Source organism: Amycolatopsis sp. CA-128772 (assembly GCF_002904295.1).
In the GTDB taxonomy this organism is placed as follows: domain Bacteria; phylum Actinomycetota; class Actinomycetes; order Mycobacteriales; family Pseudonocardiaceae; genus Amycolatopsis.
Genome location: NZ_PPHG01000075.1, coordinates 1 through 371,657, shown reverse-complemented (window position 1 = coordinate 371,657; position 371,657 = coordinate 1). Strand labels below are relative to the sequence as shown.

The 371,657-nt window shown below is 72.8% G+C and carries 344 protein-coding genes, 4 pseudogenes and 1 riboswitch; of the genes and pseudogenes, 185 read left to right on the top strand and 163 right to left on the bottom strand.

Annotation, left to right across the window (positions count from 1 at the left end):
* Window positions 1-73: 73 nt before the first annotated feature.
* The 4 genes from C2L59_RS30445 to C2L59_RS30430 all read right to left on the bottom strand — a co-directional run bounded on the left by C2L59_RS30445 (window position 74) and on the right by C2L59_RS30430 (window position 4,276).
* Window positions 74-907: a DUF4397 domain-containing protein gene (locus C2L59_RS30445; protein WP_103352951.1), complete on the bottom strand. Its 834-nt coding sequence runs from the start codon at window positions 905-907 to the stop codon at window positions 74-76.
* 17 nt (window positions 908-924) lie between these two features.
* Entirely contained in the window at window positions 925-2,748 is a 1,824-nt protein-coding gene (locus C2L59_RS30440) for a glycosyl transferase (RefSeq protein WP_103352950.1), read from the bottom strand.
* A 95-nt stretch (window positions 2,749-2,843) separates the two neighbouring features.
* The gene (locus tag C2L59_RS30435; RefSeq protein ID WP_103352949.1) at window positions 2,844-3,629 is read right to left on the bottom strand and encodes an IclR family transcriptional regulator; all 786 of its coding nucleotides are present in this window, start codon (window positions 3,627-3,629) and stop codon (window positions 2,844-2,846) included.
* A gap of 56 nt (window positions 3,630-3,685) precedes the next feature.
* Window positions 3,686-4,276 (bottom strand): TetR/AcrR family transcriptional regulator, encoded by a 591-nt coding sequence (locus C2L59_RS30430; protein ID WP_103352948.1) that lies wholly within the window; start codon window positions 4,274-4,276, stop codon window positions 3,686-3,688.
* Window positions 4,277-4,392: 116 nt separating this feature from the next.
* On the opposite strand from C2L59_RS30430, the gene C2L59_RS30425 reads away from it, so the two are divergent.
* The gene (locus C2L59_RS30425; protein ID WP_103352981.1) at window positions 4,393-5,343 is read left to right on the top strand and encodes an oxygenase MpaB family protein; all 951 of its coding nucleotides are present in this window, start codon (window positions 4,393-4,395) and stop codon (window positions 5,341-5,343) included.
* A gap of 9 nt (window positions 5,344-5,352) precedes the next feature.
* Window positions 5,353-6,378, top strand: coding sequence for an LLM class F420-dependent oxidoreductase (locus C2L59_RS30420; RefSeq protein ID WP_103352947.1), 1,026 nt, complete (start codon window positions 5,353-5,355; stop codon window positions 6,376-6,378).
* A 382-nt stretch (window positions 6,379-6,760) separates the two neighbouring features.
* Here the strand turns inward: C2L59_RS30420 and C2L59_RS30415 are convergent, their stop codons facing one another.
* A complete protein-coding gene (locus C2L59_RS30415; protein ID WP_103352946.1) occupies window positions 6,761-7,501 on the bottom strand; it encodes an SDR family oxidoreductase in 741 nt (246 codons plus the stop codon).
* A gap of 82 nt (window positions 7,502-7,583) precedes the next feature.
* Here C2L59_RS30415 and C2L59_RS30410 point away from each other — a divergent pair, with 82 nt between their 5' ends.
* From C2L59_RS30410 to C2L59_RS30400, 3 genes are all read left to right on the top strand, one after another.
* Window positions 7,584-8,141, top strand: coding sequence for a TetR/AcrR family transcriptional regulator (locus C2L59_RS30410; RefSeq protein WP_103352945.1), 558 nt, complete (start codon window positions 7,584-7,586; stop codon window positions 8,139-8,141).
* Window positions 8,142-8,259: 118 nt separating this feature from the next.
* Window positions 8,260-9,582 (top strand): MFS transporter, encoded by a 1,323-nt coding sequence (locus tag C2L59_RS30405; RefSeq protein ID WP_103352944.1) that lies wholly within the window; start codon window positions 8,260-8,262, stop codon window positions 9,580-9,582.
* Window positions 9,569-10,984, top strand: coding sequence for an aminotransferase class V-fold PLP-dependent enzyme (locus tag C2L59_RS30400; protein ID WP_103352943.1), 1,416 nt, complete (start codon window positions 9,569-9,571; stop codon window positions 10,982-10,984). The genes C2L59_RS30405 and C2L59_RS30400 overlap by 14 nt, the downstream gene beginning before the upstream one ends.
* A gap of 1 nt (window position 10,985) precedes the next feature.
* Here C2L59_RS30400 and C2L59_RS30395 read toward each other — a convergent pair whose 3' ends face one another.
* From C2L59_RS30395 to C2L59_RS30380, 4 genes are read right to left on the bottom strand one after another with little or no spacing between them, the layout of a single operon-like run.
* Window positions 10,986-11,258 (bottom strand): DUF6295 family protein, encoded by a 273-nt coding sequence (locus C2L59_RS30395; RefSeq protein ID WP_103352942.1) that lies wholly within the window; start codon window positions 11,256-11,258, stop codon window positions 10,986-10,988.
* Window positions 11,259-11,272: 14 nt separating this feature from the next.
* Window positions 11,273-12,013, bottom strand: a complete 741-nt coding sequence (locus C2L59_RS30390) for a dienelactone hydrolase family protein (protein ID WP_103352941.1) — start codon at window positions 12,011-12,013, stop codon at window positions 11,273-11,275.
* Window positions 12,010-13,680 carry an MFS transporter gene (locus C2L59_RS30385; RefSeq protein WP_103352940.1) on the bottom strand — a complete coding sequence of 557 codons (1,671 nt, stop codon included), beginning with the start codon at window positions 13,678-13,680 and terminating at the stop codon, window positions 12,010-12,012. Before C2L59_RS30385 ends, C2L59_RS30390 begins: the two co-directional genes overlap by 4 nt.
* Entirely contained in the window at window positions 13,677-14,111 is a 435-nt protein-coding gene (locus tag C2L59_RS30380; protein ID WP_199199319.1) for a MarR family winged helix-turn-helix transcriptional regulator, read from the bottom strand. The genes C2L59_RS30385 and C2L59_RS30380 overlap by 4 nt, the downstream gene beginning before the upstream one ends.
* Before the next feature lie 141 nt (window positions 14,112-14,252).
* On the opposite strand from C2L59_RS30380, the gene C2L59_RS30375 reads away from it, so the two are divergent.
* The gene (locus tag C2L59_RS30375; protein WP_103352938.1) at window positions 14,253-14,555 is read left to right on the top strand and encodes a hypothetical protein; all 303 of its coding nucleotides are present in this window, start codon (window positions 14,253-14,255) and stop codon (window positions 14,553-14,555) included.
* Window positions 14,556-14,793: 238 nt separating this feature from the next.
* On the opposite strand, the pseudogene C2L59_RS30370 reads toward C2L59_RS30375, so the two are convergent.
* The 4 genes and pseudogenes from C2L59_RS30370 to mrf form a co-directional block, all read right to left on the bottom strand.
* Window positions 14,794-15,102 (bottom strand): annotated as a pseudogene (locus tag C2L59_RS30370) (GTP-binding protein); the annotation flags it as partial.
* Window positions 15,099-15,248 carry a 50S ribosomal protein L32 gene (gene rpmF / locus C2L59_RS30365; RefSeq protein ID WP_103352937.1) on the bottom strand — a complete coding sequence of 50 codons (150 nt, stop codon included), beginning with the start codon at window positions 15,246-15,248 and terminating at the stop codon, window positions 15,099-15,101. The gene rpmF and the pseudogene C2L59_RS30370, both read right to left, overlap by 4 nt.
* The gene (locus C2L59_RS30360; protein ID WP_103352936.1) at window positions 15,248-15,502 is read right to left on the bottom strand and encodes a type B 50S ribosomal protein L31; all 255 of its coding nucleotides are present in this window, start codon (window positions 15,500-15,502) and stop codon (window positions 15,248-15,250) included. The genes rpmF and C2L59_RS30360 overlap by 1 nt, the downstream gene beginning before the upstream one ends.
* Complete coding sequence (gene mrf / locus C2L59_RS30355) at window positions 15,499-16,749, bottom strand: ribosome hibernation factor-recruiting GTPase MRF (RefSeq protein ID WP_103352935.1); 1,251 nt, start codon at window positions 16,747-16,749, stop codon at window positions 15,499-15,501. The genes C2L59_RS30360 and mrf overlap by 4 nt, the downstream gene beginning before the upstream one ends.
* A 78-nt stretch (window positions 16,750-16,827) precedes the next feature.
* Between mrf and rpmB the strand changes: the two genes are divergently transcribed.
* The 7 genes from rpmB (at window position 16,828) to cobA (ending at window position 22,032) form a co-directional block, all read left to right on the top strand.
* On the top strand, window positions 16,828-17,064 hold the full coding sequence (rpmB, locus tag C2L59_RS30350; RefSeq protein WP_103352934.1) for a 50S ribosomal protein L28: 237 nt from the start codon (window positions 16,828-16,830) through the stop codon (window positions 17,062-17,064).
* A complete protein-coding gene (gene rpmG / locus C2L59_RS30345) occupies window positions 17,064-17,231 on the top strand; it encodes a 50S ribosomal protein L33 (protein WP_003091682.1) in 168 nt (55 codons plus the stop codon). Before rpmB ends, rpmG begins: the two co-directional genes overlap by 1 nt.
* Entirely contained in the window at window positions 17,231-17,536 is a 306-nt protein-coding gene (rpsN, locus tag C2L59_RS30340; RefSeq protein WP_103352933.1) for a 30S ribosomal protein S14, read from the top strand. The genes rpmG and rpsN overlap by 1 nt, the downstream gene beginning before the upstream one ends.
* Complete coding sequence (locus tag C2L59_RS30335; protein WP_370444795.1) at window positions 17,530-17,700, top strand: hypothetical protein; 171 nt, start codon at window positions 17,530-17,532, stop codon at window positions 17,698-17,700. Before rpsN ends, C2L59_RS30335 begins: the two co-directional genes overlap by 7 nt.
* Window positions 17,701-17,791: 91 nt before the next feature.
* A complete protein-coding gene (locus C2L59_RS30330; protein WP_103352931.1) occupies window positions 17,792-18,853 on the top strand; it encodes an ATP-binding protein in 1,062 nt (353 codons plus the stop codon).
* Window positions 18,850-20,712 (top strand): hypothetical protein, encoded by a 1,863-nt coding sequence (locus tag C2L59_RS30325; protein WP_103352930.1) that lies wholly within the window; start codon window positions 18,850-18,852, stop codon window positions 20,710-20,712. The genes C2L59_RS30330 and C2L59_RS30325 overlap by 4 nt, the downstream gene beginning before the upstream one ends.
* Before the next feature lie 99 nt (window positions 20,713-20,811).
* Window positions 20,812-22,032: a uroporphyrinogen-III C-methyltransferase gene (gene cobA, locus C2L59_RS30320; RefSeq protein WP_103352929.1), complete on the top strand. Its 1,221-nt coding sequence runs from the start codon at window positions 20,812-20,814 to the stop codon at window positions 22,030-22,032.
* Between the two features lie 305 nt (window positions 22,033-22,337).
* Here cobA and C2L59_RS30315 read toward each other — a convergent pair whose 3' ends face one another.
* The gene (locus C2L59_RS30315) at window positions 22,338-23,213 is read right to left on the bottom strand and encodes an alpha/beta fold hydrolase (protein WP_103352928.1); all 876 of its coding nucleotides are present in this window, start codon (window positions 23,211-23,213) and stop codon (window positions 22,338-22,340) included.
* A 137-nt stretch (window positions 23,214-23,350) separates the two neighbouring features.
* On the opposite strand from C2L59_RS30315, the gene C2L59_RS30310 reads away from it, so the two are divergent.
* Together C2L59_RS30310 and C2L59_RS30305 are read left to right on the top strand one after the other, a co-directional pair.
* Window positions 23,351-24,193, top strand: coding sequence for a crotonase/enoyl-CoA hydratase family protein (locus C2L59_RS30310; RefSeq protein ID WP_103352927.1), 843 nt, complete (start codon window positions 23,351-23,353; stop codon window positions 24,191-24,193).
* A gap of 8 nt (window positions 24,194-24,201) precedes the next feature.
* The gene (locus tag C2L59_RS30305) at window positions 24,202-25,896 is read left to right on the top strand and encodes an AMP-binding protein (protein ID WP_103352926.1); all 1,695 of its coding nucleotides are present in this window, start codon (window positions 24,202-24,204) and stop codon (window positions 25,894-25,896) included.
* Window positions 25,897-25,936: 40 nt separating this feature from the next.
* On the opposite strand, the gene C2L59_RS30300 is transcribed toward C2L59_RS30305, so the two are convergent.
* Together C2L59_RS30300 and C2L59_RS49370 are read right to left on the bottom strand one after the other, a co-directional pair.
* Entirely contained in the window at window positions 25,937-26,338 is a 402-nt protein-coding gene (locus C2L59_RS30300; RefSeq protein WP_103352925.1) for a hypothetical protein, read from the bottom strand.
* A gap of 30 nt (window positions 26,339-26,368) precedes the next feature.
* Window positions 26,369-26,872 (bottom strand): hypothetical protein, encoded by a 504-nt coding sequence (locus tag C2L59_RS49370; protein WP_103352924.1) that lies wholly within the window; start codon window positions 26,870-26,872, stop codon window positions 26,369-26,371.
* A gap of 316 nt (window positions 26,873-27,188) precedes the next feature.
* Here C2L59_RS49370 and C2L59_RS30290 point away from each other — a divergent pair, with 316 nt between their 5' ends.
* The 8 genes from C2L59_RS30290 to trxA all read left to right on the top strand — a co-directional run bounded on the left by C2L59_RS30290 (window position 27,189) and on the right by trxA (window position 31,789).
* The gene (locus C2L59_RS30290) at window positions 27,189-27,398 is read left to right on the top strand and encodes a hypothetical protein (protein WP_103352923.1); all 210 of its coding nucleotides are present in this window, start codon (window positions 27,189-27,191) and stop codon (window positions 27,396-27,398) included.
* A 361-nt stretch (window positions 27,399-27,759) separates the two neighbouring features.
* Complete coding sequence (locus C2L59_RS30285) at window positions 27,760-28,380, top strand: CDP-alcohol phosphatidyltransferase family protein (protein WP_103352922.1); 621 nt, start codon at window positions 27,760-27,762, stop codon at window positions 28,378-28,380.
* Window positions 28,381-28,479: 99 nt separating this feature from the next.
* Window positions 28,480-28,863: a glycine cleavage system protein GcvH gene (gcvH, locus tag C2L59_RS30280; RefSeq protein WP_103352921.1), complete on the top strand. Its 384-nt coding sequence runs from the start codon at window positions 28,480-28,482 to the stop codon at window positions 28,861-28,863.
* Window positions 28,864-28,977: 114 nt separating this feature from the next.
* Window positions 28,978-29,448 carry a glycogen accumulation regulator GarA gene (garA, locus tag C2L59_RS30275; RefSeq protein WP_103352920.1) on the top strand — a complete coding sequence of 157 codons (471 nt, stop codon included), beginning with the start codon at window positions 28,978-28,980 and terminating at the stop codon, window positions 29,446-29,448.
* The gene (locus C2L59_RS30270) at window positions 29,445-30,191 is read left to right on the top strand and encodes a MerR family transcriptional regulator (protein WP_199199318.1); all 747 of its coding nucleotides are present in this window, start codon (window positions 29,445-29,447) and stop codon (window positions 30,189-30,191) included. Before garA ends, C2L59_RS30270 begins: the two co-directional genes overlap by 4 nt.
* Window positions 30,192-30,407: 216 nt before the next feature.
* Window positions 30,408-30,881: a bifunctional nuclease family protein gene (locus C2L59_RS30265; RefSeq protein ID WP_004559569.1), complete on the top strand. Its 474-nt coding sequence runs from the start codon at window positions 30,408-30,410 to the stop codon at window positions 30,879-30,881.
* A gap of 165 nt (window positions 30,882-31,046) precedes the next feature.
* Window positions 31,047-31,442: a MerR family transcriptional regulator gene (locus C2L59_RS30260; RefSeq protein ID WP_103352918.1), complete on the top strand. Its 396-nt coding sequence runs from the start codon at window positions 31,047-31,049 to the stop codon at window positions 31,440-31,442.
* 11 nt (window positions 31,443-31,453) lie between these two features.
* The gene (gene trxA, locus C2L59_RS30255; RefSeq protein WP_103352917.1) at window positions 31,454-31,789 is read left to right on the top strand and encodes a thioredoxin; all 336 of its coding nucleotides are present in this window, start codon (window positions 31,454-31,456) and stop codon (window positions 31,787-31,789) included.
* On the opposite strand, the gene C2L59_RS30250 is transcribed toward trxA, so the two are convergent.
* Window positions 31,770-32,402 (bottom strand): TetR/AcrR family transcriptional regulator, encoded by a 633-nt coding sequence (locus C2L59_RS30250; RefSeq protein ID WP_103352916.1) that lies wholly within the window; start codon window positions 32,400-32,402, stop codon window positions 31,770-31,772. The genes trxA and C2L59_RS30250 overlap by 20 nt on opposite strands.
* Window positions 32,403-32,680: 278 nt before the next feature.
* Here C2L59_RS30250 and C2L59_RS30245 point away from each other — a divergent pair, with 278 nt between their 5' ends.
* From C2L59_RS30245 to C2L59_RS30230, 4 genes are all read left to right on the top strand, one after another.
* Entirely contained in the window at window positions 32,681-33,259 is a 579-nt protein-coding gene (locus C2L59_RS30245) for a MerR family transcriptional regulator (RefSeq protein WP_103352915.1), read from the top strand.
* Window positions 33,260-33,301: 42 nt separating this feature from the next.
* A riboswitch (glycine riboswitch) is annotated at window positions 33,302-33,400 on the top strand.
* Window positions 33,401-33,704: 304 nt separating this feature from the next.
* Window positions 33,705-36,581, top strand: coding sequence for an aminomethyl-transferring glycine dehydrogenase (gene gcvP / locus C2L59_RS30240; RefSeq protein ID WP_103352914.1), 2,877 nt, complete (start codon window positions 33,705-33,707; stop codon window positions 36,579-36,581).
* 36 nt (window positions 36,582-36,617) lie between these two features.
* Window positions 36,618-37,550 (top strand): NAD(P)-dependent oxidoreductase, encoded by a 933-nt coding sequence (locus C2L59_RS30235; RefSeq protein WP_199199317.1) that lies wholly within the window; start codon window positions 36,618-36,620, stop codon window positions 37,548-37,550.
* The gene (locus C2L59_RS30230; RefSeq protein WP_103352913.1) at window positions 37,547-39,721 is read left to right on the top strand and encodes a glycosyltransferase family 2 protein; all 2,175 of its coding nucleotides are present in this window, start codon (window positions 37,547-37,549) and stop codon (window positions 39,719-39,721) included. The genes C2L59_RS30235 and C2L59_RS30230 overlap by 4 nt, the downstream gene beginning before the upstream one ends.
* On the opposite strand, the gene C2L59_RS30225 is transcribed toward C2L59_RS30230, so the two are convergent.
* Window positions 39,651-40,148 carry a GtrA family protein gene (locus C2L59_RS30225; RefSeq protein ID WP_103352912.1) on the bottom strand — a complete coding sequence of 166 codons (498 nt, stop codon included), beginning with the start codon at window positions 40,146-40,148 and terminating at the stop codon, window positions 39,651-39,653. The genes C2L59_RS30230 and C2L59_RS30225 overlap by 71 nt on opposite strands.
* A 140-nt stretch (window positions 40,149-40,288) precedes the next feature.
* Between C2L59_RS30225 and C2L59_RS30220 the strand changes: the two genes are divergently transcribed.
* Window positions 40,289-41,443, top strand: a complete 1,155-nt coding sequence (locus C2L59_RS30220; RefSeq protein WP_103352911.1) for an NAD-dependent epimerase/dehydratase family protein — start codon at window positions 40,289-40,291, stop codon at window positions 41,441-41,443.
* A gap of 37 nt (window positions 41,444-41,480) precedes the next feature.
* On the opposite strand, the gene C2L59_RS30215 is transcribed toward C2L59_RS30220, so the two are convergent.
* Window positions 41,481-41,840, bottom strand: coding sequence for a nuclear transport factor 2 family protein (locus C2L59_RS30215; protein WP_103352910.1), 360 nt, complete (start codon window positions 41,838-41,840; stop codon window positions 41,481-41,483).
* A gap of 143 nt (window positions 41,841-41,983) precedes the next feature.
* Between C2L59_RS30215 and C2L59_RS30210 the strand changes: the two genes are divergently transcribed.
* The 3 genes from C2L59_RS30210 to C2L59_RS30200 are packed head-to-tail and all read left to right on the top strand — an operon-like array spanning window position 41,984 to window position 43,961.
* Window positions 41,984-42,301: a hypothetical protein gene (locus C2L59_RS30210; protein WP_103352909.1), complete on the top strand. Its 318-nt coding sequence runs from the start codon at window positions 41,984-41,986 to the stop codon at window positions 42,299-42,301.
* A gap of 45 nt (window positions 42,302-42,346) precedes the next feature.
* Complete coding sequence (locus tag C2L59_RS30205; protein WP_103352979.1) at window positions 42,347-43,141, top strand: helix-turn-helix domain-containing protein; 795 nt, start codon at window positions 42,347-42,349, stop codon at window positions 43,139-43,141.
* A 40-nt stretch (window positions 43,142-43,181) separates the two neighbouring features.
* The gene (locus C2L59_RS30200; RefSeq protein ID WP_103352908.1) at window positions 43,182-43,961 is read left to right on the top strand and encodes an aldo/keto reductase; all 780 of its coding nucleotides are present in this window, start codon (window positions 43,182-43,184) and stop codon (window positions 43,959-43,961) included.
* Between the two features lie 282 nt (window positions 43,962-44,243).
* Here C2L59_RS30200 and C2L59_RS30195 read toward each other — a convergent pair whose 3' ends face one another.
* The 5 genes from C2L59_RS30195 to C2L59_RS30175 form a co-directional block, all read right to left on the bottom strand.
* On the bottom strand, window positions 44,244-45,857 hold the full coding sequence (locus C2L59_RS30195; RefSeq protein ID WP_103352907.1) for a hypothetical protein: 1,614 nt from the start codon (window positions 45,855-45,857) through the stop codon (window positions 44,244-44,246).
* 100 nt (window positions 45,858-45,957) lie between these two features.
* Entirely contained in the window at window positions 45,958-46,857 is a 900-nt protein-coding gene (locus C2L59_RS30190) for a 3-methyladenine DNA glycosylase (protein ID WP_103352906.1), read from the bottom strand.
* Window positions 46,854-47,897 (bottom strand): hemolysin family protein, encoded by a 1,044-nt coding sequence (locus C2L59_RS30185; protein ID WP_103352905.1) that lies wholly within the window; start codon window positions 47,895-47,897, stop codon window positions 46,854-46,856. Before C2L59_RS30185 ends, C2L59_RS30190 begins: the two co-directional genes overlap by 4 nt.
* Complete coding sequence (locus C2L59_RS30180; protein ID WP_103352904.1) at window positions 47,894-49,231, bottom strand: hemolysin family protein; 1,338 nt, start codon at window positions 49,229-49,231, stop codon at window positions 47,894-47,896. Before C2L59_RS30180 ends, C2L59_RS30185 begins: the two co-directional genes overlap by 4 nt.
* A 210-nt stretch (window positions 49,232-49,441) precedes the next feature.
* Window positions 49,442-50,023: a TetR/AcrR family transcriptional regulator gene (locus C2L59_RS30175; protein ID WP_103352903.1), complete on the bottom strand. Its 582-nt coding sequence runs from the start codon at window positions 50,021-50,023 to the stop codon at window positions 49,442-49,444.
* A 186-nt stretch (window positions 50,024-50,209) separates the two neighbouring features.
* On the opposite strand from C2L59_RS30175, the gene C2L59_RS30170 reads away from it, so the two are divergent.
* From C2L59_RS30170 to pip, 5 genes are all read left to right on the top strand, one after another.
* Window positions 50,210-50,602: a hypothetical protein gene (locus tag C2L59_RS30170; RefSeq protein WP_103352902.1), complete on the top strand. Its 393-nt coding sequence runs from the start codon at window positions 50,210-50,212 to the stop codon at window positions 50,600-50,602.
* Between the two features lie 11 nt (window positions 50,603-50,613).
* On the top strand, window positions 50,614-51,255 hold the full coding sequence (locus C2L59_RS30165; RefSeq protein ID WP_103352901.1) for a DUF3558 domain-containing protein: 642 nt from the start codon (window positions 50,614-50,616) through the stop codon (window positions 51,253-51,255).
* Between the two features lie 3 nt (window positions 51,256-51,258).
* Window positions 51,259-52,614 (top strand): hypothetical protein, encoded by a 1,356-nt coding sequence (locus C2L59_RS30160; protein ID WP_103352900.1) that lies wholly within the window; start codon window positions 51,259-51,261, stop codon window positions 52,612-52,614.
* Window positions 52,615-52,639: 25 nt separating this feature from the next.
* Window positions 52,640-53,368: an ESX secretion-associated protein EspG gene (locus C2L59_RS30155; RefSeq protein ID WP_103352899.1), complete on the top strand. Its 729-nt coding sequence runs from the start codon at window positions 52,640-52,642 to the stop codon at window positions 53,366-53,368.
* 77 nt (window positions 53,369-53,445) lie between these two features.
* Window positions 53,446-54,399 (top strand): prolyl aminopeptidase, encoded by a 954-nt coding sequence (pip, locus tag C2L59_RS30150; RefSeq protein WP_103352898.1) that lies wholly within the window; start codon window positions 53,446-53,448, stop codon window positions 54,397-54,399.
* On the opposite strand, the gene C2L59_RS30145 is transcribed toward pip, so the two are convergent.
* A complete protein-coding gene (locus C2L59_RS30145) occupies window positions 54,389-55,582 on the bottom strand; it encodes a Glu/Leu/Phe/Val dehydrogenase dimerization domain-containing protein (protein WP_103352897.1) in 1,194 nt (397 codons plus the stop codon). The two genes, pip and C2L59_RS30145, sit on opposite strands and share 11 nt — an antisense overlap.
* 119 nt (window positions 55,583-55,701) lie before the next feature.
* Here C2L59_RS30145 and C2L59_RS30140 point away from each other — a divergent pair, with 119 nt between their 5' ends.
* From C2L59_RS30140 to C2L59_RS30105, 8 genes are all read left to right on the top strand, one after another.
* Window positions 55,702-56,628, top strand: a complete 927-nt coding sequence (locus C2L59_RS30140; RefSeq protein WP_103352896.1) for a LysR family transcriptional regulator — start codon at window positions 55,702-55,704, stop codon at window positions 56,626-56,628.
* A gap of 131 nt (window positions 56,629-56,759) precedes the next feature.
* Complete coding sequence (locus C2L59_RS30135) at window positions 56,760-58,019, top strand: glutamate-cysteine ligase family protein (protein WP_103352895.1); 1,260 nt, start codon at window positions 56,760-56,762, stop codon at window positions 58,017-58,019.
* The gene (gene egtB, locus C2L59_RS30130; RefSeq protein WP_103352894.1) at window positions 58,016-59,353 is read left to right on the top strand and encodes an ergothioneine biosynthesis protein EgtB; all 1,338 of its coding nucleotides are present in this window, start codon (window positions 58,016-58,018) and stop codon (window positions 59,351-59,353) included. The genes C2L59_RS30135 and egtB overlap by 4 nt, the downstream gene beginning before the upstream one ends.
* Before the next feature lie 4 nt (window positions 59,354-59,357).
* Window positions 59,358-60,176: an ergothioneine biosynthesis protein EgtC gene (egtC, locus tag C2L59_RS30125; protein WP_103352893.1), complete on the top strand. Its 819-nt coding sequence runs from the start codon at window positions 59,358-59,360 to the stop codon at window positions 60,174-60,176.
* On the top strand, window positions 60,173-61,150 hold the full coding sequence (egtD, locus tag C2L59_RS30120) for an L-histidine N(alpha)-methyltransferase (protein ID WP_103352892.1): 978 nt from the start codon (window positions 60,173-60,175) through the stop codon (window positions 61,148-61,150). Before egtC ends, egtD begins: the two co-directional genes overlap by 4 nt.
* 46 nt (window positions 61,151-61,196) lie before the next feature.
* On the top strand, window positions 61,197-61,619 hold the full coding sequence (locus C2L59_RS30115) for a nitroreductase family deazaflavin-dependent oxidoreductase (protein ID WP_103352891.1): 423 nt from the start codon (window positions 61,197-61,199) through the stop codon (window positions 61,617-61,619).
* Window positions 61,620-61,760: 141 nt separating this feature from the next.
* Window positions 61,761-63,356 carry an alpha/beta hydrolase gene (locus C2L59_RS30110; protein WP_103352890.1) on the top strand — a complete coding sequence of 532 codons (1,596 nt, stop codon included), beginning with the start codon at window positions 61,761-61,763 and terminating at the stop codon, window positions 63,354-63,356.
* Between the two features lie 212 nt (window positions 63,357-63,568).
* Window positions 63,569-64,273 carry an MgtC/SapB family protein gene (locus tag C2L59_RS30105; RefSeq protein WP_103352889.1) on the top strand — a complete coding sequence of 235 codons (705 nt, stop codon included), beginning with the start codon at window positions 63,569-63,571 and terminating at the stop codon, window positions 64,271-64,273.
* On the opposite strand, the gene C2L59_RS30100 is transcribed toward C2L59_RS30105, so the two are convergent.
* A complete protein-coding gene (locus C2L59_RS30100; RefSeq protein ID WP_103352888.1) occupies window positions 64,270-65,040 on the bottom strand; it encodes an alpha/beta fold hydrolase in 771 nt (256 codons plus the stop codon). The genes C2L59_RS30105 and C2L59_RS30100 overlap by 4 nt on opposite strands.
* Window positions 65,041-65,106: 66 nt before the next feature.
* Window positions 65,107-67,920 (bottom strand): aconitate hydratase, encoded by a 2,814-nt coding sequence (locus C2L59_RS30095; protein ID WP_103352887.1) that lies wholly within the window; start codon window positions 67,918-67,920, stop codon window positions 65,107-65,109.
* A gap of 347 nt (window positions 67,921-68,267) precedes the next feature.
* Between C2L59_RS30095 and C2L59_RS30090 the strand changes: the two genes are divergently transcribed.
* From C2L59_RS30090 to C2L59_RS30065, 6 genes are all read left to right on the top strand, one after another.
* Window positions 68,268-69,578, top strand: coding sequence for a C40 family peptidase (locus C2L59_RS30090; RefSeq protein WP_103352886.1), 1,311 nt, complete (start codon window positions 68,268-68,270; stop codon window positions 69,576-69,578).
* A 45-nt stretch (window positions 69,579-69,623) separates the two neighbouring features.
* Complete coding sequence (locus tag C2L59_RS30085; protein WP_103352885.1) at window positions 69,624-70,337, top strand: class I SAM-dependent methyltransferase; 714 nt, start codon at window positions 69,624-69,626, stop codon at window positions 70,335-70,337.
* Between the two features lie 69 nt (window positions 70,338-70,406).
* Window positions 70,407-70,952: a molybdenum cofactor guanylyltransferase gene (locus C2L59_RS30080; RefSeq protein ID WP_103352884.1), complete on the top strand. Its 546-nt coding sequence runs from the start codon at window positions 70,407-70,409 to the stop codon at window positions 70,950-70,952.
* A gap of 380 nt (window positions 70,953-71,332) precedes the next feature.
* On the top strand, window positions 71,333-72,406 hold the full coding sequence (locus C2L59_RS30075) for a MoxR family ATPase (RefSeq protein WP_103352883.1): 1,074 nt from the start codon (window positions 71,333-71,335) through the stop codon (window positions 72,404-72,406).
* Window positions 72,407-72,413: 7 nt separating this feature from the next.
* The gene (locus tag C2L59_RS30070) at window positions 72,414-73,358 is read left to right on the top strand and encodes a DUF58 domain-containing protein (protein WP_103352882.1); all 945 of its coding nucleotides are present in this window, start codon (window positions 72,414-72,416) and stop codon (window positions 73,356-73,358) included.
* A 73-nt stretch (window positions 73,359-73,431) separates the two neighbouring features.
* Window positions 73,432-74,412 carry a VWA domain-containing protein gene (locus C2L59_RS30065; protein ID WP_103352881.1) on the top strand — a complete coding sequence of 327 codons (981 nt, stop codon included), beginning with the start codon at window positions 73,432-73,434 and terminating at the stop codon, window positions 74,410-74,412.
* 1 nt (window position 74,413) lies between these two features.
* On the opposite strand, the gene C2L59_RS30060 is transcribed toward C2L59_RS30065, so the two are convergent.
* The 7 genes from C2L59_RS30060 to C2L59_RS30030 all read right to left on the bottom strand — a co-directional run bounded on the left by C2L59_RS30060 (window position 74,414) and on the right by C2L59_RS30030 (window position 80,317).
* Complete coding sequence (locus tag C2L59_RS30060; protein ID WP_103352880.1) at window positions 74,414-74,923, bottom strand: hypothetical protein; 510 nt, start codon at window positions 74,921-74,923, stop codon at window positions 74,414-74,416.
* Between the two features lie 9 nt (window positions 74,924-74,932).
* Complete coding sequence (locus C2L59_RS30055; RefSeq protein ID WP_103352879.1) at window positions 74,933-75,388, bottom strand: tRNA (cytidine(34)-2'-O)-methyltransferase; 456 nt, start codon at window positions 75,386-75,388, stop codon at window positions 74,933-74,935.
* 3 nt (window positions 75,389-75,391) lie between these two features.
* Complete coding sequence (locus tag C2L59_RS30050; protein WP_103352878.1) at window positions 75,392-75,814, bottom strand: thioesterase family protein; 423 nt, start codon at window positions 75,812-75,814, stop codon at window positions 75,392-75,394.
* A gap of 162 nt (window positions 75,815-75,976) precedes the next feature.
* Complete coding sequence (locus C2L59_RS30045) at window positions 75,977-76,921, bottom strand: TAXI family TRAP transporter solute-binding subunit (protein WP_103352877.1); 945 nt, start codon at window positions 76,919-76,921, stop codon at window positions 75,977-75,979.
* Window positions 76,918-78,312, bottom strand: a complete 1,395-nt coding sequence (locus C2L59_RS30040) for a HAMP domain-containing sensor histidine kinase (protein ID WP_103352876.1) — start codon at window positions 78,310-78,312, stop codon at window positions 76,918-76,920. Before C2L59_RS30040 ends, C2L59_RS30045 begins: the two co-directional genes overlap by 4 nt.
* Before the next feature lie 3 nt (window positions 78,313-78,315).
* Window positions 78,316-78,984: a response regulator transcription factor gene (locus C2L59_RS30035; RefSeq protein WP_103352875.1), complete on the bottom strand. Its 669-nt coding sequence runs from the start codon at window positions 78,982-78,984 to the stop codon at window positions 78,316-78,318.
* Window positions 78,985-78,991: 7 nt separating this feature from the next.
* Entirely contained in the window at window positions 78,992-80,317 is a 1,326-nt protein-coding gene (locus C2L59_RS30030) for an MFS transporter (protein ID WP_103352874.1), read from the bottom strand.
* Window positions 80,318-80,496: 179 nt separating this feature from the next.
* On the opposite strand from C2L59_RS30030, the gene fabG reads away from it, so the two are divergent.
* Both fabG and fabI read left to right on the top strand, forming a co-directional pair.
* On the top strand, window positions 80,497-81,201 hold the full coding sequence (gene fabG / locus C2L59_RS30025; RefSeq protein WP_103352873.1) for a beta-ketoacyl-ACP reductase: 705 nt from the start codon (window positions 80,497-80,499) through the stop codon (window positions 81,199-81,201).
* Between the two features lie 33 nt (window positions 81,202-81,234).
* Window positions 81,235-82,002, top strand: a complete 768-nt coding sequence (gene fabI / locus C2L59_RS30020) for an enoyl-ACP reductase FabI (protein ID WP_103352872.1) — start codon at window positions 81,235-81,237, stop codon at window positions 82,000-82,002.
* A gap of 3 nt (window positions 82,003-82,005) precedes the next feature.
* Here the strand turns inward: fabI and C2L59_RS30015 are convergent, their stop codons facing one another.
* Window positions 82,006-83,166 carry a Cmx/CmrA family chloramphenicol efflux MFS transporter gene (locus C2L59_RS30015; RefSeq protein ID WP_103352871.1) on the bottom strand — a complete coding sequence of 387 codons (1,161 nt, stop codon included), beginning with the start codon at window positions 83,164-83,166 and terminating at the stop codon, window positions 82,006-82,008.
* Window positions 83,167-83,238: 72 nt separating this feature from the next.
* Window positions 83,239-83,820 carry a TetR/AcrR family transcriptional regulator gene (locus C2L59_RS30010; RefSeq protein WP_103352870.1) on the bottom strand — a complete coding sequence of 194 codons (582 nt, stop codon included), beginning with the start codon at window positions 83,818-83,820 and terminating at the stop codon, window positions 83,239-83,241.
* An 87-nt stretch (window positions 83,821-83,907) separates the two neighbouring features.
* Between C2L59_RS30010 and C2L59_RS30005 the strand changes: the two genes are divergently transcribed.
* A complete protein-coding gene (locus tag C2L59_RS30005; RefSeq protein WP_103352978.1) occupies window positions 83,908-84,951 on the top strand; it encodes a ferrochelatase in 1,044 nt (347 codons plus the stop codon).
* On the opposite strand, the gene C2L59_RS30000 is transcribed toward C2L59_RS30005, so the two are convergent.
* Entirely contained in the window at window positions 84,948-85,706 is a 759-nt protein-coding gene (locus C2L59_RS30000) for a bifunctional 2-polyprenyl-6-hydroxyphenol methylase/3-demethylubiquinol 3-O-methyltransferase UbiG (protein WP_103352869.1), read from the bottom strand. The genes C2L59_RS30005 and C2L59_RS30000 overlap by 4 nt on opposite strands.
* A gap of 10 nt (window positions 85,707-85,716) precedes the next feature.
* Complete coding sequence (locus C2L59_RS29995; protein ID WP_103352868.1) at window positions 85,717-86,514, bottom strand: hypothetical protein; 798 nt, start codon at window positions 86,512-86,514, stop codon at window positions 85,717-85,719.
* A 101-nt stretch (window positions 86,515-86,615) separates the two neighbouring features.
* On the opposite strand from C2L59_RS29995, the gene C2L59_RS29990 reads away from it, so the two are divergent.
* Window positions 86,616-88,013 (top strand): ATP-binding protein, encoded by a 1,398-nt coding sequence (locus tag C2L59_RS29990; RefSeq protein ID WP_103352867.1) that lies wholly within the window; start codon window positions 86,616-86,618, stop codon window positions 88,011-88,013.
* The gene (locus tag C2L59_RS29985) at window positions 88,010-89,971 is read left to right on the top strand and encodes a VWA domain-containing protein (RefSeq protein ID WP_103352866.1); all 1,962 of its coding nucleotides are present in this window, start codon (window positions 88,010-88,012) and stop codon (window positions 89,969-89,971) included. Before C2L59_RS29990 ends, C2L59_RS29985 begins: the two co-directional genes overlap by 4 nt.
* A gap of 34 nt (window positions 89,972-90,005) precedes the next feature.
* Here C2L59_RS29985 and C2L59_RS29980 read toward each other — a convergent pair whose 3' ends face one another.
* Window positions 90,006-91,265, bottom strand: a complete 1,260-nt coding sequence (locus tag C2L59_RS29980; RefSeq protein WP_233223773.1) for an amidohydrolase family protein — start codon at window positions 91,263-91,265, stop codon at window positions 90,006-90,008.
* Between the two features lie 53 nt (window positions 91,266-91,318).
* On the opposite strand from C2L59_RS29980, the gene C2L59_RS29975 reads away from it, so the two are divergent.
* A complete protein-coding gene (locus C2L59_RS29975) occupies window positions 91,319-92,095 on the top strand; it encodes a TipAS antibiotic-recognition domain-containing protein (RefSeq protein WP_103352864.1) in 777 nt (258 codons plus the stop codon).
* A 25-nt stretch (window positions 92,096-92,120) separates the two neighbouring features.
* A complete protein-coding gene (mshC, locus tag C2L59_RS29970; RefSeq protein ID WP_103352863.1) occupies window positions 92,121-93,359 on the top strand; it encodes a cysteine--1-D-myo-inosityl 2-amino-2-deoxy-alpha-D-glucopyranoside ligase in 1,239 nt (412 codons plus the stop codon).
* A 53-nt stretch (window positions 93,360-93,412) separates the two neighbouring features.
* Here the strand turns inward: mshC and C2L59_RS29965 are convergent, their stop codons facing one another.
* Entirely contained in the window at window positions 93,413-95,044 is a 1,632-nt protein-coding gene (locus tag C2L59_RS29965) for an ABC-F family ATP-binding cassette domain-containing protein (RefSeq protein WP_103352862.1), read from the bottom strand.
* 155 nt (window positions 95,045-95,199) lie between these two features.
* Complete coding sequence (locus C2L59_RS29960; RefSeq protein WP_103352861.1) at window positions 95,200-95,676, bottom strand: MarR family winged helix-turn-helix transcriptional regulator; 477 nt, start codon at window positions 95,674-95,676, stop codon at window positions 95,200-95,202.
* Window positions 95,677-95,821: 145 nt separating this feature from the next.
* Here C2L59_RS29960 and C2L59_RS29955 point away from each other — a divergent pair, with 145 nt between their 5' ends.
* The 3 genes from C2L59_RS29955 to C2L59_RS29945 are packed head-to-tail and all read left to right on the top strand — an operon-like array spanning window position 95,822 to window position 98,459.
* Window positions 95,822-96,409, top strand: coding sequence for a helix-turn-helix transcriptional regulator (locus C2L59_RS29955; RefSeq protein ID WP_103352860.1), 588 nt, complete (start codon window positions 95,822-95,824; stop codon window positions 96,407-96,409).
* Complete coding sequence (locus tag C2L59_RS29950) at window positions 96,406-97,662, top strand: MFS transporter (RefSeq protein ID WP_103352859.1); 1,257 nt, start codon at window positions 96,406-96,408, stop codon at window positions 97,660-97,662. Before C2L59_RS29955 ends, C2L59_RS29950 begins: the two co-directional genes overlap by 4 nt.
* Window positions 97,626-98,459 (top strand): metallophosphoesterase, encoded by an 834-nt coding sequence (locus tag C2L59_RS29945; protein WP_103352858.1) that lies wholly within the window; start codon window positions 97,626-97,628, stop codon window positions 98,457-98,459. The genes C2L59_RS29950 and C2L59_RS29945 overlap by 37 nt, the downstream gene beginning before the upstream one ends.
* 85 nt (window positions 98,460-98,544) lie before the next feature.
* Here the strand turns inward: C2L59_RS29945 and C2L59_RS29940 are convergent, their stop codons facing one another.
* Window positions 98,545-99,090: an ABATE domain-containing protein gene (locus tag C2L59_RS29940; protein WP_103352857.1), complete on the bottom strand. Its 546-nt coding sequence runs from the start codon at window positions 99,088-99,090 to the stop codon at window positions 98,545-98,547.
* A gap of 38 nt (window positions 99,091-99,128) precedes the next feature.
* On the opposite strand from C2L59_RS29940, the gene C2L59_RS29935 reads away from it, so the two are divergent.
* On the top strand, window positions 99,129-100,064 hold the full coding sequence (locus tag C2L59_RS29935; protein WP_233223771.1) for a phosphotriesterase: 936 nt from the start codon (window positions 99,129-99,131) through the stop codon (window positions 100,062-100,064).
* 1 nt (window position 100,065) lies between these two features.
* Here C2L59_RS29935 and C2L59_RS29930 read toward each other — a convergent pair whose 3' ends face one another.
* Window positions 100,066-100,971 (bottom strand): PAC2 family protein, encoded by a 906-nt coding sequence (locus C2L59_RS29930; RefSeq protein ID WP_103352855.1) that lies wholly within the window; start codon window positions 100,969-100,971, stop codon window positions 100,066-100,068.
* A gap of 38 nt (window positions 100,972-101,009) precedes the next feature.
* Between C2L59_RS29930 and metH the strand changes: the two genes are divergently transcribed.
* From metH to hisG, 6 genes are all read left to right on the top strand, one after another.
* Entirely contained in the window at window positions 101,010-104,561 is a 3,552-nt protein-coding gene (gene metH, locus C2L59_RS29925) for a methionine synthase (protein WP_103352854.1), read from the top strand.
* A gap of 17 nt (window positions 104,562-104,578) precedes the next feature.
* Window positions 104,579-105,241: an HAD family phosphatase gene (locus C2L59_RS29920; protein WP_103352853.1), complete on the top strand. Its 663-nt coding sequence runs from the start codon at window positions 104,579-104,581 to the stop codon at window positions 105,239-105,241.
* Between the two features lie 59 nt (window positions 105,242-105,300).
* Window positions 105,301-106,764 carry an AlkA N-terminal domain-containing protein gene (locus C2L59_RS29915; protein ID WP_103352977.1) on the top strand — a complete coding sequence of 488 codons (1,464 nt, stop codon included), beginning with the start codon at window positions 105,301-105,303 and terminating at the stop codon, window positions 106,762-106,764.
* A gap of 13 nt (window positions 106,765-106,777) precedes the next feature.
* Window positions 106,778-107,263, top strand: coding sequence for a methylated-DNA--[protein]-cysteine S-methyltransferase (locus C2L59_RS29910; protein ID WP_103352852.1), 486 nt, complete (start codon window positions 106,778-106,780; stop codon window positions 107,261-107,263).
* Between the two features lie 394 nt (window positions 107,264-107,657).
* Window positions 107,658-107,921 carry a phosphoribosyl-ATP diphosphatase gene (locus C2L59_RS29905; protein WP_103352976.1) on the top strand — a complete coding sequence of 88 codons (264 nt, stop codon included), beginning with the start codon at window positions 107,658-107,660 and terminating at the stop codon, window positions 107,919-107,921.
* Window positions 107,922-107,967: 46 nt separating this feature from the next.
* Complete coding sequence (gene hisG / locus C2L59_RS29900) at window positions 107,968-108,813, top strand: ATP phosphoribosyltransferase (protein WP_103352851.1); 846 nt, start codon at window positions 107,968-107,970, stop codon at window positions 108,811-108,813.
* 49 nt (window positions 108,814-108,862) lie between these two features.
* Here the strand turns inward: hisG and C2L59_RS29895 are convergent, their stop codons facing one another.
* The 3 genes from C2L59_RS29895 to C2L59_RS29885 all read right to left on the bottom strand — a co-directional run bounded on the left by C2L59_RS29895 (window position 108,863) and on the right by C2L59_RS29885 (window position 111,556).
* A complete protein-coding gene (locus C2L59_RS29895) occupies window positions 108,863-109,801 on the bottom strand; it encodes a ParA family protein (RefSeq protein ID WP_103352850.1) in 939 nt (312 codons plus the stop codon).
* Between the two features lie 64 nt (window positions 109,802-109,865).
* Complete coding sequence (locus tag C2L59_RS29890) at window positions 109,866-110,657, bottom strand: thioesterase family protein (protein ID WP_103352849.1); 792 nt, start codon at window positions 110,655-110,657, stop codon at window positions 109,866-109,868.
* Complete coding sequence (locus C2L59_RS29885) at window positions 110,657-111,556, bottom strand: RecB family exonuclease (protein WP_103352848.1); 900 nt, start codon at window positions 111,554-111,556, stop codon at window positions 110,657-110,659. Before C2L59_RS29885 ends, C2L59_RS29890 begins: the two co-directional genes overlap by 1 nt.
* Window positions 111,557-111,809: 253 nt before the next feature.
* Here C2L59_RS29885 and C2L59_RS29880 point away from each other — a divergent pair, with 253 nt between their 5' ends.
* On the top strand, window positions 111,810-112,961 hold the full coding sequence (locus C2L59_RS29880; protein WP_103352847.1) for a site-2 protease family protein: 1,152 nt from the start codon (window positions 111,810-111,812) through the stop codon (window positions 112,959-112,961).
* Window positions 112,962-113,023: 62 nt separating this feature from the next.
* Complete coding sequence (locus tag C2L59_RS29875) at window positions 113,024-113,854, top strand: tRNA (adenine-N1)-methyltransferase (RefSeq protein WP_103352846.1); 831 nt, start codon at window positions 113,024-113,026, stop codon at window positions 113,852-113,854.
* A gap of 21 nt (window positions 113,855-113,875) precedes the next feature.
* Here C2L59_RS29875 and C2L59_RS29870 read toward each other — a convergent pair whose 3' ends face one another.
* Window positions 113,876-114,325: a hypothetical protein gene (locus tag C2L59_RS29870; RefSeq protein ID WP_103352845.1), complete on the bottom strand. Its 450-nt coding sequence runs from the start codon at window positions 114,323-114,325 to the stop codon at window positions 113,876-113,878.
* Window positions 114,326-114,338: 13 nt separating this feature from the next.
* Window positions 114,339-115,229, bottom strand: a complete 891-nt coding sequence (locus tag C2L59_RS29865) for a hypothetical protein (protein WP_103352844.1) — start codon at window positions 115,227-115,229, stop codon at window positions 114,339-114,341.
* A 366-nt stretch (window positions 115,230-115,595) separates the two neighbouring features.
* Here C2L59_RS29865 and arc point away from each other — a divergent pair, with 366 nt between their 5' ends.
* Window positions 115,596-117,398 (top strand): proteasome ATPase, encoded by a 1,803-nt coding sequence (gene arc, locus C2L59_RS29860; RefSeq protein WP_103352843.1) that lies wholly within the window; start codon window positions 115,596-115,598, stop codon window positions 117,396-117,398.
* A gap of 50 nt (window positions 117,399-117,448) precedes the next feature.
* Here the strand turns inward: arc and C2L59_RS29855 are convergent, their stop codons facing one another.
* Window positions 117,449-118,360, bottom strand: coding sequence for a DMT family transporter (locus C2L59_RS29855; protein WP_103352842.1), 912 nt, complete (start codon window positions 118,358-118,360; stop codon window positions 117,449-117,451).
* A gap of 76 nt (window positions 118,361-118,436) precedes the next feature.
* Here C2L59_RS29855 and C2L59_RS29850 point away from each other — a divergent pair, with 76 nt between their 5' ends.
* Entirely contained in the window at window positions 118,437-119,261 is an 825-nt protein-coding gene (locus C2L59_RS29850; protein WP_103352841.1) for a DUF3626 domain-containing protein, read from the top strand.
* On the opposite strand, the gene C2L59_RS29845 is transcribed toward C2L59_RS29850, so the two are convergent.
* Window positions 119,250-120,125, bottom strand: a complete 876-nt coding sequence (locus C2L59_RS29845; protein ID WP_370444791.1) for a TIGR03620 family F420-dependent LLM class oxidoreductase — start codon at window positions 120,123-120,125, stop codon at window positions 119,250-119,252. The genes C2L59_RS29850 and C2L59_RS29845 overlap by 12 nt on opposite strands.
* A gap of 69 nt (window positions 120,126-120,194) precedes the next feature.
* Window positions 120,195-120,533 carry a helix-turn-helix transcriptional regulator gene (locus C2L59_RS29840; protein WP_103352840.1) on the bottom strand — a complete coding sequence of 113 codons (339 nt, stop codon included), beginning with the start codon at window positions 120,531-120,533 and terminating at the stop codon, window positions 120,195-120,197.
* Window positions 120,534-120,580: 47 nt separating this feature from the next.
* On the opposite strand from C2L59_RS29840, the gene C2L59_RS29835 reads away from it, so the two are divergent.
* The 3 genes from C2L59_RS29835 to C2L59_RS29825 are packed head-to-tail and all read left to right on the top strand — an operon-like array spanning window position 120,581 to window position 122,525.
* Window positions 120,581-120,919 (top strand): hypothetical protein, encoded by a 339-nt coding sequence (locus C2L59_RS29835; protein WP_103352839.1) that lies wholly within the window; start codon window positions 120,581-120,583, stop codon window positions 120,917-120,919.
* Window positions 120,916-121,851, top strand: a complete 936-nt coding sequence (locus tag C2L59_RS29830) for an aldo/keto reductase (RefSeq protein ID WP_103352838.1) — start codon at window positions 120,916-120,918, stop codon at window positions 121,849-121,851. The genes C2L59_RS29835 and C2L59_RS29830 overlap by 4 nt, the downstream gene beginning before the upstream one ends.
* 53 nt (window positions 121,852-121,904) lie before the next feature.
* Window positions 121,905-122,525: a hypothetical protein gene (locus C2L59_RS29825; protein ID WP_199199316.1), complete on the top strand. Its 621-nt coding sequence runs from the start codon at window positions 121,905-121,907 to the stop codon at window positions 122,523-122,525.
* On the opposite strand, the gene C2L59_RS29820 is transcribed toward C2L59_RS29825, so the two are convergent.
* Complete coding sequence (locus tag C2L59_RS29820) at window positions 122,516-123,034, bottom strand: NUDIX domain-containing protein (protein ID WP_103352837.1); 519 nt, start codon at window positions 123,032-123,034, stop codon at window positions 122,516-122,518. The two genes, C2L59_RS29825 and C2L59_RS29820, sit on opposite strands and share 10 nt — an antisense overlap.
* 41 nt (window positions 123,035-123,075) lie before the next feature.
* Here C2L59_RS29820 and dop point away from each other — a divergent pair, with 41 nt between their 5' ends.
* From dop to prcA, 4 genes are all read left to right on the top strand, one after another.
* Window positions 123,076-124,578: a depupylase/deamidase Dop gene (gene dop, locus C2L59_RS29815; RefSeq protein ID WP_103352836.1), complete on the top strand. Its 1,503-nt coding sequence runs from the start codon at window positions 123,076-123,078 to the stop codon at window positions 124,576-124,578.
* Window positions 124,579-124,664: 86 nt separating this feature from the next.
* Complete coding sequence (locus C2L59_RS29810) at window positions 124,665-124,859, top strand: ubiquitin-like protein Pup (protein WP_003075646.1); 195 nt, start codon at window positions 124,665-124,667, stop codon at window positions 124,857-124,859.
* A gap of 114 nt (window positions 124,860-124,973) precedes the next feature.
* A complete protein-coding gene (gene prcB, locus C2L59_RS29805) occupies window positions 124,974-125,828 on the top strand; it encodes a proteasome subunit beta (RefSeq protein WP_103352835.1) in 855 nt (284 codons plus the stop codon).
* A gap of 55 nt (window positions 125,829-125,883) precedes the next feature.
* A complete protein-coding gene (gene prcA, locus C2L59_RS29800; protein WP_103352834.1) occupies window positions 125,884-126,675 on the top strand; it encodes a proteasome subunit alpha in 792 nt (263 codons plus the stop codon).
* A gap of 225 nt (window positions 126,676-126,900) precedes the next feature.
* Here the strand turns inward: prcA and C2L59_RS29795 are convergent, their stop codons facing one another.
* The 3 genes from C2L59_RS29795 to C2L59_RS29785 all read right to left on the bottom strand — a co-directional run bounded on the left by C2L59_RS29795 (window position 126,901) and on the right by C2L59_RS29785 (window position 130,454).
* On the bottom strand, window positions 126,901-127,677 hold the full coding sequence (locus C2L59_RS29795) for a class I SAM-dependent methyltransferase (protein WP_103352833.1): 777 nt from the start codon (window positions 127,675-127,677) through the stop codon (window positions 126,901-126,903).
* 31 nt (window positions 127,678-127,708) lie between these two features.
* Entirely contained in the window at window positions 127,709-128,929 is a 1,221-nt protein-coding gene (locus C2L59_RS29790) for an esterase family protein (RefSeq protein WP_103352832.1), read from the bottom strand.
* Between the two features lie 100 nt (window positions 128,930-129,029).
* Window positions 129,030-130,454 (bottom strand): bifunctional phosphatase PAP2/diacylglycerol kinase family protein, encoded by a 1,425-nt coding sequence (locus C2L59_RS29785; protein WP_370444794.1) that lies wholly within the window; start codon window positions 130,452-130,454, stop codon window positions 129,030-129,032.
* 200 nt (window positions 130,455-130,654) lie between these two features.
* Here C2L59_RS29785 and pafA point away from each other — a divergent pair, with 200 nt between their 5' ends.
* Both pafA and C2L59_RS29775 read left to right on the top strand, forming a co-directional pair.
* A complete protein-coding gene (gene pafA, locus C2L59_RS29780; RefSeq protein ID WP_072478837.1) occupies window positions 130,655-132,013 on the top strand; it encodes a Pup--protein ligase in 1,359 nt (452 codons plus the stop codon).
* A gap of 88 nt (window positions 132,014-132,101) precedes the next feature.
* Complete coding sequence (locus C2L59_RS29775; RefSeq protein ID WP_103352831.1) at window positions 132,102-133,124, top strand: oxidoreductase; 1,023 nt, start codon at window positions 132,102-132,104, stop codon at window positions 133,122-133,124.
* On the opposite strand, the gene C2L59_RS29770 is transcribed toward C2L59_RS29775, so the two are convergent.
* Together C2L59_RS29770 and C2L59_RS29765 are read right to left on the bottom strand one after the other, a co-directional pair.
* Window positions 133,121-133,819: an SDR family oxidoreductase gene (locus C2L59_RS29770; protein ID WP_103352830.1), complete on the bottom strand. Its 699-nt coding sequence runs from the start codon at window positions 133,817-133,819 to the stop codon at window positions 133,121-133,123. The genes C2L59_RS29775 and C2L59_RS29770 overlap by 4 nt on opposite strands.
* A gap of 114 nt (window positions 133,820-133,933) precedes the next feature.
* The gene (locus C2L59_RS29765) at window positions 133,934-134,857 is read right to left on the bottom strand and encodes an NADP-dependent oxidoreductase (RefSeq protein WP_103352829.1); all 924 of its coding nucleotides are present in this window, start codon (window positions 134,855-134,857) and stop codon (window positions 133,934-133,936) included.
* A 106-nt stretch (window positions 134,858-134,963) separates the two neighbouring features.
* Here C2L59_RS29765 and C2L59_RS29760 point away from each other — a divergent pair, with 106 nt between their 5' ends.
* The 7 genes from C2L59_RS29760 to C2L59_RS29730 all read left to right on the top strand — a co-directional run bounded on the left by C2L59_RS29760 (window position 134,964) and on the right by C2L59_RS29730 (window position 139,893).
* Window positions 134,964-135,395 carry a helix-turn-helix domain-containing protein gene (locus C2L59_RS29760; RefSeq protein WP_103352828.1) on the top strand — a complete coding sequence of 144 codons (432 nt, stop codon included), beginning with the start codon at window positions 134,964-134,966 and terminating at the stop codon, window positions 135,393-135,395.
* Window positions 135,396-135,405: 10 nt separating this feature from the next.
* The gene (locus tag C2L59_RS29755; protein WP_103352827.1) at window positions 135,406-136,389 is read left to right on the top strand and encodes a YafY family protein; all 984 of its coding nucleotides are present in this window, start codon (window positions 135,406-135,408) and stop codon (window positions 136,387-136,389) included.
* Entirely contained in the window at window positions 136,386-137,366 is a 981-nt protein-coding gene (locus C2L59_RS29750) for a YafY family protein (protein ID WP_103352826.1), read from the top strand. The genes C2L59_RS29755 and C2L59_RS29750 overlap by 4 nt, the downstream gene beginning before the upstream one ends.
* 10 nt (window positions 137,367-137,376) lie before the next feature.
* Entirely contained in the window at window positions 137,377-137,589 is a 213-nt protein-coding gene (locus C2L59_RS29745) for a bacteriophage holin (RefSeq protein WP_103352825.1), read from the top strand.
* A 61-nt stretch (window positions 137,590-137,650) separates the two neighbouring features.
* Complete coding sequence (gene tatA, locus C2L59_RS29740) at window positions 137,651-137,950, top strand: Sec-independent protein translocase subunit TatA (protein WP_233223769.1); 300 nt, start codon at window positions 137,651-137,653, stop codon at window positions 137,948-137,950.
* Window positions 137,951-138,040: 90 nt separating this feature from the next.
* Entirely contained in the window at window positions 138,041-139,012 is a 972-nt protein-coding gene (gene tatC, locus C2L59_RS29735) for a twin-arginine translocase subunit TatC (protein WP_103352823.1), read from the top strand.
* A complete protein-coding gene (locus C2L59_RS29730; protein ID WP_103352822.1) occupies window positions 139,012-139,893 on the top strand; it encodes a diacylglycerol kinase family protein in 882 nt (293 codons plus the stop codon). Before tatC ends, C2L59_RS29730 begins: the two co-directional genes overlap by 1 nt.
* On the opposite strand, the gene C2L59_RS29725 is transcribed toward C2L59_RS29730, so the two are convergent.
* The gene (locus C2L59_RS29725) at window positions 139,890-140,453 is read right to left on the bottom strand and encodes a hypothetical protein (RefSeq protein ID WP_103352821.1); all 564 of its coding nucleotides are present in this window, start codon (window positions 140,451-140,453) and stop codon (window positions 139,890-139,892) included. The two genes, C2L59_RS29730 and C2L59_RS29725, sit on opposite strands and share 4 nt — an antisense overlap.
* Before the next feature lie 185 nt (window positions 140,454-140,638).
* Here C2L59_RS29725 and C2L59_RS29720 point away from each other — a divergent pair, with 185 nt between their 5' ends.
* The 4 genes and pseudogenes from C2L59_RS29720 to C2L59_RS29705 all read left to right on the top strand — a co-directional run bounded on the left by C2L59_RS29720 (window position 140,639) and on the right by C2L59_RS29705 (window position 146,860).
* The gene (locus tag C2L59_RS29720) at window positions 140,639-143,416 is read left to right on the top strand and encodes an RNA helicase (protein ID WP_103352820.1); all 2,778 of its coding nucleotides are present in this window, start codon (window positions 140,639-140,641) and stop codon (window positions 143,414-143,416) included.
* 146 nt (window positions 143,417-143,562) lie between these two features.
* Window positions 143,563-144,318 carry a DUF4333 domain-containing protein gene (locus tag C2L59_RS29715; protein ID WP_103352819.1) on the top strand — a complete coding sequence of 252 codons (756 nt, stop codon included), beginning with the start codon at window positions 143,563-143,565 and terminating at the stop codon, window positions 144,316-144,318.
* A gap of 71 nt (window positions 144,319-144,389) precedes the next feature.
* Window positions 144,390-145,591, top strand: a pseudogene (locus tag C2L59_RS29710) (GNAT family N-acetyltransferase).
* Window positions 145,592-145,643: 52 nt separating this feature from the next.
* A pseudogene (locus C2L59_RS29705) lies at window positions 145,644-146,860 on the top strand (GNAT family N-acetyltransferase).
* On the opposite strand, the gene C2L59_RS29700 reads toward C2L59_RS29705, so the two are convergent.
* Window positions 146,857-147,801, bottom strand: coding sequence for a 5'-3' exonuclease (locus C2L59_RS29700; RefSeq protein ID WP_103352972.1), 945 nt, complete (start codon window positions 147,799-147,801; stop codon window positions 146,857-146,859). The pseudogene C2L59_RS29705 and the gene C2L59_RS29700 sit on opposite strands and share 4 nt — an antisense overlap.
* A gap of 349 nt (window positions 147,802-148,150) precedes the next feature.
* Here C2L59_RS29700 and C2L59_RS29695 point away from each other — a divergent pair, with 349 nt between their 5' ends.
* The 4 genes from C2L59_RS29695 to C2L59_RS29680 are packed head-to-tail and all read left to right on the top strand — an operon-like array spanning window position 148,151 to window position 150,301.
* On the top strand, window positions 148,151-149,293 hold the full coding sequence (locus C2L59_RS29695; RefSeq protein ID WP_103352818.1) for a Xaa-Pro peptidase family protein: 1,143 nt from the start codon (window positions 148,151-148,153) through the stop codon (window positions 149,291-149,293).
* The gene (locus C2L59_RS29690; protein WP_103342705.1) at window positions 149,290-149,745 is read left to right on the top strand and encodes an Lrp/AsnC family transcriptional regulator; all 456 of its coding nucleotides are present in this window, start codon (window positions 149,290-149,292) and stop codon (window positions 149,743-149,745) included. Before C2L59_RS29695 ends, C2L59_RS29690 begins: the two co-directional genes overlap by 4 nt.
* A gap of 45 nt (window positions 149,746-149,790) precedes the next feature.
* Window positions 149,791-150,015: a hypothetical protein gene (locus C2L59_RS29685; RefSeq protein WP_103352817.1), complete on the top strand. Its 225-nt coding sequence runs from the start codon at window positions 149,791-149,793 to the stop codon at window positions 150,013-150,015.
* Window positions 150,002-150,301: a hypothetical protein gene (locus C2L59_RS29680; RefSeq protein WP_003092405.1), complete on the top strand. Its 300-nt coding sequence runs from the start codon at window positions 150,002-150,004 to the stop codon at window positions 150,299-150,301. Before C2L59_RS29685 ends, C2L59_RS29680 begins: the two co-directional genes overlap by 14 nt.
* On the opposite strand, the gene C2L59_RS29675 is transcribed toward C2L59_RS29680, so the two are convergent.
* A complete protein-coding gene (locus C2L59_RS29675; RefSeq protein WP_199199315.1) occupies window positions 150,192-151,421 on the bottom strand; it encodes an MFS transporter in 1,230 nt (409 codons plus the stop codon). The two genes, C2L59_RS29680 and C2L59_RS29675, sit on opposite strands and share 110 nt — an antisense overlap.
* A 48-nt stretch (window positions 151,422-151,469) precedes the next feature.
* On the opposite strand from C2L59_RS29675, the gene C2L59_RS29670 reads away from it, so the two are divergent.
* On the top strand, window positions 151,470-151,937 hold the full coding sequence (locus tag C2L59_RS29670; RefSeq protein ID WP_103352816.1) for a helix-turn-helix domain-containing protein: 468 nt from the start codon (window positions 151,470-151,472) through the stop codon (window positions 151,935-151,937).
* Between the two features lie 143 nt (window positions 151,938-152,080).
* On the opposite strand, the gene C2L59_RS29665 is transcribed toward C2L59_RS29670, so the two are convergent.
* Together C2L59_RS29665 and C2L59_RS29660 are read right to left on the bottom strand one after the other, a co-directional pair.
* Complete coding sequence (locus C2L59_RS29665; RefSeq protein WP_199199314.1) at window positions 152,081-153,160, bottom strand: GDSL-type esterase/lipase family protein; 1,080 nt, start codon at window positions 153,158-153,160, stop codon at window positions 152,081-152,083.
* Between the two features lie 52 nt (window positions 153,161-153,212).
* On the bottom strand, window positions 153,213-153,734 hold the full coding sequence (locus tag C2L59_RS29660; protein ID WP_233223774.1) for a TetR/AcrR family transcriptional regulator: 522 nt from the start codon (window positions 153,732-153,734) through the stop codon (window positions 153,213-153,215).
* Between the two features lie 69 nt (window positions 153,735-153,803).
* Between C2L59_RS29660 and C2L59_RS29655 the strand changes: the two genes are divergently transcribed.
* A complete protein-coding gene (locus C2L59_RS29655) occupies window positions 153,804-154,379 on the top strand; it encodes an NAD(P)H-dependent oxidoreductase (protein WP_103352970.1) in 576 nt (191 codons plus the stop codon).
* A gap of 10 nt (window positions 154,380-154,389) precedes the next feature.
* Window positions 154,390-154,725 (top strand): rhodanese-like domain-containing protein, encoded by a 336-nt coding sequence (locus C2L59_RS29650; RefSeq protein WP_103352814.1) that lies wholly within the window; start codon window positions 154,390-154,392, stop codon window positions 154,723-154,725.
* On the opposite strand, the gene C2L59_RS29645 is transcribed toward C2L59_RS29650, so the two are convergent.
* On the bottom strand, window positions 154,713-155,615 hold the full coding sequence (locus C2L59_RS29645) for a LysR family transcriptional regulator (protein WP_103352813.1): 903 nt from the start codon (window positions 155,613-155,615) through the stop codon (window positions 154,713-154,715). The two genes, C2L59_RS29650 and C2L59_RS29645, sit on opposite strands and share 13 nt — an antisense overlap.
* A 97-nt stretch (window positions 155,616-155,712) precedes the next feature.
* Between C2L59_RS29645 and C2L59_RS29640 the strand changes: the two genes are divergently transcribed.
* Window positions 155,713-156,552: an oxidoreductase gene (locus tag C2L59_RS29640; protein WP_103352812.1), complete on the top strand. Its 840-nt coding sequence runs from the start codon at window positions 155,713-155,715 to the stop codon at window positions 156,550-156,552.
* On the opposite strand, the gene C2L59_RS29635 is transcribed toward C2L59_RS29640, so the two are convergent.
* The 4 genes from C2L59_RS29635 to C2L59_RS29620 form a co-directional block, all read right to left on the bottom strand.
* Window positions 156,549-156,902 carry a VOC family protein gene (locus tag C2L59_RS29635; RefSeq protein ID WP_103352811.1) on the bottom strand — a complete coding sequence of 118 codons (354 nt, stop codon included), beginning with the start codon at window positions 156,900-156,902 and terminating at the stop codon, window positions 156,549-156,551. The genes C2L59_RS29640 and C2L59_RS29635 overlap by 4 nt on opposite strands.
* 96 nt (window positions 156,903-156,998) lie before the next feature.
* Window positions 156,999-157,667 carry an ABC transporter ATP-binding protein gene (locus C2L59_RS29630; protein ID WP_103352810.1) on the bottom strand — a complete coding sequence of 223 codons (669 nt, stop codon included), beginning with the start codon at window positions 157,665-157,667 and terminating at the stop codon, window positions 156,999-157,001.
* Window positions 157,664-158,356 carry an ABC transporter ATP-binding protein gene (locus C2L59_RS29625; protein ID WP_103352809.1) on the bottom strand — a complete coding sequence of 231 codons (693 nt, stop codon included), beginning with the start codon at window positions 158,354-158,356 and terminating at the stop codon, window positions 157,664-157,666. The genes C2L59_RS29630 and C2L59_RS29625 overlap by 4 nt, the downstream gene beginning before the upstream one ends.
* Window positions 158,349-160,931 carry an FtsX-like permease family protein gene (locus tag C2L59_RS29620; protein WP_103352808.1) on the bottom strand — a complete coding sequence of 861 codons (2,583 nt, stop codon included), beginning with the start codon at window positions 160,929-160,931 and terminating at the stop codon, window positions 158,349-158,351. Before C2L59_RS29620 ends, C2L59_RS29625 begins: the two co-directional genes overlap by 8 nt.
* A 284-nt stretch (window positions 160,932-161,215) precedes the next feature.
* Here C2L59_RS29620 and C2L59_RS29615 point away from each other — a divergent pair, with 284 nt between their 5' ends.
* Window positions 161,216-162,931 (top strand): glycosyl hydrolase family 18 protein, encoded by a 1,716-nt coding sequence (locus tag C2L59_RS29615; protein WP_103352807.1) that lies wholly within the window; start codon window positions 161,216-161,218, stop codon window positions 162,929-162,931.
* Between the two features lie 165 nt (window positions 162,932-163,096).
* Window positions 163,097-163,630: a carboxymuconolactone decarboxylase family protein gene (locus C2L59_RS29610; RefSeq protein WP_103352806.1), complete on the top strand. Its 534-nt coding sequence runs from the start codon at window positions 163,097-163,099 to the stop codon at window positions 163,628-163,630.
* A 36-nt stretch (window positions 163,631-163,666) separates the two neighbouring features.
* Here the strand turns inward: C2L59_RS29610 and C2L59_RS29605 are convergent, their stop codons facing one another.
* The 3 genes from C2L59_RS29605 to C2L59_RS49355 are packed head-to-tail and all read right to left on the bottom strand — an operon-like array spanning window position 163,667 to window position 166,948.
* A complete protein-coding gene (locus C2L59_RS29605; RefSeq protein ID WP_146060456.1) occupies window positions 163,667-164,389 on the bottom strand; it encodes a hypothetical protein in 723 nt (240 codons plus the stop codon).
* The gene (locus C2L59_RS49360; protein WP_233223766.1) at window positions 164,376-165,806 is read right to left on the bottom strand and encodes a substrate-binding domain-containing protein; all 1,431 of its coding nucleotides are present in this window, start codon (window positions 165,804-165,806) and stop codon (window positions 164,376-164,378) included. Before C2L59_RS49360 ends, C2L59_RS29605 begins: the two co-directional genes overlap by 14 nt.
* The gene (locus C2L59_RS49355) at window positions 165,803-166,948 is read right to left on the bottom strand and encodes a hypothetical protein (RefSeq protein ID WP_233223764.1); all 1,146 of its coding nucleotides are present in this window, start codon (window positions 166,946-166,948) and stop codon (window positions 165,803-165,805) included. The genes C2L59_RS49360 and C2L59_RS49355 overlap by 4 nt, the downstream gene beginning before the upstream one ends.
* A gap of 173 nt (window positions 166,949-167,121) precedes the next feature.
* On the opposite strand from C2L59_RS49355, the gene C2L59_RS48260 reads away from it, so the two are divergent.
* Window positions 167,122-167,289 (top strand): hypothetical protein, encoded by a 168-nt coding sequence (locus tag C2L59_RS48260; protein WP_199199324.1) that lies wholly within the window; start codon window positions 167,122-167,124, stop codon window positions 167,287-167,289.
* Between the two features lie 81 nt (window positions 167,290-167,370).
* Here C2L59_RS48260 and C2L59_RS29595 read toward each other — a convergent pair whose 3' ends face one another.
* The 5 genes from C2L59_RS29595 to C2L59_RS29575 all read right to left on the bottom strand — a co-directional run bounded on the left by C2L59_RS29595 (window position 167,371) and on the right by C2L59_RS29575 (window position 171,921).
* Complete coding sequence (locus C2L59_RS29595) at window positions 167,371-168,030, bottom strand: zinc-binding dehydrogenase (protein WP_233223763.1); 660 nt, start codon at window positions 168,028-168,030, stop codon at window positions 167,371-167,373.
* A 197-nt stretch (window positions 168,031-168,227) separates the two neighbouring features.
* Window positions 168,228-169,088: a dioxygenase gene (locus C2L59_RS29590; RefSeq protein WP_103352804.1), complete on the bottom strand. Its 861-nt coding sequence runs from the start codon at window positions 169,086-169,088 to the stop codon at window positions 168,228-168,230.
* A gap of 11 nt (window positions 169,089-169,099) precedes the next feature.
* Window positions 169,100-169,894 (bottom strand): citryl-CoA lyase, encoded by a 795-nt coding sequence (locus tag C2L59_RS29585; RefSeq protein WP_103352803.1) that lies wholly within the window; start codon window positions 169,892-169,894, stop codon window positions 169,100-169,102.
* Complete coding sequence (locus C2L59_RS29580; protein ID WP_103352802.1) at window positions 169,887-171,044, bottom strand: CaiB/BaiF CoA-transferase family protein; 1,158 nt, start codon at window positions 171,042-171,044, stop codon at window positions 169,887-169,889. Before C2L59_RS29580 ends, C2L59_RS29585 begins: the two co-directional genes overlap by 8 nt.
* A 67-nt stretch (window positions 171,045-171,111) precedes the next feature.
* Window positions 171,112-171,921, bottom strand: a complete 810-nt coding sequence (locus C2L59_RS29575; RefSeq protein WP_103352801.1) for an IclR family transcriptional regulator C-terminal domain-containing protein — start codon at window positions 171,919-171,921, stop codon at window positions 171,112-171,114.
* Window positions 171,922-172,048: 127 nt separating this feature from the next.
* Between C2L59_RS29575 and C2L59_RS29570 the strand changes: the two genes are divergently transcribed.
* Entirely contained in the window at window positions 172,049-173,482 is a 1,434-nt protein-coding gene (locus tag C2L59_RS29570; RefSeq protein ID WP_103352800.1) for an amidohydrolase family protein, read from the top strand.
* Window positions 173,483-173,497: 15 nt separating this feature from the next.
* Window positions 173,498-173,992, top strand: a complete 495-nt coding sequence (locus tag C2L59_RS29565) for a hypothetical protein (RefSeq protein WP_103352799.1) — start codon at window positions 173,498-173,500, stop codon at window positions 173,990-173,992.
* Between the two features lie 61 nt (window positions 173,993-174,053).
* Here C2L59_RS29565 and C2L59_RS47590 read toward each other — a convergent pair whose 3' ends face one another.
* The gene (locus C2L59_RS47590) at window positions 174,054-174,866 is read right to left on the bottom strand and encodes a hypothetical protein (protein WP_199199313.1); all 813 of its coding nucleotides are present in this window, start codon (window positions 174,864-174,866) and stop codon (window positions 174,054-174,056) included.
* 672 nt (window positions 174,867-175,538) lie between these two features.
* On the opposite strand from C2L59_RS47590, the gene C2L59_RS29555 reads away from it, so the two are divergent.
* From C2L59_RS29555 to C2L59_RS29520, 8 genes are all read left to right on the top strand, one after another.
* Window positions 175,539-177,026, top strand: a complete 1,488-nt coding sequence (locus C2L59_RS29555) for a right-handed parallel beta-helix repeat-containing protein (protein WP_103352798.1) — start codon at window positions 175,539-175,541, stop codon at window positions 177,024-177,026.
* A 94-nt stretch (window positions 177,027-177,120) separates the two neighbouring features.
* On the top strand, window positions 177,121-178,473 hold the full coding sequence (locus tag C2L59_RS29550; RefSeq protein WP_146060454.1) for a hypothetical protein: 1,353 nt from the start codon (window positions 177,121-177,123) through the stop codon (window positions 178,471-178,473).
* Window positions 178,460-180,547 carry a CHAT domain-containing protein gene (locus tag C2L59_RS29545; protein WP_103352796.1) on the top strand — a complete coding sequence of 696 codons (2,088 nt, stop codon included), beginning with the start codon at window positions 178,460-178,462 and terminating at the stop codon, window positions 180,545-180,547. Before C2L59_RS29550 ends, C2L59_RS29545 begins: the two co-directional genes overlap by 14 nt.
* A complete protein-coding gene (locus C2L59_RS29540) occupies window positions 180,544-185,103 on the top strand; it encodes an ATP-binding protein (protein ID WP_103352795.1) in 4,560 nt (1,519 codons plus the stop codon). The genes C2L59_RS29545 and C2L59_RS29540 overlap by 4 nt, the downstream gene beginning before the upstream one ends.
* On the top strand, window positions 185,100-186,119 hold the full coding sequence (locus C2L59_RS29535) for a hypothetical protein (protein ID WP_103352794.1): 1,020 nt from the start codon (window positions 185,100-185,102) through the stop codon (window positions 186,117-186,119). The genes C2L59_RS29540 and C2L59_RS29535 overlap by 4 nt, the downstream gene beginning before the upstream one ends.
* Window positions 186,120-186,233: 114 nt before the next feature.
* Window positions 186,234-186,893, top strand: a complete 660-nt coding sequence (locus C2L59_RS29530) for a DUF4255 domain-containing protein (RefSeq protein WP_103352793.1) — start codon at window positions 186,234-186,236, stop codon at window positions 186,891-186,893.
* Window positions 186,890-188,875 carry an ATP-binding protein gene (locus tag C2L59_RS29525; protein ID WP_103352792.1) on the top strand — a complete coding sequence of 662 codons (1,986 nt, stop codon included), beginning with the start codon at window positions 186,890-186,892 and terminating at the stop codon, window positions 188,873-188,875. The genes C2L59_RS29530 and C2L59_RS29525 overlap by 4 nt, the downstream gene beginning before the upstream one ends.
* A 103-nt stretch (window positions 188,876-188,978) precedes the next feature.
* On the top strand, window positions 188,979-189,719 hold the full coding sequence (locus C2L59_RS29520) for a DUF4157 domain-containing protein (RefSeq protein ID WP_103352791.1): 741 nt from the start codon (window positions 188,979-188,981) through the stop codon (window positions 189,717-189,719).
* 52 nt (window positions 189,720-189,771) lie between these two features.
* Here C2L59_RS29520 and C2L59_RS29515 read toward each other — a convergent pair whose 3' ends face one another.
* Window positions 189,772-193,086, bottom strand: coding sequence for a hypothetical protein (locus C2L59_RS29515; protein WP_233223762.1), 3,315 nt, complete (start codon window positions 193,084-193,086; stop codon window positions 189,772-189,774).
* Between the two features lie 190 nt (window positions 193,087-193,276).
* Here C2L59_RS29515 and C2L59_RS29510 point away from each other — a divergent pair, with 190 nt between their 5' ends.
* From C2L59_RS29510 to C2L59_RS29440, 15 genes are all read left to right on the top strand, one after another.
* Window positions 193,277-194,821, top strand: a complete 1,545-nt coding sequence (locus tag C2L59_RS29510; RefSeq protein ID WP_103352790.1) for a phage tail sheath family protein — start codon at window positions 193,277-193,279, stop codon at window positions 194,819-194,821.
* Between the two features lie 18 nt (window positions 194,822-194,839).
* Window positions 194,840-195,283 carry a phage tail protein gene (locus C2L59_RS29505; protein ID WP_103352789.1) on the top strand — a complete coding sequence of 148 codons (444 nt, stop codon included), beginning with the start codon at window positions 194,840-194,842 and terminating at the stop codon, window positions 195,281-195,283.
* Between the two features lie 4 nt (window positions 195,284-195,287).
* Window positions 195,288-195,728, top strand: a complete 441-nt coding sequence (locus tag C2L59_RS29500) for a hypothetical protein (RefSeq protein WP_103352788.1) — start codon at window positions 195,288-195,290, stop codon at window positions 195,726-195,728.
* Window positions 195,725-195,883, top strand: a complete 159-nt coding sequence (locus C2L59_RS29495; protein ID WP_003098516.1) for a DUF6760 family protein — start codon at window positions 195,725-195,727, stop codon at window positions 195,881-195,883. The genes C2L59_RS29500 and C2L59_RS29495 overlap by 4 nt, the downstream gene beginning before the upstream one ends.
* A 7-nt stretch (window positions 195,884-195,890) precedes the next feature.
* Window positions 195,891-198,389, top strand: a complete 2,499-nt coding sequence (locus tag C2L59_RS29490; protein WP_103352787.1) for a hypothetical protein — start codon at window positions 195,891-195,893, stop codon at window positions 198,387-198,389.
* 11 nt (window positions 198,390-198,400) lie between these two features.
* The gene (locus C2L59_RS29485; protein WP_103352967.1) at window positions 198,401-198,847 is read left to right on the top strand and encodes a phage tail protein; all 447 of its coding nucleotides are present in this window, start codon (window positions 198,401-198,403) and stop codon (window positions 198,845-198,847) included.
* 2 nt (window positions 198,848-198,849) lie between these two features.
* A complete protein-coding gene (locus C2L59_RS29480) occupies window positions 198,850-199,620 on the top strand; it encodes a LysM peptidoglycan-binding domain-containing protein (RefSeq protein WP_103352786.1) in 771 nt (256 codons plus the stop codon).
* Entirely contained in the window at window positions 199,613-201,433 is a 1,821-nt protein-coding gene (locus tag C2L59_RS29475) for a VgrG-related protein (protein WP_103352785.1), read from the top strand. The genes C2L59_RS29480 and C2L59_RS29475 overlap by 8 nt, the downstream gene beginning before the upstream one ends.
* Window positions 201,434-201,446: 13 nt before the next feature.
* Window positions 201,447-201,728, top strand: a complete 282-nt coding sequence (locus tag C2L59_RS29470) for a PAAR domain-containing protein (RefSeq protein WP_103352784.1) — start codon at window positions 201,447-201,449, stop codon at window positions 201,726-201,728.
* Window positions 201,729-201,735: 7 nt separating this feature from the next.
* Window positions 201,736-202,155, top strand: coding sequence for a GPW/gp25 family protein (locus C2L59_RS29465; RefSeq protein ID WP_103352966.1), 420 nt, complete (start codon window positions 201,736-201,738; stop codon window positions 202,153-202,155).
* Window positions 202,155-204,116 carry a putative baseplate assembly protein gene (locus tag C2L59_RS29460; protein ID WP_103352783.1) on the top strand — a complete coding sequence of 654 codons (1,962 nt, stop codon included), beginning with the start codon at window positions 202,155-202,157 and terminating at the stop codon, window positions 204,114-204,116. The genes C2L59_RS29465 and C2L59_RS29460 overlap by 1 nt, the downstream gene beginning before the upstream one ends.
* A 97-nt stretch (window positions 204,117-204,213) precedes the next feature.
* The gene (locus C2L59_RS29455) at window positions 204,214-204,753 is read left to right on the top strand and encodes a phage tail protein (RefSeq protein WP_103352782.1); all 540 of its coding nucleotides are present in this window, start codon (window positions 204,214-204,216) and stop codon (window positions 204,751-204,753) included.
* A 3-nt stretch (window positions 204,754-204,756) separates the two neighbouring features.
* Window positions 204,757-205,734: a zinc ribbon domain-containing protein gene (locus tag C2L59_RS29450; RefSeq protein ID WP_103352781.1), complete on the top strand. Its 978-nt coding sequence runs from the start codon at window positions 204,757-204,759 to the stop codon at window positions 205,732-205,734.
* Window positions 205,735-205,764: 30 nt separating this feature from the next.
* A complete protein-coding gene (locus tag C2L59_RS29445; RefSeq protein ID WP_103352780.1) occupies window positions 205,765-209,862 on the top strand; it encodes a DUF11 domain-containing protein in 4,098 nt (1,365 codons plus the stop codon).
* 261 nt (window positions 209,863-210,123) lie between these two features.
* Window positions 210,124-211,443 carry a hypothetical protein gene (locus tag C2L59_RS29440; protein ID WP_103352779.1) on the top strand — a complete coding sequence of 440 codons (1,320 nt, stop codon included), beginning with the start codon at window positions 210,124-210,126 and terminating at the stop codon, window positions 211,441-211,443.
* 6 nt (window positions 211,444-211,449) lie between these two features.
* On the opposite strand, the gene C2L59_RS29435 is transcribed toward C2L59_RS29440, so the two are convergent.
* The 3 genes from C2L59_RS29435 to C2L59_RS29425 form a co-directional block, all read right to left on the bottom strand.
* The gene (locus tag C2L59_RS29435; RefSeq protein ID WP_103352778.1) at window positions 211,450-212,076 is read right to left on the bottom strand and encodes a response regulator transcription factor; all 627 of its coding nucleotides are present in this window, start codon (window positions 212,074-212,076) and stop codon (window positions 211,450-211,452) included.
* 101 nt (window positions 212,077-212,177) lie between these two features.
* A complete protein-coding gene (locus C2L59_RS29430; protein WP_103352777.1) occupies window positions 212,178-212,828 on the bottom strand; it encodes a response regulator transcription factor in 651 nt (216 codons plus the stop codon).
* Between the two features lie 3 nt (window positions 212,829-212,831).
* Window positions 212,832-213,509 carry a sensor histidine kinase gene (locus C2L59_RS29425; RefSeq protein ID WP_103352776.1) on the bottom strand — a complete coding sequence of 226 codons (678 nt, stop codon included), beginning with the start codon at window positions 213,507-213,509 and terminating at the stop codon, window positions 212,832-212,834.
* A gap of 834 nt (window positions 213,510-214,343) precedes the next feature.
* Between C2L59_RS29425 and C2L59_RS29420 the strand changes: the two genes are divergently transcribed.
* A complete protein-coding gene (locus C2L59_RS29420) occupies window positions 214,344-215,321 on the top strand; it encodes a serine protease (protein ID WP_103352775.1) in 978 nt (325 codons plus the stop codon).
* A gap of 231 nt (window positions 215,322-215,552) precedes the next feature.
* Window positions 215,553-218,876, top strand: a complete 3,324-nt coding sequence (locus C2L59_RS29415; RefSeq protein ID WP_103352774.1) for a S8 family serine peptidase — start codon at window positions 215,553-215,555, stop codon at window positions 218,874-218,876.
* On the opposite strand, the gene C2L59_RS29410 is transcribed toward C2L59_RS29415, so the two are convergent.
* From C2L59_RS29410 to C2L59_RS29395, 5 genes are read right to left on the bottom strand one after another with little or no spacing between them, the layout of a single operon-like run.
* The gene (locus C2L59_RS29410) at window positions 218,851-219,414 is read right to left on the bottom strand and encodes a hypothetical protein (protein ID WP_103352773.1); all 564 of its coding nucleotides are present in this window, start codon (window positions 219,412-219,414) and stop codon (window positions 218,851-218,853) included. The genes C2L59_RS29415 and C2L59_RS29410 overlap by 26 nt on opposite strands.
* Before the next feature lie 18 nt (window positions 219,415-219,432).
* On the bottom strand, window positions 219,433-219,594 hold the full coding sequence (locus C2L59_RS48255) for a hypothetical protein (protein ID WP_199199312.1): 162 nt from the start codon (window positions 219,592-219,594) through the stop codon (window positions 219,433-219,435).
* Window positions 219,591-220,157, bottom strand: a complete 567-nt coding sequence (locus tag C2L59_RS29405) for a hypothetical protein (RefSeq protein WP_103352772.1) — start codon at window positions 220,155-220,157, stop codon at window positions 219,591-219,593. The genes C2L59_RS48255 and C2L59_RS29405 overlap by 4 nt, the downstream gene beginning before the upstream one ends.
* Entirely contained in the window at window positions 220,123-220,641 is a 519-nt protein-coding gene (locus C2L59_RS29400; RefSeq protein WP_103352771.1) for a hypothetical protein, read from the bottom strand. The genes C2L59_RS29405 and C2L59_RS29400 overlap by 35 nt, the downstream gene beginning before the upstream one ends.
* The gene (locus C2L59_RS29395; RefSeq protein WP_103352770.1) at window positions 220,638-221,330 is read right to left on the bottom strand and encodes a hypothetical protein; all 693 of its coding nucleotides are present in this window, start codon (window positions 221,328-221,330) and stop codon (window positions 220,638-220,640) included. The genes C2L59_RS29400 and C2L59_RS29395 overlap by 4 nt, the downstream gene beginning before the upstream one ends.
* A gap of 135 nt (window positions 221,331-221,465) precedes the next feature.
* On the opposite strand from C2L59_RS29395, the gene C2L59_RS29390 reads away from it, so the two are divergent.
* A complete protein-coding gene (locus tag C2L59_RS29390) occupies window positions 221,466-221,969 on the top strand; it encodes a MauE/DoxX family redox-associated membrane protein (RefSeq protein WP_103352769.1) in 504 nt (167 codons plus the stop codon).
* A gap of 207 nt (window positions 221,970-222,176) precedes the next feature.
* Here C2L59_RS29390 and C2L59_RS49345 read toward each other — a convergent pair.
* The 10 genes and pseudogenes from C2L59_RS49345 to C2L59_RS29335 form a co-directional block, all read right to left on the bottom strand.
* Window positions 222,177-222,610 (bottom strand): annotated as a pseudogene (locus tag C2L59_RS49345) (IS5 family transposase); the annotation flags it as partial.
* A gap of 39 nt (window positions 222,611-222,649) precedes the next feature.
* Window positions 222,650-223,885, bottom strand: coding sequence for an MFS transporter (locus C2L59_RS48250; RefSeq protein WP_103352768.1), 1,236 nt, complete (start codon window positions 223,883-223,885; stop codon window positions 222,650-222,652).
* 8 nt (window positions 223,886-223,893) lie between these two features.
* Window positions 223,894-225,105: an ATP-grasp domain-containing protein gene (locus C2L59_RS29370; RefSeq protein WP_103352767.1), complete on the bottom strand. Its 1,212-nt coding sequence runs from the start codon at window positions 225,103-225,105 to the stop codon at window positions 223,894-223,896.
* 16 nt (window positions 225,106-225,121) lie between these two features.
* Window positions 225,122-226,093: a cupin-like domain-containing protein gene (locus tag C2L59_RS29365; RefSeq protein ID WP_103352766.1), complete on the bottom strand. Its 972-nt coding sequence runs from the start codon at window positions 226,091-226,093 to the stop codon at window positions 225,122-225,124.
* Between the two features lie 21 nt (window positions 226,094-226,114).
* Window positions 226,115-226,816: an alpha/beta hydrolase gene (locus C2L59_RS29360; RefSeq protein WP_103352765.1), complete on the bottom strand. Its 702-nt coding sequence runs from the start codon at window positions 226,814-226,816 to the stop codon at window positions 226,115-226,117.
* Between the two features lie 11 nt (window positions 226,817-226,827).
* Window positions 226,828-227,418: a GNAT family N-acetyltransferase gene (locus C2L59_RS29355; protein WP_103352764.1), complete on the bottom strand. Its 591-nt coding sequence runs from the start codon at window positions 227,416-227,418 to the stop codon at window positions 226,828-226,830.
* Window positions 227,415-229,001, bottom strand: a complete 1,587-nt coding sequence (locus C2L59_RS29350) for an AMP-binding protein (RefSeq protein ID WP_103352763.1) — start codon at window positions 228,999-229,001, stop codon at window positions 227,415-227,417. The genes C2L59_RS29355 and C2L59_RS29350 overlap by 4 nt, the downstream gene beginning before the upstream one ends.
* Window positions 228,994-231,006, bottom strand: a complete 2,013-nt coding sequence (locus C2L59_RS29345; RefSeq protein WP_199199311.1) for a class I tRNA ligase family protein — start codon at window positions 231,004-231,006, stop codon at window positions 228,994-228,996. Before C2L59_RS29345 ends, C2L59_RS29350 begins: the two co-directional genes overlap by 8 nt.
* Window positions 231,003-232,058: an FAD-binding oxidoreductase gene (locus C2L59_RS29340; RefSeq protein ID WP_103352762.1), complete on the bottom strand. Its 1,056-nt coding sequence runs from the start codon at window positions 232,056-232,058 to the stop codon at window positions 231,003-231,005. Before C2L59_RS29340 ends, C2L59_RS29345 begins: the two co-directional genes overlap by 4 nt.
* On the bottom strand, window positions 232,055-233,380 hold the full coding sequence (locus tag C2L59_RS29335) for a lysine N(6)-hydroxylase/L-ornithine N(5)-oxygenase family protein (protein WP_103352761.1): 1,326 nt from the start codon (window positions 233,378-233,380) through the stop codon (window positions 232,055-232,057). Before C2L59_RS29335 ends, C2L59_RS29340 begins: the two co-directional genes overlap by 4 nt.
* Before the next feature lie 326 nt (window positions 233,381-233,706).
* Between C2L59_RS29335 and C2L59_RS29330 the strand changes: the two genes are divergently transcribed.
* Window positions 233,707-235,077 (top strand): hypothetical protein, encoded by a 1,371-nt coding sequence (locus tag C2L59_RS29330; protein WP_103352760.1) that lies wholly within the window; start codon window positions 233,707-233,709, stop codon window positions 235,075-235,077.
* A 314-nt stretch (window positions 235,078-235,391) separates the two neighbouring features.
* Here C2L59_RS29330 and C2L59_RS29325 read toward each other — a convergent pair whose 3' ends face one another.
* On the bottom strand, window positions 235,392-236,297 hold the full coding sequence (locus tag C2L59_RS29325) for a helix-turn-helix domain-containing protein (RefSeq protein ID WP_103352963.1): 906 nt from the start codon (window positions 236,295-236,297) through the stop codon (window positions 235,392-235,394).
* Window positions 236,298-236,417: 120 nt separating this feature from the next.
* Between C2L59_RS29325 and C2L59_RS29320 the strand changes: the two genes are divergently transcribed.
* Together C2L59_RS29320 and C2L59_RS29315 are read left to right on the top strand one after the other, a co-directional pair.
* Window positions 236,418-237,314: an alpha/beta hydrolase gene (locus C2L59_RS29320; RefSeq protein ID WP_199199309.1), complete on the top strand. Its 897-nt coding sequence runs from the start codon at window positions 236,418-236,420 to the stop codon at window positions 237,312-237,314.
* 279 nt (window positions 237,315-237,593) lie between these two features.
* Window positions 237,594-239,051 carry a non-reducing end alpha-L-arabinofuranosidase family hydrolase gene (locus tag C2L59_RS29315; RefSeq protein WP_103352759.1) on the top strand — a complete coding sequence of 486 codons (1,458 nt, stop codon included), beginning with the start codon at window positions 237,594-237,596 and terminating at the stop codon, window positions 239,049-239,051.
* 60 nt (window positions 239,052-239,111) lie between these two features.
* Here C2L59_RS29315 and C2L59_RS29310 read toward each other — a convergent pair whose 3' ends face one another.
* From C2L59_RS29310 to C2L59_RS29285, 6 genes are all read right to left on the bottom strand, one after another.
* The gene (locus C2L59_RS29310) at window positions 239,112-239,324 is read right to left on the bottom strand and encodes a hypothetical protein (RefSeq protein WP_103352758.1); all 213 of its coding nucleotides are present in this window, start codon (window positions 239,322-239,324) and stop codon (window positions 239,112-239,114) included.
* A 179-nt stretch (window positions 239,325-239,503) separates the two neighbouring features.
* Window positions 239,504-239,716: an MbtH family protein gene (locus C2L59_RS29305; protein ID WP_103352757.1), complete on the bottom strand. Its 213-nt coding sequence runs from the start codon at window positions 239,714-239,716 to the stop codon at window positions 239,504-239,506.
* Window positions 239,713-249,903, bottom strand: coding sequence for a hybrid non-ribosomal peptide synthetase/type I polyketide synthase (locus tag C2L59_RS29300; RefSeq protein WP_103352756.1), 10,191 nt, complete (start codon window positions 249,901-249,903; stop codon window positions 239,713-239,715). Before C2L59_RS29300 ends, C2L59_RS29305 begins: the two co-directional genes overlap by 4 nt.
* On the bottom strand, window positions 249,900-256,157 hold the full coding sequence (locus tag C2L59_RS29295) for a non-ribosomal peptide synthetase (RefSeq protein ID WP_103352755.1): 6,258 nt from the start codon (window positions 256,155-256,157) through the stop codon (window positions 249,900-249,902). The genes C2L59_RS29300 and C2L59_RS29295 overlap by 4 nt, the downstream gene beginning before the upstream one ends.
* On the bottom strand, window positions 256,154-259,285 hold the full coding sequence (locus C2L59_RS29290; RefSeq protein ID WP_103352754.1) for a non-ribosomal peptide synthetase: 3,132 nt from the start codon (window positions 259,283-259,285) through the stop codon (window positions 256,154-256,156). The genes C2L59_RS29295 and C2L59_RS29290 overlap by 4 nt, the downstream gene beginning before the upstream one ends.
* Entirely contained in the window at window positions 259,285-261,987 is a 2,703-nt protein-coding gene (locus C2L59_RS29285) for an amino acid adenylation domain-containing protein (RefSeq protein WP_103352753.1), read from the bottom strand. Before C2L59_RS29285 ends, C2L59_RS29290 begins: the two co-directional genes overlap by 1 nt.
* Before the next feature lie 191 nt (window positions 261,988-262,178).
* Here C2L59_RS29285 and C2L59_RS29280 point away from each other — a divergent pair, with 191 nt between their 5' ends.
* From C2L59_RS29280 to C2L59_RS29250, 7 genes are all read left to right on the top strand, one after another.
* Window positions 262,179-263,471 (top strand): MFS transporter, encoded by a 1,293-nt coding sequence (locus C2L59_RS29280; RefSeq protein ID WP_146060453.1) that lies wholly within the window; start codon window positions 262,179-262,181, stop codon window positions 263,469-263,471.
* Window positions 263,472-263,491: 20 nt separating this feature from the next.
* Window positions 263,492-263,959, top strand: a complete 468-nt coding sequence (locus C2L59_RS29275; protein WP_103352751.1) for a pyridoxamine 5'-phosphate oxidase family protein — start codon at window positions 263,492-263,494, stop codon at window positions 263,957-263,959.
* 40 nt (window positions 263,960-263,999) lie between these two features.
* The gene (locus C2L59_RS29270; RefSeq protein ID WP_233223760.1) at window positions 264,000-264,773 is read left to right on the top strand and encodes a dimethylarginine dimethylaminohydrolase family protein; all 774 of its coding nucleotides are present in this window, start codon (window positions 264,000-264,002) and stop codon (window positions 264,771-264,773) included.
* Window positions 264,774-264,852: 79 nt separating this feature from the next.
* Complete coding sequence (locus tag C2L59_RS29265) at window positions 264,853-265,614, top strand: BTAD domain-containing putative transcriptional regulator (RefSeq protein ID WP_233223759.1); 762 nt, start codon at window positions 264,853-264,855, stop codon at window positions 265,612-265,614.
* A gap of 106 nt (window positions 265,615-265,720) precedes the next feature.
* The gene (locus C2L59_RS29260) at window positions 265,721-266,551 is read left to right on the top strand and encodes a G1 family glutamic endopeptidase (RefSeq protein WP_103352749.1); all 831 of its coding nucleotides are present in this window, start codon (window positions 265,721-265,723) and stop codon (window positions 266,549-266,551) included.
* Window positions 266,548-267,183, top strand: a complete 636-nt coding sequence (locus tag C2L59_RS29255; protein WP_233223758.1) for a hypothetical protein — start codon at window positions 266,548-266,550, stop codon at window positions 267,181-267,183. Before C2L59_RS29260 ends, C2L59_RS29255 begins: the two co-directional genes overlap by 4 nt.
* Before the next feature lie 160 nt (window positions 267,184-267,343).
* Window positions 267,344-267,625, top strand: coding sequence for a hypothetical protein (locus C2L59_RS29250; RefSeq protein ID WP_103352747.1), 282 nt, complete (start codon window positions 267,344-267,346; stop codon window positions 267,623-267,625).
* A gap of 64 nt (window positions 267,626-267,689) precedes the next feature.
* On the opposite strand, the gene C2L59_RS29245 is transcribed toward C2L59_RS29250, so the two are convergent.
* Window positions 267,690-269,078: a KamA family radical SAM protein gene (locus C2L59_RS29245; protein WP_199199308.1), complete on the bottom strand. Its 1,389-nt coding sequence runs from the start codon at window positions 269,076-269,078 to the stop codon at window positions 267,690-267,692.
* A gap of 120 nt (window positions 269,079-269,198) precedes the next feature.
* On the opposite strand from C2L59_RS29245, the gene C2L59_RS29240 reads away from it, so the two are divergent.
* Genes C2L59_RS29240 through C2L59_RS29225 form a run of 4 tightly spaced genes read left to right on the top strand, consistent with a single transcriptional unit; the run spans window position 269,199 to window position 274,048 of the window.
* The gene (locus tag C2L59_RS29240; RefSeq protein ID WP_103352745.1) at window positions 269,199-270,794 is read left to right on the top strand and encodes an amidohydrolase; all 1,596 of its coding nucleotides are present in this window, start codon (window positions 269,199-269,201) and stop codon (window positions 270,792-270,794) included.
* An 11-nt stretch (window positions 270,795-270,805) separates the two neighbouring features.
* Entirely contained in the window at window positions 270,806-272,416 is a 1,611-nt protein-coding gene (gene lnt, locus C2L59_RS29235) for an apolipoprotein N-acyltransferase (protein ID WP_103352744.1), read from the top strand.
* A gap of 26 nt (window positions 272,417-272,442) precedes the next feature.
* Window positions 272,443-273,207 (top strand): polyprenol monophosphomannose synthase, encoded by a 765-nt coding sequence (locus C2L59_RS29230; RefSeq protein WP_103352743.1) that lies wholly within the window; start codon window positions 272,443-272,445, stop codon window positions 273,205-273,207.
* A gap of 46 nt (window positions 273,208-273,253) precedes the next feature.
* Window positions 273,254-274,048: a PIG-L deacetylase family protein gene (locus tag C2L59_RS29225; protein WP_103352742.1), complete on the top strand. Its 795-nt coding sequence runs from the start codon at window positions 273,254-273,256 to the stop codon at window positions 274,046-274,048.
* Here C2L59_RS29225 and C2L59_RS29220 read toward each other — a convergent pair.
* A complete protein-coding gene (locus C2L59_RS29220) occupies window positions 273,981-274,730 on the bottom strand; it encodes a DeoR/GlpR family DNA-binding transcription regulator (protein ID WP_103352741.1) in 750 nt (249 codons plus the stop codon). The two genes, C2L59_RS29225 and C2L59_RS29220, sit on opposite strands and share 68 nt — an antisense overlap.
* Before the next feature lie 48 nt (window positions 274,731-274,778).
* On the opposite strand from C2L59_RS29220, the gene C2L59_RS29215 reads away from it, so the two are divergent.
* A complete protein-coding gene (locus tag C2L59_RS29215; RefSeq protein ID WP_199199307.1) occupies window positions 274,779-275,393 on the top strand; it encodes an NUDIX domain-containing protein in 615 nt (204 codons plus the stop codon).
* A 229-nt stretch (window positions 275,394-275,622) separates the two neighbouring features.
* On the opposite strand, the gene C2L59_RS29205 is transcribed toward C2L59_RS29215, so the two are convergent.
* The 3 genes from C2L59_RS29205 to C2L59_RS29195 all read right to left on the bottom strand — a co-directional run bounded on the left by C2L59_RS29205 (window position 275,623) and on the right by C2L59_RS29195 (window position 278,383).
* Window positions 275,623-275,970 carry an RNA polymerase-binding protein RbpA gene (locus C2L59_RS29205; protein ID WP_003081521.1) on the bottom strand — a complete coding sequence of 116 codons (348 nt, stop codon included), beginning with the start codon at window positions 275,968-275,970 and terminating at the stop codon, window positions 275,623-275,625.
* 225 nt (window positions 275,971-276,195) lie between these two features.
* Complete coding sequence (locus C2L59_RS29200) at window positions 276,196-276,960, bottom strand: thymidine kinase (protein WP_199199306.1); 765 nt, start codon at window positions 276,958-276,960, stop codon at window positions 276,196-276,198.
* A gap of 22 nt (window positions 276,961-276,982) precedes the next feature.
* Window positions 276,983-278,383 (bottom strand): MFS transporter, encoded by a 1,401-nt coding sequence (locus tag C2L59_RS29195; RefSeq protein ID WP_103352958.1) that lies wholly within the window; start codon window positions 278,381-278,383, stop codon window positions 276,983-276,985.
* A 245-nt stretch (window positions 278,384-278,628) separates the two neighbouring features.
* Between C2L59_RS29195 and C2L59_RS29190 the strand changes: the two genes are divergently transcribed.
* Window positions 278,629-279,297: a transglycosylase family protein gene (locus C2L59_RS29190; RefSeq protein WP_103352739.1), complete on the top strand. Its 669-nt coding sequence runs from the start codon at window positions 278,629-278,631 to the stop codon at window positions 279,295-279,297.
* 6 nt (window positions 279,298-279,303) lie between these two features.
* Here C2L59_RS29190 and C2L59_RS29185 read toward each other — a convergent pair whose 3' ends face one another.
* Window positions 279,304-280,095: a glycerophosphodiester phosphodiesterase gene (locus C2L59_RS29185; protein ID WP_103352738.1), complete on the bottom strand. Its 792-nt coding sequence runs from the start codon at window positions 280,093-280,095 to the stop codon at window positions 279,304-279,306.
* A 66-nt stretch (window positions 280,096-280,161) separates the two neighbouring features.
* On the opposite strand from C2L59_RS29185, the gene C2L59_RS29180 reads away from it, so the two are divergent.
* Window positions 280,162-280,542 (top strand): hypothetical protein, encoded by a 381-nt coding sequence (locus tag C2L59_RS29180; protein ID WP_103352737.1) that lies wholly within the window; start codon window positions 280,162-280,164, stop codon window positions 280,540-280,542.
* Window positions 280,543-280,545: 3 nt separating this feature from the next.
* Here the strand turns inward: C2L59_RS29180 and C2L59_RS29175 are convergent, their stop codons facing one another.
* The 5 genes from C2L59_RS29175 to C2L59_RS29155 all read right to left on the bottom strand — a co-directional run bounded on the left by C2L59_RS29175 (window position 280,546) and on the right by C2L59_RS29155 (window position 283,833).
* Window positions 280,546-281,526 carry a tyrosine-type recombinase/integrase gene (locus C2L59_RS29175; protein WP_103352736.1) on the bottom strand — a complete coding sequence of 327 codons (981 nt, stop codon included), beginning with the start codon at window positions 281,524-281,526 and terminating at the stop codon, window positions 280,546-280,548.
* Between the two features lie 550 nt (window positions 281,527-282,076).
* Window positions 282,077-282,517: an SRPBCC domain-containing protein gene (locus C2L59_RS29170; protein WP_103352735.1), complete on the bottom strand. Its 441-nt coding sequence runs from the start codon at window positions 282,515-282,517 to the stop codon at window positions 282,077-282,079.
* Between the two features lie 2 nt (window positions 282,518-282,519).
* Window positions 282,520-282,852: a helix-turn-helix domain-containing protein gene (locus C2L59_RS29165; protein WP_103352734.1), complete on the bottom strand. Its 333-nt coding sequence runs from the start codon at window positions 282,850-282,852 to the stop codon at window positions 282,520-282,522.
* Window positions 282,849-283,286 (bottom strand): SRPBCC domain-containing protein, encoded by a 438-nt coding sequence (locus C2L59_RS29160; protein ID WP_103352733.1) that lies wholly within the window; start codon window positions 283,284-283,286, stop codon window positions 282,849-282,851. Before C2L59_RS29160 ends, C2L59_RS29165 begins: the two co-directional genes overlap by 4 nt.
* 31 nt (window positions 283,287-283,317) lie before the next feature.
* Window positions 283,318-283,833: a GNAT family N-acetyltransferase gene (locus tag C2L59_RS29155; protein ID WP_103352732.1), complete on the bottom strand. Its 516-nt coding sequence runs from the start codon at window positions 283,831-283,833 to the stop codon at window positions 283,318-283,320.
* Between the two features lie 43 nt (window positions 283,834-283,876).
* On the opposite strand from C2L59_RS29155, the gene C2L59_RS29150 reads away from it, so the two are divergent.
* Genes C2L59_RS29150 through C2L59_RS29140 form a run of 3 tightly spaced genes read left to right on the top strand, consistent with a single transcriptional unit; the run spans window position 283,877 to window position 286,694 of the window.
* Window positions 283,877-284,449 (top strand): helix-turn-helix domain-containing protein, encoded by a 573-nt coding sequence (locus C2L59_RS29150; RefSeq protein ID WP_103352731.1) that lies wholly within the window; start codon window positions 283,877-283,879, stop codon window positions 284,447-284,449.
* Between the two features lie 33 nt (window positions 284,450-284,482).
* Entirely contained in the window at window positions 284,483-285,088 is a 606-nt protein-coding gene (locus C2L59_RS29145) for a TetR/AcrR family transcriptional regulator (protein WP_103352730.1), read from the top strand.
* Window positions 285,072-286,694: an acyl-CoA dehydrogenase family protein gene (locus C2L59_RS29140; protein ID WP_103352729.1), complete on the top strand. Its 1,623-nt coding sequence runs from the start codon at window positions 285,072-285,074 to the stop codon at window positions 286,692-286,694. Before C2L59_RS29145 ends, C2L59_RS29140 begins: the two co-directional genes overlap by 17 nt.
* On the opposite strand, the gene C2L59_RS29135 is transcribed toward C2L59_RS29140, so the two are convergent.
* Together C2L59_RS29135 and C2L59_RS29130 are read right to left on the bottom strand one after the other, a co-directional pair.
* Window positions 286,691-287,185 (bottom strand): pyridoxamine 5'-phosphate oxidase family protein, encoded by a 495-nt coding sequence (locus tag C2L59_RS29135; protein WP_103352728.1) that lies wholly within the window; start codon window positions 287,183-287,185, stop codon window positions 286,691-286,693. The two genes, C2L59_RS29140 and C2L59_RS29135, sit on opposite strands and share 4 nt — an antisense overlap.
* Window positions 287,186-287,267: 82 nt before the next feature.
* Window positions 287,268-287,801 (bottom strand): TetR/AcrR family transcriptional regulator, encoded by a 534-nt coding sequence (locus C2L59_RS29130; RefSeq protein WP_103352727.1) that lies wholly within the window; start codon window positions 287,799-287,801, stop codon window positions 287,268-287,270.
* Window positions 287,802-287,878: 77 nt separating this feature from the next.
* Between C2L59_RS29130 and C2L59_RS29125 the strand changes: the two genes are divergently transcribed.
* Window positions 287,879-289,090: an FAD-dependent monooxygenase gene (locus C2L59_RS29125; protein ID WP_103352726.1), complete on the top strand. Its 1,212-nt coding sequence runs from the start codon at window positions 287,879-287,881 to the stop codon at window positions 289,088-289,090.
* A gap of 340 nt (window positions 289,091-289,430) precedes the next feature.
* Here the strand turns inward: C2L59_RS29125 and C2L59_RS29120 are convergent, their stop codons facing one another.
* The 4 genes from C2L59_RS29120 to C2L59_RS29105 are packed head-to-tail and all read right to left on the bottom strand — an operon-like array spanning window position 289,431 to window position 294,779.
* A complete protein-coding gene (locus tag C2L59_RS29120) occupies window positions 289,431-290,531 on the bottom strand; it encodes an SWIM zinc finger family protein (RefSeq protein WP_103352725.1) in 1,101 nt (366 codons plus the stop codon).
* Complete coding sequence (locus C2L59_RS29115) at window positions 290,528-293,029, bottom strand: DEAD/DEAH box helicase (RefSeq protein ID WP_103352724.1); 2,502 nt, start codon at window positions 293,027-293,029, stop codon at window positions 290,528-290,530. Before C2L59_RS29115 ends, C2L59_RS29120 begins: the two co-directional genes overlap by 4 nt.
* 44 nt (window positions 293,030-293,073) lie before the next feature.
* Complete coding sequence (locus C2L59_RS29110; protein ID WP_103352723.1) at window positions 293,074-293,856, bottom strand: ABC transporter permease; 783 nt, start codon at window positions 293,854-293,856, stop codon at window positions 293,074-293,076.
* On the bottom strand, window positions 293,853-294,779 hold the full coding sequence (locus tag C2L59_RS29105) for an ATP-binding cassette domain-containing protein (protein WP_103352722.1): 927 nt from the start codon (window positions 294,777-294,779) through the stop codon (window positions 293,853-293,855). Before C2L59_RS29105 ends, C2L59_RS29110 begins: the two co-directional genes overlap by 4 nt.
* A 78-nt stretch (window positions 294,780-294,857) precedes the next feature.
* Here C2L59_RS29105 and C2L59_RS29100 point away from each other — a divergent pair, with 78 nt between their 5' ends.
* Window positions 294,858-295,634 carry a TetR/AcrR family transcriptional regulator gene (locus C2L59_RS29100; RefSeq protein WP_103352721.1) on the top strand — a complete coding sequence of 259 codons (777 nt, stop codon included), beginning with the start codon at window positions 294,858-294,860 and terminating at the stop codon, window positions 295,632-295,634.
* Here C2L59_RS29100 and C2L59_RS29095 read toward each other — a convergent pair.
* On the bottom strand, window positions 295,617-296,789 hold the full coding sequence (locus tag C2L59_RS29095) for a cytochrome P450 (RefSeq protein ID WP_103352720.1): 1,173 nt from the start codon (window positions 296,787-296,789) through the stop codon (window positions 295,617-295,619). The two genes, C2L59_RS29100 and C2L59_RS29095, sit on opposite strands and share 18 nt — an antisense overlap.
* An 86-nt stretch (window positions 296,790-296,875) precedes the next feature.
* Between C2L59_RS29095 and C2L59_RS29090 the strand changes: the two genes are divergently transcribed.
* Genes C2L59_RS29090 through C2L59_RS29070 form a run of 5 tightly spaced genes read left to right on the top strand, consistent with a single transcriptional unit; the run spans window position 296,876 to window position 300,824 of the window.
* Entirely contained in the window at window positions 296,876-297,946 is a 1,071-nt protein-coding gene (locus tag C2L59_RS29090) for a TetR/AcrR family transcriptional regulator (RefSeq protein WP_103352719.1), read from the top strand.
* Between the two features lie 20 nt (window positions 297,947-297,966).
* Window positions 297,967-299,241, top strand: a complete 1,275-nt coding sequence (locus C2L59_RS29085; RefSeq protein ID WP_103352718.1) for an RNA polymerase sigma factor — start codon at window positions 297,967-297,969, stop codon at window positions 299,239-299,241.
* Entirely contained in the window at window positions 299,238-300,002 is a 765-nt protein-coding gene (locus C2L59_RS29080; protein ID WP_103352717.1) for an alpha/beta fold hydrolase, read from the top strand. Before C2L59_RS29085 ends, C2L59_RS29080 begins: the two co-directional genes overlap by 4 nt.
* Window position 300,003: 1 nt before the next feature.
* Window positions 300,004-300,339, top strand: coding sequence for a YciI family protein (locus C2L59_RS29075; protein WP_103352716.1), 336 nt, complete (start codon window positions 300,004-300,006; stop codon window positions 300,337-300,339).
* Window positions 300,339-300,824: a GyrI-like domain-containing protein gene (locus C2L59_RS29070; RefSeq protein ID WP_103352715.1), complete on the top strand. Its 486-nt coding sequence runs from the start codon at window positions 300,339-300,341 to the stop codon at window positions 300,822-300,824. Before C2L59_RS29075 ends, C2L59_RS29070 begins: the two co-directional genes overlap by 1 nt.
* On the opposite strand, the gene C2L59_RS29065 is transcribed toward C2L59_RS29070, so the two are convergent.
* Complete coding sequence (locus C2L59_RS29065; protein ID WP_103352714.1) at window positions 300,821-301,273, bottom strand: DUF1772 domain-containing protein; 453 nt, start codon at window positions 301,271-301,273, stop codon at window positions 300,821-300,823. The two genes, C2L59_RS29070 and C2L59_RS29065, sit on opposite strands and share 4 nt — an antisense overlap.
* Before the next feature lie 8 nt (window positions 301,274-301,281).
* Window positions 301,282-302,103, bottom strand: a complete 822-nt coding sequence (locus C2L59_RS29060) for an NmrA family NAD(P)-binding protein (RefSeq protein WP_103352713.1) — start codon at window positions 302,101-302,103, stop codon at window positions 301,282-301,284.
* Window positions 302,104-302,185: 82 nt separating this feature from the next.
* Between C2L59_RS29060 and C2L59_RS29055 the strand changes: the two genes are divergently transcribed.
* From C2L59_RS29055 to C2L59_RS29035, 4 genes are read left to right on the top strand one after another with little or no spacing between them, the layout of a single operon-like run.
* Window positions 302,186-303,121 (top strand): AraC family transcriptional regulator, encoded by a 936-nt coding sequence (locus tag C2L59_RS29055; protein WP_103352712.1) that lies wholly within the window; start codon window positions 302,186-302,188, stop codon window positions 303,119-303,121.
* A 46-nt stretch (window positions 303,122-303,167) separates the two neighbouring features.
* On the top strand, window positions 303,168-303,761 hold the full coding sequence (locus C2L59_RS29050) for a TetR/AcrR family transcriptional regulator (RefSeq protein WP_103352711.1): 594 nt from the start codon (window positions 303,168-303,170) through the stop codon (window positions 303,759-303,761).
* Window positions 303,758-304,396 (top strand): VC0807 family protein, encoded by a 639-nt coding sequence (locus C2L59_RS29040; protein WP_233223757.1) that lies wholly within the window; start codon window positions 303,758-303,760, stop codon window positions 304,394-304,396. The genes C2L59_RS29050 and C2L59_RS29040 overlap by 4 nt, the downstream gene beginning before the upstream one ends.
* Window positions 304,393-305,115: an SDR family oxidoreductase gene (locus C2L59_RS29035; RefSeq protein ID WP_103352709.1), complete on the top strand. Its 723-nt coding sequence runs from the start codon at window positions 304,393-304,395 to the stop codon at window positions 305,113-305,115. Before C2L59_RS29040 ends, C2L59_RS29035 begins: the two co-directional genes overlap by 4 nt.
* Window positions 305,116-305,119: 4 nt before the next feature.
* On the opposite strand, the gene C2L59_RS29030 is transcribed toward C2L59_RS29035, so the two are convergent.
* The 3 genes from C2L59_RS29030 to C2L59_RS29020 are packed head-to-tail and all read right to left on the bottom strand — an operon-like array spanning window position 305,120 to window position 306,972.
* Window positions 305,120-305,554, bottom strand: a complete 435-nt coding sequence (locus C2L59_RS29030; RefSeq protein ID WP_103352708.1) for an SRPBCC family protein — start codon at window positions 305,552-305,554, stop codon at window positions 305,120-305,122.
* Window positions 305,551-305,901, bottom strand: a complete 351-nt coding sequence (locus C2L59_RS29025) for a helix-turn-helix transcriptional regulator (protein WP_103352707.1) — start codon at window positions 305,899-305,901, stop codon at window positions 305,551-305,553. The genes C2L59_RS29030 and C2L59_RS29025 overlap by 4 nt, the downstream gene beginning before the upstream one ends.
* Window positions 305,902-305,910: 9 nt before the next feature.
* On the bottom strand, window positions 305,911-306,972 hold the full coding sequence (locus C2L59_RS29020; protein WP_233223756.1) for a hypothetical protein: 1,062 nt from the start codon (window positions 306,970-306,972) through the stop codon (window positions 305,911-305,913).
* A 189-nt stretch (window positions 306,973-307,161) separates the two neighbouring features.
* Between C2L59_RS29020 and C2L59_RS29015 the strand changes: the two genes are divergently transcribed.
* Window positions 307,162-309,840, top strand: coding sequence for a P-loop NTPase fold protein (locus C2L59_RS29015; protein WP_146060452.1), 2,679 nt, complete (start codon window positions 307,162-307,164; stop codon window positions 309,838-309,840).
* On the opposite strand, the gene C2L59_RS29010 is transcribed toward C2L59_RS29015, so the two are convergent.
* Together C2L59_RS29010 and C2L59_RS29005 are read right to left on the bottom strand one after the other, a co-directional pair.
* On the bottom strand, window positions 309,823-311,031 hold the full coding sequence (locus C2L59_RS29010) for an RNA polymerase sigma factor (RefSeq protein ID WP_103352705.1): 1,209 nt from the start codon (window positions 311,029-311,031) through the stop codon (window positions 309,823-309,825). The genes C2L59_RS29015 and C2L59_RS29010 overlap by 18 nt on opposite strands.
* Window positions 311,028-311,372, bottom strand: coding sequence for a YciI family protein (locus tag C2L59_RS29005; protein ID WP_103352956.1), 345 nt, complete (start codon window positions 311,370-311,372; stop codon window positions 311,028-311,030). The genes C2L59_RS29010 and C2L59_RS29005 overlap by 4 nt, the downstream gene beginning before the upstream one ends.
* A gap of 109 nt (window positions 311,373-311,481) precedes the next feature.
* Here C2L59_RS29005 and C2L59_RS47585 point away from each other — a divergent pair, with 109 nt between their 5' ends.
* Together C2L59_RS47585 and C2L59_RS29000 are read left to right on the top strand one after the other, a co-directional pair.
* Entirely contained in the window at window positions 311,482-311,631 is a 150-nt protein-coding gene (locus tag C2L59_RS47585; protein ID WP_158263119.1) for a hypothetical protein, read from the top strand.
* 9 nt (window positions 311,632-311,640) lie between these two features.
* On the top strand, window positions 311,641-312,675 hold the full coding sequence (locus tag C2L59_RS29000; protein ID WP_103352704.1) for a site-specific integrase: 1,035 nt from the start codon (window positions 311,641-311,643) through the stop codon (window positions 312,673-312,675).
* Window position 312,676: 1 nt separating this feature from the next.
* On the opposite strand, the gene C2L59_RS48245 is transcribed toward C2L59_RS29000, so the two are convergent.
* Window positions 312,677-312,841: a hypothetical protein gene (locus C2L59_RS48245; protein WP_199199305.1), complete on the bottom strand. Its 165-nt coding sequence runs from the start codon at window positions 312,839-312,841 to the stop codon at window positions 312,677-312,679.
* A gap of 25 nt (window positions 312,842-312,866) precedes the next feature.
* On the opposite strand from C2L59_RS48245, the gene C2L59_RS28995 reads away from it, so the two are divergent.
* Complete coding sequence (locus tag C2L59_RS28995; protein ID WP_103352703.1) at window positions 312,867-313,376, top strand: CGNR zinc finger domain-containing protein; 510 nt, start codon at window positions 312,867-312,869, stop codon at window positions 313,374-313,376.
* On the opposite strand, the gene C2L59_RS28990 is transcribed toward C2L59_RS28995, so the two are convergent.
* Window positions 313,366-314,025, bottom strand: coding sequence for a class I SAM-dependent methyltransferase (locus tag C2L59_RS28990; protein WP_103352702.1), 660 nt, complete (start codon window positions 314,023-314,025; stop codon window positions 313,366-313,368). The genes C2L59_RS28995 and C2L59_RS28990 overlap by 11 nt on opposite strands.
* Window positions 314,026-314,133: 108 nt before the next feature.
* Between C2L59_RS28990 and C2L59_RS28985 the strand changes: the two genes are divergently transcribed.
* The gene (locus C2L59_RS28985; RefSeq protein ID WP_199199304.1) at window positions 314,134-314,910 is read left to right on the top strand and encodes an SGNH/GDSL hydrolase family protein; all 777 of its coding nucleotides are present in this window, start codon (window positions 314,134-314,136) and stop codon (window positions 314,908-314,910) included.
* On the opposite strand, the gene C2L59_RS28980 is transcribed toward C2L59_RS28985, so the two are convergent.
* The 6 genes from C2L59_RS28980 to C2L59_RS28955 form a co-directional block, all read right to left on the bottom strand.
* Entirely contained in the window at window positions 314,890-315,501 is a 612-nt protein-coding gene (locus C2L59_RS28980; protein WP_199199320.1) for a TetR/AcrR family transcriptional regulator, read from the bottom strand. The two genes, C2L59_RS28985 and C2L59_RS28980, sit on opposite strands and share 21 nt — an antisense overlap.
* A gap of 66 nt (window positions 315,502-315,567) precedes the next feature.
* Window positions 315,568-316,020, bottom strand: a complete 453-nt coding sequence (locus C2L59_RS28975; RefSeq protein WP_103352699.1) for an SRPBCC domain-containing protein — start codon at window positions 316,018-316,020, stop codon at window positions 315,568-315,570.
* Window positions 316,017-316,337 carry a metalloregulator ArsR/SmtB family transcription factor gene (locus C2L59_RS28970; RefSeq protein ID WP_103352698.1) on the bottom strand — a complete coding sequence of 107 codons (321 nt, stop codon included), beginning with the start codon at window positions 316,335-316,337 and terminating at the stop codon, window positions 316,017-316,019. The genes C2L59_RS28975 and C2L59_RS28970 overlap by 4 nt, the downstream gene beginning before the upstream one ends.
* The gene (locus tag C2L59_RS28965) at window positions 316,337-316,723 is read right to left on the bottom strand and encodes a VOC family protein (protein ID WP_103352697.1); all 387 of its coding nucleotides are present in this window, start codon (window positions 316,721-316,723) and stop codon (window positions 316,337-316,339) included. The genes C2L59_RS28970 and C2L59_RS28965 overlap by 1 nt, the downstream gene beginning before the upstream one ends.
* Before the next feature lie 26 nt (window positions 316,724-316,749).
* Window positions 316,750-318,273, bottom strand: coding sequence for an FAD-dependent monooxygenase (locus C2L59_RS28960; RefSeq protein WP_103352696.1), 1,524 nt, complete (start codon window positions 318,271-318,273; stop codon window positions 316,750-316,752).
* Between the two features lie 77 nt (window positions 318,274-318,350).
* Window positions 318,351-318,974, bottom strand: a complete 624-nt coding sequence (locus C2L59_RS28955) for a TetR family transcriptional regulator (protein WP_103352695.1) — start codon at window positions 318,972-318,974, stop codon at window positions 318,351-318,353.
* Window positions 318,975-319,228: 254 nt separating this feature from the next.
* Here C2L59_RS28955 and C2L59_RS28950 point away from each other — a divergent pair, with 254 nt between their 5' ends.
* Entirely contained in the window at window positions 319,229-320,566 is a 1,338-nt protein-coding gene (locus C2L59_RS28950; protein WP_103352694.1) for an MFS transporter, read from the top strand.
* Window positions 320,567-320,630: 64 nt separating this feature from the next.
* Here C2L59_RS28950 and C2L59_RS28945 read toward each other — a convergent pair whose 3' ends face one another.
* The 7 genes from C2L59_RS28945 to C2L59_RS28915 all read right to left on the bottom strand — a co-directional run bounded on the left by C2L59_RS28945 (window position 320,631) and on the right by C2L59_RS28915 (window position 326,199).
* Window positions 320,631-321,983 (bottom strand): SPFH domain-containing protein, encoded by a 1,353-nt coding sequence (locus tag C2L59_RS28945; protein WP_370444793.1) that lies wholly within the window; start codon window positions 321,981-321,983, stop codon window positions 320,631-320,633.
* Window positions 321,984-322,071: 88 nt separating this feature from the next.
* Complete coding sequence (locus tag C2L59_RS28940) at window positions 322,072-322,560, bottom strand: SPFH domain-containing protein (RefSeq protein WP_103352692.1); 489 nt, start codon at window positions 322,558-322,560, stop codon at window positions 322,072-322,074.
* A complete protein-coding gene (locus C2L59_RS28935; RefSeq protein WP_103352691.1) occupies window positions 322,557-322,991 on the bottom strand; it encodes an NfeD family protein in 435 nt (144 codons plus the stop codon). Before C2L59_RS28935 ends, C2L59_RS28940 begins: the two co-directional genes overlap by 4 nt.
* An 84-nt stretch (window positions 322,992-323,075) precedes the next feature.
* Entirely contained in the window at window positions 323,076-323,885 is an 810-nt protein-coding gene (locus C2L59_RS28930; RefSeq protein WP_103352690.1) for a DUF3097 domain-containing protein, read from the bottom strand.
* Between the two features lie 51 nt (window positions 323,886-323,936).
* On the bottom strand, window positions 323,937-324,824 hold the full coding sequence (locus C2L59_RS28925) for an aminoglycoside phosphotransferase family protein (protein WP_103352689.1): 888 nt from the start codon (window positions 324,822-324,824) through the stop codon (window positions 323,937-323,939).
* Window positions 324,824-325,621 carry an SCO1664 family protein gene (locus tag C2L59_RS28920; RefSeq protein WP_103352688.1) on the bottom strand — a complete coding sequence of 266 codons (798 nt, stop codon included), beginning with the start codon at window positions 325,619-325,621 and terminating at the stop codon, window positions 324,824-324,826. The genes C2L59_RS28925 and C2L59_RS28920 overlap by 1 nt, the downstream gene beginning before the upstream one ends.
* Before the next feature lie 2 nt (window positions 325,622-325,623).
* Window positions 325,624-326,199, bottom strand: a complete 576-nt coding sequence (locus C2L59_RS28915; RefSeq protein ID WP_103352687.1) for a DUF3090 domain-containing protein — start codon at window positions 326,197-326,199, stop codon at window positions 325,624-325,626.
* Between the two features lie 77 nt (window positions 326,200-326,276).
* Here C2L59_RS28915 and C2L59_RS28910 point away from each other — a divergent pair, with 77 nt between their 5' ends.
* From C2L59_RS28910 to C2L59_RS48240, 4 genes are read left to right on the top strand one after another with little or no spacing between them, the layout of a single operon-like run.
* A complete protein-coding gene (locus tag C2L59_RS28910; RefSeq protein WP_103352686.1) occupies window positions 326,277-328,196 on the top strand; it encodes a prolyl oligopeptidase family serine peptidase in 1,920 nt (639 codons plus the stop codon).
* Window positions 328,193-329,092: an LD-carboxypeptidase gene (locus C2L59_RS28905; RefSeq protein ID WP_103352685.1), complete on the top strand. Its 900-nt coding sequence runs from the start codon at window positions 328,193-328,195 to the stop codon at window positions 329,090-329,092. Before C2L59_RS28910 ends, C2L59_RS28905 begins: the two co-directional genes overlap by 4 nt.
* Window positions 329,089-329,490: a TIGR03668 family PPOX class F420-dependent oxidoreductase gene (locus C2L59_RS28900; protein WP_103352684.1), complete on the top strand. Its 402-nt coding sequence runs from the start codon at window positions 329,089-329,091 to the stop codon at window positions 329,488-329,490. Before C2L59_RS28905 ends, C2L59_RS28900 begins: the two co-directional genes overlap by 4 nt.
* 35 nt (window positions 329,491-329,525) lie before the next feature.
* A complete protein-coding gene (locus tag C2L59_RS48240) occupies window positions 329,526-329,810 on the top strand; it encodes a transposase (protein ID WP_370444792.1) in 285 nt (94 codons plus the stop codon).
* Here C2L59_RS48240 and mptB read toward each other — a convergent pair.
* The 5 genes from mptB to C2L59_RS28870 are packed head-to-tail and all read right to left on the bottom strand — an operon-like array spanning window position 329,807 to window position 336,789.
* Window positions 329,807-331,342 (bottom strand): polyprenol phosphomannose-dependent alpha 1,6 mannosyltransferase MptB, encoded by a 1,536-nt coding sequence (gene mptB, locus C2L59_RS28890; RefSeq protein ID WP_103352683.1) that lies wholly within the window; start codon window positions 331,340-331,342, stop codon window positions 329,807-329,809. The two genes, C2L59_RS48240 and mptB, sit on opposite strands and share 4 nt — an antisense overlap.
* 47 nt (window positions 331,343-331,389) lie before the next feature.
* Window positions 331,390-333,039, bottom strand: a complete 1,650-nt coding sequence (gene nikE, locus C2L59_RS28885; RefSeq protein ID WP_103352682.1) for an ABC transporter ATP-binding protein — start codon at window positions 333,037-333,039, stop codon at window positions 331,390-331,392.
* Complete coding sequence (locus C2L59_RS28880; protein WP_103352681.1) at window positions 333,036-333,932, bottom strand: ABC transporter permease; 897 nt, start codon at window positions 333,930-333,932, stop codon at window positions 333,036-333,038. The genes nikE and C2L59_RS28880 overlap by 4 nt, the downstream gene beginning before the upstream one ends.
* Entirely contained in the window at window positions 333,929-334,954 is a 1,026-nt protein-coding gene (locus C2L59_RS28875; RefSeq protein WP_103352680.1) for an ABC transporter permease, read from the bottom strand. The genes C2L59_RS28880 and C2L59_RS28875 overlap by 4 nt, the downstream gene beginning before the upstream one ends.
* Window positions 334,955-334,956: 2 nt before the next feature.
* Window positions 334,957-336,789 (bottom strand): ABC transporter substrate-binding protein, encoded by a 1,833-nt coding sequence (locus C2L59_RS28870; protein ID WP_103352679.1) that lies wholly within the window; start codon window positions 336,787-336,789, stop codon window positions 334,957-334,959.
* 179 nt (window positions 336,790-336,968) lie between these two features.
* Here C2L59_RS28870 and C2L59_RS28865 point away from each other — a divergent pair, with 179 nt between their 5' ends.
* Both C2L59_RS28865 and C2L59_RS28860 read left to right on the top strand, forming a co-directional pair.
* A complete protein-coding gene (locus C2L59_RS28865; protein WP_103352678.1) occupies window positions 336,969-337,796 on the top strand; it encodes a M55 family metallopeptidase in 828 nt (275 codons plus the stop codon).
* Window positions 337,789-339,087, top strand: coding sequence for a M20/M25/M40 family metallo-hydrolase (locus C2L59_RS28860; RefSeq protein ID WP_103352677.1), 1,299 nt, complete (start codon window positions 337,789-337,791; stop codon window positions 339,085-339,087). Before C2L59_RS28865 ends, C2L59_RS28860 begins: the two co-directional genes overlap by 8 nt.
* Here C2L59_RS28860 and C2L59_RS28855 read toward each other — a convergent pair.
* Together C2L59_RS28855 and C2L59_RS28850 are read right to left on the bottom strand one after the other, a co-directional pair.
* Entirely contained in the window at window positions 339,084-339,809 is a 726-nt protein-coding gene (locus C2L59_RS28855; protein ID WP_103352955.1) for a dienelactone hydrolase family protein, read from the bottom strand. The two genes, C2L59_RS28860 and C2L59_RS28855, sit on opposite strands and share 4 nt — an antisense overlap.
* Before the next feature lie 24 nt (window positions 339,810-339,833).
* Window positions 339,834-340,799, bottom strand: a complete 966-nt coding sequence (locus C2L59_RS28850) for a zinc-binding dehydrogenase (RefSeq protein ID WP_103352676.1) — start codon at window positions 340,797-340,799, stop codon at window positions 339,834-339,836.
* A gap of 55 nt (window positions 340,800-340,854) precedes the next feature.
* On the opposite strand from C2L59_RS28850, the gene C2L59_RS28845 reads away from it, so the two are divergent.
* Window positions 340,855-341,610: a helix-turn-helix domain-containing protein gene (locus C2L59_RS28845; protein WP_233223755.1), complete on the top strand. Its 756-nt coding sequence runs from the start codon at window positions 340,855-340,857 to the stop codon at window positions 341,608-341,610.
* Here C2L59_RS28845 and C2L59_RS28840 read toward each other — a convergent pair.
* Together C2L59_RS28840 and C2L59_RS28835 are read right to left on the bottom strand one after the other, a co-directional pair.
* Window positions 341,600-342,244, bottom strand: a complete 645-nt coding sequence (locus C2L59_RS28840) for a bifunctional 2-polyprenyl-6-hydroxyphenol methylase/3-demethylubiquinol 3-O-methyltransferase UbiG (RefSeq protein ID WP_103352675.1) — start codon at window positions 342,242-342,244, stop codon at window positions 341,600-341,602. The two genes, C2L59_RS28845 and C2L59_RS28840, sit on opposite strands and share 11 nt — an antisense overlap.
* A gap of 41 nt (window positions 342,245-342,285) precedes the next feature.
* Window positions 342,286-343,917, bottom strand: a complete 1,632-nt coding sequence (locus C2L59_RS28835; RefSeq protein WP_103352674.1) for a tannase/feruloyl esterase family alpha/beta hydrolase — start codon at window positions 343,915-343,917, stop codon at window positions 342,286-342,288.
* Window positions 343,918-344,065: 148 nt separating this feature from the next.
* Between C2L59_RS28835 and C2L59_RS28830 the strand changes: the two genes are divergently transcribed.
* Window positions 344,066-348,391: a GH92 family glycosyl hydrolase gene (locus C2L59_RS28830; protein WP_103352673.1), complete on the top strand. Its 4,326-nt coding sequence runs from the start codon at window positions 344,066-344,068 to the stop codon at window positions 348,389-348,391.
* 52 nt (window positions 348,392-348,443) lie between these two features.
* Here the strand turns inward: C2L59_RS28830 and C2L59_RS28825 are convergent, their stop codons facing one another.
* On the bottom strand, window positions 348,444-349,397 hold the full coding sequence (locus C2L59_RS28825) for a YafY family protein (protein WP_103352672.1): 954 nt from the start codon (window positions 349,395-349,397) through the stop codon (window positions 348,444-348,446).
* 93 nt (window positions 349,398-349,490) lie between these two features.
* Here C2L59_RS28825 and C2L59_RS28820 point away from each other — a divergent pair, with 93 nt between their 5' ends.
* The 3 genes from C2L59_RS28820 (at window position 349,491) to C2L59_RS28810 (ending at window position 355,174) form a co-directional block, all read left to right on the top strand.
* Complete coding sequence (locus C2L59_RS28820; protein ID WP_103352953.1) at window positions 349,491-349,886, top strand: RidA family protein; 396 nt, start codon at window positions 349,491-349,493, stop codon at window positions 349,884-349,886.
* 78 nt (window positions 349,887-349,964) lie between these two features.
* Window positions 349,965-353,090, top strand: coding sequence for a GH92 family glycosyl hydrolase (locus C2L59_RS28815; RefSeq protein WP_103352671.1), 3,126 nt, complete (start codon window positions 349,965-349,967; stop codon window positions 353,088-353,090).
* Window positions 353,087-355,174: an FUSC family protein gene (locus C2L59_RS28810; protein ID WP_103352670.1), complete on the top strand. Its 2,088-nt coding sequence runs from the start codon at window positions 353,087-353,089 to the stop codon at window positions 355,172-355,174. The genes C2L59_RS28815 and C2L59_RS28810 overlap by 4 nt, the downstream gene beginning before the upstream one ends.
* A gap of 66 nt (window positions 355,175-355,240) precedes the next feature.
* Here the strand turns inward: C2L59_RS28810 and C2L59_RS28805 are convergent, their stop codons facing one another.
* Entirely contained in the window at window positions 355,241-355,870 is a 630-nt protein-coding gene (locus C2L59_RS28805; RefSeq protein ID WP_199199302.1) for a DUF4360 domain-containing protein, read from the bottom strand.
* A 468-nt stretch (window positions 355,871-356,338) separates the two neighbouring features.
* On the opposite strand from C2L59_RS28805, the gene C2L59_RS28800 reads away from it, so the two are divergent.
* The 3 genes from C2L59_RS28800 to C2L59_RS28790 all read left to right on the top strand — a co-directional run bounded on the left by C2L59_RS28800 (window position 356,339) and on the right by C2L59_RS28790 (window position 358,807).
* Complete coding sequence (locus C2L59_RS28800; protein ID WP_103352668.1) at window positions 356,339-357,325, top strand: malate dehydrogenase; 987 nt, start codon at window positions 356,339-356,341, stop codon at window positions 357,323-357,325.
* 123 nt (window positions 357,326-357,448) lie between these two features.
* Window positions 357,449-358,048, top strand: a complete 600-nt coding sequence (locus C2L59_RS28795) for a ClpP family protease (RefSeq protein ID WP_103352667.1) — start codon at window positions 357,449-357,451, stop codon at window positions 358,046-358,048.
* A 78-nt stretch (window positions 358,049-358,126) separates the two neighbouring features.
* Window positions 358,127-358,807 carry an SGNH/GDSL hydrolase family protein gene (locus C2L59_RS28790; protein WP_103352666.1) on the top strand — a complete coding sequence of 227 codons (681 nt, stop codon included), beginning with the start codon at window positions 358,127-358,129 and terminating at the stop codon, window positions 358,805-358,807.
* A gap of 101 nt (window positions 358,808-358,908) precedes the next feature.
* On the opposite strand, the gene C2L59_RS28785 is transcribed toward C2L59_RS28790, so the two are convergent.
* The 4 genes from C2L59_RS28785 to C2L59_RS28770 form a co-directional block, all read right to left on the bottom strand.
* Window positions 358,909-360,963, bottom strand: a complete 2,055-nt coding sequence (locus tag C2L59_RS28785) for a M3 family metallopeptidase (RefSeq protein WP_103352665.1) — start codon at window positions 360,961-360,963, stop codon at window positions 358,909-358,911.
* Between the two features lie 95 nt (window positions 360,964-361,058).
* Window positions 361,059-361,763: a histidine phosphatase family protein gene (locus C2L59_RS28780; RefSeq protein ID WP_103352664.1), complete on the bottom strand. Its 705-nt coding sequence runs from the start codon at window positions 361,761-361,763 to the stop codon at window positions 361,059-361,061.
* Window positions 361,764-361,787: 24 nt separating this feature from the next.
* Window positions 361,788-362,630, bottom strand: coding sequence for an undecaprenyl-diphosphate phosphatase (locus C2L59_RS28775; protein WP_103352663.1), 843 nt, complete (start codon window positions 362,628-362,630; stop codon window positions 361,788-361,790).
* A 1-nt stretch (window position 362,631) separates the two neighbouring features.
* Window positions 362,632-363,669, bottom strand: a complete 1,038-nt coding sequence (locus tag C2L59_RS28770; RefSeq protein WP_103352662.1) for an LLM class F420-dependent oxidoreductase — start codon at window positions 363,667-363,669, stop codon at window positions 362,632-362,634.
* Between the two features lie 86 nt (window positions 363,670-363,755).
* On the opposite strand from C2L59_RS28770, the gene C2L59_RS28765 reads away from it, so the two are divergent.
* The 3 genes from C2L59_RS28765 to C2L59_RS28755 all read left to right on the top strand — a co-directional run bounded on the left by C2L59_RS28765 (window position 363,756) and on the right by C2L59_RS28755 (window position 366,057).
* The gene (locus C2L59_RS28765) at window positions 363,756-364,724 is read left to right on the top strand and encodes an aldo/keto reductase (protein WP_199199301.1); all 969 of its coding nucleotides are present in this window, start codon (window positions 363,756-363,758) and stop codon (window positions 364,722-364,724) included.
* Window positions 364,725-364,822: 98 nt separating this feature from the next.
* Window positions 364,823-365,836, top strand: a complete 1,014-nt coding sequence (locus C2L59_RS28760) for a YncE family protein (protein WP_103352660.1) — start codon at window positions 364,823-364,825, stop codon at window positions 365,834-365,836.
* The gene (locus C2L59_RS28755) at window positions 365,833-366,057 is read left to right on the top strand and encodes a DUF5703 family protein (protein WP_103352659.1); all 225 of its coding nucleotides are present in this window, start codon (window positions 365,833-365,835) and stop codon (window positions 366,055-366,057) included. Before C2L59_RS28760 ends, C2L59_RS28755 begins: the two co-directional genes overlap by 4 nt.
* Here C2L59_RS28755 and C2L59_RS28750 read toward each other — a convergent pair.
* Genes C2L59_RS28750 through C2L59_RS28740 form a run of 3 tightly spaced genes read right to left on the bottom strand, consistent with a single transcriptional unit; the run spans window position 366,054 to window position 367,780 of the window.
* The gene (locus C2L59_RS28750) at window positions 366,054-366,782 is read right to left on the bottom strand and encodes an SRPBCC domain-containing protein (protein WP_103352658.1); all 729 of its coding nucleotides are present in this window, start codon (window positions 366,780-366,782) and stop codon (window positions 366,054-366,056) included. The genes C2L59_RS28755 and C2L59_RS28750 overlap by 4 nt on opposite strands.
* Window position 366,783: 1 nt before the next feature.
* Window positions 366,784-367,371: a helix-turn-helix domain-containing protein gene (locus tag C2L59_RS28745; RefSeq protein WP_199199300.1), complete on the bottom strand. Its 588-nt coding sequence runs from the start codon at window positions 367,369-367,371 to the stop codon at window positions 366,784-366,786.
* Window positions 367,372-367,402: 31 nt separating this feature from the next.
* A complete protein-coding gene (locus tag C2L59_RS28740) occupies window positions 367,403-367,780 on the bottom strand; it encodes a MerR family transcriptional regulator (protein WP_199199299.1) in 378 nt (125 codons plus the stop codon).
* Window positions 367,781-367,808: 28 nt separating this feature from the next.
* Here C2L59_RS28740 and C2L59_RS28735 point away from each other — a divergent pair, with 28 nt between their 5' ends.
* A complete protein-coding gene (locus tag C2L59_RS28735; RefSeq protein WP_103352656.1) occupies window positions 367,809-368,510 on the top strand; it encodes a methyltransferase domain-containing protein in 702 nt (233 codons plus the stop codon).
* On the opposite strand, the gene C2L59_RS28730 is transcribed toward C2L59_RS28735, so the two are convergent.
* The 3 genes from C2L59_RS28730 to C2L59_RS47580 form a co-directional block, all read right to left on the bottom strand.
* Entirely contained in the window at window positions 368,488-369,369 is an 882-nt protein-coding gene (locus C2L59_RS28730; protein WP_103352655.1) for an alpha/beta fold hydrolase, read from the bottom strand. The two genes, C2L59_RS28735 and C2L59_RS28730, sit on opposite strands and share 23 nt — an antisense overlap.
* Window positions 369,369-370,691 carry a M20/M25/M40 family metallo-hydrolase gene (locus C2L59_RS28725; RefSeq protein ID WP_103352654.1) on the bottom strand — a complete coding sequence of 441 codons (1,323 nt, stop codon included), beginning with the start codon at window positions 370,689-370,691 and terminating at the stop codon, window positions 369,369-369,371. Before C2L59_RS28725 ends, C2L59_RS28730 begins: the two co-directional genes overlap by 1 nt.
* A gap of 63 nt (window positions 370,692-370,754) precedes the next feature.
* On the bottom strand, window positions 370,755-371,657 hold a 903-nt coding region (locus tag C2L59_RS47580), incomplete at its 5' end, for a hypothetical protein (protein WP_103351143.1).

Below are 371,657 nucleotides of genomic sequence, written 5' to 3'. Positions count from 1 at the left end.
GACGGGTGGCGGCGCGGCCGGTGCCGCCGAGCAGCCCGCGGCCAGCACGGCGGCGACGAGCAGCGCGCCCAGGTCAGCGCGCACGAGCCGCCCGGCGTCCCAGGAGGAGCGCGGCCAGCAGCCCGGCGGCCGCCGCGAACACCGGCCACAGCGGCGGTGCGGGGGCGGTGCCGCCGCCTCCGGTTTCGACGCCGAGCTTCGGCGGCTCGGGCAGCGACGCGCCGTCGGAGAGGGGGTTCGCCTCGAGCGTCCCGGCGTTCTCGGTGACCAGCAGCGTCGTCGACGACCCGGCCTTGACGTCGACGTCGGCGGCCGACTTCACCGCGCCGCCGGCGAGCTGCAGCGGCCACCGTCCTTCCGGGACGTCCACATAGGACGACGTCTGGCCGTAGGCCGCGTCCTTCGCGAGCGTGACACCCTGCGGGCCGGCCACGGTGACCGGCGCGATCGCCGCCGAGCCCTGGACGACCCGGACGCGGCCGTGGCCCGCGGCGGGCGGGGTGAGGTCGTCGGTGACCAGGTCGCCCTTGAGCGTGTCGCCCGGGCCGTTGGCGAAGACCAGCAGCGAGTAGGCGGTGCGCCCGGCGACGTCGATGGTCGCCGACAGCGCGGGCGGGGTGGCCGGCGCGGCGTCGGCGGGCCGCATCGAGAGCGTGTACTTGCCGGGGCCCAGCGACGAGTACGGCGTCACCGCGCCGTAGCCGGCCTTGCGGATGACGACCTTTTCGGCCTGGCCGAAGGGGGCGAAGTAGATGTCCACCGGCGGCACCTTCGGCGCCAGGTGGCCGACCCGGATCCAGCCGACGTCCGGGCCGGGCGCGGTCGCCGCCGCGGCCGGCACCGGCGTCGGCGCGAGGAACAGGAGGGCGGCGGCGAGCCCGCCGGGTCTGAGGAGGAGGGAGCGCATGGGAGGGCCTTTCGCCGTCAGGGGGAGGAGAAGGGGACCAGCAGTCCCGGGGGTGCGAACAGCGGGTAGGTGACGAGCACGCCGCCGGTGGTCTCGGCGACCGAGGACGGCCGGAACAGGTCGCGCTGGCCGGCGTAGAAGGCGGCCGCCCCGCCGTCGCCGCCGGCCAGGAGCACCCGGCGGCGCGGCTGCCCGGCGGGGTCTTCGCCGGGAACGGCGGGGAACGCGGTGACGCGGACCGGTTGCAGCGCCGCGAGTGCGGCGATCGTGGCGATCAGCCGCGGGTCGACCCGGCCGGCGCGCAGCACGGCGACGGCGTCCGGGGCGCAGGTGATCCGGGCCGACGCCGCCAGGGCCGCGCCCGCGTGCGTGCGGGCGGACTCCTCCGACGGCGCGGCCGGGTCGGCGGCCGGCAGGCCCAGGCGGGAGACGGTGACCGCCTGGTCGCCGGCGCCGAACACCGCGGTCACCCCGGCGTCGGCGAGTGCGGCTTCGACGGCCGGGTACCGGCTGCGGAGGCCGGTCGCGCCGGTGGTGAACACGGCCCAGTCGGCGGGCGGGCAGGTGGCCGCGCAGGCGGCGGGCGGCACGAGCATCCCGGTCGGCCAGCCGGCCTTGGCCAGTTCGGCCCACGAGCTGTCGTCGACGAGCACCCGCGCGCCGGAAGCGTTGGTCCGCAACCAGTTCTGCGCGTCGACGAGCGGCCCGCCGCGGTCCGGCGACGGCCGCAGGGCGGGGTAGCCGTAGCTCCAGCCGGCGGCGACCACGGCGACGAGGATGCCGGTGGCGAGCACGGCCCCGGGGCCGCGGCGGGTGTCTCCCCGGTGGGCCGGGACGCGTTGCCGCGCCAGGGTCTGCACCACCGCGGCGAACACCAGGGGGGTGAGGGGCAGCAGCAGCGCCAGCACGGCGGTGTCCGGCACGCCGGGCACGAGCAGGGCCGCGACGAGGAGCAGGCCGGACACCGCGAACGGCCGCAGCGAGGTCACGGCCAGCGCGGCCACCAGGGCGACGGTCGAGAGGACCGCCCACGCCGGGTCGAGGGCGACCCAGTCCGCCACCGATGGCCGGGTCGCGGCCGCGAGGTGCGGCCGGAGGGCACCGGCCAACGGGCCGAACGCAAGACCGAGCCCGAGGTTGAGCAGCACCGCCACCAGGGCCGCGCGGGCGGGCGCGCGCCGCGCCAGCAGCCAGCCGGCGGCGGGCAGGAAGACCAGGGCCAGCGGCGAGGTGAGCACCGCTGCGAGCAGGCAGGCCGCGGCCAGGGCGTCGTGCCGGATCCGGGCGCCGGGCTTGGTGATCAGCACCAGCGCCGCGAGGACCCACACCGCCGCCAGGTGCTCGACCACGACCAGCCGCTGCAGGCCGAGCGCCAGCGGCGACGCCGCGAGCAGCAGCACCGCGGCCGCCGACGCCCATCGCGTCAGGCCCAGCCGGCGCGCCAGGAACCACAGCAGCACGACGCCGAGCACCGCGGCGACGAGCAGGGTTTCGCGGACGGCCGCGAGCGCCGTCGCCGAACGCCCGAAGGCGCCGGAGAGCATGGTGTACGCCGAGAGCTGCCACCAGCCGAACGGGCTGACGCCGGCGCCGCCGGCGTCGGTGAACGGCGTGAGGTGCCCGAGCGCGTAGGCGTGGGCGACGTTCGCGGCCTCGGCGGGCAGGGCCGGTGTGGGCGCGGCGAGGTACAGCACGCGCAGCCCGCCGGCCAGCGCCAGCAGCGCGAGCACGATGTCGAGCGACAGCAACCGGTGTGCCGCCGGGAAGCCGGTGCCCGCCGGTTCGGGAAGCGTCGCGGGGGACCGGCCCGGGTCGGTCGTCTCCCGGCTGTGCTGGGCCATTGGACGGATCGTAGCCCATCCGGATCACCCGTCCAGCCCGGGACGGCTACGTCAGCCGGACGGCCCAGCCGCGGTGAAAGCGTTGCCCGGCAAGATTATTTCCCACCGCGCGGGGTGGAGCCGGAGAGGGTGCGGGTCAGCGCGAGCGCGACCGTCCGGACGGCCGGGGCGACCCGTTCGGTCCGCATCCGGTTGGCCCAGCCGGAAATCGACACCGCGGCCACCGCGACACCGCGGGCGTCGAGCAGCGGGCTGGCCGCGCACACCACGCCGACGCCGGATTCCTCGCGCTCCAGCGCGATCCCCTCTTCGCGGACCCGGGTGAGCTGACGGCGCAGCAGGCCCGGCGCGGTGATCGTGCGCGCGCTCATCCGCGGCAGCCCGGCCTCGATCACCTGGTCCACCAAGGATTCCGGGGAGAACGCGAGGATCGCCTTGCCGACGCCGGTGGCGTGCGCGGGGAACCGGCCGCCGATGCGCGACGGCAGCGTCGGCGCGTCCGGGCCGCGCAGCACGTCGAGGTACACGACTTCGGTGCCTTCGAGGATGGCGAGGTGGACGGTGTTGCGCGTCGCCTCGCGCAGGTCGGCCAGGTACGGGCGGGCCGCTTCGACCAGGCCACGGCGGGGCGAGGCCAGTTGGCCGATTTCGAACAGCCGCAGCCCGAGCCGCACCGAGCCGGCCTCGCGCTCGAGCAGCCCGGTTCCGGTCAGGTGGCCGACGAGCCGGTGCACGGTCGTCTTCGCCAGGCCGGTCCGGCGGGCCAGCTCGGAGACGCCGAGCGTCTCGTCACCCGGGCGGAAGGCTTCGAGGAGCGCGGCGAGCCGGGCCGCGACGAGGCCGTCGCCGCTCGCGCCGTCGTTCCGCCCAGCGGTACGCATGGGTTGAGTGTGCCCGATCCGCCGCGCGACTGTCACGAGGTCGGGATGGAGGTGGGTCAGTGGCCGTCGGCACCGAGGACGAGTTTGACGCAGTGCGCGACGAGCCGTTCGCGCGAGACCTTCAGCGACCCGTCGAGGTAGGCGATGAAGACGTTGCTCAGCGCGCCGACCAGCCCGACGGCGACCATCCGGCGTTCGGTCTCGTCACCGTGGGACAGCTGTTCGCCGACGAGCGCGGCGAACACCGGCAGCAGGTGCAGGCCCCGGCGGGTGAGCGCGGGGTCGGTCAGCGGCGCGAGCAGCAGGATCCGGCCCTTGCGCGGGTCGTCGACGATCAGCTCGACGAACGCGCGCACGGCGTGCTCGGCCCGCGACACGGGGGTGGGGGCGTCCCGCACGGCGTCGACGAGCGCCTGCCGCGCCTGTTCGCCGACGTGCTCGTACACCGCCGCAACGAGCTCTTCGCGGTCGGCGAAGCTCTCGTAGAAGTACCGCTCGGTCAGCTTCGCGTGCCGGCACACCGCGCGGACGCTGGTGCCGGCCGAGCCTTCGGTGCCCAGCAGTTCCAGGCCGGCGGCCACGAGCTGCTCGCGCCGGAGCGCCCTCCGGTCGTCCAGCGTCGTGCCCGCCCAGGTCCGGCCCGGCATGGTGACTCCTCGGTTGACTACAACTGTTGTCAGATCCTAGCCTGACAACAGCCGTAGTCAGTTCGAGACGCGACGAGGAGCCGCCGATGACCCGGGACGCACCAAAGGGGGTCCCGGTGGCGAAGCCCCCGGCCCGGGGCGGCGCCCCGGATGTCACCGCACCGCTGGGTCCCGACTCGCTGACGTGGAAGTACTTCGGCGACTGGCGCGGCCTGCTGATCGGCCTGTGGGCCGGGTCGATGCAGAACATGCACCCGCGCCTCGGCGCGGGCGTCGAGCAGCATTCGCGGTTCTTCGAGGAACGCTGGCAGCGGCTGTTCCGCTCGCTCTACCCGATCGGCGGGGTGGTCTACGACGGCCCGCGCGCCCACCGGACCGCACTGGAGGTCCGCGGCTACCACGACCGGATCAAGGGCGTCGACGCGCGAGGCCGTCGCTACCACGCCCTCGACCCGGACACCTACTACTGGGCGCACGCGACCTTCTTCGTCAGCACGATCCTCATCGCCGACCACTTCGCGGGCGGCATCGGCGAGGCGGAGAAGCGGCAGCTGTTCGACGAGCACGTCCGCTGGTGGCGGATGTACGACATGACGATGCGGCCGGTGCCGGAGAGCTGGGAGGACTTCCAGCGCTACTGGAAGCACATGTGCACCGAGGTCCTCGAAGACAACAAGGCCACCCGGGACGTCCTCGACATCCGCGGGCTCGGCAAGCCGCCGTTCCTGCCCTGGCTGCCGGACGCGCTGTGGCGGCCGGTCCAGCGGGTGGTCGCGCGCAATTTCGTCTGGCTGACGGCCGGCCTGTACGACCGCGAGGTCCGCGACCTGCTCGGCTTCCGCTGGACCGAGCGCGACGCGCGCCGGCACCGGCGGTTCGGGCAGCTGGTCAACGCCGTCTTCTCGGTCGTCCCGCACGACCGCCGCTACCACCCGCGAGCGCGCGCCGGCTGGCGTCGCGCGCGGGGCGAGGTGGCTGCGGACACGCCGGTGGTCGAGACTCCACCCAGGAACCTGCCGCCGCAGTCCGAGCGGGGCAAACCCGAGCACTACGCGCCGAACGTCTAGGAGGCCTTCGTGAAGCTGGGATTCCACATCGGGTACTGGCAGAGCGGCCCGACGCCGGGTGCGCTGGACGCGGTTCTCAAGGCCGAAGAGCTCGGCTTCGACTCGGTGTGGACGGCGGAGGCGTACGGCTCGGACGCGTTCACGCCCCTGGCCTGGTACGGCGCCTCCACCACGCGCATCCGGCTGGGGACGAACATCGTCCAGATGGCCGCGCGCACGCCGACGGCGACGGCGATGAGCGCGCTGACCCTGGACCACCTTTCCGGTGGCCGGATGGTGCTCGGGCTCGGCGCGTCCGGCCCGCAGGTCGTCGAGGGCTGGTACGGCCAGCCGTACCCGAAGCCCCTGGCGAGGACCCGGGAGTACGTCGACATCGTCCGTCAGGTGATCGCCCGCGAGGCCCCGGTCACCCTGGACGGCGACCACTTCCAGCTGCCGCTCAAGGGCGGCACCGGGCTGGGCAAGGCCCTGAAGCCGACGGTGCACCCGCTGCGCAAGGAAATCCCGATCCACCTGGCGGCGGAGGGCCCGAAGAACGTGGCCCTGGCGGCGGAGATCGGCGACGGCTGGCTGCCCCTGTTCTTTTCGCCCAAGAGCAACGCCTTCTACAAGGCCGCGCTCGAAGAGGGGTTCGCCCGCCCGGGCGCCCGGCACACGCTGGAGACGTTCGAGGTCCCGTGCTCGCTGCCGGTGATCGTGCACGACGACGTCGAGGAGGCGGCGAGCTGGATCAAGCCGTCCCTGGCGTTGTACATCGGCGGAATGGGCGCGAAGTCGGTCAACTTCCACCACGACGTCTTCGCCCGGCTGGGCTACGAGGACGTCGCGGACAAGGTGCAGGAGCTGTACCTGGCCGGCCGCAAGGAGGAGGCGACGGCCGCGATCCCGACGTCCCTGGTGGAGGACACGTCGCTGATCGGGCCGCCGGCGAAGATCCGCGACGAGCTGCAGGCGTGGGAGGAGACGGTGGTGACCCAGCTGCTCCTGCGCGGCGACGCCGCGACCCTGGAGAAGATCGCCCGCGCCCTCGGCTGACACTCGCCGCTGCCCGGCGTGGCCGAGGGTGCGCCGACCTCGCCGGAATCGCCGGGCCCATCGGTTCGCGGCCGCTGCCGGTGCTGACCGGCGGCAACGTCAACGACTCCACCCCGTTCACCACGGTCATGGCCGATGTCGGAGTCCGCCGCGGTCCGGAGCGACCGGCGAGGCCGGCCGGGCCGGACCCCGGCGGACAAGGGCCACGCCGGCTGCGCCATCCGCACTTGTCTGCGTCGGCGCCACAGCCCGGCCACCACCCCGAATTGACCTGGCATCCTCGCCGCACTGGCTTCGAGGACCGGCATAGCAGGGGGCGCCTTGGCGCGGCGGGGATCGCGGCGAACGCGCTGCCGGGTGGTGAACGCCTCCGCTGCCCGGCTCAGCCCTGCCGGGTCGGGCGGATCGTGAGGTCGCCGATCTCCACATCGTCCGGCTGCTCGATGGCGAACGCGATCGCCCTTGCCACGGCCTCCGGGCTGATGCCGAGCGCCGCCATCGCCTGCTGGGCCTGCTCGCGCTGGGCCGGGTCCTCGACGTAGTCGACGAGTTCCGTGCGCACGTATCCGGGCGAGATGGACGTCGTGCGGAGGACGCCGTCGGTCGACTCCTGCCGCAGGGCCTCCAGCAGCGTGCGTACGGCGTTCTTGGTTCCCGCGTAGACCGCCTGGGCCGGGACGATCTTCAGCCCCGACGTCGAGACGGTCGTGACGAAGTGCCCGCGGCCCTGTGCGCGGAACACCGGCAGCGCGGCCGCGATCCCGTGCAGCACGCCGCGGAGGTTGACGTCGATCATCGCGTCCCAGTCGTCGACGTCGAGGGCGCTGACCGGGGCGATGCGGGCGACGCCGGCGTTGGCCACCAGGACGTCGAGGCGGCCGAAGCGGTCGACGGCGAGGGTGACGAGCCGCTCGAGGTCGGCGCGGCGGGTCACGTCGACGTCCAGCAGTTCCGCGCGGCCACCGTCGTCCCGGATCCGCCGGGCGAGGATCTCGAGCCGGCCGGTGCGCCGGGCGCCCAGTACGACGGCCGCGCCGCGGGCGGCCAGTTCCACGGCCGTCGCCTCCCCGATCCCGCTGCTCGCCCCCGTGATCGCGACGACCTTGTCCAGCCCGTTCGTCATGGCACCTCCCGCTAAACTGACAACTGTCCGGTTGGGGTCCACCGTACCGGACAGTTGTCCACTTAAGCGAGGGGAGCCTGCCGTGGCCGGTCGCGAGCGCCGTTCCGACGCCGTCGCCAACCGCGACCGGATCGTCGAGGCCGCACGCGCGGAGCTGAGCGAGTCCAACGGCGCGGCCGACGACCTGAAGCTGCACCGGGTCGCGAAGGCCGCGGGCGTCGGGCAGGGCACGCTCTACCGGCACTTCCCGACGCGCGAGCACCTGCTGGCGGAGGTGTACCGGGCCGAGCTGACCCAGCTCGTCGGCACGGTCGCGCCGCTGCTGGCGGCCCACTCCCCGCTCGACGCGCTGTCCCGCTGGCTGGACCGGCTGGTCGGGTACGCGCGCGTCAAACGCGGCGTGATGGCGGCGATCGAGGTGCCGGCGTGGCAGGACCTCTACTCCGGCCAGCACCACCGCCTCGACGAGGCGCTCGAAACGCTGCTGGACCGGGGCCAGGCCGCCGGGGAGATCCGCGCCGGCGTCGACGCCGCCGACGTCATCCTGCTCCTCGGGGCGCTGTCCCGGATCCCCGAAGCCGGCTGGGACGAGCGCGCGCCCCGGCTCGTGGCGGTGATCGTCGACGGCCTGCGCGCCTAGCGCGGGCCCCTGTCGTGGCCTTGGTCACGACGATGGCACGATTCCCCTCGACCACTACCGGGTGCCCGCCGAGATCGAATACTCATGGCCTGCACCCGGTACGCCTTCGAGGAGGACCATGGCGACGCTGTCCGGCCGGACGAGGTTCCGCTATTCGCTCGGCTCGTTCGTCACCGGGTCCTTCGGCACGGTCCCCGGGCTGGTCCTGGTCAAGTACCTGACCGACACGATGGCCGTGCCCGCGGGCTGGGCCGCGGCGATCGTGTTCGTGCCGAAGGCCTGGGACGTGCTGTTCAACCCGGTCGCCGGCCGGCTGTCCGACGCCGACCTGATCAAGACCGGCAGCCGGCGGCGGTTCCTGCTGATCGGCGGCATCGGCGTGGCGATCCTGTTCGCGGCGATGTTCGCCCATCCCGGGTTCGGCGGCCCGCTGCCGGACGCGCTGTACGTGGCGGTCATGTTCGCCGCCTGCGCCACGGCGTACGCGCTGTTCCAGGTGCCGTTCAACGCGCTGCCGGCCGAGCTGACCGAGTCGGCCACCGAGCGCACGAAGCTCACCAGCGTCCGGATCGGCGTGCTGGCCGTGACCATCCTGATCTGCGGCGGGGGCGCCCCGGCGATCACCGCCGGGATCGAGGGCGTGGCCGGCTACCGCGTGATGGCCGTCGTGATCGGGCTGATCGTGCTGGCCGCGACCCTGCTGGTGTACTTCGGGCTCAAGGACGCGCCGGTCGGCTCGCTGCGGCCGAACACCGTGAACCTCAAGGAACTCGCCGGCACGCTCGCCGGCTGGCGGCCGTTCCGCTGGCTGCTCGGCACGTACTTCATCCAGGCGCTCGGCATCGGCACGGTGCTCGCCGCCATCCCGTTCTTCGCCCAGCGCATCCTCGGCAACGACGCCTACGGCACGATCCTGTTCGTCATCTTCGTCGGCCCGGCGCTGGTCACCATGCCGCTGTGGCCGCGGCTGGGCGACCGCGTCGGCAAGCTCAACGGCTTCCGCCTGGCCACCGCGGCCTTCGCGGTCGGCCTGCTCGGGCTGGTCTTCGCCCAGTCGATCCCGCTGGTCGTCTCGTTCGTCTTCGTGGCGCTCTGCGGGGTCGGGTACGCCGGGATTTCGGTGTTCCCGCTGGCCATCCTGCCGGACCTGATCACCGCCGAAGAGGAACGCACCGGCGAGACCCGCGCCGGGATCGCCGCGGGTGTCTGGACCGCGGGGGAGACCCTCGGGCTGGCCTTCGGCGGCGGGCTGTGGGCGCTGATCCTGGCGTTCGGCGGGTACGTGTCCAGCACGGACGCCACGGCGTTCCAGCCGCACAGCGCGATCGTGGCAATCCTCGTCGGGGCGTCGATCATCCCCGGCGTGCTGATCGCGCTGGCCCTGCCGCTGCTGCGGCGCTCGGTCCTGGAACCGCGGGAGTCCCGGCATGAACCCGCCTGAGGACGTTCTCGCGCAGCTACGCGAACTGCGCGCGGGCGACCTGCCGACGCACGGCGGCCGCACCCTGGCCTACGTCTACGACAGCGGGCTGTCCGAAGTGGACGCCCTCGGTGCGGCGGCGCACGCGCTGGCGTCGTCGGCCAACGGCCTCGACCCGACAGCGTTCCCAAGCCTGCTGCGCATGGAGAACGACCTCGTCGCGGCGGCTGCTTCGTTGCTCGGCGATGTTCCCGGCGTCGTCGGCTCGGTGACCTCCGGCGGCACGGAGTCGTGCCTGCTGGCGGTGCTCGCCGCCCGGGACGCCCACCCGTCGATCGCCTCGCCGTCGATCGTGCTGCCGACGACCGCGCACGCGGCGTTCCACAAGGCCGCGCACCTGTTCGGCCTGCGGCGGATCGACGTCCCGGTCGACCCGGTGACGTTCCGCGCCGACCCGGCGGCGATGGCCGCGGCGATCGACGACTCGACGGTCCTGGTGGTGGCGAGCGCGCCGTCGTACGCCCACGGCGTGCTCGACCCGATCGCTCCGATCGCGGCGGCTGCGCTCGAACGCGGCGTCCGGATGCACGTGGACGCGTGCATCGGCGGCTGGGTGCTGCCGTACTTCGCCCGCCTCGGCGCGGACGTCCCGCCGTTCGACTTCCGCGTCCCCGGTGTCACGAGCATCTCGGTGGACCTGCACAAGTACGCCTACTGTCCCAAGGGGACGTCGGTGCTGCTGCACGCGTCGGCGGAACTGCGGCGCACGCACTACTTCGCGAGCGCGGCCTGGCCGGGTTACACGATGCTGAACACGACGATCCAGAGCACGCGTTCGGGTGGGCCCCTCGCAGCCGCCTGGGCGGTGGTGAACCACCTCGGTCCCGACGGCTACCTTTCGCTGGCGGTGTCCACGCGGGAAGCGGTCTCCCGGATCCGGTCCGGCATCGCCGAGATCCCCGGCCTGCGTGTGCTGGGCGACCCGGTGTCGACGCTGATCGCGTTCACCGGCGACGACGGTTTCGACCTGTTCACGGTGGCCGACGAGATGAAGGCCCGCGGCTGGTACGTCCAGCCGCAGTTCGCCCACCTGTCGTCCCCGGCGAACCTGCACCTGACGGTGACGGCGGCCAACCACGGCAGCGAGAAGGAGTTCCTGACCGACCTCGCGGCCTCGGTGGACGCGGCCCGCGCGGCCGGCCCGGTCGTCATCGACCCGGCCGTGGCCGGGTTCGTCGCCGCGCTGGATCCGGAAACCCTGACGCCGGAGCAGTTCGCGGGCCTGCTGGCGGCGGCGGGCCTGGGCGGCGCTTCGGGACTGCCGGACCGGATGGCGGAGATCAACGCGCTCCTCGCAACGGCACCGGCGCCGTTGCGGGAGCGGCTGTTGCTCGAGTTCCTCGGCGCCCTCTACACGCCCTGAATCACTGGTTCCGCGAAGCCAGACCGTCGGGCGCCGACTTGACCGCGGCATGGATCGCGTCCGCCAGCGCCAGCGCGTCCTCCTCGGTCAGCTCTAACGCCACCCGCGCCGACGCGCCCAGGGACGGGTTGCGGAAGTCGATGTTCACCGTGTGCGCGTACGGCGCGTGGACCGGGTGGTCGACGTACACGGTGCCCTCGTTCAGGCGGAACCAGCCGCGGGCGCCCTTGCCGCTGCCTTCGAGCGCGAACTTCTCCGTCAGGTATGTGCACATGCGCGAGTCCTCTCTCAGGCGGTGAGCGTGCGGGCGTAGAAGGCGAGAATCCGTTCCCAGCCGTCCTTCGCGGCTTCGGGGCGGTAGCTCGGGCGGTCGACGGCGAAGAACGCGTGGCCGGCGTCCGCGTACGTGTGGAACTCGTGCTCCTTGCCCAGCTTCTCGAGCTCGGCCGCCAGCACGGCCACCTCGTCCGGGCCCGGGAACTGGTCGTCCGCGCCGAAGATGCCCAGCAGCGGGCACGACAGCTGCGGCGCCAGGCGCAGCAGCGGCTTCATCTGCCTCATGGCCTCCGGCGGGTCGTTGACGACGAAGGCGCCGTAGCAGTCCACCGCCGCGTCGAGGTCCAGCGAGCACGCGGACAGGAACGCGTGCCGTCCGCCCGAGCAGTGCCCGATGACGCCGACGCGGCCGTTGGCGTTCTCCAGCGCGCGCAGGTAGTCCGCCGCGCCCGAGACGTCGCCGACCAGGCGGTCGTCGGGGACGCCGCCCGCCGCGCGGACCGTCGCGGCCGCGTCGTCCGGGTCCGCGCCCGGCGCTTCGCGTGTGTACAGGTTCGGGCAGAGTGCGTTGTAGCCCTCGACGGCGAAGCGGCGGACCATCTCCTTCGTCGGCGCGTCGTAGCCGGGGAGGTGGTGGATCACCACGACGCCGCCGCGCGGGGTGTCGTCGGTCGGTTTGGCCAGGTAGGCCTCGAGTTCGTCCCCGCCGTGGCCGGTGATGCGGACGGTCCCGGCGACGATCTCGTCGGTCATCGGTTCTCCTTCGCTCGTTCGGGGGGGTGGACGTACCGCGCGCCGCGGGAAGCGGACGCGATCGCGGCGACGACCGCCATCACGGCGGCCGCGGTGAACACGACCGCCAGGCCGTGGTGGAACGGTCCGGAGACCAGTTGCGGGAAGAACTCGCCGCCGGTGAGGGTCGCCCGGTCGGTGGGGGAGAGACCGGCCAGGACGTCCGGGCCGAGCAGGTGCCCGACCGGGTTGCTGCCGAGGAACGCGGCGAACAGCGTGCTGACCGGCGGGAGCTGCGCGACGCCGTCGGCCACCGGCGCCGGGACGCCGTGGGCCTGCAGGCCGCCGGTGAGCGTCTGCGGCAGCGACGAGGCGAGCCCGGCGATCATCAGGGAGAAGAACACGCCGATCGACAACGACGTCCCGGAGTTCTGGAACGTCGCCCGCATGCCGGAGGCGACCCCGCGCTGCTCGGTGGGGACGCTGCTCATGATCGCCGAGGTGTTCGGCGCGGCGAACATGCCCTGGCCGATCCCGCTGAGGACGAGCAGGGCCGCGAACGCCGGGTACGGGAAGTCCACCGGCAGCGCCAGCAGCCCGAAGAACGCCACCGCGACCAGCAGCAGGCCGCCGGTGGCCAGCGGCCGGGCCCCGAACCGGTCGGACAGGTACCCGGACACCGGCCCGGCGACCAGGAACCCGACGGTCAGCGGCAGCATGTGGATGCCCGCCCACAGGGGCGTCTGCTCGTAGTCGTAGCCGTGCAGGGGCAGCCAGATCCCCTGCAGCCAGATGATGAGCATGAACTGCATGCCACCACGGGCGACCGAAGTCAGCAACGCGGCGATGTTGCCGGCGGCGAACGCGCGGATCTTGAACAGCGAAAGCTGGAACATCGGCGCGGCGACGCGGGTCTCGATGACGCCGAAGGCCACGAGCAGCAGCACGCCGGCGCCGATGCCGCCGAGCACCCAGGGGTTGCCCCAGCCGGTGGCGGCGCCGCCGTAGGGCTGGATGCCGTAGGTGATCGCGGCCAGGACCAGCGCGGTTCCGGCCGCGAAGGTGACGTTGCCGCCCCAGTCGACCTTCGCGCGCTGCGGCGTCCCGACCTCGCGGAGGCTGCGGATCGACCAGATCGTGCCGAGCAGGCCGAAGGGCACGCTGACCCAGAACACCGCGCGCCAGTCGATCTCGGCCAGCAGCCCGCCGACGACCAGGCCGAGGAACTGCCCGGCCAGCGCGGTGATCTGGTTGACGCCCAGCGCCATGCCGCGCTGCTCGGCCGGGAAGGCGTCGGTGAGGATGGCCGCCGAGTTCGCCGTCAGCATCGACCCGCCGACGGCCTGCACGACCCGCCAGCCGATCAGCCAGAGCGCCCCGCTGCCGCCGTGGAACGGGTCGAACGACAGCGCCACCGACGCGGCGCTGAACACGACGAACCCGACGTTGTACATCTTGACCCGGCCGAACATGTCGCCGAGCCGCCCCAGCGTCACCACCAGCACGGCCTGCACCAGCAGGTAGCCGAGGATCATCCAGAGCAGGTAGCCGATGTTGCCCGGGGCCAGGGGGTCGAGCCCGATGCCGCGGAAGATGGCCGGCAGGGAGATGATCACGATCGAGCCGTCGAGCGCGGACATCAGCACGCCGAGCGTGGTGTTGGACAGCGCGACCCACTTGTAGCTCACAGCGCGTCCGCCAGCCGCTCGATCAGCGGGATCGCGGCGACGAGCTCGCGCTGCTCGGCGGCGGTGAACCGCTCGGCCAGCGCGCCGGCCATCCGCTGCGTCGTCCGCGACCGCCGGTCGGTGAGCAGCCGGACGCCGGCTTCGGTGACCGTCATCAGCACCTTGCGGCCGTCGGAGTCGTCCTTGCGCCGCTCGACCAGCCCGCGCCCGACCAGCCCGGCCAGGGTCACGCCCATGGCCTGCGGCTTGACGCGTTCGAGGTCGGCGAGGCAGCCCGGGGTGGCCGGGCCCTCGCGGTCGAGCCGGGACAGCACCGAGCGTTCGGGCAGGGTCAGTTCGCCGACGACGTAACCCTGCCGCAGCCGCCGGATCAGCCGGCCGAGCGCGACGCGCAGGTCGGCGCTCGCCTGGAGGAGCTCCTCGTCCGTCACGATCGTCAACCTAGACTGATAAACCTGGGTTGATCAACTCGGACCAAACGGCCGCTATCGGGTGAGCGGGGAGCTTTCGCCCGGGCCGCCGCCGCGTGCGGTGTTACCGTCCGAAGTGGACACACCTGGAAGGGACCGCCGATGACCAACCCGCACGTGCCGCACGCCGGCCACGAGCACCACACCCACGGCGAAGGCTGCGGCCACGCGGCGGTCCCGCACGGCGACCACGTGGACTACGTGCACGAAGGGCACCTGCACCGGGCCCACGACGGCCACTTCGACGAGTGCGAGATCAGCGGCCACGTGCCCCACGCAGACCACGACCACCACACCCACGGCGACGGCTGCGGCCACATCGCGGTCCCCCACGGCGACCACGTCGACTACCTGCACGACGGCCACCGCCACGCAGTCCACGAGGACCACTACGACGACCACTGACTCGGCCGAGCGGCCTCGACGGCGGCCCGGCCGCCGGCGTCAAGGAAAAGGCGACGTCACCGAGGCACTCCCGCAATGCCTGGGGCGAATTCGCGTGATCAAGCCCGTAACTCGCGTGATCAAGCCCGTAACTCGCGTGATGGGGCCCGTAACTCGCGTGATCCGAGCCGGATCCCGCGAGTTACGGCTCGAATCACGCGAGTTTCGAGTTCGATCACGCGAGATCCGGCTCGGATCACGTCGCGGCCACCGGCATCGGCTCGGAGCTGCCGCTCGACTCGATCAGGACGTGGTCGAAGCGGCCGTCCGCGCACAGTGCCGTGACCTCCTCCAGGAGGTCCTCCCGCAGGGTGCAGCAGATGCACCCGTTGGTCATTCCGACGAGGCGCTCCTGCGAGCGCACCAGCGCCGCGTCGATGTCGACCTCGCTCATGTCGTTGACGATCGACGCGACCCGCAAGCCCGCTCGGTTGGCGAGGATGTGGTTGAGCAGCGTCGTCTTGCCCGCGCCGAGGAAGCCGGACACCACCGTGACCGGGACGCTCACGAGTGGAAGTGCCTCATCAGCCGGCGCGGGACCGGCTGCACCTTCCCGTCCACCTCGATCGGCACCAGGTCCGGCACCGCGGCCTTCCACTGCGACCGCCGGGACCGCGTGTTGCTGCGGGACAGCTTGCGCTTGGGGACGGCCATCAGCGGGTGCCCCGCTTCCCGTAGCGGCGGTGGAACTTCTCGACCTGGCCGGCGCTGTCCATGATCCGCTGGGTGCCGGTCCAGAACGGGTGCGACCACGAACTGATGTCGACCATCACGAGCGGGTAGGTGTGGCCGTCGGACCACTCGATCGTCTTGTCCGAAGTGATCGTCGAACGGGTCAGGAACGCGTCGCCGGTGGACGAGTCCTTGAACACGACGGGGTGGTAGTCGGGGTGGATTCCGGTCTTCACTGGTCTTCCTTTCGGTTCGCCGCGGTCGCGTCGTGGCGCGCCGGGCCTGGTTCGGTCTCCTCGCACGGTTCTTCGTGCCAGTCGCCGAACGGATCGGGGTAGTGCGCCCACGCTCCGGGCCCGGCCGCGAGTTCCGCGTCGGTCAGTAGAGCGCCGCGCAGGGCCGCGTCGATCTCGTCGGGCGTTGTCTGGTCCGTCACCACGACGAGCTCCTGCGCCCGGTCGCCGTGCACCGGGTCCCAGCGCAGGGACGCCAGCGTCCGGCGTTCCGGGGAGACGTCCGTCCACGCCGGACCGTCCGGCGACGCCAGCCACGGACCGGCGTGGCCGAGGCCCAGGCCGCCGCCCGCCGACTCGATCCAGAACGCGACGTCCGGCCGGCTGGCCAGCCAGGCGCGCCCGCGGGTGCGGACGACCCCGTCCAGCAGGACGTCGAGCGCGGCGTGCAGCCGCCCGGGGTGGAACGGCCGCCGCGCGGTGAAGGTGAGCAGGCCGACACCGCAGTCGGTGTGCACCGGCGGTTCGCCGCGCAGCAGCGCGCCGTGCAGGTCGGTGACCTCGCCGCGGCGGGCGTCCGCCGGGACCGCGTCGAGCACGCTGCCGCCGTCGATCCGGGCCAGCTCGACCCGCGGGATCGACGGCGCCACCCGGTCGAGCACCGCGGACGCCTTGGCGGCGGTCCACGCGTCGGGGGCCGCGCCGGCCAGCACGAGGACGTCGGCGAACTCGACCTGGGACAGCGCGACCTGGGCGACCGTCCGCTCGTCCTCCGGGCTGCCCTGCAGGTTCCGGTCGGCCAGCTCGTCGTCGCCGGTCGCGTCGGCGAGGAAGGTCGCGCAGCCGACGACGGTGAGGACGGCCCGCAGGTCGACGTCCTCGCTGACCGGGGCGTCGCCGACCAGGACGTTCCGGATCGCCCAGCTCACCGGCTCCGGCTCCATGGCTTCGTCGAGCCGGACGACGATCCGGGTCACCTCCGGGCGCCGCGCCAGCCGCCGCAGCAGGGGGAGGAGGTCCTCCCGGAGGGTGCAGGACACGCAGCCGTGGGCCAGTTCGAGCACGGTCTCCTCGTCGCGCTCGCCGAGCCGCAGCCGGCGGCGGACGACGCCGGAGCGGATCTCGCGCAGGTCGTGGTGGACGACGGCGGTGCCGCGCCCGGCCACGCGCAGCAGCTCGGCGAGCGTGGCGTTCGGTCCGGCGACCAGGCCGCTCACGAGGACGAGCGGGATGCGGGGGTGGTGGGTCACAGGGGCTCCAGGAATGCGGACGGGGTGCGGTGCGCTACTGTAATGGAAATGAAAATCACTATCAACTCGGGAGGATCCTTGTCCGCCGTGTGCCAGGTCACCGGCCGCAAGCCGGGCTACGGCAAGCAGGTCTCGCACTCCCACCGCCGCACGTCCCGGCGCTGGGAGCCGAACCTGCAGAACCGCCGCTACTTCCTGCCCGGGGAGGGCCGCTGGGTGCGGCTGCGCGTCTCCGCCAAGGGCATGAAGACGATCGACAAGCGCGGCATCGAGGCCGTCGTCGCCGAGCTGAAGGCAAAAGGGGTGAAGCTGTAATGGCGAAGAGCACCGACGTCCGGCCGATCATCAAGCTGCGGTCCACCGCGGGCACCGGCTACACGTACGTCACGAAGAAGAACCGCCGCAACGACCCGGACCGGATGGTCCTGCGCAAGTACGACCCGGTGGCGCGCAAGCACGTCGAGTTCAAGGAAGAGCGCTGATGGCCAAGAAATCGAAGATCGCGAAGAACGAGCAGCGGAAGGTGGTCGCCGCGCGGTACGTCGAACGCCGCCGCGCGCTCAAGGCCGTCATCGCCGCACCCGGCTCGTCGCCGCAGGAGAAGGCCGAGGCCGTCGTCGCGCTGCAGAAGCTGCCGCGGGACGCGAGCCCGACCCGGATCCGCAACCGCGACGCCGCCGACGGCCGTCCCCGCGGCTACCTGCGGAAGTTCGGCCTGTCGCGGGTGAAGATGCGGCAGGCCGCGCACCGCGGCGAGCTGCCCGGCGTCGCGAAGTCGAGCTGGTGAGCCGGATGCCGAAACCGCACCGGCAAGCGCGAGGTGAACCTGTTGCGCGCGCCCGCCGGGTGACGGGATCGACGCCGCAGCAGCAGAACCAGGTCGCCACGGCGATCAAGAACGCGCGGGAGATGGCGTTGCTGCCGTACCCGTCCTCGGGCCGCGCCGGCTAATTCGAGTGCGCGGAAGCCGGGTGGCGCGCGATCATGGGCGCACGAAAGGGGGCGTCGCACCGGGATGTCCTGACGCACAGGAGGTCCACGCTTGCACGCCCAGCTCACGGTCACGCCCGCCCGGCTGCCCGAAGTCCTGCTCACCACCGCCGTCGTGCGGCCGGTGTTCCTCTGGGGCGCGCCCGGGATCGGGAAGTCCTCGCTCGTGCGCGACTTCGCGGCGTCGCTGGGCCTCGACTGCGTTTCCCTGCTGGGCACCCAGCTCGCGCCCGAGGACCTGATCGGCGTCCCGCAGATCGTGGACGGCCGCAGCCGGTTCTGCCCGCCGGAGCAGATCGCCCGCGACGAGCCGTACTGCCTGTTCCTCGACGAGCTGAACGCCGCCGCGCCCGACGTCCAGAAGGCGTTCTACTCGCTGATCCTCGACCGCCGCATCGGCTCCTACGAGCTGCCGGCGGGCTCGGTCGTGATCGGCGCCGGCAACCGCGCCACCGATCAGGCGCTGGCCCGGCCGATGGCCTCGGCTCTGGTCAACCGCCTGGTCCACGTCCACCTGCGCGCCGCACCGGGCGACTGGCTCGCCTGGGCCGCCGGCCACGGCATCCACCCGTGGGTGATCGAGTACCTCACCCAGCGGCCGGACCACCTGTGGAGCCCGCCGCCGAAGACCGAGGAGCCGTTCTCGACGCCGCGGTCCTGGCACATGCTCTCCGATCTGCTGCGCTCGGCCGGCGACCCGGCCGACGACGAGACGATCGCGCTGCTGGCCTACGCCACGCTGACCCCGGCGCACGCGGGCGCGTTCCGCGCGTACCTCAAGGTGGCCCGGCACGCCTTCGACCTCGAGGCGATTTTCAAGGGCGACGCGCGTTGGCCCGCCGAGCCCGCCGACCGCGACCTGCTCTACTTCCTCGCCGAAACGTTCCGCGCCCGCCTGGTCAAGGACCTGCCCGCGGACAAGCGGCACGCGTCGGCGGCCGTCCGCCAGTTCGCCTTCCGGGCGAAGAGCCTGCTCGTGGAGCTGGCGGAAATCTCCCTGGAGATGGCGCAGCTGGTCATCGCCGACGACGAAGCCGGCAACCCGCGGCTGCCGTCCTGGTTCCTCGTCGAGGCCGCCCGCGACCTGCCGCGGCTGGTCGCGGCGCGGGCATGAGCACCGCGCGCGCCGAAGCGCAGCGCCGGGACCGGCGGGCGAAGGCCATCCTCGGCGGCTGGGAGCTGGCCCGCGGGCACACCGTCCTCGACCACCTCGCCCGCGGCGCCAGCCTCAGCCCGGAGAGCCTGCCCGGCACCGGCAGCTGGGCCGTCGTCAACGGCCGCGGCCTGATCACCCCGAACCGCGCCCGCGACGGCGACCCGGGCGAATGGGCCTGGGTCTTCGCGCACCTCCTGCTGCACCTCGGTCTCGGGCACCTCGACGACGACCGGCTCGCCGACGTCGAGTTCGACGACGGCTACGGCGCCGCGTGCTGCGTGGCCGTCCACCGGTTCGCCGAGGCCGTCCACGTCGGGACGCCCGTCGTCGACGTGCCGGAGCTGCCGGGCACCGACGAGCTCGCGCTGACCCGCGCGTGGCAGGAGACCGGCGTCCCGGCGCCGTTCGCGCAGCTGGGCGTCGGCGGGCCCGGGTCGTGCCTGCGGCTGCCGCCGCCGCTTTCGCGCTGGCAGCTGCAGTACCACGGCAAGGGCGAGCCGTGGACCGAGCGGTTCGCCCGCGGGCTGATCGCCTCGGCCACCGAGGCGATGGAACGCGCCGCCGACGCGCGCGGGCAGACCCGGCGCCGGCGGGCGATGGGGGAGTGGGACCGGGCGCTGTCGTGGTTCGTTTCGTCGTTCCCGCTGCTCGGCGCGGTGGCCGCCGGGTTCACGCTGGTCGTCGACGCCGACGTCGTCCGCGCCTGGGACATCGCCGTCGCGGCCGTAGACGCCGAGCACGGCGAGATCCACGTCAACGCGGCTGCCGCGCTGACCGCCGAGGAGTGGCGGTTCGTGCTGGCCCACGAAATGCTGCACGCGGCCCTGCGGCACGACCGCCGCGCGCTGGGCCGCGACCCGTACCTGTGGAACGTCGCCTGCGACTACGTGATCAACGGCTGGCTGGTCGGCATGGGCGTCGGCGAGCTGCCCGACGGCGGCCTGCACGACCAGCAGCTGGCCGGGATGTCGGCGGAGTCGGTCTACGACACCCTGACCACCGACTTGCGCCGGGCCCGGAAGCTGCTGACGCTGGGGTCGCGCGAGGCCGGCGACGTCCTGGGCGACTGGCTGTCCGAGCCCGAGGCGGCGCAGCGCCGGTCGTCCAAGCGCACTTCGCGGCCGGTGCCGTGGGCGGACCGAGTCCAGGGCGTCGACCTCGACGAGTTCTACCGCCGGGCGCTCACCCAGGGCCTCGAGTACCACCACGCCCAGGGCCGCGGGCTGCTGCCGGCCGGCCTGGAACAGGAGATCCGCGCCCTCGACCACCCGCCGCTGCCGTGGGACGCGCAGCTGGCCCGCTGGTTCGACGAGCACGTCCGGGCCGAGCTGCCGGTGCGCAGCTACGCGCGGGCGTCGCGCCGCCAGTCGGCGTCGCCGGACATCCCGCGCCCGGGCCGGGTCCGCCCGGAACGCCTGGACAGCCGCGTCACCTTCGGCGTCGTGCTGGACACGTCGGGGTCGATGAACGCCGAGCTGCTGGGCAAGGCGCTGGGCGCGATCGCGTCGTACGCGCTGGCCCGGGACGTCCCGGCGGCGCGGGTGGTGTTCTGCGACGCCGTCGCCTACGACGCGGGGTACCTCGCGGTCGAGGACATCGCGGGCCGGGTCAAGGTGCGCGGCCGCGGCGGCACGATCCTGCAGCCCGGCGTCGACCTGCTGCAGCGCGCGCCGGACTTCCCGGCGGACGGGCCGATCCTGATCATCACCGACGCGCAGTGCGACCACGTCCGGCCGCGCCGCGAGCACGCGTACCTGGTGCCACGGGGTGTGCGGCTGCCGTTCGTGGCCCGCGGGCCGGTGTTCCGGGTGGCGTGACCCAGGCTGGGCCGGCGTGGGGCCCGGGCGCCAACTCCGCCTTCCTCCCCGCCACCGCCCTCAACAGAGGCGCTTCGCGCCGCTGTTACATTTCCCGCCATGGACGACCCGCACTACCTCTCCGGCCTCCAGCTCACCGGCCGCCGCGTCGTGATGATCGGCGGCGGTTCCGTGGCCCAGCGCCGGCTGCCCCGCCTGATCAGCGCGGGCGCCCGCGTCGAACTGGTGTCACCGCACACGACGCCGTCGGTGCAGGGGATGGTGGACGCGGGCGAGCTCGTCTGGCACGAACGCCGCTACGAGCCCGGTGACCTCCGCGCCGCCTGGTACGCGCTGGCCTGCACGAACGACCCTTCCGTGAACGCCGCCGTCTGTGCCGAAGCCGAGCGGGAGCGGGTGTTCTGCGTCCGCGCCGACGAAGGCGAGTCGGGTTCGGCGGTAACGCCGGCGTCGGGGCGGCACGGCGGCCTGCTGTTCGGCGTGCTGTCCGGCGGCGAGCCGCTGCGCTCGGCGGCGGTCCGCGACTCGATGCTCGACGGCCTGCACAACGGCACCATCGAGGACGGCCGCACCCCGCACCCCGAGGGCACCCTGCCCGGCGTGGCCCTGGTCGGCGGCGGCCCGGGCGACCCGGAGCTGATCACGGTCCGCGGCCGGCGGCTGCTGTCGCGCGCGGACGTCGTGGTGGTCGACCGGCTGGCGCCGCGCGAGCTGCTCGACGAACTCGCGCCGGAGGTCGAGATCGTCGACGCGGCGAAGATCCCGTACGGCCGCGCGGCGAGCCAGGACGTCATCAACAGCACCCTGATCGAGCGCGCCAAGGAGGGCAAGTTCGTCGTCCGCCTCAAGGGCGGCGACCCGTACCTGTTCGGCCGGGGCTTCGAGGAGGTGCTGGCCTGCGCGGAGGCGGGTGTCCCGGTGACGATGGTCCCGGGCATCACGAGCGCGTTCGCGGTGCCGGCGGCCGCCGACGTCCCGGTGACCCACCGCGGCGTGGCGCACGAGGTGGTGGTGGTCTCCGGCCACGTGGCCCCGGGGGACGACCGGTCCCTCGTGGACTGGGAGCTGCTGGCCCGGATGCGCGGCACGATCGTCCTGATGATGGGCGTCGAGCGGCTCCCGCAGTTCGCCAAGGCCCTCCTGGACGGCGGCCGCCCGGCGGACACCCCGGTGGCGATCATCGAGGACGGCACGATGCGCACCCAGCGCTCCCTCCGGTCCACATTGGACACAGTGGTCACCGACGCGGCCGCCTCCGGAGTCCGCCCGCCCGCGGTGATCGTGATCGGTCCGGTCGCCGGCCTGGCCCCACTGTCGTAACTCGGCTTTCGCGTGACTGGGGCCGGAACTCGCGTGATTGAAGCCGGAACTCGCGAGTTCCGGCTTCAATCACGCGAGTTGCGTGTTCGATCACGCGAGATCCGGCTCTGATCACGTGGGATGCGGGAAGAGGCGGCTTCGGCTGGCGGATCAGGCGCGCGAATGTCGAGGCCCTGGCGGCCCGGACGACCGGCGAGACCGCGTTCTTCTGCGGCTGCCCGGAGAACGACGAGGACGTGCGCGACCTTTTCGACCTCGTGATCTGCCTGGCCCCCGCGTTGCCGGTCACCCACACCAACGGCATGTCAGTCTTCGTAGCAGCTCGCGGCGAAATCCCGGATCGCGTCCGACAGCCGGGCCGGGTCGAGCCGCAGCTCGACCGGGCTGCGGGCCTGGACGAACTCCGCGTCCGGCAGGTCGACGGCCAGGGAGTCCGCGTCGCCGAACGGGTGGATCGGGTCGCCCTGGTGGCCGATCACCAGCGCGCGGGTCGTGATCTTGCGGCGCACCGCCTTCGGCGGCGCGATCCGGCCGAACAGCACCCCGTGCAGCAGCGCCGCCATCGGGGCCGGGCGCTGCGACAGCGTGTCCGTGACGACGTCGACCCACTGGTTGCCGTGCGGGACCACCGAGGCCGCCAGCGCCACCGCCTGCACCGTGAACGGCAGGAACCGGGCCGCCATCAGCAGTGGTGCGAAAGTGACCAGCCCGGCGACGATCGCGTTGTCCAGCACCGGCATCTCGACGATCAGGCCCCGGGCGCGCGAGGGCGCCGACACCGCGACTTCCAGGGAGACGTTCGCACCCAGGGACGTCCCGCCGATCACGGCGGACGGCACCTCGAGGTGGTCCAGCAGCGCCAGGGTCTGCTCGGCGAACGACGGCATCGAGTACAACCAGGACTCGGTCGGCCGGTCGGAGTCGCCGTGGCCGAGCAGGTCGAGGGTGATCACCCGGAAGCCGGCGCGGGCCAGCCGCCGCGCCAGCGGCGCGTGCATCCGGCGCGTCAGCATGATGCCGTGGGTGAGGACGACGACCTTGTCGCCGCTGCCGAACTCGGTGTACCAGAGGCGGTGTCCCTCGTGGTCGAACGAGCCGGTCAGCTCGATCGGGCGGGACGCCCGCCGGACCGGCGCGGGCGGCGGTCCGGCCTCGATCGCGGTCGCACTGGCCGGGCTCATGTCCCACCGTCCTCCCCGTGTCGTGGTGTGAGTCCCTTTCAGGAAAGCATCCCCCGACCACGTTGGCACAGTGACGCGCGGGTCAATTGACAAGGTGCCAATGGCGGGTCGCCGCGGGCATGGGTCAAGATGACCCCATGACCGCTACTGCTGACAGTCTGCCCGATCTCGTCTCCCTGAAGGTCGACGTCGACGGCCCTGTGGCCGAAGTGACGCTTCTCGGCCCGTCCAAGGGCAACGCGATGGGCCCGGACTTCTGGCGCGAGCTGCCCCTGGTGTTCCGCACGCTGGACGCCGACCCGCAGGTCAGGGCCGTGGTGCTGACCGGCAGTGGCGCGCACTTCTCCTACGGCCTCGACCTGCCGGCGATGATGGGCGACTGGGCGCCGATGCTGGGCGGGGACAACCTGGCCGGCCCGCGCACGGCGTTCCTCGACCAGGTCCGGTCGCTGCAGGCGGCGGTCAGCTCGATCGCGGAATGCCGCAAACCGGTCGTCGCGGCCGTGTCCGGCTGGTGCATCGGCGGCGGGGTCGACGTCGTCGCCGCCGCGGACGTCCGGCTGGCCGGCGCCGACGCCAAGTTCAGCGTCCGCGAGGTGCGCGTCGCCATCGTGGCGGACCTCGGCAGCCTGCAGCGGCTCGCCTCGATCATCGGCGAGGGGCACCTGCGGGAGCTCGCGCTCACCGGCAAGGACGTCGACGCCGCCCGCGCCGAAAAGATCGGCCTGGTGAACGACGTCTACGAGAACCAGGAAGCCCTCCTGAAGGCCGCGCGGGAACTCGCCGGGGAGATCGCTGCGAACCCGCCGCTGGTGGTGCAGGGTACGAAGCAGGTACTGGCGGCGAACACCGAGCGCCAGGTCGCCGACGGCCTCCGGTACGTCGCGGCGTGGAACTCGGCGTTCCTGCCCAGCAAGGACCTCGGCGAAGCGGTCCAGGCGTTCATGGAGCGCCGCAAGCCGGAGTTCACGGGCGAATAGGAGGCAGCGTGAGCGTTCACCATGCGTTCCGCGCGGCGCGGGACTACCTGCAGACCCACCGCGAGGACTACGACACCGCGTACCGCGGCTTCGCCTGGCCGGAGTTCGAGGAGTTCAACTGGGCGATCGACTGGTTCGACGTCGTCGCGCACGACCCGGCCAACGCCGAGCGGTACGCGCTGTGGATCGTCGAGGAGGACGGCCGCGAGAACCGCTGGACCTACCCGGAGATGTCCGGCCGGTCCAACCAGGTCGCCAACTGGCTGCGCGGCCTCGGCGTCCGCCGCGGCGACCGGCTGATCCTCATGCTGGGCAACCAGGGCGAGCTGTGGGAGACCATCCTCGCCGCGATCAAGCTCGGCGCCGTGATCATCCCGGCCTCGACACTGCTGGGCCCGGCCGACCTCACCGACCGGGTCGAGCGCGGCGCGGCCAAGCACGTCGTGGTCCGCTCGGTGGACGCGCCGAAGTTCGACGGCGTCGAGGGTGACTACACGCGGATCGCGGTGGGGGAGCCGGTCGAGGGCTGGCAGCGGTACTCGGCCGCGTTCGCCGAGTCGCCGGAGTTCACCCCGGACGCGCCGACGAAGGCCGCCGACCCGCTGCTGCTGTACTTCACCTCCGGCACGACGGCGAAGCCGAAACTGGTGCAGCACACGCACGTTTCGTACCCGGTCGGCCACCTGTCCACGATGTACTGGATCGGGCTGGAACCCGGCGACGTCCACCTGAACATCTCCTCGCCCGGCTGGGCGAAGCACGCGTGGAGCAACTTCTTCGCGCCGTGGAACGCCGAAGCGACGGTGTTCCTCTACAACTACAACCGGTTCGACGCGGGCGCGCTGATGGCGCAGATGGACCGGTGCGGCGTCACCAGCTTCTGCGCGCCGCCGACGGTGTGGCGGATGCTCATCCAGGCCGACCTCACGGCCCTGAAGACGCCGCCGCGCAAGGTCGTGGGCGCGGGGGAGCCGCTGAACCCCGAGGTGATCGACCAGGTCGAGAAGGCGTGGGGCGTCACCATCCGCGACGGCTTCGGCCAGACCGAAAGCAGCGTCCAGATCGCGAACACGCCGGGCCAGGACGTCGTGCCCGGCTCGATGGGCCGCCCGCTGCCCGGGTTCGTGGTGGCGCTGGTCGACCCGGTCAGCGGCGAGCGCGCGACGGAGGGCGAAATCTGCCTCGACCTCGCGCACCGGCCGGTGGGCCTGATGACCGGCTACACCGGCGACGACGAGCGCACGTCGGCGGCCTTCGGAGGCGGCTTCTACCACACGGGTGACGTCGGTTCGATCGACGAACGCGGCTACATCACCTACGTCGGGCGGACGGACGACGTGTTCAAGGCGTCGGACTACCGGATCTCGCCGTTCGAGCTGGAGAGCGTGCTGATCGAGCACGAAGCGGTGGCGGAGGCGGCGGTGGTCCCGGCCCCCGACCCGATCCGGCTCGCGGTGCCCAAGGCGTACGTCGTGCTGGCGGCCGGCTTCGCGCCGGACGCGTCGACCGCGCGGTCGATCCTCGCGCACTGCCGCGAGCACCTGGCGCCGTACAAGCGGATCCGGCGGCTCGAGTTCGCGGAGCTGCCGAAGACGATCTCGGGCAAGATCCGCCGCGTCGAGCTGCGCGGCCGCGAGAGCGACCCGAAGCGGGGCCAAGGCACCGAGTACCGCGAAGAGGACTTCCCGGACCTGAAGTCCTGACGCCGGTGCCCCGGGGCCGACCGCCCCGGGGTGCCCGGCGTCAGGCGCGGGTGCCCTCGACCTGGCGGCCGTCTTCCGTCGAGCACGCGGTCACCGGGTCGTTCGCCGCGCTGCCGCACGTCCACTCGCCGATCGCGACCGGGCCGGGGCCGTCGGCGGAGGCGGCCTCGGCCGGGGTCAGCTTGGCGAAATAGTCCTTCAGCAGCTGCGTCGCCGCAGTGCAGTCGACCTGCCCGTGCGCGACGACCGCCGTCTTCGCGCCACCCGCGCCGGGGACGTCGCCGCACGGCACACCGGGGGCCGTCGACGCGGCGGCCGCGGCGGCGGGCACGGGCGCCGGCCCGCTGGAGGACGGCGCGGCGGGCGCCGGGCCGCCACCGCCGCAGCCGGCGAGAGTGGCGGTCGCGGCGGCGAGCAGCAGGGGGTACGCGAGAGTCTTCATGGGCCCTTCAGGAGCGGACGGGACGGGATCTCACTCGGACGGCACGACGGCGGCGAACACCGTCTGCTCACCCTTGGTGCAGGTGGTGCCGCCCTGGGCGGCGGGCGGCCCGGAGGCGCACAGCCAGCCGTCGACGGTCTCGTTCACCGCGTCGTTCGAGCCGGCGCCCTGGCGCCCGGCGATCTTGCGGTGGAAGTCCCCGACGAGCTTCGTGGCGGCGGAGCAGCTGACGCCGGCCGAGCCGCTGTCGAACACGTAGAGTGTGAGCCCGCTGGCGGCCGTCACCGTCCCGCAGGAACCGGGCACCGACGGCGGCGGCCCGGACGGCTTCGACACCGGAGCCGGCGCGGCGGACCCCTCGGTGGCGGCCGGCGGGGGCGGCGGCGTGCCGGTCGGCGTCGTCGCGGGGGTGCCGGCGGTCGTGGCGGACGGGGCCGGCGGCGCCTGCGCGGCCGGTTCGCCGGAGCAGGCCGCGAGCACGGGCAGGGCGAGGCAGGCCACGAGCCACGTCTTCGTGGTGGTCGGGTGGGGCACCGCGATCCTTCCTCCCCGGCTGGCTGGCCCGGTCATTCTGGCCCATCCGGGCCGGGGCCCCGCGGACCGACGCGCCCACGGGTGTGCCGGAGATTACTCCAGCGGCGCGGTGCCCCGGTCCGGTGGCCGCCGCAATGGTGTCCACAATGGACAATTAACCTTCCGTTCACGCTCCGAAACCTCCCGCTGTCATCAAGAATCGATCGGTCTAATTCCGGCCGTTCCCGTTAACAATCCGGCCCGGCGAGCCGAAGATCTTGGTGGAGGCCGACGAGCTTCCCGTCCCCGAAACCCCGTCCCGAAATCCGTGAGAGCGATGAAAGCCGACGCTGTGACCAGCACCGAAGACCCGTCCAGCCCGCCGACCGTCCCGAGCACCGTGGTCTGGTGCGGCGGCCGCCCGTACGTCCTCGAGGGCCGGGCCGGCCGCGCCCGCTGGATGGGCACCGACTACCGCGGCCGCCCCGAGTCGCTGACCAGCGCGGAGCTGCAGCGCCGCGGCTGGAGCCACCGCCGAGCCAGCTGACGCGGCCGGCTCCGGTCCGGGGGTGCCGGGCGGGGGTGGTGGCTGCGGTCGCGCGGGGGAGCGCGGCCGGGCCCGGTTCACCGCGGCTCGGGCGCCGGTCGGGTTCGCCTGGCCGGGCCTGTCGGCGGCAATTCCGGTCGGCGGGATCGGGGCCGTGAGCGGCGAATAGCCCGGTCGCGGCTCCCGAACCCGGGCGCCCCGGGCTCAGCCGGAAGATCGACTGCCGGTGAGCGGCGATTCGCCAGGTCGTGGTCTTCCGAGCCTCGGCCGCGCAAGCCCGGCCACGAGCAGGTGAATCGCGAGCTCGCGCCCCCGCCGCACCACCGGGCACCCCGCACCGCCCCCGCTGTTTAATGGGCCCGTGAGCACAGCCGCCCCCGAACCCGCCGCTCAGAGCGGTGCCGCCGAGCCCTCCCTGCTTCGGCAGGCGCTCAACGTCCCCAACATCCTCTCCCTGCTGCGGCTGGCCGGCGTGCCGGTGTTCCTGTGGCTGCTGCTCGGCCCGAAGGAAGACGGCTGGGCCCTCGCGCTGCTCGTGTTCAGCGCCCTGACCGACTGGCTCGACGGCAAGCTGGCCCGCTGGCTCAACCAGATGTCGCGGCTCGGGCAGCTGCTCGACCCCGCCGCCGACCGGCTCTACATCCTCGCCACCCTCGTCGCCTTCCTCGTCCGGGACATCATCCCGTGGTGGGTCGTGGTGCCGCTGGTGCTGCGCGAGGCCGTGCTCGGCGTCTGCGTCATGACGCTGCGCCGCCGGGGGTTCGCGCCGCCCGAGGTCACCTACCTCGGCAAGGGAGCCACGTTCGTCCTGATGTACGCCTTCCCGTTGCTGCTGCTCGCGCAGGGTGGCTCGGACGTCGCCGCGGTCGCGCGGCCGATCGGGTACGCCTTCACCATCTGGGGCGCCGTCCTCTACGTCTGGTCCGGTGTCCTCTACGTCGTGCAGGCGCGCAACGCCCTCCGCGGCGCGCAGCACGGCTGAGCGCGATACTTTCGCCGGGCCGTGGCGGGCGGCTGGGCCGTGTGGGTGTAAGACTTCGCCCAGCACGTTCCGCCATGAAGGCACGAAAGGGGACCGGCGGTGTCCGCTCCTGAAGAGCTCCGCTACACCGAGGACCACGAGTGGGTCGCCACCCGCGAGGAGACGCTCGTCCGGGTCGGCATCACCGAGTACGCGCAGGACCAGCTCGGCGACGTCGTCTTCGTCGACCTGCCCGAGGTCGGCAGGCAGGTGAGCGCGGGCGACGTCTTCGGCGAGGTCGAGTCGACCAAGAGCGTCTCCGAGCTGTTCGCGCCGGTCGACGGGGAGGTCGTCGCGGTCAACGACGCGGTCGCCGACTCGCCCGAGCTGATCAACAGCGACCCCTACGGCGAGGGCTGGCTGATCGAGATCCGGCTCGACGACCCGGCCGGCCTCGAAGCCCTGCTCGAAGCCGAGGCGTACGACGCCCTGACCAAGGGCTGACGCCCGCTCCGCCGGTTCGGGGAGCCGGGGCTCGGAGAATCGATCAGGCACGGTACGTTGGCAGCTACACGTTCTTGAGTACTGGCAACACAGCATGTGTGGAGGAGAGCTCAGGTGAGCACGAACGACGGGCCCGGCGGCGTTCCCCCGGAGCAGTCTCCGGAGCGGACCTCTGTCTTCCGGGCCGACTTCCTGGCCGAAGCCGAAGGCCACGAGTCCGCCCCGGCCCCGGAGGCCCCGGTCCAGGGTGTCGACGCCCTGCCCCCGGGTTCGGCCCTGCTGGTCGTGAAGCGCGGGCCGAACGCGGGTTCGCGGTTCCTGCTCGACCGCGACACCACCAGCGCCGGGCGGCACCCGGACAGCGACATCTTCCTCGACGACGTCACGGTCTCCCGACGGCACGCCGAATTCCGGCGTGAAGGCGGCGAGTTCGTCGTCATCGACGTCGGCAGCCTCAACGGCACCTACGTCAACCGCGAGCCGGTCGACCAGGCCGTGCTCGCCGGCGGCGACGAGGTGCAGATCGGGAAGTTCCGCCTGGTCTTCCTGACCGGCCCGGGGCACGGGGGCCAGGGGGCGCAGTGACGGCGGCCGGACGGCCACAACGTGACGGGTTGAGCATCGGGGCCGTTCTCGCGCAGCTGCGCGGCGACTTCCCCGATGTCACCATCTCCAAGATCCGGTTCCTCGAAGCCGAAGGCCTGGTCACCCCGGGCCGGACAGCTTCGGGGTACCGGCAGTTCGCCGCGGCGGACGTGGAGCGTCTCAGGTTCGTCCTGGCCGCCCAGCGGGACCACTACCTCCCGTTGAAGGTCATCAAGGAACAGCTGGACGCGGCGGACTCGGGCAACGAGCCCGCCGCGGCCCTGCCCCGCCCGCCGCGCCGGCTGGTGCCCATCGACGCACCGGCGGAGAACGTCGGGTTGCCCGTGGCGGAGGACTTCGCCGTGGGCAAGGAGCTGCGCCTGACCCAGGAGGAGCTCCTGGAGCAGGCCGGCATCGACGCGGGCGCGCTGGCCGAGCTGCAGCAGTACGGCCTGGTCCGGCCCGGTCCCGCCGGGTTCTTCGACCCGGACGCGGTGCTGGTCGCGCGGACGGTGAAGGCGATGACCGAATTCGGGATCGAACCGAGACACCTGCGTGCCTTCCGCGCCGCGGCCGACCGCGAGGTAGGGCTGCTGGAGCAGATCGTGACGCCGGTGTACCGGCATCGTGACCCGGAGGCCAAATCCCGGGCCGACGAGGTGGTGCGGGAGCTCGCGGCACTGTCCGTGACCCTGCACACGCTGCTCGTCAAGGCCGGAATCCGTGGCGTCGCCGGGTGTTGATCGATAACGGGGCAGTGAGATCCTCTTTGCGGTCCCATGTCAATGACTGAATGTTCGGCACCGCATGCCGTACCGTGAAGGCACGGGTTTGCGGCAGGCGAACCGAGAGTGTCCGGACAGCGAGCACAGCGCACGGATGACGGGTAGCGTCGACAGTGGCGGCGCGGAACCGTTTCGGCGCTGCAGCCCGTGTGCACGAGAGGGAGGCGAAGCCCGATGAGCGAAATGCGCGTCGTCGGTGTGCGGGTCGAGCTGCCCGCGAATCAGCCGATCTTGTTGCTGCGGGAGACCGAGGGCGAACGGTACCTGCCGATCTGGATCGGCTCGGTCGAAGCCACCGCCATCGCCTTGGAGCAGCAGGGGGTCCGGCCGGCCCGGCCGCTCACGCATGACCTGCTGAAAGAGGTCATCGGAGCACTCGGCCGGGAGCTGGAGCAGGTCGTCATCACCGACCTAAAGGAGGGCACCTTCTTCGCGGAGCTCGTCTTCGACGGCGACATCCGGGTCTCCGCCCGGCCGAGCGACTCGGTCGCGCTGGCCCTGCGGATCGGGGTCCCCATCCACGCCGTGGATTCGGTGCTGGAGGAAGCCGGCCTGATCATCCCGGACGAGCAGGAAGACGAAGTCGAGAAGTTCCGCGAGTTCCTCGACTCGGTTTCCCCGGAAGACTTCCGCGGAGCGGATACCTGATCCGCGCAGAGGTGTGCTCGCGGAGAGCGCTCGCCTCGACGGCCAGGTATGTATCTTCCGGAGGTGCAACCCCCGCACGGGGGCCCGCCCCCGGACCCCCGAGTCCTCCCGCAGCAGGGCGTTGCACTTGCCTTGACGCGGACGTCAACGTCTAGCGTCGAGGGCATGCGGATCGGAGAACTGGCGCAACGCACGGGTGTCACCACCCGTGCGTTGCGTTTTTACGAGGACCAGGGCCTCCTGCAGGCCCGGCGCTCGGCCAACGGCTACCGGGACTACGGCGAGGACGACCTCCAGCTCGTCAAGGAGATCCAGACCCTCCAGACGGTCGGCCTCACCCTCGAGGAAACCCGCCCGTTCGTCGAGTGCCTGCGCAGCGGGCACGAGACCGGTGATGCCTGCGCGAACTCGATCGAGGTCTACCGGCGCAAGCTCGAAGAAGCCGACGCGCTGCTGGCCCGGCTCGGCGGCATCCGCGGCGAACTGGCCGCCAAGCTCGCCGGTGCCCTCGCCCGGCAGGCGCCCGATCCGTGTGTCGTGCCCGAATCCCCGCGTCCCTGAAGGAGCCCGCCATGTCCGAGGTCGAAGACGTCACCGATGCGACCTTCGCCGAGGTCCTGAGCAGCGATGTCCCCGTGCTCGTCGAGTTCTGGGCCACCTGGTGCGGCCCGTGCCGGATGGTCGGCCCGGTACTCGCGCAGCTGGCCGCCGAGCGGGACGGCGCGCTGGTCGTCCGCAAGATCAACGCCGACGAGAACTCCGAGACGACCCGCGCCTACCAGGTCATGTCCCTGCCGACGATGATCCTCTTCCGCGGGGGCGAGCCGGTCGAGACGATCGTCGGCGCGTTCCCGAAGGCCCGCATCGAAGACCGCCTCGACCGGGCGCTCACGGTGCCGTCGCTTTGACGAACGTGTCCGCCACCTCGCGCCCGTACGCTTCGAGGTCCAGCGAAGGGTCGGCCGCGTAGGCGCCGGCCACGCCGTCGATGGCCTGTGCGATCGACATCGCCATCACCTCGGGCGTGAAGGCGCCGAACACGCCCTCGGCCTGGCCCTGCTTGAGCTGGCGGGCCAGTCCGTGCACGCGCAGGTCGTCGACCAGCACTTTCGTCATCACCCAGCCGTCCGCGTCGTCGGCGTTGGCGGCCAGCTCCGAAAGGGCCCGGACGCACTCCGGGTACGTCCGCAGGAACGCGATCGCCGTCTCGATGTGCGCCCGCAGGTAGCCGCGTCGGTCGGCCGGGTCGAGGCCGCCGCCGGTGCGCTCGGTGAGGAACCGGTGCCTGGTCTCGACCACCGTGCTGAGCACGGCCTGCATCAGGCCGGCCTTGTTGGTGAAGTGGTAGGAGATGAGCCGGGTGCTGCTGAGCCCGGCGCGCTCCTTGATCTTGGCGAACGTGGTCCGGCGGTAGCCGAGGTCGGCGAGGGCGCCGATGGTCGCGCCCACGATCTGCGCCCGGCGCGCGGCCTCGGTGACGCTGAGCCCCAGTTCCGCCATGAGGTCGGTGTTTACCTGCATGAGTAATAATTTACACGGCCGAGTAAAAAAGTCCACCGCGTTTGAACCGCCCCGAACGGGGTACGGCGAACGGCTCAAAGGCTCAGTCGACCGTTGAGCCTTGCCGCGCGTCGCGTTGACCGGTGTTCTCCTGACGCTTACCGTCGAGGAGGTAAATCGTCACGGTGTGATTCACGGTCTGGGGCCGGACCGTGGCGGTTGATCTCCGGTGGGTCCCGCTCCTGGGACTCCTCCGGCTGTCATTCGCCGGCCGCCAGGTCGGGCGAGGGGAGGCTTGCGTGGTCGAGGCTGGTTCCGAGAAGCAGCCTGTCGGGGTCGCGGCTGGTGAGCAGGGTGAACTGTTCCCCGACGACTCGCTGCCCGACGAGCTGGTGGGCTACCGGGGTCCGGCGGCGTGCCAGATCGCCGGCATCACCTACCGCCAGCTCGACTACTGGGCCCGCACCAAGCTGGTCGCGCCCAGCATCCGCACCGCCCACGGGTCCGGCTCGCAGCGGCTGTACTCGTTCAAGGACATCCTGGTCCTCAAGGTCGTCAAGCGGCTCCTGGACACCGGGGTCTCGCTCCAGAACATCCGGGTCGCGGTCGACCACCTGCGCGTCCGCGGCGTCCGCGACCTGGCCCGGGTGACGCTGTTCTCCGACGGCACCACGGTCTACGAATGCACGTCGCCGGAGGAGATCGTCGATCTGCTCCAGGGCGGCCAGGGCGTCTTCGGCATCGCGGTCAGCGGCGCGATGCAGGAAATCAGCGGCACCATCCACGAGTTCCCGGCCGAACGCGCCGACGGCGGCATCGTCGAGACGCACGAACCGGACGAACTCACCCAGCGCCGCAACGCCCGCAAGACCGGTTGATCACCACCGCGGGGATGCGGGTAAGGTGCACCGTGCGGTCGACGAATCCGCGCGGGAGAGTCCGAGCCACACCTTGAGCTCGGCGCCGAAGGAGCAAGTCCTCCCCGGAACCTCTCAGGCACCCTGGACCGCGCGGACGAGACGCCTCTGGAAAGCGGGTCGTCAGGACACAGCCTGATGGCCCCGCCGACGGTGCAAGCCCGGCTCAACCTGCGGGCGAAACTCTCAGGCGCCTCCTCGGAGGTACGGACAGAGCGGGGAGGGTTCCTCCGGGTTCGGGTGAGCGGTGCTCGCGGTATGCGCTTGCCCGAACCCTCCGGAGTGCCTTGTGGGGGTGCAACCCCCACACCCCGCCCGGCGGGCTCCGCCCCGGACCCCCGTCATGGTCACCTCGCGCTCTAGAGTCGCGTTGGGCGGTGGACGCCGCCGATCGGAGGAGGCCATCGTGGATCCGTCACTCGCCTCCCTGGAAGAGGGCATCCCCTTCGCCGACCGGCACATCGGGCCCGGTCCCGAAGACCTCCGGCGCATCCTCGACGTCATCGGCGTCGCCTCCCTCGACGAACTCGCCGAGCGGGCCGTGCCCGGGTCGCTGCGGGAGTCCGCCGAGCCGCTCGACCTGCCGGCCGCCGCCACCGAAGCGCAGGCCCTGGCCGAACTGCGGGAGCTCGCCGGGCGGAACCGGCCGATGGCGCAGATGATCGGGCTCGGCTACCACGACACCGTCACCCCGCCCGTCATCCGGCGCAACGTGCTCGAGAACCCCGCCTGGTACACCGCTTACACGCCCTACCAGCCCGAAATCTCCCAAGGCCGGCTGGAAGCGCTGCTCAACTTCCAGACCATGATCGCCGACCTCACCGCGCTGCCGGTCGCCAACGCCTCCCTGCTCGACGAGGCCACCGCCGCCGCCGAAGCCATGACCCTCGTGCGCCGGGCCGGGCGGGCGGAGTCGCACCGGTTCGTCGTCGACGCCGACACCCTGCCGCAGACCATCGCCGTGCTGCGCACCCGCGCCGAACCGCTGGGGATCGAACTCGTCGTCGAGGACCTTTCCCAGGGCCTGACCGGGCTCGGGCTCGGCGGCGACTTCTTCGGCATCCTGCTGTCCTACCCCGGCGCGTCCGGTGCGGTGCACGAGCTCGACCTCACCATCGGCGAGGCGAAGAAGCACGGCGCGGCCGTGATCGTCGCCGCGGACCCCCTCGCCCTCACCCTGCTGCGGCCGCCCGGCGAGCTCGGGGCCGACGTCGCCGTCGGGTCGACGCAGCGGTTCGGCGTCCCGCTCGGCTTCGGCGGCCCGCACGCCGCCTACCTGGCGGTGCGCCAGGGCCTCGAACGGCAGCTGCCCGGCCGGCTGGTCGGCGTTTCCCGCGACGCCGACGGTCACCCGGCGTACCGGCTCGCCCTGCAGACGCGCGAGCAGCACATCCGCCGCGAGAAGGCGACCTCGAACATCTGCACCGCGCAGGTCCTCCTGGCCGTGATGGCGTCGATGTACGCGGTGTACCACGGGCCGGACGGGCTGCGCCGGATCGCGCTGCGGGCCCACCGGATGGCCACCGTGCTCGCCGCCGGCCTCGCCGAAGGCGGCGTCGACGTCGGGCACGGCGAGTTCTTCGACACCGTCACCGCGGCCGTGCCCGGCCGGGCGGCCGCCGTCGTCGCGGCGGCCCGGGACCTCGGCGTGAACCTGCGGTACATCGACGACGACCACGTCGGCGCCGCCTGCGACGAAACCACGACCCGCGAACGGCTTTCGCTGGTGTGGAAGGCGTTCGGCGTCTCGGTGTCCGATGTGGACGGCCTGGACGCGGACACCGCGGACGCGCTCCCGGGCCCGCTGCGCCGGACGAGCGGGTTCCTGGCGCACCCGGTGTTCCACGCGCACCGGTCGGAAACCGCGATGCTGCGCTACCTGCGGGAGCTCGCGGACAAGGACGTCGCCCTCGACCGCAGCATGATCCCGCTCGGCTCGTGCACCATGAAGCTCAACGCCACCGCGGAGATGGAACCGGTCACCTGGCCCGGATTCGCCGGGCTGCACCCGTTCGCACCCGCCGAAGACGCCGCCGGGCTGCTCGACGTGGTGGCCGGCCTCGGCGCCTGGCTCGCCCGCATCACCGGCTACGACACGGTTTCCCTGCAGCCCAACGCCGGCAGCCAGGGCGAGTTCGCGGGTCTGCTCGCCATCCGCGCCTACCACCGCTCCCGCGGCGAGCACGCCCGGGACGTCTGCCTCATCCCGGCCAGCGCCCACGGCACCAACGCGGCCAGCGCGGTGATGGCGGGCATGCGGGCGGTCGTGGTCCGCTGCGACGAGCGCGGCAACATCGACCTCGCGCACCTGAAGTCCACTGTGGATGAACACCGCGCCGACCTGGCCGCGATCATGCTGACCTACCCGTCGACGCACGGCGTCTACGAAGACACCGTCGGCGAAGTGTGCGCGGCGGTACACGACGCGGGCGGGCAGGTGTACGTCGACGGCGCCAACCTCAACGCGCTGATCGGTGTCGCCCAGTACGGCCGGTTCGGCGCCGACGTCTCGCACCTCAACCTGCACAAGACGTTCTGCATCCCGCACGGCGGCGGCGGACCCGGCGTCGGCCCGGTCGGCGTCCGCGCGCACCTCGCGCCGTTCCTGCCGAACCACCCCCTGCAGCCGGCGGCGGGGCCCGCCACCGGCGTCGGCCCGGTCAGCGCGGCACCGTGGGGCAGCGCGTCGATCCTGCCGATCTCGTGGGCCTACGTCCGGATGATGGGCGCCGACGGCCTTCGCCGGGCGACGCTGGTCGCGGTGGCCACCGCCAACTACGTCGCCCGCCGCCTCGCCGGGCACTACCCGGTGCTGTACGCCGGCCACGAGGGGCTCGTCGCGCACGAATGCATCCTCGACCTCCGGCCGCTGACGAAGGCCACCGGCGTCACGGTCGACGACGTCGCGAAGCGTCTGGCGGACTACGGGCTGCACGCGCCGACGATGTCGTTCCCCGTGGCGGGGACGCTGATGGTGGAGCCGACCGAGAGCGAGGACCTCGCCGAGCTCGACCGCTTCTGCGAGGCGATGATCGCGATCCGCGGCGAGATCGACCGCGTCGCTTCGGGGGAGTGGCCGCTCGAGCAGTCACCGTTGCGGCAGGCCCCGCACACCGCGCGGTGCGTCGCCGGCGAATGGGACCGGCCGTACAGCCGCGAGACGGCGGCGTTCCCCGCCGGGCAGGCCGCGGTGAAGGTCTGGCCCCCGGTCCGCCGGATCGACGGCGCGGCGGGGGACCGGAACCTGGTCTGCTCCTGCCCGCCGCCGGAGGCGTTCGCCTGATCCGCGGCGCACAGGAACGGACGGTAGGTTGACGCCATGCTGAGTGCGCACGGTCCCGATCGGACGTCCGTGGTCGTCACCGGCGGCAGCGGCTTCATCGGCCGGGCCGTCGTGCGAGCCCTGTGCGACCGGGGCGTCCCGGTCGTCGTCGTGGACCGGGTCCCGTTCCCGGAAGCGCCCGACGGCGTCCGCGTGGTGACCGGGGAACTCCGGGACGCCGCCGTGCGCGAAGAAGCCGTCACGCCGGAGACCGCGGGCATCGTGCACCTCGCCGCGCTGACGTCGGTGCTGAAGTCGGTGGAACGGCCCGAAGACACCTTCGCCGACAACGTCCTCGTCACCCAGGAACTCCTGGAACTCGCGCGCCGCCACGAGGTGCCGACGTTCCTGCTCGCTTCGACGAACGCCGTGATCGGCAACGTCGGCGGCGCGACCATCACCGCGGACCTGCCGCTGCGCCCGCTGACGCCCTACGGCGCGACCAAGGCGGCCTGCGAAATGCTGCTGTCGGGCTACGCCGGGGCGTACGGCATGACGACGTGCGCGTTGCGGTTCACCAACGTCTACGGCCCGGGAATGTCCCACAAGGACAGTTTCGTGCCGCGGATGATGCGGGCCGCGCTGACCGGCGCCGGGGTCAAGGTCTACGGCGACGGCCGCCAGCGCCGCGACCTGGTGCACGTCGACGACGTCGTCCGCGCGGTCCTGCTGGCCCTGGACAGCGGCTACTCCGGCCGCGCGATCGTCGGGGCCGGGCGCTCGGTGTCCGTGCTGGAGATGGTCGAGGCCGTGCGCGAGGTGACCGGCGCCGAACTGCCGGTCGAGCACGTCGAAGCGCCGGCGGGGGAGATGCCCGCGGTCGTCGTCGACGTGTCGGCCAGCGCGGAAACCATCGGCTACCGGCCGGAGGTGCCGCTGACCGACGGCCTCGCGACGGCGTGGAAGTACTTCTCCGGCCTGGCGAAGTGAAAGTTTTCCTCCGGCGCCACTGGCTGCTCCTGCTGCTGCTCGTCCCGGCGATCACGCTCCGGGTGCTGACCTGGCTGGCCTACCGGCCCGCGCTGCTGTACATCGATTCGTTCCGGTACATCGACAACCTGCACGCCCTGCGCGCCGACCAGCTGAACCCGATCGGCTACGACCTGGTGCTGCGGCCACTGCTCGCCGTCGGCGGCCTCGCCTGGGTCGCCGCCGTCCAGCACGCCGGCGGTGTCCTCATCGCGATCGGCGTCTACGCGCTGGTCCTGCGCCTCGGCGGCCGCCCGTGGGTCGGCGCGCTCGCCGCGGCGCCCGTGCTGCTCGACGCGTACCAGCTGCAGATCGAGCAGAACATCATGTCCGAGGTGACGTTCGAGGCGGTGCTCCTCGGGCTGCTGTGGCTGCTGCTCGGCCGGGGCACACCGGGCTGGAAGCGGGCCGGCGCCGCGGGGCTGCTGCTGGGGTTCGGCGTGCTGACCCGGCTCATCGGCATCTCGCTGGCGCTGCCCCTGCTGGTGTTCCTGGTCGTCGCCGGGGGCGCGTGGCGGCAGTGGGCGGGCTGGCGCCGGGCCGGCGCCGGTCTCCTGGGCCTGCTCGTCGTCCTGGTGCCGTACTCGGCGCGGGTGCATTCGGAGACCGGGAAGTGGGGCCTGACCGGGCCGTCCGGGAACATGCTCTACGGCCGCACCGCCGCCGTCGCCGACTGCGCGAACCTGCACCTCGCCCCGGAGGTGCAGGTGTTCTGCCCCGCCGAGCCGCGCGAGACGCGCCTGGTGGACAACTACACCCACGCCGACCTCGACCCGAACTGGCCGGGGCCGCTGCCCCCGGGCGCGGACCGGACCGCGCTGGCGCACGAGTTCGCGATCGCCGTCCTGAAGGCGCAGCCCGGTGACGTCGCCGAAGCGGTCCTGGACGACTTCGCCAAGAGCTTCGCCTGGACCCGCGAGCAGGACCCGACCGACGTCCCCCTCGACCGGTGGCAGTTCCAGCTCACCTACCCGCAGTGGGCCGACCAGTCGCTGATCGACCTGGTCACGCTGCAGAACGACGGCGTCGTCGCGCGCGTCGACCAGCCGCCGGCGAAGGTCCTCCGCGACTACCAGCTTGGCGGCGGGTACGTCTCCGGCGCGGTGCTCGGCCTCGGCGCGCTCCTCGGCCTCCTGACGGTGTTCCGGCGCAAGAAACCGCTGGACCGCGCCCAGGCGGGGGCGCTGCTGGCGGCGTCGAGCGGGCTCGTGCTGCTCTTCGCCTCGGCGGTGTTCCTGTTCTCCTGGCGCTACCAGCTCCCGGCGCTGGTGCTGCTGCCGGTGGCCGGCGCGCTCGGCTTCACCACGCTGACGTCGGCCGGGCGGAAGCGGCTCGCCGCCTTCCCCGACGACGTCGACCAGGGCGCGCTCGACGACTTCCGCGGCCGCCACCCGGGCGTCGGACTGGCGCCGGTGACCGTCGTCATCGCCGCCTACAACGAGGCCGGCGGCATCGGCGAAGTCCTCGAAAAGATGCCGGACCAGTGCCTCGGCCTGCCGGTCGACGTGCTCGTCGTCGTCGACGGCGGGACCGACGACACGGCCGCGATCGCCGAGGCGCACGGCGCGTACGTCTGCGTCGCGCCCCGCAACCGCGGCCAGGGCGCCGCGCTGCGCCTGGGCTACCACCTCGCGGCCGAGGGCGGCGCCGAGTACGTCGTGACGACCGACGCCGACGGCCAGTACGACAACAGCGAGCTCGAAGCCCTGGTGCGCCCGGTCGTCGACGGCACCGCCGACTTCGTCACCGGGTCCCGGCGGCTCGGGCACGAGGAGGCCGACAGCCGCGTCCGGTGGCTCGGCGTGCGCGTCTTCGCGGCGCTGGCGTCGGTGCTCACGGCCCGGCGGATCACCGACACGTCGTTCGGCTTCCGCGCCATGCGGGCGGACCTGGCCTGCGCGATCCCGCTGAACGAGCCGCAGTACCAGTCGTCCGAGCTGCTGCTCGGCGTCACCGCCCGCGGCGCCCGCGTCACCGAGCTGCCGATGAGCATGCGGCTGCGCAAGGCGGGCAAGAGCAAGAAGGGCGGCAGCCTCGTCTACGGCGCCAACTACGCGCGCGTCATGACCGGGACGTGGTGGCGGGGGTACGTGCTGCGCCGCGGCCGAACACGAGCCGGTCGAGCAGGGTGAACTTGACGACGAAGACGAGCGCGTAACTGGCGACGTACGCGCCGTCGACGAGCACGACCCACCAGAGGTGCGGCAGCTCCAGGGGCGCCAGCAGCGAGCCCGCGAGGGTCGTCAGGCCGATCGACGCGAGCCCGCCGAGCCCGATCACGGCCAGGTAGGGCAGCAGCTCGCGGCGGACCCGCGGCCGCCCGGTGCGGCCCCACACCCAGCGCCGCGTGACCAGGAAGTTCAGCACCGCCCCGGCCGCCCAGGCCAGCGTGCTCGCCAGGGCGGCGGCACCGCCGGTCGCGAGGACGGCGAGCAGGACGACCTGGCTGACGACGGTGGCCGCGACCGACGTCGTCGCGGCGCGGGCGAGCCTGGACCAGCCGCGGCGGCGGGTCTTCTCCGCCGTGCGGGGCCGCACGCCGTTGGTTACGGTCGTCATGCCCCCATCCTCCCCGTGGGCCGGTCGCGCCGCCGTCCGACCCCCTCATGCATAGGAGATTCACAGGTCATTGCCAGGTCTTCATCAGCACGTGATCTATAGCGTTCGTGTGGCGTAAACGAGCAGGAAAGGCGGCACCAATGCGTGTGCTGGTTCTCGGCGGTGACGGATATCTGGGCTGGCCGACCGCGCTGCACCTATCGGACAAAGGTCACGAGGTGGCCGTCCTCGACAATTTCGCCCGCCGCGGGTACGACGCCGAACTCGGCGTCGAAAGCCTCGTCCCGATCGAGTCACTGGCCGACCGCATCGCCACCTGGCGCGAGCTCTCCGGCCGGACGATCACCGGCTACGAAGGCGACCTGCTGGACGCGGAGTTCCTGTTCGGGGCGGTGCGGGAGTTCGCGCCGGACGCGATCGTCCACTACGCCGAGCAACGGTCGGCGCCCTATTCCATGATCGACCGCGAACACGCGGTGTACACGCAGCACAACAATGTGGTCGGCACGCTGAACCTGCTGTACGCGATCGCGGAGCTCGATCCGGCGATCCACCTGGTCAAACTGGGCACGATGGGCGAATACGGCACGCCGAACATCGACATCGAAGAGGGCTGGCTGGAGCTGGAGCACAACGGCCGCTCGGATCGGGTGCTGTTCCCGAAACGGCCGGGGTCCTTCTACCACCTGACCAAGGTCCACGATTCGCACAACATCGAATTCACCTGCCGCGCGTGGGGGCTGCGCGCCACGGACCTCAACCAGGGCATCGTGTACGGCCAGCAGACGCCGCAGACGGCGCTGGATCCGCGCCTGGCGACCCGGTTCGACTACGACGCGGTGTTCGGCACGGTGCTGAACCGGTTCGTCATCCAGGCGGTGCTGGGCCAGCCGCTGACGGTGTACGGCAAGGGAACGCAGACCCGCGGCCTGATCGACATCCGCGACACGGTGGAGTGCATCCGCCTGGCCGTCGAGCACCCGGCCGAGCCGGGGGAGTTCCGGGTGTTCAACCAGATGACGGAGAGCCTGTCCGTGGCGGGCATCGCCGACCTGGTGGCGGACCGGTTCCCGGGCCCGGTGCAGATCGAGCAGCTGGAGAACCCGCGCACCGAGGCGCCGGAGCACTACTACAACGTGAAGCACACCGGGCTGGTCGGGCTGGGGCTCGAGCCGCACCTGCTGTCGGACACGCTGATCGAGTCGATGTTCGACATCGTGGGGGCCAACAAGCACCGGGTGAACCCGGAGAAGCTGCGCCCGACCGTGCGCTGGCGAGGCGCGCTGAAGGCCTGACGGCCGGGGGGCTCCCGTCGCCGGGAGCCCCCGGGTTTCAGCCGGGCAGCTTGTCGAGGAAGCCGTGCACCTTGGCGATCTTGCCGCCTTCGAGCTCCACGACGTCGAACCCGATGGCGACCGGCTCGGCACCGGGCGTACCGAGGTGCCACTGGAACCGCGCGAGATCGTGGTGCGCATCGGGCTCGGCGGGCAGGCTGAAGGTGAGCCCGCCGAACTGCTGCTGCGCCCCGCCGACGAACTGGTCGATCCCCTCGTGCCCGGCAACGGCCCCGAGCGGGTCGGTGTAGCGGGCATCGGCGGTGAAGACATCGGCGACGAGGGACCGCCGCTTGTCGCGATCGGTCTCGTTCCAGACGGCGATGTACTGCTCGACGATGGCGCGGACGTCGGTCATGGCGGTTCCTTTCGTTGGGGGACAACGGGTTCGTCGCCCCTCGGCTGAGCACCACTCTGTCGCCCGGGCGGCGGCGCGTCGATTACGCGGGAGGTAATGCCGGAGCGGCGAAATTCGGTGGCCCGCCGCGGGACCCTGTTCGGGTGGAAGAGGAAGACCCGGACGACGCGTGGCACGCCAAGCCGGGGCCGGCGGATCCGCACCTGGTCCGGGAGGCGCTCGCGGCGGCCCGCGCCGCGCGGCCGGACACGGCGCTGGAGGAGGTGGCGATCGCCGCCTACGCGGCCGGCGTCACGCCGGTCGGTTTGATGCGGGCCTGCTACGTGGCCCAGGACACGGTCGTCGCCGAGTCGCCGGCGGGCGACGACGACCCGGCTTTCGATGCCCTTTCGGAGCTGATGGACCGGCTCACCGGCTTCTGCCCGCCCGGCGCGCACCTCGAGCCATTACCCCGGAAGTAATGGCAGCGCCCCCGTGATCGCCGTAGCGTCGCTCGCGTGACGACCATGGTGCAGGCGCGGCAGCGGCCCGTCGGTGAGCTGCTGCGGGAATGGCGGGACCGGCGCCGGATCAGCCAGCTCGATCTGGCGATCTCGGCGGACATTTCCACCCGCCACCTCAGTTTCGTGGAGACCGGCCGGTCCAAGCCGAGCCGGGACATGGTGCTGCGGCTCGGCGAGCACCTCGACGTGCCCCTCCGGGACCGCAACCGGCTGCTGCTCGCCGCCGGGTACGCGCCCGCGTACACCGAGAACGCGCTGGGGGATCCCGGGATGGACGCCGTCCGCCAGGCCGTCCGGCTGCTGCTCGCCGGTCACGATCCGTACCCCGCCGCCGTCGTCGACCGGAACTGGGACCTCGTCGACGCGAACGCCGCCATCGGGCTCTTCGTCGCCGGTGTCGCGCCCGAGCTGACCACCAACGTGCTGCGTGCGACGCTGCACCCCGACGGCATGGCCCCGCACATCCTCAACCTCGGGGAGTGGCGCGCCCACCTGCTCGGCCGGCTGCGGCGGCAGGTGAGCCAGACCGCGGACACCGGGCTCGCCGAGCTCCTCGACGAGCTGCGCGGCTACCCGTGCGACCAGCCGGTGCCCGAGGTCGAGGTCCCCGGGCCGGGGGACATCTTCGTGCCGCTGAAGTTCCGCCACGAAGGCACCGACCTGACGTTCTTCAGCACGGTCGCCACGTTCGGCACGCCGCTGGACGTCACCGTGGCCGAGCTGGTGATCGAGTCGTTCTTCCCGGCCGACCCGGCGACGGCGGCGTACCTGCGCGAGCGGGCCGCCGCAGTGGGATGATGGGGTTCCGCGCAGCATCCGAAGTGAGGATCACCGGTTGATGGCCGTCCCGCCTTCGCTCGCCCTGTCCGACGGAGTCCGCATCCCCCAGCTGCTGTTCGGCGTCGCGGGCCTGTCCGCGGCCGAAACGGGCCGGGCCGTCCGCATCGCCCTCGTCACCGGCTACCGCGGCATCGACGTGGTGCCCGGGACGGAGGCGGCGGTGGGCGCGGTGCTCGCCGCCGCGGACGTGCCGCGCGAGGAGCTGTTCGTCAGCGTGCACGTCCCCGCGCAGGGCTACGACACCGCCCGCCGCGCGGCCGACCAGGCGCTGGCGGCCCTGCAGCTGGAGCGCGCCGACCTGTGCCTGCTCGACGGCACCCAGGGCGCCTTCACCGACACCTGGCGAGCCCTGAGCCGGCTGCGCGCCGACGGCCACGCCCGCACGGTCGGCGTGGCGGGGTTCGGCGTCGCCGAGCTGCGCCGCCTGATCGACGCGACCGGCTCGGTGCCGCCGGTCAACCAGGTCGAGCTGCACCCGTGGCTGCAGCAGCTCCCGCTGCGCGAGTTCCACAGCGGCCACGGCATCGTGACGGTGGCCGCCAGCCCGGCGGCGAACGCGGCGCTGCTGTCGGACGAGACGGTGACGGCTCTGGCGGCGAAGTACGGCAAGACACCGGCGCAGATCGTCCTGCGCTGGCACCTGCAGAACGACACGGTCGCGGTGGCGGCCTCGGCCACGACGACCCGCATCCGCGAGAACTTCGGCGTGTTCGACTTCGAGCTGGCCGACGACGACATCGCCGTGGTGGCCGAGCTCGACAACGGGACGCGCGTCTAGGAGCTGTCTGGCAAAAGTCTCGGCTGGCAGCTGGGACACAACTGGTTGTGTTGCGGTTTCAGTTGCTCCCGGGCGTTGATCGAGGATCTGCTGCCGATCCGCACCGGTAAGCGAGGTAGGCCCTTCTCGGATGCACGCGCGATGGTCGAAGGGATCATCCACCGGTATCGGTCCGGAGCCGGCCGATCAGGCCGGGCACCGCAGCCGCCGCGGATCTCGCGGCGGCCGCCCACCTACCTTCGATGCCGTGGTCAGCCAGGTCAACCGCTTGTCAGACACTCCCTAGGCGGACTTGATCCCGGCGGCGGCGAAGTCGGCCTGCTGCGCCGGCTGCTCCAGGTACTCGCGGAACGTCTGGGCGGCGCGCAGCGCGGTGTCGTCGATGCCCGGGCCGGCCAGGCCGACGAACGGGTAGTCCGCCGAGCGCGCGTTCGCCACCGACTGCGCGGGCGAGCCGATCATCTCCGGCTTCTTGGTGGTCAGCTCGCTCACCCAGTACGACGACTCGGGCAGCCACGCGGCCGGGAGCCCGCCGATGGCGTCGATCTTGGCCCGGCCGACCAGCGCGTCGAGCACCTGCGCCGAGGGCCTGGCGTCGATCGTGACGTGGACGCACTGGCCGTGGACGACGGTGGCGGCCTGGTTCCACCGCTGGGCGGCCGCGGTGAGGGGCTTCTGCACGCTGGGGGTGACGACGATCCGCATCTGCGTGGTGCCGCCGTCGCAGCTGGCGGCCTGCGCCTCGGCGCGGCTGTTGAGCTCGTTGTCGGCCCAGTTCCAGCCGACGATGCCGAGCCCGATCAGGACCGCGAGGACCATGCAGGCGATCGGCCAGGTGGCGATCCGCCGGCGCGGGGCCTTCTTGCCGACGATGCGGTGCGAGCCGGTGGCCTCGCCCTTCCCGAGGACGCGGTGCGAACCGGTGGCCTCGCTGCGGGCGGCCCGGCTCGGCCCGGTGCTGTCGGTGCGGCCGGCGCGTTGCGGCCCGGTGGTGTCGCTGCGCTCGGCGGTCCGGAGGGAGGTCGTGGTCTCGCCGCGCCCCGCGGTGTCGTCGCCGGGGGTGGCGACGTCGGCGGGGGAGTCGTCCTGCCGGGTGATGACCTCGGTCCGCTCGGCGGCGGACTCGGGGTGCCGGGCGGCGGCGCGCTTGCCGCGGCGGGAGCGGGGGCCCGGGTCGGCGACCGCGGGGTAGGCGGTGGTGACCTCGGCACTGTTCTCGGCGGGCGCTTCCGGACGGCGGGAGCGGGTGGCGGTCCCGGCCGGTTCGCCCCGGCGGGCGGCGCGGCCGGTGGTGGGCTCCGCGGCCGGGTACGCACCGGAGCTCTCGCCCCGGCGTGCGGGGTGGGTCGTGGTGGACGCGCCGAGAGCATCGATCCGGTAGGTGCCGGAGTTCTCCCCGGGGCGCGCGGGGTGGGTCGCGGTGGGCCCGCCGGCAGCGTCGATCCGGTAGGCGCCGGAGCCCTCCCCGGAGCGGGCCGGGTGGGTCGGCGGGACGTCGACGCGGTTCGCGACCGGGTAGGAGCCGGAAGCCTCGCCGCGGCGCGGAGCACGGGTCACGGTGGATTCGCCGCCGCCCGCGGCCGGGTACGTCCCGGACGCTTCGCCGCGACGGGCCGGGTGGCCGCCGGGCGCCTCGCCGCGACGGCCCGCCGGCTGGGGACCTGCGGGTGCGGGCGGGAATCCCGGCGCCTCGGCCCCTTCCGTGAAGAAGGCCGAGCCGGCGGCCTCGCGGGCGGCGCCGGCCGCGCGGCCCGCGATCCCGAAAGCGTCGGAGATGGAGCTGCGTCCCGGGGTGCGGAAGGCGCCGGACGCCTCGCTGCGGCCCTCGGCGGGCCCGCGCGGCGTGCGGTCCTGAGGGTGCGGCACCGGCTCCTCGCCTCGGTAGTGTCGCCCCATCCGTCATCCTTTCGGGGTGAGCGCATGCCAAGCACGCGCTGCTATGCAATCAAACCGTTATCACCCTAACAGGTGAGTATCGGAGAGAGAATAATCTGACTCACAGTGCGCCGTGCTCAGGGTGCGGTGCGCTGACCAGGCGATGGCAATGCGCAATCAGGCGATGACGCAGCGGCGCCGCCCGGCGGGCGAACTCCCCTTGCGCCCGGGCGTATTCGGCCCGGCCCGCCGCCGTCTCGATCCGCACCGGCGGGTAGCCGAGCCCGGCCAGGTCGTACGGGCTCGCCCGCATGTCCAGCGTCCGGATGTCGACCGCCAGCTCGAAGCAGTCCGCCACCAGCTCGGCCGGCACGAACGGGTCGAGCTTGTACGCCCATTTGAACAGGTCCATGTTCGCGTGCAGGCACCCCGGCTGTTCGAGTGCGACCTGTGTCTCCCTCGACGGCGTCAGCCCGTTCAGCGGCCGCGCGGAGTCCGTGAAGAAGCGGAACGCATCGAAGTGCCCACACCGGATGTCGAGGGACTCCACGACCGCATCGGTGCCGGCCGAGCCGAGGCGCAGCGGCACCTGGTTGTGCCGCACCGAGTCCGCCGGCTCGCGGTAGACCATCGCCCACTCGTGCAGCCCGAAGCAGTTCAGCCGGGGCGCGCGCGACGCCGTCGCGGTCAGCAGGCCGAGGACGAACTCCGCCGTCCGCACCTTGCCCGCGCCGAACCCGGCGGGATCCAGCAGCACGCCGTCGGAGGTCTCGACGTACCCCTTGCGGTCCAGGAAGCGCCGCGCCGCGGGCCCGGCGAGGGCGACGCCGGGCCCGGGCTGCCACCGTTCGAGGTGCGACGGCCGGTACGAGTAGTACGTGAACAGGAAGTCCAGCACCGGGTGCTTCTCACCACGGGAGCGCCGCTCCTGGTGCGGGCCGGTCCAGCGCCGCATCCGGTCGGCGTGCGCCGCCTCCCGGGCCAGCCAGTCCGGCTCGGCGAGGACCTCCACGCCGCTCACGCGCCCACGTGGGTGCCGTCGCGCACCGTGCCCACGTACTCCTCCACCAGGTCCTCGAGCGCGACGACGCCGACGGCGTTCCCGCTCTCGTCGAGCGCCCGCGCGAGGTGGCTGCGTTCCTTGCGCATGGCCGAAAGCGCGACGTCGAGCCGGGCGTCGGCGCGCAGTTCGGTCAGCGCGCGCGTCTTCGAGGCGGGCACGGTCGTGCCCGGGTCCTGCCCGGCCAGGTCGAGGATGTCCTTGACGTGGATGTAGCCGGTCAGGCGCCCGTCGTCGGTGCACACCGGGAACCGCGAGAACCCGGTCGACGACACGGCCTTCTCGACCTCGCCGACGGTCGGCCCGCAGGGGAGTGTGGTCAGCTCCGCGGTGGGCACCAGCACGTCGGCGACCGTCTTCTGCACCGACGACAGCGTCTGGGCGAGCCGCTGGTGCTCGGACTGGTCGAGCAGCCCCTCACGCCGCGACTCGCTGAGCAGCTCGGCCAGCTCGTCGGAGGTGTAGGCCGTCTCCAGCTCGTCCTTCGGCTCGACGCGGAACGCGCGCAGCAGCGAGTTGGCCACGAAGTTCAGCAGCCAGATGAACGGGTTGGCCACCTTCACCCAGGCGACGTGCACCGGCACCAGCCACAGCGCGAGCCGCTCGGGCTCGGCGATGGCGAGGTTCTTCGGCACCATTTCGCCGATCAGCACGTGCGCCACGGTGATGAACGCCAGCGCAATGGCGAACGAGATCGGGTGCAGGAGGGCTTCCGGCAGGCCGAGCAGGTCGAAGGCCGCCGACAGCCGGTGCGCGATGGCGGGCTCGCCCAGGCGGCCGAGCAGCAGCGAGCAGATGGTGATGCCCAGCTGTGCACCGGCGAGCATCAGGGACACGTGCTTGCTCGCGTTGATGACGATCTGCGCGCGCGTCTTGCCCTGCTCCAGCAGCGCTTCGAGCCTGTCCCGCCGCGAGGAGATCAGGGTGAACTCCGCGCCGACGAAGAAGGCGTTGGCCAGCAGCAGGACGACGACGAGGGCGATGTTCAGCCAGTCGGTCACGAGGCCACCTCCGCTTCCGGGGCCGTGCGGACCGGGGCGACCTCGACCTCGGCGATCCGGTGCTTGTCCATCGTGGTCACGGTGAGCAGCCAGCCGTCGACCTCGGTGGCGTCGCCCTCGGCGGGGATCTTGCCCAGCCGCTCGAGGATCAGCCCGGCGATGGTTTCGTAGTCGCCGTCGGGCATCCGGAACCCGGTGACGCCGGTGACCTCGTCGGCGCGCAGCTGCCCGGACACCAGCCAGCTGTCCGCCCCGACCTGCTGGGACGCCGGTGCTTCGCGCTCGTCGTGCTCGTCGCGGACGTCGCCGATGATCTCCTCGACGACGTCCTCCAGGGTGACCAGCCCGGCCGTGCCGCCGTACTCGTCGACGACGATGGCCAGCTGGAAGCGGGAGTCGCGCAGGCGCAGCAGCAGGTCGTCGCCGGGCAGCGATTCGGGCACGGTCGGCACCGGCCGCATGACCGAGCCGATCGGCACGGCGGCCCGGTCGGCGGCGGGCACGGCGAAGGCCTGCTTCACGTGCACGGCGCCGCGGACGTCGTCGAGGTCCTCGGCGTGCACCGGGAACCGCGAAAACCCGGTGCGCAGGGAGATCGCGATGAGGTCCGCCACGGTGTCGTCGACGGCGAGGGACTCCAGCTGCACGCGCGGGGTCATCAGCTCCTCCGCGGTGCGCTCGCCGAACCGCAGCGAGCGGTCCAGCAGCTCCGCGGTCGACGTGTCGAGCGTGCCGCTTTCGGCGCTGGACCGCACGATCGAGCCCAGTTCCTGCGGCGAGCGCGCGGACCGCAGCTCTTCCTGCGGTTCGACGCCGAACTTGCGCACGAGGAAGTTCGCGCTGTTGTTCATCAGCGTGATGAGCCAGCGGAACAGCGCGGAGAACCGCGAGTGGTAGCCGGCGACCGCGCGCGCGGTCGGCAGCGGCCGGGCGATCGCGAGGTTCTTCGGCACCATCTCGCCGAGGATCATCGACAGCGAGGTGGCGATGACCAGCGCGAGCACGATCGACGCGCCCCCGGCGAACCCGGCCGGCAGCCCGACGGCGCTCAGCAGCGGCCGGACGAGCTCGCCGATCAGCGGCTCGGCCAGGTACCCGGTGATGAGCGTGGTCAGGGTGATCGCGACCTGGGCGCCGGAGAGCTGGAAGGACAGCGTCCGGTGGGCCTTCTGGACGGTCACCGCGCGGCGGTCGCCGACCTGGCGGACGTTGGCCTCGACGGTGCTGCGTTCCAGCGCGGTGAGCGAGAACTCGGCGGCGACCGCGAGGCCGGTGCCGATCGTCAGCAGCACGAAGAGGAGGACGCCCGCGACGGCGAGCAGGATCTGGATCATTCCGCACCCGCCCCGGTGGCCGGGGAAGGACCTATCGGACAGCCGGGTCGGTCACCCGGCCCGGTACTGTCACCGGGTGACTGCGCTGCGCGCACGAAACGGTCACTCCTAGCAAGAAATCGGCGTGTACTGCGGATATGCGGGCCAGTTTACCGTGTCTTTGCGGTTCCTCGCCGGCGGCCGGGGTGTGTCGGAGCGCTCATCCGCGGATCAGGCGGTTCCGGGCCGGTGCCGCCGCACGGTCTCCTCGACCAGGTCGAGGACCGGCCCCAGCCCGGCGGCGGGCAGTCCCATGGCCAGGTGCGAGACGAGTCCTTCGAGGACGAGCTCCAGGAACGCGGTGAGGACGTCGACGTCGACGTCGTCGCGCAGGTTCCCGGCTTCCCGCTGCCGCAGCAGCCGCAGCCGGGTCGCGGTGGTCAGCTGCTCGGACCGCTCGGCCCACCGGGCCCGGAACTCGGGATCGGTCCGCAGCCGCCGGCTCACCTCCAGCCGCGTCCCGAGCCAGTCGGCGGGGTGGTCACCCCCGGCGAGCAGGTCCCGCATGACCTGGACGAGACCCTGTTCGGCGACGACGTCGGCCATCCGCAGGGCATCGTCCTCGGCAAGGGCGAGGAAGAGCGACTCCTTGTCGCGGAAGTGGTGGAAGATGGCCCCCCGCGAGAGCCCGGTGGCTTCCTCCAGGCGCCGCACTGTGGCACCTTCATAGCCGTAGCGCGCGAAGCAGACGCGCGAGCCGTCGAGGATCTGGCGCCGGCGTGCGTCGAGGTGATCCTGGCTTACGCGTGGCATCCTGAAATCCTGGCACCGAGGACCGGCTTCTCGCAATCCGTACGTACGTACTGTGACCCGGAGTGCCCGGGGAACCAGCGGCGTGTCCCCACCGTCCGAACGTTGTGGCGTTTCGCTGACACGAAGTGAGACGGTTGGCTAAGGTTTGCCCCATCACGGTGGGTGAGCTGAGGGGAAGGTGCGGTCGTGATCATCGGTGAGGCCGGAGCGGCGGCGCAGGCGCTGTGGGGAGACGTCTTCGACACCCCGGGCCGCGTTTACGGCGGCGGCAAGGGTAGCCAGTTCAAGATGGACCCCGAAGAGCTGTCCTCGGTGATCGGCCAGTGGGAGGACCTGGTCGACAAGATCTTCGACGACGGGCAGAAGATCCGGCAGCTGGCCGCGTTGAGCACCGTGGCGCCCGGTAAGGACCCGGCCAGCGGGAACTTCGCCTCGACCAGCTCCGATTCGATCATCGCCCTGCTCACCCAGAACGACTCCATGCGCAAGTACGCGCAGGACTACATCAAGAAACTCAAGGAAGCGCAGTCGAAGACCAAGGTCACCGACCAGGACCTGTCCGACACCTTCAAGGCATAGGCGAGCCGAACTTGTTCCGAAGCAAACTGGGTGTCCTGGCGACCCTCGTGGCCGTGTCCGCGGCGCTCACGGCCGCGTGCACCACGACGACCGGAGGCACGGCGTCCCCGTCGACGGCGGGATCTTCGCCGGCGACCGGCTCGCCGTCGGCCGATCCGGAGGTCCCGAAGGTCTCCGCCCCGCTGGACGCGGGCAAGTACGTCGCCGACACGTGCGCGTTGGTGCCGAAGGACGTGCTGACCTCGCTGGGGATGCCCGAGACGGGTACTTTCCAGGCGAAGGGTGACACGCTGTTCACCAAGGCGGGGCCGACCTGCGCCTGGAAGATCCGCGGCCAGGGCACCGGTGTGCTGGTGTCACTGGGCACGGGAAGCCGTGACGAGGGCGCAGGTGGCCTGGCGGGGATCTACCGCGGCTACGCCAGCAAGACCTACATCCGCTTCCTCGAACACGCCCCGGACGTCGACGGCTACCCGGCCGTCTACTGGGGACCGCTGGACGAACGGCCGATGGGATCCTGCGGGATCGGGGTGGGCATCGCCGACGACCTCACCTTCGACGTGTACGCGCAGGGCTACCAGGGAGCCGACGACTCCTGCGGGGCGGCGGCCCAGGTGGCGTCGAGCGTCATCAAGACACTCAAGGGGGCATGACGAGTGGACGGCAAGCAGATCTACGACAACTTCAGGCAGGGCGACACCTCCGGGCTGCAGGAGATGGCGCGGACCGTGCAGGAGCTGTCGGACGCCTACATGGAGCGGGGCGCGAGCATCAAGGCGCTCCAGACGCGCATGGTGGAGTCGTGGAGCGGTGACGCCGCGGACGCCGCGAACGCGGGCGCGGGACCGATGGAACGGGCGTTCCACGACAGTTCGGCGCCGCTGGACGTGACCTCCGCGTCCGTCAAGACCCAGGCCGCCGTCTTCGAAAACTCCAGCAACACCGTCGTCGAGGTGCCGCCGAAGCCGGACAAGCCCAATCCGTGGACCACCGGCCTCAAGGCCGCCATCCCGATCGCCGGGCCGTTCATGGCCAAGGACGACATCGACAACTACCAAGAGGGCGTCGCCCGCTACAACGCGGCGAACGAGACCAACGTCCGGGTGATGGACCAGTACAGCAACGCCACCGACAGCACCAGGGCCGCGCTCCCGACCGACTACGGCGTCCTCGAGTCCGACGGTGCCACCATCGCCGTGAACACCCCGGACGGCCCTGGGCGGGTCGAGCCGACCGATCGGGGCAAGTGGCTGCCCGGGCACCCCGGTGGCGATTCGGGCTCTGACGACCACACCTCCATCACCGGCTTCGACCCCGGTCAGACCGGCGGCCCCGACAAGCCCGGCGGCACGGGCGGAACCGGGGGCACCGGCGGTACGGGCGGCACCGGGGGAACCGGAGGCACTGGCGGCACCGGGGGAACCGGCGGCACCGGAGGAACGGGTGGCACCGGCGGCACCGGCGACGACACCCACACCACCGGCTCCGGCCGTCCGACGGTGCTCACCGTGCCGACCCGGCCCGGCCAGACGACCGACCAGCCCGGGAAGACGCCGCCGAACACCGGGGGGATCGACTTCTATCCCACCAACACCGGCGGTGGTGGTGGCCAGAACTACGGCCAGAACCCCCTGAACCCCAACGACCCCAGCACCGGCGGCCGTGGCCCGAACAGCAACGCCGGCAGCCGGCTCCTCGACCCGACCGGCCGAGGCGGCACCGGCACAGGCACTGGCGCCGGCAGCGGAGCGAACGCGAACGAGCGCGGGCTCGGCGGCGGCCGCGGCTCCGGCATGGGCAGCCTCGGGAACGCGGCCGCCGCGGAGGCGGCCGCCGCGCGGGCTGCGGGTAACCCTCGGGGCGGGCAGATGGGGCCCATGGGACCCGGTGGCCGTCGGGGTGAAGGCGAGGAAGACGATGAGCACCAGCGGCCGGACTACCTGATCGAAGCGGATCCGGACGCGATCTTCGGCACCGACCAGCGGACCAGCCCGCCGGTCATCGGCGAGTAGGCAGGTGGACGTGGCAACAGGCCGGGTGGACGTTCCGGTCGAGGCGCTGGCCGCGCTGGCCGACCGTGAGCAGGTCGGCCAGTTGCACCCCACCCTGCGTCCCGAGCCTCGGTGGCTCTCGGACGTGGAGCGGGCGGAGGCCGACAAGCGGATCGACGCCGCGCTCGCCGAAGCCGGGCTGGTCGACGCCCGGGGGCGGGCCACCGTCGACTTCCTCGACTGGCTTCCGCTGCTGGTCAGCCCGGCGCGGGAGTACTACGGCTGGGTCGGCACCGACGGGCAGACCTACGGCGTGCTCGCCGCCGCGAAGGGCCTGCAGGCGGTTCTGGCCGTCTCGGACGGGACCCACGTCGGCGTGCAGGAAATCGACCGGAACCGGCTCGCCGAGGCGCTCGTCGAGCAGCTGCCGCCGGTCGGGCCCGGCGGGGGACACCCGCGCACCGTCCGGGTGGCGGACCTGACCGAGGCGGCCCGCCGCGGGCAGGCCGCCTACCCGCTCGACCCGGCCATCGCCGACGTCGTCAGCCTGGTGCAGCGGCCCGTCTCGGGCAGCGGGGAGCTCTACGCCGGCCGCCGCGACGACGTCGGGCGGCACACCTGCCTGCAGCAGCCGCTGCACTACGCCGACACCGACTGGGGCCGCTACCTCAGCTACACCGCCGGCTCGGGGGACGACACCGTCATCCACATCGGCCCGGCCGGCCCGCGGGAGCTGGCCGGGACGCTGGCCGAGCTGGCCGGCACGCTCGGCTGAACCGGAAAAGCCGGTGCGCGGCACACTGCGCGGGGCTAATCTGACAGCGCTGTTGTATTTCGCGGAAGGACGCGCTGATGGCCGGGCTGTACCCCGAGATCGAACCGTACGAACACGGCATGCTCGACGTCGGCGACGGGCACGAAATCTACTGGGAGACCTGCGGGAACCCGGACGGCAAGCCCGCGCTCGTCGTGCACGGCGGGCCCGGCTCCGGCTGCTCGGCGAACGTCCGCCGGTTCTTCGACCCGGCGCGCTACCGGATCGTGCTGGCCGACCAGCGCGGCTGCGGCCGCAGCACCCCACACGCCGGCGCCCCGGTCGCCGACCTCTCCGCCAACACCACCGACCACCTGGTCGCGGACTTCGAACGGCTCCGCACCCACCTCGGCATCGGGAAGTGGCTGCTGTTCGGCGGCTCCTGGGGCTCGGTCCTCAGCCTGACCTACGCGCTGCGCCACCCCGGCCGGGTCAGCGAAATCGTCCTGATGGGCCTGGCGACCGACCGGTACGTCGAGATCGAGATGCTCGTCCGCGGCCTCGGCGCCTACTTCCCCGAGGGCTTCGCGAAGTTCCGCGAAGGGGTGCCGGAAAGTGAACGCGACGGTGACCTTTCGGCGGCCTACCACCGCCTCCTGATGGACCCGGACCCCGCGGTGCACCACCGGGCCGCGAAGGGCTGGTGCGCCTGGGAAGACGCGATGCTCCCGGGCGTCCCCCCGCACGACGACTTCGAGGACCCGGCCTACCGGCTCTGCTTCGCCCGGCTCGTCTCGCACTACTTCAGCAACCGCGCGTTCCTCGAAGACGGCGAAATCCTGCGCCGGGCCGGCGAGCTCGCCGGCATCCCGGCGGTGCTCGCGCAGGGGGTGCTGGACACGAACAACCTCGTCGGCACGCCCTGGCTGCTGCACCACGCCTGGCCGGGCAGCGAACTGGTGCTGCTGGACGACGTCGGGCACACGGTGTCGGCCGCGTCGATGCAGGAGATCCTGACCGGCGCGACCGACCGGTTCGCGCTCAGGGGATGAGCAGGCCCGGCTCGCCTTCCGGGGCGAGCGCGGCTTCGGCGCGCCGGGTCCGGTTGGCCTCGGCCAGCCGCAGCCCGGTGACGCGCAGGGGGAGGCGGTCCATGTTCCACTCCGCCAGCAGCAGCGCCACCTTCGCCTGCATTTCCGTGCGCAGCCGCAGGAACGAGTCGGCCGGGTCCGCGCCGACCTCGCCCAGCAGCAGCCACCACGCCCAGGCGGCCGCGCCGGCGTTGGCGACGAAGTCGGGCACGACCGCGACCCCGCGGGCCGACAGCGCCGCCTCCGCTTCCGGTGTGGTCGCCGCGTTCGCCGCTTCGACGACCACCTTGGCCTTGACCGCGCTCTCGTTGTCCGGCCGCAGCGCGTAGGAGATCGCCGCCGGCACGAAGATGTCCGCGTCGACGCCGACGATCGTCTCGCGCGGCAGGGACCGGACGCCGCCGGGCAGCCGGGACCGGTCGACCTCGCCGAAGCGGTCACGCAGGTCCAGCAGCGCCGGGACGTCGAGGCCGGCCGGGTCGTACAGCGTGCCCGCCGCGTCGGCCGCCGCGACCACCTTCATCCCGGCCTCGTGCAGGTACCAGGCGGCGCCGCCGCCCATGGTGCCGATGCCCTGGATCGCCACCGTCGTCTCGCGCACGTCCCAGTCCCAGGCCGCCGCGACGCCCAGGCACGCCTGCGCCACGCCGTAGCCGCCGACGACGTCGCCGAGCAGCAACCCGCCCGGCACCGGCGCGTTGAGCCCGGCCTGCACGCGGCGCAGGGTGCGTGCCGGGTCGGCCGAACGGCGGATCGCCGCGTGGTACGACTGCTCCAGCCCGAGCTCGGCGAACACCGAGTCGATGAGGTGCTGCGGCACGCCGAGGTCCTCGGCGGTCACCCAGTGCGCGTCCAGCCACGGCCGCAGGAACGCGCAGAAGCGCTTCAGGACGTCGAACGCGCGCGGGTCCTTCGGGGCGAAGTCGAGGCCGCCCTTGGCCCCGCCGACCGGCAGGTTGAAGGTGGCGGTCTTGTTCGCCATGCCCCGGGCGAGGTCCTCGACCTCGGACATCGTGCAGCCCGCCCGCATCCGGGTGCCGCCGGTGGCGACGCCGGAGACCAGGCTGTGCACGACCAGGTAGCCGTTCGCGCCGGTGACGGGGTCGGTCCAGGTGAGCCGCATCAGCGGCGGGGCGGGAGTCATCGGGCCACTCACCTCCAGGAAAGTCCGGGGCGGCCTCGTGACCGCCATCACGAGCGTGCGCCCCCGCCCGGCCGCCCGTCCATTTAACGAACCTGCACGATCTCGTTTAGGTTTGGTTCATGGAGCTTTCGTTGCACCGCTTGCGGATGCTGCGCGAGCTGCACCGCCGGGGCACCGTGACGGCGGCAGCCGCGGCGCTGCACTACACCGCTTCGGCGGTGTCGCAGCAGCTGGCGCAGCTGGAACGGGACGTCGGCGCGAAGCTGTTCGAACGGCTCGGCCGGCGCGTCCAGCTGACCGAACTCGGCACCCTGCTCACCGAGCACGCCGAGGAGATCCTGGGGTCGGTCGAACGCGCGACGCTCGCCCTGGAAGAGGCCCAGGAAGCCCGGACGGTCCGGCTGACCGCGGGGGTGTGGGCATCGGTCGCCTCGGGACTGCTGCCGACGGCCCTGACCGCGCTCGCCGGCGCGCACCCCGGCATCGAGGTCCGCACCCGCGAGCTGGCGCCGGAGGACACCGCCGAGGCGGTCCGCGACGGCCGTCTCGACCTGTCGTTCGTGATCGACTACTCCGACGCGCCGACCCCGTGGGACGCCGGGCTGGAGCGGGCCGTCGTGGCCGTCGAACGGCTGCACGCGGCGGTGCCGCGGGGGGCCGTGCCGTCCGGGTCGGCGTCCCTGGACGACCTCGCCGAGCACCCGTGGATCCTGGCCGGCGCGAAGTCGCACTTCGGCCGGGCGATGCGCACGGCCTGCCTGCGCCACGGCTTCACCCCGAAGATCAACCACGAGGTCGAAGAGCAGTCGACGGCGATGGCGATGGTCGGTGCCGGCCTGGGCATCACCCTCGTCTCCGACCTGGGCCTGCGCCTGCTGCGGCCGCCCGGGATCGACGTCGTCACGCTGACCACGCCGCTGCTGCGGACGGTGTCGATCGCCTACCGGCGCACCGCCTTCCGGCGGCCCGCGCTGCACCTCGTCATCGATGCCGTGCGGGCTTCGGCGGCCCAACTCGGACTGGGCACCGAACCGGCTTTGCCCTGATCAGAGACTTCTTACGGACTGGTGAACGCCTCCCGGTGCGCAGGATCCGCCCTGATTTTGTCGGACCCCGCGTGTAGCGTCCGAAGGCGAGAAGTTCCCCCTCACAAGGAACAGGAACGGACATGACTGAGATGTCCACGGTGCACGATTTCCCCGAGAAGTCGGGTAGTGCGTCGAACCGCACCGCGCGGGTCCTGGCGGACCGCGCGGCCGGGGAGGCGTACGTCGCATCGGTGTGCTTCAAGCACGGGCCACCCCGCCTGACCGGCGTGGAGCTGGAGTTCACCGTGCACCACGCCGGCGACCCGGCCAGATCCCTCGATCCCGACGTCCTCGCCGCGGCGCTGGGTCCGCACACCCCGCGGACGCTCCGCCCCGACAGCCCCGCCACCCCGCTCCCGGCCGGCTCACCCGTGAGCCTCGAACCCGGGGGCCAGGTCGAAATTTCCGCTCTTCCCCAGGCCTCGCTGCGTGAGCTCGACGCAGCCGTCACGGCCGACCTCCACCACCTGCGCGACCGGCTCGCCGCCCACGGCCTCGTCCTCGGCGAAACAGGCATCGACGCCCACCGCGCGCCCCGCCGGCTCCTGCACACCCCGCGGTACGCGGCCATGGAGCGGCGGTTCGCGGCCATCGGTCCCGGCGGCCCCACCATGATGTGCAGCACCGCGGGCCTGCAGGTCTGCCTCGACGCGGGGGAGCCCGAGCACTACGCCGCGCGGTGGGCGGCCGCGCACGCGATGGGCCCGCCGCTGCTCGCCCTGTTCGCCAACTCCCGGGTCCACGCCGGCCGCGACACCGGCCACGCGTCGGCCCGGTGGCTGGCGGTGCACGACACGGAAGCGCCCCGCTCGCGCACCGCGCGCGTGGCGGGCGATCCGGCCGCCGAGTGGGCCGGGCGGCTGATGGACGTCCCCTTGATGGTGCTGCCCCGCGGCGACCGCCCGTGGGACGCGCCGGAGGGGCTGACGTTCGCCGACTGGATCGACGGGCGGGGCGCGGCCGCGTTGCTGCCGAAGCCGACGGAGGCGGACCTCGACTACCACCTGACCACGATGTTCACCCCGGTCCGCCCGCAGGGGTACCTGGAGATCCGGTACCTCGACGCGCAGCCGCCGGACGAGTGGCTGGCTCCGGTCGCGCTCGTGTCGGCGCTGCTGGGCCGGCCGTCCACAGTGGACAAGGTGCGCGAACTCTGCGCACCGGTCGCGGACCGGTGGACCACCGCGGCGCGCCGCGGCCTGGCCGACCCGGAGCTGGCGGCCGTGGCGGCGGCACTGGCCGAAGTCGGGTGCGCCGAGCTGGGCGTGACCGGGCTGGCGGCGGAGTCGATCACCGGGATCAGCGAGAGCGTGCTGGGGCGCGCGGACCGATCGAGGAGCGAAGCATGAGCACGGAAGCACTGGGTGACCTGAACGCGCAGGACCTGCGCGCCCGGGCGGCCGAAGCACTGACCCGGGCGCGGGCGCGCAGCGTGGCGCTGACCGACGCCGTGGACGACGAGGACCTGGTCCGCCAGCATTCGAAGCTGATGTCGCCGCTGGTCTGGGACCTCGCGCACATCGGCGTCCAGGAAGAACTGTGGCTGGTCCGCGACGTCGGCGGCCGCGAGCCGCTGCGCCCGGACATCGACGACATCTACGACGCCTTCCAGCACGCCCGCGCCGACCGGCCGGAGCTGCCGCTGCTGGGCCCGGCCGAGGCGCGCGCGTACGTCAAGCAGGTCCGCGACAAGGCGTTCGATGTGCTGGAGCACGCGCCGATGGAAGGACGGCGGCTGACCGAGCAGGCGTTCGCCTTCGGCATGATCACCCAGCACGAGCAGCAGCACGACGAGACGATGCTGGCCACCCACCAGCTGCGCAAGGGCGACCCGGTGCTGCACGCGCCCGAGCCGCCGCCGGCGCGGTCCGGGACGCTGCCGCGGGAGGTCCTGGTCCCGGGCGGTGCCTTCACCATGGGCACGTCGGCCGAGCCGTGGGCGCTGGACAACGAGCGCCCGGCGCACGAGATCGCCGTCGACGCGTTCTGGATGGACACCGTGCCGGTGACGTGCGGCGCCTACGCCGGATTCCTCGACGGCGGCGGCTACGACGACGAGCAGTGGTGGAGCCCGGCGGGCTGGGCGTACCGGCAGGACCACGGCATCACCGCGCCGCGGTTCTGGAAGCGGGAGCAGGACGGCTGGTGGCGGACGCGCTTCGGCGTCTACGAGCGGATCCCCGCGGACGAGCCGGTCGTGCACGTTTCCTACCACGAGGCCGAGGCGTTCGCGGCCTGGGCCGGGCGGCGGCTGCCGACCGAGGCGGAGTGGGAGAAGGCCGCGCGGTTCGACCCGGCGACCGGCCGGTCGCGCCGGTTCCCCTGGGGCGACGAGGAACCGGGCGCCGAGCACGCCAACCTCGGCCAGCGGCACCTGCGCCCGGCGCCGGCGGGGGCGTACCCGGCCGGGGCGTCGCCGACCGGCGTGCACCAGCTGATCGGCGACGTCTGGGAGTGGACGAGCACCGATCTGCACGGCTACCCGGGCTTCGCGCCCTTCCCGTACCGCGAGTATTCGGAGGTCTTCTTCGGGCCCGAGTACAAGGTGCTGCGCGGTGGGTCGTTCGGCACCGACTCGGCGGCCATCCGGGGCACGTTCCGCAACTGGGACTACCCGATCCGGCGGCAGATCTTCGCCGGCTTCCGCACCGCCCGCGACGCGGCCCCCGGCGAGGTGGGGTAGGCGCATGTGCCGCCACATCGGCTACCTCGGCGAGCCGGTTTCGCCCGCCGAGGCGCTCTTCCGCGCCCCGCACGCCCTGCTGGTGCAGTCGTACGCGCCGGCGGACATGCGCGGCGGCGGTTCGGTCAACGCCGACGGGTTCGGGCTGGGCTGGTACCCCGGCCCGGGCTCGCCGCCGCTGCGCCACCGCCGTTCGACTCCACTGTGGACGGACGAGACGCTGCCGCCGCTGGCCGCGGCGGTGACCACCGGCGCGTTCGTCGCCGCGGTCCGCAACGGCACCACCGGCCTGCCGGTGACCGAGGCGGCCGCGGCGCCGTTCACCGCCGGGCCGTGGCTGTTCAGCCACAACGGCGTCGTCCGCGGCTACCCGGATTCCCTGGCCGAACTGGCCAAGACCCTGCCGGTCACCGAACTGCTGACCCTGGAAGCGCCGACGGACTCGGTGGTGCTCTGGGCGTTGCTGCGGGCCCGGCTGGCGACGGGCGAGGACCCGCTGACGGCGGTGGCGGCGCTGACCGCCGCGGTCGAGGCGGCCGCGCCCGGCTCCCGGCTCAACTTCCTGCTCACCGACGGCGCCACGCTGATCGGCACGACCTGGACGCACGCGCTGTCCGTGCTGGAAACCCCGGCCGGCGGTGTTGTGCCGGGGCGTCGCCCCGGGCCGGGGGCTCCGCCACCCGGAACCCCCGGAAGCAACGTGTGGCTGGCGTCCGAACCCTTCGACGGCGACCCGCGCTGGCGGCCCGTCCCCGACCACCACGCCGTGCGCGCCACCGCGGCCGGCGTCGACCTGCTTCCCCTGACCCAGGAGCTCACATGACCGAAGTCGATCTCGACCACCACCGCTCCGGCGACGCCGTCACCGCGGAACTGCGCGCCGACGTCGCCGCCGGGCTCACCGCGGCGCAGAAGTGGCTGCCGCCCAAGTGGTTCTACGACGCCGACGGCAGCGAGCTGTTCGAGAAGATCACCCAGCTGCCGGAGTACTACCCGACCCGCAGCGAGCGCGAGGTGCTGGCCGCGCACGCCGCCGACGTCGCGAAGCTGACCGAGGCGCACACGCTCGTCGAGCTCGGCTCGGGGTCGAGCGAGAAGACCCGGCTGCTGCTCGACGCCCTCACCGGGCACGGCACGCTGGAGGCGTTCGTCCCCCTGGACGTGTCCGAATCGGCGCTGGCCGAGGCGGCCGAAGCGATTTCGCAGGACTACCCGGGCCTCGCCGTCCGCGGCGTCGTCGGCGACTTCACCCAGCACCTGGACCTGCTGCCGGACGGCCAGCCGCGGGTGGTGGCGTTCCTCGGCGGCACGATCGGCAACTTCCTGCCCGCCGAGCGCGCGACCTTCCTGCGCTCGGTCCGCGAGGTCCTGGACGAGGGGGAGTGGCTGCTCCTGGGCACCGACCTGGTCAAGGACGCCGCCATCCTCGAGCGCGCCTACGACGATGCCGCCGGCGTCACGGCCGAGTTCGACAAGAACGTGCTGCGGGTGATCAACGCCCGCCTCGGCGCGAACTTCGACCCCGACGAGTTCGACCACGTCTCGCACTGGGACGCGGAGAACGAGTGGATCGAGATGCGCCTGCGCGCCCGCCGGGACCTGACCGTCGAAATCCCCGGCGCCGACCTCACGGTGAGCTTCGCCGCGGGCGAGCACATCCGGACGGAGATCTCGGCCAAGTTCCGGCCGAGCGGCGTCGAGGCGGAGCTGGCCGCGGCCGGGTTCGCTCTCGAGCACTGGTGGACCGACTCCCAGCAGCGGTTCGGGGTGAGCCTGGCAAAATCCGTGCGTGGCTAATCCTCTCCGGGCCCTGGCCCGGGCCGCCGGCACGAAACCGTGGCTGATGCGCACGGCGCGCTTCGTCGTGTGGGCGGACCAGAAACTGCACAAGGCGTTCGGCGGCCGGGTGAGCCTCGTGGCGCTCGCCGGGCTGCCGTCGCTGCGCCTCACCACGACCGGCCGCAAGAGCGGGCTGCCGCGGAGCACCAACCTGCTCTACTACCCGCGCGGCGGCGACTTCGTGCTGACCGCGTCCAACTGGGGGCGCCCGAACGACCCGGCGTGGGCGCTGAACCTGCGCGCGCACCCGAAGTGCCAGGTCGCGCTGGCCGGCCGGCCGGTCGACGTCGTCGCGCGGGAGCTGCACGGCGAGGAGTACGACGCGATGTGGCGGGAGCTGCTCGCGTTCTGGCCGGGCTACGAGATGGAGCAGCGCGAGGCGGGCCGGCCGTTGCCGGTTTTCCTGCTCACCCGCCTGGCCGGGTAGGTTCCCACCATCCGTTCGGCCGGTGCCGGGATTCACCGCTTTGTGCCAGTCTCTCCCGGGTAACGCGCCGTGACGCCGTGACCGCGCGGCGGAGCGCGTGACCTAGGGAGGGACGTCTTGCCGAGATCCACACAGGGCCGGGTGCGGTCGTTCGCGCTGGTGGGGGCGCTCGTGGCCGGCGTCGGGCTGGCCGGGCTGGCCGGGACCGCCGCCGCGGCCGAGGACGCGGCGGTGAAGCCCGCCGTCGTCGGCGCGACCCCGGCCGTCGCCTGGGGCGCCTGCGCGAGCGAAGTCCTCGCCGGCGTACCCGCCGACCAGCTCGGGCTCTACAGCTGCGCGCGCTACCGCGTGCCGATCGACCACGACAACGCTTCGCTGGGCACCATCGACATCGCGCTGCTCAAGCGCGCGGCCCGCACGCCCGACAAGCGCGTCGGGTCGCTGTTCCTCAACCCTGGCGGCCCGGGCGGCCCCGGCCTGACGATGCCGATCGGTGGCCAGTACTACTTCCAGCCGCAGGTCCTCGACCGGTTCGACCTCATCGGCTTCGACCCGCGCGGGGTCGGCGACAGCAACCCCCTGCGCTGCTTCACCACCCAGGAGGACGCGGACGAGGTCTTCGGCGCCCAGGTCGGCGTGCCGCTGTCCCGGGCCGAAATCTCGACCACCCTGGCCGGCTACCGCGACTACGGCCGGTTCTGCAGGAACAACGCGGGTGCGCTGCTGAACCACATGTCCACCAAGGACGTCGTGCGCGACCTCGACACGCTGCGCGCGGCGGTCGGCGACCGGAAACTGACCTACGTCGGCTTCTCGTACGGGACGCTGATCGGCTCGACGTACACGTCGATGTTCCCGAAGCAGTCGCGGGCGATCGTGATCGACGGCAACGTCGACCCGGCGCTGCGCACCAGCGACGGCGTCGAGTACGACCGCGAGCGCGCGCAAGGCTTCGAAATCTCGCTGGACGGGTTCCTCAGGCGCTGCGACCAGGTGGGCGCGAAGTGCGCGTTCAGCGACGGCAACCCGCGCGCAAAGTTCGACGAACTGCGGGAGTACCTGCGCAAGCAGCCGATCACCCTGCCGGGTGCCCCTCCGCTGGACATCAGCAGGTTCACCGGCGGGGTGTCCAGCGCGCTGTATTCGCCGGCGCGGTTCGCCGCACTGGCTGCCGACCTGCAGAAGCTCTACACCGCGATCCACCCGGCGGGGGTGCAGGCCCAGGCCCTGCCGGCCGCGCAGCTGAGTGTGCTCGACTCGGGCAAGCAGGGGCTCGCCGACCAGAACCCGGACAGCCCGTACACCAGCGACGACTCGTACTTCGCCGTCAACTGCGCCGACAAGCCGTTCCGGATCCGGCAGGAGCAGGTGCCGGACATCGCCGCGCAGTGGGAGCGCGAGTCGCGCACCTTCGGCCGCTACCAGGCGTTCGCCGACACGGCGGCCTGCCCGGTGTGGCCGGCGAAGCGGCCGGACGCCTACCGCGGCCCGTGGCGGGCCAAGACGGACGTCCCGGTGGTCGTGGTGGGCAACTACTACGACCCGGCGACCCAGTACCGGTTCGCCCAGCGGATGGCGGCCGAGCTGGGCAACACCCGGCTGCTGTCGGTGGACGCGTTCGGCCACTGCATCCTCGGCGACGCGCTCGGCGTCGACCAGGCCGTGGCCGACTACCTGACCGACCTGAAGGTGCCGGCGAACGGCCAGGTGTTCCAGCCGAACGTCCAGCCCTTCTGAGTGTGAACCCGGTCCCGCGGCCCTTCCCCGGGCCGCGGGACCGGCTACCATGATCGGGTTGATCAGCCACGAGCAACGGAAGCGAGGTGAGCGGCACATGCCAGCGGACAGTCATCGGACGGCCGGGCGCGCGCTCACCGGGGGTTTCCCGCTGGGCTGAGTCCGGCCGCCCCCTGTCCGGCAGTGCGCGCACGCCGGAAAAGAGCCGGATCATGACCCTCTTCGAAATGCTGCTGCGCGTCGGCGCCGGGGTCGGCCTGGGTGCCGTCATCGGGGTCGAGCGCCAGTTCCGCGCCCGGATGGCCGGGTTGCGCACCAACGCCCTCGTCGCCGTCGGCGCGACGCTGTTCGTGCTGCTGTCCGCCCACGGCTTCGGTGGACTGGCCTCGAGCGGCGACGCCGACCCGACCCGGGTGGCCGCGCAGATCGTCTCCGGCATCGGGTTCCTCGGTGCCGGGGTCATCCTGCGCGACGGCCTCAACGTCCGCGGCCTCAACACCGCGGCGACGCTGTGGTGCTCGGCCGCGGTCGGCGCCCTCGCCGGAGCCGGCCTGTACCCGGTCGCGGCGGCCGGAACCGCCGTGGTGGTCGGGGTGAACGTGGTCCTGCGCCCGCTCGGCCGCGTCGTCGACCGCCGCCCGGACGCGGGCGACGAGACCCCGGCGCGCTACGAGTTCCAGGCGGTGACCCGCGACGAGGCCGAGGCCCACGTGCGGGCGCTGCTCGTCCAGGCGTTGACGCGCACGGACTTCCGGCTGTTGTCGGTACTGAGCACCGACCGCGAGAACCGCACGGTCGAGGTCCGCGCCGAGCTGATCGGCGACCAGCGCGACGACGCCCAGATGGAGGCGGCGGTGTCGCGGTTGTCGCTGGAGCCGTCGGTGTCGAGCGTGCGGTGGGTGGCCGTGCCGGCTTAGGCGAGGAATTCGTCGAGCAGTTCGCCGAACCGGGCGGGCTGCTCGGCGTTGACCTGGTGCCCGACGCCGTCGAGGGTGACCCGGCTCGCGTGCGGTGCTTCGCGCACGATCAGGTCCGCGATCGCGTGGATGTCGCCGGTGTCGAGCGCGCCGGTGACCACGAGGGTGCGCGCCCGCAGCTCGGCGGCGCGGGTGATCGCGGTCAGCTCCGCGCCGAGCGGGAAACTGCCGTGGCCCTTGCGCGCGTTGTCGGCCAGCAGCCGCCCGAAGCGGGCCCGGACGGCCGGGTCGACCTGATCAGGTGTCCGGTGCGGGCCGTCGACCAGCATCCGGAGGATGCACTCGAAGGCCCGCGGGTGGTCGCCCGCCGCGATGGCCTCGCCGGCCTGCCTTCGCTGCCCGAGGGTGAACGGGTCGCGCTCGACCATGCCGCTCAACCCGGGCGAGGTGAGCACCAGCCCGTCGACCCGGTCCGGGTGAACGATTGCGAAGTCGGCCGCCGTGCGGCTGCCGAGCGAGGAACCCACCAGCACCGCCGACTCGATCCGCAGCGCGTCGAGCAGCTGCCGAAGGTCGTCGTAGTGCGAAAACCCCGGCACCGGTCCCGGGGAATCACCGTGACCGCGGGCGTCGTACCGGACGACCCGGTGGCTCGCGGCGAACCGGTCCACCTGCTCGTCCCACACCTGCCGGCCGAAGCCGCCCGGGTGCAGGAACACCAGCGGCCGGCCGTGGCCGCGTTCCTCGTGGTGCAGCGGTTCCCCCATGCCACCACGGTACCGAAAGAAGAGGGCCTCCCCGAGCGGGGAGGCCCTCTTCGAACGCGGAAACCCTTACGCCTGCGTCATCTTCCGCAGCACGTACTGCAGGATGCCGCCGTTGCGGTAGTAGTCCGCTTCGCCCGGCGTGTCGATGCGGACGTCCGCGTCGAACTCCACCTTGGTTCCGTCCGCCTTGGTGGCCGTGACGTGCACCGTGCGCGGCGTCGTGCCCTCGTTCAGCGCCGTGATGCCCGCGATGTCGAACGTCTCCGTGCCGTCCAGGCCGAGCGACGAAGCCGACTCGCCCGCCGGGAACTGCAGCGGGATGACACCCATGCCGATCAGGTTCGACCGGTGGATGCGCTCGAACGACTCGGTGATCACCGCGCGGACGCCCAGCAGCGACGTGCCCTTGGCCGCCCAGTCTCGCGACGAACCCGAGCCGTACTCCTTGCCGCCCAGGACGACCAGCGGGGTGCCGGCCGCCGCGTAGTTCTGGGCCGCGTCGTAGATGAACGCCTGCGGGGCGCCCTCGACGGTGAAGTCGCGGGTGTAGCCGCCCTGCACGTCGTCGAGAAGCTGGTTGCGCAGCCGGATGTTCGCGAACGTGCCGCGGATCATCACCTCGTGGTTGCCGCGCCGGGAGCCGTAGGAGTTGAAGTCCTTCTTCTCCACGCCGTGCTCGGTCAGGTACTGCGCGGCCGGGGTGCCCGGCTTGATCGCGCCGGCGGGGGAGATGTGGTCGGTGGTGACCGAGTCGCCCAGCTTCGCCAGCACGCGCGCGCCGGTGATGTCGGTGACCGCCGCCGGCTCCGGCGTCATGCCCTCGAAGTACGGGGGCTTCCGCACGTAGGTGGACTCGAGGTCCCACTCGAAGGTCTTGCCCTCCGGGGTGGGCAGCGACTTCCAGCGCTCGCCGCCGTCGAAGACGTCGGCGTAGTCCTTGGTGAACATCTCCTGCGTGATCGCGTGGTCGATGGTCTCCTGGATCTCCTTGGCCGTCGGCCAGATGTCCTTGAGGAACACATCGTTGCCGTCGGTGTCCTGACCGAGCGGCTGGTTCGCGAAGTCGAAGTCCATCGTGCCGGCCAGCGCGTAGGCGATGACCAGCGGCGGGGACGCGAGGTAGTTCATCTTCACGTCGGGGTTGATCCGGCCTTCGAAGTTCCGGTTGCCCGAAAGCACCGAGACCGCGGTGAGGTCGTTCTCCTGGATGGCCGCGGAGATCTCGTCCGAGAGCGGGCCGGAGTTGCCGATGCAGGTGGTGCACCCGTAGCCGACCAGGTGGTAACCCAGCTTCTCCAGGTACGGCCAGAGGTTGGCCTTGGTGTAGTAGTCGGTGACGACCTGCGAGCCCGGCGCCATCGACGTCTTCACCCACGGCTTGACCGCGAGGCCCTTGTCCACGGCGTTGCGCGCGAGCAGCGCGGCGCCGAGCATGACCGACGGGTTGGACGTGTTGGTGCACGAGGTGATCGAGGCGATCACCACGGCGCCGTGGTCGAGGACGAACTCGCCGCGGTCCGGCGTCGAGACCTTGACCGGCTTGCTCGGGCGGCCCGACGCGCCGTTCGCGGCGGAGGAGGTGACCGGCGGGGCGTCGTCTTCGGCGAAGGACAGCGACGGCGCGTCACTGGCCGGGAAGGACTCCTCCGAAGCCTCGTCCATCTTGGTGTGCGGCGTGCCGTCCTCGCCCTCCACGTAGTCGTGGATCGACTTGCGGAACGACGACTTCGCGTCGGTCAGCTCGATGCGGTCCTGCGGGCGCTTCGGGCCGGCGATCGACGGGACGACCGTCGAAAGGTCCAGCTCGAGGTACTCGGAGTAGGCCGCCTCGCGCGACGGGTCGTGCCAGAGGCCCTGCTCCTTGGCGTACGCCTCGACCAGCGCGACCTGCTCGGCCGAGCGGCCGGTGAGCTTGAGGTAGCGGACGGTCTCGTCGTCGATCGGGAAGATCGCCGCGGTGGAGCCGAACTCCGGGCTCATGTTGCCGATGGTGGCGCGGTTGGCCAGCGGCACCTCGGCGACGCTCTCGCCGTAGAACTCGACGAACTTGCCGACGACGCCGTGGCGGCGCAGCATCTCGGTGATGGTCAGCACGACGTCGGTGGCGGTGACGCCGGCCGGGATCTCGCCGGTCAGCTTGAAGCCGACGACGCGCGGGATGAGCATCGACACCGGCTGGCCCAGCATGGCCGCCTCGGCCTCGATGCCGCCGACGCCCCAGCCCAGCACGCCCAGGCCGTTGACCATGGTGGTGTGCGAGTCGGTGCCGACGCAGGAGTCGGGGTAGGCCTGCCCGCCCCGGCTCATGACCGTGCGCGCGAGGTGCTCGATGTTGACCTGGTGCACGATGCCGGTGCCCGGCGGGACGACCTTGAACTCGTCGAAGGCGCCCTGGCCCCAGCGCAGGAACTGGTAGCGCTCGCGGTTGCGCTCGTACTCGATCTCGACGTTGCGCTCGAAGGCGTCCGGGCGGCCGAAGACGTCGATGATCACCGAGTGGTCGATGACCAGCTCGGCCGGGGCGAGCGGGTTCACCTTGTCCGGGTCGCCGCCCAGGTCGGTGACCGCTTCGCGCATGGTCGCGAGGTCGACGACGCACGGCACGCCGGTGAAGTCCTGCATGATCACGCGGGCGGGCGTGAACTGGATCTCGATCGACGGGTCGGCGTTCGGGTCCCACGAGCCGAGCGCGCGGATGTGGTCGGCGGTGATGTTCGCGCCGTCTTCGGTGCGCAGCAGGTTCTCGAGGAGGATCTTCAGGCTGTAGGGCAGCCGCTCGGCGCCCTCGACCTTGTTCAGGCGGAACACCTCGTACGAGGCGTCGCCGACCTTCAGCGTGTCTTTGGCGCCGAAGCTGTCCTTGCTGGCAGGTGCGGTCACGTCTAACTCCAGTGGCGTGGACTTCCGCGCCGGTGCGGCGGTCGAGTCCCGGGTCAGTTCGGTCGGGTTCGGTGGTGGCGAGTCTTGCGCACCCCCACCGTAGGACCGGATTCGGGATGGCACACCTCGCGGTGCCTCAAACAGTACGCGCGTCCTGTTTAACGGACAAGACGACACGCGGTGTGGGCTGCGCCATCTGATGCGGGGGTCCCTCAATGCGGGGAATTGGTGCCTACGTTGTGTAAGTTTCCGCTGATGCTTGTGATAGTGGTGTGACTGCAGTGACACGCGGTGTGCGCTGGTGAGCGGAGGTGGCGGTCGTGAGTGGACGGTGCGGAGGTCCGCGGGTGCCGGGCGTCCGCCGGGGACTCAGCGTGAGCACGCTCACGCTGGTGATCTTGTTCGGCGCCGGCGGCACGGGCCTCGCGGCGCCCCCGCCGCCGCCCAACCCGAGTGACTCCGAGATCCAGGCCGGCAAGGCCGACGCGAACGCGAAGGCCGGCGAGGTCGGCCGGCTGACCAACCAGCTGGCCCAGGCCGAGCAGAAGCTGTCGCAGCTGCAGGACGACGTCGAGCTCAAGCAGGAACAGGCCAACAAGGCCCTGGTGGACCTGCAGACCGCGCAGGACGCCGCGGCGCAGGCGGAGAACGACGCGAAGGCCGCGCGGACCGAGGCGGACGCCGCCGCGGCGGCCATCGAGAAGGCCCGCGGGGACCTCAAGACGTTCGCGGCGGCGAGCTTCCAGCAGGGCAGCACGGTCGGCTCCCTCTCGGCGTACCTCAGCGCGGACAGCCCGAAGGACATGCTCGCCCGCGCGCAGCTGCTCGACGCCGTCGGCGGCGACCGGCTCAACGCCCTCGACCGGCTCCAGCAGGCGCAGACCGAGAAGTCGAACAAGGACGCCGCCGCGCGCAAGGCCGCCGAAATCGCCCAGCAGAAGCAGGACGCCGCGCGCCAGGCCAAGAACAGCGCCGACGTCGCGCAGACCGCCGCCGTGCGGGCCCAGGACAGCCAGGCGGCGCAGAACACCCAGCTCGAGCAGAACAAGTCCGACGTCGAGCAGCAGCTCTACGCCGCCCAGGAGAAGGTCAGCGGCCTGCAGGGGCAGCGGCAGCGCTACCAGGACTGGCTGGCGCAGAAGCAGCGTGAGGACGAGGAACGCGCCCGGCAGGCCGCGCTGGCTTCGTCCGGCGGCGGACGTCCGTCGGGGGGAGCCGCGCCGTCGGGCCCGGCCGGCTCGTCGATCGAGGCGGTCATCGCGCGGGCGCTGTCGAAGCTCGGCATGCCGTACGCGTGGGGCGGCGGCAACGCGAGCGGCGCGACCCGCGGCATCCGCGACGGCGGCGTCGCCGACCGCTACGGCGACTACAACAAGATCGGCTTCGACTGCTCCGGCCTGATGATCTTCGCCTTCGCCGGGGTCCGCTCGCTGCCGCACTACAGCGGCTACCAGTACTCGTCGGGACGGCAGGTGCCGCTGTCCCAGATGCGCCGCGGCGACCTGCTGTTCTGGGGCGGCCCGGGCGGCATCCACCACGTGGCGCTCTACCTCGGCGGCGGGCAGATGGTCGAGGCGCCGCAGTCCGGCCTGCGGGTGCGGGTGGCCCCGGTGCGCTACGGCGGGATCATGCCGTACGCGACCCGCCTGGTCGGCTGAAAACCCGCTCGACGGCGACCCGGGGTCTTCGCCACGATCGGCCCGGTGGACGACGAACTGAACGCGCTGCGGCGCACCCGGATGCGCTGGAACACGCCGCTGTCCGAGCCGCACGCGGACCTGCTGCTCGACCGGATGGCCCTGGCCGGAGGGCGCCTCGTCGACCTGGGCTGCGGCTGGGGCGAGCTGCTGCTGCGGGCCCTCGACCGGGCCCCGGGCCTGCGCGGCACCGGCGTCGACACGGACGTGGCCGGCCTCGAACGCGGCCGGGCGGCGGCCGCGGCGCGGGGCTCGGCGGCGGAGTTCACCGAGGCGGACGCCGCGACCTGGGACGTCCCGGTCGAGCGGGCGTTCTGCATCGGCGCCGCCCACATCTTCGGCTCGGCGAAGGCCGCGCTCGAAGGGCTCGCCCGGGTGGTGCGGCCGTCCGGCCGGCTCCTGTACGGCGACGGCTTCTGGGCGGCGCCGCCCGGGGCCGCGGCGCTGGACATCTTCGGCCCGGACCTGCTGACGCTGCCGGACCTGCTCGACGCGGTGGCCGGCGCCGGCTGGCGCGTGCTGCACCTGAGCACCGCGGACCAGCTGGAGTGGGACGACTTCGAGTCGACTTCGCGGGCGGGCTGGGCGGAGTGGCTGGCGGCGCACCCGGCCGACCCGCGGGCGGAGCGGGTCGGGGAGTGGCTGGACCGGCGGCTGCGGGAGTACGTCCGGGACTACCGGGGCGTGCTGGGCTTCACGTACCTCGTGCTGGGCCGCTGAGGCCGGGCCCGGCCGGGCGCGTCGGGCGGGGACTTCACCTACGTCGTGCCGGGCCGCTAGATTCCCCGGATGCGCTACGCGGGGATCGTGGTGGCCGGAGGCTCGGCCCGCCGGCTGTCCGGTGTGGACAAACCGGCCCTGTCGGTGGGCGGCAAGCCGTTGCTCGCGCGCGCGATCCACGCCCTGGAGGGTGCGGAACGGGTGATCGCGGTCGGCCCGCGGCGGCCGGGCTTCGAGGTCGTGTGGACCCGCGAGCCGGTGCCGGGCACCGGCCCGGTGGCCGCGCTGGCCGCGGGCCTGGCGTTCGTCCCCGACGACGTCGAGGCGGTGGTGGTGCTGGCGGCGGACCTCCCGGGCGTCCGCCGCTCCACAGTGGACAGGCTGGTGACGGCGATCGCCGACGGCGACGGCGCGGTCCTGGTCGACGCGGCGGGCAAAAGGCAGTGGCTGCTGGGCGCATGGCGGCTCCCGGCCCTGCGCGCGGCGCTGCCGGACGACGTGGAAAACGCGGCGCTGCGCCGGGTGCTGGGCGGGCTGGCGGTGGCGGAGATCCCGGCGGAGCGGGGCGAAGCGGACGACATCGACACGCCGGAGGACCTCGAGCGGCACCGCTGAACGACGCCGGGTGGGTGCCGGCGGCGGCGCGAGGAGCCTGGGTGAGGTGCGCCGGTGGCCGGGCGGTCGCCGGGAGCCTGAGGGGCGCTGGGCGGGCCGGTTGCGAGCGGGCGCCGGCGGCGCGCGAGGAGCCTGGGCGGCGCTGGATGGGGTGGCGACCAGCTCGGCGAGCCTGACCCGGGTCACCGGCGCATCCGCGCTCGGCCGCGCCGCCCTGTCGGGTCGAGCTTCACAGGTGCCACACCACTGACCGTGTTGGCTGATCGTGGGCCGGGTGCGTGGTGTCCGCGTGCCGGATGCGACGGACGACCGGGGGCGCAGTACGGTCGCACCGCGTGATCACCGTCGCGGGGGCGGCGCACGACTTTGGAGGAGGCAGAGTGACCGAGCCCGGCTACGCCGAGGGCGGGAACGGGCAGCAGCCCGCGACGCCGGCGCGGGACGCCCAGTTGCTGGAGCGGACCGTGTTCGAGGTCAAGCGGATCATCGTCGGCCAGGACCGGCTGGTCGAGCGGATGCTGGTCGGCCTGCTGGCCAAGGGCCACCTGCTGCTCGAAGGCGTGCCCGGCGTGGCGAAGACCCTCGCCGTGGAGACGTTCGCCCGCGTTGTCGGCGGCTCGTTCTCGCGCGTGCAGTTCACCCCCGACCTGGTGCCCGCCGACATCCTCGGCACCCGGATCTACCGCCAGGGCGCCGAGCGCTTCGACGTCGAGCTCGGCCCGGTCGTGGCGAACTTCGTGCTCGCCGACGAGATCAACCGCGCGCCGGCCAAGGTCCAGTCGGCGATGCTCGAGGTGATGGCCGAGCGGCACGTGTCGATCGGCGGCCAGACGTTCCCGATGCCCGACCCGTTCCTCGTGCTCGCCACGCAGAACCCGATCGAGAACGAGGGCGTGTACCCGCTGCCGGAAGCCCAGCGCGACCGGTTCCTGTTCAAGATCCTCGTCGAGTACCCCTCCGCCGAGGAGGAGCGCGAGATCATCTACCGGATGGGCGTCACCCCGCCCACCCCGCACGAGGTGCTCAGCCCGGGCGAGCTGGTCCGGCTGCAGGGCGTCGCGTCGCAGGTGTTCGTGCACCACGCGCTGGTCGACTACGTCGTGCGGCTGGTGCTGACCACCCGCACGCCGAACGACCACGGCCTCGCCGACGTCGCCGGCTGGGTCTCCTACGGCGCTTCGCCGCGCGCGAGCCTTGGCATCATCGCCGCCGCGCGGGCGCTGGCCCTGGTCCGCGGCCGCGACTACGTGCTGCCGCAGGACGTCGTCGACGTCGTCCCCGACGTGCTGCGCCACCGGCTCGTGCTGTCCTACGACGCGCTGGCCGACGGCGTGCCGATCGACCACATCATCACGCGCGTGCTGCAGACCGTGCCGCTGCCGCAGGTCTCGGCCCGGCCGCAGGGCGGGGCCGGCCAGGGCGGCCCGGTCCCGGCGGGCGCGCCGGTCAGGTAACCCGGCGATGGCGAAGAACGCGAAGGGCGAGCGCCCTTCCTGGGCGCCGCCGGTCCTGCGCGGCGACCGGATGGAGGCCGGGCTCCGCACGCTGGAGCTCGACGTCCGCCGCCGGCTCGACGGGCTGCTGCAGGGCAACCACCTCGGCCTGGTGCCGGGGCCGGGGTCCGAGCCCGGGGAAGCGCGCCCGTACCAGCCCGGCGACGACGTGCGCCGGATGGACTGGGCGGTCACCGCCCGCACCACGACCCCGCACATCCGCGAGACCGTGGCCGACCGCGAGCTGGAGACGTGGGTCGTCGCCGACCTTTCGGCGAGCCTCGACTTCGGCACCGCGCTCTGCGAGAAGCGCGACCTGGTGGTCTGCGCGGTCGCGGCGGTCGCGCACCTCACCGGAGGCGGCGGCAACCGGATCGGCGCGCTGATCTCCAACGGCGCCGACACCACCCGCATCCCGGCCCGCGGCGGCCTCGCGCACGCCCGGGGGCTGGTCCGCAAGCTCGCCGAGACGCCGCGCGCGCCCGAGGGAACCCGGGGCGACTTCGCCCAGGCCCTCGAAGCGCTGCGGCGCCCGCCGCGCCGGCGTGGCCTGGCCGTGGTGATCTCCGATTTCCTGGGCGACGAGTCCTGGGAGCGGCCGCTGCGGGCGCTGGGCGGGCGCCACGAACTGATCGCGATCGAAGTCCTCGACCCGCGCGACGTCGACCTGCCCGAGGTGGGCACCGTCGTGCTGGCCGACCCGGAGACAGGGAAACAGCGCGAAGTGCACGCTTCGGCCTTGCTGCGCAAGGAGTTCGGGGCCGCGGCCCACGCCCACCGGCAGAAGGTGGCGGCCGGCCTGCGGCGCGCGGGTGCGGCCCACCTGACGCTGCGCACCGACGCCGACTGGATCGCCGACATGGTGCGGTTCGTCGTCGCCCGCAAGCGCCGCTGGTCGGGGGGTGTCGCGTGAGGGAGCCTGCGACCGGACCCTTCGACACAGCACTGCCGGCTCAGGCGGCACCGAGCGTCAGCGAGGTGCGCGCATGAGCTTGACGGGGTTCGCGTCGCCCTGGTGGTTCCTGCTGCTGATCGCGGTCGCCGCGGTCGCCATCGGGTACGTGCTCGCCCAGCGGGCGCGCCGGAAGCGGACCATGCGGTTCGCGAACCTGGAGCTCCTGGAGAAGGTCGCGCCGAAGAGCCAGGGCTGGATCCGGCACCTGCCGGCGGTGCTGATCGTGCTGTCCCTGCTGCTGCTCACGGTGGCGCTGTCCGGGCCGACCGCCGAGCAGAAGGTGCCGCGCAACCGGGCGACCGTGATGCTGGTGATCGACGTGTCGCTGTCGATGGAGGCCACCGACGTCCTCCCGACGCGGCTGCAGGCGGCCCAGGAAGCGGCGACGAGCTTCGCGCGGAACATGACACCGGGGATCAACCTGGGCCTGATCTCGTTCGCGGGCACGGCGACGGTGCTGGTCAACCCGACCACCGACCGCAACGGCGTGATCAAGGCGATCGAGAACCTGAAGCTGGCGCAGTCGACGGCGACCGGCGAGGGCATCTTCGCGGCACTGCAGTCGGTGGAGAGCTTTTCGAGCGTCGTCGGCGGGGCCGACGGGCCGCCGCCCGCGCGGATCGTGCTGATGTCCGACGGAAAGCAGACCGTGCCTGAGGACCTGTACGCGGCGCGCGGTGGGTACACCGCGGCGCAGGCGGCGAAGCAGGCCGGCGTGCCGATCTCGTCGATCTCCTTCGGCACCACCCACGGGTCGGTCGACATCGACGGCAAGCCCCAGCCGGTGAGCGTGGACGACGAGTCCCTGCGCGAAATCGCCCGGCTCTCGGGCGGCGACTTCTACAAGGCGGCGAGCGCCGAGGAGCTGAAGAAGGTCTACGCGGACCTGGGCGAGCAGATCGGCTACGAGCTGAAGGACGCCGACGCGAGCAAGCCGTGGGTCGTGGTCGGCACGCTGATCCTCATGCTGGGCGCGGCGGCCAGCCTGTTCTTCGGGCAGAGACTCCCGTGACTCAGGCTTGGCGGACGCCGTAGAGGCTTCCGCCGAGCAGGGTCACCCCGGAGAGCGCGCCGCTGACGAACGGCACCCACGCCGCGGCGCTCCCGAGCAGCGCGAGCCCGGCGACGCCGAGCACGGTGAGCACCGCCCCGACCACGAAAATCGACCGCGTCTTCCACGCGGACGCGAGCGCGACGAAGTGCAGCCCGACGACGGTGGCGATCCAGGCGACGTTGGCCTGCACGGGCGCGTCGAGCAGGCTGAGCACGAAGAACCCGGCGACGAGCAGCACGACCTCGCCGATGACGACGACCCGGTAGCCCGGCCCGAACACGGGCCGGTCGTCGAGCGTCGGCCGCCCGCCCGCGCGGAGGCCGAGGACCACGACCGCGGCGAGCACGACGACGGCGAGGGCGCGCAGCACCCAGCCGAGCGCGGCGGGGACGGGAGCACCGGAGTTGACGAGGACGAACACCGTGCCGAACGCGGCGCCGATGAGCACCCCCAGGAACTGCTGTCGCATCCGGCGAACCTACCGGAAACCGTTCTGTCGCCAGGCTTCGTAGACGGTGATCGCCGCGGTGTTGGCGAGGTTGAGCGACCGGCTGGTCGCCAGCATGGGCAGCCGCACGCGGTCGGTGACCTCCGGCGCCTCCTGCACCTCGGCGGGCAGCCCGACCGATTCCGGCCCGAACATCAGCACGTCGCCGGGGGTGTAGGCGACGTCGGTGTACAGCCGGGTCGCGGACGCGCTGAAGGCGTACACCTTGGCCGGCAGCAGCGCGTGCCACGCCGCTTCGAGGCCGGCGTGGACGTGGACGCGGGCGAGGTCGTGGTAGTCGAGCCCGGCGCGGCGCAGCTGCTTGTCTTCGAGGGTGAACCCGAGCGGCTCGACCAGGTGCAGTTCGCAGCCGGTGTTGGCGGCGAGGCGGATCGCGTTGCCGGTGTTGGGCGGGATTTCCGGGTGGTAGAAGAGAACGCGGAACACGGCTCAGTCCCCGAGCAGGGTCGCGTAGACCTTGCGCACGGCATCGGGCGGCGCTTCCGGGCGCAGCGTGGCCGGGTCGATGAACACGTACCGGACGGTCGCCACCGCGATGGTGGTCTCGCCGCGGCGGATTTCGAAGTCGAAGACCAGCGACGTGGTACCGAGGTGCGTGAGGAACTGCGAGACGACGAGCTGATCGTCATACCGCGCGGGCGCACGGAACTTGAGGTTCGCTTCGGCGACCACGACATCGGTGCGGTGCGCGAGGAACTCGTCGTGCGAGCCGAAGAGGGCCTTCTCCGCCTCGAAGGCGCACATGTCCACATAGGCCAGGTAGTGCGCGTTGAAGACGATGCCCTGCCCATCGCACTCGTGGTAGCGCACACGCAGCGGCATCTCGACGATCGGTCGGCGGGGTTCGGTCACCGGCCCAATCTAGCGCTCAGCCGTGCAGGGCCCGGTAAGCGGCCGCCGGGCCGGGTGAGGGCGGCTGGGCGAGGGGGCGGCCGGTGGGGGAGCGGGATCAGGGGTTGCGGGGCGGTAGGTGGCCGGCGCGGGCGCGGGTGAAGGCGTTCAGGGGGAGCGGGCTCACCCGTGCAGGGCCCGGTAAGCGGCCGCCGCGCCGGGTTGCAAGGGCACCGGCTCGGTGCCGATCAACGTCCGCACGTCCAGGAACTGCGTGCCCACCGCCTCCGCCGGTACCAGCGCCGTGGCGTGCGAAACCAGGAGCCGGACCACCGCCGCCGCGACGTCGTCCGGTAACGAAGGTGCGCACACCAGCAGGTTCGCCACGCCGATCGTGCTCAACGCGCCCACTCCGCGGTACGCGCCGTCCGGGACCTGGACCTGGTCGTACACCGGGCCGTACGCGCCTCGCAGGGCCGGGACCACCGCGTCCAGCGGCAGGAGGGCGATCGGTGTCGTGCGGGTGAGGTCGGCGAGCTTGGGCGTCGGGACCCCGCCCGACCACAGCATCGCGTCGATGCGGCGGCCGGCCAGTGCGCGGACCGCGTCGTCGAACAGCAGGTGGCGGGCGTCCACCGGCACGCCCGCCACGGCGAACAGGCGCTCGCCCAGCTGCGCCGCCCCCGAACCGCCCGCGCCCAGGGACACCGGGCGGCCGGCCAGGTCGGCCAGGCGGCGCACCGGACCGTCGGCCAGGACCACCAGCTGCAGGTAGTTCTCGTAGACGCGGCCGAGCGCGAGCAGCGGCACCGTCCCGGCGAACGGCGGGTCGCCGCGGACCGCCGTCTGGGCGACGTCGGCCAGCACCAGGCCGAGGTCGGCCTGGCCGCGGCGCACCAGGTCCACGTTGGCGACGCTCGCCTCGGTCGGCACCGCGGTCGCGTGCAGCCGCGGCTCCGCCCGGCTCAGCTCGGCCGCCAGCAGCTCGGCGAAGGCCAGGTAGAACCCGCCGCGCTCGCCCGCGGCGATGGTGACCTCGCGTTCCGGCCCGTCGTAGCCCGGCATCGAACAGCCGGCCAGCGCGAGCCCGAGGCCGCCGAGCAGGGCCGTGCGGCGGGTGAGGGTCATCCCGGCCCCTCCTGCAGTGGCAGCGTGACGCGGACTTCGAGCCCGCGGGGGAGCGCCTGCCGCAGCTCCAGGACACCGCCGCGGGTGCGCACCTGCTGGTGCGCGATCGCCAGGCCGAGCCCCGTCCCGCGCGGGGCGCCTTCGCCACCCGCGCGCCAGAACCGCTCGGTCGCCCGCGCGCGGTCCTCAGCAGACAGCCCGGGGCCGTCGTCGGTGACGACGAGCGTGGCCGTCGAGGGGCCGCTTTCCCAGTCCGTGGTGATCGTCGCGCCGCGGCCGGCGTAGTGGACGGCGTTGTCGAGCAGGACGTCGAGGATCTGCGCGAGCTCGCCCTCGGGGCAGCGCACGGTCACCGGCTCGGCGTGCCCCGGCGGGGGAACGAGCGCCGAACCGGCGTCCTCGGCGGCCGGGCGCCAGGCGTCGACGCGCTCGGCGAGCACGGACGCCAGGTCGCACGCCTCGTCCGCGCCCCCGGCCGCGACCCGGGTCGCCGTGCTCTCGGCCAGCGCGAGCGCCAGCAGCCCGTCGAGCAGCTTCTCCAGGCGTTCCACCTCGGCCACCGTGGCCCGGTAGGTGGTGTCGTCGCCGTCGATGCGCCCGGCGAGGGAATCCACGCGCAGGCGCAGCGCGGCCATCGGGTTGCGCAGCTGGTGCGAGGCGTCGGCGACCAGCCGGTGCTGCTGCTCGGCCGCCTCCAGCACGGCCTCCGACATCCGGTTGACCTCGGCGGCCAGCGACCGCAGCTCGCGCGGCCCGGCGCGCTCCGGGACGTGCGCGCGGTGCCCGGCGGCCACCGCCAGCACGCCGGTCTCCAGCTCGTGCAGCGGCCGCACCATCCACCGGGCCAGCACGACGGCCAGCAGCACGAACACCACCGCGACCAGCAGCGCCCCGGCGCCGACGGTGCCCCAGCGGGTGGCGACGTCCGCGGCCGCCGCCGTCACCGACGCCCGCAGCACGACCACGCCGGACACCCGGGTGCCGGTGCCGACCGGGCGGGCGAAGTAGGCCGGTTCGGCCGACCACGGGGAGAGCCCGTCGACGCGCGGCGCGGGCTCGTTGCGCATGGTCGCCTCGACGAGGGTGTGCACCGCCGGGTCGGCCGCGGTCAGCCCGCCCGCCTGCACCAGCGGGACGCGCCGGGCGTCGACGATGACGACGCCTTCGCCGTACAGCTCGGCGTAGCGCGCCGCGTCGGCCGCGAGGGCGGCCGGGTCGTGGGTGTCGACGGCCTGCTGGGCCAGCACGACGAACCGGTCGACGTCGGCGGTGCGCGCGATGACGAGCTGCTGCGTGCGCTGTTCGGCCGTGGAACCCAGCAGCGGCACGGCGAACGCGGCGACCACCGCGAGCGCGAGGGCCACCAGGACCACCAGCAGCCGGGCGCGCACGGGTCAGTCCCGGCCGAGCCGGTAGCCGAAGCCGCGGATGGTGGTCAGCAGGCCCGGCCGGTCGAGCTTGGCGCGCAACCCGGTCAGGTGGACGTCGAGCGAGCGCGACACCGCGAGGTAGGCGTCGCCCCAGACCTCGTCCATCAGCTGCTGGCGGCTGACCGCGGTGCCGGGGCGCACGGCGAGCACGGCCAGGATCTCGAACTCCTTGGTGGTCAGCCCGACGTCGTGCCCGGCGACCAGCACCCGGCGCGCACCGAGGTCGATCTCGACGTCCTCGACGCGCACGACGTCGCCCGCGGGGACGGTGCGGGCCACCGCGCGGCGCACGACGGCGTCCATCCGGGCCAGCAGCTCGGCCAGCCGCACCGGCTTGGTCAGGTAGTCGTCGGCCCCGAGCCGCAGCCCGCGCACCACGGACCGTTCGTCGCCGCGGGCGGTCAGCACGATCACCGGGACCGGCGAGACGGCCCGGATCTTGCGGAGCACGTCCAGGCCGTCCAGGTCGGGCAGGCCCAGGTCCAGCAGGACGAGGTCGGCCGCGCGGTGGTGGTGCAGCGCGTCGGCTCCGCGGGCGACGCTGATGACGGGATGACCGCGCGCGTGCAGCGACTCGGCGAGCGCGCCGGCGACACCCGCGTCGTCTTCGACGAGGAGCACGCGCACGGCCATCCCCTTGTCAGTGTCGATCTGCCTTGCGGGTTTCCAGCTCGGAGGTCTTCGAGGTTTCCCGCATTGTGCCGTAGACGATCAGGGAAACCAGGACACAGCCCGCGACGTACCAGAAGAAGACCGTCTCGCGCCCCGCGCTCTTCAGCGCCTGCGCGATGAGCTCGGCGGTGCCGCCGAAGATCGCCACGGTCAGCGCGTACGGCAGCCCGACGCCGAGCGCGCGGATCTTCGTCGGGAACAGCTCGGCCTTCACGATCGCGTTGATCGAGGTGTACCCGGCGACGATCACCAGCCCGGCCAGCACCAGGAAGAACGCGCCGACGGGGTTGCGGGTCGAGCCCATCACCGTCATCAGCGGGACGGTGAGCAGCGTGCCGCCGATGCCGAAGAACAGCAGCAGCGGGCGGCGCCCGATCCGGTCGGACAGCCGCCCGAACACCGGCTGCAGGAAGGCGGCGACCAGGATCGCGCAGAACAGCACGATGGTGACCTGCCGCCGCGGGATGTGCGCGGTGTTCTCCAGGAACTTCTGGCTGTAGGTAGCGAAGGTGTAGAAGCCGACCGTGCCGCCGAGGGTCAGGCCGACGACGAGGGCGATCTCCTTGGGGTACTTGGCGAGCGTGCGCAGCGTGCCCCGCTCGCCCTTGGTGTCGCCGGCCTCGCGCCGGAAGCTCTCGGACTCGTCCATGCCGCGCCGCAGCCACATGACGGTGAGCGCGGCCACCGTGCCGACGCCGAACGCGATCCGCCAGCCCCACGAGGTCAGCTGCTGCTCGGTGAGCAGCGCCTGCAGGATCAGCTGGAGGCCCAGGGCCAGCAGCTGGCCGCCGTAGAGCGTCACGTACTGGAAGCTCGAGTAGAAGCCGCGCTTGCCGGGTGTGGCCACTTCGGACAGGTAGGTCGCCGAGGTGGAGTACTCGCCGCCGACCGACAGGCCCTGGATCAGCCGCGCGGTGAGCAGCAGGATCGGCGCGGCGATCCCGATGGTGTGGTAGCTCGGCGTGACGGCGATGAGCAGCGAGCCGCCCGCCATGAGCGTCACCGAAAGCACGAGCGCCCGCCGGCGGCCGAACCGGTCGGCGAACCGGCCGAGCATCCACCCGCCCAGCGGCCGCATGAGGAACCCGACGGCGAACACCGCGGCGGACCCGAGGAACGCGGCGGTCGTGTCGGACGTCGGGAAGAACGACTTGGCGAAGTAGGTGGTGAACGCCGCGTAGGCGTACCAGTCGTACCACTCGACCAAGTTGCCGATCGAGCCGCGCAGCACGTTGCCGATCACGCGCTTCTCGCTGACGGTTGCCGGGGTGGCACCGCTGAGCCGGGTTGTCATCGTCGACCTCCTGTGTTGCGACTCACGGTGACCAACCGGCGGGTAACCAGCAAGGTCGGGAGGCAGTTCCTAACACCGGCTTAGGACGGTCGCGGTGAGCCGGGCGCGGGTGCGCGACCCGCGGGCACTGCCGATAACCTCGTGCGCGTCAGCCGCGCAGACGAAGAGTGGAGAACACAGTGGGACGGTCGGTTCTGGTCACCGGGGGCAACCGGGGCATCGGTCTGGCGATCGCCCGGGACCTCGCCGGGCAGGGGCACCGGGTCGCCGTCACGCACCGTGGTTCGGGGGCGCCCGAGGGGCTGTTCGGCGTGCAGGCCGACGTCACCGACACCGAGCAGGTCGACGCCGCCTTCAAGCTCGTCGAGGAGCACCAGGGCCCGGTCGAGGTGCTCGTCTCCAACGCCGGCCTGACCGACGACACGCTGCTGATGCGGATGAGCGACGAGCAGTTCGAGCGCGTCGTCGACGCCAACCTGACCGGCGCCTTCCGCGTCGCCAAGCGGGCCTCCCGCGGCATGCTGCGCGGCAAGTGGGGCCGGTTCGTCTTCATCTCCTCCGTGGTCGGCCTCTCCGGCTCGGCCGGGCAGGCGAACTACGCCGCGTCGAAGGCCGGCCTGGTCGGGTTCGCGCGGTCGCTGGCCCGTGAGCTCGGCTCGCGCAACATCACCTCGAACGTCATCGCGCCCGGGTTCGTCCACACCGACATGACCGACGAGCTGCCCGAGGCGCGCAAGAAGGAAATCCTGGCGCAGGTGCCCTCCGGCCGGTACGCCGAGCCGTCGGAGATCGCCGCCGCCGTGCGCTACCTGGCCTCCGACGAAGCCGGCTACGTCAACGGCGCGGTGCTGCCCGTCGACGGCGGCCTCGGCCTCGGCCACTGACATTCCCCACCCCGAACCAGACTTGGAGGACCCGTGCCCGGACTGCTCGAAGGCAAGCGCCTGCTGATCACCGGCATCATCACCGACGCGTCGCTCGCCTTCCACGCGGCCAAGATCGCGCAGCAGGAGGGCGCCAAGGTCGTGCTCACCGGCTTCGGCCGCATGTCGCTGGTCGAGCGCATCGCGAAGCGGCTGCCCGAAGCGGCGCCGGTGATCGAGCTGGACGTCACCAACCAAGAGCACCTCGACGGCCTCGCCGACAAGGTCCGCGAGCACGTCGACGGCCTTGACGGCGTGCTGCACTCGATCGGTTTCGCCCCGCAGACCTGCCTCGGCGCGCCGTTCCTGGACGCGCCCGCCGAAGACGTCAAGACCGCGATCGAAATCTCGACGTACTCGTACATGTCGCTGGCGAAGGCGTGCCTGCCGCTGATGGGCCGCGGTTCGTCGTACGTCGGCATGGACTTCGACGCGCGCGTCGCGTGGCCGGTCTACAACTGGATGGGCGTCGCGAAGGCCGGGCTCGAGTCGGTCAACCGGTACCTGGCCAAGGAGCTGGGGCCGCAGGGCATCCGCGTCAACCTCGTCAGCGCGGGCCCGATGAAGACGATGGCCGCGAAGTCCATCCCGGGCTTCGTCGACCTGGAGGACGGCTGGGGCGAGCGCGCGCCGCTCGGCTGGGACAGCACGGACCCGGACCCGGTGGCGAAGAGCGTCTGCGCGGTCCTGTCGGACTGGCTCCCCGCCACCACCGGCTCGATGATCATGGTCGACGGCGGCGTGCACTTCCTCGGCGTCTGAGCCTCACCCGGCCACGAGCTCGCGGTCGCCGCCGCGCTGGACGGCGGCGGCGACCGTGAGCGCGGCCAGCGTGGCAACACCGAGGGCGATGCCGGTCCAGGCGACGCCCGGGAAGCCGAACCCGGCGTCGATGGCGGCGCCACCCAGCCACGGGCCGGCGGTGTTGCCGACGTTGAACGCCGCCGTCGTGCTCGCGCCGACCAGCGTGGGCGCGTCGCCGGCGGCCTGGTAGGCGCGCAGGTTCAGCGCCGGGTTCGCGCCGAAGCTCGCCACGCCGAACGCGAGCACCGCCGCGACCGCGACGAGCGCGTCGGTGGTGAGGGCGAGCACCAGCAACGCGGCCAGCGCGAGGGCGAGACAGCCGTAGAGCGTCGCGAACGGCCGCCGGTCGGCCAGCCGGCCACCCACGCTGATCCCGATCAGCGCGCCGACGCCGAACAGCGCGAGGATACCCGGCACCCAGCCCCCGGGCAGCCCGTCGGTCTCGGTCAGCAGCGGCGCGAGGTAGCTGAACGCGGCGAAGATCATGGCCTGGCACAGGGCGATCACGCCGAGCGCGAGCCAGACCCGGCTCCGGCGGTACAGCCGCAGCTCGCCGCGGACGCTCACCGCGTCGCCGGTCGTCTCCGGCACCAGCAGCGCCACGCCGGCCACCGCGACCAGGGTCACCACCGCCACCGCCCAGAACGCCGTCCGCCAGCCGGCGTGCTGGCCGAGGAACGTGCCGGCGGGCACCCCGGCGATGTTCGCCACGGTCAGCCCGCCGACCAGCACCGCCATCGCGCGGCCACGCCGGTCGACGGGCACGAGCGCGATCGTCGTGGCCAGGGCGACGGCCCAGAACCCGGCGCAGGCGAAGGCGGCGATGACCCGCGTCGCGAAGAGGAGCGCGTAGCCTTCGGCGAGAGCGCCGACGACGTGCGCCGCGACGAACACGCCGAGCAGCACCAGCAGGGTCCGGCGGCGGGGGAGCCGCAGCGTGCCGATGGCCAGCAGCGGTGCCCCGACGACCATGCCGACGGCGAACGCCGAGATCAGCAGCCCGGCGTCGGGGATGCTCACCTGCAGGTCGGCGGCCATGCCGGGGAGCAGGCCGGTGATCATGAACTCGGACGTGCCCAGCGCGAACACGCTGAGCCCGAGGACGAAGACGGCCAACGGCATGGGTTCTCCTCCTGTTGTGTATCGATCAGTCCAAAATCAGGGTGTGCGAGAGAGCCGGATGCGCGGGTGCGTTCAGCGGGTGAGGGCGGACAGGGCGATGTCGGCGACGGCGTGCATGCCGGCCCGGCTGGTGCCGCGGCGGGCCATCACGCGCAGGCCCGAGGTGGTGCCGAGCAGGAACTCCGCCACGTCGGCGGGATCCAGGCCGTCCCGCAGGCTGCCGTCGAGCACGCCCTCGCGGACGCACCCGGCGAACATGGTCAGGTTCCGCTCGGTGTCGTGCCGCAGGGCAGCGCCCACCTCGTCGTCCGGCACGCCGAGTTCGGCGAGGGTGTTGACCACCAGGCAGCCGCGGCGGTGTTCCTCGAGGTCGTCCTCGATGGCGCTGTCCAGGACCGCGGCGAGCCGCTCGGCTGCGGTGCCCGGCCCGTCGAGGATCGCCTGCCGCTTGTCCAGCTGGGTGCTCGTGTAGTGCGCCAGCGCGCGCCGGAAGAGGGCCCGCTTGCTGGTGAAGGTGTTGTAGACGCTGCTGCGGCCGAGGCCGGTGGCGTCGCACAGGTCCTGCGTCGACGTCGCTTCGTAGCCGTGCGTCCAGAAGGCGTGCATCGCCTTCTCGACGGCAGCGGTCTCGTCGAACTCCCGTGGCCTGGCCATGCGAAGACCCTACCACGGTTTTGTACTGAACGATTCATAACCGGCCCGGATCGGCGTGCGGGCCGCCACATCGGCAAGATGTCGGAGGTGGGATACGACGCGTTGCTGTGGCTTTCGTTCGGCGGCCCGGAAGGGCCCGACGAAGTCATGCCGTTCCTCGAGAACGTCACCCGGGGCCGCGGGGTGCCGCGCGAGCGGCTCCTGGAGGTCGCCGAGCACTACCAGCACTTCGGCGGCGTCTCGCCGATCAACCGGCTGAACCGCGACGCGATGGCGGCCGTCGAGAAGCAGCTCGCGGCGGCCGGCATCGAGCTGCCGGTGCACTTCGGCAACCGCAACTGGCACCCGATGGTCGAGGACACCCTGGCGTCGCTGACGTCGGAAGGCGCGAAGCGCGTCCTGGTGTTCCCCACGAGCGCCTACGGCGGCTACTCGGCGTGCCGCCAGTACGACGAGGACATCGAGCGCGCCCGCGCGGCGGTCGGGGCCGACGCCCCCGAACTGGTGAAGATCCGCCAGTTCTTCGACCACCCGCTGTTCGTCTCGGCGGTCGCCGACGGCGTGCGCGCGGCCCACGCGTCGCTGGGCGGCCGGCCCGGCATCCGCACGGTGTTCACCGCGCACTCGGTGCCGGACAGCGCCGACCGCGCCTCCGGCCCGCCGCCGGAGGGCGGCCACCGCTACTCGCGCCAGATCGCCGAGGCGGCCCGGCTGGTCGCGGCCGAGGCCGGGATCGCGGAGTACGACGTGGTCTGGCAGTCGCGGTCCGGGCCGCCGCAGGTGCCGTGGCTGGAGCCGGACATCGTCGACCACATCGACGCGCTGCACGAGTCGGGCGTTCCGGGGGTGGTCGTGTCGCCGATCGGGTTCGTGTCCGACCACCTCGAGGTGATCTGGGACCTGGACAACGAGGCCGCGGAACGCGCGGCCGAGCACGGGATGGCGTTCGCCCGCGCGGCGACGGCGGGTTCCGACCCGCGGTTCGCCGAGCTGGTGGTGGAGCTGATCCGCGAGCACACGCACGGGGTGCAGCCGCGGAAGCTGTCGCCGTTCCCGGCGGCGGGCTGCACGGTCAACGGCGCCCCCTGCGCGATCGGCTGCTGCGAACCGGCGAAGCGCCCGGGCCGTTAGGTCCGGCGCCCCACGAGGTGGAAGACGCGGCTGAGCCGGCGGTAGGGATCCCGCCGGCCGGCCTCGAACTCGGCGGCCGCGATGCGCTCGGCGTCGGCCGGGTCCGGGGCGGCACCGCTGAGGTCGAGCCAGTCGGTGAACAGCCAGACGCCGTACCAGGCCAGGGGTTCCACGCCGCGGCTGCGGAGGGCCGCACCGAGTTCGCCCACGGTGTCGGCGCGAGTCGGCAGGCCCAGCACGCCGATTTCGGTGCGGGCGTCGAAGGCCGCCAGGGCGTCCTCCCAGCGTCCCTCCATCGCTGGACGCACGGCCGCCGCGTCGGCGTTGCCGGTCATGATCGAGACGAGCCCGCCGGGCGCGGCGCACCGGCACAGCTGGTCGAACACGGGGTCCGGGTGTTCCAGGTAGCCGAGCACGCCGTGGCACAGGACGGCGTCGAAGCGACGGCCGCCGACCGCTTCCGAGGCGTGCGCGCCGTCGGCTTCGACGAACGTCACCCCGGCCGGGAGCCGCTGCCGGGCTTTGGCCAGCATCGCCGCCGACGAGTCGAGCAGGGTGACGTCGTAGCCCGCGCGGACCAGCGGGAGTGACTGGTGGCCGGCGCCGCCGCCGACGTCGAGCACCGAGGCCGGCGGAGCGGGCAGGTGCTCCAGCAGCTGCCGGTGCATGACGTAGGTCCGCACGCGCCCCTTGACGGACGCAGAGGCGCCCTCGGCGAACTCGTCGGCCACCGCGGCCCAGGTGTCGTCCGTCATCGCGGGACGCTCAGCCTTCGCGGGCCGTCTGCTCCGCGAACACCCGCACCGCCTCGTTGACCGCCGCGCAGCGGGCCGTCCGGACCGCGTCCGACAGGGGCCGCAGCGCCTGCGCCCGCAGCGTCGACGCCGAAGCCGACAACGCGCCGCCCGGGTCGTCTGTCGTCGCAATGGTCAGGATCGCCGCGATCTCCTCGGCGCGTTGCAGCACCCGCAACGCGCGTCCCGGCGTCCCGGCCGGCCAGTCGACGTCCGGCCGCGACCGCAGGTGGGCCGACAGCTCCGCGCGCACCCCGGGCCGGTCCGAGGCGACGTCCAGGTTCTGCAACGCACCCGCGCCGGCCCGGATCGCGTCCGTCAGCCCGTGTTCGGCCTCGCCGAGCGGGACGTACTCCGGGGTCGTCGGCGCCGGCAGCGAGTAGACCGTCCAGCGCACCAGCCCTTCGGCGATCGGCTCCGGCACCAGGCCGAACCCGAGGTCGGGGAGCACCAGCGCGTCGCCCGAGCGCAACGCCGCTTCGGTGAACGGACCGCCGCCGCCGAGGCCGCGGACGTCGCCCGGGACCGGCAGCACGAGGTGCAGCGATTTCGCTCCTTGCGAACGCAGCCCCATCAGCAGCTGCACCGGGGTGGCCGCCCGGTTGAACGCCAGCGGGAGCGCGAAGGCGTCGGCCGCGGCGGCGTCGGCGGCCACGACGTCGTGCGCCTCACCCCACGCGAGCAGGGCATCGAGGACATCGTCGGACGCGGCGGCCCCGTTGAGCCACGCGCTCGACCAGACGGCGAAAGTCGCACTGGGACGGCACACGACGCCCTATTTTACCGGCTTGCCCGCGAAGGCAGGAGTGCGCCCACGCTGGAGCGCACTCCACGTCGACGCACCGCCGATCCGGCAGTAGCGTCGAACGCGTGAACGCTGTTCCAGACGCTCTTCCCCGCACCGCCGGGGCCCTGCGCGCGGCCGGGTACGAGCCGCGCCCGATCGCCCGAGAGATCCACGACAACCTGCTGACCGCCCTCAAGAACGGCGAAGACGCCTGGCCCGGCATCGTCGGGTTCTCGCGCACGGTGCTGCCGCAGCTCGAACGCGCGCTGCTGGCCGGCCACGACGTCGTCCTGCTCGGCGAACGCGGTCAGGGCAAGACCCGCCTGCTGCGCACCCTGGCCGGCCTGCTCGACGAGTGGACGCCCGTCATCGAGGGCGCCGAGCTGGGCGAACACCCGCTGCAGCCGATCACGCCCGCGTCGATCCGGCGCGCCGCCGAACTCGGCGACGACCTGCCGGTGGCCTGGCGTCACCGCTCCGAGCGCTACACCGAAAAGCTCGCCACGCCGGACACCTCGGTCGGCGACCTGATCGGCGACGTCGACCCGGTGAAGGTGGCCGAAGGCCGCAGCCTCGGCGACCCGGAGACCATCCACTTCGGGCTCGTCCCGCGCGCCCACCGCGGCATCGTCGCCATCAACGAGCTGCCCGACCTGGCCGAACGCATCCAGGTCGCGCTGCTGAACGTGATGGAGGAGCGCGACATCCAGGTCCGCGGCTACACCCTGCGGCTGCCCCTGGACGTGCTGCTCGTCGCCACCGCGAACCCCGAGGACTACACCAACCGCGGCCGGATCATCACGCCGCTGAAGGACCGCTTCGGCGCCGAAATCCGCACCCACTACCCCCTCGACGTCGAGGCGGAGGTCGCCGTCGTCCGGCAGGAGGCGAACCTCGTCGCGGAAGTCGGCGAGCCGCTGCTGGAGGTGCTCGCCCGGTTCGTCCGGAACCTCCGGGAATCCACGGTGATCGACCAGCGCTCCGGCGTCTCGGCGCGGTTCGCCGTCGCCGCGGCGGAAACCGTGGCGGCCGCGGCCCTGCGGCGCTCGGCGCTGACCGGGGAAGAGCCGGCGGTGGCCCGCCCGGTCGACCTCGACGCCGTGCCGTCGGTGCTGCGGGGCAAGATCGAGTTCGAGCCCGGCGAAGAAGGCCGCGAGATCGAGCACCTCGTGCACCTGCTGCGCCTGGCGATCGCCGAGACCGCCCGCGACCGGTTCGCCGGTCTGGACCTGCGGCCGCTGGCCGACGCGGTCGGCGACGGTCACCTGGTCGCCACCGGCGAGCGTGTGCCGGGCAAGGACGTCCTCGAAGCCCTGCCGGAGCTGCCCGTCCTGCACGAGGTCGCCCAGCGCGCCGGCGTCGCCGCCGACGAGCCCGCCGGGCGGATCGCGGCCGCCGTCGAACTGGCCCTCGAATCGCTGTTCCTCTCGCGAAGGCTCGCGAAGGACTCCGACGACGCGACGACCGTCTACGGCCGATGACCGCGGTCCCGCTCCCCGACGGCTACTCCTACGGCCCGTGGCACGACGGGCCGGATCCCCTCGCGCCGCCGGCCGACCTGCGCGACGCGCTCGACGAGATCGGCCAGGACGTGATGGCCGGCGCCTCGCCGCGGGCCGCGCTGGAGGAGATGCTGCGGCGCGGTACGAACCGCACCGCGGGCCTCGACGAGCTGACCCGGCGGCTCTGGCAGCGCCGGTCGCAGCTCCAGCGGCGCAACAACCTGGACGGCACCCTGCAGGAGGTCCAGCGCCTGCTGCAGGAGGCCCTCGACGCCGAACGCCGTGCGCTGTTCCCGGACCCGGACGACGACGCCCGGTTCCGGGAAGCGCAGCTCGACGCGCTGCCGCCGGGCACGGCGGCGGCCGTCAACGAGCTCGCGAACTACGACTGGCGCTCCGAGCAGGGCCGGGAAAACTACCAGCAGATCCGGGACCTGCTCGGCCAGGAGCTGATGGAGTCCCGGTTCCAGGGCATGAAGCAGGCGCTGCAGAACGCCGGGCCCGAGGACGTCGAGCGGATCAACGAGATGCTCGGCGACCTCAACGACCTCCTCGACGCGCACGCCCGCGGCGCCGAGGACATCCAGCAGCGCTTCGACGACTTCATGGGCAAGCACGGCGAGTTCTTCCCGGAGAACCCGCAGAACGTCGAAGAGCTGATCGACGCGCTGGCCGAGCGGTCGGCGGCCGCGCAGCGGATGCTCAACTCGATGTCGGCCGAGCAGCGCGCCGAACTGGCCGAACTGACCCAGCAGGCCTTCGGCGACCCGCGCCTGGCCCAGCAGCTGTCCCGGTTGGACGGTCAGCTGCGGGCGGCGCGGCCGGGCGAGGACTGGACCGGCTCGGCGCGCTTCCGCGGCAACAACCCGCTGGGCCTGGGCGAAGGCGCCCAGGCCATGCAGGACCTGGCGGAGCTGGATGCGCTGGCCGAGCAGCTCGGCCAGTCGTACCCGGGCGCGCGGCTGGAGGACATCGACCTGGAGGCGCTCGAACGCCAGCTCGGCAAGGACGCCGGTGTCGACGCTCGCCGGCTGGCCGAGCTGGAACGCGAGCTGCGCCGCCAAGGCCTGTTCGAACGGGCCGCCGACGGCTCGCTCCGGTTGTCGCCCAAGGCGTTGCGGCGCCTCGGCGAGACGGCGCTGTCCGACATCGTGAACGCGTTGCGCGGCAAGACCGGCGAACGCGAGACGGAGTCGGCGGGCGCGGCCGGCGAGCCCACCGGCGCGTCGCGGCCGTGGCGGTTCGGGGACATGCAGCCCTGGGACGTGCCGCGGACCATCCGCAACGCCGTGCTGCGCTCGGTGTCGGTGGGGGAGCGGCAAGTGCGCCTCGACGTCGAGGACGTCGAGGTGGTCGAGACCGAGCACCGGACGCGGGCGGCGGTGGCGCTGCTGGTGGACACGTCGTGGTCGATGGTGTCGGAGGGCCGCTGGCTGCCGATGAAGCGCACGGCCCTCGCGCTGCACCAGCTGATCAGCACCCGCTTCCGCAACGACGCCCTGCAGCTGATCACCTTCGGCCGCTACGCCCAGTCGATGGAGCTGCCGGAGCTGGTCGGCCTGGAGGGCGCCTGGGAGCAGGGCACCAACGCCCACCACGGGCTGCTGCTGGCCGGGCAGCACCTGCGGCGGCACCCGGACGCCCAGCCGGTGGTGCTGATGGTCACCGACGGCGAGCCGACGGCCCACCTGGAACCCGACGGTGAGGCGGTCTTCGACTACCCGCCCCAGCCGCGGACCCTCCACAAGACACTGTCCGAAGTGGACCGGCTGGCCAAGCTGGGCGCGTCGATCTCGGTGTTCCGCCTCGGCGACGACCCGCGGCTGACGTCCTTCGTGGACCTGATCGCCCGCCGCTCGGGCGGCCGGGTGATCGCCCCGGACCTCGACGGCCTGGGTGCGGCCGTGGTCGGCGACTACCTGCGCACGCGGCGCTGAACCCGGGCGGGCGCGCACCCGCGCCCGCCCGGAGTCACCGCCGGATCCCCAGCCGGTCGCGGACGGCGGCGATCACCTTCTCGGTTTGGGCCCGCAAGGCGGCCAGCCCGGCCTGCTCGTCGGCCGAACCGACGTAGCCGGCCAGGTCCGCGCGGACTCCCTCCGTCCAGACGGCCGCGACCTGCTGCGTCCCGGTGATGTCCTCGTCGGGACGCCCCGCGACCAGGAGGAGATCCGCCCGCAGGCCCGGCCGGATCCGGCCGCGGTCGGCCAGCCCGAACGCGTCCGCGGGCCGGGCGGTCGCCGCGGTCAGGGCCGCGGACGGCGAGAGTCCCGCGGCGGCGAGGTGCCCCAGCTCCCGGTGCAGGCTCGCGCCGTGGACGGTCCCCGGGTTGGGTGCGTCCGTCCCGGCCAGCAGCGGCACGCCGGCCTCGTGCAGCAACCGGGTGTTCTCTCGGGCCGCCGTGAAGTCCGGCAGCTGCGGCGGCAGCCAGCGCTGCTGCTGCCGTTCGAGCACCGCGCACCACGCCGGACCCAGCCGGGTCACGAGGGCGGGTTCGGCCAGGAGCGAGTTCCCGGGGAAGCCGTCGGCGATCGACAGCGTCGAGACCACCGCCACGCCCGCCGCGGCGATCGCGTCGACCTGGCGAGGAGCCAAGGCGTCGAACGGCACGTGGGCCAGCACGTCGACGCCGGTGGCGAGCAGGTCGGCGGCGCCTTGTGCGGTCGGCACGTGGGCCGCGACGACCAGGCCCGCCCGGTGCGCGGCTTCGGTCAGCGCGGCGATCGTCGGCATGTCCAGCGACGGCATCGGCATCGGGCCGCCGCCGGTGCCGTCGTCGTAAAGCACCTTCAGGTGCGTCGCCCCTTCGGCGATGCGGCCGGCGACGAACCGCTCGGCGTCCTGCGGTCCGGTCACGTACGGGAAGGGCGCGTACATCATGCTCGGGTGCCCGCCCGGCGCCGTGGCCCCGACGCTGGAGGAGCGGACGTCGGCGGCGCCCGGCCCGGCGGCGAGGGCCTCGCGCACGGTGTCCGGCTTGCTGAACATGTCGAGCACGGTCGTGACGCCGAAGGTCAGCGCCTGCCGCGGCGCGCCGGGCAGCAGGTGCACGTGGGCGTCGATCAGCCCGGGCAGCAGGGTGCCCCCGCGGGCGTCGACGTGCTCGTCGCCGGGCCGGCGCAGGGTGTCGTCGCCGACCGCGTCGATGCGGCCGCCGTCGAGCCGGACGGCGGTGTGCTCGGTGCGGCGCTCGCCGTCGAAGACGCGGGCGCCGGTGATGGTGGTGGTCACGCCGGCTACGGTAGAAGTTGACACCGTGTGAGGGTCAATTCCAAGGTGAACGGATGCAGTATTCGATCAGCCAGGTCGCCAAGGCGTCCGGTGTGTCGGCGCGGATGCTCCGCCACTACGACGCGATCGGCCTGCTCACCCCGGCGTCCGTGGCGACGAACGGCTACCGCTGGTACGGCCGGTTCGAACTGCTGCGGCTGCAGCGCATCCTGCTGCTGCGGCGGCTCGGGCTCGGCCTGGCCGAGATCGGGGCCGTGCTGGGGGAGCAGGTCGACGAGGCGGCCGCGCTGCGCGGGCACCTGGCCCAGCTCGAGGAGGAGCGGCGGCGCCTCGACCGGGTCATCGCCACCGTCGAGGAGACGGTCGCCGACCTCGGCGACGCCCGGATCGACGACCCGGAGCGGTTCTTCGCCGGGCTGCGCAAGGACGGCGCCGCCATGCGGCAGGCCTACCGCGAGCAGTTCGGCGAGGGGGCCGGCGCGGCCTTCGACGTCGCCCAGGCCGCCCAGGAGGGGCTCACCGCCGCGGACTACCGGCACGCCGCGGCGCAGAGCGCGGCCCTGTTCCGGCGGCTGGCCGCCGTCATGCGCGCCGGCGCGGCCCCGGACGATCCCGCCGCCCTCGACGCCGTCGCCGAGCACTACCGGTCGGTGAGCCACTTCTGGCAGCCGACCGCCCCGGCCTACGCCGCGATGGGCGGGCTCTACCGGACCGATCCCCGGCAGCGGGAGCTGGCCGCGCAGGCCGACGCGGAACTCCCGGGCTGGCTCGCGCGGGCCATCGAAGCCTACGCGCGGGTGAGGCTCGTCCCACCGCTCGGGAAGACCTGACCCACCAGCCTTTACAGTCGAGGGTATGCAGACTTGGTCATCGGTCGACGTGCCCCGCATCCCCGGCACCCCCCGCCCGCTGCGGCTCCACGACACGGCCACCGGGCAGATCCGCCCGACCGCGCCCGGCGCCACGGCCCGGATGTACGTCTGCGGCATCACGCCCTACGACGCGACGCATCTGGGGCACGCCGCGACGTACCTGGCCTTCGACCTGGTGAACCGCATCTGGCGGGACAACGGGCACGACGTCCACTACGTGCAGAACGTGACGGACATCGACGAGCCGCTGCTGGAGCGGGCCGCGCGGGACCAGGATGACTGGGTTGTGCTGGGCATGCGCGAGACGGCGTTGTTCCGCGAGGACATGACCGCCCTGCGCGTACTGCCGCCGAAGCAGTTCGTCGGCGCGGTGGAGAGCATCCCGGAGATCGTCGAGGTCATCGCGAAGCTGCTGGCGAACGGCGCCGCGTACCGCGCGGACGACCCGGAGTTCCCGGACGTCTACTTCGACCACACGGCGACCGGCAGGTTCGGCTACGAGTCGAACTACGACGCCGGGACCATGGCGAAGTACTTCGCCGAGCGGGGCGGCGACCCCGACCGTGCCGGCAAGCGCCACCCGCTGGACGCGCTGCTGTGGCGCGTGGCCCGCGAAGGCGAGCCGTCGTGGGAGTCCGAGCTCGGCCCCGGCCGCCCGGGCTGGCACATCGAGTGCAGCGCGATCGCGGTCAACCGGCTGGGCCTCGGGTTCGACCTCCAGGGCGGCGGCTCGGACCTGATCTTCCCGCACCACGAGTACAGCGCGGCGCACGCGGAGGCGGTCGCCAAGGACGGCCCGTTCGCCCGCCACTACGTGCACGCCGGGATGATCGGCCTCGACGGCGAGAAGATGTCGAAGTCGCGCGGGAACCTCGTGTTCGTCTCGCGGCTGCGTGCCGACCAGGTCGACCCGGGCGCGATCCGGCTCGCGCTGTTCGCCGGCCACTACCGCGAAGACCGCCCGTGGACGGCGCAGCTGCTGGCCGACGCCGAAGCCCGGCTCGCGCGCTGGCGCGAAGCCGTGTCGCCGGCCACCGGACCGGCGGCGGAGGACACCGTCACACGGCTGCGCGACCACCTGTCCGACGACCTCGACACGCCGAAGGCCCTGGCGGCGATCGACGCCTGGGCGTCCGAAGCCCTGCGCCGCGACGGCACCGACCCGGCGGCCCCGGGCCTGGTCCGCGACGCCGTCGACGCCCTCCTCGGCGTCACCCTCTGACGGCAAGGGCGTCACTTTCACGTGAAAGTGACGCCTTGCCGGTGGATAACGGCCTACCCGGCGACGGGGTGGCCGTCGGCCAGTTCCAGGTGGTCGCCGGACCAGTCGCGGCGCAGCCAGCGGTCGTGGGACGCGATGACGACGGCGCCGGGTGCGGTGCCGAGCGCGGCGAACAGTTCTTCCGCCAGGGTCAGCGAAATGTGGTTCGTCGGCTCGTCGAGCAGGAGCACGTCCGGCGGGTCGGCGAGCAGGATCGCCAGCGCCAGCCGACGCCGCTGGCCGACCGATAGCGCGCCGACCGGCTGCCGGAGATCCCGTGACGCCAGCAGGCCGAGCCCGCTCAGCGGGGGAGCGTCCGCACCGAGCGCGTCCCGGTACACCCGGGCCGCGGTCCGCTCCGGCCCGGTGAACACGACGTCCTGCTCCAGCAGCCCGGCCCGCACGCCGTGTCCGAAGTGGACCGACCCGGCCGCCGGGGCCAGCCGCCCGGCCAGTACCGACAGCAGCGTCGACTTCCCGGCGCCGTTCCCGCCGGTGACGAGCAGCCGGGCCGAGCCGCCGACGTCCAGCCGCGGCAGGTGCAGCCGTCCCGGGACGTCCAGGGCGCGCACCGAGATCGCCGGGCCGTCGCCGGCCGCCCGGCCGGTGAGTTCGGCCCGGAACCGCAGCGGCGCCGGGGGCTTGCGCACCTGGTCGCGTTCCAGCTTCTCCAGGCGCTGCTCGGCGTCGCGCACCCGCCGCGAGATCGTTTTCTGGACGCGGGCGCCCTTGAAGTTGTGGATGAACTTGTCGTTGTCACGCGGCCCGCGGCCGTAAGCGACATTCCGCGCGGTGACCGCGACGGTCTCCCGCAGCTCCTTCAGCTCCTCCTGCTCTTCGGCGAACCGCTGCTCCCACCGCGCCCGCTCGGCCTTCTTGTGCCCGAGGTAGTCGGTGTAGCTGCCGCCGTAGCGGACCGCGCCGCCGGCCTGGCGGTCGGCCGCGGCCGGGTCCAGGTCGACGATGTCGGTGCAGACGGCGTCGAGGAACACCCGGTCGTGCGAGGAGAGCACCACGATCCCGGTCAGCTCGGTGAGGTGGCGTTCCAGGAACTCCATCGCCGAGTCGTCGAGGTGGTTGGTCGGCTCGTCCAGCAGCAGCGTTTCCGGCTGCCGGATCAGGAGCGCGGCCAGGCCGAGCCGGGACCGCTGGCCGCCGGACAGGGTGCCGAGCGGCCGGTCCGGGGCGACGCCGCCGAGGCCGAGCCCGTCGCAGACGAGCTTGGCGCGGCGGTCGGCGTCCCAGAGGTCGTGGGCCTGGGCCCACTCCAGCACCCGGCCGTACTCCTCGAGGACGACACCGTCGTCGGGCCGGTCGGTCATCGCCGCGGTCAGCTCGTCGAGCCGGGCGGCGGCGGCGCGGATCTCGGCGAGCGCGTCGTCGAGCACGTCGGCGAAGGTCGCGTCCATGGGATGCGGCAGTTCCTGCAGCAGGAACCCGACGTCCGGGCCGCGCAGCACGTCGCCGGAGCGGGGTTCTTCGAGCCCGGCCAGCAGGCGCAGCAGGGTGGACTTGCCGGTGCCGTTCTCGCCGACCAGGCCGAGCCGCTGCCCGGCCGACGCGGTCAGGGAGAGGCCGTCGAGGACGACGCGGGTGCCGTAGCCGAAGACGACGTCCTTGGCCTGCAACGGAAAAACGGGAGACATGTGCGATCACCGGGCCCTGGGGGAGGAAAGCGGGTATCCCGGCCGGGCGTCGTGGCACGCGGGAGCGTCGGCTCGACCGGTGCCGCCTCAGGCGGGATGGGCGCGGTTCAGTTCCTCATAGTGGCACCAGGTTAACGCAACAGCAGTAGAGTTAGTCAACCGGTTATGGCCTGCGTCACATCCGGCAGCTCGGTCGTCGACCGTTCGGCCGCCGCCGTGCCGTCGGTGAAGAACTCCAGCAGCGCGGTGAGCTGGCGGCGGTCGAAGTGGCCGAGGCGTTCGCCGACGAACCGGGCCATCGGCGCGTACAGCTCGGCGAGCTCGGCCATCCGGTCGGGCAGCGGCCGGACGACGAGCCGGCGCCGGTCGGCGGGGTCGGGGGCGCGCTCGGCGAGCCGGTGCCGCTCCATCCGGTCGAGCAGCCGGGTGAACGCGCCCGTGCTCATCCCGAGCAGCCGGGCGAGTTCCGTCGGCGAGTCGCTGACCCCGCCGTGGAGCAGGTGCAGGCAGTGCAGCTCGGTCGGGGTGACCGCCATCCGCTCGGCGACCGCGGCGTGGAACAGCGCGGTCGAACCCACGAAACGGGGGAGGGCGAGGGCGGCGGCGGTGGCGAGTTCGCGCTGGTCGGGCAACGTCCATCCCCGGTCTGTCACAACGCAGTCACTGCCCGGTGCAGTCACTGCCCCGCGAACGATAGCGAAGCCGGTTGACAAACCCGCAAGCGGGTCCAACTATGAAAGAGAGCTTTCGAAACAACTCTTTCAGATGGGACGACCGATGGCCGGGCTGCCGCCGCGCAAGCGGATCGAAGACGTCGAGCTGCTGCGCGCGCTGGCGCACCCGCTGCGGTCGGCGCTGCTGAACCACCTGACCGCCGTCGGCCCGCGCACCGCGAGCGAGTGCGCCGAGGCGGTCGGCTCGACGGCGTCCAACTGCAGCTGGCACCTGCGGCAGCTCGCGCAGTACGGCCTGGTCGAGCGGGCCGAGGGCGAAGACGGCCGCGAACGGCCGTGGCGGGCCCGGCAGGTCGGCCTGGACATCGGGCAGTTCGCCGAGGACCCGGCCCGCCGGGCCGCCCAGCTGGGTGTCGTCGGCGCGAGCCTCGGCCACGAGCAGGAACTGACCCAGCGCTACCTGGACTCCCTCGGCGATCTCGACCCGGAGTGGGTCGCGGCGTCCGGGCTCTCGGCGTACACGCTGCGCGTCACCCCGGAGGAGCTGACGCGGCTGGGCGACGCGATCGACGCGCTGGTCCGCCCCTACGTCGGCGCGATCCGCACGGACGCGCCGGCGAACGCGCGCCCGGTGCACGTCGGCCTGCGGGCGTTCCCGCGCATCGAGCACTCGGGGAAGGCGGAGGGATGAAGCAGCTGCTGGGGGTGCCGGCGTTCGCGCGGTTGTGGGTGGCCGCGTTCTTCGGCGAGACGGCCGAGTGGATGCTGCAGGTAGCGCTGCCGATCTACGTCTTCCAGCGCACCGGCTCCGCCGCGACGACGGCGCTGAGCATCGTCCTCGGCCTGCTGCCCGCGGTGCTGCTGAGCCCGGTGGCCGGCGTCGTCGCCGACCGGTGGAACCGCCGCGCGGTGCTGTTCGGCGTCTGCTGCGGGCTCGCCGCCGTGGCGCTGCCGCTGCTGGCCGAGCCGGGCGTCACGGTGGTGTACGCGGTGATGGCGGCCCAGGCCGGGCTGGCGTCGGTGTTCGAGCCCACCCGCAACGCGCTCGTGCCGGAGCTCGTCGGCGTCGCGGAGGTGACCGCGGCGAACGGGCTGATGAGCGTGAACGGCAGCGTCGCCCGGCTGGCCGGCGGCTGGGCGGGGGGTGCCCTGCTGGGCTTCGGCGGGCTCGCCGACGTGATCACCGGCTACCTGGGTGTCCTCGTGGTGGCCGCGGCGTTGCTGGCCAAGCCGTTCCGCCGGGTCGCCGCGCCGGCGGCCGCGCGGGAACCGGTGGTGCGCGCGTGGCTGGACGGCCTGCGCGAGCTGACCCGCAACCGGCGGCTGCGGCGCACCGGTGCCGCGCTGGTGTGCACGTCGCTGGCGCAGGGCATGTTCCTGGTGCTGTTCGTCGTCTACGTCCTCGACGTGCTGGGCGGCAGCGAAGCCGACGCGGGCCTGCTGCGGGGTGTGCAGGCGCTCGGCGGGCTGGCCGCCGGGTTCGCCCTGGCGACGGTGGCGCGGCGGGTCACACCGGCCGCGTTGCTCGGCTGGGGATCCGTCGCGCTGGGCCTGCTGTCCGCGGTGATCTGGAACCTTCCCCTTGTCACGACGGCGCTGGGCGCGTACGTCGGGTTGTTCGCCGTGGCCGGGGCACCGGGCGTGGTCGTCGGGGCCGGGGTGCTGTCGGAGATCCAGAGCGCGGTCGTCCCGGAACGCGCCGGACGGGTGCTGAGCACGACGTTCGCCGTCATGGCCGGCGGCACGACGGCCGGCGCGCTGCTGGCGGGCACGCTCGTCGCGACGACCGGGCCGGCCGTGCTGCTGAACGTCCAGGCCGGCGGCTACGTCTTTGCCGGTGCTCTGATGCTGGTCCGGAAACGGGGATTCCGCGTAGCTTCCCCAGCTGCGGTGGTTACGGTGGAGGGGTGCCGCACCTCTTCGCCACCAGCGACCTCCACGTGACCCACGAGGGCAACGGCCCGATCCTCGACTCGGTCGTCCCGGAAACCCCCGAAGACTGGCTGCTCGTCGCCGGCGACGTCGCCGAGCTGGCCGAAGCCACCATCGGGACGTTGAAGATCCTGCGCAGCCGGTTCGCGAAGGTCGTCTGGGTGCCGGGCAACCACGAGCTGTGGACGACGAAGAACGACGACTGCCAGCTGCGCGGCCAGGCCCGCTACGAGTACCTGGTGGAGCAGTGCCGCGAGATCGACGTGCTGACCCCGGAGGACGAGTTCCCGGTCTGGCGGCACGGCTCGCGGCCGCTGACGATCGCGCCGCTGTTCCTGCTCTACGACTACAGCTGGCGGACCCCGGAGGCGGAGGGCAAGTCCCTGGAGGAGGCCCTGCGCCAGGCCCGCGAGGCCGGCGTGGTCTGCACGGACGAGTACTTCCTGTACCCGGACCCGTACCCGAGCCGCCAGGCGTGGTGCGAGGACCGCCTCAAGCTCAGCACCGAGCGCCTCGACGCGATCCCCGCGGACCACGGCACGATCCTGATGTCGCACTGGCCCCTGCACCGCCACCCGACGGCGCCGCTGTACTGGCCGGAGTTCGCGCTGTGGTGCGGAACGACGAAGACCGAGGACTGGCACCTCCGCTACCGCGCGGAGATCGCGGTGTACGGCCACCTGCACATCCCCCGCAGCACGGAGGCCGACGGAGTGCGGTTCGAGGAGGTCTCGCTGGGCTATCCGCGGGAGTGGCGGAAGCGGGCGCGGGGCGCGGTGCCGATGCGCCGCATCCTCTGGCCTTCGTGACCCGCCGCGGCGGCCGGCGCGGCTTCGGAGCCGGCCGCTGCTCGTGCGCCAGCGGACCGGCGTGACCTTGCCTGTCGCCCGACCTTCACACCTCCCCGCGCCGCCGTTCCCTGAGCGCGCGGACCCGCCCCCGGCTCGCACAGGCCGGCGAAGGACACCACCGCCGCCGCCCGCCGGGATCCGCGAACACACCCCGGCAGTCCTGCTCCGGACACGCCCGCAAGTCCTCCCTCAGCGGCCCGGTCAGCCAGTCCGCCGCCTGGTGCGCCAGGCGGCCCAGCGCGTCGGCGGCCGTCGCCGGGGCGCTGCGGTGGAGCCGGTCGAGGGCCGCCAGGTGGACCGGCTCGGGCCCGAGGAACGCCGTCAGCGGGCTCACCTGGTCCGCCCGCGGCGGGATTCCGTCCACCGCGCCCAAGGCGAGTTCGCGCAGGACTTCCCGAAGCCGGTGGGCCGTGCGCAGGTCGGCGTCCGTGACCGGGGTCAGCGGCATCAGTTCGGACAGCGCCAGCCACTCGCGCAGCCGCTCGGCCGTCGGCAGGCGCTCGACCGGCTGCGCGCCGAAGTGGCGGCCGCGGGTGGCCAGCAGGTTGAGCCAGGGTGCGCCCATGTCGAGGCGGAAGTCTTCGGACACCTCGCCATCGTAACGGCTGAGGCGTTACACTCGCCCTCGTGACTGGGGAAGCCAAGGTCCGCACGGTGCTGGGTGACATCGAGCCGGCCGCACTCGGCGTGACGAACTCGCACGACCACCTCTTCTTCGCCTCGAAACTGCTGCCCGGCCAAGAGCTCGACGATCCGGCCGAAGCCGCCCACGCGCTGCTCGAGTTCAAGACGCGGGGCGGCGCCGCGCTCGTCCAGTGGACGCCGTACGGCCTGACCCGGCGGACCCGCGAGCTCGCCTGGATGTCGGAGGAGGTCGGCGTGCACGTGGTCGCCGCCACCGGCCTGCACCGCGCGGAGCACTACAACCCGGCCATCCTCGGCCGGGTCGTCGACGGCCTGGTGAAGGAGTTCGTCGCCGACCTGACCGAAGGCACCCAGCCCGCCGACCTGCCCGACGAGCCGCGGACCGGCCCGCGCGCCGGGCTGGTCAAGGTAGCCGGCGCCTTCCACACGATCGACTCGCACGCCCGGCTGACGATGACCGCCGCCGCGGTCGCGCACCAGGAGACCGGGGCGCCGATCGCCGTGCACCTCGAACTGGGTACGGCGGCCCTGGAGACGGTCGACCTGCTCTGCGGCAAGCTCGATGTTTCACCCGGAAAGGTGATCCTCGGGCACCTGAACCGGAACCCCGACCCGCGACTGCAGCGAGCGGTCGCCGAGACCGGCGTGTTCCTCGGCTTCGACGGTTCGTCCCGGGCCAACCACGCCACCGACTGGCGGCTCTTCGACGGCCTGGAAGCGCTCGTCGAGGCCGGGCACGGCGGGCAGATCCTGCTCGGCGGCGACACCACGACGGCCGCGGCCCGGTGGCAGCCGGGCGCGTCCTACCTGCTCACCACGCTCGCCCCGCGGCTGACCGAGCTGCTCGGCGGCGACGTCGTCACCGCCATGCTGGTGGCGAATCCCGCGCGGGCGTTCGCCACCAGCTGGCGGAGCTGACTCAGCGCAGGCCGAAGCCTTCCTGCCCGCCACCGCGGCCGCGGCGGCGCAGGTAGCGCTCGAACTCGGCGGCGATCTTGTCGCCGCTGACGTCCTGCTCCGCGACCTCGCTCTGGGCGTCACCGCGCTCCTCGAGGCTGCGGACGTACTCGCTGATCTCCTCGTCCTCGTCGGCCATCTCGCTGACCGTGCGCTGCCACTCCTCGGACTGCTCCGGCAGCGCGCCCAGCGGGATCTCGACGTCGAGGATGTCCTCCAGCTTGTGCAGCAGCGCCAGGGTCGCCTTCGGAGACGGCGGGTGCGACACGTAGTGCGGCACCGCGGCCCAGATCGACACGGCCGGGATGCCCGCCTGCACGCAGTAGTCCTGCAGGATCCCGACGATGCCGGTCGGGCCCTGGTAGTTGTTCAGGTCGAGCCCGTAGAGCGACGCGGTGTCCTTGTCGTACGCCGTCCCGGTGACCGGGACCGGCCGGGTGTGGGCGGTGTCGGCGAGCAGCGCACCGAGCGTCACGACCGTCGCGACGTCGAGCTGCTTGATGTGCTCCAGCAGCTCCGCGCAGAACGCCCGCCAGCGCATGTTCGGCTCGGGGCCCTGCACGAGGACGACGTCGCGGTCGAACCCGGCGGGCCGGCACACCGACAGCGTCGTGGTCGGCCAGTCCACCCGGCGAGTGACGCCGTCCACCATCCGGACGGTCGGGCGGCTGACCTGGAAGTCGTAGTAGTCGTCGGGCTCCAGCTCGGCCAGCGGCGTGGCGTCCCAGTTCAGCTGCAGGTGTTCGACCGCCCGGCTGGCCGCGTCACCCGCGTCGTTCCAGCCTTCGAAGGCGACGACCATCAAGGGCCGGGTGGGTTCGGTGCGGTCGCCGGGCGGCCGCGGGGTCTCGTCGACGGGCTCACTCACCGGACCAGCCTACGACCACCGGCCTTACGCTGTTCAGCATGTCCGACCGCCTGTCGTCCCCGTTCCTCGAAGCCCTCCGCACACGCGTCCTGGTGGCCGACGGGGCGATGGGCACCGCCCTGCAGGCCCACGACCTGAGCCTGGACGACTTCGCCGGCCTCGAGGGCTGCAACGAGATCCTCAACGTCACCCGGCCCGACGTGGTCCGCTCGGTGCACCGCGGGTACCTGGAGGCGGGCGCCGACGCCGTCGAGACCAACACCTTCGGGGCCAATTTCGCCAACTTCGCCGAGTACGACATCACCGAGCGGATCTTCGAACTCGCCGAGGCCGGCGCCCGGCTGGCCCGCGAGACGGCCGACGAATTCGCCACGCCGGACCGCCCGCGGTTCGTCCTCGGCTCGGTCGGGCCGGGCACGAAGCTCCCGACCCTCGGCCACGCGCCGTTCACCACCCTGCGTGACGCCTACCGCGAGGAGGTCCGCGGCCTCCTGGCCGGCGGCGCCGACGCGGTGATCGTCGAGACCACCCAGGACATCCTGCAGACGAAGGCGTCGATCATCGGCGCCAAGCGTGCGATGGCCGCCGAAGGCCGGCACGTGCCCATCCTCGCTTCGATCACCGTCGAAACGACCGGCACCATGCTGCTCGGCACCGAGGTCGGCGCCGCGCTGGCCGCGCTCGAACCGCTCGGCATCGACGTCATCGGCCTCAACTGCGCCACCGGGCCGGCCGAGATGAGCGAGCACCTGCGCCAGCTGGCCAAGCACGCCCGGGTGCCGTTGTCGGTGCTGCCGAACGCCGGCCTCCCGGAGCTCGGCCCGGACGGCGCGGTCTACCCGCTCGGCCCGGAAGCCCTGGTCGAGGCGCTGACCGGGTTCGTCCGCGAGTTCGGCGTCGGCCTGGTCGGCGGCTGCTGCGGCACGACCGACGAGCACATCCGGCAGCTCGCCGCGGCCGTCGCGGACACCGCACCGGTCCCGCGGCGGCCGCGCCCCGAGCCCGGCGTGGCGTCGCTCTACCAGGCGGTGCCGTTCAAGCAGGACGCCAGCGTGCTGATGATCGGCGAGCGCACCAACGCCAACGGCTCGAAGGCGTTCCGCACCGCGATGCTCGAAGGCCGCTGGGACGACTGCGTCGAGATCGCCCGCGAACAGACCCGCGACGGCGCCCACCTCCTGGACCTGTGCGTCGACTACGTCGGCCGAGACGGCACCGCGGACATGGCCGAGCTGGCCGGGCGCCTGGCCACCGCGTCGACGCTGCCGATCATGCTCGACTCCACCGAGGTCGCCGTGCTGGAGGCGGGCCTGCAGCGGCTCGGCGGCCGGTGCGCGGTCAACTCCGTCAACTACGAGGACGGCGACGGCCCGGAATCCCGGTTCACCCAGGTCATGGCGCTGGTCAGCGAGTACGGCGCCGCCGTCGTCGCGCTGACCATCGACGAAGAAGGCCAGGCGCGGACCGCGGCCAAGAAGGCCGATATCGCGACCCGGCTCATCGGGGACATCACCGGGAACTGGGGCCTGCGCACCTCCGACATCATCGTCGACGCGCTGACCTTCACCATCGCCACCGGCCAGGAGGAGTCCCGCCGCGACGGCATCGAGACGATCGAGGCCATCCGCGAGATCAAACGCCGTCACCCCGAGGTCCAGACCACGCTCGGCCTGTCGAACATCTCCTTCGGGCTCAACCCGGCCGCGCGGCAGGTGCTCAACTCGGTGTTCCTGCACGAGTGCGTCCAGGCCGGGCTCGACACCGCGATCGTGCACGCGTCGAAGATCCTGCCGATGGCCCGCATCCCGGACGACCAGCGCGCGGTCGCCCTCGACCTCGTCTACGACCGCCGCCGCGAGGGCTACGACCCGCTGCAGGAGCTGATGGCCCTGTTCGAGGGCGTCAGCGCGGCCTCGTCCAAAGCTTCGCGCGCCGAAGAACTGGCCGCGTTGCCACTGTTCGAGCGGCTGGAACGCCGGATCGTCGACGGCGAGCGCACCGGTCTCACCGAAGACCTCGACGCGGCTCTCGAACAGCGGCCCGCCCTGCAGATCATCAACGACACGCTGCTGTCCGGGATGAAGACGGTCGGCGAGCTGTTCGGGTCCGGGCAGATGCAGCTGCCGTTCGTGCTGCAGTCCGCCGAAGTCATGAAGGCCGCCGTCGCCCACCTCGAACCGCACATGGAGAAGGGCGACGACGCCGGCAAGGGCCGGATCGTGCTGGCCACCGTGCGCGGCGACGTCCACGACATCGGCAAGAACCTCGTCGACATCATCCTGACCAACAACGGCTACGAGGTGGTCAACCTCGGCATCAAGCAGCCGATCACGACCATCCTGGACGCGGCCGGCGAGCACGCCGCCGACGCGATCGGGATGTCCGGGCTGCTGGTCAAGTCCACGGTGATCATGAAGGAGAACCTCCAGGAGATGAACTCCCGGGGCGTCTCCGCGCGCTGGCCGGTGCTGCTCGGCGGCGCCGCCCTCACCCGGTCCTATGTGGAGAACGACCTGACCGAGCTCTACCTCGGCGACGTCCGCTACGCGCGGGACGCCTTCGAGGGCCTGCGGCTGATGGACGCGATCATGGCCGCCAAGCGCGGCGAATCGCCGCTGGTGGACGCGGACGCGGAGAAGAAGCGCCAGGAGCGCAAGGAACGCCGCGAACGCTCGCTGCGGATCGCCGAGGCGCGCAAAGCCCGCGCCGAAGAGGAAACTTCCGAAGGACCGCCGCCCGCGCGTTCCGGCGTCGCCACCGACGTCCCGGTGCCGAGCCCGCCGTTCTGGGGCTCGCGGGTGGTCAAGGGCGTCGCGCTCGCCGACTACGCCGCGATGCTCGACGAGCGCGCGACCTTCATGGGCCAGTGGGGCCTCAAAGGCGCCCGCGGCGGCGCCGGGCCGACGTACGACGAACTCGTCGAATCCGAAGGCCGGCCGCGGCTGCGGTACTGGCTCGACCGGCTGACCGCCGACGGCGTGCTGGCCCACGCGGCCGTCGTCTACGGCTACTTCCCGTGCGTCGCCGAGGGCGACGACCTCGTCGTGCTCACCGAGCCCGCGCCCGGCGCGCCGGAGCGGCTGCGCTTCACCTTCCCGCGCCAGCGCCGCGACCGGCGGCTCTGCCTGGCCGACTTCTACCGCCCCCGCGAGTCCGGTGAGGTGGACGTCGTGCCGTTCACGGTCGTGACCATGGGGCAGCCCATCGCCGACTACGCGAACGAGCTGTTCGCCGCCGACGCTTACCGCGACTACCTCGAAGTCCACGGCCTCGGCGTCCAGCTCACCGAGGCGCTGGCCGAGTACTGGCACCGCCGCATCCGGGGAGAGCTGACCTTCCCCGGCGGTGTGGCGGTCGCCTCAGAGGACCCCGAGGACATCGAGGACTTCTTCAAGCTCGGCTACCGTGGGGCGAGGTTCTCCCTGGGCTACGGCGCCTGTCCCGACCTCGAAGACCGGGCGAAGATCGTCGCCCTCCTCGAGCCGGGCCGGATCGGCGTCAAGCTGTCCGAGGAGTACCAGCTGCACCCCGAGCAGTCGACCGACGCGATCGTCTGCCACCACTCGGAAGCCAAGTACTTCAACACCTGACCTGGAGGAGATCCACTGTGGACGGACTCGACGCCGTGTTGTGGGACATGGACGGCACGCTCGTCGATTCCGAGAAGCTGTGGGACGTCGCCCTCTACGAGACGGCGGAATTCCTCGGCGGCAAGCTTTCCGAAGAGCAGCGGATGACGCTCGTCGGGTCCAACATGGACGACACCTCGGCGTACCTGCTCGAGGTGGTCGGCCTTACGGTGACCCCCGAGGCGGTCGCGTCGACCGGCGAGGAGATCCGGCGCCGCACGGCCGGGCTGTTCGACGACGAGCTGCCGTGGCGCCCGGGCGCGCGCGAGGCGTTGACGGCGGTGCGCGAAGCCGGCCTGCGTTCGGCGCTGGTCACCTCCACCGAACGCGAGCTGACCGAGCTGGCACTGAACACGATCGGCCGGGACTTCTTCGACGTCACCGTGTGCGGCGACGAGGTCGAGGGCCTCAACAAGCCGCACCCGCGCCCGTACCTCAAGGCGGCGGAGCTGCTCGGCGTCGCGCCCGAGCGGTGCGTCGCGGTCGAGGACTCGCCGCCGGGCACGGCGTCCGCCGTCGCGGCGGGCTGCACGGTGCTGGTGATCCCGAACGACGTCCAGGTCGACGCGGGGGAGCGGCGCGTGTTCCGCGACTCCCTGGCCGGCATCGACGTGCCGGCGCTGGCGGCGCTGCTCGGCTGACCACGACCACGTCGCTTTTCCGCTAGCCCGGGGTGGCCCGGGTCCGCGATGCTGGCGTGGTGCATGAGGACTTCGAGCGGTGCGTACGGGTCGTGCAGGCGAAGGACGCCCGGTTCGACGGGTGGTTCTACTGCGCGGTCCTGACCACCCGGATCTACTGCCGGCCCAGCTGCCCGGTGGTGCCGCCCAAGCGGCAGAACATGAGCTTCCACCCGAGCGCCGCGGCCGCCCAGCAGGCCGGGTTCCGGGCCTGCAAACGCTGCCGTCCCGACGCCAGCCCGGGCTCGCCGCTGTGGAACGAGCGCGCTGACCTCGTCGCGCGGGCGATGCGGCTGATCGGCGACGGCGTCGTCGACACCGAAGGCGTCCGCGGCCTCGCCGCCCGGCTCGGCTACAGCGTCCGGCAGGTCGAACGCCAGGTGTTCGCCGAACTCGGCGCCGGCCCGCTCGCCTTGGCGCGGGCGCAGCGCGCGCAGACCGCGCGGACCCTGATCGAGACGACCACCCTGCCGATGACCGAGCTGGCCCTGGCCTCCGGGTTCGGCAGCATCCGGACGTTCAACGACACCGTCCGCGAGGTGTTCGCCCTCTCGCCGACCGAGCTGCGGCAGCGCGCCAAGGGCCGGCCCACCGGCGCCGCCGGGGCGCTCGTCCTGCGGCTGCCGTACCGGAGGCCGTTGTGCCCGGACAACCTCTTCGGGCACCTGGTGGCGACCGGCGTGCCGGGCGTGGAGGAGTGGCGGGACGGCGCCTACCGGCGGACGCTGCGGCTGCCGCACGGCCACGGTGTCGTCGCGCTGCGGCCCGAGGACGGTCACATCGCCTGCCGGCTCACCCTCGCCGATCTGCGCGACCTGCCGGCCGCCACCAGCCGGTGCCGCCGCCTGCTCGACCTCGACGCCGACCCGGTCGCCGTCGACGACCAGCTCGCCACCGATCCGCTGCTCGCTCCGCTGGTGGCGGCCGCACCCGGCCGCCGCGTCCCGCGCACGGTCGACGGCGCCGAGTTCGCCGTGCGGGCCGTGCTGGGCCAGCAGGTGTCGACGGCGGCGGCCCGCACCCACGCGGCCCGGCTCGTCGTCGCGCACGGCGAACCGGTCGACGACCCCGAAGGCGGCCTGACCCACCTGTTCCCGTCGCCCGAGGCGCTCGCTTCGCTGGACCCCGAAACCCTCGCCATGCCGCGCACCCGCCGTCGCACCCTGCTCACGCTGGTCGCGGCGTTGACGGACGGCCTGGACCTCGGCGCGGGCAGCGACTGGGAGGCGACCCGGGCGGCGCTGGCCGCGTTGCCCGGGTTCGGGCCGTGGACCGTCGAAAGCATCGCGATGCGCGCGCTCGGCGACCCGGACGCCTTCCTCCCCACCGACCTCGGCATCAAGTACGCGGCGGAGACCCTCGGCCTCGGCGGCCAGGCGGCGATCGTCGCCCGCTCCGCCGCGTGGCGCCCCTGGCGCGCCTACGCCACCCAGCACCTGTGGGCCACCGGCGACCACGCGATCAACCGGATGCCCGCGGCTTGAGACAGGAGAACCCATGCGAACCCACGTCGTCGTCGACAGCCCGTTCGGCCCGTTGACGCTGGTCGCCGAGCGCGACGCGCTCTGCGGCCTCTACATGGTCGACCAGCGTCACCGGCCGGCCGAGCCGACGTTCGGCGCTGCCGATCCGGGCGGAGACATCTTCGCCCGCGCCGAAACCGAGCTGAAGGAGTACTTCGCCGGGCAGCGCCACGAGTTCGAGGTGCCGCTGGCCTTCGCGGGCACGCCGTTCCAGCAGCTGGTCTGGGCGGAGCTGCGCAAGATCCCGTACGGCACGACGATCTCCTACGGCCAGCTGGCCGACCGGCTGGGCAAGCCGGCGGCGTCGCGCGCGGTGGGGCTGGCCAACGGCAAGAACCCGATCGGCATCATCGTCCCGTGCCACCGGGTGGTCGGCTCGAACGGCTCCCTCACCGGCTACGGCGGCGGGCTGGAACGCAAGCGGTACCTGCTGGACTTCGAGCAGGGCGCGCTGTTCTGAGGGATGCTCGCGGAGGACGGCGGCAGCCGGGTCGCGCGGCGGCCGGTGAGGTGTGCGCACGCTGGCTGGAGGCCATGCCCGCACTCCCGCGCCCGCCCCGCACCCCGCACCTCGCGGCCGGCACTCCGCACTCCCGCACCTCCGCATCCCGCACCTCGCGGCCGGCACCTCGCACCTCCGCACTCCGCATCTCGCACCTCGCGGCCGGCACGGCGTCGGGTTCCTCTTGCCCATCCCGCGCCTGCACCCCGCGCCGTGCCCGGCCCGACTGCCGTCCCTTCGCCCGGCCGGATCCCAGCCCATGGGAACCAGCGTCCACGGCAGTGTGAGATGGGCAGCACCCCCGGCGGGGCGAGGCGGCGGCGCCGGGTGCGGGATGGAAGGATTCCGCACCGTGAAGACCTTCGATGAGCTGTTCGCGGAGCTTGCCGAGCGCGCGCGTACCCGTCCGGACTCCTCCGGCACCGTCGTCGCCCTTGATGCCGGGGTGCACGCCCAGGGCAAGAAGGTGCTCGAGGAAGCCGGTGAGGTGTGGATCGCCGCCGAGCACGAGTCCGATGAGCGCCTTGCCGAGGAGATCTCCCAGCTGCTGTACCGGGTGCAGGTGCTGATGCTCGGCCGCGGCCTGTCGACCGAGGACGTCTACCGCTACCTGTGACGGGTCGCTCTGACAACAGCGCTCTGACAACGAGGAGAGAAGCGAAATGCTGCGTGTTGCCGTGCCGAACAAGGGAGCCCTCGCCGCCGCGGCGACGGAGATGCTCGGCGAGGCGGGCTACCGCAAGCGGCATGAGCAGCGCGACCTGACCGTGCTCGACCACGTCAACGAGGTCGAGTTCTTCTTCCTGCGCCCCAAGGACATCGCCATCTACGTCGGCTCCGGCGAGCTCGACCTCGGGATCACCGGCCGCGACCTCGCGCTCGACTCCGGAGCCCCGGTGGAGGAGGTCCAGGCGCTCGGCTTCGGCGGTTCGACGTTCCGCTACGCCGCCCCGGCGGGCCGGGACTGGAAGCCGGCGGACCTGCACGGCAAGCGGCTGGCGACGTCGTACCCGCGGCTGGTCCGCGACGACCTCGCCCGCCACGGCGTCGAGGCCGAGGTGATCCGCCTCGACGGCGCGGTCGAGATCTCGATCCAGCTCGGGGTCGCGGACGCGATCGCCGACGTCGTCGAGTCCGGCCGGTCGCTGCGGCAGAACAACCTGGTGGCCTTCGGCGACCCGATCTGCGTGTCGGAGGCCGTGCTGCTGCAGCGCCGCGGCACCGAGCAGAGCAAGGCGAAGTCGCAGCTGGCCGCGCGGCTGCGCGGGGTCGTGTTCGCGCAGCAGTACATGATGCTGGACTACGACTGCCCGCGCACCCTGGTGGAGCGCGCGATCGCGATCACGCCGGGCCTGGAGTCGCCGACGGTCGCCCCGCTGGCCGACGACGACTGGGTGGCCGTGCGCGCGATGGTGTCGCGCAAGAAGGTCAACCTCGTCATGGACGAGCTCGCCGAGGTCGGGGCGAAGGCGATCCTGGCGTCGGACATCCGGTCCTGCCGCCTCTGACCCGCACCCGTCGTGAGTGGTGAGGCGGGTTCCGGCCCGCCGCGACCACTCACGACCGGGGACGGTTGGGCTTCTTCGGCAGCAGGTCGTAGAGGCCCTTGCGGGCGCCGTTGTCGTTGACGTTGCGGGCCACCGCCACCTCCGAGATGAAGTCCTCGAAGACGAACTCCTCGTCGGCCGGGACCACCGCCGGGGCCGCGTTCTGCTCCAGGTGGCTGTCGAGCGTGTCCGCGATCTCGCGGAAGGACAGCGCCTGCAACGTCTCCGGCGCGTACGTCGTCACCGGGACGCCGTGCGCCGCCGCCTCGTTCATCACCACACCCAGCGGCAGGTGCGACAGCATCGGGATGCCGAAGTCGTACATCTCCTGCAGCGCCGCGGCCGCGTAGTGCGAGATCGGCCGCCGGTACAGGCTCGGCACCAGGCCGAACCACGACAGCGGCTGCCGCCCGACGGTCTGCTCGACGTACCGGACCTGGTCGGCCAGCAGCCGCAGCGCGCGGATGCTCGTCTTGTCCGGCTGGACCGGCACCAGGATGCCGTGCGACGCCGCCAGCGCGTTGTTCGTCAGCACGTCCAGCGCGGGCGGGCAGTCGATGATGCAGTGGTCGTAGTTGGCGAACTGGATGACCCGCGCCAGCTGCCAGCCGGGGACGCGGAACGAGTCGAGCCGCCGGATCAGGTCGAACATCCCCGGCGACGTCGGCACCACGTCGAGCGCGCCGCCGCGGCCGAGGTTGCTGCGCGGGTGCGGCACGACGATTTCCTCGATCGGGCCCTTCCACGTCTTGGCCAGCGCCTTCGCCAGGCTCGGCTGGTCCGCGGCGACCTCGGACAGCCCGAGCATCTCGGTCGTCGCGTGGCCCTGCGGGTCGAGGTCGACCAGCAGCACCCGCCGGCCCCGCTCGGCCAGTGCGGCCGCGGTGCCGACGCTCAGTGAGGTCTTGCCGACCCCGCCTTTCTGGTTGACCACCGAGGTGATCTGCATGCCGGAGCGCTCCTCAAGTCGGTCGTTCCGCGAAGGTTATTGGATGCGGGCCCGTTGTGGGTGGCTATCCGCCCCCGGCCTGTCGCGGCCGGACCATCAGCGCCTGCGCGCCGGTGGCCACCGGGCCGTCGCCGTCGTGCAGGATGCTCGTCGCCGTGCCGATGCCGTGCCGGCCGACCAGCGTGACCGCGTCCATGCCGATCCACTCGCCGGCCGGGAGCCGCCGCAGGTGCACGGTGAGCTCGGAGTTGATGAACCACCACTGCCGCGGGTCGAGGTAGTTGGACACGCCGCTGGCGGAGTCGGCGACGGCGAACAGCCGCTGCAGCCCGCTCGGCTCTTCGCCGTCGACCAGCGGGACGCGCTGACGGGCCCACACCGCCGCCGGGCCGGACACGTCCATGCCGCCGCGCACCGCCCGCCACTCGACCGCGTCGAGGTAGCCGCCGTGCCAGCCCTCCGGCCACTGCGACTCTTCGACGCTGCCGGGCCCGGGCAGCAGGGGACCGGCGTCGGTGCCGACCTCCGCCGTGTCGGACGTCGCGATCCGCCACGCCGACGCGCGCGCCACGACGCGCTCGGCGCTCGCCAGCTCGGCCTGCAGCAGCTCGACCGACCGGCCGGGCCGCTCGATCCGCGCCCGCACGGCGAGTTCGGCGACCGGCGCCGGGCCGAGGATCTCGACGGTCACCCGCGCCAGCTCCGCCGGGTGGCCGGATTCGACGGTTTCGAGGGCCCGCACCAGCAACGCCGCGGGCGGGCCGAAGTGCTGGGCGTCCGGGGTCCACGGGCCGGTGGTGTGCGCGGTCGCGGAGAACCGGCCGTCGCCGAGCGGGACGTAGAAGGCGTCGGCCATCAGTCGGCCCGGTCCAGCGGCGTCTCGTCGCCCGCGTCGGGCTCCGGCCACCCGGGGTACGCGGGCGGCGTGCCGCCGTACTCGGGGCAGTGCGCCTGGTGGTCGCACCAGTTGCACAGCTTGCTCTTGTTCGCCCGGAAGTCGCCGGTCTTGCCCGCCTTGAGGATCGCCTGCCAGATGGCTTCCAGCGTGCGCTCGAAGCGCAGCAGCTCGGCTTCGTCGGGGGTGTAAGCGAGCGACTGGCCGTCGGTGAGGTACATCAGCTTCAGCTGGCGGGGCACGATCCCGCGCAGCCGCCACAGCACCACGGCGTAGAACTTCATCTGGAACATCGCCTTGGCCTCGCCGATTTCGCGCGGCGCGGCGCCGGTCTTGTAGTCGACGACCCGGATCTCGCCGGTCGGGGCGACGTCGAGCCGGTCGATGTAGCCGCGCAGCAGCACGCCGGAGCCGAGCTCGATCTCGACGTGCAGCTCGCACGCCTCGGGTTCGAGCCGCCGCGGGTCCTCCAGCTCGAAGTAGGCGTCCAGGAGCTTCTCGGCCGAGCGGAGCCAGTCGGCGTGCTCTTCGGGCTTTCCGCCGTCGAACAGCTCGGTCCACTCCGGACGGTCCGTGGACAGGTCGGCCCAGGCCGGGCCGAGCAGCTCCCGCGCCTGCGCCGGAACGCGTTCGGCGGCGGGCAGCGCGAACAGCCGCTCCAGGACGGAGTGCACGAGCGTGCCGCGCAGCTGGGCCTTCGTCGGGACCTCGGGCAGCCGGTCGACCGCGCGGAACCGGTAGAGCAACGGGCACTGCTTGAAGTCGCTGGCCCGTGACGGCGACAACGCGGGCCGCCGCCGCACCCGGGTGGCGACGGCGGAGGCTGGGGAGTCCGTGGTGACAGTGTCGGCGTCGGGCATGGGCAGAGCGTAACGCCGGGGTACGACAGTTCCGGCGACCGCAACGCCCGCCGCCCGTACCCGGACGGTCGGCCGGCGTACCCGGAGGGTCGGCTCGGCCGCGTGCACCGAGCCGACCCTCTGGGTACGCGAGCCGACCGTTCAGGTACGCGAGCCGACCCTCTGGGTACGCGGGCCGGCCCGCTGGGGACGCGGGTCGTCCATCGGGGGCCGGATCACCCGGTACCCACACCCGGGGCTCTAGGCTCTCCGCATGGCCGCGACCAGTGAGCAGGGCACCGGGGGGACCCGGCAGGCCGTCCTCTCGGACGGTGGCCTCGTGCTGTTCCGGGTCGCCGGGGTGCCGGTGCTGCTCGCCCCCTCCTGGTGGGTCGGCTCGCTGATCGTCGTCGTGCTGTACGCGCCGCTGGTCGGGCGGCTGCTGCCGGACGCCTCGACCGGGACGTCGTGGCTGCTGGCCGGCGCGTTCGCGCTGCTGCTGGGGCTGTCCGTGCTCGCCCACGAGCTCGGGCACTGCCTGGTCGCGCTGCGGCTGGGGATCCCGGTGCGGCGGCTGCGCCTGTTCCTCCTCGGCGGTCTGTCCGAAGTGGCCCGCACCCCGAAGCGGCCCGGCGACGAGGGCCTGGTCGCCGCGGCCGGGCCCGCCGTGTCCCTGCTGCTCGGCGGGTTCTGCGGCCTGCTGATGTTCGCCGTGCCCGCGGACGGCGCGGTCTGGCTCCTGATCGGCGAGTGCGCGGTGGCGAACCTCGCCGTCGGCGTGTTCAACCTGCTGCCCGGCCTGCCGCTGGACGGCGGCCGGCTGGTCCGCGCCGGTGTCTGGGCGGCCACCGGCATCCGCGCGAAGGGCACGCGCGCCGCGGTCGCCGGCGGGGGCGTCGTCGCCGCGGGGCTGCTCGTCTGGGCGCTGTGGGGCCTGGCGACGGCGAGCCCGGACCGCTGGCTGCGGCTGGGCGTCTGCGTCGTGACGGCGTGGTTCGTGATCCTCGGCGCCCGCTCCGAGCTGGCCGCCGAAGCGCGCCGCACCTGGCCGGACGGCCTGGTCCTCGGCGAGCTGGTCCGGCCGGTGCTGCAGCTGCCGGCCGAAAGCCCGGTGTCGGACGCGCTGGCCGCGTCGGCCGGCCGGGGGGTGGTGCTGGTCCGCGCCGACGGCGTGGCGGCCGGGCTCCTCGACGAAGGCGCGGCGGAGCGGCTGGCGGCCTCGTCGCCGCACGCGCCGGCCGAACTCGCGGCCGAACCGATCCGGGCCGAGACCGTGCTGCTGGCCTCGGAGCCGGGCGAAGACGTCATCGAGCGGGTCCGGGAAACGGCCGCGTGGCAGTTCCTCGTCGTCGACGACGAGGGCCGTCCGGCGGGTGTGCTGCGCCGGGACGAGCTGCGGGCCGCGATGAACCGCCGCACCCGCTGAGTCCCCGCCCCGCACGGCCTGCGAAGATCTGGCGTCGGCCAACCGGGTTACAGGAGGAAGTTTTGTCGGTCAGCGGACCGTTTCGCACGGGTGATCGGGTGCAGTTGACCGACTCGAAGGGGCGGCACTACACCCTGACGCTGGCCGACGGCGGTGAGTACCACACCCATCGCGGCGCCCTCGCCCACGACGACCTGATCGGCCGGCCCGAGGGCTCGGTGGTGACGTCCGCGGGCGGCTCGACGTACCTCGCGCTGCGCCCCCTCCTGCCGGACTACGTGCTCTCCATGCCCCGCGGCGCGCAGGTGATCTACCCGAAGGACGCCGCCCAGATCGTGATGTGGGGCGACATCTTCCCGGGCGCGCGCGTCCTCGAGGCGGGCGCCGGCTCCGGCGCGCTGACCTGCTCGCTGCTGCGCGCGGTCGGCCCGGCCGGGCGCGTGCAGTCCTACGAGATCCGCGACGACCACGCCGAACACGCCGAGCGCAACGTGGTCAAGTTCTTCGGCGAGAAGCCGGCCAACTGGTCCCTCACGGTCGCCGACCTGGCGTCGCACGAGGGCGAGGTGGACCGGGTCGTGCTGGACATGCTGGCCCCGTGGGACCAGCTGCCGAACGTGGCCGCCCACCTGGTCCCGGGCGGCGTGCTGACGGTCTACGTCGCGACGGTGACGCAGCTTTCGCGGGTGACGGAGTCGCTGCGCGAGCAGCAGTGCTGGACCGAGCCCGAGTCGTGGGAGACGCTGATGCGCCCGTGGCACGTGGTGGGCCTGGCGGTGCGGCCGGACCACCGGATGGTCGCGCACACGGCGTTCCTGCTCACGGCCCGGCGGCTGGCGGACGGGACCGTGTCGCCGCGCGTGTCGCGCCGGCCGAGCAAGGGCAAGGGCTGAGGGACCCGTGCCGACGCCCGGCTAACCCGGCACGCACCACCGGCCGTTCTCCTTGTGCAGCGGGAAGGGCGTGTCCTTCGTCCCGCCCGCGGCCTCCACGTGCACCTTCGCCGTCGCCGATTCGCCGCGCAGCTCCGGCGGCCCGGTCAGCTTCGCCGTGACCGGGCCGGCCGCGTCCCACGTGCGCTGCAGGCCGGCCAGGGCCTCCGTGCTCTGCGGACGGCAGGTGAGCTTGCCGAACGCCGCCGAGTCGTGGCGGGTGATGGCGTCGACGATCGCGCGGGCCAGCACGGCCACCGCCGCCGTGTCGGCCGCGTCGGGGGCGGCCGGTGCCGAGGGGCGGGGCGGCTGCCCCGGCGGGCCCGACGCGGCGGGCGGACCGCCGGTCGGGGCGACGAGCAGCAGGCCCAGCACGACGCCCGCGGCGGCCACGCCGAGCAGCACCAGCCCGCCGAAGAGCGCCCGGTTCACCGAAGGCGGGCGCTCACTGGCCGTCCGCCTTCACGTTGGACAGGCACCAGAGCCCGGATTCCTTCTGGGCCGACATCGTGCCGACCTTCGTCTTGCTGCCGTCGGTCGCCGAGTAGCGGACGGTGGCCTTGTCGCCCGTCTCCTGCGGGTCGCCGGTCAGCTTGACCGTCACCTTCGGGATCTGGCCCGTCGAGCCCTCGTAGACGCTCCGGCAGATGACGTCGCCGAGCGCCTTCTCGTCGCCCGCGTTGTAGGCCGAGATCGTCGTGTCGAACAGCTCCTGGGAGCTGCCCTTGCCACCGGGGGCCGGGCCGCCGGCGGGCTTGCTCGCCTTCGACGTCGGGCTGGTCGGCGAGGTCGTCTTCGGCTTCGGGGTCGACGCCTTCGGGGCGGACGTCGGCGCCGCGGAACTGCTGCTCGCGGGCGGCGCGGCCGTCTGGTCGTCCTTGCCCTGGGTGAGGACGAACGCCGTCACGCCGCCGCCGACGAGGACCACCGCGGCCGCCGCGATGCCGACGATCAGGCCGGTTTTCTTCTTCTTGGGCGGGGGAGCGTCGCCGAAGCCGCCGCCGTACTGGTCGAACCCGCCGTAGCCCGGCTGCGGCTGGCCCCACTGGTCCTGCGGCCCGTACTGGGGGTGGCCCTGCGGGGGCTGAGGGCCCGGCTGCGGCGGGTAGCCGCCCTGGCCGGGCTGGTCGTACGGACCCGGCTGGCCGAACTGCTGGGCGCCGCCCTCGTACCCGCCGGGCTGGCCGAACTGCTGCGTGCCGCCGTAGCCGGGCTGCGGCTGGGGCCCGCTCTGGGGGTAACCACCGGCCTGTGACTGACCGTACGGGCCGGGCTGCTGCCCGTAGCCGCCGGGCTGCTGGCCGTAGCCGCCCGGTTGCTGCGGCGGGTAGGTCATGAGTGGTGCCCCCTAGCGTTCCCTCGATAGCGCCCGGCCGTCGGGGCCGGTTCCGCGTCGCCCGATGCTAGCCACCGGCCCGGCCTGCCGCGCGGTTAGGGCGGAACTGGCCGGAATTGCCCGGATCCCGGCCGGGGTTGGGCCACCCGTGGGCGGGGTACTCCCGTCGTGCTTGCTTCATCCCGGCCCGGCCGGACCCGCGACACACCGGCGCCACGGCACCGAAATGGCCGCTTGCGCTGCGGGAATGTCCGTGCTGGAGGGGGCTGGCAAACCGCGACGCGCCGATCTTGTGATCCGGAAAGGCCTTTTCTTGTCGGTGATCGCCGGTACCGTGGAATGAAAAGCACTCCGAGGAGGTGCCCGATGCATCATGACCTTCCCGGAGGTCGGCGCGAGGAGGCCGACCCTTCAGCAACATCCGGAGCTGGGACGACGGCGGACGAGCAGGCTCGGCAGATCCGTTTTCTCGAGGAAGAAGTGGCGCTGCTGCGCCGCAAACTGACGGACTCGCCACGGCAGAACCGGGTTCTCGAACAGCGGCTCGCCGAGGCCTCGGAAAGGGTGAGCCAGCTCACCGAACGCAACACCAAACTGGTCGAAACCCTGCGCGAAGCGCGAGGACAGCTCCTCGCCCTCCGCGAGGAGGTCGACCGGCTGGCCCAGCCACCGTCCGGGTACGGCGTCTTCGTCGAGGCGTACGAGGACAACACGGTGGACGTCTTCACGGCCGGCCGGAAGATGCGGGTGTCGGTTTCGCCCGCGGTGGAGATCTCGTCGCTGCGCCGTGGCCAGGCGCTGCGGCTCAACGAGGCGCTCACCGTGGTCGAGGGCGGCGGTTTCGAACGCACCGGTGAGGTGTGTGCGCTGCGTGAGGTGCTCGCCGCCGACGTCGAGGGCGGCAGCCCCCGCGCGCTGGTGGTCGGGCACGCGGACGAAGAGCGGGTGGTCCTGCTCTCCGACCTGCTGGCCGAGCAGCCGCTCAAGCCGGGCGACTCGCTGCTGGTCGACTCCAAGGCCGGCTACGCGTACGAGCGCGTGCCGAAGGCGGAGGTCGAGGACCTGGTGCTGGAGGAGGTGCCCGACGTCCGCTACGAGGACATCGGTGGCCTCACCCGGCAGATCGAGCAGATCAGGGACGCGGTCGAGCTGCCGTTCCTGCACGCCGACCTGTACCAGGAGTACCAGCTGCGCCCGCCCAAGGGTGTCCTGCTCTACGGCCCGCCGGGCTGCGGCAAGACGCTCATCGCCAAGGCGGTGGCGAACTCGCTGGCCAAGAAGGTGGCGGCGGCGCGGGGCGACAACGAGGACGGGAAGTCCTACTTCCTGAACATCAAGGGTCCCGAGCTGCTCAACAAGTTCGTCGGGGAGACCGAGCGGCACATCCGCCTGATCTTCCAGCGAGCGCGGGAGAAGGCCTCCGAGGGCACCCCGGTGATCGTGTTCTTCGACGAGATGGACTCGATCTTCCGGACCCGTGGGTCGGGCGTGTCGTCCGACGTGGAGACCACGATCGTGCCGCAGCTGCTGTCGGAAATCGACGGTGTCGAAGGCCTGGAGAACGTCATCGTCATCGGCGCCTCCAACCGCGAAGACATGATCGACCCGGCGATCCTGCGGCCGGGCCGGCTCGACGTCAAGATCAAGATCGAGCGTCCGGACGCCGAAGGCGCGAAGGACATCTTCTCCAAGTACCTGGCCGAAGGCCTGCCGATCCACGCCGACGACCTCGCCGAGTTCGGCGGGGACCCGAAGGCGACGTTCGACGCGATGATCCAGCACACCGTCGAGCGGATGTACGAGGAGAGCGACGAGAACCGGTTCCTCGAGGTGACCTACGCCAACGGGGACAAGGAAGTCCTGTACTTCCGCGACTTCAACTCGGGCGCGATGATCCAGAACATCGTGGACCGGGCGAAGAAGTCGGCGATCAAGTCGGTGCTGGAGACCAACCAGCCGGGTCTGCGCGTGCAGCACCTACTCGACGCGATCGTCGACGAGTTCGCGGAGAACGAGGACCTGCCCAACACGACCAACCCGGACGACTGGGCCCGGATCTCCGGCAAGAAGGGCGAGCGGATCGTCTACATCCGCACGCTCGTCACCGGCAAGAACCAGGACTCGGGGCGGGCGATCGACACCGCCACGAACACCGGTCAGTACCTGTAGGAGGAACGCGCGATGGGGCGGCCGCCGCGGCGACCGCCCCATCGGCGTGTCTACCGGCGGACGAGTTCGGGCTGGGTCCGGCGTAGCTTCCCGTGCGCGGCGAGGATCCCCAGCACCACGAGCAGCGCCCCGGCCGGCTGGTTCCAGCTCACCGGCTCACCCAGCACCAGCACGCCCAGGAGCACCCCGACCACCGGCGTCAGGTACGTCACCGCCGAGGCGTTGGCCGCGCCCCAGGCCGCGATGATGCGGACGTTCCACACGTAGGCCAGTCCGGTGCCGAAGACGCCGAGGGCGAGCATGCTCGCCACCACCGGCAGGCTCAGGTGCACCGGCGTCGCCGCGATCGCCGGGGCCAGCAAGCCCAGGATCACCGTCGCCGACGCCGTCTGCCCGAACGCCACCACCACCGGGTCCGTCCCACGGGGTGAGAGGAACCGGCGCATGTAGACGAAACACGCGCCGTAGCACGCCGTCGCGCCGAGGCAGGCGAGCTGGGCGGTCAGCTGGTGGGACACGTCGATGCCGTGCCACACCCCGACGATCGTGAGCACGCCGAGGAACCCGAGCAGCAGGCCGAGCACCCGCGGCGGCGTGAACCGCTCTTCGGGCAGCGCCACGGCCGCCAGCAGCATCGTGACCAGCGGCGTCGTCGCGTTGAAGATGCTCGCGAGGCCGGAGGAGATGTACTGCTCCGCCCACGAGAACAGCAGGAACGGCACCACGCACAACAGCACCGACACGATCGCGAGGTGCCCCCACAGCGCCGGATCCCGGGGCAGCGGCCGCCGGCGCGCCACCAGGACGACGGCCAGCGCCAGCGCCCCCAGCGCCACCCGGGCGAGCGCGACCTGGGCGGGGGAGAGCCCGCCGAGCCCCACCTTGATGAACAGGAAACTCGCACCCCACACGACGGCCAGCAGCGCGAACCGCACCGTGACCCCGAATCCGACCGAACGCATGGCCGCAGTCAAACCGGGACGCCGGTCGCGAAGCCAGTGGTTTTCCGACGTCACATTGTGTATAACGGCCTATACCATGGGGCAGGAATCGCAAGCAGCAGTCGAGTACGTCGCCGGGCGCGTGGCCGGGCCGCCGCTGCCGGTAGGCCTGGATGTCACCGTGCACTTCCACCCGGACCGGCTGGTGGGGGACGTGCCGCTGCTGCGGCACTGGCTGACCGACGGGCACTACCGCTCGCAGTTCGAGACGGGGACGGGCAACGGCGGCCTCACCGCGCACCCCGGCGGGGCCCGGTGGCACTGGGAGCACCGGATGTTCGGCGGGGTCTACGACGACCTGCCGCCCGCCGCCCGGCCGAAGTACGGCTCGCTCAACCACCGCCGGCGCGCGGCCGGCGGCTCGGTCCGGTTCGGATCGGCGCACTTCCGGCTCAAGCCCGAAGTCCTCGCGCGCACAACGTTCTGTTATCCGGACAGCTTCCACGATCCGGTGGACTTCGGCACGGCCGCGCACCTGCCGCTGCTCCCGCTCGTCGAGGCCGACGCCCCGGACGAGCTCGACGACTACGTCGAGGCCCACGTCCACGGCCCGCTCCGGCTGCCGGAGGACGTCGCGGCCCTGGTGCTGGACCCGTCGTTCCGGGGCACCGACGTCGAAGCGGCGGCCGCGGGGTTCCGGTTCCCGACGTACTGGCACCACGGGTTCCGGCTCCCGGTGTCCACCCTCGCCGAGCACGCGGACTACCGCGGCGAGGACGCCGTGCGGGCCGGCGAGGACATCGCCGAGGACGGGTGGCTGGACGCCCGCGTCATCGGGAACGCCGTCCGCGCCGGCCGGCACGACCCCCAGGTGCTCAAGCGCGTGTGGCACTGCACCGCGCGGTTCGGCCTACGCGGGTAGCAGCGCTTCGGTCAGCCGGCGCCAGTGCGGCATGGCCGAGGTGCCCGGCTCGACGCCGATGACCTGGACGCCGACGTGGTCGGCGCCCGCGTCGAGGTGCGCGCGCAGCTTGGCCGTGATCGAGTCCGGGTCGCCCCAGAACACCAGGGCGTCGACGAGCCGGTCGCTGCCGCCGTCGATGTCCGCGTCCGAGTAGCCGAGCCGGCGGAACTTGGCGATGTTGTACGGCGTGGTGAGGTACGGGTGCAGGTGCCTGCGGGCGATCTCCCGTGCCTTCGCCGCGTCCGTCTCGAACAGCACGGCGTGCTCGACGCCGAGGAACGGTTCCGCGCCGAGGATCTCGCGCGCCTGGGCCGTGTGCTCGGGGGTGACGTGGTAGGTGTGCGCACCCGCCGACCGGTCGCGGGCCAGCTCCAGCATCTTCGGGCCGTACGCGGCGAGGATCCGCCGCACCGGGGCGCGCGGCGCGGGGTTGACCTTCGTGTCGATGTCCAGCGCGTCCAGGTAGTCGTTCATCGCCCGGAGCGGCTTCGCGCCCGGTTTGCCGGCGCCGAAGCCGAGGCCCAGCAGGTGGCGGTCCGGGTAGGCGTCGGCCAGCAGCAGGGCCCCGCCGCGGGTCCACTGGGCGTCGCGGGACCAGATCCGCGCGATGCCGTTCACGACGGTGAGGCGTTCGGTGGCCGCCAGCAGGAACCCGGCGTGCGTCAGGGCTTCGCGGCCCTCGCTCTCCGGGATCCAGATCGCCGGCCAGCCGAGTTCCTCCAGCTCCTGCACCGAATCGCGGATGAGCCCGGCCGGCTGGTCCTCGAAGTCGAACGTCCAGATCCCGTAGCGGCCCAGCCGCATGTTCTCGATCATACCCATGATTCGAAGTATCGCAGATTTACGATATGACGAGCAAGCAAGGGTGGCCGGCGGGGGGAGAGGGGCAGGTCAGAGGGTGCGGCCGAGCAGGTCGACGAGCTCGGCGATCCGGGCTTCGTCACGCCTGTAGTGCGTCCACTTCCCGACGCGGGTGGCCCGGACCAGCCCGGCGCGCTGCAGTACGGCCAGGTACGCCGACACCGTCGACTGCGCCAGCCCCAGCTTCTCCTGGATGTGGCTCACGCAGACCCCGACCTCGGCCGGATCGGCGATCGCCCGCTCGACCGGGAAGTGCCGCTCCGGCTCCCGCAGCCACTGCAGCACCTGCAGCCGGACCGGGTTCGCGAGCGCCTTGAAGACGTCGAGCAGCTGCTCGACGTCGGCCTCGGATCCGGTGCGTGTCGTCATGGTGTCGCTCCCAGTATATCGGCGTATAACGACCTATACTCACTGGCGTGAGCGAAGAAACCTCGCGGCCGCGCGCGCCCATCACCGAGTCCGACGTCCTCGCCTGGCTGGAGACGACGGCCGCCGCCGTCGAAATGGGGGAGGTGGGCGCCCAGGAGCTCATCGACCTGCTCGGCGAGCTGCGCCGCGCGTCCGCGGCCTGCGCCGACGCGTCGGACTGGCTGCTGCTCGCGGCGCGGGAAGGCGGCGCCAGCCTTCGGCAGATCGCCCCCGTCTTCGGCAAGGGCTACGTCCGCGCTCCGGCCGCCCGCCTCGAGAAGCTGCACCGCCAGGCGCAGACCGCGGGCCAGTGGCTGGCCATCCTGCGGCACAAGCAGACGGCATGAGCGTGGACCGCATCGCCCTCGGCCTGGCGGCGCTGGGCCGCCCGGCGTACATCAACCTCGGCCGCGACGGGGCCTTGCCGCCCGTGCGGGACGTCGATTCGATGCGCGCGGCGACGTTCGCCGTGCTCGACGACGCTTATGCCGCGGGCGTCCGGCACGTCGACGTCGCCCGCTCGTACGGGCGCTCCGAGGAGTTCCTGGCCGGGTGGCTCGCCGAACGCGGTCACGCGGGCGTGGAGATCTCCAGCAAGTGGGGTTACGCCTACGTCGGGGAGTGGCGGCTCGACGCCGGCGTGCACGAGGTGAAGGAGCACTCGGCGATACGCTTCGCCACGCAGTGGGCGGAAACCCTGGCGCTGCTGGGGGATCGGGTGGGTCTGTACCAGGTGCATTCGCTCACTGTGGACAGTCCCTTGTTCACCGACGAGCCGCTGCTCGAAGCGCTGGCGGAGCTGGCCGCGAACGGGGTCGCGGTCGGGTTTTCGACGTCCGGGCCGGCCCAGGCGGACGCGATCGAGCGGGCGTTCGCGCTGGAAGTGGCCGGGCGCCCGGTGTTCTCCGCGGTGCAGTCGACGTGGAACGTACTGGAGCCGTCCGCGGGGCCGGCCCTGGCCGCGGCGCACGCGGCCGGGAACCGGGTGCTGGTCAAGGAAACCCTGGCCAACGGCAGGCTGGCGGTCGAGGCGCCGGCCGCGGTGCGCGAGCTCGCGGCCGCCCACGGGACCGGGCCGGACGCCGTCGCGGTGGCCGCGGTGCTGGCCAACGACTGGGTGGACCGGGCGGTGATCGGCCCGGCGAGCCCGGCGCAGCTGGCGGCGAACCTGCGGGCCGCCAGGCTGGACCTGACCGCGGAAGAACGGGAGTCACTGGCCGCGCCGGCCGAGGACCCCGGGGCGTACTGGCGACACCGGTCCTCGTTGGAGTGGGACTGAGCGGCTGCACTACCCTTCCCAGGCACGTCACGGACGACAGGAGGCCGGAGCAGGTGCGTCATCGGCAGGCGATCGCGTTGGCCGCGGTCGCGTTGGTCGGCCTCACGGCCTGCGACGGGCCCGACCCGAACAACCTCGAGACGTACTACGACGATCCGGCGCCCACGTCCTCGGCGGTCCCGCCGACCTCGGAGGCCCCGGTGAGTCCCGCGAAGGCGGCTCCGGCCGCGCCGCCCCCGGTCGTGCCCGACGCCGGCCGGCTCGCCGGGCAGGCGCTGCTGTCGGACGCCGACGTCGCCGGAGAAGGCGTGCAGCCGGGCTCGGGCGAGGCTTCGGGGTGCCTGGCGGACGGGCCGTCGGCGGGCAGCCGGACCGCGACCTGGCGCTACTCCAGCGGGTCGGTGCTGAGCCACCGCGTCGTGGTGTTCCCGGACGGATCGGCCGCCCGGGCCCTCGCGGCGAACGAGTGTGCGGGCAAGGCGGTCAGCGTTCCCGTGCAGCCCGGGGTCGAGCGGCAGCAGGCCTGGTGCGACGGCCGGACCTGCACGGTGCTGCTGGCCAAGGGCAGGCTCGTGTCCGAGCTGACGGTCTCGGCGAGCACCGGGACCCGCGCGGTGGACGCGGCGAAGCGGCTGCTGCCCGCGATGACGGCGAAGCTGACCGCTCAGCCGTAACGGCGGAACCACTCCTGGACGCCTTCGCGGCCGTCGGGGATGAAGGGCTGGGCGGGGGCCGGGTCGTCGACCCAGGCGCGGAGCTCGTCCAGCGGGATCCAGCGACCTTCGACGATCTCCTCGGCCTGGTGGCGGATCGGCCCGTCCCAGCGGACCTCGAAGGCGAAGTTGTGGCAGCGGTTGCGGCCGTCGTCGTAGACCTTGGTGAACCGGGGGAGGAGTTCCACCCCCTGGACGCCGAGTTCTTCGGCGAGTTCGCGGCGCGCGCACTCGGCCGGTGTCTCGCCGGCGGCGACCACCCCGCCGGCCCAGCAGTCCCAGGTCGAGGGGAAGACGTCCTTGCCGGGGGTGCGGAGGTGCACGTAGACCGCGGTTCCGTCACCCGAACGGACCAGGACGACGCCGGCGGCGTGCCACAGCCCCTCGGCGCGGACGCGCGCGCGGGTCGTGGTGCCGACGGCCGCGCCGGCCTGGTCATAGAGGGCAACGAGTTCGTCACTGCCTGGCATGGGTGCATCGTTCCACTAGGGCGACCCCGTAGGGTGGTGACATGCGGCGGATCATGGGAACCGAAGTCGAGTACGGCATCTCCGTGCCGGGCGACGCGACGGCGAACCCGGTACTCACCTCCACCCAGGTCGTGCTGGCCTACGCGGCGGCGGCCGACATCCCGCGCGCCCGGCGGGCGCGGTGGGACTACGAGGTGGAGTCCCCGCTGCGCGACGCGCGCGGGTTCGACCTGACCGGCCCGGGCGGGCCGGGCCACGACCCGGACGTCGAGGACCTGGGCGCGGCGAACGTCATCCTGACCAACGGGGCGCGGCTGTACGTCGACCATGCGCACCCGGAGTACTCGGCGCCCGAGGTGACGAACGCGCGCGACGCGGTCATCTGGGACAAGGCGGGCGAGCGGGTGATGGAGGAGGCGGCGATGAAGGCCGCGTCCGTCCCGGGCCAGCCGCAGCTGCAGCTGTACAAGAACAACGTCGACGGCAAGGGTGCGAGCTACGGCACGCACGAGAACTACCTGTGCGCGCGCTCGACGCCGTTCACCGCGATCATCGCCGGGCTGACGCCGTTCTTCGTGTCGCGGCAGGTGGTGACCGGGTCGGGCCGGGTCGGGATCGGCCAGCAGAGTGAAGAGGCCGGGTTCCAGCTCTCCCAGCGTGCGGACTACATCGAGGTCGAGGTCGGCCTGGAGACCACGCTCAAGCGCGGGATCATCAACACCCGCGACGAGCCGCACGCGGACGCGGACAAGTACCGCCGGCTGCACGTCATCATCGGCGACGCGAACATGTCGGAGTACTCGACGTACCTGAAGGTCGGGACGACGGCGCTGGTGCTGGACCTGATCGAGTCGGGCATCCGGTTCGACGACCTGAAGCTGGACGAGCCGGTCAAGGCGGTCCACCAGATCAGCCACGACCCGACGCTGAAGAAGCAGGTCGCGCTGGCGAACGGGAAGAAGTACACCGGCCTGGACCTGCAGTTCGCCTACCACGAGATCGCTTCGCAGAACCTGGAGCGCACGGGCGCGGACCAGGCGTCGAAGGAGGTCCTGCGGGTCTGGGGCGAGGTGCTGGACGCACTGGCGCGGGACCCGCAGGAGTGCGCGGACCGGCTGGACTGGCCGGCGAAGCTGCGGCTGCTGGAGGGCTACCGCCAGCGGGACAGCCTGGCCTGGGGCGCCCCGCGGCTGCGGCTGGTGGACCTGCAGTATTCGGACGTCCGGCTGGCGAAGGGCCTGTACAACCGGCTCGTGACGCGCGGCTCGATGAAGCGGCTAGTCACGGAGGAGGAGGTGCTGGCCGCGGTGACGACGCCGCCGTCGGACACGCGGGCCTACTTCCGGGGCCGGGCGCTGGAGAAGTACGCGACCTCGATCGCGGCGGCGTCGTGGGATTCGGTCATCTTCGACGTGGGCAAGGAGTCGCTGGTGCGGATCCCGACTTTGGAGCCGCTGCGGGGGACGAAGGCGCACGTCGGCAAGCTGCTGGACAACGCGGCGACGGCGGAGGAGCTCGTGGAGGCCCTCACCGGTTCGGACTAGGCGGGACGCACCAGCGATCGCGGCGTGACCCCGAATGTCGGGGCCGCTGGGTAGGCTAGGAAACATCAGCCACACCGGGAGGCGAGATGGCCCAGGAAAAGATCGAAAAGCACGGCGGTGGTGACTCCGACGAGGAGTTCGAGGACACCGGCGCGGCGGGTCAGGAGCGGCGCGAGAAGCTCGGCGAGGACGTGGACACGATCCTCGACGAGATCGACGACGTGCTCGAGGAGAACGCCGAGGACTTCGTCCGGGCCTACGTGCAGAAGGGCGGCGAATAGCCGCTCGGAGGGCACTGCGCCCTTGCCGACCGTTCAGCCGGCGGCCGGGGTTCCGCGTGGCGTCCTTGGCGCGCGCGGGGCTCCGGCCCGCACAGATGGGATCTTTGAGCACGTATGGACAACACCAGGGGCATCTCGGGTCCCGCGCTGCCCGGGGCCTACTTTTCGTCGGCCACGTCGTCGTTTTCGGACTTCCTGCGTGCGCAGGCGCCGGAGTTGCTCCCCCAGCGCCGGGTGGCGGCCGGTGCGGCGGAGCTGGGCGTGCCGCACGGGACGACGATCGTCGCGTGCACCTTCGCGAGCGGGGTGCTGATCGCCGGTGACCGGCGGGCGACGTCGGGGAACCTGATCGCGAGCCGCGACATGGAGAAGGTGCACGTCACCGACGAGTATTCGGCGGTGGGCATCGCGGGGACCGCGGGGCTGGCCGTGGAGATGGTGCGGCTGTACGCGGTCGAGCTGGCGCACTACGAGAAGATCGAGGGCGTTTCGCTGTCGCTGGACGGCAAGACGAACAAGCTGGCCGGGATGGTCAAGGCGAACCTCGAGATGGCGATGGCCGGGCTGGCGGCGATCCCGTTGTTCGTGGGGTACGACCTGGAGGCCGAGGACGCGAAGCACGCGGGCCGGATCGTCTCGTACGACGCCGCGGGCGGCCGCTACGAGGAGAACGGCGGGTACGCGAGCATCGGTTCGGGTTCCCTGTTCGCGAAGTCGGCGTTGAAGAAGCTGCACGACCCGGACGCCGACGCCGAGGGCGCGGTCCGCGCGGCGGTGGAGGCCCTGTACGACGCGGCGGACGACGACACCGCATCGGGCGGCCCGGACCTGGTGCGCCGGATTTTCCCGACCGTCGTGACGATCACCGCGGAGCACGGCGCCCTGCAGCTGCCGACGGCCGAGGCGGCGGCGGTCGCGGAAGCCGTGGTGGCGGGGCGGATCGAGCGCCACCAGCGCCGGCTGTCCTGACCGCGGACTTGAACCCAGTGAACGCTGAAACACCGGAAGACCTGGAGCGCACACCGTGACGATGCCGTTGTATGCCTCTCCCGAGCAGCTGATGCGGGAGCGTTCCGAGCTGGCGCGCAAGGGCATCGCGCGCGGCCGGAGCGTGGTGGTGCTGAAGTACGCGGGCGGCGTGCTGTTCGTGGCGGAGAACCCGTCGGCCACCCTGCACAAGGTGTCCGAGATCTACGACCGGATCGGCTTCGCGGCGGTCGGGCGCTACAGCGAGTTCGAGAACCTGCGGGTGGCGGGCATCCGCCACGCGGACCTGAAGGGCTACCAGTACGACCGCCGCGACGTCAGCGCCCGCGCGCTGGCGAACGCGTACGCGGCCACGCTGGGCAGCATCTTCACCGAGCAGCTGAAGCCGTTCGAGGTGGAGGTCTGCGTCGCGGAGGTGGGCAGCACGGCGGCGGAGGACCAGCTGTACCGCCTGACGTACGACGGCTCGATCTTCGACGAGCCCCAGTACACGGTGATGGGCGGCCAGACGGACAAGATCCAGTCGAAGCTGAAGGAAACCTTCGAGGACGGCCTGGACCTCCAGGCGGCCCTGGGCGTGGCGGTGGCGGCGCTGCGAGCCCCCAGCCAGCCGGCCCCGGCAACCACCTCATCGGCAGCAGCATCATCGACGAACACGACAACCAACGGAAACGGCGACGCGGACCCGATCAAGCTGGAGGTAGCGGTCCTGGACCGCGACCGCCCCCGCCGCTCATTCCGCCGCCTGACGGGAGCAGCCCTGGACACGCTCCTCCCGGTACCAGACCCCCAGGGCGAAGAGCCAGAAGGCAAACCCGAAGGCGAATAAAAAGCCCGGACGAGAGCGGGGGCGTGGCCGACAGGCCACGCCCCCGTTTTCCTACCGCAGAAGCGGAACCGCCCGGCACAACCGGCTCCGACGCAACCCCTCCGGCCAGACCCCCCTGCCAACCCGATACGCAGCCGCATCAGCGGCCGTTGAACAATCCGGCGTTCGGGTCGGCGGGCATTACCCGGCAGAGTTCAACTCCGGCAGAGTTCACCCCGCCAAACCTCACCTCGCCAACCGCGCCACAGCAAGCAGATGAGCACTGACATCAACAAGCCGCGGATCCCGTTCCCCGATCTCAGCAGCCCGCAGCGCCCCCTCGACCAACCCGTCGAACCGCTCGACCCCAGCGGCATCGAGCGCAGCCCAAGCGGGCCCTTCGACTCCGTAGACGTCCACCTCGGCGAACCCGGCAGCAGCGACCTCGTCCCGCAGCTCGGCAGCGGTGTGCCAGTGCGTCGGCACAAACCCGACATGGCCGTCATAGGCCCCGGTCTCGATGACCTGCCGGACCGGCTCGGCCCGGTCCGAGGTGAGAGTCCCCGCAGCAGCGGTCTCCAGCAGCGACAGGTACCGGCTGATCCCGGCAGCGGCGAGCACCCCACCCGGCCGCAGAACCCGCCGCGCTTCACCCAGCGCCCGGGCCCGCTCAGCGCCCTCGACGAGGTGGTACAGCGGCCCGAGAAGCAGCACCACGTCAAAGCACGAGTCCGGCGAGCCGAGCCGGCGAGCATCGCCGACCTCGGCAGTCACCCCCGGCAGCGCCGCGGCCTGCGCAACGTGGTCCGGAACCACGTCGACCAGATGAACAGCGTGGCCGTCGGCCGCAAGCCAGGCAGCGTGCACGCCGGTACCGCCCCCGGCATCCAGGACCCGGGCGCGCCCGGGCAGGAACCGCCGGAGCAACGCCCGGGTACGCAAGTACTCGAGCCGGCCGTGGGGCGTCCGCGCGAGCCGGTCGTGCTCCGGCGGCCCGGTCCCGTAGTGCGTTGCGAGGTCCATGCCTCAGCATCCCGGACCCGGCAACCGGGTTTCAGGACGCCGCAGGCGACGCCCGGAAGTTCTGATCGGCGAAAGCCAGCAAGTACGGCAGCGTCGCCCGGGCCGTGTGCCAGGTGTGGTTGAACCCGCGTTCGGCGTGGACCACCGCATCCTGCCCACGAGCGTGCAGGGCCGCCGCGATCCGGCGGGCCGTCGTCACGTCCGTCGGTGCCCCCGTGCCGACCGCGAGCAGCACCGAGATCGGCGCGGTGAACTTCATCGTCGGCAGGTACCGGCGGGGCGTGTCGGCCGCGATCGCCGCCTGGTTGCCACCGAGGACGCTGATCGAGTCGTTGAGGTCGTCGTAGGGCAGGGCGATCACCAGGGTGGCGAACTCGTCGACGTGGTGCAGCCCGATGTTGAGCGCGCCGAAGCCGCCGCCGGACATGCCGCCGAGGGCGCGGTGGGTGCGGTCGGCGAAGGTGCGGTAGCGCCGGTCGATCGCCGGCACGACGGTCCGGGCGAGGTAGGTCTCCAGCTGGGGACCGCCGGGGACGTCGAGGCACTCCCAGTCGGTGCTGGGGTTGCCCGCGGTCAGGTCGACGCTGACCACGATCATCGGCGCGATCACGTTGGCCTGCTGCAGCGCCAGGAGCGTGCCGGGGGCGTCGCCGGAGGCCAGCCAGTCGCGGGGGCCGCCGAAGGGGTAGCCGTGGATGAGGTAGACGACCGGGTAGCGGCGGGCCTGGTCGGTGTCGTACCCCGGCGGCAGGATGACGTAGTTGCTGCCCGAGGGCACGCTGTGGGCGGGGTCGGGCAGGTCGACGACGTCGATGCGCTGCCCGGCGGCGGCCGTCCCCGCGCCCTTGCCGGCGCGCGGGGCGGCCGCGGGGGAGTCCGCCGACGACGGCTCGGGGGCCTCCTTACCGTCGTCGAGCAGGCGGCCTGCGAGGTAGACGGGGCCGGGCCCCCGCTGCAGCAGCCGGGCGAGGTCGTCGGTGGTGCGGACGTACCCGACGTAGCTGTTGACCGCGGTGACGGCGGCCAGCAGCAGGAGGACGCCGAAGGCGGTGAACCCCCAGCGCCGGACCCGGCGGCGGTAGGAGAGCGCGACCACGACGGCGAGGACGGCGACGGCGGCCGAGGCGAGCCCGAGCCAGATCAGCGGCGACTCGAGCGGCCCGAGGTCGCGGGCGCGCGCGGTGATGTCCCCCGGCAGGACGGGGTCGGTCGCGGCCCGGTGGATGACGCTCGCCAGGCCGTACCCGTCCATGCCACCCCGCCCGTCCCGGCCGCGGGCAGGACGTCCCGCAACTCGGTCGCGAAGCTAGCGGGAAGTCCCTGTGGGTTCGTTGAGAGAAGGTAAAGCAACCTCAGCGGCGGTAGAGCGTCAGGGCGCTGGGGCGCGACCGGAAGCGGAACCGGTTGCCGAGCGGGCCGACCTCGCCGTCGGTGGCGACGCGGCGGTTGCCGTCGAGCAGCTCGACGTCCAGTTCGGGGAGGTCGAGCTCCTGGTAGACGTGGCTGGCGGCGAGGCTGCGGGTGATCATCGCGAGCAGGAACCGGGCGCGGGAGTAGGGCAGGTCGGCCCGCAGGTACCGGATGTCGAGCAGGCCGGTGTCGAGCGCCGGCCGCCGGCTGGGGGCGAAGCCCTTCGGCGCGTACGTGCCGTTGCCCACGAACAGCAGCCAGACCTGGGTCTTCTTGCCGTTGAGCCGGACGGTCAGCGGCCTGGCGTGCCGCAGCGTCCGGGCCAGCGCGATCGCGGCCGAGGGCCACTTCGGGTGCTTTTCCTGCAGCTTCTCGCGCAGCCGGACCATCTCCGGATAGCCGCCGAGGCTGGCGGTGTTGACGAACCAGCGGTGGTCCGCCTCGCCGGCCCCGTCGATCTCGACCTCGCCCAGGTCGACGCGGACGGCGTTGCCGACCTCGGTCGCCGCGTCGGCGTCGGGCATGGAGCTGACGCCGACGTCGCGGGCGAAGTGGTTGAGCGTCCCGGCCGGGACCAGGGCGAGCGGGAGATCGCGTTCGGCGGCGACCGAGGCCACCGCCGCGACGGTCCCGTCGCCGCCCGCGACGGCCAGGGCGCGGATCGAGCCGCGGGCGTCGATCTCCGCCTCGAGCTGGGCACGCAGGCCCCGGTCGGGGTCCGGGTAAAGCACCGTGGCCTTGGGCCAGGCGAACTTGACGTCCTCGGTCGGGTCCTCGCCCGCCACCCCGGAGTTCGGGTTGACGACGGCGAGCATGTCGTCGCCGTCGACCATCTCGGGTGCGTCCGCGTCGAGGGCGGCGCGGCCCGGGACGTCGTCGTGCAGCGGCCACCAGTGCCGGGTGGCCAGGCCGACGCCGACACCGATGCCCAGGCCGACACCGACGTCGGAGGGCCAGTGGACGCCGGTGTGGACCCGGGAGTAGGCGACGGCCAGCGCCAGCGGCGCCACGGCCAGGCCGGCCCGCGGCGACTCCATCGCCACCGCCGTCGCGAAGGCGGCCGCGGACGCGGAGTGCCCGGACGGGAACGACGAGGATGTGGGCCGTTTCCGCAGGCGGCGGCGCATCGGCGTCTCTTCCTCGGCCGGGCGGCGACGGGGGAAGAGCGGCTTGCCGATGAGGTTCGCCGCCGCGCTGGCCCCGGCGATCGCGACGACCCCGCGCAACGCGGCCCGGCGCGTCTCGCCCGGGCGTGCGGCCAGCAGCACCGCGACACCCCACCACAGGCGGGACTTGTTCGCCGATCTCGACAGGGTCATCAGGGCGTCGTCGGCCTTGGTGGCCGGCAGTGCGGCGCTACGGCGCATCAGGGCGCGGTCGGTCCGGCCGACCCGCCGGAAGGCCCGGATGAGCTGGTGTGACAAGGAGTCCGCCTTCCGCACGTCGTCAAGAGCTGTGCTCCAATCGTGCCTGATTCGGGGAGATTTCACCGTCTGTGGCGTACTGGGGGCGTGTCGACGCCCGAACGGCGCACCGTCGAAGGGGGTGCAGCGCCTACTCTGGTGGAATGCAGCGGCGGATCTTTGGCATCGAGACCGAGTTCGGGGTCACGTGCACCTTCCACGGACAACGCAGGCTCTCGCCCGACGAGGTGGCGCGGTACCTGTTCAGGCGGGTCGTGTCGTGGGGACGCTCCTCCAACGTGTTCCTGTCGAACGGCTCGCGGCTCTACCTCGACGTCGGCTCGCACCCCGAGTACGCGACGGCCGAGTGCGACGACCTGGTCCAGCTGGTCACGCACGACAAGGCCGGGGAGCGGATCCTCGAGGACCTGCTGGTCGACGCCGAGCGGCGGCTCGCCGACGAGGGCATCGGCGGCGACATCTTCCTGTTCAAGAACAACACCGACTCGGCGGGCAACTCCTACGGCTGCCACGAGAACTACCTGGTGACCCGCGCGGGTGAGTTCTCGCGGATCGCGGACGTGCTGCTGCCGTTCCTGGTCACCCGGCAGCTCATCTGCGGCGCCGGCAAGGTGCTGCAGACCCCGCGGGGCGCGGTCTACTGCCTCTCCCAGCGTGCGGAGCACATCTGGGAGGGCGTCTCGAGCGCCACCACGCGCTCGCGGCCGATCATCAACACCCGCGACGAGCCGCACGCCGACGCCGAGCGCTACCGGCGCCTGCACGTCATCGTGGGCGACTCGAACATGGCCGAGCCCACGACCATGCTCAAGGTCGGCTCGGCCAACCTGGTGCTGGAGATGATCGAGGCCGGCGTCCAGTTCCGCGACTTCACCCTGGACAACCCGATCCGCGCGATCCGCGAGATCAGCCACGACCTCACCGGCCGCCGCCAGGTCCGGCTGGCCGGCGGGCGCGAGGCGTCGGCGCTGGACATCCAGCGCGAGTACCACGCCCGCGCCGTCCAGCACCTCAAGGACAACGGCTCGACCGCGGCGAACGAGCGCGTGGTCGAGCTGTGGGGCCGGGCGCTGGACGCGGTCGAGCAGCAGGACTTCGGCAAGATCGACACCGAGATCGACTGGGCGATCAAGCACCGGCTGGTCGAGCGCTACCGGCACAAGCACGACCTGGACCTGTCCAGCCCGCGGATCGCCCAGCTCGACCTGGCCTACCACGACATCCGCCGGGGCCGGGGCATCTTCGACCTGCTGCAGCGCAAGGGCCTGGTCCGCCGGGTCACCGACGACGGCGAGATCGAGGCCGCCAAGGACACCCCGCCCCAGACGACCCGCGCCAAGCTGCGCGGCGACTTCATCGCCGCCGCCCAGGCCGCGGGCCGCGACTTCACGGTCGACTGGGTGCACCTGAAGCTCAACGACCAAGCCCAGCGCACGGTCCTGTGCAAGGACCCGTTCCGCTCGGTCGACGAGCGCGTGGAACGCCTGATCAGCTCGCTCTAGCCGGTACCGCCGCCGGGGACGTCCGTGCCGGGCGTCCCCGGCGGCGTCCCCGACGAAAGTCGCGCGGCGGGTGCGGCAGGATCGCGGCATGCGTGTCGTGCTGCTGGTGCTCGCCCTGCTGATTTCGTTCGCGGTCCCGGCGTCGGCGGGGGAACATCCGCCGGCGTGGGAGCTGAAACCGACCGGCGTCACGGCCCAGTTCCGGGGGCTCTCGGCGGTCAGCGCGCGAGTGGCGTGGATCAGCGGCACGCAGGGGACCGTCCTGCGCACCACCGACGGCGGCGCGACCTGGAAGGCCGTCGGACCCCCGGGGACCGAGACGCTCCAGTTCCGCGACGTCGAGGCGTTCGACGCCGACCACGCCGTGGTGCTCTCGATCGGCCCGGGCACGGACTCGCGCGTCTACCGGACCGACGACGGCGGCACGCACTGGCACCAGACCTTCCAGAACACCGACGAGGCCGCGTTCTACGACTGCCTCGCCTTCTTCGACCCGTGGCGCGGCCTGGCGATGAGCGACCCGGTCGACGGCAGGTTCCGGGTCCAGGCCACCTTCGACGGCGGGCGCAGCTGGCGCCCGGTCCCCGACAGCGGCTTCCCGCCCGCGCTGCCCGGCGAGGCCGGGTTCGCGGCCAGCGGCCAGTGCGTCACGACGGCGGGCCCGTTCGACGCCTGGCTCGCCACCGGCGGCGGCGCGACCGCCCGCGTCCTGCACTCCGGCGACGGCGGCCGGCACTGGACGGCGTCGGACACGCCGTTGCCGAGCAGCCCGTCGGCCGGCGTGTTCGCGCTGGCCTTCCGCTCCCCGGCCCAGGGCGTCGCGATCGGCGGCGACTTCGCGAACCCGGACGCCCCCGGCCCGGCCGTCGCCCTGACCCGCGACCGCGGCCGCACCTGGCGGACCCCGGCGCAGTACCCGGCCGGCTACCGCTCGGGGCTGGCCTGGCGCGGCGGCACGGTGCTCGCGGTCGGCCCGGGCGGCAGCGACCTCAGCCCCGACGGCGGCCGGCACTGGACCCGCTTCGACACCGGCAGCTTCGACTCGGTGGACTGCGCCGGGGCGGCCTGCTGGGCGAGCGGCGCCCAGGGCCGCGTCGCCCGCCTGCGCTAGAGAACCTGCCCGGTCGGCCGGACGAGGATCTCGTTGACGTCGACCGACGGCGGTTGCTGCAGGGCGTACAGGGCCGCGCGGGCCACGTCGTCGGGGTGCAGGTTGGGCTTCTTGCGCTGCTCGTCGCTGAGGATGTCGGTGTCGGCCATGCCGGGGTTGATCAGCGTGACGCGCACCCCGGTGCTGACGGCCTCCTCCCGGATCGCCCCGGCCATCCCGGTGACGGCCCACTTGGTCACCGAGTACAGGCTCGCGTTCCGGATGTAGCGGCCGGCGACCGACCCGGTGATCAGCAGGTGGCCGGCGGTTTCCCGGAGCGCGGGCAGTGCGGCGCGGGCGGTGTAGGCGGCGCCGAGGACGTTGGTGCGGACCATCGGCTCCCAGGCGCGCGGGTCGGGATCGTCGTCGCCGAAGAAGGAGGTCCCGACCCCGATCCCGGCGTTGGCGAAGGCGGCGTCGAGCCGGCCGAACCTCCGGACGGTCTCCTCGACGGCGGCGGCGATGGCGGGCCAGTCGCCGACGTCGGCACCGAGGGCGAGCGCCCGGTCCTCGCCGAGCTCGGCGGCGAGCGGAGCGACGGATCCGGCCTCGCGGGCGACGAGAGCGACCTTGAACCCGGACGCGGCGGCGAGGCGCGCGGTGGCGGCACCCAGGCCGCGGGAGGCACCGGTGACGAGCAGAACACGATCATCCATGCCTCCAGGCTAGAGCGGCACCCGAACGCCCCAATGTGGCGTTCGGTGCATCCAGCGCACCGAACGCCACATTGGGTGCGCTGGACGCAACCAACGCCACATTGGGGCGCTTGGTCAGGGCGTCAGCACCAGGCGGCCGCGCAGGCCGCCGGCCGCCAGCCGTTCGTGGGCGGTCGCCGCCTCGGTCAGGGGGAGCACTCCGGCCACGCGCAACGGCAACGTCCCGTTCTCCGCCAGGCGGGCCAGTTCCGCCAGCCGCGGGCCGTCCGCGCGGATCCACACGGTGCGGACCCGGATCCCGCGCAACGGCAGCGGTGCCGCTCCCGCCGCGAACGCCACGAACTCGCCGCCGCCGCGGACCGCGTCGAGGGCGTCCAGGCCCAGCAGGGCCGTGTCCAGGACGGCGTCCACCCCGCCCGGCACCACCGCGCGGACCCGGTCGGCCAGCGACGGCCCGCGCGGCACGAACTCGTCCGCGCCGAACCCGCGGACCTCCGCTTCGTCCGCCTCCGACGCCACCGCCACCACGCGCAGCTTCCGCGCGTGCGCCAGCGCGACGGCGTACCCGCCGACCGCCCCGGCGGCCCCGGTGACCAGCACGGTCCCGGTGGTTTCGGCCAGGTCGAGCGCCTGGGCGGAGGTCAGCGCGTTCAGCGGCAGGGTCGCGGCTTCGGCGGGGGAGACACCGGCCGGAGCGGGGGCGACCGCCGAGGCGTCCAGCACGATCTGCTCGGCGTAGGCGCCGAGCGGGGTCGCGATGCGGTCGCGGAGGCCGATCACGGCGTCACCGGCGCGGAACCCGGTGTCTCCGGCGTCGGCGATTTCGCCCGCGACGTCCCAGCCCAGCCCGAGCACCTCCCGCGGCGGGATCACCCCGGCCGCACTCAGCGTCCCGCTCCTGGTCGCCAGGTCCACCGGGTTCACCGCGGCCGCCGCCACGCGGATCCGCACCTGCCCGGGACCCGGCTCGGGCACCGGCACCTCGACGAACTCCAGCACTTCCGGCCCGCCGAACCGGCGGATCACCATCGCTCGCATCCGAACCTCCTTCCCCGCGAACGTAAGGGGAGCTACTCTCCGCTGGGAAGTACGCACCCGCAGGTGCCCACCGCACGGTGGGGTTCGCGAGAGGGAGGTTCGCCCGGTGCCCACGCGCACGGCGGAACAGCGGCGGCAGGCCGAAAAGGCCGCCTACGACGCCTACCTCGCGGCCTGCCCGACCCGGAAGCTGCTGGACGAGATCGCCGGCAAGTGGGTCAGCCTGATCCTGGTCGCGCTCGGTGACGGCCCGCAGCGCTACAGCGACCTTTCGCGGCGCATCGCCGGGGTCAGCCAGAAGATGCTCACGCAGACCCTGCGGGTGCTCGAACGCGACGGTCTCCTCCGCCGCGAGGTCACCCCCGCGGTGCCCGTCCGCGTCGACTATTCCCTTACGCCGCTGGGGGAATCGCTGCGCGCGCTGATGGCCGGGTTCAAGGCGTGGGCCGAGGCGAACTTCGAGGCCGTCGACGCCGCCCGCACCGATTACGACGCGCGCACCCCGGACCTCACGATCGGGCCGGGCGGCGCGGGCTAGGCTCTACCGGGTGTCCACCGCACGCGCCGAACGGCTGGTCAATCTGGTGCTGGCCCTGTTGTCCACCCGGCAGTACCTCACCGCCGAGCGGATCCGCGGCATCGTGCCCGGGTACGGCGACGCGGCCAGCGACGACGCCTACTTCCGGATGTTCGAACGGGACAAGACCGAGCTGCGCGAACTCGGCATCCCCCTGGAAACCGGCCGCAACTCCGCCTTCGACGCGATCGAGGGCTACCGCATCGCCCGCCGCGACTACGAACTCGGCGAGATCGACCTCGCCCCCGACGAAGCCGCCGCGGTCGCGCTCGCGTCCCGGCTGTGGGACTCCCCGGAGCTGACCGGGCAGGCGCAGGGCGCGCTCGTGAAGCTGCGCGCCGCCGGCCTGGAGGTCGACGACCAGGCGCCCACCGTCGTCGAGCCGCGGGTGCGCGCCGAACCGGCGTTCGGGCCGTTGCTGGCCGCGGTGCAGAACGGCCAGGCCGTGCGGTTCGAGTACCGCCGCAGCGGCTCGCCGGAGCGGATCATGCGCACCCTCGAACCGTGGGGCGTGGTGTCGTGGCGGGCCCGCTGGTACGTCGTCGGGCACGACCGCGACCGCGGCGCCACCCGCTGCTTCCGGCTCTCCCGCGTCACCGGGCAGGTCCGCCCGGTCGGCAAGCCCGGCGAGGTCCGCCGGCCCGAGGGCGTCAACCTGCTCAAGCTCGTCACGGCCACCGTCGACAGCGAACCGGCGCCGGTCACGACCGCCCGGGTCTGGGTCGCCGACGGCCGCGCGGCCGGGGTCCGCCGCCGCGGCACCGTGGTCGGCCGGGCCACCGTCGACGGGGAAGAAGGCGACCTCGTGGAGATCGGCCTGCTCTACCCGGAATCGGCCGCCGACTGGATCAGCGCGCAGGGCCCGGACGTCGTCGTGTTCGAACCCGACGTGCTGGCCAAGAGCGTCCAGGACCGGCTGGAAGCCGTCGTCGCGCGGCAGGGGAGCGTGCTGTGAGCGGGTCCACCGACCGGATGCCGAGACTGCTCGCACTGGTGCCCTACCTGCTGGCGCGCCCCGGGATCCGCATCGACGAGGCGGCGCAGGACTTCGACGTCACGCCGAAGCAGCTGCGCAAGGACCTCGAGCTGCTCTGGATGTGCGGGCTGCCGGGCTACGGGCCGGGGGACCTGATCGACCTGTCCTTCGAGGGCGACACGATCGTCGTCACCCACGACGCCGGGATGAGCCGCCCGCTGCGCCTCACCGGCGGCGAGGCGACCGCGCTGCTGGTGGCGCTGCGGGCGCTGGCCGAGACGCCGGGCGTGGTCGACGGCGACGCCGTCCGCCGGTCCATCGCGAAGATCGAGGCCGCCGCCGGGCAGGCCCAGCCGGCCGGCGTGGTCGTCGGCGGGGGCGTGCGGGAGGGCAAGAAGACCGCGCGGACCCGCGAGGAGGTCGCCCGCGCCCTGCAGGCCGGGCGGGCGCTGCGGATCCGCTACTACACCGCGTCGAAGGACCAGATCACCGAGCGCACGGTCGACCCGATGCGGCTGCTGATCGTCCAGGCGGTCGGCTACCTCGAAGCCTGGTGCCGCCGCGCCGAGGGGGTCCGGTTGTTCCGGCTCGACCGGATCGACGAGCTGACCATCCTCGACGAGCCGTCTCGCCCGCCCGCGCACGCGCACCCCACCGACATCTCCGAGGGTGTCTTTCGCGAGCGTCCCGACCAACGGGAGGCCGTCCTCGTCCTCGATCCGGACGCACGCTGGGTAGCCGAGTACTACCCGTGCGAGGAGCTCGACGAGCTCGACGGCGGCCGGCTGCGGATCCGGATGCGCTACGCCGACCAGTCCTGGATGGTGCGCCTGGTGCTGGGCCTGGGCGGAGAAGCGCTGGTGGAGAGCCCGGCCGACCTCGCGTCGGACGTCGGTCGCCGCGCCGCCGGCGCGGTGGCCCGAGCCCGTCACCTTCCGTCAACCTGCGACCACTAGGCTGATCACCGTGCCGTACCTGCCCACGATCGCGCTCGCCGCGCTCGGCCTGCTGCTGCTCCTGATCCTGCTGGTGCGCACCGTCAAGGTCTTGCGTGGTTTCCGGCAGACCGCAAGCATGGTGGCTACGAACACCCAGGACCGGGCGGGGTTGCTCCGCGCCCGGACGGCAGCGTTGCGCGTCGCGTTCGAGCAGCGCCGCCGGAAACCGGAAAACCAGTAACATCCCTACCAGACGCAGATAGGAGGCCATCTTGTTCGCCAACGGATTGCAAGGATGGCATTTGATCATCTTGGTGCTGCTCGTCGTGCTGCTGTTCGGGGCCAAGCGGCTTCCCGATGCGGCGCGGTCGATCGGCAAGTCCATGAAGATCTTCAAGGCCGAGACCAAGGACCTCGCGGGCGACAAGAACGCCGCGCACGAGGACGCCGAGCCCGTCGAGACCAGGCAGATCCCGGTGCCGCCCGCCCCGGCGCCCGCCCCGGCGGCCACGACCGACCAGCAGGTCGCCGACCTGCAGCGGCAGCTCGACGAACTCAAGAAGCAGCAGGCCGCGGACCAGCCGCAGAAGAACGCCAGCTGACGCGGCCGAACCAGCCACACCCGGTCCCTGGTCCACGGAGCGCGCCCGGCCGGCGCGCTCCGGCGGACTCCGACGAGAACGGAACAACCCGTGGCGGAATCCGCCTCCGGAAACGGTGACAACCGCCGGACGAAGCGGCGCAAGCGCAGCCGTCGCGCGAACCCCGACGGCACGATGACGCTCATCGAGCACATCTACGAGTTCCGCCGCCGTCTCGGCTTCGCGCTGCTCGCGGTGGTGCTCGGGGGGATCCTCGGGTTCATCTGGTTCGGCACGAAGCTCGGGCCGATCCCGTCGCTCGGCGACCTCGTCAAGGACCCGTACTGCGCCATCCCGCCGAACCGGCGGCTCGACAGCGCCGACGGGTGCCGCCTGCTGCAGACCGTGCCGTTCGAGGCGTTCATGACGCAGCTGAAGGTCGGCATCGCGGCCGGTGCGGTGCTGTTCTCGCCGGTCTGGCTGTACCAGATCTGGGCGTTCATCGCCCCGGGCCTGTACAGCAAGGAGCGCAAGTACGCGCTGACGTTCGTCGGGTTCGCCTCGGTGCTGTTCGCCGGCGGCGCCGTGCTCGCCTACATCCTGTTCCCGCACGCCCTCCAGCTGCTGATGGGCTTCGGCCAGGACGCGTTCGTCACCGCGCTCACCGCGGACAAGTACATCTCGTTCCTGCTGTCGCTGCTGATCATCTTCGGCATCAGCTTCGAGCTGCCGCTGCTGGTGGTCATGCTCAACCGCGTCGGCGTCGTTAAATACGTGCAGCTGAAGAAGTGGCGGCGCGGCATCGTGTTCGCGCTGTTCGTCTTCGCCGCCTTCGCCACCCCGGGTTCCGACCCGTTCTCGATGCTCGGCCTGGCCGGCGCGCTGACGGTGCTGTTCGAAATCGCCGTCCAGCTCGCCCGGATCCACGACCGCCGCAAGGACCGCGAACGCCACTACGAGGGCTGGGACCAGCTCGCCGACGACGAGGCGGCGCCGTTCGACTACACGCCGAGCACGGTCGACGACGAACCGTCCGCGCCGACCGCGTCCGGTGGCCGGTCGAGCACCGACGACGTCACCTAGTGGGGCTCCACGCCGCGCTCGCCGTGCACCCTGCCTCGGGGCACGGCGCGGCGGCCCGCATCGCCGGCACGGTCGCCGAGCGGCTGCGCACGGCCGTCGACCGGCTCGACGTGCTCGTCGCCAACTCGGTCGAGGAGTCCCGCGAGCTGATGCGGACCTCCCACGCCGCCGGGCTCGACGTCCTGATCGTCCTCGGCGGCGACGGCGCCGCCCACCAGGGCGTCCAGTTCTGCGCGAACAACGACGTCGCGCTCGGCCTCGTCCCGGCGGGCACCGGCAACGACTTCGCCCGCGCCCTCGGCGTCCCGGGCGAGCCGCTGCCGGCGGTCGACGCGCTGGTCGCGGCCCTGCGCTCCGGCGCCCGGCGCCGGATCGACCTCGGCCGCACCGGGTCCACCTGGTTCGCGACGGTGCTGTGCGCGGGCTTCGACGCGAGCGTCAACGAACGCGCCAACCGGATGCGCTGGCCGTCCGGCCCGCGCCGCTACGACCTCGCGATCCTCGCCGAGCTGGCCGCGTTCCGCTCCCGCCCCGTGGTCGTCGACACGGGCACCGAACGCCTCGAGCTCGACGCCACCCTGGTGGCGATCGGCAACACCCGCTTCTACGGCGGCGGCGTCCCGATCTGCCCGACGGCCGACCCCGAGGACGGCGTCTTCGACGTCACGATCATCGGCCACGCCACCCGCCGCGGCCTGATGCGGATGCTTCCCGGCCTGCGCACCGGCAACCACGTCACCCACCCGGCGGTCCGCACCCTGCGCGCCCGCTCGGTCACCCTGGCCGGCAACACCTGGCCGGCCTACGCGGACGGCGAACCGCAGGGGAGTGTGCCGGTGACGGTCAGCTGCGTCCCGGGTGCGCTGTCCGTGCTGGCCTAACGGTCGTAGCCACCCGCCCGCGCCACCAGCTGGCGGAAGTGCGCCGGGGTCAGCAGGCGGCCCGCGTCCGCGAAGTACACGCCGCCGCAGCGGTGGCAGAACCAGCCCTTTTCCCACACCTGCTGCGCCGCCGGCACCCCACGCCGCTGCCGGCGGTGTGCACGCAGCCGCCGCGCGTACAGCCAAACCAGCACCCCGGCCGCGACGTACACGCACACCGCCGGCAGGGAAACCACGACGATGCCCACCGCCCCGCCGGGTGGCGGGTCTCCGATCGCCGAGAACGGCAGCAGCAGGAAGCAGCTTCCGGCCAGGGCCAGCACGATCGCCGCCGCCAGGAGGCCCCCGCTGCGGCGCGGGGGAGGGAAGGGGTCGAGCGAGCGGGCCACCGCGGTCACCGAAACGCCGTTGACCTGCGTGTTCGTGGTGACGAACCCGTCGCCGGCCGGCACCGTGACCAGGGGACCCTGCCCGCGGAAGAAGGAATGCCCGCCCTGGTACACCGCCGGCACGTGCTGCACCTGGTCCAGCAGCCCGCAGCTCGGGCACGGTTCCGTCATGCCCGCTCCGACGCGGCCCGCTCCCACCCGGTTCCGGGTACTCATGTGTATAACGACCTATACCGCGGGGTGATTTTCGAGATCACCGAGTTCGACGACGACAACCAGAGAAGCCCCGACGGGAAGCGCCGCGCCGTTGGTCACGCGGCGTGCGGACTGCCGGGGGGATGTGGAACCCTGACGAGGTGGCCAGTAGCCCTTCTCCGTCCCCGGCCGAGGCCTATGCGGCCTCCGCGCGCCGTGGGAAGTACCCCCAGCTGACGCGCTTCGCCGCGGAGGCGTCCTTCGAGTTCGACGAGTTCCAGATCCGCGGGTGCCAGGCCCTCGAGGGCGGTCACGGCGTGCTGGTCTGCGCGCCCACCGGGGCGGGCAAGACCGTGGTCGGTGAGTTCGCCGTGCATCTGGCGCTGGCCGAAGGCCGCAAGTGCTTCTACACGACGCCGATCAAGGCGCTGTCGAACCAGAAGTACGCCGACCTGGTGGCCCGGTACGGCAGCGACGCGGTCGGCCTGCTGACCGGGGACACCTCGATCAACGGCAACGCGCAGGTGGTGGTGATGACCACCGAGGTGCTGCGCAACATGCTCTACGCCGGCTCGTCGACGATCACCGACCTCGGGTACGTGGTGATGGACGAGGTGCACTACCTGGCCGACCGGTTCCGGGGTGCGGTGTGGGAAGAGGTGATCCTGCACCTGCCCGAGCACGTGCGGGTGGTGGGGCTGTCGGCGACGGTGAGCAACGCCGAGGAGTTCGGCGAGTGGCTGGTGGAGGTCCGGGGCGACACGACGGTCGTCGTGGACGAGCACCGGCCGGTGCCGCTGTGGCAGCACATGCTGGTGGGGAACCGGCTGCTGGACCTGTTCGCCGGGGACGACGTGCACGCGCCGGACGCCGAGCTGCGGATCAACCCGACGCTGCTGCGCCGGACGGAGGAGATCGGGCGGCAGTACGCCCCGGCGGGGTTCCGGGGTCCGCGGGGCCGGCGGGGTGCGCCGGCGCGGATGCCGCGGTTCCGGCCGCCGTCGCGGGTGGACGTGGTGGAGCAGCTGGATCGGGCGGGGTTGCTGCCGGCGATCGTGTTCATCTTCTCCCGCGCGGGTTGTGACGCCGCGGTGGCGCAGTGTGTGCGGTCGGGGCTGCGGCTGAACGGGCCGGGTGAGGTCGAGGAGATCCGGCGGGTCATCGAGGAGCGGACGGCGGACCTGCCCGAGGGTGATCTCGGGGTGCTCGGTTACTGGGAGTGGCGGGAGGCGCTGGAGCGCGGGATCGCCGGGCACCACGCGGGGTTGCTGCCGGCGTTCAAGGAGACGGTCGAGGAGTTGTTCGTCCGCGGCCTGGTGAAGGTGGTGTTCGCCACCGAGACGCTGGCGCTGGGGATCAACATGCCGGCGCGGACGGTCGTGCTCGAGCGACTGGTGAAGTACAACGGCGAGGCGCACGTCGACCTGACGCCGGGGGAGTACACGCAGCTGACCGGGCGGGCCGGGCGGCGGGGGATCGACGTCGAGGGGCACGCGGTCGTCGCGTGGCAGCCGGGGGTGGATCCGAAGCAGGTGGCCGGGCTGGCGTCGACGCGGACGTACCCGCTGCGGTCGTCGTTCCGGCCGGGCTACAACATGGCGGTCAACCTGGTGGCGCAGGTCGGGGCGGCGGAGGCGCGGGAGCTGCTGGAGCAGTCGTTCGCGCAGTTCCAGGCGGACCGGTCGGTGGTGGGGACGGCGCGGCGGATCGAGCGGAACAAGGAGGCCCTGAAGGGCTACGCGGCCGCGGTGACCGGTGAGTTCGACGAGATGCTTGAGTACGTCGAGCTGCGGGCGAAGATTTCGGCGCGGGAGAAGGCGTTGTCGCGGCAGAACACCGCGGTGCGGCGGTCCGGGACGGCGGAGTCGCTGGAGAAGCTGCGCAAGGGTGACGTGATCGCGGTGCCGGCGGGGCGGCGGGCGGGGCTGGCCGTGGTGGTGGATCCGGGGCTGGACCCGATCCGGGAGCCGCGGCCGGTGGTGGTGACCGAGGACCGGTGGTCGGGGCCGTTGTCGGTGGCGGACTTCCCGGCGCCGGTGGAGGCGCTGGGGCGGATCAAGCTGCCCAAGCACATCGAGCTGCGGTCGCCGCGGACGCGCCGGGACATCGCTTCGGCGCTGCGCAACGCCGGGATTTCGCTGCCGGGACGGCAGAAGCGGCGGTCGGGGGCGAACGAGGACGGCGAGCTGGCCGCGTTGCGGCGGGCGTTGCGGGCGCACCCGTGTCACGGGCTGGCCGAGCGTGAGGCGAACCTGCGGTGGGTGGAGCGGTACCAGCGGCTCGCGGCGGAGACGCAGCAGCTGGAGCGGAAGGTGGCGGCGACGACGCACTCGCTGGCGCGGGCGTTCGACCGGATCCTGGCGTTGCTGGGGGAACGCGGATATCTGGGGCCGGAGTCGGCCGGGGACGGCGAGGACCGGGTCACCAAGCACGGGCGGCGGTTGACGCGGTTGTACAGCGAGTCGGACCTGCTGGCCGCGGAGTGCATCCGGCATGGGGTGTGGCGCAACCTGAACCCGGCGGAGCTGGCGGCGGTCGTGTCGACGCTGGTGTTCGAGGCGCGCCGGGACACCGCGGGGGAGCCGCGGTTGCCGGGTGGTGCGGTGCCGGAGGCGTGGCAGGAGACGGCGCGGCTGTGGGTGGAGCTGACCGAGGACGAGCGGCGGCATCGGCTGGACCGGACGCGGGAGCCGGACGCGGGGTTCGCGTGGCCGGTGTACCGCTGGGCGCGGGGTGAGTCGCTGGAGAAGGTGCTGACGGCGGCGGAGGCGAACGGGCAGGAGCTGTCGGCGGGTGACTTCGTGCGCTGGTCGCGGCAGGTGATCGACCTGCTGGACCAGATCCGGGACGTGCTGGGCAAGGCGGATCCGGTGGGGGCGGCGGCGGCCGGTGCGGTGAAGGCGCTGCGCCGGGGTGTGGTGGCCGCGGGTGCGGCGTGAACTCGGTGTTAGCCCTGCTCGGTGGGTGAGCGTGGACGCGTGTGCTCGGGTCCGACCTGTGGTTGGATCGCCTGCGACACCGTGCGTGCGCGGCTTGCCGGTGTTTCGGGGTGGACGGGCATGAGCGAAGCAGGCGGAGGCAGACGATGAGCACGCCGTATGGCGGCAACGACCCACAGCAGCCCCAGTACGGGCAGCAGCCGGGCGGCGCGTACCCGCCGAGCGGTCCGCAGGAGCAGCCGCAGTGGGGGCAGCAGCCGCAGCAGCCTTCTTACGACCCGAACCAGCAGCAGTGGGGCCAGCCGCAGCAGCCCCAGTACGGGCAGCAGCCGGGTGGGTATGCGCCGCCGCCGCAGCCGCAGTGGGGGCAGCAGCCGCCGCAGTACGGGCAGCAGCCCGGTGGGGGGTATCCGCCGAGCGGTCCGCAGGCGCAGCCGCAGTACGGGCAGCAGCCGGGCGGGGCGTATCCGCCGAGCGGGCCCCAGGCGCAGCCGCAGTACGGGCAGCAGCCGGGGCAGTACGACTACGGCCAGCAGCAGTACCCCGGTGCGGGTGCGCCGGAGGGCGAGAAGCCGGCGAAGTCGAAGAAGGGGCTGCTGATCGGGGTCGTCGCCGCGGTGGCGGTGGTGGCCGTGGTCCTGTTCACCGGGTTCGTCGCGCCGGGGTTCCTGAAGACGCAGGTCTTCAACAACACCCAGATGCAGACCGACGTGCAGAAGCTGCTGACCGAGACGTACAAGATCGACGGCGTCACCGGTGTCACCTGCCCGGCCGAGCAGAAGGTGGCGGACGGGGCGAAGTTCGAGTGCACGGCGACGATCGCCGGCAAGCCGCAGCAGGTGCCCATCACGGTGAAGGGCGACGGCGGCAACTACGAGGTTTCGCCGCCCGTTTCGAAGTAGCGCGGTTTCCGGGCCCGGTCACCGGTTCTTTCCGGTGGCCGGGCTCCGGTGTCTCCGGAGATGATCCGGGGATGAGCGAGTTCGAGATCCGGACGCTGGGTGCCGGCGAGCACCGGGCGGCGAGCGACCTGTTCGGGAGTCCGTGCACTTCCCGCCGCCCGATGACGCCGAGTGGGCGCTCGCGGCGCGGTACTACCAGCCGGGTGGGGCGCTCGGTGCGTTCGATCCGGAGCTGGTCGGCACGGCGCGGTTCTTCGACGCCGAGCTGACGGTGCCGGGTGGGGCGCGGGCGCCGATGGCGGGGGTGACGTCGGTCGGGGTGCGGGCGGACCGGACGCGCCGGGGTGTGCTGCGGGCGTTGATGACGGTGCAGCTGGAGGAGTTCGCGGCGCGCGGGGTGGTGTTCGCGAACCTGCTGGCGTCGGAGGCGTCGATCTACGGCCGGTTCGGTTACGGGCTGGCGACGCGGTGCCGCACCTACAGCATCGATCGGCATCGGGCGCGGCTGCGGCCGGACGCCCCGGTGGGTGGTGAGGTCGAGCTGCTGGATCTGGACCGGGCGCTCGAGGTGTGTCCCGGTGTGTACGCCGGTGTGGCGCACCGGCCGGGGATGATGACCCGGCCGGAGGTGCTGTGGCGGCTGTACGAGATGCAGTGGCGTCGGCACGCGTCGCCGGTGAAGGCGGTCGTGCACCACGGTCCGGGCGGGCCGGACGGGTTCGCCGTCTACCACGTCGACGGGCTGCGGGAGCATCCGTGGACGAAGCACCTGGAGGTGCTGGACCTGTTCGCGGGCTCGGCGGCCGCGTACGCCGGGTTGTGGCGGTTCCTGCTCGGGATCGATCTGGTGGACCGGGTCGTCGCCCAGGCGCGTCCGCTGGACGATCCGGTCGAGCTGTTGCTGGCCGACCACCGCCGGGGGAACGTCGACCGGATCGGGGACGAGCACTGGCTGCGGCTGGTCGACGTGCCGGGGGCGTTGGGGGCCCGGGAGTACGGGCGGGCCGCGCCGGTGGTGCTGGAGGTGTTCGACCCGCTGCTGCCGGGCAACAGCGGGCGCTACCGGGTGACGCCCGACGGTGCCGGGCGCACGGACCGGCCGGCCGGGCTGCGGCTGGACGTGACGACGCTGGCGATGGTCTACCTGGGGACGTGGCGGCCGTCGGCGCTGGCCGCGGCGGGCCGGCTCGAGGTGCTCGATCCGGCGGCACCGGCGGCGGCGGACCTGTTGTTCGCGACGCGGGTGGCGGCTTGGTGCGGCAGTCATTTCTGAGGGGCGGGAAAACGGGGTGCCGGGTGCGGCGGCGGGCGGCAGGATCGGGAGGATGACCGGTTTCGACGTCCGCCCGATCACCGGCGGCGAGCGGCGCAGCACGTTCGACCTGCTGCGCCGGGCGCTGCACTCCCCGCGCGCGCCCGACGACCTGTGGGCCCGGGTGGGGGAGTCGTGGCCGGCGGCGCACAAGTTCGGGGCGTTCAGGGCGGGACGCCGATCGGCATCGTGAGCTCGTTCGAGACCGGGATCGCGGTGCCCGGCGGGCGGGTGGTGCGGGCCGGCGCGGTCGAGGGGGTCGGGGTGCGGGCCGACCGGACCCGCCGCGGGGTGCTCAGCGCGATGATGGCCGCCCAGCTGGCGGACTTCGCCGCGCGCGGGGTGCCGCTGGCGGTGCTGCACGCCAGCGAGCCGACGATCTACGGGCGGTTCGGCTACGGCTCGGCGGCGCTGGGCAAGACCCTGCGGCTGAGCCGGCCGGCGGCCCGGTTGCACGAGCGCGTGCCGGCCGCCGGCGACGTCCGGCTGCTCACGCCCGAGGAGGCGGTGCGGGAGATTCCCGCGTTGTACCGGCGGATCGGCCCGGCGCGGCCCGGCATGATCGAGCGGCCGGAGCTGTGGTGGCCGATCTCGCACGACCGGTACGTGGCCCCGGACGGCGGCCGGCTGGTCGCCGTCCACAGTGGACCGGACGGGGACGACGGGTTCGTCGTTTACGCCACGATCAGCCGCCGGTCGTTCGAGTCCCCGGACCACGGGGCGGTGCTGGACGTGCACGACCTGCACGGCGTGAGCCCGGCCGCCCGGGCCGCGCTGTGGCGGTTCCTGCTGTCGGTCGACCTGGTGTCGGCGGTGCACGCGCGGCACCGCCCGGTCGACGAGCCCGTCGCGGCGATGCTGACCGACCACCGGCACGCCGCCACCCTCGCCGTCGAGGACGACCTGTGGCTGCGGCCGGTCGACGTGCCGGCGGCGCTGGCCGCCCGTAGCTACCGCGCGGCGGCCCCGGTGGTGGTCGCGGTGGCCGACCGGCTGCTGACGGCCAACACCGGGCACTACGAGGTCGGCCCGGACGGCGTCCGGCGCACCGGCGCGGCGGCGGAGCTGGCCCTGGACGTCGACACGCTCGGGATGCTCTACCTCGGGCAGTGGAGCGCGACGGCGCTGGCGGAGACGGGCCGGCTCGAGGTCCGCGACGCGGGTGCGCCGGCGCGGGCCGACGAGCTGTTCACCACGGTGACGGCGCCGTGGTGCGGCACGCACTTCTAGCTGCCGGGCAGGGCCTTCAGGAGCCGCTCGACGGAGTTGCCGAGGTTCCACCGTTCGGCGAGCTCGGCGACCCGGTCGGGGTCGGCGGGGGTGGCGGGCACGGTGTCGGGCCGGGACTGCTCGACCGGCGCGTCGACCGCCACCCGGACGACGGTCGGGGCGACGGCGAGGTAGTCCGCGGCTTCCTTGAGCCGCAGCCGGGTCTTGAGCGGGACGGCGGAGTCCCCCGATCCGGCCGCCTTCAGGAGCGCCTCGAGCGACCCGAACTGCGTGATGAGCTTGGCGGCGGTCTTCTCGCCGATCCCGGCGACGCCGGGCAGCCCGTCGGAGGGGTCGCCGCGGAGGGCGGCCATGTCGGCGTAGGCGGGCCCGGCGGTGTCGCGGGGCAGGCTGTAGCGCTCGGCGATCTCGGCCGGCCCCAGCACCTCGGCCTTGGCCCACCCCTTGCCGACGTAGATGACCGACGCGGGCGACGGCTCGGCGCGCACCAGCTGGAACAGGTCCCGGTCGCCGGTGATGACCTCGACGGCATCGGTCTTTTCGCGGGTGGCGAGGGCCCCGATGACGTCGTCGGCCTCGTAGCCGGCGGCCTCGGCGGTGGCGAACCCGAACGCTTCGAGCAGGTCGAGGATGATCGGCACCTGCGGGGTGAGCGTGTCGGGCACCACTTCGACATCGGGGCCGCTGCCGGTTTCCTCGGCGACGCGGTGGGCCTTGTAGCTGGGCAGCAGATCGGTGCGGAACTTCGGCCGCCAGTCGGCGTCGAGGCAGCACACGAGCCGCGCGGGGCGCCGGTCGGTGAGGATCCGCGCGATGGTGTCGGCGAACCCGCGCACGGCGTTCACCTGCGTCCCGTCCGCGGCGCGCATGGAGTCGGGCAGGGCGAAGAAGGAGCGGAAGTACAGGCTCGCGGAGTCGAGCAGGGCAAGGGATCCGGTCACCCGCACAGCCTGCCACGCCCGCGCCGGGGGAGGTGGCACGACGCACCCGGGGAAGCTCGTCGCTACCCGGACCGTCGGTTCGCGTGCCCGGACAGTCGGTTCGCGTACCCAGGCGGTCGGTTCGCGTACCTGCAGGCGGTCGGTTCGCGTACCTGGAGGGTCGGTTCACGAGCCGACCCTCCAGGTGCGCCGGCCGACCCTCGGGGTACGCGAACCGACCCTCGCCGGGCTCGTCCTGCCCGCTCGACCCGCGCCGTTCTGCTCCGGCCGGGCGGGCGCGTCACCCGGCACGGCATGTCGTGGCCCCGGGCGGCGCCGCTCTCGCCGCCGCCCCACTAGGCTCGGCTTCATGTCGCGCCGATCCCTTCACACCCCCGCTCCCGATGCCGCCTCCCTTCGTGCCCGGCTGGACCGGGCGCGGGCTGCCGCGGCGGCGGCGGGCACCGATGCCCTGCTGATCGCGCCCGGCTCCGATCTGCGGTACCTGCTCGGGCAGGCCGGGGGGTCGTTCGAGCGGCTGACCACCCTCGTCGTGCCCGCCGAGGGCACGCCCGCGCTGGTCGTGCCGAAGCTGGAGGCGCCCGGATACGCCGACGTCCCGACCGATGAGCTCGGCGTCGAACTGCTGACCTGGGTCGACGGCGACGACCCCTACAAGCTGGTCGCCGACCGGCTCGGCAAGCCCGGGCGGGTCGCCGTCAGCGACTTCACTCCCGCGCTGCACGTGCTGGCGCTGCGGGCCGCGCTCGGGGAGGCCGAGCAGACGCTCGCCGGTCCCGTGGTGCGGGAGCTGCGGATGCGCAAGGACGCCGCCGAGATCGCGTCGCTGCGGGACGCCGGGGCCGCGATCGATCGCGTGCACGCCCGGGTCCACGAGTGGCTGCGGCCCGGCCGCACCGAGGCCGAGGTCGGGGCTGACATCGCCGCGGCCATCGTCGAAGAGGGCCACGTGCAGGCCGACTTCGTGATCGTCGGTTCCGGCCCGAACGGGGCCAGCCCGCACCACGACGTCTCCGACCGCGTCATCGAGCAGGGTGACGTCGTGGTCGTCGACATCGGCGGGCCGCTGCCGGCCGGCTACAACTCCGACTCCACCCGCACCTACGCCGTCGGGACACCGCGGGACGCCGACGTCGCCGAGACCTACGCGGTGCTTCAGCGCGCCCAGGCCGCCGCCGTCGCCGCGGTCAAGCCGGGTGTCACCGCCGAGGCCGTCGACGCCGCCGCGCGGGACGTCATCGCCGAGGCCGGGTTCGGGGAGTACTTCATCCACCGCACCGGGCACGGCATCGGGCTGGACGTGCACGAGGAGCCGTACATCATCGCCGGGAACGCGCTGCCGCTGGAGCCGGGCATGGCCTTCAGCGTCGAGCCGGGCATCTACCAGCCGGGCCGGTGGGGCGCCCGGATCGAGGACATCGTGATCGTGACCGCGGACGGCGTCGAGTCCGTCAACAACCAGCCGCACGAGCTCGTCGTGCTGGACGCATGACGACCGGCGGCCTGGAGCCGCTGGACCAGTCGATCGTCCAGGAGCTCGCGTCCGACGGCCGGCGCAGCTTCACCGACCTCGCCGAGCGGGTCGGGCTGTCGGTGTCGGCGGTGCACCAGCGGGTGCGCCGCCTCGAGCAGCGCGGGGTCATCCTCGGCTACACCGCGCGGCTCGACGGCGAGCAGATCGGCCTGCCGCTGACGGCGCTGATCTCGCTCACGCCGAACGATCCGGGTGCCCCGGACGACTACCCGCAGCGGATCCAGCACATCAAGGAGATCGAATCCTGCTACTCGGTGGCCGGCGACGAGTCCTACATCCTGCTGGTGCGCGTCCAGTCGCCGTTGGCCCTGGAGGACCTGCTGCGCCGGATCCGGGAGGCCGCGAAGGTGTCGACCCGCACGACGGTGGTGCTCTCTACGCCGTTCGAGGGACGTTCGCCGACGTTCTGACCGGCGGGCACGTCCGGTGACCGGGGCACTGGTACGGTAAAAGGTATGGCAACACGTAAGGTGACTCTTTCGCTGGACAGCGGGGCTCTGGAATTCGCCGAACGCGCCGCGAAAGCCCACGGAATCTCGGTCTCGTCCTGGCTGTCGAAGGCGGCCAGGCGCGAGGCGGTCCGCACCGGATACACCGCGCAGAAGCCGGAACCGGTCGTCGCGGAATCGGACGAGGCCGAGCGCAGCGCGGCGGAAAAGGATCTGCGTGCGCAGGGGTGAAGTCTGGACGTACCACCCCCCGACCGAACCGGCCCGGCAGCGCACCGTGGTGCTGCTGTCCTCGGACGGGGTGAACGAGTCCGAGCGGCCCTGGCTGCTCGGCACCGAACTGCTCGACCGCGACCCGATGGACATCCTCGGCGTGGCGATCGACGCCCGCTACTGGGTGTCGACGCTCAACCTGACCCGCCTGTACCGCCCGTGGTTCGACGAGCGGATCGCCGAGATCGACCAGGACGTTCAGGAACGGATCGACATCGCCCTGCGTGCCGCCCTCGACCTCTGAGGCTCACCGCCAGCGCGCCGAGGGCGAATCCCGCGCCGAGCACGCTGGAGCCCGTCCAGCCGGCAGCCGCGTAGACGGCCGTCGTCGCGGTGGCGCCCACGGCGGAGCCGAGCGAGTAGAAGAGCATGTAGCCGCCGATGGCGCTGCTGGTGCGGTCCGGGTGCGCCGTGGCCAGCAGGTGCTGGTTGCTCACGTGCACGGCCTGCACGGCGAAGTCGAGCGCGACCACCCCGGCCGCCACGAGCCACAGCGACCACGACGCCTGCCCGATCGCCGCCCACGACACGGCGAGCAGGGCGAGACCGCCGCCGGTGACGGCCCGGGTGAACCCGGCGTCGGCCCAGCGGCCCGCGCGGGTGGCGCCGAGCGCGCCGACCAGCCCGGCGAGCCCGAACAGGCCGGTCTCGGCCGGGCCCAGCCGCCAGGGCGCGGCGGCGAGCGGCAACGCCAGGCCGCTCCACAGCGTGCCGAACGAGGCGAACAGGAAGAACGCGATCAGCCCCCGCGAGACGAACAGCCGCTCGCGGAACAGCCCGGCCAGCGACGTCAGCGCGTCCCGGTACGAGGAACGCCCGGCGCGCGGGTCCGGCGGAAGCAGCTTCAGCACCAGGGCCGCCAGGATCACCAGCAGCGCGGCGAGCACGGCGTACACGCTGCGCCAGCCCCAGGCCGTGGCCAGGGCGCCGGCCGCGACGCGGGCCCCGAGGATGCCGACGACGACGCCGGAGGTCACCGCGCCGAGCGTGCGGCCCCGGTCCCCGGGCGCGGCGAGGGCCGCGGCGTAGGCGACCGTCGTCTGCACGACGACCGCGAACAGCCCGGCGACGGCCAGCCCGGCCAGCAGGACCCACGTCCGTGACGCGGAGGCGGCCAGCCCCGCGCCGGCCGCCGTCAGCAGCAGGTGACCCGCGATGAGCCGGCGGCGGTCCACCAGGTCGCCCCACGGGACGAGCAGCGCCAGGCCCGCCAGGTAGCCGAGCTGGCCCGCCGCGACGATCCACCCCAGCCGCGTCGCCGGCACGCCCAGCTCGGCGCCGATCGAAGCCAGCACGGGCTGGGCGGCGTAGATGCTCGCCACGGCCACCGCGCACACCGCGGCCGGCAGCACAGTCCGGTTCACTCCGCCCCCATCAGTAGCAGATTGCAACTGATTCGACCGTACGGCAGAATGGTTTCAAACAGCAACTCTTTCGGAGGCGTGGTGCCCGAGACCTGGACCGACCCGGCCTGCCCGGTGGCGCGCACGCTCGACCTCGTCGGCGACCGGTGGAGCCTGCTGATCGTCCGCGACGCGATGGACGGCGCCCGGGCGTTCACCGACTTCCAGCAACGCACCGGAATCGCCCGCAACATCCTCACCGACCGGCTCCGCCGCCTGGTCGACCGCGGCATCCTCGACCGCCAAGCCGCCCCCTCGGGCCGGCGGCCCGTCTACTCGCTCACCCCGGCCGGGCGCGACCTGTTCACCGTCGTCGTCGCCCTGCGCCAGTGGGGCGAACGCCACGCCTTCGCCCCCGGCGAGCCGCATTCGGTCCTCGTCGACGAGCACGGCGTCCCGCTGCCGCCGCTGACCCCGCTCGGCTCGGCCGGCACCCCCGCCGGCCCGGACACGACCACCGTCCGCAAGGCCGGCTGACGTCCCCGGACGGTCGGCCCGCGTACCCAGGCGGTCGGCTCGCGTACCTGGAGGGTCGGCTCACGAACCGCCCCTCCAGGTACGCGAATCGGCCCTCCGGGGACGCAAACCGACTCCGGGGGTACGCGAGCCGACCATCGGGGTCAGCGGGCCACGACCTCCGGGGCCGCGTGGAGCTTGCCGTCCGCGCCGGCCAGGCAGGCGGCGTTGCCTTCCTTGGCCGCGATGAACTCCGTCACGCAGTTCGCGATCGCCGCGTGGCCGGCGGCGTTGGGGTGGAACGACTCCTGCAGCGCGTGGCCGGCGCGCTCGGACCGGCCGAGGTCGGCCAGCTGCAGCGTCAGGCGGGTGAACCACTCCGTCGCCGGGTTCGCGCCGCCGCTGCACGCCTCGTGCTTGACCCCCGCCTTGGCCAGGTCCAGGAACCGCGCCCCGGTCTGCTGGGCCGCCGCCTTGAGGCCCGAGGACAGCACGCCGATGCCGGTCTGGGCGATCCAGCGCAGGTCCTCGGTGCGGAACGGGCAGCCGTTGAGACTGCGCAGTTCCTCCGGCAGGTCCGGGCCGATCGGCGCCGCGTAGGACTGCAGGATCAGCTGGTAGTCCGCCGGCACGTACCCGGCGCCGGCCAGCACCTTCTTCACGTCCGACACCGCGGCCGCCACCTTCGGCACCATCGCGTCCACTTTGGACTGCCAGGTCTGCTTCAGCGCGTCGCTGCACGACGGGCCGCCGGGGTTGAACCACGCCTTGAAGCACTCGGAGACCTGGCTGGAGAACTTCGGCTCGTCGTTGGCGCCCACCGCGATCACCACCGCGGCCACCCGGTGGTCCTTCACCAGCGCCGCCAGCTGCTGCGCCTGCGAACCTTCGGTCCACTGCTTGACGTCGCCGAGTGCGACCTGCTCGGCCGGCGCGCCGGAACAACCGAGGTTCACGTGCGCGGTGACGCCCGGCACGGCGATCTTCTCGACGAACGCGTGGGGGGAGCGGTGGCACCAGTTGCCGCCCTGGCCGTTGGTGGCGGCGGTGTACTGCCCCGCGCCTTCTCCGGACACCGTGCTGTCACCGAGCGCGACGACAGTCAGCGGGCCGGTGCCCGGTGGGCCCTGCCGCGGCTGCGGGCGCCCGGGCCGGCTTTCGGAGCCGAAGAAGACGAAGAACCCGGCCAGCAAGGCCACGCACGCGAGGACGAGGGCTCCCCAGTACCACCGAAGACGTCGCATCGCGGTCGATTCTACGGATCGGGTGATCGACTCCCGATCCGGACACCGTGCGTCATGGCAGCCAGGTCCGCACCAGCCGGACGAGCGACTTCGCCAGCGTGGCCACGTCGATTTCCCGGTCGCGCCGCCAGTGCCGGACCTGCTCGGCCGCCAGGGCCGCGAGCAGGACGTCCGCGGCGATCTCGGCGCCGGCCGCGCCGCCGGCGTCCAGCAGGTGCCGGCAGTGCTGCCGCCACAGCGTGTGGGCGCCGGTCCGGAACCGCGCGCCGGTCGTCGCGGTGTCCGACAACAGGACGAGGTCCAGCTGCCGGTCCAGCAGGTCCAGGTAGGCCTCGACGAACGCACCGAGCCGGTCCGCCGGCTCCGCGCCCGGGCCCAGCGGGGGCGGGCCGGTGAGGATCCGCTCCTGCAGGTCGCGTTCGCGCTGGTCGAGCAGGGCCATGGCGAGGCCGCCCTTGTCGCCGAACCGGCGGTAGAGCGTGCCCTTGCCGACGCCGGCGGCGCCCGCGACGTCGTCCATGGTCACCGCGTCGACCCCGCGTTCGGCGAAGAGCGCTTCGGCGGCTTCCAGCACCCGGATCCGGTTGCGGGCCGCGTCCGCCCGCTCGCGGACGGGGGCGCCGAGGATCGGCAGTTCGGCGGGCTGCGCCTGGCAGCTACTTTCCTAAACACCTACCGCACCCTCCACCCGGACGCCGAGATCGACGAATGGGACCTCTGGGACGGCTCCCTGCCCGCCTTCGGGCCGGCCGCGGCGCGCGCCAAGATGACCGTCTTCGGCGGCGGCACCCCGCAGGGCGAGGAAGCCGAAGCGTGGGCCGCGGCGCGGGCCGCGTTCGCCCGCTTCGACGCCGCCGACCGGATCCTGTTCAGCGTGCCGATGTGGAACTCCGGCGTGCCGTACGTGCTCAAGCAGTTCGTCGACGTCGTGACCCAGCCCGGCTGGGTCTTCGGTGTCGACCCCGTCACCGGCTACCAGCACCTGTTGCGGGGCCGCGGCAAGGGGGCCGCGGTCATCTACACCAGCGCGGTGTGGGGCCCCGGCCTCGGCCCGGAGTTCGGCGCGGACTTTCAGGCGCCGTTCTTCACCGGCCGGCTCGGCTGGACCGGCATCGACGACGTCACCGAGATCCGCTTCCACCCCACCCTCCCCGGCGACGCCGGGGAGACCGGCCGCATCGCCGCCGAAGCCGCCCGCGACACCGCCAAGACGTTCTGAGAGGACAGCCATGACCGACACCATCGACCGCGAAGCCGTCCGCGCCGGGCTCGCCGCCGGGGACCTCGTCCTCGTCGACGCCCTCCCGGAGTCCTGCTACGCAGCCCGGCACCTGCCCGGCGCGCTCAACCTCGTCGCCGACGACGTCGCCGCCAAGGCACCGGAGCTGCTGCCGGACCAGGCCGCCGCGATCGTCACCTACTGCTCCGACCCCGCCTGCGCCGACAGCGGCCAGGTCGCCGCGCAGCTGGAACGGCTGGGTTACACCAACGTCCGCAAGTACGCCGCGGGCATCGAAGACCGGGTCGGGCACGGGCTGCCGACCGAAAGCGGTCAGCCCGCCTGAGTCAGGTCGGTGTCGGCCGCCAGCCCGGCCGCGACGCCGGCGATCGCCCGCACCGCCGGGTTGTCGTTGCCCGGCAGCCACACCAGCACCGTGTGGGCCACCTCGCCGGCCAGCGGAACGAACACGACCCCGGTGCGGCGGAGGCTGTGCGAAGACCGGGCCAGCCGGGTCACCCCGACCCCCGCCGCGACCAGGCCGAGCAGCCCCTGCACGGTCGCGGCCCGCTGCACCACCCGCGGGGTGAAGCCGGCGGCGGCGAAGTCCTCGTCGTAGCCGCGGTGCCACGGCTCCCAGCTGCTGCGCGGGGTCAGCACCCACGGTTCGCCGGCCAGGTCGGCCAGCGCCAGCGACGCCCGCCCGGCCAGCGGGTGCCCGGCCGGCAGCACCGCGCACACCTCCTCGGTCAGCAGCGTCCGCGACACGAGGTCCGCGACCAGCGGCGGCCGGGTGAACGCCAGGTCGTACCGGCCCTCGCGCAGGCCGGCGACGAGCTCGGCGATCGACGCCTCGGCCGTCGTCACCGCCAGATCGGGGAACCGCTCCCGCACCGCACGCACCACCGGCGGCAGCAGGTAGTTCGCCGTCGTGGCGAGGAAGACGAGCCGGACGTCACCGATCTCGCCGCGCACCGCCCGCCCGAGCGTCGCGACGGCTTCCTCGGCGCGGGCGAGCACCGCGCGGGCCTCCGGCAGGAACAGCCGCCCGACGGCGGTCAGCCGGGCGCCGCGCGCGTCCCGGTCGAACAGCCGCGCGCCCAAGCCGCGTTCCAGCACGGTGATCTGCTGTGACAGCGACTGCTGCGCGATGTGCAGCCCGGCCGCGGCGCGCGTGAAGCTCGTTTCGTCGGCGACGGCGACGAAGTAGCGAAGCTGCCGCAGCTCAGGGGTCACAGGTTCAGACTGTAGCCGCGGCAGGACATCGGTGTTGGCGCGGCGGCCGTGATCGTCTCCAGGATGGAGAGGAGGAAACCACTGGGAGGAAACGACAATGACGAACACCGACGGCCGCGTCTGGCTGATCACCGGCTGCTCCGCCGGCTTCGGCCGGGAGATCGCGCTGGCCGCCCTGGCCGCGGGCGACCGCGTGCTGGCCACCGCCCGGCGCCCGGAAACCCTGGCGGACCTGCAGGCCCGCGGCGGCGACCGGCTCCGGGTCGCGGCCCTCGACGTCACCGACGCCGGGCAGATCGACGCCGCGGTCAAGACCGCGCTCGAGGCGTTCGGGCGCATCGACGTCGTGGTCAACAACGCCGGCAACGGCTCGGTCGGCGCGGTCGAAGAGCTCACCCTGGACGAACTCCGCGCGCTGATGGAGGTCATGTTCTTCGGCGCGGTCGCGGTCACCAAGGCGGTGCTGCCGCACCTGCGGGCGCGGGGCAGCGGCACGGTCGTGCAGATCAGCTCGATGGGGGGACAGCTGTCCCCGCCCGGCTTCGGCGCGTACTGCGCGGCGAAGTTCGCCCTCGAAGGCATCTCCGAGGCACTGGCCGCGGAGGTGGCACCGTTCGGCGTGCGGGTGCTGATCGTCGAGCCGGGCGGGTTCCGCACCGAGTTCGGCGGCGGCCGCATGCACCGGTCCCGCACGATCGACGCCTACGCGGTGTCGACCGGCGGAACGCGCGACGCGGTCGGGACCATGGACGGCACCCAGCCCGGCGACCCGGCCAAGGCGGCCGCGGCGATCGTGGCCGCGGTGGGCCGCGACGACGCCCCGCTGCGCCTCGCACTGGGCGCGGACGCCGTCGAAGCGATCCGCGCCCACCACGAGGCCGTCGCGGCGGACCTGGCCGCCTGGGAAGAGGTCAGCCGGGCGACCGCTCTGGACTAGGACTGCGGGTCCTGCAGCACGCCGAGGACGTTGCCGTCGGCGTCGGCGAAGGTCGCCACCAGGCGCCCGTTGCCGACGTCCTTCGGCGCGTCTTTCACCGTGGCGCCGGCCGCGGTCACCTCGGCGAGCTTCGCCTCGATGTCGTCGACGTGCCAGTACGCGACCGGCCCGGTCATGCCCTGCTGCGCCCCGTCGGGGACGAGCCCGATGTGCTGGCCCTCGACGTCGTAGCCGACGTAGTAGGGCGCGTCGGCCTGCGGTCCGGTGCCGAGCAGGGCGGTGTAGACGGCCTTGGCCGCGGCCAGGTCGGTGACGGGGTGCAGGACGGTCTTGATCCCCTGGGTGCTCATCGGCGGTGCTCCTGAAGTCGTGGTCTGCGGTACGTCGACGACGCTATGCCCGGCCCGCTGACCAGCGCTTCTCGATTCCTGATCGGTTCGAGCCGGTCAGTCCAGCAGGGCCGTGAGGACGCCGTCGAGGAGCCGGACGCGGCGGTCGGCGATGCGGTGGACCTCCTCGTCGTGCGTCGCCACGATCACCGCCGCTCCCTCCTCCGCGCACCGGCGCAACAGCCGCAGGACCCGGGGGGTCGATCCCGCGTCCAGGTGTGCCGTCGGCTCGTCCGTCAGCAGGACCCGCGGCCGCCCCGCCACCGCGCGGGCCAGGGCCACCCGCTGCTGCTGCCCGAACGAGACCTCCAGCGGGTACCGGTCGCCGAGCTCGCCGATGCCCAGCTCCTCCAGCAGCTCCGTGACCCGGGCCGCGACCGCCGACGGCGACGGGCGCGGCACGTCCGGACGCAGGCGCAGCGGGAGGGCCACGTTCTCCGCGATCGTCAGCTCGTTGGCCAGCCCGAGGGCCTGGGGCAGCACCGCGCACGTGTGCCACGACGGTGCGCCGCTGATCGGGACGCCGTCGAGCAGGACGCAGCCGGAGTCGGGGGAGTCGAACCCGCACAGCAGGGCCAGCAGCGCGCTCTTGCCCGACCCCGAACGGCCCGACACCGTCACCAGCTCGCCGGCGCCGACGCGCAGCTCCAGGCCGCGCAGCACCTCGATGTCGCCGCTGGGGTGGGCGAAACTGCGGCGCAGCCCGACCGCTTCGACCAGGGTCATGACCGGGGCTCCCGTTCTTCGACGCGTTCGAGCGAGCCCTTGTGCAGCCGGGCCACCCGCGCGCCGAGGTCGATGAGGCGTGCGTCGTGCGAGGCGGCCAGTACCGCGAAGTCCTGGTCCACCAGGTACCGCAGGGTGTCCAGGACCAGGTCGGCCGACGCCTCGTCCAGCTGCGACGTCGGCTCGTCGGCGAGGATCACCGTCGAGCGCGCGGCCAGCACGCAGCCGAACGCCAGGCGCTGCTGCTGGCCGCCCGAGAGCGCGGCGATCTTCCAGCCGCCCGTGCCGTGCAGGCCCAGCTGGCCGAGGATATCCTCGGCGTTGCAGTCGACGCCGGCGGCTTCGGCCGCGGCGTGCAGGTTCTCGGCCACGCTCAAGTAGCCCAGCAGGTTGTCGGCCGGGTTCTGGAACACCAGCCCCAGGTGGTGGCGCCGCAACGCGCGCCGCTCGCGGTGCTTGAGCTTGCGGACGTCGGCGCCCTGGAACGTCAGCGTGCCCCGCGCAGGCTGCTCGAACAGCCCCAGCACCCGCAGCAGCGTCGACTTCCCCGACCCCGACGGCCCGGCGAGCACGGTCAGCCCGCGCGCGGGCACGTCGAGGCTGACGTCGTCGACGCCGGTGACCACCCCGGCCGGCGTCGGGTAGTCCACGCCGATGCCGCGCAGGGAAAAGATGGGCTTCTCAGGCACGGATCAGCTCCGCGGTCCGGGCGGTGCGCACCGAGCGCACCGCGATCCAGCCGGCCAGCGCGACCACCGCCACGCCGATCACGACGACGGTCAGCACGAACGGCAGCGGATCCGGCAGCTCCGAGCGCGGCGCGAGGAACGTCGCCGGGTCGAACCGCGGCACCGACAGCCCCGCCACCGAAACCCCGCACACGACCCCGACGACGATCGCCAGCCCGCTCAGCGCCCCCAGCTCCATCAGGTGACTGGCCAGCAGCGTCCGCGGCCGCATCCCCATCCGCAGCACCAGCGCCCCGGCCAGGGCGTTCTGCCGCCGCCGGACCTCCACCGCCACCAGCAGCGCCAGGATCGCCACCACCCCGAGCACCGCGCCCAGCAGCGCCACGAACGAGAACGTCCACGACACCACGAAGAACGGCAGACCGTCCAAAGCGGACTCGCGGCTGATCCGGTTCGGGATGAACACCCCCGCCGCGCGCAACGCGGTGGTCGCCTCCGCCATCGGCGCCGTCGTCAGCACGCTCCACTTCGGAATGCCGTTCAGCTGCGCCCGGTCGAGCACCGTGCGCGAGACGACGTAGCCGGGGGAGGTGCCGATCATCGGGAACACCGGCAGGTCACCGGCGACGACCGCGTCGGGCAGGCCGTCGGGCAGCTTCTCGTTCTGCTTCGCCGTGTGCCCGACCCGGATCACCGGCGTGCCGCGCGGGTCCGGCCGCGAGATCTGCTCCAGCAGCCCGGCCAGGTCGTCCGCGGGGACGCGGTCCACCGCGGCGCCGCGGGTGAACGTCGCCGGGTCGACCACCAGCACCACGCTGCCGGTCCCGGTCAGCTCGCCGACCACGGTGCTGGTCCCGGCCAGCGACGCCGGCATCGCCACGTCGCCCATGCCGATCGGGCTGTCGGTGTCGAGGCGGGCGTTGCTGCCGACGAAGATCGCCGACTTCGTGTCGAGGGCCTCTTCCTGGCCGTTGGCGATCCCGATGCCGGTGGCCAGCGTGCCGATGGCCAGGGTGCCGATGACGAGCACCCCGGTCACCGGGGCGCGGGCGCCGGCCAGCCGCCGGATGGCCAGCTGCAGCGCCGGACGCGACCAGAACCGGGCCCGGTGCGAGGCGTGCAGGGCCAGCCACGCCAGCCGCGCGGTCAGCAGCCCCACCGTCAGCACCACGAACACCGGGTAGGTCAGGGCCAGCGGATCCACCTGCGGCAGCGGGTTGCCCAGCCGCGACGTCGTGCCGTAGTGCGCCAGCCGCGTCCAGCCCAGCCACGCCATGCCCGCCGTCGCCAGCTCCCACGGGAAGTACCCCAGCAGCCGCACCCGGTTCCCGCCGCGGCGCACCCGGCCCAGCTCGAACTCCCGGTGCACCCGCACCGCCACGACCGACGCCAGCAGCACCAGCGACACGACCAGGGTGGCGGCCGCGACGACGGCCGCGGTCAGCACGGCCGCCGGATCGGGCGCGCCCGGCGGCCCGTACACGCCCAGCAGCAGCCGCGCGGCGACCGCGCCGGCGGCGCCGCCGAGCAGGATCGGCAGGCCCAGCTCCGCCACGGCGAGGCCGCCGAGCGCCGCCGGGCCGCTGCCGCGCGCGGAGAGCAGCCGCAGCTGCGCGTGCCGCCGCTGGTACCACTGCAGCGCGACCGTGCCCAGGCCCGCGCAGCCGACCAGGACGCTGATCAGCGCCAGCGGCAGGATCGAGACGAACACGTTGTCCTGCGCCTGCCGGGCGATCTGCACCGAGCGTTCGAACGTCGGCACGTCGGCGGCGACCAGCGAGCCGCGGCCCTGGGCGGTCAGGTCGGCGCGGACGCCGGCGACGAGGTCGCGTGAGCGCTGCAGCAGGTCCTCCGCGGCGCTCAGCGTCGTGGGCGCCGGCTCGTAGAACGAGATGTGGAAGTACTGCATCGACGGCACGCCGATCGCCTTGATCGCCGTGTCGAAGGTGGCGCGGTCGGTGGCGAAGACGATCGAGTCGATCGGGTCGTCGACCAGCCGGTCGATCACCGCGCCGGACTGCTGCGAGCACCACCAGCGCGGCGGCGGGTCGAGCAGGTCCCGGTAGATCCCGGTGACCGGCGGCAGCGCGGCGCCCCCGATGCCCGGCTTCGTCCCGATCCCGATGTGCTCGGCGTCGGCGACGACGTTGCCCAGCCACCACCCGGGCGCGCGGGTGCCCTGCTGCAGCGTCAGGTTGTCCAGGCCGGCCTGGTCGCGGTAGGCGAGCCGGACCTTGTAGTGCGGGTCGCCGTTGAACTCCGTGCCGCGCAGCACGGTGGTGTACTGGCTCACCACCGGCGTGCCGAACCCGTGCGCGGCGGCGTGCCGCTGGACCGCGCCGGTCAGCACCGGGATGTCCGCGACCGCGATGTTGCCCTTGCCGAACATCGGGCCGTAGCTGTCGGGGCAGGTGATCCCGGTCTGGTACGTCACCGCCGCGCCGCCGGCCGCGGACGCCTGCAGGACCGCGGCCGTGCCGAGGAAACAGGCCAGCAGCGAGGTCACCGCCGCCACGATCAGCGTCAGCGGGCTGGAGAGGGCGGCCTTCGGGGCCGCCCGCCACGGCTTGGTCACTCTGTGTTGTCCAATCTTCCCCCACATCACCCGCATGGCCGCAGACGCTACCGTTCGGCCTGGAGGGTTGGAACGTTTTTGTTCCGATCGTTGCTCACCCCGTGTGTTCGCCCCCGGTTACGCCGCCGACTAACCGCGGCGGCCATCCGGCCGGTTTAGTGGTCTAGACCTTGACGGACAGATTGGTCTGATCCAATCCTGAAGGCGACCCGCCGTGCACCGCCGCCGCACGGCTCCCCGCCGGCACTGGAGCGCAGATGCGTCGACGCAGACCGTTCGCCCGAATGTCCGTTTTTCTGGCCCTGACCGCCGTTTCGGCCGGTTCCCTGGTCGCCGCGGCCGGAACCGCGCAGGCCGCCACCCCGCTGCCCGCCCACGTCTTCGCGCCCTACTTCGAAGCCTGGACCGGCGAAAGCCCGGCCGCGCTGGCGCAGCAGTCCGGGGCCAAGCACCTGACCATGGCCTTCATCCAGGCCGCCACCAAGGGCTCGTGCACCGTCTACTGGAACGGCGACACCGGCATGCCGATCGCCAACAGCACCTTCGGCGCCGACATCGCCACCATCCGGTCCCGCGGCGGCGACGTCATCCCGTCCTTCGGCGGCTACACCGCCGACAACACCGGCACCGAAATAGCCGACAGCTGCACCAATGTGGACTCCATCGCCGCGGCCTACGAATCGGTGATCACCACCTACGACGTCCCGCGGCTCGACATGGACATCGAGGACAACTCGCTCACCAACTCCGCCGGCATCGACCGCCGCAACAAGGCCATCAAGAAGGTCCAGGACTGGGCCGCCGCCTCGGGCCGCTCGCTGCAGATCTCCTACACCCTGCCCACCACCACCCGCGGCCTCGCCGACAGCGGCCTGGCCGTGCTGCGCAACGCCGTCACCAACGGCACCCGCGTCGACGTGGTCAACCTGATGACCTTCGACTACTACGACAACGCCGCCCACCAGATGGCCACCGACACCCAGACCGCCGCGAGCGGCCTGGTCTCCCAGCTCGCCGCCCTCTACCCGGGCAAGACCCAGGCGCAGCTGTGGGCGATGGTCGGGGTCACCGAGATGATCGGCGTCGACGACTTCGGCCCCGCCGAGACGTTCACCACCGCCGACGCCGCCACCGTCTACAACTGGGCCGTGTCCAAGGGCATCAACACCCTGTCGTTCTGGGCCCTGCAGCGCGACAACGGCAGCTGCCCCGGTGGCGCCGCGGCCGACAACTGCTCCGGCATCGCCCAGGACACCTGGTTCTTCAGCCACGCCTTCGAACCCTTCACCGGCGGCACCTCCGTACCCGGCAACGACTTCTCCCTCGCCGCGAACCCGGCGTCGGCGTCGGTGGACCCGGGCGGCTCGGCCTCGGCGACGGTGACCACCGCGGTCACGTCCGGCTCCGCCCAGCAGGTCACGCTCTCGGTCACCGGCGCACCCGCCGGCGTCACCGCGTCCGTCAGCCCCGGCTCGGTGACCGCGGGCGGCAGCGCGACGCTGTCGGTGAGCACCACCGCGGCCGCCGTCCCCGGCGTCTACCCGCTCACCGTGACCGGCGCCGCGGCCTCCGGCAGCCACAGCGCGACCTTCACCCTCACCGTCAAGGGCACCCCGCCCGCGGGCGGGGTCGTCAACGGCGGCTTCGAGACCGGCGCGCTGAGCCCGTGGAGCGCCCCCGGTGACGCGGTCGTCGCCTCCCCGGCGCACTCGGGCACCCACGCGCTGCAGGTTGTGCCCTCGGCGTCGGCGACCGGTGAAGCCGCGCAGAACGTGACGCTGGCTCCGAACCACGCCTACACCCTCACCGCGTGGGTGCAGGGCAGCTACGCCTACGTCGGCGTCCGGGGCGGCGCCACCGCCAGCGCCTGGACCTCGGGCAGCGGCTGGACGAAGCTGTCGGTGCCGTTCACGACCGGCGCGTCCGGGGCGGTGACGGTGTACGTCCACGGCTGGTACGGCCAAAGTGCCGTGTACGCCGACGACTTCGCCATCGGCTAGCCCTTTTTTCGGGGGTCCGGGTGGCGAGCCCCGGCCCGGGGCGGAGCCCCGGTTGACACAGCACTTTCGGCGGCGGTCCGGTTGGGCAAGACGGAGGTTGGCCGGGCCGCCGCGGGCCGAAAGACTGCGCGGGCACGATCTTTCCGCCCCCGCGAGGAGGAACCGATGCCGCACATCCCGCTCGACCCGCAGCTGCCCGGGATCCGGTCCCTGATGGCGTTCCGGCCCGAAACCGCCGTCCCGCTCAACCACCTGGCGCAGACCCTCCTGCGCGGCCCGAGCAGCCTCCCGGTCGGCGAGCGCGAGCTGATCGCGGCGGTGGTGTCCAACGGCAACGAGTGCCGCTTCTGCCACGGCAGCCACGCGGCGGCCGCGGCGGAAACCCTCGACGGCGGCCGCGAGGTGGTCGACGCGGCCTGCGCCGGCGTCGACGACGCACCGGTGGGGGAGAAGCTCAAGGCCCTGCTGCGGATCGCGCTCGCGGTCCGCGAAACCGGCCGCGCGGTGACGCCCGAGCTGATCGCGGCCGCACGGGCCGAAGGCGCGACCGACGTCGACCTGCACGACACCGTCCTCATCGCGGCGGCGTTCTGCATGTACAACCGCTACGTCGACGGGCTCGCCACGGTGGCCCCGGAGGACCCGGCGGTCTACGAGCAGATCGGCAAGGTGCTCGCCGCCGAGGGCTACGGCCGGTGAGCGCAGGTCCGGCGGCCCGGCGATCGGGCCGCCGGCCTACTGCAGCACCGCGATCGGCAGGATCACCAGCTCACCGCGGTCCGGCCGCCACGCCTGGCTCTTGCCGAGGCACCGCGCATTGAACTGCCCCTGCGGCACTTCCCTGCGGCGCAGGTGACCGTCCGGGCACGCCACCCGCACCCACGCCTCCCGCGAGCCGATCCGGGCGTGCAGGACCACCTCGTCGCCGGACTCCTCGGCCACCGTGAACCGGCCCTGCACCACCACGTACCCGTCGTGGACCTCCGACAGCAGCGGCGAGCGCGTGCGACGCCACGCCCGGTCGCCCTGCACGACCCCCGCCGGCAGGTTCGCGTGCACGACGCCGTGCTGGGCCTCCAGGGACTTCAGCGCCAGGCCCAGCAGCGTGTTCGCGGTGATGTGGACGTCGTAGCTGGTCTCCGTCTCGTGCCCGCGGTTGGCGCCGCGGCCCAGCTTGAACCACTGGCTGGTGAACCCGAACGAGCCGTCGGTGTTGCGCTTGACGAACTCGCGGACGGTCTTCTCCGCGATGTCGCCGTAGCCGCCCTGCTGGCAGATCTCGATCACCCGCGGCTCGTCCAGGTAGAACGGCAGCCCCGGCAGGATCACCGGACGGCTGCGCCGCAGCACCCCGAGCACCAGCACCACCAGCGTCACCACCGCGGCCACCGCCGTCGCCACCCACAGCCAGCCCCACCAGCCCAGCACCGACCACAGCATGGCCCTATCGACATCCACGAAGCTCCCTCACCGCCTCCGTCAACGATTCCGCCGTCCCGTCGACGACGCGCCCGCCGGTCGCCGCGGTGACCCGGCCCAGCTCCGCCGGGTTCGCCTCGCCGAACCGGATCGCGTACGTCGGCCCGGCGTCGTGCCGGCCGCCGAGGAACTCCGCCAGGCCCGGGCCGCTGTTGTTCTCGCCGTCGGTCATCAGCACGATCGAGGCCCCCGGCTCCGCGACCCGGTACGCCTGCCCGAGCGCGGCCCAGATCGCCGTGCGCGGCCGCAGGTCCGCCGACGCCACGACCGCCTGCAACTCGTCGACGTCCGCCGGGCGCGACACCGTCACCGAGCGCTGCTCCAGCACCTCGCCGGCGAACCGGATGATCGTCACCCGCTCGCCGACGTAGAACCGGTCGAACCCGGTCAGCGCGGCGAACGCCCGGCGCAGCGCCGCCACCCGCGGCCCGGCCATGGACAGCGAGTAGTCCAGCACGAAGACCACCTGACGCCCGGTGCCCGCGCGGTCGTAGGCCTGCAGCAGCCGGTCGAGGACCTCCTGGCGGTCCGGGAAGTACAGCGGGTTCCCGATCGGCGTCGCGAGGCGGCCGGTGCGCGGCACGGCGGGATCGGCGGGGCGGCGGAACGTCCGGTCCATGATCGCCCGCTGCGCCGACGGCGTGCGCAGCCACCGCACGACCTTGTCGTAGGCGGCGCGCCGGTCCGGGTTCAGCAGCATCAGCGGGTAGTCCGCCAGCACGATCCCGTCCCGCGGGTAGACGACCTCCAGGGGCTCGCGCAGCCGCCCGGACGCGTTGAGGGCGAGGATCGTCGACTCCGGCGCCACCAGGCCGCCGGCTTCGCCTTGGCGGCGCACGTACTCCTCGGCGACGTCGGGGGCGCCGAACGCCCGGCCCGCGAGGAAGCCCTGGATCCGGTCGCACCGCACGTCCTCCGGGCGCAGCGCCGCGCCGGTCCCGGCCGCCGCGGTCGCGACGCCGATCAGGGCGGCCATCCCGCTGCCGGAGACGTGCGGATCCGCCATGCCGAACCGCAGCTCGCCGCCGGCGGCGCGATCGGCGATGTCCGCCCACGTCGGCTGCGCGCCCAGCTTCGCCGCCTGGCCCGCCTTCACCCCGAACACCAGCGGCGACAGCATGATCGACGTCGACAGCGCCGGTTCGATGCCCCGCAACCGCAGGAACCGGCCGGTCGAGAGCCAGGCCAGGTCGAACCCGCGGTTCAGCTCCGCCGTCGCCGCCATCGTGTCGCGGTGGTCCATGACCAGCTCGATCCCGGTGTCGCGGCGCAGGTCCGCCAGCACCGGGCCGAGATCGGCGAGCTCGCCCGTGGCCAGCACGGTGAGTTTCGTGGCCTCGGGCCCGCCGGGGCTGCACGCCGACAGCAGCAGGAGCAGCACCAGGGCGGCCCTCACCACCGGCAGTCGCCGATCTCGTCGACCATCCGCCGGAACTGGGCGTCCCGGGGCAGCCAGGTCTCGGTGTCGGTGGTCGCGGCCGCCGGCTCCGGGATGTGGCGCTGCGCCAGGTAGCCGGCGAAGCCGAACTGCGCGGTGTCGGCCGAGTACACGTGGAAGCCCAGCTCCACCGCGCGCCGGCGCAGCCCGGGATCCGACATCAGCAGCGAGCCGATGGCGTCGCCTTCGGGGCTGAACGAGATCAGGTCGGGCGCGGTCTCGTGCTGGGCGCTCGGGTACATCAGCACCCGGTCGGTGTCGAGCCCGACGCCGTTGTCGAGCCGCCGGTTCTGGTAGGCGAGGTACTGGTGCTCGTAGATCACCGCGACCGTGGCGAAGCTGCGGCCCTCCGGCACGAAGTACTTCGGTGCCATGTCGTCGCTGTGCTGGCCTTCGGCGTCCAGCATCGGCTTGATCCCGCGGGCCTGCTCGACCGCTTCGGCCTCCGTCGCCGCCGGCTGCGCGTACCGCGCGAAGGCGACCAGCCCGACGTACGCGGCACCCGAGTAGCTCCGGCACGGGTCGGGCGACTGGACGAGCAGCCGGTTCGCGCTGAGCCGGGGGTCGTAGTCCCGCCAGCGGCCCTTGCCGGCCACGAGCGCCATCAGCTTGTCCATCTCGACGCTGTAGTACAGCGGCTTGTCCGCCGGGTACCGCGGCTCCGCCACCTTGGCGGTCTGCAGGGCCTGCGCGTAGTCGCGGAAGGTGGCCAGCACGAGCGGGGTGAAGAACGGCTTGTATCCGACGGCGTGCCGGCCCTGGCGGCGTTCGCGGACGCGGTCGGCGGCGGCCTGCCCGGAGGGGAACACGAACTGGTAGTTGTCCAGGTCGGCCGTCTCGGCCAGCTCGAACGACCCGGCCGGGGTGATCTGCACCTGGTAGCCGTGGCTCAGCAGCATCCGCTTGACCTGGTCGTCTTCGAAGAAGTCCCGCTTGGACGCCAGCATCGCGCGCACCACCGTGATGTGCTGCAGCGGCCCGGGGACGTGCCCGGCGACCAGCAACGCGACGAACCCGAGCACGAAGACCCCGGCCGGCGGCACGAACCAGGACAGGAACCGCCGTCGCGTGTCGACGACGCGCAACTTCGGTTCGTCCACCCTGGCCCCCTCCGGACGCTTCTCCCGCCATTGAACGAGAGGGGAGCGGCGCCCACCACGGCAATCGCCCGAGTAGGACCGAACGGACCAGCGTCGGGTGGCCGTCCGCGGGTGCGGAAGCGGTTTGGAAGCCGGATCGAGCAGAATACGGGCGAACGCGAAGGAGCCCATCGATGAAACGTGCTGTAGCTGCCGCTCTGCTCACCGCGGCCGCGCTCGCCGTGCTCGCCCCGGCGGCGTCCGCGGTGAGCGGTCCGCCGAACGACCCGTCGCCGGTCGGCGGGGTGGGAAGCGGTCCCTACATCGGCGACGTGCCGAAACCCGGCCCTGGGGGCCGGTGAACCAGGGCACCAGGACGACGCGGCCCGGGCGGTCCCACGCCCGGGCCGCGTCGTGCAGCGGAACCCGCTCGTAACCGACGGTCAGCTCGCCCGCCACCGCGTGCCCGACGACGGTGAGCAGGGCTTCGCGCCGCTCGTCCGCGGTGAGCTCCTTGTTCGTGTACCCGAGGATCCGCAGGGACCGGCTGCGCAGCGCCGCCGACGGGACCGCGAACTCCTCGCCGGCCGCGCTGCCGAGATTGACCAGCTGCCCACCGGGCGCAGGGTGCGCAGCGCCGCCGCGGCCGGGAGCCCGCACACCGGGTCCAGCACGAGGTCGACCGGCCCCGCCGCCTCGCTCAGCCGCCGGGTGAGCGAATCGGCGTCGTCCGCTTCGAGCCGCACGACGGCGTCGGCGCCCTGCTGCTCGGCCCGCGCCGGCGCGGCGTCCGACCGCGCGCCCGCCACCACGCGCCCGGCCCCGGCCAGCCGCACCGGCTGCACGGCCGGCTGCCCGACCACCCCACCCGCGCCCAGGACCAGCACGGTCTCGCCGGGCGCGAGCTTCCCGGTGCTCGTCAGGCACCGCCACGCCGCGACCGCCGACAACCCGAGCGTTGCGACCAGCGCGTGATCGGCCCCGCCGGGCAGCGGAACCACGTCGGCGGACGCGGCCACGGCGTACTCGGCCATGCTGCCGTCGCCGGACCGCATCCCCGCCGCCGTGGCGAACCAGACCGGCGTCCCCGCCAGCTCGCCCACGCCTGCACCCCCGGCACGTACGGCGTCGCGGGCACGCCGAAGTACGACGTGCCGGACGCGCAGCGCAGGGCGAGCGGGGTGCTCGGCGCCGCGGTGACCCGCATGGCGACCTCACCGGGACCCGGCTCGCGGGCGGCCCGGCCGGCCACCACCGGCGGCTGCCCGGCCGTGCGGATCTCAGCCGCGCGCACCGGCGGTCACACCGGCTGCAGGACGAAGTCGTACCGCGCCTCGAGCCACGGCCCGGCCGACTCGCCGCCGTCCGGCGTCGGCCCGGGCTCCCGCGGTTCGAAGGCGACCACCAGCTCCTGCTTCGTACCGAACACGACGTCGCTGTCCAGGTACTGCGCGCCCTCCTGGAACAGGTGCGTGATCAGCGGTTCGTACCCGGCCGCGTTGATCAGGAAGTGCACGTGGGCGGGCCGGAAGTGGCTGATGTCCGTGCCGCGGATCAGCTCGCCGACCGGGCCGTCCATCGGGATCGAGTACCCCTTCGGCGCGATGGTCCGCACGCAGTAGGTCCCGTCGGCGCGGCTGGTGTACTTCGCGCGCAGCCGGGCCTCGTCGACGTCCGGGAGCTGCGACTCGTACGCGCCTTCCTCGTCGGCCTGCCAGACGTCGAGAACCGCGCCGACGACCGGAAAGCCGTCGAGGCCGCGGACCGTGCCGGTGATGTAGAGCGGCGTGCCGGGCAGGCCGTCGGACATGTCGCCGCCGTACTCCTTCTCCGGCGAGCCGTCGATGTGGAAGGGGCCCAGCACGGTCGCCGGGGTCGCCTCCGCGGCGAAGGCGTGGTTCATCTGCACCACCAGCATGCTCAGGCCGAGCACGTCGGAGGCGAGGATGAACTCCTCCCGCTTGCCGGTGCTGATCTGCCCGGTCTCGGTCAGCCACCGCACGGCCGCCATCCACTCGGTCTCGCTCAGCCGTACTTCGCGGGCGAAGGCGTGCAGGTGCCGCACGAGCGCGGACATCACCTCGGCCGTCCGCGGGTCGTGCGCGCTCGCCCAGCGCTGCGCGGCGAGCTCGGTGATGTTGTCCTCGGTGACCAGCTGCATCGGCGTTCCTCTCACGCGTGCGGATCCGGCGGGACCGACCGGTTGTTCAGGTCGACCGAAAGGAAGATGTCGTTGGCGACGGGGTGGCGCAGTTCCTCGGCGAGCTGGCCGATCAGCCCGGCTGTGCGGGCCAGCAGCGCGAACCCGCGCAGCAGCTCCAGCGGCAGCCCGAGGTCGGCGAGCGCGGCGCCGCAGACGCCGGCCCCGTTGAGCGGCAGCGTCTTGCCCAGTACCCGCGGGTGCACCCGGCCGATCGCGGCGAACAGCTCGAGGTGCGGGCCGCGCAGGCCCTCTTCGCCGGCGATGGCGAACAGCCGCGGGGTGCGCGGGTCGCCGTCCTTGTGCACGTGGTGCCCGAGGCCGGGGACGAACTTCCGGTCCGCGCGGCGCTTTTCGACGGTTTCGAGCGCGAGCGCGTCCCAGCCGCCGTCATCGGCGGGCAGGGTGCCCGCGTCGGTGAGGACGTCGTGCAGGAACCGGCCGCAGTCCTCGGTGACGCCCAGGAACCGCGACCCGCCGCCCAGCAGGCCCGCCGCCAGCGCACCCTGCACGGAGTCCGGTGCGGACAGGTAGGTCAGCCGCGTGACGATCGCGGTCGGGGTGAAGCCGTGGTCGGCCAGCGCGGCCAGCACCGCCTCGAAGACCCGCGTTTCCCCGGGGGACGGACGGCGCTGGGTCGCCAGCCAGAAGGCGAGCTCGCCGAACCCGACGGTGCCCATGACGTCCTCGGCCAGGTCCCGGCCGAGCAGGGTGATTTTGTCCTTTGTGGACGCTCCGAGAGCGGTTTCGTAGCCGGGGTCAGTCATCCGCGGCCTCCGTCAGCCACGCCCGCAGTTCGGCGCCGTGCTCGTCGAGCTCCGGCGGCGGCAGCCGGTAGCCCGCCGGGGTCGCGGAGAACCGGATCGGGTGGCGGGTCGTCGGGACCGCGCGGTCGCCCTCGCCGACTTCGACGATCGGGTCCAGGCCGAAGCGTTCCGCCATCGCGAACCCGCCGTCGATCGTGTTGATCGGTCCACACGGGACACCGACCTCCGTCAGCGCGTCGAACCAGTCCACCGCACCGCGTTTCGCCAGCCGCTCGACGAGGATCGGCCGGAGCTCTTCGCGGTTCTTCGTCCGATCCGCGTTGCGGGCGAACCGGGGATCGCCGGGAACGTCGGGGAGGTCGAGCACCTCGCAGAGGCGGCGGAACTGCCCGTCGTTGGCCGCGGCGACGATGAGGTCGTTGTCGGCCGTCGGCAGCGGCTCGTAGGGGAAGACGCTGGGGTGGGCGTTGCCCATCCGGTACGGCACCACGCCGCCGGCAGCGTAGGCCGAGCTGTGGTTGACCAGCCCGGTCAGCGCCGAGGAGAGCAGGTTGACCTCGACGTGCTGGCCCTGCCCGTGCGCGTCGCGGTGGCGCAGCGCGGCCAGGATGCCGATCACCGCGTGGTTGCCCGCCATGACGTCGAACACCGAGATCCCGGCCCGGTACGGCGGGCCGTCCGGATCGCCGGTGAGGCTCATCAGGCCGGAAATCGCCTGCACCATCAGGTCGTAGCCGGGCACGTGCGCGCCCTCGCCGGCACCGAAACCGCTGATCGAGGCGTAGACGCTGCCGGGGTTGGCCCGGCGGACCGTGTCGTAGTCCAGGCCGTACTTGGCCAGCCCGCCCGGTTTGAAGTTCTCGATCAGCACGTCCGCGCGGGCGGCCAGCTCGCGGGCGACGGCGGCGTCGGCCTCGTCGCGCAGGTCCAGGGCGATCGACCGCTTGCCGCGGTTGACGCCGAGGTAGTAGGTCGAGACGTCCCCGCGCACCGGCGGCATCCACGTCCGCGTCTCGTCGCCCTGCGGGCCCTCCACCTTGACGACGTCGGCGCCCAGGTCCGCGAGCAGCATCGTGGCGTACGGGCCGGCCAGCACCCGGGAGAAGTCGGCGACCAGCAGCCCGGACAGCGGGCCGGGGGGTGGTTCCACGCGACGCCTCCACTCCTGTCCGCCTGTCGGACTACTGTCCGCAGTTTGCTCCCGAGGGTCGCCGAGGTCAAGACACCGCGGGGACGGTGACGTGCGGGACGGCATCCAGCCGCGCGAAGTCGGCGCTGATCTCCCCGGCGGCCTGCAGCAGCAGCGGCAGGTGGTGCTCGAGCAGCTTCTCGACCGGCGTCTCGGCGGCGTGGCAGTTGACGTTGACGCCGGCGATCACCCGCCCGGACCCGTCGCGCAGCGGCGCCGCCACCGACCGGATGCCCAGCGCGAGCTGCTCGTCGGTGAGCGCCCAGCCGCGGGCGCGGACCTCGCGCAGCTCGGCGTCGCGCTCGGCGCGGTCCGGCTGCCAGCGCGGCACCAGCCCCGACCGCGTCGGCTGCGCCAGCACCGCCTCCAGCTCCTCCGGCGGCAGCGCGGCCAGCTGCACCTTGCCCAGCGACGTCGGCAGGGCCGGGAACCGGGTGCCGATCTGCACGCTCAGGCCGACGATCTTCGGCACCGCGACCCGGGCGACGTAGACGATGTCCGACCCGTCGAGCTGCGCGATCGAACACGACTCGTCCGTGCGGGCGACCAGCCGTTCCAGGTGCGGCCGGGCCACGTCCCACAGGCCCGTCGAGCGCACGTAGGCGACGCCGAGGTCGAGCACCCGCGGGGTCAGGGCGTAGCCGCGCCCGTCGGCGCGGACGTACCCGAGCTCCTCGAGGGTGAGCAGGATCCGGCGGGCGGTCGGGCGGGCCAGGCCGGTGGCCGCGGCCACCTCGGCCAGCGTCATCCCGGGCCGGTGCGGCCCGAACGCAGTGATCACCTCGAGCCCGCGGGCCAGCGCTTCGATGAAATCGGGACCGGTGCCCTCGCGTGGCATCCGCCACCTCCCTCTCCGATGGTGCTCAGCGCAGCGTAGCGGCGGGGATTGACACCGGCCCGGTCCTAGGCAAAGGTGACTGCGCCCACTGAGTGTCCGTAGAGCGGACGAGTGTACGGAGGCAGCGATGACGCAGTCCACCGAGGGTCCGGTCGTCCTGCGTGGCGGCACGGTGCTGACCCTCGACGACGCCCGCCGCGTGTTGCCCGGCGAAGACGTCCTCGTCCAAGGCGACCGGATCACCGCGATCGGGCCCGCCCTCGACGTCCCGCCCGGCACCACCGAGATCGACGCCTCCGGCGGCCTGGTCATGCCCGGCATGATCGACACCCACCGCCACCTGTGGCAGACCGCCATGCGCGGCTACAGCGCCGACTGGACGCTGACCCAGTACTTCGTCTGGTACTACCTCGAGTGGGGCAAGGTGTTCCGCCCCGAAGACATCTACGCCGGCAACTTGCTCGGCGCCCTGGAAGCTCTCGAAGCCGGCGTCACCACCACCGTCGACTGGTCCCACGGCCTGCAGACGACCCAGCACGCCGACGCCGCCGCGGACGCGCTGCAGGCGGTCCCCGGCCGGTTCGTGCTCGCCTACGGCAACATCCAGGACTCGCCGGCCACCTGGACCGGCACGCCGGAGTTCCGCGACTTCGTCTCCCGCCGCATCACCGGCGACGACCTGCTCGGCTTCCAGCTCGCCTTCGACGTCACCGGCGACCCGGCGTTCCCCGAAAAGCCGGCGTTCGAGGTGGCCCGCGAACTCGGCGTCCCGGTGACCACGCACGCCGGCGTCTGGGGCGCCACCGGCGACGACGGCATCCGGCTGATGCACGACCACGGGTTCATGACCCCGGAGACGATCTACGTCCACGGCGCGTCGCTGTCGGCGGACTCCTACCACCGGATCGCCGCGACCGGCGGTTCCGTGTCGGTCTCCACCGAGAGCGAGCAGAGCGCCGGCCAGGGTTACCCGCCCACCTGGGCGCTGCGCAAGTACGGGATCCCGGTGTCGCTGTCGATGGACACTTCGGTGTGGTGGAGCGGCGACCTGTTCTCGGCCATGCGCGCCACCCTCGGCGCCGACCGGTCCCGCGAACACCTGGAGGCCCACGCCGAGGGCGAGACGGTGACGCACGCGGCGCTGCGCGCGGAACAGGTCGTGGAGTGGGCGACCCGCGGCGGCGCCGCCGCGCTGGGCCGCACGGACCTGGGCCGCCTCGAAGTCGGCAAGAAGGCCGACGTCGTGCTGCTGAAGAACGACGCGTCCCCGGCGTCGTTCCCGCTGCTCAACCCCTACGGCCACGTCGCCTTCCAGGCCCAGCGCGGCGACGTCCACACCGTGCTGGTCAACGGCCGGGTGGTCAAGCGCGACGGCCGGCTCGTCGGCGTCGACCTGCCCGCGGTCCGGCGGCGCGTCGAGGAGACCGTGGACCACCTGCGTGCACAGCTGGGGGAGGAGGCGTGGCGGCAGGGGATGAACCCGGACGTCCCGGAGACGAAGATCCTCGACAACCCGTACACCTACACCGACTACCAGAGCGACACCACCCACGGCGGCTGAGCTACCGTACGGCCCGTGGTCCAGGTCTTCGTCCAGCCCGCCTACGGCACCGCGGACGCCCGCCGGTACGGATCGGAGTCCCTCGAGCGGGCCGTGGCCTTCCGCGAGTTCGCCGACCTGCTCGACCCGGCGGACCTCGCCCGGCTGAACGCGCTGCACCCGGGCGGCCGGGCCCGGTTCTGGGGCGCCAAGGACAAGTACGACCGCCGGATGGACACCGTCACCACCGGCGACGTCGTGCTGTTCACCGGCCGGCGGCACGTCCAGGCCGCCGCGGAGGTCGGGCACGGCTTCCGGAACCCGGATTTCGCGCGCCGGCTGTGGCGCCCGGACCCCGGCAAGTGCCTGTTCAGCAACGTCTACAGCCTGCGCCGCTACCGGCGGGTCGGGCTGCCCTACGAAGCGATCTGGGCGCTGCCCGGCTTCACGCCCGGCGACAACTTCATGGGCCTGCGGTTCCTCGACGAAGCCAGGTCGGCCGCCGTGCGGGAACTGCTGGCCACGAGCTGAGCGAGCCGGGCCCGCGGAAGGCGGACCCGGCTCGCTCAGCTCCGGCTATGACCTGCGGACGTCAGCCCTGGTCGTAGTCGGAGTCGCCGTCGACGTCGTGGTAGGCCCACGCGTCGTCGTCGGTCGCGTCGGCCACCGCGGTCACCGAGTGCGTCTCGGCCCCGTCGATGCCCGCCGCGGTGTACCACGAGTGGTGACCCGCGTAGTCCGGCACGGCCACCGAGTGCGCACCCTCGGACGAAGCGCCGTACGGACCGGCCGTCAGCTTCTCCGCCTCGTAGGTGGCGTAGTGCTCACCCGCGTGGCTCCAGACGTGGCCCGAGGTCGCGCCGTCGATCCCGGCCGACTGCATCTCGGCGCCGTAGCTGGCGTCGTGGTCGTACCCGTGGTGGTCGTAGCCGTCGTGGTCGTCGGCGTCGTACACCGGGTGGGTGTGGACGGCCGGCGCGTCGTTGTCCACCGGGTCGGGGTGGCTCACGGCGTGGTGGGTCACGGGGTAGTTGTCGTGGTCGTAGTCGTTGCAGCCACAGCCGTCGCCGTGGTCGTTGTCGTGGCCGTAGGACCCGTCGTGCACGTTGTGGTGCCACGGCCGGTTCCAGTCGTTGTCGCCGGACTCGTAGCTGTGCGTGACAGCGGCGCCGCCGATGCCGGCCACGGCGGATTCCGACTCGGACCAGTGGTGGCCCCACCAGGTGCCACCTTCGTCGGTGTCGGTTGTGCCCGCACCACCGATGCCGGCCCAGCTGCTGGAGCTTCCGGCGCTCCACGAGTCGTTCGGCCAGCCCAGCGGATGAGCGGTCGCCGGGCCGGCGATGACGAGGGAAAGCGGGAGCGCGAAAGCGCCGGCGACAGCCAGTCGTCGCAATGTGGACATGATTTCTCGGGGTTCCCTTCCTGAGTACGACTCCGGTTTGAATCGGGGTCCGGACGTCGGGGCAGAAGTTCTGTCCGGTATGGACGGTACCGCCCTGGGGAGGCCGTTGACCTGCGCAAAGACCCGATCGGTGTGCGAGAACCGCCGAGTGGAGGACAGATCCGGAAGGGGGTCGGACAAGCCTAGAGTGCCGCCGCCGGGATGACCGGAATGAATGGGGGGAAATCACTCGCTCAGGTAGTCGTCCGTTTAGGTCGCCGATTCGTGAGCCGGGCCGCGGGGCGGGTCCGGGTGGCTCGGGGCGGGTGACGGGGGCCGGATGACGGGGTCGCGTGCCGGCGCCGTCGGGTCCGTCGGCGTTCGTCGGCCACTCGGGGTCCGTCCGCCATCGGGGGCCGCCGGCCACTCGGCGCGTCCGTCCGCCACTCGGCGGCCGGCGGGTTCCGGCAGACGGCCGCACCGGTCCGGCCGCCCGGACCGCCGCCGGCGGGGAATTCCGGCCGTGCGCCGGCCGTCCGGCCACGATAACAGAACCGTCCACCGATTGTTCCCACGGTATTCACAGTCGTGGAGTAATCACTGCCTTTTCGGTTACCTGGTACACCCGAAAAGCCGGTGAATTGACACGTTCGGCCCAAAGCGTTTCGCGGCGAAGTTGCGTAGGTTCACGGCATGTCGCACCTGAGGTCCATTCTTGCCGTCGTTCTGCTGGCCGCGTTCGTCGTCCCGCCCGGTCCGGCGGCGGCCGCCGCCGTGACGCCCGGGCCGGTGTGCGATCACCAGCCGGTGGCCAACACGACGGCCCCGGCGGGCGCCGTCACCGTCGACGCGGCGGTGCCCGGCGACCTCTACCGCAAGTCGCAGGACTCGCCGCCGGGCACGACGTTCTGGCTGCCGGCGGGCACGCACACGCTGGCCACGGACCCGTTCGGGCAGGTCATCCCCAAGGACGGCGACGTCTACCTCGGTGCGCCGGGCGCGATCCTCGACGGGCAGGGCATCAACCGGGCGGCGTTCACCCAGCAGGCGAAGGACGTCGTCATCCGCGGGCTCACGATCCAGAACTTCGTCGCTCCGCAGGACCAGGGCGTGGTGAACCACGATTCCGGCGAACATTGGATCATCGAAAACACCACCGTGCAGAACAACAAAGGCGCGGGAATCATGGCGGGTGCCCGGCAGGAGCTGCGGCACAGCTGCCTGCGCAACAACGGGCAGTACGGCATGAACGCCTACCGGTCCGACAGCACGATCACCGCCCTGGTCGTCGAAGGCAACGAAATCTCGGGCAACAACACCGACGACTGGGAAACGCGCAACCCGGGCTGCGGGTGCAGCGGCGGGATCAAGTTCTGGGTGGTCGACAAGGCCGACGTCCGCGGTAACTGGATCCACCACAACCACGGCGCCGGCCTGTGGGCCGACACCGACAACAACGACTTCCTCATCGAGCACAACCTGATCGAGGACAACGACGCCGAGGCCCTGTTCTACGAGATCAGCTACAACCTGGTGTTCCGCGACAACGTCCTGCGCCGCAACAGCCTGGTCGCGGGCAAGCGCCGGGCCGACCGCGGCGACAACTTCCCGGTGGCCAGCGTCTACCTGTCCGAATCGGGCGGCGAGCCCCGGGTGCCGGCCCGCACGCACCTGATCGACATCTACGACAACACGTTCGAGGACAACTGGTCGGGCATCACGGCCTGGGAGAACGCGGACCGGTTCTGCAACAGCCCGGCCAACACCTCGATCAACACGTGCACCAAGCTGGTGGCCGACCGCACGCAGTGTGCGGCGCCGGGCATCGACTCGTCACCCCTGTTCGACGACTGCCGCTGGAAAACCCAGCTGGTCGAGGTCCACGACAACACGTTCCGCTTCGACCCGGCCGCCGCCGGCTGCACGAACGGGGTGTGCGGCAAGATGGCCCTGCTGTCCAACTACGGAACGTACCCGTCCTGGTCCCCGTACAAGGCCACCCTCGTCCAGGACGCGATCACCCACGACCAGGGCAACTACTGGTTCAGCAACTCCTACTACGGCCCGTGGAAGTTCGTGGCCGGCGACACGTCCCGGATTCTGACCGCGGAGCAGTGGCAGTCGACCCCGTGGGACCAGGACAACTGCGCCTCCTTCGACGACGTGATGCCCCACTGCTGACCGCGGCGGCGCGGACCCTGGCGGGCTCGCCGGGTGTAACCAAGCGCACCCGGCCGGCGACTCACCGGCTGACTGCGACTTGCGGGGAGGGAATGTGGCTGCGGGCGCCGTGACCATCGGCATCGACGGCGGGCGGCTGGACCGCCGGGTCGCGCGCAGTGCGGAGGCGGTGGACGCACTCGGCGGGCGGATCCGGGACTGGCTCGGCGCGACCGCCGCGGATCCGGTGTTCCACCGGTTCGGCTCACACCTGCGGACACTGGACGCGGTCCTCACCGGGATGCTCGACCGGCTGCGCGCCGAACTCGCCGCCGTGCCCGCGGAAACCGCCGCCGGGTACGAACACTGCCGCGGCGTCGACCGGGGACTGGCCACCCTCCAGCAGTTGTTCCGGTGGTACGCCGGAAAGTACGACCAGCGGCGGGCAGCCGGGCATCCGGCCGTCCTGGCCGCCGCGGACGAATTTGCCCGCAGCTGCTGGAGCGAAGGGTTCGCCGCACGGGGCCGGAAACCGCCGACCGGGCCGCTGTGCTTCGTCGACAACCGCACCGACGCCCTCGCCCGGCGTCGGTGCGACGTCCCGGCCGAACTGCGGCCCGCGCTCGACGACCCGGTCGCCGAGTTCGTCGACCGGCTGCCGATCCCGGTGATCGCCCTGCCCGAGCCGGCGGTCCGCGAAGGCTGGTGGCTCGTGCTCGCCGCGCACGAGACCGGGCACCACGTCCTTCTCGACCTCGAACTCGGCGCGGCCGTCCGCCAGGCGCTGCGCGACGCCGTCCCGCCGGACCTCGTCGCGGACTGGACCCGTTGGCACCATGAGGTTTTCGCCGACCTCTACTCGGTGCTGATGGCCGGGCCGGCCGCGGCCTGGGCCATCGACGAACTGCAGTACGGCCCGCCCGCGCACCTGCTGCGCCCGCGCGGCGGCTACCCGGCACCGCTGGTGCGGCTCGCCCTGCTCGGCGAGACGCTCGAGGCCCTCGGCGCCGCGAGCGACGTCCCCACCGCCGCCGGCGCCGCGGCGGCCGCGGACGCCGCCGCGGAACCCCACCTGGCCGCACTGCCCGCCATCGTGGCCGCGCTCCTGGACATCCCGCTCGGCCGCGGGACGCTGCGGAACCTGGCGCTCGACGAGGTGATCCGGCCGGGACCGCGGCTGCAGTCGTGGGCCGGGCAGCTCACGCGGCCCGAACCGGCCATCGGCGCGGTCGACACCCCCGAAGCGCCGCGCATCCTGGCCGCCGCGGCCGTGCACCGCTACCGCGCGCTCACCACCGCCGGCCGGGACGACGAACTGGCCGCGCTGCACTCCGGCCTGCTGTCGGTGCTGGCCAGGAGCGGCGCGCCGGGCGTCCTCGCCCCGCCGGGCGAAACGCAGCTCGACCAGCTGGCCGGCGCGCTGGGCGAACTGCTGGTCGGAAGGGCGGCCGACGATGAACATGCCTAGGTTCCTCGTCGACGTCTCGCCGGGGTGGACCGTGCGGGTGACCGGCGAGGGCATCGCGGAGGAGTTCACGCTGGCCGCGACGACCGTCGTCTGCGGCGACCGCGAGCTGACCGTCCCGTACCGGGGCGAGATCGACCGCGACGAGCTGGGCGCCCGGCTCACGCGGATCGAGAACCGGCGCACGCTCGAGGGCGACGTCCACGCCTACGGGGAATGGCTGTTCGGCTGCCTGCTGGAACCGGTGTGGGCCGACATCCGCAAGCTTCCGTGCGTCCTGGCGGCGCGGGGTGTCGAGCTCGCACTCCGCTGGCCGTTGGACGAGATGGTGCTGCACCAGCTGACCTGGGAAGCCATGTGCCACGAGGGCGTCCCGCTGGCCAACGACCCGGGCCTGCTGGTCGGCATCACCCGGCTGGTGCCCCGGGTGGCGCGCGAAATCGGCACGATCCAGCGCACCCCGCGGGTGCTGTTCGCGGTCGGCGGTTCCCTGCTGGACGACACGATCCGGCCGGGCGCGATGTTCATGGGACTGCTGCGCGCCTTCGACGCCGACGGTGTCTGCGCCGCGAAGGCCGTGCAGAGCGTGAAGCGGGAAGACCTGGTGCGCCACTGCACGGAGTTCCAGCCGGACGTCGTGCACCTGGTGGCGCACGGCGACGTCGTCGACGGTCATGGCGTCGTCCAGCTGGCCGACGGCTGGGTGGGAGCGGACGCCCTGGTCACCGCGCTCACCAGCGGGGACGCCGACCCGCTCGCGGTCGTGCTCAGCGCGTGCCGCACGGGATCGGGCGGAGCCGCGGAACCGGCGCCGTCCGGGCCGCTGGCCGCCGAGCTGGTGGCCCGCGGGATCCCGATCGTGTCGGCGGTCGCGGGGGAGGTGAGCGAGCAGGCGTGCCGGCTCTACAGCCGCCGGCTCGTCGAGGCGATCAGTGACGGGACACCACTGGCGAAGGCCGTCGCCGAAGGGCGCCGGGCGGCCTTGAGCCGCACCGAGCCGGGCCGTCAGCTGGACTGGGCGATGCCCGCGCTCTTCGTCGCGGAGTCCGTGGAACCGGGCTTCCGCCCGGTCGACCGCGACGCCGCACGCCGGCTCGGGTTGCGCGGTGCCCCGCTGTTCATCGGCCGCACCGCGATCCTCGGGCACGTGGACGACATCTTCGACCGGCGCCGGCCCGTCGGCGTGGTCGGCGTGCTCCGGCACGGTCCCCTGGCCGGGCTCGGCGGGACCCGGCTGCTCCGGGAAATGGGGTACCAGCTCCTGCTGCGGGGCCACGCCCCCTTGCTGCTCGGGCCGTACGCGCCGTCGAAGGAGCCGGCCGATCTCCGCACCTTCCTGCACCAGGTCCTGCTCGCCGTCCGCAAGCTGGCCGTGTTCTTCAAGCTCGAGTTGCCGCACCTGGAGCTCCTGGACGGGTACTACCGGGATGAGGCCACGTCCCTGAAGGCGCTCTCGGCCGCGGTCGACGCATTCGAGCAGGACGAGGCGCCGATCTCGCCCAGCGTCGCCTGGCTGTCGCTGGCCGACGACCTCGCGAAGGTCGCCACGGCGATGGCGGGTCAGCGCGAGCCGTTCGGTCCGCGCACCCGGGTCGTCGTGCTCGCCGACGAGATCCACCGCTGGCCGTTCGTGGAGGACCTGAAGGCCGTCCTGAGCGAGGTCGGCGAAATCGGGCTGGGGACGCCGGACACGGTGGCGCCGGTCGTCTTCACCGCGTCGTTGCAGGAACACGGCGGGCCGCTGGTGAAAACGCTGAGTGACGTCAAACAGGGCCAGCCGGGCTACTCGTTCCCGCCGCTGGACGTGCTGGCCGACGACGAGGCGCTCCTGGGCTTCCAGTGGGTCCTGCTCAACCCCTGGCTGAGCGGCACCGAGGCCGAGCGCAAGGTCTACGCGGCCCGGCCGGACGCGAACTGGACCTTCGTGCGCAAGGTGTTCCGGCTCCTGAAGGGCGAGCCCGCGCGGGTGAGCAGGCCGGACTTCTACGACCACGCCGATCTGCTGGTGGAGAGCGGGGCGTTCGTCGCCGACGACGACTTCGCCACCTGGAACCGCTACCTGGGGCTGGCGAAATGACCGAGCACACCGCCGAGGAGCTGCTGCGACGGCTGGAACAGCGGCAGCACGAAGCGTCGGCACGGGCCCTGGCCGAATTCGACGCCCGGAGCCTCTGCCTGCTCAGCCTGCTGCCGGAGTGGACACCCACCCTGGCCGAGCAGCTCGAACTGCACGGGAACCGGAAACTCGCCGAGTTCGTCGACAAGCTCGCGTGGGCCGACCTCGTCGAGCACCGGTCGGCGGCCGGGGGACAGCTGGCGTCGTTCTGGATCCGCGCGCGCCGCCGCCACGAGGTCGGCGACTACCTGCGCGACAAGATGGGCGTCGAGGCGGTCGTCGGGTTCTACGGGGACGTCTGCTCCCGGGTCGCCCGGCTCGACCCGCCGGAACTGCGGGCGTGGATACGCGTCCGGGAGTTCCACGCCGACCCTTCGGGCCGTGAGCTGCTGAGCACGATCGAGTCGATGCTGCACCGGCAGGATTTGCCCGCCGCGGCCACCATGGTGGCGACGTCACGCGTGGTCTGCGAGGTCGTGGGCGGACCGCTCGAGGACGCCGTGAAACGCGCACAGTGGCGGCTGGACCGCGAGTACCGCACCCGCGACGACCTCGGGCACCTCACCGGCTACCACCGGCGGGCCGAGATCGAGGACGCCCTGACCGCCCTCGTCACCGGTGCCGACGGGCCGTGGGCGCTGCACCTGTTCGGCAACGCCGGCGTCGGCAAGACCATGACCGTGCGGTACCTGGCGTCCGGGAAGCTGGCCGAGGACAACGGCATGCCGCGGTTCCCGGTCGCCCGCGTCGACTTCGACCACCTCGACCCGCGCTACCCCGAGCGGCGCCCGGCCGAGCTGCTCGTCGCGCTGACCGACGAGCTCCTCGGCTTCGCGACCACCCGCGACGCCGAACACCGCTACCGCGCGGTCCGTGACGCCGCGGACGCGGTGCACGAGGAACTCTCGCGGTCCGATCCCGACCCGGTCACCGTGGCGGGGTTGCGGCTGGAGGCGATCGACCGGTTCGCCGACTTCGTCGGCCAGCTGCCGTCGCCGGTGGTGCTGGTCCTCGACACCTGCGAGGAACTCGCGAAGCTGTACCCGGCCGGTGCGGAAGCCCCCGCCATCGACCAGACCTTCGACCTGCTGCACAGCCTGCACCGGCGGAATTCCGACATCCGGGTGGTCCTCGCCGGACGACGCCGGCTGGTCAAACCGGCGGACGGCACGCTCTACAGCGGCCCGAAACTGCTGACCCGCGACTACGTCCGGGTCGTCCCGATGAGCGGCTTCACCCACGAGGACGCGGCCGGCTACCTGGAGGAACGGAACATCCCGGAGCGGCTGCGCCCGACCCTCCTGGCCCGGTCGGCCGACGGCACCCGGTACAACCCGTTCGAGCTGGCCGGCCTGTGCGACTGGGTGCGCGACGAGCCCGGCCTGGACCTCGCGGAGCTCTCGGCGACGGTTGCCGATCCCTACGTCGAGCGCCGGATCCTCAGCCGGATCCAGGACCGGGACGTCATCGCGGCCCTCCCGGTGACGGTGGCACTGGGCGAGTTCGACCGGATGCTGATCACCCCGGCCCTGACCCGACTCGGCGTCGACGTCCCGGCGGCGTTCGACGGCCTCGCCGGCCAGGAGTGGGTCAACGTCCGCGTGGTCGGCGGCGACGGCATGCCCCGCGTGATCGAAGTCGACGAACACATCCGCGACCGCCTGCGCGCGGTCCTGGAACGCGCGGACCGGCCGCCGGCCGACCTGGCCGCACTCGGTCGCGACGCGGCGGAGGTGATCCTGGCGCAACCGCTGCCGAAGGTTACCGCCGCGACGGTCATCGCGGCGGTTCGCCTGCTGCCGCCGGCGGAGGCGGCCACGCTGTGGGCGAAGATCGACCACGAGATCCTGTTCCACGGCGAGTGGGCGTGGGCGATGCGGGTCGCGCCCCGGGTGGCGGCCACGGAGGAGGACCGCCAGGGCCCCACGATCCTGGCGGCGGTGCTGGCCACGGAGGCGTCCGCCCGCATCCACAGCGGCTACCGGGAGGGTCTGCACCAGCTGTGGGACGCGGTCGCCGACTCGGCGGACCGGTACCCGCCCGGGGAAACCCGGACGCGGCTGGGACTTCGCGCCGCGCTCGGCAAAGTCGCGGTCGCGGAAACGGTGACCGAAAGCTCCTCGTGGGTGTTCAGGAGGTTCGCGGCGAGCGGGATCGACGCAGAGCTGGAGGACGCGATCCTCGCGGCCTTGGAGAACCCGGCCGTCTGGTGGTCTGCGGTCGCGGGTGCCGAGCCGATCCTGCGGGAGCTGGCCGGCGACGCGCGTTCGCCGCACATCGCCGCCGGCGCGGCCGTCATGCTCGCCGGGCTCGCGATGGATCGCCGCGTCGAGGCACCGGTCGCCGACCTGCTCGAAACGCACATCCGCACCCTCGACGACCTGCCCGGCCCCGTCGTGCCGGAGGTCCGGCGGGACTGGGTCTGCCCGCGAGGCATGCCGGACCGCTTGCGGCTGGTGCGCGTGCTGGTCGCGCTCTACGGCGGTGACCCACTCGACGAGGAAGCCCAGCGCGCCCTGCGGCACCGGGGACAGCCCGGCGAAGGGGACATCGATGCCGACCGGCTGCTCGCCGCCCTGCTCGATCACCGGCTCGCCCGAGGTGTCGTCGATCAGCTCCCGGCGGCCGCGCCGGTCGTGTTCCAGGCGGGCGATCCGGTTCCCTGGCTGCACACCTGGTTCGGGCGGCCCCACGCGGTTGCCGTCGCCGATGCGCTGACCTTGCTCGGGCGTTACCGCGAAGCCGCCGAGAACCTCGACGAAATACGTTCGGCGGCCATCGGTTCCGGCGACGATGCCGAACTCGTCGAGGCTTGCGATCTCGCCCTGTTGCGCGTGTGCCGGGCCGCGCGGACCACCGAACACGCACGCGTGCGGACGCTGGCCTACGACGGTTCGCCCCGGTTGCGTGACGAGGCGTGGCTGGTCCTCCGGCTGCTCAAGGAGGCCGACGACCCCCGGTGGGCCGAATACTGCTCGCCGTACGGCCGGTGGCGCTGCCACCCGCGGGGGCAGCCGCCCGAGGCCATCGAGTGGCCGGTGGACCACCTCGATCTGTGGGAGATGGCGGCCTTCCGGGTGGAATTCGCCGACGGTTACCTGCCCCGGGACGGGCTGCTGGCTCGTGGGCGCAGCGACTTCATGGCGGGGGAGATCCACGCTGTCCTCGGCTCCTGGCAGGCGGGCCGGGAACTGCTCGAACGAGCGCAGGAAAGGTTCGCCGCGGCCGGGTACCACCGTGGCGTCGACCAGGTGCGCAGGCTGCTGAAACCGACGGCGGCCCGGCCGGAACCCGTGGTTCCGAGCCGGTGGCGGTTGTTCGCCGCCCGGTGGCGGTCGCACCTGACGCGGCAGTCCCTGCCCGGTCTCCGGCACATCGCCTGGCGCTCGCGCGCCATGCATTCGTGGACTTCCTTCTTCTCGTGGCTGTGCGTCGGCGCGGTGGTGGGCGGTGTCGTCGCGGGAGTGTCGGCCCTGCTCGGAGCGTCCGTCGGCTGGGTCATCGGGCTCGGCGCCGTCCCCGTCGTACTCGCTCAGCTGCTCCCGTACTGGGTGGGCTGGATCTACGACATGCGACGGCTGGAGGTCGTGCCCGAAGGGCCGAAGACGCTGCTCCTGCGGCTTTACCCGGAACAGATGCCGTGGAACATCCGGTTCCGGCCGAAGAGGTCGAAGGAACGGAAGCGGCTGGCCACCCCGCTGTGGACCGGGACCGGGTCCTGGTCGGACGACGGGTCGCCCGAAGGACTGGCCGACGTCCCCCGGGACGACCGGCTGCCGCGGGACCAGGTCAGCGTGACGTTCCTGCAGGTCCCCCGGGAACTGCAGTTCACCGTCCGGTGGGAACGCGCCCTGGCCGAAGGGGTGCCGGCGGCCAGACGGCCGCGCACGGTGTACGTGCGGTGGCTTCCCGGAGCCCGCGGATCGATTTCGCTGGAAGACTGGAGAGCGCGCACCGAGGCGTTCCACGGGCCGCTGCGGCTGCGGCCGAGCCGGGCTTGGACGGATGTCCCGGGAGCGTGTCGGCTGGTGCACCTCGTCGGCACGCCCGTGCGGACGTCGGCGGGGTGGCAGTTCCGGGTCCGCGACGCGAGCGGGCGCGCCGCCCGCGAACACAGCCGGGGTGCCGACCGCCGGGAGGAGCTGTTCGACCTGCACACGCTGACCCGCGATCCGGTCGGGTTGCTGGTCCTGCAGGCCGATCCCACCGATGTGGTGCCGCTGCCTCTCGGCCACGACCACGACGGGTTCGTGGGCGCCGCTTCGGCGGCGATGGACAACGGCAGCGACGCCGTGCTCGTCGTGCCGCCGCTGCCCGACGAAGTGGCCAAGGAAGCGGTGCAGATCGTCTGGCGCGCCGTCATGCGCTCGAGGGTGCTGGAACTCCAGTACCTGCTGGATCTCACCGAGGACATCAAGTACCTGGTGCACCGGGCCGAACGGGGCACGACCGGGACACCGATGGCCAGCATCGACGTCCTGCTCTTCGTGCGCGCCGTGAACAGGGGAGGGTCATGACCGGATTCGCACGCCGGGTCGGGGAGCGGGTGAAGGCCTGGTTCGCCGCCGAAGCCGGCCACGTCACGCTCGAGTTCTTCCCCGAACCCGGTGCCGAACCGCTCGTGCCCGGCGACGGGTACGTGCGGCTCTGGCTGTCGGAAGGCTTTCTCAAGACCGCCGTCAGCTGGGGGAACCAGCACTTCCCCGCGTTGCACGGCGGGGTCACGCTCACGTTCGCCCGGGAGCTGACGCCGTTCACCCGCTTCACCAAACCCACCGCGACCCTGACCGCGCCCGGTGCCTACGTCGAATACCGGATGACGCCGTTGCTGCCGTTCGAAGGCGGCACGGTCGAGGTCGAGGCCGCGCTCTACCGGGCGTCGGTGGCCGGGCCGCTGGCCGCCGCCGTGGCCATCGGCGGGAGCATCGCGTCGTTGATCGGGCCGCCGTTGAGCGTCGCGGCGAGCATCGCCGACAAGGTCGGCACCGGTCTCGACACCGTGCTGGCCGCCCAGGACGAGAAACCGGTCCTCGGGCTGCACCACACCCTCGTCGCGGCCGGCGGGGGCGGGCAGGTGCTGCAGGCCGGGCACCTGGTGGTCGTCAACGCGCCGGAAGCCGAGGTTCCCGCCGGCCTGCGGATCGAGGACGGCCGCCTGCGGACCGATGCCGGGCTGCTGACCGGTTTCGACTACCTCGTGGTGCGCGTCGAATGCCGTACCGAACACGACGAGCTCACCTTCCCGGCCCTGGCCGAGCTGGAGAAGCGCGCAGCCTACGAATGGCAGACCGGGCACGAGGACCGCTACCGCGAGATCCGCGCCCAGGCCGTCACCGACGCGCTCGGTTCCCCGGACCTCATCGACCGCGACCGCACCCGCATGGCGCGCTACGTCGCCGACCGCTTCGACAAGCTCAAGGACCTCGGCGCCGTGCCCGGCGGCGAAGGCGGGTTCGAGCCGATCCCCGCCCGGCTGCTCCCCGGGGCCGACGAGGTGGCCGGCCTGACACTGGACGACCTGGTGCGCGCCTGACGGCGTTGCCCATACGGGCAGCCGGGGGTACCCGAAGGTTTGCCGCTGCGCGGCTGGCCGGGGCGGGGTCGCCCGATCATCGTGGGGGGACCGCCAGTGCGAGGAGGTCCGCCGGTGATCCACGAGGTCGACGAGGCGTTGCGGCGGCTGGTGAAGGACGAAGCGCTGCGCGGCAGCGAGGTCGAAGTCGCCTTCGATGCGCCTACCAAGGACTGGGCTGCGCGGCGGAATGCTCCCACCGTCAACGTCTACCTCTACGACGTGCGGGAAGACATGCGACGGCGGTCGCGGGGGTTGCTCAACGAGTACGACCAGCGGGGTGAGGTGGCCGCGCGGCACCTGCCGCCCAAGCACGTCAAGCTTTCCTACCTCGTCACCGCGTGGACCCAGCGGCCCGAGGACGAGCACCGCGTGCTTTCGGACCTGTTGCTCGGGTTGCTGCGCTACGAGGCCGTGCCCGCCGAAGTCCTCAGCGGGTCGCTCGCCGAAACCGGGCTGCCGGTGCCGATGACCGTGGCGCTGCCGCCGCCCGAAGACCGGGCCTTCGCCGACGTGTGGACCGCGCTCGGCGGGGAGCTCAAGCCGTCGCTGGACGTCGTCGTCTCGGCGCCGGTCCACACCGGACGCGTCTACCCGGCCGGGCCGCCCGCGAAGGAGGGCCTCAAGCTCGACACCGGCGACGGCGAACTCGTCGGGCACCGCGTGTCGGAAACCGGCGTGGTCGGCGGGCAGCGCCGGGTCGCCATGGCGCGGACCCACCGGAACCCGCGGTGAGCCTGGAGTACCTGTTCGGCCGGCTGGCGCGGCTCGAACAGCGGATCCGCGACGCCGTCGACGTCCGGCGGGCGGCCGACCCGAACCCCGACGACCCGTTCCGCGGCCTCTACCTGTCGAACGAAACGATCGACGCGCTGCTGGAAGGTCACCGCGAGCCGTTCGCGCCGTTCGCGGACTCCGCCCCGGACGGCCGGCTGCGGCCGCTCGCCGAACGCGCGGACCTCACCGGCGTCGACGTCGAACTGCTGCTGGTCGCGCTCGCCCCCGACCTCGACAGCCGGTTCGAGCAGTTCTACGGCTACCTCAACGACGACGTGACCCGCCGCCGCGCGACCGCCGGGCTGGCGCTGCGCCTGTGCGGCATCCCCGAGGCCTCGGCCGCCGGCCGCGCGCGGCTCGACGCCGGCTCCCCGCTGATCAGCTGCGGCCTGCTCACCGTCGCCGACGACGAACGGCCGTTCCTCTCGCGCACGCTGCGCGTCCCCGACCGGGTGGTCAACCACCTGCTGGGCGACGACCGGGTCGCGCCCGAACTCGCCGCCTGCGCCCGCCTGGGCACCGAGCTCGTCGAAGTGCCGGGCCGCGACCGGCTCGCCCGCGCGATCGAGGGCCGCGTCGGGCTGGTGTACCTGAAGGAACACCCCGGCGGCGGCGCGGAAGACCTCGGCGTCGGCGCGCTGGCCGCGGCCGGGTTCCCGGCGCTGGTGGTCGACGCGGCGCGCTGGCAGGCCGACTCCGGCCACCCCGAGCTGACCGCGTCGCTGCGGCGCGAGGCGCTGCTGCGCGGCGCCGGGATCGTGCTCGGCCCGGTCGACGACCCGCGGCTGGACGAGCTCGCGCACCCGGCGATCCCGCTGGTCGTGCACGGCACCGGTACCTGGGACCCGCGCTGGAGCGGGACACCGCCGTTGCAGCTCGACGCGGTGCCGTTATCCGGCGCGGACCGCGCGGAACTGTGGCGCAGCCACCTCGACGGCCGGCTCGCCCCGGACGTCGACCCGGGCGAGGCCACCGCGCACTTCGTGCTCGGGCCCGGCCAGATCGCCCGCGCGGCGAAGGCGGCGTCGGTGACCGCGCTGGCCGACGACGGCCTGGTCCGGATCTCCCACCTCCGGGCGGGCGCGCGGAGCCAGAACGCGGCCGGCCTGCAACGGCTGGCGCGGCGGATCGAGCCGGCGGTCGGCTGGCCCGACCTGGTGCTCCCGGCCGGCGTGCTGTCCCTGTTGGACGAACTGGCGGCCCGGGCGCGGTACCGCGACCAGGTGCTCGACGAGTGGCGGATGCGGCCGGGCGGCGGCCGCGGGCGCGGCGTGACCGGGCTGTTCGCCGGGGATTCGGGGACCGGCAAGACGATGTCGGCCGAGGTGATCGCCGCGTCGCTGGGGCTGGACCTCTACACGGTGAACCTGGCGACGGTCGTCGACAAGTACGTCGGCGAGACGGAGAAGAACCTCGAGCGGATCTTCACCGAGGCCTCCGGCGTCAACGGCGTGCTGCTGTTCGACGAGGCGGACGCGATCTTCGGCAAGCGGTCCGAGGTCCGCGACGCGCACGACCGGTACGCCAACATCGAGAGCGCGTACCTGCTGCAGCGGATGGAGACGTTCGACGGCATCGCGGTGCTGGCGACGAACCTGCGCGCGAACCTCGACGAGGCGTTCACCCGGCGGCTCGACGTGATCGTCGACTTCCCGCTGCCGGACGTCGACCTGCGCCACCGCCTGTGGGACCGCTGCCTGGGCGCCCGGATGCCGCGCAGCGCCGACCTGGACCTGGCGTTCCTCGCCGAGGCCTTCGAACTGGCCGGCGGCCACATCCGGTCGGCGGCGGTCACCGGCGCGTATTTGGCGGCCGAGGCGGGCCGCCCGGTGGCGATGACCGACCTGGTCGGCGCGGTGGCCCGCGAGTACCGCAAGCTGGGCCGGCTGTGCCTGGACCGCGAGTTCGGGCCGTATTTGGCGTTGGTGACCGACGGCTGAGCTGCCCGTTCGGGCGGTTTTCGCTGCCCTTCCGGCCGCGCACCGCAGTCTGGTGCGCGGGCCGCCGGCCGGGCAAGCTTGGACGGTGTCGGAGGGAGCGGACATGCGCGGGCACAGTCACGACAACGACCTCGAACCGAGCCTGCGGCCACGCGGCGACCGGCCCGAGCGCGACGACACGGACCTGCTGGGCCGCGCGGCCGCGGCGGGCCGCACCGACGTCCTCGGCCCGGCCGGCCTGCTGGGGCTGCAGCGCGCGGTCGGCAACGCGGGCACGGGGTCGCTGATCGAGGAGGAACGCTCGCCGGTCCACGACGTCGTCGGCTCGGGCGGCGGAGCGCCCCTCGACGCGGCGACGCGCACGGACATGGAGGGCCGCTTCGGCGCCGACTTCGCCGACGTCCGCGTGCACACGGACGGCGCCGCGCACGAGTCGGCGAAGTCGGTGAACGCGCAGGCGTACACGGTCGGGTCGAACATCGTCTTCCAGCGCGACAAGTACGACCCGGCCTCCGAGGGCGGCAAGCACATGCTGGCGCACGAGCTCACCCACGTCGTCCAGCAGCGGAGCGGCCCGGTGGACGGAACGGACGCCGGGGGCGGAGTGAAGGTGTCGGATCCTTCGGACCGCTTCGAGCGCGAGGCGGTCGCGAACGCGGACCGCCTGATGTCGGCACCCGCTCCGGCCCCGGCGGGCGTCCAGCGTTGTGCGGACGGCGGGCATGCTGCGGATGAGCCGGCCGTGCAGCGCGAGGAGGCTCCGGAGGCCGAAGAAGGCGAAGAGGAAAAGATGGCGCAGACCTTCGTGCAGCGCGAGGAAGAGGGCGAAGAAGAGGGCTCCTAGGCGTCGACGCCTTCAGGAGTTCCGGCTCTCCGAGGCTTCGTGGTGCGGACGGTCAGGCCTTACCGGCGAGCTGCACCTTCTGCCACAGCTTGTGGGCCCATTCGGCGAGGGGGAGTTCCCAGTGCTTGCCGATCTTCTCCTTCGTGGCCAGCTGACGGATATCCCACCCGAGTTCGACGCCGTCCAGCAGAACCAGATCCGCCAGACCCTTGCCGGTGGTCTTCTTCTCGGGGTGCATCCGACCCTCGTAGGTCGAGCGCGGCGCCAGGATGAAGTCGGCCTTCTGGCCGATTGTGGGATCTGACCGCACCCGGCGAATGTGCTCGTTCAGCACGGCCGTGCAGGCCTGACAGGGACTCGCGCTGATGGCGAAGACCAGTTTCGGTCGTTTCCCCTGGGCGATACCGGCTCGAACCACGGTCAGGGCGTGCTCCCAGTGCTGGGAGATGACAACGACTTCCGCGTGCCGGCCGCCCTTGGTTCCGGTGGCCGAGTCGTTGTACTGCGCCTGTCCGATCATCGTCCCGTCGACGGACAGGGCTGCCACCACGTAGTCTCGCATCCCTTCGGCTTTGTTCTCGAAGATCTTCTTGAGGTGTTCGAGATCCACTCCTTGGAACACTTCGGCGAACGGGATCCTTCGTTGATCCGGCGGGCTTGCCACCGCTGTGAGTTCGACGGACTTCGCGTCCGACGACGCCGTCATTTCGAGACGTTTGAGCCCATGCGGTCGGTACTGCCGGCGAATGTCGTCCAGAACCGGCTTCGCTTTTTCTATGCTTTCCAGTTTGTGCAGCCTGGTTCCAGCATCCCGCAGGGCGTCGGCCTTCACCTTTGCCGACCCCGTCGACGGTTCCTGGCCCTTCGTTTCCTTGTTCTGGCCCTTGAGTTTCGACCAGACCTTTCTCCCCGCCTTGACGATCGACCCCACGACCGAGTCGATCACCTTGCCCACCGGGGCCTGGACCTTCTCCAGGATCGACTTGATCTTCTCCGAAATCCCGCCCAGCCCCAGCAGGCTCGCCAGGAACCCCAGCACCATCGGCAACGCCTTGGCCAGCGTCCGCTCGATCAGGCCCGCCACCGCGCCCGCGCCGCCGCGGGCGATGGACTCCACCGAGTCCAGTACCGAGTCCACGAACTCCTTGATCTGCGCCGCCTTGTCCACGAAGAACATGACGATGTCGTAGATCGCCTTGCACGCCTTGATGAACGCCGCCGCCGGGTTCAGCATCGAGATGATCCAGGTGATGCCCGCCTTGACGATCTTCTCGATCACGAAGTCCTTCACCTGGCCGAGCACCAGCTCCTTGAGATCGCCCAGCTTCGCGACCACCCACCGCCACAGGCCCGGGACGCCCTCGGTGATCAGGATCTTGACCACGTCCAGGGTCTGCTCCAGCTTGGCCAGCACCGGCTCCGGGATGAACCGGAGGATCCGCGCGCGGACGCTCGCCCAGGTCAGGCCCAGGATCGACAGGACCATCTTCAGAATGCCCCTGGCGTCCAGCGCCTCCGGGATCTCGATGCCCGCGCTCGCCAGGTTGCCGAGCAGCCAGCCCTTCAGCCCGTCCTTGAGGTGCTGGACGATGTTCGAGCCGAAGTTCATGACGCCGGTCTTGACCGCGTCGACCAGGTTGCCGAGGAACTCGATCGGCTTCTTGATGATCAGCTCGACCGCGTTCGCCGCCCGCGCCAGCACGCCGAGCAGCATGTCCTTCAGCTTGAGGATCGTCTCGATCGCGCCGCCGACCGCCTCCTTCGCCTTGCTCCACAGGCCCTTGTTCTCCGCCTGCAGCGCCTTGATCTCCTCGTCGACGGCGTTGCGTGCTTCGCTGTACTTCTGGGCCAGGTCCTCGACCAGCGACTCCTGCTTCTCGTCGACCGACTTCTCCAGGTCGTCGAACTGGCCGCCGAACTCCTTCGCCGCCTCACCCGCAATCTTGCGCAGGGCCGGCGACTGGGACGCCACCTTCTGCTGCACCCGCGTACGGCCGTCCGTGATCAGCTGCTTCGCCTCGCCCAGCCGCCGGCCGACGAAGTCCGCGATGTCGCTGATGACCGCCTGCATCTTGACCTCGTAGACCTTCTTGGCCTCGAGGAAGAGGTTGTTCGCTTCGGCCGGCAGGTCGGCGAAGAGGTCGTACGCCCAGCGCGCGGCGCCGGTGATCCCGTCGTACCGCTCGTCCTTGTAGCGCTTCATCCGCGCTTGGTGATCGGCCGTGAACGCCGCCTTGGCCTGCGCTTCGCCGGTCTCGAACCGCTGGGCCACCTCGGCGTCGAGCGCGCCCAGCACGCCCTCGACCTTCGCCTTGGTCTCGTCGAAGATCGCCTTGATCTCGCCGGTGATCCGCGTCCGGTCCTGCTCGTCCTTCGCCTTCGTGGCCGACTTCGTCGCCTGGCCCTTCTGGCCGGACGCCGCCCGCGCACCGGTCATGCCCGCCATCGCCGACTGCCCGGACGCCTGGGCCGCGCCCGTGACGGCGGCCAGCCGGCCGGCTTCGGACTCGCGGACCGCGGCCGGCGCCGCCGCCGTGTGCTGCTCGCCTTCCTGCTTCGCCGCCAGTGCGCCGGAGAACTCCGGCTCGTTGGCCTGCGCCAGCTGCTGGTCCGTGACGCCCGCCGCCGCCATCGCCGAGTGCGTCTCGCACTGGCCGGCGCGCAGGTCGGTCTGCTCGGGCGGGGCCTTGTCCGGCGTCGCCTTGCGCGGGTCCGGCGGCGCCGGCGCCGGCGCCGGGGGTGCCGGCGGCACCGGCGTCACCGGCTTCTCCACCGCCCGCCCGGGATCCGGTGCTTCCTTCGTCCGGTCGGTGACGTCCTTGGCCGAGGCGTCCTTGCCGCCGGTGACCTTGCTCAGCACCTCGGTCCTGACCTGGTCGGCCTGGCCGGACGCGGCGAACTTGTCGGCCTCGTCGAGGTTCTTCGGCGCCTGCTTGTCGATCGCCGCGTTCACCGCCGCGACGAAGGCGGCCTTGTCGAAGCCGGCCGGCTTCGCAGCCGCCATCCTGTCCGCCTGGGCCGCCTTGGCCTGCGCGTCCTTGTCGTCGGCGGGGGCCACCGCCGCGTCCTGCGCCTGCTTGACCTCCGCGCCGGCCGGGGGATGCGCCTTCGCCGACTTGGCCCGGGCGCCGACGTCCTGCTTGAACGACCGGAACTTCGGGTCGGCTTCCGGGGTCACCCCGGGCGGCGCGACCGGGGGAGCGGGACACCCCTGCCGCTGCAGCGCGACCAGTTCCGCCACCGCCGCGTTGCCCGCGGCGGCCTGCAGGCGCAGCAACGCCGGCGGGGGCGTCCGGCGCGCGGGCCGGGCCGTCCGCACCGGCTGCGTGGACGGCTCCCGTGGCGCGTGGTCCCGCCCGGTCGGCATGGGTTCACTTTCGGCCCTTGCGGGCCGGTTGCCAACGACCGCAGGGGCGGGCCGCGGTGCCCGAACGGGCAGTTGCCTCTTCGGGCAGAGATCGGTTCCCGCGGGCCTAGCCGCACGGTCGTTCCGCGCACAACGCGCGGGCAGCAGCATCGCCGGAGACAAGACTTGTGCGTCGACAAGGGAGGCCCGCATGCCCACCTATCTCACGCCGGGGGTGTACGTCGAGGAGATCGAGGCGGGCGCACGGCCGATCGAGGGCGTGGGCACCGCCGTCGCCGCCTTCGTCGGCTTCGCCGCGGACGGTCCCTTCAACACCCCGACGCTGGTTTCGAACTGGGGTCAGTACACCCAGACCTTCGGCGACTTCCTCGAAGGCTGCTACCTGGCCCAGTCGGTCTACGGCTACTTCCTCAACGGCGGCGCCAACTGCTACGTCGTCCGCATCGGCGGCCCGCGCGCCCACGACAACGGCTCCGCACCGAAGCAGATCTCCGCCCGCCAGGCCGTCCTCGGCGGCTACCGGTTCGTCGCGAAGGAACTGCCGGAGGGCAAGCAGGCCGGCGAGATCACCGTCGAGGTCGCCGAGCCGTCCGGGGAGAACCCCGCCGAGGACCGGTTCACCGTGCTGGTCAAGCAGGACGGCAAGGTCGTCGAGACGCACAACGTGACGACCAAGCGCACCAAGGAGAACGTCGTCACGGCGGTGCGGGAGAAGTCCAGCTTCGTCACCGTCGAAGAGGTCGCCTCCGGCGGGACGGTCACCAAGCCCGACAAGGGCGCCGCGGTGCTCACCGCGCCGCCGCAGGCGCCGCCGGTCCCGCGCCGCGTCGGGGCCGACGACTACGTCGGCGACGTCGCCGACCGCACCGGGTTCGGCGGCCTGGAGGCGATCGACGAGATCACCATGGTCGCGGCCCCGGACCTGACGGCCGCCTACCAGCGCGAGCTGCTCGACCTCGACGGCGTCAAGGCCGTGCAGCTGGCGATGATCGCCCACTGCGAGCTGATGGGCAACCGGATGGCGATCATCGACCCGCCGCCGTCGCTCAACCCGCAGGAAGTCCGCAACTGGCGCCAGGACGTGGCCGGCTACGACTCGAAGTACGCGGCTCTCTACTACCCCTGGGTCCAGGTGCTCGACCCCGCCACCGGGACGAACACGTTCATCCCGCCCAGCGGCCACATGGCCGGGGTGTGGGCCCGCACCGACGCCACCCGCGGCGTCCACAAGGCACCGGCCAACGAGGTCGTCCGCGGCGCGCTCGCCCTCGAAACGCACCTGACCAAGGCCGAGCAGGAGCTGCTCAACCCGATCGGCATCAACTGCGTGCGGTCGTTCTCGGGCAAGGGCATCCGGGTCTGGGGCGCGCGGACGCTGTCGAGCGACGCGGCGTGGCGCTACCTGAACGTCCGGCGGCTGTTCAACTACCTCGAGGAGTCGATCCTCGTCGGCACGCAGTGGGTCGTGTTCGAGCCGAACGACGACGCGCTGTGGGCGCGGATCCGGCGCACGATCAGCGCGTTCCTGGTCATGGAGTGGCGCAAGGGCGCGCTGTTCGGGCTCACTCCGGACGAAGCCTTCTTCGTCAAGTGCGACCGGGAGACCAACCCGGCCGAGGGCATCGACCTCGGCCAGGTGATCTGCGAAGTGGGCATCGCCCCGGTGAAACCGGCGGAGTTCGTGATCTTCCGGCTGGCCCAGATGTCCGGCGGCACCAGCCTGGTCAACGAGTAGTGAAGGGACTCCTCAGACATGGCACTTCCCGATCTCGACAAGGCGGTAGGGCACTCCTTCGGGCTGGAGATCGACGGCGTCCAGATCAAGCAGATCTCCGAGGTCTCCGGCCTCAAGATGGAACAGGACGTCATCGAGCTCAAGCAGAACACGGTGGACGGCAAGTACGTCATCAAGAAGCTGCCCGGCCGGCCCAAGGCCGGTGAGGTCACGCTGACCCGCGGCCTGACCGACGACAACAGCTTCGAGAAGTGGGTCAAGGACGCCCACTTCGGCAAGATGGCCTCCGCGCGCAAGGGCGGCGCCATCATCGTCTACGACTACGAGGGCACGGCGCTCAAGCGCTACAAGCTGACCAACGCGTGGCCGAAGAGCCTGGAGATCGGCTCGCTCAAGGCCGGCGACACCAGCGTGCTCACCGAGAAGCTCGTGATCACCTACGAGCAGATGGAAGTCGAGTGAGCCCATGCGCAGGGTGATGGCGTCGGCTCCGGTCGAGGAGGCGCCCGCCGCGACGGCGGCGGAGGCCCGGCCGAAGCTGCGGACGGAGTTCGCGTTCGAGCTCCCGCGCGGGTACGTCGACGACGAGGGCAAGGTGCACCACTCCGGCGTGATGCGGCTGGCCACCGCCCGCGACGAGCTGATCCCGCTGCGGGACGACCGCGTGCGCGAGAACTCGGCGTTCCTCACGGTGGTGCTGCTGGCCCGGGTCGTCACCCGGATCGGTGACCTCACCGACATCCACGCCGGCATCATCGAGAACCTGTTCGCCTCGGACCTGGCGTTCCTGCAGGACATGTACCGCCGGATCAACAGCGAAGGCCACACCCGCGCGGGCGTGGCGTGCCCGGAGTGCGGCCACAGCTTCGTCGTCGACGTCGCCGGTGGCCGCCTGGGGGAATCGTGACGTACGCGGCCGACCGGCTGCACGAGGAGGTCGCGTACGTCGCCTACCACCTGCACTGGTCCCTCGACGACATCCTCGACCTCGAACACCCCGACCGGTTGACCTACGTCGCCGAGATCGCCCGGATCAACACCCGGATGAGCCAGGGACGGTGACGCTGCGATGTGGTTCCGCAGGAAGGAGCCGGCCCGCCCGCCCGCGGCCGAGCCACCGGTGGCGCGCGCGGAGTGGCGGACGCTGCCGCCGATCCGGCCGGTCGTCCCCGAGCACCCGCTGGTGAACCCGGTGCAGCGGTTCAGTGCCGCGTTGACGTCCTGGCAGAGCCCGGCGTACCTGGAGCCGCTCGGTCACCGGATCGGCCCGGACGAGCCGGCCGGGGTGATCAACGATCTGGCGCGGCCGGGGCAGGGGGAGGCGCCGGCCATGCCGGTGGTGCAGCGGGCGGCGCTCAAGGGGGGCGGTTTCCGACCCGGGGCGGATTTGGTGCTGCCCGTGGTGGGGGCGGGGGAGGCGGTGCCGCCGCTGACGTCGGCTGGTGGTGCGGCTGCGGCTGCGGTTGTGCCGGCGGTGCGGACGGTCCAGGCGGTTGTGGAGGATGCGCCTGCGCCGTTGGTGCGGGCTGTAGGGGATGTGCCTGCGCCTGAGCTGTCGGTGCGGACTGTGGAGGATGCTCCAACTGCCGTGCGTGAGCCTGTGCGGCCGGCTCTGCCGGTGGTGCAGCGGGCGGAGCCGTCGGCTCCGCGGCGGCTGGGGCTCGGGGCGCCGATCCTGCCGGAGCCGGGCGACGGGGTGTTGCCGGTGTCGCGGGTCGCGGTTTCTTCCGTAGCGCAGGGTGTGGGCGATGCGGAGGCGCCGCCGGGGCGGTCGTCGCCGGTCAATACGTTCCGCCCGCTCGACACGACGGAGCCGCCCGGTGTCCCGGGCGGCTCGACGAGCGTTGCCCCACCGGCGGCATTGCCTGCCGAGACATCGACGCTTGCGGGGAACCAGGAGCCGCCACTTCCGGTGAGCCGGGCGGTCGATGCTCCCGCGCTTCCGGTGACCGGAGCGGCTCAGGAACCCGGGGGGACCGATACCCCGGCTTTGCCGGTGGCCCAACCGGCGCAGGAAGTCGGCCGGGAGAACGCGCCCTTCGCCCTTCCGGCGGCGAAAGCAGCGCAGGCGTACGAGCCGCCGACGCTTCCCGTGGCGGAAACGGCACAGGAGCCTGGCCTTCCGTTGAGCGCGACTCCGGTGGTGCAAACCGCGCTGGAGTCGTCGCTTCCGGTTGGCGGAACTCCGGCGCTCGCGGTGACCCGGGGCGTGCAGGAGACACCTCTTCCGGTGAGCCGGGCGGCCGAGGCTCAACCGGTGGTGCAGGAGTCCACGCTGCCGATCAGCCGCGCGGTGGAGGCTCCGGCTCGGCCGGTGGCACCTGGGGCCGCCCCGCCGGTGAATGGGGTGGCCGAGGCTCCGGCTTTGCCGGTTGTGCGGGAGTCTGCCCTGCCGGTGAGCCGCGCGATGGAGGCTCCGGCTTTGCCGGTGGGGCACGGGCCCGCTCTGGCGGTCAGCCGCGCGACCGAGACTCCGGCCCAGCCGGTGGCGCATGAGGCCGACCTGCCGGTGAGCCGCGCGATGGAGGCTCCGGCTCTACCCGTGGGGCACGAACCTGCTCTGGCGGTCAGCCGCGCGATGGAGGCTCCGGCCCAGCCGGTGGGGCATGAGACCGCCCTGCCGGTGAGCCGCGCGACCGAGACTGGGGCAGTGCTGCCGGTGAGCCGTGCGGCTGAAACTCCGGCTTTGCCGGTGGCTCATGGGGCCGCACTGCCGGTGAGCGGCGTGGCCGAGGCTCCGCCGATGGCGCGGGAGGCCCCCCTTCCGGTGAGCCGCGCGATGGAGGCTCCGGTTGTGCGGGAGGCCGCCCTTCCGATCAACCGCGCGATGGAGGCTACGGCTCCGCCAGCGGGACACGAACCTGCGCTGGCGGTCAGCCGCGCGGTCGAGACTCCGGCTTTGCCGGTAGCGCGGGAGGCCGTCCTTCCGGTCAGCCGCGCGATCGAAGCTCCGGTTCGGCAGGTCTCCCCTCCGCCCAACCGCGTGGCCGAGGTTCCGGTTCTGCCTGTTGTGCGGGAGTCCGCCCTGCCGGTGAGCCGTGCGGTTGAGGCGCCCGCCTTGCCGGTGGCGCGGGCCAGCCACGCGACCGAGGGACCGACCCTTGCGGTGGCCCGAGGGCCGCAAGAGCCGCCCCTTCCGGTGAGCCGCGCCATCGCGGCGGCTCAACCGGCCCACGAGTCCGCTCTCCTGGTCAGCCGCGGGATCGAGACACCAAACCTGCCGGTAGCTCGAACGGTGCACGAGCCCGCCTCGCCGGTGAGCCGCCCGATCGACGCTCCCGCGCCCCTGGTGGCGAGAGCCGCCGGCGGACTGCCCCTCACGATGAGCCGGGCCGTCGAGACTCCGGCGACCCCGCCCGACCCCACCCCACCACCACCGGCCGTCCAGCGGGTCACCGAAGAACTCACCCCACCGCCCGCCGTCCAGCGAGATCCCGCACCCGCCGCCGCGCCGCCGGAAACCGATGAGCTTGTCAAGCAGCTCTTCGATCCGCTGCTGCGGCGGCTCAAGACCGAACTCCGACTCGACCGTGAGCGCCGGGGGGCGCTCACCGATCGTCCGCACTGAAGGGGATGCCGATGCCGGATACCGAAGAGGCCGTTGCCGTCTGCTACGTCGTCAAGCTGGACGACAAGAACCTCGGGAACCTCGGTGCGTTCTCCAGCTGTGACGGCCTCGGCTGCGAATTCGTCATGGAACAGCGGGAAGAGGGCGGCAACAACGGCATGGTCTGGCAGCTGCCGACCCGGATCAAGTACTCGAACATCAAGCTGTCGCGGCCCGTCACCGAGGCCAGTTCGCAGATCACCAAGTGGTTCGCCAGCCTGGCCAGCGGAATCGAACGCAAGACCGCCACCATCGAGGCCCGCACCCTCGAAGGCAAGGTGATCGCCAGCTGGGCCCTCGAAGGCGTCGTCCCGGTGCGGTGGAGCGGCCCGCAGCTCTCGTCCGACTCGCCCAAGGTCGCCACCGAAACCCTCGAACTGGCCCACCACGGCTTCCTCAGCCCCGCGAAGAAGGGCTGACCATGTCCTCCTCGCCCGTCACCTTCACCTCGGCCGGCTCCGCGCCCCCGGCCGCCTACGGTTCCGGTGAACCGGCGCCGAACAACCTGCAGCGCGCGCTGCTCGAAGTCCGCAAGCCGCCGCAGTCCGGGGGGACCGGGCAGCCGCCCGGGGAGAAGCTGTTCGACATCAAGTTCCAGTTCAACCCCAAGGAACTTTCCCTCAGCAAGAACGCCAAGTGGGGCCGCGACGCGCAACCCAACGCCAAGAAGAGCGCGCCGCCGCAGTTCAAGGGCTCCGACCCGGCCAAGCTCGCGCTGGAGATGTTCCTCGACGCCACCGGCAAGATGGACGACGCCGTCGTCAAGACGGTCGAGCAGCTGTTCACCTGCTGCGTGGCCACCGAGGACAGCCGCAACAGCCGGAAACCGTCGCCGCCGTGGGTGATCTTCAAGTGGGGCGGCATGACCGGGTTCCCCGCCTACGTCGCCTCCGTCACCGCGAAGTACACCCTGTTCACGCCGTCGGGGACGCCGGTGCGCGCGGTCTGCACGGTGAACCTGGAGGAGATCTCGGGCGAGCTCGGCGGCCAGAACCCGACCTCCGGCGCGCTCGCGGCGCGGGACACGCACGTGCTCGTCTCCGGGGATTCGCTGGCCTCGGTGGCGTTCCGCGCTTACGGCGACGCCGGGAAGTGGCGCGAAATCGCCGACGCCAACGACATCGACGACCCGATGCGGCTGCGGCCCGGCACCCGGCTGCTGGTGCCCGCGCTGGAGGAGCTCGATGGCTAACGAGACCTTCACGAACACCCTCCTGGTCGAGGTCGAAGGCACCGCGCTGCCCGACGACGTCAGGGTGATGCTCGGCTACGCCTACGTCGACGACAGCCGGAACCTGCCGGACACCTTCGTGCTGCGCTTCCGCGACCCCGGGTCCGTCGTGCTGGAGAAGGGCAAGTTCAAGGTCGGGGCGAAGATCAAGCTGAAGGTCCAGACGTCCGACCCCGAGGCCCCGCAGGACCTGCTCTCGGGCGAGGTCACCGCGGTCGCGATCGACCTGGACCGGCACGGCACCTTCACCGAGGTCCGCGGGTACGACCAGGCGCACCGGCTCTTCCGCGGCCGCCGGGTGGCGGCCTACCCGAACATGACCATCGCGGACGTCGTGCGCAAGGTCGCCCAGCGCGCGCACATCCCGGCCGGCAAGATCGACAACGTCCCGGGGTACGGCGGCCGGCCGAACACCCAGCTGAGCCAGGACAACGTCAGCGACTGGGAGTTCCTCACGCGGCTGGCCGACGCGGTCGGCGCGCAGATCGCCGTCCGCGACGGGAAGCTCACCTTCGAACTGCCGGAGAAGCCGTCCGGCGCGCCCTCGACCAGCACGAAGGCGACCGCCGACCCGCTCGTCCTCGAGGCGCACGGGACGCTGGTCAGCCTGCGCGCCAGCGTCACCGCGGCCGAGCAGGTCCCGGAGGTGCGGGCCACCGGCTGGAACTACGAGAACAAGGAGGCGATCGCCGCCATCGCGACCCCGAAGAACGCGGGCACCGACGTGCCGGGCGTCGATCCGGTGGGCCTGGCGGGCAAGTTCGGCAGCCCGCCCTTCCTCGACGCCGCCTCGCCCCGGCGGGCCCAGGGCGAGGCCGACGCGACCGCGAAGGCCCTGGCCGACAAGCTCGGCAGCGCGTGCACCGAACTCGACGGCGTCGCGAAGGGCAACCCGAAGCTGCGCGCAGGCACCGCCGTCACGCTCACCGGCGTCGGCCGGCCGTTCTCCGGCAAGTACACGCTGACCAGCACGCGTCACCTGTTCAACGCCGAAGTCGGCTACACCACCGAGTTCACCGTGTCCGGCCGGCAGGAACGCTCGCTCTACGGCCTGGTCGCCGGCGGCGCGCACGGCTCGGCGTGGCCCGGCCTGGTTCCCGCCGTGGTGAGCGACCTCCGGGACCCGGCGAAGCTCGGCCGCGTCAAGCTCACGTTCCCGTGGCTGGACGAGGAGTTCACCAGCACCTGGGCCCGCACGGTCCAGCCCGGCGCCGGCAAGGACCGGGGTGCGGTGGTGCTGCCCGAGGTCGGCGACGAGGTCCTGGTCGGCTTCGAGCACGGCGACTTCGAGGCGCCGTACGTGCTGGGCGGGCTGTACAACGGCAAGGACGTCACGCCGAAGTTCAGCAAGACCACCGTCGACGCCAACAGCGGGGAGGTCGCCCTCCGCGGGTTCGTCTCGCGGAAGGGGCACAAGCTGGAGTTCGCCGAGGACGACGGGATCATCCTCTCCTCCGGCGACGCGAAGTTCGTGGTCAAGATCGACCAGAAGAACCAGGTCATCGAGGTGACCAGCGGGAAGAGCGTCACGGTCAAGGCGCGCAACGGCGTCAGCATCGACGCCGGCACCGGGCCGCTGGAGCTCAAGGGCCAGAAGGTCACCGTGAAGGCCCAGGCCGAGGCCAGCGTCGAGGCGGGCGCGCAGCTGAAGCTCAACGGCACCGCCGGCGTGAAGGTCGAAGGCGCCACCGTTTCGGTGGCCGGGCAGGGCCAGGCGGAGCTGACCGCGAGCGGTGTCGTCACCGTGCGCGGCGGCGTGGTCAAGATCAACTGACGGGGGAGTGCGCATGCCACCAGCCGCGAGGGTCGGGGACCCGACCGGGCACCCGGGCGTCATCGCCGGGCCCGGCGTGCCGACCGTGCTCATCGGCGGGCTGCCCGCCGCGAACGTCGGCACGCTGCACACCTGCTCGTTCCCGCCGCCCGCGGTGCACCCGCCGACGCCGATCGCGCCGCCGGGCTGCCCGACGGTGCTGATCGGCGGCATGCCCGCGGCCCGGATGGGCGACCTGGCCGCCTGCGGCGCGCCCATCGTCATGGGCTGCCCGACCGTCCTGATCGGAGGCTGACGTGGCTGTGACGTCGAACGACTTCCTCGGCCGGGGACTGGCGTTCCCGGTGCACACGGACGCGACCGGCTCGATCGCGCTGGTCGGCGGCGAGCGCGAGATCGTCGAAAGCATCCGGCTGATCCTCGCGACCGCGCCGGGGGAACGGCCGATGCGGCCCGAGTTCGGCTGCGCGGTGCACGACCTCGTGTTCGCGCCCGCCGACGCCGCGACCGCCGGCCAGATCGCCTACGAGGTGCGGACTTCGCTGGAACGCTGGGAACCGCGCATCGACCTCACCGACGTCGTGGTCAGCTTCGCCGAGGCCGACCGGGGGACGCTGCTGATCGACATCCGCTACACCCTGCGCGGCACCAACGACCCGCGCAACCTCGTCTTCCCGTTCTACGTCATCCCGCCGCACGAGTCCGCAGAGGACGGTGCGTGATGTCGCTGCCCAAGCCCAACCTCGACGACCGCACGTTCCAGGACCTGGTTGACGAAGCCAAGTTCCTGGTCCAGCGCAACTGTCCGGAGTGGACCGACCACAACGTCTCCGACCCCGGCGTCACGCTGATCGAGACGTTCGCGCAGATGGTCGACCAGCTGCTCTACCGGCTCAACCGGGTGCCCGACCTGCACTACCTGCGCTTCCTCGACCTGATCGGGGTCCGGCTGTTCCCGCCCGCCGCGGCGCACGCCGACGTGACGTTCTGGCTCTCGGCCGCCCGGGACGTCCCGGTGGTCGTCCCGGCAGGCAAGCAGGTCGCCAGCGTCCGCAACGAGGTCGAGGACCCGGTGGTGTTCACCGTCGAGCGCACGCTGACCATCGTGCCGTGCTCGCTGGCGCACCTGGTGACCGGCACGGCCGACACCGGCCTGCCGCCGGTCGACCGCACCGACGAACTGCTCGTCGGCGGCAGCCCCGCGGTCTTCGGGGAGACCCCGGCACCGGGTGACACAGTGTGCTTCGGGCTGTCGGACGCCGTGCCCGGCTGCGCGGTGCTGCTGCGGATGGACTGCGAGGTCGAGGGCCAGGGCGTCGACCCGCGCGACCCGCCGTGGCTGTGGGAGGCGTGGGACGGCACCGGCTGGGCGGCCTGCGAGGTCGACCGGGACAGCACCGGCGCGTTCAACCGGGCGGGGGACATCGTGGTGCACGTGCCGCCCGGGCACACCGCGTCGGTGCTCGCCCGCCGGCGGGCCGGCTGGCTGCGATGCCGCCTGGCCGAGGCCAAGCAGAACCAGCCGTTCTACCAGCGCCCACCGCGGCTGCACACGGTCGAAGCTTCGACGATCGGCGGCACGGTCGGTGCGGTGCACGCCGAGGTGATCCGCAACGAGGTCGTCGGGACGTCGGACGGCACGCCGGGCCAGCGGTTCCCGCTCGGGCGTCCCCCGGTGGTCGCCGGGGACGGCGAGCTGGTCGTCGAGGTCTCGGGGCCGGACGGCTGGCAGCAGTGGACCGAGGTCCGGTCGTTCGCCGACTCCGGGCCCACCGACCGGCACGTCATGCTCGACCGGGTCGGCGGGGAGATCGCGTTCGGTCCGGCGGTGCGCCAGCCCGAGGGCGGCCTCCGGTACTACGGGGCCTTCCCGCTCAAGTCCGCCGCGATCCGCGTGCCGGAGTACCGCTCCGGCGGCGGGCGGCGCGGCAACGTCGCCCGCGAGGTCCTCGAGGTGCAGCGGGACCCGATCCCGTTCGTCAGCAGCGTGGTGAACCGGCGGCCGGCGATCGGCGGGGTGGACGGCGAATCGGTGCGGGACGCGCAGGTGCGCGGCCCGCTGCTGCTGCGCACCCGCGACCGCGCGGTCACGGCCGACGACTACGAGCAGCTTGCGCGCGAAGCGGCGCCGGAAGCGGCCCGGGTCCGCTGCATCCCGGCGCACGGCCCGGACGGCCGGGAGACGGGCGCGATCCGGGTCCTGGTCGTGCCGGCGGTGCCGGACACCGGCGAGCTCGCGTTCGCGACCCTGATGCTCGACCCGGGCATGCGCGCCCGGATCGAGCGGTCCCTGGACGAACGGCGCTGCGTCGGCGCGCTCGTGTCCGTGGAACCGCCGTTCTACCAGGGCGTCACGGTGGTGGCCCGGCTGCGCGCCCGCCGCCGCACGACCCCGGGGACCCTCGGGGCGCGCGCGACCCAGGCCCTGTACGACTACTTCAACCCGCTCAGCGGCGGTCCGGACGGCGAAGGCTGGCCGTTCGGCCGCCCGGTGCAGTCGGGCGAGGTGTTCGCGGTGCTGCAACGGCTGCCGGGCGTGGAGCTGGTGGAGGATGTCCGGCTGTTCGCGGCGAACCCGATCACCCGGGAGCGCGGCGACCAGGTCGACCGGCTCGATCTGCCGCCCAACGCGCTCGCGTTCTCCTTCGGGCACCAGGTGCGGGTGCGGGAGGCGGGCGCATGAGAGCGCGGCTGCGGATTCCGGCCCGCGGGCGCGGCGGGCGGCTGCTCGACCCGCCGCCGGCCAGGTTCGCGCGCCCGGCCGGCCGGGAGGTGGTGGCATGAGAGCGGGCATCGCCGGGCTGCCGAGCCCGCACCCGATCGGCGAGCAGCTCCCCGCCGTCTACGCCGAAGACCGGTTCGTCCAGGGCTTCACCGGTGCGCTCGACGAGGTCCTCGCGCCCGTGCTGTCCACCTTGGACAACTTGGCCGGCTACCTCGACCCCGGCCTGGCGCCCGAGGACTTCGTCGGGTGGCTGGCGAACTGGGTCGCGCTGCGCGTCGACGAGAGCTGGAGCCCGGCGCAGCTGCGGCAGCTGGTGACCAGCTCGGTCGAGCTGCACCGGTGGCGCGGGACGCAACGCGGGCTCGCCGAACACGTGCGGCTGCTGACCGGGGGCGCGGTCGAGGTGACCGACAGCGGCGGGGTCGTCGAGGCACCCCGGCCCGGTGCGCCGCTGCCGGACCCGGGGCCGCCCTGGGTGCAGGTGCGGGTGCGGGTGCCCGATCCGGCGCGGGTCGACGTGCGGCGGCTGACGGCGACGGTCGTGGACGCGGTACCCGCCCACGTGCGGGTCGCGGTGGAAGTCCTGGAGGGCTAGCGGATGGTCATCTACACCGAATGCGGGCACCAGGGGCCCGCCGAAGTCGAGTTCTGCGGCGAATGCGGCCGCTACCTGAAGTGGGACGACGAGCAACCGGTCGCCGTGCGTACGCAGCCGGTGGTGCAGCAGCAGGTCGTGCAGCCCGCCGAACCGGACGCGCCGGTCCGGCAGAGCGTGCAGCAGACCGTCGAAGAACAGGTGCTCAACCCCGGTGACCTGATCTGCGGCCGGTGCGGCAAGGGCAACGCGCCCACGCGGAACTTCTGCAGCCGCTGCGGTGCCTCGCTGGCCGAGTCCGAGGCCGTCAAGACGTCGTGGTGGCGCCGGGTGTTCGGCCGGAAACCGAAGCAGCACCGGGCGGGGGAGCGGCCGGGCAAGGACGGCGTCCGCCGCCGGACCGGCCGGGCCCGCGGCGCGCGCCGGACCGTGGGCAAGATCATCCGCCGGGCGATCGCGGTGTTCCTCGTGCTCTCGGCGCTGGTCTACGCGCTGTACCAGCCGTTCCGCGGCGCGATCAACACCGCGGCGACCGGGCTGTGGAGCCAGGTCACCGGCATCTTCGAGGCGAAGCTGAATCCGGTCCACCCGGTCAAGGTGACCGCGACCGCGCAGACGAACGGGCACGCGGCCCCGCTGGTCACCGACAACGCCAAGAACACCTTCTGGGCGGCCCCGACCGACCGGGAACCCGCGCTGGTGTTCACCTTCGACCACCCGGCGGACCTGCGAAAGGCGATCGTCTACGCCGGCGACGCCGCGAACTTCCAGGCCGAGCACCGGCCGCAGAAGCTGCACCTGGTGTTCTCCACCGGCAAGACCTACGACATGACGCTGGCCGACACGCCGGACGCGCAGGAAGTCCCGATCGAGAACAGCGCAGGCGCGACCAGCGTCGAGCTGCACGTGGTCGGGCTGCACCGCTCGCTCGACGGCACGGACGTCGCGATCTCCGAGATCGAGCTGTTCGAGGCCGGCTGAGCTGCCGCAAACCTTTGGGAGGGACCGATCATGCGCGCGAACCGAGCGGTGGCGGGGGTCGCGGTCGTCGCGCTGCTCGGCGGCTGGGCGCTCAGCGGGGCACAGGCACCGACCGCGGCGCAGGCGCCCGCACCGGGGCCGGCACCCTACCGCGTCGGGTACGTCAGCCAAGCCACCACCGGCCTCTACCAGGCCACCGGGGAAGGCGCCGAAGCCGCGCTGCCCGCCGCGGCCGCCGGCGTCGACTCCGACGCGTCCGCGGGCACCGGGGGCATCGTCTGGGTGAGCCACCGCGCGGCCGCTCCCGGCGGGGCCGAACGCGACGGCGAGCTCTGGTACCTGCGCGATGGCGCGCGGACCCCGCTGCGGCTGACCGACGACGACACCGCCGACACCCACCCGGCGCTGTCGCCGGACGGCAGGACGGTCGCGTTCGCCTCGGACCGCGCCGGCCACCGGGACCTGTTCGTCATCGGCGTGGACGGCCGCGGCCTGCGCCAGGTGACGTCCGGCCCGGCCGCCGACGACTCGCCGAGCTGGTCACCCGACGGCTCGCGGCTCGCGTTCAGCAGCACCCGCGACGACCCGGCCGGGGACATCTACACCGTCCCGGCCGCCGGCGGCGCGCCGGTGCGGCTGACCGCCGATCCCGCCGCGGACACCCAGCCGGCCTGGGGACCGGGCCGGATCGCCTTCACCACCACGCGCTTCCACCCGGCCGGCGACGTGGTCCTGCTGGCCGAGACCGGCGGCGGGGTCACCCCCGGGGTCCCCGGCCCCGGCGACTCCGCCGAGCCCGCCTGGTCGGCGGACGGCACCCGGCTGGCCTTCACGACCCGCGCGCAGGACCCGCTCGGCGACGTCAAGCAGGTCGACGGCGGCGTGGTTTCGGTCATCTCGGCGCTGCCCGGCACCGGCGAATCCGAGCCGACGTTCCGCCCGGACGGCCGGCCGGTGTTCACCGAGCTGCGCTCGGGCGACACCACCGACATCTGGAGCGCCGACGCGACCGGGGGCGACCGCCGCGACCTCACGAACCGCCCGGACGCCGACGAGTCCGATCCCGCCTTCTCCGCCGACGGCTCGCTGCTGGCCTACACCCGGAGCGGCACCGGCGAATCGCCGGACGACGAGATCATCGTCGCGAACGCCGACGGCAGCGCGCCCCGCTCGCTGACCGGCCCGGTGGACGGGCCGAAGCGCGAGCAGCACCCCGCGTGGTCGCCGGACGCCACGATGATCGCGTTCACCCACTCCGCCATCCGCGACGAAAGCCGCGTCGACAGCGTGCGGATCGCGCGCGTCGCGGACGGCCGGCTGCTCGGCGAGCTCGCGATGCCGCCGTACCTGCGGGCGCGCGACTCGCAGCCGGTGTGGTCCGCGGACGGCACGAAGATCACGCTGACCCGGGCGGCCGCCCGCACCGCGCCGCCGGGACCGTCCAGAGTGGACCCGGCGGTGGTGGACATGCCGGTCGGGCAGGGCTCTTCGGGCTCGGTCCCCAAGACGGTGGAGACGGACCGGGTCCCGCCGAACCCGGACATCGTGCTGCTCATGGACCAGACGGGCTCGATGGACAAGGTCATCGGCGAGGTCAAGACGAACCTCGGCCACGTCATCGACGAGGTGCTGAAGGTGCAGCCGTCGGCGCACTTCGCCGTCGCGGCCTACGGCGACCTCATCGACGACCACCCGAAGACGGGGCCGCCGCCCGACCCGCCGCGGTCGTTCCACGTGCAGCAGCCGCTCACCCCGGTCGAGAACGCCGGCCAGCGCCAGCTGCTCACCGACGCCTTCGGCCGGATCACCGCGACCGGCGGGGACGACACCGCCGAAGACTGGTACGTCGCCCTGCAGAAGCTCGCGACCGGCGCGGTCGGTTTCCGCGACACGAGCAACCGGATCGTCGTGCTGGTCGGCGACGCCGCCAGCCACGAGTCGCCGGCGGACGACAGGCGCGGCGCGTTCCCGACCACCGATGCGGTCGTCCACGCGCTGACGGACGCGAAGATCCGGGTGGTCGCGGTGCCCGCCGTCACCAGCAGCGATGGCGGTGACGGCAGCGACGGCGGCTCGGGCGAGAGCTTCGCCGCGGACACGGACGCGGCCCTCGACGGGCGTGGCCAGGCCACCGCGGTCACGAAGCGCACCGACGGCGTCCTGACCGACAGCACCGACGTCGGCCAGGTCAGCGAGGCGATCATCCGCGGGATCACCGACCTCAAGGTGAAGGTGCTGCCGGTGCCCTATTGCGACACCGGCCTGACGATGACCTTCAGCCCGGAGGGGACGCAGCAGGTTCAGGGCGGCACCAAAGCGAACTTCGTCGAAACCGCCACCGTTTCGCCGACGGCGCCGATCGGTTCGCTGCTGCACTGCCAGGTCGAGTTCCGGCTGGACGGCGAACCGACCGCGCGGTCCGGCTACACCGAGAACATCACCGTGCGGGTCAAGGTTCCGCGGCTGCCGCTGATCACCGTGCACGACCGGACCGTGACCGGGACCGCGCCGACGGTGATCGAATACCCGGCGACCGCCCTCGACGCCGATCGCGAAACCCCGATCACGCCGTTCTGCACGCCGTCGTCCGGCAGCCTGTTCCCGGTCGGCGCGACCACCGTGACGTGCACGGCGACCGGGCGGAACGGCACCGCCACCGAGACCGCGGTGATGGCGGTCGACCCGGGCGGGGAGTTCCGGCAGGAGCTGTGGCAGGTCTCGCTGATCCCGGGGCCGGACAGCGTCACCGCGGGGACCCAGTGGAACCTCTCGCCGTCGTTCGGAACGCCGTGCGGCACCGGCCGGCAGGGCTCGGCCGACGTCTCGCCGGACGGCACCACGCTGGCGTTCCAGAACGACCACCGGCAGATCTGCCGGGCACCCGCGGACGGCGGGCCCGGCCGGGTCCTGGCCGCCGACGCCGGGTCCGTCGACCACCCGGCGTGGTCGCCGGACGGCGCGCTGGTCGCGTTCGACAGCACCCCGGGTGAGTCGCAGCCGGGCATCCTGGTGGTGCCGGCGGCCGGTGGGCCGTCGGTGCCCCTGATCCGCGGGCCCGGCGGCGCCGCGGAACCGGCGTTCCAGCGGATCGCGGACGTCGCCGTGACCGCGACGGCCGTCCCGGCCGCGATCCCGTTCGGTGGGCTGACGACGTTCGAGTTCGTCGTCACCGACCACGGGATCGCCGCGTCGCCCGGCGTCGGGCTGTTCGTCCGGCTAAGCGCGGGCCTGCAGCCGCAGGCGCCCGTCACGACCAAGGGCACCTGCACGGCGGACCTGGTCTGCGTGCTCGGCACCCTGGCGCCGGGGGAGACCGTGCGGGTGCGGTTCAGCGCCGCCGGGATGGTCCCCGGCGCGCAGGCCGCGACGGGCACCCTCACCACGGCCGGCCAGGACGCCGACGCGCGCGACAACACGGCCACGGCGGTGGTCAAGGTCGAGGAGAAGCCGGTGCCGCCGGTCACGCCGGGGTCGTTGTCGGTCGGGATGGCGGTGTCGGCGGTGCCGCTGTTCACCGGCGGGGACGACGTCGGGCTGACCTTCCTGGTGCACAACGGTTCCGGGGCGCCGATGCCGGACGTCCGCCTGGTCACCCGGCTGCCGCTCCCGCTGCCGGCGACCTCTGTGGCGACGGGCTGCACGCCGGCGGGCGGCAGCTGCGCCCTCGGGACGTTGACGCCCGGCCAGACCGTCGAGGTCCGGATCTCCCTGGCGGCCAGGGCGGCGGTCGACGCACCGGTATCGGGCACGGTCAGCACGACCGGCCCGGACACCGACGCCCGCGACAACACGGCGAGCGCGCGCGTGGTGGTCCGCCAGCCGGTGGTGACGGTGGACCCGGCGGTCGGCCCGCTCGGCTCGGTACCCCGGGTGACGGGCACCGGCTTCCCGCCGGGAGCGACGGTCCGGCTGGCCTGGTCGGCGGGCATCTCGGCGACGCCGGGGCTGGTGACGGTGGGGGTGGACGGGAGGTTCCAGGCGCAGTTCCTGCTGTTCCACCACGACCTGATCGGCCCGCGCACGCTGTCGGTGACGTCGGTGAGCGGCCCGCAGTTCGGTCCGGCGCAGTCGAACCCGATCCTGGTCGTCCTGCGGACCGAGCAACCACCGTTCATCACCCGAGGCTGAGGTTCGGCCGGCGGGGGAGGGGGCTCCTCCGCCGGCCGAGCGCCGGAGAGGAACTCGCGGCGGCTTGGGCAAAGGTGGCGTGGCGCGGTGCGCGAGGAGCGGCTCTTTCCCCGCCACCGCGCCGGAAACAACCCCGCTGCGGCCTGCAACGGCGAGAACCCCCACGGCCCCCACCACTGCCCGTACGGGCAACCACGGGCGCACGGCCGCACACCCGTCCGCTGGTGCCGCGACGCGAGCCGGGCGCGGAGACTTCCGGGCATGGGAGCTACGGCGACGCTGTCCGAGACCGGTCTGGTCGTGGAACCGGGTCAGGAGGCCAGCTGCTCGGTGACCGTTCGGAATGCCGGGCAGGTCGTCGACCAGTTCGCGATCGATGTCGTGGGTGATGCGAGTGGCTGGGCCAGCGCGGAACCCGCGACGATCAACCTGATGCCGGGGGAGACCGGGACCGTCACCGTCCGGTTCGCGCCGCCGCGGTCCTCCGATGTGCCCGCCGGGACCGTTCCGTTCGGCGTGCGGGTGTTCTCGAGTGAGGATCCCGCCGGCTCGGTCGTCGAAGAGGGCACCGTCGAGCTCGGCGTCTTCACCGAGGTGAGCGCCGAGCTCGTGCCCGGCAAGGTCGAGGCCGCGTCCAAGGCCGACTTCGAGGTCGCCGTGGACAACCGGGGCAACCGGCCGGTCGTGGTGGAGCTGAGCCCGCTCGATCCCGAAGACGAGCTGGACTTCCGGCTCGAGCGCGACCGGGCCGAGCTCGCGCCCGGGACCGCCGCCTTCATCCGGATGCGCACCCAGCCGCGAAAGCGGTTCCTGCGCGGGCAGCCGATCCGGCACCGCTTCCAGGTGTTCGTCATCGCCGAAGGGGCCGAGCCCCTCAAGACCGAAGGCACCATGGTGCAGCGGCAGCTGCTGCCCAAGTGGCTGCTGCCCGCCCTCGCCGCGCTGCTCGTCCTGCTGCTCGCCCTGGTGACGCTGTGGTTCACCGTGCTGCGGCCGGCCGTGAAGTCGGCCGCGCGGGAGGCGGCCGCGGAACAGAACCAGGAGATCGTCAAGGCCGCGCAGGACGCCGGGGCCGGGGCGGACCAGGCGAAGAAGAACGCCGAGGTGGCCAAGCAGAACTCCGAGCAGGCGATGAAGGCCGTCGGCCTGACCCCGCCGGGCGACAACCCCGCCCCCGGCTCCGGACCCGGGGCCAGCCCGAGCCGCGTCGCGAACCCCGCCGACGGGACACCCACGGACTTCCGGGTGGCCGCCGACGCGAACATCGACTCCAACGTCAACCGGTTCGCCGAGTTCCCCTACACGCTGCCCGATGCGGACAAGACGCTCGTGGTCACCGACCTCGTGCTGCAGAACCCGCGCGGTGACACCGGAACCCTGCGCCTGCTGCGGGATTCCAACGGCACCAAGAGCGTCCTGCTGGAGGTCGGCCTGGCGAACTTCCGCGACCTCGACCACCACTGGCTGCAGGCCTGGCGGTTCCGGCCGGGGGAGAAGGTCGTGCTGGCGGTCAGCTGCCAGAACCCCGGCGACCGGGGCCATTGCACGCCGTCGGTCTCCTTCTCCGGCCGGGTCGAGTGAACCGTGCTAGATCAGCCCTTCGCGCATGGCGAACGCCACCGCGTGGGCGCGGTTGCGGAGCTGGAAGCGGTTGGTGATGTCGTGCAGGATCGACTTCACCGTCCGCTCGGAGTAGCTCAGCTGGTCGGCGATCTCCTTGGTCTCGAAGCCGTCGGCGACCAGCTTCAGCACCCGGGTCTCGCGCTGGGACATCCCGGCCAGGTCCCACCCGTTCGGGTGCAGCACGTCGCGCTGCAGCCGGGACACCCGGGACAGCAGGCGGCCCAGCAGGTCCGGCGGCAGCGCGCCTTCGCCGACGGCCGCGGCCTTGACCAGCCGCACCAGCGTGTCGGGGGTGGCGTCGGCCCGGCGGATGATCGCCGACACGCCGGTCCCGACGACGTCGAGCAGTTCCGAGTCCTCCACCTCCCCGGCGACCAGGACGATGCCCGCGTGGTTGGCGCACTGGAGGCTGCGCAGCAGCTGCCGGGCCTCGTCGTTGAGCCGTTCCACGATGACCAGCACGACGGCCGGCCCGTCCTGGTCGCCGTCGGCCAGCCGGATTTCGGGGCGTGACCGCAGCGCGGCGGTGACTCCCGCGTGGGTGATGGTGTCGGTGGCGTGCAGCAGCACCGGGACCTGGTCGGTGATCATCGGCGAAGCCCTCCCTCGAACGACGACGGTTCCCCCACCAAGGATCGGGCCGCGGGCGGCCGGCGAACAGGGACTCCGAGTCCCGATCTGTCCCGCTTTCCTTACTCCGATCGGGCAATGCCGGCCTCGCGGGCTTTCGCGATGGCCTGGGTGCGGTCGGTGACCCGGAGCTTGCGGAAGATGTGGGACACGTGGTTGCGCACGGTCTTCTGGCTCAGCACCAGCTCTTCGGCGATCGACGCGTTGCCCATGCCCTGCGCGACGAGCCGCAGGATTTCCTTCTCCCGCAGGGTGAGCCGCGGGAACGACTCGTCGCGCGGGGTCGCCGTGCCCAGCAGGGACAGGACCCGGGTGGCGATCGCCGGGCTGAAAATGGCTTCGCCGTCGCCGATCACCCGGACCGCGCGGACGATCTGCTCGTTGCGCGCCCCCTTGAGCAGGTAACCGCGGGCGCCCGCGCGCATGGCGGCGAACACCGCGGCCTCGTTCTCGAACATGGTCAGCATGAGCACGCCGGTGTGCGGGCTCGCGCCGACGATCCGCCGCGTGGCCTCGACGCCGTCCAGGTCGGGCAGGTTCAGGTCCATCAGCACGACGTCGGGTTCCAGCCGGGCCGCGTCGGAGACGGCGGTCAGGCCGTCGGCGGCTTCCCCGGCGACCTCCATGCCGTCGGTGGCGTCGAGCATCGCGCAGAGCGCGGCCCGGAAGACGGGGTGGTCGTCCACCACGAGAACGCGCAGGGTGCCGAACACCGCTCACTCCCCGGCGGCGATCGGGAGCCACGCGGCGATCCGCGTGCCGCCGGAGGACACCGGCTCGACCCGGCAGCCGCCGCCGAGGTCGCCGGCGCGTTCCCGCATCGACCGCAGCCCCGTCCCGCCGACCGCGGGCAGCGCGCCGCCGTCCGTGCCCACGCCGTCGTCGACGATCTCGACGTGCAGGTCGCCCTCCAGCGGCCAGAGGTGCACCGTGCACTGCCGCGCCCCGGAGTGGCGGGCCACGTTCACCAGCGCCTCGCGGATGATCCGGTACGCGGTGATCTCGACCTCCGCCGACAGCGCCGGCAGTTCGCCGCGCACCTGGACCTCGACCCGCAGCGGGCCGTGTTCGGCGGGCACCCGGTCGGTCAGCGTGGTGGCGTACCGGCGCACGGCCAGTACGAGACCGGCGTCGTCGAGCGCCGGCGGGCGGGCGTCGGCCACGAGGCGGCGCAGGTCGGTGATCGCGCCGTAGAGCTCGTCTTCGAGCCGGGCCAGGAGCCGCTCGGTGCCCGCCCGGTCGCGGGCGATCAGGTCGCGGGCCGCGCGCAGCCCGAGCACCGCGGCGGTGAGCGTCGGGCCGAGGCCGTCGTGCAGGTCGGTGAGCACCCGTTTGAGCCGGTCTTCGTACCCGGCAGGACGAACGATGTCGGCGACGACGAATGTCCGGCGCATCTTCTCCCCGTCCCCACAAAGTGGCCTGAATCGTCGGGCCGCATCCCGGCGAACCAGCTCTCGTGCGGGTAGCCCAGCCGGCTGCTCCGTTTCGCGTAGCGGGATGGTCACCCGCTGTACTAGTCGGGATACCCGGCCCGGACGTTTCACCCCTAACCCCCGGTTTCGGTAACGGTACGGTTTCGATGCGAATCCCGGCGTAACGGAGTGCGTCCGGGTGAAGACCTCGTACGCCTCGTGGACGCGATCCGCCGAAAACGATTCATGAACTGCCCGGCGGACCGGTCGGGGTTCGACAGGAAACCGGCGCCGCACGTCCGGGAGGTCGCAGGACGGGCGGAGCAGGCCGTTTCCTGCCGGTGGCGCAACGGGTGCACCGCCGGGTGGGTGCCGGGTCCTGTCGACGCAGGTCCCGGCGCTTCCGTGGCCGGGCGGTCGCGGGCCGGGGTGCCGTGCGGGCTGGAAAGCCTGCCCGTCAGGGCGTTGACGCGATCCCGGCGGCGTTGGTAATCGGGCGCACCCCGCCATAGCCCGATCGTGCCCCACCACTGGTCCGGGCGGGCGAATTGGCGCCGGTAAGTTTCACGATTCTTTACCGGCGTGCAGGCGGAAAAGAATCATGACATTTCCGGCGGTTCATTCATCTTGACGCCTCTTCGGGACGTTGGAACACTGTGTGACGGCGCCGATCTGCCCCTGCCGCAGCGGGTTGCCGGGTCATCCGATCACGGGGGATCGGAAGCCGGCCGAATTTCGGTGCCGTTCCGCCGGTGCGCGACAGTCCCTTTTGTCGTGCGCGCCGAATTGTTCGTGCATTCAATCGGAGGAGGAGAGATGGGAATTCGTGCGTTGCGGCTGAAAACATTCCTGGCTTCGGCCGGGCTGGTGGCGGGGGCCGTGCTCGTCTCGGCGCCGGTCGCGTCGGCCGCGCCGGCCGACGGCGTCGTGCAGTCACCCCGGGTCGACCGGCTCACCCAGGGGCAGGCGGAGAAGTTCTGGACGCCCGAGCGGCTGCGCAGCGCCAGACCCGTCGCCCAGGACGCCCCCAAGGTGGCGGCCCAGCCCCGGGCCGCCTCGCCGGTGCTCACCCCGGGCGGTGACCAGTTCGGCAACGCGCAGGTCGCCCGGCCCTACACCGCGGACTTCAAGTCCCGGGTGACCGGGAAGATCTTCTTCGTCAACCCCCGGGACAACCTCACCTACGTCTGTTCCGGCTCGGTGATCAACTCCACCGGCAAGAGCGTGGTCGCCACCGCGGCCCACTGCGTGTTCCAGGGCGCGGCCAACCAGCAGCTCTGGAGCCAGAACCTCATCTTCATCCCCTCCTACGACAACAACAGCCGGCCGCTGGGCACGTGGAACGCGGCGACGTTCTGGATCCCGACGACGTACTTCAACCACGGCAACGACGGCGTCACCCACGAGGACGACGTGGCGACCGTGGCGATCGCCGCGCAGGGCGCCAGCAAGATCACCAACGTGGTCGGCGGCCTCGGCTGGCTGTCGAACAACTCCGGCACGATCAACGGCTGGGACACCCACGGCTACCCGCAGGAGCAGTACGGCGGCCAGAACCAGCTGCACTGCATCGGCAACGGCCGGGACGTCGGCGGCTTCAACGGCGACACCTACCTGTTCACCAACAACTGCGTCGCGTTCGGCGGCTGGAGCGGCGGCCCGGTGATCAACGGCAGCAACCAGCTGCTCGCGGTGACCTCCGGCAGTGACCGGTCCACCAACTCGTTCTACGCGCGCACCGCGTCGAACACGTGGGTCCCGGTGCTCAACGCCGCCCAGGCGGCCGGTTTCTGACCGGTATCCGACCGATCGCGCCCGCCGGAGTCCGCTTCCGGCGGGCGCGCCGATTTCCCGGCCCTCTTCGAGATTTATTTCCCATTGCGACACCCGGGTGATTCGCGAATCCGGAAGACCGAAACGCGCGCCGATGGCGTGTAACGTACCGCGCGGTCGAAAACGCCGGCGACAACTGGGGCATTGTGCGGTTCGGCAATGGGTAACGAGCTCGGCGGAGGGGTTCCTGACATGCGTGGCAAACAGAAGGCGATGACGGGCGTCGTGGTGGCCGCGCTGGTCGCGGTTTCGCCGCCGGCCGCGGCGAAACCGGCCGGGACGCCCCTGGTGTCCGATTCCGCCGGGCAGACGGTCACGCTGATCACCGGTGACCGGGTGCGGGTGCTGCCGCATTCCGGCGGCGGGAACGCGGTCGCGGTGGAACCGGCCCCGGGCCGGGAGCGCGTCGGTTTCGTCCGCGAAACCCGCACCGGTGCGAAAAGCGGCGACCTCACCGTGGTGCCGTCGGATGCGCTGCCCCTGGTGGCCGCCGGCCGGCTGGATCCCCGGTTGTTCGACGTTTCGGAGCTGCTGCGGCAGCATCTCGCCGACTCCGCGCCGGCCCTGCCGCTGATCGTGACCCGGCCGGCGGCGGCGGACGCCCCGCGGCCGCCGGCCGCGGCGGCCGTCCGCGACCTGCCGAGCGTGCGCGGCACGGCGCTGCGCCAGGACCGGCGCCGGGGCGCGGAGTTCTGGCGCTGGCTCACCGCCGGCTCGGCGCTGCGCGCCGGGATCGACAAGGTCTGGCTCGACGGCCTGGCCGAACCTGCGCTCGACGTCAGCGTCCCGCAGATCGGCGGCCCGGCCGCCTGGCAGGCCGGCTACACCGGCCGCGGCGTGACGGTCGGGCTGCTCGACACCGGCGTCAAGGCCGACCACCCCGACCTGGCCGGCAAGGTCCTGGAAACGAAGGACTTCACCGGCACCCGGCCCGACGCCGGCGACGACCTCGGGCACGGCACGCACGTCGCCGGGATCATCGCGGGCACCGGCGCCGCCTCCGGTGGCCGCTACCGCGGGGTGGCGCCGGAGGCGCAGCTGATCAGCGGCAAGGTCTGCGTCGCCTACGGCTGCCCGGAATCCGCGGTCATCGCCGGCCTGGAGTGGATCGCGCCGAAGGTGCGCGTGGTGAACCTGAGCCTCGGCGGCGACGCGACCGACGGCACCGATCCGGTGTCGCAGGCGGTGAACGCGCTCACCGGCCGGTACGGCACGCTGTTCGTCGCTCCGGCCGGCAACGACCGTTCGATCGACCTGCCCGAGCCCGGCCCGGTGGTCGCGCCCGCGGCGGCGGACGCGGCGCTCGCGGTCGGCAGCGTGTCGGCGCAGGACACCACGAGCGCGTTCTCCAACCGCGGCTTCCGGGTCGGCGACCACGCGGTCAAGCCCGACATCGCCGCACCGGGCGAGGGCATCGTTTCGGCCCGGGCCGCGGGCACCCGCGACGGCGACCTCGCCCCGGTCGGCGACAGCTACGCCAGGCTGTCCGGCACGTCGATGGCGGCGCCGCACGTCGCCGGCTCGGCGGCGCTCCTGGTGCAGCGGCACCCGGACTGGCCCGCCGGCCGGCTCAAGGCCGCGCTGACGAGCACCGCCCAGCCCACCGCCGGCGTCGCCGAGCAGGGCGCCGGCCGGGTCGACGCGGGCCGCGCGGTCACCCAGCAGGTCACCGCCACCACCGGCAGCCTCGGTTACGGCTTCCTCGCTTGGCCGCACGCCCAGGCCGTCGCGAAGACCGTGACCTACCGCAACGACGGCGACGCGCCCGTCACCCTGGCGCTCGCCGCCACCGCCACCGGACCGGACGGCGCTGCCGCGCAGCTGTTCACCCCGTCCGTCACGTCCGTGGTCGTGGGCGCCCACAGCAGCGCCGACGTCGGCGTCACCCTCCGGGCGGGCGCGGCCGGCGCCGGGCAGTACGGCGGCCGGCTGACCGCGACGGCACCCGGGATCACCGTGCAGACCGCACTGGGTGCGGTCCTCGAGGGCGAAAGCCATGACGTGTCCGTGCGGATGATCGGCCGGGACGGGAAGTTCACCGCGGGCGTCGCCACCCTGGTCGACACCGCGACCGGCGCGGCCTTCGGCGTCCGCCCGTTCGCCGCGGACGGCACGGCGGTGGTGCGGGTGCCCAAGGGCACCTACGACCTCAACGCGTTCGACGTGTCCGGCGACCCGGCGGGCCAGATCCGGCCGGCCGCGGTGACCGCGTTCTCGCGGCCGGACCAGCCGGTGACCGGCGACGTCGCGATCACCCTGGACGCCCGCGCGGGCAAACCGGTGCGTGCGGTGGTCGACCGACCCGACGCCCGGCTCCAGGGCGGCGAGCTCGGCCTGGTGTCCGGGAACCCGGCCGGAACGCGCACCAGCACGCTGGCCTGGACCATCCAGCCGGGCAACGAGCTCTACGCGGCCGGCTCCGACCGGCAGGTCACCAGCCACACCTACGCGCTGTACTTCCGGGCGACGCTGGCCGCCCGGCCACCCGGGGTGGACCCGAACGGCTACGTCTACCAGCTGGCGCTGCTGGTCCGCGGCCGCGTCCCGGCCGACCCGGTGTTCCGGGTGCGCGACCGCGACCTCGCGGTGGTCGACGCGCGCTACCACACGCAGGGCAAACCGGCGCAGAGCCTGCGCCTGGACGACGTCACCTTCGGGTTCCCGGGCGCCGACAGCGGGACCTACGAGATCGTGGCGCACGCCCTGCCGAGCCGGCGCACCGAGTACTACACGCCCGGCCTGCGCTGGCAGCACGTCGTGGCGGTGTACCCGGACCCGCTGACCGACGCGGAGAACAACTACTCGTACCGCACCTACCGGCCCGGGTGGGAGCACTCGGGGTGGAACCGCGCCCCGGTCGGGCCCGCCTTCGGCGACCCGCAGGACGGCTGGGGCGTGGTCCGCGCCGGCAACCAGCTGGCGTACGCGATCCCGCTGGTCTCGGGCAGCGACCCGCAGCAGTACACCTCGCCGCCGGGTGGCCTCACCGGCACGGCGACGCTGGCGCGCGACGGCGTGGTGCTGGGCACCGCCGACAACCCGGCCATCGGGGCACTCCCGATCCCGGACGGCGGCGGTACCTACACGCTGCACTCGACGGGCACCCGCAGTGTGCCGTGGTCGGTGGTCGGCACGCAGGTGGACGTGGCCTGGACGTTCCACGAGCCGGGCCTGGCGGCGCCGGCGGCCCCGTTGCCGCTCATGGTCGTGCGGGCCGAAGGCGCGGTCGACGACCAGAGCCGGGCCCCGGCGGGCCGGCCGTTCGTGCTCGCGCTGACCGCGCAGCGCCAGCCGGGCGCGGGCGAGCTCCGGCTGGCGGACCTGCGGGTCGAAACATCGGCCGACGACGGCTCGACGTGGACGCCGGCGCCCACCGCGCGCATCGGGAACGGCGGCCTCGCGGTGGTGCGCAACCCGGCGGGCGAGGGATTCGTGTCCCTGCGCATCACCTCCCGCGACACCGACGGCAACGCGCTCACCCAGACGGTGCTCAGGGCGTACCAGACCACGCCGTGACGGCGATGGCGGCGAGCGGGACGACGAAGGCGGCCCCGGTCAGGAACCTCAGTTCCCGGCCGTGGGCCCGCCATTCGCCGTCCCAGCCGTTGTCGCCGTCGTAACGCAGGTTCGCCGTGGTCATGAGCGCCCGGCCGAGCCCGAACCCCGCGCCCGCGCACAGCGCCGCGGGGACGGACGCGGTCAGGGCGACGGCGACCGCGGCGGCGTACGGCAGGCCGCTGGGCAGGTAGGTGCGCGCGCCGGTGCCCATCTCGAGCCCGAACTGCAGCGGCCCGAGGTGCCGGCCGAGCCGGAACACGGTGTCCGGCACGAGCCGCCGGTTTTCCGGCAGCTTGAACGACCACACGCCCGTTTCGCGCAGCAGCACGGCCAGCAGCGCCCCGGCCACCAGCGCCCAGCGGACGGCCGCCGGCAACGGTGCGCGCAGCAGGGAACCGGCCACGATCAGGACGACCGCGGTCAGGGCGCCGCCGCCGACGAGTCCGGCGCAGAACGCCAGTACCGGGGTGCCTCGCCAGACCGGCGAGCTCAGCACGAAGGCCGAGTTCCGGCTTCAACTGGAGCCGCTGGTGGCGAACCCGGCCGCCGCGCACATCACGAGCCACGCGCTGGGTACCAGCCACGGGACGAGGGCGCTCGCCACCCCGGCGGCGAGCAGGAGCCCGGCGGCGATGGTCAGCGGGTGCCACCGGCGCCGGGCAGGTGCGTGCGTCAAAGGGCGGCCCGGCAGATGGTCAGGTACGTCTGGCCGGTGTAGCCGGCGCCCCAGAACGTCGAAAAGCCGTCGGAGCAGCGGTAGACCTTCTGGTCCGGGGTCGTCCACCGCCAGGCGTTCTTGCCGACGAACTGGCCGCAGGTGTTGGCCACCGGCTGGTGGTCGACCTGGATGCCGCCCTCGTTCCAGGTGCCGTACTTGTGCCAGCCCGCGTCGCAGTACGTGCTGCCCCGCCAGAAGCCGCCGAAGCAGGCGGCGTAGGTGTTCGCGTAGGCGCCGCTGGTGTCGGGCAGTTCCGCGTAGCCGCTGGGGTAGGCGTCGCGGCAGTCGTTGCGGTCGTAGCCCGGCATGCCGTACGGGCTGAACTCGGCGTTCGCCCGCCGGGTGCGGGACAGGCCGGTCCAGTCCAGGGCCGTCGCGCCGATCGTCAAAGCCCCGAGGGCCACCGCGCGCAGGAACGCCCGCCGGGTGCCGCCGGGCTTGAGCTTCCGGCCCGCGCGGGTGTCCGCGGCGCCGGCCGCGGGCCGGTCAAGACCGGGAATGTGCGCCAACACCAGCGTCACCGGTATCGCCTCCTGACGTCGGGCCGGTCCAGCCGGCCAGGGTGGTGTCCACGTCGGCGGCCCGCACGGGCAGCTGAAGCCGCCGGACGCGGCCGGTGCCGTCGAGCAGCATCAGCACCGGCGGCGAGAGGTGGGAGACCGACCGCCACGCTTCGCCATCGCTGAGTACCGGCAGCCCGTGCGCGAGGTCCGTCCACGTGGCGAGCGGTTCGTGGGTCAGCAGCGTCGCGTCCGCACCGAGCCGGGCCAGCCGTTCGACGACGGCCAGGCACAGCGGGCAGCCGGAGTCGACGGCCACCACGATCCCGCTCCGGGCGAACCCCGGGCCGAGGTCCAGGTCCGGCGGCGCGGCGGCGTACCCGTCCGTGGTCCGGGTGACCAGCCCGCGCAGCAGCCGCACTTCGCGCAGGACGGCGGCCAGGCCGAAGCACAGCAGGATGATCGCCGCCCAGGTGAGGACGCCGAACGCGACCGACGGCGTCATCCCCGGTCCCAGGCGATGCCGATTTCGCCGAGCCAGTCGAGCCGTTCCTGCTCGGTCTTCGCCGGCGTGTCCGCGAGGTGCACTTCGGCCACACCGGCCGGGCAACCCAGGATGAACGAGCGCGGCGAACCGGCCGTGCCCGCGGCTTTCCAGACTTCGCCGTGCTTGGTGCGGGCGCCCGCGTGCCGGGGGAGCAGGGCGGCGGCGTGCCGCGGGCCGGGGATGGACAGCGAGCCGTGGTGGCGCACCACGACGACGAAGTGTTCGTTGGCCGAGTCGAGCAGCGTCGCCGCCCGGGGGACGACGGTCATGCCGCCGACGTGGTCTTCGATCCGCAAGGAGCTGAACAGCGCCAGCACGCGGTCCCGGCGCGGGGCCGGGCCGGCGTACACGGTCATCAGCTCGTGGTAGGTGCCGATCAGGGTGGCCAGCGACGTCTGCCCGTCGTCGGCCTCGGCGACGACGACCTCCCGGCCGTGCACCACCAGCCGGTCCCGGGTGGTCGCCGGGGCGACGTGGGTGCAGGCGAACTCGTGGTAGCCGCGCGGCCCGAGCTGGAACCCGGTGCCGAACGAGCCGCCGACGAACCGGACGCCGGCCACGACGTGCGAAACGGGGGCGGCCGCGGGCAGGTCCACGGTCACCCGGGCACCGCCCGGCGCCACCAGCCGCAACCGTTGTGTCGCCATGGGACCTCCGTTTCCGCCGAAACCAACCGGCTGAGGCTAACCGACGGATTCGGTGGTTGCCACGATTGTTTCGGAACGGTTCCGAAGATTGGTCCGATCGGGGACGGTACTTTTGTCGGCGAATATCATGTTCGCATGAACGTTTTCTGGCCGTCGGGAATGGCCGTCCTGACGGCGGCGGGGGCGATTCTTCTGAGCGCCGCGGGTGCGGTGCACGCGGCGCGGCCCGCGGAGCACCGGGCGGTGCTGCGCGTGCACCGCCTGTTCCCGCCGCGGTGGGCACCTCCCGTCGCGGCCGTCGCCACCGGCGCGGAGCTCGTGACGGGACTGTCGGTGCTGGTCACGGCCTTGTCGATGGTCCTGACCGCCGCGGTCCAAGCGGCGGTCTACGGCGCTTTCGCCGGCTATGCGGCGGTGCTGCGGACGCGCCGGGCGGGCGTGCCGTGCGGGTGTTTCGGCGCGGAGCGGGTTTCGTGGGCGGCGGTGGGCAGGGCGGCCGTGCTCGCGGCCGGCAGTGCCGGATATGCGGCGATCGGGCCGATATCGGACCCGTGGCCGTGCGTGGCCGCCGGGGTGGTTCTGGCAATGGCGATCCACCTGCCGGTGGCGTTGCGGGGAATGGGCGGGCGGCGGGGTTGATTATTTTCTTCCCGCCATTCCGTGCCGGGTGGTGACGGCTCGGCCGCGCTTCCCGATCGTTCCGGTTGAGGTGTATAACGACGTAGACGGACTGTCTTAGTTGCGGCTGATAGCCGTGATCACGAACTCATCTGTACTCACCACGAGCACAAAACACTCCTCAATGACAAGGGCAAAGAGCCGCAGCGTTGCCGCTAGGGCTTGTCCTCAAAGCCAGAGGAGCAGAGTGGCCAGATCGATCAGCCCTCGGTAAGAGGTGGCGGTCTTGTCGAAGCGAGTGGCGATGGCACGGAACTGCTTGAGGCGGTTGAAGCAGCGTTCGACGATGTTGCGGCGCCGGTGAGCGACACGGTCGAAAGCCGGCGGGCGACCACCGGCCCGGCCACGGCGCAGCCGGTTGGCTCGTTGATCCCGGCGCTCGGGAACCCCTTGTCCGCCAGGACCTGGCTCGGTCGCCTCGCCGGCCGCCCCGGACCGGGGCGGCGGAACGCGACACCGGCCATGACCGCGGTGAACTGGGTGCAGTCGTTGACGTTGCCGCCGGTCAGCACCATCAACAACGGTCGTCCGTGGCCGTCGCACGCCAGGTGGATCTTGGTGGTGGGTCCGCCGCGGGACCGGCCGATGGCATGATCACCCGGCTCAAAGCAGATCACCCGCACCAGCTTTGAGGACAGGCCTTAGGTCAACGCGCTCAACGCCGGCGAGGCCCGGTGCAGCCGGTGCGTGATCAGCGCGAACACCGCCGCCAACGCCGCGGCCGCCAGCCAGAACAGCGTGCCGTGGCCGTTGTCGGTCAGCCAGCGCTGGGCCGCGACGCCCGTGCCGCTGCCCAGCGCCTCGCCCAGGGCCGTGCTGATCGCGAAGATGCTGTAGCCCACCGCGCGGTTCTGCTCGCCGATCACCCGTACGATCACCACGTCGCCGCTCGGCATGAACAGCATCTCCGCCACCGTGAACAGCACCACGAACACGATCGCGCCGCCGAAGCCGGGCACCAGGTACACCGCGGCGAACGCCACCGCGAACAGCCCGTACGCTGCCACCACCGTCGTCAGGTGCCGGCCCTTCAGCCACCGGCCGGCCAGGCGGGTCACGACCAGCTGGAGCGCGACCACCATCAACGCGTTCACCGTGTACAGCGAGCCGAGGGCGGCGGGCTCGTGCAGCGTCTCCGACACGTACAGCGCGAGCGCGTTGAACAGCTGCCCGTACATGATCCAGAAGAAGAAGTTGACCGCGAAGAAGGCACGCAGCCCCGGCCGCCGCAGCACCGCCAGGTACAGGCCGAGCGACCACGACCGGGTCACCCGCTCGGCGTCCGGGAAGCGGACGCGGTTGGCGAAGGTGACCAGCCCGGCGAGGACGTAGAGCGCCGCCACGGCCAGCAGGACGTCGCCGTGGTGCTTCCGTTCGACGAAGAACAGCGCCACCGGGGCCGCGGTGGCCGCGGCGATGTTGATGCTGACGCTGATCAGCGCGAACAGCCGGGACCGGTTCTCCAGCCGGTCCGACACCGCCGCGCCCAGCGTCTTCAGGCCCAGCGCGTTGATCGAAATGCCGACGCCGGCGAAACCCAGGCACAGCACCGTCATCGGCATGCCGGTGGCGAAGCGCAGGCCGGTGAACCCGGCGCCGGCCATCACGCAGCCGATCAGGACCGACACCGTCGTCGGCAGCCGGCCCAGCCACGGGGCCAGCGGGATGTTGGCCACCTTGTTGGTCAGGGCGAACACCATCACGAGCGCGGCGATCTGCCCCGCGTCGAACGACGCCGCGCTCAGCGCGACCGCCAACGTGGACAGCAGGCCGTAGTAGCCCAGGTAGCTCAGCAGGTAGTGGGTGATGATCAGCCCGGTCGCCCGGCGGGTGTACCGGCGGTCCGCGGACTCCGACGTCGTGCTCGCTTCCTGCATCGAAACCCCTATTCCGGCGTTCGCCCCAGTGGCTCTCCCTTGACTTCGACCAGGTCACGCGCGGACTCGGCGTGGACGGCGGCCGCCTCGGTGTCCTCGCCGGTGGCCAGCACGTACCCCTGCCGGTGGTACGACGAGGTCAGCGGACCGAGCTCCCGGCCCGCCGCCAGGTCGCACTCCACCCGCACCACCCCGCGCGCCCGTTCGGCCTCCGGCACGCCGGAGACGTCCAGCACGCGCAGGTTCTCGTAGCCGAAGAACCGGATCGCCGCCGCCGGCGCGACCGGCGTGCGCGGGGGAGGGGCCACCCCGGCCAGGGCCGCGATCGTTTCGGCCATCATGTCGGTGCCGGTGACGAACTCGCACATCTCCCAGATCTGGTCGCCGCCCACGCGGGTCTGGGATTCGATGAGCTTCGGCCCGGTGGGGGTCAGCCGGATCTCGGTGTGCGCCGGCCCGGTGCGCTGGCCGGCGAGGTCGAGGAACGCGGTCACCAGGTCCACCACCCGGCCGCGGTCGGCGTCGTCCAGCCGGGCGGGCATCTGGTGCCCGAGCTCGACGAACCGCGGCAGCGGCGTGGTCACCTTTTCGGTGATCATCACGATCTCGTGCACGCCGTCCACCGACAGCGATTCCACGCTGAACTCGGGACCGCTCAGGAACTCCTCGGCGAGGACCGGCCCGGGCCGCGCGGCGCTGCTGCGCTCCCACCGCTGCGCGAGCACCGCCTCGTTCTCGACGATGAACACGCCCTCGCTGAGGCCGCCGTCGTGCGGCTTCACCACGATCGGCTCACCGCCCGCGGCCGCCAGGAAGCCGCGCGCGTCCTCGAGGGTCCGGCACACCCGGTGCCGCACCGGGCTCAAGCCGTGCTCGTCGAGCAGCGCCCGGGTCTTCCCCTTGTCCCGGGTCACCAGCACGGCGGCCAGGTTGTCGCCGGGGATGCCCAGGTCGATGGCGCAGCGGGAGGTGTTCTCCAGGCCGTATTCGGTGAAGGTCACCACCGCGTCGAACGGGTCGAGCCGGTGCCACGCCCGGCACACCGCCAGCAGCTCGCCGAGGTCCTCGTAGTCCAGGACCGCGTAACGCTCGGCGCTGGTGTACTGCCGCTCGTCGACCCAGTCCGGGAGCTGGACCATGGAGAACCGCAACCCCAGCTTCCTCACCTTGTCCACAGTGGAGTTGCGGCCGCCGATGGCCAGGACGTGCTTCTGCCGCATCGAGCTCCTTCCGGGTTCAGGGGCGCAACCGCGCCAGGTCGAGTCCCATCCGGTTCGCCCACGCGCGGTTGCGCGTGATGAGGATGGGCGTGAGCTCGGGGTGGGTCTTCTCGACCTCGTCGTAGTTGAGCAGCAGGGCCAGCAGCTCGTTGAGGCGCTGCCGCATGTGCGGCTGGAGGTTCTTCTCGTCGAGGCACTTGCGGCCCAGGCCCACCGAGTCGGTGCGCAGCTCGATCCGGTGGTACCAGTTGGCCGGCAGGTACAGGACGTCGCCCGGCTCGAGGTCGAACCGGTGCAGCTCGGTCTCCGGGGCCGCCACCAGCGCCGCGAAGTCCGGTTCGCCGTCCGCGCCGAGGCGAAGCTGCGCCTGCGGCCCCATGACGTACCAGCGTTTCGTGCCGACGAGCTGGACGTGCATCACGTCGACCAGGTACGAGTCCTGGTGCGTGCGGGTGATCCCGCCGCGCTGCCCGACCCACAGCTGGTGGTTGGTGGCCGCGTCGTCCCCGTAGAGGTTGCGCCGGAAGTCGTACTGCGCGATGTCCAGTTCGGGCAGCTCGGCCGCCAGCTGCGGCGCGCTGTTCTGGTAGTACCACTCCTGCAGGTGCAGCGGCTCGGCATCCGGGTCGGCCTGCAGCAGGTCGGCGTTCGCCTTCAGCAGCTGGACGAACTCCGCGACCGTGACCCGCCGGGGCGGCGTGCCGCGGACGCTGTCCATCGTGACCTCGGCGTCGCCGCTGCGCTCGGCCAGGTAGTCCAGCGACCAGGTCCGGACCGCGGTCCAGTCCGCCGCGAACCCCTTGAGCAGCACCGGACGCGACCGTGCGCGGTACTCGCGGTCGAACTCCGCCTTCGACAGGCCCTCGCGGGCCGGCAGGCCCGGCGCGTCACGGACCGCGTCCGCCAGCGGGCCGGTCCGGAAGCCGGCTTCGACGAGGTCGATGCTTTTCCGGTCGTGCCGCCGGAGCACGTTCTCCTCGATCACCATGGTGGTCCCCTCCCTCGAAGCTCAGTGGCCGGTCCGGTCGACGAAGCGCACCAGCGCGTCGAGGACCCGGGCCTTGTCCGCCGGCCGGCCCGGCAGCCAGCGGTGCACGAAGTGGTCGCCGTCGAGCCAGATCACCTCGACCGACCGGGCCTTGCGGGCGTTGTCCACGTAGCCGCCGACGATCTCCGGCGGCGCCACCTGGTCGTGCTTCCCCGCGACGATCAGCAGGTCGCCCTCGAACTCCCGGATACCGGCGAACGCCGGCGAATCGGGGTGGTTGCCCGCCCGGGCGCGGCCTTCGTCGAACCGCAGGTGCTCGGCCCCGGCGGGATAGGCGGCGGGCGCGAACATCGCGATCCCCCGGGGCCGCACCTCGGGCACGACCCAGGCGGCCAGGTGCGCGCCCATGCTGCCGCCGATCAGCAGCGGCCGCTCGCCGGGGTCCAGCAGGGCCACCGCGGCCAGGGTCTCCGCCCGCCGCCGCGCCAGGCAGGATTGCTCCATCACGCCCGTGCTGTCGCCGTTGCCGGAGTATTCGAAGGTGAGCGAGCCGTGCCCGTGCGCGGCCAGCACGTCCAGCAGGTAGCGGACGGTGTGCCGGCTCGCGGTGGCCCCCAGCCCGTGCAGGTGCGCGATGCTCGGCGGGCGCCCGTGACCGGCGTGGACCATCGTCCCCGCCAGCTTCTGGTCGCCGACGTCGAACAGCAGTTCTTCGGTGTCCATGTCCCCCCCAGTCAGTGCACACTGGCCACGAGCCGCTCGCGCACCGCCGGCCATTCGGCGCGCAGGATGCTGTAGTAGACGACGTCCCGCCGCCGGCCACCGGGCATGTAGTTGAAGCTGCGCAGCACCCCTTCTTCCTGCGCACCCAGCTTGGCCAGCGCGGTCCGCGCCGGCGTGTTCAGCACGTCGGTCTTGAACTCGACGCGCTCGCAGCCGAGTTCGGCGAAGGCGTGGTCGAGCAGCGCGAGTTTCGCCGCCCGGTTCACGCCGGTCCGCCGGGCCTCGGCGGCCAGCCACGACCACCCGATCTCCACCCGCCGCTCGCTTTCGGCCAGGTTCCCGTACGCCGAGCTGCCGACGACGCGGCCACTGCCGCGGTCGGTGATCGCGAACACGATCCGGGCGCCGCGCAGGGTGTCCGCGACCGCGGTCTCCAGGAAGTCGTCGAGCTCGTCGGCACTGCCGATGCGGGCCACGAAGTACCGCCAGATCTCCGCGTCGAAGGCGATGCGTTCGAAGGCGGCCCGGTCGGTGAGCCGCACGCGGCGCAGCTCGACCCGGTCGTTGACCAGCACGACGTCCTTCAGCTTCGCCCAGCTCACGACGGCCTCCCCGCTTCGATCGATGCAGTGCTCCCGGTGACGACCAGCAGCGGGTCGGCCCAGCCCGGGTCCGGCTCGCGGTAGACCGCGTCCAGCTGCTTCGCGAAGCGCTCGTGGACGTCCCGGCGGCGCAGCTTCAGCTGCCTGGTCAGCAGGCCGTTGTCCATCGAAAACGGCTCCGCGGCCAGCACCACCGCGTGGATGCGCTCCTCGGCGGGCGCCTCCCGGTTGCCTTCGGCGACGAACCGGCGGATCGACTCGGGGTCGGCGTCCGGCGAAGCGGGGGAGACGACGACGGATAGGTAGCTGCGGTCCGTGCCGTACAGCGCGCACTGGTGGACGTCCGGGTGCGCGCGCAGCCGTTCCTCGATCTTCGCCACGAACACCGTGCGCCCGGTGGTCAGCGAGAAGTAGTCGTCGACCCGGCCGCGCAGGTACAGGAAGCCGTCCTCGTCCAGGTGCCCGAGATCGGCGGTGCGCACCTCGCCGGTGGGCAGGAAGGTCTGCTCGTTGACCCCCGGTGCCGCCCACGTGTAGCGGGTGTTGACCGGGTGGCGGCTGCCGAAGATGAGGGCGCCGTTCTCGGCGAACCGGACCGTCTTGCCCGGCAGCAGCTTGCCGACGCTGCCGAGCCGGAACGCGCCGGGGTGGTTCTTCGCCACGATGCAGACCTCGGTGAGGCCGTACCCCTCGTACAGGGGCACCCCGCAGCCGTTGAAGAACTCCAGCAGCACCCGGCGGGCGGGGGCCGAGCCGGTCCACAGGTAGCGGACGCGCCCGCCGAGCCGCTCCTGGACCAGGTCCCGCCGGGTGTCCGGGTCCGGGATCGGGCCCGCGGCCTCGAGCCGGGCCATCAGGTCCTCGTAGAACCCCGGCACGCCCATCACGACCGTCGGGCGCGCGAGCGGCGCGATGTCCAGGGCCTCGTCGTAGGTGGTCATCGTGATGTCGTGGCCGTGCACCAGCGCCGAATAGGGCCAGTAGCGCTGCTGCAGGAACCACATGCCCATGAACGACAGCAGGTTGTCGCCGTCGGTGTGGCGGAACATCTCCTGCACGGCGGCCATGTCGCTGTTGATGCTGGCCACCGTCGCTTCGAGGCCCTTCGGCGCGCCGGTGCTGCCGGAGGTGAACTTGATGGTGCAGATGTCGGCCGGGTCGTAGCCCGGGTGAGCCGGCAGCGGCTCGCCTTCCGGCTCCCGCGCCCAGGCGGCGACCTCGGCCATGCTGCGCACGGCTCCGCCGGCGTTCTCGGCGAACACCACAGCCAGGTCGAAGGCGGCCCCGACCTGCGCGGGGTCGAACCGGTCGGCTTCGAACCCCGCCGTGACCGCGCCGAGCTTGAGCACGGCCACGTCCAGCAGCAGCCATTCGATCCGGTTGCCGGACACGATCCCGACCCGGTCGCCGCGCCCGATCCCGAGCGCGTGCAGCCGCCGGGCCACCGCGGTCGCCCGGGCGTCGAACTCGGCCAGCGTCAGCGACCGCAGCCGGCCGCCGTCGGTGTAGTGGATGTGGTGCCGGGTGTCCCGGCACGGTGTCCGGGCGATCGTGTTGATGACGTCGGTGTCGAACTCAGGCATCGGCGGCCTCCGCGGCGCCACGGGTGGACAGGAACGCCGGCGGGAAGAACTCGGCGGCGAGGTCGATCGGGCGGCCCGGCGCGACCAGTTCGACCGTGCGCGGCCAGTGCGTGACCGGTGCCGAACCGAGCGCGGCCGCCAGCCGGGCCGCGAACCGCGGCATGACCGGCGCGGCGCAGCGGGCGAGCAGCTGGGCGGCGGCCAGCTCCAGGGCGATCGTGGTCCGCGTCTCGGCCCGCCATGCATCGATTTCCGCGACCGCGTGCTCCCGGGCGGCGAACCGCCTGACGTCCTCGACGATGCCGGCCAGCTCCGCGCTCGCGGTGGTGAGGGAGAACCCGTCCTGGCCCAGGGCGGCGGTGATCGCCGACAGCCGGGTGCCGAGCCGGTCGAGGAACGCGGTGTGCTCCGGCGTCCACACCCCGGCGTCCGGGGCGGTGCCGCCGTGCCGCTGCCGCACCCGGTCGCCCAGTTCGTGCAGCCAGCGCTGCCAGGACCCGATGAGCGTGTCACGCAGCACGGCGTCGTAGCCGGCCGGCTCGAAGCTGGTCCGCCGGCCCTCCGGCCGGGTGCGGGACAGGTGGAACCGCAGCCCGTCGACGGTCGTCGGGGTCAGGACGTCCTTGCCCCAGATCGCGTGCCTGCGGCTGGTGGAGAATTTTTCGTTGCCCAGCAAAGAGAATTCGTTGACGTGGTAGTCGATGTCCGGGTGCCAGCCGGGGAAGGCCAGCTGGTACAGCACCGGGTACAGCAGCGAGTGGTAGAAGCTGTTGTCGTAGCCGAAGAAGTGGACGATCTTCCAGTCCTGCTCCGGCGCGTCCGCCCGCCACGGCCGGCCGAGCCGGCGGCCCAGCGCCTCGATGTCGTGCAGGAAGCCGTAGGCCATCTCCGGCCAGACCCAGACGACCTGACCGTCCGCGCCCGGTTCGGCGGGCGGCACGCCCCACGGCGACGGGTGGGTGACCGGCAGGTCGAGCCGCTCGCGGGCGAACACCCGGTGCGCGAGCTCCCGCAGCCGGGCCGGCACCCGGCCGAGGTTGTGGTGGGCGAGGACCTCCTTGCGGAACTCGTGCAGCGGCAGGCAGTAGCGGGCGATCGTGGCCCGGCCGGCCGGGTCGCCGGTCCGGCGCGCGCGGGGATCGGCGAGGTCGGCGCAGGTGTTGGGCTCGCCGCACTCCTCGCAGATGTTGCCGTTGGTGCCCTGCCCGCAGCCGGGGCAGCCGCCGGACACGCCGACCTCGTACAGGTACTCGCCGGTCTCCGCGTCGACCAGCGCCGGGACGTCCTCGAGCCGCACCGAGCCGGAGGCCACCAGCCGCGAGAAGAAAGCCCGCAGCCCGGCCCGGTAGCCGGGGTCGTCGCCGGTGGCGGTGTACTGGTCGGGCTCGACGTCCATGAGCGCGAGCGTCGCGGCGATCTCGGCGGAGAAGTGCGCCGCGGTCTCCGCCGGCTCCCGCCCGTCACGGGCGGCCCGGTCGACGACGTAGCTCTGGTAGTCGTCGCTGCCGGTCAGGTGCCAGGCCTCGACCCCGTTCAGCCGCTGGAACCGGACGAACACGTCCGCGCCGAGGTACGGCCCGGACAGGTGACCCAGGTGCAGGTCGCCGTTCGGGGTCGGCGGCGTCGAGAAGACGAAGACCGGGCGCTCGCCGAACCGGCGGCGCTGAGCCACGCCGGCGGCCGCGAGGGCCTCGGCGGGATCCCGCCAGTAGAGGTCGAAGAAGACCAGGTCGACGTCGCCGGTGTTCTCGATGACGTGCGTCTCGAACGGCGTGAACCGGACCACCGCACCGGGCCCCACCGGGGTCCGCTTGCCGTCGGCGACGACGTCCCCGGTGCCGCTGACGATGACGAAGACCTCGGTCTCGTCGTGCTGGTGCGGGTCGCTGCGGCCGCCGGGCACGACCCGGCCCCAGCCGGCGCCGGGGCCGAACCCGGCCACGGAGTTCATGGCGATGCCGAACGCGGCGGACAGTTCGGCGGGACGGTAGCGGGTGATGATCACGCGGAGATCCTTTGCGCTGGTCCGCTGAAGATCAGGTCGGCCGCCTCGGCGGCGATGGCGGGGGCGAGCCGGTAGCCGGAGCCGTTCGCGGCGCCGGCGAACACGATCCGGCCGTCGTCGTCGAGCGTCCGCACCACCGGTTCCCGGCGGGGGCTGTAGGCGTCGCAGAACACCCGGCCGGCGGTGACCGCGCCGGCCAGTTCCGGCGCGCACGCGGCGAGGGCTTCGCGCCCTTCGGCGAGGGTCGCGCCGGTCAGGCCGTCGGTCAGGGCGTCCGGCCGGACGTCCCACTGCCGGCTGGTGAAGCTGAACATCCAGTGGCCCCGGTGCGCCAGCGGCAGCAGGAACGCGTCCGGGTCGTGGAACACGACCACCGGATCGCCCTCGCCGGGCACCCGGTCGACGTGCAGCGCCGCCACCAGCTTCACCCGCAGCTCCAGCGGCCGGGTCAGGGACCGCCACGCGGGGGCGTGCACCCACGGCCCCGGCGCCAGCACCACGGCGGCCGCGGTGAGCGGCTCGCCGGTGCCCAGCCGCAGCGTGACTTCGCGGTCGCCGCGCTCGATCCCGGCGACCGCGACGCCTTCGCGGAACCGGACACGGGGCCGCAACCGGCGGGCCAGCGCGGCCGCGAGCGCGCCGACGTCGGCGTGGTGACACCCCTCGCCGGTCCAGATCCCGGTCCCGGCCGGCACGGGCAGCGTGCCCGGCACCTCCCGGGCCGGGGTCAGGTGGGCCCGCTCGAGGTAGGCGCGGGCGACCCCGGCCGCGTCCGAGGACAGCACGCACAGGCCGAGTGGGTGGATCGGCAGCGCGGGGTCCTCGGCCTTCAGCCGTTCGTAGGCGTCTTGGCCGGCCGCGGCCATCGCCCGGACCCGCCGGGTCGCGCCGCGCGGGAAGTGCAGCCCGGCGGACCACCGGCTGGCTCCCGAGCCGACGAGGCCCCGGTCGAGCACCGTGACGGTCCGGCCCGGCGCCCGGGCGGTGAGTTCGCGGGCGACCAGGCACCCGATGATGCCGCCGCCGACGACGGCCACGTCGACGTCGGTCATCCCAGCACGACCTTCGCCGCGTCGGTCGGGCCGAGCTTGGGCGACCACTCGATGAAGGACGGGAGCTGTTCGTCGCTGCGGACGCCGCGCAGCCGGTCGACGACCCGCTGGCTGCGCCACGCGACGAGACTCAGGTTGCGGTCCGGCAGGCCGCGCTGCTGCGGGGCGGCGCCGTGCAGGAAGATGTCGTGCCCCGCCGGGCCGTCCCAGCGGGCGGCGAACTGGCCGTCGATCCGGAACTCCTCGCCCTCCCGTTCGATGCGGTGGGCGATCGGGGCGAGGAAGTCCACCGGGGCCGGCCGGAACCCGGTCGCCCAGACGACGACGTCGGCCTCGAGCTGCCCGACGGCACCCGGGTGGTTGTCGTTGGTGACCCGGAGAGCCCAGTCGTCGTGCCCGGCCCGCGCCACCCCGACGACCTCGCGGTGGGGGTAGAGGGCGACCACGTCCCGGGCGCCTTCGATGAACCGCAGGGTGTACACGCGCCGGTAGATCTCGCGCAGGGTGGCTTCCGAGACGCCGTCGCTGGTCAGGACGTGCCGCGCGGTGAACTCCTCGCGCGTGGTCCGTTCCAGGGTGACGAAGTAGTCCGAGTGGCTCGGCGTGTAGAAGTCGTTGGTGAAGGGCGAGTCGTCGATCGGGAAGTAGTTGGCCCGCCGCGTCACCCAGGACACCCGCCGGGGCCGTTCCGGAGCCGGCCGGGAGATCAGGTCGAGGAACGCCTCCGCCCCGGACTGGCCGCCGCCGACGACGCAGACCCGCTTCCCGCCGACGTCCGCGGCCCGTTCCACGAAATCGCTGACGTGGAACTGCCGTCCGCCCTGGAAACGCCCGGCAACGGGCGGCACCCAGGGCACGCTGCCGACGCCGACCGAGACGTTGTCCGCGGTCACCGTGCGGCGTGAGGTCCGCACCACGAAGACGTCGTCGAAATCGACGGAAAGCACCTTTTCCCCGTAGGTGATGTGCTCGTTCTGGTCACTGACCCACTTCAGGTAGTTGCGGAACTCCTGCCGGGGCACGGCGTCGAACTGCGCGTTGATGAAGTGGTAGATCTTCCCTTGGGCGTGCAGGTAGTTGAAGAAGGAGAACTTGTTCGTCGGGTCCGCCAGGCTGACCAGGTCCTTGAGGACGGAGACCTGCAGGGTCGTGCCGGGCAGCTGCTGGCCGTCGTGCCAGCCGAAGGAGTTTCGCTGCTCCAGGAACAGGTTCGTGACGTCCGGGTGACTGTGGAGGAGCGCCGCGAGGCTCAGGTTCGCCGGCCCCACGCCGACGCCGAGGCAATTGTAGTGCGCTCGCGCGGTGTGCTCGTGAGTAGTCAACGGATGCTCGATCAAGCGACAGAAAAAGGCGACGGGCCCGGGAGATGCGCCGAATCGGAATAATCGGCTTTCGCTCTTTGCGGCACGTTGAAAACGCTCATTTGGTCCCCCCGAATCCTGTGCAGTTCAGAACCCTCCGAGCCCGAGGGTAGACCGCGTGCGACTGGGCCGCAAGGCTACTTTCGTCCCACCGGCACGGCAATTGATCACCGGTTGCCGACCCTCCGAAATGAACTGCGGCACCTTCCGATCGCGACGATTGTCCGCACCGCACGGGAGGCCGGACTGCACTTCCCGGCCTGGACGCGGGAACACTGGGAGGGTGGATGCAGCCCGGTCGAGGCGGCGAGACGCACAACGTCATCCGGAACTCGGTCGTGTACGGCTCGGTGGTGCAGGCCCGGGACGTCGCCGGCGCGTCGGTGACGCCGCAGGGCCGGGCCGGCCGCGTCGCCACCTCGAGCCTGTGGGACCACGTCGGCCGGGGAGCGGACTTCTACCGCGCCCGCGTCTCCGCGGCGGCGGCCCACCTGGAGACCGTGGTCACGGCGCTGCTTCCGCGGCTGGCGGACGGGTTCGCGACGCGGTTCCTCGAGCGCATCGTGTGGCTGTGGAGCGAGAAGCCGCCGTCGCTGGACGCGGCCGAGGCGGCGTTGCTGGCCCTGCTCCCGTTCCACCGGCAGGCGAACCTGGTCCGGCTGGCCGTCGAGCACGCGGGGGTGAACCCGGCGCAGCTGGGCCGCGGCACCTCCGGCACGGCGGCGGCCCGCTCGTTCGAGGCGTTCCTCGACGGGCACGAGGTCCTGGTCCACCGGGCGGGCCGGCGGCCGGACTCGGCGCCGCCGATCGGCTGGTGGCTGTTCCACCGCCGGCTGGCGCGCCACGAGTCGTTCGCGGACGCCGGCCCTTTGCTCCAGGACGCCGGGACGCCGCTGGCGGAGCTGGGGGAGACGTTCGCGGCCGGGCGGGTGTGCGCGCTGCTGGAGGGCCTGCGGCTCGGCCCGGACGTCTGCCACCCGGAGTTCCTGGGCGCGGTGCCCGCGGAGGACCACGTCCGCGCCCCGGGCCGGCAGTGCATCCGCGACCAGCGGCTGGCGCTCATCAGCGCGTTGGCCGCCACCCTGGCGATCGAGGCGACGGCCCTGCCGGACGTGGTGGGCGAGCACCTGGGCATCCCGGTCCCGGTGGACCCGGCCACGGTCCGGTCGTGCCTCGACGAGGCGGTGTGGGGCGGCCCGCACGACCTCCCGGTGCTGCGCGCGCGGTGTCCCACGAGGCGGTGGTCGAAGGCCTGCGCGAGCACACGGCGAACGCGGACGAGCTCCTGCACCCGGCCAGGCCGAGTTCCGGCACGAGCGGGCGGCGTGGGAGGAGCTGGATCCCCCGATCCCGTTCCACCCGAACAGCCGGTTCGGCACCGCGGTTTTCAGCTACTTCATGCTGGCCGACGAAATCCGGGTGACGACGTGCCGGATGGGGCTGGACGGCGGGCGGTGGTCGTGCGTGCACGTGCTGCGGAGGCTGCTGGCGGTCGCGGAGTTCGAGACGACGGCTCAACGTGGCGTCGAGACGGTCACCTGGCTCCCCGGCCGGCTCCAGTTCCGCCGAGTTACGCGTGGCTCTGCGGGGCCGCGGACCGGAGTCCGGTCGTCGCCGACATTCTCACCGGGCCTGCATCGCGGCCGGCCGGACCCTGATGTTCGCCGGCCGGCCGATCGACATCGGAGCGGATGGCCGAGTTCCGGGCGAGACCAGTGTCTCCCCCTGACCTGCACGAATGGGCTCATTCCTTGTCGCTCTACGATATCGCCGACGCCGACCGGGTGTGGCTGGTCGACGGGGTACTTCGACTCGGACCAGGCCATGCCGTTCGCGTACCTCCTCGTGGCGGCCGTCCGGCTGCACGCGCCGCTTTCCGAGGTGGTCGCGCTTGTCCGTTCGCACGGATTGGGAATGTCGTGTCCCGGGTTGCCGCCGGGGCTGACGTTCGACAGCGCAGGTCGTCCACTGGCTACGGGAGCTGGGCATCCAGGTCCCCGACCTCGGGCGCACGCTCCGCAGAGCGCTCGCCCGGGTGCCGAGGTGACTCGGCCGTCCACGACGCCAGGATCCGCAACCGCTCGTGCGAAGCCGACCCCGGCTCCGCCGTCAGCACCATCAACCGCTGCCCGCTGCCGTCGGGGCTTTCCCACATGTCACAGTCCAGCGCCAGCTCCCCGACCACCGCATGCCGGTACCGCTTGACCCCGTAGCCGGCGCTGGTCACGTGATGAGCCGCCCACCACGTGCGGAACTCCGGGTAACGCACCGCCAGCTCCCCGACGAGGTCCGCCAGTTCCGGCGCATCCGGATCCTGCGCGGCCTCCAGGTGCAACGCCGCCACTGCCGTCCGAGCCGCCTCTTCCCACGAAACGTGCAACCCACGCACCGCGGCATCCGCGAAAAGCAGGTAGACGTAGTTCCGCCGGTTGGCCGGATACCGGGCGAAATCCGTGAACAACGCCGCCGCCGAGGCGTTCCACGCCACGATGTCCAACCGCCGTCCCAGGACCATTGCGGGTGTCTCGGCCAGCTGGTCGAGCAGCCGCTTCATCGCCGGGCGCAGCTTCTCGCCGGGCCGGCGCCGCGGGCGGCGGTACGGCTTGGCCGCCAGCTCGTGCACGTACGACTGCTCGTCCTCGCTCAGCCGGAGCGCCCGGGTGAGCGTGGCCAGCACCGACGCCGACGCCTGCACCCGGCCCTGCTCGAGGCGGGTCAGGTAGTCGACGCTGATCGCCGCGAGCTGGGCGACCTCCTCCCGGCGCAGCCCGGCGACGCGCCGCCGGGTGTCCGGCAGCCCGACGTCGGACGGGCTCAGCTGGGCGCGGCGCGCCTTGAGGAAGTCGCCGAGTTCCTTCGGCCGGCCGGTGGGTTCCATCTGCCGATTGTCCCCCGTGGACGGAGAACGTGGGTAGGCAGGATCCTTCCCCCGAACGCGGCTGCCGGGGCAGAAACCCGGCTCTTACGCCCACGGCGGGCCAGGCCGAACCTGGAAGGCATGAACGTGACCTTCACCAGCGCCGGCGTCGACATCGCCGGGCACCTGTACCTGCCCCGCCACGACGGCCCGCACCCCGCCGTCGTCGTCGGGCACCCCGCCGGCGGTGTCAAAGAACAAACTGCCGGGCGCTACGCCCGCCGCCTCGCCGAGCGCGGGTTCGTCGCCCTCGCCTTCGACGCCGCCTACCAGGGCGAGAGCGGCGGCCTGCCGCGCGGCCTGGAAGACCCGGGCCAGCGCGTCGAAGACCTCAAGGCCGCCGTGTCCTTCCTGACGACGCGGTCCGAGGTGGATGCCGAGCGCATCGGCGCGCTCGGCATCTGCGCCTCCGGCGGGTACGTGCTCCCCGCCGCGGCCACCGACCACCGGATCAAGGCCGTCGCCACGGTCAGCGCCGCCGACATCGGCCGGATGTTCCGCGAGGGTGCCGACGGCACCCAGGACCCCGCCGTCGTCCAGGGCATGCTCGACGCCGCGGCCGCGGCCCGCACCGCCGAAGCGCGCGGCGAGAAGATGACGTCGTTCCCGATCTTCCCGCCGACCGCCGAGGACGCCCGCGCCGCCGGCGGCCAGCACGGCTTCGAGGGGTTCGACTACTACCGGACCGGCCGGGGGTTCCACCCCCGCTCGGCCACCGGGTTCACCTGGGACAGCCTCGACCGGATCGTCGCCTTCGACGCGGGCCGCTTCGCCGGGCTGATCGCGCCCCGGCCGCTGCTGATGGTGGTCGGCACCGAAGCGGTCACCGCACGCATGTCGACCGAGGTCGCCGGTGGGCCGGAACAGCTGCGGTGGATCGAGGGGGCGACCCACGTCGACCTCTACGACCGCGAGCAGTACGTCGGGCCGGCTCTCGACGAGCTGGCCGGGTTCTACGCCGCCCACCTCGGCCGGTGAGGTGCACCCTTTCGCGGGGACGGCCCTACCGGCCGCTACGGCCGGTAGGACGTCTTCGCCGCCGTCGCGCGGCTGCACACCACCGTCCGAGCGTGTAACTTTCATCCCCCGGTGGTCCACTGTGGACCGGAAACACGCCCGTGAGGTGGCAAGTCGCGTGGCCGGCCGTCCGGGGCCCGGACGGCCGGCCACGCGGATTGACAATCCTTCCGGCCCGAGCCCAGGCTGTCGCAACTCAATGTTAGCGATAACACCTGCAGGTGACGGGGAGAAGTCGTCATGAACAGAGCAAGGACCAGCGGCAGCAGCCGCTCCCGGATCGCCGTCGTCGCCGCCGCGGTGACGGTCGCGGCGGCCTCGGTGGTGGGCGTGACGCTGGGAGCCGGCGCGGCCTCGGCCGACGTCACCGGCGCCCTGCGCGGCGTCGGCTCGGGGCGGTGCCTGGACGTCCCGAACGCCAGCCAGACCGACGGCACGGCCCTGCAGATCTACGACTGCTCGGGCGGCGCGGGCCAGCAGTGGACGTCGACGGCCAGTGGCCAGCTGACGGTTCTCGGCGGCAAGTGCCTCGACGTGGCCGGCGCCGCGACGACGGCCGGAGCCCGGGTGCAGACCTGGACCTGCCACGGCGGGGCCAACCAGCAGTGGCAGGTGAACGCCGACGGCACGATCGTCGGGGTGCAGTCCGGGCTCTGCCTCGACGTCACGGGCGCCGCCACGGCGAACGGCACCGCGGTGGAGATCTGGACGTGCAACGGCGGCAGCAACCAGAAGTGGACCGGCCTGTCGGGCTCGACACCGACGACCACCACGCCGACGACCCCGGGCGGCACCTGCTCCCTGCCGTCCTCGTACCGCTGGTCCTCGACCGGCGCGCTGGCCCAGCCGAAGAACGGGTGGGTCTCGCTCAAGGACTTCACCAACGTCGTCTACAACGGCAAGCACCTGGTCTACGCCTCGAACGTCGCGGGCTCGTCGTACGGCTCGATGGCCTTCACGCCGTTCACGAACTGGTCCGACATGGCCTCGGCCGGCCAGACCGGGATGAACCAGGGCACGGTGGCGCCGACGCTGTTCTACTTCGCGCCGAAGAACATCTGGGTGCTGGCCTACCAGTGGGGCGCGTGGCCGTTCATCTACCGCACGTCGAGCGACCCGACCAACCCCAACGGCTGGTCGGCGCCGCAACCGCTGTTCACCGGCAGCATCTCCGGCTCGGGCACCGGCCCGATCGACCAGACGCTGATCGCCGACGGCTCGAACATGTACCTGTTCTTCGCCGGCGACAACGGCAAGATCTACCGGGCGAGCATGCCGATCGGCAACTTCCCGGGCAGCTTCGGCTCGAACTACACGACGATCATGAGCGACTCCCAAGCCAACCTCTTCGAGGCGGTCCAGGTGTACAAGGTCCAGGGCCAGAGCCAGTACCTGATGATCGTCGAGGCGATGGGCTCGGGCGGCCGCTACTTCCGGTCGTTCACCGCGAGCAGCCTCAGCGGCTCGTGGACCCCGCAGGCGGCGAGCGAGAGCAACCCGTTCGCGGGCAAGGCCAACAGCGGCGCCAGCTGGACGAACGACATCAGTCACGGTGACCTGGTCCGCAACAACCCGGACCAGACGATGACGATCGACCCGTGCAACCTGCAGCTGCTGTACCAGGGCAAGGCCCCGAACGCGAGCGGCCCGTACGACCAGCTGCCGTGGCGTCCGGGCGTGCTGACGCTGCAGCGCTAGCCACCGTCCAGAGGGACTCCGGTCGGCTGACGGCCGGGGTCCCTCTGGCGGCATATCGGGTCAGGATCGCCGCGGGGTGGCACCGAGGGCGTTCAGCCTGGCGGACACCTGACGCAACAGGGCGGTCCGATCGAGCAGCACGGGCCGCCAGAACTCCGGCCGGACGGCGTCGGCCAGGCAGGATGCGCGGACCAGGCCTTCGACCAGGACCTCGCCGAACTCCTGCCCGGCCGCGCGGTGGAGATCGCCATGTCGGACCTTCGTGACCCGCACGCTCCTGCCGCTGTCGGGACACCGCTGGTGGGCGCCAGGAATTACGTCTCCGGGAGACCGACCCGGAACGTGCGGCGGCGGAGGTCTGCGCCGCGGTCGGCCAGCGCATCACGGCGAACGAACGGGAAAGCTACGTGGTCGCCCGGCCCTGTGCACCGCCGTGCTGAGGGCCGGGCGGCTCAGCCCTCCTGCTGCTCGGCCAGGCTCAACGGCCGCATGTCCTGCCAGGCCGACTCCACGTACCCCAGGCTGCCCTGCCTGCTGTCCGGCGCGCGGACGCTGCGCCAGCCCGCCGGTACCTCCGCGGCGGCCGGCCACAGGGAATGCTGGCCCTCGTCGTTCACCAGGACCACGTACTGGGCTTCGTCGTCTTCGAACGGGTTCGTCGTCAAGACACTGCTCTCTTCAGCTCGGCGGCGATGATCGGGCCGATGTCGCCGAGGGGTCCCTGGCGCATCATCGTCGTGTGGTGGCAGTCGATGCGGTACTCCTCCAGCTCGCCGGTGATGTGCGCGCGCCACGCGCCGGCCGACGGGTGCTCGTCGCGCGCCGCCGTCAGGTACACCAGGTTGCCCTCGTAGCGGCCCGGCGGTGACTGCTCGATGATCCGGTGCGTGTGGACGCCGCTCTCGACCAGTGTCGCCAGGTCCTCGCCGGTGGCGCCCAGGTCGTCGCCGATGGCCGCCGCGATGGCGTCGCGGTCCACGTGGCCCTGGCCCGGGACCGAGTCCAGGAGGGCGAGGAACCGCACCTGCTCGCCGTCGCGCTGCAGGCGGCAGGCGATCGCGTGGGCGATCGTCCCGCCCGCCGACCAGCCGAGCAGGTGGTACGGCCCGGCCGGCTGCGCCGTCTTCAGCTGCGTCACGTAGTCCTCGACCAGGGCGGCCAGGTCCGCGGGCGGATCCGAGCGCCGCGCCTGCAGGCCGTACACCGGGCGTCCCGGCAGGAACGGCAGCAGGCCCGTGTAGCACCAGCTGAGGCCGGAAATCGGGTGCACGCAGAACAACGGCGGCTCGGTCCCGGTGGTCCGGATCGTCAGCAGCACCTCCCGGCCGGTCTCCGGCCCCTCGTCGCGGTCCAGCCGCTTCGCCAGCTCCTCGGGCGTCGGCGCGGCGAACAGCGTCCGGACCGGGACGTCCGCGCCGAGCGCCGAGCGGATCCGGCTCATCAGCTTGACCGCCAGCAGCGAATGCCCGCCCAGCTCGAAGAACCCGTCGTCGACGCCGACGCGTTCCAGGCCGAGGGTCTCGGCGAAGAGGCCGCACAGCGCCACCTCGCGGGCCGTGCGCGGGGCCCGGCCGGCCGGGGCGACGTCCGGGGCCGGCAGCGCGGCTCGGTCGGCCTTGCCGTTCGGCGTCACCGGGATGGCGTCCAGGCCGACGAAGGCGGACGGGACCAGGTGCACCGGCAGGCGTTCCGCCAGCCACTCCCGCAGCGCCGCGGTGGCCGGTGCCTCGCCGTCTTCGGCGACGAAGTAGGCGACCAGCCGCGGGTCGCCCGGCCGGTCTTCCCGGACCACCACGACCGCGCGGGCCACGTCCGCGTGCTCGGCCAGCACCGCCTCGATCTCGCCGGTCTCGATCCGGAAGCCCCGGACCTTGACCTGGCCGTCGGCGCGGCCCAGGTACTCCAGGTTCCCGTCCCGCCGCCGTCGCACCAGGTCGCCGGTGCGGTACATCCGCGAGCCGGGCTCGCCGAACGGGTTCGCGACGAACCGTTCCGCGGTGGTGCCGGGCCGGCGCAGGTAGCCCCGGGCCAGGCCCGGGCCGGCCAGGTACAGCTCGCCGGTGATGCCGGGCGGCACCGGCCGCAACGCGCTGTCCAGCACGTACTGCCGGGTGTCCCGGACCGGACGCCCGATCGGCGGGACGCCTTCCCCGGTCAGCGGGTCGCTGGCGGTGGTGTAGACGGTCGCCTCGGTCGGGCCGTAGACGTTGACCAGGAGCCGTCCCGGCGCCCACCGCGCGGCCAGTTCGGGCGGGAACGCCTCGCCGCCGACGATCACCGCCATCGACGGCGGGACCTCGCCGGGTTCCAGGAACGCCAGCACGGACGGCGGCACGTGGAGGTGGGTGATCGCGCGCTGCGTCAGCAGTTCGGTCAGCGCCGGGCCGGGCAGCCGCCGGTCGGCCGCGGTGAGCACCAGCCGCGCGCCGGTCGTCAGGCCCATCGCCAGGTCGAGCACCGACGCGTCGAAGCTCGGCGAGGCGAACTGCAGGATCGCGTCCCCGGGACCGGCCTCGAACCGCGCCGCCTGGTCGGCGGCGAGGGCGGCCAGCCCGGCGTGCGTGACGGCCACGCCCTTCGGCCGGCCGGTCGAGCCCGACGTGTAGATCACGTAGGCGGGGTGCCGCAGGTCCGCCCGCGGCCCCGCGGGTGGCGGGCCGGCCGGGGCGAGTGACTCGAGCAGGACGACCGGGCGGTCGTGCGCGGGCAGCTCCGCCGCGATCGCGCCGGTGCTGATGACCAGCGCGGGTTCGGCGTCTTCGAGCAGGTAGGCGATCCGCTTGCCGGGGTAGTCGGGGTCGATGGCCAGGTACGCGCCGCCCGCCCGCTGCACCGCCAGCATCGCGGCGATCAGCTCGGCCGAGCGCGGCAGCGCCAGCGCCACCACGTCCTCCGGGCCGATCCCGCGCCCGGCGAGGACCCCGGCCAGCCGGCCGGAGCGCGCGTCCAGCTCGGCGTAGGTCCACTCGACGTCGTCGTCGACCACGGCGATGGCGTCCGCGTGGGCCGCGACGGCGTCCTGGAATAGCTCGGGGAACGTCCGCTGCGGCACCGGCGCGGTGCCGGCTTCCGGCAGCACCAGCTGCCGGTCGGCCGCCGAGAGCAGGTCGAATTCGCTGACCCGGGTGCCCGGATCGGCGGTGGCGGCCGTCAGCAGCCGGCCGAACCGGTCGGCCAGCGCCGCCGCGGTGGCCTCGTCGAACAGGTCGGTGCGGTATTCGACGGCGCCTTCGATGCCGTCACCGTCCTCGCCGAGGTTGAAGGTCAGGTCGAACTTCGCACCGACGGCGCCGACCGCCTCGGGCCGCGCCTGCAGGCCCGGCAGGGAGAGGGCTTCGCCGGCGGTGTTCTGCAGGACCAGCGCCACCTGGAACAGCGGGTGCGCGGCCAGCGACCGGGCCGGGTTGAGGTGCTCGACCAGGCGGTCGAAGGGCAGGTCCTGGTGCACCAGCGCGCCCAGGGCCCCGTCCTTCACCCGGGCCAGCAGCTCCCGGAACGTCGGGTCGCCCGCGGTGTCGGTGCGCAGGACGATCGTGTTGACGAACATCCCGACCAGATCGTCGAGCTCCTCGGCGTGGCGGCCGGCCACCACCGACCCGATCGGCAGGTCGGTGCCGGCGCCCGACCGGGTCAGCAACGCCGCCAGCCCCGCCTGCAGCACCATGAACAGCGTGCACCCGTGTTCGCGGGCCAGGTCGTTCAGCGCGTCGCGCAGGCTCGCGCCGAGGCGGAAGTCGAGCACGCCGCCGCGGTGGCCGGTGTCCGCCCGGCGCGGCCGGTCCAGCGGCAGCTCCAGCAGCTCGGGGCCGCCTTCCAGCGCGTCGCGCCAGTAGGCGAGCTGCCGGGCCAGCGCGCCGTCCGGATCACCCTCGTCACCGAGGGAGGCCCGTTGCCACAACGCGTAGTCCGCGTACTGCACGGGCAACGGCGGCCATTCGGGAGCCGTGCCGGCAAGCCGGGCTTCGTAGGCGGTGCTCAGGTCGCGGGCGAACGGCGCCAGCGACCAGCCGTCGCACGCGATGTGGTGGAACACCACGACCAGGACGTGCTCCTCCGCCGCGACCCGGGCCACGTGCGCCCGCAGCGGCAGCTCGCGGGTCAGGTCGAACCCGGCATCGCACCAGCCTTCGAGCGTGCCCGCCAGCTCGCCGGCCGAGGCGTCCGACACCGTCAGCTCGGGCTCGGCGTCGAGGATCACCTGCCGCGGTTCGCCGTCCACCTCCGGGTAGATCGTGCGCAGGGCCTCGTGCCGCCCGGTGACGTCGGCCAGCGCCAGGCGCAGCGCGTCGACGTCGAGCGCGCCGGTCAGCCGGAGCGCGAAGGGGAGGTTGTACGTTGAGTCCGGGCCGGCCAGCCGGTTGAGGAACCACAGCCGCTGCTGGGCGAACGACAGCGGCAGCACGTCCGGGCGCTGCCCGCCGAGCAGGGCGGGGCGGGCCGTCGCCCGGCCGGCCGCGGACAGCAGCGCCGCGAGCCCGGCGACGGTCGGCGCCTCGAACAGCGCCCGCACCGGCAGGTCGGCGCCGAACGCCGACCGGATCCGGGTCACCAGCCGGGTGGCCAGCAGCGAATGCCCGCCGAGGGCGAAGAAGTCGTCGTCGATGCCGATGGGCGACACCGAGAGCAGGCCGGAGAACAGGTCCGCCAGCACGCGCTCTTCCGGCGTGCGGGGGGCCCGCGAGGCCGCCGAGCCGGTGAAGTCCGGTGCGGGCAACGCCTTCCGGTCGAGCTTCCCGTTGGTGTTGAGCGGGATCTCGGCGAGCGGCACGACCGCGGCCGGCACCATGTAGTCCGGCAGCGACCGGCCGGTGAACGTCCGCAGCTCGCCGGGGTCGACGTCGGCGCCGTCGGCGGGCACCACGTAGGCGACCAGGCGCGGGTCGCCCGGCCGGTCCTCCCGGGCCACGACGGCCGCCCGGGCGACCGCCGGGTGGCCGGTGAGCACCGCTTCGATCTCGCCCGGCTCGATCCGGAACCCGCGGATCTTGACCTGGTCGTCGGTGCGGCCGAGGTACTCGAGGGTGCCCCCGGCCTGCCACCGCACCAGGTCCCCGGTGCGGTACATCCGCGTGCCCGGCTCGCCGAACGGGTCGGCGACGAACCGCGCCGCGGTCAGGTCCGGCCGGCCGAAGTAGCCGCGGGCCAGCACCGCACCCGCGAGGTAGAGCTCACCCGGCACCCCGGGCGGCACCGGCTGCAGCTGCGGGTTCAGCACGTACGCCCGCGTGTTGGCCAGCGGGCGGCCCAGCGAAACCGAGGTCCCTACGGCGATCGGGCTGCCGAGGGTGTCCACAGTGCACTCGGTGGGGCCGTAGTAGTTGTAGCTCTGCGTCCGCGGCGAGGCCGCCACCTCCGCCCACAGCGCCGCGTCGATGGCCTCGCCGCCGAGCGACAGGATCGCGGGGGCGTGCGAGGGGTCGTCGAGCAGCCCGGCGGCCAGCAGCGGCTTGGCGTAGGACGGCGTCACGTCGAGGAAGTCGATCCGGTTCGCCACCGTGTAGGCGACCAGCTCGTCGGCGTCGGCGCGCACCTCTTCGCTGATGACGTGCAGCGTGTGCCCGTCGAGCAGCCACAGCAGCTCGTCCCAGGACGTGTCGAAGGAGAACGACGCCGTGATCGCCACCGGCACCGGCCGGACGCGCTGCGCCAGCGGCGCCATCAGCGTGGTTCGGTGCTCGTGCAGCAGGTTGGCCACGCTCCGGTGTTCCACCACGACGGCCTTGGGCCGGCCGGTGGAACCGGAGGTGTAGATCAGGTAGGCGGGGTGGCCGGGCAGCAGCGGCCGGACGCGCCCGGCCTGGTCGAGGGCCCAGTCGTCGGCTGCCAGCACGTCCTCGTCGAGCTCGGTCAGCACCACGGCGGGCGCGGCGTCCTCGAGCATCGCGGCGACGCGGTCACCGGGCATGGTGGGGTCGATCGGCAGGTAGGCCGCGCCCGCCTTGAGCACGCCGAGGATCGCGACCACGAAGTCGGTGGTGCGCGGCAGGATCAGCGCGACCCGGTCCTCCGGGCCGACGCCGGCCCCGGCGAGGTGGCGGGCGAGCCGGTTCGCGCGGGCGTCGAGCTCGGCGTAGGTGTACCGGCCGTCCCGGGCCACCAGCGCGAGTTCGTCCGGGGTGCGGGCGACCTGGCGCTCGAACAGCTCCGGAACGGTCACCGCCTCGAACGCCGACGCCGTGTCGTTCCAGCCGTCGAGCACCTGACGCCGTTCCCCGGCGGTCAGCAGGGCAGCCCGGCCAAGCTCGGTCTCCGGCGCGGCGGCGAACCCGGTGAGCAGCGTCTCGAAGTGCCCGAGGAGCCGCTCGGCGGTCGCGGTGTCGAACAGGTCGGTGTTGTACTCCAGCCGGCAGAGCAGGCGCTCGTCGCGGTGGAAGACGTCCAGCGCCAGGTCGACCTGCGCGCTGCCGAGCCCGGTGTCGTCGCGCTCCCGCACGGCGAGGCCGGCCATGCTCGGCGGGGTGTCCTTGATGTTCAGCAGGTTGAACATCACCTGGAACAGCGGGTTGCGGCCGGGGTCGCGCTGCGGGTTGACCGCTTCGACGAGCCGGTCGAACGGCACGTCCTGGTGGGCGAACGCGCCCATCGCCGTCTCCCGGACCCGGCCCAGCAGCTCGGCGAAGGGCAGCCGAGGGCCGGCTTCGGTGCGCAGCACCAGGGTGTTGACGAAGAACCCGACCATGTTCTCCAGCTCGACCTCGGTGCGGCCGGCGACCGGGGTGCCGATGCAGAGGTCGGTGGCCCCGGTGTAGCGGTGCAACAGGGCCTGGAACGCGGCGAGCAGCGTCATGTAGAGGGTGACGTCGTGGTCGCGGCCGAGCCGTTCGAGGTCCGCCCGCAGCCCGGCGGGCAGCCACCGGTCGGCGATCGCGCCGTTGTGGGTCTGCACCCGCGGCCGCGGCCGGTCGGTCGGCAGCTCGAGCGCGGCGGGTGCGTCCGCCAGCCGCCCCTTCCAGTAGCTCAGGCCGGCTTCGAGGGCTTCGCCGAGGTGGTCCTGCTGCCACAGCGTGTAGTCGCCGTACTGGACGGGCGGCTCGGGCAGCGGCGAGGGCTGATCGGCGAGGAAGGCGTTGTACAGCCGGCCGAGCTCGTCGAAGAGGATGTCGAGCGACCAGCCGTCGACGATGATGTGGTGCATGCAGAGCGCGAACACGTGCCGGTTTTCCCCGGTGCGGAACAGTGTCGCGCGCACCAGCGGGCCGGCGGCGAGGTCGAACGGGCGGCGGAGGTCGGCCTGCAGCGCTTCGGGCAACGCGGCTTCGCCGACGTCGATCACCGGGATGTCCACCGGGGTGGGCGGCAGCACCACCTGGACCGGCTCGCCGTCGAGCTCGGGCAGCACGGTGCGCAGGACTTCGTGCCGCCGGACGACTTCGGTGAGGGCGGCCCGCAGCGTGTCGACGTCGAGTGCGCCGTCGATGTCCAGCGCCAGCGGGATGGCGTAGGCGGATTCGGCGCCGGCCCGTTCGAGGAACCACAGCCGCCGCTGCACGAACGCGGCCGGGATCGGCCCGTCGCGGTCCGGCCGGGCGGCGATGCCCGCCCGCCGTCCGGTGCCGGTGGCGCCGACGACGCGGGCGAGTTCGGCGACGGTGGGGTTGTCCAGCACGGTGCGGATCGCGATTTCCGTCTCGAACCGCACGCGCAGCCGGGAGGTGAGCTGGGTGGCCAGCAGCGAATGCCCGCCGAGGTCGAAGAAGTTGTCGTGGATGCCCACGCTCGCCACGCCGAGCAGGTCCCGCCACAGCTCGGCGACCGCCGACTCGGTTTCGTCGCGCGGCAGGTCCGCCGGCTCGGCGTCCGGTTCGGCGGCGAGCTCGGGCTCGGCGGCCGGGACGGCGGCGGCGCGGGGTTCTTCGTCCAGGGCCCACCAGCGGCCGCCGCGCCAGGCGTGCACGTCGCTGGTGGCGGCGGCGAACGGCGGCTGCGCCGGCGGCGGCCCGTCGTCGAGGTCGTACACCGTCACGGACGCCGACCGGCGCACGTCCGCCACCAGGTCGTTGTCGAGCAGGTCGCGGCCGAGGAGGATCAGCCGGACCCCGGCGGTGGCGGCGTCCTCGGCCAGCCGGGTGAGCCCGGTGCGGAAGTCCTCGTCCGGCTCCGGCACGACGGCCACCACGACGGCGGGCGAGACCCCGCCCGCGGTGCCGGCCAGTGCGTCGTCCAAAGTGGACTCGGTGATCGTCGACGGCGGAGCGGTCAGCGCGGGGACCAGCTCGGGGGCCGGCACCGCCCCGACGGTGACGACCACGTCGTGGCGGCGGGCCGTGGCCGACGGCGAGGTCGCCCAGCGGCGACCGGCTTCGCAGTCGATCGCCTCGAACGGGTGCGGCGGCAGCGCGCAGCGGGCCTTCTCGTCGGTCAGCTCGTCGACCGGGATGTCGAACCCGCGTTCCCACAGCGCGCCCAGCGCCGCGAGCAGGTTCTCCTCTTCGCTGTCCTCGGCCCGCCGGGTCAGCGGCACGGCCAGGTGCCCGGCAGTCCACGCCGGGTGCGCGCGCAGCATGCGGGTCATGGTCTGGCCGGGCCCGAGTTCGACGAATACCCGGCAGGAGCTCGCGAGCAGGGTTTCGACGTCGTCGGCCAGCCGCACCGTGCCCGCGGCGTGGTCGGCCCAGTAGTCACCGCGGGCGACGGCCGCGGGGTCCGCCCAGCCGCCGGTGAAATTGGACAGGTACGGCAGGGACGGCGTCGTGGTCGGGATCTCCGCCACGACGCGGCCCAGCCGGTCGGCGGCCGGTCGGACCGCCGCCGTGTGGTAGGCGCCGCCGAGGTCCAGCACGCGGTCGCCGAACCCCTCGGTGCGCAGTTGTTCGATCAGCTCGATCGGGCCCGCCAGCACCGAGTAGCGCGGCGCTTCGATGGCCACGGCCAGTCCCGGCCGCGAGCCGAGCAGTTCCCGCACCTGTTCGGGCGGGCCCTGCACGGCGAGCATCCGCCCGGGCTCGACGTCGTCGAGGATGGTGCCGCGGGCGTGCACGACCCGCAGCGCGTCCGACGGGGTCCAGAGCCCGGCGACCGCCGCGGCGACGCATTCGCCGGCGCTGTGGCCGAGCATCGCCTTCGGCTCGATGCCGAACTCCTGCAGCTGGCGGGCGAAGGCGAAGCCGATGGCGAACAGCGCGAGCTGCTCGTGGACGAGCGTCCGCAGCCAGTCGACGTGGTCACCGGGGCGCAGGACGGTGGCGATGTCGATGCCGAACCGCTCGCGCGTCTCAACGGCCAGCCCGTCGAAGACCTCGCGGAACACCGGGAGCGTGCGGTGCGCGGCGCCGCCGAACCCGGCCCGCAGCACGCTGGTCCCGGGGAACAGGAACGCGGTGTCCCGCTCGGCGGAGACCTGCGTCGCCGGCTCGCCGGTGCGCAGGGCCTCGGCCGCCTCGGCGCGGTCGGTCGCCACCACGGTGCTGCGGTGCGGGAACTGCCGCCGCCCCGCCGCCAGGGTGTAGGCGACGTCGTCGAGGGAGTCCTCGCCGCTTTCGAGGTGGTCGGCGAGCTCGGTGCGGATCGTGCCCACGGCGGCCGCGGTCGACCCGGACAGGCAGAACACGCGGGGCCGCGACCGGCTGGTCCGGCTCGGCGCGGTCGGCGGGGACTCCAGGATGACGTGGGCGTTGGTGCCGCCGACGCCGAACGCGCTCACCCCGGCCAGCACCGCGCCTTCGGCGGGCAGCGGCTCCAGCTCGGTGGCGATCCGGAACGGCGAGGAGTCCAGTTCGAGGCCCGGGTTGGGCTCCCGGTAGTGCAGGGTGGGCACCAGTTCGCGGTGGCGCAGCATCAGCGCGGTCTTGATCAGGCCGGCGGCGCCGGCGGCGGCCCCGGTGTGGCCGATGTTGCTCTTCACCGCGCCGAGCCGGCAGAACCCGACGGCGTCGGTGCCTTCGCGGAAGGCGGCGGTGAGCGCGGCGACCTCGATCGGATCGCCGACCCGGGTCGCGGTGCCGTGCGCTTCGACGTAGGCGATGTCGGCGGCGTCCACCCCGGCCTGGGCCTGCGCGAAGCGGATCACGTCACGCTGGCCGTCGAACGACGGCGCGGTGTAGCCGATCTTCGTGCCGCCGTCGTTGTTCAGGGCCGAACCGCGGACGACGGCGACGATCCGGTGGCCGTCGGCGATGGCGTCTTCGAGGCGCCGCAGCACGACGACCGCGACGCCGCTGCTGCCGACGGTGCCGCTGGCGGCGGCGTCGAACGGGCGGCAGTGGCCGTCGGCGGACTCGATGTAGCCCTCTTCGTGGAGGTAGCCGGTGGCCTGGGGCAGCCACAGTGAGGCCCCGCCGGCGAGAGCGGCGTCGCATTCGTAGTTGAGCAGGCTCTGCGCCGCCTGGTGGACGGCGACCAGCGACGTCGAGCACGCCGACTGCACGGTCATCGCCGGCCCGCGCAGGCCGAGCTTGTAGGCGACGCGGGTGGCGATGTAGTCCTTGTCGTAGTCGATCATCCGGGACAGGCCGTCGCCGTTGCCCTGCAGCGCCGGGTTCATCATGTCGCACCCGGCGTACACCCCGACCCAGCCGTCGAACCGCCGCGGGTCCAGCCCGGCGTCGTCGAGCGCCGCGGACGAGGACTCGAGGAACACCCGCTGCTGCGGGTCCATGGCCGCGGCTTCGGCCGGGCTGTAGCCGAAGAACCGGCGGTCGAAGCACTCGCCGCCGGCGAGCACGCCCCGGGCGGGGACGTACCGGGGGTGGCGGGCCAGCGCGGGGTCCACCCCGGCGGCGACCAGCGTGGGCAGGTCGAACCGGGTGATGCCTTCGACCCCGGCGCGCAGGTTCCGCCAGTACTGCCCGGCGTTTTCCGCGCCCGGCAGCCGGCAGGCCAGCCCGACGATCGCGATCGCGTTGCTCTCGGTCATGCGGCGTCGCCCATCTTCTCGGGACGGCCGGGCCTGGCCCGGCGCGCCCGCGCGCGTTCGGCACGTCCTCTTACGTCCACTGTGGACTCTTGGGGGGCCGGTCCGGCGGCGAGCGCCCGTGCCAGTGCGTGCACGGTCGGGTGCTCGAACAGCCGCCGGATCGGCAGGGTGATCGACAGCTCGCGTTCCAGCCGCGAGTGCAGGGCCCCGAGCAGCAGGGAGTTGCCGCCGAGGTCGAAGAAGTTGTCGTGCGCGCCGACCGCCTCGAGGCCGAGCACCGCCGACCAGACCGCGGCGATCCGCTGCTCGGTCCCGGCTTCCGGGGCCGTCCACGCGGTCGCGCCGACGCGGTCCTCGCGGCCCGGTGCGGGCAGCGCGTCGACGTCGAGCTTGCCGCGGTGGTTCAGCGGCAGCGCCGGCAGCCACACCACGGCGTTGGGCACCATGAACTCCGGCAGCCGGGTCTTCAGCCCGGCCAGCACCGACTGGGTGTCCTCCGCCCCGCCCGGGGGCGCGACGAGGTAGGCGACCAGCGCGGCGGCGTCGCCGGGGAACCCGCGCACGACGGCCTGGCGGACCAGCGGGTCGAGCAGCAGCTGGGTCTCGATCTCGGCCGGTTCGATGCGGTAGCCGCGGATCTTGAGCTGCCGGTCGAGCCGGCCGAGGTATTCCAGGGTGCCGTCGGGCAGCCAGCGGGCCCGGTCGCCGGTGCGGTAGAGCCAGCCGGGCCGCCCGTCGGGGTCGCGGTCGGTGAACCGTTCGCGGGTCAGGTCGTCGCGGCCCCAGTAGCCCTGGGACACGGTCGCGCCGCCGACGAACAGCTCGCCGGGCATCCCGGCCGGGCAGCGCTGCCCGGCCGGGTCCAGGACGTAGGCGTGCACGCCGTCGATCGGCCGGCCCACGCAGTTGAGCGCGGTCGCGGTGGCGACGTCGAGCACGTGGGTGGTGGTGATGTAGGTCTCGGTCGGCCCGTAGGCGTCGCAGACGCCGTACGGGGTTTCCGGCGGGACGCTCGTCAGCGGCGAACCGGCGAAGAACAGCCACCGCAGCGACGCGGGCGCGGTGCCCGCCGTCCACAGCGCCTCGGCCAGCGGCGTCGGCGTGAAGAACATCGTCACGTCCTGGTCGCCGAGCCAGGCGAGCAGCTCCGGCACGACGACGGGACGTTCGTAGGGCAGCAGTTCGGCGCCGCCGCAGAGGGCGGGCCAGACTTCGTACTCGGTCATGTCGAACGCGACGCTGTGGATCTGGCTGACCCGGTCGCCCGGCTGCACCCCGAAGGTGTCCACGTGCCAGCGGGTGACGTGGGCGAGGCTGCCGTGGCTGTAGGCCACGCCCTTGGGCTCGCCCGTGGTGCCCGAGGTGTAGAGGACGTAGGCGGTCGAGTCCGGGCTCGGCAGCTCCGCCTGCGGGCGGGCGGTGACGTCGGGGACCTTGCCGACGTCGACGACCGCGGTGCCCGGCGGGACAGTGCCGGCCAGGTCGGCGGGCGAGTCGGTGACGACCGCGCACGCGCCGAGGTCTTCGAGGATGAACCGGATCCGCCCTTCCGGGTACGCCGGGTCCAGCGGGCTGTAGACGAACCCGGCCTTCCACGCGGCCAGCATGGCCACCACGAGGTCGGCGCCGCGGGGCAGCACCAGCGCCACCACCGGTCGATCACCGGTGGCGCGGGCCCGCAGCACCGACGCGAGCGCGTCGGCTTTCCGGTCGAGCGCGGCGTAGCTGAGCACGCCACGAGCGGTGCGGATCGCCGGGGCGTCCGGCCGGGCGGCGCACTGCGCGGCGAACAACGCCGGCACCGACGTCGCTTCCCCGGCCGGCGCGGTCCGCTCGAACCCGGCGAGCTCGGCCAGCTGGTCGGCGCCGAGCAGGTCCAAGGTACGCACCGGCTGGTGCACGATTTCGGCGAACGCGTCGACGAACCGGCCGATCCAGGCGGCCATCCGGTGGGCTTCACCGTCGGTGATCCGGTCACCGCGGTAGAGGATGGTGCCGTGGAGGCGGCCGTGGCTCTCCTCGAAGCCGACGGTGAGGCCGAGCTTGGCGGCGTACCCGGCGCCGGTGTGGTCCAGTTCCAGCGGAGTGAGCGCGGCGCCGCCGAGTTCGGTGCGGACGCGGCCCACGGCCGTCGCGGCCAGCGTCACGTCCGCGTAGGGCGTCCAGCCCGGGCGCCGCGGCGGCCGCAGCCCGTCGACGACGTCCTCGAACGGCACGCGCTGGTCGTCGAACGCGGCCAGCGCGGTTTCCCGCACGGTGTGCAGCAGGTCCAGCACGGTGGTCTCGTCGTCGCATTCAGACCGCAGCACGACGGTGTTGAGGCAGGGGCCGAGCAGGTCGGGGAACTCGTCGCGGTTGGCCACCGGGAAGCCGAAGGTGACTTCGTCCTGCCCGGTCCAGCGGTGCAGCAGGGCGGCGAGCGCGGTGGCGGCCACCATGAACCACGAGCACGACATCCGCTGTTCGGCCCGCAGGCGGCGCAGCTGCTGCAGCGCGGCGGGGGACAGCGGGATCGGCACCGACCCGGGCTGCGCCTGCCGCAGCGGCGGCGTGAGCGCGGGGAAGGCGGGTGCACCGGCCAGCCGGTTCGTCCACCGGTCCAGCGCCGCCTTCCCGGCTGCGCTGGCGCGTTCGTCGGCCTGCGACAGCGCGAAGTCGCGGAACTGCGCGCGGCCCGGCGGCAGGATCTCGGCGAGCGGCCGGCCGGCGAGGCCGCCGATCCCGTCGAGCACCCGGCCGAGGCCGTCGGCCAGGCGCTGGACCCGCGCGGCGGAGTGCCGGTCGCCGCGGTAGGACAGCACGGCGCTCAGCTTCCCGCCTTCCTCGACGAAGGTGACGGTGAGCCCGAACTTCGTTTCGTGCTCCCACCGGTCGAACGGCCGCGGGGTCATCGTGGCCGGGCCCAGCGCGTGCCCGGTGGCTTCGCCGGTGACCAGGTTGAGCATGACGTCGAGGAACGGGGTGTGCCCGTGCCGCCGCTGCGGGTCCAGCCGCGTCAGCACGGCGGGCAGCGGAGCCGCCTGGAACTCGAAGGCGTCCAGCATGGCGTCGCGGACTTCGCCGAGCAGTTCCGCGAAGGTCGTGCCGGACGTTGCCTGCGAGCGCAGGACGACGGTGTTCAGGCACGGGCCGAGCACGTCCTCGAGGTCCTCGTCCTCCCGGTTGGCCACCGGCAGCCCGAAGGTGATGTCGTCGCTGTTGGCGCTGCGGTGCAGCCACGCGGAAACGGCCGCGACCGCCACCATGTACCAGCTCACGCGGTGTTCGTCGCACAGTTCGGCGGCGCGCGCGGCGAAGTCCGGGGAGAACGGGACCGGGACGGCGCCGTGCGGCCCGGACTGCCGCGGCAGCGTCCCGAGGTCGAGCGTCTCGGGCGCGCCGGCCAGGCGTTCGGTCCAGTAGCCGAGGATGTCTTCGCCGTCGGCGGTCTCGAGCTCTTCACGTTGCCGCTGCGTCACTTCGGCGAACTGCACCGGGGCCGGCAGGTCCTCGGCCGGGAGCCCGAGGGCGCGCCGGTAGGCGTGGTCGAGGTCGCGCTGCAGCACGGGCAGCGACTGCGCGTCGAACACGATGTGGTGCAGGCAGAGCAGCAGCACGTGCTCGCCGGGGGCGAGGGTGACCAGGTGCGCGCGCACCGGGCGGCCGGCCCCGAGGTCGAACGGCGTCGACGCCTCGGTGTCGACGAGCGCGTCGATCACCGCGCCGGCGTCGGCCTCGGGCCGGTCGGCGAGGTCGGTGCGCACCAGCTCGGGCACCCAAGGGTCGGTGACCACCTGCAGGAGCCGGCCGTGGCGCTGGCGGAACGCCGACCGCAGGATCTCGTGGCGCTCGGTCAGGCCGCCGAGGGCGGCCTGCAGCGCGGCGGGGTCGAGCTCGCCGGTGATCCGCCAGGTCAGCGGGACGTTGTAGGAGGGACCGGCGGCGACCATCTGCTCGGCCAGCCACATCTGTTCCTGCATGCTGGAGGCCGGGGTGCCCGCCGGGGCCGGCTCAGCCGGGCCCTCGGCGGCCGTGCCGGCGAGGAAGTCGAGGTGGGCGGCCAGTTCCCGCGGCCGGGACAGCTGGTAGACGTCGGCGACCGAGAGGGTGATCCCGGTGCGGGCGGCGATCTCCCCGGCGAGCTGGGCCAGCATCAGGGAGTGCCCGCCGAGCTCCAGGAAGGAGTCGTCGACACCGGGCTCGGGGCAGCCGAGGACGTCGGCGAAGATCCCGGTGAGCAGGCGTTCGGTCGGGGTCGCGGGTTCGGCGCGCGGCCCGGCGGGCAGCTGCCCGCCCAGCTCGGCCAGCGCCCTCCGGTCGACCTTTCCGTTGCCCGTCAACGGGAATTCCTCGACGACGAGGAAGGCGGCCGGGATCATGTACTCGGGCAGGTGGCTGCCGAGGAAGGCGCGCAGGCTGGCCACGGACGGCGGCGGGCCCGCGCAGTCGAGGTAGGCGGCCAGCTTGTCGCCGTCGAGCAGGACCACCGCGTCGGCGATTTCGGGCCGGCCGCGCAGCAGCGACTCGATCTCACCGGGTTCGATCCGGAACCCGTGCAGCTTGATCTGGTTGTCGACCCGGTTGACGTATTCGAGCTGCCCGCCGGGCAGCAGCCGCACGAGGTCGCCGGTGCGGTAGAGCACGCCGCGCGCCGGGTCGGCCGGATCCGGGCGGAACCGCTCGGCGGTCAGCTCCGGGCGGCGCAGGTACCCGGCCGCGACGCCGTCGCCGCCGATCCACAGCTCGCCCGGTTCGCCGGGCGGCACCGGCCGCATGGCCTCGTCGAGGATGTTGAGGGTGGTGTTGGTGACCGGCTCGCCGAGGGTGATCGGGCCGGCCGTGACGCGGCCCGCGGTCGACCAGATGGTCGTTTCGGTGGGTCCGTAGAGGTTCCACACGACGCGGCCGCGCGGCAGCAGCTCGTCGGCCAGCGCGCGGGGCAGGGCTTCGCCGCCGCAGAGGACAGTCAGCTCCGGGTCGCCGGGCCAGCCCGCGGCGAGCAGCATCCGCCAGGTCGCCGGGGTCGCCTGCAGGTGGGTGGGCCGCGTCCGGGCCAGGTGGCGGCCGAGCAGTTCGCCGTCGCGGGTGATCTCGGCCGGGGCGACCTCGACCGTGCCACCGGTGATCAGCGGCAGGAACAGCTCCAGCGCGGCGATGTCGAAGCAGACGGTGGTGAGGGCCAGCATCGTGTCCTGGTCGCCGAACCCGGGCTTGACGGCCATCGACCGCAGCAGGTTCGCCAGGCCGCGGTGGGTGACGCGCACGCCCTTCGGCCGTCCGGTCGAGCCGGAGGTGTAGATGACGTAGGCGATGTCGTCGCCGGTCACCGCGGCGCCGTCGGCGATCGGGGCGGCGGCGAGCACGGTGTCGATTCCGGCCGCTTCGACGCCGGTGGCGGTGATCTCCGCGGGCAGCTCCCCGCCGGCGATGAGCAGGCCGACCTGGGCGTCTTCGAGCATGCCGGCGATGCGCTGCGGCGGGTAGATCGGGTCCAGGGGCACGTAGGCCGCGCCGGACAGCAGCACGCCGAGCAGCGTCGGCACCAGGTCGGCGGAGCGGTCGAGGTACACCCCGACCAGGTCGCCGCGGCCGAGCCCGCGGCCGGTGAGGAAGCCGGCCACGGCGCGGGCCCGCCGGCCCAGCTCGGCGTAGGTCAGGGAGGTGCCGTCGAAGACCAGCGCCGTCTTGCCCGGCGTGCGCGCGGCCTGGCCGAGGAACTGCGCGGGCAGCGGCAGGGCCTGTTCGACCCAGACGGTTTCCGCGGGCGGCCCGGCTTCGACGGCGAAGGCGTCGTAGCAGTCCTTGAGTTCGCGCAGGAACAGCCGGGTCGAGGTGGCGTCCCAGACGATGTGGTGGACGCACAGGAACAGCACCTGCTGGTTGTCGTCGAGGTCGGCGAGCCCGACGCGCAGCAGGCGCGCCTGCGCGAGGTCGAACGTACGGCGGGCGGCCTCGCGCAGCCAGTCCGACAGCCGGTCTTCGGCGTCGGGGGCGCCGCGCAGGTCGAGCCGTTCGATGCCGGGCGTCCACGGTTCCCCGACGTGCTGGTAGAGCCGGCCGTCCCGTTCGGCGAACGCGGTGCGCAGGATTTCGTGCCGCTCGACGACCACCGCGATGGCCCGTTCCAGCGCGTCGGCCGACAGGGTGCCGTGCACCCGCCAGGCGAACGGCATGTTGTAGAGCCCGTCGCCGGGTTCGAGCCGCTCGGCGAACCACATCCGCTCTTGGACGCTCGCCGCCGGCACGTGGTGGTCTGCCGCGTTCGTCGCGCTCATTTCCGCGTCTCCCCGGTTCCTTGCACGGCGGCGGCGAAGTCGCCGGCCGTGGGATGGTCGAACAACGTCCGCACGCTGACCCGCACGCCGAGCTCCCGGCGCAGGCGGCCGACGGCACGGGTGGCGAGCAGCGAGGTGCCGCCCAGGTGGAAGAAGTTGCCGGTGACCCCGACCTCGGCGCCCAGCAGCTCGGCCCAGACCCGGCAGACGGTCGTCTCCAGTTCGGTGCGCGGCGCGACGTAACCGGCTCCGCGGCCGGCCGGCCCGGGCTCCGGCAGCCGGGCCCGGTCCACCTTCCCGTTGGCGTTCAACGGGAAAGCCTCGAGCGCGACGACGTCGCCGGGCACCATGTAGCCGGGCAGCGTCCCGGCCAGCTGCGCCTTGATGTCCTCTGTGGACAGTTCGGCCGGGTCGCCCTCGGCGACGACGTAGGCGACCAGCCGTCCGCCGTCGTCCCCGGGCCGGACCAGCACGAGGGCGGCGCGCACGCCGGGGCAGCCGGTCAGCCGCGCTTCGATCTCCCCGGGTTCGACGCGGTAGCCGCGCACCTTGACCTGGTCGTCGCGCCGTCCGAGGAACTCCAGGGTCCCGTCCTGGCGCCAGCGGACCAGGTCGCCGGTGCGGTAGAGCAGGTCGCCGGGCCGGCCGTGCGGGTCGGGCACGAACCGGCCCGCGGTCAGCTCCGGGGCGCCGACGTACCCGTGGGCCAGCCCCAGGCCCGCGACGCAGAGCTCGCCGGGCACGCCCACCGGCACCAGGGCGAGCCCGGTGCCGGTCACGTAGCAGCGGGTGCCGCGAATCGGCCGCCCGATCGGGACCGACACGGCGCCCTCGGGCACCCCGGTGATCAGGTGGGCCGTGCTGAACGTGGTGTTCTCGGTGGGCCCGTATCCGTTGAGCAGCCGCTTCGGCGCGTTGCCCGCGGCCAGGACCGCGCGGATGACGGCGGGGTCGAGTGCCTCGCCGCCGACGATCACCGTGCCGATCCCGGCGACGGCGTCGGGTACCTCGCCGACGGTGTGGTTGAACAGCGACGACGTCATCCAGAGCACGGTGACGCCCTGTTCGCGCAGTTCGTGGGTCAGCGCGGCGGGTTCGACGACCGTTTCCCGGGGCAGGATGACCAGCTCGGCGCCGGTGAGCAGCGCGCCCCAGATCTCGAAGGTGGCGGCGTCGAAGGAGATGCTGCTGCTGTGCGCGACGCGGTCACCCGGGCCGATGCGCACGTAGTCGGTTTCGTGCACCAGGCGCACGACGGCACGGTGGGGCACGCGCACGCCCTTGGGCCGCCCGGTGGACCCGGAGGTGTACATGACGTACGCGAGGTCTTCGGGGCCGGGCGCCGCGGCGGCCCGCGAGGTGGCCGCGACGGGCGTGTCTTCGACGAGCACCTTCGGCCCGCTCCAGCTGGCGGTCCGGCCGGCGAAGGCGGCGCTGGTCACCACGACGGTGGCGCCGGCGTCGCCGAGCAGGTATCCGAGCCGGTCGGCCGGGTAGCCGGGGTCGAGCGGCAGGTAGTGCCCGCCGGCCCGGAGGATGCCGAGCAGGGCGGCGACCTGGTCGATCGAGCGGTCCAGGCAGACACCCGCGCAGAGCGGCCGCCCGCCGGCGTGGGCCAGCACGGCGTCGGCGACCTGTGAGGCCCGGGCGTCGAGTTCGGCGTAGGTCAGCACCTCGGTGCCGGAGCGCACGGCGGGGGCGTCCGGCCGCAGCGCGACCTGCTCGGCGAACAGCTCGGTGACGGTCGTGGTGGCCGCCTCCGCCGGCTCGGCCGCGTTGCCCCACGCCAGCAGCTGCCCGTGCTCGGCCGGGGACAGCACCGCGAGGTCCGATACGGGCGTGGCCGGGTCCGCGGCCGCGCCCTCGAGGATCCGCTCGAGGTGCCGCAGCAGCCCTTCGACGGTGTCCCGGTCGAACAGGTCCCGGCGGTAGTCGACGTCGACGACCAGCTCGCCGTCCGCCTCGAACGCCATGAAGTCCAGCTCGAACTTGACCACACCGGGGTCGAACACGAACTCGGTGACGGCCGAGCCGGGGATCCGCAGCGGGTCGGCGGGGGTGTTGAGGAACGACAGCACGACGTTGACCAGCGGCGGCCGGCTCAGGTCGCGGTCGGGCCCGCTCAGGTCGGCCAGCCGTTCGATCGGCAGGTCCTGGTTTTCCTGGGCCCGCAGCGCGGTTTCCTGGACGCGGGCGAGCAGGTCGCCGAAGCCCGGGTCGCCGGCCAGGTCGGTGCGCAGCACGACGGTGTTGACGAAGAACCCGAGGAGGTCTTCGAACTCGGGGCGGTCGCGGTGGGCGATGGCGGCGCCGAACACGACCTCGGCCTGGCCGGTGTGGCGGGCCAGCACCGCCGAGAGCCCGGCCGCCACGGCCGCGAACAGGGTCACGTCGTGGCGCGCGGCCACCTCCCGGACCGCGCCGAGCACGCGCCCGGGGATCCGGCGCCGGACGCGGGCGCCGTCCCAGCCCTGCACCGGCGGCCGGGGCCGGTCGGTGAGCAGCTCCAGCGGTTCGAAGCCGGCCAGTTGTCCGCGCCAGTGCCGCAGCTGGGGTGCCAAGGCCGCGTCGGTGAGCGTCTCCCGCTGCCACCGCGTGAAGTCGGCGTACTGGACGGCGGGTTCGGGCAGCGGCGAGCCGAAGCCGAGCAGGAAGGCCGGGTAGAGCTCGGAGAGCTCGCGCAGCAGCAGCGACAGCGTCCACTGGTCGGCGACCAGGTGGTGCAGGCAGACCAGCAGCACGTGGTCGTCGTCGCCGATCCGGAACAGTTCCGCGCGCAGCAGCGGGCCGTGGCGCAGGTCGAACGGCCGCAGCACGTGGTTCCGGGCCAGTTCGGCCGCCTTCGCCAGCCGCTGGTCCGCCGTGTCGCCGTCGACCAGGGTGACCGGCAGCTTGACCGGTTCCGGCGGCCGGGTCCGCAGTTCCGGCTGCCCGCCGGGGCCTTCGGCCACGACCGAGCGGACGACCTCGTGGCGCCGGACGACCTCGGTCAGCGCGGCGGCGAGCAGCCCGGGGTCGAGCGGGCCGCGCACGCGGTGGGCGGAGGGGATGTTGTAGCCGGTGGCGCCCGGGTGCAGCTGGTCGAGGAACCACAGCCGCTGCTGGGCGAAGGACAAGGGCGCGTGCATCAGGCCGCCTCCCGCCGGTCGGTGGTGGCCACCCGCGCGGCGATCGCCCCGACGGTGGGTGCGGCGAGCAGTTCGCGCACCGAGACGCGGACGCCGAAGTGCCGCAGGAGCCGCGTGGACAGCTGCGCCAGCGTCAGCGAGTGCGCGCCGAACGAGCGGAGGTCGTCGTCGCGGCCGACGCCGGCGCGGCCGAGCACTTCTTCGGCGAGCCGGGTGACGGCCTCTTCCGCGGGGGTCCGCGGGGCGGCCGAGGGCGGCCGGCCGCCGCCCAGCCAGTGCGGTGGCGGCAGGGCGTCGCGGTCGACCTTGCCCACCGGGGTCAGCGGGAGCCGGCCGAGCACGACGAACTGGTCCGGCATCTCGTGCGGGACGAACCGCTCGGCCAGCGCGTCGCGCAGCTCCTGCCGCAGCGCTTCGATGGCCGGCTCGTCCGGCGCGCTGTTCTCCAGCACGTCGGGGACGACGGTGGCGGCGGGCCAGGCGATCCGGGCGGACTCCGGCACCGACTCGTGCACCCACACCGCGTCCACGGCACCGCCGGCGTGACCGGCGGCCCAGCTGAGCCGGAGGCGGTAGGGCAGCCCGATGCACAGCGCCCGCAGGTCGATCGGGGACGGCGTGCCGGGACGCCGCCTCAGCTCCCCGGCCGTCGCGTCGCCCTGGGCCGCCTCCCAGGCGGCGGTCCAGGCGGCGATTTCGGCGTGCGGCACGGCCCGGACACCGATCGTGGGCGGTCCGCCGGCGCGCAGCAGGGTCCGGATCGCCGGCAGGTCGAGCCCGTCGGCGGTCCAGTCGAGCCAGGCGGGTTCCGGCGCGTCCGCGGTGTTCCCGAGCCGGACGAGCACGTCGAACCGGCCCGGGCCGGACCGGTCGAAGCGGGGCACGATGTCGGCGCCCAGCGCCGCGAAGGCGGCGGGGTGGATCGCCGGGGCCGGGTCTGCGGCGAGCCGGCCGCGCACCCGCCAGCGCAGTTCGCGCGTGGTCGTGTCGTCCCCGGCCGCGGCGAGTTCGGTGGCGCAGTGGGCGGCCGGCAGCAGCGGCAGGGACCGCACGCCGCTGACGAGCACCACCCCGGTGCCGCCGGTGAGGTCCGCCGCGGTGGCGATGGCGGCCAGTACGCCGGCCGCCGAGCCGAGTTCCGGGGTGTGGGCGTCGACGAGGACGACGTCGAAGGGCCCGCCGGCGGTCACCGCTTCGGCGACCGAGTCCCGCCGGACGTGGGCGCCGAGCCCGGCCACGCCCGGGCCGATCTCGAGCAGCGATTCCGGTGCCAGCGCGCGGATCGCGGCGACAGTGGCGTGCTCGTCGCCGGCCGGGCCGGGCGGGGCGGTCCAGCCGGTGGCCGGTGCCCGGTCGGGCTCGACGTAGGCGACCAGCTGCGCGGTCTCCGGCGACGGCCGCACCGCGATCACCGCGGCCTGGCGGACGCGCGGGTGGCGCAGCAGGACGCGTTCGATTTCGTCGGGTTCGATGCGGTGCCCGCGGATCTTCACCTGCCGGTCGACGCGGCCGAGGAACTCGAAGTCGCCCTGCGGCGTCCGCCGGGCGAGGTCGCCGGTGCGGTAGGTCCGCCGGGCCCCGGCCACGCCGAACCGCCGGGCGGTGAGCTCGGGCTGGCCGCGGTAGCCGCGTGCGACACCGGCGCCGGCGACGACCACCTCGCCGGCCTGGCCGTCGGGCACGGGCGTGCCGTGGGTGTCGAGCAGCCGCACGTCCACCCCGCCGAGGGGACGGCCGATCGGGATCGGGCCGTCTTCGGTGGCCGAGTCGGCGACGATCGCCGAGGTGACGTACACGGTGGTCTCGGTGGGGCCGTAGATGTTGAGCAGCCGGAAGGGCAGCCCGGGCCGGGGCCGCCGCCGCAGCGCTTCGCCGCCGGTGACCAGGTACCGCAGGGACAGCGTCTCCAGGCCGGGCTGGGCGAGGAGGATCTCGGCGAGCGCGGTGGTGAGGAAGCAGAGGGTGATTGCGTTGTCCCGCAATGCCCTGACCAGCCGATCCGGATCGGCCCGGTCCTCATCGGACACCGCGACGCCGTGCCCGCCGACGCTCAGCAGCGGCCAGAGGTCGAGGATCGAGGCGTCGAAGCTCAGTGGCGCGGCGAGCGACCCGCGGTCGGCGGCGGTCAGCGCCAGCGCGGCCGCGTGCCGCCGGCAGAGGTTGGTGATGCCGCCGTGTTCGAGCTGGACGCCCTTCGGCGCGCCGGTCGAGGCGGAGGTGTACATCAGGTAGGCGAGGTCACCGGGTGCGGCCCGGCCGTCCGGTGGCGTGGCGGGGTGGGCGTCGATGCGCGGCGCGTCGGCGCCCGGGTCGACGATCGCCCAGGTCCCTTCGGCCGGCGCGGGCCCACGGGTCACCAGGACGCGCGCGCCGCTGTCGCCGAGCATGTAGCTCAGGCGGGCGGCGGGGTAGCCGGTGTCCAGCGGGAGCGCGGCCCCGCCGGCCTTGAGCACGCCGAGCAGCGCCACGTAGTGGTCCAGGCTGCGGGCGAGGTGGATGGCGACGACGACGTCCCGGCCGACGCCGAGGGTCCGCAGGTGGTGGGCGAACCGGTTGGCCCGTTCGTCGAGCTCGCCGTAGGACAGCGTGCCGTCGGCGCAGGTCAGGGCGGGCGCGCCGGGGTCGAGCCGGGCCCGGTGCGCAACGATCTCGTGGACCGGGTGGTCGTCCGCGGTCCGCGGAGTGCCTTGCCGTTCGTCCACAGCACGATTCCTTCCCCCGAACGCTCTTCACCCGCCGGGGTGATCCTCTCGACCGGCCGTCGTGGAGGTCCTCTTCCGGAGTGCGGACCGGGGTTCCGGTCCGCAGATGCCGGACCCAGCACGCCCGGAGATGACCAAGGGGCCGCGGCGGCACCAGGCTGGCCGGACCGCACACGCGAGAAGGGGTGGACGTGGACGCGCGCGAGGAGCAGCAGGTCCGGTGGCGGCGCAGGCCCGGCTGGTCCCGGCCGGACTTCTGGCGGGCGCCGATCGGGCCGATCTACGTGGCGACCCTGGTGCTGTCGGTCGGCAAGGGCGCGTGGTACGCGTGCTGGGCGATGTTCTACCTGCGTTCGATCGGCCTTTCACCGGCGCAGTTCGGGTTCGGCATCACCGCCGCGGGCGTCGTGGGCATGGTGGCCGGGATGCCGTTCGGTTACCTCGCCGACCGGGTCGGCCCGCGCGAGGTGCTGTTCGGCCTCACCCTGGTGCGCGGCCTGGCGATCCTCTCGCTGGCCCTGGTCGACGGGTTCTGGGCGGTCATGCTCGTGACGTGCGTGGTGGTGATGGTCGAGCGCGCGGCGCCGGGCATCCGCATCGCCGTCATCTCGGGGCTGACGTCCGGGCCGGACCGGCTGAAGGCGCTGTCGAACACCCACGTCATGAAGGAATCGGGCGCGGTGGTGGGTTCCCTGATCGGCGGGGTGATCCTCTTCTTCGACACCCAGCCGGCCTACCTGGTGATGGTGCTGCTGTGCGGCGGGACGAACCTGGCGTTCGCACTGCTGCTGTTGCGGGTCCCGCACGTGGAGTCGCTGCGGGAGCGCCGGGTCACGCGCAAGGTGCTGGTGCTGCGCGACCGGCCGTTCCTGGTGCTGACCGCGCTGAGCGGGGTGCTGGCGCTGAACTGGGGTGTCTACGACTCGGGGTTGCCGATCTGGCTCACCACGCACACGCACGCGCCGCCGTGGACGATGGGCGCGCTGATGGTGTTCAACGGCATCGTGATCGTGCTGCTGCTCAACCGGTTCACCCAGGCCGCGGCGACCGTGCCGAGCGCGAGCCGGCTGGCGGTGGTGTCCGGGGTGGTGCTCGCCCTGTCCTGCGCGGTCTACGCGACGACCGACGGCGGGACCGGGGTCGTGGTGATCGCGCTGCTGTTCGCGGGGGCCGCGGTGCACACGGTGGGCGAGTTGTTCGTCCTCGGCAGTGGGTACGGCCTGTCGGTGGGGATGACGAAGGAAGACGCGCACGGGGAGTACCAGGGCATGTACGGCCTGGGCGAGGGGACTGCCATGATGCTCGCGCCCGGCCTGCTGACCGCGTTGCTCAGCGGCTGGGGCGTGGCCGGGTGGCTCTTGCTCGGCGCGCTGTTCCTCGTCGCCGGCGCCGGCCTGCTGTTCACCGGCCGCTGGTCGGTGCGCGAGCAGCAGCGCGGGGCGGAACCGGCCGGCCCGCCGGCCGACGTGAAAGCCGCCGCGTGACGGCGAACGGAAGGGACCTCGTGGACCGCACTGCCGAACTGACCGCTGTCGCGAAGAAAGTGGTCGACACCAACCTGTACATGACGCTGGGGACGGCGGACGAGTCGGGCACGCCGTGGGTGTCGCCGGTGTACTTCGTCGCCGCGGACACCTACCGCGAGTTCTACTGGGCGTCGAAGACGGACACGGCGCACTCGCGGAACCTGGCGGTGCGCGCGGGGATGAGCATCGTGATCTTCGATTCCCAGGTGCCGGTGTACCAGGGCCGCGCGGTGTTCCTGAAGGCCGTCGGCGAGGAACTCGCGGGCGAGGACCTGGCGGCCGGTATCGAGGTGTACAACGGCCCGTCGGCTTCCCGCGGGGTGCCCCCGCTGGACCGCGAAGACGTCGAAGGCGCGGCGGTGTACCGCCTGTACCGCGCCACGGTTTCCGAGCACTTCACCCTCGACCCCGCGGGTCACGACCTGCGGGTACCGGTCACCTTCTGACCGGTCACACGGAAGGACAGGCGTGCACACGGTCCTGCTGATGTCCGACGCCAGGTACTTCCGCGTCGACTACGTGATCAACCCGTACATGGACACGGCGGTCCAGCCGGACCCGGCCGCGGCGTCGGCCGAGCACGACGCCCTGGTGGCGGCCCACCTCGCGGCGGGCCGCAAGGTCGAGCTCCTGCCTTCGGCCCCGGAGTGCCCGGACATGGTGTACACGGCCAACGCGGCGGTGGTCCGCGGCCGCCGCGCGGTGCTGGCGAACCTGCCCCCGGAGCGTCGGGCCGAGACGCCGTACCACCGCGAGTGGTTCTCCGACCACGGCTTCGAGGTGATCCAGAGCGACTACGCCTTCAGCGGCCAGGGCGACGCCTTGGCGTGCGGCGACCTCCTCCTGGCGGGCTACGGCCAGCGGACGGACCCCCGCGCGCACGACCTGGTGGCGGAGTTCCTCGGGTACGAGATCGTGCCGCTGCGCACGACGGGCCCCCGCTGGTACGACCTGGACCTGGTGGTGGCGGTGATCAACCGGGACCTGCTGGCGTACTGCCCGGCGGCGTTGGACGAGCCGAGCCTCGCCCGCCTGCGCGGGTCGGGCCGCGAGCTGATCGAGGTGGGCGAGCCGGAGGCGGGGCAGTTCGCGCTCAACCTGGTCAGCGACGGAACAACGGTGACGATGACGGCGGGCGCACCGAAGCTGGCGGCGGAGCTGCGTGAGCGGGGGCTGACGGTGGTGGAGCTGGCCACCACGCAGCTGCGCAAGGGCGGCGGGGGAGTCCGCTGCACGGCGTTGACGCTCGACAACCCGTGACTGTCGACGGATTGTCGACCGATCATGGGAACGTCCGACGCGGGGGACCGGCCAGTCCCCGCGACGGACGGGAGGCCCTGTGCGTGTCAGACTGCTCGGCCCGGTCGACGTCGTCGCCGGCGGCGTGCCGGTGCCGATTCCGGGTCCACGGCGGAAAGCGGTGCTCGCGGTCCTCGCCCTGCACGGCGAAGGGATCGTCGGCACCGGCCGGCTCATCGAAGCGGCGTGGGGCGACGAAGCGCGCAGGGTGTCCCTGAACACCTTGCAGAGCCACGTGTCCGCCCTACGGCGCCTGCTCGGCGACCGGACCGCGATCCTCGCCCGGCCACCCGGCTACCTGCTCACCGCCGGCCCCACGGACGTGGCCGAGGCGCGGCGCCTGGTCGAGCGCGGCGAACGCGCCGACGACCCGGCGCAGAGCGCTGCGACCCTGCGGGCCGCGCTGGCCCTGTGGCGGGACCGCTCGCTGGTCGACGTCGGAGGGGTGGCCTGGCTCGACGAGCAGGCCGCCGGGCTGGAGCGGTTGCGCACCCGGGCCGAGCTGGCGCTGATCCGCGCCCGGCTGGCCCTCGGTGAGCACGCCCAGCTCGAACCGGACCTGGACCGGCTGGCCCGCGCGCGCCCGTTCGACGAGCAGGTGCACGCGCAGCTGATGTTCGCGCTGTACCGCACCGGCCGGCAGGCCGACGCGCTGTCGGTGTACCGCAGGCTGCGCACGGCGCTGGCCGACCACTTGGGCATCGATCCCCACCAGCGGCTGCGGGAGCTGGAGACCGCGATCCTCCGGCAGGACCCGGCCCTCGAGGTGCCCTCGCTCGCCGTCCGGCTGCTGGCGGGCTGACCACCGGTTTTCAGCGCCGCATCAGGGGCGTTTCAGCGCCGGTTGCCAGAGTCGGCGCGGGCCCGGCTGCCGATGCCGGCGCCGATCTTCGCAGACAGGGACTCGCATGAAACTTCGACGGCTCCTGCCGCTGACCGCCCTCGTGGCGGCGGCGGTCGTGTCCAGCGCCGGGGCCGCGGCGCCCGCCGGTGCCGCGAGCGCACCCATCGGGTACGCCGGCGGCCCGGCCCAGCACACCGGTGCCTCGCCCGCGGTCGCCGGTCCGCTGGTCAACGCGACCTCGCGGAACTGGGCGGGCTACGCCATCACCTCGTTGTCCTCACCCGCGGCCACGTTCACCCACGTGCATGGTTCGTGGACGCAGCGGCCGGTCACCTGCCCGGCGTCGGACGCCTGGGCGGTGTTCTGGGTCGGGTTCGACGGGTGGACCAACGGCACGGTCGAGCAGGGTGGCAGCTCGGCCCGGTGCGTCAACGGCACCCCGGTGTACCAGCTGTGGTGGGAAATGTTCCCGACCAACGCGATCCAGCCGGTCCTGACCATCAACGCCGGCGACGCCGTGAGCGCGGACGTCACGTACAACGCGGCCACCGCGCAGTACACGATCACCGTCGCCGACGCCACCCAGCACACGAGTTTCACCACCACCCAGACGTGCGCGGCCACCCTCGTCTGCTCACGCAGCAGCGCCGAGTGGGTCGTCGAGGACGTGGGCCGGTTCGGGACCGGCGACTTCTTCCCGCTGGCCGACTACGGCCGGGCCCTGATGAACAACGCGGTCGCCTCCGACGACGCGGGCCACGGCGGATCGATGACCTCCAGCTCGACCTGGCAACGGACCAGGATCCAGGAGCAGGACACGACCACCACGTACGCCACCACCGGCGCCACCAGCACGAACGGCCAGAACTTCGCGGTCACCTGGGCGCACCGGTGAGCCGGGCGAGGAGGGTGCTGGCCGCGGTCGCGGCGGCCGTGCTCGCGGCGGGGACGCCGGCGGCGGCCGCGAACCCGATCACGATCTCCAACGGCCTGTTCAACAACAGCGCGGCGCTCGCCTGGTCCTCGGCACCGACCACGACGATGGGCGACCGGACCGTCACCAGGACCGCCGCGGGGCTGGCCGCCGCCGGCCCGACGGGAACGGTGTTCCACCAGACGCTCGGCGTGTCGAGGTATATGTTCATCGGCACCCACAACCACGTCCTGTTCCTGGAAACCCCGAACGGCGGCGGCAACCGTTCGGTGTCCCTGGTGGACTTCACGACCACCCCGCCCACCGAGCGGCCGATCCTCACGGTCCTGGCCGGTTCGGCGGCGGTGAGCTCACCGGGCGTCCAGTTCAGCGTGGGAACGGGCGACGCGTTCTTCGTGTTCGCACCCACCGGCACGACGGTCGCGGGGCTGGGCATCTACCGCAGCGACAACGGCACGAGCCTCTGCCCGGGACCGCCACCCCTGGTCCCGACCGGCCAGCTGTTCGGCGAGGCCACGACGACCCAGCTGCGGATCAAGATGGGCGGCACGGTCCTGGCGGCGTGCACCCGCCCACCGGGCACCAGCGGCTGACCTCCGAACGAGGCAACCACCACGTGGTCAGGGCGCCGTGGCCCTCACCCGATGGCGTCGTCCGGTGGCGACGGGCGCGAGCCGCACAGTATTTTCTGCTCGCGCGCGGCGAGGTACCCGCGGCTACCCTCCATTCCCTCGTTTTCAGGAGTCTCCCGGTATGTTGCGGAAAATCGGTTTGGTCACGGCTGCCCTGGCGGCCGGCGCGTTCTCGGCGGGTGGTGTCGCCGCCGCGGACAGCTACCCCACCGACGACAGCGTCGGCCTGCTGAACCTGGGCGGCACCGAGGCATTGCACAACGTCGACGGCGCGGTTGGCTTCTGCGACAACACCTTCAACATCCTCATCGTCCAGGTCCCCCTGCACGACGTCGCCAACACGGGCGAGTCCCCCCGCGACTGCGCAGCCGACACCCACGCTGATGGCGGCTTGGGTCGCTGACGAAAGGAAACAGCCGAGGGGGTGCCGTGGAACGGCACCCCCTCGGCTGTTTCCTGCCGAGGCGTCAGCGGGGCTGGTTGTTCCACCAGGTCCGCCCGGCCTCCGGCAGCGTCGAAATCGGGTCGTAGTACGGATACCGGCGCTGCAACGCCTCCGGGTCCTCCAGCTCGATCCCCGTCCGGTAGTTCTTCGTCCAGTACGAGATCCCCAGCTCCCGGTCGTACTCCGCCAGCTGGTGCACCCACCGCTTCCCGACATACGGCACGTCGCACACGATGCGCGGGGTCGCGTAGCCCGGCAGGTACCCCATGATCGCGTGCTGCAGCTCCTGGGCCTCCCACACCGAAACCCGCCAGTGCTCCGCGTTCGGGATCATGTCGCACATGTAGAAGTAGTACGGCAGGATGTTCGCTTCCCCTTGCAGGGCAAAGCAAAGGTCCAGCAGCGCCGCCGGGGTGGCGTTGACGCCCCGCATCAGGACGCCCTGGTTGCGCACGTCGCGGACGCCCACGTTCAACGCCGTCTGCGCCGCCTCCGCCACCAACGGCGTCACCGACTGGGCGTGGTTGACGTGCGTGTGGATCGCCAGGTTGACGCCGCGGCGCTGGGCCGTGACCGCGACGCGCTCGAGGCCCTCGACGACCTTCGGCTGGAGCCAGTGCTGCGGCAGCGCCGCCAGGGCCTTCGTCGCCAGGCGGATGTCGCGGACCGTGTCGATGTCCATCAGGCGCATCAGGAACGACTCCAGCTGCGGCCACGGGACGTTGGCCACGTCGCCGCCCGAGACCACCACGTCGCGGACGCCCGGGGTTTTCTTCAGGTACGCGATCATCGCGTCCTGGCGGTCGACCGGCTTGAGGGTCAGCTTGTGCTTTTCGACCGTCTCCGTGGAGTTGCCGACCAGGTCCATGCGGGTGCAGTGGCCGCAGTACTGGGGACAGGTCGAGATCATCTCGGCCAGCACCTTGGTCGGGTAGCGGTGGGTCAGGCCCTCCACCACCCACATCTCCGCCTCGTGCAGCGAGTCGCGCTCGGAGTGCGGGTGGCTCGGCCACTGAGCGTCGCGGTCGCTCTTCACCGGGAGCATGTAGCGGCGGATCGGGTCGGCGTAGAACGCCTCGGTGACCTTGGCCGGGTCGGTGCCGGCCGTCGGGGCCATCGTGTTGAGCATCTGCGGGGGCAGCAGCATCGACATCGTCGCCAGCTCGCGCTGGTCGGCGAGCAGGTCGTCGTAGAAGCGTTCCTCCAGCAGGTCGCCCATCAGGGCGCGCAGCTGCTTGGCGTTGCGGACGCAGTGCACCCGCTGCCACTGCGCGTCACGCCACTCGGCTTCGGTCACGTCGTGCCAGCCAGGAAAGCGGCGCCAGTCGGGTTCCACCAGCTCGGCGCGGGCGTACTCGTAGGGCTGGTCGAAGGCGGCGGCAGGCGTCACAGGTTCCTGGATCGCAGTCACTTGTACTCCTAGTCGTCGGGAACGCGTTAAAATATCCTGTCATAACGTTCGCACGGAGTAAATCTTCCTGCCTGCCGGGTCGTCGTCCCCCACGTGGAGCAAGGGGGCAGACTCAGGGGTGTGACGGACGAACACACGACGCTCCTGCTCGGCGGGCGCATCTACACCCCCGCCGGCCCCGACGCGACGGCGATGGCGGTCACCGGCGGCACCGTGGTCTGGGTCGGCCAGGACGCCCCGGCCCGCGCCCTGCACCCCGGCGCCGAAGAAATCGACCTCCAAGGCGCCTTCGTCGCCCCGGCGTTCGTCGACGCGCACGTCCACGCCACCGCCACCGGACTGCACCTGACCGGCCTCGACCTCACCGGCGTCCGCAGCGGCGCCGACCTGCTCGCCCGCGTGCGCGACGCCGCCACCGGCGGACAGGTCCTGCACGCCCACGGCTGGGACGAGACCACCTGGACCGACCCCCGCCTGCCCAGCCGCGCCGAACTCGACGACGCCGCCGGCGGCGCGCCCGTCTACCTCAGCCGCGTCGACGTCCACTCCGCGCTCGTCTCCACCGCCCTGGTCGAGCTCGCCCCGGCCGCCCGCGCCGCCGACGGCTGGTCGCCCGACGGCCCCCTCACCCGCGCCGCCCACCACGCCGTCCGCGCCGCCGTGCGTGCCGCCATCACCCCCGAGCAGCGCGAACGCGCCCAGCGCGCGTTCCTCGCCGAGGCCGCGAAGCAGGGCATCGTCAGCGTCCACGAATGCGCCGGCCCCGACATCTCCGGCCGCGACGACCTCACCGCCCTCCTCGCCCTCGCCGGCCCGGACACGCCCGAGGTCGTCGGCTACTGGGGTGAGCTCGGCGCCGTCGAGACCGCCCGCGGGCTCGGCGCCCGCGGCCTGGCCGGCGACCTGTTCGTCGACGGCGCCCTCGGCTCCCACACCGCCGCGCTGACCGGGCCCTACGCCGACCACCCCGGCGAGGGGACGCTCTACCTCGACGCCCACCGCATCGCCGGGCACCTCGCCACCTGCACCGAGGCCGGGCTGCAGGCCGGCTTCCACGTCATCGGCGACGCCGCCGTCGCCGAAGTCGTCGAAGGTTTCCGGCTGGCCGAGAAGGAAGTCGGGCAACGCGCCCTGGCCGCCCGCCACCACCGCCTGGAACACCTCGAAATGGTCACCGCCGAGCAGGCCAAGCAGCTGGCCGGCTGGGGCGTTGTCGCTTCGGCGCAGCCGCTGTTCGACGCGCTCTGGGGCGGTCCCGAAGGCATGTACGCCGAGCGCCTGGGCGCGGACCGCGCCGCCGGGCTCAACCCGTTCTCGGCCCTGGCCGCCGAAGGCGTCCTGCTCGCCTTCGGCTCCGACGCGCCCGTCACGCCGCTGGACCCGTGGGCGAGCGTCCGTGCGGCGGCCTACCACCGCACCCCGGGCGCGGGCCTGTCCCCGCGGGCGGCGTTCACCGCCCACACCCGCGCCGGGCACCGCGCCGCCGGCGTCAACGACGGCGTCACCGGCAGCCTCGTCCCGGGCGCGCCCGCGCACTACGCGATCTGGGACGCCACCGACCTCGTCGTGGCCACGCCGGACAGCCGCGTGCAGCGCTGGTCCACCGATCCGCGTGCCGGGGTGCCACCGCTGCCCAGGCTCGAACCGGACGCCGCGCTCCCGGAGTGCCTGCGCACGGTCCGCGCGGGTGCGGTCCTCCACGACGCCATCACCTAGAGTTCTCGGTTGTGGCAGTCACCGTGGCGGACCCCGAACCGGGCGCCCAGCAGCAGCCCGCCCGCACGCGGCGGTTCCCCCGCGCCTGGCTGCTGCGCACGATCGCGGCGCTCGGGTCCGGTTTCGCCTTTTACCTGAGCTTCGCGCCGCGCCCGTTGTGGTGGCTCGCGCCGCTGGCCTTCGCCGCGTTCGCGCTCGTGCTGCGCGGCCGCGGGTTCCGGGGCGGCTTCGGGTACGGCTTCGCGTTCGGGTTCGCGTTCTTCCTCCCGCTGCTGACCTGGCTGCTGGACTTCCTGGGCCCGGACTTCGGGCCGTGGCCGTGGCTGGGCCTGTCCTTCGCACTGGCCCTCTACCACGGCCTGGCGGGCGGCCTGATCACGCTGGTGTCCCGGCTGCCCGCCGCGCCGCTGTGGGGCGCGCTGGTGTTCATCGCGCTGGAGACCCCGCGCGCCTGGTTCCCCTTCGGCGGGTTCCCGTGGGGCCGGGTCGCGTTCAGCCAGCCCGAAGGCGCGTTCCTGCCGCTCGCCTCGATCGGCGGCGCCCCGCTGGTCGGCCTGGCCGTCGTCCTCACCGGCTTCGGCCTGGCCGCCCTCGCCGTCCGGCTGTGGGAGGTGCGCAAGGTCACGCGGCCGGCGGTCTTCGCCGCCGTCGGCACGCTGCTGCCGGTCGTCGCCGGCCTCGCGCTGTGGCCGGCGATCGGGACCGACGCGCAGGACGGCGAACGCACGGTCGCGACCATCCAGGGCAACGCCCCCGATATCGGGCTCGCCTTGCAGGGGGAGCGGACGCTGCTGCGCCGCAACACCCTCGCCGAGAGCGAGCGGCTGCTGGCCGCGGTGCAGGCCGGGAAGGTGCCGAAGCCGGATCTGCTGGTCTGGCCGGAGAGCGCCACCACCGTCACCGGCCCGGACCCGCAGGTCGACCGGCTCGTCGCCAACTTCGGCGTCCCGGCCCTGATCGGCGCGATCTACGCGCTGCCGGACGGGCACCTGCAGAACTCCGTCATCGCCTGGGACCCGCGCACCGGGCCCGGGCCGCGCTACGCCAAGCAGCAGCTGGTGCCCTTCGGCGAGTACGTCCCGGCCCGCAAGGTCGCCGAGCTCGTCACCCCGTTCCTCGACACCGAGACCGTCGACATGGTCCCCGGCGACGGCGCGAACCAGACCGTGGCCGCCGCGGGCACCAAGGTCGGGGTGTTCATCTGCTACGAGGCCGCGTTCGACTACCCGGCCCGCGACGCCGTGCGCGACGGCGCCGAGCTGCTCGTCGTGCCGACGAACAACGCCTGGTACGGCGAGAGCGAGATGAGCTTCCAGCAGCTGGCGATGTCGCGGCTGCGGGCGGTCGAGCACGGCCGCGCGGTCGTGGTGTCCGCGGTCTCCGGAGTCAGCGCGATCGTCGCCCCCGACGGGACGGTGACCAGCTCAACGGGCCTTTTCACGGCGGATTCCCTGGTCGGGCGCGTCCAGCTGCGGACGCAGACTACGCTGTCGGATCAACTAGGTGCGTGGACGGAGTACGGGCTGCTGGCTCTGGCGATCGCCGGGGTGGCCGGTGGGCTCGTACTCCGTTTTCGCACCCGGCGCGGCAGCGCCGGCACGGCAGGGGAAGCGGCGGACTGACCGCCGCGGATATCGGAGGAGCACGGATGTCGCAGGCGCCGCGGGGGGCCCGGGAAATCGAGCCGGTGCTGGTGGTGATCCCGACCTACAACGAGCGGGAGAACCTCGGCCCGATCCTGGACCGCCTGCACAAGGCACTCCCGGACGTGCACGTGCTCGTGGTGGACGACGGCAGCCCCGACGGCACCGGCGAGCTCGCCGACGAGCGCGCGGCGGCCGACGACCACATCCACGTGCTGCACCGCACCGAGAAGGCCGGCCTCGGCGCCGCCTACATCGCCGGGTTCCGCTGGGGCCTGGCGCGCGAGTACCACACGATCGTCGAGATGGACGCCGACGGCTCGCACGCGCCGGAGGACCTGCCGCGGCTGCTGGACGCGGTCGGCGACGCCGACCTGGCCATCGGCTCGCGGTACGTGCCGGGCGGCAGCGTCGTGAACTGGCCGCTCAAGCGCCAGGTCCTCTCCCGCGGCGCCAACATCTACTCCCAGGTCGCCCTCGGCATGCGCACCCGCGACATCACCGCCGGGTTCCGCGCCTACCGGCGTCCGGTGCTGGAGAAGCTGGCGCTGGACGAGGTCAACTCGCACGGCTACTGCTTCCAGATCGACCTGACGATCCGCACGGCCGAGGCCGGGTTCGAGATCGTCGAGGTGCCGATCACCTTCACCGAGCGCGAGATCGGCGAGTCGAAGATGGACGGCTCGATCATCGGAGAGGCGTTCCTGCGGGTGGCCAAGTGGGGCGCCGAGCGGCGCTGGCACCAGCTGCGCAAGCTCATCAAGCGCTGAACGCGGCTCACGCCGTTTTCTCCCGTTCTCGGCCATCATGAGGCCGATGACGACCATCGTGGCCTTCCACGCCCACGCCGACGACCCCGTGCTGCTCAGCGGCGGCACCCTGGCCCGCGCCGCGGCCGACGGGCACCGGGTGGTGGTCGTGGTGGCCACCGACGGCATGGCCGCCGAACACCCGACGCCGCGCTGGGCCGAGCTGGAGGCCGCCGCGGCCATCCTCGGCGTCCGGCGGGTGGTGCACCTGGGCTACGCCGACAGCGGTCACGGGCCGGTGCTGTACGCCGACCCGCCCGGCCGGCAGCGGTTCGCCCGCGCGGACACCGAGGAAGCCGCGCACCGGCTCGCGGCGCTGCTGCACGAGGAGCGCGCCGACCTGCTGCTGGGCTACGACGGCAGCGGCGGCTACGGGCACCGCGACCACGTGAAGGTGCACGAAGTGGCCCGCCGGGCGGCCCGGCTGACCGGCACGCGGCTGCTGGAGGCCACCTTGCCCCGCGACTTCGCGCTGCGGTTCGTGCGGGTGGTCCGGGCGCTGCGGATCCCGTTCGACTACGACGTCGAGGCGCTCGAGCACGCCTACAGCCCGGCCTCGGCCGTCACCCACCGGTTCGACGTGCGGCGGTTCGCCGGGCGCAAGCAGGCGGCGCTGGCCGCGCACGTGTCCGACGTGCGCGGGGCCGGGCGGCTGTCGGCGGTGCTGCGGCTGCTGGTGTGGCTGCCGGCGCCGCTGTTCGGGCTGGTGGCGGGCCGCGAGTGGTACGTCGACGTCACGCCCGCAGGATCGGCACGCCCCGCTCTGCAAGTTCCTGCACGTTCTGGTCGTCGGCGTCGGTGATGACGCCGGCGACGTCGGCGAAGGGCAGCACGGTGAAGCGGGAGGCCGTGCCGAGCTTCTCGGCGCTGGCCAGCACGTAGGTGTCGGCCGCGCGCCGGGCGAGGGCGCGTTTCATCGCGGCTTCGTCGGCGTCGCCGGTGGTGAGCCCGGCCTCGGGGTGGACGCCGGTGACGCCGAGCAGGAAGACGTCGGCGCTGATCGCCTGGGCGGCCTCGGCGGCGGCCGCGCCGCAGGTGACCGCGGAGTGCCGGAACAGCCGGCCGCCGAGCAGGAACACTTCGACGCCGTGGTGGCCGAGGAGGGCGACGGCGACGGTCGGGCTGTGGGTGACGACGGTGGCCTCGAGGTCTTCCGGGAGGGCGTTCGCGACGGCGAGGGTGGTCGTGCCGCCGTCGAGGATGACTGTGGAGCCGGGCCGGACCAGCCCGGCGGCGACCGCGGCGACCCGGTCCTTGCCGTCCTGGGCGATGGCGGTGCGGGTCGCGTAGTCGGCGACGGCGGGGGAGACGGGCAGCGCGCCGCCGTAGACGCGCTGGCAGAGCCCGGCGGCGGCGAGGTCGCGCAGGTCACGCCGGATGCTGTCTTCGGACACCCCCAGCTCGGCCGCGACGTCCTTGGCCAGCACCTTTCCGTCGGCGGCGAGCCGGGCGAGCAGCAGTTCACGGCGTTCCCCGACCAACATGCACGGTCCTCCTTGTTTCTTCCGAGTCGTGCACATTATGGTCGGGGTATGACCTCTTCGACAAGCCTGTCCCGCAACCCGCGGGTCCGGGTCACCGACGTGGAGCTGCTGTCGTCGGCCTGGTACGTGCTGCGCCGCACGACGTTCGACTACCGGCACGCCGACGGCCGCTGGACCACCGAGCAGCGCGAAACCTACGACCGCGGCAACGGCGCGACCGTGCTGCTCTACGACGTCGCGGGCGGGACGGTCCTGCTGACCCGCCAGTTCCGCTACCCGGTCTACGTCAACGACCACCCGGACGGCATGTTCATCGAGACCGCCGCCGGCCTGCTGGACGCCGACGACCCGGAAACGGCGATCCGCCGCGAGGCGGAGGAGGAGACGGGGGTGCGGATCGGCTCCCTGGAGCACGTGTTCGACGTGTACACGAGCCCGGGCTCGGTCACCGAGCGCCTGCACTGCTACGCGGCACCCTACGACCCGGCCGACCGCGGCACCGGCGGCGGCCTCGCGGAGGAGGGGGAGGACATCGAGGTCCTGGAGCTCCCGTTCGCCAAGGCCCTGGAGATGGCCGGGACGGGCGAGATCGCGGACGCCAAGACGATCATGCTCCTCCAGTGGGCCGCCCTCCACGGCCCCTTCCGCCCAACGGCGGGATAGCACGGCCCCAAGCGCCCCAATGTGGCGTTGGGTGCGTGGGACGCACCGAACGCCACTTTGGGTGCGTGGGACGCACCGAACGCCACTTTGGGTGCGTGGGACGCACCGAACGCCACATTGGGGCGCATCCGCGGGCGGGGTGGGGGTAGCGAAAGGCCCCCGCGGGGGGAGGTCGCGGGGGCCTTTCCGTTGTGGTGGGAGCTTGGCTACTGGGCCGAGTTCCGCAGGGTCACGCCGACCGGGAGGTCCGGCGGCCCTTCAGCTCGGCGAGACGTTCGTTGAGCAGGTCCTCGAGCTCGGGGATCGTGCGCCGCTCGAGCAGCATGTCCCAGTGGGTGCGCGGCGGCTTGACCTTCTTCTGCTCGGGCTGCCCGCCATCGACGATCTCCGATTCGCTGCCGTGCAGTCGGCATTCCCAGACCGTCGGGATCTCGGCGTCGTCGGAGAACGGCACCTCGAACTCGTGGTTCTTCGGGCAGGCGTAGCGCACGGTACGGCGTGGGGCGAGGTCGTGGTTGCGGTCGGTCTCGTAGCTGACCGCTCCCAGCCGGCTTCCACGAAGAACACGGTCGGCCATGATGGGTCCTTTCAGTCAGCTCCGGGGTGGAGCCAGGGTGATGCTCACCCTATGCAACGACTCAGGCCCCGGGAGGATTCCCGAAGCACCATGTCCTTGCTCACGATGAGCTGCGTCACCCGCCGGGATCAGCTTCCTCTAGTAGGAGGCGTTTCGCGCTCCGGCGTGACGTCAATACGGCCTTCTTAGTGCTGATATCCCCCGGATGGGCTACCCGCGTCTCGCTCAGGTCAACCGTAACTGACCGTGATGAGCGGTAACCGCACCCAGGTCACCCGATCGAAAGTGGCGCCGACACAATACCTGATAACGCACCGTAGCGAATTCGGCCTCGAAACGTGCTGAAGCTGAAGTTTCAACTACGGATTGTTCGGTATCTGCCACCACGACGGTATCGCCTTCCCTCACCACCTCGCCGTCGACCACCCGCGCGTTGAACCGTCCGGGCAGCCCGCACCAGCACAACACCTCCACCTGAACCGGCTGCAGCTCGTCCGCCAGTTCGAACAGACGAGCGGCCCCCGGGAACAACCGGCTCCGGAAGTCCGTCGCGATCCCGAAGCAGTACACGTCGATCTCCACCTCGTCGGCCAGCTCCGCCAGCTGGTCGACCTGACCGGGGGAGAGGAACTGCGCCTCGTCCACCACCACGTAGTCCACGTGCCGGCCCTGGGCCCACTCCCGCCGGACCAGATCGCGCACGTCGGTGTCATCAACGACCTCCACCGCCTGCCGGGACAGCCCGATCCGGCTGGAGATCTGCGGCGCACCCGACCGGTCGTGGCGCACCAGCACCAGGCCCCGGCGGCCCTGCCGCGCGTGGTTGTGGTCGATCTGCAGCGCCAGGGTCGACTTCCCGCAGTCCATCGGCCCGTAGCAGAACTTCAGCCTGCCCACCGGGGGCGTCCCGCGGCGCGAACCGGCCGCGGGGACCGACGACAGCGCGTCCGTGGGATCGGGGCCGGCAGGGGGGTCGTTGAGCAAGGTCACGACGCCCGACCCTATCGGGGAGTCAAAGCACCTCCGGCGGACGGTTGCCCGCCGCCACGATCGCCCGCCGCACCGGCACCAGCGCGACCAGCACCAGCCCCGCCGCGAAGAACACCACCAGCGCCACGATGGCCAGCCGGAACGACCCCGTCGCCTGACCCACCCCGGCGAACACCAGCGGCCCCAGCCACGACGTCCCGCGCTCGCCCACGACGTAGAGCGAGTAGTACTGCGCGTCCTTGCCCGCCGGGATCATCTGGCTGAACAACGACCGCGACAGCGCATTCGTCCCGCCCAGCACCAGCCCAATCCCGACCGCGACCGCCAGGAACTGCGGCAGCTGCCGCGGCTGCACGAAGTACGCCCCCACCAACACCACCACCCACAGCACCAGGCTGCCCAGGATCGTCCGCTTCGCCCCGAGCCGCCGCGCCACCAGCCCGTGCAGCGTCCCGCCCAGGTACGCCACGAACTGGATCACCAGGATCGTGACGATCAGCACCTCGTTGCCGAACCCCAGCTCGTCCTTGCCGTACTGCGCCGACACCGTCACCACCGTGTTGATCCCGTCGGTGAAGACCAGGTAGCTGCCCAAGAACGCCAGCGTCAACGGATACGCCTTCGCCGACACCAGCGTCTGCCGCAGCTCCACGAACCCCGCCCGCAGCACCGACCGCCCCGGCACGACGTCGACCGGCGTATGCCGGCGGGGGAGCGCCCGCACCGCGGGCACCGTGAACGCCGCCCACCACAACCCCGAGGTCAGGAAGCAGATCTGCACCGCCAGGCCCTTGCTCACCCCGAACGCGTCGTGCCCGAGGTAGAACCCCAGCTGCAACGCCAGCGCCAGCCCGCCACCCAGGTACCCGAACGCCCAGCCCCGCGCCGAGATGCCGTCCCGCTCGTCCGGCCCGCCGATGTCGACCAGGAACGAGTAGTAGACGACCAGCGAACCCCCGTAGCCGATGTTCGCCACCACGAACAGCACCACACCCAGCTGCCAGTCCGAACCGGCCAGGAAGAACATCGCCGCCGCCGCGGCCGCACCCAGGAACGCGAACCCGCCCAGGATCCGCCGCTTGTTGTGGCTCCGGTCGGCCACCGCACCGGCGATCGGCAGGACCAGCACCTGCACCACCGTCGCCACCGACAGCAGGTACCCCCACACCGAGCCGGCCGGGAAGTGCAGCCCGAACAACGTCACGTCGCAGTGCTGCAGCGTGTCCGCCGCACCCGCCGCGTCCACGCACGGACGGTCCCCGTTAAGGGTGAAGTTCGCCTTCGCGTCCTCCGCCGCGATCGAACTCATGGACAGGGCACCGAACACCGTCGTCGTCGACGAATAGAACGGCGAATTCGCCCAGTCGTAGAAATACCAGCCCCAGCGCTCGCGCTTCGTCGAACGCGTCCCGGCCAGCGTCATCCACGGCTCCTTCACCTCGACAACTTCCAGGTCAGCGCGGAGACTACGGCCCACCGGAAAACCCCGTGACCACACCACCGAAACCGTGTCCGGTTTGTCGCTTCGTGATCATCCGACACCTTCGCCCGCGACCCCCGTCCGCCCCCCACGGCGTGTCGCCCGCAAAAGTGAACGGTGTTTCATGTGAGACTGGAGCGCCCACTGTGTCTGTTGTGGACAACGTGACACGCTCCTACTGTGCTCGCATGATCCAGAACCGCCGGCGCACCGTGCTGAGACTCCTGCTCCTCGCGCTCGCCGTCACGGGTCTGCCGCTCACCACCCCCGCCATCGCCGCAGCCGACCCCGCCTCGGCCGCCTGGGCGAAACTCCGCATGTGCGAGTCCAGCAACCGCTACGCCACCAACACCGGCAACGGCTACTACGGCGCCTACCAGTTCGACCTGCCCACCTGGCGCAGCGTCGGCGGACAAGGCCGCCCCGACCAGGCCGCCCCCGCCGAACAGGACTACCGCGCCCTCTACCTCTACCGCATGCGCGGCTGGCAACCCTGGCAGTGCGCCGGCTCGCTCAAACTCGCCGGCGACGCCGACGCCCGCAGCAAACGCATCCCCACCTACGCCGAAGCCGCCTACATCGGCGGCGGCGGCCTCCCCGCACCACCCCCCGGCCCCGGCGGCCCCCGCCCCGCCTGGCCCGGCGTCGTCTACAGCTACGGCGACTGCGCCGCCCCGCTCAAGACCTTCCAGCTCCGCATGAACGCCTTCGGCTACGGCTTCAGCGCCACCGGCTGCTACTACGACAAAACCCGCACCGCCGTCCTCGACCTCCAACGCGCCAACGGCATCAAGGACAGCGGCCTCCTCGGCCCCAAGACCTGGGACGCCGCCTGGACCGGCAAACCACCCCGCTGAGACGGCTCACGGCTCCTGCGACCGCTGCCACACACCCCGCTCCACGAGCACCTCCCGCAACAGGTCCGGCCGATCCGTCACGATCCCGTGCACCCCCAGGTCCAGCAACATCCGCATCTCCGCCGGATCGTCGATCGTCCACGTGTGCACCTCGATCCCGGACCGCCCCGCGATCGACAGGAACGCCTTGTCCACCACCCGCAACGCCCCCTGCCGCACCGGCACCTGAGCCATCGCCCCCAGCACCAGCCGGCCCAGGGGGAGCAGCGGCAGCTTCCCCCGCACCCACAACGCCAACGCCGACCGCGGCCCCATCGCCGTCACCAGCTTCGGCCCCGCCAGCTGCCGCAACCGCACCAGCCGCGCATCCGAAAACGCCGCCCCCGCCACCCGGTCGAACGCCCCCGTCCGCTCCAGCACCCGCACGAACGGCTCCACCGCCCGATCGGCCTTCACGTCCACGTTGAACCGCGCCCCCGGCAGCTCCTCCAGCACGTCCTCCAACCGCGACAACGGCGCCCTCCCACCCACCTTGACGCCCTTCAGCTGCGCCCACGTCTGCGCCGCGATCGGCCCGGAACCGTCCGTCGTCCGATCCAGGTTCGGATCGTGGTGGACCACCACCACCCCGTCCGCCGTCGCGTGCACATCCGTCTCCAGGTACCGGTACCCCTCCGCACACGCCCGCTTGAACGCCGGCAACGAGTTCTCCAGACCCTCCAGGTCATCGAGGTGCCACCCCCGGTGAGCGAAGGCACGGGGGAGCGGATCGGCCAGGTACGGGAACAACGCCTGCATCCCCCAAGTGTGCACTTCCGCCATGACCCCGGCATGAGCAACCGGTGGCCAGCTAGGGTCTCCCGGGTGAGGGAAGCCGCCGAACTGACCCAGCCGACCACGATCGAACTCGCCCCGGCCCGCCGAGGCGCCCCCAAGCACTGCGGCTGGTGCGGACGACGCCTCCCCGAAGGCGGCAACGTCGGCCGCCGCCGCCGCTACTGCGGCCAATCCTGCCGCCAGCGCGCCTACGAACGCCGCACCGCCCTGCAGCGCAGCGGCCTGCCCGAAGACGCCGTCGTGCTCTCCGACACCGAGATCGCCGCCCTCCAGGACCGCCTCTTCCAGCTCCGCTGCGCCGCCGAAGACATCGTCACCGCAGCCGACGACGGCGCCGGCGCACGCGAACTCCGCGGCCTCGCCGAAGAAATCGCCCGCGCCGCCAAGGACCTCGAACAACTCCGCTGACCCTCACCCCAACCCATCCAACGCCCGGTACGTCCGGTTGCTCGCCGCCGCCGCCCGCTGCTCCCGGCCCGTCGCCTCGATGTAGTTCTGGCTCGTCGCCAGGCTCGCGTGCCCCAGCAGCGCCATGATCTCCGACGCCGTCGCCCCGTCCTCCGCCAGCCGCGTCGCGAACGTGTGCCGCAACGCGTGCAGATTCGCCCCCACCGGCACCCGGTCGTGCAACCCCGCACCCCGGTAACACGACTTCACCAGGTACTCCAGCGCACCCCGCCCGATCGGCTCACCCGCCCGATCCAGCAACAACGGCGAACCGGGGGAGAACCGCACGTTCGGAAACCGCACCCGGCACGACTCCCGGTACCGCTCGATCAGCTCCGCCAGCACCGGCTGCACCGGGATCGACCGGTCCCGGCTGCCCTTCCCCTTCACGTGCAACCGCAGCTCACCCGCACGCCCCACCAGCGACCGCGACGTCAACGCCCGCATCTCCGCCGCCCGCAACCCCGCCACCAGCCCCAGCGCGATCACCAGCACGTCCCGCTCCGGCCACGGATCCCGCGCACGCCGCGAACCCGCGGCCGCCGCCGACAGCAGCTGCTCCGGCGTTTCCTCACCCCGCAACGGCTTCGGCGTCAACGCCGGCGTCCGCGGCCGCGCCACCGCACCCATCGGGTTGCCGGCCAGCAACCCGTCGGCCACGCAGAACGTGAGGAACTGGTTCCACGTCGACCACGCCCGCAGCACCGAGCTCTTCGCGTGCCCGTCCGCGAACGCACCGAACGCCGCCCGCAGCGCCGGCCCGGTCAGATCGGCGACCTCCAGGTCCTCGGCGGGGCGGCCGAGCTCCGAAACCAGGAGAGTGGTGAGACCGGCGAGATCCCGGCGGTAGGCGTCGGTGGTGTGCGGGGAGTCCTTGCGGGGACGGCGGGCGGCGAAGAAGGCTTGCTGCGCCTCGGAAACCTTCATGTGGATCTTGTACCGCACACCACCGACAGTTTCCGTGGCCGGGCCGTCACCCGGTGTTTGATGCATAACCGCAATTATGCATCAAACACCGGTGTGGCTCAGATTCTGCTCCCTAGGGGATCCCGGGTCCGCCGAGGACCCGTTTCCGCCCTCTGACGCACCTATGGCGGGGTATACGCACATATGTTCGACGAAACAGCAGGTCAAGCTGCTGAGGGGGCCCGCTGGGACCCGATGAGCTCGCGCACCGTCGCCAATCGGCACTCGTGCGACGTTCCGGAGCTCCCGGAACCCTCCACAGTTTCGTCACCGTGACGTTTTATGGTCGAGTGACGGGACGTCGGACTCGCGCCTCTCAGGGGATCCCGAGCGCCCCTCTGGAGGCCGTTTCCGGGCAAGCCTCCTGCGGCGGTCCCGGGTAACCGTCTCAGGAGCCGTCCTGACGAAGCGAGCGCACTCCCGCACAGGCGGCGCCGACCCCGGTTCTTGCGCCCCTCTCGGCGCTCGACCCAGCGTGTCCCCAAGTGCCGATAATGTACATTATGTCAAGTAACGTCAGTGCCAGTTGTCAGTGCCAGTCGCTGATCATCACGTCCCGCGGTGCCGGGGCGCCTTCCCCGGTCTCCACGAGCTGCTTGAGGCTCATCAGGTAGCTGGCCCACTTGGTGCTGCAGTGGTGCATGAACTCGCCCGCCTCGCGCCAGTCTTCGTGCTTGAAGAGGACGATCGTGTGGTCGTCGCGCTGTTCGATGTCCCAGCGGATCGTCGTGCCGATCCATTCGGGCGGTCCGTCGACGACCTCCCAGCGGACGAGCCGGCCCGGGTCGAGCTCGATGGTCTTCATGTCGAAGCCGCCGGGGATGAAGCGGAAGGCGGTGACGCCGCCGAGGCCGGTCTCCCCCTCGGTTTTCTCGGTCCACCAGCCGGCCAGGCCGTCGATGGTGGTGAGGGCGTCGTAGACCTGTCCGGGGGTGGCGTTGCGGATGCCGATGCGGTGGAGGATGTCCATTTCTAGCGGTTCCTTTCGATGGTTTCGGCGATGCGCTTGATGCGGCGGAGCCGGGCGTCCCAGGTGTTGCCGACCTCGGTGAGCTGGGCGACGGCGCGGGCGAGCTGGGCTTCGTCGACGTGGAACTGTTTTTCGCGACCTTCGGGCCGGCCGTGCACGAGGCCGGCGCGGTCGAGGACGGCGAGGTGTTTGGCGACGGCCTGGCGGGTCACCGGGAGGTGTTCGCTGAGGCTGGTGGCGGTCCCCCGGCCTTCGCTGAGGAGGAGGTCGAGCAGGCGGCGGCGGGTGGGGTCGCCGATGGCGGACCAGAGGTCGTCGTCGACGGTGGTGGTCACCGGATGGCTCCCACGCGCAGGGGCAGGCGGGGCAGGTAGTGGTCCCAGCCGCCGGCGTGGTCGGTGTATTCGGCGGCGATCTTGGCTTCGTCCCAGCCGCGTTCGCGGAAGCCGGTTTCGGTCATCCGCAGGCGGGTGCCGGTGGCGGTGGGTTCGAGTTCGAAGACGACGAGGAAGGAGTTGCCGGGGGCGGCGGTCTCCCCCGCGGCGTGGGCCCAGCGGAAGGAGAAGAGTTTCGGGGGGATGGCGTCGACGACGGTGAACTGGACCCATTGGCCGCCGAAGCCGATGCGGCCCGCTCCCCCGGGTTCGACGGGGTATTCGGCTTCGTCGGGCCACCATTCGCGGACGTGTTCGGGGTTGCTGAGGACGTCGAAGACGACGTCGGGGGCGGCGTCGATGTGGATTTCGCGTTCGAGGGTGCCGTGGTCCATGCAAGCTCCTTGTGCAACGTTCGGTTGCGTGTCACATTAGCTCGGCGGGCCCCGATGCGCAACCTTCAGTTGCGTGAAGGTCCTTCTGGACCCAGGCGACGTCGTGCCAGGCGCCGTGCTTCCAGCCGACGCGGCGGTAGACGCCGGCGGGTTCGAACCCGAGCGCGCGGTGGAGGCCGGCGCTGGCTTCGTTGGGCAGGGTCATGCCGGCGAAGGCGCGGCAGAACCCGCGTTCGCGCAGCCGGCGGAAGAGGGTTTCGTAGAGGGCGCGGCCGGCGCCGGTGCGGCGGCGGCCTTGTTCGAGGTAGATGCTGGTCTCGCAGGACCAGCGGTAGGCGGCGCGCTCGGCGAAGCGGTTGGCGTAGGCGTAGCCGGCGATGTGGCCGTGGTCTTCGAGGACGAACCAGGCGTGGGCGGCGGAGATGCGGCGGGCCATTTCGCCGGCGTCCGGTGGGTCGTCCTCGAAGGAGACGGCGGTGTCGGTGACGTAGGGCGCATAGAGGGCGGCGCAGGCGGCGGCGTCGTGCGGGGTGGCGGCTCGGATCATAGCTCATATGGTAGCCACAGTGGCTCGTATAGTATCGCGAGTTATGACCGATCCCCTGACTGCCCGCCTGGCTGCGACGGTCCACGCGGCCCGGACGTCCCAAGGCTTGTCGGCCGCGGTTCTGGCCGAGCGATCGGGGGTGTCCCGGGCGATGATCGGCAAGATCGAGCGTGGCGACGTCCAGCCGACGGCGGCGTTGCTGGCGAAGCTGTCGGCGGCGCTGGGCCTGACGTTGTCGGAGCTGATCGCGCGGGCCGAGGGTGACGAGCGGCGGCTGGTGCGCGCGGCGGAGCAGCCGGTGTGGGTGGACCCGGACACCGGCTACCGGCGGCGGTCGGTCTCCCCCGCGGCCGGCCGGCCGCTGGAGCTGGTCGAGGTGGAACTGCCGCCGGGGGTGGAGGTGCCGCTGGTGTCGGGGACGTATGCGTTCCTGCATCAGCAGATCTGGGTGCTGGCGGGGCACCTGCGGTTCCACGAGGGTGCGCAGGTGCACGAGCTGTCGGCGGGTGACTGCCTGCAGCTGGGACCGGCGGCGGACTGCGTGTTCGTGAACCCGGGGCCGGTGTCGTGCCGGTACCTGGTGGCCCTGGTCAAGCGGGCGGGGCGAGGCCGTTGACTGAAGCAGTGAATCAGTGCTTCACTCCTTGACGTGCCCTACCGCCGCACCCCGAAGGTGCAGGAACGCCTGGACGCCCAGCGCGAGACGATCGTTGTCGCCGCCACGCGCCAGCTGGCCGAATATGGCTACAGCGGCTGTTCCGTGGCCGCGGTCGCCGAGCGCGCCGGTGTCGCCGTCGGCAGCGTCTACCAGCACTTTCCCACCAAGGCCGACCTGGTCGTGCACGTGTTCCGGCAGGTCGTGACGCGCGAGGTCGAGGCGGTCCGGGTGGCGTCCGCGGCGGCCGGCGAACCCGCCGAGCGGGTGCTGGCGGCGGTCGAAACGTTCGCCCAGCGCGCCCTCAAGGCGCCGAAGCAGGCGTATGCCCTGCTCGCCGAGCCGGTCGACGCGCTCATCGACGCCGAGCGGCTCGAGTTCCGCCGCGCCTACACCGACGTCATCGCCGAGCACGTCGCCGCCGGGGTGACACAGGGCGTGCTGCCGCCCCAGGACGGGCGGCTGACGGCCGCCGCGCTGGTCGGGGCCGCCGCCGAAGTTCTGATCGGCCCGTTGACCAGCGGGAACGCCGGTGACGTCGCCGAGCTCCGCACCTTCATCCTGCGCGCTCTAGGAGGTTCCGATGTCCGCCACGCATGAGGTCACCAACCAGGTTCCGCCGCTGGCGGGGCACGACGTCGCCGACGACCCGGCGCTGCTGGCCGGGCTCGAGCGGGCCGGGGCCGGCTGGGCCGCGGGCGAGCTGCACGAGCTGGGCCGGCTGGCCGGCAGCGAGCAGGTGCAGGAGTGGGGCCGGCTGGTCAACGAGAACGAGCCGGTGCTGCGCACGCACGACCGGTACGGGCACCGGATCGACGAGGTCGAGTTCCACCCGTACTGGCACGAGCTGATGACGGTCGCGGTGTCGCACGGCCTGCACGGCACGCCGTGGCGGGATTCCCGGGCCGGCGCGCACGCGGCGCGGGCGGCGAGGTTCTACGTCTGGAGCCAGGCCGAGGCCGGGCACAGCTGCCCGGTTTCGATGACGTACGCGGCGATCCCGGCGCTGCGGGCGAATCCGGAACTGGCGGCGCGGTACGAGCCGCTGCTGGCGGCGACCGAGTACGACTTCGGGTTGCGCGAGCCCAGCGGCAAGCGTGGCCTGATCGCGGGCATGTCGATGACCGAAAAGCAGGGCGGGTCCGACGTCCGCGCGAACACGACCACCGCGAGCCCGTCCGCCGACGGCAGTTACACCCTGGTCGGGCACAAGTGGTTCACCTCGGCGCCGATGTCGGACATGTTCCTGACCCTGGCCCAGGCGCCCGGCGGGCTTTCGTGCTTCCTGCTCCCCCGCGTCCTGCCCGACGGCTCGCGCAACGCGATCCGGCTGCAGCGGCTGAAGGACAAGCTCGGCAACCGCTCGAACGCCTCCTCGGAGATCGAGTACGACAACGCCGTGGGATGGCTGGTCGGCGAGGAGGGCCGCGGGGTCCGCACGATCATCGAGATGGTCAACAACACCCGGCTGGACTGCACCCTCGGCAGCGCGTCCGGCATGCGGCTGGGTGCGGTGCGCGCGGTGCACCACGCGACGCACCGGCAGGCGTTCGGCAAGGCGCTGGTGGACCAGCCGCTGATGGCGAACGTGCTGGCCGACCTGGTGCTGGAGTCGGAAGCGGCGACGACGGTGGCGATGCGGCTGGCCGCGGCCGGCGACCGGCCCGGTGACGCCCACGAGCAGGCGTTCCGGCGCCTGGGCCTGGCGGTGTCGAAGTACTGGGTGTGCAAGCGGGCGCCGATGCACGCGGCCGAGGCGCTGGAATGCTTCGGCGGCAACGGGTACGTCGAGGAGTCGGGCATGCCGCGGCTGTACCGGGAGGCGCCACTGTCGTCGATCTGGGAGGGCTCGGGCAACGTCGCCGCGCTGGACGCGTTGCGCGCGATGGGCAGGCAGCCGGAGTCGGTCGCGGCGTTCTTCGCCGAGGTCGAGCGGGCCGCCGGCGGCGACACCAGGCTGGACGACGCGGTGGACCGCCTCCGCAAGGAGCTCACCGACCTCGACGGCATCGAGTACCGCGCACGGCGGCTGGTCGAGGCGATGGCCCTGGTGCTGCAGGGCTCCCTGCTGGTGCGCGAGGGCCACCCGGCGGTGGCCGACGCATTCTGCGCATCCCGCTTCGGCGGCGACTGGGGCGTCGCCTTCGGCACGCTCCCGGCGGGCGTCGACACGGGAGCGATCATCGAGCGCGCCGTGGCCCGTTAGCCGACGCGCTCGGCGCGCTGGCGGGCCAGTTCCTCGACCGCGCTGGGCAGGGTGGTTTCGAAGTCGATCAGTTTCGCCCAGGTCGGGGTGACGACGATGCGGACCATGCCGTCGTAGAGGGAGCGCACCTCGCGTTCCCATTCGACGCGCTGCTCGGGGCTCATCTCGTAGCTGCCGTTCATCTGCAGGTACTCCTCCGGGATGCCGTCGACGACGTCCAGCTCGGCGCGGCCGCGGATGAGGAGGATCTTGGGCGGGTGCGACTCGGTGTCGATGGTCAGGGCGACGGCGGGGTTGGCGCGCAGGGACGGCAGTTTCGGGGAGTTCTTCGTCGTGCACATGACGATCTCCGAGCCGTTCCAGGTGAAGGCGATCGGGATGCTGCGCGGGGTGCCGTCCTTGGCGACGTAGGCCAGGCGGGTCAGGTCGCGGGCGAGCAGTTCGCGGCTGTACGGGCGGTTCAGGATTTCGGTGATCTCGTTCTGCTGCACGGTCGGCTCCTCGGGTCGGGGTCGCTGATGTCCCGGGGACGGAGCCGGTGGCGGGTTCTCGACATTCGACGGCGGAAACTTTTCAGCGGCCGAGTGCGTCGAGGGCGCCGGCGACCGCGGCGGCCTTGAGTTCGCCGACCGGGGCGTCGGGGAACTGCATGCAGACGTCCTGCAGGCCGCCGAGGGCGAGGATCGCGCGGGCCTGCTGTTCCAGTGACGGCGACGGGCCGCAGATCAGTTCGGTGAGCCGGGTGCGCCAGCCCAGGACCCGGTCGATCAGGCCGAGGTCGGCCAGGGTGGGCATCTCGGCCAGCAGCATGATGACGTCGCCACGGTGGCGGTGGTTGAAGTCGAAGAAGCCCTCGATCAGCTCGCGCACCGGGGCGTCGCCGCGGGCCTCCTGGTCGAGGAGGAACTGCTCGCCGTCCTCGAGCATCGGCCGGACGATGCTGCGGACCAGGTCGTCGCGCGACGGGAAGTGGTAGTAGAGCGCGGGTTTGGTGATGCCGAGGCGGTCGGCGATGTCCTGGAGGCTGGTGCGCTGCACCCCCTGCGTGGTGAACAGGTCGCGGGCGACGTCGAGGATGCGCTGTTTGGTGTCGGAGGGTTTCGGCACCGGCCCAGCATAACTGACTTAACGATAGGTAAGCAGATGCGGTACAACTTACCTACCGTTAAGTCAGGGAGGTACTCATGCGGATTCTCGTCTCCGGCGCCAGCATCGCGGGTCCGGTGCTGGCGTACTGGCTCAGCCGGCACGGCTTCGACGTCACGGTCGTCGAGCGCGCCCCGGCGCTGCGCAAGACCGGCGGCCACGCCGTCGACCTGTTCCGGCCCGCCATGGACATCACCGAACGGATGGGGGTCCTGCCCCGCGTCGAGGCCCTCGCCACCGGCACGACCCGGATGACCCTGCACCGCGAAGGCGCGCGCCGGCCCACCCGGGTGGACCTGGCGAAGCTGTTCCAGGCCGCCTCCGACCGGCACGTCGAGGTCATGCGCGACGACCTGAGCGAGATCTACTACGACGCCGGCCGCGACGACGTCGAGTACCTCTTCGGCGACACGATCACCGCCCTCTCCCCCGACGGCGACGTCACTTTCGAACATGCCCCGCCGCGGCGGTTCGACGTCGTCGTCGGCGCCGACGGGCTGCACTCGAACGTCCGCCGCCTGGTGTTCGGCGAAGAAGCCGGGCTGACCCGGTTCATCGGCGCGTACCTGGCGGTGCTGTCCCTGCCCGACACCCTCGGTCTCGACGGCGAAGCGGTCACCCACCTGGGCGCCGGCCGCACCGCGTCGCTCTACAGCGCCCGGCACATGAGCGACGCCCGCGCGGTGTTCCTGTTCCGCCGCGACCGGGAACTCGCCTACCACCACCGGGACGTCCCGCGGCAGAAGGAGCTGCTGCGGGAAGCGTTCGCCGGGATGCACCCGCAGGTCGACGGCTGGCTCGCCCGCCTCGACGACGGCGGCCCGTTCTACTTCGACTCGATCACCCAGCTGCAGCTGGAAACCTGGTCCCGCGGCCGCGTCACCCTGGTCGGCGACGCGGGCTACTGCCCCGGCCCGGCGGTCGGCGGCAGCACGAGCCTCGCGGTCCTCGGCGCGTACGTCCTGGCCGGCGAGCTCGCCACGGCGGGCGGCGACCACACGCGCGCGTTCGCCGCCTACGAACGGGAGATGGGCGAGCTGGTCCGCCGCAGCCGCGCGTTCGCGGTCGGCGCCGCCCGCAGCCTGATCCCGGCGTCCCGCGCGGGGGTCTGGGCCCTGACCCGAGGTGGCCAGCTGGTTTCGGCGCTCCCGGCGGCGTGGACGCGCGCACTCGCGAAGCTGAACACCGCCGGCGTCCGCATGCACGACTCCATGCAGGTCAAGGACTACGCGATCCCGGCGACGACCTGACGCTGGAGGGGGCGGCCGCGCGCGGAAACCCCCTCCAGCCTCGACAGCGGATCTTCGGTCACCGGCGGAAACCGGGCGGGCGCGCGGGAGAGACCCCGCGCGCCCGCACCCCCAGTGGCCCGGCGGAACCCGCCGTCGGGGGACAGGAGACAACGAGTACCGCGCTGGATACCGCGAAAAGAGCCGGATTTCCGCCGGGGCGGCAGCACGGGCGCCGGCGCCGGCGAAGGCCGGAGGCCCCGGCGGGATCCGGTCGGCAGCCGGGATCGGACCCGGGCGGACCGGCGATGCGTCCGGATCCGCCGATTCCCGCCGGCCCCAGCCGTCCCCGGGTCTCCCCTCACCCCAGCAGCAACCCCGGATCGCTCTCCGGCGCCCCCGCGGGCCACCACGTTCCCTCCTCCAGCCGGTACGGGTGCCAGCGGCCCTCGCGATCCAGCCGCAGCTGCACCCCGCCCACCGTGCACCGGTTGCGCTCGAAAACCGGTTCCACCTCCGCGACATCGGCCAGCGCCGCCCGCGCTGCCGCCACCGCCGCCTTCGGGGGTGCCCACGTCGACTCCAGGAGCTCCACCCCGTCCGGTCCGCCGTGCGTCCAGGCCGCGATGGCCCGCGCGAATTCCGGTCCCGACCCCAGCTTCTCCGCCGTCGCCGGGAACTCCGCCGCCAACCGGACCGCGTCGAGACGTCGCGACGGCGGCCGCCGGCCCGCCAGCAACGCCCGGGCGCCGTCCGCCGCGTTGGCCGCCAGCAACGCGAACGCCTCCGCGGGCACCCCCGGCGCCGCCGGGATCGACGGTGCTCCCGACGGGTGGAACGCGGCCAGGTCGGGCAGCTCCCCCGGCACCCGGTCCGGCTCCGGAACCGGGAGCGATACCGGCACCGTCCGGCTCGTGAGCTCCTCGAGGATCTCCCGCTCGCCCTTGCCCCGCATCAGCAGCAGCAGGAACGGGTCCGCGTCGAGCAGCCACGACGCCTGGAACGACAGCGCCGCCGCGTGGCGGCAGGGCAGCTCCCAGCCCGGGCAGTCGCACTCCGGGTCCAGGTCGCCGATGCCCGGCAGCAGGTGGACGCCGACGTCCGCGGCCGCCTCGACCAGGTCGTGCGGCATGTCGCGATCCAGCAGGGCCGCCAGGTGCCCGGCGCGGGAGGCCACCCGGTCGAAGAAGCGGGTCCAGTCCGCCTCCGACAGCTCCGCCAGCCGCAGCACCGTCCGGTACGGGCCGCCGTCGACGTCGTCGACCGTCGCCGCGATGCGGCCCGGGCTCACCGTGATCGGGCCGACCAGCCCGGCCGCCGCGTACTTGCGGCCGCGCTTGAGCTGGCGCAGGTCCAGCGCGGTGTCCTCCATCGCGCTCACCCACGCCCGGCCCCACCAGGAGCGGGCCAGCCGCCCGCCGGCCCCGAACGCGGGGAATCCGCGTACCCGGTCGTCGTTCATCCGCGGCTCCTCAGTCCGACGAGCTCGGCCAGCTCGGTGTCCGACAGTTCCGTCAACGCGGCCTCGCCGCCGGCCAGCACCGCGTCGGCCAGGGCCCGCTTCTCCCGCAGCATCGCCGCGATCCGGTCCTCGACCGTCCCTTCCGCCACCAGGCGGTGCACCTGCACCGGCCGGGTCTGCCCGATCCGGTACGCCCGGTCGGTCGCCTGGTCCTCCACCGCCGGGTTCCACCAGCGGTCGAAGTGCACGACGTGGTCCGCGCGGGTGAGGTTCAGCCCCGTCCCGGCCGCCTTCAGCGACAGCAGGAACACCGGCACCTCGCCGGCCTGGAAGCGGGCCACCAGCTCTTCGCGCCGCGCCACCGGGGTCCCGCCGTGCAGCAGCTGCGTCGGGATCCCGCGCCCGGCCAGGTGCCTCTCCAGCAGCCGGGCCATCGCGACGTACTGGGTGAACACCAGCACCGCGCCGCCCTCGGCGAGGATCGTGTCCAGCAGCTCGTCGAGCAGTTCCACCTTGCCCGAGCGGCCGCCCGGCTCCTTGAGGTACTGCGCCGGGTGGTTGCAGATCTGCTTGAGCGCGGTCAGCAGCTTCACGATCCGGCCGCGCCGGGCCATCCCGTCGCTGCCGGCGATGTCGGCCATCATCTCCCGCACGACCGCCTCGTACAGCGCCACCTGCTCCGCGCTCAAGGCCACCGGCCGGTCGGTCTCGGTCTTGGCCGGCAGCTCCGGCGCGATCCCCGGGTCGGACTTGCGGCGCCGCAGCAGGAACGGCCGCAGCAGCCGGGCCAGCCGGTCCGCCGCACCCGTGTCGCCGGCCTCGATCGGCCTCGCCCAGCGCGCCCGGAACTCACTCAGCGACCCCAGCAGCCCCGGCGCCGTCCAGTCGAGGATCGCCCACAGCTCCGAGAGCGTGTTCTCCACCGGCGTGCCGGTCAGCGCCACCCGGGCCGCCGCGGGCACCAGCCGCAGTGCCTTCGCCGTGCCCGACCGGTGGTTCTTGACGTGCTGGGCCTCGTCGGCGACCAGCAGCCCCCACCGCACCCCGGCCAGCGGCGCCGGATCGGTGCGCAGCGTGCCGTAGGTGGTCAGGACGAACCCGTCGAGGTCCTCGAGGGACCGCGCGCCGCCGTGGAAGCGCCGCACCGGCACGTCCGGGGCGAACCGGCGGATCTCGCGTTCCCAGTTGCCCAGCAGCGACGCCGGGCACACCACCAGGGTCGGGCCGGCGTTCCGGTGCAGGTGCAGCGCGATCAGCGTGACCGTCTTGCCCAGGCCCATGTCGTCGGCGAGGCACCCGCCGAGCCCCAGCCCGGTGACCGTGGCCAGCCACTGCAGCCCGCGCAGCTGGTAGTCCCGCAGCTGCGCGGCCAGCCCGGGCGGGGGTGCCTGGGGCTCCGGTGGCGCGGACAGCCGTTCCCGCAGCCGCGCCAGCCAGCCGTCGGTGACGACCTCGACCGGCTCGCCGTCGACCTCCGTCGTCCCCGACAGCACCACGCCGAGCGCGTCGACCGGGGACAGCGGCTTCAGCGCCCGCCCCCGGGCCTTCGCCGCGAAAGCCGGGTCCACCAGCACCCACCGGTCGCGCAGCCGCACCACCGGGCGGCGGGCTTCGGCCAGGGCGTCCAGTTCGGCCTCGGTCAGCACCTCCCCGCCCAGGGCGAGCTGCCAGTCGAACTGCAGCGCCCGGCCGCCGCCGAAGAACGACGGCAGGTCACCCGGGGTGTCGCCGGCGCGGACCACGGCCCGCGCGGTCAGCGAGCCCGCCAGCTCGGCCGGCCAGTGCACGTCGATCCCGGCGGCCGCCAGCCGCGGCGCCGCCGAGGCGACCAGCTCGCTCACCTCGTCCCCGCCGAGGTCCAGCGCGGCCGGCACCGCCGAGGTCAGCAGCGGGCCGAGCGCCGGCCACACCTGCGCACCCCGCCGCAGCGCCAGCACCACGTCGATGCGTGCCCGCGGCCCGAACCGCCCGGTCTCCCACAGCTGCGCCGCGTCGGCGACCTGCCCGGGCTCGGCGAGGCTGTGCACCTGCACGACGGCGTGGAACCGGCCGGCGTCGAACCCGTCCGGTGCCTCCACCCGCAACGACACCCGGATTCCCGAGTCCAGGCCCGCGGCCAGCTCGTCGGCCCAGTCCCGCAGCGGCTCCGCACGCTGCGGCGGGACGGCGGCGAACAACCGCGTCCCGGCCGCCTTCGCCGCGGCCGGCGTGCGGGGCAGTGTGTCGGCGACGGCGTCGAGGAACGCCCGCAGCAGCGGCCCCGGCGCCCGTTCGTCCGGCGGCATCGCGGCCGCGAGGTCCCGCAGCCACGCCGCTTCCGCCGGTTCGAGCGGGCCGACGCGCCAGGCGTCGTGCCCGGCCGCGGTGACTCCCGGCAGCAGCCGGCCCGCGGCGACCAGCCGCAGCGCGGCCTGGGCCGCGGTCGCCCAGAACTCCCCGGCGCCGTCCAGCAGTTCCGGCAGCCCCTCGGCGATGGACAGTTCCCGGCCGTCGACCACCAGGCGGCCCGCCCGTGGTGGTTCGCCCGGTTCGAAGTGGACGTTCAGTTCCCCAGCCTCCTGTACCGGCGCACCGACAACGGCACGAACACCGCCAGCAGCACCAGCGGCCACGCCACCGCCATCGGCACCGCGTGCGCATTCACCCAGGACGTCCCGGCCGCGCCCGGGTTGCCGAACAGCACCCGCGCCGCCGTCACCGTGGAGGACAACGGGTTCCACTCCGCCACGGTTCCCAGCCACGCCGGCATCGTCGAGGTCGCCACGAACGCGCTGGAGAGGAACCCGAACGGGAACTCGACCGTCTGCGCCAGCGTCACCATCGCCGGATCCGACGTCAGCAGGCCGAGGTAGCAGCCCGCCGACACCAGCGCGGTCCGCAGCAGGAGCAGCAGGCCGAGCGCGGCGAGGGTCTCGCCGAGGCTGCCGTGCGGGCGCCAGCCGACGGCGAACCCGCAGCCCAGCAGCACCGCCAACGCGAGCACCGCGTTCAGCAGGTCCGCGGCAACCCGTCCGGTGAGCACCGCCGACGGCGCCATCGGCAGCGACCGGAACCGGTCGGTGACCCCTTTGGTGGCGTCGTCGAGCACCGCGATCATCGTCCCCGACAGCCCGAAGACCATCGTCATGGCGAACATCCCCGGCATCAGGAACTCCCGGTAGGAGCCGCCGCCGGGCACGGTCATTCCGCCACCGAGCAGGTAGGCGAAGATCAGCACCAGCAGGATCGGGAACGCCACCACCGTGGCCGTCCGCGCCGGGCGGCGCGCCAGCTGCGCCAGGTGGCGCTGGGTCAGCGTCCAGCCGTCCACGATGGCCCACCTCATCGCGCCACCCCCGTCAGCTGCAGGAAGACCTCGTCCAGCGTCGGGTGCCGCAGTGCCACGTCGGCGAAGGACAGCTCGCTCGCCGCCAGCGCCCGCACGACGTCGGTCAGCATCGGCGGCTCGGCCGGTGCGCTCACCCGCAGGTCCTCGGTGACCGGCTCGGCGCCGGTGACCCGGGCCAGCAGCCCCGCCGCCGCGCCGAGCGCGTCCGGGTCGGTCAGCACCAGCTCGATCCGGGTCGCGCCGAGTGACCCCTTGAGCTCGGCCGGGGTGCCTTCGGCGATCACCCGGCCGTGCTCGACCAGGCAGATCCGGTCGGCCAGCCGGTCGGCTTCCTCCAGGTACTGCGTGGTCAGCAGCACGGTCGTGCCGTCGCCGACCAGCGACCGCACCGCCCGCCAGACCTCGGCGCGGCTGCGCGGGTCCAGCCCGGTCGTCGGCTCGTCGAGGAACAGCACCCGCGGCGCCGCCAGCAGCGACGCGGCCAGGTCCAGCCGCCGCCGCATCCCGCCCGAGTACGCCGACACCGGTTCGGACCCCGTTTCGGCGAGGCCGAACCGTTCCAGCAGCGCGTCGGCGCGGCGGGCCGCTTCGCGCCGGCCCAGGTGGTGCAGCCGGCCGAACAGCACCAGGTTCTGCCGCCCGGACAGCAGTTCGTCCACCGCGGCGTGCTGGCCGACCAGCCCGATCGCCGAACGCACCTTCGCCGGTTCGGCAGCGACGTCGAACCCGGCGACGCGCGCGTGGCCACTGTCGTGGCGCAGCAGCGTGGAGAGCACGCGGACCGCCGTGGTCTTGCCCGCGCCGTTGGGTCCCAGCAGGCCGCACAGGGCGCCGGCCGGGACGGAGAGGTCGAACCCATCGAGGGCGTACGCGTCGCCGTAGCGCTTGCGAAGTCCCTCGGCGTGGATCTGCGGAGTCATCCTGCCCCTTACTCTGTACATTGTACGAAGATAAGGTTAGCACAACTCTGTACGTTGTACGGGAATCGGGTGGGCAGAATGGCCGGGGTGAGCACGCAGGACAACGGCGACGGCGACCCACGACGGGCGATCGAGCTGCTCTGGGGCGTCCCGGCACCCCCGCGCCGCGGCCCGAAACCGAAGCTGACCACGGCCGACGTCGTGCGGGCCGCGGTGGCGCTGGCCGACGCCGACGGCATCGACGCCGTCACCATCCGCCGCGTGGCCGAGCAGCTCGGCGTCTCCCCCATGGCGATCTACACCTACGTGCCCGGCCGCGCGGAGCTGCTGGACCTGATGATCGACCACGCCCACGGCGAACTGCCGGCCCCCAGACCCGGCCTCGGCTGGCGGGCGGCGCTCACCGCGATCGCCGAGCACCAGTGGGCGCTGTTCCACCGCCACCCCTGGCTGCTGCAGGTCACCACCAGCCGCTCGGCCCTGGGCCCGCACAGCTTCGCCAAGTACGAACACGAGCTGGCCGCGGTCGAGGGCATCGGCCTCGACGACGTCGAGATGGACGCCGTGGTCAGCCTCGTCACCGGCCTCGTCCGGACCACCGCGCGCAGCTCGGTCGACCAGGCCCGCCTGGTGCGCGTCAGCGGCATGACCGACGCCCAGTGGTGGGAGCGCGCCGCGCCGGTGCTGGCCGGCATCCCGGCCGCCGACGCGGCGCACTACCCCCTGTCCTCGCGGGTCGGCACGGCCGCGGGCCAGGCCCACAACGCCGCGGAGAACCCGGCCCACGCCTTCCGCTTCGGCCTCGCCCGCGTCCTCGACGGCATCGAGACCCTGGTGTCAGAGCGTCAGCGGTAGCGCCGCGGGCCGCCAGGTCCCGCCGTCGGGAGCACGCGGCACGTCGTCGGTGGCCAGGGCCAGGTCCGGGAAGCGGGTGAACAGCTCCGACAACGCCACCTCCGTCTGCACCCGGGCGATCGAGGCGCCCAGGCAGAAGTGCGGGCCGTGCGAGAAGCCCAGCTGCGCCGGCCCCGAACGGGCGATGTCGAAGCGGTCCGGGTCGGTGAACGCCCGCGGGTCGCGGTCGGCGGCCACCATCGCCGCCGTCACCCGCTCGCCCTTGCGGATCACCTGCCCGTCGATCTCGACGTCCTCGCGCGCGAACCGCGGCGTCGTCAGCAGCTGCGGGCTGCACCAGCGCATCAGTTCCTCCACCGCCCCCGGCCACGAACCCGGGTCCGCGCGCAGCAGCGCCAGCTGGTCGGGGTGCCGCAGCAGGGCCTCGACGGCGTTGGCGATGAGGTTCACCGGCGTCTGCCCGCCCAGCACCAGGTGCCAGACGAGGGTGACCAGCTCGGTATCGGTGAGCCGGTCGTCGTCCTGGGCGTGGACGAGGTCGCCGATGAGGTCGTCGCCCGGCTCGGCGCGGCTGCGCGCCACGGCCTCCTTCGCGCCCTCGATGATCGCCGGGATGGCGGCGGCGAAGTCCGGCCCCACCCCGCCGGCCACCGCGGCGCCGTGTTCGCGCCAGCGGGGCCGGTCGGCGTGCGGGATGCCGACCAGCTCGCAGATCACGTCGATCGGCAGCGGCCGCGCGAAGTGCGGCACGAGGTCGACCACGCCGTCCTCGGCGTGCCCGGACAGCTCGTCGAGCAGCTTTCCGGTGATCGCCGCCAGCCGGGGCCGCAGCTGCTCGGCCCGCTTCGGGGCGAACGCCGGGGCCACCAGCCGCCGCAGCCGCCGGTGCTCCGGCCCGTCCTTCTCCGCCATCGTCTCCAGGTAGGCCAGGCAGTGCTCGGGAATCCCGGGCGGGCGCAGGAAGCTGCCGGAGTTCACCTCGAACCGCGGGTCGCCCAGCATCGCGCGCGCTTCGGCGTAGCGGGTCACCGCCCAGAACGGGCCGAACCCGGGGATGACCAGCCGGGCCACCGCGCTCACCTCCCGCGCCCGGTCGTAGGCGGAGAACGGGTCGGTGAGCACGCTCAGGTCGGTCAGATCGATCTCGGGGGTCATCCACCACTCCAGATGTTCAAATCAGATGTTCTAGCCATCTCAGTGGTCACTGTATCTTGGCTCGCGACACCACGGCAAGGAGGACGATGGTCAGGCTCAGCAGGGCGGAGACCCAGGAGCGCAACCGCGCGAAGGTGCTCGCCGCCGCCCGCGACGAATTCGCCCGCCGCGGCTTCCGCGAAGCGAAGGTCGACGTCATCGCCGAACGCGCCGAACTCACCCGCGGCGCGGTCTACTCCAACTTCCCCGGCAAACGCGCCCTGTACTTCGCCGTCCTGGCCGACCTCGCCGAACGCGCCCCGAGGCCCGCCACCCCGCCCCCGGACCCCGGCGCCGCCGACGCACTCGCCGCGTTCGCCCGCGCCTGGATCGCCCGGCTCCCGCTGGCCATCGACAGCGACGCCGAAGACGCCCGCCTCGCCCGCGACCTGCTCCCGGAAATCCTCGCCGACGAGCACACCCGCCGGCCGTTCGCGCAGCTCATGCGGGTCGACGCGCTCCTGCTCGGGCTCGCCCTCGAACGCCTGCGCCCGGGCCGCCGGCTCGTGCGGGTCGCCGAAGCCGCCCTCACCACGCTGCACGGCGCGAGCCAGCTCGCCGCGGCCGCGCCCGGCTTCGGCGAGCCCTTCCACCTCGTCACCGCCTGCGCCGCCCTGCTCGAGCTGGACCTGACCGACGACTGGCCCGCCGAACCGCCGATCACCACCCCGGCCCGCCGCGACGACCGGCCGTGGGATCCGCCGGCCGCGACCGACCTGCTGACCGGCGAGCCCTTCCGGCCCGGCGACGGCGTCGTCACCGTCCTCGGCCTGCACCGGGCCGCCGCCTTCGAAGAAGCCGTCCGCGCCGGCGCCGACGTCACCGCCGTGCTCGTCACCAGCGACCCCGGCGAACTCGCCCCGCTGGCCCGGCTCGCCGTCGCCGACCTGCGCGGCTGCCTCGACCAGGCCATCGCGCCCCCGGCCCGGCCACGGCTGCGGCTGGTCTGCGACGCCGGCGGCGAACTCGCCGCGGCCGCCGGCGTCACCGCCGTCAGCGACGCCACCGAGACCGCCGTGCGCGTCGAAGCCGGCCGGATCGTCGCGCGCGCCGAAGGGTACGGCGCGTGCCACGCGGCCGCTGTCGGTCCGGGACACGGCCGTTCGTCGGGAGGGTGACACCGGCGGGAGGAGCGGAAGTGGACGTCGAGCGCGCCGTCGCCGAGGCGTTCCGGGAGGAGTGGGGCCAGGTCGTGGCCACGCTCATCCGGATCACCGGCGACTGGGACCTCGCCGAGGAGTGCGCCCAGGAGGCCTTCGCCCTCGCCCTGCGCACCTGGCCCCGCGACGGCGTCCCCGCCCGGCCCGGCGCGTGGCTCACCACCGCCGCCCGCCACCGCGCCACCGACCGCCTCCGCCGCGACGCCGTCGGCGCCGCCAAGCTCCGGGAGGCCGCCCGCATGCCCGTCCCCGACCCCCCTGAACCCGACGACAGCGGCGTCACCGACGACCGACTGCGGCTCATCTTCACCTGCTGCCACCCCGCGCTGGCCACCGAAGCCCAGGTCGCGCTCGCGCTGCGCACCCTCGCCGGGCTCTCCACCGCCGAGATCGCCCGCGCCTTCCTCGTCCCCGAAGCGACCATGTCCCAGCGGCTCGTGCGGGTGAAGCGCAAGATCCGCCACGCCCGCATCCCCTACCGCGTCCCGCCCGCCCACCTGCTGCCCGAACGCACCACCGCCGTCCTCGGCGTGCTGTACCTGACGTTCAACGAGGGCTACTCCGCCAGCGCCGGTCCCGACCTGCTGCGCCCGGACCTCGCCGCCGAGGCGATCCGGCTCGCCCGCGTCCTGGCCCGGCTGATGCCCGACGAACCCGAAGTCCTCGGCCTGCTCGCCCTCATGCTGCTCCAGCACGCCCGCCGCGCCACCCGCGTCGACGCCGACGGCGTCCTCGTCCCCCTCGAAGAGCAGGACCGCACCCGCTGGGACACCGCCGCCAGCACCGAGGGCACCGGCGTCCTGGAGACCGCACTGCGCCGCCGGCAGCCCGGGCCGTACCAGATCCAGGCCGCCATCGCCGCCTGCCACGCCACCGCCACCCACCCGGCCGCCACCGACTGGCCCCAGATCGCCGGCCTCTACGACCGCCTGCACCGGTACGTCCCCAGCGCCGTCGTCGCCCTCAACCGCGCCATCGCCGTCGGCATGGCCGACGGACCCGCGGCCGGGCTCGCCCTGCTCGAGGACCTGCCGCTGGACGGCTACCACCTGCTGGCCGCCACCCGCGCCGACTTCCTCCGCCGCCTCGGCCGCCACGCCGAAGCCGTCCACTGGTACGAGCGAGCCCGCGACCTCGCCGGCACCGAAGCCGAACGCACCTACCTCACGCGAAGAATCTCCGGACTGGTGTCGGTCCCGGCCGACGCCGTTCGTCGGGCGGGGGAAGCCCGACCACCGGAGGAACACCCATGACCACCCTCGCCGTCCCCGGCGCCACCCTCACCTACGACGTCCACGGCCGCGGCCCGGCGCTGCTGCTGGTCCCCGGCGGCCCCGCCGACGCCGCCGTGTTCACCCACCTCCGGCCGCTGCTGGCCGAAGACCACACCGTCGTCACCTACGACCCCCGCGGGCTCTCCCGCAGCCCCCTCGACGGCGCCCCCGGCCCCGACGTCGTCCACGACCACGCCGAGGACGTGCACCGGCTGCTCGCCGAAGTCGGCCCGGCCGACGTCCTGGCCTCCAGCGGCGGCGCCATCACCCTGCTCGAACACCTGCGCCAGCACCCCGCCGACGTCCGCACCGTGGTGCTGCACGAACCGCCGGTCACCCGCTTCCTGCCCGCCGGCGCCCTCGACGGGCACGACATCCCGGCCCTCTTCCGCGACCAAGGCCTCCCGGCCGCCTTCGCCGCGTTCATGAAGGTCGTGGGCGTCGACCCTGCCCCGCCGCTCGACCCGCGCGCCGAAGGCAACTTCGCTTACTTCTTCGGTCACCTCATGCCCGCGATCGGCGCCTACGAGCCCGACCTCGACACCCTCCGGGCCGGCCCGGCGCGGCTGGTGGTCGCCGTCGGCGAGGAGTCCGCCGGGCCGGCGGTCCACCAGGCCGCCCTCGGCCTGGCCGCCGCCCTCGGCACCCGCACCGAAGCGTTCCCCGGCGGCCACGGCGGGTTCGACACCCACGCAGCCGCCTTCGCCGCGCGCCTGCGTGAAGTCCTGGAAGGATGCTGACATGCAGTACCTGCTGATGATCTGCGGCGACGAAACCGCCGAAGAGCACGCCTACGACGGCTGCGGCGGCTGGAGCGAGGACATGGACCGCCGCGGCAAGGTCCGCGGCGGCGGCGGTCTGCGCCCGCCCTCGGAAGCCACCACCATCCGCGTCCGCGACGGCGAGGTGCTGCTCACCGACGGGCCGTTCACCGAAGCCAAGGAACAGATCGGCGGCTTCGTCATCCTCGACTGCGAAGACCTCGACGAAGCCCTCGACCTCGCCGCCCGCCACCCCGCCGCCACCTACGGCAGCATCGAAGTCCGCCCGATGCTCGCACCGGAGGACTTCACCTGATGCCCGCCATCGTCGACCGGCCGGCCCAGCGCTACGTCGCCGAGCGCGCCACCCTCGGGATCCCGGACTTCCCCCGGATCGCCGACCGGCTGCCCCCGCTCATCGGCACCCTCGCCGCCCACGGCGTCACCCCGGCCGGAGCCCCGTTCTTCCGCTACCGCGTCCTGCACCCCGGCCCGCGGTTCACCGTCGAAGCCGGCGTCCCGATCGACGGCGGGTACACCCCGGACGAGCCCGCCTTCCTCGGCGAACTCCCGGCGGGCCGGTACGTCCGGGAAACCTACGTCGGCGCCCCCGACGGCCTGGCGGCCGCGACCGGAGCCGTCCTCGCCTGGGGAGCCGCCGAAGGCCTCATCTGGGACCGCACCGAAACCCCCGACGGCGAAGCGTGGGGCGGGCGCCTGGAGGTGCTGCGCAGCAACCCCCGCGAAGTCCCGGACCCCACGCAGTGGGTGACCGACCTGCTCTTCCGCCTCGCGGGCTAACCGCGTCCGGTGAGCACGGCCGCCACCAGGCACCCGAACCCGGCCGTGCTCACCAGCGCCCGTACCACGTTCCAGCGCACCCACACCGCCTCGAAGGCCGCCCGCGCCGCCGCGTAGTCGGCGCCGGCGCGGTCGAGGGCGTTGTTCAGCGGGATGTGCACCACGCCGGTGAGCACCACCATCGCCGCCAGGAACGCGAACCCGGCGATCACCCACGGCCGCGGCCCCGGGTTCAGGAACACAGCCACCCCCGCCAGCAGCGGCGCACCCAGGAACGTCAGCAGGAACACCGGGTTCACGATCGCGACGTTGATCCCCCGCATCCCCTCGACGAACGTCCTGTCGTCCCCGCGCGCCAGGCCCGGCATCACCGAGCAGGCGTAGGCGTAGAACAGCCCCGCGATCAACCCCGCCGCGACCAGCGCGGCCACCAGCACCACCATCGACATCGCCCCCTTCACCGCGCCCAGACCCCGGTGGCCGCGGCGCCCCGCGCGAATTCGGCGAAATCCGTCGCCGGCCGGCCCAGCAGCCGCTCGACGTCGGCCGTCAGCGACGAGTTGCGCCCGTCGAGCACCCGGGCGAACAGGCCGGTCAACGCCTCGACCTCCGCCGCCGGCACCCCTTGGGCGGTCGCCAGCGCGGCGAACTCACCGGAGGAAACCGCGCGGTAGCGGACATCGCGCCCGGACGCGGCCGAAATGTCCGCCGCGGCGTCGGCGAAGCTCAGCAGCCGCGGCCCGGTCAGCTCGTGGACCGCGCCGAGGTGGCCGGGCTCGGTGAGCACCTGCACCGCGACGTCGGCGATGTCCCGGACGTCGACGAACGGCTCGGTCACCGCCCCCGCCGGCAGCACGATCTCCCCGGCGCGCACGCCGTCCAGCAGGAAGTGCTCGCTGAAGTTCTGCGCGAACCAGCTGCACCGCAGGACCGTCCAGCCGGTCCCGGCGTCCCGGACGAGCTTTTCGCACGCCTCGGCTTCTTCTTCGCCGCGGCCCGACAGCAGCACCAGGTGCCGCACCCCGGCCGCCACCGCCAGCTCCGCGAACGCCCCGATATCGCCGGCGGCCTCCGGCACCACCAGGTCGGGGTAGTAGGTCAAGTAGACCGCGCCGACGCCGTCGAGCACCGCCGGCCAGGTCTCCCGCTTGCGCCAGTCGAACGGCGGCGCGCCGCGCCGGGACGTGGCCCGCACCGGCAGGCCGCGCTCCCGCAGCCGGTCCGCGACCCGGCGCCCGGTCTTGCCGGTGCCGCCCACCACCAGGAATGTCGTTGTCATGCCCGTCAGTCAACCGGCCACCGGTGAGACTCTCCATGGTTCAAACCCTTGATCCCATGTTCCAGCGTCTACAGTCGACGGCATGGACCCGCTTGCCGCGTTGCTCGACGGCCCCCGCGCCCACGGCGCGTTCCTGCTGCGATCGGTGCTGACCCCGCCCTGGTCGCTGCGCATCGAGGACCGGGCGCCGCTGACGGTGGTGTCGGTCGTGCGCGGCGAAGCGTGGATCGTGCCCGACACCGGCGACGGCGTCCTGCTGGGCGAAGGCGACGTCGCCATCGTGCTCGGCCCGGACCCGTACCTGGTCGCCGACCACCCGGGCACCCCGCCGCAGGCGCTGATCCTGCCCGGCCAGGAGTGCCGCACCCCCGACGGCGGCCACCTGAGCGCACTCGCCGACCTCGGCGTCCGCACCTGGGGCCACGGCACCGGCGGCCCGGTCGTGCTGCTCACCGGCACCTACGGCATGGAGGGCGAGCTGAGCAAGCGGCTGCTGGCTGCGCTGCCGCCGCTGCTCGTCCTGCGCGCGACCGACTGGCCGACTCCGCTGGTCGCGCTGCTCGCCACCGAGATCGGCCGGGACGTCCCCGGCCAGGAAGCTGTCCTCGACCGCCTGCTGGACCTGCTGCTGATCGCCGCGCTGCGCGCCTGGTTCGACCGCCCGGACACCAGCGCCCCGGCCTGGTACCGGGCCCACGACGACCCGGTCGTCGGCCAGGCGCTGCGGTTGCTGCAGCACCAGCCGGCCGAGCCGTGGACGGTCGCCAAGCTCGCCGCCGGCACCGGCGTGTCCCGCGCCGCCCTGGCCCGCCGGTTCGCGGCGGCGGTGGGCGAGACCCCGATGGCGTACCTGACGGGGTGGCGGCTGGCGCTGGCCGCGGACCTGCTGCGCCAGCACCCGGACACGACGATCGCCGCGATCGCCCGCCAGGTCGGCTACGGCAGCGCGTTCGCCCTCAGCGCGGCGTTCAAGCGCGAGTTCGGCGTCAGCCCGCAGCGCTACCGGACGCGGGCGTAATAAGTGTGGTAACTTTTATCTGATCAGATAAAAGTGGGGGGAGACCATGGGACGGACGTTCACCAACGAAGCACGGCGCGCCCAGATCATGCGGGCGGCGATCGACACGATCTCGGAGGTGGGGTACGCGAAAGCGTCCTTCGCACGGATCACCGAGAAAGCCGGGCTGAGCGGCCCGCGCATGATCTCCTACCACTTCGCCGACAAGGACGAGCTGATCCACGAGATCCTGATGCACGTCTTCACGGCCGCGGCGGCGTTCATCAACGAGCGGGTGGTGGCCGAAGACACCGCGACCGGCAAGGTGCGGGCCTACCTCGAGGCCAACCTGCAGTTCCTGCGCGAACACCCCGCCGACATGGCGGCCCTGACCGAGATCGGCCCACACCTGCGCACCGCGGCCGGCCGCCCGTACACCTCGGTCGGCGCGCAGGAAGTCAGCGTGCAGAGCCTGGAGAAACTCCTCGGCCAGGGGCAGGCGAGCGGCGAATTCCGCGACTTCGACGTCCGGTCGATGGCGGTGCTGATCCGCGGCGCCGTCGACGGCGCCGCACGCCGGCTGCGCGATGAGGCCGACTTCGACTTCGACGCCTACACCGGGGAAGCCGTCACCACCTTCACCCGGGCGGTGGCCCGGTGAAGCGGTTCAACGGCGTCCTGGTCGAGGTGCTTGCGCCGCTGGCGCTGTTCTACGGGCTGCGCGCCGCGGGCGTGGACCAGCTGCTCGCCCTGCTCGCCGGAGCGGTCATCCCCGTCGTGGCCGGAGTGCGTGACCTCGCCGCGGGACAGCGCATCGGCGGCGTGCGCTGGTTCGTGCTCGGGGCCATGGCGGTGACCGTGGCCGGGTCCTTCATCAGCGGCAGCCCTCGCGCGCTGCTGCTGCGCGGCGTGGTGCTGATGGCGGCGCTCGGCGTGTTCCTCCTGGTCACGATGTGGGCCCGGCGCCCGTTTCTGTACGAGGTGGCACGGACGGTCTTCGACCAGGACAAGCAGCGCACCTGGCAGCGCAACTGGGACGAGCACCCGCCGTTCCGCCGGCTACTGCGCCTGTGCAGCGCCCTCTGGGCGGCGGCGTGCCTGCTCGACGCGGCGCTGCGGGCGGTGACCGTGCTGGTCCTGCCGGTGGACGCGGTGCCCGGCGCCGAACTCGTCCTGCTGGTGGTGACGCTCGCCGCGCTCGTTCTTGGCCAGCGCATCCTCGGCCGCACCTACCTCCGCCGCCACGGGCTGCGGCTGGACGGCGTGGAAGTCGTGCCCGTGGCGGCGGCCCGGTGACCGTCACGTTGATCACCGGTGGGGCGGGCGGGATCGGCGCGGCGACCGCCCGCCGGTTCCACCGCGCCGGCGGCCACGTCGTGCTCGCCGACCGCGACGCGGCCGCGGGAGCGGCCGTCGCCGCCGAGGTCGGCGGCCTCTTCGTCGCCGCGGACGTCGGTGAACCGGCGGACAACGCCCGCGTGGTGAACGCCGCCCTCGAAGCCTTCGGGCGGCTCGACAACGTCGTGCTCAACGCCGGCGTCGCCGGCCGCTGCGGCCTGCACGATTTCACCGTGGACGGCTACCGCGCCACGCTGCGCACCAACCTCGACGGTGTGGTCTACGGCCTGCACGCCTGCCTGCCCCCGCTGCGGCGGCAAGGCCACGGATCCATCGCCGTCATGGCCAGCATCGCCGGCCTCAGCGGATCACCGGACCTGTTCTACGCGACCAGCAAGCACGCGCTGGTCGGCCTGACCCGGTCGGCCGCCCCGGCGCTGGCCGCCGCCGGAATCCGGCTCAACGCCCTGTGCCCCGGCTTGACCGACACCCCCGTCCTCGCCCCGCACCGGCAAGCGTTGCGGGACCGGGGACTGCGCCTGGCCCACCCCGGCGAGGTTGCGGCCGCGGTCGAAACCGTGCTGGCCGGGCCCGGCACCGGGCAGGTGTGGACGGTGCAGGCCGGGCAGCCCGCGGCCGTGGTCCCGGCACCCGAGATTCCCCTCGCAGCGGACTGAGCCGTCACGACTTCAGTTCGTCGCCGAGCCGGTCGAGCCAGTCGCCCGTGCCCTGCTCGCGCCACTCCGGTTTCTCGGCGCCGTCGAGGAAGGTGTCCTGCTCGGTGAGCACCAGCCGGGTACCGGCCTCTTCGGCGAACAGCTCCACGGTCGTGGTCGACACGGTCGCGAGGGCGCCGTCGCCGGTGAGCGTGCCGGAGAAGACGATCCGCTGTCCGGGCACGATGTCGTGGTAGGTCGCGACGAAGGTCATCGCCCCACCGCCGGGCGTCCGGCCGGCGACGGTCTCCCGGCCACCGGCGCGGAAGTCCAGCTCGTGCTCGCCCGCGGAAACGAACCAGCGCTTCTTCGCCTCCGGGTCCGCCCAGGCGGCGAACACCCGCTCCGGCGGCACCGGGTAGCTGCGCTCGAGGGTGAAGGTGCTGTGCAGGACGGTCATGACGTGCTCCCTTCCGACGTTCCGGGCGGTTCGGCGAGGAAGTCGCCGAGCCGGTCGAGCCTGCTCTCCCACGTGGTGCGCTGCTGCCCCAGCCACTGCTCGCCCGCGCGCAGCGCCGCCGGTTCGATCCGGCAGGTGCGGACGCGCCCGACCTTCTCCGATCGCACGATCCCCGCGGTCTCCAGCACCTGCAGGTGCTGGACGACGGCGGCGAGCGACATGGTCAGCGGCTCGGCCAGCTCACTGACCGACGCCGGGCCGCGCACGAGCCGCTCCACCAGGGCCCGCCGCGTCCGGTCGCCCAGCGCGCGGAACACCAGGTCCAGCGGCTCATCATGGTTAAGCATGCACTTAAGTTAGCTCGCCGGCGCCGATCGGTCAAGTAAGTGCTTAAGTGTTTCGGGTAGTTCCGGTGTCTCCCGCAGGACGGTGAGCACGCCGGTCAGTTCGCGCTCGGCGGCGTCGGCCCGGCCCAGCGCGGCACGCAGTTCGGCGCCGAGGTTCGTCGTGGTCTCGTGCATCGACCGGACGGTCTGCTCGTGCGCGGCCTGCAGTTCGGCCAGCCGCCGGTCGAACCCGGCCTGCCGGCGTTCGGCCTCGGCGCGGACCCGGTCGAGCGCGGCTTCCTGCGCCGCGGCCGCCTTCGCGTGGTCGGCACGCGCGGTGTCGAACCGCTCTTGGACGGCGCCGGCGCGGGTCTCGGCCGCCTCCGCCCGCGCGGCGGCGACCTGGCCACGGCCGCGCTCCTCTTCCAGCGCGGTCCGGGCGGTGGTCAGTTCGGCGGTCAGGGTGGCGATCACCACGGCACGTTCGCCGGCGAGCGCCGCGGAGGCATCGGCGCGGTCGGCGACGCGGGCGAGTTCGTCCCGCACCGCGGCCAGCTGCCCCTCGGCCCGCTGCTGTTCCCGGACCGCGGCACGCCGGGCCACCTCCTCCTCGACGCGCTCCCGGACGGCGGCCGCCCTTTCCCTCTCCGCCGAGGCCGCCGCCGCGACGGCCGCCTCGGCCGTGTCCCGGGCCTGCGCCGCTTCGGCTTCCGCGCGGCCGCGGTGCAGGCGGTGTTCGTCGGCCTCGGCCAGCGCCGCGTCCCGCCCCGCCAGCGCCGTCGCGGTCGTCGCCTCGAGCTGGTGGCGCAGGGTCGTGAGGGTCTCGACGAGGCCGCGGGCCGGTTCGAGCACCCGGTCGACCTGGCCCGCCAACGCCGTAACGGCCGTGTCGTCCAGTTCGGTGTCGCTCTCCCGCAGCGACTCGGCGTCCGACAGCACGGCCTCGGCGTCGCGGCAGCTGAGGTTGCGGCGTCCCCAGGTCTTGCCGTCCTGGCAGAACCGGGCCCGGCTTCCGCGTCCCACCGCGGGCGGCAGCGCCGCTCCACATCGCCGGTACTCGCACACACGCACCTGACCTGCGTCTTCCGTCATGATCAGCACCCTATCAAAGCTTATGATTAAAACTAAAACTAGCTGTTCAAAATCTAAAGATTGTAAGCAAGACGGCTAAGTTTGGATAAGGTCACATATCCCAACTCAGAACATCCCGGTGGGCCAGCGAGTAACGACGGAGGGTGCCGAGGCGAGTCAAAAACTGTGCACCCCTCCTCGTCGCCCGCGGTGACCCCGCTCCGGACCGTCGACGGCGTCTCCTACGGCGTCGCGCTGACCAACCGCCCCTGGGAACTGCCGGTGGACGCACTGGCCGTGTCCGTCGGCGGCGGGTTCGGGCAGCTCGCCGCGGCCTTGGGCGACGTCTTCCCCGACGCGGACTGGGACTCGATCCCCCTCGGCAAGATCACGCCGGCCACGCCGGCCTTGCTCGACCTGAGCGCGTACAGCCACGGGCTGCAGCTGCGCCTGGCCGTGCTCGCGACACCGCACGACCCCGACCAGGACAATTCCGTCACCCCGCAGGCGATCGCCGACGCGGCGCAGACCGCGATCCTCACCGCCGCCGGCTCCGGCGCGACGTCGATCGCGCTGCCCCTGTTCGCCACCGGCCAGCTCGGGATGCCCGCACCGGTCGCCGCCGACGCGCTCCTCGAAGGCGCCCTCGCCGCACACACCGCCGTGCGCGAGGTGATCTTCTTCTCCCTGCGCGAAGACCAGGTCAACACCATCGCCGAACAGTGGGTCGTCGCCCGTTTCCCGAAGCGCGCCACCGCCCCCGGGTACTCCGCCGACGAGCTCGCCGGCGGACTGGCCAAGGACCTCGTCGACCCCAACGAATGCATCCCGCTGACCCGCGACCACCTCGGCGTCCAGCCCTACGTCTCCATGCTGGCCACCGTCATCGCCGCGAAGGACACCCCGCTGCCGCTGTCGATCGGCGTGTTCGGCGAGTGGGGCGCCGGGAAGAGCTTCTTCATGGGCATGCTGCGCGGCCAGGTCAAGGAGCTGGCGGGCACGCCCGGCCAGTGCCGGAAGATCGCGCAGGTCGGGTTCAACGCGTGGCACTACGCGGACGCGAACCTGTGGGCCAGCCTCGGCGACGAGATCTTCCGCCAGCTCGCCGAGCCGGTCCGGCAGCCGGATGAACCGGACGCCGAGCACCAGGCCCGGCTCCGCGAAGGCGCCCGGCTACGGGAGCAGCTCGCCGGCGAACTCGAGCAGCGCAAGCAGCTGACCGCGGTGACCGAGCGCGCCCAGGCCGAGGCCGCCGCCCTCAAGCTCAAGATCGGCGAAGCCCGCAGCAGCCGCCGGACCCGGGCCCTGGACCTGGTCCGGGCGCTGGGGAAGTCGCCCGCGTTCCGGGAGCAGTACGCCCGCGTGTGGCGCAACCTCGGCGTCGGCGACGCGGCCGAGCAAAGCCGGCTGCTGGCCGGTGAACTGCGGGAAACCCGGGACGAAGCCGGCGAGCTCAGCCGGATTGCGCGCTACCGCCACGGCCGGACGGCGCTGGTCGTCGCGGCCGTCGTGCTGCTGGCCGGCGCCGCCCTCACCGCGTTCGTCCCCGACATCCGCAGCTGGCTCATCGGCGTCGGTGCCGTGGCCGGCACGCTCGCGACCACCGGGTACACGCTGGTGCGGGCCGCCCGCGGCGGGCTGCGGCGGCTGCGGACCCTCGCCGAAGACCTGCAGAAGGGCCTCGACGACACCGCCCACCGCGAGGTCGCCGCCCTGCGGCAGGCCGACGCCGAGCAGCAGATCGCCGAACGCCAGCTGGACGAGGTCGTCGCCCGGATCGGCGAGCTCGGCCGTCAGCTCACCGAGCTGACGCCGGGCCGGCGGCTCTACGCCTTCCTCGCCGAACGCTCCCGCACCGACGACTACCACGGCAACCTGGGCCTCATCTCCACGATCCGCAAGGACTTCGAGAAGCTCGTCGCGCTGATGACCACCGGCGACGACGACGGAACCCGGCCGCTGGACCGGATCGTGCTCTACATCGACGACCTCGACCGCTGCAGCCCGCGCCAGGTCGTCGACGTGCTGCAGGCGGTGCACCTGCTGCTGGCGTTCGACCTGTTCGTGGTGGTCGTCGGCGTGGACCCGCGCTGGCTGCTGCGGTCGCTGAGCTCGCACTACGACCGGTTGATCGAAGCGGACCCCGTCGTGCGGGCCGACGGGTGGCACGTGACCCCCGAGGACTACCTGGAGAAGATCCTCAACATCCCGCTGGTCCTGCCCCGGATGCCCGCCGGCAGCCTCCGGCGGCTGCTGGACGGGATGGCCGAACCCCCGGCCGCCGCACGCCGCCCGCCGTCGTCGCCGGAACCGGCGCCGACGGCCACCTGGGACCAGCCGGCCACCGAGCTCCCGGTGGAACCCGGCTCGCAGGTGGCCGCGCAGCTGGACCCGGCCGAGCCGCTCGCGAAACCGCGTCCGCTGACCGAACCGGAAATCGCCCTGCTCGCCCGCCTGGACCGGCTGGTCGACACGCCCCGGGACGCGAAGCGCCTCATCAACCTCTACCGCATGCTGCGGGCGACGCGGGACCTGTCGAAGGCCTCCGCCTTCCTCGACGGCGAGTTCGAGGCCGTGGTCGTGCTGCTCGGGACGTGCACCGCGCACGGGCGGCTGCTCGGGCGGTTCGCCGACGCGCTCCTGCGCCGGGCCCCGCAGACCCCGTGGGCCGACTTCGTGGCGGACCTGCAGCCGGTCGAGCGCGACGAGCGCTGGAGCAGCGAGGCCGTGGGTCCGCTCCCCGCCGGCGAGATCGGGCAGTGGACGCACCTGCACCACAGCCTGGCCGAGCTCGCGCCGTCGATCACGCTGCCCGACGTCAGCGCCTTCCAGACCTGGGTGCCGCGTGTGCGCCGGTTCTCCTACGTCCTCTCACCCGGCCCGCGCTGACCGCAGCTTGCCGCGCAGCAGGGCGCGTTCCGCGGCGTTGCCGGTCAGCTCGATCGCCGTCGTGTACGCCGCGGCGGCCTCCGCGGGCCGGCCCAGGCGGGCCAGCAGGTCCGCGCGGATCGCGTGGAACAGCGGGAACCGGGCGAGGCCGAGGTCCTCGACGAGGGCCAGCGCCGCGGCCGGGCCGTCGACCTCGGCGACGGCGACCGCCCGGTTCAGCGCCACCACCGGCGTCGGCGAAACGGCCAGCAGCTGGTCGTAGAGGGCTTTGACCTGCGACCAGTCGGTGGGTGCGTCGCTGTGGACGGCCTGGATCGCCGCCTGGATCTGGTACGGGCCCGGCTGGTTGCGGCGCAGGCAGCGGCGGACGATGGCCTGGCCTTCGGCGATCAGGTCCGCGTCCCACCGGGCCCGGTCCTGATCGGCCAGGAGCACCGGCGCGCCGCCGGTGCTCCTGCGGGCGGCGCGGCGCGAGTGGATGAGCAGCATGAGCGCCAGCAGGCCCTGCACCTCGGGCTCGTCGGGCATCAGGGCGGCCAGGACGCGGGTGAGCCGGATCGCCTCGCGGCACAGGTCGTCGCGGACCAGGTCCTCCCCCGTGCTGGCGGTGTACCCCTCGTTGAAGATCAGGTAGAGCACGCCGAGCACCGCGGCCAGCCGGGCGGGCAGGTCGGCGTCACGCGGGACGCGGTACGGGATGCCGGCGTCGCGGATCTTGTGCTTCGCGCGGACGATCCGCTGCGCCATCGCCGGCTCGGCGACCAGGAAGGCGGCCGCGATCTCCGCGGTGCTCAGGCCGCCGAGCAGCCGCAGCGTCAGCGCGACCTGGGCCGGCCGGGCCAGCGCGGGGTGGCAGCAGGTGAAGATCAGCCGGAGCCGTTCGTCGGGCACGGCGCCCTCCTCCACGGACTCGGCTTCGGTGTCGGACACCGCGGCGTGCAGCAGGGCGGCCTGGGCGTGCTTGTCCGCCCGCGCGGCCTCGCGGCGCAGCCGGTCGATGGCCCGGTTGCGGGCGGTGGTGATGATCCAGCCGGCCGGGCTCGGCGGCAGCCCGGCCGACGGCCAGCGCCGGACCGCCTCGGCGAAGGCGTCCTGCACGGCTTCCTCGGCGACGTCGATGTCCCCGAAGACCCGCACGAGCACCGACACGGCCCGGCCGTACTCGGCGGCGAAGACCGCCTCGACGCTCATCCGTGGAAGGGCCGCACTTCGACCGGCAGCGGCGCGACGGCGTCGGCGAGCCGCCCGCCCCAGGCCAGGGCGGCGTCGAGGTCGGGCGCGGTGATGATGGTGAACCCGCCGAGGTGCTCCTTGCCTTCGGTGTAGGGGCCGTCGGTGAGGAGCGGACCGCCGTCGCCGGCCCGCAGCACGGTGGCGCTCGAGGGCGGGTGCAGGCCGCCGGCGAACACCCAGGCCCCGGCGGCCTTGAGATCGGCGTTGAGGCTGTCGAGCTTCTCGGCGATCCCGGCCAGCACGTCCGGCGGCGGGGTGGGGCCGTCGGGCTGGTAGATGCTGAGCAGGTACTGCTTCACGTCGTCCTCCTCGGAGCGGGTGCCGTCACCGCTGATACGAACGGCACCCGCGGGGATCGACACCCCCGCGGTCCGGATTTTCCGTGGACGCCGCCGGGAAGATCAAGGGATGCAGATCCCCGCCTCCGACGTGCGGGGCACGGTTCCGCCGCCGCGGCCGTTCACGATGGCGGCCACCGCCGCCGCTCTGTTGGCCGTGCTTGACGTGGAAACCGCCCACGTCGCCGGGCTGTCGCTCCTGCCCGCGGAGATCGACTAACCTCGGCGCGTGCCCGACCTGGAACCGGTGATCGACGCCGCGCTCAGTCCGCAGGACCGGCTGGCGCTGCTGGACGCCGCGGCCGTCCGGCACGTCGACGAGCAGCGGCCGCCGAACACGCTCAAGGCCTACGCCCAGGACTGGCAGGTGTGGCAGGACTACACCGCCGAAACCGGCATCCCGCCCCTGTCGGCGTCGGTCGGCGCGCTGACCGGGTTCGTCGTCTGGCTCGAACGCGGCCGCACGCTGCGGCCGGAGGAACGGGCCGTGCCCGAGGTGCCCGAACGGGCCGCCCCGGCCGCGCCGTCCACCATCGAACGGCGGCTCACCGGGGCGCTCGCCGGGCTGCGGCACCACCGGGTCGTCGTGGATCCCGAGGCGAGCCGCGCCGCGTGGCGGGCGCTGAAGGGGTACCGGCAGCGCCTGGCCCGCGAAGGGATCCAGCGCGGGCGCGGCAAGGCCACCATGGTCACCCTCGCCGACCTGCGGGCGATGTCGCGCGCGTGCCCCGACACCGTCGCCGGCGCCCGGGACCGGGCGATGCTGCTGATCGGCTTCCCGATCGCCGCCCGCTGCTCCGATCTGGCGAACCTGCTGGTCACCGACGTGCAGCCGGTGGATGACCGCGGGTTGGCGGTGACCGTCCGGCACGGCAAGAGCACCGGCGACATGGTCGTCCCCCGGCGCGAGAGCCCCGACACCGATCCCGTGCGGGCGTGGCACGCGTGGCGGGCGCGCGCCGGGATCACCGAGGGGCCGGCGTTCCGCCGCGTGGACCGGCACGGCAACGTCGGCGAGCCGGCGTTGACCACGACCGGCGTCAACCAGATCCTCACCCGGGCCGGTGTCCGGGCCGGCCTGCCCTACCCGGTGACCGGGCACTCCCTGCGGTCGGGGTTCGCCACCGAGGCCCGCCGCGCCGGGGCCGACGACCTCGCGATCGCCGACCAGGGCCGCTGGGTGCGCGGCAGCCGCGCGCTGTACGAGTACATCCGCCGCGTCGACCAGTGGAACGACAACGCGGCGGGCGCGCTCGACCTCTGAGTCACCGGGTCAGCCGCGCCCGGGTGGCGCCGACGACTTCGCCGCCGAGGTGGGCGAGCCAGCTGCCGCAGACGCAGCGCACGTAGTCGAGGCGGTGGGTGACGGGCCGGGCCGCGGTGAGTTCGGCGAGCGGCCAGCCGCAGCGGGGGCAACGGTTCCGATCCATGCCCCGATCGTGCTGTAATGCTTCAGTGCACTTCAACCCTTACGGCGGGCCGGCCGCCCTCGTGGCCGCCGACCTGGTCAACGCCGGGTCCGCGAGCGAGCTCCTCGACGGCATGGTCCGCAACGGTATGTCCATTGCGGCCCTGACCAGCGAGGAAGAAGCGCGGATCGGCGCGTGGGCCCACCGCCTGCGGCCGGTGTTCGCCGCCGACCCCGCGGACCGCCCGGACCTGGTCAACGCCCTGCTGGCCGCGGCGGCGTGCCGCCCGTCGATCACCACCCACGACGGCAAGCCGCCCCACCTGCACTACTCGGCGGAGGACGCCGGCCCGGTCGGCCGGGTCCGCGCGTACACCGCGGGCGGGCTCGCCCACCTCGTCTGCGAGGCCCCCGACCGCCTGGGCATCTGCAGCCGCGAAGGCTGCGAAACGGCGTACGTCGACACCTCGCGCAACGGCCGCCGCCGGTTCTGCTCGACGCGCTGCGCAACCCGGGTGCACGTCGCCGACCACCGCGCCCGGCAGCTCAGCGCCTGAGCTTCCGGGCCCGCCACGCGAACACCGTCGGCGTGGGCGCGCCGCCTTCGGCGAACCGCTCGAACACCAGGCCCGCGTCGAGCACCGCCTCCAGCAACGCGGGCAGCGGCAGGTGGGTGGCCCCGACCTTGTCCGGCAGCCCCTGGTCGGTCCAGGACTCCGTGGTCCAGCCGGGTTCCCGGTAACCGGGCCGGATGACGACGGCCCGGCCGTCGCTGCGGTCGGCGAAGCCCCCGCAGAAGCACGGGTGCACACCGACGTGCACGAACACCCCGCCGGGCGCCAGCACCCGGGCGGCCTCGCGCAGCACCACCGGGTAGCCGGGCATGTCGGTGTGGACCATGATCGCGACGACGGCGGGCAGCACCCCGGTGGCGACCGGCAAGGCGGTGGCATCACCCCGCACGACGGGCAACCGCCCGGCGGCGTGCCGCAGCATCCCGGCGGAGACATCGACCCCCAGCGGCGTGCGGCCGAGCTCGCGGATCCGCCCGGCGTGGGCGCCGGTGCCGCAGCCGAGTTCGAGGCACGGCCCGGTGCCGAGCCCGAGCAGCTCCCGCAGGGTGGGCCCGAACTCCAGCGGATCGGCCCGCCAGGTGGGAACGAGCGTGGATTCGTACCAGTCGGCGATCGCGTCGTAGGCGGTCACCCTTCCCGTGTACCGGGGCCGGGGCGGGGCGGTCCACGGGTTTTGCGGTGGGCGGAACTGGCCGGTGGCCGCGGTCGGCTGCGTGGCGGTGCTGCCTACACTGGACACATGAGCAAGCGCTTAGTGACGTTGGGGGACTCGTTCACCGAGGGCGTCGGTGACGACGATCCCGCCGCTGCGAACGGGGTGCGCGGGTGGGCCGATCGGGTGGCCGAGCAGCTCGCCGGCCGGGAGCCCGGGTTCCGGTACGCCAACCTCGCGATCCGGGGCAAGCTGCTGCCGCAGGTCCTCGGCGAGCAGCTCGAGCCCGCGCTGGCCATGGAGCCCGACCTCATCACCCTCTACGCCGGCGGCAACGACCTGATGCGGCCGAAGGTCGACATCGACGGGCTGATGGTCGACTACGAAGCCGCCGTCGCGAAGATCCGGGCCACCGGGGCCCGGCTGGTGCTGTTCACCGGTGTCGACGGGGTCGAGGACGCCCTCTTCCGCAGGATGCGCGGCCGGGTCGCCATCTACAACGAGTTCGTCCGCGCCATCGCCGTCCGCCACGACGCGCTGCTGGTGGACATGTGGGCGATGCGGCAGCTGCGCGACCGGCGGCTGTGGGCGCCGGACCGGCTGCACCTCAACGCCTACGGCCACACCGAGGTCGCCATCGCCGTGCTGGCCGCGCTCGGTGTCGAACACCCGCTGGCCGCCACCGAGCTGGGGCCGCGCGAGGTGCTCAGTCCCGCCGCGCGCCGCAGCCGGAACCTGAAGTGGGCGCAGGAACACGCGCTGCCGTGGGTAGGGCGGCGGCTGCGGGGCGAGTCCTCCGGCGACACGCTCACCGCGAAGCGCCCGGCACTGGCGCCGGTCGAGTCAGCGGCGGTCCCCCGCTGACGGGCGGAGGCCGTCGAAGAGGATCGCCACGGCCCGGTCGCGCAGGGGCGCGTCCGGGCTCGCGTACTCCGCGGCCCGGGCCACCCCGATGATCACCGGGACGAGCTCGCCGACGACCAGGTCGCCGCGGACCGCGCCGGCTTCCTGCGCCCGCGACAGCAGCACGCCGAGGGCCGACATCAGCCGGGCACCGATGTCGGACTTCGCCACCGGGACCGTCACCCCCGCCGCGGTGAGGGCCTCGAAGTAGGCGTTCTTCGCGCTCGACATCTCCACCCAGCTGCCGAGGAACGAGAAGAACGCGGCCCCCGGTTCCGCGGACTCCGCCGCGACGGCCGCCTCGGCCTCGTCGACGAACCGGCTCAGCCGGGCGAAGAGCACCGCTTCGAGCAGCGCCTCCTTCGTCGGGAAGTGCCGGAACACCGTGCCGATGCCGACGCCGGCGACGCGCGCGACCTCCTCGGTGGGGGCGCCGGTGCCCTTGGCGGCGAACACGCGCTCGGCCGCCTCCAGCACGCGCGCCCGGTTGCGCCGGGCGTCGGCGCGCAGCGGTTTCGGCTCGGCGGGGTCAGCGGCGGCGGGGGGCACCAGCCGATCGTACTGCGCCGAGCAGCGCCGATCCGGCCACCGGCACGCCGAATGGCTTGGTGGCAACGGTTACGTGCGGCCCGGGGCGGGATCGGGCAGCGTGTCCAGCAGCCGGGCCAGCGCCCGCGGCACGTGGGAGCGCCAGCCGCCGCCCATGATCCGCCGCGAGACGCGCTGGAACTCGTCGTCCGGGTCGAACCCTTCGTGGCTGAGGAACAGCCGGGTGCCGGTGCCTTCGGGGACCAGCCGCCAGGTGACCGTCCACTGCGGACCCCAGCGGACGCTGAGCTTGCGCTCGGGCTCGACCTCGAGCACCTCACACGCCACCGGGCCGCCGGCGAACCCGGCCGCCGGCACCGGCTCGGCCAGCAGCTCGAACCGGTGCCCCACCACGGGTGCGATGTCGTTGGGCATGCTGATCCAGCGCTCCAGGAGGTCCGGCTCGGTCAGCGCGCGCCACACCTTGCGGGCCGGGTGGGCGAGGAACTGGTCGACGTGGATCGCGGTCGGGTCCTCGGTCACAGGTCTTCCTCTTCGTCCAGCAGGTCACGCAGGTTGGCGAGCTTGGTGCGCCAGAAGCGCTCGTACGGGGTCAGCCAGTCCGCGACCTCTTCCAGCGGGGCCGCGTCGAGCCGGTAGACGCGGTTGCGGCCCTGGCGCTGCTCGCTGACCAGGCCCGCCTCCCGCAGCACCCGCAGGTGTTCGGAGAGGCTGGGCCGGGCCATCGCGAACCGCTCGGCGATCGCGCCGGCGGCCATCGGGCCGTCGAGCAGCAGCCGCAGCACTTCGCGCCGCGCCGGGCTGGCGAGAGCGGCGAAGACGTCGTCGTTGACCGGCATCAGCGCGGCACGGCGCCGAAGTCCGACGGCTCGAGCAGGCCGAGGGCGTGGCCGTCGAGGTCGGTGAACGACGTCGCCCGGCCCCACGGCCGCACCTGCGGCTCGGCGACCTCGACCCCGGCCGCCCGCAGTGCGGCGACGTCGGCGTCGAGGTCGGGGGTCTGCAGCTGGAAGTGCTGCGGCCCGCCGCCGCTGCCGGTGACCTGCTGGCCGGTCAGGACGACGCCGGTCTTGGCCCCCTTCGGCGCGACCATCACGAACCGGCCGCCCTCGGGCGTGCGGCGGTCGACGAGCGCTTCGAAGCCGAGCTTGCCGACGGAGAAGTCCCGCGCCCGGGCGTGGTCGGCGACGGGCAGGGTCAGGAACTGCACGTGGGTGATCGCCATGCACCGGACATCACGTAGGAGATCTCCTACGCGTCAAGGGGGTCGCCGATCCAGCGTTCGAGGGCCACCCGCAGGGCTTTGCGCTCCGTGTCGTCCGGCGTGGCCGAGCTGGAGGCCCAGGCCACGTACCCGTCGGGCCGGATCAGCAGCGCGGTCACGTCGTCCGGCCCCATGCCGGGGACGAGGTCGACCCGGTCGCGCCAGCCGCGCAGCTCGTCACCGAGGGAGCCGGTGAAGTCCAGCAGCAGCGGCCGGGCGGTGCGGGTCAGCTCGGCGAGCCGGGTCCCGTCGGCCAGCACGAGGTCCGGAGCCCAGCGGCCGTCCAGCGGGTGGTCGGTGGCCGGTGTGTACCGGACGTCGGCGCCGGACATGAGGTCCGCGATGTGCTGCACCGTGCTCGGCAGCCGCAACAGCTCGCCGAACAACTCGCGCAGCGCCGTGACGTCGCCGCCCGGGACGATGAGCGCGGACTGGGCCTGGGTGTGCATGACCACGCGCTCGGCGACCGGACGGCGTTCGCTCCCGTAGGTGTCGAGCAGGCCCGCCGGCGCCCGGCCCCGCAGCGTGGCGGCGAGCTTCCAGCCGAGACCGACGGCGTCCTGCAGGCCGAGGTTGAGGCCGGGGCCGCCGATCGCGGAGTGGACGTGCGCGGCGTCGCCGACCAGCAGAACGCGCCCTTCGCGGAACTTCTCGGCCAGCCGCGTGTTGCGCCCGCGCAGCCGCCGCAGCAGGTGCGGCCCCGGCCCCTCCGGCTCGCCGATCGGCAGGTCGAACCCGAGGACGCGCCGGATGCTCGCGCGCACCTCGTCGAGGGACATCGGCGGTTCGTCGTCGGACCCGGCGTCGTCGGTCCACTCCATCGCGGTGACGAGGGTGCCCGCCGGGAACGGCGCGTAGGCGAACAGGCCGGTTTCGGTGCGGTAGTGGAAGAACGGCGGGATCACGCCGCGGCCCGGTATCCGCAGCCCACCGGACTCGGGGTCGACGAACTCCGCCGGCACGGTCGCGTTCGCGGAGTGGGAGACGGTGCGATCTTCGGTGACACCGGGGAAGCCGATGCCGGCGAGCTTGCGGGTGACGCTGCGGCCGCCGTCGGCGCCGACGTGGTACCGGGTCTGCAGCCGGTAGGGCCCGTCGGGACCGGTGACCTCGAGGGTGACCGCGTCGGCGTCCTGGGTGAGGCCGGTGAGCTCGTGCCCGCGCCGGATCTCGACGCCGAGTTCGGCGGCGCGTTCCTCGAGCACCGCCGCGATGCGGCGTTGCGGCACGCCGAGGACGTGGAGCGGATTGCGCTCGGCGAGGGTGAGGTCCAGGTGCATCGCGCCGAAGACGAAGCCCGGCACGGGCGGCCCGATCGGCCCGGCGAGGCGTTCGTGCAGGCCGCGGCGGTCGAGGAGGCGGACGACCTGGCCGACGAGGCCGTTGGCGCGGTTTTCGGTGGTCGGCTCGGGCAGCCGCTCCAAGACCAGGGGCCGGATCCCGGCGAGGGCGAGTTCGCAGGCGAGCATGAGGCCGTTGGGGCCGGCTCCGGCGATGACGACGTCTTCCATGGCGGAACTCCTTGCGGGGGGCGGGAAAATGGGCATGCCGAAGAAGCCCGGCGTACGCGGGCGCGGTCCGGCGGGGTCTAGCGCGGGTCGGGCAGGCCGGCGGCGAGCCGGCCGAACACGTCCCGCAGGATGGCTTCGAGGGACTGCGACGGCTCGGCGACGAGCCACTGCTGGGTGACGACGTTGAGCGCGGCGCCAACGACACCGGCGACGAGCCGCGGGTAGACGTCCCGGCCGACGTCGGTGCCGGTGCGTTCGGCGACGACGAGCGCGAACTCGGCTTCGGCCGCCGCGCCGGCCTTCTGGAACTCGCCCTGCAGCGTGGGTTCGGCGACCATCAGCCGCAGTCCTTCGACCCACGTCTGGTCGGGCACCCGCGTGTCGGGTACCGGCTCGCCGAGGGCGAACCCCTCGAGCGCGGCCTGGGTGATCGCGTCCCAGATCGGCTCGCCGGCGGGCCGGGCGCGCAGCGCGGCGGCGATCGCCCGGGCCCGGTCGTGGTGGCGGGCCACGATGGCCTCGCCCTTACTGCCGAAGTAGTTGCTGAAGGTCCGGGTGGACACCCCGGCTTCGGCGGCGATGTCCTCGACCCGGACGTTGTCGAGCCCGCGTTCGACGGTCAGCCGGATCGCCGCCCAGCTCAGCGCGATGCGCGTTTCGTGCTTCTTGCGCTCCCGGAGGCCGGCGCGGTCGGTGTCCATGGCTTCACCGTACCGAAGTTTGCCGAATGTGCAAAGTTGCTTAGTCGGCAAGTTTTGTGGCTGATGCGTGGCCGAGGAAGGCCGCCTACCGGGCCTTGGGTGCGGCCGTGCACGTACGTGGTCCGCAGCCGCCGGGCGCGTCCGGTTTTCCCGGCCCTCCGTCACGCACCGGACGAGAACCGGGTCATCGATCGCCGAAACCACCGTCGGGCGTCACACTGTTGTGTGACATCGGTCACCGGAGGTGTTGCGAGATGGTTCTGGGCGACAACAGCGTCACTCACAAGACGGCACCGGACAGCAGAGTGCAAGTACGGCGGGCGGCGCTGGCGAGCGCCATCGGCACGACGATCGAGTGGTACGACTTCTTCCTCTACAACACCGCGGCAGCCTTGGTCTTCCCGCACCTGTTCTTCCCCGCGTCGAGCGCGTACGCCGGGGCCATGCAGTCGTTCGCCACCTACGCGGTCGGCTTCGCCGCGCGGCCGGTCGGGGCCGCGATCTTCGGGCACTGGGGTGACCGGATCGGGCGGAAGGCGACGCTGATCGTCACGCTGCTGCTGATGGGCATCTCCTCCGGCGTGGTCGGGATGCTGCCCGGGACCTCGGCGATCGGGATCGCCGCCCCGCTGCTCCTGGTACTGCTGCGGCTGGTGCAGGGCATCGCCATCGGCGGTGAGTGGAGCGGCTCGGTGCTGCTCGCGATGGAGTGGGGTGACCAGCGCAAACGTGGGCTGCTCGGCAGTTTCGCGCAGATCGGCGTCCCGGTCGGGCTGGTGCTGGGCACCGGCGGGATGACGCTGCTGTCGGCGACGCTCTCCCCCGCCGCCTTCGACTCCTGGGGCTGGCGGATCCCGTTCCTGCTCAGCCTGGTGCTGGTCGCGGTCGGCCTGGTGATCCGGCTGAAGATCCTCGAGACGCCGATGTTCGCGAAGCTCGTCGAGAACCGGCAGACCGCCCGCACGCCGGTGCTCGACGCGATCCGGCACCACTGGCGGGAGATCCTGCTCTCGGCCGGCGTCCGGTTCAGCGAGCAGATGCCGTTCTACCTGTTCACCAGCTACGTGCTGATCTACGTCGTGTCGCGCCACGAGTTCAGCAAGACCTTCGTGCTCAACGCGGTCCTCGTCGGCGCCGCCTGCGAACTGGCGCTGATCCCGCTGTTCTCGTCCTTGTCGGACACCTTCGGCCGCAAGCGGGTCTACCTGTGCGGGGCGGCGCTGACCGGGGTGATCGCGTTCCCGTACTTCACGATCCTGGCGCACGGCAGCCACGCGCTGGTGTTCGTCGCGGTCGTCGTGTCGTTCGTCCCGCACGCCCTGCAGTACGGCCCGCAGGCGGCGCTGATCGGCGAGAGCTTCCCGACGCACCTGCGCTACGGCGGCGCCGGGCTCGGCTACCAGCTGGCGTCGGTGTTCGCGGGCGGGCCGGCGCCGCTGCTGGCGACGTGGCTGCTGCACACGACGGGGACGCCGTACGCGATCTCCGGCTACATCATCCTGTCCGCCGTGGTCTCCGTGCTGTGCGTGATCTTCCTGAAGGACCGGTCCCAAGCGGACATCGACGACGTCGCCGTCTACCAGCGCACCTGAAGAAGCCGTAAAGCCGTGAAGGCCACCTCGATGAACTCGAGGTGGCCTTCACGGTCGGTCGGGGTCAGCGGCGGGGACCCTGGGGGCCGCCGAACGGGGGCTGCTGCGGGAACGGCCCGGTGCCCGGGTTCTGCTGCTGCGGGCCGCCGAACTGGCCCGGCGGCGGCGCCTGCGGCGGCGGGCCCTGGTACTGGCCGCCCGGGGGCGGGCCGGCCGGGGCCTGCGGCTGGGGCAGGGCGGGCTGGCCGCTCTGCGGCGTCGGCGGCTGCTGCTGCGGTGACGGCGTGACCTCGGTGCCGCGGTCCTCGTCGGCCGCCGGTTCGGCCTGCGGCTGGGCCGGGCGCGGGATCGACGGCCGCGCGGGCGGCGAGGACGGTGCCCCGATCGCCGGGACCTCCTTGCGCGCCACCGCTTCCGCGGCCGCGACGGCCTCGGCGACCTTCGGGTCGCTCTTGGTCTCGAACCAGCTGGAGACCTCGTCGTCCTCGAGGTCGGGCTTGTCCGGGACGTCGTCCTCCTTCGGCGGCTCGTACCGGAAGACGCCGTCGTCGCCGGGGGCGCCGAGCGCGCGGGCGAAGCCTTCGAGGGCCTTGCCGTAGTCGCTGGGAATCATCCAGACCTTGTTGGCGTCGCCCTGCGCCATCTGCGGCAGCGTCTGCAGGTACTGGTAGGCCAGCACCTCCGGGGTCGGGCGGCCGGCCTTGATCGCGGCGAACACCTTCTCGATCGCCTTCGCCTGGCCCTGCGCCTGCAGGTAGCGCGCGGCCCGTTCACCCTGGGCCCGCAGGATGCGGGACTGCCGCTCGGCCTCGGCGGCGAGGATGGTCGCCTGGCGGGCACCTTCGGCGGAGAGGATCTGGCTCTGCTTCTGGCCTTCCGCGGTCTTGATGGCGGACTCCCGCTGGCCTTCCGCGGTGAGGATCATGGCGCGCTTCTCGCGGTCGGCACGCATCTGCTTCTCCATCGAGTCCTGGATGGAGGGCGGCGGGTCGATCGCCTTCAGCTCGACGCGGCTCACGCGGATGCCCCAGCGGCCGGTCGCTTCGTCCAGCACGCCGCGCAGCTGGGTGTTGATCGAGTCGCGGGAGGTCAGGGTCTGCTCGAGGCTCATGCCACCGACCACGTTGCGCAGCGTGGTCGTGGTCAGCTGCTCGACACCGACGATGTAGTTGGAGATCTCGTACACCGCGGCGCGCGAGTCGGTGACCTGGAAGTACACGACCGTGTCGATCGACACGGTCAGGTTGTCTTCGGTGATCACCGGCTGCGGCGGGAACGAAACGACCTGCTCGCGCAGGTCGATGCGGGCGCGCACCTTGTCCAGGAACGGCACGAGGATGTTGAGGCCGGGCGAGGCGACCGTGCGGAACCGGCCGAGCCGCTCGATCACGGCCGACTGCGCCTGCGGCACCACCATGACCGCCTTGGCTATCGTGATGATCACGAGCAAGGCCAAGGCTATGACCAGGCCGATCACAAATCCGGTCAAGAGAATTTCCCCTTACCTAGTACCATTCTTGCGCGGTTGACGGCGTTGCGGGTGCCGCGGGCGAGCGCACCGCGAGCTTGAAGTCCTTCGCGGTGATGCCCCAGCGGCCGGTGGTGTCGTGCAGGACTGTCCACACTGTACGGTGCAGGTCCCCCGGCGCGGTGACGGCGCGCTCGGCCGTGGTCAGGCCGGCCTCCTGCCGCAGCGCGGTGCGGGTGAGCTGGTCGATCGCCAGCGCCGGGTTCGCGATCTCGTAGGCGGCCAGGCGCGGGTCGGTCACCGCGAAGGTGATCTCGAACCCGATGCGGACCTCCTGCCCGTCGCCGGCCCGGACGCCGTGGGGCGGGCAGGACAGGATCTGCTCGCCGAGGTCGACGCGGGCCCGGACCCGGTCGGCGAACGGGAGCACGAAGTGGCGGCCGGGGCCGAGCACGGTGCGGAACTTCCCGCCGCGTTCGATCACCGCGGCGTGGCCCTCGCGGACGGTGACGAGTCCCAGGCTCACGGCTCGGCCGACACGACGGCGGTGGCGCCGGAGATCTCGACGACGGTGACCGGTGTGCCGGGCGCGATCGGCGGGAGGTGCTCCCCCAGGCTGCGGGCCGACCAGACGTCGCCGGCCAGCTTCACCCGGCCCGTCTCGGCGTCTACTGTGGACACGACGACGGCGCGGGCGCCGATCAGCGCGTCGATGCCGGTGTGGTGGGCCGGCCCGGACAGCAGGCGCCGCTTGAGCGCGGGCCGGACCAGCAGGAGCATGCCGACGGAGGCGACGGCGAACACGGCGACGTCGATGAAGACGTTCCCGGTGAGCACCTCGGCCCCCGCGCCGAACAGCGCGGCGACGCCCAGCATGATCAGCACGAAGTCGCCGGAGACGACTTCGGCGATCATCAGGGCGATGCCGACGATCAACCAGACCAGTGCCCAAGCCATGGCTTCATGCTCTCAGATCGCGCCGGTTCGCACCGGCACAGTGACGGGACGTAACCTTCGCGTGACCTTGGACATTCCGGACATTCAGCCCTCTTCCGCCGGTTCGGTGACGAAGTCGATGAGCCGTTCCACGGCCCCGATGAGCGGGGTCTCGAGGTCGCGGAAACTGCTCACCCCGCTGAGGACACGTTGCCAGCCTTCGAAAGGTTGCCCCCAGCCGAGCGCGTCGCAGATGCCCTGCTTCCATTCGGTGCCGCGGGGGATCTTCGGCCACGCCGCGATGCCGACGGCCTCCGGGCGCACGGCCTCCCAGACGTCGATGTAGGGGTGGCCGGTGACCAGCACGTTCTCGTCCCGGACAGCCTCGACCAGCCGCGATTCCTTGCTGCCGGGCACCAGGTGGTCGACGAGCACACCCAGCCGACGCGTGGAGCCGAACTCGGCGATCCGGTCGGCGAGCACGTCCACGCCGTCGAGCGGTTCGACGACCACGCCTTCGACCCGCAGGTCGTGGCCCCACACGCGTTCGACGAGCTCGGCGTCGTGCTTGCCCTCCACCCAGATGCGCGAGTCGCGGGCCACACGGGCCTTCAAACCTTCGACGCGCACCGAACCGGACGCCGAGATCTGCCGGGCCGGTACCTTCGCCGGGGCCCGGTACGGCACGAGGGTGACCGGCTTGCCAGCCAGCAGGAACCCGGCCGGGTTGAGCGGGAACACGCGGTGGCGGCCCTTGGCGTCTTCGAGCACGACGTTGCCGTACTCGATCTTCACCACGGCGCCGCAGTAGCCGCTGGCCGGGTCCTCGACGACCAGGCCGGGTTCGGCGGGGACCTCCGGCACCTTCTTGCGGCGGCGGCCGGCGAGTACGTCGTCATAGGAGTGGGAGCGCACGACCTGGGAACCTAGTGCGCGCGGCCGCCCGGGCGGGTCATGCCACGCCGGTCAGCGGGCCATCTCCAGCAGGACGTCGGTGAACGGGGTGCGCTCGCCACGCCGCAGCGGTGCGTGGGCGGCCAGGGGCGCCAGCGCGGCGCACCACGCGCGGGCTCGTCCGGCGTCGAGGCCGGGCAGGTGGGGGCGCAGTGCCTCGATGCCGTCGTCGAGCGTGCCGCCCGCGGCCAGCGGCAGGTAGAGCCAGTCGGCGAGGTCGAAGGCCGGGTCGCCGACGCTCGGCCGCGGGTCGATGGCGACCGGGCCGCGGCGGGGGCCGGCGTCGAGGACGTTGCCCGGGTGCAGGTCGCCGTGGACGACCGCCACCGGGCCGTCCGCGGCCAGGGCCAGTGCCCGGTCGCGGGCCCGTGCGAGCACCCCGGGGGTCAGGTATGGCTCGGCGGCCGAGCCCGGGACGGTGCGCTCGGTGATGTCGAACATGAAGCTCACGCGGTCGGTCAGCGGCGGCAGGTCGGACGGCAGCGCCACGCTGTGCAGCTGGGCGAGCAGCGCGCCGATCTCCGGCCACGGGACCGGCCGGCCGCGCAGTTCGGTGCCGGGCACGAGACCTTCGAGCAGGATTGCGCCGGCGTCCAGGTCGGTGTCCAGCACCTGCACGGCCCGCCAGCAGCCCTGCCACGCCCGCAGTCCGGCGAACTCCAGCCGGGCGACTTCGGGGTCCGGGGTGAGCTTGAGGACCTGGAGGTCGCCGCCGGGGCCGGTGCACAGCAGGGTGCGGCCGGTGTTGCCGGGCCGCGTCTCGCGGACGGTCAGTCCCCACTTCGCGCTCAGGCGGGCGACGAGGTCCGGGAGACCGTCGCACCACGGCTCGGCCAGCACCGCGCCGAAGCGGCCGATCAGCCGGGCGCGGGCCGCGTCGTCGATCAGCACAGCGCTCATCAGAACAGCGGCCACGGGATGGCGCGCCAGTCGTCGCCCGGTTCGGGGAAGGTGCCTTCGGCCAGCAGCAGGTCGGTGCGGTCGGCCAGGGCCCGGAGCTCGGCCTTGGTGATGTGCTCGGCGAGGGTCCTGCCGAGGCCGCCGTCGATCTCCGAGCGCAGCTTGCGCAGCTTCTCGACGGTGTCGGGGGGCACCGGCTCGCCGATCCAGCCCCACAGGACGGTCCGCAGCTTCGGGTCGGTGTGCAGGCAGATGCCGTGGTCGACGCCGTAGACGCGGCCGTCGACGCCGGGCAGCAGGTGCCCGCCCTTGCGGTCGGTGTTGTTGACCACGATGTCGAGCACGGCGAGGTCGCGCAGGCCCGGGTGGCTCGCGTGGGCGAGTACCGCGGGTTCGCCGAGCCGGTCGTGGGCGTGCAGCACCGGGCGCCAGCCGTCGGGGACGTCGTCCGGCGGCAGGACTTCCACCAGGTCGTCCTCGGTGGTTTCCACCCACAGCTGGACCATCCCGGGGCCGAACGGGCCGTCGCGCAGCACGGTCGGCGGGATGGCGCCGATGCCGGTCGTGTCGGCGATGATCGCGGTGGCGACCTCGCGCCCGGCGAGGGTGCCGTCGGGGAAGTCCCACAGCGGCCGCTCCCCCGACACCGGCTTGTACACGACCCGGCCGGTGACGCCGTCGAGCTCGATGGCGCAGAACAGCGTGACGTTGGAGGCGTCCACGAGCCGGCCTTCGACGTCGATGCGGCCGTGGGTGACGAGCTCGCGGGAGGCGGGGTCGGCCGGGGCGGGGGTCATCGTCAGTCTTCGCCCGCGTCGGTCTCGCGCCGGTAGCCGTTCTGCCGGGGGCAGATGTGCCCGGCCGGGTCGAGCGGCTCGCCGCAGAGCGGGCACGGCTTGCGCCCGGCGTTGACGACGCGGTCGGCGCGCTCGGCGAAGGCGCGGGCGGCGGCCGGGCTGAGGAAGACGCGGACCGCGTCCGGGCCCTCCTCGGTGTCGTCGAGCACGACGGTTTCGTCGACCTCGCCCTCGGTGATGGCGAGCAGCTCGATGACGACCGCGCTGCTGTCGGCGTCCCAGCCGAGGCCCATGGTGCCGACGCGGAACTCCTCCTCGACCGGGACCGTGAGCGGGTCGAGGTCGACGAGGTCGTCGGGCGCGTCGTCGGGGACGTCGGCGCCGAACCGGCTGGCGACCTCCTCCAGGAGCGAGCTCAGCCGTTCCGCGAGGACGACGACCTGCTGTTTTTCGATGGTGACGCTGATGATGCGCACGTCCTCCGACGCCTGGAGGTAGAACGTGCGATCGCCGGGCTCGCCGACGGTGCCGGCGACGAACCGATCCGGCTGGCGGAAGACGTGGATTACGCGAGACATAGCACTGACGACCCTAGGCCACCGGCGCATGATCGGCATCCGCCGCCCCTGCTTCGCGGGGCCGCTAGCCTCGGGGGGTGTCTCGGATCTCCCCGTACGGAACCTGGTCGTCCCCCATCACCGCCGCCGACGTGGCCGCCGCCGGTGGCGGCCCGCAGTGGCTCGACGTCGTCGGCGAAGAGGTGTGGTGGGCCGAGGCGCGACCCGGTGAACAGGGGCGGGTCGCGCTGGTCCGGGCGGTGCCGGGCGGTACCGAGGACGTAGTGGCCGCCCCGTGGAACGTCCGCAACCGGCTGCACGAGTACGGCGGCCGGCCGTGGGCGGCCGTGGACGGTGCCGTGGTGTTCACGCACTGGGCCGATCAGCGCGTGTACGCGCAGAGCGAAACCGGCGTGGTGCCGCTCACCCCGTTGCCGGCCGAACCGCAGGGCGTCCGCTACGGCGATCTGCGGGCCGGGCGGCCGGGTGAGGTGTGGGCGGTGCGGGAGCGCAGCACCGGGCCGCGGCCCACCGACGTCGAGCGGGACCTGGTGGCGATCGCCGTGGACGGCGGCGGCGAGCGGGTCCTGGCCGCGAGCCACCACTTCCTGACCGTGCCGAAGCTGTCTCCGGACGGGCGGCACGCGGCGTGGTTCGGCTGGGACCACCCGCTGATGCCGTGGGACGGCACCGAGCTGTGTGTGGCTCCCGTGGCCGGGGACGGGTCGTTCGGGCCGCACCGGGTGCTGGCCGGCGGCGCGGACGTCGCCGTCTGCCAGGTCGAGTGGGAGACGCCGTCGGCGGTGCTGGCGGTGCTGGACCCGGACGGCTGGTGGAACCTGCACCGGATCGGCCTGGACGGGCCGGTGGTGAACCTCGCGCCGGTGGAGCGGGAGCTGGGCGGGCCGTTGTGGAAGCCCGGGTCGCGGTGGTTCGCGCCGCTGGGCGGCGGGCGGCACGCGGTGCTCGCGTCGGGGCGGCTGGCGGTGCTCGACGAGGCGGACGGCTCGGTCACCACGGTGGCGGACGAGCTGACGGCGTGGTCGTCGACCGCGTTCACCGCGCTGGGCGGCACGGTGGTGGGGGTCGCGGGCGGACCGGCCCGGGAACCGGCGGTGGTGCGGGTTTCGCTCGACGGCGGGGTCACCGACCTGACGCCGCAGCCGGAGCTGCCGGCGGCGTACCTGCCGGTGCCGCAGGAGCGGGTGTTCACCACGGCCGAGGGCGAGACCGTGCCGGTGGTGCTGTACCCGCCGCGGAACCCGGACTTCTCGGCGCCCGAGGGCGAGCGGCCGCCGTTGCTGGTGCACGTCCACGGCGGCCCGACCGGGCAGTACCTGCCGGCGCTGGACCTGGACATCGCGTACTTCACCAGCCGCGGCATCGGCGTGGCGGCGGTGAACTACGGCGGATCGACGGGGTTCGGGCGCGCCTACCGCGAGCGGCTGCGGGAGCAGTGGGGCGTGGTGGACGTGGCCGACTGCGTCGCGGTGGCCGAGGCGCTGGTGGCGGCCGGGCTGGCCGACGGCGACCGGCTGGGGATCCGCGGGGGCAGCGCGGGAGGGTTCACCGCGGCGGCGTCGCTGACGACGACGAAGACCTACCGGGCGGGCACGGTGATGTTCCCGGTGCTGGACCTGGCCGGGTGGACCGGCACCGAGGGCGATACGCACGACTTCGAGTCGCGGTACCTGGACGGACTGGTGGGGCCGCTGCCGGAGGCCCGGCAGCGGTACGTGGAGCGTTCACCGCTGGCGAACGCCGGGGCGCTGGCCGGGCCGGTGCTGTTCCAGCAGGGCCTGGAGGACCGGATCTGCCCGCCGGAGCAGGCGGACCGGTTCGTGGCCGGGCTGGCCGGACGCGGGATCCCGTACGCCTACCAGCGGTTCCCCGGGGAGCAGCACGGGTTCCGGCAGGCCGCGACGATCGTGGCGGCGCTGGAAGCCGAGCTGTCGTTCTACGGTCAGGCGTTCGGGTTCGGCACGCCGGGTGTGGCGCGGCTGGAGCTGTCGCGGTGAGGCCGCCGCGGTTGCGGGCCGGGGACACGGTGGCGCTGGTGGCGCCGGCCGGACCGGTGCCGGCGGATCTGGTGGAGAAGGCGCTGCCGGTGCTGCGCGGCTGGGGAGTGGAGGTGCGGGTCGGGCCGTGCGTGCGTTCGTCGCCCGGGTCACCGCCGTACCTGTCCGCGCCGGACACGGCGCGAGCGGCGGAGTTCACCGAGGCGTGGCTGGATCCCGGCGTGCGGTGCGTCATGGCCGCGCGGGGCGGCTACGGCGGGCAGCGGATGCTGGACCTGGTGGACTGGGCGGCGCTGCGGGCGGCGGGCCCGAAGGTGCTGGCCGGGTCGTCGGACATCACCGCGCTGCACCGGGCGGTGGACGTCCACCTGGGACTGTCCAGTTTGTTCTGCCCGATGCCGGCGAGCGTGCTGTTCGACGGCTTCGCGCAGGAGCACCTGCGGCGGTCGCTGTTCGAGCCGGAGCGCACCCTGGTGGTCCGCGGCGGTGCGGCGCTGGTGGCGGGCCGGGCGTCGGGGCGGTTGACGGGCGGCAACCTGTCGCTGCTGGCGGCCGGGCTCGGGACGCCGGAGCAGGGGTCGGCGCGGGATGCGGTGGTGCTGCTGGAGGACGTGACCGAAAGCGTGTACCGGCTGGACCGGATGCTCACGCAGTTGCTGCGCAGCGGCTGGTTCGCGGGGGTGCGCGGGATCGTGCTGGGGTCGTGGGCGGCGTGCGGTGACCCGGCGGAGATCCGGGCGCTGGTGCTGGAGCGGCTGGGGCCGCTGGGGGTGCCGCTGGTGGAGGAGTTCGGGTTCGGGCACGTGGCGTCGTCGCCGACGTTGCCGCTGGGCGTGCCGGTGACGCTGGACGCGGACCTGGGGACGTTGACGTTCGACGCCCCGGCGCTGACGTGACGCCGGAAGAGGCCCGCGAGCGGTTCACGGCGGCGCGGGTCGCGCGGCTGGCGACGGTGTCGGCTTCAGGGGTGCCGCACCTGGTGCCGGTGACGTTCGCGGTGCGCGGCGACGTGGTGGTGTTCGCGGTGGACCACAAACCGAAGACGACGGTGGCGTTGCGGCGGCTGCGGAACATCGCGGAGAACCCGGCGGTGTGCTTCCTGGCCGACGGCTACGCCGAGGATTGGTCCCGGCTGTGGTGGGCCCGCGCGGACGGCGTCGCGCGGGTGGAGGCGCCGGGCGCCGAGCCGGTGTCGTGGCTGGTGGCGAAGTACGAGCAGTACGCCGAGCGGCCGCCGGAGCACGCGGTGGTGGTCACGGACGTGCACACGTGGAGCGGCTGGGCCGGGAGCTAGGGCGTGTCTGACAAAGGCTTCGGCTGGTGGCTGAGATGGTGCCGAGCGTGTCGCGGGTTCAGTTGCTCTCCGACGATCAGCGGGCCTTGACCGAGGACCTGCTGCCCGCCCGCACCGGCAAACAAGGACGACCGTTCTCCGATGCCAGGTCGATGGTCGAAGGGATCATCTACCGCGGTCGCAACGTCGTCGAGCGACGGTTCACCCTGCTCGAACAATGGCGTGGTCTGGCCACACGCTACGACAAGCTCGCCATCGTCCACCGATCAGCGGTCGTCCTCCATGCCGCCATCACCTGGAGCGGCTGGGCCGGGAGCTAGTCGCGCAGGAACTTCTCCGGGCGGCGCCACGCGTCGATGATGCCCAGCGGGTCCGGGCGCAGCAGGGACGCCGCCGAGTACAGGCTGGCCAGGACGACGCCGGCGATGAACCACCAGTCGTACAGGGCCTGCTCGCCGGTCGGGTAGTACACCAGCGTCACGAACACCGAGACCGCCACCACGACGGCCAGGTGCCGGGGTTGCCACTTGAACGCCGACAGCAGGACGAAACCCCAGGTCAGGTACCACGGCAGGGTCGGCGGCATGAGGATCGCCACCGCCAGCAGGGAAATCCCGGCCCGGTAGACCGCCTCGGTGCCGCCGCCGCGGCCGAGCCACCACTGGCGGATGCCGATGGCGATCAGCAGGAGCATGCCGGCCGCGCGGGCGACCGTGACGAACGGCGAGACCTGGACGTCCACGATCAGGTGGACCAGGTTGTAGAACACCTCGCCGATGCCGGTGGGGATGTTGAGCCAGTTCGCGATGAGCTGCGGGGCCTTCAGCCCGGACCACCAGCCCAGGTTCAGCGAACCCAGCGAGATCCAGGTGCCGGCGACGAACACCGGGAGGAACAGCCCGACCGAGGCGGCGCCGGCGCGCAGGAAGTTGCGGACCTTCGACTCGCCGGTGAGGTGGTTGGCCCAGATCCAGACCAGGAACGGCAGCGCGATCGCCGCGGTGGGCTTGATCAGCATGCCGATCGTGACCAGGACGACCGCGGCGACGTGCTTGCGTTCCAGGGCGGCGAGAACGCCGATGGTGAGGAACGCGAGCATCATCAGGTCGTTGTGCGGGCCGCCGAAGAGGTGGATGACCATCATCGGGCTGGCCACCGCCAGCCACAGCGCGACCGGGAGCTTGCCGCCGAGGTGCTTGACCAGCCGCGGCAGCGCCCACAGCGTGCCCGCCAGCCCCACCAGCAGCACCACGCGCATGAGGATGACGCCGAGGATCATGTTGTCGCCGGTGGTGGCGACCACGCCCTTGGAGATGAGCAGGAACAGCGGCCCGTACGGGGCCGGGGTGGTCTGCCAGAGCGGGTGGACGTTCTGCACGACGTTCGGCAGCACGTCGAGCTCGGCGGGACCGTTGGCGTACGGGTCGAGCCCGTAGAGCAGCTGGGCGCCCTGGCCGAGGTAGGAGAAGACGTCGCGGGTGAACAGCGGCGGCGAGACCAGCAGCGGCGCCATCCAGCAGCCGGCCGCGATCAGGACGGGGCGGCTGCCGACGCGGCCGAGCAGCACGTAGCGGCCAAGCCGGACCCAGGCCCACACCACGAGGCCGAAGCCGGTGTAGAGGACGGCGTTGGCGAGCATGCGGCCGTGGCCGTAGCGGACCCAGGACAGCGGGCCGTGGCCGAGCACCGGGTCGGAGATCAGGATGCCGCCGGCGCCGAGCGCGGCGATCATCAGCAACGTGCTGCCGACCGTGCCCATCGCGATCGTGCGGTACGGGAATCGCGAAGGCACGCGAAGCCGCTCGGCCAGTCCGGCCGAGGGCGTCTGTGCGGGGTCGGTGGTGGTCGCCATTTCCGTTCGGAGATTACACACCGCGCTCGTCCGGGGTTTCCGCAGTATCAGGTTCCGACGGTGCGGCGCTGGGCGGTGCCGCCCGGCAGGGCGGCCAGCAGGGACTTCGTGTACTCGTGCTGCGGGTCGAGCAGGACCTGCTCGACGGTCCCGGTTTCGACGAGCTCGCCGCGGTACATCACGGCGACGCGGTCGGCGATGTTCCAGGCCAGGCCCAGGTCGTGGGTGATCACCAGGGCCGCGAGGCCGAGTTCCCGGCGCAGCCGCAGCAGCAGCCCGAGGATTTCGCCGCGCACGGACGCGTCGAGCGAGGCGACCGGTTCGTCGGCCACCACCACCGACGGTTCGAGGGCCAGCGCGCCGGCGATGACGACGCGCTGGCGCTGGCCGCCGGAGAGCTGGTGCGGGAGCCGGTCGGCGTACTTCTCCGCCGGCCGCAGTTCCGCGGCTTCCAGGGCCCGGTGGACGACCGCGCGCTCGTCGGCGAGCCGGTGGATCCGCGGGCCCTCGGCGACGGCCTCGTACACCGTGTGGGCCGGGTTGAGCGCACTGGTGGGGTCCTGCAGGACGAGCTGGACCTGCCGGCGGTAGGCCTTGAGGCCCGCGCCGGACGCCGGCACCGGTTTCCCGGCGTAGCGGACCACGCCGGAGTCGGGCTTCTGCAGGCCGAGCAGGGTACGGGCGAGGGTGGTCTTGCCGGAGCCGGACTGCCCGACCAGGGCGACGACCTCGTCGCGGGCCACCGTGAGGTCGACCCCGGCGACGGCGTCGATGCGCTTGCCGGTGCGGTCGCGGAAGGACACCCGCAGGTTCTCCGCGGCCAGCAGCGGCTCCCCCACCGCCCTTTCCGGCGGTTCGGGCGGCAACGGCGTGCTGGTGGCCGGGGCGAAGCGCGACACCGGGTCGCCGACGGTCGGGAAGGCCGCGGCCAGCGCCCGGGTGTGGTCGTGCTTCGGCGAGCCCATCACCTCGGCGCTCGGGCCCTCTTCGACGATCTGCCCGTCGTACATGACGGCGATGCGTTCGCAGGTGGCGGCGAGCACGGACAGGTCGTGGCTGATCATGATCAGCCCGATGCGCTGTTCGGCGACCAGCCGGGTGAGCAGGGCGAGGACCTGGGCCTGGACGATGACGTCGAGGGCGGTGGTCGGTTCGTCGGCGATGATCAGCCGGGGCGAGCAGGCCAGCGCCATGGCGATCATGACGCGCTGCTTCTGCCCGCCGGAGAGCTCGTGGGGGTAGGCGCCGGCCCGGCTCGGGGGCAGGTCGACCTGGGTGAGCAGTTCGGCGACCCGGGCGTCGACCTCGGCGTCGGTGCGGGCCTTGCCTGCCTCCGGGTGCAGCCGCAGCGGTTCGGCGATCTGCTCGCCGATCTTGCGGACCGGGTTGAGCGCGTGCATGGCGCCCTGGAACACCACCGACGCCTCGGCCCAGCGGACCGCGCGCAGCCGGCCCCACTTCATGATGGTGACGTCTTCGCCGTCGAGGGAGATTTCGCCGGTGATCTTCGCGGTGCGCGGCAGCAGGCGCAGCACGCTCATCGCGACGGTGGACTTGCCCGAGCCGGATTCCCCGGCGACACCGAGGGTGCCGCCGGGTTCGAGGGTGAGGTCCACGCCGCGGACGGCGGGGACGTCGGTGTCCCCCACCGCGTAGGTGACGGTGAGGCCGGTGAGCTGCAGCAGCGGGGTGGTCACTTCTTCAACCTCGGGTTGAACACGGTCTCCAGGCCCCGGCCGACCAGGGTGAAGAAGAGGACGACGAGGACGATGGCGATGCCGGGCGGGAGCACGTTCCACCAGGCGCCGCGGCTGATGGCGCCGTTGTTGAGCGCGTTCTCCAGCACCAGGCCCCAGGTGATGGAGTTGGGGTCGCCGACGCCGAGGAAGGACAGGGTCGCGTCGGCGATGACGGCGTTGCCGACCACCAGGGTCGTGTTGGCCAGCACCAGCGGCATCACGCCGGGCAGGACGTGCCGGCCGATGATGTGCAGGTGGCCGCCGCCGAGGGCGTGGGCGCGCTCGATGTAGGGACGGCTTTCGATGGTCAGCGTCTGGGCCCGGACGAGCCGGGCGGTGCTGGGCCAGGCGGTGAGGCCGATCGCGATGATGATCGTGCCGACGCCCTTGGGCAGCACCGCCGACAGCGCGATCGCGAGGATCAGCGAGGGCAGGACCAGGAAGAAGTCGGTGAACCGCAGCAGGGTGGCCGACACCCAGCCGCCGAAGTGGGCGGCGGTGATGCCGATCAGGGTGCCGATGACGACCGACAGCAGCGCGGCGGAAAACCCGACGAGCAGGGAGATCCGGGTGCCCCAGACGGTCATCAGCAGCACCGACCGGCCGAAGTTTTCGGTGCCGAGCCAGAACTCGGCGTCCGGCGGGGCCAGCGGCTGCCCGGTGGCCTTGGTGACGTCGAGGCCGGTCTGGTCGCTGATCAGCGGCAGCAGCAGGGCCACGAGCACGGTGGCGCCGAGCAGGACGAGCCCGGCGAGCGCGGCCCGCTGGCCGGCGAACTCGCGCCAGGTCCTGCTCAGCGACGCGCGGCGGCGGGCCCAGGCGATCTGCCGGGGTGTCTCGGCGGTGGTCATGAGGTACGCACCCTGGGGTCGAGCACGCGGTAGAGCAGTTCCGCGAGCAGGTTCATCAGCACGACCGCGCTCGCCAGCACGGTGAAGACGCCTTGGAGCACCGGCAGGTCGGGTCCGTGCAGGGCGTCGTAGGTCAGCTGGCCGAGGCCGGGCCAGCTGAACACGGCTTCGACGGTGACCGCGCCGGCCAGCACCGAGCCGAACTGCATGAACACCAGCGTGGTGGTCGGCAGGAGGGCGTTGGGGACGGCGTGGCGGCGGCGGACGAGGTCGTCGCGCAGGCCCTTGGCGCGGGCGGTGGTGAGGTAGTCGGCGTTCATCTCCCCCAGCAGCGACGACCGCATGATCAGCATGTACTGGGCGTAGAACACCGCCAGCAGCGTCACGCACGGCAGCACCAGGTGGTGCAGGACGTCGAGGGTCTGGGACAGGAAGTCCGGAGCGGCGTCCGGTGAGTGCATGCCGCGGCTGGGGAACAACCCGTTGGTCACCACGAGCAGCATCAGGCCGAGCCAGAACTGCGGGACCGACCACAGGGTCAGCGCGAGCCCGGTCTGGCTGCGGTCGAAGAAGCTGTCGCGGCGCCAGGCGGCGCGGATGCCCAGCCACAGGCCGATGACCACGGCGAGCAGGGTGGCGCTGCCGACGAGCAGGATGGTCGGCCACAGGCGTTCGCCGATCATGTCGGCGACCGGGCGGCCGTTGTTGAGCAGCCGGGATTCGCCGAGGTCGCCGTGCAACAGGTCCCGGAAGTAGTTGCCGAACTGGACGAGGAGGGGCTTGTCGAGGCCCATCTTCTCGCGCAGTTCGGCGATCTGCTGGGGGCTGGTGACGCGCTCGCGGGTCATCGCCGCGGCCGGGTCGCCGGGCAGCATCCGGAACAGGAAGAAGAACAGCACGATCACCAGCAGGACGCTGGTCACGGCTTCGACGAGCTTCGTGAGCACGAACCGGGCGGTGCCGGTCCCGCCGCGGTGCTCGCCGGGATCGGCGAGCACCGCGGCCTGTTCGGGGGCGGTCATGGTTATTCGCGGTCCTCCGCCGACTTGCCGCGGCGGCCGAGCATGATGCCGCCGCCGACGAGGACGACCACGACGACCGCGCCGATGACGATCCACAGCACCGTGTTGCCGCTGCCGCTGTCGGCCGTGTTCGTGGTGCCGGCCGGGGTGGCGCCGTAGACGCCCCAGTAGCCGGTCTGCTCGAGGATGGCGCCCTTGGGCTGCGGCTGGGTGGTGAAGCCGGAGAACTTGTCGGAGCGGTAGGCCTCGAGGGCGTTCTGGTAGTCCAGCACGATGGTCGGGACCTGGCTGTAGAGGCGGGCCTGGGCCTGCTTGACGTAGCCGGCGCGCTGGGCGTCGTCGGTTTCGGTGAGCTGCTTCTTGTAGAGCTCGTCGTAGGCGGCGTCGCAGAAGAAGGTGTCGGTGCTGCCGCCCTTGGCGTCCGGGGTGGGGCGCGCGGCGCAGGTGTGCAGCGAGAGCGCGTAGTCCGGGTCGGGGTTGGTGCCGTAACCGCCGATGGCGAGGTCGTACTTGCCGGTGGAGGTGCGGTCGGACAGCTCGTCGTCGGAGACCAGGTCCTGCTTGACGGTGACGCCGATGTCCTTGAGCCAGCCGGTGACGTACTGGGCGACGCCCTGGTCGTAGCTGCGGTTGGCGTGCCCGGTCAGGCGCAGCTCCAGCTTCGCGCCGCCGGGGGCGGTGCGGACGCCGTCGGGGCCCTTCTTGTAGCCGGCCTGTTCGAGGGTGGTGTTGGCGGCGGCGAGGTCGAACTTGATGCGCTCGGCGTCGCTGGGGTCCCAGTGGTAGGCGGCGTAGACGGCGGGCACGACGCCGCCGCCGACCTGGCCGAGGCCCTTGAGCACCTTGTCCACGATGGTCTTGGTGTCCACCGCCTGGGCGATCGCCTTGCGGACGGGGAGGTCCTTGAGGACGGGGTTGCCGTCGCCGATCGGGTTGTTGGCGTTGTCGGTGACGCCGAAGTTGAGCGCCAGCTCGTCGTAGCGGCGGCCGGGGGCGGCGTTGGTGGTGATGCCCTGCTGGCCCTGCAGCGCGGCGAACTGGTTGGGGTTGAGCCGGTTGATGACGTCGACTTCGCCCTGCTTGAGCGCGTTGACCGCGGCCTCGGTGTCCTTGAACTGCAGCAGCTGCAGCTCGTCGACCTTCGGCGCGCCGCGCCAGTAGTCCTTGTTGGCCTTGAACTTGACGTACTCGTTGGGCTTGTACTCGGTGACCTGGAAGGGGCCGTCGGAGACGCCGGCGACGGCGAGGGTGTCGGTCTGGGGGGACTTGAGGTCCTTGACCGGTTCCCAGATGTGCTGGGGCACGATCGGCACGTCGAGCAGGTTCATGTTGACCTGCACGGTCTTGGTCTTGATGACGAGCGTGGTGTCGTCGGGGGCGGTGACCGTCTCGAAGTTGGCCACGTAGTTGCCGTTGGCGGTGCGGGCGTTCTCGTCGGTGAGCATGCGGTTGAAGGTGTAGGCCGCGTCCTTGGCGGTCACCGGCTGCCCGTCGCTCCACTTGACGCCGCTGCGGATCTTGAACGTCCAGGTCAGCTTGTCCGCCGACGGGGTCCACGACTCGGCGAGCGCGGGCGAGGCTTCGGCCTTCGCCGCGTCCGGGACGGTGAGGAACTCGAAGGTGAACCGGCCGATCTGGGTGGAGGCCGACAGCACGGCGGTGAAGGGGTTGAGGTGGTCGATGCCGGTGGTGAGCGCCACCCGCAGCACCTTGGCCTGCTGGGCGTGCGCGGGAACGGCGAGCGGGATCGCCGCGAGTGTCGCGGCCGCGACGACCGCGCCCACGCGGGCGAACCGCCCGCATCTGCGTTGGAACTGCACCGAAAACCACCCCATCGTTCGCTTGTGAGCCTCCCCGAAGACGAGAAGTAACCACATGTCGGGACAACTGCGCAATATGTTGCCGCCCCGCCGAGTGCCCGATCGTTATCGATCCATTCGCGATCACGCACCGTGACATCCGGAAGGGGGCATTCCGCGTCCGGAGGCGCCGCGGGCTGGTTAGAGTGCCCGGCATGCGCATCCTGATCTCGGCGGACATGGAGGGCGCCACCGGCGTCACCTGGACCGACGACGTCGTGCCCGGTTCTCCGCAGTGGGATCGCTTCCGGCGGCTGTTCACCGGCGACGTCAACGCGGTGCTGGCCGGCCTGTACGCGGCCGGGGCCACCGATGTGCTGGTCAACGAGGCGCACTCGTCGCAGCGGAACCTGCTGCTGGAGGACCTGGACCCGCGGGCGCGAATGCTGACCGGGCGGCACAAGCCGCTGTCGATGATGCAGGGCGTCGAGGCCGGCGTGGACGGGGTGGTGTTCCTCGGTTACCACGCCGGTGCGGGGTTCGACGGGGTGCTTTCCCACACCTACCTGGAGAACCAGATCACCGGGGTGTGGCTGGACGACGTCCCGGCGAGCGAGGGGCGGCTGAACGCGGTCATGGCCGCGGAGTACGGCGTCCCTGTCCTGCTCGTTTCGGGTGACGACAAAACGTGTGACGACGCCCGTGATTACGCTCCGGAGGCGGAGCTGGTCCCGGTGAAGGAGTGCGTGAGCCGGTACGCGGCGATCTGCCTGCCGCCGGCGCGCACCGCGGAGCTGCTGACCGCCGCCGCGGCGGCGGCGATGGCCCGCGCCGGCCGGGAGGAGCGGCAGGTCGGGGCGCACCGGATCGAGGTGGAGTTCGACGCGAGCCACCTGGCGCAGGCGACCGCGGTGATCCCGACGGTGGAGCAGATCGGCACGCGCCGCGTCGGGTTCGACGCGGCGGACATGACCGAGGCGATGAAGTGCTTCAAGGTCGTCACGGCGATCGCGGGCGGGGCGGTGCAGGGCATCTATGGCTGACGTCGTCGAGCTGTGCGCGGACCTGATCCGGTTCGACACGACCAACCGCGGGAACAACGACGCCAACCCCGAGCGGCCGGCCGCCGAGTACGTGGCCGCGTTCCTGGACGGCCTCGGCATCCCGTCGCGGATCCTCGAGGCCGCGCCCGGGCGGGCCAGCGTGGTCGCGCGCGTGCCCGGCACCGACCCGTCGCTGCCCGCGCTGCTGGTGCAGGGGCACCTGGACGTCGTCCCGGCGGACCCCGCGGACTGGTCGGTGCCGCCGTTCGCCGGTGAGGTGCGCGACGGGTACCTGTGGGGCCGCGGCGCGACCGACATGAAGGACTTCGTGGCGATGGTGCTGGCCGCGCTGGCCGGCGGGGTGCGGCCGCGCCGCGAGCTGGTGCTGGCGTTCGTCGCCGACGAGGAGGACCGCGGGGAGTGGGGCGCGCACTGGCTGGTCGCCCGGCACCCGTCGTTGTTCGACGGCTGCGCGGCGGCGATCAGCGAGTCGGGCGGCTACACCTACCACGTGCCCGCCGCCGACGGCCGCGACGTGCACCTGTACCCGGTCGGGACGGCCGAGCGCGGCACGGCCCACCTGCGCCTGACCGCGCGGGGCCGGGCCGGGCACGGCTCGCGCCCGAACGACGAGAACGCGGTCGTCCGGCTGGTGGGGGCGCTCAACCGGATCGCCGGGCACCGCTGGCCGGTGTCGCTGACCCCGGCGGTGCGGGCGTTCCTGGAGCGGACCGGCGCCGCCCTGGGTGTGCCGGTGGATCTGTCCTCTTCGGACGGTGTGGACGCGGCGGTGGCGGCGCTGGGCCCGGCGGGGTCGCTGGTGGTCCCGACGGTGCGCAACAGCACCACCCCGACGATGCTGGCCGCGGGCTACAAGGTGAACGTCATCCCGTCGACGGCGACCGCGCAGATCGACGTGCGGGTGCTGCCGGGCACCGAGGAGGAGCTGTTCGCGGCGCTGGACGAGCTGCTCGGCGAGGGCGTGACGCGCGAGTTCGCGGCGCACCAGCCGCCGGTGCAGGCGCCGGTCGATTCCCCGTGGTTCGACGCGATGGCGGCCGCCCTGCGGGCGGAGGATCCCGAGGCGGTGGTGGTGCCGTACTGCCTGGGCGGCGGGACGGACGCGAAGGCGTTCGCGCAGCTGGGCATCGACTGCTACGGCTTCGCGCCGCTGTGGCTGCCGAAGGGGTTCCCGTACCGGGCGATGGCGCACGGGGTGGACGAGCGGGTGCCGGTCGAGGGCCTGCACTTCGGCACCCGCGTCCTGGCCCGGTTCCTCGAGAACTGTTAGAAGGCGCGGTCGAGGAGAGCGAGCAGGCTTTCCCAGTGCCGCCGCAGCGCGGCGGCGTCGAAGGCGTCGGTGTCGGCCATGGTGAAGCCGTGGACGGTTCCGGGGTAGATCTCCGAGGTGTACTCGATCCCGGCGGCGTCGAGGGTCCGGTTGAGCTCGGCGAGCGCCCCGGGTGTCAGGTCGGTTTCGGCGTGGCCGAAGTGGGCCCGGGCGGTGAGGCGGTGCAGGCTGTCGGGCCCGGCCGCGCCCACCGGGGCGTGGAACGCGGCGAGGGCGGCCACCCGGCCGGGGTGGGCCGCGGCGGTGTGCGTGGCCAGGAGGCCGCCGATGCAGTAGCCGGTCACCGCCACCGGTCCGGGGGCGACCTCGGGCCGGCCGGTGAGGAACTCGAGGCAGGCGTCGGCGTCGCGCAGGATCCGGTCGGTGGTGTGCGCCTCGATCATCGGCATCAGGCGGGCGAAGATCGCGGGCCGGGCTTCTTCGCCGATGTGCCCGGGCAGGTCGAGCACCGGCGCCGGGCCGTGGCGGTAGAAGGGGTTGGGGACGAGCACGGAGTACCCGTGACCGGCCAGTTCGCGAGCCATCTCCCGCAGCACGGGCCGGATGCCGAAGCCGTCCGGGTACATCAGCACGCCGGGGTGGCGTTCGCCGTCGTCGGGGAAGGCGGCGAAGGCGTCGGCGTGGCCGTCCGGGGTGGGGATCCGCAGTGACTGGGTGGGCATGATCACCGAGCCTAGGCCACCGGCTCAGGGCACCACGACGAGTTTTCCGGCGGCGCGGTCCTCCTCCATGTACCGGTGGGCGTCGGCGATCTCGTCGAGGGGGAAGATCCGGTCGACGTGCGGCGCGTACGTGCCGGCCTCGACTTCGCCGACGATCCGCTGCAGGACCTCCGTAGCTCCGGCGTGGTCGTTGCTGTGGAACGCCGTCAGCTTGGTGCCGGAGGGAATCTCCGCGATCGGCTCGAAGTCCGGGACGATCCAGCCGCTCAGCGAGCCCGCCACGCAGACCGTGCCGCCGCGGCGGACCAGGCGCAGGGAGTCCACGGCGGTGCGGGCGCCGACCAGGTCGAGGATCCAGTCCGGGCCTTCGGGCCACAGCCGCGGCAGGCCGGTCAGCGGGCCGCCGTCGTCGATGAGGACGTGGCCGGTCAGGGCGGCGGCTTTGTCCGGCCGGCGGGTGGTGGCGGCGACCGTCACGCCGTGGCCGGCCGCGATGGCGGCCGCGGCGAGCCCGACCGAGGACGTGCCGCCGCGGATCAGCAGCCGGCCGGTGCGGCCCGGGCCGATCCCGAGCGCGTCGAGGGCGCCTTGGGCGGTCAGGTACGTCTCGGGCAGCGCGGCCAGCGTCTCCCAGGGCAGCGTGGTGGTGACCGGCATCAGCAGCGGGTTCGGCAGCAGGGCGTACTCGGCGTAGCCGCCGTCGAAGGCGCGGCCCATCTCCCCCATCACCGCCGCCACGGTCGTCCCTTCGGGCAGGCGGGGGTCGGTGGCGACGGCCACCACGCCGGTGCATTCGATGCCGAGCACCCGCGGGAACCGCACGTCCGGGGAGTGGCCCTGGCGCGTCCGCAGCTCCGACCGGTTGAGGCCGGTGCCCTTCACCTGCACCAGGCTCCAGCCGGCCCGGACCGCCGGGACCGGCACCTCGCGGACCTCCAGGACCTCCGGACCACCGGGCCGGACACACACCGCTGCACGCATCGTCTTCATGCGTCCCACTTTCACCGCGCACGGCGGTGGCCGACCACCGGTAAACTGCCACGTCATGCCCGATGGCCGCCAACCCGTGTCGCGGATCTGGCCGTCCGGCGGGGTGCACCTGTGGCCGCCGGGCGGCGGCAGCGACGCGGACGCCCACGACCGCGGGCACCTGGTCTACGCGGCGCGGGGTGTGCTGTCGGTGCACACCGAGCGGGGGACGTCGATCGTGCCGGCCAACCGGGTGGCCTGGACGCCGGCCGGGTTCGTCCACCGGCACCGCGCGCACGGCCACACCGACATGCGGATCGTGTTCCTGCCGGGGTCGCTGGCCCGGCTCGTCCCGGCGCAGCCGGCCGTGTTCGCGGCGTCGGACCTGGCCCGCGAGGTGGTGCTGGCCCTGACCGGGCCGCGCGAGTACGACCGCGCGGCGAGCGCGCGCCTGCGCCGGGTGCTGGTCGACGAGCTGCGCGAGGCCCCCGAGCAGCCGCTGCAGCTGCCCGAGCCGCGCGACGACCGGCTGCGCGCCCTGGCCCGGGTGCTGTACGAGACGCCCGGGGACAACACGCCGCTGGCGGAGCTCGGGCCGCGGGTCGGGGCGAGCGCCCGCACGCTGAGCCGCCTGTTCCGCGCCGAGCTGGGCATGACGTTCCACGCGTGGCGCACGCAGCTGCGCATCCACCACGCGCTGGTCCTGCTCGCCGCCGGCCACGACACGACGCACGTCGCGCACGCCTGCGGGTGGGCGAACCCGAGCCACTTCATCGCGGCGTTCACGGCCGTGGTCGGGACGACGCCCGGCCGGCACCGGGCTAGCGCGTGAAGGTGGCCCAGTAGCGGGCGCCGTCGCGGATGGTGTCCAGGGTGAGCAGGCGGACGCCGTCCTGGGCGGTGGATTCGATCTCCGGGCGGCTGAACGGCCACGGTGGGCTCTGCCAGTTCGCCATGTCCATGTTCTCCTCCGCCACCTCGCACACGATCGCCGTGCCGCCCGGGGCCAGGAAGGACGCGAGCGACTTCAGGGCCGTGGGCCGGAAGTCGCGGGGCATGGCCTGGATGTTCATGATCTCCACGACCAGGTCGAACGCGTGGTGCCAGGCCGGCGGCGGGTCGAGCAGGTCCGCGACCACGTAGTCCACTGTGGACTCCGGGAACCGGGCGCGGGCGGCCGCGACCGCGGTCGGGGCGACGTCGAAGCCGGTCACCGCCCAGCCGTGGGCGGCCAGCAGTTCCGAGTCGTCGCCCAGGGCGCTGCCGACCACCAGTGCGCGGCGGCCTCCGCCCGGGTGCTCGGCGGCCCAGGCGGTCAGGTCGATGCCCGGTTGGCCGCGGGTCCACGGGACTTCGGCTTCGCCGCGGGCGGCGGCGGTGTAGAGCTGGTCGAACCAGCCGGTGGGGTTGCCTTCGGCGAGGGAGGCGCGGGCGAGTACGCGGTCGGCGGGTTCCGGCGTCGTCATGATCGCGACTGTAGCGACGACGCCGGAACCCCGTGGCCGGATTACGGCGCGACCGGCCCCGGGATCGCGTAGAGGGGGTCCCCGGCCCAGTGGACGACGTCCCGGACCGGCGACACCGGCGGCGCAGGCCGGAAGCTGGCGGCGTCGTCGACGTTGCCGGTGCCGTCGTAGACCGCCCGCTGCGGGTAGGCGAACACCGGCCGGGTGCGGGTGACGTGGCCGGCGGTGTCGCGGCCGGTGGCGATCACGCGGGTGGGTGCGGTGCCGCGTTCGACCCAGGCGACCAGCTCGCGCAGCGGGTCGAACTCGGTGAGGGTGGTGCCGCCGCCGCAGTGGTAGAGCGACGGGACCATGAACAGCCGCACCGAGTCCTGGGGACGGCCGTGGGTGAGCCGCTGGTAGTAGTCGAGCGTGCCGGCCGGCGGGATGGCTTCGTCGGCCCAGCCGTGCCAGAGCACGAGCTTGCCGCCGCGCCGCTGGAACGCCGAGAGGTCGAGGCTCATCGCGTTGGCGCGGACGCCGACCGGGGTGAGCCGGTCGAAGTCGTGCCGGGTGAAGGTGAAGGTGTCCACGGTGGCGGCCGGTGCGCCGATCGGGTAGCCGAGGTAGCGCAGGTAGTTGTCGGCCAGGCTGCGGGCGAAGGCGACGCCACCGGTGTCCGGGGTGGGGATGATCCAGCCGGCCCAGGACAGCTCGGAGCCGGGCTGCTGGCCGCCGGGGTAGAGCAGGGTGCCGTGGGCGTCGGTGGGCGGCGAGTACAGCTTGCGGGTCGCGGTGACCTGGGCCGGGGTGAGGCAGGCCGGGGTGTCCGGGCCGGTGCAGGTCAGGGTCGCGGGGTCGAAGTGGCAGGCGCGCGGGTCGTCGAGCTGGCCGTCGGCGAGGCCGTCGAGGCGGTCGCAGGCGGCGAGGACGGCGGTGTGGAGGGCGGGCAGTTTCGCCGCGGTCAGGAGGGGGCTGCCGTCGGCGGCGGTGTTCACCCGGGCGAGCCACGTCTGGTACTCGCCGAGCAGCGGGCCCCAGTCGTTCGCGGGGGCGCCGGCGACGATGCCGTCGAAGTCGGCCGGGTAGCGCTGGGCGAGCTGGAGGGCTTCGCGGCCGCCGTCGGAGCAGCCGGTGAAGTATGACTTGCGCGGCGGGGCGCCGTAGAACGCCTGGATGATCGCCTTCGACGCGCGTGAGACGACGTGCGGTGCGCGGTATTCGAAGTCGGTGCGGGCGGGCTGGTCGTGGGCGCCCCAGCTGCCGTCGTCGACGACGGCGGGGGTCTTGCCGACGTGGCCGTCGTCGGTGGCGGCGACCGCGACGTCACCACCGTGGGGCAGGCCGCAGTCGGCGAATTCGGGCGGGTTGACCAGGCCGCAGAAGCCGCCGCAGCCGTACTGCAGGTAGCGCCCGGCGTAGGTTCTGGTGGGCAGCCGCAGCTCGAAGCGGACGGCGGGTTCGACGTAGCCGGCCACGCCGCAGTATTCGGGGTCGGTGGCGGTCGCGGCGACGACGGCCGCCGAGGTGACGTGGGTGGTGGCGCCCGGGAGGGCGAAGCCGCGGACCAGGTCGGCGCAGGTGGTCACCGGCCGGACGGGCGAACCGGGCGCGGCGGTGGCGGCGGCCGGGGTGAACGTGGTGGTGGCGAGGGTCAGTGCGGCGGTGGCGGCAAAGATCTTCAGTGGTCTCATCGGTCCCCCGTTTTCGGCGTTGTCTGATTCTGGCCAGGTTTGCCGGGCGGTCTTGACATCGATGTCACCCGCGCGTTTCCCTTCGTTGGCGCCGCCGGTCCCCGCCTGCGCGGCGCTGCTGAATCCGCCCTCCGAGCTTGGAGCAACGATGCCCCGAAGCGCCAGACCGCCGGTCGCTTTCCTGGTGACCGCCGCCGTGGTCGCCGCCGGCCTGGTCGCCCTCCCCGCGGCCTCGTCCGCCGCCGAAGACGCCCTGCCCGCCGATTTCTCGTCCTCCTTCGAGCCCGGTGACGTCCAGCCGACGTGGACCGACACGGTCGACACCGACGCGGCGGGCAAGCCGCGCGCGGCCGGGATCAACGGCGCGAACGGCACCGCGATCCCCGGTGACGTCCGCGGCAAGGTGACCGAGACCAGCGCCAGCAGCGAGAACGGCGGCGGCGGCGAAGTGGCCTCGAACCTCGTCGACGGCACGACCGACACCAAGTGGCTGTCCTGGGACCCGACGGCGTGGGCGCAGTTCACGCTGTCGGAGCCGACGTCGATCACCCACTACGCGATCTCCTCGGCCAACGACTTCGCCGAGCGCGACCCCCGGGACTGGACGCTGCAGGGCTCGGCCGACGGGAGCGCCTGGACCGACCTGGACAAGCAGACCGATCAGGCGTTCACCGCCCGGTTCCAGCAGAAGGACTACCCGCTGGCCGCGCCGACGGCGGCGTACAAGTACTTCCGGCTGGAGGTCACCCGCAACAACGGCGGCCCGATCCTGCAGCTGTCGGAGCTGCTGCTGGCCAACGACGAGCCCGCGCCGCCGCCGCTGCCGAACATGCGCAGCTTCACCGACTCCGGCCCGACCAGCGGGTACACGAACAAGAACCGGGTCGGCTTCACCGGGCTCAAGGCGTTCCGCTACTCCGGCAGCCAGACCCAGCCGCACGGCTACTCCTACAACAAGGTCTTCGACGTGGACATCCCCGTCGTGCCCTCGACCGAGCTGACCTACAAGGTGCAGCCGCAGTTCATCACCGGTGACCTGAAGTACCAGAGCACGAACGTGGCGATCGACCTGGTCTTCACCGACGGCACCCGGCTGCGCGACCTGGGCGCGACCGACCAGTACGGCTTCCCGCTGACGCCGGAGGGCCAGGGCAAGAGCAAGGTGCTCTACACCAACCAGTGGAACCTGGTGCGCTCGGCGATCGGGACGGTGGCCAAGGGCAAGACGGTCGACCGGATCCTGGTCGGCTACGACAACCCGGACGGTCCCGGCTCGCTGCAGGGCTGGCTGGATGACGTGAAGATCTCGGCGACGCCGACCCCGCCGGCCAGCACCCGCCCGAGTGACAACGTGCTCACCACGCGCGGCACGATGGCCAACGGCACGTTCTCCCGGGGCAACAACTTCCCCGCCACGGCGGTGCCGCACGGGTTCAACTTCTGGACCCCGGTGACGGACGCGAACGCCGACGACGACGACGTGCGGTGGATGTACAACTACCACAGCCAGAACAACGAGCAGAACCTGCCGGAGCTGCAGGCGTTCAGCGTCAGCCACGAGCCGAGCCCGTGGATGGGCGACCGGCAGACCTTCCAGGTCATGCCGTCCGCGGCCGCCGGGGTGCCGGACGCCAACCGCGACGCACGGGCGCTGGCGTTCAAGCACGACAACGAGGTCGCTCGCGCGCACTACTACGGCGTGCAGTTCGAGAACGGCATCAAGACCGAGATCGCCCCGACCGACCATGCGGCGGTGTTCCGGTTCTCCTTCCCGGGCAGTGACTCCAGCCTGATCTTCGACAACTACAAGAACCAGGGCGGGCTGACGCTCGACACCGCGAGCGGCACGCTCTCGGGCTACACCGACGTCAAGAGCGGCCTGTCGGCCGGTGCGGGCCGGATGTTCGTCTACGCCACTTTCGACAAGCCGGTCACCGCGGGTGCGAAGCTCACCGGGCAGGGCCACGACGACGTCGCCGGCTACCTGCGGTTTGCCGCCGGCGCCGACAAGACGGTGACGATGCGGATCGCGACGTCGCTGATCAGCGTGGACCAGGCGAAGAAGAACCTGGCGCAGGAGATCGCGCCGACCGCGACCTTCGACTCCGTCCGCGACGCCGCGCAGCGGATCTGGGACGAGCAGCTGAAGGTGATCGAGGTCGAGGGCGCGTCGAAGGACCAGCTCACGACGCTGTACTCGAACCTGTACCGGCTGTTCCTCTACCCGAACTCCGGGTTCGAGAACACCGGCACCCCGGAGAAGCCGAAGTACCAGTACGCCAGCTTCGTCTCGCCGAAGACCGGCGCTAACACCCCGACCCAGACGGGGGCGAAGATCGTCGACGGCCAGACCTACGTCAACAACGGGTTCTGGGACACCTACCGCACCACCTGGCCGGCGTACTCGCTGCTCACGCCGGACATGGCCGGGAAGATGGTCGACGGGTTCGTGCAGCAGTACCGCGACGGCGGCTGGATCTCGCGGTGGTCCTCGCCGGGCTACGCCGACCTGATGACCGGCACCAGCTCCGACGTCGCCTTCGCCGACGCCTACCTCAAGGGCGTCCGCAACTTCGACGTCAAGGCGTCCTACGACGCGGCGCTGAAGAACGCGACGGTGACCCCGCCGAACAACGCCGTCGGCCGCAAGGGCATCGACGAGGGCATCTTCCTCGGCTACTCGCCCAACACGGCCGACCACGGGTTCTCGTGGTCGATCGAGGGCTACGTCAACGACTACGGCATCGCGAACCTGTCGAAGAAGCTCTACGACGAAGCCCCGGCGAGTGACCCGCGCAAGGCGGAGTACCTGGCCAACTACGAGTACTTCACCAGCCGCGCGCAGCAGTACGTGAACCTGTTCGACCCGAGCGTCGGGTTCTTCCAGGGCCGGGACGCGGCGGGCAAGTTCAGCCGGTCGACGGCCGACTACGACCCGCGGGTGTGGGGCATCGACTACACCGAGACCGACGGCTGGGGCATGGCGTTCTCCGTGCCGCAGGACGGTCAGGGCCTGGCGAACCTCTACGGCGGCAAGGCGGGCCTGGCGAAGAAGCTGGACGCCTTCTTCGCCGACCAGGAGACCGCGAACTTCCCGGGCTCCTACGGCGGGGTGATCCACGAGATGCGGGAGGCCCGAGACGTGCGGATGGGCCAGCTCGGCCATTCCAACCAGGCCTCGCACCACACGCTGTACATGTACGACTACGCGGGTCAGCCGGCGAAGACGCAGGAGAAGGTCCGTGAGGCGCTCTCGCGGCTCTACACCGGCAGCGAGATCGGCCAGGGCTATGCGGGCGACGAGGACAACGGCGAGCAGTCGGCGTGGTGGACCTTCAGCGCGCTGGGCTTCTACCCGCTGCAGATGGGCAGCCCGAACTACGCGATCGGGTCGCCGCTGTTCAAGAAGGCCACCATCCACCTGGCCGGCGGCAAGAACCTGGTGATCAACGCGCCGAAGAACAACGCGAGGAACGTCTACGTGCAGGGTGTGAAGGTCAACGGCAAGGCGTACTCCTCGACGTCGCTGCCGCAGGACCTGATCGCCCGCGGCGGCACGATCGACTTCGACCTGGGCCCGAACCCCTCGAACTGGGGCACCGGCCCGAACGACGCGCCGAAGTCGATCACCACGGGTGACGCCGTCCCGACGCCGCTGCACGACGAGACCGGCGCGGGCAAGGGCACGCTGTCCACTTCGGACGGTTCCAACGCCGCCGCGCTGATCGACAACACCTCGCGCACCCAGGCCGCCGTCACCGGCGCCCTGCAGTACCAGCTGAACTCGACCGACGAGGCCGTCACGCACTACACGCTGACGTCCCAGACCGGTGCGGGCGACCCGAAGAGCTGGGTGCTGAAGGGCTCCTACGACGGCAAGACGTGGGCGGTGGCCGACAAGCAGGACAACCAGGCGTTCACCTGGCGGCAGCAAACCCGCGCGTTCAAGGTGGCCGACCCGGCGCACTACGCCTACTACCGGCTCGAAGTGACCGCGACCAGCACCGGCGCCCCGGCGCAGCTGGCCGAATTCGAGCTGCTGGGCAAGCCGGACGCGTCCTGCGCGAAGACGATCACGGGCGCGTCGAACGGTCCGCTGTCGATCACGTCCGGCACGGTGTGCCTGCAGGACGCGACGGTGTCCGGTCCGGTCACCGTGAGCGGCGGCGCCTCGCTGATCGTCCGCGGTGGTTCCCTGAACGGGCCGCTGGCGGCCACCGGCGCGGGCCAGGTGGTGCTGAACCGCACGAAGGTGCGCGGCCCGGTGGCCGTCACCGGCGCGACCGGGCCGGTGTCGATCGAGCTGACCGACATCGGCGGCCCGGTGGCGCTGACCGGCAACCACGGGCCGGTGCTGACGGCCAGCACGGTCGGCGGCCCGCTGGCCTGCGCGGTCAACACGCCGGCGCCGACGGACCACGACCTGCCGAACACGGTGCGCGGCCCGGTCGCCGGGCAGTGCACGAAGATGTAATCCCGGCTGACCGTCGCTTTCACGTGAAAGCGACCTCCCGAGGGCGGCACTTTCACGTGAAAGTGCCGCCCTCGGCGTAGCGGCCGGCGATGGCGGCGGCCCGGTCGCGCAGCGCCGTGCGCAACGACTCCGGGCTCAGGGCTTCCGCGTCCGCACCCAGCTGCCACAGCGCCCATTCGGCGTGCCAGGCGTCCTGGTAGGTGACCTCGAACCGCAGCCAGCCGTCGGCGTCGGGGTGCTCGGCGCGGACCGCCACCGCCGCGCTCAGCAGGTCTTCCCGCCGGTCCGGGCGCACCCGGACCCGCACGGCGAGGTGGCCCTCGGCCAGGAACGCCGCACAGCGTTGCCGCCAGAGGCGGTCCAGGTCGACCTCGCCCGGGCGCTCGGCCGGTTCGGGAAGCTGCTGCGCGGCCAGGACCCGCGACAGCCGGTACGTGCGATCCGCACCCGCCCGGGTGGCCAGCAGGTAGCCGCGGTCGCGGACGGTGACCAGGCCGATCGGATCCACCGTGCGCCACCGCGGCTCCTGGCCGGTGGCCGCGTAGCGGATGCGCAGCCGGCGGCCGGCCAGGACCGCGCGGCGGACCTCGAGCATCGCCGGGTGGTCCACTTCTTCGACGACGGGACGGCGGGAGAGCAGGTCGGTCTCCGGCTCGACGAGGAAGCGCCCCGCGGGGGCCACGTGGGTTTCGGGCAGGGCGTCGGCCACCTTGCGCATCGCCGAGGCCAGCGCCGGGCCCAGGCCGAACGCGCGCCCGGTGGTCAGCAGGGCCAGGGCTTCGTCGTGGTTCAGGCCGGTCAGCTCGGTCCGGAAGCCGGGCAGCAGCGCGAACCCGCCGTGGCGGCCGCGTTCGGCGTAGACCGGGACACCCACGCCCGAGAGCGCGTCGATGTCGCGCAGCACCGTGCGGGTCGACACCTCCAGCTCGCGGGCCAGCGCTTCGGCGGTCAGCCGGCCGCGCTGACGCAGCAACAGCACCAGGGAGACCAGCCGGTCGGCACGCACCTCGAGACGGTAGCGGAATACCCGACACAGGATGTCGTGATTCGCCGGAAAGGTCCCCGGTGCAGCAATTCGACGAACGGAGCTGATGTGGCACTGGAACGAACGGCGGTCAACCCGGTGACGTGGTCGCCGGCACTGGGCTTCAACCAGGGCGAGGTCGTCTCGGGGCAGACCCGCACCCTGTACTGCTCGGGGCAGACGGCGATGGACGCCGAGGGCAAGCCGCAGCACGAGGGAGACCCGGCGGCGCAGCTGGCGCTGAGCCTGGACAACCTGGAGGCGGTGCTCGCCGAGGCCGGCATGTCCCTGCCGCACCTGGTCCGGCTGAACGTCTACACCACCGACGTCGACGGGCTGTTCCCGCACTACGGCGTGCTGGCGGCGCGGCTGGGCGCGGCCGGGGTGGCGCCGGCCACCACGCTGCTCGGGGTGAGCCGGCTGGCGGTGCCCGGCCAGCTGGTGGAGCTGGAGGGAACCGCCGTCGCCTAGGACGGGCACCGCGGCCCGGGGCGCCCGGGCCGCGGTGCTCAGCACGCTGCGCCGCCCGGCGGCGGTTACGGTAATCGCATGTCCGACGCCGTGTTCTTCTCCTCCTTCGAAACCGGTGACCCGCAGCCGGCGGACCCCGGCCTGCGCGTCGGCAGCGGCCCGGAGCACTCCCCCACGGCCAAGGCCGGCGTCGGCTTCACCGGCACGCAGGCCCTGCGGTACACCGCCCGGCCGCACGCCGTCCTGTTCGAACTGGACGTGCCCGTCACCGGCCGCACCGAGCTGTCCTATGTGGTCTTCCCCGAAGCCGACGGCGACGTCCCCGCCTACCACGCCACCCGCGTCAGCCTCGACGTCGAGTTCGCCGACGGCACCTCCGCCGGCTTCGCCCCGGTCGACGACAAGACGTTGTGGGTCGACCAGTGGAACCTCGTCCGCCGCCCGCTGGGCGCCTTCGCCGGACGCCGGATCAGCCGGCTCGTGCTGCGCACCGGCTCCCCCTCCGAAGACACCGGCGGCTGGCTCGACGACGTCCGGATCGCCGAACGCCCGGAGCAGCCACGCGACCCCGTCGACTGCGTCCGCACGACCCGCGGCACGCACTCCAGCGGCGAGTTTTCCCGCGGCAACAACTTCCCCGCCACGGCTGTGCCGCACGGCTTCAACTTCTGGACCCCGGTCACCGACGCCGGCGTGACCAACTGGCTCTACTCCTACCACCGCCACAACGACGAGCAGAACCGGCCGGCCCTGCAGGCGTTCGCGCTGTCCCACCAACCGAGCCCGTGGATGGGCGACCGGCACACCTTCCACGTCATGCCCGGCACCGGCCCGGTCGAGCCCCGCCGCCGCAAACGCGCACTGGCCTTCTCCCACGACGACGAGACCGCCTCGCCGCACCACTACGGCGTCCGGTTCGCCAACGGCATGACCGCCGACCTCGCACCCACGTCGCACGCGGCGATCATGCGGTTCACCTTCCCCAGCAAGCACGGCTGGCTGCTGTTCGACAACGTCGGCAACCGCGGCCGGCTGCGCATCAACGCCGACACCGGGGTGATCACCGGCCACACCCGGGTCCGCAGCCGGCTGTCGGCCGGGGCGCGCCGGATGTTCGTCTACGGCGTCACCGACGCGCCGGCCACCCGCGGGGCGAAGGTCCGGTTCCCGCCGTGGCGGCGGGTCACCGGGTACTTCGAATTCGACGGCCCCGACGTCACGCTGCGGATCGCGACGTCGCTGATCAGCCTGGCCCAGGCCAAACACAACCTGGAGCAGGAGATCCCGGCCGGGACGACGTTCGAAGAGGTGCAAGCCCAGGCCCGGCGGCTGTGGCAGGACGAGCTCGGCCGCGTCGAGGTCGAAGGCGCCACCGAAGACCAGCGCACGACGCTGTACTCCAACCTCTACCGGCTGTTCCTGTACCCGAACGTCGCCCACGAGACGACGCCGAAAGGGATCCGCCACGCCAGCCCGGTCGTGCACCGGTGGTGGCCGAGCACCCGCCGGCGCACCGGCGCGAAGGTCATCGACGGCGAGCTCTACGTCAACAACGGCTTCTGGGACACCTACCGCACCACCTGGCCCGCCTACGCGCTGCTCACCCCGGAACGCTGCGGCCGGATGATCGACGGGTTCGTCCAGCAGTACCGCGAAGGCGGCTGGATCGCCCGCTGGTCCTCCCCCGGCTACGCGGACCTGATGACCGGCACCAGCTCCGACGTCGCCTTCGCCGACGCCTACCTCAAGGGCGTCCGCAACTTCGACGTCGAGGCCGCCTTCGACGCCGGGGTGAAGAACGCCACCGTCACCCCGCCGCGCCGCTCGGTCGGCCGCAAGGGCCTCGAAGAGTCGATCTTCCTGCACTACACCCCGGTGCCCGTCCACGAAGGACTGTCCTGGGCCCTGGAGGGCTGCATCAACGACTTCGGCCTGGCCAACCTCGCGGCGGAGCTTTCCCGGGAAAGCTCCGGACCGCGGGCCCGGACGTACGGCGACTACGCCGCCTACTTCCGCGAGCGCGCGAAGCACTACGTCCACCACTTCGACCCGAAGATCGGCTTCTTCCAGGGCCGCCACCGCGACGGACGCCGCAAGTTCGCCCCCGAGGGCTACGACCCGGCCGCCTGGGGCGGCGACTTCGTCGAAACCAACGCCTGGAACACCGCCTTCACCGCCCCGCACGACGGCCCCGGCCTCGCCGCCCTGCACGGCGGCCACGCCGGCCTCGAAGCCAAGCTCGACACGTTCTTCGCCACCCCCGAGACCGGCCGCCGTCCCGGCGCGTACGGCGGGCTGATCCACGAGATGACCGAAGCCCGCGACGTCCGGATGGGCCAGTACGGCCACTCCAACCAGCCCTCGCACCACATCCCCTGGATCTACGGCCAGGCCGGCGCACCCGCGAAGACCCAGGCCACCGTGCGCGAAGTGCTGCGCCGGCTCTACCTCGGCAGCGACATCGGCCAGGGCTACCCCGGCGACGAGGACAACGGCGAGATGTCCGCCTGGTACGTCTTCGCCGCCCTCGGCTTCTACCCCCTCGCCGTCGGCAGCCCGCGCTACGCCCTCGGCTCACCCCTGTTCGAGAAGGCGACCGTCCACCTCGGCGACGGCCGCAAGCTCGTCGTCCACGCCCCCGGCAACACCGCCGAAACGGTCTACGTCCGCGGGCTCACCGTCAACGGCGAACCCCACGACGCCACCTCGATCGCCCACGCCACCCTCGCCGCCGGCGCCGAACTCGTCTTCGACCTGACGACCGAACCGACGGACTGGGGCGCCCCGCCACCGCCCGCCGAACACCCGGCCCCGCTCACCGACCTCACCGGCACCGCAACCGCCGCCGACGGCACCAAGACCGGCGCCCTGTTCGACGACACCACCCGCACCCAGGTCACCTTCTCGAGCGCCACCCCGGCCATCGCATTCACCGTCACCGGCGAACCCCGCGAACTCGCCCTGTACACCCTGACCTCCGGCGCCCGCGGCGGCGACCCCAGCGCGTGGGTCCTGGAAGGCTCCGACGACGGCACCCACTGGTCCACCCTGGACGAACGCGACGACGAGCTGTTCCGCTGGCGCCGCCAGACCCGCCCGTTCGCCCTCGCCACCCCGGCCGCGCACCCGCACTACCGGCTGCGGATCACCGCCACCCGCGGCCGCCGCGCCACCCTCGCCCAGTGGGAGCTCCTCGCCCGATGAACCACCTCCGCACCGCCGCTCTCGACCGGTTCGCGGCGGCCGACCCCGGCCTGGTCCGGCTGCGGCTGGCCGGCTCCGCCGTGCTCGGCATCGTCCTGGCCGTGGCCGCGCTGCTGCCCGCGCACGTCCCGCTCACCGTCATGCTCGTCGGCGCCATCGCCGCGATGATGACCGCGTTCACCGTCAACGACGCGACCCCGGGCGGCCAGGCCGTCACCCTCGTCCTGGCCTTCCTCACCGGAGCCGCGTCGATCACCGTGGCCAGCCTCGGCTCGGCGCTGCCACCGCTGGACAGCATCGTGTTCGTCCTGCTGATCTTCGTCGCCGTCTACGCCCAGCGCTTCGGCGCCCGCGGCACCGCGCTCGGCTCGATCGCCTTCTTCCTGTTCTTCTTCCCGATGTTCCTGCAGGCCCACCTCAAGCAGGTCCCCCAGCTGCTGGTGGCCCTCGGCGTCGGGGTGCTCGCCAACGCCGTCGTCCGGTTCGTCCTGCTCCGCCACAACGCCGAGGTCGAGTTCCTGCGCGTGCGCCGCGCCTTCCGCGCCCGCCTCGGCGCCGTCGTCCGCGCCACCGAAGCCCACCTCGCGGTCAACGGCGGCGAACGCACCCGCAAGCAGCTCCGCTCCGCACTGGCCCGCCTGCACGAATGCGTGCTGCTCATCGAGGACGCTGCCCCCGACGTCGTCGACGCCCGCGCCGCCGACGTGCTGCGCCGCCGCGCCATCGAGGTCGAACTCGCCGTCGGCTGGCTGGCCAGCACCGTCCAGCGCACCTGCACCCACGAACTCGCCACCGAAGTCCGCGACGACCTCATCGCCCGGCTCGCCCGCTTCCGCGCCCTGATGGAACGCGACCCGCGCGAGCTGCCGCTGATCAGCCAGACCGGCGAATACAGCCGGATGCTCGTCGAAGGCAGCCGCATCGACTCCCACGCCGCGCCGGGCGACGGCGTCCGCAAGGCCCTCGCCGAACTGGCCCTGGCCGACGACCGCGCCCAGCGCGCCGCCACCCCGGAGGCGACCCCGGACCCGCTCGCCCCCGACGACGAAGACGAGCCGGCCCCGAGGTTCGCCTACGACAACCGCACCCGCAGCGCGATCCAGGCCGTCGTCGGCGGCGGGCTCGCCGTGCTCGGCGGCGAACTCGTCTCCCACCAGCGCTGGTACTGGGCCGTGCTGACCGTGTTCGTCGTGTTCATCGGCGCCTCCAGCGCCGGCGCCACCTTCGTCAAGGGCGTCCGCCGCCTCGGCGGCACCCTGATCGGCATCGTCGGCGGCGTCCTGCTCGCGCTGCTGGTCGGCGGCAACACCCCGGCCACCCTCGCCCTGATCCTCGTGTGCGTGTTCGGCATGGTCTACACCGCGCGCGTGTCCCAGGTGGTGATGGCGTTCTTCGTCACCAGCATGCTCGGCCTGCTCTACAGCCTGCTCGGCACCTTCAGCCTGCAGGTGCTGTGGATCCGCGTCGCCGAAACCGCCGTCGGCGCCGCCGCCGGCATCCTCGCCGCGGTCGTCATCGTCCCGGTCCGCACCCGCTCGGTCATGCTCGACGACATCGCCGGAGTGCTCGACGACCTCGAAGAGTTCCTCCAGCACACCCGCGGGCTGCTCGCCGGCGAGGAGAACGTCAACGTCATCGAACTCTCCCGCGACCTCGACCGCAGCGTCGACCAGGTCCGCACCACCGTCGAACCACTGACCCACCCGGTCAACCTCCGCAGCGCCCGCCGCGACTACGGCTGGCACGTGCTCACCACCCTGGAAACCATCGCCTTCCGCGCCCGGCACGTCGCCGCCCGCGCCCAGCCCGGCCAGCTCGCCGGCCCCGACGCCGACCGCCTCCGGCTGTTCACCGGCCGGCTGCTGGCCAACATCGACATCCTCCGCGGCGCACTGGCCGCCCCGGGTGGCCCCACACCCGGGACGCTCGTGCGCGACGACGGCACACCGGTCTCCGACCGCGTCGAGCAGGCCGAGACCCGCGCGGTCCTGTCCAGCCTCAGCCACCTCGACGAGGCCCTCGTCTCCCTCGGCCGCGTATTCGGCGTCGAAGCCACCGATCCCCGGGCCCCGGCGAAGCCCTGACCGGCCCGGGGCGGCGCAGCTTTCCCGCCGCGCCGCCCCTCTGGACCTCCGGTCACCCGGAGCCGATCACGGGCACACGAGCCACGCGAAGTGGTACACCGTGGTGATGCTGCCGTCGGTCGAGTCCATCGTGACGTAGCTCGTCGTCTTCTTCGGATCCGACGTCCCGGCCGCGGCCCGCAATTCCGTGTTGATGTTCAGATTGCGCTCCTCGCCGCACGGCTTGAACACGATGGCGCCGACCTCCGTCGAATCGGTGAAATGCCAGTCGTCTTCGAACGGCCCGGCCAGCGGATGCTGGATGTACGCGGTCGGTGAATTACCCTGGAAATAGTAGTTCGCTCTTTCCAGGCCGGTCGCACCCTTTTCCAGGTGCGCGAACCCGCGGTAGTCGGCCTGCGCGATTCCGTAGGTGAAGCCCTGCGGCACGTGCACCCGCAGGCCGATCTGACAGTTCTTCCGCGCGTCCAGCGGTCCGGCGCCGACCCCGACCAACGCCGTGTAGGCGCTGTAGGTCACGGTGAACGCCGTGTTGTCCTGCGAAACCGCCACCGCGGACGTGCCCGTCGGACAGCCGGTGCCGATGGCGTTGACGACGTCGATGACGATTTTGTCGGGCGGCGGCGGAGTGTTCCACGAATGCGGGGCGACCACAGAGGAGAGCGCCATTACGGCAGCAACGACCGCAGACAGCATCGGAATCCTTCCCAATACATTCGAATTGGGGACGGGGGCGCCGACCATGGTAGCGAAAGGATCATGGAAGCAAACCCCGCTGAACGGAGCAACGCGCAGTAGCCGTCCCGCCACGCGGTATGCCGATAATTTTGGACCGACATTCTCGCGAGGCACGAATGAATTGGACCGGAAAACGATTTCGCACCCCCGGACCGCTGCCCGCCGTCCGCGATCACCCCGCGACGTCCGGGCTTGATCGTTTCACCCCGCCCCGGCCGGCGGCGCGATCGAGCCCACCCGGCGTCGATCATGAAACTTACCTCAACGGGACGAACCGTACCTTTCCGACGAACCCACCCCCAACCAACCTGCAGGCGGCCAGGAAAGCGATCCTCACAACAGTGACTGGACGCACCCGACCGGCAACGCCCGGGAGGGATAGGCTCCCAAGCACTAGCCAAAGTCGTCTCAAGCTGGAGAACCGCAATGACCCAAGCCCCAGTCAACGTGACCGTCACCGGCGCCGCCGGCCAGATCGGCTACGCGCTGCTCTTCCGCATCGCGTCCGGTCAGCTCCTCGGCCAGGACGTCCCGGTGAGGCTGCGGCTCCTCGAGATCCCGCAGGCGGTCAAGGCGGCCGAGGGCACCGCCATGGAGCTCGACGACGGCGCGTTCGGACTCCTGGCCGGCATCGACATCTTCGACGACCCCAAGCAGGCCTTCGAAGGCACCAACATCGCCCTCCTCGTCGGCGCCCGCCCCCGCAGCAAGGGCATGGAGCGCGGCGACCTCCTCGAAGCCAACGGCGGCATCTTCAAGCCCCAGGGTGAAGCCATCAACGCCGGCGCCGCCGACGACATCAAGGTCCTCGTCGTCGGCAACCCCGCCAACACCAACGCCCTCATCGCCCGCTCCCACGCCCCCGACGTGCCCGCCGAGCGCTTCACCGCGATGACCCGCCTCGACCACAACCGCGCCCTCGCCCAGCTCGCCAAGAAGCTCGGCGTCCCGGTCACCGACCTCAAGAAGGTCGCCATCTGGGGCAACCACTCCGCCACCCAGTACCCCTCGGTCCAGCACGCCGAATTCGGCGGCAAGAGCATCACCGGCGCCGTCGACCAGGCCTGGCTCGAAAACGACTTCATCCCCACTGTCGCCAAGCGCGGCGCCGCCATCATCGAAGCCCGCGGCCTCTCCTCCGCCGCCTCGGCCGCCTCCGCCGCCATCGACCACGTGTACACCTGGGTCAACGGCACCCCGGCCGGCGACTGGACCTCCGCCGCCGTCGCCTCCGACGGCTCCTACGGCGTCCCCGAAGGCCTCATCTCGTCCTTCCCGGTCACCGCCGAGAACGGCCAGTACAAAATCGTCCAGGGCCTCGAGATCGACGACTTCTCCCGCACCCGCATCGACGCCTCCGTCAACGAGCTCGTCGAGGAACGCGACACCGTGCAGAAGCTCGGCCTCATCTGAGCCACCGCACCACGAAGGGGCCGCCGTCCGGCAGGACAGCGGCCCCTTTCGCGTCCGGCGAACACCGCACGCCCACAGCGAAACCACCACCGCGAACCCGATCTTGCGCCCTACGGTCAGGCCATGACCCTTCTCGCCGTACCCGACATGCACGCCACCGCCACCCAGAACCCCGACGAATCGGTGTACCACCAGCTCCTGCGCGACCGGATCGTCTTCCTCGGCTCCGAGGTGAACGACGAAGTCGCCAACCGCATCGTCGCCCAGCTCCTCCTGCTCGCCGCCGACGACCCGGCGAAGGACATCACCTTCTACATCAACTCACCCGGCGGCTCGGTCACCGCGGGCATGGCCATCTACGACACCATGCAACTCGTCCAGCCCGACGTCGCCACCTACGGCCTCGGCTTCGTCGCCTCCATGGGCCAGTTCCTGCTCTCCTCCGGCACCCCCGGCAAGCGCTACCTGCTGCCCAACACCCGGATCGTCATGCACCAGCCCTCGGCCGGCATCGGCGGCGCCGCCACCGACATCGCCATCCAGGCCGAAGTCTTCGGCCGGATGAAGCGCCGCATCGCCGAAATCACCGCCCGCCAGACCGGCCAGACCGTCGAGCGCATCACCGCGGACGCCGACCGCGACCGCTGGTTCGACGCCGACGAAGCCCTCTCCTACGGCTTCGTCGACCGCATCGTCGCCCGCGAGCGAGCCGCCACGGCCTGACACCCCGCGGCGGGGAATGCCAGCCGGCTGCCAGCCCGGCGTGCGTTCCCCGCCAGCCGCACCCACCACGCTCGACCCATGACGATCACCCTCAAGCCCCACAGCACGGTGCTGTTCACCGGCGACTCCATCACCGACCTCTGGCGCCCCGACGGCGAAGACCGCTGCGGCTACCCCCTGCTCGTCGCGGGCGAATGGTGCTTCCGCCACCCCGAACGGCCGCTGACCTGGATCAACGCCGCCCACGCCGGAGACACCACCGAAGACCTCCAGGCCCGCTGGCAAACCGACGTCCTCGACGCCCACCCCGACGTCGTGTCCGTTCTCGTCGGCGTCAACGACAACGGACAGCACACCTTCGACCCCGCGGCCCGCGAAATCTCCGCAGCCGAGTTCACCGCGAACTACCACCGCCTGCTGGCCCCGCTCGCCGAAGCGGGCACCGAGCTCGTCCTCATCGAACCGTTCCTCGTGCCGGTCCGCGGCGACATCACGGCCGGCATCCACCGCGACGGCGAGGCCGCCGAAGTCGTCGTCGGCGAAGACACCCGGCGAGCCTGGCGTACCGGCCTCGACCCGAAGATCCGTGCCGTGCGGGACCTCGCGGCCGAGTACCACGCCGAACTGCTCACCGCCGACACCCTCTTCACCGGACTGTCCACGTCGGACCGGCCGGAACGCTGGTCGGAAGACGGCGTGCACCTCACTTCGGCCGGCCACCGCGCACTCGCGGAAGCTTGGCTCGACCTGGTGGCCTGAGGCGGTCCCCGAGGTCTTTGCGGGTTTTGGGCAAGTGGTACTGCGGGGCTGGTTCTAAAAAACCAGCCCCGCAGTATAGGTCGTTATACAGATGAAGGAGATCAGGCGCCGTTGAGCCCGCGGCGGGTCAGCAGCGGGTCTATCTCGGGGTCGCGGCCGCGGAAGGCCCGGAAGGCGTCCATCGGGTCGACGGAGCCGCCACGGCCGAGCAGGGTGCTGCGGAAGTGGTCGCCGTTCTCGCGGGTCAGTCCCCCGCTCTCCCGGAACCACTGGACGGTGTCGGCGTCCAGGACTTCGCTCCAGATGTAGGAGTAGTAGCCGGCGCTGTAGCCACCGCTGAAGATGTGGGCGAAGTACGTCGTGCGGTAGCGCGGCGGGATGGCGTCCACGGCCACGCCGGCCTTCACCAGGGCCTCCGCCTCGAACGACTGCACCTCCCCCACGCGGTCGTCGACGCCGAGGCGGTGCCAGGCCTGGTCGAGCAGGGACGCCGCGAGGTACTCGGTCGTGGCGAACCCTTCGCCGTACTGCTGGGCCGCGAGGAGCTTGTCGACCTGCTCCTGTGGCAGCGCCTCCCCCGTCACGTGGTGCTTCGCGTAGTGGGCCAGGACTTCCGGCCACAGCATCCACATTTCGTTGACCTGGGACGGGTATTCGACGAAGTCGCGCGGCACGTTGGTACCGGAGAACGTCGGGTAGCGGACCGCCGAGACCAGCGCGTGCAGGGCGTGGCCGAACTCGTGGAACGCGGTGACGACCTCGTCGAAGGTCAGCAGGGTCGGCTCCCCCGCCGGCGGCTTGTTCACGTTCAGCACGTTGACCACGACCGTCTTGCGGCCGAGCAGCTCGGACTGGTCGACGAAGGTGTTCATCCAGGCGCCACCGCGCTTGGCGTCGCGGGTGTACAGGTCGAGCAGGTACAGGCCCAGCGGGGTGCCGTCGGCGTCGAAGACCTCGAAGGTCCGGACCTCCGGGTGGTACTTCGGCAGGTCGTCGCGCTCGGTGAAGGTCAGGCCGTACAGTTTCGTCGCGGCGAAGAAGACGCCGTCGAGGTACACCCGGTCGGCCTCGAAGTACGGCCGCAGCGCCTCGGTGTCGACGTCGAACCGCTCACGGCGGACCTGGGCGGCGTAGTACGGCCAGTCCGACGGCCGCAGCTTCGCGCCCGGCACGTCGGCCTCCAGCAGCTGCTGCAGCTCCGCGGCTTCGGCGCGGGCGTTCGCGACCGCGGCGGGCGCCAGCCGCTCCAGGAGCCCGGCGGCGGCCTCGGCGGTCTTCGCCGTCTCGTCCGCGATGACGTACGCCGCGTGGTGCGGGTAGCCGAGCAGCACGGCCCGTTCCGCGCGCAGCCGCACGATCTCGGCGACGACGGTGTTGTTGTCGTAGTCGTTGCCGCGGTTGCCCCGCGCCATCGACGCGGCGTGGATCCGCTCCCGCACGTCGCGATCGCGCAGGGTCTCCAGCGGTGACGCCTGGCTGGTCGGCAGGCTCAGCGTGAGCACGTACTTGCCGTCCTCGCCGCGGGCGGCCGCCGCTTCGGCCGCGGTGGCGATCGCGCCTTCGCCGAAGCCGTCGAGCTCGGCGCGGTCGGCGATGACGACGGCCAGGTCGTTGGTGTCCTTGAGCAGGTTCTGCTGGAACTTCGTCTGCAGGGTGGACAGCTGCTCGTTGAGCTCGCGCAGCCGGGCCTGCTCGGCTTCACCGAGCCCGGCGCCGGCCCGGCTGAAGTCGGTGTGCCGCCGCTCCAGCAGCCGCCGCGACTCCTCGTCCAGGCCGAGCTCGTCCCGCCGCGCGTGCAGCGCGTCGATCCGGGCGAACAGCTGCGGGTTCAGGTGGATCGCGTCGTGGTGGGCGGCCAGCTTCGGCGCGAACTCCGCCTGGATGGCCTGGATCTCGTCGGTGCTGTTGGAGCCGGCCAGGTTGTAGAACACGCTCGCCACCCGGCCCAGCAGCTCACCGGCGCGTTCGAGGGCCACGATAGTGTTCTCGAACGTCGGCTCGGCGTCCTGCGCCGCGATCTGCTCGATCTCCGCCGCGTGCTCGGCCAGCCCGGCCTCGAGCGCGGGCCGGTAGTGCTCGTCGGAGATCCGGTCGAAGGGCGGCAGGGCGTAGGGCAGCTCGCTGGGTGCGGCGAACGGGTTGTCCGGCGAAATCATCGGGCAGGCTCCTGGTCGGGGACAGACACACTCGGTCCCGCCACCCTACGTGGTCCACCTGTGCGGATGTCAGCGCTTTCCGGAGGTGGCCGGGGTCACCGGCCCGTGCTGCCACCCACGACGGCGTCGCTGTCCGCCGCCTTCTTCCCGCGCTGGGGCTTGGGCTCCGGGGGCACGATCCCGTGGAGGTCGCCGCCGTGGTCGTTGACCCGCATGACGAACGGCCGCGTCTCGGTGTAGCGCACGACCGAGATCGACGCCGGGTCGACGACGATCCGCTGGAAGGCGTCGAGGTGCTGGCCGAGTGCGTCGGCGAGGATGGACTTGATCACGTCGCCGTGGCTGCACAGCAGCCAGACGGCGTGGTCGCCGTGCTCGGCGGCGATCCGCCGGTCGTGCGCGCGGACGGCGGCCACCGACCGCGCCTGCATCGCCGCGAGCCCTTCGCCACCGGGGAAGACCGCCGCGGAGGCGTGCGCCTGCACGACCCGCCAGAGCGGTTCCTTGGCGAGGTGCTTGAGCTCCCGGCCCGTCCAGTCGCCGTAGTCCACTTCGGACAGCCCGGGCTCGACGACCTTGTCGAGCCCCCTGGCCGCCGCCAGGGGGCCGACGGTCTGCTTGCACCGCAGCATCGGCGAGACCACGAGCCCCGCGAGGGGCACGCCGTCGAGCCGTCCGACGAGCTTCTCCGCCTGCCCGCGGCCGGTGTCGTCGAGGTTCACCTTCGGGGACCGCCCGGCCAGGACGCCGGAGCCGTTGGCCGTCGACTTGCCGTGCCGGAGCAGAATGACCGTACTCACGGCCCCCACCCTACGTGGCCGCGATCAGTGCCCGACGGGCCCGGCGTTCGGGTCCAGCACGCCGCTGAAGATCAGCACGTACAGCAGCACGCCGAGCACCAGCCGGTAGACCACGAACGGCACGAAGCTGCGCTTCTTGATGTAGGCCATCAGCCACGCGATCACCGCGTACCCGACCCCGAAGGCGACCAGCGTGGCCAGGATCGTCGGGCCCCACTGGGCCGGCACGTTCCCCGAGCCGATGTCCTTGAGCTTGTACACGCCCGACCCGAACACCGCCGGCAGCGCCAGCAGGAACGAGTACTCCGCCGCCTCCGCCCGCGTGTAGCCCAGCAGCAGGCCCGCGCTCGTGGTGCCGCCCGAGCGGGACACGCCGGGGATCAGGGCCAGGGCCTGCGCGAAGCCGAAGCCCAGGCCGTGCGGCACGGTCAGGTCGTCCAGCGTCCGGTCCTGCTTGCCGATCCGGTCGGCGATCAGCAGGATCACGCCGAACACGATCAGCACGGTCGCGGTGATCCGCAGGTCGCGGAACGCGCTGTCGATCTGGTCCTGCAGCAGCAGCCCGAGCACCACGATCGGCAGCGAGCCGACGATGATCAGCCAGCCCAGCCGGGCGTCCGGGTCACGGCGCCACTCCGCCTTGTACAGCGAGAAGAACCAGGCCCGCAGGATCTTCCCGATCTTCGGCCCGAAGTAGATGATCACCGCCAGCTCGGTGCCGATCTGGGTGACCGCGGTGAACGCCGCGCCCGGGTCGTCCCAGCCCGCGAGGGCCGCGACGATCCGCAGGTGCGCGCTCGAGGAAATCGGCAGGAACTCGGTCAGGCCCTGGACCAGGCCGAGCACCAGGGCTTCGAACCACCCCACGTCAGGCCACCCCCGCCAGGTCCAGCGCCTCGACGGCGGTGCGCAGCGCTGCGGCCGGCTCCGGCGAGTACGGCGACACCGACAGGGTCGTCACGCCGGCTTCGGCGTATTCCTTCATCTTCTCCGCGATCCGTTCCTTCGGACCCAGCAGCGACGTCGCGTCGAGGAACTCCGGCGGCACCGCCGCCATCGCCCCCGCCCGGTCGCCGGCCAGGTACTTCTCCTGCACTTCGGCGGCCTCGGCCGCGAAACCCATCCGGCACGCCAGCCGGTTGTAGAAGTTCTTCTCCTTGCTCCCCATCCCGCCCAGGTAGAGGGCGGCGTAGCCGCGGACGGCGTCCGCGCAGGCCCGCCAGTCGTCCCCGGGCACCAGCGGCACCGACGGGACCACGTCGAAGCCGTCCAGGCCACGGCCGGCCCGCTCGGCACCGGCCCGAACGTGGGCCAGCTGCTCCCCCGCGTGGGCCGGCGAGAAGAACACCGGCAGCCAGCCGTCGGCGATCTCCCCGGTCAGCTCCAGGTTCTTCGGCCCGATCGCGGCCAGGTACAGCGGGACGTGCTTACGGGCCGGCCGGACGGTCATCCGCAGCGCCTTCCCGGGCCCGTCCGGCAGCGGCAGCGTGAAGTGCTCACCCGCGAACCGCACCCGCTCCCGCCGCAACGCCGAACGCACGATCGAGGCGTACTCGCGGGTGCGGCTCACCGGCGAGGTGAACCGCACGCCGTGCCAGCCCTCGGACACCTGTGGGCCCGACACGCCCAGACCGAGCCGGAACCGCCCGCCCGAGAGCGTGTCCAGGGTCGCGGCCGTCATCGCGGTCATCGCCGGGGTGCGCGCCGGGATCTGCAGCACGGCGGCGCCGACGTCGATCCGCGACGTCCGCGCCGCGATCCAGGTCAGCACGGTCACCGCGTCCGAGCCGTAGGCCTCCGCCGCCCACACGACCGCGTACCCCAGCTCCTCCGCGTGTTTCGCCAGGGCCAGGTGCGCGGGGTCGTTCCCCATGCCCCAGTAGCCGAGATTCAGTCCGAGTCGCACGGGGCCCGACCCTAACGGGGGCCTTGATCGCGACACGACTCACCTTGGTCTCCTCCGGACGGGGCAGCCCACTAGGCTCGGCGGTCGTGGAAAAGCGACTGCTCGGCCGCTCGGGACTGCGCGTCTCCCGTATGGCGCTCGGCACCATGACCTGGGGTGGCGACACGGACGCCGAGGAGGCCGCCAGCCAGCTGGTCGCCTTCGTCGACGCCGGCGGCACCCTGGTGGACACGGCCGACATCTACGGCGAGGGCGAGAGCGAACGGGTGCTCGGCTCGCTGCTCGGCGACCTCGTGCCCCGCGACGACGTCGTCCTCGCGACGAAGGCGGTCGCCCGGCGCACCGAAGGCCCGTTCGGCGGCGGCGCCTCCCGCGGCGCCCTGCTCAGCGCGCTCGACGGCTCCCTCAAGCGGCTCGGCACCGACCACATCGACCTCTGGCAGCTGCACGCCTGGGACGACTGCGTGCCCCTCGCCGAGACGCTGTCCGCCCTCGAATACGCCGTGACCAGCGGAAAGGTCCGCTACGTCGGCGTCTCGAACTACGCCGGCTGGCAGCTGGCCACCGCGGCCGCCGGTGCCCCGGCCACCGCGCCGCTCGTTTCCACCCAGGTCGAGTACTCGCTGCTGGAACGCGGGGTGGACCGCGAAGTCGTACCCGCGGCCGCCCACCACGGCATCGGGCTGCTGCCGTGGGCCCCGCTCGGCCGCGGCGTTCTGACCGGCAAGTACCGCACCGGCACGCCCGCCGACTCCCGCGGCGCGAACAGCGCCTACGCCGGCTACGTCGAGCACCACCGCACCGACCGCGCCGCCCGGATCGTGCAGGCCGTCGCGACCGCCGCCGACGGGCTGGGCACGTCCCCGCTCGCCGTCGCCCTGGCCTGGGTCCGCGACCGGCCCGGCGTCGTCGCCCCGGTCGTCGGCGCCCGCGACACCGGCCAGCTCACCGGCTCGCTGGCGGCGGAGGAGATCACTCTGCCGCCCGCCATCCGGTCCGCGCTCGACGACGTCAGCGCGATCGAGGTCGGCTACCCCGAACGCTGGCCGCGGTGAGCGCCAGGTGTCTGTTCGGTGACACGCACGTGACGGCACGGGGATCAAGGAGCATGCTGGTGGAGACCGCCCGCCGAGGGACAACTGGAGGCCGCAACGTGCGTCGGCTCGCCGCCGTGTCGTGGATCGCGATCCCGCTCGCCGGTGCCCTGGCGCTCTCGGGCTGCTCGTCGGCCAAGTCGACCTCCGACGACCTGCAGATCGTGGCGAACCCGACCGCCGCGCGCCCGGCCGTCTCCCCCGCGGTGACCGTCAAGCCCGCCGGCCGGGTCCTCGCCGACGGCCCGGTTTCGGCCGTCGCCGTGGATCCGAAGACGTCGACCCTCGTCGTTGCGGTTTCTTCGCCGCCGTCGCTGCGGCTCTACGACCTGAACGCCCTCGCGTCAGCGCCGGTGAATATGCCGTTATACGGCACCGCGTCCCGGCTGACGGTGACGCCGGGGCGGGTGGAGATCGCCGAGCCCGGGCCGGGTGTGGTGCAGCAGCTGACGTTGCCGGACCGGAAGCTCACCGAGACGAAGACCGGCGGGCAGCCGGCGTCGAGCATCGCCTACGGGGCCGATCGGCTGGTGGCGATGGGGGCGGGGAAGGACATCCGGGTGCTGCCGGTGGCGGGTCCGGCGCGGACGATCGGCGGGCAGCTCTACAGCGCCGACGACGTGGTCGACACCGGGAACGGGGTCGTGGTGCTGGACCGGTTGCGGACCGCGGTGTTCTCGGTGGACGTCGCGGCGGGCAAGGTCGGCGAGGGGCTGCGGGCGGGGGACGGCGCCGCGAACGCCGTGGCCGACTCCTACGGGCGGGTGCTGGTGACCGACGTGCGGGCGGGGGCGCTGCTGGCGTTCTCGGCGGGCCCGCTGATCCTGAAGCAGCGTTTCCCGGTGCCCGGTGGGGCGTACGGGATCGCTTACGACGCGACGCGCAGCCTGGCGTGGGTGACACTCACCGGACGGAACGAAGTGGTCGGGTTCGACGTCCGCGGGGGCGAGCCCGTGGAGAAGTACCGGTTCCCCACCGTGCGCCAGCCGGACTCGGTCGGGGTGGAGGAGAAGAGCGGCCGGGTGATCGTCGGCTCGGCCGCCGGAGAAGGGACCCAGGTGATCGAGCCATGACAGCGGTCAGCGAGGCGGTGGTCGAAGGGGATTGGGAGTATCGCCGCCTGCACCTCCCCCCGGGCGTGTCCCGGCGTGCGGCGGCGACCCAGCTCTCCATCCACGCGGAGTTCGCGGGCTGGGAACTGCGCACCGTGCGGCTCTACGCCGACGGCACGCGCCGGGTCTGGCTGCGCCGCAAGAAGACGGCCCAGAGCCTGCCGGGCGCCCTGCCGACCTAGCCGGACACGCGGTTCAGCCAGCCGCCCCAGGTCTTCTCCTCGGTCCCGGGGTCGGTTCCCGGCGCGAAGAGGTGGTGGGACGCCACCATCGGCCCGTGGAAGCCGCGCACGAACCGGAACATCGCGTCCGGCGTGCGCACGCCCACCGCCTGGTCGTTGGCCGCGTAGACCACGCCCTCCCGGCCGATCCGGACCCGGTCGCCCTCGGCCGGGCGCGCCGGCAGGCCGAGCTCCGCGCCGAGCCGCGTCCACGCCGCTTCCCAGTCCGCCACCGGCGGGCCGAACGCCGTCACCGGCACCGCGGTGCGGCCCGCGAAGTGCGTCACGTACTCGGCCAGGGTGCGGAAGAACAGCTCGCCGCCCGTGGTCATCGCCTGGAACTCGTCCTCCCAGTCGTCGCCGGGGAGGAAGCCGCTGGTGACGCAGCGGATCACCGTGCTGCCGGAGTCGCGGCCCTCGACGAGGAACTCGTAGGCGATCCGCCGTCCGTCCGGTGCGGTGTCGCTGCCGTAGGCGAGCTTCGCGGGCGGCTCCCAGTCTCGGATCCCGTACTCCGGCCGGTACCCGCCGAAGGCGCCGCGGACCGTGCCGCCGGTGCCGCCCTCGACCTCGTTGCGGCCCATGAACCAGGAGTCGATGCCGGGGCCGGTCGCGATGGCTTCCCACACCTGGTCCGGCGTCGCGCCGACCTCGGCGACGTCGGTCAGTTCGAACTCGTGGCCCACGTCAGGACGCCTCCGGGACGCTCGGGTGCACGGCGACGACCACCCGGTACGAGCGGCCCTTCTCGGCTGTCTCGTCGTGGTACCGGCCGACCAGGGTGGTGACCGCGGTCGTGAGCTCCTCGGCGAACGCGGCCCGGTCGGCGGCGGAGGCGAACCGCACCTCGCCGTCGAGCGCGAAGGTCGCGACGCGCTGCTGGGCCTTCGCCGCGCCGGTGATCAGCAGGCCGACGTCGCGCACCAGCCGCCCGGCGACGGCGAGCAGCCACCGCGCCGAGAGCCGGTCGGGCGAGCGGGCCGGATCCGGCTGCACCGCGGCCAGTGCCGTCGGCGAGATGACGTACGACGCCGCCGTCGCCCGCATCATCCGCTCGGTGACGTTGCCCTTGCGGCGTTCCTCGACCAGCTCGACCAGGCCGTGGCTCTCCAGCGCGCGCAGGTGGTAGTTGACCTTCTGCCGGGGCAGGCCGACCCGCCCGGCGAGCATCGTCGCCGACGCCGGCTCGGCCAGCTCGGCGAGCAGCCGGGCCCGGACCGGGTCCAGGGACACCTCGGCCGCCGCCGCGTCTTCGATCACCGCCACGGGATACATGCGCCCAGTGTTCTTTCGAACAGAGAAGTTGTCAAGAACGATCGAGCTGTCGGTCGAGGAGGCTCTGGAAGTGCGGGCACGCCATGAGGTCGTCGTGCCGGCAGTCGCCCTCGATGAGCTCGAGCGCGGCCTGCGCCCGGGCGATCCGGGCCCGCAGCCGGTCCCGCTGGCGGGCCGCCATCGCCGCCCGGCCGGCGGCGGACCGGTCGGTCAGCATCGACCGGATGTCCACGAGCTCGAACCCGGCTTCCTTCGCGACCAGGATCGCGGCCACCCGGCGCAGGTCGGCGTCGTCGTAGCGGCGCCGGGCGCCCACCCGGGCCGGGGCCAGCAGCCCTTCCGCTTCCCAGTAGCGCAGCACGTGCGCAGGCAGCCCGAAGCGCGCCGCCACTTCGCCGATTGACTTCATGCCGGCATTAAGTCGCAGGATGGGCGCCATGTCCACGTTGCTCACGCTCCTCGACGCTCTCGACGACCGCCCGCAAGCCGCCGACCTGCGGGAACGCACCTACTCCGGACTCGGCGACGTCGTGGTCGACGTCGGCTGCGGCAGTGGCCGGGCCGTCGGCGAACTGGCCGCCCGCGGGGTGCGGGCGATCGGCGTCGACGCCGACCCGGCGATGATCGAGACCGCCGCGGCACGCTGGCCCGCCGGCGAATTCCACGTCGCCGACGCCACCGCGCTGCCCCTCGCCGACGGTTCGGTCACCGGCTACCGCGCCGACAAGGTCCTGCACGTGGTGCCCGAACCGGCGCTCGCGGTGGCCGAGGCCCGCCGCGTGCTGGCCCCGGGCGGCCGCGCGGTGCTGACCGGCCAGGACTGGGACACGATCGTCATCGACTCCGACGACCCGGCCCGCACCCGGTCGATCGTCCACGCGCGCGCGGACGGCCTGCCCCACCCGCGGATCGCCCGGCGGTACCGCACCCTGCTGCTGGACAACGGCTTCACCGACGTGACCGTCGAAGTCCGCGCGCTGGTGTGGACCGACGCGGCGGCCCTGCCGGTACTGGCCAACCTCGGCGGCGACGGCGCCTGGCTCGCCGAGCAGACCGGCCGCGCCCGGGAAGACCGGCTGTTCGTCGCCGTGCCGATCTTCCTCGCCACCGGCCGCCTCAGCTCCGGTGACTCGCGTTGACCAGCGCGACCACCCGCGGCAGCACCTGCGCCGCGGCCTCCAGCGGCACGACGTGCCCGACGCCGGGCAACACCACCGACGTCCCGGCGTCGAGCCCGCGGACCCACTGCTCGACGTCGGACGCGCGCACGATCCGGTCCCGCTCCCCCACGATCGCCGTCACCGGCAGGCCGCTGACCTGCGCCAAGGCCGCGTGGCGCGCGTAGGCGTCGAGGGCCGGGCGGAACAGGGAGACGGTGTGCGGCCAGTTGCCGCGGATCATCTTGACGGTCAGCTCGACCAGGTCCGGGTCCGGGTCGTCGCCGAACAGCCACCAGCGCAGGCCCGCGCTGACCGCCCGGCTGGTCCGCTCGCGCACGACGCCGAAAAGCTTCGAGCCGAGCACCGCCTCGAGGTCGCGGGCCAGCTTGCCCAGCGCGTTCGGCCAGGCCGCCGACACCTCGGTGGCGAGGGTGCCCGAGGACGTCGCCAGCAGCACCAGGCCGGACACCCGGGCGGCGAACAGCTCCGGGTGCCGCTGGGACAGCGACATGATCGCCAGGCCGCCCATGTCGTGGCCCACCAGCACCACCCGGCCTTCGGGGACCTCGCGCTCGAGCAGCTCGGCGAGGTCGTCGCCGAGCTGCGCCATGGTCGCGGTCCCCCGCCGCGCCCGCCCCGACCCGCCGTGGCCGCGCTGGTCGTAGGTCAGCACGGCCACCGGCCCGCCGGCGGCGTCCGGCACCAGCGGCGCGATGCGGCCCCAGCTGCGCTGGTCGAGCGCGTAGCCGTGGACGAACACCACCGTCACCGGAGCGGCCGGGTCGCCCCTGCGGACCACCTGCAGGGGCGTGCCGTCGGCGAGCGCGAACCCGGTCATCAGGACGTGCGCAGGAACCGGTCGAGGACGCGGGTGCCGAACTTCAGCGCCTCCACCGGGACGCGCTCGTCGACGCCGTGGAACAGCGCCGAGAAGTCGAGGTCCGCGGGCAGCTTGAGCGGCGCGAAGCCGAAGTTGCGGATGCCGAGCTGCTGGAACGACTTGGCGTCGGTGCCGCCGGAGAGCATGTACGGCAGCGTCTTCGCCCCCGGGTCCTCGGCCAGCACCGCGGCGGTCATGGCGTCCACGAGCGCGCCGTCGAAGGTCGTCTCGACCGGCGGGAGCTCCATCCACTCCTTCTCGATGTCCGGGCCGAGCAGCTCGTCGAGCTCGCGGTCGAAGGCCTCCAGCCGCCCCGGCAGGATCCGGCAGTCGACCGCGGCCTCGGCGACCGACGGGATGACGTTCGACTTGTACCCGGCGGTGAGCATGGTCGGGTTGGCGGTGTCACGCAGGGTCGCGCCGATCATCCGCGAGATGTTGCCCAGCTTGGCGACCGAGCCTTCGAGGTCGTCCTCGGGGAAGTCCCAGCCGGTGATCTCGGTGACGCCGGCGAGGAACTCCTTGACGGAGTCGGTGAGCACGAGCGGGAACCGGTGGTTGCCGAGCTTCGCGACGGCCTCGGCGAGCTTGGTGACGGCGTTGTCCCGGTGGATCATCGACCCGTGCCCGGCGGTACCGCGCACGCGCAGCTTCATCCAGCGGATGCCCTTCTCCGCCGTCTCGATGAGGTAGGCGCGGACGTCGTCCTTGAGCGTGATGGAGAACCCGCCGACCTCGCTGATGGCCTCGGTGACCCCCTCGAACAGCTCCGGCCGGTTCTCGACGAGCCACTGGGCGCCGTACTGGCCCCCGGCCTCCTCATCGGCCAGGAAGGCGAAGACCAGGTCCCGCGGCGGCACGACGTTGTTCAGCTTGTAGTGCCGGGCCAGCGCGAGCGCCATCCCGCACATGTCCTTCATGTCGACCGCGCCCCGGCCCCAGACGTAGTCGTCCTGGATCGCGCCGGAGAAGGGGTGCACGGACCACTCCGAGGCGTCGGCGGGCACGGCGTCGAGGTGGCCGTGGATGAGCAGGGCTCCCCTGCTCGCGTCCGCTCCGGGCAGCCGTACGAAGACGTTGTGCCGGTTCTTCCCACCCGACTCGACGTAGGTGATCTCGTAGCCGGCGTCGGTCAGCTTCTCGGCAACGTACTCGGCCGCCGCCCGCTCGCCGACCACCGTGTCGGGATCCCCGGTGTTGGTGGTGTCGATGCGGATGAGTTCGCTGGTCAGCGTAACGGCCTCGGCCGCGGCGGCTTCGATCAGGTTCGGTTCGGTCACCGGCCATTCCTATCACCCGGATGGCCCGGTGTGCTGGCCGTGGGAACGCCCGGCGGCGCCGGTTCAGGGAGCGGGCTGCCACCCCACGCCGTACGACCGCGCGGGCCGCAGGTCCCGGAAACTCGTGTGCACCTCACCCGCGTTGTCGAGGAACAGCGGTTTGCGCGCGGGCAGCGGGTCGTGGGCGTCCTTCGAGAGGTCGCCGTCGATGCGCCAGACGCGCTGCGGCGGCTCGCGCCGGTCGAACCGGACGTTGAGCTCGAAGCTTTCGCACAGGAATTCCGGCGTGCAGCAGTAGAACGGGGCCGGCAGCTCGGCCAGCCGGATGCGGAAGAAGAACTCGTGCTGGTCCCCGGCGTCGAGCGGCTGCGGCGGCCGCAGGGTGAAGGCGACGCGGGTGGAGCTGACCAGGCGCACGGAGTGCACCTCGCCGCCGGCGACGACGTCGATGCCGAGGCCGGACAGGTCCGGCGGGCTCGTCGTGCTGGCCGGGCGGGCGAGGGAGATCGCGTGCTCGATCTCGGCCAGCCCGGCGACGTGGCTGACCACCTTGCGGGTTTCGAACACCTCGGCGGCGGTCCCGGTCAGGGTCAGGTTGACCGCGAGGTCCGAGGTGTGCCAGGGACCGTCCTGGCTGTTCGCCGAAACACCCCCGAACGGCGACGGCGCCCCGTACGCGGCTTCGGCGATCAGGTAGATCACGTCGTCGGCGCGACGCTGCATGGTGCGCACGTTGCGGTCGGCCCCGGTGCCCAGCAGCTCCAGGCGCTGGGTGTAGCGCTCGTTCGCGCCGGTGCCGAAACCCAGCACGATCCGCGCCGTTTCCCGCTGCGACCCGGGCAGTTTCTCGATCAGCCGGCGAAGCGTGTCGACGACCTTGCCGCGAACCGTTCCGGCGTTGTCCTCTTCGCGGACACCGCACACTTCGCGCAACCGTTCGCCGGCGATTGCGGGCAGGTTCTTCGC

Bases quoted from the DNA above. Each gene is read 5' to 3' on its own strand.
- C2L59_RS30445 (WP_103352951.1), bottom strand. From the start codon at position 907: ATGCGCTCCCTCCTCCTCAGACCCGGCGGGCTCGCCGCCGCCCTCCTG.
- C2L59_RS30440 (WP_103352950.1), bottom strand. From the start codon at position 2,748: ATGGCCCAGCACAGCCGGGAGACGACCGACCCGGGCCGGTCCCCCGCG.
- C2L59_RS30435 (WP_103352949.1), bottom strand. From the start codon at position 3,629: ATGCGTACCGCTGGGCGGAACGACGGCGCGAGCGGCGACGGCCTCGTC.
- C2L59_RS30430 (WP_103352948.1), bottom strand. From the start codon at position 4,276: ATGCCGGGCCGGACCTGGGCGGGCACGACGCTGGACGACCGGAGGGCG.
- C2L59_RS30415 (WP_103352946.1), bottom strand. From the start codon at position 7,501: ATGACGAACGGGCTGGACAAGGTCGTCGCGATCACGGGGGCGAGCAGC.
- C2L59_RS30405 (WP_103352944.1), top strand. From the start codon at position 8,260: ATGGCGACGCTGTCCGGCCGGACGAGGTTCCGCTATTCGCTCGGCTCG.
- C2L59_RS30400 (WP_103352943.1), top strand. From the start codon at position 9,569: ATGAACCCGCCTGAGGACGTTCTCGCGCAGCTACGCGAACTGCGCGCG.
- C2L59_RS30395 (WP_103352942.1), bottom strand. From the start codon at position 11,258: ATGTGCACATACCTGACGGAGAAGTTCGCGCTCGAAGGCAGCGGCAAG.
- C2L59_RS30390 (WP_103352941.1), bottom strand. From the start codon at position 12,013: ATGACCGACGAGATCGTCGCCGGGACCGTCCGCATCACCGGCCACGGC.
- C2L59_RS30375 (WP_103352938.1), top strand. From the start codon at position 14,253: ATGACCAACCCGCACGTGCCGCACGCCGGCCACGAGCACCACACCCAC.
- rpmF (WP_103352937.1), bottom strand. From the start codon at position 15,248: ATGGCCGTCCCCAAGCGCAAGCTGTCCCGCAGCAACACGCGGTCCCGG.
- rpmG (WP_003091682.1), top strand. From the start codon at position 17,064: ATGGCGAAGAGCACCGACGTCCGGCCGATCATCAAGCTGCGGTCCACC.
- rpsN (WP_103352933.1), top strand. From the start codon at position 17,231: ATGGCCAAGAAATCGAAGATCGCGAAGAACGAGCAGCGGAAGGTGGTC.
- C2L59_RS30325 (WP_103352930.1), top strand. From the start codon at position 18,850: ATGAGCACCGCGCGCGCCGAAGCGCAGCGCCGGGACCGGCGGGCGAAG.
- cobA (WP_103352929.1), top strand. From the start codon at position 20,812: ATGGACGACCCGCACTACCTCTCCGGCCTCCAGCTCACCGGCCGCCGC.
- C2L59_RS30315 (WP_103352928.1), bottom strand. From the start codon at position 23,213: ATGAGCCCGGCCAGTGCGACCGCGATCGAGGCCGGACCGCCGCCCGCG.
- C2L59_RS30310 (WP_103352927.1), top strand. From the start codon at position 23,351: ATGACCGCTACTGCTGACAGTCTGCCCGATCTCGTCTCCCTGAAGGTC.
- C2L59_RS30300 (WP_103352925.1), bottom strand. From the start codon at position 26,338: ATGAAGACTCTCGCGTACCCCCTGCTGCTCGCCGCCGCGACCGCCACT.
- C2L59_RS30290 (WP_103352923.1), top strand. From the start codon at position 27,189: ATGAAAGCCGACGCTGTGACCAGCACCGAAGACCCGTCCAGCCCGCCG.
- C2L59_RS30265 (WP_004559569.1), top strand. From the start codon at position 30,408: ATGAGCGAAATGCGCGTCGTCGGTGTGCGGGTCGAGCTGCCCGCGAAT.
- C2L59_RS30260 (WP_103352918.1), top strand. From the start codon at position 31,047: ATGCGGATCGGAGAACTGGCGCAACGCACGGGTGTCACCACCCGTGCG.
- trxA (WP_103352917.1), top strand. From the start codon at position 31,454: ATGTCCGAGGTCGAAGACGTCACCGATGCGACCTTCGCCGAGGTCCTG.
- C2L59_RS30250 (WP_103352916.1), bottom strand. From the start codon at position 32,402: ATGCAGGTAAACACCGACCTCATGGCGGAACTGGGGCTCAGCGTCACC.
- C2L59_RS30235 (WP_199199317.1), top strand. From the start codon at position 36,618: ATGCTGAGTGCGCACGGTCCCGATCGGACGTCCGTGGTCGTCACCGGC.
- C2L59_RS30225 (WP_103352912.1), bottom strand. From the start codon at position 40,148: ATGACGACCGTAACCAACGGCGTGCGGCCCCGCACGGCGGAGAAGACC.
- C2L59_RS30220 (WP_103352911.1), top strand. From the start codon at position 40,289: ATGCGTGTGCTGGTTCTCGGCGGTGACGGATATCTGGGCTGGCCGACC.
- C2L59_RS30215 (WP_103352910.1), bottom strand. From the start codon at position 41,840: ATGACCGACGTCCGCGCCATCGTCGAGCAGTACATCGCCGTCTGGAAC.
- C2L59_RS30205 (WP_103352979.1), top strand. From the start codon at position 42,347: ATGGTGCAGGCGCGGCAGCGGCCCGTCGGTGAGCTGCTGCGGGAATGG.
- C2L59_RS30200 (WP_103352908.1), top strand. From the start codon at position 43,182: ATGGCCGTCCCGCCTTCGCTCGCCCTGTCCGACGGAGTCCGCATCCCC.
- C2L59_RS30195 (WP_103352907.1), bottom strand. From the start codon at position 45,857: ATGGGGCGACACTACCGAGGCGAGGAGCCGGTGCCGCACCCTCAGGAC.
- C2L59_RS30180 (WP_103352904.1), bottom strand. From the start codon at position 49,231: ATGATCCAGATCCTGCTCGCCGTCGCGGGCGTCCTCCTCTTCGTGCTG.
- C2L59_RS30175 (WP_103352903.1), bottom strand. From the start codon at position 50,023: ATGCCACGCGTAAGCCAGGATCACCTCGACGCACGCCGGCGCCAGATC.
- pip (WP_103352898.1), top strand. From the start codon at position 53,446: ATGGCCGGGCTGTACCCCGAGATCGAACCGTACGAACACGGCATGCTC.
- C2L59_RS30145 (WP_103352897.1), bottom strand. From the start codon at position 55,582: ATGACTCCCGCCCCGCCGCTGATGCGGCTCACCTGGACCGACCCCGTC.
- C2L59_RS30140 (WP_103352896.1), top strand. From the start codon at position 55,702: ATGGAGCTTTCGTTGCACCGCTTGCGGATGCTGCGCGAGCTGCACCGC.
- C2L59_RS30135 (WP_103352895.1), top strand. From the start codon at position 56,760: ATGTCCACGGTGCACGATTTCCCCGAGAAGTCGGGTAGTGCGTCGAAC.
- egtB (WP_103352894.1), top strand. From the start codon at position 58,016: ATGAGCACGGAAGCACTGGGTGACCTGAACGCGCAGGACCTGCGCGCC.
- egtC (WP_103352893.1), top strand. From the start codon at position 59,358: ATGTGCCGCCACATCGGCTACCTCGGCGAGCCGGTTTCGCCCGCCGAG.
- egtD (WP_103352892.1), top strand. From the start codon at position 60,173: ATGACCGAAGTCGATCTCGACCACCACCGCTCCGGCGACGCCGTCACC.
- C2L59_RS30115 (WP_103352891.1), top strand. From the start codon at position 61,197: ATGCGCACGGCGCGCTTCGTCGTGTGGGCGGACCAGAAACTGCACAAG.
- C2L59_RS30105 (WP_103352889.1), top strand. From the start codon at position 63,569: ATGACCCTCTTCGAAATGCTGCTGCGCGTCGGCGCCGGGGTCGGCCTG.
- C2L59_RS30100 (WP_103352888.1), bottom strand. From the start codon at position 65,040: ATGGGGGAACCGCTGCACCACGAGGAACGCGGCCACGGCCGGCCGCTG.
- C2L59_RS30080 (WP_103352884.1), top strand. From the start codon at position 70,407: ATGCGCTACGCGGGGATCGTGGTGGCCGGAGGCTCGGCCCGCCGGCTG.
- C2L59_RS30070 (WP_103352882.1), top strand. From the start codon at position 72,414: ATGGCGAAGAACGCGAAGGGCGAGCGCCCTTCCTGGGCGCCGCCGGTC.
- C2L59_RS30065 (WP_103352881.1), top strand. From the start codon at position 73,432: ATGAGCTTGACGGGGTTCGCGTCGCCCTGGTGGTTCCTGCTGCTGATC.
- C2L59_RS30060 (WP_103352880.1), bottom strand. From the start codon at position 74,923: ATGCGACAGCAGTTCCTGGGGGTGCTCATCGGCGCCGCGTTCGGCACG.
- C2L59_RS30045 (WP_103352877.1), bottom strand. From the start codon at position 76,921: ATGACCCTCACCCGCCGCACGGCCCTGCTCGGCGGCCTCGGGCTCGCG.
- C2L59_RS30035 (WP_103352875.1), bottom strand. From the start codon at position 78,984: ATGGCCGTGCGCGTGCTCCTCGTCGAAGACGACGCGGGTGTCGCCGGC.
- C2L59_RS30030 (WP_103352874.1), bottom strand. From the start codon at position 80,317: ATGACAACCCGGCTCAGCGGTGCCACCCCGGCAACCGTCAGCGAGAAG.
- C2L59_RS30015 (WP_103352871.1), bottom strand. From the start codon at position 83,166: ATGCCGTTGGCCGTCTTCGTCCTCGGGCTCAGCGTGTTCGCGCTGGGC.
- C2L59_RS30010 (WP_103352870.1), bottom strand. From the start codon at position 83,820: ATGGCCAGGCCACGGGAGTTCGACGAGACCGCTGCCGTCGAGAAGGCG.
- C2L59_RS30000 (WP_103352869.1), bottom strand. From the start codon at position 85,706: ATGACGGACGACACCTGGGCCGCGGTGGCCGACGAGTTCGCCGAGGGC.
- C2L59_RS29985 (WP_103352866.1), top strand. From the start codon at position 88,010: ATGACCGCGGTCCCGCTCCCCGACGGCTACTCCTACGGCCCGTGGCAC.
- C2L59_RS29975 (WP_103352864.1), top strand. From the start codon at position 91,319: ATGCAGTATTCGATCAGCCAGGTCGCCAAGGCGTCCGGTGTGTCGGCG.
- mshC (WP_103352863.1), top strand. From the start codon at position 92,121: ATGCAGACTTGGTCATCGGTCGACGTGCCCCGCATCCCCGGCACCCCC.
- C2L59_RS29965 (WP_103352862.1), bottom strand. From the start codon at position 95,044: ATGTCTCCCGTTTTTCCGTTGCAGGCCAAGGACGTCGTCTTCGGCTAC.
- C2L59_RS29955 (WP_103352860.1), top strand. From the start codon at position 95,822: ATGGCCGGGCTGCCGCCGCGCAAGCGGATCGAAGACGTCGAGCTGCTG.
- C2L59_RS29950 (WP_103352859.1), top strand. From the start codon at position 96,406: ATGAAGCAGCTGCTGGGGGTGCCGGCGTTCGCGCGGTTGTGGGTGGCC.
- metH (WP_103352854.1), top strand. From the start codon at position 101,010: ATGTCCGACCGCCTGTCGTCCCCGTTCCTCGAAGCCCTCCGCACACGC.
- C2L59_RS29910 (WP_103352852.1), top strand. From the start codon at position 106,778: ATGCGAACCCACGTCGTCGTCGACAGCCCGTTCGGCCCGTTGACGCTG.
- hisG (WP_103352851.1), top strand. From the start codon at position 107,968: ATGCTGCGTGTTGCCGTGCCGAACAAGGGAGCCCTCGCCGCCGCGGCG.
- C2L59_RS29895 (WP_103352850.1), bottom strand. From the start codon at position 109,801: ATGCAGATCACCTCGGTGGTCAACCAGAAAGGCGGGGTCGGCAAGACC.
- C2L59_RS29890 (WP_103352849.1), bottom strand. From the start codon at position 110,657: ATGGCCGACGCCTTCTACGTCCCGCTCGGCGACGGCCGGTTCTCCGCG.
- C2L59_RS29885 (WP_103352848.1), bottom strand. From the start codon at position 111,556: ATGCCCGACGCCGACACTGTCACCACGGACTCCCCAGCCTCCGCCGTC.
- C2L59_RS29880 (WP_103352847.1), top strand. From the start codon at position 111,810: ATGGCCGCGACCAGTGAGCAGGGCACCGGGGGGACCCGGCAGGCCGTC.
- C2L59_RS29865 (WP_103352844.1), bottom strand. From the start codon at position 115,229: ATGACCTACCCGCCGCAGCAACCGGGCGGCTACGGCCAGCAGCCCGGC.
- arc (WP_103352843.1), top strand. From the start codon at position 115,596: ATGCATCATGACCTTCCCGGAGGTCGGCGCGAGGAGGCCGACCCTTCA.
- C2L59_RS29855 (WP_103352842.1), bottom strand. From the start codon at position 118,360: ATGCGTTCGGTCGGATTCGGGGTCACGGTGCGGTTCGCGCTGCTGGCC.
- C2L59_RS29850 (WP_103352841.1), top strand. From the start codon at position 118,437: ATGGGGCAGGAATCGCAAGCAGCAGTCGAGTACGTCGCCGGGCGCGTG.
- C2L59_RS29845 (WP_370444791.1), bottom strand. From the start codon at position 120,125: ATGGGTATGATCGAGAACATGCGGCTGGGCCGCTACGGGATCTGGACG.
- C2L59_RS29840 (WP_103352840.1), bottom strand. From the start codon at position 120,533: ATGACGACACGCACCGGATCCGAGGCCGACGTCGAGCAGCTGCTCGAC.
- C2L59_RS29830 (WP_103352838.1), top strand. From the start codon at position 120,916: ATGAGCGTGGACCGCATCGCCCTCGGCCTGGCGGCGCTGGGCCGCCCG.
- C2L59_RS29820 (WP_103352837.1), bottom strand. From the start codon at position 123,034: ATGCCAGGCAGTGACGAACTCGTTGCCCTCTATGACCAGGCCGGCGCG.
- dop (WP_103352836.1), top strand. From the start codon at position 123,076: ATGCGGCGGATCATGGGAACCGAAGTCGAGTACGGCATCTCCGTGCCG.
- C2L59_RS29810 (WP_003075646.1), top strand. From the start codon at position 124,665: ATGGCCCAGGAAAAGATCGAAAAGCACGGCGGTGGTGACTCCGACGAG.
- prcB (WP_103352835.1), top strand. From the start codon at position 124,974: ATGGACAACACCAGGGGCATCTCGGGTCCCGCGCTGCCCGGGGCCTAC.
- C2L59_RS29795 (WP_103352833.1), bottom strand. From the start codon at position 127,677: ATGGACCTCGCAACGCACTACGGGACCGGGCCGCCGGAGCACGACCGG.
- C2L59_RS29790 (WP_103352832.1), bottom strand. From the start codon at position 128,929: ATGGACGGGTACGGCCTGGCGAGCGTCATCCACCGGGCCGCGACCGAC.
- C2L59_RS29785 (WP_370444794.1), bottom strand. From the start codon at position 130,454: ATGCGCCGTAGCGCCGCACTGCCGGCCACCAAGGCCGACGACGCCCTG.
- pafA (WP_072478837.1), top strand. From the start codon at position 130,655: ATGCAGCGGCGGATCTTTGGCATCGAGACCGAGTTCGGGGTCACGTGC.
- C2L59_RS29775 (WP_103352831.1), top strand. From the start codon at position 132,102: ATGCGTGTCGTGCTGCTGGTGCTCGCCCTGCTGATTTCGTTCGCGGTC.
- C2L59_RS29770 (WP_103352830.1), bottom strand. From the start codon at position 133,819: ATGGATGATCGTGTTCTGCTCGTCACCGGTGCCTCCCGCGGCCTGGGT.
- C2L59_RS29765 (WP_103352829.1), bottom strand. From the start codon at position 134,857: ATGCGAGCGATGGTGATCCGCCGGTTCGGCGGGCCGGAAGTGCTGGAG.
- C2L59_RS29725 (WP_103352821.1), bottom strand. From the start codon at position 140,453: ATGACGGAACCGTGCCCGAGCTGCGGGCTGCTGGACCAGGTGCAGCAC.
- C2L59_RS29715 (WP_103352819.1), top strand. From the start codon at position 143,563: ATGAGCACGCCGTATGGCGGCAACGACCCACAGCAGCCCCAGTACGGG.
- C2L59_RS29695 (WP_103352818.1), top strand. From the start codon at position 148,151: ATGTCGCGCCGATCCCTTCACACCCCCGCTCCCGATGCCGCCTCCCTT.
- C2L59_RS29690 (WP_103342705.1), top strand. From the start codon at position 149,290: ATGACGACCGGCGGCCTGGAGCCGCTGGACCAGTCGATCGTCCAGGAG.
- C2L59_RS29685 (WP_103352817.1), top strand. From the start codon at position 149,791: ATGGCAACACGTAAGGTGACTCTTTCGCTGGACAGCGGGGCTCTGGAA.
- C2L59_RS29670 (WP_103352816.1), top strand. From the start codon at position 151,470: ATGGTTTCAAACAGCAACTCTTTCGGAGGCGTGGTGCCCGAGACCTGG.
- C2L59_RS29665 (WP_199199314.1), bottom strand. From the start codon at position 153,160: ATGCGACGTCTTCGGTGGTACTGGGGAGCCCTCGTCCTCGCGTGCGTG.
- C2L59_RS29650 (WP_103352814.1), top strand. From the start codon at position 154,390: ATGACCGACACCATCGACCGCGAAGCCGTCCGCGCCGGGCTCGCCGCC.
- C2L59_RS29640 (WP_103352812.1), top strand. From the start codon at position 155,713: ATGACGAACACCGACGGCCGCGTCTGGCTGATCACCGGCTGCTCCGCC.
- C2L59_RS29635 (WP_103352811.1), bottom strand. From the start codon at position 156,902: ATGAGCACCCAGGGGATCAAGACCGTCCTGCACCCCGTCACCGACCTG.
- C2L59_RS29630 (WP_103352810.1), bottom strand. From the start codon at position 157,667: ATGACCCTGGTCGAAGCGGTCGGGCTGCGCCGCAGTTTCGCCCACCCC.
- C2L59_RS29615 (WP_103352807.1), top strand. From the start codon at position 161,216: ATGTCCGTTTTTCTGGCCCTGACCGCCGTTTCGGCCGGTTCCCTGGTC.
- C2L59_RS29610 (WP_103352806.1), top strand. From the start codon at position 163,097: ATGCCGCACATCCCGCTCGACCCGCAGCTGCCCGGGATCCGGTCCCTG.
- C2L59_RS48260 (WP_199199324.1), top strand. From the start codon at position 167,122: ATGAAACGTGCTGTAGCTGCCGCTCTGCTCACCGCGGCCGCGCTCGCC.
- C2L59_RS29590 (WP_103352804.1), bottom strand. From the start codon at position 169,088: ATGCAGCTGGTCACCGAGGACAACATCACCGAGCTCGCCGCGCAGCGC.
- C2L59_RS29585 (WP_103352803.1), bottom strand. From the start codon at position 169,894: ATGACTGACCCCGGCTACGAAACCGCTCTCGGAGCGTCCACAAAGGAC.
- C2L59_RS29575 (WP_103352801.1), bottom strand. From the start codon at position 171,921: ATGCCACGCGAGGGCACCGGTCCCGATTTCATCGAAGCGCTGGCCCGC.
- C2L59_RS29570 (WP_103352800.1), top strand. From the start codon at position 172,049: ATGACGCAGTCCACCGAGGGTCCGGTCGTCCTGCGTGGCGGCACGGTG.
- C2L59_RS47590 (WP_199199313.1), bottom strand. From the start codon at position 174,866: ATGTCCACATTGCGACGACTGGCTGTCGCCGGCGCTTTCGCGCTCCCG.
- C2L59_RS29555 (WP_103352798.1), top strand. From the start codon at position 175,539: ATGTCGCACCTGAGGTCCATTCTTGCCGTCGTTCTGCTGGCCGCGTTC.
- C2L59_RS29545 (WP_103352796.1), top strand. From the start codon at position 178,460: ATGAACATGCCTAGGTTCCTCGTCGACGTCTCGCCGGGGTGGACCGTG.
- C2L59_RS29540 (WP_103352795.1), top strand. From the start codon at position 180,544: ATGACCGAGCACACCGCCGAGGAGCTGCTGCGACGGCTGGAACAGCGG.
- C2L59_RS29535 (WP_103352794.1), top strand. From the start codon at position 185,100: ATGACCGGATTCGCACGCCGGGTCGGGGAGCGGGTGAAGGCCTGGTTC.
- C2L59_RS29520 (WP_103352791.1), top strand. From the start codon at position 188,979: ATGCGCGGGCACAGTCACGACAACGACCTCGAACCGAGCCTGCGGCCA.
- C2L59_RS29515 (WP_233223762.1), bottom strand. From the start codon at position 193,086: ATGCCGACCGGGCGGGACCACGCGCCACGGGAGCCGTCCACGCAGCCG.
- C2L59_RS29510 (WP_103352790.1), top strand. From the start codon at position 193,277: ATGCCCACCTATCTCACGCCGGGGGTGTACGTCGAGGAGATCGAGGCG.
- C2L59_RS29505 (WP_103352789.1), top strand. From the start codon at position 194,840: ATGGCACTTCCCGATCTCGACAAGGCGGTAGGGCACTCCTTCGGGCTG.
- C2L59_RS29500 (WP_103352788.1), top strand. From the start codon at position 195,288: ATGCGCAGGGTGATGGCGTCGGCTCCGGTCGAGGAGGCGCCCGCCGCG.
- C2L59_RS29490 (WP_103352787.1), top strand. From the start codon at position 195,891: ATGTGGTTCCGCAGGAAGGAGCCGGCCCGCCCGCCCGCGGCCGAGCCA.
- C2L59_RS29485 (WP_103352967.1), top strand. From the start codon at position 198,401: ATGCCGGATACCGAAGAGGCCGTTGCCGTCTGCTACGTCGTCAAGCTG.
- C2L59_RS29480 (WP_103352786.1), top strand. From the start codon at position 198,850: ATGTCCTCCTCGCCCGTCACCTTCACCTCGGCCGGCTCCGCGCCCCCG.
- C2L59_RS29475 (WP_103352785.1), top strand. From the start codon at position 199,613: ATGGCTAACGAGACCTTCACGAACACCCTCCTGGTCGAGGTCGAAGGC.
- C2L59_RS29470 (WP_103352784.1), top strand. From the start codon at position 201,447: ATGCCACCAGCCGCGAGGGTCGGGGACCCGACCGGGCACCCGGGCGTC.
- C2L59_RS29460 (WP_103352783.1), top strand. From the start codon at position 202,155: ATGTCGCTGCCCAAGCCCAACCTCGACGACCGCACGTTCCAGGACCTG.
- C2L59_RS29455 (WP_103352782.1), top strand. From the start codon at position 204,214: ATGAGAGCGGGCATCGCCGGGCTGCCGAGCCCGCACCCGATCGGCGAG.
- C2L59_RS29450 (WP_103352781.1), top strand. From the start codon at position 204,757: ATGGTCATCTACACCGAATGCGGGCACCAGGGGCCCGCCGAAGTCGAG.
- C2L59_RS29445 (WP_103352780.1), top strand. From the start codon at position 205,765: ATGCGCGCGAACCGAGCGGTGGCGGGGGTCGCGGTCGTCGCGCTGCTC.
- C2L59_RS29440 (WP_103352779.1), top strand. From the start codon at position 210,124: ATGGGAGCTACGGCGACGCTGTCCGAGACCGGTCTGGTCGTGGAACCG.
- C2L59_RS29435 (WP_103352778.1), bottom strand. From the start codon at position 212,076: ATGATCACCGACCAGGTCCCGGTGCTGCTGCACGCCACCGACACCATC.
- C2L59_RS29425 (WP_103352776.1), bottom strand. From the start codon at position 213,509: ATGCGCCGGACATTCGTCGTCGCCGACATCGTTCGTCCTGCCGGGTAC.
- C2L59_RS29420 (WP_103352775.1), top strand. From the start codon at position 214,344: ATGGGAATTCGTGCGTTGCGGCTGAAAACATTCCTGGCTTCGGCCGGG.
- C2L59_RS29415 (WP_103352774.1), top strand. From the start codon at position 215,553: ATGCGTGGCAAACAGAAGGCGATGACGGGCGTCGTGGTGGCCGCGCTG.
- C2L59_RS29400 (WP_103352771.1), bottom strand. From the start codon at position 220,641: ATGACGCCGTCGGTCGCGTTCGGCGTCCTCACCTGGGCGGCGATCATC.
- C2L59_RS29395 (WP_103352770.1), bottom strand. From the start codon at position 221,330: ATGGCGACACAACGGTTGCGGCTGGTGGCGCCGGGCGGTGCCCGGGTG.
- C2L59_RS29390 (WP_103352769.1), top strand. From the start codon at position 221,466: ATGAACGTTTTCTGGCCGTCGGGAATGGCCGTCCTGACGGCGGCGGGG.
- C2L59_RS48250 (WP_103352768.1), bottom strand. From the start codon at position 223,885: ATGCAGGAAGCGAGCACGACGTCGGAGTCCGCGGACCGCCGGTACACC.
- C2L59_RS29370 (WP_103352767.1), bottom strand. From the start codon at position 225,105: ATGCGGCAGAAGCACGTCCTGGCCATCGGCGGCCGCAACTCCACTGTG.
- C2L59_RS29365 (WP_103352766.1), bottom strand. From the start codon at position 226,093: ATGGTGATCGAGGAGAACGTGCTCCGGCGGCACGACCGGAAAAGCATC.
- C2L59_RS29360 (WP_103352765.1), bottom strand. From the start codon at position 226,816: ATGGACACCGAAGAACTGCTGTTCGACGTCGGCGACCAGAAGCTGGCG.
- C2L59_RS29350 (WP_103352763.1), bottom strand. From the start codon at position 229,001: ATGCCTGAGTTCGACACCGACGTCATCAACACGATCGCCCGGACACCG.
- C2L59_RS29340 (WP_103352762.1), bottom strand. From the start codon at position 232,058: ATGACCGACGTCGACGTGGCCGTCGTCGGCGGCGGCATCATCGGGTGC.
- C2L59_RS29330 (WP_103352760.1), top strand. From the start codon at position 233,707: ATGCAGCCCGGTCGAGGCGGCGAGACGCACAACGTCATCCGGAACTCG.
- C2L59_RS29325 (WP_103352963.1), bottom strand. From the start codon at position 236,297: ATGGAACCCACCGGCCGGCCGAAGGAACTCGGCGACTTCCTCAAGGCG.
- C2L59_RS29320 (WP_199199309.1), top strand. From the start codon at position 236,418: ATGAACGTGACCTTCACCAGCGCCGGCGTCGACATCGCCGGGCACCTG.
- C2L59_RS29315 (WP_103352759.1), top strand. From the start codon at position 237,594: ATGAACAGAGCAAGGACCAGCGGCAGCAGCCGCTCCCGGATCGCCGTC.
- C2L59_RS29300 (WP_103352756.1), bottom strand. From the start codon at position 249,903: ATGACCGAGAGCAACGCGATCGCGATCGTCGGGCTGGCCTGCCGGCTG.
- C2L59_RS29295 (WP_103352755.1), bottom strand. From the start codon at position 256,157: ATGAGCGCGACGAACGCGGCAGACCACCACGTGCCGGCGGCGAGCGTC.
- C2L59_RS29290 (WP_103352754.1), bottom strand. From the start codon at position 259,285: ATGCACGCGCCCTTGTCCTTCGCCCAGCAGCGGCTGTGGTTCCTCGAC.
- C2L59_RS29270 (WP_233223760.1), top strand. From the start codon at position 264,000: ATGTCCGACGCCAGGTACTTCCGCGTCGACTACGTGATCAACCCGTAC.
- C2L59_RS29260 (WP_103352749.1), top strand. From the start codon at position 265,721: ATGAAACTTCGACGGCTCCTGCCGCTGACCGCCCTCGTGGCGGCGGCG.
- C2L59_RS29250 (WP_103352747.1), top strand. From the start codon at position 267,344: ATGTTGCGGAAAATCGGTTTGGTCACGGCTGCCCTGGCGGCCGGCGCG.
- C2L59_RS29230 (WP_103352743.1), top strand. From the start codon at position 272,443: ATGTCGCAGGCGCCGCGGGGGGCCCGGGAAATCGAGCCGGTGCTGGTG.
- C2L59_RS29225 (WP_103352742.1), top strand. From the start codon at position 273,254: ATGACGACCATCGTGGCCTTCCACGCCCACGCCGACGACCCCGTGCTG.
- C2L59_RS29220 (WP_103352741.1), bottom strand. From the start codon at position 274,730: ATGTTGGTCGGGGAACGCCGTGAACTGCTGCTCGCCCGGCTCGCCGCC.
- C2L59_RS29215 (WP_199199307.1), top strand. From the start codon at position 274,779: ATGACCTCTTCGACAAGCCTGTCCCGCAACCCGCGGGTCCGGGTCACC.
- C2L59_RS29205 (WP_003081521.1), bottom strand. From the start codon at position 275,970: ATGGCCGACCGTGTTCTTCGTGGAAGCCGGCTGGGAGCGGTCAGCTAC.
- C2L59_RS29195 (WP_103352958.1), bottom strand. From the start codon at position 278,383: ATGACGCTGGCCGGGACGCGTTCGACGAAGCGCGAGCGCTGGGGCTGG.
- C2L59_RS29190 (WP_103352739.1), top strand. From the start codon at position 278,629: ATGATCCAGAACCGCCGGCGCACCGTGCTGAGACTCCTGCTCCTCGCG.
- C2L59_RS29185 (WP_103352738.1), bottom strand. From the start codon at position 280,095: ATGCAGGCGTTGTTCCCGTACCTGGCCGATCCGCTCCCCCGTGCCTTC.
- C2L59_RS29170 (WP_103352735.1), bottom strand. From the start codon at position 282,517: ATGGACATCCTCCACCGCATCGGCATCCGCAACGCCACCCCCGGACAG.
- C2L59_RS29160 (WP_103352733.1), bottom strand. From the start codon at position 283,286: ATGGACCACGGCACCCTCGAACGCGAAATCCACATCGACGCCGCCCCC.
- C2L59_RS29155 (WP_103352732.1), bottom strand. From the start codon at position 283,833: ATGATCCGAGCCGCCACCCCGCACGACGCCGCCGCCTGCGCCGCCCTC.
- C2L59_RS29150 (WP_103352731.1), top strand. From the start codon at position 283,877: ATGACCGATCCCCTGACTGCCCGCCTGGCTGCGACGGTCCACGCGGCC.
- C2L59_RS29140 (WP_103352729.1), top strand. From the start codon at position 285,072: ATGTCCGCCACGCATGAGGTCACCAACCAGGTTCCGCCGCTGGCGGGG.
- C2L59_RS29125 (WP_103352726.1), top strand. From the start codon at position 287,879: ATGCGGATTCTCGTCTCCGGCGCCAGCATCGCGGGTCCGGTGCTGGCG.
- C2L59_RS29120 (WP_103352725.1), bottom strand. From the start codon at position 290,531: ATGAACGACGACCGGGTACGCGGATTCCCCGCGTTCGGGGCCGGCGGG.
- C2L59_RS29110 (WP_103352723.1), bottom strand. From the start codon at position 293,856: ATGAGGTGGGCCATCGTGGACGGCTGGACGCTGACCCAGCGCCACCTG.
- C2L59_RS29105 (WP_103352722.1), bottom strand. From the start codon at position 294,779: ATGACTCCGCAGATCCACGCCGAGGGACTTCGCAAGCGCTACGGCGAC.
- C2L59_RS29100 (WP_103352721.1), top strand. From the start codon at position 294,858: ATGGCCGGGGTGAGCACGCAGGACAACGGCGACGGCGACCCACGACGG.
- C2L59_RS29095 (WP_103352720.1), bottom strand. From the start codon at position 296,789: ATGACCCCCGAGATCGATCTGACCGACCTGAGCGTGCTCACCGACCCG.
- C2L59_RS29090 (WP_103352719.1), top strand. From the start codon at position 296,876: ATGGTCAGGCTCAGCAGGGCGGAGACCCAGGAGCGCAACCGCGCGAAG.
- C2L59_RS29080 (WP_103352717.1), top strand. From the start codon at position 299,238: ATGACCACCCTCGCCGTCCCCGGCGCCACCCTCACCTACGACGTCCAC.
- C2L59_RS29075 (WP_103352716.1), top strand. From the start codon at position 300,004: ATGCAGTACCTGCTGATGATCTGCGGCGACGAAACCGCCGAAGAGCAC.
- C2L59_RS29070 (WP_103352715.1), top strand. From the start codon at position 300,339: ATGCCCGCCATCGTCGACCGGCCGGCCCAGCGCTACGTCGCCGAGCGC.
- C2L59_RS29065 (WP_103352714.1), bottom strand. From the start codon at position 301,273: ATGTCGATGGTGGTGCTGGTGGCCGCGCTGGTCGCGGCGGGGTTGATC.
- C2L59_RS29060 (WP_103352713.1), bottom strand. From the start codon at position 302,103: ATGACAACGACATTCCTGGTGGTGGGCGGCACCGGCAAGACCGGGCGC.
- C2L59_RS29055 (WP_103352712.1), top strand. From the start codon at position 302,186: ATGGACCCGCTTGCCGCGTTGCTCGACGGCCCCCGCGCCCACGGCGCG.
- C2L59_RS29050 (WP_103352711.1), top strand. From the start codon at position 303,168: ATGGGACGGACGTTCACCAACGAAGCACGGCGCGCCCAGATCATGCGG.
- C2L59_RS29030 (WP_103352708.1), bottom strand. From the start codon at position 305,554: ATGACCGTCCTGCACAGCACCTTCACCCTCGAGCGCAGCTACCCGGTG.
- C2L59_RS29025 (WP_103352707.1), bottom strand. From the start codon at position 305,901: ATGCTTAACCATGATGAGCCGCTGGACCTGGTGTTCCGCGCGCTGGGC.
- C2L59_RS29020 (WP_233223756.1), bottom strand. From the start codon at position 306,972: ATGACGGAAGACGCAGGTCAGGTGCGTGTGTGCGAGTACCGGCGATGT.
- C2L59_RS29010 (WP_103352705.1), bottom strand. From the start codon at position 311,031: ATGAGCGTCGAGGCGGTCTTCGCCGCCGAGTACGGCCGGGCCGTGTCG.
- C2L59_RS47585 (WP_158263119.1), top strand. From the start codon at position 311,482: ATGCAGATCCCCGCCTCCGACGTGCGGGGCACGGTTCCGCCGCCGCGG.
- C2L59_RS48245 (WP_199199305.1), bottom strand. From the start codon at position 312,841: ATGGATCGGAACCGTTGCCCCCGCTGCGGCTGGCCGCTCGCCGAACTC.
- C2L59_RS28985 (WP_199199304.1), top strand. From the start codon at position 314,134: ATGAGCAAGCGCTTAGTGACGTTGGGGGACTCGTTCACCGAGGGCGTC.
- C2L59_RS28970 (WP_103352698.1), bottom strand. From the start codon at position 316,337: ATGCCGGTCAACGACGACGTCTTCGCCGCTCTCGCCAGCCCGGCGCGG.
- C2L59_RS28965 (WP_103352697.1), bottom strand. From the start codon at position 316,723: ATGGCGATCACCCACGTGCAGTTCCTGACCCTGCCCGTCGCCGACCAC.
- C2L59_RS28960 (WP_103352696.1), bottom strand. From the start codon at position 318,273: ATGGAAGACGTCGTCATCGCCGGAGCCGGCCCCAACGGCCTCATGCTC.
- C2L59_RS28955 (WP_103352695.1), bottom strand. From the start codon at position 318,974: ATGGACACCGACCGCGCCGGCCTCCGGGAGCGCAAGAAGCACGAAACG.
- C2L59_RS28950 (WP_103352694.1), top strand. From the start codon at position 319,229: ATGGTTCTGGGCGACAACAGCGTCACTCACAAGACGGCACCGGACAGC.
- C2L59_RS28945 (WP_370444793.1), bottom strand. From the start codon at position 321,983: ATGGTGGTGCCGCAGGCGCAGTCGGCCGTGATCGAGCGGCTCGGCCGG.
- C2L59_RS28935 (WP_103352691.1), bottom strand. From the start codon at position 322,991: ATGGCTTGGGCACTGGTCTGGTTGATCGTCGGCATCGCCCTGATGATC.
- C2L59_RS28925 (WP_103352689.1), bottom strand. From the start codon at position 324,824: ATGAGCGCTGTGCTGATCGACGACGCGGCCCGCGCCCGGCTGATCGGC.
- C2L59_RS28920 (WP_103352688.1), bottom strand. From the start codon at position 325,621: ATGACCCCCGCCCCGGCCGACCCCGCCTCCCGCGAGCTCGTCACCCAC.
- C2L59_RS28915 (WP_103352687.1), bottom strand. From the start codon at position 326,199: ATGTCTCGCGTAATCCACGTCTTCCGCCAGCCGGATCGGTTCGTCGCC.
- C2L59_RS48240 (WP_370444792.1), top strand. From the start codon at position 329,526: ATGGTGCCGAGCGTGTCGCGGGTTCAGTTGCTCTCCGACGATCAGCGG.
- mptB (WP_103352683.1), bottom strand. From the start codon at position 331,342: ATGGCGACCACCACCGACCCCGCACAGACGCCCTCGGCCGGACTGGCC.
- C2L59_RS28880 (WP_103352681.1), bottom strand. From the start codon at position 333,932: ATGACCACCGCCGAGACACCCCGGCAGATCGCCTGGGCCCGCCGCCGC.
- C2L59_RS28875 (WP_103352680.1), bottom strand. From the start codon at position 334,954: ATGACCGCCCCCGAACAGGCCGCGGTGCTCGCCGATCCCGGCGAGCAC.
- C2L59_RS28870 (WP_103352679.1), bottom strand. From the start codon at position 336,789: ATGGGGTGGTTTTCGGTGCAGTTCCAACGCAGATGCGGGCGGTTCGCC.
- C2L59_RS28865 (WP_103352678.1), top strand. From the start codon at position 336,969: ATGCGCATCCTGATCTCGGCGGACATGGAGGGCGCCACCGGCGTCACC.
- C2L59_RS28860 (WP_103352677.1), top strand. From the start codon at position 337,789: ATGGCTGACGTCGTCGAGCTGTGCGCGGACCTGATCCGGTTCGACACG.
- C2L59_RS28855 (WP_103352955.1), bottom strand. From the start codon at position 339,809: ATGCCCACCCAGTCACTGCGGATCCCCACCCCGGACGGCCACGCCGAC.
- C2L59_RS28850 (WP_103352676.1), bottom strand. From the start codon at position 340,799: ATGAAGACGATGCGTGCAGCGGTGTGTGTCCGGCCCGGTGGTCCGGAG.
- C2L59_RS28845 (WP_233223755.1), top strand. From the start codon at position 340,855: ATGCCCGATGGCCGCCAACCCGTGTCGCGGATCTGGCCGTCCGGCGGG.
- C2L59_RS28840 (WP_103352675.1), bottom strand. From the start codon at position 342,244: ATGACGACGCCGGAACCCGCCGACCGCGTACTCGCCCGCGCCTCCCTC.
- C2L59_RS28835 (WP_103352674.1), bottom strand. From the start codon at position 343,917: ATGAGACCACTGAAGATCTTTGCCGCCACCGCCGCACTGACCCTCGCC.
- C2L59_RS28830 (WP_103352673.1), top strand. From the start codon at position 344,066: ATGCCCCGAAGCGCCAGACCGCCGGTCGCTTTCCTGGTGACCGCCGCC.
- C2L59_RS28815 (WP_103352671.1), top strand. From the start codon at position 349,965: ATGTCCGACGCCGTGTTCTTCTCCTCCTTCGAAACCGGTGACCCGCAG.
- C2L59_RS28810 (WP_103352670.1), top strand. From the start codon at position 353,087: ATGAACCACCTCCGCACCGCCGCTCTCGACCGGTTCGCGGCGGCCGAC.
- C2L59_RS28805 (WP_199199302.1), bottom strand. From the start codon at position 355,870: ATGCTGTCTGCGGTCGTTGCTGCCGTAATGGCGCTCTCCTCTGTGGTC.
- C2L59_RS28800 (WP_103352668.1), top strand. From the start codon at position 356,339: ATGACCCAAGCCCCAGTCAACGTGACCGTCACCGGCGCCGCCGGCCAG.
- C2L59_RS28795 (WP_103352667.1), top strand. From the start codon at position 357,449: ATGACCCTTCTCGCCGTACCCGACATGCACGCCACCGCCACCCAGAAC.
- C2L59_RS28790 (WP_103352666.1), top strand. From the start codon at position 358,127: ATGACGATCACCCTCAAGCCCCACAGCACGGTGCTGTTCACCGGCGAC.
- C2L59_RS28785 (WP_103352665.1), bottom strand. From the start codon at position 360,963: ATGATTTCGCCGGACAACCCGTTCGCCGCACCCAGCGAGCTGCCCTAC.
- C2L59_RS28755 (WP_103352659.1), top strand. From the start codon at position 365,833: ATGACAGCGGTCAGCGAGGCGGTGGTCGAAGGGGATTGGGAGTATCGC.
- C2L59_RS28745 (WP_199199300.1), bottom strand. From the start codon at position 367,371: ATGTATCCCGTGGCGGTGATCGAAGACGCGGCGGCGGCCGAGGTGTCC.
- C2L59_RS28740 (WP_199199299.1), bottom strand. From the start codon at position 367,780: ATGAAGTCAATCGGCGAAGTGGCGGCGCGCTTCGGGCTGCCTGCGCAC.
- C2L59_RS28735 (WP_103352656.1), top strand. From the start codon at position 367,809: ATGTCCACGTTGCTCACGCTCCTCGACGCTCTCGACGACCGCCCGCAA.
- C2L59_RS28730 (WP_103352655.1), bottom strand. From the start codon at position 369,369: ATGACCGGGTTCGCGCTCGCCGACGGCACGCCCCTGCAGGTGGTCCGC.